Here is a 457,944-nt window from a genome sequence, read left to right on the forward strand (position 1 = left end):
TCCAGGTCCGTGCCGATGCACACCGTCAACTCGGCGACCTTGTCCTCGGCCAGGCAGGCGTCGGCACAGGCGGTGCACGTCTGCGCACACTCGAAGCAGGCCTCGATGCACGCGGCCAGCTTGTCTTTGTCCACCGAACCGAGGTCCTTCGGATACGTCTCCAACATCGTGCTCACGTGATGGGTCATCGAGAACTCCTTCATCGATCGAGGTCTCAGATAGTGCGGCCGGGCTCGACCGGCCTCACTATCGGCCGTAAACCGGCTGGTGCCCCCCGGTGAAGACCCGCACCCCGCCCTATCGCCAAGCCAGACCGTTCGGCCTCCAGTGCGGACAAACGGAGGTCAGGCGGACAAACGCAGAACAGCGAACGAACGGGGGTCAGTCCGAGAGGTACCCGTTGGGGTTGAGCACGAACTTCGTCGCCGCACCGGCATCGAACTCGGCGTAGCCGCGCGGGGCATCCTCGAGGGAGATCGCCTTGGCGTTGACGGCCTTGGCGATCGGGGCCTTGTCATGCAGGATCGCCATCATCAACTGGCGGTTGTACTTCATCACCGGGCACTGCCCCGTGGCGAAGGACAGTGATTTGGCCCAGCCGGTGCCCAGCGAGAGGGACAGCGAGCCCTTCTGCGCCGCCTCGTCCACGGCGCCCGGGTCACCCGTGACGTACAAGCCCGGGATGCCGAGTGATCCACCGGCGGTCGTGATGTCCATCAGGGAGTTCAGGACCGTCGCCGGAGCCTCGTGGCTGGCGTCCTTGCCGTGCCCGCGGGCCTCGAAACCGACGGCGTCGATACCGCAGTCCACTTCCGGAACACCCAGGATCTGCTCAATCTGGTCCTCGAGCGCACCTTCGGCGACATTGACGGTCTCGCAGCCGAAAGAACGTGCCTGTACCAGGCGGTCGTCATTCATGTCCCCCACAATCACGACGGCGGCCCCCAGCAGTTGCGCTCCCATGGCGGCGGCCAGACCCACGGGGCCCGCGCCGGCGACGTAGACGGTGGAGCCGACGCCTACCCCGGCGGTGACGGCGCCGTGGAAGCCGGTGGGGAAGATGTCGGAGAGCATGGTGAGGTCCATGATCTTCTCCAGTGCCTGGTCCCGGTCCGGGAACGTCAACAGGTTCCAGTCGGCGTAGGGCACGAGGACGTACTCGGCCTGTCCTCCGACCCAGCCGCCCATGTCCACGTAACCGTAGGCGCTGCCCGGACGGTCAGGATTCACATTCAGGCAGATCCCGGTCTTGCGCTCCTTGCAGTTCCGGCAGCGGCCGCAGGAGATGTTGAACGGGACGGAGACGATGTCTCCGGTCTTGATGAACTCCACATCCGGGCCGGTCTCCACCACTTCACCGGTGATCTCGTGGCCCAAGATCAGATTGGCCGGGGCGGTGGTCCGGCCACGGACCATGTGCTGGTCCGAACCGCAGATATTGGTGGCGACGGTCTTGAGGATGACCCCGTGGGGAACCTTTCGGCCCACATTGGCGGGGTTCACCCCCGGACCGTCCTTCAACTCGAAGGTGGGGTACTCGGTGTCGATGACCTCGACCACGCCCGGTTCCTTGTAGGCGACAGCACGATTTCCTGGCATATCGGTTCCTCACTTCTCGTGTACGTGACTTCGGTGTACGTGGTTCAGCGGGACGTCACGGGCCACCGTGGCCGACATCATATTCTCCGGCCGTGCCGCGACGATAGGGGGTGGGACAAAGCAGACGAGGCAGACCTACAGCGCCGCACGGATGGTCGTCTCGAAGTGCTTCATGTGCTCTTGCGTGATGGCCGCAGCGTCGTCCGGACGGCCGTCAAGGATCGCCTCCAACAGCGCCACGTGCTCGCGGATGTGTTCCGCGATCTCCGGCAGTCGGCCCAGCACCAGGCGCCAGATACGGGTGGCGAGATTGTCCAATCGCACCAGTGTCTCCTCGAGGTGCTTGTTCCCGGCTGCGGCGTAGATCAGGCGGTGAACCTGCAGGTCATAGGCGAGCAACTGATCCAGGTCGTCCCCGGAGACGACCTCGGAGATATTCGAGATGTCCGAGGCCAGACGCTCGAACACCTCTCGGTCCAGTTCCAGATGGTTCTTCGCGGCCTTGCGTGCGGCGAGCGGCTCCAACTGCCGGCGCATTTCCGAGATCTCCGTCAGGTCGGCGATGTCCACCATGGTGGCGAAGGTGCCCCGTCGTGCATAGGAGACCACCAAGTGGTCCGTCTCGAGCCGCTTCAGCGCCTCCCGGATCGGGGTCCGCCCGAACCCCAGCTCGTCAGCGATCCTCCCCTCGTTGATGGGCTCACCGGGGGCGATCTCCAACATGATCAGCCGATCTCGGAGCGACGTGTAGGCGCGCTCCGCCATCGACTCCCGGACCTCGACGACGACGCTCACGCGAGCCACCTTCCCTCTCTGCTTCCTGGTCCCATTGCTCCTCCACCCTCCGGTCAACGCCGGCGGAAAAATCCCGTACCGCCACACCGTTGACCTGCCTGTGACGATCATCATACTCTTGATCCCACACTGGTATATCAGTTGACGAACATAGATCTACAAGGAGGCGGCATGACCGAGGCACTGGAACAGACGTCAGCGGTCCCGCAGGAACTGACAGCGACCCTGGCGGAACTTGATCCGGAGGTCGCGGCGGGCATCGACGCCGAGCTCTCCCGCCAGCGCGAGGGCCTGGAGATGATCGCTTCGGAGAACTACACGGCCGCGGCCGTCCTCCAGGCGCAGGGAAGCGTGCTGACCAACAAGTACGCCGAGGGCTACCCGGGGCGCCGGTACTACGGCGGCTGCGAGCACGTGGACACGATCGAGCAGCTGGCCATCGATCGGCTGACGTCCTTGTTCGGTTCCGCCTACGCCAACGTCCAGCCGCACTCCGGTGCGCAGGCCAACGCGGCGGCGATGCACGCCCTCCTCCAGCCCGGCGACACGATCCTGGGCCTGGACCTGGCCCACGGCGGTCACCTGACCCACGGCATGCGCCTGAACTTCTCCGGTCGCCTCTACCACGTGGCCGCCTACGGCGTGGACGCGGAGACCCAGCGCGTGGATTACGCGGAGCTGGAGCGCCTCGCCGTTGAGCACCGGCCTCAGATGATCATCGCCGGCTGGTCGGCCTATCCTCGCCAGCTCGACTTCGCTGAATTCCGGCGCATCGCCGATTCCGTGGGGGCGTACCTCATGGTGGACATGGCTCACTTCTCCGGGCTCGTCGCCGCCGGCCTGCACCCCTCGCCGGTGCCCCACGCCCACGTGGTCACCTCCACCACGCACAAGACCCTCGCCGGCCCGCGCGGTGGATTCATCCTCACCAACGACGCCGACCTGGCCAAGAAGGTCAACTCGGCCGTGTTCCCGGGCCAGCAGGGCGGTCCGTTGGAACACGTGATCGCCGGCAAGGCCGTCGCTTTCAAGATCGCCGCCACGGAGTCCTTCCGGGACCGTCAGCAGCGCACCCTGAAGGGCGCCTCGATCCTGGCCGAGCGCCTCACCCAGCCCGACGTCGCCGCTCGCGGCATCCGCGTGGTCTCCGGTGGCACGGACGTGCACTTGGTGCTCGTGGACCTCAGCCAGTCCAAGCTCGACGGCAGGCAGGGTGAGGACCTCCTGTCCTCGATCGGGATCACCATCAACCGCAACGCGGTCCCGAACGACCCACGCCCGCCGATGGTCACCTCCGGTCTGCGCATCGGCACCCCCGCCCTGGCCACCCGCGGATTCGACACCGAAGACTTCGTGGAGACGGCGGAGATCATCGCCGCGGCCCTCGTGGCCGGAGCATCCGACGGCGGCGCGGAGGCCTCCGTGGTCGAGGATCTGCGTGGCCGGGTGGACGCGCTGGCCGCTGCCCACCCGCTCTACCCGCACCTCGGCTCGCACCGCGATGAGCACCTCTCCCCCGTGGGAACCCTCTGATGGCGGACAAGCTTCCGGAGCACCCGGACTTCCTCTGGCACAACCCGGACCCGAAGCCCAGCTATGACGCGGTGATCGTCGGCGGCGGCGGCCACGGCCTGGCCACCGCGTACTACCTGGCCAAGAACCACGGCATGACCAACATCGCCGTCCTCGAGCGCGGCTGGCTGGCCGGCGGCAACATGGCGCGGAACACCACGATCATCCGCTCCAACTACCTGTGGGACGAGTCCGCGGCGATCTACGAGCACTCCCTCAAGCTGTGGGAAGGGTTGCCGGAGGAGCTGGAGTACGACTTCCTGTTCTCCCAGCGCGGCGTGATGAACCTGGCCCACACTCTGCAGGACGTGCGGGAGTCGCGGCGGAGGGTCAACGCCAACGTGCTCAACGGCGTGGACGCCGAGTGGCTGGACCCTCAGCAGGTCAAGGAGCTGTGCCCGATCGTCAACATCGGGGACGACATCCGCTACCCGGTCATGGGGGCCACCTACCAGCCACGCGCGGGTATCGCCAAGCACGACCATGTGGCCTGGGCCTTCGCCCGCAAGTGCGACGAGATGGGCGTGGACCTGATCCAGAACTGCGAGGTCACCGGCTTCGTCAAGGACGGCAACCGGGTGGTCGGCGTGGAGACCTCCCGCGGCCGCATCAACACCGGCAAGGTCGCCCTCGCCGCTGCCGGCCACTCCTCCGTGCTGGCCGAGATGGCCGGCCTCCGGCTGCCCATCCAGTCCCACCCGCTGCAGGCACTGGTCTCGGAGCTGTTCGAACCGGTCCATCCCACCGTGGTGATGTCCAACCACGTCCACGTCTACGTCTCCCAGGCCCACAAGGGCGAACTCGTCATGGGGGCCGGCGTCGACTCCTACAACGGCTACGGACAACGCGGCTCGTTCCACGTCATCGAGGAGCAGATGGGCGCCGCGTGCGAGCTGTTCCCGATCTTCGCCCGGGCCCACCTGCTGCGCACCTGGGGCGGGATCGTGGACACCACGTTCGACGCCTCGCCGATCGTGTCCCCGACGCCGATCGACGAGTTGTACGTGAACTGCGGTTGGGGCACCGGCGGCTTCAAGGGCACCCCGGGCGCCGGGTTCACCTTCGCCCACACCATCGCCACCGGTCAGGCCCACCCCCTGAACGCCCCGTTCGCCCTCGACCGCTTCGAGACCGGACGACTGATCGACGAGCACGGCGCCGCCGCCGTGGCCCACTAGGAGTAAGTGCCATGCTGCTGATCGACTGCCCCGAGTGCGGGCCGCGCGACGAGACCGAATTCCACTACGGCGGCCAGGCCCATGTGCCGTACCCCGCCGACCCGTCCGCGCTCACCGACCGCGAATGGGCCGAGTTCCTCTTCTATCGGGAGAACCCCAAGGGCCTCTTCGCCGAACGCTGGAACCACTCCATCGGCTGCCGCAAGTGGTTCAACGCCCTGCGGAACACCGCCACCTACGAGTTCGCCGCGACGTACCGGATGGGCGAACCCCGCCCGGACGCCCCCGAAGGAGGCACCGCATGAGCGCCCACCGTCTCGAGCCCGGCAACGGCCGCGGCCACGGCATCGACCGCCGTCGTACGGTCACCTTCACCGTCGACGGCCGCACCCACACCGGGCACGACGGCGACACGATCGCCAGCGCGCTGATCGCCTCGGGACGCCTCGACTGCGGACCGTCGACGTACTTGGGCCGGCCGCGCGGCATCCTCACCGCCGGCGTCGAGGAGCCCAACGCGCTCGTCGAGGTCGCGGCACGCTTCCCCGGTCACGCAGCGGAGTCGATGCTGCCGGCCACCACCGTTTCCATCGCCGAGGGGATGAACGCCCGCTATCTCTCCGGGCTCGGCCGGATGGACCCCACCCCGGATGAGGCGTTGTACGACCACAAGTACGTGCACACCGACGTCCTCGTGGTCGGCGCCGGACCGGCCGGCCTGGCCGCCGCCCGCGAAGCCGCGAAGACCGGCGCCCGCACCCTGTTGATGGACGAACAGCCTCGCCCCGGCGGCTCCCTGCTCTCCTCCGCAGGCGAGACGATCGACGGCGGCGACGGCCTCGAGTGGGCCGAGTCCACCATCGCCCGGCTCGCGCACGCCGAGGACTTCACCTACCTGCCGCGCACCACGGCCTTCGGCAGCTACGACGGCAACTACGTCGTCGCCGTGCAGCACCGGACTGACCACCTGCCGGCGCGCGATCGTCCCGGGGTCTCCCGGCAGCGCGTCTGGCACGTGCGGGCCTCCCAGGTGGTCCTCGCCACCGGCGCCCACGAGCGGCCGGTCGTCTTCGCCAACAACGACCGTCCCGGCATCATGCTCGCCGGCTCCGTCCGCACGTATCTCAACCGGTACGCGGTTGCCGCCGGCAGCGACGTCGTCGTCGCCACCACCAACGACTCCGCCTACGCGCTCGTCGAGGACCTGGACGCGGCCGGCATTGCCGTCGCGGCCGTCGTCGACTCCCGGATCGAGGTCTCTCCGGAGGCCGCTCGGGTCCAGCAGGCCACCGGAGTCCGCGTCCGCTATGGCTCCGCCGTCGTGGACACCGCCGGTGACGGTCCCGCAGGACGGATCAGCGCCGTCGTCGTCTCCGCCCTGGACGCGGCCGGCAACCCGACCGGGGAACGCGAGATCATCGAGACGGATCTACTGGCCGTCTCCGGCGGCCACTCCCCCGTGGTCCACCTCCACAGCCAACGCCAGGGGCGCCTGCGCTGGTCCGACGAGCTCGCGGCCTTCGTCCCCGCGGCCCCCGTGCAGGATCAGCAGATCGTGGGCGCCGCCCACGGTTCCTACGGTCTGGCCGAGGCACTCGCCGAGGGCGCCGACGCCGGCCACCGTGCCGCCCAGCGCACGCACCGCAGCGCGCCGCTGGTGATCCCCGCTGCTGAACCGGTGCCTTCCGGGCCGATCCGGCCACTGTGGCTGGTGCCCGGAACGGAGGGCGAGCCGCACGAGTGGAACACCCATTTCGTGGACCTGCAACGGGACCAGACCGTCGCCGACATCCTGCGTGCCACCGGCGCCGGCATGCGCTCCGTGGAACACGTCAAGCGCTACACCTCCATCTCCACCGCCAACGACCAGGGTAAGACCAGTGGTGTCAACGCCATCGGCGTCATCGCCGCCGCGCTGAATGGCAGCGGCGACGGCGGGCCGAGCCTCGGCGAGGTCGGCACGACGACGTTCCGTGCCCCGTACTCCCCCGTCGCCTTCGCCGCGTTGGCCGGCCGCCGTCGTGGGAAACTCGCGGACCCCGCCCGCCTCACCTCCATCCATCCCTGGCACGTCGCCCACGGAGCGGAGTTCGAGGACGTCGGACAGTGGAAGCGCCCCTGGTACTACCCGCAGCCGGGCGAGGACCTGGACGCCGCGGTGCTCCGCGAGTGTGCGGCCGTGCGCGAGTCCGTGGGCTTCATGGACGCCAGCACTCTGGGCAAGATCGAGATCCGCGGCGCGGACGCCGGCGAATTCCTGAACCGCATCTACACCAACGGCTTCAAGAAGCTGAAGCCGGGCATGGCCCGCTACGGCGTGATGTGCACCTCGGACGGCATGATCTTCGACGACGGCGTGACCCTGCGCCTCGACGAGAACCGCTACTACATGACCACCACCACGGGCGGGGCCGCGAAAGTCCTCGAATGGCTCGAGGAATGGCACCAGACCGAGTGGCCCGAACTGGACACCGTGTTCACCTCGGTCACCGAGCAGTGGAGCACCATCGCCGTGGTCGGCCCGAAGTCTCGCGAGGTGGTGTCCCGGATCTGCCCGGACCTGGACGTCGCCCAGGAGTCCTTTCCGTTCATGGCGTTCCGCGAGACCACCCTTCCCGGAGGCATTCCCGCCCGGGTCTGCCGGATCTCCTTCTCCGGCGAGCTCGCCTTCGAGATCAACGTGGACGCGTTCTATGGGCTCAGCGTCTGGGAGCGCGTGGCCGAGGCCGGGGCTGAGTTCGACATCACCCCGTACGGCACGGAGACCATGCACGTGCTGCGCGCCGAGAAAGGCTTCATCATCGTCGGCCAGGACACGGACGGTACGGTGACCCCACAGAATGCCGGCATGGACTGGGTGGTCTCGAAGCACAAGGAGTTCATCGGCAAGCGCTCCCTCGCCCGGGCGGACACGGCCCGGGAGGATCGTCGGCATCTGGTCGGCGTCCTGCCCGTGGACCGGTCCACCCGGCTCGACGAGGGAGCACAGTTGGTCAACGCCGGAACACCCATCACACCGCAGGACGGACCGGTCCCGATGATCGGTCATGTCACCTCGTCCTATCAGTCCGCTGCTCTCGGCCGCCCGTTCGGCCTGGCGCTCGTGGACAGCGGGCGCCATCGACTCGGTGACGTGGTTCAGTCCCCGGTCGACGGCGCCCTGGTGGACGTCGAGATCACCTCACCAGCGCTGTATGACCCCGAAGGGAGCCGTCGAGATGGCTGACACCATGATGATCGCCTCCGATGCCGCCGAATCCGAGTCCTCCGCGAACAATGCCGCCGCGGCCACCGAGGTGGACGCTCTACGCGTCTCCCCGGCCGCCCACTTGGCCGAGATGATGGCCGCGGCCACCGTGGAGGGCGAGCGCTCCGTGGCCCTGCGTGAGATCCGCTTCGCCGTTCAACTCGGCGTCCGAGTGCTGCCGGGCACCCCGGCGTCGGCCGCCGTCGAGGCCGCCCTGGGCCTCGCCCTGCCTCGTCACCACGGCGAGGTGACCGGCGATTCCGGCGGACTGCACGGCCTGTGGTTGGGACCGGACGAGTTCCTCGTGGTGGACGTCTCCCGCCACCAACGCCCCGGGGACTCGGATGCCGCGGCAGCGGCGCTGGACGGCACCCAGGGTGAGGCCAGCCTGCCGGGACAGGTCCTGGACCTCTCGGCGAATCGCACCATCCTGGAGCTCTCCGGGGCCAGTGCCCGCGCCGTCCTGGAGAAGGGCTGCCACTATGATCTGCATCCGCGCGCCTTCGGCGTCGGGATGGCGATCGCCACCCAGCTCGGGCCGGTCCCGGTGATCCTGCACCGTTCCGGCGATCGAGAGTTTCGGCTGTATCCGCGGGCGTCGTTCGCGGACTATCTGGTGCATTGGTTGCTAGATGCCATGGAAGAGTTCGCAGCAGAGGAGGTCCTCTGATGGCTCTCAGCGTTCTGGACCTGTTCTCCATCGGCGTCGGCCCGTCCTCCTCCCACACCGTGGGACCGATGCGGGCCAGCCGGCGGTTCACGCAAGAGCTGACCGACGCCGGTCTCCTGGACTCCGTGGCGCGGGTGAAGACCGAGCTGTTCGGCTCCCTGGGGGCCACCGGCATTGGACACGGCACGGACTTCGCGGTGGTGGCCGGGCTCAGCGGGCACGATCCCGAGACCGTCGTCGCCGACGCGATACCGCAGATCGTCACGGCCGCCGTCGAGAATCGCCGGTTGCAGCTCGCCGGGGAGCGCGAGATCACCTTCGACCGTGCCAAGGACGTGGTCATGCATCGCCGGCGGTCCCTGCCCGGTCACCCCAATGCCTTGCGGATCACGGCCTTCGACGGTGACGGTGGTGTGGTCGCCGAGGGCGAGTACTACTCGGTCGGCGGCGGATTCGTCGTCTCGGCGGACGAGCTCGGACAGTCTCTGTCCGAACCCGAGGCGGCCGAGCCCTACCCGTTCAGCAGTGCAGATGAGCTCCTGCAGCGGTGCCGGGAGTCCGGGCTGTCCATCGCCGGCGTCATGCGCGCCAATGAGCTCACCCGGCACTCCGAGGAGCACTTGCGCTCCCAGTTGCTGCGCATCTGGGAGGTCATGCGCGAATGTGTGGAGAACGGCTGTACCCGCACAGAGGAGACGCTGCCCGGCGGACTGCGCGTCCGGCGTCGTGCCCCCGCTCTGCGTGAACGACTGCGAGCCGATGCCACGAACCGGTCCCTGCAGGGCGACCCCCTGGAGGCCATGGAATGGGTGAACCTTTTCGCGCTGGCCGTGAACGAGGAGAACGCCTCCGGCGGGCGGATCGTCACCGCCCCCACCAACGGGGCGGCCGGCATCATCCCCGCCGTCATGCACTACTACCGGGAATTCGTCCGTGGGGCCTCGGATGAGGCGATGGTGGACTTCCTGCTCACCGCCGGAGCGGTGGGCATCCTGTTCAAGACCAACGCCTCGATCTCCGGGGCCGAAGTCGGGTGCCAGGGTGAGGTCGGTTCGGCCTGCTCCATGGCGGCCGCCGGACTGTGCGCCGTCCTCGGCGGGACCCCGGAGCAGGTGGAGAACGCCGCGGAGATCGGACTGGAGCACAACATGGGCCTGACCTGCGATCCCGTGGGCGGACTCGTGCAAGTGCCCTGCATCGAGCGCAACGCCATCGCCTCCGTCAAGGCCGTCAACGCCGCCCGGCTCTCGGTGCGCGGGGACGGGCAGCACCGGGTGAGCCTGGATCAGGCCATTGCCACCATGCGCCAGACCGGCGCGGACATGAAGTCCAAGTACAAGGAAACCTCGCGCGGCGGCCTGGCGGTCAACGTCATCGAGTGCTGAAACTCCCCAGGCGCAAAGTGACGACACCCCGTCCGTTGGGACGGGGTGTCGTCACTTTGCGCCTCGAGTGGGGGCGGGCAGTCGGCGTCAGTCAGGGGCAAGCGCGGTCAGCCGCGCAGTCTCGTCATCTCCGGGTCGTAGAGCGGATCGTCCACCACGGTGGCCGCGATCCGGCGCCCGAGGTACTCGATCTCCACCGCGTCACCGGTGTCCACCCGGTTCGGCAGCCACGCATAGGCGATCGGCTGGCGCACGGTGTATCCGTAGGCAGCACTGGTGACGTAGCCGGAGGCCTCGCCGTCCACGTACACCGGTTCCTTGCCGAGGACCACCGAGGCCCCGTCGTCGATGGTCAGGCACCGCAGGCGCGTGGTCGCTGCCGCGGCCCGCTCCGCCAGCGCGCTCTTGCCGACGAAATCATCCATCTTCGTGGCCTTGACGGCGAACCCCAGTCCGGCCTGTTCCGGCTCGTGTTCACTGGTCATGTCCGCCCCGAAGGACCGGAAGCCCTTCTCCAGGCGCATCGAGTTGAAGGCCCCGCGGCCGACGGCAATGACCCCGTGCTCCTGGCCCGCCTCCCAGAGCACATCCCAGAGCCGGTGCCCGACGTCGGCCGAGGCATAGAGCTCCCAGCCGAATTCGCCCACGTAGGACAGGCGCATGGCGGTCACCGGGATGCCGCCGATCGAGATCTCCTTGGCACGGAAGTACTTCAGCCCCTCCTTGCTCAGATCGTCGCGGCTGACCTTCTCCATCACAGCGGCGGCGAGTGGTCCCCAGAGGCCGATGCAGCAGGTGCCGGGGGTGATGTCCCGGACGGTGACCCACTGGGCCGGGTTCTCCTCGCTCTGGTGGCGTGCCATGCGGGCGAGATAGGCCAGGTCCACGTTGGAGTTCACGCCGGCCTGATACGACTGCTCGGACAGGCGGGCGACCGTGATGTCGCTGGTGATGCCGCCGGCCTCGTTGAGGAGAAGCGTGTAACTGACGGCACCGGGCGCCCGCATCATGCTCGACGTCGTCAGGCCGTGCAACAGGGAGCCGGCGCCCGGTCCGGTGATCTCCAGACGCTTGAGCTGGGTCATGTCGAACAGGCCCACAGCGGTCCGGGTCTTCCAGACTTCGGCCGCGGCAATCGGGGAGTGGAATTGGTCGGACCAGGTGTCACGCTCCGGGGCGGCCCATTCGGCGGGCAACTCCTCCAACAGGGCGGCGTTCGCCTCGAACCAGTGTGGGCGCTCCCAACCGCCGCTTTCCAGGAAGAACGCGCCGAGGGCCTTCTGCTGCTCGTGGAAGGGGCTGACTCGCACGTTGCGCGGGGAGAGCCGCGGCTCCAAGGGATGGCGCACGTCGTAGATCTCGACGAAGTTCTGCTGCGAGGTCTCGGAGACGTACTCGGGCGTGGTCTGCACGTCCTCGAACCGGTTCAGGTCGCAGTCGGACAGGTCGACACTCGACTGCCCGGTCGCGATCAGTTCAGCGACGGCCTTGGCGATGCCCGCACCGTGCGTGACCCAGACGGCCTCGGCCGCGAAGAAGCCGTCGACGTGGCGGGATTCGCCCACCAGTGAGCCGCCGTCCGGCGTGAAGGAGAAGATGCCGTTGAATCCGCGCTTGATCTCGGTGCTCTTCAAGTCCGGGAGCAACTCCCGGCTGGCCTCCCACTCTCCCGCGAAGTCCTCCGGGGTGAAGGGCAGGGACGAGGGCATCTGCTCGCCCGTGATGTCCTCCGGCCGGTAGGCCGGCAGAGTGTCGAGATCGACCGGCATGGGGCGGTGCGCGTAGGAGCCGATCCCGATGGTGTCACCCCACTCGCGGTAGTACAGGTCCCGGTCCTGGTAGCGCAGGATCGGCCGGCTGGCACCGTTGGGCAGCTCGTTGACGCCGGCCAGGGACGGAACCGATGTGGTCCACGCGAACTGGTGGGCCAGCGGCAGCAAGGGGATCTCGGTGCCGACCATCCTGCCGAGGTTCGGCCCCCAAAAACCGGCGCACGAAACGACGACGTCGGCCGGGAACCGCTCCTCGCCCGCCACGACCGCGGTGACCCGGCCCCCGGACTGCTCGATGTCGGTCACAGTGGTCCGGTCGCGGAACTCGACGCCGGCGGCTCGAGCCCGCTCGATGACCAGCTGGGTTCCTTTGGCGGCCAGCGCCAGGCCGTCCCCAGGGGTGAAGAGCCCACCGAGCGGCATGTCCGGGTTGAGCAGGGGGAAGAGCCGGAGACACTCGTCCGGGTCAACGACGTGGGCCTCCACTCCGTACGAGCGGTTCCAGCCCGCGCGGCGGTGCAGGTCCTGCAGGCGCTCTTCGGTGGTCGCGATCTCGAGTCCGCCCACGGGCAGGAAAGAACCGCGGCCGTCCGCATCGGTCAGCGAGGTCAGCTTCTCGATCGTGTACTGGGCGAACGCCGTCATCGACTTCGATCCGTTGGAGGAGAAGACCAGTCCGGGCGCATGAGAGGTGGAGCCGCCGGGAATCGTCAGCGGCCCCTGCTCGAGCACGAGGGTGTTGGCGTGTCCGAGCTGGGCGAGCTCGTCCGCGAGGTTCGCGCCGACGATGCCGGCTCCGATGATGACGACCCGGGGAGAGGGGTTATGCCTCATTGATCACTCCTTAGTGTGCTGACGGCGATGTGCTGACGGCCTGCCCGGCGTCCGGTGTGGCCTAGGCGTCGACGACCAGGTCGGTCTGCGCCGTCGAACAGCACGGCAGGAACTTTCCGGCGTCGATCTCGCGAGCACGGATGCCGCCCTGGTGGTTCATGTCCACCTCGCCACTGATCTTGACGACCTTGCAGGAGCCGCACATGCCCTCCCGGCAGTTCGCGCCGATGCGCACGCCGGCCTCCCGGGCGGCGTCCAGGACGTTCGCCTGCGGGTCGATGCGCACGTTCAGCCGGGTGCGCAGGAACGACATCGTCAGGCTGCCCTCTCCGACCACCTCGAAGGTGGACGGGTCGACCGGCCCGGTCGTGTTCGCGGCCGCTGGGCTCGGGGCTGGGCTCGACGGCGGCGGGCTCGATGGCGCCGCACTAGAGGGTGCCGGGCTCGACGCGGCCGACGCGCCGCCGTCGTTCTTTGAGTCGTTCTCTGAGGTATTGAGTTCCGCGATCCGGTAGAGGTCCAGCGCGCCCGTGACCGGATTGACGACTTCGGCCGGGGCCTCCTCGGCAGCCTCCCGGGCGGCCTCTCGGGCGGCGTCCTGTGCGGCGGCCATGTCCTCGGCGATCCCGCCGGCGAGGGCCACTTCCTCCCGATACTCGAGCACGGTCTCGTGGGTGCCCGAGAAGGACTCGATGAAGATCGACGTGTCGTCCACGCCCACCCTGCCCAGCAGCTCCGCGGCGACGTCGATGTACCCCTCCGGACCGCAGGCGAAGACCTTGCGCCCATTGGCATCGGGGACCACGGTGTCGATCATCTCCGCGGTCAGCCGTCCGACCATGCCCTCCCAGGTGCCGGGGACGCTACGGTCACCCAGCGAGTAGTACACGGTGATCCGCGAATCGACGGCGGCCAGGTGCTCGAGTTCACGCGAGAACGCGAAGGTCCCTGGCGCGGCCCCGTGATACAGCATGATCACGTCGGCATTGCCCGGCAGGGAGTGGATCGTCCGGATCATCGACATCAGCGGGGTGACGCCGGAGCCGGCCGCCAGGAACAGGTAGCGGGCTCGGCGGTCGTAGTCGGGCAAGTGGAACGCCCCGACCGGGCCGAGCACCTCCAGCACGGCCCCGGGCCGGATGTTCTCGTGGATCCACGGTGAGACCGTGCCGCCCTCCTCGCGCTTGACCGTGATGGCGAACGTCCACGGCTCCGTCGGGGCGCTGGAGAGTGAATAACTGCGGTTGACGGGCTCGGCGTCCGGACCGTGCACGGGGAAAGCGATATTGAGGTACTGACCGGAGCGGAAGGCCAGCGGCGCGCCGTCGACCCGGCGCATGACCACCGTCAGCATGTCCCCGGCCTCGGGGATGGTCTGAACGCACTCGGCGTGAAACTCCTGCGGATACCAGGGATCCAGCGCCGTGGCCGCCGCCGCGTAGGGCAGGTCGGCGGAGGCCTGGACCACCCGGTTCCACGGCATCTCCAGGCCCCGGACGCGCCGGACCTCCGGGATCGTGGTGAGGGTGGTGCTGACGGTCATGCCACGTGCTCACGCATACGCTGGGTGTACCAGTTGATGAATGCCTCGACCTGGTACTCGCTCTTCATGTAGGGGCCGGGCTCGTAGGCCGGGCTGTAGGCGCCTTGTTGGCACATCTCCACGAAGTTCTTGTCCTGCAGGTTCGTCTGCTTCCACGTGTGGGTGAGCGTGTCCACGTCGTAGTCCACGCCCTCGACGGCGTCGTCAGCCACGAGCCAGGTGGTGCGCACCAGCGTCTGGTGCTCGTTGATCGGGAACGCGGCGAAGGTGATCACGTGGTCGGAGAGCAAGTGGAACCAGGAGTTCGGCTGCAAGTGCATGGAGCAGCGGCCCAACCGGAAGTCGCGCAGGTCGCCCAGCAACTTCTTGGACAACCGGCGGCCGGAGGCGGAGAAGGACTCACCCGCGCCGTCGAGCGGCTCACGGGAGATGCGGATTCCGGTGACGCGGGTGTCGAGTTCCTCGACGACCTCAAAGGGAAGTCCATAGCGGGTACAACGCCCCCGCAAAGCGTCCTCGGCCTCGATGTTGCGGTTCCAGACGTCCTCCAGATGGGGCGGGACGATCTCCTCGGAGAGCCCCCAGGTCGGGAAGAGTGAGCAGGCCAACTCGGGGTGGCCATCACAGTGGTAGCACTCGCGATTGTTCTCCATCACGAGTTTCCAATTGCCCTCCTCGATGATGTCCTGTTGGTAGGCCACCCGAGAGCTGGCGATCTCATGGGGGGCGAGGTACGGCTCGAAGATCCCCGCCACCTCGTCGAAGTCGGCGGGCGGCTCGTCCGCCAGGCAGACGAACACCAACCCGGCGACGACCCGTCCATGCGCCTTCTTCAGCGCGAAGCAGGCTTTGTCGAAGGACGTCTCTCCGGGGGACGAGGCGTGGATCAGGTCGCCGTCGGGCGAGTAGGTCCAGGAGTGGTAGCCGCACACCAGGTTGCCGGTGGAGCCCGCTTTCTCCGACAGGACCCGAGCGCCGCGGTGGCGACACACGTTGTGCAGGACATTCACGCCCTCCTCGGTGCGAAGGACGATCAGGGAGTACGGACCGTAGTCGACGGTGACATAGTCACCCGGCTCCGGGATCTCGGCGAGGCTCGTGGCGAAGAGCCAGTGCCGGCCGAAGATGCCCTGCATGTCCGCGGCGAAGATCTCGGGATCGGTGTAGAACGGGCCCTCCAAGGAGTAGCCGGTACGGCGCTCTTCGAGCAGAAGGCGCAGTCGGGCCGTCTGATCCTCGGTGGGAGCGGCGGCGAGGCGGCCGCGGCTGCTGGTGCTGGGATTCACGGCAAGGGTCACGGTACTGACTCCTCGAGTCTGCGGAGTTCGGGGTGATGCTGCGGACCGGACGGGGGCGAGTCCGTTGCGGAACTGTGATCAATGACACGTCGATCGTAGAGTTCGGAACGTTGCAATAAAAAGCGCGAATATCAGGCGTTAACCGTGCAGAATCAGTGCATGATCGATCGACGCATCCTGACCCTCCGGACCTTCGCCTCGTGTGGCAGCATCGCGGCGACCGCGGAGCTCACCGGATACTCCCCATCTGCCGTCTCGGCGCAGCTCCGAGAGCTTCAGCAGTCGCTGGGCATGCGCCTGCTGCTGAAGGAAGGCCGCGGATTACACCTCACCGCGACCGGCCGGTATCTCGTCGAGCAGACGGACGGTCTGGTGGAGGAGTGCGACCGCATCACCTCGACCATGGCGTCCGTTGCCGGGTCCACGCCCATCGAGTTCGGTCTCGGCGGCTTCTCGACGGCGGCGTCCAGCCTGCTCGTCCCGCTGGCGGCGGATCTGCGGGTTTCGCAGCCGCAGGTCACCGTGCGAGTGGTCGAGGCGAGCCCGTCGCGCTGCCTGGACCTTCTCCTCGCGGAGCGGATCGATCTCGCCGTGGTGGTGGCCACCGAGGCTGATGCCGACGTCGGCTCCGATTCCCGCGTCGAGGAGACGGCGCTGCTCGACGACCCGCTGGACGTCATGCTGCCGTTGGAGCACCGGCTGGCCGAAAAGCCGTCCGTCTCGCTGCAGGAACTCGTCGGGGAGGTCTGGATCACGGACGCACCGGGCACCGCCTACCGCGCGCTGTTCACTTCCGCGTTCACCGCGGTCGGCGTGAATCCGAAAGTCCAGCACGAGGTGACCGAGTGGGAGACGACGACGGCCCTCGTCGGGGCCGGGATGGGCCTCGGCCTGGTGCCGCGTCTGGCGAGTCTGGCGGGCGCCGAGAACGTGCGGCGCGTGCCCATTGCGGGGCCGGCCCGGCCGACGCGGCGAATTATCGCCGCTGCGCGTCGGGGCACCGCGACCGCGCCCATTATCGCCGCTTCCCTGGCGCAGCTGAAGGATGCCGCCCGGCGTCTGCTCTCGGAGCGGCTGGCGGAGAATCCCTAGCCTCGACGCTCGATCAGCGACTCCTCGCTGGCGCGTTCTCCGACGCGCGCCTGGCCGGGATCGATGAGACCGACGATGGGCCGTACTCTGGCTGCAGACCGTCAGCTGTTCAGCGACTGAGGGCCTCGTGGCCTGAGGCACCGTGAGCGACGGTCGTCATGAACGATTGATCGCGAACGGAGACGACGCATGGACGTGGCGCTGACCCTGGCCGGGATAGTGGTCATCGTGCTGGGCCTGCGGGACATGTTCCACAGTCTGCTGCATCCGGAAGGGCAAGGGACGTTGAGTCACCTGGTCCTCGCGGGCATCTGGCGAGTCTCCAGGCTGCTGCGGCACCGCTTCGGCTCGGCTTCCGGCCCAGGCGGCATGGTCGCCGCCATCCTGATGTGGGTGCTCCTGCAGTCCGTGGGCTGGGCCTTGATCTACCTGCCGAGGATTCCTGAAGGATTCAGCTACTCGGGCGTGGATCCAGCGCAGTATCCGGACTTCGCCCAGGCGCTCTACATGTCCTTCACCGCGCTGTCGACAGTGGGCTTCGGTGACGTGGTCGCCATCGACCCCTGGATCCGCCTTGCCTCGCCACTGCAAGCGCTGACCGGTTTCGCGCTGTTGACGGCAGCCCTGACCTGGTTCACCCAGGTGTACCCGCCGCTGGCACGCCGTCGGGCCTTCGCCCTGGAAATGAGGAACCTGCACCGGGCCGGATACGTCGAACGCCTGGGCGAGCTCGAGACGACGACGGCGTCCGGGCTGCTGGACGGATTGGCCCGGCACGCAGAACTCGCCAGCATCGATCTCATCCAGCACTCCGAGAGCTACTACTTCGTCGAGATCCATGACGACCTGTCCCTGGCGCGCCAACTCCCCCGTGCCCTGGAGTTCCGGGATGCCGGCCACCAGAGCCAGTCGCCCGACGTACAGCTGGCTGCTGAGCGCCTCTCGTTTTCCCTCGACCGCCTCGGAAGCGCTCTGGACAAGTTCCTCGTGGAGGCCGGTGACGATCTTGAGTCGACGTTCTCGGCCTACGCTGCCGACCACGAACGCTCGCACGCCTCCTGAGACGGGGTGACGACCCAGCAACGGCACGTTGAGGGCCGAGCTCGGTTGAGGGACCCAGCCAAACGGACCACACCCGGTGATGTAGCGCCGGGTGCGGTCCGCATGACTGGGTCTCACCAGATTCGCCGAACCAGCACGACGCCGGTCAGCCGGCTTCCGGCCCGCCCACACCTTTCAGGGCAGATCCGTTGCCATACTGGCTTTCCGGAATGACGCTGAGCTTGCCACTGGTCTCCAGCACCACCGCCTTCACCTGAGCCAGATCCCCGATGCCCTGAGATCGCACAGCTTGACGCAGCTCGGATTCGGTGAGGCGGTTCCGTCGCAGCTCGTCGTGCTGAATCCGGCCCTCGATCAGCAGCAACGCCGGCCGCGACGTCAGCGCTGTGCGGGTTCTCGGCCAATGCGCCGAGAGGGACGCCACCAAAAACTGCAATCCGGCCAACAGGGCCAGAGCCGTCAGCCCCTCGGCCAGGGACACGTCCGAACTGAGCAGAATCGTCGCCAGAGTGGAGCCGAGGGACACTGTGACCACAAAGTCGAAGGCGTTGAGCTGTCCCAGGGTTCGTTTGCCGGAGACCCGCAGCACCACCACCAGCGCCGCGTACGCGGCTGCGCCGACAAGGACAATACGCAGCAGATCGAACCACGAGTCAAACCACATTCGGGACCCCTGCCCGCGGCGGAACCGGCCACCGGTCCATTGATCTGGCCGGCCACCGGTCCGTTGATGGGCCGAGCCGGACGTGGGACCCAGTCAAACGGACCACACCCGGTGATATAGCAATGGGTGCGGTCCGCACGACTGGGTCCTCATCAGATTCGCTGAGCTTGCCGCTGGTCTCAGCCGAGAGAGGCCAACAGATCCGAGCAGGCTTGCTCACAGCGACGGCAGGCCTCTGCGCAGACCCGGCAATGCTCGTGCATCTGAGCATGGCTTTCACATTCCTCGGCGCAGCCCTGGCACGCGGCGCGGCAGGCCTCCACGAGCGCTCGGGTGACCTGGGCACTGTCACCGGTGCGGCGAGTGAGGACCCGGCCGGTGGTCAGGCAGATGTCGGCGCAGTCCAGGTCCGTGCCGATGCACACCGTCAACTCGGCGACCTTGTCCTCGGCCAGGCAGGCGTCGGCACAGGCGGTGCACGTCTGCGCACACTCGAAGCAGGCCTCGATGCACGCGGCCAGCTTGTCTTTGTCCACCGAACCGAGGTCCTTCGGATACGTCTCCAACATCGTGCTTACGTGATGGGTCATCGAGAACTCCTTCATCGATCGGAATGTCAGTCAGTACGGCTGGAATCACCGTCGGAACCGCGGTGGGGCCCGTGCTGATTCGCTGGCCGCATGGCCGACCGTAAACCGCTCAGCGGAGCCGAGTGAAGACCTCACTGGTGGGCGCAGTTGCTCAGGTCTAACCCCGCTGGAAGGCGACAATCCTCTCGATGCCGGCGGCGACGGCGTCGTACCCGGCGGCGAAGGACAAGCGCACGTACTTCTCCCCGTTGGCGGTATCGAAGTCTGTGCCCGGCGTCAGCGCCACATGCGCGCCTTCGAGGAGGGCTTCGCAATAGGCGGTGGACGTGCCGTATGTGGCCAACATGGCCTCACCGGGCTGCGCCCAGAAGTAGAAAGCGCCATCGGCCGGGGCAGCGTGGGTCCAGCCCAGGCGATCCTGGTTCTCGAGCAGCAAGGCACGGGCGCGAGCGAAACCGGCGACCTGCGCGTCGCACTCGGCATAGGAGTCCGCCGAGAAAGCCTCCACCGCGGCATACTGCGCCGGCGCTGGAGGGCAGAGGGAGACGGATCCGGACAGGCCTCCGACGGCCGGCACCAGATCTTCGGGCATCAGCATCCAACCGATGCGCCAGCCCGGCATGCCCCAGTACTTCGAGAACGAACTGATGACGATTGCCTCGGGCGAGTACTCCGCCGCGCAGACCCCGCGCGCGTCCTGAGGTCCACCGGGAACGACGTCGGCCGTGCCGCCTCCCGTGTCGCGTACCGCGCCTCCTACCGCGCTGCCTCTCGCGCCGCCTCGAGTCTCACCTGCCGTGTCGGCGTAGGTGATGCCGTGGTAGATCTCGTCCGAGACCAGCCGTACCTGGTGCTCTCGGCACCACGTCGCCAGCTCCTCCATTTCGTCACGGGTGACCATGGTGCCGGTCGGGTTGTTCGGCGAGGCGAGGATGAGCCCGGCCAGGGGCCCGTGCCGGGCTTCCGCCTCGTCCAACAGCGCGGGGGTGGGCTGAAATCGCACCTCGGGGCCGGCATCGAGCTCCACCACCTGGCACCCGAGCGCGGAGAGGATGTTGCGGTAGGCCGCGTACCCCGGGCGGGCCAGGGCGACCCGGTCCCCCGGGTTGAACGCGCAGAGGAATCCGGCCATGAACGCTCCGGACGAGCCGGTGGTCACAGCCACGCGCCGAGGGTCAATCTCCACGCCGTACCACCGTCGGTAATGCCCGGCGATGGCCTCCCGCAGTTCGGAGATACCGAGGGTGGACGTGTAGTTCAGCGGGCGACCGGAGGCATGCACCTCGGCGGCCTTGGCGCTGACCGCGGCGGGTGCTCCTCCGCTGGGCTCGCCGGCACACAGACTCACGACGTCGGCCCCGGCCGCGCGCAGTTCCGCCACCCTCCCCAGGATGGTCATCACCTGGAAGTCGGGTACCTGCGAGCGCGATGACGGCGCGAGGGACGGCCTGGAGACGGGAGTGCCCGCCGGGAGGAAGTCAGGAGTGATCGGCGAGGTGTCGTGAGGGTCGTTGTGGCGCGCGCGGGACATCATGCCCCATTGAATCAGTCGTGGACTACTTCGTGGCGCCGACCCCGGCCGGTGGTGCGGAAAGCCCATTGACCATGGCGTCGATGCGTTGCGGTGACAACGCGTGGTGGATGGCCAGCATGCTCGCACCCAGCACGCCGGCGTCGAGCCCGGAGCCGGACTGGACGATCTGCAAATGCTGCGTCGCCAAGGGGATGGTGCGGGAGTAGACGACCTCACGGATGCCGGCGATGAGGTGCTCACCGGTCAGCGTCATGGAGCCGCCGACGACGATCACAGAGGGGTTGATGAGGCTGATGCAGGCGGACAGGACGTCGCCCACGTCCCGGCCGGCCTGACGGACCGCGTGGACGGCGTCGGTGTTTCCAGCCTGAACCAACCGGACCACGTCCTCACTCGTGCGGGCCTCCAGGCCACGGTCCCGCAGCTTGGCGGCGACAGCCGGACCCGAGGCCACGGCCTCCAGGCAGTCCTCGTTGCCGCAATGGCACGGAACGCCACCGCCGTGGTGCACCCTGATATGCCCGATGTCCCCCGCCACGCCGTCTGCTCCGCGCTGCAGCCGGCCGCCGGCGACGATGCCTGAGCCGATGCCCGTGGCCACCTTGACGAAGAGCAGGTCGTCCACAGAGGGCCAGGCCACGTTGCGCTCGCCGAGCGCCATGATGTTGACGTCGTTGTCCACCAGCACCGGCACGCGGAAATGGTCGTGCAGGAACCCGGGGACGTCGAAGCCGTTCCAGCCGGGCATGATCGGCGGGTTGATGGGCCGGCCCGTGCGGTGTTCCACGGGCCCCGGCACGCCGATGCCGATCGCCAACAGGTCGGCCGCGGTGCGGTCCGATTCCGCCAGCAGTCCGTTGGAAAGCTCGACGACGGCCTGCAGCACCACGTCCGGCCCTTGGGCGACCTCGATGGTGCGGGTGGCCTCGCGGACTCGGTGCCCGGCGAGGTCGGTCACGGCCACCCGTAAGTGCGATGCGCCGATATCCACACCGAGCACGACTCGACTCCCGGCCCGTAGAGCGATGCGTGAGGACGGGCGGCCACCGGTGGGAACCGAGTCATCGACGAAACCGACCAGTCCCAGCTCCATCAGGGCCTCGATGCGCAGCGTCACGGTGGAGCGGGCCAGACCCATGCGCTCAGCCAGTTCCGTCCGGGTCCGGGGCTGTCCGTCGCGGAGGATCTGGAACAGATCGCTGGCACCCGATCCGCCCGATCCATCCAGGCCACCGAACGTGCTTATGTCACTCATCGACTCATTACAGCACAGGTTTCGACGGAACACGTCGCTGGTTTCGGGCACAGGGCGATAGCCCTAGACCTTGAGTGGTTTCGCCTTGGCCCGGCGTTCATTGCGGGCGGCGAAGCGCTGTTGCAGCAGGACGGCGACCACGATGATGACCCCCTTGGCCAGCGCCTGCACGGAGGTGTCCATATTGTTCTGCGTGAACACGTTGGTCAGCGTGCTGAAGATCAGCACACCCAGCACGGTACCCACAATGGTGCCGCGGCCGCCGCTGAGCAGCGTTCCTCCCACCACGACGGCGGCGATCGCCTCGAGCTCGAAGAGCAGCCCGTGCGTCGAGGTGCCGGCCGTGGTGCGGCCCATCATCATGAGTCCGGCGATGCCGGCCGCGAACCCGGCCAGAACATACAGCATGACCAGGTGACGCTTGACCTTGATACCGGCCAGGCGGGACGCCTCGAAGTTACCTCCGATCGCAATGGTGCGGCGGCCGAAGGTGGTGCGGTTGAGCAGGAACCAGCCACCCACGGCCACCAGGAGGAAGATCCACACGAGCACGGGGATGCCAAGAAAGTCGGCTCGCATGAATCCCAGGAAGTCGCGGTTGTTCACGATCAGGGTCCGGCGCCCGGAGATCAGCTCGGCCAAACCGCGAGCGCCCACCAGCATGGCCAGCGTGGCGATGAAGGCGACCACGTTGCCGTAGGCGATGATCACGCCGTTGACGAGTCCCGCGACCGCGCCCACGGCGAGCGCGATCAGCACCATCAGCAGCCACGAGGACTGTGTCGCGGCCAGCTGGACGGCGGTGAGGCTTGCCACCACCGTGGTCAGACCCATCACCGAGCCGACGGACAAGTCGATGCCCCCGGCCGTGATGACGAAGGTGACGCCCACGCTGATCACGCCGATGATCGAGGCGTAGCGAAGAATGGTGAGGATGTTCTCGATCGCCAAGAAACGTTCTCCGCTGGTGATGAAGCCGATCGCGAAGAGCGCCGCCAGGGCGATCAGGAGGCCTAGGCTGCGGGCGCCGGAGCCGTGCAGGAAACTCGTGCCCGGGGCCGCGCTGCCCCGGGCCGTACTGCCAGGGGCATGGCTGCCGGAGGCCGTGCCGCCGGAGCCGGAATCGGAGTCCGGGGCCGAACGCTGTTCGGCCACCGGGGTCTTCTGCTCGCTCACGCGGCACTTCCCTTCATGACGAGGTCGAGCACTCCGTGCTCGTCGATTTCCGTGGCCTCGGTGTGGGCGAGGAGGCGTCCGTCATCGATGACGAGCACGTTGTCCGCCAATCCGATGACCTCCTCGATCTCACTCGAGATGACGATGATGGCGGTGCCGGCCGCGGCGAGACGCCGAATGAGCGTGTAGATCTCCGCGCGAGCGCCGACGTCGACTCCCCGTGTCGGCTCGTCCAGCAGCAGGACCGGGGTCCCGTGCACCAGCCAACGGGCCAGCAGGATCTTCTGCTGATTGCCACCGGAAAGCGTACGGGCGGGACGGTCGGGATCATCCGGACGCAGCTCCAGGGCCGCGATCTGTTCACGGGCCGCCTGTCGTTCGGCCGACTCGTGAAGAAAGCCGGTCCGGGAGAAGCGCTCGAAGGTGGACAGGGTGACGTTTTTGTAAACGGGTTCGTCGAGGATGAGGCCCTGGCTCTTGCGCTCCTCCGGAGAGAGGCCGATGCCGGCGTGGACGGCCGCGCTGACCGAGCCGGGTTTGAGCCTGCGCCCGTTCACGGTGACACGTCCGGACGTCGGCTTTCGGGCGCCGTAGATGGTCTCGATGATCTCCGAACGCTGTGAGCCCACCAGGCCGGCAAAGCCGAGAATCTCACCCGCGCGGACCGAGAAGCTGACCTTGTCGAAGTGGCCCTCGAGTTCCAGGCCGTCGACGTCGAGCACCACCGGCGCATCAGGAGTGACTGGCGCCCGGGCCGGGAACACATTGGCGACGTCCCGGCCGGTCATCAACCGGATCAGTTCCGCCGTGGGGGTCTCGGTGACATGGAGACCGTTCGCCGTGCTCCGACCGTCCTTGATCACGGAGATGCGGTCACCGATCTGACGAATCTCCGCCAGACGGTGGGAGATGTAGACGACGGCGATGCCTTGAGAGGTGAGTTCACGGACCACCCGGAAAAGGTTCTCGACTTCGCCGGAGTCCAGGATGGCGCTCGGCTCATCCATGATGATCAACTTGGCGTCCCGAGAGAGAGCGCGAGCCATGCTCACGATCTGCTTGCTCGCCACGGAGAGCGAACCGACTTCGCGTGACGGCGAGAGATCGCCGTGGCCGAGTCGCTTCAAGAGGGCACGGGCACTCGCGTTCGCCTCCTTGACGTGCAGCACTCCCCCGGTCGCCCGTTCGTGCCCCAGGAAGATGTTCTCCGCGACGCTCAACCCGTCGACGACGTCGAGTTCCTGGTACATGGTGGCGATGCCCAGTTCCAGCGCCGCGGTGGGGCTGTCGAGCTCAACCTTCTCCCCGTCCCAGAAGATTTCCCCCGCGTCCTGCCGATACACGCCGGACAGGGTCTTGATGAGGGTGGACTTGCCGGCGCCGTTCTGGCCCATCACGCAATGGACCTCCCCGGCGCGCACGTCGAGATCGATCCCCTTGAGGGCCTGAACCGCAGCAAAACGCTTGGAGAGGCCCCGCGCCTGGAGCAGCGGTCGCGACTGATCGTCTTCCACCATGTGACGAACCTAACACATTACGTCGGCCATCGGTAGAAGGGCGTCGATTTCCCGTGGCCTTCTGTGTATTGTGACTGGCATCACGTCTTCGGGCAGTCCTCGAAAAGTCGGCGGCACCCGGCTCAGACGCACCTACTCATGAGGAGACAGTCATGCACGCAGTTCCCACGAGACGGAAAATGCTGGTCACCACCGGTGCACTCCTGGCGCTCGGTGCCCTTGTCACCGGCTGTTCGTCGGAAGCCGGTAGCGGCAACGCCCAGCCCACCAACGCCACGGTGGAGGGGAATGAGGAAGAGGGCGAGACCGTCGTCATCGGCTTCTCGGGCCCCGCCGCCGACCACGGCTGGCTCGGTGCCATCAACTCCGCCGCCATTGCCGAGGCCGACAAGTTCGGTGACATTGAGTTCCGCGTTGCCGAGGGCACCAATGACGCCAATCTGCAGATCAGCCAGGTCGAGGGATTCATCAACGATGAGGTGGACGCCATCGTCCTGCTGCCCACGGACGGCGCCGCACTGACCTCCGTCGCCACCCGGGCCATGGAGGCCGGCATCCCCGTGGTCAACGTCGACCGCGAGTTCTCCCATCCGGCGGCGGCCCGCACCACGATCCTCGGGGACAACTACGGCATGGGTCGCAGCGCGGGTGAGTACATCTGCGAACGGCTGGGCGATGACCCCGACGCCGTCGTCGCCGAGGTGGCCGGCATCGATTCCCTGCCCCTGACCCAGGACCGCAGCGAGGGCTTCAAGGACGCACTGGACACGTGCGGCTTGGACGTGGACAACCGCGTTGCCGCCGACTTCACGGTCCAGGGCGGCGAGTCCGCCACGTCGCAGTTGCTCTCGGCCGCACCGGAGATCGACGCCTTGTGGAACCACGACGACGACCAGGGCATCGGCGTGCTCTCGGCCATCGACAACGCCGGGCGAGACGAGTTCTTCATGGTCGGCGGCGGAGGCTCGGCCAACGCCATGCGAGAGATCCAGTCGGGAGAGAGCGTGCTCGAGGCCACGGTGGTCTATCCGTCCACTCAGGCCGCGGACGGTGTCAAGCTCGCCCGCCTGATCGCCCAGGGCAAGGCGATGAGCGACCTGGTGGAGGTGGAGGTTCCCAAGCGGATCGTGCTGAACGCCCCCGTGGTCACCTCGGAGAACGTGGAGGAGTATCTCCCCACGGCCTTCGAGTCCTAGACCGCCCGCTCGTCAACCGGCCGCTGCCCGACGCAGGAGAACACCATGCCACACCACGTACCGCCGCTGAGGATCGCACTGATCGGGCACGGCTTCATGGGCGCCGCCCACTCGCAGGGATGGCGGGTGGCGCCCCGGTTCCACGACCTGCCGGCCCAGCCGGAGATGACCTTGCTCGTGGGCCGCCATGCCGCCGGCGTGGACGCCTCGGCCGCCCAGTGGGGATGGAACGAGACGTCGACCGACTGGCGCGCCGCCGTCGAGCGGGACGACATCGACGTGGTGGATATCGTCACGCCCGGTGGCTCGCACGCCGAGATCGCCATCGCGGCGCTGGAGGCCGGCAAGCATGTGCTGTGCGAAAAGCCTCTCGCCAACACCCTCGAGGAAGCCGAGGCGATGGCCGCGGCCGCCGAACGGGCCGGGAAAGACGTCTTCGCCATGGTCGGCTTCACTTACCGCCGAGTGCCCGCCGCCGCCTTCGCCCGGGATCTCGTCCGGTCGGGTGCGGTCGGCGAGATCCGCCACGTCCGTGCCGCCTACCTGCAGGACTGGCTGCACGACGCCGAGGCTCCCCTGAGCTGGCGGCTCCAGCAAGAGCACGCCGGCTCAGGGGCACTCGGTGACCTGGGGGCCCATGCCGTCGACCTGGCCCAGTTCATCACGGGGCAACAGGTGACCGGAGTCAGCGGCCTCCTCCACACCTTCGTCCACGAGCGGCCGCTGCCCGGGCTAGAGTCTGGGCGCGGCGCGGTGTCCGTCGACGACGCCGCGCTCTTCACCGGCCGTTACACCGGCGGAGCCATCGGTTCCTTCGAGGCCACCCGCATGGCGACCGGTCGCAAGAACTCCCTGCGCATCGAGGTCTCCGGCTCCCACGGGGCGATCTCGTTCGACCTGGAGAACTTCAACTCACTGGGTTTTTATGATGCCACCGCTCCCGGCACCCGCCAGGGCTTCACGAACATCATGGTCACCGAACCGGAGCATCCCTACATGTCCGCCTGGTGGCCCACCGGCCATCCGCTCGGCTACGAGCATGGCTTCGTGCACCAGGCCAAAGACTTCGTCGAGGCCGTCGCACAGGGCAGGCAACCGGAACCCTCCTTCGCCGACGGCTACCAGGTCCAGCGCGTCCTCGACGGCGTCCAGCGCAGTTCCGCGCAGCACAGCGTCTGGACGGAGACCCTCTAACCCCGCTGGTCTCGCCGCACCACAGAACTCGACCCGACCCAGACCCGATCAACAGGAGTCATCGGATGGCACGCAACTTCACCTTGTTCACCGGCCAATGGACGGATCTGCCTCTGGAGGAGGTGGCCCGTCTCGCAGCCGGCTGGGGCTACGACGGGCTGGAGATCGCCGTCTCCGGCGAACACCTCGACGCCTGGCGCTGGGATGACGAGGACTACATCGCCGAGCGCCTCGACATTCTCCACCGGCATGGACTGAAGGTCTGGGCGATCTCCAATCACCTAAAGGGACAGGCCGTCTGTGACGACCCGATCGACTTTCGCCACGAGGCGATCGTCGGCGCCACGGTGTGGGGCGACGGCGACCCAGAAGGCGTCCGCCAGCGCGCCGCCGAAGAACTGAAGAACACGGCGAGGCTGGCCCGGCGGCTGGGAGTGGACACCGTCGTCGGGTTCACCGGTTCCTCGATCTGGCAATACGTGGCCATGTTCCCGCCCGTGCCGGCCGACGTCATCGACGCCGGTTACCGGGACTTCGCCGACCGGTGGAATCCCATCCTCGACGTCTTCGACGAGTGCGGGGTGCGATTCGCGCACGAGGTGCACCCCTCGGAGATCGCCTACGACTACTGGTCCACCGTCAAGACCTTGGAAGCAGTGGGCCACCGCGAGGCCTTCGGGCTCAACTGGGATCCGAGCCACATGATGTGGCAGGGCATCGATCCGGTGGCGTTCATCGCCGACTTCGCCGACCGCATCTACCACGTCGACTGCAAGGACACCCGGATGCGCATGGGCGGCGGCCGCAATGGCGTGCTCAGCTCTCACCTCGCCTGGGGAAACCCCCGACGCGGTTGGGACTTCGTCTCCGTCGGACGCGGGGACGTCCCCTGGGAGGACGCGTTCCGCACCCTGGCCGCCGTCGGCTACCGCGGGCCGATCTCGATCGAATGGGAGGACGCCGGCATGGACCGGCTCCACGGGGCCCCCGAGGCACTGGCGGCCCTGAAGAAGCTGGACTTTCCGGCGTCGTCCGCCTCTTTCGACGCGGCCTTCAAGCAGAACTGAGCAACAGTTGCGCCGAACTCAGACCTCGCTGATCCGCAGGATGGGCTTGATGGTCTCCCCGGACTTGGAGTCGGCGAAGGCCTGCTCCACCTGATCGAAGCCGTAGTACTGCACCAGCTCGTCGAAGGGGAACCGGCCTTGGCGATAGAGGTCGATCAGCGCGGGGATCAGGTTCTGTGAGGTCCCGGAACCGCCCAGGGTGCCGACCACGTGCTTGCCCCAGAGGGTCTGCTGGTGGTCCAGGCTGAACCGGGCCTGCGCGGGAGCGCCGCCGATGAGGATCAGCGTGCCGAGCATGCCGATGGCCTCAGCGGCCTCTTCGATGACGGGAATGACGCCGGTGCAGTCCAGCACGTAGTCCGCCGGGCCGCCGCAGATCTCCAGGATCTTCTCCAGGGCCTTCTCACGGCCGGAGTTGATCACGTGGGTGGCTCCGTAGCGAGTGGCCAGTTCCAGGCGATTGTCATGCAGATCGATCGCGATGATCGTGGTGGCCGGGGTATTCCGTGCCGCCATGATCGCCGCCAGTCCGACGGCACCCGCGCCGTAGACCACGAGCGATTCACCCGGTCCGGGCTGCGCGGTGTTCAACACGGCCCCGGCCCCGGTGGTGATACCGCAGGCCAGCACGCCGACGAGCTCCAGGGGCACCTCCGGGTCCACCCGCACCACGGCGTTGGCGTTGGTCAGGGAGTAGGTGGCGAAGGAGGACTGGCCGAAGAAGTGCCCTGCCATGGGCGTGCCGTCGGCGCGCGTGTAGGCCGAGGTTCCGGCCTGAGGACCGATGAAGCGTTGTCCGCTGGCCACGGCCGGGCCGAGCAGTTCACAGTAGCGGTGCTCCCCGTGACGGCAGTTGCGGCACTGCCCGCAATAGGGCCAGCCCATGACCACATGGTCGCCCTCGGAGACGGTGCGCACCCCCTCTCCGACGGCCTCGACCACTCCGGAGCCCTCGTGGCCCAGGACTCCGGGGAGCGGCATGGGCATGTCCCCGGCCTGGGTGATGGCGTCGGTGTGGCACACACCGGTGGCCACCACCCGGACCAGGACCTCGCCGGGACCGGGCTGCTCCAGCTCGAGTTCCTCACGGACAAACGGGGCGTTCTTCTCCTCGACGACGAGTGCTTCGATCTTCACGAGGTCTCCTGTTCAGTCAGTCCTGGCCGTGAGTTCCGAGGACCTCAGCCAGTTCCCATCCAGTCCGCGGTGGATTCGCGGGCGCACTGTTCAGCGTACCGAGGAGGTGCCCGGAACGACATCCACGTCCACATCCGCATCCCGGTCTGCATCCGCATTCGCGACGTGATCGGAACCGGTGGGCTCCGTACCGTCGTCGTCCTGCGGGTCCTCATAGCGAGGCCGGACGGGGATCACCAGCGCCGCTGCGACGGCCAGGATCACCGCGGAGCCGAGGAACAGCGCCGAACCGGTCCAGCCGCCTTCCATCAGGTAGCCCGCCAGAATGGGGCCGACGGTGGCGGCGATCCGGCCCAGGCCACTGATCCACCCGAACGCGGAGGCCCGCATGCGAGTCGGGTAGCTGGCCGGGATCAGCGTGTACATACCGCCCAGAGCCGCGCCATAACCGATGGCCATGCCGAGCGGGATGAACAGCGGGATGTCCTGCTGAGACAGGAAGTACCCGAGCAACCCGGCGCCGAGGGCCGTGACGAAGAGCGCGGTCACGGTCAACGGCTTGTTGGCGATCTTCAGCGAGATGAACCCATACAGCAGCCCACCGATCATGCCGCCCAGCGGGGCCAGCGTTCCGAACAGCGTGCCCAGGGCCGGGTCCGAGGTGGCCGTGGTGATCAACTGAGGGGTCCAGCCCAGATTGAAGTAGAACCAGCCCTGGATCAGACAATAGGACGCGGCCAACAGCAGCGTGATGCGCAAGACCTTCGGTGAGACCAGTTCGCGCAGTCCTACCCGGGGAGACGTCTTACCCGGTGGGGGCGAGGCGGGAAGGTCGGCGATGGGTTCCCGCCCCATCCGCGCCAACAGTCGGTTGACCTTCTCCAGACTCCGGCTCCGCTTCTGGAAGCGGGTGGAGAGGAACTGGATGGATTCCGGGAGACCGATGACGCAGATCAGCAAGATGACCACGTTGATGATCGTGCCGATCAGGAACATGCTCTTCCACCCGAGCATCGGAATGGCCGTGGCGGCGATCACCCCGGCCAGGAATCCGCCCAATCCGGTTCCGGCCGAATAGGCGGCCATGTTGAATCCCAGCCACTTGGTGGTGGAGAACTCGGCGACGATGACGCCCATGACGGCGGTGACGGCACCGATGCCGATGCCCGTGATGAAGCGCGCGCCCAGCAGGGTCTCGAGACCGGGTGCCAGCCAGGCCAGGAACATTCCCACCGTTACCAGGGCCTGACCCACCAGGCCCATCAGCCGGCGGCCGAAGCGGTCACCCATCGGAGCCAGAACCAGTGCACCGACCACCATGCCCGCCGTGGAGGCCGAGACCACGTAGCCGATATCCGAGGGCTGCAGATTCCAGTCCCCCGAGAAGTAGGGGATGGCCAGAGAGACGGCCAGGATGTCATAGCCGTCGGATATGACGGTGAGCATGCAGACGAACACTGTCAGAGCCTGGAAACGGGTCATCCGTCCATCGCGGATCCGGGATTCAACGTCCATGATCAGCCCTGTGCCGCGGGTTGGCGGGCTGCTTCGTTGTCCTCCGACTCCACGGTCTGACCCGTCACCGGGTGGGGATAGTGGAAGGGGAAGACCTCGGTGTTCGGGAAGAACTCGTACCCGCCGTCGCTGATCGTGTCCGGGCCGAAGGGGTCCTCGGGGTAGGTCACCGTCGGCCGGAACGCGTGCGGTTCGGTGCGGGCCCAGCCCTTGGCATAGTCGCCGTGCCAGAAGGGGCGGTAGTTGAGGGTCTTGATCTTCCAGACGCCGTCCACCTTCACGTACTCGTTCTCGTAGAGCCCGCCCTCGAACCACTGCTCCATGGAGGCGGTGCCGCGGAAGGTGTCCTTGGCCTGCTCGTGCAAGCCGGCCTGCATCAGGCTGCGGAAGCGAGCGCGAGCGCTCTGGCCGTCGTCGGACACTGTCACCACATCCTGATGCTGCGGGTGATCGAGGAGGAAACCGAAGACGGGACCGTTCAGCCCGTCCGTGAAGCGCTCCCGGAACCGCCCGACGTACAGCCGTCGCACGCCTTCCTTGCCCAGGTAATGGGCACCGCAGAAGAAGACGCTGCCGTCGTCAGCGAAGAGGTCCACCACCTCCTGGTACAGGCACTTGTCGAGGTAGTAGCCGTACTGGTGCTGCAGGGTGCGCACGGCCTGCTGTGCTTCCAGGATCGCCACTCGGCGGGCGAGATCCTCGAGGTCGGTGGTGGAGTTCTGCTGTTGTTCCATGGATTCAATCTCCTTCGATGTGATCTGGATCAGAGTGATCTGGACCGAATGGACCGGTGGCGGGATGTGGCTCAGGCTCAGTCGGTGCGGGCCGCGAGTTCCTCGGACGTGACCCAGTTGCCGTGCAGTCCGCGCGGAATCCGCAACGGCACCTTGAGGGTGCAGACGGGACCGCGATCCACGTGCTGGGCGTCCAGCAGCACCATCTCGGAATGCATCATGTCCCGGCGGGAGACGATGACGAACACATAGCCGTGGCCTTCGGGCGCGTCGTCGGCACCCGGCACGAACACGGGTTCGCCGATGGTGGCGTGGTCCCCCGGGTACCAGATCTTCTGCTGACCGGTGGCGACGTCGACGGCGGAGACCCAGCGGAAACCGCCCCCGGGGGCGTTGTGGCCGGGCAGATCGTTGAGCCCCATCACGCCCCACTGGTACTTGAGCGTCTCGTAGCGGTCGTCCATGCGGGGGAACTCCGCGGCGTACTGGGAGATCTTCTTCTCCGAGAAGGTGCGCCGCTGGTCCCGGGTGTCGATGGTCCAGCGGGACAGGAATCCCTTGGATTTCTCCGGATCGTGCTCCCGGTTGCCGACGATCGGGAACCACGGGAAGTACGACGACTCCGAGACTGGGGTGTCGATGTGGATGTACCGGCCGTCGTCGTGGGCGCCCATGATGTGGCTGGCGAAGCGGTTCGGACCTTCGTACCAGACGATGTTCTCGCCCTTGCCCTTGCGCGGCAGCACACCCAGGTAGACCAACTCCTCGGGGTCCCACTTGAACATCGACTCTTCCTTCTCCAACCAGTCCCGCTCGGTGCGCATGGGGATGATGGGGAAGATGACGAAGTTCTGGGTCACGGCGAAGTCATGGACCATGGAGGAGTACGGGGCTTTGAACCAGGTCTCGTGGATGATCTGCCCGGAGGCATCAGCCTCGTAGTAGGCGATGTCCCGAGTGGTCTCGCCCTTGGCGGAATAGCCGAAGAAGACCATCTCGCCGGTCTTGGGGTCGACCTTGGGGTGGGCGGTCGAGGTCTTGGAGGTCAGCGTCCCCTCGAAGTCGTACTGACCCACGGTCTCCAGCGTGTCGGGGTCCAGGATCAGCGGCGGGGAGTCCTCCTTGGCGGCGTAGAGCTTGCCCCCGTGGTAGAACACGTTGGTGTTGCCGAGTCCGCGGACCATGCCCTCGACTTCGGGCTGGTCCGTGAAGGGGTTGTGGTACATCCCGAACAGGGCCCGACCCGCCGCGCGTTCGGCCTCGAATCGGGGCGTCTTGATGTAGCGGCTCTTGTAGTCCACCCGGCCCTTGTGGAACCGGAAGGACAGGGCCATGCCGTCGTCGTTGAAGTTGCCCAGCGGCCCCTCGTCCACGAACTTGGGATACTGCCGGTCGCAGACGACCTTGAAGAAGGTGCCGTCCAGGTGTGCGGGGACCTCGCCCTGCACGCACTCCAGCCCGGCGATGTCCGCCTCCACGCGCATCGGCGCATCGAAGGGGTGCGGGGGCTCCGGGAACCGGACGGTGGGCCACACGTCCGGTTCGGGAATCGGTGTCGCCGGCTCGGTCCGGGTCCACTGCAGTTCTTCGGCCTTCACGTCGTCCTGAGGACGGTTCATGTGGGTCATGTCTTCACGTCTCCTCGTTGATCGGTTCTCAGCCGGTGGTCCGCGCGTCAGCCGTTTCCTGCAAGGCCGTCCACGGGCTGATGCCCGGGATCTGCTCGTGCGGGTCGGAGTACCGGATCACGGCATGCTCCTCGGTGAACTCGGACACCGCGTGGTGCAGGTGGTTGCGGCCCAGTCCGGACTGTTTGACGCCGCCGAAGGGCACCAACGGCACGCTGGCGCCCACCCGGTGGGCGTTGATGAAGGTGTTGCCGGCCTCGATCCGCCGGGCGACGGCAAGCGCATGATCGCGATCCCCCGACCACACCGAGGACGCCAGCCCGTACTCGGTGCGATTGGCCTCGGTGATCACCGCTTCCTCGTCGGAGAACGGCAGCACCGGGATGAGGGGGGCGAATTGCTCCTCCATGACCAGTTCGTCGTCGGCCGGCAGATCCGTCACCACGGCCGGCCGCACGAACCAGCCGTCGCCCGGTTCGAAGCCCTCGGCCCAACGGCCGCCGATGTGGACGGTGTGACCGGATTGCTGAGCATGTTCCATCAGGCGCACCGCGTTGCGGTATCCGGCCTCGGTGGTGAGGGGACCCAGATGAACACCCGGAGCGTCTCCGGGGCCGATCACCAGCTGATCCACCAGCGCGGTGAACCGTTCCACGAACTCGTGATAGCGAGATTCATGGATGTAGATCCGTTTGATGTTGAAGCACACCTGCCCGCTGACGGAGTACGAGCCCGCGATCAGCTCGCGCAGGGTCTCAGTGCTCAGGTCCGCGTCCGCCAAAACCACGGCCGGGTCGTTGCCGCCGAGTTCCAGGGCCACCTTCTTGACCGTGTCCGCGGCGGCCTTGAGCACCGACCGCCCGGTTGCCGTACCACCGGTGACGGAGACCGAACGCACGGCCGGGTCCCGGACCAACCGATCCCCGACGACGGCACCGGACCCCGGGACCACGTTCAGCACCCCGGCCGGCAGAGCGGCCGCCAGCAGGTGCAGCGCTCGGGTCAGGGCCAGCGGCGCCGCCTCCGGCGGTTTCACGACGACGGAGCACCCGGCGATGAGGGCCGGTGCCACGGCGTTGAGACAGAGATAGACGGGCGTGTTCCACGGGGTGATGATCACGGCCGGTCCCGCGGGGACTTGCTGCAGCAGCACCTCATCGGCGGAGGCGGTGCCGGGCCTCCCGGTGAGATCCTCGAACTGGCCGAGTTCATCGGCCAACGCGGCGAAGGCCCTGACCAGGTGCACCCCGCCGTTGACGTCCCCGGCACAGTCATGTGCCGGTTTCCCCACTTCCTGCACCAGCTGTCGGACCAGTTCTGCGGAGTCTCCGGCAATAGCGTCCGCCCCGGCGAGCATGGCATCGGCCCGCTGCCTCGGAGTCAGCTGCGCCCACCCCGGGAAGGCGGCGGCAGCGGCCGCCGTCGCCCGGTCCACGTCCTCCGGCAGAGACTGGGCCCCGTATCCGACCACAGTCCGCGGCGCTGCGGGATTCACCACGGGGATGGTCTCGCGGTCTCCGGTGACGGGGCCGCCGTCGATGTATGCGGAGGCGACCGGGCCGGCGTCGGGACGGTGGGTGTTCTCGTGTGTGGAGGGTGCCTCGGTGGTGCGCTCAACCATGCTTGGCCGCCTCGTTGTCCTCTGACTCCACAACCTGTCCGGTCACGGGGTGCCGATAGTGGAATGGGAAGACCTCGGTGTTGGGGTAGAACTCGAATCCCTCATCGAGGATCTGGTCCGGGCCATAGGGCGAGTCCGGGTACGTGCCACCGAGCTGGAAGTCCATCGGCGGGGTTTTGGCCCAGCCCTTGTCGTAATCGCCGTGCCAGAAGGCGCGGTAGTTCAGCCGCTTGATCTTCCAGGTTCCGTGGTCGTTGACGTACTCGTTCTCGTAGATGCCGCCCTCGAACCACTGCTGCATCGCGGCGGCACCGGTGAACGTGTCCTTGGCCTGCTCGTGGACGCCGGCCTGCATGACCGACCGGAAACGCGCCTGGGCGGACTGTCCGTCCTCCGAGACCGTGATGACGTCCTGGTGCTGCGGGTGGTCCAGGAGGAAACCGAACAACGGGCCGTTGAATCCGTGCGTGAAGCGCTCGCGGAACCGGCCCAGGTACAGCCGGCGGACCCCCTCTTTGCCCTGGTACAGCCCTCCGCAGAAATACACGTCGCCGTCATCGGCGAACAGGTCCACCACCTCTTGATAGAGGCACTTGTCCAGGTAGTAGCCGTACTGGTGCTGAAGGGTCCGCACGGCCTGCGCCGCCTCCAACACGGTGACTCGATGGGCCAGATCGGCGATGAGTTGATCGGTGTTCTGCTGCTCAACCACGGGTGAGTTCTCCTGAGGAATGTGATGTGGATCACTGGATGTGGAGAGTCAATCAGCCGTCTGCGGGCGGGCTCCACGGATTGTCAACACCTCCCGCAATGCGGAATCAGCGCTGAAGGAGGCCGCGGCCCAGAGGGCAACAGTGCCACCCCACCAGAGTTGACCCAGGAGCGATGGCCATGTTGAGCGGCCTGAAACGCTCATCGATCCTGGCTCAACAGAGGGCGGGCGAGGGGTGCCGGAACCGCTCTTACCGGCTGCCCCGGAGTCGGCGCTGGATCACTTGAGCATGCTCACCGAGGACCTCGGCGATCGCGGCGGCATCGTGCGAGGTGAGCAGGCGACTCAGCGGCAGGGTGGCGCAGAGGGACGCCCGCGGTTCGCCCGTGCTGTCCAGGATGGGCACGGCCACGCCACCGATCTCCCGGTCCACCTCACCGAGATCCATGGCCCATCCGCGGGAATGGGTCCTGGTGAGTTCACCGACCAGGTCATCCCAGTCGTGGATGGTCCGCTCGGTGACCACTTCGACGTGCCGGGTGGGAAAGCGCCGCCGCAGCTCCTCGGAGTCCAGATAGGCCAGGATCGCACGCCCGCCAGCCAGAGCGTGGGCCGGAAACACACGTCCCAGTGGAGAGGCGATCCGCACGTTGCGGGCGCCATCCATCGACTCGACGAACCGGGCATTGCGACCTTCCAGGACCACCACGCTGACGGTCTCGTCCAGCTCCTTGGCGGCCTTGGCCACGCTGTGGGCGCCGGCATCCCGCATCGCCACGGCACCCGTGGCACCCAGCGCGAGCTCATGAAGCGCCGGCCCGATCTGATACGGGGCTCCGGACTGGTCTTGACGGACGAAGCCGGCGTGGCGGCACGTGTTCAGCAGGCGATGGGCCGTGGACATGCTCACACCCAGCTCCTCCGCGGCTTCGGTCAGGGTCAATCGGCCACGCTGACCCACCAGCCGGACGACCTTGAGGGCACGTTCCACTGACTGGAGGATCTCCGAACCGTTTTCCCGCATACCGGAATGCTAGGTCACGAGCCGTCGCTCCATCTGGTCGACGAACGGCCGCAAACGGACCGCGAGATTTCGTGCATCCTCGGCTCGGCTCAGTCGAAGGTAGGGCACCGTGACCGTCACTGCGGCCACGGCATGCCCTGAACCGTCGCGCACCGACATGGCCAGAGCGGCCAACCCCGGTTGGGCCTCACCGACCTGGATGGCCCAGCCCCGGGCACGGACTTTGCCAATCTCGGCCTCCAGTTGGTCCCAGTCCTGGATGGTCCCCGGCTGAATCGTCTCCAGGTCGACTCCCCGAAACCGGGCCGCCAGCTCGTCGTCAGGCAGATCGGCCAGCAGGGCGCGGCCGGCGGCGGTGGCATGGGCCGGCGTCACCTTCCGGATGGGCCGGGCGATCCTGATCAGATGCGCACCCTCCTCCGTCACGAGGAAGCGGATGTTCCTGCCCTCCAGCACGGCCAGGCTCGTCGTCTCCAGCAGCGCGTCGGCGGCGTGCCGGAGGATGCCGTGCAGCAGTTCCGTGAGCGTCGACCCCCTGGCCACATCCACGGCGATCTGGTCCAGGGCGGGCCCCACCCGGTACGGGCCGTGGCGCACGTCCTGGCGCAAGTAGCCGGCCTCGGTGCAGGTGCGAAGCAGCCGATGAGCCATCGAGGGGCTGACCTGCAACGCTCCCGCCGCCTCGGTCAAGGACATCTCCCCGCGGGAGGCCACCAACCGCACCAATTGCAGGGCCCGATCAACTGTGAGCAGCATCTCTCTCCGGACTTCTCATCTTTTCCTCATATCGGAAAGACTGTCACCAACATGAGCCCTGTTCAAGCCCGTCTCCACCCCCGTGCAGGTGGCTCGTGGTTTTCCTCGTTCCCCTGGGAGGAAAGGTGGCCTTCTTTCGTTGTGAATCACCCTCTGGAGACCTTTACTTCTGATGACAGAGATCAGACTTTCCCGTCACCGCTGTGACTGGAAAAACCGTGCCGGAAGGGCCTCATGACCACCACCACCCCGTCCACCGAAGACTCCCTGACCACCGGCGGCGACCGCGGCTACCTGCGCATCGCCACCGAGGAGGCCTACGCCCATCCCGAGATGTACGAGCTGTACCGCCGGCACTTGAGGGACGGCTCGCTGCCGGACATCGGCTTCAACAGCCTCGTGGGGTACTTCCTGGGCAGCGAGCATCCGCAGCCGAAGTCGGTCGTCGAACGGCTTCAGGAAGCCGGGGAGAAGCGACTGGCGGATATGGACCGGGCGGGTATCGACCATCAGGTCTTGGCGATCACCGCTCCCGGCACGCAGGTGCTGGACGCCCGGGAGGGGGCCGACGTCGCCCGCAAGACCAATGACCGGCTCGCCGAGGTGTGCGCCGAGCACCCCACCCGGTTCTCGGCCCTGGCGGCCGTGTCCTTCGAGCAGCCCGACGCCGGCGCTGCCGAGTTGGAGCGCGCCGTCACCCAGCTCGGACTGAAGGGCCTGATGGCCAACTCCCATATCCGAGGCCGGTACCTCGATCACCCCGATTTCCTGCCGGTGCTGGAGAAGTGCGCCGAGCTCGACGTCCCGCTGTATCTGCACCCCACCACGCCGCCGAACTCCATGATCGCGCCGTACCGCGAGGCCGGCCTGGACGGCGCCGTGCTGGGCTTCGGCGCGGAGACTGGACTGCACCTGCTGAGGATGATCACCTCCGGTCTCTTCGACCGCATTCCCGGGCTGCGCGTCGTCGTCGGGCATTTGGGCGAAGCCCTGCCGTTCTGGGCCGACCGCATCGACCACATGCATGCCAAGCAGGTGGCGTCGAAGCGCTATGACGCCATCGGGCCCCTGGAGCAGAAGCCCTCGGACTACCTGCGGTCCCACATCTGGATCACCACGAGCGGGATGCCGTGGACCAAGCCGATCATGTTCGTCCGCGACGTGGTGGGTGCCGATCGCGTCATGTACGCCATGGACTACCCGTATCAGTACGAGCTCAGTGAGGTCGTCGAGCAAGACGAGTTGCCGATGCCCCTCGAGGAGAAGAAGGAGTTCTTCGAGCTCACGGCCCGCCGCGTCTTCAATCTGCAGTTCTGAGGCCGGCCCCACGGTTTCAGTCTGTGTCCCCGCACCGTCCACCCGATCAAGGAATCATCATGAACTCCCAGACCACACCAGCTGCCGCGCCACTCCGATGGAGCATCGCCGCAGCTCTGGCCGCCGCCACCCTGGCCTTCACCGGTTGCGGATCCGGGTCGCCGACCGGCACCGAGGACGGCGGCTCCAGCGCCGGATCCCCCGCCACGGACGGCTCAGGAGCCGGATCCGGTGAGCTGACCAGCGTCTCCGTGGGCACCATCCCGATCGCGTCCTCCACCGAGCTGCGCTACGGCGTGGCCGAGGGGATCTTCGAGGACCACGGTCTCGACGTCGAGCTCGTGGAGGGCCAGGGCGGTGCGGCGCTGTTGCCGGCCGTGCAAAACGGGTCGATGGAGTTCGCCGTGGGCAATCCCATGTCCGTCCTGACGGCCGCGGATCAGGGGCTGCCCATGAAGGTCATCTCGGGTTACTCCTGGTCAGCCCCCGAGGGTGAGGACATCAACGCCCTCGTCGCCCGCAAGGACTCCGGCATCACGGGCTTCGAGGATCTGGAGGGCAAGACCGTCACGGTCAACGCCGTCCACACCCTCGGCGATCTGTCCATCATGGAGGCCACGGACATGGCCGGCGGCGATCCGGAGAAGATCAACTTCAACGAGATGGCCTTCCCGGACATGCCCGCTCAGCTGGAGCAGGGCAATGTGGACGCGGTGTGGCTGCCCGAGCCCTTCCTGAGCCGCGCCCTGGAGGACCCGGAGAATGTGGTGGTCGGCTACCCCAACCAGGAGGTCATGGACGGTATGCCGCTGACGATCGCCTTCACCAGCGAGTCCATGGCCGCCGAGAACCCGGAGACCGTCTCAGCGTTCCGCGACGCTTTGACCGATGCGGCCGACCAGGCGGCCGAGAACGAGGAAGAGATCCGCGGCATGCTGCCCGAGTTCCTCAAGATGGACGAGGAGACCGCTCAGACCATCGGACTGGAGCCGGCCCACACCGACCTGCCGGTCGAGAAGATGCAGACCATCTACGACCTCATGCTCAAGTACGGCATGGCCGACAACCCAATGGACGTCGAATCGCTCTACGTGGAGCCGCCGGAACAGCAGTAGCACCACCGGAACAGCAGTAGGACGACCGGAGCGACAGCAGCGATAGGAGTTCCGGCACTGCAGCGCGGACATCACATCAGGGTCAGCAGTGGCTGATACCGCCCTTGGCCCTTGCGGTAGATGCGGGCCGGTCGCCCCAGGCCATTGCCACCGGGAGGCACGGCCCGCGTCTGCAGGGCGTCGAGCTGTGGTTCCATGGCCCGCCGGAAGGTGTCCTTCTGATGTGCGGCGCCCACCACGGCGTCATGCAGCTGGCGCAGCTGGGTCATGGTGAACTCACTGTCCAGCAGATTCCACGGGTCGGGGGCCTGCTGATACTCCCAGCGCACCATCCGGACCGCCCAGGCGATGATCTCGTCGTGGCTGAACGGCAACCCGCGGACCTCCGACACCGGGCGGAGCTGACCGTGACCGTGTTCGAGCCCCAGGGCCAGTGCGGACAGCGGCAGCACATCCAGATGAGTGACCGTCAGCACCCAGCCCCGCTCGTCCCGATCCGGGTCGTCGAAGACGTGCAACTGGCGCGGCGAGCGCCCCTGGATGTGCATCCTGGTCTCCAGGCACCGCAGCACGGCGTCGCTCAGCCGCTCGCGTTCGCGCAGCATGGTGCCGGGAAGCATCCATTCCCCGGCGTGGCTGCCACGGTCGCGCTTGCGCAGCACCACATTCAGCTCACCGTCGGCCACGGTCAACAGCACGACGTCGGCCGCTATCGACGGCCGGGGATAGGCCAGCAGATCGTCGCGCCCGGGAGCCATGGTCACCGGATCAGGCGAGCACGACGACAGCGTCACGAATGAACTCCTCACCGGTGGCGAACGTGGTGCCCCAGATCTTCAGGGCGTCGGCCGCCTCGGTCTGCAGGAGGGGACGGCTGAATCCCTCGACGCCGAACCTGCCGTCATAACCCAGGGTCCGGACCTCGGCGAGCACGGCGGCCAGATCCAGACTACCGGTGGAGAGCAGGCCCCGGGAGGACTGTCCGAACTCCAGGTACCCCAGATGCGGCAGGGCGTGAGCGACGGCGCCGAGGAGGTCGGGCTCCTCGATCGCCATGTGGAAGGTGTCCAGATGGATCTTGAGGTGGCGGGATCCGGACAGCTCCACGAAGCGCACCGCCTCAGCCGCGGTGTTCAGCACCGAGGTCTCGTAGCGGTTCACCACCTCGAACGTCATCATGATCCCGGCGGCAGCGGCCTCATCCGCTGCCGCGCCGACGAGTTCCGCCGTCCGGGCCAGCGCCATCCGGTCGGGCCGCGCGGAAGTGTCCCCGTGCACTCCGTAGGGAATGCCGTTGAGTTGGTCCGCACCCATCCGCGAGGCCAGGTCCACGAACCGGCGCAATTGGTCCGCGCCGCGGCGGCGCACCGCCGGGTCCTCTGACCCCACGTTCGCCTCCGGGGACTGGACCGCCATCGGAATGGGAGCCAGGCCGGCGTCGTGAATCCGCTGTGCAAGCTCCTCGACCCCGTCAGTGGCAGGGTCCAGCGGCCCGAGGACCACCCGCCGATAGCCGGCGTCCCGGAGGACGGGCAGCGACGGGTTGAAATCCCCGCTGAACGGGTCGGTGGTGAAGGCGGCGCTCTGGCAGGCCAGGTCGATGCCGGCCACCTCAGAACTCCGGCAACTCGAAGCGGTGCTTGAACACCGAGTAGCCGTCATCCACGTTGACCACGGTCCCGTTCATGGCATTGGACTCTTCGGAGAACAGGAAGGACACCACGTTGGCGATCTCCTCCGGTTCGGTCATCTTGTTGCGCAGTTGCTCCGAGGCGAACAGGTCGCGCAGCTCTTGGGGGAACTGCTGGATGATCGCCGTGTTGGCGCGGCCCGGGGTGATGGCCAGCACGCGTGTGCCGTGCTCGGCCAGCTCGTACGCCGCCGAGCGGGTGAAGGAGATGACGGCGGCCTTGGCGGCGCTGTAGGTGAAGGACAGTTCTGCCGCCTGCTCACCGTAGATGGAGGAGGTGTTCACGATGACCCCGCCTCCGCCCTGTTTCACAAACTGACGCCCGGCGGCCAGGATGCCGTAGTACACGCCGTCCTGATCGATCCGGATCATCGGGTGATAGTCCTTCTCCGGATCATGCTCGAGCAACGGCTTGCCGCCGGCGATGCCCGCATTGTTGAAGATCCCGTCCAGCCGGCCGAATGCGTCCACGGCGGACTGCACAGCCTGCTCGACGGCGGCGTAGTCGGACACATCCACGGCCACGGCGTGGGCCTGTCCCCCGGCGCTCGTGACCTCATCGACGACGGCCTGAGCACCCTCCAGGTTCACGTCCGCCACGACGACCTTGGCGCCCTTCTCGGCACAGCGGCGCACGGTGGCCCGTCCGATGCCGCTGGCACCGCCGGTGATCATCAGGACTTTGTCTTGCAGGGTGCTCATGAATACTCCTTGGCATCAGATGAAAACAGACAACAGAAATCAGGTGACAGACCCGGGAAACGGCGGATCCGGCTCAGAACATCGAGTGGGACAGGGCCAGGGCGCCGCCGTCCACGGCGAGAACAGCTCCGGTCACGAAGGAGCTGCCCGGGGCCACCAGGAACAGCATCGGCGCCTTGATCTCGGCCATGGTGCCCATCCGGGCCAGCGGAAGAGTGGACTCCCACAGGCGTTCACCGGCCTCGTCGAGCACCGCGTCGCCGCCGATCCGGGTGCCCTTGAACGGCCCGGGGGCGATGACGTTCACGCGGATGCCCCGAGGTGCCAGTTCGAGGGCGGCCTGCCGGGCGAGGTTGATGATGCCGGCTTTGGTGGCCCCGTAGGCGTACGACACCATGGGGTCCGTCCGCAGTCCCGCAGTCGAGGACGTCACGAGGATCCGGCCGTCGTCGGGCAGCACTCGGGCGGCGGCACGCACGGTGGCGAAGGTGCCGTTGAGGTTCGTGTCCACCACACTGCCCCAGGCTTCGTCCGTGTAATTGCCGATGGTTCCGTCCGGCGTCTTGTAGCTGCCGCCGCCGGCGATGCCCGCGTTGGCCACGACGACGGTCGGCTGGCCCACCTCGTCGATGACGCGGTCCAGAACCTCATCGAAAGCTCCCGGAATCGCGAGATCGGCCGCATAGGCGTGCACGGTGCCACCGGTGGCGGTGATCTCGTCCCGAACATCCTCCAACCGGGTCTGGTCACGGCCGAGCACGACGACGGTCGCGCCGGCGTCAGCGTAGATCTCGGCCGCCGCACGGCCGATCCCGCTCGAGGCGCCCGTGACGACGACGATGTCACCGTCCAGGGAGAACAGGTTCAAGACCCGGTCGGTGTTGGTCTCGGTCTTGGTGCTGGTGCTGGTCTTCGTACTGGTACTGGTCATGGGCGACCTCACATCTTCGGTTCGTAGTCGTCGACATTGGTCCGGTCGATCAGCTTGGCGTCGACCTCGACAAAGTTCTCCTCGGGCAGTTCGCCCGTCTCGCGGTAGCTCTCCACTTCCTCGATGGTCATGTCCACGACCTTGGACCAGTCCTGTTGCACGGAGGCATAGAAGGGACCGTCCTTCTTGATCTCGGCGGCCGCGGCACCGAGGGCGTCCACGCCGGTGACGTAGATGTCGTCCTGACCGGACTCGTTGATGGCCTGGACCACTCCGAGTGCCGCATGGTCCCAGCCGGTCCACACGCCGTCGAGGCCGTCCGGATTGGCCTGCAGGTAGTCCGTGACGAACTTCAGCGTCTCCTCCTGGGAGGTGCCCGGGTTCAGGACCTGCTTCATCTCGCCGCCGGCAATGTTGGCGCCCTTCTCTTTCAGCATGTCCACGGCCATCTTGCTGCGGGTCATGATGCCCACGTGCGGATCGTGGCCGACCACCATGACGTCCTTGCCCTCGAGTCCGCCCATGGCCTCGTCGAGGGCGTTGACGCCGAGCTCGGCGATCTGCTCCTGCTTGAAGGTGATGTCCACCGCGAAGTCGTCATTGGGTTCCACACCGCCGTCGATCGAGAAGATCGGGATGTCCTGGGTCTCCGCGGAGTTGACCAGCGGTGCGATCTGCCGTGGATCCGGGAAACCGGCGACGATGACGTCGACGCCCTGCGTGATCGCCGACTGCATGTCGGTGTTGATCTTGTCGTAGTCGAAGTCGCTGGTGTAGAGCGTGATGTCCCAGCCCTTCTCCTTGCCCTTCTCGACGAGTTCGTCGAGGGACTCCTTGCCGGCCGGCGTGCCGTAGCCGGCGGTGAAGGCAGCCACCTTGAAGGTGCCGTCATCGCCACCTCCGGCTCCTGCCTCACCGGAACACCCGGTCAGGGCCAACAGGCTGGCAGCGGCCAGTCCGGCGGTGATCTTCAGTGATGTGCGCATGGTCTTCTCCCTCAGGGGGTCTATGGGCGAATGTGGTGGTCTCTGTGCGATGCGTAGGAGATCTACGAGTGTTTTGACTTGAATGAGGACAGCAGCACGGCGCCGACGATGATGACGCCGGTGAGCACTTGCTGGACGTACGTGTTGACGCCGACGATGTTGAGTCCGTTCTGCAGGACGCCGATGATGCCCACGCCCACCAGGGTCCCGCCGAGGTTGGCCTGGCCGGAGTTGGCGATGGTCATGCCGAGGAACACGGCGGCCACGGCGAGCATCATGTAATCGTTGGCACTGGTGGCGCTGGCGCTGGAGAGCCGACTGACCAGGACGATGCCGCCCAACCCGGAGGCGAGTCCGGCTATGGCGAAGGACCAGAAGACGTTGCTGCGCACGCTGACCCCGGACAATCGGGCCACCTCAGCATTGCCGCCCACGGCGTACCAGCGCCGGCCCACCGTGGTGTAGCGCAGCACCACCCAGACGATCAGTGCCACGATCGCCGCGAAGATCACCGGCATGGGCAGGCCCAACACACGGGCCTGACCGATCCAGAAGAAGGTCTCCGGCATGCCGTAGAGCGTGGTGCCGTCCGTGACGATGAAGCACAAGCCGCCCACCGTGGTCAGGGTCGCGAGGGTGGCCACGATGGCCGAGATGTTCAGGTACGCCACCAGCAGGCCGTTGATCATGCCCACGGCCAGCCCGGCCAGGAGTCCGAGCACGATGGCCAGGGGCACCGGCAGTCCGGAGAGCATCAGGGCGGATGCGGTCGCCCCGGACAGGGTGGCGGCCGCACCGACGGAGAGGTCGATGTGTCCGGTGACCATCACCACCGTCTGAGCCGCGGCGATGATCGTCAGAATGGCCACCTGCGCCAAGACGTTCGTCAGGTTGCCCAGACTGAGGAACGCCGTCGGGCTCAAAACACCGAAGATCACGATGAGGGCCACCAGGGCGATGACGGTGCCGCCCTGCCAGACGAGCTGGATCATGGGAGCGCGCTTCTCCGGGACTGCGGCCGCGGAGACGGTCTCGGGAGTCGTTGAGGTCGCCATGTCAGGCATTCCTTCCGTAGCAGTAGGAGAGCAGGACCTCTTCGTCAGCTCCCTCGGCGGGCACCTCACCGGAGATGCGCCCTTCGTGCATGATGAGAATCCGGTCGGAGAGCCCGATCAGTTCGGGAAGCTCGGAGCTCACGGCGATCACCGTGGTGCCCTGCGCCGCCAGTTCCCGGATGAGCCGATAGATCTCGGCCTTGGTCCCGACGTCGATGCCTCGCGTCGGTTCGTCCAGCAGCAGGACCTGGGGATCGCGGGCCAGCATCTTGGCGAGCACGACCTTCTGTTGGTTGCCGCCAGAGAGCAGACCGACGTGCTGGCGCGGCCCCCGAGCCTTGATGCGCAGGTTCTCCATTCCCCGCCGGGCCAGTTCCGTCACCCGGCGTGAGGACACCCAGCCCCCGGAACTCACCTTCTGGAGGTTGGCCACGGCGATGTTGTCCTGGATGGAGGCGCCCAGGGTCACGCCCTGACTTCGACGTTCCTCCGGCACCAACACCATGCCGGCGTCCAGGACCGCCCCTACGCCGCCGGTCGCGGGCAATTGCCGTCCGTCCACGCTGATGGAGCCGGACGTGTGCTTCTGAGCCCCGGCCAACAACCGCAACAGTTCACTGCGCCCCGAACCGGCCAGGCCGCCGACGCCGAGGACCTCACCGGCGTGTGCGGTGAACGAGACGTCCTTCACTCGCCGGCCCGTCAATGACTCGATCTGGACCACCGGCCGGTCCGTAGCGGTGCCCCGGTCCGGGAACATCGCCCCCTGGGAGCCACCGACCATGGTCGAGATGACCTGGTCGATCGTGGTCTCGCCGACATCCTGGGTCGTGATGGTGGAGCCGTTGCGCATGATGGTCACGCGGTCGCACAGTTCGAAGACCTCTTCCAGACGATGGGATACGTAGACGATGCCCACGCCCTCGGCCCGCAGGCTCCGCAGCACGGCGAACAGGTCCTGGATCTCGGTGTCCGTGAGCGAGGCCGTCGGTTCGTCGAGAATCAGCACCCGAGCGTCAGCGGCGAGCGCTCGGGCCACGGCCACCATGGTCTGCTGGACGGGCGAGAGCCGCCCGGCGAGCCTGCGGACCGGAATGCGCTGATTGAGCCGGTCCAGGTGCCGCTGCGCTTCTCGGCGAATATCGGCCCAACGAACGAACCCGCCCGAGTTCGGCGTGGTGTCGCCCAGCAGGATGTTCTCGGCCACGCTGATCGTCGGAATGATGGAGAGCTCTTGATAGAGGGCGACCACGCCGGCGTGGTTCGCGTCCCGCACCCCGCTGAACTTCACCGGCTCGCCGTCGGACTCGACGGTGCCGGCGTCGGGCCGGTGTACTCCGGTGAGAACCTTGATCAGGGTGGACTTGCCCGCCCCGTTCTCCCCCAGCAGCGCGTGAATCTCCCCGGGCCTCACCTCGATCCGGGCCTCGGTCAGGGCCGCCACGCCATCGAAATGCTTGGAGATTCCCTCGGCTCGCAGGGCGAGTCGGTCGGCCGGCGGCGCGAGCGGATCAGCCGTGGCGGTACTCATCGGTTCCTCGCCGGTTCTGCTGCCTCGGTCCCGCCCTGCGAGAGCCGATTGCAGCGGATGACGACCTTCGGATACGTCCCGCTGAGGTGGGTCTCGAAGGCCTCGGGGGCGTCCTCGAAGTCGAAGACCGACTGCAGGAAGGGTTCCAGATCCAGGTCCTCCAGAATCCGCACCGCCCGCGGAAAGGTGTACGGGGAGACGAAGACACCCGTGAGGGTCAGTTCCTTGCGGTAGAGGTAATCCGACAGATTCAGCGGCAGCTCGTAGTCCTCGGGATACATGGCACCGTAGACGACCATCCCACCCGGTGCCGCGATGTCCAGCAGTCCCGCCACGGCATGACGGGACCCCGAGGCATCGATCACGACGTCGAAACCGGCTCCCCCGGTGATCTCACCGGCGCGGTCAGCCAGGGACTCGTTGACCGGGTCCACCACGTGCCGGGCCCCGAAACGCTGGCCCAGCTCACGCCGGTCGGCGATCGGCTCGATCAGCGTCAGGGAGGACGCACCGTAGCGCCGCATCACCTGCAGGGTGAGCTGACCGATGGGGCCGCCGCCACAGATGGCCACCCGGTCCCCCGGGCGAACGCGCGTCTTGTCCGCGATCCGCACGGCGACCGACGTCGGCTCCAGCAGGCAACCCTGCAGCAGCGAGACGTCCTCGGGCAACCGGTACACCTGCGACTCATGCCAGACCACGGAACGGGCCATGCCCGGCCGGTTGTACTCGCCCGCGTGCTCGCAGAACTGCTGACGGCCGTCTTGGCACGGCGCGCAGGATCCGCAGAAGCGGATGAAGTTCCCGGACACCCGGTCCCCCACGGCCAGATCGGTGCGTTTCACACCGGGGCCGAGCTCGGCGATGACCCCGGAGATCTCGTGGCCCAGCCCGATCGGCACATCCGTGCCGAAGAACCCTTCGGCCAAGTGTGGATCGGAGCCACAGATCGCGGCGTAGGCCACGGTGATCCGGACATCCTCCGGGCCCAGCTCATGGGCCGGGAAGGTGACGATGCCGACCTCCCCGCGCTGGCCGGCGTCGGACGCCCTCAGGTTGCCGATCCGCGTGATGGCGACGGTCTCCACGTCCCGGGAGGGATTCCCGGCCGGTGTGGTCACGGTGGACTCGGTGGACGCTGTGGGTGCTGCGGTCTCTGCAGACGTCGTGCTCGTCATGACGTGGGTCCTTTCGTGCCGCTCGCGCCGCGTGCTCCGACGACGGCCAGGGCGGCATCCACGGTGGCGGAGAGGCCGTAGCCATGCTTGTCCCGCAGTTCCGTGTCCTCGCCGAAGCCGGCGAAGACCTGGGGAATGCCCAAACGACGAAAGCCCTCGAGCCGGATGCCGCGGTCCGCGATGACGTCGGAGATCTGCGAGGCCAGTCCTCCGTAGGCGAGGTGGTCCTCGACCACCACGAAGCGGCCGGTGTCCTCGGCGCAGCGCTGGATCAGGTCCTGGTCGATCGGCTTGAGCGTGAACATGTCCACCACGCGGGCCTCGACGCCGTGCTCCGCGGACAGCAGTTCTGCGGATTCCAAGGCCTGGGCCACGGTCTCTCCATGGGCGAACAAGGTCAGGTCCGTGCCCTCACGGGCGGTGATGCCCTTGCCGATCTCCACGTTGACGCTGCCGGGTTCGTAGACGACCTTGTCCTTCTTGCCGACGGCCAGGCGGATATACAGCGGTCCGGTCATGGACATGGACTGACGCAGCACCTCTCCCACCATCAGCGGGTCACCGATGGAGGTGACGGTCATGTTGACAAGTGACGTCATCAGTCCGAGGTCCTCCACGGCGTAGTGGGTCGAACCGCCGTTGCCGACGAGTCCTCCGTGGGTGCCGACGATCTTGACCGGCAGGTTCGGATAGCAGATGTCCGAGCGAACCTGCTCCAGGGCACGCATGCTCAAGAACGGCAGCATGCCCGACACCACGGGGATATTGCCCTCGTTGGCCAGCCCGGCCGAGATGCCGACGCAGGCCTGCTCGGACAGTCCGACGTCCACGAACCGGTCCGGAAAGGTGTCCCGGAACTCGACCAGGGTCGCACCGATGTCCGGGGTGAGGACCCACAGATTGTCATGGGTCTCGCCCAGCTCTTTCAGCGTCTGTCCGATCACGGTGCGGGAAGAGAGCATCTCCCCGAAGGTGAAGGAGGTGACTTCAGTCGCGGTCATGCTCAGGCCGCCTTTCGTCCGTCGGCCAGCGCGGTCAGGGCGCGCTGGAGGTCTTGCTCATTGAGGGATCCGGCGTGCCAGGCCAGGTTCCGTTCCATGAAGTCCACGCCCTTGCCCTTGATCGTGTCGCAGATGATGACCGTGGGCACGGTGGAGTCCGGAGCGGGCAGGGAGTCGAAGGCGTTCACCAGCGCACCCATGTCATGACCGTCGACTTCGATGACGTTCCAGCCGAAGGCGCGCCACTTGTCCGGATATGGCTCCAGCCGCACACGCTCCTCGGAGAAGCTGGTCATCAGTTGGCGGTTGCGGTCGATGAAGGCGACGAGGTTGCCCAGGTCGTTGCTGTACGCGGCTAGTGCGGCCTCCCAGACCGAGCCCTCACCTGTTTCGCCATCGCCCATCAGGGTGAAGACGCGGTGATCCATGCCGTTGCGACGTCCGTGCAGCGCCATGCCGGTGGCCAGCGGCAGTCCGTGGCCCAGCGAGCCGGTGGAGACCTCGACGCCGGGAAGCTGGACCTTGCAGGGGTGCATACCGTAGGCGGAGTCGAGCCGTCCATAGGTGCGGACGATGTCGTCGTAGTCGAGGAAGCCCCGCATGGACATGGCGATGTACATGCACACGGCGGCGTGGCCCTTGCTGAGGACGAAGCGGTCGCGCTCGGGGTTCCGGAGATCCTGAGGATCAACATGCATGCCGTATTGGAACAACAATGTGAGTATGTCGGCGCAGGAAAGGTCTCCACCAATATGCACTGAACCGTCATACTCGCCGCACAGACGCAGCAGCTTCTCGCGGAGCTCGTAGGACAGGTCCTCGAGTTCGGCCACAGTGGCCTCGGGCCGGGTAATGGTTTCTGCCACCTGATCCCCCAGGGAGTTCGATGTCGTTCGATCATTCCGGCGAGTTCGCTGGAATGTGAGCTATGTCACCGACTGACTCTAGGTCCTCCCGTGGTCGCCGTAAAGGGACACTTCAATCATTTCTGCGCAAAATTTCTCGATGCCGCCCTGACCTGGGATGACATGGCACAATCGCGGAGAATCTCCCACACTGGGGCGCCGTGTTGGGTCGCGAACACCTGCGCGACGTCATGGTGGGCGTTCACCACGTCATCGTCCTTGACGCGCCCGATCGGCTTTGATTGACTTTGATCGAGGTGATTTAGATCACGGATGCCTCCATCCGTGCACCACGGCACACCGTCTCACCACGGAAAATCGTTGCTGCGGTCGTTCTTTTTCTATTTCGCTCGTTTGTCGCCGCATTTCTCATCCCTGAAAGAGGCATCATGACCGATACCAGTACCCCCACTCAGCACGAGGATCAGCAGCTCAAGGATCCGGTCAGCACGCCGTTGTACTACGGCGGACAAGAGCACCAGACGGACCAGAAGCTGACCATCACCAATCCGGCCAAGCCGTCCGAGGTGGTCGGAGAAGCCGCCGCAGCCACCCGCGATCAGGCCCTGGCCGCCGTCGCTGCCGCCAAGGAGGCCTTCCCGGGATGGGCTGCCCGGTCCGCGGCCGAGCGGGCCGAGCTGCTCACCGAGGCCGCCGGCACCGTGATGGTCGATTCCGAGCGAGAAGCGGCGATCCTGTCCGCAGAGAACGGCAAGGTCATCGGCGAATCGACCTTCGACCTGGTGGGACTGGTGCAGCGCACTGAACTGGCGGTCGGCCTGGTCGACCAGGTCGAGGCCACCGAAACCCTCCCCGGCCCGCCGACTGAAGTGGTGGTCTCTCACCAGCCCATGGGCGTGGTCACCATCATCGTGCCGTTCAACTGGCCGGTGGCCATCATGGGGGCCTCCTTGCCCTACGCTCTGATGGCCGGGAACACCGTGGTGGTCAAGCCGCCGCCATCCTGCCCGCTGGCCACCACCCGCGCCGTGCAGCGGTATGCGGAGAAGCTGCCGGCCGGCGTGCTCAATGTGGTGACGGGCGAGGACGCCGAGATCGGCTCCGCCCTGGTGTCCAATGAGGACGTGGCCAAGGTGTGCTTCACCGGCTCCGTCGGCGGCGGCAAGAAGATCATGTCCATGGCCTCCGAGTCTCTGACGGGCGTCACACTGGAACTCGGCGGCAATGACGGCGTGCTCATTCTGGAAGACGCCGAGTTCACCGAGCAGAACATGGATCTGCTGTTCGCCGGCGTCTACGGGTCCACCGGCCAGATCTGCATGAACGCCAAGCGGATCTACGTCCACTCGTCCAAGAAGGATGAGCTGGTCGCCGAACTGACCAAGCGCCTGGAGGCGACCCAGCTCGGCCCGGCGTCCGATCCGGCCACCACCATGGGTCCGTTCCACCAGAAGGCCCAGCTCGCGTTCGTCCAGGAGCTGGTCCAGGAGGCCAAGGACTCCGGTGCGGACGTCCGCGAATTCGGAGAACTCCCGGGCGGCGAATGGGCCGAGGGTTACTTCATCCGACCTTCGCTCATCCTGGATCCGGATCCCTCCCTGCGCGTGGTGACTCAGGAGCAGTTCGGCCCCACCATCCCGATCATCACGTTCGAGGACGTCGAGGAGGGCATCCGACTGGTCAACGACTCCCCCTTCGGCCTGTGCAACTCCGTGTGGACCGCCAACGAGGACACCGCTCGCCGCGTCGGGGCCCGACTGCAGGCCGGCTACGTCTTCCACAACACCCACGGCGCTCCGATGCTGGACCAGCGCGCGCCGTTCGGTGGCATCAAGCAGTCCGGCATCGGCCGGGAGATGGGCATCTGGGGCCTGCGAGAGTTCCAGGAGCCCCACGCTCTGGGCATCGAGAAGGCTGAGCCGTCCGCGGAGGACGCCGACGCCCCGCCGGTCGGCTAAGGCCGCCCTCCACCCCCACCCAACGCACTTTGCGGGCAGAACGAACCGGTTCGTTCTGCCCGCAAAGTGCTGTGTGGGGTGGGCCGGGAGCCGGGGTCGGGTCGGGGTCGGGGTCGGCGCACTACTGGTCTCTCTGGTGACCTTTGTGTCGCAGATCACCCGATTGCTATGGTCGGCGGGTTAGAGCAAGGCCCATTCGTCTTTGAACGCCGAATGATGGCTCCTCCCCGTTCGGAAGGTCACTCCGTGGTCGCCCTTCACACCCTCATCGCGATCCTGGTGGTCGTGGTGCTCATCATCCCTCTCAAGGTCGACCCCGTCATCAGCCTGGTCCTCGGGTCTTTGTATCTGGGCATTGCCTCCGGAGTGGGACTGGCCGGGACCGTCGAAGCCATCACCACGGGATTCGGCGACATCATGGTCGAGGTAGGCCTGCTCATCGGCTTCGGCGTGTTGATCGGCGCACAGTTGCATGCCAGTGGTGCCTTCAGCCGGCTCGTACAGGTCCTGGTGCGGGCCGTCGGCACCCATCGGATGCCGTACTCCATGGCTGCCCTGCTGTCCGTGGTGATGCCCTCGATCTACGTGGACGTGCAAGTGGTGCTGGCGGCACCCGTCGCGCGGTCCGCCGCCCCGAAGATCGGCAAGCACGGTCTGCCCTTGATGGCAGCGGCACTCGCCACGGGCATCTTCTCGGGCTACGTGTTCGTGATTCCCGGCCTGTCAGCCATCTCGATCGCCGGGCTGATGAAAATCCCACTCGGCAACTGGCTCATTTTCGGCTTGGTCCTGGGTCTGCTCACGGCTCTTCTCACCACACTCGTGATGCGCCTGGTCCTCCGGACCAACTACTGGAATCCCGCCACCGACGAGGGAACGGCGCCCGCGACGGAACTGGAAGAGGCCCGAGCGCGCGAGGCGCACGCCGCTGCCGACAGCCGCGACACCACCGCTTCGAGCGGCCACATTCCCTCCAGCGGCTCCGGCGACTCGGGCGGCTCCAGCGGCACCGGCGGCACCACGCAGACGGCCGGCACGGCCCGTTCCGGGGCCTCGGTCGCTGCGGAACGTGAGACACCGCTGGCGGTGCTGTTCCTCCCCATTATCGTGCCGCTCGTGTTGATCGCCTTCGGCGCGTTCGCGAACCTGTTCGAGTTCACCAACCCGGTGATCGAGTTCCTCGGTGACGCCAATATCGCCCTGTTCATCGGCCTGCTCGGCGCCTACGTCATCTCCCGCGTCACGAACGGCACCGACAACACCAACAACGCCCTGCAGTCGGGATTTCACACCACGGGCGAAATCCTGCTCATCACCGGCGTGGGCGGTTCCCTCGGTGCCGTGATCGGCGAGTCCGGGCTCGACCAAGTGCTCGCGGGGATGTTCACGGCAGACGAGAGCATGCCGACCATCCTCATCATCGTGTTGGCCTGGTTCGTGGCCGCACTGTTGCACCTGGCCATCGGATCGGTCTCGGTCGCGGCGATCGCCGCGGCTGGCATTATCGCGCCCGTCATGGGGGCGGTGGACGTCAGCCCTATCGCCATGGGCTTGGCCATCGCCTCGGGAGCGATGTTCGCGCTTCAGGTGAACAGCAACTTCTTCTGGATGTTCAATTCGTTGCTGGGACTCACCACGAAGGGAACGCTCAAGACGTTGACGATGGCCACGTCGATCTCCTCCGTCATCTCACTGCCGATGGTCGTGGTGCTGGCTCTGCTGCTTCCTGTGTAGCGACCCGCGGGAGGGGCGCCTCCGCACGGCTCTTGTACGCCGCGCGCAGGGAGAAACCCTCGGCCAGCGCCTCGTCCCGGCTGATCTGGATTCCGGCCGCCAGGATCTTCCGGGCGGACAGGTGATCCGCCGGCTTGTTGACGGACTCGACGGCGGCCAAGATCCCGTCCCGGAAGCACAGCACGGAGAAGGACGCCCCGTCCTGGTCGCCGAGCACGATCGTCTCGTCGTCAGGCCGGACGATGTTGGCCATCTGCAACCGAAACGCCCCTTGGGTGGACCAGAACCACGGCAGCTCCCGGTACGGCTCGTCCGCACCCAGGATCACCCGAGCCACATGGCGGGCCTGGTCCGTCGCGTTCTGCACCGACTCCAGTCGGAACGGGCCTCCGGCGTGCTCACAGGGGAAGTTCGCGCAGTCACCGATCGCGTAAACGTCCGGATCCGCGGTACGCAGGTTCGCGTCCACCACGATCCCATTCGCCACGTCCAGTCCGGCCGCCGCGGCCAGCTGGTCGTTGGGTTGGACCCCGACGCCGGTCACCACCAGATCTGCCGGGTACCGTTCCCCGGTGGTCGAGACGGCAAACCCGACCCGGCCGTCGTCGCCGGGCTCGAGCGCGGCGATCCCCTCATTCACGCGTAGATCCACTCCGGCCTGACGGTGAGCCTGGGCGAACCAATCACCGAGCAGGGCAGTCACCGCTCGGCCCATCGGGCGCGGGGCGAACTCCAGGACGGTGACCTGGCACCCCCTGGCCAGGGCCGCCGTCGCGAATTCCAGGCCGATGAACCCGGCCCCGATGACCACGACGTTGCGGGCGGAGCCGAGTGCCGCGCCCAACGCCTCCGCATCCCGCAAAGTCCGCAACCCGTGAACCCCGGGCAATTCCATGCCCGGCGTGGGCAGCTCTCGATTCCGAGCCCCGGTGGCCAGGATCAGCGTCCCGTACGACAGCGACGTTCCATCGGCGAGCCGGACACGGTGGGACGCGCGGTCGATGGATACGGCGGCGGTAGCGGTCAGCAGGGTGATGTTCTGGTCCGTGAAGAAGGAGGGACCACGCAGGGGCAACGGAGCAGGCCGGGCGCCGCCGTCGTCGTCGGGCTTCTGGGCGGAGCCCTTCAAGTAGTCCTTGGACAAGGGCGGCCGCTGGTACGGCTGGCCCGGTTCATCGGCGACGATGGTGATCGGCCCGCCGAATCCGCCCGAGCGCAGGGAATCCGCTGCTTGTATCCCCGCCTGGCCGCCACCGATGATGACCACGGAGTCGGTCTCGAACGTGCTCATGGCTCAGACCTGCTCCGGCGGAACGTCGACCTCGATACTCTCCAGCTCGGCCGCTCCCACCTCGATCTGGCATCCCAACCGACTCCGCCGCTCATCGCGTTCCGAGGCGGTGACCTCGAGCATCTCCTCCTCGTCCTCGGAGATCTCCGGCATGGCCTCCAGAAACTCCTCCCGGACGTAGACGTGGCAGGTCGCGCACATGGCCTGCCCTCCGCATTCGCCCACGATCCCGTTGACCCCGTTCTTCAAGGCGGCCTGCATAATGCGCTCTGGGTGTTCGAGCTGGACCTGCTGGCTGGTGCCGTCGGGCTGGTGGTACGTAATCGTCGGCATGGATCTCCTGGGGACGTGGTGGCGCTCGTGACAAGCGAACGGATGAGTGCTGCCTTCCAGCGTGTGCTGGACATCACATCGGCGCAAGAGGGAGGATTAGGTGATGATGATCGATTCAGTCGATAAAGCGTGACGACGGCGCCCATGTCCCTGCCCTTCACTTTGCGCCAACTCGAGATTTTCGACGCCGTGGTCCGCACGGGTTCGCTCTCAGCCGCGGCCCGGGAGCTGACCACGGTGCAGTCCTCGGTGTCCTCCGCCATCGATGAACTCGAGCGCCACGTCGGTCAGCGCATCCTCGTCCGCCGGAAGGCCCAGGGGGCGTGGCCGACGGCTGCCGGGCGGCAACTGCACCGGGAGGCGGCCATCGTGCTGCGCACCGCGCATGAGGCCGCACGGATCCTCCAGGAACGCGATGGTCAACTTCGAGGACCGCTGACCATCGGCGTCTATCAGACCCTGGCGCCGTACATCCTGCCGCTGATTCTGGGCGACTTCGCCGAGGCGCACCCTCTCATCGAGCTCGATTTCGTGGAGGTGCGCCACGCGGAACTGACGGCCGGACTCACTTCCGGTGCCATCGACGTCGGATTCACCTACCCGCACGAAATGCCCGGGGTCATCGCCCACCGTGCGGTACTGGAGACCCAGCCCCGTGCCCTGCTGCCGGCGCATCATCGATGGGCACAGCAGAAGACCGTGACGGTGGAGGACCTCGCCGAGGAGCCGCTGATCCTCCTGGGCGACGCCCCGAGCAAGGCCAGCACTCTGGATCTGTTCGGCATCACCGAAGACGATCCGCGCATCAAGGCGGTGACCTCCTCGATCGTGCTCACTCGAGCTCTGGTGGGCCGCGGGCTGGGCGTGGCGACACTGGTTCAGCCCGACGCCTCGCCATGGACGGTGGACGGCCAGCCCGTCGTGGAGGTGCCGCTGGCCGTCAGCGCCGATCGATCCCGCGTCCACGTAGCCTGGCTGCGGCCCGCGGAACGACGGCGGCCTCCCCGCCGGATCACCGAACTGGTCGCCTTCGTCGAAGAACGGCTTCCGGCACACATCGGTCGGATCGATGAGCGGCGCCTGATGCTGTCGCACGGCGCGGACCCCGCCACCGTTGCCCCGAAGAGTGACCCGTGACACAATCAGTTGCAATTGCAACTCCTGTCGTGCCCCCTCCCGTGAAGGAGCGAACCCCGTGACCACCACCACCGCCGACATCCCCACTCTCAACGTCGACCCGTTCTCCGCAGCCTCTCTGGCCGATCCATACCCGGTGGAGGAGGCCATCCGTGAAACTGCCCCGATCGTGTGGCTGGAGCCGCACGGCGTCTGGGCCACCGGCCGTGCCGACGTGGTGCAGGCCGTGTTCGAGGACCATGAGACCTTCATCTCCTCCCACGGCACCGGACTGACCAACACCGCACTGCAGTCCAACTGGCGCAAGCCCAGCGCCATCCTCGAACAGGACCGCCCCCAGCACACGGTCGCGCGGAAGATCATGAACTCCGTGCTCTCGCTCAAGGTCGTCAAACAGCTCAAGGACCATTTCCAGGCCGCGGCCGACACACTGGTCCAGGAGGTCTGCAGCAGAGGCGACATCGACGCCGTCGGGGATCTCGCCGAGGCCTACCCCCTCAGCGTCCTTCCGGATGCCCTCGGCCTGGCGCCGGAGGGGCGGCAGCATCTGCTGGCCTACGCCAATCTCAACTTCCAGGCCATGGGCCCCAAGGACGCCCTGTACGAGGAGGCCGTGGCCAGGGCCGCCGAGGCGCAGGAGTATGTCGAGTGGCAGATCCGGCGGGAGAACCTGGATGAATCCAAACTGGCCGGCAAGATCTTCGCCGCCGCGGATGCCGGGACGATCACGGAGGAGTCAGCCGGCCTGCTCGTCCGCACCTTCCTCTCCGCCGGACTCGACACCACGATCCTCGGCATCGGCAACGCGTTGATGGCCTTGGCCCGGACCCCGCAGGCTTGGACGGCCCTCAGCTCGGATCCGTCCCTGGCGCGGACCGTCTTCGAGGAGACCCTCCGGTACCACTCGCCGAGCCCGTACATCGGGCGCACGGTGGGCACCCGCACCGAGCTCGGCGGAGTCGTGATGGAGCCGGAGCAGAAGATCATCAACTGTCTCGGAGCCGCCAACCGCGATCCGCGGCGCTGGGAGAACCCAACGGCGTTCGACATCACCCGCGACGTGCGGGGCCATGCCGGCTTCGGCTACGGCATCCACGCCTGCGTGGGCCAGATGATGGCTCGAATGGAAGCCGAGAGCCTCCTGACGGCTTTCGCCACGCACGTGGAATCCTTCGAGGTCACGGGCGAGCCGGTGCGCAAGATCAATCACTGGCTGCGGGGTTACGAGTCGATCCCGATGCGCGTGCGGATGACGTGACGCCGTCGTTGGTCTCACTAGTCTCGGTGGCCTCGGAAGTCATCGCCTGAGCCAGGGCGTCCATCCAGCGGTACACGGCCCAGGCGCCCGGGTCGAGATGGCCCTTCACGCGCTCCCCCGCATAACTGGACCGGCCCCGCCGAGGGGCCATGGCTGCCGTGGCCTCCGCCCCTGAGCGCGCCGCACCTGCAGCCCGGCGCAGGGCCTCGGACAGCGGCGCGTCGACCGCAATGCCCAGTGCCTCCGCCGCCGGAGCCAGTGCATCCAGCATGGTGCGGTCCCCCGGTTCGGCCCCGCCGAGTTCCTGGATCCCACGCTGGCCCGCCACCAGGGCGCGTGCCCAGTCGGTCACCGTCGGATTCCCGACGTCGGCCAGCTCTTCCGAGGCCTTCAGCAGCAGGACCGCATAGAGCGGCCCCGAGGTGCCCCCGATGCTCTTGCGCACGATGGCCGACAGTCGCCTCAAGAGCAGATCGGCTCGAGCCGGAAGCCTGTCCGCCTCAGCCAGCACCGCCCGCGCCCCGCGGTCGAGACTGTGGCCGAGGTCGCCGTCGCCGACCTGCTGATCCATGGCCGTCAATTCGGGCTCTGCCTCCTGCAGCGCCGTCAGCACCCGTTCCAGCGCCGATCGCGATGCTCCGGCCAGGCCGGCCCCCTCGAGGGCCAAACTCTCGGCCGCGGGTGCCGGCAGGTAGGGATCATCGTTGACGCGTCCACTCAGGGCGGGCCAGGCACTGGTCTGCACGGGGGCGTCCAGCAGGGTCACCAGGTCGTCGTCGACGGCCAGGACCGACAACGAGACACCCTCCATCTCCATGGCGGTGAGGAACGCGCCGGACCACGCTCGCACCACCGACACACCGTGGGCCCGCAACCAGCTCAGTGCCGCGTCGGCGACCAGGGTGATCTCCATGGCGGAACTGCCGCCGAGATTGTTCACCAACAGGGCCACCGGCTGGCCGGAGGGCAGCTCGCCCGCGGCCAGGCATGAGGACAGCAGGCGGTCGACCGTCGCTGCGGCTGTGACCGCCGGCGAACGCTCCACACCCTGTTCGCCGTGGATGCCGAGTCCCCACTCCACCTCGTCCTCGTCCAAGTGGAAGCTGGGCGTCCCGGCGGCCGGGACCGTGCAGGGGCCCAAGGCCACGCCCATGGTCCTCAGAGCGTTGGCCGCGTTCTCGGCCGCCCGGGCCACCTCCGTCAGGTCCCGGCCGGCTGCTGCCGCCGCACCCGCGACCTTGTGTACCAACACCGTGCCCGCGATGCCGCGATCGCCGGCGTGTTCGGCGGTCCCGGCCAGGGCTACGTCATCGGACACGACGACCATCCGGACATCGATGCCATCCGCCCGGGCCAGTTCCGCCGCCAAACCGAAGTTGAGCCGATCGCCAGTGTAGTTCTTGACCACCAACAGGACCCCGGCCCCCGAGTCCACAGCGCGGATGCCCACCAGCACGTCATCCACGGAGGGCGAGGTGAAGACCTCTCCGGAGACCGCACCGGCCAGCATGCCCGGGCCGACGAATCCGGCGTGAGCTGGTTCGTGCCCGGCTCCACCACCGGAGAGGACCGCAACCGCTCCGCGTCCCGCAGCGGAGGCATCCACCACGGTGTGGGAGCCCTCAAGCAGCCTCAACTGCGGATTGAGCCGGACCAGTCCGGTGAGGGACTCGGCGACGACGTCGTGCGGGTCGTTGATCAGTTTCTTCATCCTGCTCCTTAGTCCTGCGGTGTCTTGCTGTCCTGCTCAGTCCTCATCAGTCCTGCTCAGTCCTGCTCAGTCCTGGATATGCCGTGCCGCGCGTGGGTGGTTTGATGTCTTCATGTCGCCCTCCGCACCGATTCGCACTCGACTCAAACACACGATCGACCGAGAGACGTTCACGCCGGCCTACCTCTCGCTGGTCGACAATGCGCATGTCTGGGGCGGTTCCCGCATCTATAACGAGCATTTCGGCGTCACCTCTCCCGACTTCGCGATCCTGTCGACATTGTCCAACCGCCCCGGTTGTCAGGCGGTGGACATCTCCCAACAAGTCGCCCTGGACAAGTCGGTGGTCAGTCGCCGCCTCCAGCGCCTGGAGGACAAGGACCTGATCTGCTGGGAACTCGAGGGCTCACGCCGTCGCCTGTATTTGACCCGGAAGGGAGCGGAGGTCCACGACGCCGTGCTGCCGATCGCTCTGCAGCGCGCCGAACTGATGGTCCACGGATTCACCGAGGACGAGCGCGAGCAATTGCAGTCCTTCCTGCGCAGGATGTACGAGAACATCCCGTTGATGAACGACCCTGCGGCCCTGTCCCTCGACTGATCCGCCCCGACCGGGTACTTGCCGGATTGTATGTGACGTGGAACACTCGTTGCAATTGCAACCCGGGTGCACATGATGGATCGCTCCAGCCCCGACCCGACCGTCATCTCCGTCCTGATGCACCCTGAACCCCCGAGGCAGGTACCCCATGAAGAGACTCCACGGCGCACTGGCGACCCTGGCGGCGACGATGCTGCTGTTGACCGGCTGCGGAAGCGGATCACCGTCCGGAGCGGTGCCCTCCTCGAGCGAGTCGCAAGCCGACGCGGCCGCGGCCGGCGACGGCGGCAGCAACGAGGAGTTGCGAACCGTCCGCGTTGCCGCGGTGCCCGTGGTGGACGTGGCCGCCATCTACCTGGGCGAGGAGAAGGGCTTCTTCGCCGAGAAGGGGATGACCGTCGACATCCAATTCACCACCGGCAGTTCGATCTCCATCCCAGCTCTGCTGCAGGACCAGTACGACGTGGTCTACACCGGAAGCGTCAACGCGTTCCAGGCGCGGGAGAAGGGGCTTCCGGTGATTGCCATCGCCGAGGGGGGCCGGACCACGGGTGAACCCGGCGCCGATCATGGTGGGGTCCTGGTGGCCGAGGACTCGGAGATCGAAGACGCCGGCGACCTGGAGAACAAGTCCGTCGCCGTCAACGCGGTCAAAGGGCTTCATGAGGCCGCCGTGCGTCAGTCCGTCAAGAAGGCCGGTGGCGATCCGGACCAGGTCGACTTCCTGGAGTTGCCCCTGCCGGACATGCAGGCAGCTCTGGAGAACGGGCAGGTGGACGCCATCTCCACCTCCGAGCCGTTCCTGGGCAATGCCAAAGAGGCGGGCAACCGCCTGATCGCCGACCCCTACATCGACGTGGATCCTGAGTTCGTCGCGGCAACGTACCTGACCTCGGAGCAGAAATGGGCCGAGGAACCGCAGTACATCAAGGACTTCACCGAGGTCGTCAAGAAATCCCAGGAGTACGCGACCGAACACCCCGATGAGTTCCGTACCGAACTCTCGAATTTCACGGAGATCGACCCGGAGACGGCCGAGTCGATGATCCTCACCAAGTTCGGCTGGGGCTTCCCTGAGCGCGCTATGCGACGCGGGGCTGAAGCGACCCAGGAGGCCGGCATCATCTCGGATGCCGACGCCGGGCTCGACGGCCTGGTGGTGGACGTCCTCCAGTAGACGTCGTCGTCCTCCCCAGTGGTTTCGCCTCGTGCCACACTGGCCGAGACAGCGGATTTCTCTGATCTCTCTGAAAGGGAAACTGTGGCCAGGACGTCGGCGGGCCGTTCGTCTCTCAGCCGTGCCGTGGAGATTCTCGACGCCTTCGACTCGGTCTCGGTCTATCTGACGGCCACGCAGATCTCCGAGAGAACCGGCAGCCCGGTCTCCAGCACACACCGCTTGCTGGGTGAGCTCACCTCGCTGGGCCTGGTGGAACGAGCCCCGGATCGGACGTACCGGCTCGGAGCCAGGCTGTGGGAATGGTCGGCCCGGTCCCCGGGGGCGGCCGGACTGCGGGCAGCAGCGTGGCCCCATCTGCATCAGGTACACCATGTGGTCCGCCAGCACGCCCAGATCGGCATCCTCGCGGGCCACGACGTCCTGTTCATCGAGCGACTCTCGGCACCGGACGCCGTGGTGAATTATTCCGTGATCGGTCAACGACTGCCGGCACTGGTCTCCTCATCGGGCCTCGTCCAGGTGGCGTGGCTGCCGGAGTACGAACAAGAGGCGATCCTGGCGGCCGGCCTGGAGCCGTACACCCCCAAAACCGTGACCGATCCGTCCCTCATCCGCCGTCACCTTGCCGACATCCGTCGCAACGGTTATGTGGCCAATGACGGATACGTCCACACCGCGGTGCGCGGCATTGCGGTTCCCCTGCGCGGTCATCAAGACGATGTGCTCGGCGCACTGTCCGTCATCGTGCCCAACGACTCAGCTCCCGTCGGGCCGCATGTGACGGTCCTGAAGAACGCCGCCGCGGCGATATCGCGTGACTATGCGGCGCTCACCCGTGGCCGGCCTTCCTGAGCCTCGGTGAACCCCCGGCCACTTCACTGGGCGGAGCGTCATGGTGACCCCCATGGACCATGGCTGGACGGCCCGGTAGTCAGCGCTGCGCGTCGCTCGGCCGCACCACCAACAGGTCGCCCACCTCGCAATCCAGTGCCTGGCAAATAGCGCGAAGCGTGGAATAACGAATCGCTCTGGCGCGATCGTTCTTCAGCACGGAGAGATTGACGATGCTGATACCGACCTTTTCGCTCAGCCGGGTGAGAGTCATTCCTCGCTGGTCCAGCAGTTCATCGAGCCGACAGTGGATCCCCGTTTCATCGGTATCTGAATCAGGCGACATCAGATCAGACCAACCGTGTCCCTCTGCAACCGTTGTCCATACCGAAACGCTGCCGAGACGGCCAGCAGCGCAAGACCGGCCCAGATGGGCCAGAAATCTACGCTCCAGTCATACCCTGGTTTCGGGAGGCCGATGACATGGTTGATGTCGTCCCAGTTCACCTGGTCGGTCTGGATTATCCCCCCATCGATGCCGAGCACTTTCGCTGACGCCAGGCCACCCGCAACCGCGTCACACACCTGCCAGCCGATGCCTCCGACCATGACCGCCATTGCCGTCACGTTGAGGCCTCGGATCAGCGCCAGGTGAAAGGGGTTCCGCCGAAGGAGGCTGGTGCACAGCATTGCCACCACCACGCCGATGGCGACATTCGTTGCACCTTGTAACACGTCACCCGATGCGAGCCAGATCCGCGTGGGCATTTCCAGGCCGGTCACATCAACCGTCGCCTGGGAGAATCCTCCCGTCACCACGTGGGCGGTCGCTCCACTCACCTGTGCCGCGGCCGGCAGCTCTGGCCAGAATGTCTCAACTGGCAGGTGCACGTTCACGGTGCTGGCGTAGAGCTTTCCGAGAGCATCAACGAGCGCACCCGAGAGGCTGACAACAGCCCAAACCACGGCGACACCCCTGGTCACCCGCGCCACTCGCAGGCTGCGGACGTCCGTGTCCCGCATGCCCTCACGGCGAAGGTTGGCGACAACCACTCCACCAACTGCCACCACCAGCACAAGGGAGGCGACGGCCCACCACGGTAACCCCACTAGACCACCCTTCGTGGTTTCACAGCGAACTCGTCACGCCTATCGCCGACGGACCGTGACGCTTAACGAGCATCATTATTATCGACAGTCGTTAAACCTAGTCCCGTGCCTGTCGAAATACCAGTACATGCGGCGCATCAGCGGCAATGTCCTCCGTTCTTAGCGTGGTGTTCACCGAACGCTCTCCTGTTGGTTGACACGCACCGATCAACTGGACGAGTCACCGTGGGGAATCCCACACCACATCACTCGCAACGGCCCGTGACCCCAGCGGGCCGCAGGGGAATGAATCGGAGCCCAATATGCAGCGCAAGCTTCCAGCGGCCGCACTGGCCGGACTTCTGACGATCGGAATCGTGGCCGCGCCGGCCATTGCCAGCCTTCAGGGAGACCGAGCCGGGCAGGCTCCTGACAAGACCTCCACCACGCTGGCTGTCTCCGCCTCGGACATCGAGGATTGTGAGCTTCCCGACTTCGCGGACAATCAGGCCGGCTCGGCCTTCTACCAGGCAGTTCGCTGGGCGTCCTGCGCCGGTATCTCGGCCGGCTACGCCTCGGACAACACCTTCCGCAAGACTCGCGACATCACTCGCGGGGAGACCGCAGCGTTCCTGCACCGCATGGTGAAGCCCGAGTTCGACGCTCCTCAGGACAGCCCCTTCGGTGACGTCAACGCCGGTGGCGCCTACTTCACACCGATCACGTGGGCCGAGGCCGAGGGCATCACGGTCGGACAGGACGACGGCAACTTCGGCGTCTCCAAGCCGGTGACCCGTGGACAGTTCGCCGCATTCCTTTTCGGGCTGGAAGACCCGGAGTTCACCTCTCCCGAGGACGCTCCCTTCGAGGACCTGAATCCGGGCGGAGCAAACTTCACCGCCATCTCGTGGCTCGCGGAGAACGACATCTCGGTCGGCGACACCGAGGGCAACTTCAGCCAGTCCCGGGCCATCACTCGCGCCGAGATGGCTCAGATGCTGCTGAAGTACACCGAGCAGAAGAGCGACGACACGCCGGACCCGAAACCCACCGATCCCGAACCCACCGATCCCGAGCCGACCGACCCGGAACCCACTGACCCCGAGCCGACGGAACCCGAGCCGGAGATGCCCGAGGGCGAGCCGGTCCTGCTGACCGACCCGTTCCTGCAGGCTCCTGAGCAGGGCCAGACCAACGTCGTCTGGTTCACCGAGCTCGAGGGCGATCAGCACTGGGTTCTGACCGGTGACGTCTACGACCTGAGCCCCGAGCAGATCAGCACCTCCGTCAAGAAGGCCGCGGCCTCCACCGACGGCGTGTTCCAGTCCCAGGCTGACAACGTGCAGTTCACCGTGACTCGGGCCGAGACCACTCAGATGTCCCGCACCGCCGAGGACGCGCAGTCGGCGTTGTCGGATGCTCCGGCCGAAGAGGACGGCATCGTCTCCCGCGATGTGTTCCGTCACGAGGCCACCGTGACCGGCATCGAGGACGCCGGCGAGGTGCCCTACCGCGTGGTCTCCGTCCTGGACGGCGAGCCGGTTCTCTCCGACACCTTCGCTCTTGAGGATGCCCCGACGGCCGACGAGGACATCAACGTCCTGCTCACCTCGGACCACCAGGCCAAGACGAACGCCCCGGCCAACCTGCAGGCGGCCGAGAACGTCATGGGTGACATCGACGCCGTCTTCATGGCCGGCGATCTCGTCAATGTCCCGGACCGCGCCTCGGAGTGGTTCGACTCGGAGAACGGGTTGGCGTTCTTCCGCGGTTTGCAGGGCAACGCCGGCTTCGAGGCACCCAACGGCCAGACCTACGACGGCGGCGAGATCCTGCAGTACGCCCCGATCTACCCGGCCATCGGCAACCACGAGGTCCAGGGCCGGGTCGACGGTCAGACGTCGTTGAGCGAGTCCTTCAACTCACCCGTGCCGCGCGAGGTGGCTGAGGCCGAGTACGAGAAGGTCGCCTCCGAGGTCAACCCGGATAACGATCCTCAGATTAAGGCTCAGTGGATCGAGGACAACTCCTTCTCCACCACCACCTACGAGGAGATGTTCACGCTGCCGGAGTCCGAATCCGGCGGAGAGCGCTACTACGCCACGAACGTGGGCAACATCCGCCTGATCTCTTTGTTCTCCACCCGGATCTGGCGCTCCGCCACCGCGGATGCCGATCCGGCCGCACGACTGGCGGCCTCCCGCTACCAGGAATCGGCTGACACGCTGGACAAGCCGCTGGAACAGGGCCACGGGGAGTTCATCTTCGAAAGCCTGGCCGTGGATTCGGACCAGTACACGTGGCTCAAGAAGGAACTGGCGTCGGACGCGGCCAACGAGGCTGACCACGTGGTCATCATGATGCACGAGGGGCCGCAGGGCCTCGGCGACAACATCATGCCGCACTTCTCCGACCCCAAGAAGATCGAGGAGAAGGACGAGGAGGGCAACGTCACCGGCATTCGCTACGAGTACGAGGCCAAGGACAACAAGCTCCTCACCGACCTCACCCCGCTGATCGACGCCGAGGGCACCAACGTGGACCTCGTCTTCAACGGCCACTCCCACCTGTGGAACCGTTTCGAGTCGGACCACGGTGTGAACTACCTGGAGACCTCGAACGTGGGCAACACCTACGGCGCCTACCACGAACTTTCCGGTGAGTCCCGGGAGCTTCCGGGCGAGCCGTGGGACGACAGCAACTACGTGGCCCAGGGCAACCCCGGTGGCCTGGAGCCGATCGTTCCGACCGAGCGCCCGTTCATGTCAGTGGTGGATGACAGCGTCGAGGCTCCGTACGTGGCCTCCAATGACCAGAGCGTGTTCACCTCGCTGGACTCCGATTCCGGCGCCGTGACCAGCTATGTGCTGGACACCAACGACCCGGACGCCGAGCCGAAGCCCATGGACCTGTTCATGCTCGACTGATCCGCACAGTCCCTCACGGGCCGACAAGATCTCCCGTGAAGGACGGCACATGCGAAAGGGCCGCCGGCGTCAACGTGACGCCGGCGGCCCTTTCGCTTCGCCTCAGCTGCGGCGACTGACCGCCTCGCGATCCTCGGTCTGGTGCTCGTCCGTCTGGTGCTCGGCCGCCTCCTGACCGGGACGGTCGCGCTCGGCCTCGGCCCGCGCGTCGTCCTCGGCCGAGGCCTGGACGACCTCGGGCGCCCGAGGGGACACGATGGAGTTGCTACCGGTGGCGAGCGGATCCGAGTCGATGCCCCGCTCGATCCGGGTGGCCAACGGCTTCTCCGTGATGAACGTCAGCAGTACCGCGGCGATGACGCCCAATGGCGCGATCCACAGGTAGATCGGTGTCAGCGCATCGCTGTAGGCCGTCACCACGGTGTCGTGGATGGCCGGGGGCAGTTGCCCCACGCTGGCCGGCGTCAGCGACTCGGAGCTGCCCATCTGGCCCGCCGCCGCGGCCGGCATGCGCTCAGTAAACAGCGGAGCCAGGCGAGAGGTGAACAGGCTGCCGACCAGGGAGGAGCCCAACGTGGCGCCGATCTGACGGAAGTAGTTGTTCGACGCGGTGGCGGTGCCCACCATGCTGATGTGGAAGGTGTTCTGGACCATCAACACGAGAATCTGCATCGACAGTCCGAGCCCGACACCCAGCACAGCCATGTCCAGGCAGGCGAACCACACCGGGTGCTCTGGGTCCAGGGTGGAGAGCATCACCATGGCGATGGCGATAATGATGCTGCCCGCAACGGGGTACCACTTGTAGTTGCCGCGCTTGGACACCAGCTGACCTGTCGTGATCGAGGTGAGGAGCATCATGCCCATCATCGGGATCATCAGCAGACCCGAACCAGTGGCGTCCACACCGAAGGCCATCTGAAGGTAGGTGGGCATGTAGCCCAGAGCACCGAACATGGACACGCCGATGAACAGTCCCGCGATAGTGGCGAGGTTGAAGTTCTTCTCCCGGAACAGGCTCATCGGAATGATCGGCTCCGCGCTGCGGCGCTCCACGAGCACGAACACGACGGCGGCGATCAAGAACAGGGCGATGAGCCCCAGAATCACGGGGTCGGTCCAGGCGTAGTCGCCCCCACCCCACGTAGTGACGAGCACCAGGGCCGTGGTGGCGACCGAGATCATCACCATGCCGCCCCAGTCCAGCGTGGGACGACCGACATTCTTACGCGGGAGCTTCAGATAGAAGATGGCCGCGAACAGCGCGAGGAGTCCCAGGGGAATGGAGATCCAGAAGGCCCAGCGCCAACCGGGACCTTCCGTGAACCAGCCGCCGAGCAGCGGGCCGGCCACGGAGGAGAGGGCGAAAACGCCGCCCATGATGCCCATGTAGCGGCCGCGTTCCCGGGCCGGGACCACATCGGCGATCGAGGCCTGGGACAGGATCATCAGACCACCACCGCCCAGGCCCTGGATCACACGGGCGACGATGAGCACGGTCATGTTTCCGGCCAGGGCACCGACCACGGAGCCCGCCATGAAGACGATGATGGCGAAGATCAGCAGCGGCCGCCGGCCGATCTGGTCTCCCAGCTTGCCGTAGATCGGCATGGCGATGGTCGCGGCTAAGATGAAGGCCGTGATGACCCACACCATCTGGCTGACGCCGTTGAGTTCGCCGACGACGGTGGGCAGCGCGGTGCTGAACACGGTCTGGTTCAGCGAGAAGAGCAGCATCGCCAGCATGAGGCCGATGAACAGCGGTACGAGGGTGCCGGCGGGGACGGTACCTGAAGAAGGTGCTGCAGGCCCCTCGCGGGGCTCGCGTGTGGTGTCGTTCATGAAAGCTTCCTGTAGAGATCTTGGTAAAGGTCGAGCGCGTCGTCCACGGTGTGCCGGTCGAGGTATTCGCCGGTCGTTCCCCGAGTTCCGACGAGGTAGCGCAGGGGCACACCGGCGGCCATGGTGAGCATGCGGGCCGTCTCCTCCACGCTGTGGCTGTTGAGACCGTGGGCCCACTCGGGATGCTGGGCCATGGCCTCTGCGATGGCCTGGTACACCAGGTCTTCGCCCTGAAGCATCATTTCCCGGCGGCGCAGCAAGAGGTGCGGGAACTTGTCGAACAGACGTCCCCGGCGCTCCGCATCACCTTCTGCATAGGTGCTGCGGCCCACGGACAACAACAGCTCCGTGGTGCGATGGATCAGGCCATCGCCGTCGAGAAAGTCCTCCGGCAGTTCGGGAACGGTGGGGGCCCGGACCCCGAGGATCGCGTCCTCCTTGGTGGAGAAGTAGTTGAAGAACGTCCGTTGCGAGATCCCGGCCTCACTGGCGATGGCCTCGACGGTGACACAGCTCATGTCCCCGTCCAAGGCCAGGTCCGCCGCGGCATCGTGAATGGCATGCCAGGTCTCGGTCTTTTTGCGCTCGCGAAGAGAGGTGGATTCTGCTGGGGGCATGGCTCTATTTTTGCACAACTGCACATTATGCGCAACTGCACTTTTGCAGTGATGTACGTTACATGAAACCTTGCACTCCATCTGGGGGCGATTCGGGCCAACCGGTGTTCTCGCTCGTTCGCATCAGATAGGTTCAAAGTGTTCTGCCCGGGGCCACACCGCGGCACACGGGGCCATACGGGCCACTCATCTCGCACCGCATCTTGAGGGGATTCTTCATGACCGTCAGCACTGCGCCCGGGCGACGCTCGGGTCTGTTCTCGTCCATAGCCGCCACCACGGGCATTCTGAGTGTCACCCTCGGGATGCTGTTCAGCGGCGGCGCCGCCCAGGCCGCACCACTCGCACCCGCCCCTACCGGCGCGACCGAGTCCAGCGTCTCGGATTCGACCTCGGACACGGGCGTCTCCGCGACAGACACGGACGGCGCGATCCGCAACTTCTCCGACGGCGGCACGATCGCCGGCGACTCCGGAAACGCCGTCACCGACCTCTCCGGGTGCCCTCGGCTGAACTTCACGGACAATCGCACCGACTCGGCCTACTACCGCGCCGTGCGCTGGATGCAGTGCGCCGGCATGACGGCCGGGCGAGCCGACCACTCCTTCGGCAAGAACACCGACGTCACGCGTGCCGAGATGTCGGCGTTCTTGTTCGGCATGGAGAAGCCGGCCGGCTACCAGGCTCCCTCCAGCGCCGTCTTCGCCGACGTCAAGCCCGGAACCTCGTTCTTCCGACCGATCTCCTGGGCCTCTGCCGAGCGCATCGTGAGCGGCTTCGCCGATGGAACCTTCAAGAAGAACAGCTCACTGACCCGGGCGCACTTGGCACAGATGCTGTACAAGATGTCCGGCTCCACGCACCAGGCCTCCGGTCGTTTCTTCACTGATATGAATTCCTCCTCCGGCTTTGCCGACGCCGTCAGCTGGCTCAAGGCGGCCGGCATCACCTCCGGCTATCAGGACGGCAGCTTCAAGCCGAGCCGAAGCATTTCTCGCGCGGAGGCCGCGTCGTTCCTGTACGAGTACGCGCGGGCCACCGGGCAGAAGACCAATGCTCCCGTGGGCACGAACGGCCCACTGACCAATGCCCAGTGGGCCGCTGAAGCCAAACGCAACATCCGCGCCTGGTGTGGCACCGATTACGACCTGACCGCTGCCCCCGGCATTCAGAACAAGGCCGGCTTCGAGTACAACACCCGCAACGGCGCCATGGTTCGCAGCTCGCTCTACGAGTACATGCATCTGTCCACCACGGTCTTCGAAGGAACGACTCAACAGGTCGATCCAGACCATCCGGCCGCTCGCTTCATCCAGATGCACGAATGCGCCCACTTGATCCAGTTTCGGAATTACGGCTGGGACGGCCCGGCCACGCGCCAGGCCATGGACCGGTTGTACCCGAACCCGGCCACGAGCAAGAAGAACTCTTTCCGCGCTGGCTATTCCTATGAGAGCGGACTGGAGCACATGGCGGACTGCATGGCCGATTCAATGGGTGGCCTGCGCTACGGCGACTCCACGATCAAGTACAGCGCCGGCTATGGCGGCGACTGCACAGCGTCTCAGAAGATCTGGGCCAAGAGACTGGTGGCCGGCGAGCGCCTCTGAACCAGCCACGGAAGCCTTGACGAGTCTTCCCGGTGTCGGTTGACTGAAGTGATCTACGTCACTCTGAGAGGGAACCATGACTCGCCCATCGCACTCTGCACCCCATGCCTCGACTGCCCGCCGGATCACCGCCGTGGCTCTGGCCGCCGGCCTGACGCTAGGGTCCGGCCTCGCAGCTCAGCCGGCCTTCGCCGTCGGCGACGGTCCGAACTACGGCGGCAACGAGACGATCAACACCTCCATTCTCAGCACCTATGACGAGTTGGCGGCTGAACTGCAGAAGCAGGACGCCAAGCAGTCGGCCATGGAGCTGGAGGTGATCGGGCAGACGGTCAAAGGCCGAGACATCCATCTGGCGAAGTACATCTCCGATCCGGAGAATCCGACCATCCTGTATCTCACGCAGCAGCACGGCAACGAACAGCTGACCACCGAGGGCGCTCTGACCTTCATCAAGTCGCTGGGCAGCGGGAAGATGAAGGGCGTGCTGGACGGCGTCAACATTCTGGTCCTGCCGATGCTCAATGCGGACGGCGCCATGGGCGATGTCGACTTCTCTCTCGAGGACTACATCGCCTCCGGCGACCGCCACCTGACCCGCTACAACGCCAACGAGGTGGACCTGAACCGGGATCACATCACGAAGATCGAGCCGGAGACCCGAGCACTACACGAAAACGTGCTCCAGGCCTATGACATCGACTACATGATCGACCTGCATCACCAAGGTTCGCGGTCCCGGGCCGACGGCGAACTGGTGTCCGGTTCGATTCTGTACCCGACCACACCGAACGTGGACGCGGCCGTCCTGGACGGTTCGCAACGGCTCGGATCGATCGTCTACGGAGCCATCGAGCCAACCGGATGGGGCCACCTGGGCAAATACGTGGGCGGCACCGGAGAGAACATCGGCCGCAACGGGATCGCCGTGGAGTACGGCATCTCCACGCTGCTGTTCGAGATGCGGGGCATGGCCGACCACGAGAACCCGGGCTCGGTACTGGGCCAGAAGTCCAACGGCTACCTGATCAAGCAGACGGTCACGACCCTGGAAGCCACGGCCCGCGCCATCGCCGACGGATCGGTCGAGACGGCGGACACCACCTTCTGGGACACCCTCACCGAACAGTCCTGGGCCGGTTGGCCGGCCGAATGAGCTGACTTCTAGAATGGTCGGGTGACGGATGACGACGGCTCCCTGACCGAACTCCGCCGGGGCCGGGCCGCAGCCTGGACGCCATTCCTGCTGGCCGCCGTCGTGCTGGCCGGCCTGTTCGCCTGGGGCAGCCAGGCCTTCAGCCACCTCCCCGAGGTCTTCCCCACGCACTGGGGGCCGAGCGGCGAGCCTGACGCGTGGGAGGAGAAGTCGTTCGGCACGGTCTTCATCGGACCGCTCAGCGCGGCCGGCACCACCGCGCTGATGGGACTGCTCGCTCTCCTCGTTCCGGCAATGCTCCTGCCCCCGAAGGATTCCTCCGCGTGGGGCCGTGTCCAACAGGAGGGCCGTCGTCGAGCCACGGTGTCGGTGCTGGGCTGGGTCTCCCTGCTGACGGCCATCTTCGTGGGAGCGCTCAGTGTCCAGACCTGGACCGCGCCGGGCGAGATCTCCATGACGGTGCCGCTGACGCTGTACATGCTCGGGCTCGGGTTCGCGATCGTGCTGCCCTTTCGTCGATGGCAACGCTGGTCCCAGCGATGGGCATCAGAGGCCGGGCTGCATCCAAGTCCGGAGGAAGCCGCGGAGGAGAAGCTGTGGCTGCCCGGCGGTATCTACAACAATCCGGACGAACCGCGCGTCCTGGTCCCCAAAAGAGAAGGCCTCGGCACTGGTTTGACCGTCAACGTCGGCCACCGGAACGGTCGTCTCGCCGTTGGGGTGTTCGTGGTGCTGATGATCGCCTTTCCGGTGGCTCTGACGCTCGTGGCCTCGTGACGGCGCCCTCGGTGGGAAGAGCACCTAGGACGAGGACCGCCCACGCTTCGACTTCTCGAAGCCGATGCGCTTATGCGTGCCGTCGCAGAAGGGTTTGATGCCGGAGGATCCGCACCGGCACAGCGCCACGGTCCGGCGGCGCTGTTCCACGGGCTCCCCGTCTCCGTCGAGGATCTCCACCGGTCCCCTGACCAGCAAAGGACCTGCCGGGCAGACGGTGATCTGAACGACCTCGCCGTCCTGACGTGCGTCCTGTGGTGGGTCCGCTTCCGAGGCCTCGTCCACCGCCACACCCACCACTTCTGCCCACAAAACGTCGGCCGGGGGGACTTTCTCCGTCATCTCATCCATGGCGACTCCTCCGAAGAGAGTTGAGCGAGCTGGCGGCGTGCCGGAGACGACCACCCGCATAGGGAACTCCACCGCCGAGCCGCCACGCGACGGCGATCCACGCCGTGACCGCCCGTTCGGCCAACCAGATCGGCGCCCACCATGCGGCCGATCGCTCGTACACCGCACCACCGCCGTCCACTCGCCGTCCGCGCTCGGCCACGGCCACCGCGGCCGCCAGCCACACGAGATAGCCGGCCGGGCAGCGAGCCTGCAGCACCCAGGCGGGCAACAGCAGCAGTTCTGCTGCCAAGCGGGCGGGCTGAGCATGAGAGTCGTAGGCCTGACGCACACGCTGGCCCCAGAAGTGCCGCGCGGTCGGCGGCAGACGACGGACATACACCCCGCGCGCCCAATCCACCTGACCTCCACGGGCCATCACGGTGCGCACCAGTTCCAGGTTCTCGAACAGCACATCCGCCCGGTAGCCGTCGGCGATCAAGTCCCGACGCACAGCCAGCGTGCCGGGATAGTCCGCGGTGAAGGCTCGGTTGATCAGCGTCCGCGCGGTGTCCCAACGGGCGTGCCAGGTCAGCGGGCCGAAATGGTTCTGTGGAGCACAGAGCCCGGCTCGGTCCAACCGTGCCACCACCTCGGTGAGCTCCTCGAGCCCATAGCGGACGTCGTCGTCGGCGATGACCAGACGACCGCGGCCGGTGACCCGGATGCCGGTCAGCACGCCACCGACCTTCCCGTTGGGGGTGCTGGGCCCCTCCGGGGCCAGGTGGCGCACCAGCGGCGACCACAGGCGGTGGTGCTCAGCGAACACCTCGGCCTCGGACCCATCCACCACCACGACGTCGGCCCAGTGCCGCACCCGGTACAGATACTCCGTCATCTCGTCACGCTGGGCCCGTGACGTGTCCGCGTCCCAACGCAACGGCAGGATGTAGTCGACGTCCAGAGGCGGTGCCGTGGGCGTCATGCCAGCAGCGCCTCCGGCTCGGTCTCCGGCTCGGTCTCCAGGACGGTGCCCGGATCGGGCAGTGAGGCTGCGACGGGCACCGGCCTCAACAACGAGCTGCGCCCGGACTGCCAGGACTCCAGCTGCCACCGACCCAGCAGATCGTCCAGCAGGCAGGCACTCGCCGCGCCGAAGAAGACGTCATCGGCCAAGAGGGATTCCTGTTCGACCAGCGCACCGGCCAGGTCCCGCCCCGCGATCTGTTCGTGCACGGCGTCCGCCTCGACGTGCTCATCGAAGTAGTCGGTCACCGGGGAGGCGAAGCCCAGGCGGCGGAACCCCCGAGCGTACGAGGCATTGGGCAACGACGAGGTCATCTCGTACAGGGCGAGATGTCCGGCGATCGCCCCGCGCAGTCGGCGGTGCAGACCGAACAGGGACATGAGATTCACTGAGGCCAGGGACAGCGCCGGCGCCCAGTCCACATAGGCGCCAAAGCGCGGATCCAGTCCGAGCCCAGCCATCGTGCCGGCGAACAGTTCGGCGTGCATCCGGCCCGGCCGGCCGCCGCCGTACTCGTCGGCCTGGATCTCCACCAGGGCGGATTTGGGACGTCCGGTCAGTCGTGGGATGGCCCAGGTATGCGGGTCCGCCTCCTTGAGCTGGTACACCGACTTGTGGACGAGGAACTCTCGCGCCTGTTCCAGGTCCGCCGTCCGGCCGACGAAGTCCGACACCGACGGCCCGGAACCGCTGCCGGCCATCTCGAACAGGCGGTCGGCCACCTCTTGGGCCGAGCGGGGCATCTGCTCCCACGAGCCGTACTGCTCAGTCACACCACGGCGCAGCCGGGCCTCGAAGGCCGTCTCCATCTCGCGGCGGATCTCCAGCAGGCTCGGTTCCCACTCCCACCGGTCGTCCACACCGTTGATGCCGCCGTAGTGGAGTTCGTAGAGACAGAACAGGGCCAGTTGCAGGTCCTCGTCGTACAGGATGTCGTCCGAAGTCGACAGAGCCCGCCGGACGGCACGCGCCGTCGTCGTGAGCGGATTGTCCGCCGGGTACGACAGCAGATCAGCCCACAGGGAATACGTCACGGGTCCGCGGTGCAAGGGTAGACGCACGTCGAGTCTCCTCCTCAGGAAAACGCCACGGGTCGTTCCCTGACGTATGGTCCCCTGCAAGGAAAAGCTCGGGCCGGCACCGTGGACAGGGTGCTGCGCCTGTGAGGACAATAGCAATCCGGATACCATCTCGAAAGCCGGACCTCAGGGAGAAGCCATGCTGACCCAGAATGTTGTCCCGGGAGTGCATCAGATCGAGCACGCCCACGTGAACTGCTACCTGATCGAGGACGACGACGGCCTCACCCTCGTCGATGCCGGCCTGCCGGGCGTGTGGAATGAGTTGGGCCGGGCCATCCGCGCCGTGGGCCGCCGCCCCGACGACCTGAAGGCCCTGGTACTGACCCACGCACACTTTGACCATGTGGGAGTGGCACGGCGTCTGGTCCAGCGGCAGGGATTGCCGGTGTACGCCCATCCCGACGAACGCACTCTGGCCGCCCATCCGTACCGGTACGCCCATGAGCGTCCCGCCGCGGCCTACCCGCTGCAGCATCCCCGGGCGCTGCCGATTCTGGGCTCCATGGTGATGGCCGGTGCGGTGGCGGTCAGAGGGGTGGAGACCACCGAGGAACTCAGCGCGGAGACCATCGTGCCCGTCCCGGGGCGGCCACGGGTGATCCCGAGCCCGGGACACACCTTCGGCCATTGCGCCCTCCACCTGCCCGATCGAGACGTGGTGCTCACGGGTGACGCCCTGGTGACGCTGGATCCCTACACCGGCCAGACCGGGCCGCGCCTCGTCGCCCGGGCCGCCACAGCGGACAGTCAGGCGGCGATGCAGAGCCTGGACGCCCTGGCCGGCACCCAGGCCGGCACCGTGTTGACCGGCCACGGTCAGCCCTGGAGGGCGGGCATCGAGGACGCCGTCGAGGCGGCCCGGCAGCACGGCGCTGCCTGACCGCCCCGACGGCCGCTGGGTAACTTACTCCTTGTTCAGCTTGTCCTGGACCGTACCGGCCGTCTTCTCCACTGCGTTGGGCAGCTCGGTGGTGCCGTAGAAGCGGGAGTCGGGATGAGTGGGAGGGGGCATCGGCACACCGACCATCGGCTCGGACTGGTAGGTGAAGGTGCCCTTGCCGTCCGGCGTCGCGCCCGAGGCCCACCCACCGCGGTCCATCACCTGACCGTCGGAGAAGTTGAACGCGGTGTACGAGAATTCGGTGGCCTCCTTGGACTGCGGGAAGTTGCTCGGCGTCGGCATCTCCTCCAAGCCGTCCTCCTGCAGTTCACGGACCGCCGCCGCCCACTGGTTCTGGTGCATCGTGTCCCGGGCCAGCAGGAAGGACAACAGGTCGCGGATACCCGGGTCATCGGTCATGTGATACAGGCGGGCGACCTGCGTGCGTCCCTGCATCTCGGCGTTGAGATTCGAGGTCATGTCGGCCAGCAGGTTCCCACTGGCCGTGACGTACGAGCCGGACCAGGGATTGCCCATGCTGTCCACCGGGCGAGCTCCGGCCCCGGCCACGATCGCATGCTGCATGTCCGTTCCACCGATGACCGCGGCGACGGCCGGATCGTCCTGGATGGCGTTCTCCGTGATGCCCAGCGGAGCCTTCTCCAGCAACTGGGCCACCATGGTGGCGAGCATCTCCACGTGGCCGAACTCTTCTGCGGCCGTGCTGAAGAGCAGGTCGCGATACTTGCCCGGAATGTGGGCGTTCCAGGCCTGGAAGCTGTACTGCATCGCCACCGTGATCTCGCCGTACTGGCCTCCGATCACCTCCTGGAGTTTGCGGGCGTAATCGGCGTCGGGCTTTTCCGGGGTGGCGTTGTACTGGAGCTTCTGCTGATGGGTGAACATGCTGCGATCTCCTTTTCCTTGGGGCCGGCCGTGGAGACCGTCAACAGGCGTCGACGGCGACCGGAAACCACTCGTGGACAAAGATCACCATAATGACGCCCCGGGGCCGCTCCAAGGGTTGAACGCCGCAGATTCTCCGGCGGAAATCGACCGACGACGGGCAGAGGACGGGTCCTTCCGCGTCGGCGTTCGGGCTCCTAGCATGGTCCTTCTGACCCCGGAACACGTCAGCGCGAGTTCGTCGCCCGCTCGGCCGTCGTGTGCCACTCGGACGCCGGTCACAACCGAAGTAGGAGGAGCCCGATGCCCGCCGATATCCCTCTGGTCGGCTCTCTCGCCGAACTCGAGGAACTGATCCGGGAGGATCGCGATCTCTACCTCAGGTACTCAAAGGGGTACGACTCCGACCGTGAGGGCGGCAGCATGGACACCGAGAGCGGCCTGGAACTGCCGGGACTATCCGTCAACCCGCTGTGCCCGGAGCCCTGGTGGACCCGGCCCTGGACAGACTGGTTGGCCCGACAGCTGTGCCAGTACAAGCAACTCCATGAGAAGAACCCGGACCGGTTCGCGTGGGTCCTGCGGGGTGAAGCGACCGGCCGGGGGCCTGATTGCGAGCCACTGATGGCCAACGTGGAGCCGGTGGCCCGGATCGACGAATCCGTCCTGGACGAGGCAGAACGCACGTACCACGCGCGGTTCGACGCCGGTCAGGGCCCCGAGTGATGACTCCCCGCCTACAGGATGACTTCGCCGCAACCCTGCCAGAGCTGGCGATCCACTGGCGAGGTGAGGAGGTGGCGGACCCGAGCCTGTTGGTCCTGAATGAGCCGTTGGCCGCGCACCTCGGTCTGGACCCGGACTGGCTGCGCGGAACGGAGGGATTGCGATTCCTGACCGGCAATGACGTGCCGGCACCGGCGTCCCCCGTGGCCCAGGGATATGCTGGGCATCAGTTTGGCATCTACGTCCCCCGTCTGGGTGACGGCCGCGCGTTGCTGCTGGGTGAAATCACGGACGCCGACGGCCGGCTGCGGGATCTTCATCTCAAAGGCTCAGGCAGAACTCCGTTCGCTCGTGCCGGCGACGGGCTGGCCGCTGTCGGGCCCATGTTGCGGGAGTACGTGGTCAGCGAGGCCATGCACGCCCTCGGCATTCCCACCACCCGTGCCCTCGCCGTGGTGGGCACCGGCAAGACCGTACTGCGTGAAGGCGGTCCGTTGCCGGGGGCGGTCCTCGCCCGGGTCGCGTCGAGTCATCTGCGCGTGGGCAGTTTCCAGTACGCCCGGAGCCTTCCCGACCCGGAGGTGCTCCGCCGTCTGGCCGATCATGCGATCGATCGCCATCACCCGGACGCCGCAGAGTCGGAGCAGCCGTACCTGAGCCTGCTTCAGGACGTCGTGGCGGCGCAGGCCTCTCTGGTGGCGCAGTGGTTGCTGGTGGGCTTCGTCCACGGGGTGATGAACACGGACAACATGACGATCTCCGGCGAGACGATCGACTACGGGCCCTGTGCCTTCATGGATGCCTTCGACCGCGGAACCGTCTTCAGCTCCATCGACACCGGCGGGCGGTATTCCTATGGCAACCAGCCCGCCGTTGCGCAGTGGAACCTCACTCGGTTCGCCGAGACGCTGCTGCCCCTGCTGCACGATGAGCAGGACCAGGCGGTCGCCCTCGCCGAGGAAGCGTTGAGCGGCTTTCTTCCCCATTTCCGGGCCAGTTTCTCCGCGGGGATGCGCCGCAAGCTCGGTCTGCCGTCGGACTCAACCAGCGCGTCCGCTAGCGAGTCGGCCCAGGACGACGCCGGCCCACTCATCGATGACCTCCTGGCCCTGCTGCAACAGGACCGCGTTGATTTCACCGGGTTCTTCCGTGCACTGGGGGCCTCGGCTCGTGGTGATTCCGACCTGGTGCGGGCCATGTTCACCGACATTCCGGCCTTCGAGGACTGGGAGCAGCGGTGGCGGGAACTCGGTCCGGACCCCGAGGTGATGGACCAGGCCAACCCCGTCTACATCCCGCGCAATCATCTGGTGGAGGAGGCCCTCACCGCCGCTGCGGCAGGCGACATGGCACCTTTCGAGGGTTTGTTGGAAGCCGTCACCGACCCGTACCGGGAACGCCCCGGATGCGAGCGCTACGCCGAAGCACCACCGGAGGACTTCGGCGCATACCGCACGTTCTGCGGAACCTGAGTCCCAGCACCCCAGCACAGAACCCCGAAAAGGAGATCCACCGATGACACAGACCCAGCACCAGACCTCAGGTTCGGACGTCGTCGATGTCCTGACCACCGACCACCGTCAGATGCTCGAGCTGCTCGATCAGGTCCAGCGCACCGCGGACCCCTCCGAACGCCGGGACCTGGCCGATACGGTCATCGCCGAGGTCATGCGCCACTCGGTGGCCGAGGAGATGCACGTGTACCCCGTCATCGAGGAGCACGTGCCGAACGGAACCGAGGAGGTGGAGCATGACAAGAAGGAGCATGACGAGCTCGTCGACGTCATGAAGGAACTCGAAGGCGCGGATGCCGCCGACGCCGCCTTCCTCGACCTGGTCAAGCGCATGCAGGACATGCTGGACCACCACGTCCATGACGAGGAGGACGAGCAGTTCCCCAAACTCCGCGCCCACATCCCCGCCGAGAAGCTGCGGGAGCTGGGCACCAAGGTGGAGAAGGCCAAGGAGTTGGCGCCGACCCGCCCGCATCCGAACGCCCCGCATTCCGAGCTGTTCCACAAGACGGTGGGCGCCGGCGTCGGCATGGTGGACCGCCTGCGCGACCGGCTGACCTCACGGAACACCTAACTCGCGAACCCTGACTAGCTGTCTCCGGGCATCAGCGGCTGCGGTCCACGGGAACGAGCCGGACGTCGATGAGCCGACCGTTCACGGTCTGGGCCGTCATCAGGGTGCACTGGGGCTGGCGCCGCCGGTCCGTGGGCGAGCCAGGATTCAGCAACCGCAGTCCCGGGTTCGCCGTCTCGTCACCGGCCACGGTGTCCCAGGGGATGTGGCTGTGACCGAAGACGAGCACGTCGGCGTCGGAGAAGGCCGCGGCCATGCGCTTTTCGCGACCACGAGCCGGACCGGTCTCGTGCGTCATGGCGAACCGGATACCGCCGATCTCCACGCGCGCCGTCTCCGGGAGGCGCTCGCGCAGCTCTGAACCGTCGTTGTTGCCCCAGACACCCACCAGTCGACGGGCACGAGACTCCAGTTCGTCCAGCAGTTCCGGCACCTGCCAGTCACCGGCATGAAACACGACGTCGGCCCGGTGCACTTCCTGCCAGACCTGCGCGGGCAGCGCACGGGCTCGGCGAGGGACGTGAGTGTCTGCCAGGAACAGCAGGCGGAGAGGATCCTTGGACATGGCTCCGAGGGTATCGGTGGTCGCGGGTGGACTCGCCGTCGAGCTGACCGGCGGGCTCAACGTCCAGCCCGGGCGTAGCCGGGAGCAACACGCTTCGCTTTCCCGGCCGACGTCGTGAACAATGAAGCCAACCGCGGCCGGGCCCGCTCACGGCGACCGGCACCGCTTCTCGCTGGAAGGATTTTCGTGGCAGAACATCAGTTCGGCTTCCGCACTCGGGCGCTGCACGCCGGTGCCGTTCCCGACGCCGTGCACGGCTCCCGGGCCGTGCCGGTCCATCAGACCACCTCGTACGTCTTCGAGTCCGCTCAGGATGCGGCGAACCTGTTCGCGCTGCAGAAGTACGGCAACATCTACTCCCGCATCGGCAACCCCACGGTCGCCGCCTTCGAGGAGCGGATGGCGGCCCTGGAGGGCGGCATCGGGGCGGTCGCGACGGCGTCGGGCATGTCCGCGGAATTCGTCACCTTCGCTGCCCTGGCCGGAGCCGGAGACCACATCGTGGCCTCGTCCCGGCTGTACGGCGGCACCATCACCCAACTCGACGTCTCCCTGCGCCGATTCGGCATCGAGACGACCTTCGTGGATTCGACGGAAGCTGCCGATTTCGAGGCCGCCCTCCAGCCCAACACCAAAGCCGTCTACACCGAGATCGTGGCCAACCCCTCGGGGGAGATCGTGGACCTGCCCGGTCTGGCCCACGTCGCCCACGCCGCAGGCCTCCCGCTGGTGGTCGATTCCACCCTGACACCGCCCTACCTGATCCGGCCCTTCGACCACGGCGCGGACATCATCATCCATTCGGCCACGAAATTCCTGGGCGGGCACGGCACCACCTTGGGCGGCGTGGTCGTCGAGTCAGGCCGGTTCCCGTGGGACAACGGCAATTTCCCTTCGATGACCGAGCCCGTCCCGTCGTACGGTGGTGTCTCCTGGTGGGGAAACTTCGGCGAGTACGGCTTCCTCACCAAGCTCCGTTCCGAGCAATTGCGCGACTTCGGTCCGGCCCTGGCCCCAGCCTCCGCCCAGCAGCTCATGATCGGCGTCGAGACCCTCGCCCAGCGAATGGACGCTCATCTGGCCAACGCGCAGAAGGTCGCCGAATGGCTGGAGGCCGACGAGCGCGTGTCCTGGGTGAACTTCGCCGGACTCCCCTCCCACCCCCACCACGAGCGCGGACGAGAGCTGCTGCCGCTCGGCGTCGGGTCCGTGTTCAGTTTCGGGATCAGTGGAGACCGCGACGTCGGCGCCCGGTTCATCTCGAACCTGCAGTTGGCGAGCCACCTGGCCAACATCGGCGATGCCAAGACACTGGTCCTGCACCCGGCCTCCACCACGCACCAGCAGCTCACTGCCGAACAGCTGGTGTCCGCCGGCATTCCGGAGGACCTCATCCGGTTGTCTGTGGGCATCGAGGACGTTGACGATATCCTGTGGGACCTGGACCAGGCCCTCGAGGCCGCGACTACGGAGGACGCCACGTGAGTACCGCACTTCCCGACCGCACCTGGACCGGACCGTCCGCCCCCGAGCGGATGGGACTGCTGCGAGAGGCCAAGACCATCGCCATCGTCGGCGCCTCCGACAAGCCGGCGCGGGCGTCTTACTTCGTGGCGACGTACTTGAACAGTTCCACGACGTTCGAGCTGTATTTCGTCAACCCGATTCTGGCCGAGAAGGGGACGGAGATCCTGGGCCACCCGGTGTATGCCTCCCTGAGCGATCTGCCCGTGGTGCCGGACATCGTCGAGATCTTCCGCAAAGCCGCAGACACTCCGGCGATCGTCGAGGAAGCCCACGACGTCGGAGCGAAGACTGTCTGGCTGCAGTTGGGCATCTGGAATGAAGAGGCGGCGCAGTTGGCCGAGTCCTATGGCATGAACGCCGTCATGGACCGGTGCGTGAAGATCGAGCACGCTCGTTTCCACGGTGGCCTCAACCTGGCCGGCTTCAACACGGGCGTCATCTCCTCCCGGCGCCAACAGCTGGACCACTAGCCCTCACCAGGGAACCCGACGCACGGGAGATGAGGATCCTCCGATGACCGTTGACTCGCGTGACGCACACCAGTTAGCGCACGAGGTTTTTGGCTGGGAGGAGTTGCGCCCGCATCAGGACGAGGCCATCGAGGCGGCGGTGTCCAGCCGCGACGTGCTGGCGGTGATGCCCACCGGATACGGCAAGTCAGCGATCTACCAGCTCGCCGGTCTGCTCACCGAGGGCCCGTGCGTGGTGGTCTCCCCGTTGATCGCCCTCCAGGCCGATCAACGGGACGGCCTCAACGAGCTGACCGATCGCGCCCCGACCCGGGCGGTGGCCATCAACTCCTCCGGCACGGCCCGCCAACAGGAACGGGCGTGGGAGGCGGTGGACTCCGGAAAGGTCACCTTCGTCTTCATGACGCCCGAACAACTGGCCAAGGACGACGTTCTGGCTCGGTTGAAGGCAGCGGAACCGTCATTCCTGGTGGTGGATGAGGCCCATTGCGTCTCGGCATGGGGTCACGATTTCCGCCCGGATTATCTCCGTCTGGGCGCGGCTCGTCAGCGGATGGGGTCGCCGCCGGTCATCGCCCTGACCGCGACCGCATCGGCACCGGTGCGGGACGAGATCATCAGTGGGTTGCACCTGACGGATCCCCACGTCGTCGCCCTCAGTTACGACCGGCCCAATCTGCACTGGAGCGTCCAGCGCCATGCGGAGGACGGTGAGAAGGACCGGGCGATCGTGGAGCAGGTGGCCGGGATGCCGCGGCCGGGATTGCTGTACACCGCTACCCGCCGGGCCACCGAGGACTACGCACGGGACCTGGAGGAGCGCGGCTTGACGGCCCGGGCCTACCACGCCGGCCAGAAGGCCTCCGAGCGCGACGAGACGCTCGCCCTCTTCCTCCACGGTGAACTCGACGTGGTCGTGGCGACCAGCGCCTTCGGCATGGGCATCGACAAGGCGGATGTCCGCTTCGTGGTCCATGCCGACATCCCCGACTCCCTGGACACCTATTACCAGGAGGCCGGACGGGCCGGACGCGACGGCGAGCCGGCCGACGCCGTGTTGCACTACCGGAGCGAGGACTTGGGGCTGAGACGCTTCTTCACCTCGCACAGCGCGGACCCGGAGGTGATCGCCCCGGTGGTCCGTCAACTCCGGGAGGCCGACGGGCCGGTTCGGCTGACTCAGCTCAAGCGCACCGTGGAGGCCAGCGGACGCCGAGTGACCGCCGCGACGAATCTGCTGCAGGCGGCCGGCATCGTGCGTTCCACTCGTCAGGGTCTGACCCTGACCGAGGACCTCGAGGTGGAAGCCGCCGTCGAGCAGGCCGAACAGACTGCTGAGACGCACGAACGAATAGATCGCACCCGGATCGAGATGATGCGGGGCTATGCGGAGACCGACGACTGCCGCCGCCAGTACCTGCTGGGCTACTTCGGTGAGGAGTTGGAGAATCCCTGCGGCAATTGCGATTGCTGTGACGCCGGCACAGCCGTGGACCGGACCCATGATGATCCGGAGTTCCCGCTGCAGTCCGAGGTGGTCCACCGCGAAATGGGCTCGGGAATCGTGATGAGCGTCGAGGAGGATCGGCTGACCGTGCTCTTCGAGGATCACGGCTACCGGACGCTGTCCCGTGCGATGGTCCACGAGGAGGGCTTGCTCACGCGAGCCTGACGAGTAGTGCCGATGACAAGGCGAGACCCCGGGCTACCGGCTGCGGAGGGGAATCGCTGGCCGGACCCGGGGTCTCTGTCATCACTCGCACCTTCATCACTCGCACCTTGATGAGGCACTTTCAGCATAAGAGCCTGACATGGAGATCAGCCGGATAGCGCCTGTGCAATTGCTGATGATCTGAACGGGCCTCCGGACAAGGCCTGCAGCGCTTCCGGGCGTGGCAGTCCAGCGTCTCCGGACATGGCAGGGCCCCGGGTGATCCGGCTGCGTGAGGGGAACGCATCTGCCGGGCCCAGGGCCCTCTGTCATCACTCGCACCTTGATGAGGTGCTCCCAGAATAGAAAATTTGCTTGGTAGGACGCAGAGTGTTTCCTGGGAGATCACTGACAACATGATTCAGGACTTGAGCACGCCGGCCTTGACGTTCTTGGGCCGCTGCATCTCCCCGTGCTTAGCGCCAAGGACGACAACCGTTCCAGCAAGCACCGGGATAGTCCACTGCAATTGACGCAGCTGTTTCTGGGCCTGGGCCAGTTCGGGCGAGGCAGCGGTCCTGGGCTCCGTGGCTCCCTTGGCCCCCTCCTCGGACAACTCATCGACCTTCTTCCCCAGAACGCCCGCGTATAGGGTCACCGCAGCGCCGGCGACCGTGACACCAGCCTTAATCCACGTCCAACGCATGACCCCGTCTTGCTGGGAATAGCGCCCCTTGTTCTTCCACAGGATAGGGCCCCAGGTGGTCAGATGGGCTGCGAAGGCACCCGTCTGCACCGGAGCCCATCGCTTCCAGCCGAGGCTAGATAGACGAGTTCGTTCGGCGGGGTCTTGGGCCTGGGCGGTAGCACCGTTGAGTCCAACCGCGCCCATCAACGAACCACCGAACCAAGCAGCTGCAGTCAGGTCGTGAATGGAACGGGCAACGAGGTTTCCGGACATGGATGATCCTGCCTTTCGATTCGACTTCGCCGACGTCGTTCTGCACGCGCGTCGTCAACGTTTGGGGTAGCCCTTACGATGCCTTCTGAGCGCCCCGACGTAAAGACCTGCCGCGTGAACCGCCGTAGCCATGAGGGCGCTGTGCGAATCTGAGCTCAACCCGCGCGTGTGGAAACGACGCAACGGACATGCCCTGAGGCGAAACAAGGTCAGGCCCAGAGCGTGAGACTGTGCTCAGCAGAGCTGATGTCATGTGCGACACAGACAATGCCGATAGATCGAAGCTAGCCCTCGATGAGGTCGCGGACCTGGACCACCTGGTCGCGGCCGGGGCCCACGCCGACAGCGGAGATCTGCGTGCCGGACATCTTCTCCAGGGCCAGGACGTAGTCGCGGGCGTTGGCGGGCAGGTCATCCAGGGTTCGGGCGCCGGAGATGTCCTCAGTCCAGCCCTCAAAGTGCTCGAAGACGGGCTCGGCATGGTGGAAGTCCGTCTGGGTCATGGGCATCTCGTCATGCCGCACACCGTCGACGTTGTAGGCCACGCACACCGGGATCTGTTCGATTCCGGTGAGCACGTCGAGCTTGGTCAGGAAGTAATCGGTGAACCCGTTGATCCGCGTGGCATAGCGGGCCATGACCGCGTCGTACCAGCCGGTGCGGCGCGCGCGTCCGGTGTTCACGCCGAACTCCCCGCCCACGGTGCGCAGCCTGGCGCCCATGCCGTCGTCGTCGAACAATTCGGTGGGGAACGGCCCGGCGCCCACGCGCGTGGTGTAGGCCTTGATGATCCCGATGGTGCGGGTGAAGCGAGTGGGGCCGATGCCGGCGCCGACGGAGGCTCCGCCGGCCGTCGGGTTGGATGAGGTCACGAAGGGGTAGGTGCCGTGGTCCACGTCCAGGTACGTGGCCTGGCCGCCCTCCATGAGCACGACCTTGTCCTCGTCGAGGGCGTCGTTGAGCAGGATGGTGGTGTCCACGACCATCGGGCGCAGGCGCTCGGCGTAGGACAGGAGGTACTCGGCGATCTCGTCCACCGTGATCGCGCGACGGTTGTAGAGCTTGACCAGCAGCTCGTTCTTCTGCCGCAGAGCGCCCTCGATCTTCTGCCGCAGGATCGATTCGTCGAAGATGTCCTGGACCCGGATCCCCAGACGGCCGACCTTGTCCATATACGTGGGGCCGATGCCACGACCGGTGGTGCCGATGGCGCGCTTGCCGAGAAAGCGCTCGGAAACCTTGTCCATGGTCTGGTGATACGGAGCCACCAAGTGCGCGTTGGCCGAGATCTTCAAGTGGTCGCAGCGTTGACCCCGCGACTCCAGACCGTCGATCTCCTCGAAGAGCGCCTCGAGGTTGACCACCACGCCGTTGCCGATCACCGGGATGGCGTTCGGAGACAGGATGCCAGCGGGCAGCAGCTTGAGTTCGAACTTCTCCCCGCCGACGACGACCGTGTGCCCGGCGTTGTTGCCGCCGTTGGGCTTGACGACGTAGTCCACGCGGCCGCCCAGCAGATCGGTGGCCTTGCCCTTGCCCTCGTCGCCCCACTGGGCGCCGACGATCGCGATTGCTGGCATGAGTGCATCTCTCCTGAGCAGGCCCCCTGGGGGACCGGGGCGACCCTTGACATGGAAAACGCCCCCGGTGACCGTTCCAACGGTTCACTGCCGTGCGGTGCATCACACGAGGGCCTTACAACGGCATTTTACCAGCCCGGCTGACAGCGCCAGCGGCTAACCCAGCCGTCCGCCAGACTCCTGGAGGTAGCAGACCGCGCACAGGGATTCATACGTGACCTCCACGCCGTCGATCGCCACTTGGTCGCCCTCGAAGATGAACCGCTCGCGACGGGGCGCGGCCACACCGGAGCTGGCCTCAGTACTGGCGCCTGAGCCGACGTCGGGCTCCGCCGGGGTGTCCACCACCTTGCGGGTGTTGAAGATGGCCTTGCGCCCACACCGGCAGATGGTCTTGAGCTCCTCGAGCGAGTGCGCCAGCTCCATCAGCCGGGCCGAACCGGGGAAGGACGCCGTCCGGAAATCGGTGCGAATCCCATAGGCCATCACCGGCACGTTCTCCACGACGGCGATCCTCAAGAGGTCGTCCACCTGCCGGGGCTCGAGGAACTGGGCCTCGTCGACCAGCAGGCAGGCGACCGGCTTCACCTCCGCCTCGACGTGCTGGATCAGCGCCGTGGGGTCATCACCGAGGGCCTGCTGGCGGAAGAGTTCCATCAGGTCGGCTCCCGGGGGAATGAGGAAGTCCACGGCGCGGGTCACCCCGAGCCGCGAAACGATCTGGCCCTCACCCTTGGAATCGACCTGCGGCTTGGCGAGCAGCACGCGCTGGCCGCGTTCCTCATAGTTGAACGCCGCCTGGAGCAGACCGGTGGACTTGCCGGAGTTCATCGCCCCGTAGCGGAAGTAGAGCTTGGCCATGGCCGAGGCGATCCAGCCGCGCTACTTGATCGCGTTCGGGTGCTTCGCCAGCGGCGTCACCGAGATGCTCATGTACGGATACATGGGAAAGCCGCTGAGGATGGTGTGCAGCTCATCGTTGTCGGCGACGTCGTAGACGGAGTAATTGGCGTACTCGCCGACCACTCGCCAGATGTCCCGCATCCGTCCCTCAGCCTGCAGGTTGCCCGAATACTCCTTCTCGCGGGCCATCAGCTCGGCCTTGGCCTCATCCGACATGGAGTCGGGGAAGGTCACGTCCATCCGTGCCAGAAACAGCATTGCGTCGCCTCCATGCGGTGGTCTGCGGTCGAGCGTCGAGAGTTCGAGGAGTTCAAAGGGTCACCCCCCCGTTCGTTTTGCGGGCAGAAAACACCGGTTCGTTCTGCCCGCAAAGTGGGAAAGTGGGTCAGTCCAGGATGATACCTGCCGGGGCGACGGGTTCCGGATGGAGGCCGGCCAGCACGCCCAGGACGGCCTCGGTGGCTCGGGTCGGCTTCCGGCGGTGCAGCAGCGTGGCCGTCAGGTACCGAGCAGGCCCGGCCACCGGCACCAGTTTGAGACCCGGCGTCTCCACATGGGAGACGGAGGAGATCGTCAGTGTGATGCCCACACCGGCCGCCACCAACCCCAGGATGGTGTACGAGTCCGGTGCCTCCTGCACGATCCGCGGCGTGAAGCCGGCTTGAGCGGCCAGTCGCAGGCCCATGTCCCGCACCGTCGAGCCCTGTTGCCCCGGGAACATCACCCACGGGGCGTGCTCGAGGTCCCTGATCTTGATCTCGTCCTGCGCGGCCAGACGATGGTCGGACGGCACCCCGACCAGAACGCGTTCATACTCGAAGACCCGATCCCTCAATCCCGAGTAGGTCAGCGGACGGCGGCCGAACGCGATGTCCAGATCCCCGGCGGCCACCAGTGACGGAGCGGAGCCGGCATAGACCATGGACCGGAGCTGCAGATCGACCCCGGGAGCCTCACGACGCACCGCGCGGGCAATGCCGGGCAACCACGGCCTCGACGACGCTCCGGCGTACCCCAGCGTCACCGAGCCGAGGACCGGGGTGCCGTCTTGCTGCGCCGCCCGGGCCACCAGCCGCATCGATTCCACGGCTCGACGAGCGTGAGGCAGTGACGCCTCACCGGCCGCGGTCAGCTTCACGGCCCGAGTGGTGCGCTCCACGAGTGGTTGACCGAGCTCGCTCTCCAGCTTGCGGATCCATTGGCTGACCAGCGGCTGAGCCACTCCGAGTCGCTCGGCCGCTCGAGTGAAGTGCAGTTCGTCGGCCAACATCACGAAGGCCTGAACCATCTTGAGGTCCATTCCACCGCCTCACTCCCTCGGCTCTCCCCGCCGATATCGCCCACGTTTCATTAGCTCCTCGCATGAAACTATCCCGGATCCATCTTGGACAGAAGTGAGAGTCATAGGGACCATGGTCAGATGTGGGTCGCGTCACGCGCTGCCGTGCCGCCGTTCACGTTCGTTCCGCCGTCCAGCACCCCACCTGCACATCTGATCGAGAGGTAGTCCCATGGATGAGTCACAGCCGGCCCGGTGGCGCCACCGCCCGGAGCCCTCCACCTGGGGCGACTTCGGACCGGACGATGCTCTCGGGCGGATGAATCTGCTCACGCCGGACAAGGTCACCGAAGGACTGGCCGAGGTCCGCGAGGGCCGCGCCTTCACGCTGGGACTGCCGCTGACGCTTCCCGGCGGAAACTCTCTGAACCCGAACCGCCTTCCGCCCATTCGCCGGCCCAATCTCCGTCAGGGCGCTCCCAACGTGAATTGCCGGATGGAAGCCCTCTCCCCCGGTTCCTCGGACGTGATGAACGACGACCTCGTGGTCCTGCACCATCAGTACTCCACCCAGTGGGACGCGCTCGTGCACGTCGGCTCGATGTTCGACGCCGACGGCGACGGCCAACCCGAGCCGGTCTACTACAACGGCTACCGGGCCGGCGTCGAGGTTCTGGGCCCCACAGACGCAGAGGACTGCGGAATCCCCGGTCCTGGCGGAGGCACGACGTCGGACCTCGGCCCGGTGGGCATCGGCACCATGGCCTCGCATCCGGTGCAGGGCCGGGCGGTGATGATCGACGTCGCCCACCACCTGGGCACGTCTGGGCAGGTCGTCGGATTCGACCAACTGCGCGGCATCATCGACGCGGACGGCATCGACGTGCGTCCCGGCGACATCGTCACCCTCCACACCGGCTACGCCCAACGCGTGTTGGAGATGGGCGGTGACCCGGATCCCGAGGTGCTGCACCACTACGGCGCCGTGCTAGATGGCCGCGATCAGGACCTGCTGAACTGGATCACCGACTCCGGCATCGCCGCCATCGCCGCGGACAACTACGCCGTGGAGCTTTACCCCGCCGCCCCGGCCGAGGCGCCGGCGTCCATCCTGCCCTTGCACGAGCACTGCCTGTTCAAGCTGGGCATCCACCTGGGCGAGCTCTGGTATCTCACCGAGCTGGCCGGGCACCTCCGCACGGCCGAGCGCACCGCTTTCCTGCTGACGGCGCCCCCGCTGAATCTGCCGGGCGCCTCCGGCTCACCGCTCAATCCCATCGCCACTGTCTGAGGAGTTCTGTGTACGAGTCCCCCACCGCTGAACGGGTCCTGGTGACCGGCGGATCCCACGGCATCGGAGCCGCCATCGTGGACCGCTGCCGCCGGGACGGCTATCAGCCCGTCATTCTGGACCGCGAAGGCGACGACGCCCTTCACTGCGATCTCTCTGATCCGATCTCCACCGCCGCGGCCCTCCGGCGAGCGCTGGCCGACGGCCCCATCACCCGCCTGGTGAACAACGTCGGCGCCGTGTTCCCGAACTCCGTCGCCGACCAGGATCTGGCTCAGTTCGATGCGGCCGTTGCCCTGAATCTGCGCAGCGCACTGCAGTGCATCCGCGCCCTGCTGCCCGGCATGCGGGAGGCCGGCTTCGGCCGGATCGTCTCGATGTCCTCCCGCGCCGCACTGGGCAAGGAACTCCGAGCGGCCTATGCGGCCACGAAGGCCGGCCTGATCGGCCTCACTCGCGTGGTCGCCCTGGAAGAGGGCCGTCACGGCATCACCGCCAACGCGATCGGCCCGGGGCCCATCGCCACGGATCTGTTCACAGCCGCCAACCCGGCGGAGTCGCCCAAGACTCGGGCGATCGTCGAGTCGGTGCCCGTGCAGCGCATGGGCACAGCCGAGGATGTGGCCCACGCGGCCTCCTACCTGCTGGACAGTCGCAGCGGCTTCGTCACCGGGCAGACCCTGTACGTCTGCGGCGGCCTGACCGTAGGACGCGCCGATGTCTGACAAGACTGCACATACTGCCCAGGACACCGAACCCATCGCCATCGTCGGCGGTGGATCCATCGGCGTGGCCTTCGCCCTGGTCTTCGCCCGGTCCGGCCACCCCGTCACCCTGACGGATCCCGACGCCGGCCGGCGCGAGGCCATCCCGGCCGAGCTGAGGGCCAAACTCGCCCCACTGGACGAGGCGGGACTGCTGGAGGAGGCACCCGCGACGATTGCGGCACGCGTCTCCGTCGAGGCCGACGTCGCCACCGCGGTCGCCGGAGCCGCCCTGGTCCAGGAATGCGTTCCCGAACGGCTCGACCTCAAGCGCGCCGTCGTCGCCCAGCTGGCCTCGGTCACCGGTCCGGACACCGTCCTGGCCAGTTCCTCCTCGGCCATTCCCGCCTCCCAGTCGGCTGAGGGGTTGGCGGCGGCGGACCGCGTTCTCGTCGCCCACCCGGGCAATCCCCCGTTTCTCCTGCCCGTGATCGAACTGGTGCCGTCCACCCACACCCGGCCGGATGTCGTCGGGAAAGCCCATCGGTTGTATGCCGGGGCGGGGATGTCCCCGGTGACCGTGGCCCGGGAAGTGGAGGGTTTCCTGTTCAACCGACTCCAAGGGGCCGTGCTGCGTGAGGCTTACGCGCTCGTGCGCGACGGCGTGGCCACGGTGGAGGACATCGACACGGTCGTCCGTGACGGACTCGGCCGCCGCTGGTCCTTCATGGGACCCTTCGAGACCGCCGACCTGAACACCCGTGGCGGCATCGCCTCGCACGCCGAGAAGATGGGCCCGGCCTACGAGCGCATGGGGGCCGAACGGGGCCAGCACGATCCCTGGACTCCAGAGCTCGTGCAGGAGGTCGAACGCCAACGCCGAGCAGTCCTTCCCCTGGACCAGTGGGAGGAACGCGTGGCCTGGCGGGACCGCCGCCTCATCGAACTGCTACAGATCAACAACACCGTCTCCACCACCAACCCGAAAGAGGGACCATGACCGCAACAACCTCACGGCCCCAACCGGCCAAAAAGGGCAATATCCTCGACCGGATCGCCGGGTTCTTCACGAACCTGATGGACAAGTACCTACCGGATCCGCTGGTCATCGCCATCATGCTGACCGGACTGACCATGATCCTGGCGATCCTGTTCCAGGGCTCCTCACCCCTGGAGACCGTCCAGTATTGGGGTGGCGGCCTCTGGGACCTGCTGGAGTTCACCATGCAGATGACGGTGGTGCTGCTGGCCGGCTACATCGTCGCCAAGACCCCGCTGGTCGACCGGTTGCTGGACATGCTGACCGCCCGCATCACCTCGCCGCACATGGCGATCGTGGTCGCCACCCTGGTCGGCGGCATCGGCAGCTGGCTCAACTGGGGCTTCGGGCTGGTGATGGGCGGGATCGTCGCCCAAAAGCTGGCCATGAACGTCAAGGGTCTGCACTATCCCCTGGCGATCGCCGCCGGCTACTCGGGCTTCGCCGTCTACGGCATCGGCCTGTCCGGCTCCGTGCCTCTGCTGATCGCCACGGAGGGTCACTTCCTCCAGGACCAGATCGGCATCATTCCCCTGGCCGAGACGGTCTTCTCCCCGTACCTGCTGCTGACCAACCTGGCCGTCATCGTGCTGTTGCCTCTGTTCAACATGGCGCTGCACCCCAAGGATCCAGCCAGGATCAAGGAGATGAAGCCAGACACGGCCCCGGTGGACGCCCCGGTGACGGCTCTCGACCAGCGCACCAGCCTGGCCGCGAAGCTGAACAACAGCCCCGTGATCGGTATCGCCATCGGCCTGATCGCCCTGGTCTACGCCGTCAACTACTTCTTCCAGGGCGGGACCCTGAACCTGGACGCCGTGAACTTCATGTTCCTGTTCATCGGCATCATCCTGTTCGCCCGCCCGTCCGCCTTCCTCGCGGCCGTGAACGACGGCGTCAAGATCGTCGCCGGCATCATCGTCCAGTACCCGTTCTACGCCGGCATCATGGGCATCCTGGTGGGCTCGGGTCTGATGGTCTCCTTCGCCGACTGGTTCGGCAGCTTCTCGACCGCTGAGACGCTGCCGTTCTGGTCCTTCATCTCCGGCGGAGTCATCAACCTGCTCGCCCCGTCCGGCGGCGGGCAGTGGGCAGTCCAGGGCCCGGTCATGATGGAGGCCGCGCAGTCCCTGGGCGCCAATCCGGCGGCCACGGCGGTCGCCGTGCAGATCGGCGACCAGTGGACCAACATGGTCCAGCCGTTCTGGATCCTGCCCGTGCTGGCCATCTCCGGCCTGAAGTTGCGGGACGTCATGGGCTACATGGTGCTCATCCTGGTGTTCCTGGGCATCATCTTCACCCTGTCCGTGCTCCTCTGGGGCTTCCTGACCGTCTGAGTCGTCTACATCATCTGAGATGCCGGACATCACTGGAGAGGACGCACCATGCCGTACATGATCGAAACCTATGACGCTCCTGAGCGCGCTCACGTGCGTCAGGAGCGGTACGCCGAGCATCTCGAGTTCCTGGCCGAGCATGCCCAGCTGCTGTTGGCCTGTGGCGCCAAGCTCGCGGACGACGGCACCCATGCCGAGGGCGGGATCTACCTCGTGGACCTGGAGACCCGCGAGGAGGCCGAGGCGTTCATCGCGCGCGACCCGTTCTCCCGGGGCAACCTGTTCCGTGACGTGGTGATCCGGCGCTGGCGCAAGGCCTACCTGAACGGGGAGTGCTTCCTCTAGCGGAGGCCCTGCGAACTCCTGACCACAGCCGACCGGAGATCAGGCGCTCGGCAGCAGGAATCCGGGCCGGCGTAAGGTCACGCGCCCGGCCGGCCGGCCCGGGATGCCGTCCCGGTCCAGCGGCAGCCCGACGACGGCGTCCCCGCGCTCCAGCGCAACCAACAGCGTTCCGTTCTCACCGAACTCAGCCAGTGCGATGTGCCGTGGCCAGTTGCCACCGCACGGGACCTCGGCGATGAGTTCGGGAGGACCGGCCCGCCGGATGACCCCGATGGTGTTGCGTCCGCGATTGGCGACATAGATCAGGTGGTGATCCGCGGACAACACCAGATGGGACGGTTGGTTGTCCTGCGTCGTCTCCGGGTCGGCGTCGGGAGCGTGGGTCGGCACGATGGCGACTTCCTGGAGCTCCTCTCCGAGATCCAGGATGTGCAGCCGCGAGTCCAGTTCGCCCACGACGGCGAGGTGCTGGGCGTCGATCCCGGCGTCCGGCAGCGGCGGGAGGACGGCGAGGTGACGTGGTCCGGTCCCAGCCGGAAGGGGGTGCACGGCAACCGGTTCGACGTGGACGGCGGCGGCAAGAGCACCGTCAGCGTCGACTGCACCGGAATCTCCCCTCTTGTCCGCCGCGGCGGCGCGAAGGGCAGCGATCGAATACTCCAGCATGCGGTCGGCACCGAGGTCCGTGACCAGGAGTCGGTCGTCGTCGAGGAACAGGACGAAGTGCAGGTGCGGTGCCTCCTGGCGGGACGGCACCGGCCCCGAGCCGGACGGCGCCTGGACCGCCACCGGATCGCCGAGCAGGCCGTCCTCGAGCACCGAAGCGATGGTCAGGGTTCCGGAGCCGTAGGAGGCGGCGGCCAGCCAGTCGCCAGCCGGATTGAGGTCCGCATGGCAGGTGAAGGAGCCACCGGCGGCGATCCGCTGGGAGGCGACCCAGCCGACGTCGTGCTGGGGTGACCGCTGATGATCCTCGGCCGGAGACAACACGGCCACGGCCCCCTCTTCCAGGTGCAACGCGGCGTAGAGCCATCCCGCGGAGGGCGTGCCCGGGCGGCCACGCACGAGCCAGGACGCGGCGTCCGGACCCGTGCCGGCCAGGACCTCTGGATCCTCCGGCCAGCCGGTCGTGGCGATCAGTCCGCCGGAAGCCGGCAACAACGGCTCTGCGCTGCCCGGCTCATTGAAGGTGCCGACGAGGACGGTCCCGACTGAGGAGGGGGTTGCGCCGGCTGGGCTACCCGCAGACGTCGTGGTCACCGGTCAGCCCTCCGTGGTCCGGTTCGTGGACAGCAGCTCTGCCGCAGTGGGATCGGCGTCTTTCAGCAGGGCGTCGATGCGTTCGACCTCGTCACCCTCGCCGATCGCGGCGGAAGCCTGGCCGAGGAGGAACAGGGCGCGGAGAAAACCGCGGTTGGGCTCATGGCTCCACGGCACCGGACCCGCGCCGCGCCACCCCGCTCCGCGCAGAGCGTCCAGACCCCGGTGGTAGCCGACCCGGGCGAAGGCATAGGCCTCGATGGTGCGTCCCTCGCTCCAGGCGTCCTCGGCCAATAGGGCCCATGCCAACGAGGACTTCGGGAATCGGACGGCAAGGTCCTCGGGCACGTCACCGGCCTCGATCCGAGCCAGAAGTTCAGGCTCCTCGGGCAGTCGGGTCGGGGCCGGTTCCATCAGGTTCTTGCCGACGATCGAGGGATCAGAGGTCATGGTGCTCCTTGTTCGTGATGGTGTTCCGGTCACTCGTCGTCGAGGCCGAGGTCCTTGGCCTGGCGCTCCCAGGCATCGTGCTCACTGTCCCGCAGTTCGCGCTTCTCCACACGGGCCTCGAGACGGTCGATGCGCCGTTCGACCTCCGGACGCACTTGACCCGTTTCGAGGGCCTCGATGCGCTTCTGGAGGTCTTCGAGTCTCTTCGGGTCACCGTCTTTATCCGACCCGGGAAGGGGCCTGCCGGTGATCATGCTCAGGATGTTGAGGCCGCCCCAGACCAGGATGGCGATGATGGCGATCCACGCGAACCACGGCATGGGAGGTTCCTTCCGTTGAGCCGGCCCGGCGACGACGGACCGATTACTTGATGGAGGTGCCGGCCGAACCGAGTTCCTGGCAGGCCTGGACCACCCGGGCGGCCATGGATTCCTCGGCCTTGGCGCCCCACGTCCGCGGATCGTAGAGCTTTTTGTTGCCGACCTCGCCGTCGATCTTCAGCACCCCGTCGTAGTGGGCGAACATGTGACCGACCACGGGGCGGGTGAAGGCGTACTGGGTGTCCGTGTCCACGTTCATCTTGATCACGCCGTACCTCACGGCGTCGGAGATCTCCTGGGCGGTGGACCCCGACCCCCCGTGGAAGACGAGGTCGAAGGGCCGGTCCTTGCCGACCTTGGCGCCGACCTCACGCTGGATCTCATCCAGGATTTCCGGGCGCAGCGTCACTCCGCCGGGCTTGTAGACACCGTGGACATTGCCGAAGGTCAGCGCGGTGATGTACCGGCCGTTCTCACCGGTTCCCAGGGCGTCGACGGTGGCCAGCCCGTCCGCCACAGAGGTGTAGAGCTTGTCATTGATCTCGTTGGCCACCCCGTCTTCTTCACCGCCGACCACGCCGATCTCCACCTCGAGGATCTGGTGGTTGGCGTGGGTGCGGGCCAGCAGGTCTTCGGCGATCCTCAGGTTCTCCTCGAGGGTCTCCGCCGAGCCGTCCCACATGTGGGAGTTGAAGAAGGGGTCCCGGCCGGCCTTGACCTCGGCTGCGGAAGCCTCCAGCAGCGGCAAGACGAAGCCGTCCAACTTGTCCTTCGGGCAGTGGTCGGTGTGCAGGGCGATGTTGACGTCGTAGTTCTTGGCCACCTCCCGAGCGAACGCGACCATGGCCAGCGAACCGGCGACCATGTCCTTCACGGACGAGCCGGAGAAGTAGGCCGCACCGCCCGTCGAGACCTGGATGATGCCGTCCGAACCCGCTTCGGCAAAGCCCCGGATCGCGGCGTTCAGCGTCTGCGAGCTCGTCACGTTGATGGCCGGGTAGGCGTAGCCGCCGTTCTTGGCGGCATCGATCATCTCGGCGTACGTGTCCGGGGAAGCGATGGGCATTGCGGCTCCTTGGCATCGATCAGTATCGGGTAACCCTGTCCACTGACCATCCTAGTCACCCCACCCGCGGCACTTTGCGGGCAGAACGAACCGGTTCGTTCTGCCCGCAAAGTGCCGGTGGGACGTGCTCACCTCACGCCCTGGCACCTTACAGCGGCCGTGCTTTTGGACGTCACCGAGGGTTCACGCCCAGTTCAAATAGTCGTGGTGGGCACGTCGTTTCACCTGCGTTGGCTCGACGATCGTGATTACTCCTACACGCGCACCGTTGCGCACACTCCTATCGTCCACGGCCATTGCCGCCGTCGTGGCCGGTGGACTGGGGATTGGGTCCCCAGCCACCGCCTCGACCGGTGAGCCCTCCCAGACGTCCACCGCCCCCGTCCTCCAGGTCACCGAGGTCTCCGCGGACACCGCCAACGTCGGAGGCGCGGACGGCTACGAGTTCGTCGAGGTGTACAATGCCTCCGACTCGGCCGTCGACTTCTCCGACTACACGCTGCAGTACCTCTATACGGACAACGCGCTCGACGGGCCCGTCACCAACAACGCCACCCTGTGGCCGGCCGTCCCGGGGGACATCACCATCCCCGCCGGCGAGTCCCTGGTCCTCTGGGTCGTGAACCCTGCGGGCGAGGAAGCCGGTCTGGAGGTCGACGACTTCAACGCGAACTACGGCACGGACCTCGTCGAGGGCGAAGACATCGCCAAGATGTTCGTCGGTGGCATGGCCAACGGCGGCTCCCGCGGCCTGCAGATTGTCACGAACACGGGTCACGACGTCTCGCGCGCCTACTACTTCACGAACGACCAGACGACACCGACGACGTCGATCAACTATGCCTGGAACCCCGGCGCGGGCGACGCCGCCTGGGTCCCGGACCCGGCCGACGGCACCGTTCAGACGATGCTCGGGCTCGACTCCCCCACCCCGGGTTCCATCTCTGAAGCGCAGTCGCCGGACGCTCCCGTCTCCGGCGTCGCAGCGGGCGACGCCCCTGTCATCGACGATCACACCGTCCTCAGCGAAGACGACCTCACCCTGGACTTCCGCGTCACCGATGACACCCTGGTCCGTACCGTCACCCTGGAGCTGACGGACAATCTGGGTGCGACCGAGACCCGGAACCTCACCTTCGGAACCGACGAGTCCACGGGTAAGGGCACGGACCGCTACACCTATTCGATCCCCGCCGTGGACACCTACGGCAAGCAGTGGATCGACTACTCGGTCGTCGCCTCCGACGGTACGCAGCACACGACCCTCGGGCCGGTGCGCGTCGACCTCGTCGATGGCGAACCTGATCCGGTCCGTCTGCAGCCGGCCGATGGTCAGATCGTCACCGGTGAGACGCGCGTGACCGGCACGACCGAGGGCGACCCCGCCGCCCTCGACCTCAGCGTCGACGGCGAGTCCTTCGCGGAGACGAGCGCCTCCCTGGAGACCTCTCCCGTCTTCGCCCTCGAGGCGACGAGCACGGACGCCTTTTTCCGCAACGGCATCAAGCTCGACGGCGAGGAACTCACGATCTTTGATGAGGGCTTCTACGATCGCCTCGAGACCGTCGATGCCGAGGTGCCCGTCGAATCGATCGTCGAGGGAGAGCCGCTGACGATCACGGTGACCGCCGGCACGAAGGCCTGGCCGGAGCCGGACGTCAACGAGAACAATGACGACTTCTCGGCGCAGAACCTTCGCCTCGCCTTGCCTGACGGCCGCGTCCTGCGCCCAGACACCTGCACGACCGCCGCCGAGGTGGACGGCTCCGTCACCGAACACAGCGCGGTTGACTGTCCCACGCCCGACACCGCGATCCGGTTCAGTGACGCGAACCTCGTCGAGTTTGAAGCGACCTTCGAGATCCCTGAGGACGCCTTTGACTCCCGCGTCGCCACCTGGGACACGACCAGCGTCAACGACGGTGAGCACGCGCTCGCCGCGACTGACGGCTCCGATACGGCGGAGTCCACCGTGCAGGTGGACAACACCGCGCCCGTCATTGAGACTGACCTGGTCGACGGCGAGCTCTACCGCGGCGAGATCACGGTCGACGCGACCGCCACCGACGCCATCGCCGGTCTCGAAGAGCTCACCGCGACCTTCGACGGTGAGCCGGTGACCCTGCCTCTGACCACCAGCTCCCTGACGTTGGAGCCGGGCGAACACACCGTCACCTTCGCCGCCCGCGACACCGTCGGCAACGCCGTCACGAAGTCGCTCACCTTCGAATCCGCCGACGAGGCGCCGTCCCTCGATCTGCAGTCCCCCGCGGACGGTGCTCAGGTCGAGGGCACCTCGGCGACGCTCGAGGCGGAGGCGAGTTCGCCAGAGAATGACCCTCTGGATCTCAGCTTCCGCGAGGGGATCGCACTCGCCCCCGGCGACGACGGACTCACCGTCTCGGAGGGCACGACGACGGACGCACTGGCCGGCGCCTCGGCAGAGGAGAGGGACGGGACCGTGCTCGATGGCGCGGACCTTGAAGCCCTCGTGGGCACCGATGGTGTCGAGGTCGAGACGACCAGCGAGACAACGCTGCCGTACCAGCTGTACACGGTGGACGTGCCGAACGACGCCGGCGACGACGCGCGGGTGCGGGTCGACTGGTCCGGCCGGGCGAACGCCGAGGCGAAGGTCATCATGTACGTGCTCGCCGCAGACGGCACGTGGGAACGCGTGGACGACCACGTGACCACCGACGGTGCGGAGACCGAGTTCACCCTCGACGCGATGGTGCCGGTCGCCGACCATGCCGTCGACGGCCAGGTGACGGTGCTCGTGCAGCACTCGGAGGGCTTCGCCGCCGGAGACCTCTCGGAGCGGACCGATGACGTGAGCGCCTACAACGCGGACGCGACGCCGCGTGAGGACTACGACTTCACGGTCGGCATCGAGACGGACACGCAGTACTACAACGAGACCGACGATTACTACCCGCACCAGCTGGCGATCCACGAGTTCCTCCTGGAACAGCGGGAGAACCTCAACCTCCAGTACCTCATCCACGACGGCGACATCGTCAACGTGCACACCGAGCAGCACCAGTGGGACAAGGCGAACGCGGCCTACGACCTGCTCGACGAGGCCGGGCTGCCGTACGGTGTGCTGGCCGGTAACCACGACGTCGGCGGACACGACGACGACTACTCGGCGTACTCCGAGCACTTCGGCGAGGACCGCTTCGCGGGCAACCCCTGGTACGGCGGTTCGTACAAGGACAACCGGGGTCACTACGACCTCGTGTCTGCCGGCGGCGTCGACTTCCTCATGCTCTACATGGGTTGGCCGACGACGAACGACGAGGAGGCGAACTCCGAGGACATCGCGTGGATGAACGAGGTCATCGCGCAGTACCCGGAGCGCAAGGTGTGGATCAACCTGCACGAATACCTGCAGACGACCGGTGGTCTCGGGCCGTTCCCGCAGCGGGTGCAGAATGAGGTCGTCGCGACCAACCCGAACGTGTTCGCCGTGAGCAGCGGCCACTACCATGACGCCTTCACGCGGACGGACACGTTCGACGACGACGGCGATGGCGTGGACGACCGCACGGTCTACCAGATGCTGTTCGACTACCAGGGGTTGCCGGAGGGCGGCCAGGGCTACATGCGTCTGGCGCACTTCGACAACGAGGCCGGGCAGATCGTGTTCCGCACGTACTCGCCCTCCCTCGACGACTTCGACTCGGACAACGCCGCGCTCAACGATCCTCCCGGCATGCAGGAGTTCACGATCGACTACGACGAAGTCGGGATCGAACCGCAGACCAAGGTGCTCGCCGCGGACTCCTTCAGCGCCGATGTGCTGACCGGCCAGGAGATCGGAGCGGTCGCTGGTGCGGCCTCCGGGTCGACGTCCACGGTGACGTGGGACGGCCTGGATGCCGGTGACCACGGTTGGTACGTCGAGGCCGCAGGCCCGCACGGTGGCGCCGCGACGTCCGAGGTGTGGACCTTCACGGCCGACGGTGTCCAGGACCCGACCCCGACCGATCCGGAACCCACCGATCCAGAGCCGACCCCGACCGATCCGGAGCCGACCGATCCGGAACCGACCCCGACCGATCCTGAGGAGCCCGAGGCTCCGGTGTTCTCGGACAACCGGCCGGGTTCGGCGTTCTACGCCCCGGTGCAGTGGATGGCCGAGCATGGCATCTCGGTGGGTTATGCTGATGGGACGTTCAAGAAGAATCGGGACGTCACCCGCGGGGAGACCACCGCGTTCCTGCACCGGTACGTCAGCCCGGACTTCGCTGCACCGGCCACGAGCCCGTTCAGTGACGTCAAACCCGAGGGGGCGTACTACCGTCCGATCACCTGGGCCGCCGACGAGAAGGTGACAGCCGGCTACGCCGATGGCACGTTCAAGCCTTCCCGTGCGGTGACCCGTGGGGAGTTCGCGGCGTTCTTGTATCGCATGGTCGATCCGGCTCATGAGGCGCCAGCGGCGTCGCCGTTCGGTGACCTCAATGCCGGTGGGGCGAACTACGAGGCGATCACGTGGCTGGCGTCGGAGGGCATCACCGTTGGTGACACCCAGGGCGACTTCAACCAGTCGGACGAGATCACCCGCGGTGAGATCTCCGCCTTCCTGCAGCGCCTCGACCGGGTCGCCGAGGACGGCTGAAACGCCTGAGGCGTGGACGGCGGGGGCTACCGTTCCCGCCGTTCGCGCTCCTCGGCTCAAGAAGGGTGCGGCTTCCGTGTAAGAGGTAGCAACCCGATCCCCGGGGCGGCAGACACCGCCCCCGTCAAGCACTTTGCGGGCAGAACGAACCGGTTCGTTCTGCCCGCAAAGTGCGTTTCGGGGAGGGTTAGGGGCGTTGGTCGAAGACGTGCCGGCGGATCCAGGCATGCATGGCGATGCCGGCCGCGGAGGCGGCATTGATCGACCGCGTCGAGCCGAACTGCGCGATCGACAGCGTGGCCACCGCCGCCTGGTGCACCTCCTCGGAGAGTCCTGGGCCTTCCTGTCCGAACACAAGCACACACCGCTCGGGCAGTTCATAGGTCTCCAGCGGCACGGAATCCGGGAAGATGTCCACGCCGATCACCGCCAGGCCATCGGACGCCGCCCACGCCGTGAAGTCCTCCACCGTCGGATGGTGGTGCACGTGCAGGTAGCGGTCGGTGACCATGGCACCGCGGCGGTTCCAGCGTCGACGACCGACGATGTGCACCCCTGCCGCGTTGAAGGCGTTGGCCGTGCGGACGACGGCGCCGATGTTGAAGTCGTGCTGCCAATTCTCGATGGCCACGTGGAACAGGTGCCGGGTGCTGTCCAAGTCAGCGTTGATGGCCTCGAGCGACCAGTAGCGGTACCGGTCGGCAACGTTGCGCCGGTCGCCCTCGCGGAGCAGTTCCGGGTCCCAATGATCGCCCTCGGGCCAGTCACCTTCCCAGGGCCCGACGCCGATCTGCCGCTCGAGCGCTTCTGGGGGCCCAGAGGGCCCCCTAGGCACCGGGCCGACGTCGTGGTTCACGGTTTGCGGTCGACGAGTGCCCAGGAGGCCAGCGCCGAGGCACCGGCGACCGTGAGCACTGCCGGCCACGGTCCGATCTTCTTGGCCAGCGGATGCGAAGCACCGAAGCCCCCGAGGTACACGGCGGAGAGGGCGACGGTGGTGCCCGCACCGCCCTTCTGCGCCCACGTCCGACCGGCGTAGGCGCCCGTGGCGGCCAGCACGATACCGCCGAGGCTGCGGATGCCGGTCTCGCGCGCGGTGAGATAACCGCCGATCAATCCGAGGGCGGCCAGCGGGGCGGTCGTGACCGTGCGTGCGGGTTTGAAGATTCCAGAATCGCTCATAGCGACCACGCTAGCCGTTCTGCTCACGCCGGTGATCAGCCCCGGTGACCACCCCGACGAGCGTGCTCGTCATTGGAAGGGGCGTCGGTCGACGCACAATAGAGCCGTGACCTTCGTCGACAATGCCATCTATAAGGACGGCAAACGGATCCTTGCCCCGACCACGTTGCAACAGACGGTCGAAGAGAGCGAACGCCTGGGAGGCATGGCCTGGGTCGGTCTGTACCGGCCGGATGAGGCGGAGCTGAAGGAGGTCGCCGAGGAGTTCGACCTGCACGAGTTGGCGGTGGAGGACGCCCTCCTGGGGGGACAGCGGGCCAAGCTCGAGCTCTATGGCGACAACCTGTTCTTCGTGCTCATCCCAGCTCGGTACGTGGACGAGTCGGAGTCGGTGGAGTTCGGCGAGCTCAATGTCTTCGTCGGCACCAACTTTGTGGTCACCGTGCGCCATTCGGAAGTCCCCGACCTCGGCAAGCTCCGTCGTCACTTGGAGGAGGACCGACCGCAGCGATTGGCTGCTGGCACTCCGGCCGTGGTGCACGGGATTCTCGACTGGGTGGTGGACGACTATTTCCCCGTGGCGGAGGGACTGGAGAACGACATCACCGAGATCGAGGACGAGATCTTCGCCGGAGACGGAAACGTGTCTCGCCGCATCTACGAACTCTCTCGCGAGGTCGTGCGGTTTCAGCGAGCTGTCCGTTCCCTGCCGCCGATGTTGGAAACACTCATCCGGCAACTCGATAGCGACTCCGAGCAGTCACACGACGCAGCGGAGCCAACCGGGCCGGACACGGTTGAGGTCCGACGCAAGCTGCGCGACGTCCACGACCACACCGTTCAACTCGACGAGCGGGTCACGTCCATGCGGACCATGCTGGAGCATGCCCTCGAACTGGATTCGACGCTGGCCTCCAAGAAACTCACCGAGGTCTCCGTGACCCAGAACGAGCAGGTCAAACGGATCTCATCGTGGGCGGCCATCATCTTCGCGCCGCAGCTCATCGGGTCGATCTACGGCATGAACTTCGACCACATGCCCGAATTGCACTGGTGGTGGGGCTATCCGTTCGCCCTCTTCCTCATGCTGGCTGTGGCGTTGACGCTGTTCCTCTTGTTCCGCAAGAACGACTGGCTCTAGCCCTCGCGAGATCAGTCAGTCGAGCTCGAGTTCGTCCTTGCCGAACGCGTAGAGGTACTCAACGCCCGCCTCTTCCTCAATGCGCTCGGCGGCACCCGTGGACCGGTCCACGATGACGGCCACTGCCTGCACCAGCCCGCCGGCCTTGCGCACCCCTTCGACGGCGGTCAGAGCCGAGCCACCGGTGGTGGACGTGTCCTCAAGGACGACGACGGGCTGACCCTCGACCGAGGGACCCTCGACCTGGCGGCCCATGCCGTAGGACTTCTGCGCTTTTCTCACGACGAACGCGTCGATGGCCCGGCCCTGGCGTCCCGCCTCGTGCAGTATCGCGGTGGCCACCGGATCGGCACCCATCGTCAAGCCGCCAACACACCGGAAATCCAGTCCCGCCCGGTCCAGCAGCGCCAGCATCACGCGGCCCACCAGGGGGGCGGCTTCATGGTGCAAGGTGACTCGGCGCAGGTCGATGTAGTAGTCGGCCTCCCGGCCGGAGGAGAGCGTGACCCGGCCCCGGACCACCGCCAGTTCCTTGATCAATTCCAGCAACCGGGCACGATCCCGTGCCTGCGTGTCCGGTGTCGCGTCCGGGTTCGTATCCGGTGCCGAGTCCGGGGTCTGAGTCGTCATGCTGTCCATCCTAGATTCTCCGGCAGAGCCCTCCTATGGTGGGCTCATGAGTGACCCAGCACAGCACGCACCCGAATCGGACCATCCCCACGAGAAGATGCTCAGCTACTGGATCAACCTAGTGGATACGCTGCTCACCACTCGCGTGAACGAGTCCCTGGCCGAACACGGCCTGACCCGGACCCAGTGGCAACTGATGAATTCACTGACGACGCGCCCACAGACCACCGAGGAACTCGGCCAGACGTTGGCGCCGGCCGCCGAGAACACCGCCGAAGACGGACCGAGCACCGTCACCGAGCACCTGGATGAGTTGGTCGAATCCGGTTGGTTGGTCGTCGAGGGAAACCTGTACACCTTGACGAGCACCGGACACACCAGCGGCGAGCGCGTTGCCGCCGTCGTGGAGGAAATGCGAGCCGAGATCACCGAGGGGATCGATGACGAACAGTATCGAATGGTGGTCTCCGCGCTGCAGACCATGGCGAGAAACCTCGGCTGGGAACGGGCCTGAGCGGCACTGAACGGCGCTGAACCCTTCAGAACGGTGCAGCTGGGCATAGTCTGGGCGTATGCGTGAATTGCAGAAGGCGATCATCGCCGAGATGGGTGTCAAGCCTGAGATCGATCCGGCCACCGAAGTGGCGAACCGGGTGACCTTCCTGCAGGACTACCTGCGGGCTGCCGGCGCCAAGGGCTTTGTCCTCGGTATCTCCGGAGGCGTCGACTCGACGCTGGCGGGCCGGTTGGCCCAGTTGGCCGTCGAGGGCCTGCGCGCCGATGGCACCGAGGCCACTTTCATCCCGGTCCGGTTGCCGTACAACGTCCAGCATGACGAGGACGACGCGCAGGCGGCTCTCCAGTTCATCGACGGCGACCCGGAGACGACCTTCGACATCTCCGCCGCGGTGGACGGCTTCGAGTCCGAGTTCACGGCCGCCGCCGGCGAGCCGATCACGGACTACAACAAGGGCAACGTCAAGGCCCGACTGCGCATGGTCGCCCAGTATGCCCTGGCCGGCGCCTCGGGGCACCTGGTGGTGGGCACCGACCACGGAGCCGAGTCCGTCACCGGATTCTTCACCAAGTACGGCGACGGCGGCGCGGACGTGCTGCCGCTGTTCGGCCTGAACAAACGACAGAACCGCATGCTGCTCCAGCACCTGGGCGCCGAAGAACGGCTGTGGAAGAAGGTCCCGACGGCGGACCTGCTCGACGATCGTCCGGGCCAGACCGACGAGGCCGAACTGGGCCTGGACTACGACACCATCGACGACTACCTCGAGGGCCGGGTGATCCCCGAGGAGGCCGCAGAGAAGCTGGAGAGCCTCTACCTGCGTTCCCGGCACAAGCGCGCCACGCCCGTGACCATTCTCGATGACTGGTGGCGCGGCTGACGCTGCCCTAGCGGCCGACCGGCACGCGTCGCACCACGAGCCACGTCACCAGGTGGGCGATCACGGCGATCAGCACGAGTAACCCGAACACCTTGAGGATGACACCCGTCGAGAGGAATGTCATCAGGCCCGCGCCCGTGGCCAGCACCACGGCCAAGACTCCCAGGATCAGCACGAGGAGTCCGGCGATGCCCGCCATCACGCCATACTGTCCCCAGCGGAGATAGACGGCGGCCAGCCCGGCCCCGGCTGAGAGTGCAGCGAACGAGATCCCGGAGCCGATCAGCAGGACGTCGCCGAGGTTGCCGTCACCCAAGACGTAGACGTCGAACATCCGCGCGCCGGTGAACCAGTGTCCGGTGACCTGTTCGAGCAGCAGGAAGGCTCCGAAGACCGCGCCGAGGTACACCGACTGCACCAGGGTCCACAGAGCGGTCCCGGCCCAGTAGTGCTGACGGGTCGATCCCATCATGCCGATCGCGAAGGGCATGGTGCGGGCATAGGCATACACCCCCAGGGTCACGATGAAGCCGGGCCAGGACCACACGGCGGCCTGGTTGTAGCGGAAGCCTTCGGCCAGTTCCTCAGGCGGGACCGGGGTGAAGGCGGTCAGCAGCAGAAAGATCCCCACACACACCGCCGCCACGACGGTCAGGATGATGACAGGGACCGCCAGCATCTGGAAGCGGTCGGCGAAGTGCAGTCGGACGATGCGCAGGACCGGGTGCACGGCGTGCTTCGGTCTCCCGGTTTCCGTGGATCCCGTGGTGGAGGCGGTGGTCCCGGCCGTGGACAGGGTTGCGGTGCTCATCGTGACTCCTCGGTGCTGGTGGCTGCAGTGGCTCTGGTGGGTTCAGTGGCTACGACGGTGTTGAGGCTGGGAGTGTCCAGGGTGTCCGTGGCACGCGGTCCGATCGCGGCGACCAGGTCCTGCAGACCCACGGGTCCGATCTCCAGGTGGCGCCGGCCCGCGGCGGCGACCAGGCCGTCGTCGGGCTGTCCGGCCAGCGTGACCGAGGACAATCCGCCGATCCGGCGGGTGTGCAGCACCGCGCTGCCGGCGGTGACCTCCTCGACGGCGCTCGCCGGCCCCGAGAGCGAGAACGCGGCGCTGCGGGCCGACTCGGCGTCGGCGTCCATCAGGATCCGGCCGTCGTCGATCACGATGACCTTCTCCAGCAGGTCCGCCGCCTCGTCGATGAGGTGGGTGGACATCAGGATGGTGCGCGGATGCGCCAGATAATCCTGCAGCAGCACGTCGTAGAACAGGTGCCGGGCGGTGGCGTCGAGACCGAGATAGGGCTCGTCGAAGAAGGTCACGGGAGCCCGTGAGGCGAGCCCGACCACAATCGCCACGGACGACAACTGGCCGCGGGAGAGCTTCTGGATCTTCGTGTCCATCGGCAGCCGGAACATCCGGACCAGCCGCTCGGCGAAATCCTGGTCCCAATGCTCGAAGAACCACGGTGCAGATTTCAGCACGTGGGAGGCCTTGAAGGACTCCGGGTACTTCTGGTTCTCCCGGGCGAAACACAGCCGAGACGCGGTGACGGCATCCTCGAAGGGCGCACGCCCCAGCACGGAGACCACGCCGGCCGAGGCCTGGTCCTGACCCGAGAGGATGGACATCGCGGTGGTCTTGCCGGCGCCGTTGCGCCCGAGCAGGCCACAGATGGAGTGGGCCGGGATATCGAAATCGAGACCGTGCAGGACCTCTTGACGGCCGAAGGACTTGCGCAGTCCGCGCACACTCACCGCGGCGTCGGAGTCCACGGGGAGCCCTGCCGGCATCGCCCGCGCTTCCTGACTCAGGGCCTCGGCGGCGTGGAGGGTATTCGGAACGGTGGTCATGACTCCCCCTACAGGGCTGATCGGGTGGTGGGCGTGATGTCGTCGGCGGTCTGGCGGATCATCTCGGCCAGCTCCTCCGGGGTGATCTCGAGGCGAGCCGCCTCGGTGATCAGGGGATGGATGTACTGCTGGGTGAAGGCCTCACGGCGAGTGCCCAAGAGCTTCTGCCGCGCTCCACTGGCCACGAACATGCCGATGCCCCTCCTCTTGTAGAGCACCCCGTTGTCCACCAGAAGGTTGATGCCCTTGTTGGCCGTGGCGGGGTTGATGCGCAGAAATGCGGAGAACTCATTGGTGGAGGGAATCTGCGTTTCCTCCGGGTAGGTCCCGTCCACGATCCCCTGCTCGATGTGGAGCGCCAGCTGTCGGAAGATCGGCTGCGTCGAATCCATCTCCATGCGGCACTCCGTGCTCTGTTAGTCGGTTCATTACTTGTGTAACTAACCTAGCAACCTCTGTTCGATGCTGTCTAGTGCCGTCGGGACTTCGTTAGGCTGGCCGAGTGAAGATCGCCACCTGGAACGTGAACTCCCTCCGCGCCCGCGCCGACCGTGTCGAGTCCTGGCTGGATCGCAGCGACGTGGATGTCCTGGCCATTCAGGAGACGAAATGCCGGGATGAGAATTTCCCGTGGGAACTCTTCGAACGCCGCGGCTACGAGGTCGCACACTTCGGTTTCTCCCAGTGGAACGGTGTGGCCATCGCCTCTCGCGTCGGCCTGACGAACGTGGAACGCACCTTCATCGGCCAGCCGGCCTTCGGCAAGAACGGCGTGGACGCCGTCCAGGAGGCCCGGGCTCTCGCAGCCACCGTCGGTGAGGGCGCCGACGCGCTGCGCCTCTGGTCCCTGTACGTGCCCAACGGCCGCGCCCTGGACGACGAGCACATGGTCTACAAGCTGCAGTGGCTGGACGCGCTGAAGGACCGAGTGGCCGAACAGCTCACGGCCGACCCCGAACTGCGGATCGCGCTGACGGGAGACTGGAACATCGCCCCGCAGGACGAGGACGTCTGGGACATCCAGCACTTCCTCGACGAGGGCCTGACCCACGTCTCCGCCCCCGAACGAGCGGCCTTCCACGCCTTCGAAACCGCCGGGTTCCAGGACGTCGTGCGGCCCTGGACGCCGGGCCCCGGCACGTACACCTACTGGGACTACAAGCAGCTGCGCTTCCCCAAGAAGCAGGGCATGCGCATCGACTTCATCCTCGCCTCCCCCGCGCTCGCCGGCACGGTCACCGGTGCATGGATCGACCGGGAGGAACGCAAGGGCAAGGGCGCCTCAGACCACGCTCCCGTCGTCGTGGAACTGGGTTCCGAACCAGCCGCTGGCGGCACCACTGCCCCGGCCGGAACCTGACCGGCGCATGAAATACCAGTCCGAGCTACGGATCTACCAACCGCTCGCCGCCTTTCCCGACGCCGTCCAGGCCGAGTACCAGCGCGCCGGTCGCCGCACGCGCGGCGAGATCGAGCACGAGGCATCACAACGCGCCCAGCGACGGTTGTTGCGCGATGTCGCCGACCCGTTTCCGCACGGACGGGACCTGGTGCGCGTGCTGCGAATGCCGGCCGACGACGGACACGATGCGGCTCTCTCCGAGTACTTCTGCCCCGACGAGATGGCCCTGCGGTGTGAGTTGGCCGCCGAACAGCTGGCCGAGTCGATGCGGCCACAGATCTTCTCTGTCCTGGTTCCCGAGGCGGCTCGCCAGGCCAACGTGAAACGACTGGCCGGGCGGATCGAGATCGACAACGTGGAAGAACTGCACCAAGTGCACACCCGCACCGCGGTGTGGGGCGTGCCCGCCAGTTGGTTCGCCCTCGTCCACGAGGACGATGCCATGACCCTCAGCGGCGACCCGGAGGCCCCCGACGCGGTGCGCATCACCGTCCGCCTGGCCCTGGCCATGGAACGGGCGAGGCATGCCGCCGTCGTGCTGTCCCTGCACGCGCCGGACATGGACCTGCTGAATGACCTGACCGTCCTGGTGACCTGGCTGGAGTCCTTCCATCCGGATTCGGTGGTGGAACTGGACTACGGCGGGTTGCACCGACTCGTGTGGCCGGACGATTCCGCCTTCGATGTGCGCACGGCCATCGAGGCCCTCGAGGAGGGTGACACCGAGGCGGCCATGGTGGCCAATCACCGCATGATGCGGCGCTGGCTGCCTGTACGGCAGCTGGGCCGGGCCAGCTAGGCTCGATCCAGCTCACGGCCGCCGCAGACGGACAGGACACCATGCTGCTCGACATCATCTACAGCCCCGTCTATCTGGGTATGACGGCGATCGTCGTCGCCGCCGTGTCAGTCCTGCTGTACGTCGCGTGGCGGTGCCTGAACGGGGATACGAGAACCTGGGCGGTTCTGCCTCGTCTTCCGTTTCAGGTCTCCCGGCACAACACCTGGCCGTTCATGTTGCTCATGTGCGGCCTTGCTCTGCTCACGGCGCTTCCCTCCGTCTTCTTTGAGGCGTGGGACATGGAAGGCGCACGTCAAGCCACGTGGAATCTGTTCTTCATCCCTTTGGCGCTCGTGGTGCTCAGTTTCGTGTGGTGGCCCCTAGCCTGGACGCCGGCCTGGTTCAAGGACTGGGCCCGGCGGGCACGGTCGCAGGGCGACGCCAATCCATGGACACCGCCGGAGATTGAGCGGGTCAAGTGCGCGCCGCCGTCGAAACGACGCCAGCGGGCGCTGCGTGATATCGCCCGCTTGGTCGGCAAGGAGGAGGTCGAGGGACTCCTGGCCGAGGACTGGCTCGAACGCCAGGCCCGCCACGCCACCGAAACGCAAGAGGCGGCCGGTATCACCGAGGACATGGATAGCATTGAGAGGGCGCTGGCCCTCAAGGCCCACCGCCGGCGGCAGAAGGGGCAGCAGAAGGGCCGCGGCTGAGGCACCGCCACCGATAACCGCACATGACAGCGAGCCAGGGCACTGACCCATCCAGAGCTGGCCGTTAGGCTGAGCTCATGGCTACGGGACCTTCGAACACTGCCCCGAACACTGCCCCGAACACTGCCCTGGACACCCCCTCGGGCACGCCTTCGCACGAGCCGCTGAGCACGCCCCCGGTCGGGGCACGCCACCAGCCCGAGAACCCCTGGTGGGTGGACGCGGTGATCTACCAGGTCTACCCCCGGTCCTTCGCGGACGCTGACGGGGACGGCACCGGAGATCTTGCCGGAGTCACCGCTCAGTTGCCGTACCTCGAGCAACTGGGCGTGGACGCGATCTGGCTCTCGCCGTTCTACGTCTCCCCGCAGAAGGACGGCGGCTATGACGTCGCCGACTACCGGGACGTGGATCCGATGTACGGCACCCTGGAGGATGCCGACCGGCTTCTGGAATCCGCGCATGACGCCGGTATCCGCGTCATCGTGGACCTCGTCCCCAACCACACCTCTTCGGCCCACCCCTGGTTCGCCGAGGCGCTGGCCGCCGATCCGACCACTGAGTCGGGCCGTGCGGCACGGGATCGCTACCTCTTCCGGCCGGGGGCCGGCGTCGACGGATCCGAGCCCCCGAACAACTGGCAGTCCACGTTCGGCGGGCCGGCCTGGACGCGAACGACCAATCCGGATGGCACGCCCGGCGACTGGTACCTGCATCTGTTCGACAGCTCGCAGCCGGACCTGAACTGGAACCATCCCGAGGTGCGCGCGGAGTTCCTGGACATTCTGCGATTCTGGCTGGACCGGGGCGTGGATGGGTTCCGCGTGGACGTGGCCCACGGACTGGTCAAAGCCGAGGGCCTGCCGGACCACGAGGCCCGAGTGGGCATGATCGCCGATGCCGGTGTCGAGACGGTCGATGACGTCATGGACGAGGCGGTGCCTCCTGAGGATCGCGGTGAGGATGTCGCGGCCCACCGAGAGGACAATCCTCGCGACCACGCTCACCCCGTGCCCTATTACGACCAGGACGGGGTCCACGAGATCTACCGAACCTGGAACGAGGTCCTCGCCGAGTATGACCATGACCCGATGCTCGTCGCCGAGGCCTGGGTCTCCCCGTTGGAGCGGTTGTTCCGGTACGTCCGCGAGGGCGAGATGCACCAGGCGTTCAACTTCACCTTCCTGCTGGCGGGCTGGGACGCCGTGCGGATGTCGGACGCCATCACCGTCTCCGTCCAGGAGGCGGCCAAGGTGGGAGCCCCCAACACCTGGGTGTTGTCCAACCATGACACCGTCCGGCATGCCTCCCGTTTCGGCTTGACCGACCCCACTCGGTACCCGTCGGGCATCGGCGTCGATGACGAGCAGCCGGACGAGGCCCTGGGATGGAAACGCAGCCGGGCCGCCGCCATGATCGAGCTGGGCCTGCCGGGTTCCGCGTACATCTACCAGGGTGACGAGCTCAGTTTGCCCGAACACACCACCCTGGACGACGCCTACCGTCAGGACCCCACGTTCTTCCGCACCGAGGGGGCGGAGAAAGGCCGGGACGGCTGCCGAATCCCGATGCCGTGGCGCGCCCAGGCACCCGGGTTCGGTTTCGCCGTCGGGAACCACCCCGACCCCGCCGCGCCGTGGCTGCCGCAACCCCAGTCTTTCGGTCAGTATGCGGCGGACCAACAGGTCGACGTCGAGGGGTCCACCGTCGAGCTCTACCGTGAACTGCTGACCGTGCGCGGTGAGCTGGATCTCGGCACGGGATCCTTCGCGTGGTCACGGTTCCACAGCCCCGAACGCGGCGTCTTGGCTTTCACCGTCACCAGCGGGGAACTGAACCCGGACGCCGCCGGACCCGGCCCAGAGCAGACCATCCTCGTCATGGCCAATATGGGTGAGACACCTGTCGATGCGCCTGAGGACTACGGTACTGGGATCTTCAGCCAGGACGAGGCTGTCCAGGAGGGGCAGCTCATGCCCGACTCGGCCGCGTGGTTCCTCCACCGCTGACGCGTCTGCACTGACACTCCCGCCTGACCCCTACCCTGCTCGGGGGCCGGATACGCTTCAGTCCATGGACATTCATGACAGCTCTGCCCTGGTCACTGGAGCCGCCTCCGGCCTCGGCGCCGCGACCGCCGCTTATCTCGCGGAACGCGGCGCGCGCGTCGTCGGCCTCGATCTTCAGCAACAGATCAACAACGCCCCCGACGTCGGCGGGGTCACCTATGTGGCCGCCGACGTCACCGACGCCGAGCAGGTGCGGGCCGGCGTCGCCGAGGCCACCGCGTCCGGTCCCCTGCGCACGGTGGTGAATTGCGCCGGCATCGGGCCCTCGGCACGGATCCTGGGCAAGAAGGGCGCGCATGACCTGGCGTTGTTCGAGACGGTGATCCGAGTGAACCTCGTCGGAACGTTCACGGTGCTGACCCTCGCCGCCGAGGCCATGGCCGAGACGGAACCCGTGGACGCGGACGGACAGCGGGGCGTGGTGGTCAACACCACCTCCGTGGCGGCATTCGAAGGGCAGATCGGGCAGGCCGCCTACGCCGCCTCCAAGGGCGGGGTCCACAGTCTGACCATCACGGCGGCCCGTGACCTGTCCAGCCGGGGCATCCGCGTGAACACCATCGCCCCGGGCATTGTCGAGACACCCATGCTGGCCGGCATCAATGACGAGTTCCGCGAGTCGCTGGCGGCCGGGGTGCCGTTTCCGCACCGACTGGCTCGCCCGGAGGAGTATGCACGGCTGGTCGGAACGTTCATCGACCAGGACTACCTCAACGGCACCACGATCCGCATGGACGGGGCCCTGAGGATGCCGCCGCGTTGATCTGGAGTTCGGATCACTCCGCCATCGCTCACGCATGACGAAGGCCCCCGCGTGATACACGCGAGGGCCTTCGTTGTGCTGGTGGCTCCGACCGGCGTCGATCCGGTGACCTTTCGATTTTCAGTCGAACGCTCTACCAACTGAGCTACAGAGCCTGGCACCATCCGGCGACGAAGCCGGTGATCACCGCGATCTTCCGAGCCGTACACCGACGTCCGGAACATCCGAGCGACCCTGACGGGACTTGAACCCGCGACCTCCGCCGTGACAGGGCGGCGCGCTAACCAACTGCGCTACAGGGCCAGTGTGCGAGAACCTACTCTATCAGACCGTTGACCCGGTTTTTGCCACATGGGCGCCGGCCGAACGAACGTGCGATGGTGCAGGTGCTGCGTACCCCCAACGGGATTCGAACCCGTGTCGCCGCCGTGAAAGGGCGGTGTCCTAGGCCTCTAGACGATGGGGGCCAGAACGCTTCGGGCTCCCGAAGTGGACCAGTAGAGCTTAAGCGGTCAGGGGCCTCCATCGCAAACCGACGCAGCCTCGCCATCACCGGCGCCGCGACGAGGACCATGAGGAGGCAGGATGGAAACGTGAATCATGATGAGTCCCCTGAGTTCCCCGAGCCACCCGACGACCCGCTAGACCTCGACCTCTCGGAACGCGAGTTCGATCAGGCCGTGTCCGACGCCCTCGACGCGATTCCGCCCGCCTTGGCTCAACGCCTGTCCAACGTCGCGGTCTTCGTGGAGGAGGAGTACGAGCCCGAGCCCGGTGAGGACCCGGGCACCGAACTGCTGGGCTTGTACGACGGCGTCCCCCTGACCGAACGCGGCGAGATGCCCTTCCAGCTCCCCGACCGCATCGTGATCTTCCGCGGACCCCTGCTGCGGATGTGCCGTGATCGCGAGGAACTGGTCCACGAGATCACCGTGACCGTGGTGCACGAGGTGGCTCACTTCTTCGGGATCGATGATCGAACTCTCCACGAATTGGGCTGGGGCTGAGCCACGACTCGCGACACGCGGACAGAATCCACGCAAATGACACGGTTGTTCTTTATGATTCTGGTGGGATCCGTGTTGCTTTTGTGACAAAAGTGCATCTATTGTCACTTCTGTGGCGCCCGTTGGCAGGCCGCGTAACCGTTGCGAGTTTGTCCCGTGACGGTCGCGTGACCATCCCGCACCAGGGTTCGGTTCTTCCCCCGATGACCGAACCTGCCAACCCACTCGCATGGGTGTCACAGTGAGGAACTGCCGTGAACACCCGTCGCACTGTAGGCGTGACCGCCGCCGTGGCCGCTACCGCCCTGGCTGCCACCGCCTTGGCCGCCACGTCCCTGCCCGCCGTTTTCGACGCCTCGTCCGACGCTGTCCAGGCCAACCTTCAGCGCGTCGAGCAGGCGTCCCCGTCTGACCAGCCGGACATTGCGCGTCCGACGATTCCGACGCACGAGGATGTCGTCTCCGCCAAAGATCAGTCCGCCGCGAAGGCTCGGATGTCCGACCGGCTGCGCGTTTCCATCAAGCAGTCCGAAGAACGGGCGCTCCAGGCCGAGTCCCGCGCCCAAGAGGCCAATGAGAGCCTTCGCACGGCCAACGAGGATCTGGCTGACCGCAACGAGACCGCAACCGCCACGCAGCACCGGTCCGAAGCGGCAGCAGAAACCGCGAAGAAGGCTCACGACGAGTCCGGCGCGGTGGCCGCAGATCTGTACCGAGGAGGCCAGACCACCACCGGTGATGTCTTGTTGAGCCAGGACGACGACGTCCTCGCGCGCACATCGACCACGGACAAGGTGGCAGCTGACAAGGCTCGCGTCGCGGAGGAGTCCGCTCGCCAGGCCGCTGAAGCCAAGGAGCTCGCTCGCCAAGCCGAGGCCGCTCAGCAGGCCCAAGCCGAGGCAACGCGCCGTGCCGCAGAGCAGCAGCGCCGACTCGACGAGGCCGCCCGGGCAGCGGAAGAGGCCGAGAAGCAGAACGAGGCCGACCGGAAGCAGCTGATCGGTCTGTTGGCTGAACTCGAGGACCTCTCGGTGGACGAGGCCACGCAGAGGGTCGAGGCCATGGAGCAGGCCGAGCGCGATCAGTCCCTCCAGGAGGCCATCGCCGCGTCCGAGCGCCAAGCGGAGGAGTCGTCAGAACCGACCGCGACGCCGACGAGTCCGGCACCGTCCAGCTCCGACCCGTCCAGCATCGTCCCCGTCGCGACGTCGGCCCCGGTGAGCCACGACGCGACGGAGACTCCGGCTCCCTCCACCAGCCCCACCCCCAGCAGCCCGACGTCGTCCGCTCCTGCCAGCGCGGCGCCGAGCAGCGCGGCGCCCAGCAGCGCGGCGCCCAGCAGCGCCACACCGAGCAGCGCGGCGCCCAGCAGCACCGCACCAACCAGTACTGCACCAACCAGCGCGGCACCCTCGCCCACCAAGACGGCGAGCCCCACCCCGACCAAGACCGCCTCGCCATCGCCCACCAGGACGGCGACGCCGACGCCGACGCCGACGAAGACTGCGGCCCCCAAGCCGACGCCAACGCCGACCCCCACGCCGACTCCCACCAAGACCGCCGCGCCGAAGCCGCCCACCGGCTCCTGGACCTCGACGGCCGTGAACTGGGGCGTCAACAAGGCCAACGAGTCAGGCGTCTACTACACCTGGGGCGGCAACGGACCAAAGGGATATGACTGCTCCGGCTTCACCCGGGACGCCTTTGAAGCTGCCGGCAAGTACCTGCCGCGCACCTCGACCCAGCAGTACCAGGCTGCCAAGCAATACGTTCCGTTGTCCCAGCTGCAGCCGGGCGACCTGGTGTTCTGGTCCTCGAACGGCGGCTCCAGCATGTACCACGTGGCGATCTACATCGGCGACGGAAAGATCGTTCACGCCCGCAACCCCACGATGGGCCTGTCGGTGACCGCGCTGAACTACGGCGGGATGTACAACATCCACCCCTACGCGGGCCGCTACTGACCATCTCCTCACTTTCCATCTCCTCACTTTGCGGGCAGAAAAGACCGGTTCGTTCTGCCCGCAAAGTGAGGAGGAGACGAGGGTCAGGAGAAGGTGGGGCCGAAGCTCGCGCGTCGGGCCAGGCGGCTGTCCTTGACGTTGGGGACCACCATCACCGGCCCGTGGGCGTAGGCGATGATGCCCTGTGAGGTCGAGCCGAGCAGGGCACCGGTGAAGCCGCCGCGGCCACGGGACCCGACGACGGTCAGGCGCCCGGTCTTGGATTCATTGACCATGACGTCCACCGGGACGCCGTCGATGATCTCGTAGCTGATTTCCAGAGACGGGAACTCGGAGCGCAGCCACTCGACGCCGGCGGCCAGCTTCTCCTTCATCTCACTGAACATGGACCGTTCGTCCACGGTGGCCGGCAGCCACGCCACAGCGCCGGAGATGGGCGGCATGGCGATCACCACGCGCAAGGGGGCCCGACGGACTTCGGCCTCCACAGCGGCAGCGAGCGCGGCCACCCGGGCCTGTTCCGAACCGTCCACGCCCACGACGACGGGCACGCCGTCCGCAGCGCGGGTGGCATGCTCGCCCTTGGGGACGATCACAACCGGGCACTTGGCATGGGCCGGCAGGGCGGCGGCGACGGAGCCCAACAGGCGGCCGAGGAACCCCCCGCGGCCCCGGCTTCCGGCCACGAGCAGGTTCGCGTCAGCGGAGTAGTCCACGAGGACACCGGCCGCATCGCCCATCTCCACCCGGTGAACCAGGGGCACCTGGAGCGGACCGAGCTGGCCGACCACTCCCTGGAGCACCTGCATGGCACCGTCGCGGATGGTCGTGTCGTCCGGAACTCCATAGCCGGCCTCGAGTGCGGAGGCCGCGAAGACGGGCATGGTGTACGCGGTGATGAGCGTCAGTGGCAGCCCGCGCAGTTCGGCTTCCCGAGCGGCCCACTTGGCCGCGGACACGGATTGGTCGGAGCCGTCCACACCGACGACGATGCCGTGGGTCGTGGCGCGGTCGCCCGCGGTCGGGGTGGAATCCTGTTCATCCGAACCAGTCATGGCGGCCTCCTGTCATTCGCGCCCATACTCGTGGTTGACACGGGCGAATCGTGATCACAGTCTAGGTCGCAGAAGTGGTTCATCGAAGGGTTTGGCCCCAGCGGCGAAATCGGCCACCGGTTCCACGAGCCGCGCCGGCAACGGGTCGGCGAGCAGGTCCCGCACCAACGCATCCCGCGGCGCGGGCCCAGGGCGGACAACAGCACCAGCGCCAGCACTGGTCAGCGAGCCGTTCGTGGCGGCGAAGACAATATTGCCTCGCCGCCGACCCTTGAGCATCTGCGGGTCCGCCACCGCGACCACGGTGGCGAAGACCTCGCCCAGGGTCGCCGCCTCGCGACGTGCCGCCGTCAGATCCGGACCACCGCCGTGGTTGACCAGATAGATTCCGTCTCCCACCGCCCGTGCGGCCTGCTCGGCGGCGTCCACCCCGAGCAGGTGGCCGGGAGTGACTTGATCCTCGGGCACCGAACCGGCGAAGACGTCCCGGATGACGACGTCGCGGCTGGCCTCGTGAGCACCCGCCAAGACCTCACCGGCCTCCCCGACCCGGATCTTTAGATGAGGCGCGCGGGGCAAGGCGAAATGGTCTCGCGCCAGGGCGGCCAGCCCGGCGTCCAACTCGACGGCGGTCTGCCGGGAATCGGGATACCAGGCCGCCGCCCAGCGGGCCAGCGTGCACCCCGCCCCGCCGAGGTGCAGGACTCGCAGCCGCGCCGACGGGTCCCAGCGATGCCGCATCACCGCCGCCATCCACCGCATGTACTCGAACCCCATGTCCAGGGGCGAGTCGGGATTCAGCTGGGAGGACTCGGCGCCGTTGAGCTTCAGCAGCCAGGCCCCGTCGGTGAACGGGTCACGGGTCACTTCCGCCGTTCCGGCGTCGATGGGGAACACTCCAGGCTCGATCTGCGGCCCGGCGGAACCCCGGCGAACCTGCTTACGTGCCACGATGCTCCATGCTGTCCAGGCCTCCACTGCGAATGTACGTCTCAGAAGACTACGGCAGCCCCTCCCTCCCCGCGGGTCGCTCTCGCGAACCAGTCCCGCGGATCAGTCCCCGCGGAGCACCGCGAGCGCGGGCCCCACGGTGCGCACGAGGATCAACACCCCGATGATGCCGGTCCCCCACGAGAAGGCACTGGCCGCGTGCTTGACGGCCCAACGATGCACCTTGTCCAGGAGTCGGTCCCCGCGAGCGCCGACGGCGGCCCGAACAGCACACAGCAGGGCAGCGGGCAACACCATCACCAGGCAGTAGCCGACCAGGATCAGGGAGCCGCCTCCCAGTCCCACTCCCCTGTCCGCGATGAGGCCCATCGCCACCAGGTACGGGATCATGGTGGCGGCCTCGATCACGCCCGCCAGCAACGCCAGCCCGATCAACACGCGAGGTCGGCCGGAAGCGCGGCGTGCCCGGTCGGTCCAGCGGCGAGCGGAGGCCTCGGGATCGCCGCCGCGTTTGCGGATCGTCTCGGGGTCCGAATAGTGCGACCACACCACCAGCCCGACGCCGGCCAGAGCCAGCGCCACGGTCGCCGGCCCCGCGGTGAGCAGGGGCGCCAAGGATTCGAACAGCGGTAGCAGGCCGGCCAGCAGCGCCACGCCGAGCAGCAGGTAGAACACACCGATCACGGCGAGGTACAGCAGGGTTCGCCCGGCCACCCGTCCGGCTCGTCCCTCACCGGTCACCAACAGGATCAAGGGGACCACCAGCGTGCCCACGGAGGTGGAGTCCACCAGGGCGAGCACCACCAAGGCGAGTGGCCCCAGTGATTCGATCAACGATTCCATGGTGTTCATCGTGCCGGGGCCGTCTCCTGCCGTCCTCCTCCGAAGGTACCGATTCGTGGATGAAGCATCCGTATCCACTCCCCGGCGGGCGTCGGTCCACGTAGCCTCGAGGCATGCCCTCCACTGCGCCGGCGATCGATCGACGAGACGCCACTCTGGCCGCCGTGTACATCGGTGTGGTCCTGGTGCTGGTGCTGGTCTCCGACGCCACCGGCACCGGCATCGTGACGTCAGAACTGCGATGGCCGGCCACGGTCTCGGTGCCGTTGCTGCTGCTCGGAGCGGCGGCGACGCTCTGGCGCCGGCGGGCGCCAGTCGTGGTTCTGGTGGTGACCGGCCTGACCTCGCTGGCCGTCGTCGTGATGGGCGCTCAGGTGGCCGCCTACCTCCTCCTGTTCGAGGCGCTGTTCGAACCGGTCATGCACGGCAGCCGACGCCTGGCGCGGGTGACCACGGGACTCGGGATCGGACTGACGGCGACGGCGGTCCTGGCCTCCAGCGCCGTGTCCGGCGTGGGCTCCGAGCTTCTGGCGGTGCTGATGACGGCGGCGCTGGTGCTGATCACGCCACTGGTGTGGGGCTGGGAGGTGCGCCACCACCGCGAGGCCCGGCACAGTGCCGAGGCATTGGCGAATGCCGAGCAGGAGTTGGCTGCGAGCCGGACCGCCGGTGCAGTGGAGACCGAACGACGCCGGATCGCACACGACCTGCACGATGTGATCAGCGGACATCTGAGTGCCGTCTCCCTGCACACCAACCTGGCCGAGTCGCTGCCCGACGGCGACGCCCGCTCCCGATCGCTGCAGACCGCGCGGGATTCTGCTCATGCGGCCCTGCGCGATCTCCGCTCGATGATCGGCGTGCTGGCGGAGGACAGCTCCGCGGCTCCGCAGGTCACCCTGAGCTGGGACTCCCTGGCCGATCGCCTCCGCGGCGTCGACGCACAGGCCACCGTCGAGGTCGATCCGGCGGTTGACGATCCGGATCAGGTGGCCCCGTCCGTGCAGGCGGCGCTGTTGCGCATGGCCGCTGAGGCGGTCACCAATGCGACCCGTCACGGCACGGCGCCGATCACGATGTCGGTGCGGTGCGCGGACCAGAACGTGGAGTTCCAGTTGGTGAACCGCCGGGCCCCGGTGCCCGCTCCAGCCCCTTTCCGGGAAGAACACCATGCGCACCAGGAACGCCCGAGCGATCCCGACGCCATGACGGGCGTGGGGCTGACGGCGATCGGACACCGGGCGGCTGCGGTCGGCGGCAGCGTGATCGCCGGTCCAGACCCTCGCCGACCAGACCACTGGCGCGTCTGGGCGCGGTTGCCGGACCGTCTCCCCACGGCCGGACGTGCTCCTCACCACGACCATCCCCGCGTGGAGGCCAGCGGTCCGGACGCCGCCATGGGGATCGGGAGAACGGCGAAGGAGGACCAACGATGACGTCCCAGATCCGCGTTCTGGTGGCCGACGACCATCCGGCGGTGCTCTCCGGCCTGGTCGCACTGCTGGGTGCGGCCGCGGAGATCGAGGTGGTCGCCGAGGCGACGGACGGTGCGAGCGCGGTGCGGCTGACCGCCGAGCATCGTCCGGACGTGGTGCTGACCGACGTACGCATGCCGGGCGCCACGGGCATCGAGATCACTCCCCGGCTGCGGGAGTACGGGGCACGGGTGCTGGTGATCTCGGCTTTCGACCTTGATGAGTTCGTTCTCGGCGCGCTGGCCGCCGGAGCCGACGGCTACCTCACGAAATCCGAGGATCCCGGGCGGATTCTGCAGGCCGTGCGGGCGGTGGCCCGCGGAGAGGCGATGTTGTCCCCGACGGCCACACGCGCCGTCGTCGCCGCCCTGCGGGAGTTCACCGCGGAGTTCAGCGGGGATGTCAGCGGAGGTGTCAACAGTGAGCTCGTGACCGGGTCCTCCGCTGGACCAACAGCCGGCACCGCAATCGACGACCGCAGACCGGTTCCACCGTTCACCCGCCGCGAGGAAGAAGTCCTGGCCCTCGTCGCCCACGGCCTCTCGAACCAGCAGATCGCCCAGGAACTCTTCGTGGAGGTGACCACGGTGAAGTCACATCTGTCCCACGCCCTGGCGAAGCTCCAGCTGGACTCGCGGCTGCAAGCGGCCCTCTGGTGGCAGCAGCACCACTAATCGGTTACTGCTCCTCGAGGGCCCGTTCCAGGCGCTCGATCTTTCCGTCGAGCTCACCGGTGCGCCCGGGCCGGATGTCCGCCTTCAATACCAGGGAAATCCGGGAGCCGAAGGGCGCCACGGCCTCGACGGCCTGCTTGACCACACTCATGACCTCGTCCCATTCACCCTCGATCTCGGTGAACATGCTTGAGGTCCGGTTGGGCAGTCCGGAATCGCGGACGACCTTCACGGCGGCGGCCACGGCGTCATGCACCGAGCCGTCCGCGGGCTCCGGCCGCGCGTCGGACTCGTCGGAGTGGGGCTTTCCTGAGGGGGAGACGGAGAAGGCGACGATCATGCACCCAGTCTGCCCCACCGCCGTCGGGAGGTTAAGCGTTCAGCCGGACCCCGCCCGGAACGCGCCCGGGGCCGGCCAGCTCTCCGGCCAGCTCTCCGGCCATCCTCACGGCAGCCCTCATCCCGGTCCTCAGCTGCCGGCCCAGAGTGGCGAGACGGCCTCGTACAACTGCTGCAGGCCCAGAACGATGAAGACCAGGGTGGTGATGCCCAGCAGGACGTTGTGGCCCCAGCCGTTGCGGAACTGCGAGGGCACCAGCTTCTTCTGGTTGTTCAGGACCAGCAGTGTGATGGCCAGGAACGGCATGAACAGCGCGCCGAGGGTGCCGTACATCAGAATCAGGAAGATCGGCCGCTCGAGGAAGAGCAGGGACATCGGCAGGATGGTCAACCAGAGCAGGTAGAACCGGGCGGGCTTCGACCTCAGGGTCGGGGCGTCGTCCTGGTCCAGGGTGTCGGCAGGTTTGCGGAAGTTGGTCCAGAAATCCGCGAACATCAGCGAGACTCCGTGCCACACGCCCAGCAAGGAGGAGAACGAGGCAGCGAAGAAGCCCAGCAGGAAGATGAAGGAGAACACCTCGCCGTACCGGTCGGCCAGCACGTTGCCGATGTCCAGCAGTCCGCGGTCGCCGGCGGAAATGGCCATGCCGGCCGAGTGCAGCAGCTCCACGCCCATGATCATGGTGGCGATCACGAAGATGCCGGTGAGGATGTAGGCGGTGGCGTTGTCATACTGCATCACCTTCATCCACTTGGGGAACCGCCAGCCCTTTTCCCGGAGCCAGTACCCGTAGGCAGCCAGGGTGATGGTGCCGCCGACGCCGCCGGCCAGGCCCAGCACATAGAACATGGATCCGCCCTCGGCCGGAATCCGCGGGATCAGACCGGTGAGGATCTCCCCGAGGTTCGGGGCCGTCAGGAACGCCGAGATGAGCACCGCGACGAACATGATGCCGATCAGCACCATCATGAGTTTCTCGATCAGGCCGTACCGGTTCAGCCACACCAGTCCGAGGCCGATCAGACCCGTGATGATGGCAAAGACCCTCGCATCGACCCCCGGGAACAGCGCCGTCAGGGGTAGTGCCACCGAGCTCATGGCCGTGGCCCCGTAGACGAAGCCCCAGATCAGGATGTAAATGCCGAAGTACCAGCTGGTCCACACTCCCAGGGTGCGCCAGCCCTGGAAGATCGTCTTGCCGGTGGAGAGGTAGTAGCGGCCCACACCCTCGACGAGCACGATCTTGAAGACCACGCCGAGGACCACGGCCCACATGAGCATGTAACCGTACCGGGAACCGGCGGTCAGCGTGGCCACGAGGTCAGCGGCGCCCACGCCGGTGGCGGCCGCGACCACGCCTGGTCCCAGCGCGTTCCATTTGACCTTGACCGGCGACTCGTTGATCTCGGCCTGGGTGAATCCGACGACGCCGGGGTGATGCGCTGCGCCCCCGGGTACGGCTTGGCCCGAGTGACCACCCGGTGCTGCGCCCGACATCTCGTCTGACATGGTGTCCCCTCTCACATACGGAGACCCGAGCTTACCTACCGATCGCCCACCGAGGCGAATACCCTCTCACGACGCCGGACCCGGTCCAGCACGCGGGCCGGCAGATTCGTGGTGATCTGCTGTACTCCAGCGGTCAAGAGCAAGTCGATGTCCTCGTCCCGGTCGACCGTCCACACGCGCAGAACGCGCCCGGCGGCCAGCCACGCTTTCACATCGGCCAGATGGTCGCGCACGTACTCGACGCCCGGCCCGGCGATCCCCGCGCGGCCCTCCCAGATCAGTCGCTCGGCGTCGGCGATGGCCTGGCGCAGCGCGGCCCGCACGGCCGCCCGGCTGAGTGGACCGAGACTGAACCGGGTCGGCACCGGTTCCCGCGGCACCACGGTCAACAGCTGACAGAGATGTTCGGTGTCCACGGTCGGAGCCAGATACTGCAGTGACCCGGCATAGAAACTCATGAAGGAGACCTCGACCGAGCCGATGCGGGAGGTCTCCGGATCCCACCCGGCGCGCAGCAGCCACGTCATCGCCCGCTCCTCGAGCTCATGGCCGAACGGGCTGGGATGCTTGAACTCCAGGGCCAGCTTCACCGGGCGCCCCGCCGCGACCAGCAGCTCGATCAGCTCCGGGAAGGACAGCAATTGAGTGGAAGGGGAACCGTATTCCCGGGGGATGCGGACTCCCTTCCAACTGTGGAAGTCGAGCCGGCGCAGTTGGGCCAGTGTGTGGTCGGAGACCTGACCCGAGCCGTTGGAAGTTCGTTCCAGGGTGGCATCGTGGAGGCAGACGAGCTGGCGGTCACGGGTCAGGTGGATGTCCACCTCGACGCCGTCGGCTCCCTCGGCCAGAGCGTGCAGGAACGCCGCTCGGGTGTTCTCCGCGTACGCTCCGGAGGACCCTCGATGGGCGATCACCAGAGGTCTCTGGTGATCGTGAGAATCGTGCATCGGACCGGTGTCTGAAGACGAGGTGGCTGACACGCTTTCAGCGTACGGGCGCACACGGTCCCGCCACCCCAGGCTCAGGCGAAGGGCTGGTTAACTTGTGCTGACACTTTGATTCCGGCCGGAGGAACCATGGACCAGAGAATTCCCGACGCCGGCCCCGCGCGTTCGGCGCCGGGTTCCGTCCCCAGCGAGGCCGAACGCGCCGCCTCGCTGAGCAGGATGAAGATGGTGGCCACCTCAGTGCTGGTGGTGCTGGCGATGGTCTTCGTGGTGGCCTTCGCCCTTCAGGACGAGCATCCCTGGTTGGGGTATGTCCGGGCTGCCGCCGAGGGGGGCATGGTCGGGGCCTTGGCCGACTGGTTCGCGGTCACGGCCCTGTTCCGGCATCCTCTGGGACTGAGAATCCCGCACACGGCGATCATCCAGCGCAAGAAGGACACCATCGGAGAGTCTCTGGGGTCGTTCGTCCAGGAGAACTTCCTCGACGGTGACGTCGCTCAGGAGAAACTGGCTGGTCTCCGGCTCTCCGGGCGCGCGGGAGCCTGGCTTCGTGAGCGTCCCCACGCGGAGCGAGTGGCCGTGGAGATCTCCGCCTCGGCCGAGGGAATCCTGGACGCCATGGACGATGTCCTCGTGCGCGATCTACTGGCCAACCTGGTGCAGAAGCACATGATCGAGCCGGAGTGGTCACCCACGCTCTCCGAGCTGTTGGGCAAGGTCACTGCCGAACGCCACCACGATCAGGTGGTCGATCTGCTGGTCACCCGCACGGGTGACTGGGTGTCACAGCATCCCGAGTTCTTCGTCAACAGCGTCCGTCAGCGGTCCCCGCAGTGGGTTCCCGAGATGGTCGACCAGTTGCTGGCCGAGAGAATCCATGCCGAGGCGCTGAAATATCTGGCCTCGGTTCGCGAGGACCCGCGGCACGAGCTGCGCCGCTCCGTGGACGACTGGCTGCAGGACCTGGTCCGGGACCTCCGTGAGGATCCGGCGACCCGGGAGCGCGTCGAGCACGCGAAGAAGGAGCTGTTCAACGACCCCCGGATGCGGGAGTGGGCCGAGAAGGCCTGGGAGACCACGAAGGGTGTCCTTCTGGCTCAGTTGCGGGACACGGACTCCGATCTGCACCGGGCGCTGGTGGCCGCTCTCCAGGACCTCGGCGCCCGTCTCCAGGAGGATCGGGCCCTGGAGGCACGGGTGGATGGCTGGGCAGCCGATGCCGCTCAGTTCGTCGTGCGCCGTTACGGCCCCGAGCTTGTCGGGATCTTCCGGGAGACGATCGAGCGCTGGGACGGGCGGCAGGCCTCGCGCACCATCGAGCTCTACCTCGGACGAGATCTGCAGTTCATCCGGATCAACGGTTCGATCGTCGGCGCGCTGGCCGGACTGGCGATCCATACTCTGGCGACGCTGCTCCTCCACTGAGCTGCTCCTGCGCTGAGGAACGTCACCGGGTTCACTCCTCTGAGGTGAGCTCCCGTTCACGGTTCCGGCGATGCACGCTGCGAGCCGCCTCCACTTCGGCCGCCAGCCCCGCGGGCAAAGCCTCAGGCAGCGGGCCGAAGAGATTCTGAGCGGCCTTGATGACGCCCTTGCCCATGGTCCGGTTGCCGACGCCGCCGATGACCGCCCCCACCCCGAACGGCACCAGCCGGCCGACGAGCCCGGCGCCTTGACGGACGAGGAAGCGCCTCATGAACATGCGCTTCATCTGCTGGAACAGCACGTCCGACATGCCCGAGGTCCCGGTGATCGCCGCGACGGCACCGCCGAGGGGACCCACGCCCGAGCCATTGGCTTGTCCGGTGAAGTCCCGCAGCAGCTTGCGGCCGTCATCACCGAGCATGACTGCCATGACCAGCGTCTGAGCCCGCGTCGGATCCTCGGTGCTGATCCCGAGGAGCTCGGCCACCGACTGGGCATACAGGGCCGTGGCCTCCAGAAATCCCACGGTCGCAGCAGCCGACAGCCCCAGGGCGGCAGCGGTGCCCACGCCCGGGACCACGGCGGTACCCCCGACGGCGGCCCCTCCCCCGGTGACCGCGGCCAGGTATTGCTTGCCCAGCCGCTCAGCCAGCTCGGCGGGGGAATCCTCCGGGTGATGCCGGCGCAGACGATGAAGGTTGCGGAGGACGAGAGGCCGCTGCACGTCGAGCGCCCTCAGCACCACCCGTTGGAATGCCGGGGTCGGATTGCCGTGTTCGTCCACGGCACGGTTCAGGGCAAAGTCGGTCGCCTTCCGTCCGGCGACGCTGGCGATGGCGGATCTCTTCCTCGCCATGGGAGGCCTCCTGAAGTTCGTGGTGCGTCACCCACTATCAAACACCACTCCGGCGCCCGTCCCACAACGCCTGGGCTACCGGCGACGGGGTCTCCAGCGACTAGGCATCGTCCGAGGCTCCCCGTAAGGTGGCGACCAGGAAGTATTGAACGGTCGATCGCCGGGCGCACGCCTCAGGCGTCCGACCAGCGTTCGCCGCCTGTCCGACGACTACAGGAGTTCTCATGCGTTTCGGTTCGGCCATTGCCCTCATGGCGCTCGGTGCCATCCTCAGTTTCGCCGTCCAGGACGCCATCGCCGGGTTCGACCTGACGGTAGCCGGTTACATCCTCATGGCCGCCGGTGCCCTGCTGTTCATCGTGTCCCTGATCATGATGGGGGTTTCGAGCTCCTCGAACCGCCGGGTCAGCGAATCACGCACCCTGCAGGATCCGGCCACGGGTGAATCCGTGCGGCGCCAGGAAACGCGCGACTTCTGACGAGTTCTGCTACACCGCCGCCAGAGTGTGCTGAAGGAAGATCCGCACGTCGCGGACCTGTTCCGGACCTGTGCCGTGGCCCATGCCCTCGTACGTGCGGGCGGTGAGCCGCGTGTTGGTCTCCAGCCAATCGGCCGTGTAGGCCACGGCGTCGGGATGGATGACCAGATCCTCGACGTCCCGCCCCCAGAAGAATGGGCGCGGCCCGGGACCTTCCGGAGGGTTGTCGAGGGCTTCCAGCAACGGGTTGGACAGCACGAATCCGCTGAGCCCGACTACGCAGGCGAAGGCCTCCGGACGCAAGCGATACACGGTGGAGGCCATGGCCATGCCCTGGGAGTGCCCGAGGACGGAGACGCTCCGGAACTCGTGTCGGGTGACCTCCTCGGCGTCCAGGAGGTCGAAGACGCGGTGGGCCGCGGCGATGACCTCGGCGAAATCGTTGTTCAGGAAGTAGTCGAGCAGAAACCAGCCCCACGCCCCTGGATCCGGGCCACCGGGACCGGACCCCACGCCGTCGATCCCGTCCGCCACCGGGGGCACGCCGGCGTCGATCTCGAACCCGCCTCGAACGGCCAGCCCGGTGACGTTCTCCGGAAGCATGCCGAAGTACGCCTGGGCCGCGCGAACCTCATTGGCGCCGTAGCCGTGGATCACTACGACGAGGTCGGTGCCCCGTCGCCGGTTTTCAGGTCGGGACCACACCACATGGTGGCCCGTGGAGAAGGTTTCGCGCACCAGGTCAGTCGTCTCAGTCGTCGCCCTCGGCCTCACCGAGGCTGAGGTCCACCCAGACGAGCCGGTGCTCACTGGGAGTGGACTCGTTGGTCTCACCCGGTTCGCCTCCGGGAGCGTTGGCGTTGGTCAGGTGGGATCCGAGCTGACCCGGAAGGGGCCAGAACACGCCCGAGTCGCTGGTGCTCACCGACGACGACGGCAACAGGTAATCCGAACGAGCCAGTTTCCAGTCACCGTCCTTGCGGCTGACGACCTCGGTGGCTGTGGGTGCATCCTCCACCAGACTCTCGGCCCCGCTGGACGTGGGCTCGGGATCCTCAATGGCTCCGGACTCGAGGAGCCGGGCGATGCCGGAGGGGTGCTGCTCCTCGTCGTCATTCAGTGCGGCCCCCGTCAGCGGGCCGAAGTCGCCGGCCAACACGAATTTCTCGCCCTCGGTCAGTCCGCCGCTGCGTCCTTGGTCGTCTTCGATGTAGGAGGCGTCCCCCTCGATGTAGTCGGCCCAGAAACGCATCTCGTCATGGTGGCGTTCCTCGCCGGCGGCGCCATCATCGGCTCTGCTGGGTTGTGCCGCGAGGACGTGCACGGTCTGGCCGTCCACTTCCACGGGGATGTCCCAGTGCGAGGACGAGGACAGCCGGAGCACGGACTGCTCCAGTTCCGTGTAGGCCCCGTCCGGGATGGCATTGTCCGGCATGGAATCCCAAGACAGCTCCCGGAAGGTGCGGATGTTGTCCGTGTCCAGCGGGTAGCGGGAGAAGAGGACCATGCCGTGCTGCCCGGGGAACCGGCCCGGGCCGAAAGCGTCACCGGGGCCGCCGATGACCCCGTCGTTGTCCAGGTCGGCCCCGGTATCCACGCCGTTGTTGACCTCAGCCACGTAGGTATAGGGATAATCGATCCCCTCCTGCCCTCCGGACCCGACGGACAGGTAATTGGTGCGGAAGGACTGGGCGACCGCTTCGCCGCCGTCGACGTCGAAGTCCGTCAGCAAGGCGACGTCCGGAGCCGCACGCTGCACGGCTTCAGCCACGCGCATGCCCTGCTCGTTCCCCGGTGCGGACAGGTCTTCGGCCAACTGTCCGGAGTTCGGCCGACTCAGTCCGGCCGAGAAGGTGGCCACGCGCAGATCCCCGGCGTCGGCTGTGGGGACTTTCCCGGATTCGATCCAGCGCAACTGACGCAGCAGATTCGGGTTTTCCGGCAGGGCATCGTTGAAGTCGAAGGACGGCGCCTCGCGGGTTTCGGAGGCTGAAGTCGTTTCCGGCCTCGTCTCGTCCGATGAGGAATGGACCTCAGCAGCAGCCGTGGCTGCGGGTGCGCTCAAGAGAACCGCTGTCGCGGTCACTGGAGCGAGTATTCCAGCGAGGACACACCTTCGCTGGAGCACCCGGGAAGAGGCACTCATGGGCTCCAGCCTAAACAAGCAGCTCGGGAGCGCAAGACGCCGCCCACGGTGCCAGTCCTCCCCCGCAAGACCTGCTCGACGCTTGCTCGTCGACCCTGGTGCACAGCGACGCGGCGGGCCCTCCCGCCGAAACACCCGCGTGTCGCGCCCACAGCAGGCCCGGGGGGTGACTGGGGACATTGCGAAGAATCGAGCCGACGTCGACCCCGATCCTCGACCTGCTGTTACGACATCGTGATCAAGGCAAGGCGGCCGAGATCTGCCCGCAACCTCAGCGGTGTCGTGCTGGTGAACTGTCGCAGAAAGCTGCAAGAAGTCGATCGAGAACGGCATGCGACTGTTGTCTGGCGTGCGCAGTGTGGTCGTGCTGCGCAGTCCATAGTGCGGCTTCGTTCATCGCACCCGAGAGTTGCGCGGTCGCCGCGTCGAGGAGGTCGTCTGCGATCCCGGCACTCCGGAGCGCATCACGCAGATGAGCCGCGGAGTTCTCTGCATCCAGGCGGCGCCAGTCGTCCCAACCGATGACTGAAGGCGCATCCATCAGCAGGATGCGTACTGCCGGGCCGGCCGTCATCGCGTCGAGGAACGCGTGTGATCCAGCCAGAAGTTGATCCAATGGATCCTGACCCGCTTGGTCCGCCGCCTTCACCACGGCTTCGGCAATGTCCGACTGGAGCCGAGACGCCACCGCCGCGAACAGTCCCGCCTTGTTCCGGTAGTGGTGATAGACGGCCCCTCGCGTGACGTCGGCCGCTTGCGCGACATCGTCCAGGGAGACATCAAAGAAGCCACGCGAGGCGAAGAGCTCCATGGCCGCGTCAAGCACGTGCCTGGCTGTTTGGGCGGCGGCTGCTGCAGAGGCGCGGGGCATGATGGGTTCCTTTACGTACGCATTGTATGTAAGTATCGGAAGAAACATACACATTGTACGTAAAGGAGAGTTTGATGCCCGTCACATCCTTCTACCCTGTGCTCATGGCCGAGAACGTTGCCGCCACTGCGTCGTTCTATCGCGACAAGATCGGCTTCGAGGCGGCCTTCGAGTCTGATTGGTACGTCAGTCTGCGCCTAGACGTTTTCGAGTTGGCGATCCTGGCTTACGACCACAACACGATCCCCGAGGACCGCCGTCGGTTTCCGCGCGGAGTGATCCTGAATCTCGAAGTCGACGACGTCGATGCCTTCCACGACCGACTGACGCACCATTCCGCACTGGAGCCGGTCTTGGGTCTGCGCAACGAGGATTTCGGGCAGCGTCACTTCATTGTCGCGGCACCCGACGGCGTCCTTCTGGATATTATTCAGCCGATCCCACCCAGTGCTGAGTACGCCGACGCCTACTCCGACGCATGATGGCCAACACCGGCCAGAAAAGCACCAAGGCCCGAACCCCAGCCAACTGTTCTGCTGGCAAGGGTTCGGGCCTCGTTCACACTGTGGGCCCTGCGGGGATCGAACCCGCGACCAGCGGATTAAAAGTCCGATGCTCTACCACCTGAGCTAAAGGCCCGTGCTCCACGGTCTCCTCGAAGAATCGCAGGCACATCCTCGGGACATCCCAGAGACACTGCCGGAGACCGCATTTCATCGTACCGGACCATACTGCATAGCAAGAAGGCGTATCGTGGGGTGGGGTCCGCAGTGGCCCCGAAACCCCACCCTCCCTGGAAAGGCAACCTTCCTTTGACGTCCTTCCGGAGTCGATCCGGCCGGTCCCCCAGCTCCACAGCGGCCGGTACGGCCCGCCATCACAAACCCCGTCCCTTTGCCCCGGAACAGTTCGCCCCCTTTGAAGGCGGAGCGGACCCGGCCACGACGGCCGAGGGCGCCGCTCTGCTGGCCCGCGCCCTCTTGGAGGGCGGTCAGGCCGGTTCGGACGAGCCCACGGTCAGGCGCTTGGTGGAGCTGGTGGAAGAGGCCGGCATCGACACGGTCGCCCGGCTCTGGGCGGACGCACCAGCCGTGTCCCTGGGCGGTGCGCTGTGGCGGCTGTATGCCTTGCGCACGGCGACCAGTCGCCATGGAGCGCAATGGGCGGCCTGGTACCGAGCCGGATACGACGCCCAAGTGGCCCGCGCCATCGCCGGAGCGGCTGAGCCTCCCGGAGCCCGGGAACTGCAACAGCTCACAGACCAAATCCTCACCGGTGCCTTCAGCGGAGACTTCGGCACGGCGCTGGAGCGAGCCGCCGCGTACTGCCGCGTGGTCTGCCTCGGTCAGGCCCATCACTCCGAGTCACTGGATTTGGGCAACCCGACCCAGGCGACATCACTGCTGCGCCAGGCGAAGAGACTGCTCGGCACCGCGGAAGAACTCGAGGAGTCTGCTGCCGCGTGGCGTGACGGCACACTGGACTGAACGACGCACTGGACTGAGCAGTGCTGTACTGCTGCAGTGCTGTATTCCGGGGTTAGCTGATGGCTGATCCACCCGCCGCCGGTGGACATCCCCGGGGCCGACCGCGCACACTGGATATCGGTGCCGGGCCGCGGTAACCCCGGGCTCCATATTATTGCCGCTACGAGCGGCCACGCGCCGAGAGGCGTTCCCGGTCCGGCACCATCCCCTCCACGGGATACCCTCTCCATGATGAATCTTTCACTGTCGCGCCTGCTCGCGCCGGATACCGCCAGCCTCGAGCACCTTGCCGCCCTCGCGGAGTCGCTGGGATCGGCCTTGGATCACGTCGCCCAACTCATGGGAGCCTCACCCACCACAGCCGCCGAGGTCGAGGCGAAACTGGCCGGGCTCGACAGCGAGTCGACCTCTCGCCATATGGCGTTGCTCACGAGCCTGCGTAGCTCGTTCATCACCCCGCTGCCCCGCCAGGACCTGTATGCGGTGGCCGACGGTCTGAACAATGCCGTACAGAAGGTCTGCAACGCCGGGCTGCTCATCATTGCCACCGAGCAGTTCCGCTTGCCGTCTGAGGCCATGGATATCCTCGAGAACTTGGGACGCCAAGCCGAACTGCTGCAGGAGGCCACCAGCCAGTTCCGGAGTTTCGACGAGCTGGAGGAAACCTGGATTCAGCTGCAGCGCAACTCCAAACGCGCCGAACGATTCATGACGCAGTGGGTGGCGGGGATGACCGGTGACCTCCTGCAACGCAGCTACAACCGGCAACGAGAGTCCGCCCACGCCATCGAGGCCGTCATCGTTGCCGTTCGCCAGATCACAGTGCACGTGGGCAGCATCCTCGTTCAGGAGTCCTGACCGAGGTGGCTCCCCTGCTGATGCTGTCGATCGGCGTCATCCTCGCGCTCACATGCTGCTACGGACTGCTCAATGGGATGCGGGACGCCCCGAACGCCATTGCCCTCCCCGTCCGCAGTCGCGCACTGACCCCTCGAGCGGCGCTGGTGCTCGCGGCCGCGATGAACCTCATCGGCGGTGTCCTCTCGGGCGGCTTCCTCACCGTGGTCTGGCAAGAACTCCCGCCGGTCATCGCCGACGCCGGATCCGGCCTCCTGATGGGCGGTGTCGCCCTGGCGGTGGCCATCGGCTGGGGACTGTTCGCCTGGCAACGGGGAATGCCGGTCTCCATGACTCACGCGCTCGTCGCCGGAATGCTCGGAGCCGCCGCCGCGCTGTCGGCGACCGGACACGCGACCTTTGACGGGGGGATCGCCACCAACCTGTTGGTCATTGCGCTGCTCGGCCTTGTGCTGTCCCCGGTCTTGGCGTGGTTCCTGTCCCTGGTGCTCGTGACACCGGCGACGTGGATCGGTCGCGATGCCACTCCGGGGACGGTCAATCACACCTCGCGCATGTCCCTCGCGGTCACCGGCGCCGCGAATGCCCTCGGACACGGCGTCCAGAGTGGACAGCGGATGGCCTTCATGGTCGCACTCGCCTTCTCCTCGGCTGGGATCCCGGACGCGATGGATTGGTGGATTCCCGTGGGCGCTGGCGTCGCGCTGGCACTGGGCACGGTGTTCGGCGGATGGCGCATCGCTCACACCCTCACGGAGAAGCTGGTCCCCTTGGACCCCCTCCGCGCCGGTGTGGCCTCGGCCGTCAGTGCCGGACTGCTGTTCGTGGGCTCGTTCGCCCTCCACATGCCGTTGTCCTCCACCCACTCGGCCACAGCGGCCATCGTCGGTGCGGGCCAGAACCAGCGCTACACAGCCGTGCGGTGGCCCGTGTTCCGCCGAGTGGTGATCTACTGGATCGCCACCCTGCTCGGCTGCGCCACCGCGGCCTTGGTCCTTGCCGCGGCGGCGACTCCCCTGCTCTGACGGGAACGGATCTCGGAGGCCGGATCAGCCGAAGCGGCCGGAGACGTAGTCCTCAGTCTGCTTGTTGGCGGGGTTGTTGAAGATCACCGAGGTGTCGTCGTACTCGATCAGCTTGCCGGGCTTGCCGGTGCCGGCGATGTTGAAGAACGCCGTCTTGTCTGCCACGCGGGCCGCCTGCTGCATATTGTGCGTCACGATGACAACGGTGAACTGATCCTTCAGCTCGTTGATCAGGTCCTCGATCGCCAGGGTGGAAATCGGGTCCAGCGCTGAGCACGGCTCGTCCATGAGGATCACGTCCGGCTCGACGGCGATCGAGCGCGCGATGCACAGACGCTGTTGCTGGCCGCCGGACAGGCCGGAACCGGGCTTGTCGAGGCGGTCCTTCACCTCTTCCCAGAGGTTGGAGCCGCGCAGCGACTTCTCCACGATCTCGTCCGCCGTGGACTTCGACATCCGAGCACCGTTCAGCTTGTGACCGGCCAGGATGTTGTCCCGGATGGACATCGTGGGGAACGGGTTCGGGCGCTGGAACACCATGCCGACCATGGTGCGGACGGTCACCGGGTCCACCCCAGGGGCGTAGATGTCCTCCCCGTCCATCAGCAGCTGACCTTCGGCCCGCGCCCCGGGCAGCACCTCGTGCATCCGGTTGATGGTCCGCAAGAAGGTGGTCTTGCCGCAACCGGAGGGGCCGATGAACGCCGTGACGGATCGCGGCTCGATGTTGATGTTGACGCCTTCCACAGCCAGGAAATTGCCGTAGTAGACGTTCAAGTCGATGACGTCGATGCGCTTAGACATGTGTCGTTCCTCAGTCTTTCGGTCAGCTCGGCTCAGCGGCCGGACGTTTTCGGCGCGAACGCCTTGGCAATGATGCGGGCGAGCAGGTTCAGGAGCATCACGATGACGATGAGCACCAACGCCGCCGCCCAGGCACGCTCGGCCGAGGGAATCGGCGCCGCCGGCCCGGTCGGGTTGACCAGCTGACGGTAGATGTACACCGGCAGTGCGGTCATCCATTCATCGAACGGGTTCCAGTTGGTGGTGGAGGCATAGCCGGCGGTCACCAGAATGGGAGCCGTCTCTCCGGTGACGCGGGCGATGGCCAGCGTCACGCCGGAGGCGATGCCGGAGACGGCCGTCGGCAGGACCACTTTGAAGATCGTCCGCCACTTCCGCACACCGAGGGCGTAAGACGCCTCTCGCAATTCGTTGGGGACCACGCGCAGCATCTCCTCCGTGGAGCGGACCACCACGGGGATCATCAGCACGGACAGGGCCACCGAGGCGGTGAAGCCCATCTTGATCATCTGCAGTTCCCGGGGGCCGTCCCCGATGAAGGTGGTGATGACCAACTCCATCAGAGCGAAGGCGAACAGGCCGGCCACGATGGAGGGAATGCCGGTCATGACGTCCACGAAGAAGACGATCGCCCGGGAGAACCAGCCGCCCTTGCCGTACTCCACGAGGTAAATCGAGGCGAGCAGACCGATCGGGACCGAGATGATCGTGGCCATCAGGGTGATCATCAGCGTGCCCACCAGACCGTGCAGAATGCCGCCCTGAACCGGCCCGCCCTCGTTCTGCGTGGCGATGTCATCCGAGCCGGTGACACCGTCCATGTCCGTCCACAGCAGGGAAGGGTGCTCGATCAAGGTGGGAAGTCCGTTGGCGACCACCGTCCAGATCACGGAGATCAGCGGAATCAGCGCGAGAATGAAGGCCGCCCACACCAAGTTGCGCCAGATACCGTCGGTGGCACGCCGCCGGTTCTCGACAACGAAGGTGGTGACATACATGCCGACGACGTAGAAGATCGCGGCCAGGATGAGCCAGCTGGTCCAGCTGAAGGTGCCCCCACCCAGGAGGGCCGTGGCGGCAGCAGCCAGGACCAGGGCTCCAATCGCGACGGCGATCCAGGTCCACCGTGGCAACTGGCCGGCGGTCAGGGAGTTCTTCTTCCTGCCTCCCGACGGCGGCGCGGGGCTGCGCTGTGTCGTTTCAGGTGAGGTTGTCATCAGTTCGCTCCCGAGAATTCCTTGTGCCGGCTAACGATCCAGCGCGCGAGCATGTTGACCGCGAGGGTGATGATGAACAGCATGAGACCCGCAGCGATCAGCTCGGACTGGCGCATGCCGAACGCCTCGGGGAAGTTGAGGGCGATCTCCGCCGGAATGGTGGCATTGCGTCCACCGGTGATGAGGCTCCAGGAGAAGATGCCGGGTGAGAGCACCAGCGTCACGGCCATGGTCTCGCCGAGGGCTCGCCCGAGACCGAGCATGATCGAGGAGATGATGCCGGCCCGAGCGAAGGGGAAGACCGTCATCGTGATCATTTCCCAGCGGGTGGCGCCCAGGGCCAGGGCAGCCTCTTCATGCAGTTTCGGGGTCTGGATGAAGATCTCACGGCACAGTGCCGTGATGATGGGCAGGATCATCACGGCGAGCACGACCGCGGAGGTCAGCAGGGTGCGCCCCGTGGTGGAGACACCACCACCGAACAGCGGGATCCAACCGAGGTATTCCCCGAGCCACCGGTAGAGAGGCACGATGCCGCCGGCCAGTGCCGTCATGCCCCAGGCGCCGAAGACGACCGAGGGGATAGCGGCCAGCAGGTCGATGACGTATCCCACCGGCGTCGAGATCGACTTGGGGGCGTAGTGGGAAATGTACAGGGCGATGCCCACGGCCACCGGGGTGGCGATGATGATGGCGATGACCGAGGCGATGAGCGTGCCCGCCATCAGCGGCCACACGTACTCCCAGAAGTTGTCGGCGCTCGCGATGGAATCCTCTTCGGAGAAGACTTGCGGCCACAGCGCCGGGAGGGCCTCAACCAGAAGGAAGATCGCGACGAAGGCCAACACCAGCAGAATGACGATGCCCGCCGCCAGGGCTAGCCCAGAGAAGACCTTGTCTCCTGCGGCGCCACCGCGTGACGCCTTGAGCGACGAAGCCTTCGTCTGCTCGGTGACTGATTCAGTCACAGTGACTCCCTCCGGAGTTCATGGTGCGGACGTGGGTTCCGCGCCCGGTGTGGATGGCGTGAATAGCATGACACAGCCGCCGACCCTACTCGGGAGAGGGTCGGCGGCTGAATCAGTGTTCGGTCACGGCCGGCCGAGGGGCCGGATCACTCCTGGACGGAGATGGCCTGGATGTTCTCCAGTGCCGACTCACGAGTGGCGTCGGAGATCGGCGCGTTGCCGGCCGACTCCTCGGCTGCCGCCTGGCCCTCCTCGGAGACGACGTACTCGCCGAACGCCTTGGCCAGGTCAGCGGTCTCCTGATCCTGGTACTGGTTGCAGTAGATGTGGTACGAGACCAGCACGATCGGGTACACGCCGGCTTCCTCGGTGGTGCGGTCCAGCTCGACGGCACCTGCCTCGCCCGGCTCGGCCTTCTCGACGGCGGCCGCCGCAGCATCGGCGGAGTACGGCACGTAGTCTTCGCCGACCTGGACGGCCACGGTGCCGAGCTCACCGATCTGGGAAGCGTCGGCGTACGTGATAGCGCCGTCGGTCTGCTGCGTCAGGGACACGACCCCGGAAGTCTGCTGAGCGGACTCGGCGGTGATCTCGGAGGGCCAGGTCTCCACGACGTCGTAGGTCCAGGACTCCGGAGCCGCGGCGGTGAGGTAGTCGGTGAAGTTCTCGGTGGTGCCGGAGTCATCAGCGCGGTGAACCACGGTGATCTCGGTGTCCGGCAGATCGGCGTCCGGGTTCTGGTCGGCGATGGCCGGGTCGTTCCAGGTGGTGATCTCGCCGGTGAAGACCTGCGCGATGGTCTCGGCGTCCATGTTGATCTCGTCGACGCCCTCCAGGTTGAAGGCCACGGCGACCGGGGAGATGTAGGCCGGGACGTGGAAGACGCCCTCCGGGCCGCAGACCTCTTCGGCCTGGGTCATCTCTTCCTCGTCCATCGCGGCATCGGAGCCGGCGAAGGAATACTGGCCGGCCAGGAAGCCCTCACGGCCGGAGCCGGAGCCCACCGGGTCGTAGTTGACGGTCAGGTCCGGGTGCACCTCGGTGACGCCCTCGGTCCAGGCGGTCATGGCGGATTCCTGCGAGGAGGCGCCACCGCCGACCAGGGAGCCCGAGATCTCGGCCGGAGCACCGGATTCGGAGCCGCCGGACTCAGAACCGGAGCCAGCGGAGTCATCGTTTCCACCACAGGCGGTCAGGGCCAGGGCGGCAACAGAGAGAACGGCAGCGGAGCGGCCGAAGCGGAGAGCCTTCACAGATTTGCCTCTTTCGAGATTGACGACAGTGCCGGCGAGGCTGCCACCACCACGAATCAGGTGGCGGCTTCAGGTACAGGGCAGGGGTTGCCGCTGGCCTCGATCCACATAGAAGCTATGGGGAGAAGGTGACGCGAACGTCGGTTGAAGATTAACGCAAGCTTAACGACGTCGGGGCGAGCTATTCCGACGTCCGCGTTGAGCTGCCGACGACGAGCCTACATCCCCGTGATGGCGCGGATTTTTGACCTCCTGGGGGAATTCCGCCTTCCGCCGTGACGAATCTCACGTCGAATCACCCAATCCGCGTGACCGATTCCGGACCGGCGCTCTCGTGCCGACGGACCGTGTCGGCTCGGCCGGTCCGGGACACAGAGACGACACCATCCGGCCTAAGCTAGGGCTCATGGAGCAGCACCCCGCGTCCAGCTCCACCTGGACGACGACGGCCAGACGGATGTGGGAGCGTTCCCGATCCTTCGCCGCCCGTCGCGCCCGTGCCGGCGCCGCCCGTGTCCGCTCCAGCGTGGTCCCGGCGGCCCTCAGCGCCATCTGCGCCGTACTGGCCTACGGCTTCGCCGAATTGGTCCTCGGTCACGAGAATCCACTGTTCGCCGCCACCGCCTCCCTCATCGCCCTGGGCTTCAATCGTGATCCGAAGGTCCGCAAGGTCATTGAAGTGGCCGTGGGCTGCACGTTGGGCATCCTCATCGGTGATCTGATGCAGGCGGCCCTCGGCCAGGGATACTGGCAAGCCCTCCTCGTGGTCTTCACCTCGATCATGGTGGCCCGGTTCCTGGACTCGGGATCGGTCTTCACCCTGCAGATGAGCCTGCAGGCGATCCTCGTGGTTCTGCTGCCCACCGCGGAAGGCGGGCCGTTCACCCGCAGTCAGGACGCCGTCGTCGGGGGCTTCATCGCCTTAGTGGTGACGCTGCTGTATCCCAAGAACCTGCAGAAGGATGCCGCGACCGGTCTGCGCGAGCTGTACCGCACCGTGGCGCTCACGCTGCGCGACTGCTCCGAGGCCCTGCGCTCCCACGAATCGCGGACGGCCTGGATGGGACTCGTCGCGTGCCGGGGAACGCAGACGGCGGTGGACAACCTGCAGAAGGACGTTCGCAACGCCCGCGAGGTCGCCACCTTCTCGCCCACGCAGCGGCGATCCCGGCCACAACTGGACTCCATGGCCCATACCGTGGAGATGTCCGATCTGGCGGTGCGGAGCCTGCGCATCGCCGCGCGCCGGGTGATCTCCGTGATCGACAATGCCGCCCTGGACGACGAATCGACCGAGAAACTCGCCGACTGGTTCGATGAAGCGGCCGACGCCGTCGGGATCCTCGGTCGGTCGCTCGGCGAACCGGCCGCTCGGGGTCGGCACAAGTCCCTCTCGGTGGCGCGGGATGCGCTCGGCAGTGCCGCGGCCCAGCTGGACCCCGCCGAACTCGGTGCCACCACCTTGCATTCCGAGGCCCTGGTGATGCTGCTGCGGCCCATGATGGTGGATCTGCTCGAGGCCACCGGTGCTTCCCATGATGAAGCGGTGTCCTACCTGCCCCGGCTCTGAGCCAGCCTCTCTCTGAATCCACAGCCGGCTGCGTCCACCGCTATCGTGTCCGTCCGCGGCATTAGCCTGGATCCATGCCTTCCAAGACCACCACCAAACGCGCCGGTCCCGGTTTCCGCTGCAGCGAATGCGGGTGGACCACCGCCAAATGGGTGGGTCGCTGCGGCGAGTGCCAGGCCTGGGGCACCGTGATCGACGCCGGTGCTGACGCGAGTTCGGGGCGCACACCGGCCACCACAGTGGCGGCTCCCGCGCCCCCGATCGGCGAGATCGATGCCACCCAGGCTCGATTTCACACCACGGGAGTGTCCGAACTCGACCGCGTGCTCGGCGGTGGACTCGTTCCCGGCGCTGTAGTGCTGATGGCCGGCGAACCGGGCATCGGCAAGTCGACCCTGCTGTTGGACGTGGCCGCGAAGGTGGCCCGTCATCGCCGCCCCGAGGGGTCAACCAGGTCAGTACTGTATGTGACCGGTGAGGAATCGGCGGCCCAAGTGCGCGTGCGCGCCGACCGCATCGGTGCGGTGGCCGATACCCTCTTCCTCGGCGCGGAAACGGACCTGGGACGAGCCTTGGGCCAGATCGAGAAGGCCGACCCGGATCTGCTCATCATCGATTCGGTGCAGACGCTGCAGTCCTCCGCCGTGGACGGCACCGCGGGCGGCGTGACACAGGTGCGTGAGGTGGCGGCCAGCCTGATCAACGAGGCCAAGACGCGCAATATGGCCACCGTCCTGGTCGGGCACGTCACCAAGGACGGTTCCATCGCCGGCCCACGGCTGCTGGAGCACCTCGTGGATGTGGTGTGCCAGTTCGAGGGCGAACGGCATTCCCGGCTCCGACTGGTCCGTGCGGTCAAGAACCGGTTCGGTCCCACGGACGAGGTCGGCTGTTTCGACCTGGGCGAGAACGGCATCGTGTCCCTCGAGGATCCCTCCGGGCTGTTTCTGTCCGGAACGGCGGACCCGGTGGAGGGCACGTGCGTCACGGTGACCCTGGAGGGACGCCGTCCACTCGTGGCCGAGGTCCAGTCCTTGTTGACACCGTCGGGCCAGGGAAGTCCCCGCCGGACGGTCAGTGGGCTGGATTCAGCACGGATCCACTTGATCCTGGCCGTGCTGCAGCGTCGCGGAAAGTTCCCGCTGAATGCCGACGACTGCTACGTGTCCACCGTGGGTGGAGTGCGCCTGACCGAACCCGCCACGGACCTGGCCGCTGCCCTGGCCATCGCCAGCGCCAAGCTCAACGCACCGGTGCCGCCGGGCATGATCGCCTTCGGAGAACTCGGTCTGGCCGGAGAGGTCCGCCCCGTCCCCGGCATTGGACGGCGGGTTCGCGAGGCGGCTCGACTGGGTTTCCGCCGAGCTGTGGTGCCGAAGTCACCCGAGCCCCTGGGCGAGCTGCCGGATGGTGTGGTCGTGTTCGAAGTACACACCCTCCTGGAGGCGCTTCACACCATGCAGGAACTCACGTCAACCTGAAGGACACAGGCTCGGCCTCCAGCTCGCCCAGGGATACCTCCAAGCGATACGTGCCGCCGCCCGGCTCCGAGGACACGTCCGCACACTCCGGTGCCGACCGGACTCGGGGCCAGGTGAACCTCGCCGTCTCCGGCTGGTCGGGAGCGATCTCGACCATCGCGTCTTCACTCTCGACTTGGCAGTCCTGAGTGGAGAAGATCCGGTCGGAACCGGAGTAGACCGTGAACACCTGCTGACTGGTGCCGAGATTGGCTTCACACGGCTCGTCCCCGGTGTTCTCCACCCGGAGTTCGAGAACGGGTTCCTCCCCCTCACCGTAAGACTCCTGGTCGGTGCCCGCCGAGACCGCCAGGTCGTCCGGCTGACATTCTGTCGCGCCGGAGGCATCGGCCGACGCGGAGGCGGCGTCACCAGATTCTGAAGCACCGGACTCGGACGGGCTGGCGGACGGCGACGCCTCGTCCGAGGCACCGCCAGTCGACGCGTTGTCGTCGCTCTCCGAGTTCGCCGGGCTGGGTGACGCTGATGCTGTCGCACTTCCGGAGGCCTGTTCGGTGCTGGACGTCGGGGCGGTCGTGGGTGCGTCATCCGCCGAGGGCCGGAACAAGGAGGCCACCCACCAGATCAAACCGGCGATGATGGCCAAGACCACGATGAGCAGCACCAGGGCCACGATCCGGCGACGCCGGTACACCTCGGGAGATTGTGGGCGCAACAGGTCGTTGTTCTGGGAATCACCGGGCATGCTTCCAGCTTAAGGACCATCTCCGGCCAGGGTGCCCGGCGCGCCGCAGCGCCCGAGCTCTGTCCCCACGGGACCCTAGAATGGACGGCATGTCTGAGCCCGGGATCATTGCCGTCCTCCATCGGCGGGTGAACCACTGGTTCAGCGTCCACGGTCGGGATCTGCCGTGGCGCCAGCCGGAGGCCACGCCGTGGGGAATCCTCGTCAGCGAGATCATGCTCCAGCAGACCCCCGTCGTCAGAGTGCTGCCGATCTGGACGGCCTGGCTCGAGCGCTGGCCCACCCCGCGCGATCTGGCCGCTGAACCCGCGAGCGAAGTCATCCGCGCATGGGGACGACTCGGCTACCCACGCCGGGCCCTTCGCTTGCAGGCGGCCGCCGCCGAGATCGCCCATTCCCACGGAAACCAAGTTCCGAGCACCGCCGCGGACCTGCTGGCCCTGCCGGGTGTGGGCACCTACACGGCGGCCGCCGTCGCCTGCTTCGCCTTCGGCCGTCCCGAGGTGGTGGTGGACACGAACATCCGCCGCGCCCATGCCCGGATGATCTCGGGTCGAGCGCTGCCGGAGAAGTCATTGACCACCGCAGAAGTGGCCCTGGCTCGCGACCTGATGCCCGAGGACTCCTCCGAAGCCTGCCGGTGGAACGCCTCCGTGATGGAACTCGGTGCACTGGTCTGCACCGCACGGTCACCGAAGTGCGAGGCGTGCCCGGTGGCCGATCTCTGTGCCTGGCGCTCCGCCGGTCAGCCCGAGCCCCACTACCGGCCCACCGGCCAGACCTGGGCCGGCACCGATCGCCAGGTGCGCGGGGCCGTCATGGCCGCGCTGCGGGACCACGGCTCGCTGCAGCTCGCTAGCCTCGAAGAACTCACGACGGCGGCCGGCACCCTGGGCGCACACCGACCCACCGCCGCGCAGTTCGAACGCTGCGTCTCCGGACTCGTCGCGGACGGCCTGGCCGTGCTACACGACGGGGAGCACCGTGATGAGCACCGCACACAGCAAGAACCCGTACTCAGCCTGCCTGGCTGAGTACGGGTTCTGAGCTAGATTGGTGCCGGCCGATCAGTCCGCCGGGCTGGGTGCGCTTCAGCGGTTGTTGTCGCCGCCGAAGGCGTCCTTGAGACCGTCCTTGACGTCTTCCGCCTTCTCTTTGAGGCCGGCCTTGGTTTCCTCGGCCTTACCCTCACCCTTGAGACGGTCGTTGTCCGTGGCCTCGCCCAAGCCCTGCTTGGCCTGGCCCTTGGCTTCCTCGGCCTTGTTCTCGAAGCGATCTCCGGTACCCATGTGCTCCTCCTGACCTTGAAGGTGTCTGGTCCGAGCAGTCAATCACGACCCCCGGGGCCGAACGCAAGGGTGGGTCAGTCCTCGAGGTGGACGATCATGCGGGTGTTGCCCAGCGTGTTGGGTTTCACCCTGGCCAGATCGAGGAACTCGGCCACGCCTTCGTCCTGTGAACGGAGCAGCTCTGAATAGACGTCCGGATCGACGGCCGACTGATCGGCCATGACGGTGAATCCGTGCCGAGAGAAGAACTCGACCTCGAAGGTCAGGCAGAACACTCTGGTGACCCCCACGGCGCGAGCCCGGCTCAACAGCAGGTCCAGGATTCGATGCCCGACACCGCGGCCTTGCCAGGGTGCCGCGGTGACCAGAGTGCGCACCTCCGCGATGTCCTCCCAGATCACGTGCAGCGCCCCGAAGCCTGCCAGAGTCCCGTCCGGCGCCTCAGCCACGACGAATTCCTGGATCGACTCGTAGTAGGCGACGGCTTCCTTCTGCAAGAGGACTCGCTGTTGCGCCAGCGGCTCCACCATGGCCCGAATCGCCGGCACATCCTGCGTCCGTGCCGGACGGATGACGAGGTCGCTGAGATCCATCGGATCAGTCTAGGCCCGCGTTCGGCTCACCGACGGCAAAGGACCCGCCCCCGAAAGTCCGGGGGCGGGTCCTCACGGCAGCAGCGCCGTTACTGATGGACGAACAGGTCAGTTGCCCTGCTCGTTGTTCTGTCCGTCGTCCTGGCCACCGAGGAACTTGTCCTGCGCGCCGTCAACGGCGTCGTTGGCCTGGGCGGCGTGATCTCCCAACTTGTCTCCGTGCTGCTCCTGTGCGTTGTCGACGGCGTCGTTGATCTTGTCGCCGTGCTCGTTGGCTAGGTTTCCGAGGTTATCTCCGAATGACATGAGCATCTCCTTCTTCGGGAACACGCTGGGAGGTCCCGAGGGATCCCCTTCCGCTCCGCCTTTCAGCGGTCCAACCAACGTAGATGCTCACCCGCTTCGGTGCCACCCCTCGCCAGTAGACGAATCTACTGTCCGGCCGCCTTCGCCTCGATCTCTCCGTGCTCGGGCACCGGCTCGATGGCCTCGGGCCTGCGGACAGTGTCAAAGGTGAGCTTGGCCGTTTCGCCCTCGCCCTCCAGATCCACCGAGATATCCGAGCCGGGAGTGATCTCCCCGAACAGAATCCGCTCCGAGAGCTGGTCCTCCACCAAGTGCTGAATGGTGCGGCGCAGCGGACGGGCACCCATAGCGGGGTCATACCCACGTTCGGCCAGGAACTCCTTGGCCGGAGTGCTGACGGTGATCGTGAGGTCCTGCTCGTCGAGACGCTTCTGCAAACGAGCGACGAACAGGTCCACGATCCGCACGATCTCGCCCCGCGAGAGCTGCGGGAACACGATGACATCATCCACGCGGTTCAGGAACTCGGGACGGAAGTGCTGGCGCAGCTCCTCCTGGACCTTGCCCTTCATGCGGCTGTAGCCGGTCGCGGTGTCCGACGAGGACTGGAAGCCGGTCATGACGCCCTTGGAGATGTCCTTGGTGCCGAGGTTCGTGGTCATGATGATCACGGTGTTCTTGAAGTCCACCACACGGCCCTGGGAGTCGGTCAGTCGACCGTCTTCCAGAATCTGCAAGAGGGAGTTGAACAGATCCGCGTGAGCCTTCTCGACCTCGTCGAACAGGACCACGGAGAACGGACGGCGGCGGACCTTCTCGGTGAGCTGGCCGCCCTCTTCGTAGCCCACGTATCCGGGAGGGGCGCCGAAGAGCCGGGACACCGTGTGCTTCTCCTGGAACTCGGACATGTCCAGGGTGATGAGTGCTTCCTCGTCCCCGAACAGGAACTCGGCCAGCGCCTTGGCCAGCTCGGTCTTCCCGACGCCGGTGGGTCCGGCGAAGATGAACGAGCCGGAGGGCCGGTGCGGATCCTTCAGACCGGCACGCGTGCGGCGGATGGCCTGGGACAGGGACTTGATGGCCTCGTCCTGCCCGATGACCCGCCGGTGGAGCTCGGCCTCCATGTTGCGCAGGCGATCCGTCTCCTCCTCGGTGAGCTTGAAGACCGGGATGCCGGTGGAATTGGAGAGCACCTCGGCGATGAGGTCGTCATCCACCTCGGCGATGCCCTCGCTGACGCTCGTGCGCCATTCCTCTTCCTTGACGTTCCGTTCGTCCGTGAGCTTCTGCTCCTGGTCCCGCAGCGTGGCGGCACCTTCGAAGTCCTGGCCGTCAATGGCGGCTTCCTTCTCGGCACGGACCTCAGCGATGCGGGCCTCGTACTCCTTGATCTCCGGCGGCGTGGTCATCCGTTTGATCCGCAACCGGGCGCCGGCCTCATCAATCAGGTCGATGGCCTTGTCCGGCAGGAACCGGTCGGAGACGTACCGATCAGCGAGAGACGCGGCCGCCTTCAGGGCCTCGTCCGTGATGGAGACCCGGTGATGCGCCTCGTAACGGTCACGCAGGCCGCGGAGAATCTCCGTGGACTCCTCGACCGAGGGCTCGTTGACCTGGATCGGCTGGAAACGGCGTTCCAGCGCGGCGTCCTTCTCGATGTGCTTGCGGTACTCGTCCAGCGTGGTCGCGCCGATGGTCTGCAGCTCGCCGCGGGCCAGCATCGGCTTCAGGATGCTCGCGGCGTCTATCGCGCCTTCAGCGGCCCCAGCGCCGACGAGGGTGTGGATCTCGTCGATGAACAAGATGATGTCACCGCGGGTACGGATCTCCTTGAGCACCTTCTTCAGGCGCTCCTCGAAGTCACCGCGGTACCGCGAACCGGCCACCAGGGACCCGAGGTCCAGCGTGTACAGCTGCTTATCCTGCAGGGTCTCCGGTACGTCACCGCGGACGATGGACTGGGCGAGACCCTCGACGACGGCCGTCTTGCCGACGCCGGGTTCACCGATCAGCACCGGATTGTTCTTGGTGCGCCGAGAGAGCACCTGCATGACCCGTTCCATCTCCTGGGCACGCCCGATGACGGGATCCAGTTTGCCTTCACGTGCGGCGGCGGTCAGGTTGCGGCCGAACTGGTCCAGGACCACGGAACCGGCCGGCGAGCCCTCGGACTGTCCGCCGGCCGAGACGCCGGCCCCGGCGGTCTCCTTGCCGCTGGCCCCGCCCTGATAGCCGGACAACAGCTGAATGACGGTCTGACGAACGCGATTGAGGTCCGCACCGAGCTTGACGAGAACCTGGGCCGCCACACCCTCACCCTCACGGATGAGGCCGAGCAGAATGTGCTCGGTGCCGATGTAGTTGTGGCCGAGCTGGAGCGCCTCCCGCAGAGAGAGCTCCAAAACCTTCTTGGCCCGTGGCGTGAACGGGATATGGCCGGACGGCGTCTGCTGGCCCTGGCCGATGATCTCCTGGACCTGCTCGCGCACGGCGCCCAGGGAGATGTTGAGCGACTCGAGGGCCTTGGCGGCCACTCCTTCGCCTTCGTGGATCAGACCGAGCAGGATGTGCTCGGTACCGATGTAGCTGTGGTTGAGCATCCGCGCTTCTTCCTGCGCGAGCACCACCACACGCCGGGCACGGTCCGTGAATCTCTCAAACATTGCGCACACTCCTTGCTGACTGTGCTCACGATGCTACGCACCCACAGACAGCTTCGGGCGGCTGTTCGCCACCGGGAGAACAGCCGCCCGACACCTCGCCAGGTACTTCTGCGTCTTCTGCTTCAGCTCTTTCCGCGTTCTCTTTCCTCGCGAGCTACTTCTTCGCGTTGCGGTACGCCTCCACGATGTCCCGGTGCAGTCGGCCACGGCGAGAGACCTCGTAGCCGTTCTCCGCAGCCCACTCGCGGATCCTGGCCGCTTCGTTGGCCGGCGCCGGCGGTGCCACCGCGCGGGCCTTGCGGATGTACCCCTTCAGGCTGGAGCGCAGTTCCTTGGCATGCTCCGTCGACAAGTCAATCTCATAGTGCCTACCGTCCAAGGCGAATTGAACGGTTTCATCTGCTGGCGTTCCGTCCAGATCGTCAACCAAGACCACTTCCACCTTCTGTGCCAAGGTTCCTCCTTATTGTTTCAACCGTCAGCCTGTGCCGTCCTGGTCATTTGTCCGCCATGATCAGATGACACCATCCCCGTAATCAGGTATCTAATCCGTCGGATCCAGGCCCGTTAACCAGTATCAGCGGTGGGATTTGAATTCTTCAACTCACGACAGCAGGCAGGCGTGAATTCGGTGTGAACTCACAGGTTCAGAATAGCGGGATCGACGGAGCGGCAATGACCGTTACGGGGCACCAATGAGGAGATATTGAGCACGGACGGCCGGGCCGGCAGTCACGATAGGCCAGAGCTGTGCCCATCACGCTGGGAATGGCGACCGTCCCGCTCTGACTGCTCCCCCCGAGAGCCGTTCTCGGCGCGCAGGCGAGCCCACTCTTGAGCCTCGCGCTCCTCCAGTTCGGCCTTGGCGTGCCGCTCATCGGTGTCCACACGCAACACCGAACGCATGACCAGCCAAAAGATCAAGGCCAATCCGGCCGAGGGAGCCAACACCGAGAAGTAGTCCCAGAAGGCCTCCATCAGCTGCCGTCCCCCGTGGCCTCGGGCCTGAGCAAGGGGAACAGGATGGTTTCGCGAATTCCCGCGCCGGTAAACAGCATCACCAAACGGTCGATTCCCAGACCAATGCCGCCCATAGGCGGGGCACCGTATTCGAGAGCACGCAAGAAGTCCTCGTCGAACTCCATCGCCTCTTCGTCTCCGGCCGCGGCGGCAGAGGACTGGGCGACGAGACGCTCGCGCTGGATGACCGGGTCGATCAACTCCGAGAATGCCGTGCCGCGTTCCATGCCGCCGATGATCAGATCCCAGGCTTCGATGACCCCGGGCTTGTCCCGATGCGGGCGCGCCAGCGGCTGGGCTGCCGGCGGGTAGTTATAGACGAAAGTCGGATCTATCAGACCTGGCTCGACGATCTCGCCGAACAATTCGATGACGAGCTTTTCCGCATTCCACGCCGGGTCGATCTTCACCTCGTGCTCGGCGGCGACGGACTGCAGCTCCTCCACGCTCGTTTCCGGAGTGATCTCTCGTCCGACCGCTTCAGACAGTCCCGGGTAGACCTCGAGCCAGGTCCATTCACCGTCCAGGTGGGCGGTCCCCCGCTCCGTTTCGATGGTGCGTCCGGCGCCCACGGCGTCCGCGGCGTTGAGGATCATCTCCTTCATCCGCTCGGCCATGACGTACATGTCCGCCCACGCCTCGTAGGACTCCAGCATGGTGAACTCCGGGGAGTGCGTGGAGTCCACGCCCTCATTGCGGAACACCCGGCCGATCTCGAAGACCCGGTCGATCCCGCCCACCACGGCACGCTTGAGGTACAGCTCCGTGGCGATGCGCAGCGTCATGTCCTGATCGAACGCGTTCAAGTGCGTGCTGAACGGCCGTGCCTGAGCGCCACCGTGCACCAGCTGCAGGATCGGAGTCTCCACCTCGACGTAGTCGTGGGACTCCAGGGTCTGGCGGAGAGAGCGGATGATGGCCGCCCGCTGATGCACCATGCGGCGGGCCTCCGGTCGCACGATGAGGTCGGCATAGCGCTGGCGCACGCGGGTTTCCTCATTGAGTTCGGCATGCAGCACCGGCAGCGGACGCAGCGCCTTGGAGGCCATCTGCCAGCCATCGGCCATGATGGACAGCTCGCCGCGGCGGGAGGTGACGACTTCGCCGGTCACGGCCAGATGATCACCGAGGTCCACCAAATGCTTCCAGTCCGCGAGGGACTCCTCGCCGACCTTCGCGAGCGAGACCATCACCTGCAGGCGGACTCCCTCGCCGCCGTCGCCCCCCTCCTGCAGGGTGGCGAAGCAGAGCTTGCCGGTGTTGCGCAGGAACACCACACGACCGGCGACGCCCACCCGGTCACCGGTCTCGGCGCCGGCTTCCAGGTCCGGATACGCCTCGCGGACCTGCTGCAGTGAGTGGGTGCGCTCGACGGACACGGGGTAGGCCGGGCGACCGGAGTCCAAGAACTCGGCGCGCTTGTCCCGGCGCACTTGGCGCTGGTCGGTGGAATGGGAGGAGTTATCCGTGGTCACGGTCATCCAGTCTACGTGCCCGAGGCCCCCTACCAGATGGTGACGCGGGCCTCAGGCTCCAGCCACATCGCGTCGCCCGGTTCAGTGCCATAGGCCCGATGGAACGCGTCCAGATTCTTGACCACCTGGTTGCACCGGAACTCGTTCGGCGAGTGCGGGTCGGAGGTGATGCGGGTGATGGCGGTCTCGGTCCGCGTCAACTGTCGCCAGCATTCGGCCCACGAAGCGAAGAAGGCCCGGTCCTGCTCGGCAGAGTCGTCGGCAACACCAGCGGAACCGTGCTCTTCGCGCCAGATGCCGAGCGCCTTGTACGCGATGCCCAGACCGCCCAAGTCGCCGATGTTCTCCCCGAGTGTCAGCTCGCCGTTCACGTGGTAGTCGGGTGCCTCGGCGGGGCTGAGAACCTCGTACTGATCGACCAGCTGACGGGTGCGCTCCTCGAAGGCTTGGCGGTCCGCATCGGTCCACCAGTTCTCGAGCGAACCGTCACCGGCGTACTGGGAACCCTGATCATCGAACCCGTGACCGATCTCATGGCCGATGACCGCGCCGATCGCCCCGAAGTTCTCCGCCGGGGACCGATCCGGATCGAAGAACGGGGGCTGGAGGATGGCCGCCGGGAAGACAATGACGTTCTCCAGGGGCGAATAGTAGGCATTGACCGTCTGCGGGGTCATGTGCCACTCCTCGGGATCGGGCCCGGTCTCGATCTTGGACAGGTCGCGCTCGAACTCGAAGGCGGTGGCGGCACGGACGTTGGCCACCAGATCCTCGGGGTCCACGGCCAGACTGGAGTAGTCGATCCACTTCACCGGGAAGCCGACCATGGGTCTGAACATGGACAGCTTCTCCAGGGCCTTCTGCCGGGTCTCCTCCCCCATCCATTCGAGGCTGCCGATGGAACGGCGGTACGCCTCCATCAGGGCCGAGATCAGCTCGTCCATGGCGGCTTGGTGGCCTTCGGGGAAATGCTCGGCCACGTAGAGCCGGCCGACATCCTCCCCCACGGCGCCGTTGACGAAGGCGACCCCGCGCTTCCAGCGTGGCTTGACCTCCTCGGTGCCGGCGATCTTCCGGCCGTAGAACTCGAAATTCTCCTGGACGAAGGCCTCGGTCAGGTAGGGCGCGGCCGACCGCAGAATCTGCAGTTGCAGCCACAGCTTCCAGGTGCGCAGGTCCTCACTGAGCAGCAGTTGCTGCATCTCGGCCAGAAAATCCGGTTGCCAGGCGACGATCTCGGTGCTGCGGGACCCGGCCGCGCCGATCCCTTCGAGCCAGCGCTCGGCCAGGGGGAATGCCGCGAGCAGAGCAGAGCGCTCCATCAGGTTGTAGCGGGCCACGGCATCGCGCACCTTCACCACATCCCAGTGGGCAGCGGCGATCTTGACCTCGAGATCCACCACGAGATCGGCATCCAGCTGGGCTTCGTTCCGATCACCGCCGATTCCGGCGAGCATGAACAGGTTGTCCACGTGCTGGCGGTACTCCGCGAGCAGGTCGGCGAACTTCTCTTCACGGTAATAGGACTCGTCCGGCAGCCCCAGCCCGTCCTGCACGAGATGCAGGAGCATGCGTTCGGGACGTCCGGCATCGTTCATGACGCCGCAGCCGATGAGGCCACTGACGCCTTCGCGCTGGAGCCGGCCGGAAAGCTCCAGGAGCTCCTCGGGACTGGAGACGGTCTCCACGTCTGCCAGGTCGGCCGCGATCGGTTCCAGACCGCGCTCCTCCACCCGCGACTCGTCCATGAAGGAGGCGTACAGCGCACCGATGCGCTGGCGCGCGCCGTCGTCGTTGTTTCCGGCCGTGAAAGGCCCCGGTTCCCGATGGGCACCAGGCCCGGACCAGAAATGGGACGCGGCGTCCTCGGCCAACTGGCGCACGGCGAGTTCGGAGGCGTCCCGCAATTCCATGAAGGCGCCGTAGGCCCCCTGGTCGGCCGGGATGGAGTGGGAGTCCAGCCAGGCACCGTTGACGTGCCGGTACAGATCCTCGCGGGCGGTCGGCTGGCTGGTTTCAGTCACGGGTGCTCCTTGTCAGGCCGGGCATGTCCCCCGATCCTAACGGTGCGACGGCACCGGCTTCAGCCGGAGTCCGCCCGGGTGACCTCCGGAACGGCTCAGACGAGGGACTGCAGTCGCGCCAGCGATTCGTCCATCTGCTCGGAACTGATCGCCGGGAAGATGTTCTTCTCCAGCAGGTTCTGATCCGTGACCTCGGACCAGTCGTAGGTCAGCGAGACCTCGGTGGTGTCCTGGTCCACCGGCTCCAGGCGGTACACCCACTGCCACCCCGGAGGTTCCGTGCCGAGGGGTGCGGGCTTCCAGCCGACGAGCTTGTTCTCGTCGTAGGCGACCACGTGGTTCTCCATCTGGTATTCGCCATTGCTGGACTGCATGTTCATGGTGAAGACGTCCCCCACCTGCTGGATGCGCTGGGACTTCTCATCCGAACGCACCATGCCGGACCCGTCGAACTCGTGATGCCGGGCCGGCAGGGTCAGGATCTGGAAGATGTCCTTGGAAGGGGCCTCGATGGTGCGGGTGACGGTCTGCTGCTTCTCGCCGTGGGCGGTCTCATTCATCGTCATGGTGCTCACCCTAACTCTGGTCAACGGCGAGACATCAAGAGCGGGCGTCCGGCGGCGGGTTTGAAGGCGTGACGGCGGGCAGGATGCAGTTGTCGATGAGCCGGACCGGCTGGATGGTGGCGGCCACCAGAGCCAGGGCCTCCCGTTGCAATGGTCGGTGCAGTTCCTCCGGGCTCAACGGTTCGAGGGTGGCATGGTCCACCACCTCGAGGTAGTCCAGATGCGCGAGCGGCTCGTCCCGGATCATCGTCCGAGCCACCTCCACGTCCAGCACCCGGCCGGCGTCCGCCGCTTCTCGCAATGAACGCAGAGCCCGGCTGAGCACCAACGCGGCTTCGAGCGACTCCGGGGACAGGCGGGTGTTCCGACTCGACAGCGCCAGCCCTTCGGGCGAGCGGATCAGCGGGACCGCCCGGACCTCCAGGTCGAAGTCGAGATCGGACTGCATGCGGCGCAGGATGGCCAGTTGCTGGGCATCCTTCTGCCCGAAGTAACTGCGCAACTGAGCCGGGGCCGGAGGCATGGCGGCATGCCAGAGTTTGGCGACGACGGTGCAGACGCCGTCGAAGTGCCCCGGGCGCGAGGCACCTTCCAGCACCTCGCCCATGTGGCCGGCGGAGACGGTGACGACCGGAGCGTGGGGGTAGCCCGGGTACATCTCCTGCACCTCCGGGGCGAAGACCAGGTCACAGCCCTCGGCGCCCAGCAACTCGCGGTCTGAAGCCAGGGTGCGCGGATAGTGCTCCAGATCCGCCGGGTCGGCGAACTGCAGTGGGTTGACGAACACCGTGGCGACGACGATGTCGTTTTCCTCGCGAGCCTGGCGCACCAACCGAGCGTGACCGCCGTGCAGGGCGCCCATCGTCGGGACGAGACCCACGGTGGGGAAGGGCACCCCGGAGGCGACGGCGCTGTGCACGAGGGCGGCGAGAGCGCTGCGGAAAGCCGACGTGGTGGCGTGCACCGGGGGCAACGGCCGGCTCGAGTCCGACGTCGAGGCGGTGTCCTCCAGGGTCAGGCCGGTGCCGGTCGGGATGGGCGCGCGGTCGGGAACGTGGTCGTACGGGGTCACAGGCCGAGTCTAGGACCCCGCGAGCAGGTCCAGGAGTTCGGCGGCCGTCGTCTCGGACAGCGCCCCCCGGGCGAGCGCGCGTTGCGTGGTGGCGCGCGCCATGGCGCGGTAGGCGTGCCCGACGTCGGCCGGGATCCCCTCGCCGTCGAGCACGGCCAGGTGCCGGCTCACCGTGCCCACGTCACCGCGAGCCACCGGGCCGGTCAGGGCGCCGTCCCCGTTGGTCAGGGCGTTCTCGAGCGAGGCGTTCATCAGCGACGAGAGCATCCGGTCCGTGCGCTCCACGCCGATGGATCTCAACAGCTCTGCGGACTGGGCCGTGAGGGTGACCAAGTGGTTCGAGGCATGGGACAGCGCGGCGTGATAGGTGCCGCGGTCCTCCTCGTGGATCACGGCCGGTTCGCCGCCCATCTCGACGACGAGCGCCTGGGCCACCGGCAGCACGACGGGGTCCGCGGTGACGCCGAAGGTGCAGTCGACCAGCCGGGCGAGATCCAGGCTGAGGCCGGTGAAGGTCATGACGGGGTGAATGGCCAAGGGGATCGCACCGGAGGCCCGCACCGGATCCAGCACGGAGACGCCGTGACGGCCGGAGGTGTGGATGACCAGATGCCCGGTCTGGAAGTGACCGGCGTCGGCGAGGCCGGACACCAGCTCCGGCAGGACGTCGTCGGGAACGGCGAACAGCACCACCTCGGAGCGGCGCAGGATCTCCGGAATCTCCAGGATCGGCACCTCGGGCAGCAGCGACTCGGCCCGGGAACGGGAGGACTCGGAGACCGCGTGGACTCCGGTAACGGCGTGGCCGGCATTGCGCAGTGCGGCGCCGAGGACGGCTCCGACCCGGCCGGCACCGACGATGCCGACACCCAGACGCCCCGGACGGTTCTGCGCGGCCTCGCTCACTGGTCGACCGCCTGCTGATCAACGGCCTGCCGGGCGCGCTGTTCGAAGCGAGCCAGCTCCTCGGTCCGCATCCACTGATTGCGGTCACGCATGCGCCGGGAGACGGCCGCGATCTCCGCCTCCTCCAGGTAGAGCCGGGCCGCGACGTCGGCGTCGGCATGGTGCAGCCTCGCGTCCACCGGTCCGGGCGTGGAGTGGAATCGGAGTGTCGCCACCCCCAGTCGGCGCTCGAGCGGTCCCTGGTGCAGACCAATGGACTGGATCCGCTCGTGCGGCAACAGCACCAGGTGGCGCTCCAGCCGTCCGGAACGGAGCATCAGCATCGTGCTGGTGGAGCGGTAGGCGTTGCGCCGCCACGTCAGAGGATCCAGCCACCACACGCGGCGTGGTGAGCAGGTGAACCCGTTGCCGTCACCGGCGCCGACGATGCCCTCGGTGATCACCTCGGGGGCGTCCTCCACGCCTGGATCCGGAGCGACCACGGACAACACCCGCATGACGTCCTCCAGGAGGCCCACCGGGAGCACCACCGACTTGTCCGCGCCGCTGCCCTCCGTGGCGGCACCGTAACCGGCGACGTTGACGATCACCCGGTACCAGCCGAACGGTCGCCACAACAGGCTCTGCTGAATGCGCACGGCCTGGACCCGCCCCGGTGGAACGGTCTGCTGTGAGGTCTCGAGGAGTCCGTAGCGCAGACGCATGCCGTCCGGAGAGGTGGCCACGGTGAAGTTGTAGCCCTTGTTGAACCCGGACCAGACGTAGCCAACCAGGGAGAACGCAAAGGGGATCATGGCGAAGAGCAGTACGCGCCACCAATTATCCTCACCGGTCTGCGGAACCGTCGCGTCCAGAATCGCGGCGCCGGCCACCATGACCACGAGGATGAATACCATCACGACCATGCCCGTGGACAGCACCAGCGAACCGATCATCTGCCCCACGGGCACCTGCAGCATCACCTGCTCGGGAGCCTCCGGCATCAACGACGGCGGCGCGTCCGGCCCCGGTCCCGCCTCGGGGGCGGACACCGCACCGGCACCTGGCTCGGCACCCCGCTCGGAACCCGGCTCGGCACCCCGCTCGGCACCCGACCCGGCGCCAGGCTCGGTTCCCACCTCCGTGGCGGAGGGGGCCGCCGCGCCCTGCTGCGCCGCCTGCCGGGGAGGCACACCGGCCCTGATACCGGCGGCGCGCCCCATGATCTCGGCGCGCAGAACCCGGGCTTCGTCTTCCTTGATGTACGACAATTGCATGGCGGTCTCGCCGCCGTCGGCCGCCTCGAATTTCAACTCCGCCAGGCCAAAGATGCGCGCCAGCAGGGGCTGCCGGATGTCCACGGCCTGCACACGGTCATAGCGCACGCGACGGTGCTGGCGGAAGATGACTCCGGTGTCCAAGAGAACCTGCTCTTCGGCGAGCTGGTACTTCGTGAACCGCCACGAGAAGTAATAGATCACCAGCATCACCACGAAAATGCCGCCATAGATGGCCAGCGAGATCCACAGGCCCCGGGCGGCTTGGGTGTCGCCGGCGCCCATCAGTGCTCGGACCATGTCCTCACCGAAGGACTGGGTGGCGAAGAACAGCATCGCCACCAAGACGACCCAGCCGCGCACCCACGGGCTGATGGGGTGAACGCGGTGCCAGTCGCCGTCGGCGGCCTCGGGGCGGGCAGGCTGAGTCACAGCCCGGCCAGTCGCGCCTGTCCGCGGGCCATGAGCTGGTCGCGGAGCCGTTCACTGTCCTCGGCCGGAATGCCCTCAACCGTGGCATTGGTGCTGGCCGAAGCGGTCTGCAACTCGAGCGACCGGATGCCAAAGCGCCGTTGCACCGGGCCCTCCTTGACGTCGAGATACTGCAGACGGCCATACGGCACCGCCAGCACCCGGCGGAACCACAGACCCGATGTGAACAGGAAGTCGTCCTCCCGTTCGGCGAATCCCATGGCGCGCACGCGGCGTGGGACGAGGATCATCTGCACCAGCCCCCAGAGCACCACGACCGCCGGCACCGCCCAGGCGAGCCAGACCGGATATCCGGGCCAGACACCGAGCAGCTTCAACACCAGGGGAACAGACACGACGGCGGCGGTGATCACCGTGCCGATGACCTCACCGACGAGTTTGGCCGGGATCAGCTGGGGGGACACCGGGGTCCACTCCACTCCCGCGAGATCAATCGCCGTTCGTGCGGGCATATCCGCCTTCCCCCTCGGTGCCGTAGGCCGGACCGGTGGTCCCCGGAGTCCCGTCACCATTCTGATCTTGTCCGTTCGCGGCGCCGTCCGGCCCGTCTTCCGGGGGCAGCCGGCAGAACTGTTCCACGATATATCCCACGATAACCAGAACGAGTCCACCGACCACCATCAGCAGGGCGTCGTTCACCGTGGGAGTCCCGAACCCGGTGGCCGTTGTCAGATGCACCAGCACCCCGGCGTGCCAGCCGGCGATCAGTGATCCCGCATACGCGCCGGCCTGCGCGAGCGCCAGCGTGCGGGTGGCGACCAGGGGATTCATCCGTGCGGCCGCCGGTCGCTTCTTGTCCAGCTGCACCCGGATGCCCAGGATCAGCACGAGCAAGGCGACCGCCGCCAAGGTGATCACCGAGGACGGGACCAGCACGGGCGAGACCACTCCGGCACCGGCGGCCAGCACTGCGGCCGCCCAGCCGAGAACGCCTGAGCTGAGCAGAATGAGCAGGAGCCACAGGGGACGGATGCCGTTCATGAGCCTGATTCTCCTGAGGTCTCCGTGGGCAGTCGCCGGACGGTGCCGGCGTCGTCGGCCTGCGCCGCGAGGACCGCGACGGACGAGCCGTTCAGTGTCGCCTCCGGCTGCAGCCAGGACCACGGCGCGAGCACGAAGGCGCGCTGGTGGGCACGGGGATGCGGCAGGGTCAGGACCGGGTCTGAGGAGGTCACCTGGTCGTAGACGATGACGTCGATGTCCAGGGTGCGCGGCCCCCAGCGGATCTCGCGAGTGCGGTGATGTGCCTGTTCGATGACGTGGCCGGCGGTCAGCAGCGCGCGTGGAGACAAGGTGGTGTCCAGGGTGAGCACCAGGTTCAGAAAGTCCGGCTGGTCGGGCGGGCCGCCGACCGGTGAGGTCACCGCAACCGGCGAGACTCCGGTCACTTCGATCCCGGGGGTCTCCGCCAGAGCCCGCACTGCGGACTGCAGCGTCTGCGCCGGCTCGCCCAGGTTGGCGCCGAGCGCCAGGACTGCCGGCACAGACCGGTCCGGAGCACGCTCCAGATCGGCGTTCGGTGCCGCGGTTCCCGTCACGGCCGGCTCCGGCGCACGGTGACGGCGACGTCGGCGAAGTCCGCCTCGATCGGTGCGTGCGGCTTGTGCACCGTCACCTCGACGGCAGCCGCCACCGGCTGTTCGTCCAGAACGTCGCGGGCGATCCGGTCGGCCACGGATTCGATGAGGTCGAAGGACTCCCCCGTGATCACGCGCAGAACAGCCTCGGCGATCTGTGCGTAGTTGACCGTCAAGGAGAGATCGTCGGCACGGGCGGCCGGAGTGGTGTCCAGGTGCACCACCACGTCCGTGGTGAAATCCTGGCCGTCGCGTTTCTCCTCGGGGAAGACACCGTGGAATCCGCGAGCCGTGAGTCCCGTCAGGGTGATGCTGTCATCCATGGGCGCGCTCCTCAGGCGGTGCCGAGCCAGGCGCGTGCCGTCCTGACGGCGTCCAGCGAGGGCTCCACATCGTGGACGCGCACCCCCCAGGCACCGTGCACGGCGGAGAGCGCCGAGACGGCTGCCGTGGCGTGATCGCGAGCTTCCGGTGCCGGCTCATCCCCAGACTCATTGGCCAGCAGACTGCCGAGAAAGCGCTTGCGGGAGGCGGCGACGAGCACCGGAGACCCGAGCTCCCGCAGTCGGTCGAGCCCGCGGAGCAGTTCCCAGTTCTGCTCTCCGGCCTTGGCGAAGCCCAGCCCGGGGTCCAGGATGATCTGCTCGGGCCGCACGCCGGCGGCCACGAACCTGTCCTTGAGTTCGGAGAGCTCGCGCACCACGTCCTCGACCACATCGTCATAGACGGCCAGGGAGTCCATGGTCTTCGCGTCCCCGCGATTGTGCATCAGGATGTATGGGGCACCAGTGCGGGCGATCAGCTCGGGCATCTCCGGTTCGTGATGGAGCCCGGAGACGTCGTTGATGATGACGTCACCGAGTTTCAGGGCGGCTTCGGCCGTGACCGTGTGCATGGTGTCCACCGAGACCACCACACCCGCCCGGACGAGCGCCTCAATGACGGGCAGAATGCGGTTTTGCTCGGTGAGCGGATCGATCGCTTCCGCCCCCGGACGAGTGGACTCCCCGCCCACATCCACGATGTCCGCGCCGGCATAGTGCAGTCGCAGTCCCTGCTCGATCGCGGCATCGGTGGCCAGATACGCCCCGCCGTCCGAGAACGAGTTGTGCGTGACGTTCAGGACACCCATGACCACGGTGCGGTCGGTGGGCAGGTCGTGCACGGTGCGGCGCCGGACCTTGCGCACCACGCTCAGCGGACCCGTGGCGGGTCCGGTTCCGGTCTGTGCTGCCATCGAGTCCATCGGGCAGGTCCTTTCGTCACGGGGCCACCGCTCGCCGGTGGCGCACGGAGACGTTCGGCGGGCGGAGTGGATCAGGTGCGCAGGATCAGGCTCATTGCCTCAGACCGAGTGGAGGCGTCCCGAAGCTGGCCGCGCACGGCGGACGTGACCGTCTTGGCGCCGGGTTTGCGGACACCGCGCATGGACATGCACATGTGTTCGGCCTCAATGACCACCATCGCCCCTCGAGGGTGCAGATGGGTCATCAGCGCCTCCACGATCTGTGTGGTGAGCCGCTCCTGGACCTGGGGCCGGCGGGCGAAGACCTCGACCAGACGGGCGAGTTTGCTCAGACCGGTGACGCGGCCCTCCGTGGAGGGGATGTAGCCGATGTGGGCGGTCCCGTGAAAGGGAACCAGGTGGTGCTCACAGGTCGAGTAGAAGGGAATGTCCTTCACCAGGACGAGTTCCTCGTGCGAGATGTCGAACGTGGTGCCCAGGATGTCCGCGGGATCCTGCTCAAGACCGGCGAAGAACTCGGCATAGGCCTTGGCCACCCGGCTGGGGGTGTCCTGGAGGCCCTCCCGGTCCGGGTCCTCACCGATGGCCTCGAGGATGTCCCGCACGGCAGCCTCGATGCGCGGCCGGTCGATTCCGGCCGGAGGCAACTCGCCGTCCTCGTCCGCGGCAACGGCCGGCAGGGTGTTCTGGGTATCGTCCACGATTCCGATCCTAGTGGTGAGTCACCCGGCCCTCGACCGGTGTGAGAAGAGCACGGCGCTTCGGCACGCGAGTGCGTGCGGAGTCCGCGGAGAACAGTCGGGTCGACTGCCTCAGGGTACGTCGGTGGGCCCGGGAGCCGGCCCGCCGGGGGCGCCGCCGTCCGAGTCTCCGGGCAATTGGCCCCCGGGTGTGGGGTCCACCGTGGGAGTCAGCGAATCCGACGTCGACTCGGGGTCCACCGGGGCGTCGTCGTGTCCGTTCTTCTCGGCCCGCTCCCGGCGTTCGGCCGGGGACAGCACCGGGGGTTTCCGAGACACCGGGCGGGTGTCACTGGAGAGCCACACCTCGCGTGGTTCGCGCTGGCGGACGTTCGCGAAGATCTCGGCGATCCTCGCCTGGTTCAGGGTCTCCTTGTCCAGCAACTCGTAGGCGAGCTCGTCCAGGATGTCCCGATTCTCACTGAGGATCCAGTAGGCCTCGTCGTGGGCCTCATCCAGCAACTGGCGCACCTCGGCGTCCACTTGTGCGGCCACCTGTTCCGAGTACTCACGGCCGCCGCCCATGTCCCGGCCCATGAAGGGTTCGCCACTGCCGGTCCCGAGCTTGACGGCGCCGATGCGCTCGCTCATCCCATATTCGGTGACCATTTTCTTGGCCGTGTCCGTGGCCTTGGAGATGTCGTTCGAGGCGCCGGTGGAGGGATCGTGGAAGATGATCTCCTCCGCCACCCGGCCGCCCATGGCATAGGCGAGCTGATCGAGCAGCTCGTTGCGGGTGACGGAGTACTTGTCGTCCTCCGGCACCACCATGGTGTAGCCCAACGCCCGCCCGCGCGGCAGGATGGTGATCTTGGTGACCGGCGCCGAATTCCGCAGTCCGGCGGCGACCAGCGCGTGACCGCCCTCGTGATAGGCGGTGACCTTGCGCTCATGCTCCTTCATCAGGCGCGAGCGCTTTTGCGGGCCGGCCATCACGCGATCGACGGCTTCATCCAGAGCACGGTCGTCGATGAGCTGTGCGTTGGACCGCGCGGTCAGCAGGGCGGCCTCGTTCAGGACATTGGCCAGGTCCGCGCCGGTGAATCCGGGAGTGCGCTTGGCCAGGGAACGCAGGTCGACGCCGGGGGCCATCGGCTTGCCCTGCGCGTGCACACTGAGAATCTGGTGGCGGCCCTCCAGATCCGGAGCCTCGACCGGGATCTGGCGGTCGAAACGTCCCGGCCGCAGCAGCGCCGGGTCCAGCACGTCCGGCCGGTTGGTGGCTGCGATGAGGATGACGTTGGTGTTCACGTCGAAGCCGTCCATCTCGACCAGCAGCTGGTTCAGCGTCTGCTCGCGCTCGTCGTTGCCGCCGCCCACGCCGGCGCCACGGTGACGTCCGACGGCGTCGATCTCGTCCACGAAGATGATGGCCGGGGAGTTGTTCTTGGCCTGCTCGAACAGGTCCCGCACGCGGGAGGCGCCCACGCCGACGAACATCTCCACGAAGTCGGAACCGGAGATTGAATAGAACGGCACCCCGGCCTCGCCGGCCACGGCCTTGGCGAGCAGGGTCTTACCGGTGCCGGGCGGGCCGTAGAGCAGCACGCCCTTGGGGATCTTGGCGCCGACGGCCTGGAACTTGGCGGGCTCGGCGAGGAAGTCCTTGATCTCGTGGAGCTCCTCCACGGCCTCCTCGGCGCCCGCGACGTCGGAGAAGGTCACCTGCGGCATGTCCTTGGTGATCAGCTTCGCCTTGGACTTGCCGAACTGCATGACCTTGCCGCCGCCGCCCTGCATCCTGGACATCAGGAACCAGAACACCAGCGCGATGAGAATGAACGGGACCATGAAAGACAGCAGCGACAACAGCCAGTTGTTCTGCACCGGCTCGTCCGTGAACCCGTCCAGGTTGGACTCGTCGATCGCGTCCACCACGTTTCCGGCACGGGCGGTCGAGTAGTAGAAGTAGACCTCTTCACCGAGGTCTTGCCCATCCTGGGAGTAGGGTTCGCGCAGCGTCAGATCGACCCGCTGGTCCCCGTCCTGGATCTTGGCCTGTTCGGCCTTATTCTCCTGCAGCAGGGTCAGACCGACGTTGGTGTCCACCCGCGCCGAGGACCCCTGCGTCAAGGCGGGGATGATCAGCATCAGGAAGACGGCGGCCAGGACGATCCAGACGATCGGGCCCTTGAAGACCTTTTTGGCGTTCAACAACTCTCCTGACCTTTGACCTGCTGTGCGGACACGGCGCGTCCGCCGGGTACGGACTCGGCGGGCGGTGGCACAACGCTACAGCCGTATCCGTCCACGGTACCGGGCGTCAGTCTACGGCGGTGTGCCGAACGCCCCTCGTTCGCGAACGGTGGAAATGTCAGCGCCTCAGGAGTAGACGTGCGGTGCCAGGGTGCCGATGAAGTCCAGGTTCCGGTACCGCTCGGCGAAGTCCAGGCCGTAGCCGACCACGAACTCGTTGGGGATGTCCCGCCCGACGTACTTGACGTCGATGTCCACCTTCATGGCCTCCGGCTTACGCAGCAGAGCGCAGATCTCGACCGAGGCGGGGCCACGGGATTCCAGGTTCGTCTTGAGCCAGGACAAGGTCAGCCCGGAGTCGATGATGTCCTCGACGATGAGCACATGGCGCCCCATCAGGTCGGCGTCGAGGTCTTTGAGGATGCGCACCACGCCGGAGGACTGGGTGCCGGATCCGTAGGACGAGACGGCCATGAAGTCCACGGTCACGTGTGAGTGCAGAGCCCGGGACAGATCGGCCATCACCATCACCGCCCCCTTGAGCACCGCGACGAGCAAGACATCCTTGCCCTCGTAGTCGCGGTCGATCTGTGCTGCGAGATCCTTGACGGTCTCCTGGATCTGCTCGGTGGTCATGAGCACATGATCGAGGTCGCCGTGCACATCCTGTACGTCCATGCGGGTTGCTCCTGCGAGGTTTCTGCTACCGGGAAGGCGTCGGGGGCGGGTCCGTGCTGGTGTCCGTGCTGGGACTCGCACGCGAAGAAGAACGGGGCCAGCCGACGTCGAAGACCAGTCTCGCATACCCATCGGTACGGCGGCGGCGCGCGACGAGACCGCCGGCCAGCTCCACCGGACCGGCCGAGCCCCCGCCGACCGACCGCCCGGACACGAGGCGATCCACGGCCAGAACCCGCTCCCGGCTGGGGCGCTGACCGCTCGCTGCCACGGCGGCCGCGGCCAGCACGCGGTAGCGGACGGCGTCGGGAAGGGCGGACAGTCCCTCCACAGTCAGGCTCACCGCGGACCCTGGCCCGTACTCCGCCAGCCGCCCGAACTCCCGCCCGGCCCACAGCTCGAGGGCGTCCGCGTCCTCGGCGGCCATGTCCGCACTGCGCGCCAGTGCCGCGGCGACCCCCGGTCCCAGACCGTCGTCGGGGTCCTCGAGCCGGGGCAGGATGCGGGTCCGGACCCGGGACCGCAGGTACGCGGGGTCGGCGTTCGCCGGGTCCTCCCACCACTGCAGGCCCGCCCAGCGGCAAATGGACTCCGTGTCCTGGCGGGTCAGGTCGAGCAGCGGGCGCAGGAACAGCCCGCGTTGGCGCGGTATCCCAGCCAGTGAGCGCGTGCCGGAACCGCGAGCCAGTCCGAGCAGCACTTGTTCGGCTTGGTCGTCCCGGGTGTGGGCCGTCAGGATCGCCGTGGACCCCACCCGGCGGGCGGCGGACTCCAGAGCGGCATAGCGTGCCTGCCGGGCGTCAGCCTCAGGCCCGGCCCCGGTGCTGGCCACCGTCACCTGTTCGACGATCACCGGCTCCAGTCCCAGTTGCCGAGCCACGGCTGCCGCGCGGCGCGCCACCACGGCCGAACCGGGCTGCAGTCCGTGATCCACGACGACGGCGCCCGCACCGGCGGCCAGCACCGGGTTGGCCCGCGTGCGGACGGCCTCGGCGGTGGCCACGGCGAGCGCGAGGGAATCGGCTCCTCCCGAGAGGGCGACCAGGGGCGTTGCCGCCGTCGCCGCATCCGTCATCGAGCCGAGGGAATGCACCGCTCGATGCAGTGCTGGGGGCCAGCGCACGGCGGGCGGCCAGGATTCCGGACCGGCCGGCGTCGTGCCTTCGTCTCTGACCGGGCCAGCGCTCACGTCGACCTCCGCGGATGTCTCACCGTTCTTCTGCCACTTCTTCTGCCACTCAGTCCGTGCTGCTCAGTCGATGCTGCTCAGTCGGTGCTGCGCACTCGCGCGATCCACTCCTCCGGATGATGCAGCTCGTGCTCGGAGGGCAGGTGATCGGCGGATTCCCACACCACGTTGAATCCGTCCATCCCGATCTCGCGGACCACCCGCTTCACGAAGCGCTGCCCGTCGCGGTATTGACGCATCTTGGCGTCCATGCCCATGAATCGGCGAATCCAGCGGTCCAGGGACGACCGGTGGGACGTGCGGTGATCGAAGCGCTGACGGATGGTCTTCACGGTCGGCACCACCGAGGCGTCGACGGCGTCCATCACCACGTTCGCGTGTCCCTCCAGCAAGGACATCACGGCATTGAGCTGGGAGAGGCGTTTCTTGTCCTCCGGATCCTGGATGAGTTCGAGCAGCCCCATCGAGGCGGGATGCTCGTCCGTGCCCAGCTCGGCTGACCCCTCACCCTGCTCCACCGATTTCGGGTCGGCCGCGGGGCCCTGGATCAGCGCGCGGAATCGTGCCGAGAGACGCTCGGGAAGCGTGTCGACCTTGTCGAACATCCCCGAGACCAGAGCCATGATGGTGGACTGCAGGTGTTCGCGCAGCCATGGAGCGGCGGCGAACTGCACCCGGTGGGTCTGTTCGTGCAGACAGACCCACAATCGGAAGTCCTCCGGGTCCACATTCAGTTCCACGCGGACCTCGGCGATGTTCGGTGCCACCAGCAGCAGCCTGCCGCCCTCAGGGCCCGGGGAGGTGCCGTCCGGGCCGGGAAGCGCACAGAAGGGTTCGTACTGGCCCAGGACCTTGGAGGAGAGGAAGGCCAGTACGGCTCCGGCCTCCACTGCCGTGGCGACCGTGCCCAGTCCGCTGGTGGCCTTGGCGTATTCCTCCGGCCGGATGCTCTGGACATAGTCGAAGGCGGGACCCAGCAAGGTGGAGAAGGCCTGCACGTTGGCCTGGGTCCACGTCGGCCGGTCCACCACGAGGACTTCGGAGTCACGCAGATCCCGGGCCGCGTCCAATTGCGTGATGCGGTGAACGTGGTCCACGGACTCGTCGGCGGCGCGGCGCAGTCCATCGGCCTCCCGTTCGGCCTGATGGCGGGTGAAACGAGGGCCGGCCGCGCACAGTCGGGCAGCCGTCGAGGCGGCCAGATCCCAGTTCACGGGCGAGGTGGGGGAGGGTTCCATGGATCCATCCCACCACACAGGATCGTCCGGTGACAGGCGGGCTGGGTTCACGCCGGCCGGACTCACCTCGGCCTACGTCGAGCCCGTCGGCCTCAGTCCTCAGCCGCGGCGCGTTCCAGCAGCTCGGCCAGTGACGCCGCCCCGGATTGGCGGGCGGCGTCAGCGGTGGACCGCAGTTGATCCGGGCTGGCGAGCTGACGCAACCGGGCGCTGATCCGTGCGCTCAGGTCAGCGGCACCACGCTCCGGGTCACTCCCGGTGGCGAGCGTGTGGGAGGAACGCCCTCGAGAGGTGTTGGTGGACAGCACGGGCTCAGAGGCTTCGACTTCGGTGAGCACGCGACCGAGATCCTGTTCATCTTGCCGTTCTTCCAGCATGACGAGGCGTTCGTAGACCGCCGGATTGCCGATCTTGATGCGCTGGGCATTGATGAGTTGGGACAGCATCGGAGCGGACAGGCCCACCACTCGAGCCAAGGCACGCTGGCTGAGGCCGTAGACGCTCATGAGCGCCCCGAAACGTTCGGACAACGAGGTGCCGTAAAGGGCCCGCTGCTGGGCTAGGTGCTGTTCAGCCTCAGGAGAGGACGGCGTCGGCATGGAGACATCTTAGCGAGATGTTTGCGATGGCAACGGCCCTCGCGGTGGCGGGAGCGCGGGATTGAATGGGTAGTTCTCCCCATGCCGTTGATCAGCAGCACCTTGATCGGCAGCGCGGGGTCGGGATACATTTGCGACTGTAAACGCCGCACCATCTCATCGCTCCAATTCATCTGCACCACTCCATCCGCACCACTTCATTCGCACAGGGGACACCTCATGAGGGACCGCACCACCACGCCCGATACCGGGCCAGCCCGCCGAGACGGAAGCGCCAGGACCACTGGACCAACCGCCCTACTGGCGACGGTGGTGGCCTTGCTCTTCGGCACGCTGATGACCGGAAGCCTGGCCGCTGCCACGCCCGCTCTGGCCAGCTCGGCGGAATCGTCAGACTCGGAGAGCGACGCCGCTCTGCAACCGGTCGTCGTCGTGATGGATTACTCCTCGTCCATGCTGGAGGCCGACGCGGACGACGACGGCACCACCCGGCTGAAGGCCGCCCAGCAGGCCACCACCAACCTGCTGGACAACGCTCCGGACGGCGCCGACCTGGGCCTGGTGGTCTACGGATCGCAGAAGCCGGACGACTGCAAGGACATCACGACCGTCCAGAAGGTCGGTCCCACCAACGCCGGCGAACTCAAGACGAAGATCAATGGCCTGGAAGCCGTCGGTGAGACCCCCATCGGAGCGTCCCTGCTGCATGCGGCCGACGAGCTGGAGGGGATGGACGGTGAGAAGTCCATCATCCTGGTCTCCGACGGGGAGGAGAACTGTTCCGAGCCGCCGGCCTGTGAGGCCGCCCAGAGCCTCGCCGATCAGGGCATCGGGCTGACCGTGCACACCATCGGGTTCAAGGTCAATGACACCGCTGCCGAGGAATTGACCTGTGTGGCCGAGGCCACCGGGGGAACCTACGTCCAGGCGGACGACGCCGAAGAGCTCTCCAGCCGACTGGAGACCAAGACCGTCCGTGCCTTCGAGGGCTACGTCCCTCAGGGGACGGAGATCACCGGCGGAGAGGCGCTGCACTCCTCTCCTGAGATGGCTCCGGGCCAGTACCTGGACGAGTACGAGCGTGGCGGATCGTCCCGGTGGGCCGAGGACGGCACCTTGAAGTTCTACAACCTTGGGACCATCCAGCCCGGGGAACGTGCACACTTCTCGGCGCTACTGGTGCCGAATCCCGAGAGTGATGACGGAGCGGCCGGCATCGCGGTCCAACTGGTCAACGGGCAGGGTGAGACCTGTTCCTCCTCGACGGGAAATGCCTCGGAACCGGCGTCGGAGGGCGGTAAGCCCATCGTCGCCTACGTCCGCAGCAAGGACTACACCGATCAGTCCGGCTGCTATGCCGATGGCTCCGGCCAGCTGTACGCCAAGGTGTTGCGCACCGGGGACCGGCAGAATGACCAGCCGTTGCCGGTGGAACTGAAATACGTCCTGGAGCCGGCCGTGGATGAGAATGATCTGGTGGCACCGGCCAAGGAACAGTTGGAGCCGCAAGCGGTCGACCTCTCGGACGAGCCCGAGGCGGTCGCGGGAGGCGGTAGCTTCAATGACGCCGCCGAGTTGGACCCGGAGACCGTGTTGACCGATTCCGTCATGCCACAAGAGGCCCGGTACTATCGCGTGCACGTCGGCTACGGTCAACGCCTCAACGTTCGCGCGTCCCAAGGCAACGCCGAGAACGCCGGCCCCAATGGCATCAGGGTGGGAGTCTTCTCCTCCGTTCGCGGACCGGTCCGCATGATGGGCGATGCGACCCTGTATCGCTCCGACACCGGTGACACCGTGACCCAAAGCATGCGTGTCCCGGTCAGCCAGTCGAATCGCGATGGGAGCGTGGGCAATGACGCCTATCTCTCCGGTGACTATTACGTGGTCGTCTCCGCCGACAAGTGGAGCAGTGACCGCAATCGCGACCCGTACAACTACGACCTCGGCATCCAGGTCACCGGTGAGGAGGTCGACGGGCCCGCTATCACCGACGCGAGCGCGGAAGCGAGCCCCGAGCAGAGTGCTGAGCCCTCGCCCGGCTCCTCCGGCCCTGAGACACCGGCCAACGACGGCGGCGCCGACGCCGGCGCTGCTGACGGTAGTTCGGACGATCAGGGGACCACAGACGGCCAAGCGACGGCCCTGGGCGCGACCGAACGAACCAGCGCACCGCTGCCCTGGTTTGCCGGCGGACTCGTGGCCAGCCTGATTCTCGGTGGACTGCTGATTGCTCTGCTGAGGCGCCAAGGCGGGACCGAACCGAACGTCGCGGCCGGCTACCAGCCCGTTCCTGACGGCGGCGGCTATCCGACCTACCCGCCACACGCGCCCACGCAACCACCGCATCAGAACGGCTATGACCAGAACGGACCTGCCCGATGAGACTCTCCTTGATGACCGCCGCCCTTGCTTCGTCCCTGATCATCGGGCCCGCCACGGCGCTGCTCCCGGCAGCTGCCGTCTCGGTCGACGCGCCCGCAGTGGCCACGGGTTCCGATTCCGCTGCTGCTCCGGCCAGTGGTTCTGCCTCTGAAGCTGGCGGCAGCCCGGCATCGGATCCGGACAATGGCCGAGGCCCAGTGCCCGTCTATGAAGTGGTCGGCACCGAAGTCTCCGGTGGCTCGGACCTCTCCTCGGCTGCCGACGTGGAGCCAGGCGTCTACCGCGATGTCCTCGATCAGGGCGGATCGGACGTTGGAACCACCCGGTTCTACCAGCTTCCCGCTCTCAAAGAAGGCGAGAGCGTCCACGCAGCCGCTGTCCTGGCCCTCGATAGCCAGAAGGACGTCGATTCGGACGGCTCGGCCCAGCTGGGTCTAGAGTTTGTGAACCCCCATGGTGATTCCTGCGGCACCATGGACACGTCCAGGGCCAGTCCCGGTTCGACGACCTTGCCCTTGGTCGCCGCCGGCCGGAGTGATGTCATGGAAGCTGGCTCGTACGGCTGCTTCGAGGACGAGTCCGGCCGCGTCATCGTCAAGGTGACCCGCGAGGGTCAGTGGCAGGCCGACGAACAGGTGCCACTCGAGCTTCGTTTCTGGATCGAGCCACCCGTGGACGAGGACCAATTGTCTGAGGCCTCCGAGGACGACGCACCGCCGGAATCCGTGACCGCATCCGGAGACGCCACCCCCCTAGAGGCGGGGAGTTCCTTCGCCACGGCAACCGAGATCGAACCCGATCAGGTGTACTCACTCGAGATCCGCCCGTACCAGGTGCAGTACTTCAGAGTTCCCGTGGAGTACGGCCAACGCCTGAGCTATCGGCTGTCGACCGGCAACAACGAGGACGCCAGCGTCCAAGGTGTGAGTTCGGCTGCCTACAACCCCCTGTTCAACGCGCCTCGCATGCTCAACAGCGGCGCGAGTTCACTGAGGTACTCCGATGTCGGAGCGGTTGCCACAGGGAACATCGCCGTCCCGGTCAGTCAGAACGAATATGGAAGCTTCCAGTTCTCGGAGCTGCGGATCGGCGGGGACTACTACATCACCGTCAGCGCCTCCGAGCCGCGCAGCAACCGAGAGGGAAGTCAGCCGTTCCGTTATGAGCTGGCCGCGGCCGTCACGGGTGACGCCTCCGGCACCACGGAATGGGTGTCGCAGGCCCACGATCAGCAGGCCGACGGAGTCGAAGACGAGGGAGCCGAGGCTCAAGCATCCGGCGCCTCGGGTGCGGGTGGATGGTTCCCCACGGGCACCGAACTCGGTGCGCTGCTGGGCGGCGTCGGCCTCGGTGCCGTCCTGATCGCGGTGGTCTGGCTCCTGCTGCGCCGACGCAACCGCTCGGTCTGACGTCGGCGCTCAGTCGCTGGGAGCCCAGTGAAGGCCGGAGCCATCGTTGGTGCACGTCAAGACGTCACCATCAGCTCCGGTAACGACCATCCCCTCTTCCAACCACGTGCAGTCCTGGCCCGAGGTCACAGAACTGGAAACGCTCGGAGACGGCTCCGGACTCGTCGGACCGCCCGAACCCGATGTCTGTGACCGCGAGTTCTGTGAAGGTGAGTCCTGCGGCGACGACGCTTGGCCTCCCGCACTTGCCGTGGTGGATCCCGTCCCCGAGGAACCGGGCGAGGGCGACGCGTCATCCGAGGTGGGCGACGCTGTCGCCTCCGGCGAAGAACCGGTGCTGGGTGTCGTCGTGCCACTGCCTCCGGCCGAGGAATCGCCACGAGGCCAGAGCAGGAAGGCTGCAGCCACCAGTGCAGCCACTCCGAGGACCACCAGAATCCACGGCCCGAGGTCGTGCGCGCGCCCGGCGAGTGACGTTGCGGGCTTAGTCGGCGCGCGAGGCCCCGAAGAGGCTCGTTGACCGGAATGGGGACTGCGTGAGGGCATCGGCGGTGTGCGAACGGACGCGACTGCAGGAACTGGGCCGTCACTCGCGTCACCGGACGCGGCAGCACTCACCTGGAGTTCGTCGTCGGGAATCTGCCGGAACACGACGAAGGGTTCCCCGTCCGCGGTGAGGTATCCGCCGGCGTCCGTTTGGGGCCGCGCCACTGTGTCCAGCGATCCGGGCGCATGGCGCGCCGCCGTCTCCCGGCGCTCGGGCTCCTCGTCCAGCAGGCCGGCCACCACGGCAGCCAGCCGGGGATCCACCGCCGGGATCGCGTTCAGCGTCCGGCGTGGGTTCAGCACGGCGGCCTCGATCCCGCGCTCGCCCTTGAGAGACGGGTCGAGCATGCGCAGAGCCACGACGCCGGCCGCGTACAGATCCTGCGCGGGCGCCGGTGCGGACAGGTCCATCGCTTCGGGCGCGAGATACCCCGGGGTCCCGTTGACCCAGCCGGCCATGGTGAAGCGCGGATCATCCTCCCGCACGGCGATGCCGAAGTCGCCAAGACGCAGATGCGGCGCGCCCTCGCCCGTGGGCTCGAGCAGGATGTTGGCCGGTTTGACGTCGCGATGGATCCAGCCGGCCGAATGCACGTGGTCGAGCGCGTCCAGCAGTTGCAACAACAGGGCAGACGTCAGGGCGGAGGAGAAGGCTCCATGGTCATTGAGGGCGGTGTCCAGGGTGCCGCCGGCCACCAACGGCATGGAGATCGCCACGTCCTCGTCCTCGGCGGCCCAACCGTAGGGGGTGGCGAGGTGGCGGTGGTCGAGCTGGATGCCCTGTTCCCGGACGAAGCGCAGCAATTCTCCGGAATCCTTGTGGCGCAGCACCTTCGCGGCGCACCAAGCGTTCCGGCGTCGGTCCCAGGCCGCCCAGATGGAGCCCGATCCACCGGAGGCGATGTGGGACGCCAGCTCGAAGCGTCCCGCGATCACCTGGCCCATGAGGCTGCCTCCGCTGTCCGTGCCTGCATCTCCACGACCCTATCGCCAGCCCGCGCTCACCGGCTCAGTCTCCCCGGTACAGTCGGCCCGGCTCAGTCGGCCCGGCACCCGCAACCGGCCAGCACCGCGGCGGCCCGGTCCACTGCGAACCGGGCATCGGTCAGGACGCCGGGCTGGTCATTGGCGACGAAACTGAACAGCAGGGTCCGGCCGTCCACGGTGTCCACCGTGCCCGTCAACGAGGCGACCGAGCTGAGCGTGCCGGTCTTGGCCTGGACCTCTCCCTCGGCGTCCGTGCCGACCATCCGGTTCTCCAGGGTGCCCTGCTCCCCCGCGACGGGCAGGCCGGTGACGGCCGTCTCCAGCCGGGGATCCGTCGTCGCGATCTGCAACGCGGAGGTGAGCTGGGCCGCGGAGACGTGATTCTTCCCGGACAACCCGGAGGCGTCCCGCAGATCGAGGCCGTCGGTGTCCATCCCGAATCCGGTGAGGGTCTTCTCGATGCTCTCGGTGGCGCCGTCGAAGCTGCCGGGGGAGCCGGAGGCCAGGGCCAGATTGCGACCCGTGGCCTCAGCGAGTTGGTTGTCCGAGGTCCGCAGCATGTACCGCATCTGTTCCGCCACGGTGGCTGAGTTCACTTCAGCCACCGTCGTGCCCCGGCCTTTCAGCGTGGTCCGGGCGACGTCCCCGCCCACGGTGATCTCCACGCCGAGGTTCTCGGCATGGGCCTTCAGTCGCTCACGGAAGACCTCAGCCGCATATTCGGCCGGGTCGTGGAGCCGGTTGGTATCCCGGCTGGGATACGCCCGACCGCCGTACGTGGCCAGCGGCTGGACTGTGGAGGCATTGCCCGAGGAGACGATGTCCGAACTCCAGGCGGGCGAGGCTCCCGGGCCGGCATAACCCGAATCGTCCAGCCGGACGACGACGTCTCCCGTGGTGCCGTTCTTCTGCAGGGCCTTCACGGTCGAGTACGCCAGCGTGTCCAGCCCCGCCCGGCCGTTGGCGTCTTCCGCGTTCTCTCCCGTACCGAGCAGCACATCTCCCCCCGCATCGAGAACGACGGCGGTCCGGTCCTCGCCCGCCGGCATCGACACGGCCGAGGTGGTGTAGCGGTGATCAGGTCCCAGCACCTCCAGCGCCGCGACGGCGGTGAGTACCTTGACCGCAGAGGCGGGCACCACCGGCTGGTCCGCGCCGTGGTCGTAGAGCAGTTCTCCCGTCAGTCCATCCCGGACCGCCGCGGACATGGTGCCGCTCTGTACGGAGAGGGCATCGTCCAACAGCGGCCCGAGCACCTCCGGGTCCGGTTCCGGCACCAGCAGTGGCGAAAGGTCTGGCAGCTTGGCGAGGTCGCTGAGCTGGCTCGGTTCGGCCGAACCGGGTGACGTTGGCGATCCGGACTCGATTGGCGACGTGGAGGAGGCACGCGACGTGGCCGCCGGTGAGGTGACGGGCGGCGAGGTGACGGACGGGGAGGGGGCCGTGGGCGAAGCCGTCGATGGGGACGAGCTACTCGGCGCGGCGGTGCAGCCGGCCAGCGAACCGGACAGGGAGCCGCCCAACAGCACAGCTGCCACGGCGAGCGTCAGGCGACTCGGCCGACGTCGGGCGGGGCTGTGGGACACGGTGAGGCTTCCTGGTGGGGCGGGATATACCCTTGATTCTAGACGCCGCGCCTCGTGCCACGAGGTGATGCGGCGAGTCGACCAGTCGCCTTCAGTGCCGAGGAGCCCTTTGCCATGAGCCATGACGTCACCGTGGAGATTCCCGCCGGATCCCGCGTCAAGTACGAGTTCGATCACGAGTCCGGCCGGCTGCGCCTGGACCGTGTGCTCTTCACCTCAATGCAGTATCCGACCCACTACGGGTACTTCGAGGACACCCTGGGCGAGGACGGGGACCCGTTGGATGCCATGGTGTACCTGCCCGATTTCGACCTGATCCCCGGCGTGATCGTCGAGGCTCGTCCGATCGGCGTGTTCAACATGACCGACGACGGCGGCGGCGACGCCAAGCTGCTGTGCGTGCCGGATGACAAGCGCTTCGACCACATTCAGGAGCTCGAGGACATCGACGAGTGGCTGAAGAAGGAGATCGAGCACTTCTTCACGCGGTACAAGGACCTGGAGCCCGGCAAGTGGGTCAAGGCCGAGGGCTGGCAGGGTCGTGCCGACGCCGAGGCGGAGCTGGAGGCCTCCATCCGCCGGTTCAACGCTCAGGGCGAGGAGACCCCGTCCGACGAGCCGCAGGGCCGCGACGTGGACACCGAGCAGGAAGAGCCGACCGTCAGCTCCAGCTCCCCGCAAGGCCGCGACGCCTGACCCTGCCCTCCTTCCCCCTCCCCCACTTTTCTTCCGCTTTTCCCTCACTGTGCGGGCAGAACGAACCGGTTCGTTCTGCCCGCACAGTGCTTTAACGGGGGTGCGGGGTTCTCGTGGGCGATGCTGGCAGAATCAAGTCCATGTACGTCCTGACGATCAACCAGCGTGATTCGCGGGAGGTCGGGGACCTGGTCGATGATCTGCTGCGCTCCCTTCGGCCCGTGGGAACCGTGGTGCCGTTCCAGCGATCCGTTGGCGATGAGGCCATCGGCATCGTGCCGGATGCTCGCTCCGCCGTCGACGCCGTGCTGCGCGCCCTACGCGAGCGGCGCTGGAACGTGGGGGTCGGCGTCGGTTCCGTGGGCTCGGCTATCGCAGGGAATGCCGCTCCCTTGCCGGACACCCAGTCCATTCACGACGTCGGCGGGCCGGGTCTGGTCTACGCCCGCCGGGCGGTGGAGGAGGCCGCCAAGAGCGGCGTGCGCGTCCCCGTCGCCGTGGACGGCCCGGACGCGGAGGCCGCGATACAGGCCGAAGCTGTGCTGAGACTGATCGGGCAGTTGGTGCTGACCCGCACGAACGCCGAGTGGGCGGTGTTGGATCTGATGGTGCCGGGCGTGCGCGGGCAGCAGAAACTGGTGGCCGCGGAGTTGGGTATGACGGTGCAGGCGGTCTCCAAGGCCGTGCAGCGTTCGTTCTGGAACGAGGAACATGCCTGCCGTCCGGCCGCCGAGCGGTTGCTGACCCTGGTGGACGCTGCGGACGTCGAGCCTGCGGGGGAACTAGTCCAGGAGTGAGCGCAGCACGGTGGCGACACCGTTCTCGTGGACGTTGCCCGTGACCTCGTCGGCGACCTTCACGACCTCCGGCGGGGCCTGACCCATGGCGACCCCGCGACCGGCCCAGGCCAGCATCTCGATGTCATTGCGACCGTCCCCGACGGCCACCGTGTGATCGATGTGCACGCCGAGGTGATCGCGCAGGGCCTCCAGTCCGGAGGCCTTGGTGACGCCGGCGGCGGCGATGTCCAGCCAGGCCGTCCAGCCCACGGAGTACGTGACGCCCTGCAGGCCGATGGATTCGACGGCCTCGCCGAACTCCTCGGCGGAGGAGTCCGTGGAGAACACCACGAGACGCACCGCCGTGGCCTCCATGATCTCCTCGAAGGTGACGCCCTCGGCTCGGACGCCGAAACTCATGTCCTGGAAGCGCTCGGTGGACAGGAATCGACCCTCGTTGTCCTCCACCGCGTACTTGGCGTTGGGCAGGCGGTGCCGCAGCGCCCGCAAGGCCGGTGCCGGATCGAAGGTCTTGCGATCGATGACCTCGTAGCCGTCCGGCAGGGACGTGGAGAGACGGAGCGTCACGCCGCCGTTGCTGCAGATGCTGTACCCCTCCTCGAGACCGATCTTCTCGATGATGGGCAGAGTGGCCGCCAGAGACCGTCCCGTGGCGATGAGCACGTGGTGGCCCGCGGCGACGACGGCGCGCGCGGCCTCCCGGACCTCGTCGTCCATGTGCCCGTAGTGATCCACCAGGGTGCCGTCCACATCGAGGCACACCATCTTGCGGACGCCGGTATCGTCCGGCCCGGATCCGGACCCGGTCATGTCCGAGCGGGGCTGAGCCGTCCGAACAGAGCCCGTTTCAGGGTTGTGCTGGTCTTGCCCATGTTCAGTGCCGGCCGGCCGTGAATCCTCCATGGCTCTAGTCAAGCACGGGCAGCACCTCAAGGCCGCCCAGGTAGGGTCGAAGACCGCTCGGCACGGTGACCGATCCGTCCGGATTCTGGTGGTTCTCCAGGATGGCCACCAGCCAGCGGGTGGTGGCCAAGGTGCCGTTCAGGGTGGCGACCATCTGAGTACCGCCCTTGGAGCCGTCGTCGTTGGTCAGCCGCTCGCGGATGTTCAGCCGGCGAGCCTGGAACGTGGTGCAGTTCGAGGTCGACGTCAGTTCGCGGTAGGTCTCTTGGGTCGGGACCCACGCCTCACAGTCGAACTTCCGGGCGGCGCTCATGCCCAGGTCTCCAGCCGCGGTGTCGATCACCCGGTACGGCAGCTCGACCTTGGCCAGCATCTGCTCTTCCCAGTCGAGCAGCCGTCGGTGCTCCTCGGCGGCCTGGTCCTGGGTGGTGTAGATGAACATCTCGAGTTTGTTGAACTGGTGCACCCGGATGATGCCGCGGGCGTCCTTGCCGGCCGCACCGGCTTCCCGGCGGTAGCAGGTGGACCAGCCGGCGTAGCGGAGGGGCTCGCCGTTCAGGTCCAGGATCTCGTCGGCGTGATACCCGGCCAGGGCCACCTCAGAGGTGCCGACCAGGTACAGGTCATCCCGTTCGAGCTTGTAGATCTCGTCGTCGTGCTCCACGTCGAACCCGGTGCCCTGCATGGTCTCCGGACGCACCAGGGTGGGCGTGATCATCGGGGTGAAACCGTTCTCCAACGCCAGGTCGAGCCCCATCTGCATCAGCGCCAGTTCCAGGCGGGCGCCCACTCCCTTGAGGAAGTAGAACCGTGAGCCGGAGACCTTGGCGCCGCGTTCGATGTCGATGGCGCCGATCAGTTCGCCGATCTCCACGTGGTCGCGGGGCTCGAAGCCGTCGGCGGCGAAATCGCGCACCTCTCCGACGGTCTTAAGAGTACTGAAATCGTCCTCGCCGCCGGCCGGCACACCGTCTTCGATGAGGTTCGGGAAGGCCCGCTGCAGTCCGTCCAGGCGACTCTGCGCCTCGTCGGCAGTGGCCTCGGCAGTCTTGACGTTGGCCGCCAGCTCCTTGACCTCGGCCAACAACCGCTGCTTCTCCTCACCCTGGGCCGCGGCGACCTTCTTGCCGAAGGCCTTCTGCTCCGCCCGGAGCGACTCGAAGGCGGCAATCGAGGATCGGCGTTCCGCATCGGCAGACACCACGTGGTCCACGAGGGATTCGTCGGCTCCCCGGGCACGCTGCGAGGCCTTGTACAGTTCCGGATTCTCGGTGAGGTGCTTGACATCGATCACGGGCACCAGCCTAACCGCCCTTGCAGCTAGACCCGGCTTGGCCCGGCGCAACACTCACCCCGGCGCACACCGACAGGCCCAGTAGACTGCCGCCATGCCCGCCGAACTTCTCCTGGCCATCATCGCGCTGGTCCTCGTCGTTGCTGCCCTGGCGTTCGTCATCGGACTATGGACCGGCCACCGCCGCCTGCGGGGCCGGATGGAGGACCTGCACGGTCAGGTCAGCTCCCTGCACGGGAATGTGAAGAGCCTCCCGGAGCGGATGGAGGCGCTCACCGGCCAGGTCGAGGCGCTCGACGGGCAGGTCAGTGAGATCGCCGAGGCGCCACTGGTCTCCCGCGCCCTGGATCATCCCACGCGCATCGCGATGGTCCTGAACCCCTCCAAGGCTGATGCCGATGAGGTCCGCCAGCTGGCCACCACCGCGGTCAGCGAGGCCGGACTGCCGGAGCTGAAGGTGTACGAGACCACCGTCGAGGACCCGGGACAGCAGATGGCCCGGGACGCGGTCGCCGACGGGGCCGACGTCGTGATCGCCGCCGGAGGTGACGGCACCGTGCGATTCGTGGCGGAGGAGCTCACCGGCACGAACGTGGCACTGGCCCTGGTGCCGATGGGCACCGGCAATTTGCTGGCCCGCAACCTCAAGATGCCCCTGGACAGCCACGAGGCGTGCATCAACACCGCCGTCCACGGCGCCACCCGGGACATCGACTCCGTGCGCATCAGGCTCGAGGGCACCGACGGTCAGATCAAACGGAACACCTTCCTCGTCATCGCTGGCGCCGGGATCGACGCGGAGGTCATGGGTGACACCCGTGACGACCTGAAGGCCCGGGCCGGCTGGCTGGCTTACGGCGAGGCCGGCGTGCGCCACCTGCAGGGCCACCGCAAGGAGATCTCCGTGTCTCTCGACGGCGGCGCTCCCCAGAAGCGCACGGTCCGCTCAGTGATGGTCGCCAATTGCGGCGAACTGACCGCGGGGATGGATTTCGTCCCGGACGCCCGGTTCGACGACGGCCTGCTCGACGTGGTGCTGCTCTCCCCCCGCCACTTGGGAGACTGGGCGCGGATCGCGGTCAAGACGCTGACGAAGTCCCGGAACACCATCCCGGCCATGGAGACCCATCAGGCCACGCGATGCCGGGTGGTGCTGCACGAGCCGATGGTGGCCCAGCTGGACGGGGACACCGTGATGGAGATCGTGGCCATGGACGCCCGGATCGTTCCCGATTCACTGCGGATTCAGACGCCGGCCCAGGATGTGCCCGACTCCGCCGCCGTTCCGGCCATGCTCCCGGAGTCCACACCGGAGGCGTCCACCTGACTCCCCGGCCGAGTCTCCGGCTGAACCTCAGCGATTGATGATCGCGTTGACCCATTCCTGACCGGCCCGGTAGGCGGCGTCGCGGGTGTGCGCCGGCACGGTGTACTTCAACTGGTCCGCCCGAGGATACGACCCCAGAAAGCGGATCCCGGGGATCATCCGGTACAGGGCGGCGAGCGCGGCCTTGACCCGCTCCTCGGCCACGTGGCCCTCGAAATCGATCGAGAAGAAGTAGCTGCCCAGCCCCGTGCCCGTGGGACGGGACTCAATCCGGGACAGGTTGATCCCGCGCGTCGAGAACTGGTCCAGGATGTCCATCAGGGCACCGGGGTGATCATCGGGCAGAGGCACGACGACGGTGGTCTTGTCCGAGCCCGTCGGCGCCGGGACGGGGCCCGGGCGTGAGACGAGCACGAAGCGGGTCACGGCACCGGGGGTGTCCTCGATGGCCGAGGCGAGCACGGTCAGCCCGGTCTGGCTGGCCACCAGCGGAGCGCAGACGGCCGCGTCGTACTGGGTGGCCGGCTCCAGCAGACCTCGGGCGGCCCCGGCGGTGGAGTTGGCGGGGATGAACTCGGCCTGGGGAAGGTGTGCTGCCGCCCAGTTGCGCACTTGGGCCCAGGCGTGGGTGTGCGTGGCCAGCGTCCGGATCTGGTCCAGCTCCCGGGGCGAGGGGGCCACCAGGACGAAGCTGATCGGCACCAGGATCTCCCGCATGATCTGCAGGTTGTCATCGCTGGCGATGTCATCCAGGGTGGCGGTCACCCCGCCCTCGACCGAGTTCTCAATCGGTACGACCGCGAAGTCGGCATCACCACTGCGTACCTGGGCCAGGGCCGTGATGACGGAGCCTACGGGTTCGCAGTCAGCACCCTCGGTGCCGGGGACCCGGCGCAGGGCGGCCTCGGTGAAGGTGCCCTCGGGGCCCAGATAGACGTAGCGCGGCTGCGCGTTCGTCACTTGACGGTCGGTTCGGCTCCGCCGTCCGCCTCCATCGGCTTGCCCGATTCCAGCCAGGCCCCGGAGCCGCCGGCGATGTTGATGGCCGAGTACCCGTGGGAGACCATGTAGTCAGCAGCGCGCAGGGAGCGGCCACCGGTCCGGCAGATCACGAAGTAGTCGGTGTCCGGATCGAGTTCGTCGAGGCGTTCGGGCAGTTGGCCCAGCGGAATGTGCAGGGCGCCGGAGGCACGGCCCACAGCCCATTCGTCATCCTCACGGACGTCGAGGATGGCGGCATTCTCGGGGACATCGTCCACGCTCACAGTTTCGAACATGCTCATGGTCACCACCATATATAGGGTGGTGACCTAAGGGGACCATGAGTCCTGCGCGAGATGATGGTGACCGCCGCACGCCGGCCAGACGATCAGGAGCCTTAGGTGGAGACCTTCCTCGGGGACCTCGGAACGGTCGGTTACTGGGTGGGCTCGACCATCGGGGCGCTGCTCGGCCTCGTCGTGCTGGTCCTGATCGCCTGGTTGATCGCCACCACCGTGCGCCGTGTGCTCGGCGTCCCGGTCGGTTGGTTCCGCTCCCTGCTGGTGGCCCTGGTGATGGTGCTGAGCACCCAGATCGTCCTGGACACGGTGCTGCACCAGGTCACGGGTTCCTCCGGAGCAGTGACCGACGCTTCCATTCCGGCGGCCCTGGTCCTCGTGGTGATCGCGCTGCTGTGGATCTTCGGGCTCGGCACCGCCGTGTTGATGGTGCTGGAGATGGTGTTGCCCACCGGTGTGCTGCCGAATCCGGTCCTGTGGCTGGCCGGGCTGCGCAAGACCTGGGCCCGCAACCGCCGGTACCGCCAAGTGGTGGCCACCTTCGTCCGGCACGGCCTCGGCGCCAATCTGCGGGGAGTGAGCCGACGTCGGGATGATGACGCCGGTGCCTGGAGTGCGACCGCCAAGGCCCTGCGCCGCGCTCTGGAAGACTCGGGCATCACCTTCGTCAAGCTCGGCCAGAACCTCTCCGCTCGCTCGGACCTGCTGCCGCAGCCCTTCGTCCGCGAACTCTCCCGGCTGCAGTCCGATGTGGCCGCCGAGCCCTGGGAGTCGATTCGCCCCGCACTGGCCGCATCACTTGGGCGGGATCCTCTCGAGGTCTTCGCCTCCGTGGACGAGACGCCCCTCGCGGCGGCCTCGGTGGCCCAAGTTCACCGGGCCCGGCTCAAGGACGGCACCGAAGTGGCGCTGAAGGTGCAGCGGCCCGGCGCCGTGGACGAGGTCATGCGTGATTCGGACATCGTGGTCCGTATCTGCCGCTGGCTGCAGAACAACACCACCTGGGGCCGGTCTCTGCAGATCCTGGACCTAGGACGCGGCTTCACCCGCTCCCTGGCGGAGGAACTCGACTATGCGGTGGAGGCGGCGAACATGCGGGACATGGGCGCCGCCGTGTCCGGTCAGAACCTCACCGTCCCCTCGGTGTACCCGGAGTACTCCTCCACACGGCTGCTCGTCATGGATTATCTGCCGGGCACTTCGGTCGGGAAGGCCAAGCAGGAGCTCGAGGCGCTCTCCCCCTCGATCCGCCGGCGCCTGGCCCACGAGCTGACCAACTCCGTGATGCGCCAGATCATGGACGACGGCATCTTCCACGCCGACCTGCACCCCGGCAACGTGATGTTGCTCGGCGAGAACCAGTACACGCGGCTGGGGCTGCTGGACTTCGGGGCCGTCGGACGCCTGGATCCGCGTTCGCAGCAACATCTGGTCATGGTGTTCGCCGCCATCGACCGCAATGACACCCGTCTGCTCAGTGACTCACTCATCGAGCTGCTGGGACGCCCCGAGAACCTGGACGATCGGCGACTGGAGCGCGAGGTCGGCGAGCTGTTGGTCCGGTACCGCGGCGGCTTGCGCGCCGGCTCGGCGTCGCGGCTCTTCGGCGCCCTGATGGGGCTGATCCTCAACCATGGCTTCGAGGTTCCCAAGGCCGTGGCCGCCGCCCTGCGTTCGCTCGGCGGCATGGAGGGCACCCTGGGACTGATCGATCCGGATCTGGAGCTGGTGTCCGCCGCCCGGGAGATGGGCTCCGAACTGCTCAAGGACCGTTTCCGCCCGGGCTCGCTGAAGGAGTCGGCCACCACGGCCCTGCTCGAGGCCATGCCGATCATCTCCCAGTTCCCGCGCCGCGCGAACCGGATCGCCGACGACCTGCAGGGCGGGCGGCTGTCCTTCAATGTGCGGGTGCTGGCCCACGAGAACGACCGGCGCTACGTCACCTGGCTGTTCCAGCAGGTGGTGGTGTCCATCCTGGCCGGCTTCTGCATCCTCGGCGGCATCATCCTGCTGGTCCTGGGCCACGACGGACCGCAGATGACCAGCTACATGAGCTGGTACACGGCCATGGGATACATCGTGCTCTTCGCCGGATTCGTGTTGAGCCTGCGCACGGTGGCGTTGGTGATGCAGGTGCCCGACCCGTCCAGATCCCGTGACTGAAGCCTCGTTACAGTGGAGGGCATGAATCCTCAGGATGCCACGGATGTCCCGGATGCACTCGACGATCTCGGCCGGCTGACGGCCGTGCAGTTGCGCACCGCCCTCGCCGACGGTCAGGTGACGGCGGCCCAGGCCACCGAGCACTTCCTGGCCGTGACGGAACAGCGCAATCCTGAACTGGGCGCCTTCATCTCCCTGGCCCCTGACACGGCACGACAACGGGCGGCAGAGTTGGACCGTCGATTCGCCGAATCCGGCTCCACGGGGTCACTCCACGGGATGCCGCTGGCCTTCAAGGACTTGATCGACGTGGCCGGCATGCGCACCACCTTCGGATCACGCGTCACGGCCGAGGCACCGGCGGCCGAGGAGGACGACCCCCTGGTGGTCGCCGTTCACGCCGCCGGAGCGATCTCCACGGGCAAAACCACCGTCCCCGAGTTCGGGCTGCCCTGCCACTCCGAGAACCTTATCTCCGCCCCGGCCCGCAATCCCCTGGATCCTCAGCGCACCGCGGGCGGCTCGAGCGGTGGCGCCGCCGCGGCCGTGGCCGCCGGCATGCTCCCCTTCGCTCCCGGGAACGACGGCGGCGGATCCGTCCGCATCCCGGCGGCGGCCTGCGGTCTGGTCGGGCTGAAACCGGGACGGGGGACCATCCCGACCGACCGGCAGGAGGACTCGGTCCGGAACCTCTCCGTCTCCGGACCGATCGCCCGGAATGCCGCCGATGCGGCTCTGCTCTACGACGCCATGCTGGGCGGGCCCAGTGGTGAGGGGCGGAGCCTGCCCCGGACGCTGGCCGCGAATCCGGGGCAGCATCGCATCGGGGTCTCCACAGCCTCCCCGTTCTCTCCCGACCTCGAGATCTCCCTGGCCCGGCCCGCCGTCGAGGCTCTGACCGCGGCGGCGGCCGCACTCGGCCGGGACGGCCACGAGGTGGCCGAATCAGAGGTCGTCTACGCCCCGGGATACCACGAGGATTTCCGGACCGTCTGGACCGCTGCCCTGACTCAAGTGCCCTTGCCTGAGGGTGCCGAGCAGCTGGTGGGACCGCTGGCCAGGCATTTTCTCGAGCTGGCCCGCGGCTACTCTCCCGAGTTCCTGGCCGATGCGGTGGAACGTCTCACCGCGTGGGCGGCGGACGCCCGGCGGCAACTCTCCGAGTACGACGTGGTGCTGACCCCGGTCCTGGCCTTCGCTCCGCCGGCCATCGGCACGTTCACCGCGTTGCCGCCGGCGGAGGACTACGAGCTGCAGTGCCGGTTCACGCCCTACACCTCCATGGTCAACGTCATGGGCCTGCCCGCCGTCTCTGTACCGGTGCTGCGTGACACCGACGGCATGAACTGGTCCGTCCAGGCAATCGGCCGACCCGGTACCGAGGGAGCGTTGCTCGCCCTGGCCGCCCGGCTGGAACAGCTGCTGGCTGACTAGTAGCCGACCTAATAGCCGATGATGAAGGCGAAGAGACCGAAGAGGACGAACAGCACCACGATCAGGCCCAGATAGCCCATCACCAGTCCGGCGATGGCAAAACCGCGGCCGGCCGGTTCCTTCGAGAGACTCAGGTGGCCGAAGATGATGGCCAGGATCTGGGGGATGAACAAGAAGCCGCCGGTCGCCACGCCGACAATGCCCAACACCATGGACGTCACCCCGAGCCCGGTCGAGGGCCGGTCCCGACCGCCGGGCGAATACGGATACGAGCCGGCCCCGGGATAGGGGTGACCCGCCTGCCGACCATCCTGACCGGCGCCGGTTCCGTACCCGGATGGGTGCTGCCCACCCGGCTGGTTGGCGATCACCGGGTACTGGCCGTGAATCGGGTACTGCGGCTGACCGTTCGTGTACGGCCCCGCCAGTGGCTGGTCTGCGTAAGGATTGCGTTCGGCTGCCGACTGGCCGGCCGTCGTCGGGCCCGGTGTTGCTGGCGGCGCCGAAGCGTCGGAGTACCAGGACGGATGTGTGGGGTCGTCAAAGGGACGGTACCGGTCCGATGAGTCGGACGAGTAGTCGCCAGCGGGGGTGCGTGGGTCCCGATCGGTCATGGTGTCCTCGAGGTTCTCGGTGGGCGCTGGTCTCAGTCTACGGACACGCCCGGACACGCTCACAGGACTGTGGGCCGTTCATCCTCCAGTCACCTCCGGATGCTTGCGTCATCCCATGACCGCATCGACCGGAACCTCCCCCGACCGAACCGACGACTCCACAGTCCAGGGATACGATCCCGCGTTCCTCGGCACCTCCGAGCAGGTCCCCGCCCCGAGTCACGACCGGCTGGTGGTGCTCGACTACGTCCACTTCTCCGTCCACCAGGACACTGAGCGCCGGCTGGCCGCCAACACCGCGGTGAACATCGATGGGGCCCGATTGCGCGACGTCGGCCGCAGCGACCATTGGCGTTTCGACGACCGTCTGCCCCGAGAGCACCAGTCCGGGGAGGACCTCTACGGCCACAACGACCTCGACCGCGGGCACTTGGTCCGCCGTCGTGATCCGGTGTGGGGAGAGGACTCCATCGCCCGTCAGGCGAACTCAGACACCTTCCACTACACCGTGGCCGCGCCCCAGGCCGGCTACTTCAACCAGTCTCACGAGCTCTGGCTGGGGGTGGAGGATCACGTCCTGGAGCACGCCCGAGCCGCCGAGCAGAAGCTGAGCGTGTTCACCGGCTGCCTGTTCGCCGACGACGACCCCGAGTACCGCGGCGAATTCCTCATCCCTCGACGTTTCTTCAAGATCGCCGCCTGGAACCTCCAGCCGGAGCTGGGCACGCTGGCCACCACCGGCTACCTGCTGGACCAGGGTGAGGGACTGGACCGGATCATCCGGCGTGGCCTGCGTCCCGGGGAGGAGGTCGAGGGCCCCGGGCCGTTCAAGACCTATCAGGTGCCCGTCGCCGACATCGCGGAGCTGTCCGGCTTGGCCATGGAGCAGCTGATCCAGGCGGATCGTTATCGTGTCCCCGCCGACGGGCAAGATGAAGACGTCCGCTCAGTCCGGGCCGTCCGGCGCTGGCGGGAACTGGAGGGATTCGATGACATCACCCTGTGAACACCACCCACAGGCCACGACCACCGTGCCCGCGCACCGCCGTCAGTGCGCCGTGCCGCCGTACCTGCTGGAACAGATGGCGCAGTATCTTCCGGATGCGCCGACTGATGAGCCCACAGACGTCCCGGCGGACACGTCACCTCCGTCCGCCCCGGGTCCCAGCATCCGTCCGCCGCAGGTGCCGGGCCGGACCTCACCGCCTCCGGTTCCGCACTGGGACGCGGAGCTGCCGGCCGACGTCGGGCGCACCTTGGAATTGGACGAAAAGGTCCGCGAACTGCGCCACCGCGGCCTGCTGCCGGACCGGGCGATCACCGCACCGACCGGCACGCTGAACCGGACCGTCTCCGATGCCCAGGGCACGGAGGAATTGCCCGGCACGACGGTGCGCTCCGAGGGCGAGGACCCGGTGGAGGACCCCGCCGTCAATGAGGCCTACGACGGCGTCGGCTCGGTGTACGCGTTCCTCGAGGAGATCTACCGCCAGTCCTCCCTCGACGGGACCGGACTCGAGCTGCTGGCCACGGTGCACTACGGACGCCGCTATGACAACGCCTTCTGGGACGGCACCCAGATGGTCTTCGGCGACGGAGACGGGGAGATCTTCACCGGATTCACGCCGTCGCTCTCGGTGATCGCCCACGAACTGGCTCACGGCCTGATGCAGTACTCCACAGATCTGGTCTATGAGGGCCAGTCCGGGGCGCTGAACGAGTCCTTCGCGGACGTGCTCGGCGTGCTGGTGGACCAGTACGCCCACGGACACACGGCGGAGGACGCCACGTGGCTGATCGGCGCCGAGGTCTTCGGGCCGGACGTTCAGGCCACCGCGCTGCGGTCCTTGGCCGCGCCGGGGACCGCCTATGACGACCCGCGACTGGGAAAGGATCCCCAACCAGCTCATCTCGATGATTTCGTGGAGACGGAGTCGGACTACGGCGGGGTCCATCAGAACTCGGGCATCCCCAACAAGGCCTTCCACCTGGCGGCCACCGCGCTCGGCGGTCATGCCTGGGAACGAGCCGGCCAGGTCTGGTTCGACGTGGTCACCGGCGGGGCGATCCCCGCGGACGTCGACTTCGCCGGCTTCGCCGAGGCAACGGTCGCTTCCGCACGCGATCGCTTCGGGGAGGAGGTCGCCGGCACCATTGATGAGGCCTGGCGGCAGGTCGGGGTCCTGACCGCCGCCGAGGTAACTGCCTAAGCTAGGGCCATGGACAGCGCCCCGCGGAGCCCCCAGGGGTCTGCGCTGCGCCCGGACGCCCATTCGCGGCCAGAGGACGGATCTGGCCTTCAGGTGGTCGTCGAGCGCTCGGGCGGATTGGCCGGAATGGTGCGCCGATGGACTGCTCCCGCGCCCAACGACGGCTCCCCCGCCGCGCGGGCCGCTCACCGGATCGCGGCCTCGGCGCAGGGGTCGGTATCCGATGTGGGCGGTGCGGCCGTCGAACCCGAGTCAGCTCCGCCGTCGCCGGTGCGCGACGGGTTTCAGTGGCAGGTGACGTGTGGGGAAGGTTCTCTGCGCTGTGACGAAGCCGGCCGGCGTCGGGATCCTGAGGTGGATGAACTGATCCGGGTGGTGACCGAGTCATGAAACAGTGGTGCCATGACCGCTGAGACACCGGAGAATGCTGATGTGAATGCTGCTGTGAGCGGCCCGGCGCATGCCGCCGAGCGTGCCGGAACCCGTGCCCTGCCAGAAGACCTCGTCGATGTGGCCGCCCTGTTGGCCGCCTATACCGATCGGCACCCGGACCCCTCTGATCCGGCGCAACGCGTGTCCTTCGGCACCTCCGGCCACCGGGGGTCCTCCCTGAAGACCTCGTTCAACGAGGACCACATCGCCGCCATCACACAGGCGATCGTGGAGTACCGCGCGGCTCAGGGCATCACCGGACCGCTGTTGATGGGCCGCGACACCCACGCGCTGTCCGCGCCCGCACAGGACACCGCACTGGAGGTGCTGCTCGGCAACGGCGTGCGCACCTTGATCGACTCCCGGGATGAGTTCACTCCGACCCCGGCGGTCTCCCATGCGATTCTGAGCGTGAACGCCGAGAACCCCACGAGCCAGGCGGACGGCATCGTCATCACGCCGTCGCACAACCCACCCACGGACGGCGGGTTCAAATACAACCCGCCCCACGGTGGTCCCGCGGACACGGACGTCACGAACTGGATTGCTGATCGCGCCAATGAGCTCCTGGCCGGCGGCATGAGCGAGGTCAAGCGCATCTCCTTGGACGAGTCGAAGCAGCACGAGGCCTTGGGCACCTTCGATTTCATGGATCGCTACGTCTCCGACCTGGCCACGGTCATCGACCTCGATGCCATCCGTTCGGCCGGGGTGCGCATCGGCGCCGATCCCCTGGGCGGAGCGTCGGTCGCGTACTGGAGTGAGATCGGACGCCGCCACGGGCTCAACCTGACCGTGGTGAATCCGGACGTCGACCCGCAGTGGGGCTTCATGACCCTGGACTGGGACGGCAAGATCCGCATGGACTGCTCCTCGCCGAACGCCATGGCCTCCTTGATCGAACGCATGGTGCCCAGTGGTGAGGATGCGGGGTCCGTGGCCGGGTCCTCCTCAGGCTCGACCGCGCCGTTCGACATCGCCACGGGCAACGATGCCGACGCCGACCGCCATGGCATCGTCACCCCGGACGGCGGACTGATGAACCCGAATCATTTTCTGTCCGTGGCGATCGACTATCTTTACCGGCACCGTCGCGGCTGGCCGACCGGAGCCGGCGTCGGGAAGACCCTGGTGTCCTCCTCGATGATCGACCGCGTGGCCGCGGGGCTGGGACGGGAACTGGTGGAAGTACCGGTCGGTTTCAAGTGGTTTGTGCCGGGACTGCGGGACGGCACCGGAGTGTTCGGCGGCGAGGAGTCCGCCGGGGCGTCCTTCGTGTGCTTCGACGGGTCACCGTGGTCCACGGACAAGGACGGGATTTTGCTGTGCCTGCTCGCCGCTGAGATTCGCGCGGTCACGGGGAAGTCGCCCTCCGAGTACTACGCCGAACTGGTGGAACAGTACGGCAACCCGGTCTACGCCCGCGTCGATGCCCCGGCCACTGCCGAGCAGAAGGCCCTGCTGAAGCAGATGTCCCCGTCGGACGTCACCGAGGACACCCTGGCGGGCGAGACGATCACGGCCACTATGACGGAAGCGCCTGGCAATGGCGCGGCCATCGGAGGACTCAAGGTCACCACGGAGAATGCCTGGTTCGCCGCCCGGCCCTCCGGCACCGAGGACGTCTACAAGATCTACGCCGAGTCGTTCATCTCCGCCGAACACCTGGCCCAAATACAAGCCGAAGCCAAGGCGATCGTGGACGCCGTCATCTCTCGCGCAAAGTGACTCTGCCCCCACCGAAGTGACGTGGTCTCGTCACTTTGTGCCCGGCCGTCCCAGCGCTTCAGCAGCGGTTTCCACAGGGTGTGGATAGCAGGGCTGCCGGGCCGGGCGAGGTTGGGATGCTGGAGCCATGAACGAGGACACGTGGTTCAATCCCCTGCCGGTACTGACTCCCGGGAACGACGGCGGCCGGTCCCGGAAATCGCTGAGCCGGGCTTTCGCTGCCGGAGACCTGGTGCGGGTGCGCCACGGCTTCTACGTCGCGACGGATCAATGGCTTGCAGCAACATCTGCGCAGCGCTTCATGACCACGGTCAAAGCCGTTGCAGGCCGACTGCACCAACCCGTCTTCGCCGGTGCCACCTCATTGGTGCTCCAAGGGATTCCAGTGCTGGAGACGCCGGCCACCGTGGACGTCATCACCTCGACGGCGTCACGGGCGGGGATACAGACCACCATGCCCGGCTACCACGAGATCCACGCGCGGCACTCTGGGGAACTGCCGTACATCCACCGAACCCGCAATATCTTCCGGGAGCCGCCGTATGCCGTGAACGAGCCGCGGGTTCCTCAACTCCACACGGCGCTTCGCCTTCTGGACGTGGTAGATCACCTTGCGGAGACTCTGACCGAGCTCGACTTCTGCGCCGCACTGGCCGTCGTCGACAGCCTGTTGTCCGGGAGAAACGGCAACGGTCTGCGGTTCGACCGCTCGCGCCTGAAGAGGGTCCTGGATCGAGACACGTCCCCTTCCGGCCGTGCCATCCTGAATCGCGTGCTCCGGTGGTCCACCCACCTCAGTGAGTCGCCCGGTGAATCCCTCAGCCGCGCCCGCATGATCGAGCTCGGTTTCCAGATGCCCGAACTCCAGGCCCACCTCAGCGGTGCTGATGGCGTGGAGTATCGCGTCGATTTCTGGTGGGAAGAGCTGGGGCTCATCGGGGAGTCCGACGGCTGGGGGAAGTACTCGGCCGGTGACGGGCGTGCGGATCCAGAGCAGGTCGTCCGACTCGAGAAACGCCGCGAAGACGCACTCCGCGAGCGCGGTTACCGCTTCTTGCGATGGGACTGGGCCGATGCCCTCGATCCCCAGCGCTTCGCGGAACTGCTGGTGCGCAACGGAGTGCCGCGCCGCCGTCGGGCTTCGATCCGCTGGTCCGCCTGATCACCCGGACCAGAAACACCACGTCAACCACCCCGGTCCGAGGCACAAAGTGACCAGCGAACGTCACAACGGTGGGGGCGGGGTCACTTTGCGCGGGAAACGGGGGTTAGAGGAGGCGCTTGAGGGCTTGGCGCTTGGTCCAGGAGTAGGGCGGATAGATCATCCTGAGGGTGTCCACCTGGTCCGTCTTCGTCAGCGCCGGACGCAGTTGGGAGAACGTCTCGAAGCCCGCCCGGCCGTGATACGCGCCCATCCCGGACGCTCCGACGCCACCGAAGGGCAGGGTCGGCAGGCTCGCCTGGATCAAGGCCACGTCGAAGGCCATCGCGCCGGCGGTCACCCGCTCCTCGAAGGCCCGGTGATAGCGGTGCTTGTCCGTGAAGAGATAGGCGGCCAGCGGATGAGGCCGGGCGTTGATGAACTCCACCGCCTCCTCGAACGTCTCCACGCGAAGTATGGGCAGCACGGGCCCAAAGATCTCCTCGGTCATCAGGGCACTGTCCGCAGACACCTCCGACACCACGGTCGGCTCCAGGAACCGATCGGCGACGTCGGCCCGGCCCCCGTGCACCAAGCGCGCCGGGGCACGGCCCTCGCCGCCAGCTCCGCCGTCGCCGCCCTCGCCTCCAGCACCGCCGTCGCCACCCTCCAGCGACTCCTGCAGCAGGGCCATCACGCGTTCCAGCTGCTCGGAGCTGATGAGCCGCCCATAGTCCCGAGAGGTTTGAGCGTCCTCACCGTAGAACTCCTCGATCGCCTGAGGCAGGTGCTTCTCGAGCTGCCGCTGGGTCTCCTCGCCGATGGCCAGCACGTAGTCCGGGGCCACGCAGGTCTGGCCGGCGTTGGTGAACTTGCCGAAGACGATGCGCCGGGCGATGGCGGGCCAGTTGCGCCCATCGGCCACCACACACGGCGACTTTCCGCCCAGTTCCAGGGTCACCGGAGTCAGTTGGCGGGCCGCCGCCTCGTAGACGATGCGCCCGACGCGTTCTCCACCGGTGTAGAAAATGTGGTCGAACTTCTCCTCAATCAGGGAGCTCACCGTCTCAGCGCCGCCCTCCACCACGGCGACGCCGCTGGGATCCAGATACTCGGGGATGAGCCGGCTGATCAACGAGGCGGTGGCCGGAGCCTTCTCGCTGGGCTTGAGCACCACTGCGTTGCCGGCGGCCACGGCGGCCACCAGCGGGGACATGATGAGCTGGAAGGGGTAGTTCCAGGGGGCGATGATCAACACAGTCCCCAGGGGCCGGGCCTCTACCTTCGCCCCGGCCGGCCTGAACGCCAGGGGAACCTTGACGGTCTCCGGCTCCATCCAGTCGGTCAGATACAGCAGCGCGTGGTCGACCTCGGCTCGTGCCGGCTGCACCTCGGTGAGCATGGCCTCGGTCGCGGGCTTGCCGAGGTCTTGCGCGAGTGCTGCACAGATCGCCTGGGACTGTTCGTCGAGCATCCGTCGGATGCCCTTGAGTTGGGCGGCCCGGAAGCGCCGCGGGTGGGTCACCCGCAGGGTGGCGGCGCGGCGCATTCTCCCGACGACGGCGCTCGGCTCCTCGTGCGCGGTCATCGCTGCGGCCAGTATCCGCGCGCTTCCATGACGGAGGCCAGCGCCTCGACGTCGTCGGTCATCAGCCCGTCCACGCCGAGGGCGAGCAATCGCTCCATCTCCGCCGGGTCATCCACCACCCAGACGTGGACCTGCAGCCCAGCGGCCTGGCAACGGGATACGAAGGTGCGGGTCACCACCGGGATGGGGCCCTGCTTCACCGGAACCTGGACGCAGTCGAGGTGAGCCAGGCTCCGACCCACGAATCGACTCAGCCCTAAGGGCGCGGCCAGTACGAGCGCCGCGATGGCCAGTCCCCCACCGGACATCGCGGTCCTGCGATGGGCGGCGCGAGTGAACTTGCGTCGCCGGGAATCGTGGAAGGAGGCGATGAGCACCCGGTCCCACGCGTCATGCCGGGCGATGATCTGCGCGATGGCCTCCGCGGCGGCATCGTCTTTGAGATCCACGTTGAGGTGGACGTCGTCCCACTCGGTCAGCAGATCCTCGAAGCGCAACAGGTGTTCGCCCTCCAGGACCGCCGTACCCCCGGTTCCCGCTGTACCCCCCGTTCCCGGCGTCGGCTCTCCAACCCTCGACGCTCCGGTGGAGCCGCTCGGCCCCGCCGCGCGAGTACCCGTCGGGTCGATCACCCGCACCCGGGTCAGCTCCTCCCAGGTGTGGTCGGAGATCTTGCCGGTACCGGTGGTGACCCGGTCCAGGACCTCGTCATGGAAGACCATCAGCACGCCGTCCCGGGTGGTGCGCACGTCCAGTTCGAGATAGGCATAACCACGGTCGACGGCGGCGCGGAACGCGGCCAGGGTGTTCTCCCGCGCGGTGTCCGCGCCCCGGTGCGCGAAGGCGAGGGGCCAGCCCCGTCGGCCGGGCAGCGAGTCCTTCAGATACGGAGCCAGGGTGAAACGCTTCACGGCTTCACCCTACCGGCGATCAGGGCAGGGTCAGGAGCTCTTCGACGACCCGGGCCACGCCGTCGTCGTCACAGGCCCCGGCCATCGCGTCCGCCGCGCGAATCAGCACGGGGTGACCGGAGGCCACGGCGTAGCCGGTGCCCGCCCAATGAATCATCTCCAGATCGTTGGGCATATCCCCGAAGGCCACGACCTCGTGCGCGGCGATCCCGTGGCGGGCGGCGAAGGTGGAGAGCGCGCTGGCCTTGTTCACGTCCGGCCGGGACATCTCCAGCAGCGCCATTCCCGGCGCGGAGTGGGTCACGGCCAGCAGCTCGCCCAGCAGTTCGCGGACCTCAGCCAGAAAGGCATCGGGCTCGCGCGTCCGGGTCTTGGCCAGGAACTTCACCACGGTGGGATCTTCGGGCAGCACGTCCTCCATCCGGCGGGCCACATGCACGCCGTCGGCCGGCTCCTCGGGAGTAACCGAGCCGGACTGGTCGACGAAGGCCGCGTCGAGGTGGAATCCCTCGAGCGTCTCGGCGGCGAAGGACGCAGAGGGGTCCAGCGCGGAGATCATGTCCCGGGCCTGCAGCACGGTCTCGAGCGCCATCGGGCGGGATTCGAGAACCGTGTCATTCGCCAGGTCGTAGACCACCGCCCCATTGGAGCAGATCACCGGGCCGGCATGGCCCAGGGTGCGGGTCAGCGGGTTCAGCCAGCGAATCGGCCGGCCGGTGACGAAGACCACCTGGACGCCGGCGTCGTGGGCCGCTTGAAAAGCCTCCACGGTGCGCGCCGAGATGAACCCGGTGCCCGTGTGGGAGTAGCCGATGATGGTCCCGTCCAGATCGCTGGCGATCATCCGGGGCCGACGTCGTCCCGCCCCGACCGGCGCCGGCGGTGCCGGATCCGAGGCCGGTGGAGGAAAGGACATGCGTCCATCTTAGGCGGCGACGAGCCCGGCGAGCCCTGCGTTCCGGACCCAGCCGACCAGACTCAGCCGATCGGGTCGGGCATCCTCACCACGGTGTAGTCCACGCCGATGCTGCGGTCCAGCCGGCCGTCACTCATCACGACTTCCCAGCGCTCGGCAAACTGGTCGACGCCGGCCAGCATCACCGGAGTGCCTGACAACACGATGGTTCCGTCGGTCATGAGGCCGCGGCGCGAGAGTTCCTCGATCCAGTAGCGCGGAGGCAACAGCTCGCCCAGGGTCGAGTCCTGGATCTGCGTTCGCTGACCGTCCTGGGCGACCCAGGCCTGCAGGGTGATCTCGTCCAGGTGGTCCTCGATCTGCTCGAGAGGCCACGCCTGCCGGCCGACCACATCCGGGGACGCGTTCTTCGACCAGGCCACCCCGTTCTTCTCCAGCTCCCGGTCGGTGTGGTCGCATGCCACCGTCAGGTAGTACGAGCCCTGGGCCGCGATCAGCGCCCATTCCGCCTCACCGGACGTGCGGTCGTGCTGCACCGCGACCTCGGTGCACTGCTGCGCGAGGTAAGGGGAGACCGGGTACATGGCCGGGGTGACGGACGGACCGGGAACACCCAGTTCAGCGAGCTCATCGATGTGCGCCTGCACGGCTTCCTGATTGCGCCCGGCATACCCCGCGTTGAACAGTTGGCGGACCCCCACCTGGAGCTGCTCACCGTCCGGCAGTTCGAAGGTCACGTCGGTCGTGCTCATCTGGTCGTTCCTCTCGCCCGATTGACCCCGGTGTGTTCCGGCGCCGTTAAAACTGCGTGACAACTCGTCCCGAGTTCCCGGGACAGCCTTGCGAATGCAGCCTGTATGCGTATTGTATACAGCGCACTACGTTAGACCCACATCACATCGACGTCACATCGACACTGTCCAATCCCACCGAATCGGAGGCCGCGACGTGAGCACACCGAGGCAGACCATTCCATCCGGCACCGCGGGCGCTGCCCCGGGGATCAGCCGGGCCAGCCTGTACAAGGCCTTCATCGCATCCCTGTCCGGCACCACGCTGGAGTGGTATGACTTCGCGGTCTACTCCGCCTCGTCCGCCCTCGTGCTCGGCATCCTGTTCTTCCCGGCCGAGGACCCGTACATCGCGACGATCTCCGCGTTCTCCACCTATGCGGTCGGGTACATCTCCCGGCCCATCGGCGGGGTGGTGTTCGGCCGACTGGGCGACCTGATCGGACGAAAGAAGGTCCTGGTCATCACCTTGATGATGATCGGTGTGGCCACCTTCCTCATCGGCCTGCTGCCCACCTATCACGACATCGGCGTGACCGCCGCGGTCCTGTTGGTGACCTTGCGCTTCTTCCAGGGCGTCGGCGTCGGCGGCGAGTGGGGCGGAGCGGTCCTGTTGTCCTCCGAGTTCGGCGATCCCCGCCGTCGTGGGTTCTGGGCCTCCGCGGCCCAGGTCGGTCCGCCGCTGGGCAACCTCTTGGCCAACGGCGTGCTGGCTGTGCTGACCGGGCTCCTCACCGAGGACGCCTTCCTCAGCTGGGGCTGGCGAGTGGCCTTCCTCCTCTCCGCGGTGCTCATCGCCTTCGGCCTCTGGATCCGGCTGCGCCTCGAGGACACTCCCGTGTTCCAGGCCCTGCAGGATCGGGGCGACCAGGCCGAAAAACCGGTCACCGAGATCTTCACCACGCAGCGCCGCCAGCTCGCGGCCGCCGTCCTGTCCCGGATCGGACCCGATGTGTTCTACGCGCTGTACACGGTCTTCATCCTCAGCTATGGCGTGCAGCATCTGGACATGTCCCGCTCGGACGTCCTGTTCGCCGTCCTCATCGGCTCGGCCTTCCAGGTGATCTCGATTCCGCTGGCCGGCTGGGTCTCCGACCTGGTCAACCGGCGACTGGTCTATGGCCTGGCCGCCGTCGCCTCGGCCTCATGGGCCTTCCTGATGTTCATCGTGGTCAAGCCGGACCACTTCGTGCTGCTGGCCCTGTGCCTGGTGGTCGCCGGCACCTGCCACTCCTTCATGTACGGCCCACAGGCCGCCTACGTGATCGAGCAGTTCCACCCGCGGGTGCGCTACACCGGTGCCTCGCTGGCCTACACCATCGCCGGAGTCTTCGGCGGGGCGCTCGCCCCCTTGATGTTCACCCTGGTCGCCGGACCGGAGGGCCACTGGGTTCCGGTCGCGCTTTATGTGACCGCCGCCTGCGTCCTCACGCTCACCGGGCTGCTGTTGGGCCGCAACTCCGCCCCGGAGGAGGACCTGGAGTACCTCGAGGATGACCAGCCCGTCCACCTGTGAGCCGGCCCGTGCGGTCGGCCGGCGCCTGCGGTCGGCCGTACGGACACCGGCAACAGCCCGACGGCGGCGGCTCCCCTCAGCCGTTGAGCAACAGTTCGCGCGTGGTCTCCAGATGCCGGACCGTGGCCTCCACGGCCTGCTCGGTCGATCCGGCGGCCAAGGCCTCGAGGATTTCGGCATGCTCCCGGCAGACATCGGCCCGGCGGGTCGGTGTTCGGAACAGGGCCTCGATGCCGACCATCAGCTGACGGGTCCGGATGGTCGAGTAGGCGTCCTCCATGAAATGGTTCTCCGCGGCCCGCACCAGGGTCATGTGGAAATCCCGGTCCTTCTCGATGAACACCTTCGAGCTGTCCATGTCCCCGAGGTCCACCAGGTCCTCCTGGGCCTCGAGCAGGGCCCGCATGCCGATCACCGGGGTGACGCCCCGCTCCATGGAGGTTCGGATGGAATGTGATTCGATGACGGTTCGGAACTCGAACAGCTGCCGGATCTGCGTGCCCGTCATCCGGGGCACCATCGCACCCCGATTGGGAATCATCTCAATCAGCCCTCGTGCCTTCAGGAGCAAGAAGGCCTCCCGAACCGGGGTGCGGGAAATGCCCAGACGCTCCGCCAACTCCTGTTCGCTGAGGAACTGCCCGGCATTGCGCGGATCCGTCAGGACATCGTTCAGGAGGTAGTCGTGCGCCAGATCGCGACCGCTTCGATGAGGGGATGACATACGTCGTGTATACACCCAGAAAACTCGCCAGAGAAACAGGAGAACCCATGAGCATCACCATCGCTCTCGCCCAGATTTCCGCCACTCCGGACGTGGAATCGAACCTCGGCCAGATCCGGGACTGGACCGCCCGAGCCGCCCAGAGCGGAGCCCGACTGGTCCTGTTCCCCGAGGCCTCCACCTGCTCGTTCGACGGCGACCTGGCGGCCTTCGCCCGCGAGGAGTCCGCGGCGGCCCATGAGCGCATCGCGGCTTGGGCGGCCGAGTTCGGAGTCGCCATCGTCGTCGGGTCGTTCAGCAGCGCTCCTTCCAGCAGCGCTTCTGTCAGCAGCGCTCCTTCCAACCCCGGCGATGACCGCATTCTCAACACCACCATCGCGGCCCTGCCGGACGGCCGCCAGTACTCCTATGACAAGATCCACCTCTTCGACGCCTTCGGCCATCGCGAGTCGGACACGGTCGCCCCGGGAAATCAGACCACCGTGTTCAGCTTCGAGGGTCTGACCTTCGGACTGGCCACCTGCTACGACATTCGCTTCCCCGAGCTGTTCACCACGCTGGCGCGCGAGGGAGCCGAGGTGATTCTGCTCGGTGCCTCGTGGGGTGACGGTCCCGGCAAGGCCGATCAGTGGACCCTGCTGTCCCGGGCTCGGGCGCTGGACTCCACAACCTGGATGGCCGCCGTCGGGCAATGTCCGCGCGATCCGGCGACCGCAGGCACCCCCACGAGCTCGCCGCTGGGCGTGGGCCTCTCGGCACTGGTGGCCCCGGACGGCACGGACACCGCCCGGCTCGGCCTCACTCCGGAACTGGCTCTGGTCGAGATCGATGCGGAACGGGTGCAGTCCACCCGCGCCGGCATTCCCGTGTTGGAGAACGCGCGCCTACGGAGCTGACCGGGTGCGGGAACACTCGAGTTCCTCGCGCGTGGGCGGATCCGCACCCGGCCGGGACGAGGTGATGCCCGCGGCGCGGGCGGCGTAGGCCAGCACGTCCGCGGTGTCCTGGGCGTTGATGGTCCGCAAAGCCTCGCGTCGGTCGGCTCCGAGGAGCTCACGGTCGGCCAGCGCGACCAGCAGGGCGGCCGTGAAGGAGTCACCGGCGCCCACGGTGTCCGCCACCTCGACCGGCTGGACCGGATGGTCGCTCACCCCGGCAGCGGTGGCGCACAGGATGCTGGTCTCGCCACAGGTGAGCACCACGATGGCCGGCCCGAGTCGCTGCCACTGAACAATGACGTCCTCGAGAGAACGGTCCGGATACAACCAGGACAGGTCCTCGTCCGAGGCGTGGACGATGTCGGCGAGCGCCACCGATTTCTCGGCACGCTTCCGCGCGGAGGGCCGGTCCGGAACGATCGACGGGCGGCAGTTCGGGTCGTAGCTCAGCGTGACGTCCGGTGCCAGGGCCGCGAGGATTTCCATCACCGTGGACGCTCCGGGCTCCAACACGGTGGCGATCGACCCGGTGTGCAGATGCTTCAGGGACTGAGGCCGCCCGTCGCGGGACATCGCCCCGCAGATCAGCTCCGATGTTTTTGCAGACTCGGGCAGCGTCCAGTCCAGATCAAAGTCATAATGCGCGACGCCGGTCGGGTCCAGTCGAGCGGTGGCCACGGAGGTCGGGATGTCGTCGGGCTCCAAGACAGCGTCGACACCGTTGCGGCCCAGGTGTTCTCGGACCATGGACCCGTACTCATCGCGACCGTAGCGACCGGCGAAGAAAACGTTCTGCCCCAGGCGGGCGAGTCCGACGGCGACGTTGAGGGGGCTGCCGCCGACGTGGGCGCGCGGCGTCGCGGTATCGGACATGACGACATCGACGAGCGCCTCGCCGATCACGCCCACGTAATCAGTCACGAATCAACGGTACCGTACCGGTCAGTTCCACCCGCCAGTACGCACTCCGACCGGAAAGATCCCCGTGACGTCGAACGACCGCAAACCGTCTCTGCTCAACCGACTCGGCCTGGACTGGAGTCTCCACGGCGACGGCCGGCGCATCACTCCCGGTGAGGTCGTCGCTCCGAATGAACGCCTGGCCTGGCCCCTGACTGTCGGTGTGGGCATCCAGCACGTGATGGCCATGTTCGGCGCCACCGTCCTGGTGCCCACCATCACCGGCTTTCCCGTGGCCGCCTCGCTGTTCTTCTCCGGTGTGGGCACCGTGCTGTTCCTGATTATCACCGCCGGCCGCGTGCCGTCGTACCTGGGCAGTTCCTTCGCGTTCATCGCCCCCATCAGCGCGGCGATGAACCAGCACGGGATCGGCGGCGCCCTCGGTGGGGTGCTGGTCAGCGGCGTCGCCCTGTTCATCGTCGGCGCCATCGTGCAATGGGCGGGAACCGGGTGGATCCATGCGCTGATGCCCCCGGTGGTGATGGGCACGATTGTGGCTCTCATCGGCCTGAACCTCGCGGGCAGCACCACCGAGGCCATGGTGACCGTCCCGCTGACCACGTTCGCCACGACCCTGGCCATCGTCGTCTGCGCCGTGCTCTTCAAGGGATTGCTGGGGCGCTTGTCCATCCTGCTGGGCATCATCGTGGGCTACCTCGTGGCGCTGGCTCAGGGCCAAATCGATTTCAGCCCCGTGGGCGAGGCCGACTGGATCGGTCTGCCCCCGTTCCACGCACCCGAGTTCCACGCTGACGTGCTCTTCCTGTTCCTACCCGTGGTGCTGGTGCTGGTGGCGGAGAACATCGGCCACGTGAAGACCGTGGGGCTGATGACCGACCGCAACCTCGACCGGTCCAACGGCCGTGCCCTGATGGCCGACGGCCTCTCCACCACGCTGTCCGGGCTGGGCGGCGGCGTCGGCACCACCACCTACGCCGAGAACATCGGCGTCATGGCGTCCTCCCGCGTATACTCCACCGCCGCGTACTGGGTGGCGGGACTCTTCGCGCTGGCGTTGTCCTTCCTGCCGACCTTCGGCGCCCTAGTCAGCACCATTCCCGCGGGCGTGGCCGGCGGCGCTGGCATCATCCTCTACGGGATGATCGGCGTGATGGGCGTGCGGATCTGGGTGCAGAACACCGTCGACTTCTCCAACACCATCAACCTCATGGCAGCCGGCGCGGGCCTCATCGTGGCGATCGCCGACCCGGTCATCTCGGTCGGTGGCATGCAGTTCGGCGGCATCGCCCTGGGCACCGCCGCCGTCCTGGTGGTGTTCCACCTGATGACCACCCTCGCGCGCTGGCGGGGGACCGAGCCCGTGCCCGCGGATCCGGACGATCAGCCCTACGAGTCGTCGGAACCGGGGCGCTTGGGCTAGTGGCGGCTGCGTACCCTGGGGGGGTGGCGGAACAGTCGGAGAACGCGAAAAGTACGGAGAACACACCACCCACGACGTCGGAACGCTGGCCTTCGGGCACCTCTCACCTGGTGGTGTCCGGGCCCTCGGGGTCCGGCAAGTCCACGGCCGGTCGCCTGGTGGCCACCGCCCTGGGGAGGGTCTGGGTGGAGGGGGACGCCTTCCACACCGTGGAGAACCGCAACAAGATGGCCGCCGGGACACCGCTGACCGATGAGGATCGGGCCCCGTGGCTTAAACGACTGGCCGGAGAACTGCACCGGCTCGGCGAACTCGGCCTACCCGCCGTGCTGGCGTGCTCGGCGTTGAAGCGCTCGTACCGGGACACCCTGCGCTCGTGTGGCTATCCGTTGACGATCGTGCAGATCCGGGTCTCTCCCGAGGCGCTCCAGCAGCGCGTGGCCGCACGGCACGCGCACTTCATGCCGGCGTCGTTGGTCTTGGGGCAGATCGCCCTGATGGAACCGCTGAGCGACGACGAGCACGGAGCCGCGGTGGAGTCCACTGACGATCCGCAGACCACCGCCGACCGGATTGTCGACGCCCTCGGCCTGCACTGAGCGTCACTGGCGGGAGGAACGGGGGCGCCGGCCCTTGGCGGCCCCGATGAAGTCCTGCACCAGGGGCGAGTCCACGGCTTTGAGCCAGGCCAGGCCCACGGCCCAACCGGGGTGGCGGTCCGGGCCCGGGCCCTGAGCCAGCGGCAACGTCATGACGTCCTTGCGGCCGAACATGCGCGCCACCGACGCCGGAAGCACCACATACCCGGCACCACTGGCCACGATCTCCAGGGCCATCCGCTCCCCCGCCCCGGGAACCTCGGGGGCCTCGAGCGGGTCCTCCGGGGGCGGCGGGGCGAACTCCTCCGGGTCCAGCCGGGTGTCCGTGTCCAGGGCGGTCTCCAACTCGGTCCAGGAGACCGGGCCGTCCCGGTCGACGTCCCAGGCCGCCAAGAGATGATCTCGGCCGATACACACCACCGGGTCCTCCTCGTAGAATCGGACCACGTGCACCGATTCCGGATCCACGCCGCCGGATCGCAGTAATTCCTCCGGTGAGGAGTCCCTCGACCAACGCAGGTAGCCCAACTGCGGCAGCCCACGCGGCGGCGAGCCGTCGGCCCCGGGAGCCAGAAAGGCCACCTGGGTGCCGACGTCGCGCTTCACCAGCTGAACGCGACGCTCGCGAGAGGTGAAACGGTCCACCCATTTCGAGGGCGAGGCACCGGGGATGGTGGACAGAAAGAGGGTCTCCGGCGCCCCCGTCTCCGGTGCCGCCAAGGGGCCTACTTGACCTTCTCGCGCAGGAAACCGATGGCGCGCGACCAGGCCAACTGCGCCTCCTCGGGCCGGTAGTTGCCCTGGGGATTGGCGTCATTGTGGAAGGCGTGCGGGGCGTCGTAGAAGAAGTACTCGACCTCGGTGCCGGATTCCTGGCGGATCTGCTCTTCCTGGGCGCGCGCCTGGTCCGGCGGGAACATGCCGTCCTGCTCGGCGTAGTGACCCTGGATGGCGGCCTTCACCCCGGTGTAGGAGTCCGGAACCGCCTGCCCGACGCCGTAGAACGGCACCGCCGCGGAGATCTTGTCGCCCTGCTGGGCGGCCAGGGCCAGCACGAAGCCACCTCCCATGCAGAAACCGATGGTGCCCACGGTGGAGGAGGAGACGGCATCCAGGGACAACAGGTAATCCACGGCACCGGCCAGCTGCCGTGCGCCCTCCTCGGCGGGGAGCTTGGACATCATCTCACCGGCTTCGTCCCCGTCATGGGTGATCCAGCCGCCGTAGAGGTCCGGTGCCAGCGCGGTGAAGCCCTCGGCAGCCAGGCGATCGCAGATGTCGCGGATGTGGTCGGTCAGTCCCCACCATTCCTGGATGACGATGACTCCCGGGCCCGAGCCGGATTCCGGCGTGGCCAGGTAGCCGTGGCCCAACTGGACGCCGCCCTCGGAAGGCTCCTTGTCCGGCAGGGCGAAGGTCGTGTTCTGGTGCGGGGTCTTTCCGGCCACTGGTCCTCCTCGAATCGGTGGTGATCAGTCTCGAATCGGTGCTGAAAGTGCAGGTCGGTCACCGCCAGTCTAGGCGTGCCTTGCCGCGGCACAAGCGGTAGTACTGAGGCTCTAACGACCGCCCCCGTGGACGATTCATCCCACATCGGGGCTGGTCAGTCGCCACTCACTCCACCGGAGGAAGCATGACAACGCACAGTACCCTCGCCCGATGGCTCGCCGAATTTCTCGGCACGTTCGTTCTCGTCTTCGGCGGTTGCGGCACGGCCGTATTCGCCGCTCAGGTCATGGATACTGAGGCCGGCACCAACATGGGCGTCGGCTTCCTCGGCGTCGCGTTCGCCTTCGGCCTGACCGTGCTGGTCATGGCCTACGCCGTCGGCCACATCTCGGGAGGCCACTTCAATCCGGCGGTCACGCTCGGCACCGCGCTGGCCGGTCGCACCAAGTGGTCTGATGTGGGGCCCTACATGGTCATCCAGATTCTCGGAGCGACCGTGGCCGGAGCCCTGCTGCTGGCGATCGCGGTCGGCAAGGAGGGCTTCAGTGCCGTCGAGTCGGGATTCGCCACCAACGGCTACGGTGAACGCTCCCCGGACGGCTACACGCTCGTGTCCGTGCTGCTCATCGAGATCATTCTGACGGCCGTGTTCCTCTACGTCATCCTCGGCGCCACCGACCGTCGCGCCCCCGCCGGACTGGGGCCCTTGGCGATCGGGCTCTCCCTGACCCTGATCCACCTGATCTCGATCCCCGTGTCCAACACCTCGGTGAACCCGGCCCGCTCTCTGGGGGTGGCGTGGTTCGCCGGCGGCGAGGCGCTGGGCCAGGTCTGGCTGTTCATCGTGGCGCCGCTGATCGGCGCGGCGATCGCCGGGCTGACCTACAACCTGATGTTCCCGGACCGCGAGCGCGTCAACGTGAACATCGCCGGCGAGGAAGCCAACGACGCCACGGCCTAGGTCCCCTTCTCGTCCAATCCTCGTCTATAGGTCAAAAGTGCCCCGTTTTCGGGCGAATTCGCCCGAAAACGGGGCACTTTTGACCGCCAGTTGCTAGGGGTGCAGAGGCAGGGGAGGGAGGCTCAGGCCTCGGCGCCTGCTCCTTCTTCCTGCGGCAGGACGAAGGAGGCGTCGATCTGGATCTTGACGGTGTCGGAGACCAGCACGCCACCGGCTGCGGACTGCAGCGGGGCGTTCCACGTGATGCCGAAGTCCTTGCGGGAGATCTCACCGGTGGCCTCGAAGCCGGCGCGAGTCATGCCAAAGGCGTCGACGGTCTGGCCGCCGAACTCGGCGTCCAGCTCCACCCGCTGAGTGACGCCCTTGATGGTCAGGTCACCCACGAGGGTGAACTCCTGCGGCTCATTGCCGTTGGCACGGACCTCGGTGGAGACGAAGGTGATGTTCGGGTGGGTCTCCGTGTCGAAGAAGTCGTTGCCCTTGATGTGGCCGTCGCGGTCGGCCTGGCCCGTGTCGATCGAGTTGGCGTCGATGGTGATGTTCACGTTGGAGGCGGTGGCGTCCTCGGCCACGACCAAAGTGCCCTCGACGGCGTTGAACGTGCCGCGGACCTTGGAGATGCCGGCGTGGCGGACCGTGAAGTCAACGTCGGTGTGGGTGGCGTCCAGGTTCCAGGTGCCGGGGGTCAATGCGGTCATATGCGATCTCCTCTGAGGTAACAGTGGTGGCGCCCGGACCGAGAGCCGGCCGCTGCACCAATTTAGTTGAGCGTTCAATAAAACAGTGACTCGCTGCCGTGTATTCCGGGCCGGACATGAACGTCTGGTGAACCGCCTGGGGTTCTCCCGGCCATCACGCCCTCAGAATGACATGTCACGACGGCAACGTCTCGTCACCGGCCCCGGTTGGATAGGCTCAGACCGGTCCCTCGACAACCGGCATTGGGAGTATTTGTGAAGATTGCGATCCTCGGCGGCGACGGCTTCTGCGGCTGGCCCGCGTCCCTGCACCTGTCCGATGCGGGCCACGACGTCATCATCGTGGACAACTTCTCCCGCCGGGTCATCGACGAGGAGATGCAAGCGGAGTCCCTGACTCCCATTCGGTCCCTGTCCGAACGGCGCTCCGCCTGGCGCGAGGTCTCCGGGCGGGAGATCGGCTTCGCCTTCCTGGACGTGGCCCAGGACTACGAAGGACTGCTGGACTTCTTCCGCACGGAGCAGCCGGACGCCGTCGTGCACTTCGCCGAACAGCGCGCCGCGCCGTACTCGATGAAGTCACCGAAGAACAAGCGCTACACCGTGGACAACAACGTCAATGCGACGCACAACGTGCTCTGCGCGATCGTGGACTCGGGCGTGGACATCCACCTGGTGCACTTGGGCACCATGGGCGTCTACGGCTACGGCACGGCCGGCATGAAGATCCCCGAGGGCTACCTGGACATCGAGGTGACGGCCCATGAGGACGCCGAGGGCAATGCCGTGGAGCCGCATCGCATCCCGCAGCAGATCCTGTACCCGACCAACCCGGGTTCGATCTATCACATGACCAAGGTGTTGGATCAGCACCTCTTCGCCTACTACGTGAAGAACGACTCGCTGCGCATCACGGACCTGCACCAGGGCATCATCTGGGGCACGCACACGGAGCAGACCCAGCGTGATGAGCGGTTGATCAATCGCTTCGACTATGACGGCGACTACGGCACCGTGCTCAACCGCTTCCTGATGCAGGCCGCCGTCGGTTATCCGCTCACTGTGCACGGCACCGGGGGTCAGACCCGGGCGTTCATCCATATGCAGGACATGGTCCGCTGTGTCCAGATCGCACTGGAGAATCCGCCGGCCGAGGGGGACCGGGTCAAAATCTTCAACCAGATGACCGAGACCCACCGCGTCCGTGACCTGGCCGGCCTGGTCGGCAAGATCACCGGCGCGGAGGTGCAGATGGTGCCGAATCCCCGCAAGGAGTCGGCCGAGAACGAGCTGCACGTGGCCAATGACACCTTCCTCGATCTGGGCCTGAACCCGACGACCCTGTCCGAAGGCCTGCTGCTCGAGGTCGAGGAGATCGCCGAGAAGTACAGCCACCGCGCAGACCTGTCCAAGGTCCCAGCCACCTCGCTCTGGACTGCCGGCCAACAGGCCGGGGTCCCGACGACGGCCGGGCCGGCCGGGCAGGTTCGACAGGCCGGGCAAGCCGAGACAGCTCACGCAGCCGGTCAAGCCGACAAGTAGGCCCGGCCCCATGCGCATCGCCATGTTCACCGAGGTGTTCCTGCCGAAGATCGATGGCGTGGTGACCCGGGTGGTGCGCACGCTCGAACAGCTCGGCGAGTTGGGCCACGAGGTGCTGCTGTTCGCCCCTGGTGAGCCTCCGGCGGAATACGCCGGTCACGAGGTCGTCACCGTGCGCGGAGTCTCGCTGCGGCTTCTGTACCCGGAGCTGAAGGTCGGCATGCCGACGCCGGCCATCGCCCGAAAGATCGAGGCGTTCCACCCGCACGTGGTCCATACGGTCAATCCCGTGTGGCTCGCCGCCTACGGGGTCCTCTCGGCCGGACGGCGAGACCTGCCCCAGCTGGCGAGTTTCCACACCGACGTTCCGACCTACACCGAATCCCTCCGGGTCGGCTGGGCCAGGCATCCCCTGGAGAGCTGGATCCGCTCCATCCACAACAGGGCCGAGGTGAACCTCTGCACCTCGGGTCCCATGGTCGAGCGGGCCCGGGACGTCGGCATCCAGCGCGTGGGTCTGTGGCCCAAGGCCGTGGACACCGAGGGTTACCACCCCTCCCGAGTCGACCCGACGATGAGAGACCGGCTCACCGACGGGCATCCCGAGGCACCGCTGGTGGTCTATGTCGGACGGATGAGCCGGGAGAAGGACCTCGAACAGTTGGTGGAGCCGATGCGCCGGCTCCGTGAGCGCGTGCCCGGGGCGCGGTTGGCCATGGTGGGGGCCGGCCCGTTCCTGGACGGGTTGAAGCGACTGTTCGATCCGGCCTACACGGTCTTCACCGGCTACCTGTCCGGCACCGATCTGGCCGCCGCATACGCGAGCGCGGACGTCTTCGCCTTCCCCTCGACCACCGAGACCCTGGGACTGGTGGCACTGGAGTCAATGGCCTCCAGCGTGCCGGTGGTGGGCGCCCGGGCCGGCGGCATCCCCTTCGTGATCGACGACGAGCGCAACGGTTACCTCGTCGAGCCAGGTGACGTGGACGGCTGGGTGGATCGCTTCGAGCGGCTACTGACCCGGCCCGAGCACCGGCGGACCATGGGCGAGGCGGCCCGGCGGGAGTCGGAACGCCATTCCTGGCGGGCGGCCACGGAAACCCTGGTGGAGTTCTACGACCAGGCGATCGACGCTCATTGGAGCCGGCACCGTCCGTTGACCGGCCCGCTGCTGGATCGCTTCGCTCGGCCGATGCCGCGCGCGCTGGACTGAAAGACGGACTCAAATACGAAGGCCCCGACCGATGATTCGGTCGGGGCCTTCGTGGGAAAACTCTCGTGCGCGAGGGGGGACTTGAACCCCCACGTCCGTAAGGACACTGGCACCTGAAGCCAGCGCGTCTGCCTATTCCGCCACTCGCGCGAGATCTGGTCTGTCTTCCCGGTCGAAAGGCCTGTACGGAATCCTTCGCACCGGTCAGAACAGCAGGAACTATCCTATCCTTAGCCCACCGTATTCCCAAATCCAGGCGGTCGACGTGCGCCGATGGCGCATTGAAACCGCATTGCAACCCCACGATGGGCCTGTTCCACACGGTTTGCTCACCTGTCCCGCGTACTATCGACGAAGACATCTGCCGAAAGGAGCGCCCCGCGTGGGTCTTCTGGACAACCTCGAGCGCGGCCTAGAAAAGGCTGTGCAGTCAGCCTTCACGGCCGGCGGCTCCCGAGCTGTCAAGCCGGTCGAGATCGCCAATGCCCTGAAACTGACCATGGACGACGAGGCCATGGCCTTGTCCGAGGGGCGCACCTTCGTGCCCAACGTCTTCACGATCAAGTTCTCCAGCCCGGACTTCGAGCTCGCCCGGAAATGGGGTTCCGCGCTGGCCGAGGAGCTTTGCGATGAGGCCATCCGCCATGCCCGTGACCAGAGCTACACTCTGCACGGCCCGGTCCGCGTCACCTTCATCGAGGATGAGGCCCTGAAGGCGGGCAAGCTGGAGATCGAGTCACTCTCGGACCGCTCCGGTGGTGCGGATCAGGCGCACGACGCCGGCTCGTCACCGTCCGGGACCGGCTCGGCCGCCGTCGTGAACCAGGCACCCGTCGACCGCCAGGCACCCGTCGAGACCCGCGCTCCGGTTTCGCCGGCCGCGCCCGGCGGCAGAACGGCCGACGCCGGCAGAACCCCTCCGGCCAAGCCGTCCACCCAGAGCCAGGCCCCGCTGCAGCCGGTACTGGAGATCGACGGACGCAAGTACGGCATCAACGCCGATTCGATCGTGCTGGGCCGGTCGGCCGATGCCGACATTCACGTCGAGGACACGGGTGTCTCTCGCCGGCACCTGGAGATCATCACCCGGGGCCGCACTGTCACGGCGGTGGATCTGGGATCGACGAACGGCTTCTACGTCAATGACCGTAAGGTGGACGGCTCAACGGTCTTGAGAGACGGCGACCGCGTCACCATGGGTAGGGTGCGCATGGTCTTCCGGATGTTGCCCGCTCGTGACGTGGGCGGTCCCGGTCAGGATCAGAGAGACCAGAGAAACGGAGGTGCCCGGTGAGTGAACTAGCCGTCGCCGCACTGCGGCTGGGTCTGTTGCTGGTCATCTGGATCTTCATCATCTCGATCGTCTCCTCTCAGGGACGCGATCTCATGGTCGGGGCACGGAACAAGGTCCGCCCCCGCGGCAAGGGCGGCGCCCCGGTGGTCGCCGGCGCGGGCCCGGGCGCCGACTCGGCCTCCGCCGTCGGGGGATACCCCGGGCAGCGCAGCGCCGGCCCGTCCGGTGGCACGAACACCGGACAGCAACCAGCCGGCCCCCTGCCGACCCAGCTGGTGGTCACCGAGGGGCCGCTGAACGGGACCGTCGTGGATCTCCACGGCTCTCCGCAGTTGTTGGGCCGCGCTCAGGACGCTGACCTGGTCCTCGACGATGACTACGTCTCCGGTCGGCACGCCCGCTTGTTCCCTCAGGGCTCGCGCTGGTTCCTGGAGGACCTCGGCTCCACCAACGGCACCTACGTCGCGGGTTCGCAGCTCACGCGCACCGTGGCCGTTGATCCCGGCACCCCGATCCGGATCGGCAAGACCGTCCTGGAACTGAGGTCCTGACCCCGATGCCGTTGGTCCTCCGTTTCGCCGCGCGATCCGATGTGGGCAGGGTCAGATCGAAGAACGATGACTCTGGCTATGCCGGGCTGCATCTTGCCGTCGTGGCCGACGGCATGGGCGGCCACGTCGGCGGCGATGTGGCCAGCGCGTCGACGGTCCTGGACCTCGCGCCGCTGGACGCGACCGGTTACAGCGAGCCGGCGACGGTGCTGCCGGACGAGATCCAGAACGCGAACCTGATCCTCAATGATCTGGTCCACGCCACGCCCAAACTCGCCGGCATGGGGACCACGTGCACCGCACTGCTGCTGGCCGGGGAGACCATCCACCTGGCCCACATCGGCGACTCGCGCGCCTACCGGCTCAAGGACGACGTCTTCGAGCAGATCAGCACCGATCACACCTTCGTGCAGCGCCTCGTGGACGAGGGACGCCTGGATCCCTCCGAGGCCGAGTCCCATCCGCACAAGAACGTCCTGATGCGGGTCCTCGGGGACGTGGATGCCTCTCCCGAGCTGGACATCTCCGCCGTGGACGCTGCCCCCGGCGAGCGCTGGCTGCTCTGCTCCGACGGTCTGACGGCCGTCGTTCCGCCCGCCGTGATCGAGCAGAAGCTGCGTGAGCTGCCGGATCCGCAAGCACTCGCCGATGAGTTGGTCGAGATGACACTGCGCGGCGGTGCCCCGGACAACGTCACGGTCGTGGTGGTGGAGGTGGTCGAGGCCACGGAGGCCGAGGCCGCCGCGCCCACGCCCACCCGGCTGTCCGAGCAGGCCTTGGCCGCCTCCACGCCGGCCGAGGTGGGCCCGGTGTCCGCCACCCTGCTGCGGGAAGACCTGGAGTCGCGCCCCCATGTCCTCGTCGGTGCGGCCGAGCTGGCCACCCAGACGGGCAAGATCCCCATTGTCACCCGTCGCAGCACGCAGAAGCGTGCCGCCGCACTGCTCACCGGTGGCTCGCCGCACGGTGCGCAGGCCGAGGGAGCGGCCACGCCGCTCAGCCCCGTGGCCGCCGCGGCAGCGTCCTCCTCTTCCTCCGAACTCATCGAGGGTTACGGTCCCGGCGATGTCGACTATCCCGGAGACCCGAGCGACGCCGAGCGCTTCGAGGAGGACGGCATGGAGGACGGCGGGCCCCATCCGGACCGTCCCGACCGGGACGCCGGGGACGACGCCAGGCCCCGCCGCCGTCGTTCCGTGTTCATCCCGGTGTTCACCGCCTTGTTGGCCTTGATCTTCCTGGTCGTGCTGACCTGGGGGTACCTGTGGACGCAGACCCAGTACTACGTGGGGGCACAGGATGGCCGGGTGGCGATCTTCAACGGCGTCTCGCAGCACTTGGGACCGATCCAGTTGTCACACCTGGACACCGAGACGTCCGTGGAGTTGTCCGATCTGCCGGCGTACTCGCGCCAGCGCGTCGAGTCAGGACTGCCGGCCCGAGACCTCGAACATGCCCAGGAGATCGTGACTCAATTGGAGAGTTCCGTCAGCGACGAGCCGTCGGCCGGCAGCACACCCTCACCGAGCGGTTCGGCGACCAGCGGGTCCGGATCCCCCAGCGGGAGCCCTTCCTCACCGACGCCGTCGTCCTCGTCCAGCAGTTCACCGAGCCCCACAGGAGGTGGCCGCTGATGTCTCAGGTGACCTCTCTGCCTCGCCCACGGCGCAACATCGAGCTGGTCCTGTTGCTGTTGGGGCTGTGCATCGGCATCGGTGCGAGCTTCCTCGGGGCCATCGGCATGGATCGGCCGATCACTTCCGAGTACTGGGTCCAGGGCGCGGTGCTGGCCATCATCTCCCTGGTCTTCCACCTGGTGCTGCGGCTCAAGGCCCGGTATGCGGATCCCTACATCCTGCCGATCGTCGTCACCCTCAACGGCCTGGGGATCGCCATGATCCACCGGATCGACCTCGCCGAGGGCGACGACGCCGCCAACCAGCAGTTGTTGTGGACCGTGCTGGCCATGGGCGTGTCCATCGCGCTGCTGTGGCTGCTCAAGGATCACCGCATCCTGCGGCGCTGGCCGTACCTGTTCCTGTTCGCCTCCGGCATTCTGCTGATCCTGCCGCTGATCCCGGGCCTCGGCGTGGTCATCAACGGAGCACGCATCTGGATCAACCTCGGCATCGGTTCGTTCCAGCCGGGTGAGGTCGCCAAGATCACGCTGGCCATCTTCTTCGCCGGCTACCTCTCGGCCAACCGAGAGCTGATCCTGCTGGCCGGCAAGAAGATCGGTCCGTTGACCTTCCCGCGCTTCCGCGACATGGGCCCGCTGGTCATCGCCTGGCTGATCTCCATGGGCGTGCTGGTGTTTCAGCGCGACCTCGGCTCCGCCATCCTGTTCTTCGGGTTGTTCATGGTGATGATCTACCTCGCCACCTCGCGGGTCTCCTGGATCGTCCTCGGGCTGGTCCTCGTCGCGATCGGCGGCCTGATCGCGGTGAACACCATCTCACACGTGGGACTGCGCGTGGACGCCTGGCTCAATGCCTTCGACCCGGAGGTGTACAACCGCGGCGCCGGCAGCTATCAGATCGTCCAGGGCCTGTTCGGTCTGGCCTCCGGCGGACTGCTCGGCACCGGACTGGGCGGCGGACGGCCGGACATCGTGGCGTACGCCAACTCGGACATGATCGTGGCCTCCTTCGGTGAGGAACTCGGATTCATCGGCCTCTCGGCCATCATCCTGCTCTTCGTGCTGCTCGTGACCCGCATGATCCGGGCCGCCCTGGGCACCCGTGACGCCTTCGGCAAGCTGCTCGCCGCCGGCCTGGCCTTCACCATGGCCATGCAGTGCTTCGTGGTCATCGGCGGCGTCACCATGGTCATCCCGCTGACCGGTCTGACCACGCCGTTCATGGCCGCCGGCGGCTCCTCGCTGCTGGCCAACTGGATTGTCGTCGCCCTGGTGCTGATGGTCTCTCAGTCCGCGCGCCGGCCGGTCGCCGTCGGGCCCATGGTCAACGCCTCGGGGTCCGGCTCCGGGCACCAAGACCCCGCGACCGCGAAACCCGTGGAGACCCCTGCTGGAGGTGTCACCGCATGAATCAGGCCATCCGCAACACCTGGGTCGTCATCGTGGCGATGTTCATGGTGCTCATCCTGGCGATCTCGATCATCCAGGTGGTCGCCGCCGAGGCGCTGAAGAACAACGATTTCAACTCCCGTCAGCTCTACCAGGAGTTCGGCTCCGCCCGCGGCCCGATCCTCGTGGACGGCAAGCCCATCGCCGAATCGGTGGAGTCGCATGACGACTTCAATTATCAGCGCGTGTACCACGACACCGAGCTGTACTCCGGGCTGACCGGGTTCTACTCGCTGACCTATGGGGCCACCGGGCTCGAGGACAAGCTCAACCGCTACCTGGCCGGCTCCTCCGACGGGCAGTTCATCGACCGCATCGTCGAGCTGTTCTCCGGCACTCCGATGGAGGGCGCCCAGGTGGAATTGACCGTGGACCCGCAGATGCAAGAGCTGGCCTATTCGGCCCTTCCCGACGGTGTCCAGGCCTCGGCGATCATTTCCGATCCGAAGACTGGAGACATTCTGGCGATGGCCTCCAAGCCGAGTTACGACACGAACCTGCTGGCCACGCACGATGGTGCCGAGGCTGCCGAGAACATGGAGGAACTCCAATCGGTGCCGGGACTGAGCCCGTACGTCAATCGGCCCACCGCGTCGCTGCCCGCCCCGGGGTCCACGTTCAAGCTGATCGACACGGTGGCCATGCTCGAGTCCGGGGAGTATCAGCCGGACCAGACCCTCGAGGTCCCGGACAGCATCGAGTTGCCGAACTCCAGCGCCAGACTGCCCAACTTCCGCGGCGGGATCTGCGGCGACTTCGGCGAGACCACCTTTACGGAGATCTTCGCCCAGTCCTGCAACACCCCCTTCGCCACCGCGGCCATGGAGCTGGGCCAGGACCGGATCCGCACCACCGCCGAGAACTTCGGGTTCAACGAGTCCTTCGACATTCCGCTCACGGTCGCCGGCTCGCAGTTCCAGGAGGACTTGGACGACGCGGCACTGGCACAGTCCGCGATCGGCCAGCGTGACGTGAAGGCCACCGCCCTGCAGATGAACATGGTGGCAGCTGCCATCGCCAATGACGGGACCCTGATGAAACCCCAGTTGATCGATTCCATCCGAGGCTCTGACCTGACTCTGCTGGAAGAAACCCAGCCGGAGATCTTCAAGCGTTCCACCACGCCCGAGGTCGCCGACCAGGTGACGGAGATGATGCGAGAAGTGGTGGATCACGGCACGGCGTATCAGGCCGCATCGAACTCGGTCGACATCGCAGCCAAGACCGGAACGGCGCAGCTGGGCGCGGACAACGACGACGTCAACTCGTGGATCACCGGGTTCGCCCCGGCTGACGACCCCCAGGTGGCCGTCACGCTCGTGTACCAGAACATCGATTACGACACCGGCCATTCGCTGACGTCGACAAACCTGAAGAAGATCATGGAAGCGGTGGTCACACAGTGAGGCCGACATCGGGTATCACGCTGGGCGGCAGGTACCAACTCACCGAACGCATCGCCATCGGCGGCATGGGCGAGGTCTGGAAGGCCAAGGACAAGGTCCTCGGCCGCCTCACGGCGGTGAAGATCCTCAAGGAGGAGTACACCGGTGACGCCAACTTCCTGCGCCGGTTCCGCGCCGAGGCCCAGCACACCGCGCTGCTGAACCATCCCGGCGTCGCGAATGTCTTCGACTACGGCGAAGAGGACGGCTCCGGCTACCTGGTCATGGAGCTCGTGCCCGGACCGCCGCTCTCGGCGACGCTGGACAAGGAGCGGGTCCTCTCGCCCGACCGGACGCTGAACATCATCGCGCAGACGGGCCGGGCACTGTCCGCCGCCCACGCGCAGGGGCTCGTCCACCGTGACGTGAAACCGGGCAACCTGCTGATCACTCCGCACGGCCGGGTCAAGGTCACCGACTTCGGCATCGCCCGACTGGCGGATCAGGTGCCGCTGACAGCCACCGGTCAGGTCATGGGGACGGCGCAGTACCTGGCACCGGAGCAGGCCACCGGGCAGCAGGCCACCGGGTCCTCGGACATCTACTCCCTGGGCGTCATCGGCTACGAGTGCCTGGTGGGCCATCGCCCGTTCTCCGGCGAATCCCAGATCGCCATCGCCTTGGCCCAGGTCAACGACCCGCCGCCGCCGTTGCCGGACACCATCCCGGAGCCCGTGCGTGCCCTGATCATGTCCATGCTGTCCAAGGAGCCGCAGGATCGGCCCGCCAATGCCACCGCACTCGCCGAGGCGGCGGAGGCTCTGCGCCGGCAGGACACCGCTGCCGCGGCAGCTGCCGTTCCCGGCATGGTGCCCTTCCTGACCGGTGGCGCTGCCGCTGCCGCTGCGGCCGCTCAGGGAGCACCGACCGAGGCCATCACCCAGGCGGTGGACTACTCGGGCATGACCGCCACGCATGCCACCGAGGTCATCGAGGGTTCTGCTCCCGAGCGCACGGGCACCTCCGCGCTGCCGGTCACCGAGACCGGGGCAGCCGGAGCCGGCGCAGCTGGGGCGGCGGGAGCCGGTGCGGCCGCCGGAGCCGGTGCGTCTCAGCGCATCTCCGCGTCCGAGAACCCTGACGCCGGTGGTGCCGGAGATGGCGGGGCTGGAGCCGGCGGGCTCGGTGCCGGAGCCGGCTACCCCGGGGACGGCGACAACAATGACCTCGATCGCACTGCGGGGAGACGCAACCGCCGCCCTTGGACCTGGCCGCTGATCGGCCTGTTGGCGCTGATCGTGTTCGTCATCCTGGGCATCTGGTTGGGCCCGATGCTGACCGGTGGAGACGCAGGTGAAGAGTCCTCGTCTGCTGCGACTTCCTCCTCGGTCAGTGAATCGGAGTCGGACACGGAGAGTCCGAGCCCCACCGAGACCTCGGACCTTCCCGAGACGTTCACGATCCGAGAGGCCGCCTACTTGGGCCGGCCCCGAGATGAGGTCACCGCGGAATTGCGGGAGGCCGGTTTCCAAGTGACGGAGTCCGCGCAGCAGACCGACGAGGCGGCGCCGGAGACCGTGGTGGGCGTCAATCCCACGGGCGAGGTCACCTTCGATCAAGTCATCACCGTGACCTACGCGACGGAGCCACCGGCCTCGAACACTCCGCCGCCCTCGCCGACCGCCCCACCGACCACTGAGCCGACCACCCCGCCGTCGTCGTCCAGCCCGGCGACGTCCGACCCGGCCACCACGTCAGCCACCTCGACATCGAGCTCGACCGAGGTGACCACCGAGGCTCCCACCGAGACGCCGACGAGCACCACGGCGCCGCAGAGCGTCCCGGAGTCGACCGTCACCCCGGGTGAGGCCCCCGCTGTCGACGGCGGCCAAGCCGCGTGACCGTCCCGGTGTAACCCCCCCCCCCACGATCCCTGACCACCGCCGACCATCCACTGCATCCTTCCGACGAACAGGACGAACGACAGTGCCACATCAACGCTTCCTCAACGGCCGGTACGAGGTCGGTGACCTCATCGGCCGGGGCGGCATGGCCGATGTGTTCCAGGGTCGCGACCTGAGGCTTGGCCGCAAGGTGGCCATCAAGATGATGCGTCCGGACCTGGCCCGCGACCCGCAGTTCCAGTCCAGGTTCCGGCGCGAGGCTCAGTCGTCGGCGGCGCTGAATCATCCCAACATCGTCTCGGTCTACGACGAGGGCGAAGAGCGCTTCGAGGATGGTGCCTACCAAGGGGTGTCCTGTCCCTTCATGGTGATGGAGTTCCTGGACGGCCAGACTCTGCGAGAGCTGCTGCGCCGCGAGGAGATCACCGTGGATCAGGCGGTCGAGTGGACCTCCGGGATCCTGGCCGCGCTGAACTACAGCCATGAGGAAGGCATCGTTCACCGGGATATCAAGCCCGCCAACATCATGGTCACCCGCTCCGGCGCGGTGAAGGTCATGGACTTCGGCATCGCCCGCGCGCTGTCCGATTCGGCTGCGACAATGACCCAGACCCAGGCCGTCGTCGGGACCGCGCAGTATCTTTCTCCGGAACAGGCGCGGGGCGAAACCGTGGATTCCCGGTCGGATCTGTACTCGGCGGGTTGTGTGCTGTTCGAGCTGTTGACCGGGCGTCCGCCGTTCGTCGGTGATTCGCCGGTGGCCGTGGCCTACCAACACGTCCGCGAGGAGCCGCCGGTTCCCTCCACGTTGAACCCCCAGGTCTCACCCGCGCTGGACTCGGTGGTGACCCACTCCCTGGCCAAGGACAAGACCGATCGCTTCCAATCCGGTCTGGAGTTCCGTGCCGCTCTGGTCCGGGCGCTGGAGAATCCCGACGCCGGCTACGCCCCCGGTGCCGCGGGCTCCGGTGGCGCTGGTGGACGAGTCGCCGGCGCCACGGGACTCGCCGCCGGTGCCGCCGCGGTGGACGTGATGCGGGAGGGGCACCCCAACGACCAGCATGACCAACAAGACCAGTACGACTACGAGGGCAAGACAGAGGCGATGTCTGCCGTGGGTCCCACAGTGGACGAGTCCACCCGGGCGATGCCCGCCGTCGGGAATGGTTCCGATCCCGGGCAGTCCTCAGCCGGAACGGCCACCGCGCCCCCTCGTACGGCGTCCACCGCCTCCAGCCCGGCGGTAGCGCGCGAGGACACGGGAGACCCGCTGTATTTCAGCGACCAGCCCCCGGGCGGGGCCCCACCCCGGCGCCGTCGACGGCATCGGGTCTGGATTCCGATCCTCGTGGTGATTCTGGCCCTGGGCGCCGTGGCCGGCGGCTGGTTCCTGATGGACGAACTGAGTCGGCGCAACCTCGAGGCCAACCAGGTGCAGGTGCCCGAGGTGGCGAACATGTCACAGATCGAGGCCCAGAATGCGCTGACCTCAGCCGAACTGCGGCCGATCCTCGAAGAAGTGCATGATGACGACGTGCCCCGGGAACAGGCCGTGGGGACCGAACCGAGTGCCGGCTCGACCGTACAGAAGGACCAAGAGATCACGCTGTTGATCTCCCAGGGCCCCGAGCAGGTCGAGATCCCCGAGGATCTGGCGGGTCAGTCTGAGGCCACGGCCAGAGACGCTCTGGAAGGTCTGGGGCTGACGATCTCCTCTGTACGGTACGTGCCGTCCTCCGATGTGCCTCGGGATCGACTCGTGGGCACCTCTCCAGAACTCGGGGCCACCGTGAAGTCCGGGTCGTCGGTCGAGTTGCAGATGTCTTCCGGGATGGTCGAGGTCCCCGATCTGGTGGGTCTGACCCAGGAGGAGGCGCGTCAAGAGCTCGACGCGCTCGGCCTGCGCATGACGGTCTCCGAGGTGGAGCGGGACGAATCCGTCGTCGAACCAGGAACCGTGGTGTCTCAGGAACAGGGCGAAGACACTGAGGTGCCCCAGGACTCCTCGGTCTCCGTGGAAGTGGCCGCGGCCCCGCCGCCGGAGTCGCCGTCGCCGTCCTCCTCGGCCCCCTCCTCCACGCCGGCCAGCGAATCTCCGAGCCCGACGCCCACGGGGACTGACTCCTCGTCCTCCAGCGGATCACCCTCGCCGTCCGAGAGCACTAGTGACACCCCCGGAGCCGCTCCCCCGACCGGGCCGGCCGACAACCGTGGACGCGGCGGCGAGCGGGGCGGCGGCGGGCGAGGTGGCAACGGAGGCTGACCGCCGAGTGTGATCAGCTCATGACGGGCGAGAGCGTGTCAGCACGCTCGGCGGCGCCGGTCAGGCCCAGTGATTCCAGCCAGTTCCCCAGCATGCGGTAGCCGCCCTCCGTCAGGACGGACTCGGGGTGGAACTGCACGCCCCACAGCGGGGCGCTCCGGTGGGCCACGCCCATGACGATCCCACCCTCGGTCTGCGCGGTGATCTCGAGCTCGGCCGGCACGGTGGACCGAACGGCCGCCAGCGAGTGATAGCGGGTGGCCGTGAACAACTCCGGCACCCCGGCGAACATCGGATGGTTCCCGTGCGTGACGCGGGAGGCCTTGCCGTGCATCAGTTCGTCCGCGTGAGTCACGGAGGCCCCATAGGCCTCAGAGATGGCCTGATGCCCCAGGCAGACTCCATACAGCGGCTTGGCCTGTTCGGCGGCCCACTGCACCATGTCGATACAGACACCGGCCTCCGCCGGAGTGCCGGGTCCCGGAGACAACAGGACGCCGTCCCGCGTCGAGGCGAGCTCGGTGGCCTCCTCGAGGCTGACCGCGTCATTGCGGACCACGAGAGTCTCAGCGCCGAGTTCGCGGAGGTAGCCGACGAGGGTGTAGACGAAGCTGTCGTAGTTATCCACCACCAGGATGCGGGTGGCAGGCGCCGTGCCGGTGGATGCGGCCGCGGTGGTCATGAGCAAGGTCCCTACATGGATTCGATGAAAGAGGTGAATGAGTGTATCGGGGCGGTCCGCCGGTGTGCACAACCGCGCCACTAGACTGACCCCGAATACTGCTGTCTTCAGCAGGATACGCCGGTACCGTCCACGGTGCGGCGACGTGACCGATCGACCGAGAGCAGGATCCCCGTGCCCGAGTCCAAATCCCGCAAGACCGGCAAGAAACCCCAGAAGGGACCGCGCGCCGAACGCTCCGCGGCCCTGCGCGGTGAGGAACACGAACCGGGCCCGTTGCCGACCTGGTACAAGGTCATCATGTTCGGCCTGATGATCGTCGGTCTGCTGTGGATCATCGCCTACTACCTCACGATGGGTGTGGCCCCGATCCCGCAGGCCGGGGGGTGGAACATTGGCATCGGGTTCGGCATCGCGTGCATCGGCTTCCTGATGACGACCCGCTGGCGCTAACCCCTCAGCCTCCGGTTCGCATCTGGCGGTCGAAAGTGCCCCAACACGCCCGGGAATTCGCGCCAAACCGGGGCACTTTCGACCGCCAGATCTGAAATGACACGGTTGTGATTCATCCACACTGTGGATAAGCCCTGTGGATAACCAGCGGAAAATCACAACCGTGTCATTCAATCCACATCGGTGGATAACCCTGTGGAAAACTCGCGGGTCCCGGACTATCTATCCCCGCTCGAGCATGTGCTGCATCAGCACCGACTGGGACAGTCGCAGGGAACCGGCCACGGTCAACAGCACGAGAACCGCGAGGATCCCGCCCATGGCCAACCAGGGAAGTCCGGTACGACCCTTTCTCCACACCGGGATGTAGGTCATCGCAGCAGCACACAGCGCCCCGGTCACCAGCCCACCGATGTGCCCCTGCCAGGAGATGTTCGCTCCGGGCAGGAACGAGATGACCAGGTTCACGCCGATGAGGACCGCGATCGAACTCACGTTTCCGCCCCGGCGGCGCATGACGATGAACAATGCGGCGAACAGTCCGTAGACGGCCCCGGACGCACCGACCACCGGTACGAACGGGTCTGAGAGCCACAGCACCGCGACGGCGCCGCCGAAGGCGGAGATCAGATAGAGGGCCAGGTACTGCCCCCAGCCGAGCACCGGTTCCAGGATCCTGCCCATGAGCCACAGCGTGTACAGGTTCAGCACGATGTGCAGCGGGTTGGCCGGGGAATGCAGGAACGCCGAGGTGATCATCCGCCACGGCTCCATGTACTCCGCGGAAGTGTGCAATCCGGCGTACTGGAACATCTCCGTGACGCCCAAGCGCTGGCCCGAGGTGATCCACTGCAGCGCGTACATCACCACGCACAGCGCGATCATCGTCCAGGTCACCCACGGCTGGCCGACCCGACGTCGCGTGACAGTGCGGCCTTGGGACATCGCCGCGGACGGCGCTGCCCACAGTCCCGGCTGGGCCGGCTGCCCAGATTGGCTGGTCTGACTGTGCGGCGTCCGCCCGGCGGCGCAGTCAACACAATGCACCCCGACGGCGGCCGGCCGTTGGCATTCCGGGCACGCCGGACGGCCGCACCGCTGACATCTGATGAAGGAAGGGCGGTCCGGATGACGGGGACAGACCGGCAACTGCCGGCCCGCCCCGTCGTCCGGACCGCCCGGGGTCTGCTGGGACAACGAGACTCAGGCTTCCTTGATCTGAATGGACTCGATGGCGACGTCCTCCAGGGGCTTGTCACGGCCATCGGTGGGCACCGAGTTCAGGCTGTCCACGACCTGCTGGGAGGCCTCGTCCTTCACCTCGCCGAAGATGGTGTGCTTGCCCTGCAGCCACGTGGTGGGAGTCGTGGTGATGAAGAACTGGGAGCCGTTGGTTCCCTGGCCGTTCTGGATCCCGGCATTGGCCATGGCCAACTTGTAGGGGGTGGTGAAATCCAGGTCCGGGTTGATCTCGTCATCGAACTGGTAGCCGGGCCCGCCGAATCCCTGGCCGAGCGGGTCGCCACCCTGGATCATGAAGTCCTTGATGATGCGGTGGAAAATGGTCCCGTTGTACAGCGGCGTTCCCTGGTGGGTCTCGCCGGTCTGGGGGTGGGTCCACTCGCGCTCGCCCGTGGCCAGGCCGACGAAGTTCTTCACCGTCTTCGGGGCATGGTTCCCGTAGAGCTCGACGACGATGTCGCCGGCGGTGGTCTTGATAGTGGCGGTATGGGTTGCAATGGCAGTCATGCAGGCCATTGTTCCATCTGCGCCCCGTTCCGGCTCCGGCACGGCCGAAGCGGCTCCTGGACTTCGCCGAGGGCCGAATCCGCGCGGTCCACTGCCACGATGCCTCCGCGGCTGAGACCCCTTAGGCTGTAGGCAGGACCGGCGGACCGGTGGGTTGCCGGCACATCTAGTGCACAACCGCACGTCATGGAGGTTCAGATGAGCAAGAAGACAACTGTCCCGACCATCGATACCCGGCTCCCTGCCGGAGTCGATCAAGCGGCACATTGGGTGGCACCGAAGGTCGAAGCCGCGCTGGCATGGGCAGAGCGTGGTCTGGGAGAGGGCAAAGTCCGTGGCAAGAGCGTCCGCGGTAAGACCTCCAAGCAGGTCGCCGGGGCTGTGGAGAAACTCAGCCCTCAGGTGAAGGCGGGATTGGCTCAGGCCAGCACGACTCTGTCCGGCACGATGGACAAGGTCTCTCCGCAGGTGCAGGCCCAGCTAGACCGGATGGCTCCGTACCTGGAAGGTGCCCGCGGCAAGGTGGAAACCCAGTACCTGCCGGCCACTTCGGCCCGTTTGGCCGGCGTCGCTGGTCAGGCGTCCAGGCTCGCCCACTCGGCCAAGGTTTCCCCGGCCGTGGAGAACGCCCTGGTGAACCTGACCGGTGACAAGAAGGCCGTCAAGAAGCTGCGCAAGGCGGCCGAGGAGTACTCCAAGAACGCCGAGAAGCAGTTCAAGAAGCAGGCGAAGAAGGGCAAGAAGAGCGGCAAGGGCTGGCTCGTCGCCGGCATCGTCGTGGCCGCCGGTGCCGCCGCCGTCGCGGTCTGGCAGCTGACCAAGCCCGTGGAGGATCCGTGGAAGACCCCCGCTCCGGCCCCGTTGCCGAAGCAGGACGGCGCCGCTGCTGCTGCTCCGGCCGGTACCGATCCGGACCTGGCCACCCGGAATGCTGCACAGCCCACCGCGTCAGCAAACACAGCAGGCACATCTTCCAGCGCTGCAACGACCGCACCGAGCGCGGTCGCCGGCAACGCCACGGTGGACACCGCGGAGGAGAAGGTGGACGGCGTGCCCGCGCCGAAGTCCGCCGAGTAAGCAGCCGAACGAGCGGACGGCCGCAGAACCCCGGACCTCCGGGCCGAAAACTTCTGACGGCGTCGCTCCTCGACCTTGATGGCCTCCGGTCTCCCCAGACCGGAGGCCATCTTTGTGTCAGCGGGCTCCGTCGGCCGGCTACTCCACCGTGTCCTGAATGCTCCGCAGTCGGTACTTCTCTCGCTGTCCGTAAGCGACCTGGCGCACCGATTCATCAGACTCGAAACTGGAACCGACGGCGCCGGCAAGGACGCCCATCGTCGATAATCCCAGGCCAGCGCGAGGTAGGTGCCGAAGTTCGCCGGGTGCATCAGGGTTTCTTTCAAGAGATCCACCGGAACCAGGAACCACGCGACGCCGAGGTTCAGCACGAACAGGGTGGCGTACAGAATGCCCACGCCGATGGTCACCGTCACCAGGGTCGAGACGTTGTACAGACCTGCCAGTCGGCGGAACTTTCGGCTGCGATCCTTCACTCGTTCCCACAATCCGTGAGACGTGATCAACCAGATGACCAAGATCATCACGGCGAGAAAGCCGGCTACCCACCGTCGCTCCGGGGAGAGCATGTCGCCGATCTACCAGATGGTGGTGGAGGAAAGACCGAAGGCACTCGTCGCCACGGCTGCCGCCATGGCGCTGGACAGTCCCAGCCCCACATCCCACGGCCGGTTCGCTCGGACCATTCCCATCACCAACAGGGGCCATGCCAGCACTGGATGGTTGGTGTAGCGCGTGCCTAGGGCTCCGGCGTCCTTGACCTCGGCCCCGTAGATGTGGTTCTCCGTCGCCTCGATGATCTCCGGGTCCTCCAAGAGTTCGCCCACCATGCGAGTCGCCACCCGCCGCAAGCGGCATTGCATGACCGGGCCCAGCGTAGGCATGGAGATCACGGCCACTCCACGCCCGCGATGGCACTGGGCTATGGCCGGTCGATCCTGGAGCAACAGTGGCAGATCGGTGACGCACAGGGCATAACGCCATTGCCGCGACCTCCGGATCTCATCAGAGATCTCCACCAGCTGGTCGATGTTGTCTGCGTCGGTGGAGCGTGGGTCGGTCGCTAGGTCTACGCGTCACTCCTCCCCAGTACGCTCGTTCACCAGTGAGCGAGCCTGGTACTCAAGCGCCGGCCGGCCTGGGTCGGTGTGTCCGGGTCGGTGTGTCCGGGTCCAGAATGATCCCGATGACGGGCTCCGCGTGCTCCGCAATCATCCCCTGCTGCTCCTTGTTCCTCGTTCTTCGCATCGCGACGACTCATGCGGGGCCCCGGGTCTCACGACCACCGTTCCCGACGAAAAACAGGCTTCCCCGCCCCTTACCGGCTCAAATATCGTTGCAGCGTGGGACCCACCAGGTCGATGATCTGCTCGCGACTCATCTGCACGACCGGTGGCAAGTCCAGGGTGTACCGACACAGGGCAAGGCCGAGCACCTGCGTGGCAATGAGGCCGGCGCGCAGTGGCGCCTCGGACGGCTCACCGGTCAGACGTGCGACGACGGGGGTCAACTGGTCAGCGAAGACGGACCTCATGCGTTCAGCGGCGGCGGGATTGGTCGCCGCGGTGCGCAACAGAATCATCAAGAGCTCGTCACCGTCTTCCCAACGATCCACGAAGTGACCGGCCAAGGCAGCGCCCCTGTCTGCGGCCGGGATCTCTGACACCTCGGGAAGACGCAGATCCAGGTCGACCGCCTCGGCGAACAGCCCCTCCTTGGACCCGAAGTACCGCATCACCATGGAGGGGTCGATGGAGGCATCCTGGGCGATTGCGCGGATCGTCGTCCGGTCGTACCCCTCTCGCGCGAAGCGCTCGCGGGCTGCGGCTCGAATGATCGTCTTCGTCTCGGCTGATGTTCGCCTCATGGGCCACGAGTGTAGGCCAACAGTTGTTGACATGGGTCGGTCGAAGATGATTGATTGAATGCCAACACGCGTTGGCATCCTGAACCGGACCTGCATCACTGAGAGAGGAGCCGGCACCATGCTCTCCCCGTCGACCCGGGTCCTCATCGTCGGTGCCGGTCCGGTTGGTCTGACCGCCGCCATCGTCCTGCGTCAGCACGGACACGAGGTTTCGCTGGTCGACGCTCAGAACGAAGGTGCGAAGACTTCCCGCGCAGCAGTGATCCATCCGCGAACCCTGGAAGTTCTCCAACCGTACGGCGTCACGGCACAACTGGTGGAACGCGGCGTGCACACTCCGACTTTCGCTGTTCGTGACCGGGACACGCTGCTCATGCGGGTATCGTTCGCGGACCTCGCCACCGATTACCCGTACGCGCTGATGATCTCTCAAGCCGAGACCGAGGACTTCCTGCTCTCTCGCCTGAAGGAACTCGGCGGCACCGTCCTGCGCCCCCTGACCCTGGATCGGCTTGACCAGGATGCGGACGGCGTCACGGCGACCTTCGACGACGGCCAGCACATCCGGGCGGAGTACGTTCTGGGCGCGGACGGCGTGCACAGCACCGTCCGCGATCAGGCGGGGCTCGGATTCGCCGGAGGAACGTACGCCGAATCCTTCGTCCTGGCTGACGTCGTGCTGGGCGGAACGATTCCTCCCGACGAGGTCACCTTGTACTTCTCACCCGCCGGCCTCCTGGTCCTCGCGCCGCTGCCCGACGGGCGGCACCGCGTCGTCGCCACCCTCCGAGACGCACCGGCACTACCGGACGCGAGCGTGGTGCAGGACCTCCTTGACCACCGTGGGCCGGGCGAGGCCTTCACCCCGGTGGTGCACCGTGTGGTCTGGGGATCGCGCTTCCGGGTCCACCACCGCGTCGCCGAGTCTTACCGTGACGGGCGCCTTCTGTTGGCCGGGGACTCGGCCCATGTCCATTCACCGGCGGGTGGCCAGGGCATGAATCTCGGCTTCGAGGACGCCGTCGACCTCGGCGAACGACTCGCGTCGGTCTTGGAGGGCGCATCTCCCGACGCCCTGGACGCGTACTCGCATGATCGACGCCCCATCGCTCAGCGCGTCGTGCGTCTGGCGGGTCGACTCACCGCGCTGGCGACAGCGCCCGTCGCGCTTCGTCCCGTCCGCAACGCTGCACTCATCGCGGCCGGCCGAATACCCTCCGTGCAACGCAGACTCGCCCGCCAATTGGCGGGACTCGCTCGTCGTCCTGAAGGGATCTCCCGATGAAAACCGTCCACGAAAGCATGGCGGTCAAAGCCGATCTGGTGTCACCGAGTGAGGACGGGTTCGTCCTGTTGGCAGCCGAGATCGGCCCCTGGCTCGGCCCGTTGCCGCGCCGAAGCAGCCTGAGGGACACCGTCCTGGCAACGGTGCGAACCATGGCGCGCGATCTCAAGGAGTTGCCGGAGGTCAACGAGGTCACCGTCTTCCGCGCGGTGTTGCGCCCTCCGGGTGAAGGCTCAGCCGTGCTGCGCGCACGGGGGCTGCCCGCCGCACGCTATGACGTCGTCGTCCTCGTCCGTACGACGGGCGTGAGTGCTGCGAGAGAGGTCCAGAACCGCGCCGAATATCACCGGATCGTCGAGGAAATCCATCGAACCAGCAGGAGCACCTATCAACTCGTCGCCCGGAACGATGCCCGGATCGACGACGTGGACCACGGCCCGGACCACCCCTTCCTGTTCAACTACTTCTACGCCGATGACGCCGACACCGTCCGCCAAGTCTGGGAATACACGGCAGGGTGGTTTCAGGCTCGAACGAACTTGCCGAATTCGGTCCTGATGCGTCCTCTGGAGGGAGAATCCTCCAGCTACGGCCTGGTCAACCATGCCAGTTGGCCCCATTTCCGCACGTTCCTCCCCAACCTGCTGTTCCGGCCGACCTTCCGGAGCTTCGTTCTGGCCAACTTCAAGGCCAACGGCATCGCCGCTCAACCCATCATCTACCGGCGTCTCTCGTCGACCGCAGTTCCTCTCCGGCGTGACGAGCACGCACGATGACATCATGGAGGACCGTCTCCGACCCGTCCGGTGCGGTGACCCGCCGAACGTTCTCGCGTGCCGTCTGAAGCGTCCACCCGGGTGCGGCGAACAAGGCGGCAATATCAGACAGCGTGACCATCGCCTCCCGAGGATGCTCGTGCGTCCCGACGGCGGCATCATCCTGGGCATCCAGGTGCCCGACGATCAGTACGGTCCCCCCAGGAACGACCCATCCGGCGATGCGCTGATAAAAAGCCAACTGCGTAGTGGCCGGATGGGCGTAGTTCGTGACCACCAGGTCCCAGCGCAGGCCCGGGTCCCACGTCGTCAGATCGGTCTCCACCCAGGTCAGCCGATCGTCCAGACCTGCTTCGCGTTCCCTGTTGTGGGCCGTGGCGAGCGCGGAAGTGGAGATATCGGCACCCGTGACCTGCCAGCCTTGACGCGCCAGCCAGATGGCCTCGGAGCCGGTACCGCATCCGGCATCCAAGGCCGTCGCGGGTTCGAGGTCACGCGTCTCCTCCTCCACGTACGGGTGTACCGGCACATCACCCTGCATGTTTCGACGAGCCTTCGGAGCCCAATGCTCCTCCCAATAGTCGCGATCAAAAGCGTGGTGATCGTGGGGGTCTGGAGACTCGTGTTCGTGCTGGTGTTCCACAGTGGTCCTCCTGCTTTGGCGTGGTGATGTAACCAGCCTGGCACCGGTGATCCACAATGGCAACATCTATTGCCAATAAGCAATTTCGTGGCACACTGTCGGAATGGACGACACGATTGACCGTACACTCGACACCGTTGGCCAACGCCTGAAGCATCTGCGGCTTCGTCGAGAGATCACCCTGACAGATCTCGCGGGCGAGACCGGAATCTCCACCAGCACGTTGTCGCGGCTCGAAGCCGGTCTTCGGCGGCCCACCCTCGAACAGCTGCTGCCCCTGGCACGCTATTACGGCGTCACTCTAGATTCCCTCGTCGGGGCACCACAGACCGCCGATCCTCGCATCGATCTCCGGCCCATGGCCGGTAGCGGCGGTTCTGCCGTCATTCCCCTCACGCGCCGGCCCGGAGGAATCCAGGCGTACAAGTTCGTCCTGCCCCGAGGCAATGATGAGCCCGCGCCAGAGTTGCACTCCCATGAGGGTTTTGACTGGGCCTATGTCCTCAATGGCACCCTGCGGCTGATTCTCGGGGACCGAGAGTTCCTGCTCCAGCCGGGCGAGGTCGCCGAATTCGACACCCGCACCCCTCACTGGTTCGGTGCGACCAGTGCCGGACCGGTGGAGTTCCTCAGTCTGGTCGGGCGGCAGGGAGAGCGCGCCCATGTTCGAGCCACTGCGCCCCAGAAGACATAATGGCGACATGAGCGATGGCTTGGTTCCCGATAGCGCGAACAGGTCCTGGACTGGCGGCTATGAAATCTGGTCATCAACAGATACGTCTTTCGCACGGATCCTGACCAATCGCAGTCATTCTCCGTGCGAGCTGTCAGGATCGGCGCGAATATCGATAGTCCACTAGGGGTGCTTGGCGCGACCGCCTACTGAGATCCCACTCTCGGAACCACTCCGGACAACGAAAAGCCCGGACCCATCATCATGGGTCCGGGCTTTTGCCGATCTCTTCAGAGATCACCTGGTGGAGGTAAGGGGACTCGAACCCCTAACCCCCTGCTTGCAAAGCAGGTGCGCTACCAATTGCGCCATACCCCCGAGGAGTGTTCAGTTGTGTGCTGCTGCCTGGCGATCTTCCGATGAGCCTGAGCCGTCCAGGGAATCCGTGGCCGAACTCCAGACCTGCTTGCCACGCTCGTTCTCTCGCCAGGCGCGAACTCCGAGCACGGTGGCCACGCCGGTCACCAGGACGGCCAGTCGAACTACCGGCTTCATGGTGCCACCTTCCCCGGCCAGGGCCGGATGGGGAACTGCGTGGGTGGGCGTACCAAGACTTGAACTTGGGACCTCTTCGTTATCAGCGAAGCGCTCTAACCGCCTGAGCTATACGCCCTCACGTTCCGAAATGCAGCCTTCGGAACGAGAATCAACAGTACCGCAGCACTGCCGACGGTCAAAATCGGCGACGGACGACTCAGTCGTCCGTCAGCGTCACACCAATGCCACCGACCAAGGTGGAGGAGACGTTGTACAGCACTGCTGCCAACATGCTTAAGGCGGTCAGCAGCACCACATTCACGACAGCGATGATGGTCGCGAACGACGCCACCTGCCCCAGCGAGATCAACTGTTGAACCGTGAACGATCCACCCTCCGAGCCCAGCACCTGAGCCAGGAGATCATTGACCTGATCGAAGATGCCGGTGAGGTCCATGACCGTCCACAGCACCACAGCACCCACCACGGTCACGATGCCCAGGGCCACCGAGAGCAGGAAGGCCATCTTCAGAACGGACCACGGGTCGATCTTGGAGACCAGCAGGCGAGCCTTGCGAACCTTCGCCTTGGGAGCCGGGCGGACCAGCCCCTGCTGCTGAGCCGACTGCCTGGACCCCGACCCAGAACGGCCCGACCCGGAGCGGGGGGCGTTCTGCGGACGCTGGCCCGAGGGGCGCTGGCCAGCCGGACGCTGGCTCGGGCGTTGCCCCGCCGGCCGCGGCGTTCCCGATGTACTCACTACTGTCCTCCGTCAATCTCCGCGTCCGGGTCGGCTTCGCCCGTCGTGGATTCGGTGGCGACCACGGTGTTGTCGTCGCCCTGCTCGCTGGCAGGAGCGACCGTATCAGAGTCCAAGGGTACTTCACCGGCACCCGGCTCTTCCTCGGCCTCTCCGGAGACTCCGCCATTGAGATGCTTCTCATTGTTCAGGGTCACGGCGATGATCCGGTCGCCCCGGTCCGGCTTGGCGAAGATCACGCCCATGGTGTTCCGGCCGCGGGCGGGAACACCGCTCACCGCCGAACGGATCACCTTGCCGGAGTTCATGACCACCAGCACCTCGTCGTCCTCGTCCACCACGAGACCACCGGTGAGCTCACCGCGATCCTCCACGATGTTGCCCACCTTGATGCCGAGTCCACCACGATTCTGCAGGCGGTACTCATTCACCGACGAACGCTTGGCGTAGCCGCCTTCCGTGACGATGAAGACGAACGAATCCGGACGAACGACGTCGACGGTCAGCAGCTCGTCACCGCGGCGGAACTTCATGCCGGTGACCCCGGATGTGGCACGGCCCATCGGGCGCAGTGCCTCATTGCTGGCATTGAAGCGCAGCGACTGACCGTCCTTGGAGATCAGGATCAGGTCGTCTTCCTCCGAGACCAGCTTGGCTGAGACCACCTCGTCGCCCTCACGCAGCTTGATGGCGATCACGCCGGCCGTGCGGTTGGTGTCGTAGTCGGCCAGCAGCGTCTTTTTGACCAGCCCGGACCGCGTGGCGAGCACCAGATACGGAGCTCGCCCGTAATCGGCCAAAGGCAGCACCTGGGCGATATGCTCGTCCGGCTGGAACGCCATCAGGTTGGCCACGTGCTGGCCCTTCGCGTCCCGGCTGGCCTCGAGCAGCTCGTAGGTCTTGATTCGATACACCCGGCCGAGGTTCGTGAAGAACAGGATCCAGTGGTGGGTCGACGTGGTGAAGAAGTGGTCCACCACGTCGTCATCCCGCAAGGTGGCCCCGCGAATGCCCTTGCCACCGCGGTTCTGGGCCCGGTAGTTGTCAATTCTCGTGCGCTTGACGTACCCGCCGCGAGTGATGGTGACGACCATTTCCTCTTCGGGAATGAGGTCTTCCATGGACATGTCACCGTCGTAGCCGTACTGGATCTCCGTACGGCGCTCGTCGCCGTACTTCGCCCCGATCTCAGCCAGTTCAGTGGAGACCACCTCGCGCTGGCGCGCCGGTGAGGCCAGAATCTCGTTGTACTCGGCGATCTTGGCCTGCAGTTCGTCGTACTCGTCCTGAATTCCCTGGCGCTCCAAGGCGGCGAGTTGGCGCAACTGCATATTGAGGATGGCCCTGGCCTGGTCATCGTCGATGTCCAGCAGGGTCTTCAGCGATTCCCGGGCGGCATCGGCACTGGCGGAGGCCCGGATCGTGGCGATGACCTCGTCGAGCATGTCCAGGGCCTTGAGCAGCCCCAGCAAGATGTGGGCCCGTTCCTCCGCCTTGCGCTTGCGGAACTCGGTCCGCCGGACGATGACCTCGATCTGGTGCATCACCCAGTGGTGCACGAAGCCGTCCAGTGAGAGGGTGCGCGGAACGCCGTCCACCAGGGCGAGCATGTTGGCGGAGAAGTTCTCCTGCAGCTGGGTGTGCTTGTACAGGTTGTTGAGCACCACCTTGGCCACGGCATCCCGCTTGAGGACGATGACGAGCCGCTGGCCGGTGCGACCGGAGGTTTCGTCGCGCATGTCCGCGATTCCGGTGAGCTTGCCGTCACGGACCATCTCCGCGATCTTGGCCGCGAGGTTGTCCGGGTTGGCCATGTAGGGCAATTCCGTGACCACCAGGCAGGTCCGGCCTTGGATCTCCTCAACGTTGACGACCGCGCGCATGGCAATGGACCCGCGGCCGGTGCGGTAGGCGTCCTCGATGCCCTTCCGCCCCAGGATCTGGGCGCCCGAGGGGAAGTCCGGGCCCTTGATGCGCTGCATCAGGGCCGCGAGAAGTTCCTCACGGGAGGCTTCGGGGTGCTCCAGGTACCACTGCACGCCGTCGATGACCTCGCGCATGTTGTGCGGAGGGATATTCGTGGCCATACCCACGGCGATCCCGGAGGAGCCGTTGACCAGCAGGTTCGGGAACCTCGCCGGCATCACGGTCGGTTCCTGCTGCTTGCCGTCGTAGTTGTCCTGGAAGTCCACCGTGTCTTCCTGGATGTCCCGGACCATCTCCATGGCCAGCGGGGCCATCTTGGTCTCGGTGTACCTCTGGGCGGCGGCGCCGTCGTTGCCGGGCGAACCGAAGTTTCCCTGCCCCAGGGCCAGCGGATAACGCATGACCCAGTCCTGAATCAGGCGGACCAGGGCGTCGTAGATCGCCGAGTCGCCGTGCGGATGGTAATTGCCCATCACCTCGCCGACCACACGCGCCGACTTGTTGAACGAGCGGTCGGGGCGGTAGCCGCCGTCGAACATTCCGTACAGCACCCGGCGATGCACCGGCTTGAGGCCGTCCCGAACGTCCGGGAGGGCACGGCCCACGATGACGGCCATGGCGTAGTCGAGATAGGACCGCTTCATCTCGGTCTGCAGATCGACTCGTTCGACCTTGTCGTGATCGCTCAGCGGTGGCGCGAGCACGGCCGCTCCCTCCTCGGGGGTCAGGGAGCCGCCGTCGGGAGCCGCCGTTTCCGGTGGGTTCTCGGCCGGGCCAGCACCGTCCTGGTTCTCAGGGTTCTCGGGGCTGTCAGGGTTCTGCTCGTCGGTCACGCGCCTCGTCCTCGGATCTCGTCAGTGTGGGGCCGGTGGCCTGGTCCGGGGGCCGACGGAATCGATTCCATCCGCCCGGTGGCCTGTGGGGTGTGCAATGTGGCAGCGGGCTAGATGTCCAGGAAGCGGACGTCCTTGGCGTTCTGCTGAATGAATGAACGCCGGGACTCAACGTCCTCGCCCATCAGCATGGAGAAGATCTCGTCCGCGGCGGCGGCATCCTCCATGGTCACCTGCAGCAGAGTGCGGTGCTCGGGGTCCATGGTGGTGTCCCACAGCTCCTGGTAGTCCATCTCGCCCAGGCCCTTGTACCGCTGCACCCCGTTGTCCTTGGGATAACGCCATCCCTTGGCGTGACCCGCGACGATCGCCGCGTCCCGTTCTTCGTCCGAGAACACGTAGTCGTGCGGGGCGTTGGACCACTTGATGCGGTAGAGCGGTGGCTGCGCCAGGAAGACGAAGCCATGCTCGATCAGGGGGCGCATGTAGCGGAACAACACCGTCAACAGGAGCGTCGTGATGTGCTGGCCGTCCACGTCGGCATCGGCCATCAGCACGATCTTGTGATAGCGCAGCTTGGTGATGTCGAACTCTTCGCCGATGCCCGTGCCGAAGGCCGTGATCATCGACTGGATCTCGGCATTGGACAGCGCGCGGTCCAGACGGGCGCGCTCCACATTGAGGATCTTCCCGCGCAACGGCAGGATCGCCTGCGTGGCAGGGTTGCGGCCCTGCTTGGCCGAACCACCCGCGGAATCGCCCTCCACGATGTAAACCTCGCACTCGACCGGGTTCTTCGAGGAGCAGTCGGCGAGCTTGCCGGGCATGCCGAAGGACTCCAGGGGAGATTTCCGCCGGGCGTTGTCCCGGGCCTTGCGAGCGGCCAGACGCGCCTGGGACGCCAGCTGTGCTTTCCGGACGATGTCCTTGGCCGGCCCGGGGTTGCGTTCCAGCCAGTCCCCGAGCTGGTCCGAGACGATCTTCTGAATGAAGCCCTTCGCCTCGGAGTTGCCCAGCTTGGTCTTGGTCTGGCCCTCGAACTGCGGTTCGGAGAGCTTGATCGACAGCACCGCGGTGAGCCCCTCGCGGACGTCGTCGCCCGAGAGGTTGTCGTCCTTTGCCCGCAGCAATTCCTTGTCCCGCGCATACCGGTTGACCAGAGAGGTCAACGCGGCGCGGAAGCCCTCCTCGTGCGTGCCGCCCTCATGGGTGTTGATCGTATTGGCATAGGTGTGGACGGACTCGGAGTACGCCGTGGTCCACTGCATCGCCACTTCGGCCGCCATCTTGCGCTCGACGTCCTCGGTCTCGAAGGCGATGACGTCCGCATGGACCATCTCGACCTTCTTGCCCGAGTTCAAGTGCTCGACGTAGTCCAGCAGCCCGTTGTCATACTTGTAGTCGACCGTCCGGCCCTTCGGGGGCTCCAGGTCCTGCCCGATGACGTCCGGCTTGGCTTCGGGCGCCGACTCGGGGCGCACCTCCGTGCCGGCTTCTGCGCCGTCAAGGTCCTCGGCGTCCACAACGGCTTCAGCGCCCTCGGCCGCGCCGCCCTCCGCGCCACCGACGATCTCGTCCTGCTGGATCTCGTTGGTCTCAATGGAACGCTCATCGGTCAGCGTGATGCGCAGTCCCTTGTTGAGGAAAGCCATCTGCTGGAAACGGGCGCGCAGCGTCTCGAAGTCGAACTCGACAGTGTCGAAGATCGCCGGGTCTGGATAGAAGACCTGCGTGGTGCCGGTCTCGTCGGTCTCCCCGGCGCGGACCAGCTCTCCCTGGGGCACACCGCCGTCGGCGAAGCTCATCCGCCACACGCTGCCCTGGCGGCGGACCTCGGTCTCCACTCGCCGGGACAGCGCGTTGACCACGGAGATCCCGACGCCGTGCAGGCCGCCGGACACGGCGTACCCGCCGCCACCGAACTTGCCGCCGGCGTGCAGGATGGTCATGACGACCTCGACGGTGGGCCGGCCCTCCGTGGGGTGCATGTCCACCGGAATGCCGCGGCCGTTGTCCTGGACGCGGACGCCGCCATCGGCCTGCAGCGTGACGTGGATGGTGTCGCAGTACCCGGCCAGGGCCTCGTCCACGGAGTTGTCCACCACTTCGTACACCAAGTGATGCAACCCGCGAGGACCAGTGGAGCCGATGTACATGCCAGGACGCTTGCGCACCGCCTCCAGGCCCTCCAGGACCGTGATGTCTCCCGCGCCGTAGGCGTGCTCCACCTTGCGCGTGGCTTCGGTGATGCGAGTGGGCTGGGCCGATTCGGCGGAGCCCGACTCCTGCGCCTCGAGTCCCTCGGATTCCACGGGTGTCTCTGTGGAGGCGGTTTCCTGCGGAGTGCCGCTCGGGTCAGTGCCGTTGTTCTCTTCGGCCACGGGCGTCTACGGCTCCTCGGTTCGGGGACTGGGTGGGCACTCCCATCCTACCCCCGAGAAGGGCTCGCTGAGCTCACCAAGGGGCGTGCCGGGCCTTAAACAGGTCCGGAGCGGAACAGAATCGGCCTTCTTCATGACCCAGACCTACGACGCCCGGTACCGGACCGCCCGCCGGGGTGTGAGTTCGTCAAATCGCCGTTGACGGATTCTAGCCATACGTGTCTCGGGGTCCTCGGCCCTTCACCACTCGCGGTCCGCGTCGCCACGACGGAGCGGTGGGTCCGGCGACCCGCAGGCTGGTCACAATGCCTGGCCCCAGTGCCTTTTCGAACTGCTGGAGCAAAGCGGGCGTGAGCAGACGGAGCTGGGTGGCCCAGGCCGTGGAGTCACAGCGGACGGTCACCACCGTGTTCTCGAAGCTCTCCGGTCGGCAGTGCACGGCAATGTCCGCTCCGACCAACTCGTCCCACCGAGACAGCACGGACCCGACGGCGACCGGTGACGACCAGCCCCGTTCGGCCACCAGTCGCCCGAAGACATCCCCCACCATCCGCGGATCCCGTGCATCCGGTCCACCGGGAGCACGACGCCGGCCCCTTCCGGTTCCGCCGTCGCGGCGCTCTGCTCCGGAGCCGCCTGGTCCGCCGGCAGCAGGACGACGACGGCGCACCTCGCCCCTCGCTTCGGCTGCCTGACGTACCCGGTTCAGGGCCACGATGGCCGCATCCGGTTCGTCGTCCACCCCGTCCGGCGACGGCTCTCGCTCCGGAACTGGAGCGTCCGGGGTCTCCTCGGGACTCACTGCGCCGATCCGTCCTCCGGCGGGTGGAGCTGGCTGTCCCCATCGCCCAGTGTCACGCGGATGCGCGGACCCGCCAGCTCAGCGGGAACATCCTCCGCGACGGCGGCCGTCACCAGAAGCTGCTCGGCGCCGGCCGTCAGCCCGGCCAGCCTGCTGCGTCGATCGGCGTCGAGCTCGGCGAACACGTCGTCCAGCACCAGGAGCGGACGGGCATCCGGGTCGGGGTCATCCGCCACGAGCACCTGATAGCTGGCCAGCTTCAGCGCCAAGGCCATGGACCAGGTCTCCCCGTGCGAGGCGAACCCCTTGGCGGGAGCCGGGCCGAGCGTCAGTGCCAGGTCGTCACGGTGCGGTCCGGCCAGGGTCACCGCCCGATCGCGTTCCTGCTTCTGGTTCACGGTGAGTTGTTCCAGCAGCGCATCGTGCAACGCGCCGACGTCGGGCACCTCTCGATGCTGGCCACCGGCCAGCGGGACCGTGGACTCATAGCTGAACCCAGCCGTTTTGCGGCTTTCGGCCAAGGCCGTGTACGCCTCCGTCAGGGGCTGGGCCAGCATCTGCAACACGTGCAGACGGCCGTTGAGCAGGCGGGCGCCGGCTCGGGACAGATGCTCATCCCACACAGCCAGGGTGTGCCCGTGCTCCTCGGTCCATCGTCCGGACAACTTCGCATTCTTCAACAGGGCGTTGCGCTGGCGCAGCACACGTTCGTAGTCGCCTCGCGCGTCGCCGAGGGCCGGACGCAGTTGGACGAGCAAGTCGTCCAGAAAACGACGCCGGCCGGACGGATCCCCTGTGACCAGGGCCAAGTCCTCGGGAGCGAAGAGCACGGACCGCAGTAGACCGAGAGCCTCGCGGGCCCGTTGGGGAGCACCTCGGTTGATCGCGGCCCGGTTGGCCTTTCCGGGATTGATCTCCATCTCCAGCGCCACGGCCCGATCGCCCCGGTGAATGCGGCCTCGAATGATGGCCTGCTGCGCACCGAAGCGCACCAGCGGAGTGTCGTTGGGGACGCGGTGAGAGTCCTGCGTGGCCAAGTACCCCACGGCTTCGACGATGTTGGTCTTGCCGACTCCGTTGGACCCCACGAGGACATTGGGTCCAGTCTCCAGGGCCAGATCAGCCTGGCTGTAGGAACGGTATTGGGTCAGAGACAGGTGGGACAGATGCACTGACGCTCGCCACCGGACCGGATCAGTTGGCCAGGCGCACCGGCATGACGAGGTACCGGTAATCGTCCTGTCCAGGTGCGTCGGGTTCCTGCTGGGCCGTCATCAAAGCGGGTTTCGGAGCCGTGGTGAAGGAGAACCGAACGAAGGGAGCATCGATGACATTGAGGCCCTCGGCCAGATACGACGGGTTGAAAGCCACCGTGATGTCGTCGCCCTCGAGGGTCGAATCCAGGGACTCGTTGGCCGAGGCGTCGTCCCCGGCGCCGGCATCCAGGGTGACCTGCCCGTCGGTGAAGACCATCCGCACCGCGGTGTTGCGCTCCGCCACCAGGGCGACGCGTTTGACGGCTTCCACCAATGGTCCCGCGGGAACAGCGGCGTGGATGGGGCTCGACTCGGGGAACAGGGCGCGGATCTTCGGATACTCGCCGTCCACGAGCAGACTCGTGGTGCGGCGACCTCCGGAAGAGAATCCAACGAGGTCGGAGTTCGTCGAATCCCTGGGCAGGCGCAGTTCGAGGTCACCGCCGCCGGCCAGCGACTTGGCCACCTCAGTGAGGGTCTTCGCCTTGACCAGCAAGGACGTGGAGATCGACGGGTCGGCCGGGGACCAGTTCAGTTCCTTCATCGCCAGGCGGTACCGGTCGGTGGCCAGGAACGTGATGCGGTCGCCTTCGATCTCCAGCTTCACGGCCGTGAGGATCGGCAGAGTGTCGTCCTTCGAGGCGGCGACCGTCACCTGAGCGACGGCATGGGCGAAGGCGTCACCGTCGATGGTTCCGGCGGCCTCCGGCATCTCCGGCAGTGAGGGGTAGTCCTCGACCGGCATGGTTGACAAGGCGAAACGCGAGTTGCGGCAGGTGAGGACGACCTTGGATCCGTCGGTCTCCACGGTGACCGGCGCGGCCGGGAGGGAGCGGACGATGTCGTTGAGCAGGCGTCCCGAGACCAGGATCGTTCCGGGAGTCTCGATGTTCGCTTCGATCTCGAGTTGGGCCGAGGTCTCGTAGTCGAAACTGGCGATCGACAGGAGATTGTCCTCGGCGGTCAGGAGAAGACCGGAGAGCACCGGTACCGGCGGGCGAGGGGACAACGAGCGTGCGGTCCAGGAGACGGCGTCCGTCAGGATGTCTCGCTCAACGGTGAACTTCACAGAAGTATCCGCCTTTCTCAGGACGGCAGGTTTCGGACTTCATCGGGACACCCCCGCCGGGTATCCGTCGAACACGTGGGTCGCCGCGTGCTGTGTCAGCCTACCGTGACTCGCCGAGGGTGCGAATGTTCGATTTTTGGCGGGGAATGTGATTCGGAGGGGGTCGTCGAGCTGGAGTGGGGACGGGGATCGGGGAAGGTTGACTGTTCTTGGGATTCTTTCTTAACAGGGGTGAGTAGTGTTAATAAGTCCTGTGGATACTGTGGACAACCGCATCCTTCGGTTCATCGGCGGGCTTCTGCCTGTGGACCTGACGGTGGACGGTTCTCGTCATGGCTGTGCACGGATGCTGAACAACTTTTGAGGCTCGATCCGCGAATTCACAGGGGAAGGGCATGTTGTCCAGAGGCAAAGCGAAGTCCTCCACTTAACCGTCCACAGGATTGTCCACAGCTGTGGGTTGGCCTGCGAAGCCGGGTCAGCGCGGCCTGTGGATAACTGTGGACGACTGTGGATGAGTAGCTGAGGCGACCGCTCGTTGCGGCGTTCAGGGTGTGGACGGACCTTCGCGTTAAGGCTGAAGCCGGAGTCGTCGCACCAGGCGCTAGCGTGCCCGCTGTTGCTGCTTGATGCGGTTGGTGAGTTCGGTGACCTGGTTGTAGATCGTTCGACGCTCGGCCATCAGTTCACGGATCTTGCGGTCCGCGTGGATCACCGTGGTGTGATCGCGTCCGCCGAGCTCCGCACCGATCTTCGGCAAGGACATCTCCGTGAGCTCGCGCAACAGGTACATGGCGATCTGGCGGGCCGTGACCAGCGTGCGTGTGCGGGACTTGGAGGTCAGTTCCTCCAGCGTGAGGTTGAAGTAAGCGGACGTCTCGTTGAGGATCGTCGGGGCCGTGATCTCGTGCGCGTCCTCGTGAGTGATCAGGTCGCGAAGCACCTGCTCGGCCAGCTGCACGCCTACCGGCTGCTTGTTCAGTGAGGCGAAGGCCGTCACTCGGATCAGGGCGCCCTCCAACTCCCGAATATTGGTGGAGATGTTCGAGCCGATGTACTCCAGCACCTCCGGCGGAGCCGTCAGACCCTCTGCTTCGGCCTTCTTGCGAAGAATGGCGATGCGCGTCTCCAGGTCCGGTGGCTGGATGTCGGTGATCAACCCCCACTCGAACCGGGACCTGAGGCGCTCTTCGAAGCCGGAGAGCTGTTTGGGCGGGAGATCGGAGGTGATCACGACCTGCTTGTTGTTGTTGTACAGCGTGTTGAAGGTGTGGAAGAACTCTTCGACGGTCGCTTCCTTGTCCGCGAGGAACTGGATGTCGTCGATGAGCAGAATGTCCACGTTGCGGTAGACCTGCTTGAAGCTGGCGCCCTCGTCGTGGCGAATCGAATTGATGAAGTCGTTGGTGAACTCCTCGGAGTTCACGTACCTGACCCGCAGCCCCGGGTAGAGATGCCGGGCATAGTGGCCGATCGCGTGGAGCAGGTGAGTTTTGCCCAGACCCGACTCACCGTAGATGAACAAAGGGTTGTAGGCCTTCGCCGGTGCCTCGGCCACCGCGTTCGCCGCGGCGTGGGCGAACCGGTTCGAGGAACCGATAACGAAAGTCTCGAAGTGGTAGCGGGGGTTGAGGCGACTCGTCTCATCCGAGGTCGAGGGCGGGCCGGGAGCGGGCATCGTCGGCGCGGGGCGCACGGGCGACGGAGCCGACTGCGCGTGCCGCACCTCTCGGCCGGGCGGAGCGGCGGCCGGCCTCGGCGGATCCTCGGTCATCGGGGCCACGAGCGTTGAGTCGATGGAATAGGCACACAGGATCTCACTGCGGAAGACATCGCTGAGCGCTTCGGCCAGAGAGTCCCTGAGCTGAGTCTGCAGAACTTCCCGCGTCATCTCGTTGGGAACAGCCAGCAACAACGTGCTGCCGATCAGGCCCTGGGGCTGGGCCAGACCCACGTGGCCCAGCTGACGCGGAGTGACCCGGTCATCCTCTTCGAGAGTACGGACCACCTTGCGCCACGAACTGCTGACTGCCTCATCTGCAACCATGGATGATGGGGTCCTTCCTATCGGCGTGGCGGCCGTCTGTGCCGGACTCCGAGTCTAACGGCCATCCACAGAGTTATTCACAGGCCGTGGATAACTCCGCGTCGGGGATTTGACGCTGAGGCCGCAGCCTCCGTAAACTTGATTGGTCCCCGCGGGGCTGTTTAACCCTGTGCTGAAACGGGCGGTCCATCGGTGGATCGGTCACCAGTGCAGGCGGCCAGCGGACGCAACACTGTCTCTGCTGTCGTCAGAGCGTGTCCGGCGGGGAGGTCCTAATCAAAGCGTCTACCGGTTCTTCCCCTAGGTACAACGGGTCCGGGCGCATACACACGTTGTGGAGAAATCAAAGTGAGCAAGCGGACTTTTCAGCCGAATAACCGCCGCCGCGCCAGGAAGCACGGGTTCCGCGCCCGCATGCGTACTCGCGCCGGCCGCGCCATCCTGGCCACCCGTCGTTCCAAGGGCCGCGCGGAACTGTCCGCCTGATCCGGCCAACGGCCGGGCTGAGCGGATCGCGACAGCGTGCTTCCCCGCGAAAGACGGGTACGCACCCCCGCGGACTTTTCCCAGACACTGCGTTCCGGTGCCCGAGCAGGGCGCCGGAACGTTGTTGTGTCCGCACGACTTTCCGGTGCCGGCCGCAATTTCGACATGCCGGCACCGTCCACCTCGACGGCCACGGCGGCCTCTCCGACGGCGGCTGCTCGCTCAGAGGAGCTGGTGCGCGTCGGTTTCGTCGTCTCGAAAGCAGTGGGGAATGCGGTGATCCGCAATCGCGTCAAGCGTCGTCTCCGGGCGGCTGTGGCCGAGCAACTCCAGGGCCCACTGCAGGGGTACCCCGGTGCCACTGTGGTGGTGCGGGCGTTGCCGCCGTCGGGAACCGCAGACTGGAGCGAACTGAAGAGGGACCTGGACTCCGCGCTCTCCTCCGCTCTACGCAAGGCCACCGAGCGGGCCCGCGCACGCCGCGAGGCGGAGGCCGGGGCGTGACCGCTCAATCTCCGTTCATCACGTTGCCGGAAGCCCGCGAATGGTCGTGGCTGCGAGCCTTGCCGTCCACGGTGTTGGCGTGGGTGCTGATGGCCTATCGTGCCGTCATCTCACCGTTGTACGGTCCAGTGTGCAGATACTTTCCCTCGTGTTCGGCCTATGCACTGGAGGCCGTCCACGTTCACGGGGCCGTCCGAGGCAGTTGGTTGGCAGCACGTCGGCTGGTTCGGTGCCATCCTTGGTCACAAGGCGGCGTCGATCCGGTCCCCCCCGGTGCCAGGATTTGGCCAGCGGGGCGCCGACCCAAGATCATTGACCTGAACCATCCCGTTATCCCTCCGGATCCACCGGCGGAACAGTAGGAGACCATGGACTTCTTCCAAATCATTCTCTGGCCCTTCAAGTGGGTGATGTCCTGGATCCTCAGCGCGTTCCACACCGTCCTCGACTGGGTCGGCATGGATCCCGACGGCGGCCTGACCTGGACGCTGTCGATCATCCTCCTGGTGATCCTGGTTCGTACCCTGCTGATTCCGCTGTTCGTCAAGCAGATCAAGTCTCAGCGGGCGATGCAGGCCCTGCAGCCCGAGATCAAGAAGCTTCAGGACAAGTACAAGGGCAAGAAGGATCAGCTGTCCCGCCAGGCTATGGCCATGGAGCAGCAGGCGCTGTTCAAGGAGCACGGGACGAGCCCGTTCGCCGCGTGTCTGCCGATGCTCGTGCAGATGCCGTTCTTCCTCGCCCTGTTCCAGATCCTTTCCGGGGCGGGAGCGGCGGCTGAACGCGGCGAGGGTGAAGGGGCTCTGTCCCCGGACCAGATTCACTCTTTCGGCAATGCCATCTTCCTCGGCGCTCCCATGCAGTCCACCTTCTTGGGATCGACCGGAGAGAACTTCAACATCGCGGTCATCCTGGTCTCGATCGTGATGATCGTCCTCATGACGGCCTCGCAGTTCTTCATGCAGAAGATGCTGATGAGCAAGAACATGTCCGAGGCGGCCATGACCGGGCCCTTCGCCCAGTCCCAGAAGTTCATGCTCTACATCCTTCCGCTGGTCTTCGGCATCGGCGGCATCAACTTCCCGATCGGTGTGCTGATCTACTGGACCGCCACCAACTTCTGGGCCGTCGGGCAGCAGACCTGGATCGTGCGCAACAACCCCACTCCCGGTTCCCTCGCCGAACGCGAGCTCAATGAGCGCCGTGCCGTCAAGGGACTGCCACCCGTCGGGAAGGCAGCACAGGAAGCCTCCGCGAAGGCCGAGGTTGAGGCCGCGAAGCCGAAGCAGCAGGGCCAGCGCCAGCAGCCCAAGCGCAAGCCCAAGAAGAGGAGATGACCATGAGCGACGCCTCGAGTTCGCCTTCAGAGGATCCCGTAGAGGACACGCAGGGTCGGACAGACTCCGAGCACCCAACGGCGGAACCACCCGAGTCCGGCCAAGAAACCGGTGAGGTCAGAGCCGCGACGGAGGCGGAGACAGACGCCACCGGTTCCGCTGACTCCTCCGCGGAGGCTCCCACGCAGAGTCGGCTGGAGGAAGAGGGCGACATCGCGGCGGACTACGTCGAAGAACTGCTCGACATCTCGGACATCGACGGAGACATCGACATCGAGGTGCGCAATGGACGAACCTACGTCTCGGTGATCGCCGAGGGCGACGACGAGCGTTTGCGCGACTTGGTGGGCCAGGACGGAAAGCGACTGGAGGCTCTTCAGGAGCTGGCCCGGCTTGCCGTCCTTTCGGCCACGGGCAATCGTTCTCGACTGGTGCTGGACATCGCCGGGCACCGGACTGAACGGGCCAACGAGCTCGAGGTCGTGGCGCAAGAGGCGGTGGATGCGGTTCGCCAAACGGGCGAACCCGTGCATCTTCGCCCCATGGGCGCTTACGAGCGGAAAATCGTTCACGACGTCATCGCCGAAGCTGGTTTGGTGAGCGAGTCCGAGGGCGAAGGACCGCGTCGGCATGTGGTGGTCTCCTCCGGTGACTGAAGACCCTACTGACGTCCCCGCAGGGTCCGGTGAGTCCACGGGTGAGACCGAGTCCCTTGAGGCTGCCGAGCAGCTGCCGGAGTTGACCGGCCAGTTCCGCTCCGCAGCGGAGGAACTGTTCGGGGACCGACTGGACCTGGCTGTTCGTTTCGGGGAGCACTTGGCCTCCACCGGGATCGAGTGGGGTTTGCTAGGCCCACGCGAGGTGGGACGCCTGTGGGAACGCCACATTCTGAACTGCGCTGTGGTCGGAGACCTCCTTGTCGACGGTGCCCTGGTGGCCGACGTCGGCTCCGGAGCCGGTTTGCCCGGCGTCGCCTTGGCTTTGGCTCGGCCCGATTGCCAGTTCATTCTGATCGAACCGCTGGAGCGCCGAGTCGCCTGGTTGGACATGGTGGTCGAGGATCTTCGCCTCGACAACGTTGACGTGGTGAGGGCTCGCTCGGAACAAGTTGTCGGGAATGTCGTGGTGGACGTGGTGACGGCCCGAGCCGTCTCCGCGCTGAAGTCCTTGGTGCCCATCACCGTTCCGTTGCTGCAGGGTTCCGGTGAACTGTTGGCGATCAAGGGCCGCAGCGCGGCTGATGAGACCACGTCTGCTGCGAAGGTGCTGAAGAAGCACAAGGCGAAGGCTCCGGTGATCGAGTCGGTGGGCGGGGACCTCCTTCCTGAGCCGACCACCGTGGTACGAGTAGCGGTCGGTGCCCAACACTGACCAGTAGGCTGGAGTCGCTGGGCGCCTCGGTGGCCAGACAGTATGGCCGAATATCAACCTCGGGAGGTTGTGCTCTTGACCAATGAGTCGGATGTTTCACGGAAAGCGACTCCCAGCGGGGAGGCTTCTGTGGTAGACGACGTGTCGACTCCGTTAGCGCGTGAGCTGGCCGAGGAAAATCGCCGTCGGGAGAAGCTCAAGGGGCGCAGACTGCCGAAGCCGCGTGAGACGCGCATCGTGACGGTGTCCAACCAGAAGGGCGGCGTCGGAAAGACCACGACGACGGTAAACCTTTCCGCGGCCATGGCGCGTGCCGGCATGCAGGTTCTGGTGGTGGATATCGATCCACAGGGCAACGCCTCCACGGCGTTGGCCATCCCGCACAATTCCGAGGTGGACAGCGTCTACGACGTGTTGATCGATGAGATGCCTCTGGCCGAGGTGGTGCAATCATGTCCGGATATCGACGGGCTCACGGTGGCCCCGGCCACCATCGATCTGGCCGGCGCAGAGATTGAGCTGGTTTCACTGGTGGCCCGTGAGCAGCGGCTTTCGCGGGCGCTGGCCGAGTACTTCGAGTACCGCCAGAATCAGGGGCTTCCTCGAATCGACTTCGTCTTCATTGACTGTCCCCCGAGCCTGGGTCTTCTGACCGTTAACGCTTTCGTCGCTGCCAGCGAAGTGCTGATCCCCATTCAGACCGAGTACTACGCACTGGAAGGGCTGTCACAGCTGCTCAACAACATCGGGATGATCCAAAAGCACTTGAATTCCGCCTTGGAAGTGTCGACGATCATCCTCACGATGTACGACGGCCGTACCAACCTGGCCATGCAGGTCGCCGAAGAGGTCCGTGAGCACTTCCCCGAGGAAGTCCTGAAGACCGTGATTCCTCGGAACGTCCGCATCTCTGAAGCACCGAGCTTTCAGCAGAGCGTCCTGACCTACGACCCCCAATCGGCGGGGGCATTGTCGTATCGTGAGGCGGCTGCTGAGATCGCCGATCGCGGGCATGCGTCAGGTCGGTAAGGCGCCTTTTCGGTTACTTTGTGGTCTAAGTCAACTTTGAACGGTTGATTCTCGAATTTGCTTGGACCGTTCGTTTCTCCTGCCCGGGTTCTCCTCGGAGTCTCAGATCGAGTCGCGTGTGTATTGCACCCCTGCGAGGCTGCACGACAAGGCGTGGTCACGTCGTGTCGAATCTACCGTTGACGTTGGTGCGGTAGTGGGCGACTTCTTCAGGATAGGTGTTTCACGTGAAACAGCCAGCGGGCGCTGGGTGGGTCTTCGGTCCCGGCCTTCGGGCAGGGGCCTTCGCTCCCGGGTCTTGGTTCGGGGACGCTCGGTCGTGAGCGGGGGTATTCGCCTGAGGTGGTGCGGCCCTCGACGTGGTTACCGTTGGGCCGGGACTTGAACTTCTGAGCGGTTCATATGCACATCCAAGCGTCATGCGGATGGTGATCTTCCCATTGAATGTGCAGATCGCGCATTGACCGAAAGCGATTGATGGGGACTACCCTGCATCTCTGTTCCCGGGCCACGTGGTGGTCTGCACACGGGAGATCGGCAACTCTCGAGTCAGCATTCTGCCGCGGTGCTCCATCGTGGTCATGATTCCGTTTCACGTGAAACGAGATCTCCCTTGCCGCGTGCGGTTCCGACTGAGAAGGGTCCGAGGGCTGTCGGTCTTATCCCTGACGGGCAACAGGGACCGGGCTCGGTTCACGTGAGCGTTGGAAGAGCCTGGTGCTCCATCCGTGTCCTCGCTAGGGATTCGTATGTCGAGGCGGGCGCCAAGCGGTGCCCGACCCTGGTCGGTGAGAATCAGCCGATCACGGGGGCGGCACGCTGAGCGGTAGTTCGTCACTGAGTGGGGCCACGCTCTTGGGAGTGGCTGGTGCTGTTAGGTAGCCTCCAGGAGCCGGGCTCCATCCACCCAGTTTCATGTGAAACTAGCGGTGCTGCTCAGTGGTCCTGTGCTGGTAGATGGAGCATGTCTGTTCATCCGGAAGCAGCATGCCCCCTACTGGCCCCATCCGGCCTCATCGGTGAGTGACATCCGGCAGAGTGCGAGGTCGAGTTTCCCGTGAAACAGGCGAGCCTCACTGGCTGGCCGGCCGGAGTACTTGCGCTCCTCCCGGGAATCAGGATCGAACGCTGACCAAAGTTGTCTGGGCGGCATTGAGAGCACGCTGTGGGCCAGGCTGGCTCAAGGAGTCCGCTGTCGAAGAGCTCCACGTGAAACGTTGCCACGATGAGTTCGGTGTGCATCCCGCGGAAGAATCGCCTCCCGCCATTCCTCAGGCTTGGGCCGGATAATGGATCTGGTCATGGGAGTTCCAGGCGAGCATTTGGGTAGGCGTATGTATCCAGCGTTTGGTGATGGGTGTATCGGATGGGGAGAGTCCATTTGTTGCTGTGGATGGATGTAGTGCGGCGGCGCCGGTGTACGGCACGAGAGAACGTCGCCCGCCACCCCACCGCGCGAACGAACCAGGCGCCGTTTCACGTGGAACGGAGCAGCCGCCGCCCAGGAGCTCCACGTGAAACCGCGTAGACTTGCACGAGAAGCAAGCGGCGTTCTAAGGGGCATGTATGAAGAAGAGTCGACGTGGACTGGGCAGGGGCCTCGAGGCACTGATTCAGAACACCTCATCTGTCCAAGACGAGGCGGATGAGAGCAAAGAGTCGGAGCAGGCCATCGCGGAGCGGACCGCGGAGCCGCCCGTAGAGCCTGAACTTCAACCGGAAAAGAACGATGGCGGCTCTAATGGAGATTCGCCGGCTGCCGGAAAGGACGAGGATGGGGCCGAAGGCCACCACGAAGTCTTCGGAGTAGAGGCCGAATCCCCTGAAACAGCGGACGCCTCGGACGCCACTCCTCTACCTGCACAGTCGCCCTCAGCAGAAGCTACCCAAGCTAAGGCTGCCCGAGCTGCCCATACACGCCAGGCGGATGTTGTCGATCGGTACCTCGGGGGTGATCGTGGAACCGGAACGTACGCCGTTCCACGTGAAACACGGCGTCCCGTGGACGTCTTCTTTCCTGACCGTCGCGGCGAAAGTGAGGACGCTGCAACCTCAGAGGAAGGTAACTCAACTCCCCGGAAGTCCAGGGACCGTCCGTACATGCCTCGAGTGAGCGTCTCGTCCGGTAGCGGCATCGAGCGAGCAGAGCCGAACCGGCTGCCTGATGAATCGGATCGTCAACCTGCAAAGGTTGATTCCCGGGAGAACTCATCAGAAGCGACCACGGAAGCGAGCCCGGAGGCGGGCCCCGAGGATGCCCCGGCACCGTCCAGAGGCCCATCGAGCCGGTACTCAGGCACGGTGGGCAACGCGGAATTGAGGACAGTAGCGGTGGCTGACGTCCACCCCAATCCTCGCCAGCCACGTCAGTCGTTCGATGAGGACGACATGGAAGAATTGGTCGCCTCGATCAAGGAGGTGGGGGTTCTTCAGCCGATCGTCGTTCGGCAGGTGGACGGTCCCTCTCCCTTTGAACTGGTCATGGGTGAACGGCGCTGGCGCGCATCCCAGCAGGCAGGACTGAACGAGGTTCCCGCGATCGTTCGGCACACAGCCGATACAGATCTGCTCAGAGACGCTCTCCTGGAGAATCTGCACCGGAGTCAGTTGAATCCCCTGGAAGAGGCGGCCGCGTATGAGCAGCTGTTGGAGGACTTCAACTGCACGCAAGACGAACTGTCGGCGCGAATCGGCCGCTCACGACCTCAGATCACCAACACGCTCCGACTGCTGAATCTCCCGCCCCTCGTTCAACGGCGTGTGGCATCGGGCGTTCTGTCGGCGGGACATGCCAGAGCACTGCTCGCACTGGTCGACCCTGCTGAAATGGAACGTCTGGCGCAGAAGGTGGTCTCCGAGGGTCTGTCGGTGAGAGCCACGGAGGAACTGGTCTCACTGCAGGAAGGGGTTCGTCAGGTCAAGCCGAAAGCGCGCAAGACGAGGACGGACCGACACGAACGTCTGGACTACCTGGCCAATTCCCTCACGGATCGGCTGGATACGACGGTGAAGATCACGCTGGGCGCGCGCAAAGGCAAGATTGCCATCGATTTCGCCTCCGTGGATGACCTCAACCGGATCATGGATCTCATCCAGCCGTCAGGGTCCACCGATCAGTAGATCCCGCCAGCTCCTGGACAGAGGCATCGCGTCCTGTTGCCAGTTCCTAAAGACAAATAGCCACTGAAACCAGGGTCGAGGGTGCACCTTGGACCCCGTCGCGCGAAGAGCCCCGTTCCGCGAGGAACGGGGCTCTTCGGTGTCGACCGGTCAGTTCATCGACCGTGGCTTACTTGAGGTACTCGGCGAACTCCGACTCGAGGACCTGCTTGGGCTTGGCGCCGATGGACGAGGCCACCTTCTCGCCACCCTGGAAGACCATCACTGCCGGAATGCTGGTAATGCCGTAACTCGAGGCAGCCTGCGGATTGTCGTCCACGTTGAGCTTGGCGACGGTGATCTTGTCGGCATGCTCCTCGGCCATCTGTTCCAGCACGGGGCTGAGCTGGCGGCACGGTCCGCACCACTCGGCCCAGAAGTCGACGAGAACGGGCTTGTCCGAGTTGAGGACCTTGTCCTGGAAATCCTGGTCGGTCACGTCAATGGTGCTCATGATTCCTCCTAGATGGGGTTGTCGTGGAGCGCGGACACTCATCCGTGCTCAGGTCGAGGGAGACGAGTGGCTGGATCAGAGTGCCACTGCCGCCAGTTCTTTGACATCCGCGAGGTAATGCTCGACATCCTGGGCAGCGATACAGCCGCTGCCGGCGGCGGTGATGGCCTGGCGGTAGGTCGGATCGGTGACATCACCGGCGGCGAAGACGCCGGGCAGAGAGGTCCGGGTGCTGGGGTACTCGATGCGGACGGTTCCGTCTGGATTCAGCTCCAACTGATCCTTGACGAGATCGGTGCGAGGGTCAGAACCGATGGCCACGAACAAGCCGGTGACGTCCATCGTGGATTCCTCGCCCGTCTGCAGATGCCGCAGCTTCAGGGTCTGGAGCTTGTCCTCCCCTTCGAGCCCGATCACCTCGGTGTCCCAGACGAAATCGATCTTCTCGTGGGCCAAGGCACGGTCGGCCATGGTCTTCGAGGCGCGCAGTTCACCGCGGCGGTGGATGACGGTGACCTTGGAAGCGAACTTGGTGAGGAACAACGCCTCCTCCATGGCAGAGTCGCCCCCGCCGACCACGGCAATGTTCTGGTCCCGGAAGAAGAATCCGTCACACGTGGCGCACCAGCTGACACCGTGGCCCGAGAGGCGCTTCTCGCCGTCGACGCCCAACTCCCGGTACGCGGAGCCTGTGGACAGCACCACGGAGTGGGTGCGGTATACGGTGCCATTGCCCAGGGTGACGGACTTCGGCTCAGCCTTGAGATCGACCTGGACCACATCTTCGAAGAGGATCTCCGCACCGAAGCGGGTGGCCTGCTGTTCGAGGTTGGTCATCAGTTCGGGACCCAAGATGCCGTCAGGGAAGCCGGGGAAGTTCTCCACATCAGTGGTGTTCATCAGCTCGCCACCGGCGGTGACGGAGCCGGCGACCACCAGCGGGTTCAGGTTGGCGCGCGCGGCATAGATGGCCGCGGTGTAGCCCGCCGGTCCCGATCCGATGATGACAACGTCACGGACGACGTCGGTGGACTCTGCAGCCTCGGTCACGGTTCTTCCTTCAAGGGTTAGACGACTGGAACTGTTAGTGGTGGAACGTCCTTCGGGAGGAACCTATTCCATCCATTGACGGATGTCGATCCATGGCCGTGCGAAAGCGGCCGACAAGGATGCACACCGTTGCACAGATCGTAGGTGTGCAAGTCATCGAGAACATCCTCGCCTTCCGCCGAGCGGTAGGGCGGAGGCTCTGAGACGGCCGGCGTCCTGGACTATTCGACCTCGACCTCGGCGATCCGCAGCCCATAGGGCAGGTCGGCTGACGCGTTGGACAGCTGAGGCAATTCGGTGAAGTTGATGATCACGTACTGAGCCTCTGCCGTACCGCCGTCCTCGGCGGGCACCGGCACGCTGACCTCTGGCCCGGTGAAGGACCCCTCGGCGATCTGACGTGCCGCGCCGACGTCGGGACTGTCGCCCAGCATCACGGAGAAGGAGCCGCCGGTACCGTTGTTCTGGGTGATGTTCACCTCTTCGATCGCACTGGCCTCCTCCAGCTCGACGACCAGCGCCATAGACGAGGCATAGCCGCCGAACGCTGGCTGCGCGAAGGAGTAGGTCTGCCACGCGGTGGCAGGATTGCCGTCGATCGCATTGGGCAACGTGTTGTCCGTTTCGGCGCTGAGCTCCGGGCTGTCGGGAACCGCCCGTGTCACTCCGGCAATGACGGGATCGGGCAACTGCGATTCCTGGGTCTGCTCCTGGGAGGAGCTCGGACTAGAGGAACCGGGCTCCTCGGTTTCATCGTCGGCGACGGGTGCACGGTTGTTGCCCAAGATGTTGAAAGCGAACACGGCCCCCAGAATCAGCAGCAGGGCAAGGATGCCCCCGACGAGCCAGCGTGCCCCGTGGGGCCGATCCTCGTCGTCCTCATAGTGCTCGTCGTGGAACTCGTCGTCGAACTCGGCATCATCGTGGCCGGAATCGTGATGATGACCATGGCCGTAGTCAGCACCAGCACCAACACCGGCAGCAGAACCAGCACCAGCAACGACGCCGGCCCCAGCGCCGACGGCGGCTGTCCGACCATCCCGCTTGTCATCGTCAAAGCGCCCGGCCGGTCGGCTTTCGCGCCGATCTCCGACCCGGTCCTCTGCCCGGTATCCGTCCGGGTCGCGGTCCCGGGCGTTCTCGAGGTCTTCGTCGGCGTCGTCCCAGAGGGTGACCTTGGGCCGGTCGGCCGGGTTTGGCCCGCCGTCCCGTCCCGGTTTCGGGCTGTGCCGACCGATCAGTGGTGCTGCGACGGCGACAGTGGGCGTTTCACCGGTATCCGGACCGGTGTCCAGACCAGAGTCCTCGCCGGTGTTGTCCTCGGCGAGTTCATCGGCGTCCTCGTCTCGGGACTCAACAGACCGGTTCACCTCTGGCCGGTTCACCTCTGGCCGGTCCGAGCGGGCGGAACGCGCTTCGGAGCGACTGGGATCGACGGTGACCTCATCATGAGCACCGGTCCAGTCGTCGTCACTGACCGACTCCGGCAACGGCTTGCCGCTCTCGCGGCGCACCACGGAACGGTAGGGATCGACGGGGCGGGTGCCGCCGGCGTCGTGGTATTCGTCGCTGGCTTCCGGACCGGCCGACTCATCCCGGTCTCGAGCGGCTGCAGCAGCCGCGGCCCCACCGGTCCCCGCAGCGCCCCCGGCGACAGCCTCTCGTGCGGCGTCGTCCGATCCCAGGCGCTGGCTCAGGCGATCGGAAATGCCCCGGAGGAACTTGGGCCTGCGCTTCTCGGCATCCTCCTCGGCAAAGCCGTCGTCGAGATCCTCGTAGTATTCCTCGTCGTCCTCGTAGACGTGCGGCTCATAGGTGCGTGCCTCGCCGAAGATCTCCGAGCCGAGGGTGTCCGTGTAGAACGGCTCCACGTAGACCTGCTGCTCACGCGTCATGTCCAGCAGCTCGTCCGACGACGGCGTGCCTCCGGCGATCAGGTAGGTGCGGCCCTCACTCAGGCCGAGGTCGAGCACCTGAATGCTGCCCTGACGCTCTCCGGTGGCGAGTTCGCGCGCTGAGGCGGCCACTTGTGAGGCATGGTCGGCGGAGGCGACCAGAATGGCGACGTCGCGATTGAGCACCTGGTCGCGGCCATCCAGCACCATGTCCTGGTCTGCTGACGTCAGCACATGTCCGGTGACGAGGTATCGGCCTCCCAGGACCATTCCCTCTTCAATGGGCTGCGGCACAGTGCTCCTCCAGATTGGTGGCCCGGGCAGTGTGGTCGGTGTGGCCGTGGGCGGAGATCTCGGCTGGACACTGGCCGACCCGGGGGTGTGGTCGGAACCATGCTACGACCGCACGGGGGCATTGACGGCGTGAACCGCCGAAGCGAGGCGCGGAATTCACCGCTGCAACCCCGGAATCTTGCGTGCCAAGGGCCCCAGGAATTCCGACAGTTCGGGCAAGCGCATGGCTCGCAGGATCAGGAAATAGACCACGGCCATGACCACGGCGACGACGGCGCAGCTCACCAGGGCAGTGATGATCGATGCCCACGGGAACCCGCCGGAGTACCCTCCCATCAGCCACAGGGCCAGAGCGCCGGCGAGGCCGGCGACGACGGAGGCCACGCCGGTCCGCAGATACGTGTCCAGCACGGAGCCGAAACCGTAGTCCCCGTAGTGCCGGCGCACGAGGACGTGGGCGGCGATGAACTGGGCGACGTGCAGAACGGTGAAGACGGAGACCATGAGGTACGCCATGGACCAGCTCGGCATGAACAGCGAGACGGCATAGGCGATGACCAGGGTGCAGGCGGCGGTGACGACCTGAACCATCATCGGGATGCGGGCGTTCTCCGCAGCGTAGAACAGGCGCATCAGGTAGATGTGCGCGGAGCGGAAGGGCATGCCCAGTGCCAGCAGCACCAGGAGTTGACCGATCGCTACGCCGGAGGCGGAGGCCATTTCCGAGGTGCCGCCGAAGATGCGACCCAGGGGCCCGGCCAGCACCAGGACCATGACCATGGCGAACATCATCGGCACGGCGAAGTTGCGCAGTCCTCGGCCGATCGTGGCCAGCGCGCCGGGGATGTCGTGCGCGTGCAGGGATCGTGTGAGTTGATTGAACAGCACGGTGGCCAGTGACAGGACGAACACCGAATGCGGGAGCACCGTGATCAGTTGCGCCGTGTTCAAGGCGTACAGACCGGGGATGGAGGCCTGGACGACGTCGGGATCCATGCCGGCGAACGGCCCGCCGGGAGCGCTCGCCTCACCGAGGGCGGTGCGGGCCTGAGTGGCGCCGGAGACCAACCGGGTGACCAGAAGGTTCACGACGTTGCCGGCCATCATCGTGACCAGGGTGTAGCCGGCGAGCTTGCCCGTGGAGCGCAGCCCCATCCCCTTCCAGCCGAACTTCGGCCTCAGGCGCAGGCCGAGACGGCCCAACGGGATGAACAGCACCAGCGCCTGGACCACGATGCCCAAGGTGTGGCCGCCGGCGAGCAGGACGGTCTGCGCCGTGCTCCACTGCGCCAACTGGTCCCCGCCGGCGGTATAGGCGCCGAACATCACCAGGTAGAGGCCGATGACGCCGATCGCCACCATATTGTTGGCCACGGGAGCCCACATGAAGGCACCGAAGCGCCCGTTGGCATTGAGGACCTGACCGATGACGGCGTACAGGCCGTAGAAGAAGATCTGGGGGAACGTCCACAGGGCGAAAGCGGTGCCCAGGGCGAGCATCGGTGGCGACCACTCGCTGGTCAGGGCCATCATGATGGGCATTGCTGCCAGGGTGATGACGAGAGTGGCCGCGGCCATGACGATCACCGCGAGCGTGATGAGCCGCGAGGTGTAGTCCGCCCCCTGATCGGGTCTGCGGGCGGCCTTGATGAGCTGCGGGACGAGGACGACGTTGAACACGCCGCCGGCCAGCAGCATGTAGATGATGTTGGGGATCGTGTTCGCGGACTCGAAGATGTCCGCGGCCATGGCTGTCGAACCGATCGCCACGGCCAACAGAGCGGTGCGGACGAAACCGAGGATGCGGGACACCAGCGTGCCCGCGGCCATGATGGCGCTGGACTTGGCGGTGCTGTCGACGTCGGGCGTCCGGGTGGTCCCGGTACTGCTCACTGCTGTGATTCCGGCAGGTCCGGGAACCCGTCGATGTACTCCGGAAGGACATCGCGAGCGAGGTCGACGATGCGGCGCTCATTGGGGAAGGACAACGTGGAGTTCAGCACCTCCAGGTCCACCCAGGCGACGTCCACGGCTTCGTGGTCGGGGTCGTTCTCGGTGGTCAGTTCGCCCCCGGTGGCCCGAAGCAGGTAGTGGTGCACGGTTTTGTGCACGCGATGGCTGGAGACCGTGAACCAGTAGTCGATGGAACCCAGCGAGGCGAGGATCTCGCCGGCGATGCCGGTTTCCTCCTCGACCTCGCGGACAGCGGCCTCGTGGTGTTTCTCCACGCCTTCGAGGTGGCCCTTCGGCAAGCACCATTCCAGCCGTCCGCCGCGGTTGTAGCGGGCAATGATGGCGACCTGGAGCCGGCCGGCGATCTTGCGCACCACCAGTCCACCGGCCGAGACCTCTTCCACCGTCGGCAGCGAACTCTGCGTGGCGTCTGCGGCAGTGCCCTGTTGGCCTTGTTGGCCCTGCTGACCCGGACGCCGTGGCACGCGCCGGCCCACCGATGCGGTGAGCGGGGTGCGCTTGGGGGCGCTCGGAACGGGATGAGCCATGCATTCCACTGTAGCGGGCCATGCCTGCAGTGCGTCTCGTCAGCACACCGGTGGTCTTCAGGTCGGTCGGCGATCTGGCACCCTTAATCACACGATGAATCCCTCTGCTTCTTCCCGATCCACGTCCGGTCCGTCCACAGGCGAGCGCGCCACCGCGCCGGACGAGCTCATCGCGCTGCCACCGGGGTTTCCGGCCGGCGCTGGTCTTCCCCCCGTGGTGTTGGAACTCGGCCGGTTGTTCGAGGACGCCGGCCACGATCTCTCCCTCGTGGGCGGACCCGTCCGCGACCTGTTCCTCGGCCGGGTGTCCCCGGATCTGGATTTCACCACGGACGCCGACCCGGACACCACGCTGCGCATCGCCCGGAAATGGGCCGATGCGCACTGGGACATCGGCAAGAAATTCGGCACCATCGGCTTCTCGAAGCACGGCTGGCAGCTCGAGGTCACCACCTACCGGGCCGAACAGTACGATCCCAACTCGCGCAAGCCACAGGTCGCCTTCGGTGAGTCGCTCGACGACGACCTGGTGCGCCGGGACTTCACCGTCAACGCCATGGCCATCCGCCTGCCCTCCCTGGAACTCGTCGATCTCTTCGGCGGCGTGAAGGATCTGGCCGCCGGCCGGCTGCGTACTCCGGCTGCCCCGGAGGACTCCTTCTCCGACGACCCCTTGCGGATGATGCGCGCGGCCCGCTTCGCCTCCCAGCTGGGCATCGGCGTGGACGAGTCGGTGGTGTCCGCCATGACCTCCATGGCCGAGCGGATCACCATCATCTCCGCCGAACGGGTCCGGGAGGAACTGGTCAAGCTCGTCAACGGCTCGCGTCCCCGGGCCGGGATCAATCTCCTGGTGGACACCGGTCTGGCCGACCACGTCTTGCCCGAGTTGCCGGCGCTGAAGCTGGAGACGGACGAGCACCACCGCCACAAGGATGTCTACGAGCATTCGCTGACCGTGATGGAACAGGCGATGGACCACGAGTACGAGCCGCCGGCGGGTCCTGACGCCGTCGATGACACCGGGACTGACACCGGAACTGAGGCCGGCGCCGAAGGTGAGGCGAACGCCGAGGCGTTCGTGCCGCCGTCGGGAACCTATGTGCCCGCCCCGGACTTCATCCTCCGGTTCGCCGCGCTGATGCACGACGTCGGCAAGCCGGCGACCCGGCGCTTCGAACCGAACGGGGCGGTCACCTTCCGCCACCACGACGTGGTGGGAGCCAAGCTGGTCAAGCAGCGGATGCGGGCGTTGAAGTTCGACAACGACACCATCAAGGCGGTGGCCCGGCTCGTGGAGTTGCACATGCGGTTCTACGGCTATGGCGAGGCCGACTGGACCGACTCCGCCGTGCGCCGCTATGTCACCGACGCCGGTCCGGTGCTGCCCCGGTTGCATGCGCTGACCCGTTCGGACGTCACCACCCGGAACCGGCGCAAGGTCGAGCGCCTGGCCCATGCGTACGACGACCTGGAGCGGCGCATCGTGGAGATCACCGAGAAAGAGGAACTCGAGGCCATCCGCCCGGACCTGGACGGCAAGCAGGTGATGTCGATTCTCGGCATCAAGCCCGGGCCGGTGGTGGGCCGGGCCTATCAGCATCTGCTCGAGTACCGCCTCGATGAGGGTCCGCACGACGAGGAGACCGCCACCGCGGAACTGCTGCGCTGGTGGGCCGAACAGCCGGAGTCTCGGCCGCCTAAAACAGACCAGTGATGGTGCCGTCCGGGTCCACATCCATGGACTCGGCGGCGGGTTTCCGGGGCAGACCCGGCATCGTCATCACGGAACCCGTCAGCGCCACCACGAACCCCGCGCCAGGCCGGACCGACAGCTCTCGCACCGTGATGGTGAAGTCCTCCGGGGCACCTCGCACGGACGGGTCATCGGTGAAGGAGTACTGGGTCTTGGCCATGCAGACCGGCAGCCGATCCCAGCCCTCCTCCGCCAGCTGGGCCAGTTGCTTGCGGGCCGTGGTCGAGTACTGGACGCCGGACCCGCGGTAGGTGCGCCGGACGACGGCCTCGATGCGCTCTTCGACGGTCATGTCGTCGGACCACAATGAGGTCCATTCCGGTTCCCGGCCCGGTTCGGGCAGGACCTCCACGAGGCGGCGGGCCACCTCGAGGGCGCCGTCGCCGCCGCGAGCCCAGACCTCGGCGACGGCGGCCGGCACTCCCCGGTCCTCGCACCAGCCCGTGAGCCAGGACAGTTCGGCGTCGGTGTCCTGCGGGAAGCGATTGATCGCCACCACCACGGGAGCACCGTAGGCGGCCATGTCCTCGATGTGCCGCTGTAGATTCACCACGCCCTCGGCCAGCGCGTCGAGGTGGCGTTGATCGTCATCAGTACCGTGAGCACCGTCAGTGCCGGCAGTACCGTCAGCAGCTTCACTACTGGCACCGCGATCCAGATCCTCCAGGGACAGGCCGCCGTTGAGCTTCAGGGCTCGCACCGTGGCCACGATGACGGTGGCCGCTGGCGGGAATCCGCCCGCGACAGCGGTGATGTCCATGAACTTCTGCCCGCCCAGATCCGCGCCGAAGCCGGCCTCGGTGACCACGACGTCGGCCAACCGCCGGGCCGTATTGGTCGCGATGATCGAGTTGCAGCCGTGCGCGATATTGGCGAACGGGCCACCGTGGACGAAGGCGGAGGATCCACCGAGGGTCTGGACCAGATTCGGCTGCAGGGCGTCCTTGAGCAGGACGGCCATCGCGCCCTGAGCGCCGTCGGGGCCCAGGTCGCCGACCGTGACGGGCTCCTTGTCATAGGTCCGGCCGATGATCATCCGACTCAACCGGGACTTGAGGTCTTCATGATCGGAGGCCAGGCAGAACACCGCCATGGTCTCGGTGGCCACCGTGATCTCGAAACCGTTCTCGCGAGGAACCCCCTCGCTGCGACCTCCGAGACCGATGATGGTCTGGCGCAAGGACCGATCATTCATGTCCAGGGCCCGCTTCAGCGTGATCGTGCGCGGATCGATCCCCAACGCGTTTCCCTGGTGAAGATGGTTGTCCACCAGTGCGCACAGCAGATTGTGCGCCGAGGTGATGGCGTGGAAATCACCCGTGAAGTGCAGATTGATGTTCTCCATGGGCACGACTTGGGCATAACCGCCACCGGTGGCCCCGCCCTTCATCCCGAACACCGGCCCCAGCGAGGGCTCTCGCAGAGCGGCGATCGCGGTCTTGCCCGCCCACGGCTCAGGGGCGTCGTCGGTGGCGGCGAGGAGGTTCAAGCCGTCCGTCAATCCCACCGTGACGGTCGATTTCCCCTCGCCGGCCGGCGTCGGGCTGATGCCGGTGACCAACACGACCCGACCTGGTTCGCGGTCGGTGTCCGGCAGGCTCAGGGTGTCCACCTTGGCCATGTGACGCCCGTACGGAATGAGGCTCTCTTCGGGGATTCCGGACCGCTGAGCGACGTCGGCCAGCGGTTCGAGGGTCGCGGCGGCGGAGATCTCGGCGTCGTTCATGGGCCCGATCCTGACATACGAGCCCGGCCCGGGAAATGGTTACCGGCCGCGGAGGGTGGCCCGGTATCTCGTCACCCTTCCCCCGACATGTCCGTGCTCGTCAGGCCCTGCGGTGGCGGCGGAAGGAGGAGTATCACGCACTTCAGGGGGGATCAGCGGACCGCGCACGGGAGCCGTCCGGTAGATCCAGATCAGCCCGACGGCGGTGAGTGCGGCCAGCAGTACGGTCACCACGGCCGTCGTCGGGGCTTGGACGAGGATCTGCGCGACGGTGCGGTTCGGAACGATCGCGGCCCAGAGGAAGGCGACCCACAGTCCGAAGTAACTCCCCACCATGTGGGCGATGTGCGCCGGCTTGTTGCCGCGGCGGATGGCTGCGACGCCGAGGGACAGGGACAACACGGTCCAGACGGAGAGGGCGTGGAGCCAGGACAGATTCCAGAACGGCTCCTGGATGGTGAAGCTGGTCAACGCGGTGATGACCATGGTGACCACCCAGGTCCGGCCCACGCGGCGGTGGAGGTGGTCGCGTCGCCGTCGGATCAGGTTCACCGGTGGCAGCGCGAGAGACAGAACGGCGGCAAGCACGTGAATCAGGAGCAGGGGATCAGACACCAGGTCGCTGACGGGATCCATGCGACTAAGGTAGTGGTGGTACCCAAGGGTGTCACCGTGGATAGTGCGCGGGCCGAACGGTATCCAATGGACGTCAAGGCGGCACAGGGCAGTGCAGGGCAGTGCAGGGCGGCTCAAGGCAGGGAGTGCGATGAAGCTGCAGAAACTGGCCGAGGTCACGTCGACCCCGGTGAGCACCGTGAAGTTCTATCTGCGCGAGGGTTTGATGCCGCCGGGAGAGAAACTCAATGCCACCACGGCCGCCTACGAGCAGCACCATGTGGAGCGGCTGCGGCTGATCTCGGCCCTGCGTCAGGTCGTGGGGCTCGGCCTGGTCCAGGTGCGGCAGGTCATCGACGCGGTGAATGCTGCGGTGCGGACGCACGACACCATCGCGATGATGGGCGCGGTTCAGACGATCGTGCTGGGCATCCCGTCGTCGGAGGCGGTGACCACCGAAGCGGCCGAATCACGTGAATCCACAGAATCAGCCGAACCCAGCGAATCGGCCGGGTCAGCCCGATCCACCGGACGGCTGACGGCTCAGGAGATCATCTCGGCCATGGGCTGGGCCACCGGATCACCGGAGACCGTCGACGCCCTGGATCAGCACATGGCCACCATGTCCCGGTGGGGACTGGACCCTGATCTGGCCGGCGCCCTGGTCTACGCCCGGGCCGCGGACTCCGTCGCCGCGCACGAACTCGTGGACTCGGCGCCGTGGTCCTCAGCGTCCTCCGATGCGGGGCCACCGTCCCCGGACGTGATCGCGACCTATACCGCCGTCGGGATCCATGCCTATTCGCAACTGTTGCTGCGCCTGCTGGCGGTGGCCCAGGGCTCGCATGCTCGCCGGCTGGACCCTCGGCTCAGCGGTCGATCTCCCCGCGAATGAAGGCCTCGACCAGTTCGTGGGCCTCGTCGTCGTGGTGCTGGACCGGCGGGGACTTCATGAAGTAGGAGGAGGCCGAGAGAATCGGGCCGCCGATGCCGCGGTCCAGGGCGATCTTCGCGGCGCGCACGGCGTCGATGATGACACCGGCCGAGTTCGGCGAGTCCCAGACCTCGAGCTTGTATTCCAAGGACACCGGGGCGTCGCCGAAGTTGCGGCCTTCCAGGCGCACGAACGCCCATTTGCGGTCGTCGAGCCAGGAGACGTAGTCCGAGGGGCCGATGTGCACGTCGTCCTCGCCGAGCACGGCCGAGGTGTTGGAGGTGACGGCCTGCGTCTTGGAGATCTTCTTGGACTCCAAGCGCTCGCGCTCGAGCATGTTCTTGAAATCCATGTTGCCGCCCACGTTCAACTGGTACGTGCGGTCCAGGGTGACACCACGGTCTTCAAACAGCTTCGCCATGACGCGGTGGGTGATGGTGGCGCCGATCTGGGACTTGATGTCGTCGCCCACGATGGGGACGCCGGCCTCGGTGAACTTGTCCGCCCACTCCTGGGTCCCGGCGATGAACACGGGCAGCGCGTTGACGAAGGCGACTTTCGCGTCGATGGCCGCCTGGGCGTAGAACTGGTCCGCCTCCTCCGAGCCGACGGGCAGGTAGGAGACCAGGACGTCGACCTGAGCATCCTTGAGGGCCTGCACGACGTCGACCGGCTCGGCGTCGGATTCCTCGATCATCTCGCGGTAGTACTTGCCCAGCCCGTCCAGCGTGGGGCCTCGCTGGACCGTCACGCCGGTTGCCGGGACGTCGGCGAGCTTGATGGTGTTGTTCTCCGAGGCGTTCAGCGCTTCGGACAGTTCCACGCCGACTTTCTGGGCGTCCACGTCGAAGGCCGCCACGAACTCGAGGTCGTTGACGTGATAGTCGCCGAAGCGAACGTGCATGAGCCCGGGGACCTGTTCGTCCTCGGAGGCGCTGCGGTAGTACTCCACCCCCTGGATCAGGGACGTGGCGCAGTTGCCCACGCCCGCGATGGCCACACGAATCGGCTTCTTCGGCACCGGTACTCCTCGTTGTCCTGATGGTCGTTCGGCCGCACGCACGGCGCGGCGGACCGGGTCCCGGCAATCCGGGACGTCACTGCTGGTATGTATGCCGCCGGCCCGAACGGGTGGGGGCACAACCGCACCCACTTTACGCCGGGTGACGGGCGGTGACTGCATCAAACCTCACAGTCCGTTCTGTGCGACGTCACTGCAGCGTCGCTGCGACATCGCTGCGACATCACTGCACCGTCACTGTTCCGGTTGGCCCCGGCCGTGGAGCCCTAAGATAGGCGCCATGAGTCTGCGCACCCCGGCCCCCGGCACGCAGAGCCCGGGCCTTCGCCGGGCCGGCGGGCCGTCCGGCACGGGGTCTTCCGGTACAGGGTCCTCCGGCAGGGGTGCCCCCCTTCCGGTGTCCGTGCCCTCCCGCACCGACGGGCTGATCCGCAGAATGAGCGAGATGGTCGGCGGACCGATGGGCCGTCACACGGTTCCCGGCCGGACCGGGGGCTCGTTCCTGACGCCGATGCGGGTGCTGATCCTGCTGACCACGCTGTCCGCCGTGGTGGCGGTACTGCTGAAATCACCGTGCCGAGTCAACGGCTGGAGTCAGCCCACCGTCTACTACGCGGGCTGCTACTCGGACTGGTCCGCCCTGTATGGCGGGCGCGGCTTCGCCGAAGACCCCTTCGCACCGTTCGCCGCGGGGGCGAGCTTCGAGTATCCGGTGTTGATGTCCGTGGTGGCCTCGATCGCGGCGGTGATCGCCCGGACCCTGCCGTTCTCGGAGCTGAACCCCTCGCTGGCCTACTGGGATGTGAACTTCGTCCTCACCGCCATCCTGTGGATCGTCACTGTGGTGGTCACCGCCAAATCCGCCGGCCGTCGGCCCTGGGACGCACTGATGGTGGCCGTGGCACCGGGCATCATCCTGGCCGGATCCGTCAACTGGGACCTCTGGGCCGTTGCTCTGATGGCCTTGGGTCTGTGGCTGTTCGGAGGCCGCAGGCCGTTGCTGGCCGGGATGCTCTTCGGCCTCGGCGCCGCGATGAAGCTGTATCCGGTGTTGATCCTCGGGGTGTTGTTGATCCTGGCCGTGCGCTCCCTGAAGTGGGCTCCATTAGCCTGGGCGGCGCTGGGCACTGTGGCCGCCTGGTTCGCCGTCAACCTGCCCATGATGCTGGGCAATTTCGATGCCTGGAGCGTGTTCTTCACCTTTTCCGGTGAACGCGGCCCGGGGTTGTCCTCGATCTGGCACGCCTGGGACGTCACCATGGAGAAGACCGGTGGGCCGACCGTGGATCCCGCCAGCCTGTCCCTGCTGGCGTACGGGGCGTTCTTCGTCTGCTGCGCCGGCATCTTCCTCCTCGGTGTCACGTGCCGATACCGGCCGCGAGTCGCCCAGCTCGCCTTCTTGGTGGTGGGTGCCTTCGTGCTGTGCAACAAGGTGTACTCCCCACAATTCGTCATCTGGCTCATCCCCCTGGCCGCGCTCGCCGTTCCGCGGTGGCGTGATTACCTGATCTGGCAGTTCGTGGAAGTCCTGCACTTCTGGGCGATCTGGATGTATCTGGCGAAGGACGCCTCCGGATCGGAGGTCCAGCACTCCCTGGATGACACCTTCTACGTTCTGGCCGTCCTGGCTCACATGGCCGCCACCCTGTATCTGATGGCCCGCGTGGTGGAGCAGATGCTCAGTCCGGCAGAGGACCCGGTGCGAGCGTCACTGCCCGGCGGCCGTATCTGGCTGAACGGCAACTCCGGCACCGGTCAGATCACCGCGGCCGCGCGACTGGAAAGACTGGGCTTCGACCCGAGCGAAGCGCGGAAACTCCCGGTCGACGACCCGCTGGGCGGCGACTACGACGATGCCCCTGACCGGGCGCCCTGGCTGGTGCGGCCAGTACGGTAGGGACATGACCGCCGCGGAAACCCCTACGTCTTCGTCCTCCACCTCCAGCTCACTGCCGCCGCACCTGCAGGACCTGGCGGATTTCGTCATGGCCAGTCCCTCGAGCTACCACGCCGCGGCCGAAGTGGCGCGCCGGCTCGAGGCGGCCGGATATGTCCGCGTGGATGAACAGCGGGACTTTCCCGCGGGGCCGGGCGGGTATGTCCTGGTGCGGGACGGTGCCGTCATGGCCTGGCGGATTCCCGACGCCGGCTCCCACCTCGGCGCTGGTACGCCGGCGGCCACCAACGCCGAAAGCGCCGCAGACCCCGCAGATCACGCAGACGCCGTCCCGGTGTTCCGGATTCTTGGAGCCCATACCGATTCGCCGACGTTCAAGCTCAAGCCCCGCCCCACGACGAGCCGCGAGGGGTGGTTGCAGGCGGGGGTGGAGGTCTACGGAGGGCCCCTGCTGAACTCCTGGCTGGACCGCGAACTGTGTTTCGCCGGCCGCCTGGCAACCGTGGACGGTCAGGAACACCTGGCCGCCACGGGCCCCATCGCCCGCTTCCCCCAGTTGGCCATCCACCTGGATCGCGAGGTGAACAACGGACTGAAGCTGGACCGGCAGCAGCACCTCCACCCTCTCTGGGGTGCCGTGCCGTCGGCGTCCGACGCCTCCTCGGAGGACTTTCCCACGGACATCCTTGCCGTCCTGGCGCGCACCGCGGGACTGGACCCCACCGAGGTGGCGGGATTCGACGTCGTGATGGCCGATACGCAGCCGCCCGGGCTGTTCGGCGCCTCCGGCGAGTTCTTCGCCTCCGGGCGCCTGGACAACCTCTCCTCCGTCCATGCCGGGCTGGTGGAGATGGAGGCCCTGGGACGTACCGCTGCCCCGGCGACCGCGGGTCCGCCCGTGGTCCCCGTACTGGCCGCCTTCGATCACGAGGAGCTGGGATCCGCGTCCCGCTCCGGTGCCGCGGGTCCGGTGCTCGAGGACGTCCTGCGCCGCGTTCTGGAGGTCATGGGGGTGACGGGGCAGGCGGTGCCCCGGTCGTTCGCCGGGTCGTGGTTGCTCTCCGCCGACGCCGGCCATTTGGTCCACCCCAACTACGCCGAACGCCACGATCCCGTGGTCCGTCCCCGCGTCAACGGCGGGCCCTTGCTGAAGATCAACGCCAATCAGCGGTACACCACCGACGCCGCCGGTGCTGCCGCGTTCGCCCGCTGGTGCCGGGCAGCCGACGTGCCGTTCCAGGAGTTCGTCTCCCACAACGATGTCCCCTGTGGCTCCACCATCGGCCCGATCTCCGCCACTCGTCTGGGCATCCGCACCGTGGACGTGGGCCTGGGACTGCTGTCGATGCACTCGGCCCGGGAGATGTGCGGTGCCGAGGACCCGGCCCGATTGGCGGGTGCGGTGTCCGCCTTCTTCGCGGGAGCCTGAGGCCACCCCGTCTGAGAACCCGCCCCATCTGAGTAGCACGAATTGTCGAGTTTTGCCGTCGGAAACGACAGATCGTGCTACACAGATGAAATGCCGGGTTGAGGGGTTGGGGCTCAGGACTGGCCGGCGAGGTGGCGGATCGTCGTCAGATTTCGAGCGGTGGCGGTGGTCCCGAGGGTCTTCTCCACCCGTTGCAGGTTCAGCGGTGACGAGTACGAGGCCTGTGCATACCGCACCCAGACGAAACGGCCGATGACCTTGCACTGATCTTCTCCGGCGTCGAAGCTTTCCAGCCGGCGTGCGGCCGCGCCCGCGCCCGCGGCGTTGGCGAGGACGAAGAGGTGGGTGAGTTTGGGTTCTCCTCCCCGGAAGGGGAGGTCGTCGAGGAGTTCCAGCGCCGTGACGAGCTCACGGCGGGAGAGGGCGGTGACCGGGATGGAGAGGCCCAGTTCACGGGTGAGGGCGCCGGAGACCTCAGCGGCCAGCCAGGTTCTCTCGGCGTCGTCGTCCCGCTCTGGGGCAGAGCCGGGGCCAGGGCCAGAGCCAGGTCCAGCGGGGAGCCGGAACAGGACGTTTCCCGAGTTCAGATACGTGGTGACGTCCGTGGCCCCGGCCTCTTCGGCGAAGCGGCGCAGTGATGCCATCGGCACCTTGGCGTGACCGCCCACGTTGACGCCGCGCAGTAGCAGCAGCTCGGTGTGGTCGGTGCGGGGTGCGGTCGGCATGGTCCCATCCTGCACAGGCGACCAGTGACTGGCTATGGTCCACAGCAGGGTGGGGTCCCGTGGCCTCGGAGCCGTTGAACGGTGAGACTGGGGTTCGCGGCCGTGTTGCCGACAGGGTAGGATAGTGAAGGTTTTCTGCGTGCCGTCCCATGACGAGCACCTCGCAGAGCCATCGCACAGAACCTCCTGTTACGGAAAGACCGTGACCGTCAGCCCAAAGGAGGTGGGTTCGCATGCGTGCATATGAACTGATGGTGCTGGTTGATCCCGAAGTGGATGAACGCACCGTTGAACCGACCCTGCAGAAGTACCTGGAGGTCGTCACCAAGGACGGCGGCTCCATCGACCAGTTCGATCTCTGGGGCCGGCGCCGTCTGGCCTACGAGATCCAGAAGAAGACCGAGGCCATCTACGCGGTCATCAGCTTCACCAGCTCCCCGGAGACCTCCAAGGAACTGGACCGCTTGCTGGGTCTGAACGAAACCATCCTCCGCACCAAGATCATCCGCCCGGAAGAGCAGAAGATCTCCGCAGAGTAATTCCGTGACGGCGTCCGGACGGGCGCCACACACCAGCTGATATCAGCGCTGAACAGCACCCACTGAGGCACTAGCAGGAGGCACCATGGCCGGAGAAACCGTCATCACCGTCGTTGGAAACCTGACGTCTGACCCGGAACTGCGGTTCACCCCTTCCGGGGCGGCCGTGGCCAACTTCACCATTGCCTCCACGCCGCGGACCTTCGATCGTCAGACCAATGAATGGAAGGACGGCGAGACCCTGTTTCTCCGTGCTTCCATCTGGCGTGAGGCCGCGGAGAACGTCGCCGAGTCGCTGACCAAGGGCACCCGCGTGGTCGCCCAGGGCCGGCTCAAGGCACGGAGCTATGAAACCCGCGAGGGCGAGAAGCGAACGTCGTACGAGTTGGACGTGGACGAGATCGGTCCTTCGTTGCGCTATGCGACCGCCAAGGTCACCAAGTCCGGTCGCTCCGGCGGCGGTGGCTTCGGAGGAAACTCCGGTGGCGGCCAGGGCGGCGGCTTTCCTCAGGGTGGCAACGCCGGCGGCCAGGGCGGCGGCAACGCCGGTTGGGGCGCCGGTGGCGGGCAGCAGAACGACCCGTGGGGAGGATCCTCCACATCGGCGGGCTCCTGGGATACCCCGGGGAACGACGAACCGCCGTTCTGATCCCTCAGCGCGTCGATCAACACTGATCGTCAGCACAGAACATCCGGGGAAGGGCGTGGCCCTTTCCCCGACCCCCGGCCGGGTTGCTTCAGGGCACTGACCCAGCCGGTCGCCGTCGGGAACCGTTTCCCAGACGGCACGCAGGTGGCTCTTCACCTGTGATCCCATCCCGCAGAACCGTTCTGCGGGCTCCCGAGTATTGAAGGAGCACCACGATGGCGAAGGCTGAAATCCGTAAGCCCAAACCAAAGTCCAACCCGCTGAAGGCCGCTGACATCACTGTCATCGACTACAAGGACGTTGCACTACTGCGCAAGTTCATCTCCGACCGCGGCAAGATCCGCGCGCGTCGCGTGACCGGCGTGACCGTGCAGGAGCAGCGCAAGATCGCCCAGGCCATCAAGAACGCCCGTGAGGTTGCCCTGCTTCCTTACTCCGGCGCTGGCCGCGGCTGATCGACGAGCCGAGGAAGGAAGATACAGATGGCAAAGCTCATTCTGACCCAGGAAGTGACTGGCCTGGGCGCCGCCGGTGACGTCGTTGACGTCAAGAACGGTTACGCCCGCAACTACCTGCTGCCGCGCGGCTTCGCGACCCTGTGGACCAGGGGCGGCGAGAAGCAGATCGAATCCATCAAGGCGGCCCGCGAAACCCGCGCCGTGAAGTCCCTGGAGGAGGCCCAGGCCCTGGCAGCGAAGCTGCAGGAGTCTCCGGTCCGCCTCACGGTGACCGCGGGCGAAGGCGGACGCCTGTTCGGTGCCGTCAAGGCAGCCGACGTGGCCGACGCCGTGAAGGAGGCCGGGCTCGGTGACCTCGACAAGCGCGTCGTGACCCTGCCGACCGCCATCAAGGCGACCGGACGCTACCAGGCCCACGCTCGACTGCACGAGGATGTCCTGGCTGTGATCGACTTGGACGTCGTGGGCGACAAGTCCAAGAAGAAGTAGTAGTAGCAGCAGGAGCGAAAATAGCTCTAGACGCTGTAGAAAAGTAGAAAAAGCAGCGGCATAGAAGTGACCGGACGGTCCACTTCCTGTTTCCGCCGCGAACACCGCCGGGTGGGTTCCTTCGGGGACCCACCCGGTTTTGTCTGCCGTCCCATACCATCCACCGGCTCGAGCTCAAGGGGATGTGAAACCGCTCACGGATGAATACCGCGTGAACGGAAGACCTGAGTGACAGATGTGACATCGCAGGCCCGGCACGTCACTCGGGGGCGCGGAAAAGAGCACGGGGACGGTGTACAACGCTCGGTACAAACCCTGTGGACAACCTGTGGAGAAGTGTGAAGAGCCGGGGTATCCAGATGTACAGGAGACCCTGTCCGTGGTAGCCCACCGGAAGTAATCCCCAACAAAATTCTTTTGAATCCACAGCGGGTGAATCACGAACGCCCAAGTCAGAAGCACTACCTAGGCAGATGTGGATCAAAGTCCACCGAGTTGTCCCCACTCTGTTCACACAACACGCCGCTGAATCCACACGTTATCCACAGGCGGTGTGGAACACGCGGTTGAGGGAGGTCCAACCGGCGAGTAGTGTCTCGTGGTATCCCCTTCGAGCGGTGCCGGGTATTGGCCGGTTTCATACGGCGTACATCCGGCTCGTATCGGCTGTGGAGTCCGTCGCATCGAGTCCTCCCGGTGCGACGGACTCCTCTAGGGGTCATCGCACCGCGAGGAGTTGCCGGGCCGTCCGGTTTTGGGGAAAGGGAATCAACTACTTGGCATCAGAGCATTTTGATTCCACCGACGGCGCCGGCGGCTCGCGGGCCAACGTCCTTCCACCACAGGATCTCGTGGCCGAGCAATCCGTTCTGGGCGGCATGATGCTCTCCAAGGATGCGATCGCCGACGTTGTGGAGGTGTTGCGGGGCAACGACTTCTACAAGCCGGCCAACGAGCTGATCTTCGAGGCGATCATCGACCTCTATGGCCGTGGAGAGCCCGCCGACGCGGTGACCGTGGCCGCTCTGTTGAGCAGGCGCCAGGAGCTGTCCCGGGTCGGAGGCCCGGCCGTTCTCCACGAGCTCGTGCAGTCTGTGCCCACGGCGGCCAACGCCGGCTTCTACGCCGAGATCGTCCGCGAGAAGGGTGTTCTGCGCCGGCTGGTCCAGGCCGGGACCAAGATCGTCCAGATGGGCTACGGCCAGGACGGCGAGGTCGAGGAGATCGTCAACGAGGCCCAAGCGGAGATCTACCAGGTCGCTGAGACCCGTCAGTCCGAGGACTATGTTCCGCTGTCCGGGATCCTCGAGCACACCGTGGACGAGATCGAGGCTGCCGGTTCCCAGGGTGAGGGGATGACCGGTGTTCCCACCGGGTTCTATGAGTTCGACGAGCTGACCCAGGGACTGCACGGCGGGCAGATGATCGTGGTGGCCGCCCGCCCCGCCGTCGGCAAATCGACGCTGGCGCTGGACTTCGCTCGCGCCGCGGCCATCAAGAACAACATGGCCGCCGTGTTCTTCTCCTTGGAAATGGGCAAGAACGAGATCGCTATGCGCCTGCTCTCCGCCGAGGCCACCATCGCGCTGCAGGATCTGCGCAAGGGCACGATTCGGGACGAGCAATGGTCCAAGATCGCCGCGACCGTCGGCCGGCTCAATGATTCCCCCTTCTTCATCGACGATTCGCCGAACATGTCGATGATGGAGATCCGCGCGAAATGCCGCCGGCTGAAGCAGAAGCATGATCTGAAGCTGGTGGTGCTGGACTACCTGCAGCTGATGAGCTCCGGCAAGAAGGTGGAGTCGCGTCAGCAAGAGGTCGCCGAGTTCTCCCGTGCCCTCAAGTTGCTGGCGAAGGAGCTCGACGTGCCCGTCATCGCCCTCTCCCAGCTCAACCGTGGTTCCGAACAGCGCACCGACAAGCGCCCGCAGGTCTCGGATCTGCGTGAGTCCGGCTCGATCGAGCAGGACGCGGACATGGTCATCCTCCTGCACCGCGAAGACATCTATGACCGCGAGTCGCCCCGCTCCGGTGAGGCGGACCTGATCGTGGCCAAGCACCGCAATGGCCCCACGAAGACCATCGTGCTCGGCTTCCAGGGCCACTACTCACGGTTCTCCAACATGGCCCCGGACACCGGCGGGTTCTGACGGAACCCGTGCTGGCACAGTGGTGGGAACGAGTCACGGTTGCCCAAGCCCCCCTGGACTGGCGCTGGGCGCTGGCGATGGCCGGCGTCGCACTGGTGCTGGCGTGGAGCCCGGCCGGCTACCGTCTCGTCCGGCACCTGGTCACCTTGGTGCATGAGGCCGGCCATGCCTTGATCGCGGTGCTGGCCGGCCGCCGATTGCGCGGCATCCGCCTGCACTCGGACACCTCCGGAGTCACCCTCTCCCGGGGCAAACCCCGCGGTCCCGGAATGGTCCTGACACTCGCCGCCGGATATCCCGCTCCCGCCGTGGTCGGATTGGCCGGAGCCTGGCTGCTCGGGGCCGGCTATGCCGCCGGATGGTTGTGGTTACTCGTCCTCACCTGTGCCCTGATGCTCCTGTTGATCCGCAACCTCTATGGCCTGTGGGTCGTGTTGGCCACCGGTGTGGCCGTGGCCGCTCTGTCCTGGATGGCGGCGCCGGTGGTCCTGCAGTGCGCAGCGCATCTGGCCGTCTGGTCGCTGCTGTTGGCGGCCCCGCGCTCCGTGGTCGAGCTGCAACGTCAACGCCGCCGCATCCTGCGCAGATACGGCGGCCCCCGTGGTGATCGGAGTGGCTGGGGTGGCCGCAGCGGCCGGAGTTCAGTCCCGGGAATGGACAGCGACGTCGACCAACTGGGCCGGCTGACCGGGGTGCCGGCCGTGGTCTGGACAGGACTGTTCTGGCTGCTCTGTGTTGGCTGCCTGGCGGGCAGCGGATGGATACTGTTCGCATGAAAATCCTCCTCGCCGGCGCCACCGGCTACCTCGGTCGTCACCTCCTGGCCGAGCTGATCGACGGCGGCCACGAGGTCCGGGCTCTGGCCCGTTCCCCCGAGCGGCTGACCCAGCCGGGTCCACGTGACGCACCGATCATCGAGGCTGGACGATGCCAGACGGTGGCGGCCGACGTCACGAAGCCGAAGACGCTGGACGGCGTCACCGAGGGGATGGACGCCGTGGTCAGCACCGTGGGGGTCACCGGGCATGGCGGTGACCCCTGGGCCGTGGACTATCGGGGCAATCTGGCGTTGTTCGATGAAGCCCGGCGCACCGGCATCGATCGGTTCGTTTACGTCCACGTGCTCCATGGCGAAGACATCCCCGCGGACCTCACGCGCGCCAAATCCGCCTTCGCGGAGGTACTGCGTCGCTCCGGCACTACCTCCGGCATCAGCTTCGGCCCCGGTTCGGAGGGGTCGAACGGCCTGGTGATCAATCCCACCGGGTACTTCTCCGACATGACGGCCTATCTGGAGATGGCCCGAAAACACCTGGCCATGGTCGTGGACGGCGGCCATGCCCGAGTCGCCCCGATTCACGGCGCCGATCTGGCCGCCTTCATCCGCAGACACCTCGAGGCCGGAACCACGGGAGATCTCGACGTCGGCGGACCGGAGACCATGACGCATCGCGAGGTGGCCCGGTTGGCTTTCGATGTTCTGGGCCGGCGTCCGCGCCTGGTCTCGGTGCCCTCGGGACTGTTGCGGGCCGGCGTCGTCCCCGTGCGGGTGCTGAACCCCGCCCGGGCCGGGACGCTGTCCTTTCTCCTGGCCGGACTGACGCAGGACGCGGTTGCCCCAGCGACCGGGACCCACCGTTTACGCGAGCATTTCAAGACCTGCCTCAGCTGACCAGCGGCCGGGTGTTGACGACGTCCCCGGAGTGGATCCACGGTAGAGCCACGAGCGGGGGCACAGCCCCCTGGACGACGACCCCGGGAGGAACACCATGGCATCGACGAGCACCACGACGACCGACCACGACGAGATCCGCCGCTGGGTGGAGGAACACGACGGCCAGCCCGCCAGCGTCAAGGGCACCGAAGGCTCCGACGACGCCGGTGTCCTGCGCATCGACTTCCCCGGGGGCACGGGCGAGGACCAGCTCGAGCACATCAGCTGGGACGACTGGTTCGCCAAGTTCGACCAGGAGGGACTGGCATTCCTGTACCAGCAGGAGAAGTCGGATGGCAGCGACAGCACCTTCTTCAAGCTGGTCTCCCGGTGACCGCGACCCCCGCTCCGACAGCATCTCAGCGGGGATTCGAGCCGCAACGGATCATCGTCACCGGCGCGGATTCCGGCATCGGTCGGGCGACGGCCGTCGCGCTCGCGGGCTCCGGACGTCAGGTGGCCGTCACCTGGCATCAGGACCAAGACGGGGCTGAGGGCACGGCCGAGGAGATCCGTGCCACCGGAGCCACCGCCCACGTCCGACAGCTCGATCTGTCGGATCCGGCCCAGGGCACCCATGTGGTGGACGAACTTACCGAGACCATGGGCGGCGTCGACACCCTGGTGATGAGTTCCGGGACCGGCTCGGCCACTCGACTCCTGGACCTGGAGTGCGAGAAGTGGAGGGAGGTTCTCTCCGTGGACCTGGACGGCGCGTTCTGCTGCCTGCAGGCCGCTTCTCGCCACATGGTCGAGGCGGGAACGGGCGGCCGGATCGTGGCCATCACCTCGGTCCACGAGCACGCTCCCCGAGTGGGAGCAGGGCCCTACTGTGCGGCGAAGGGCGGGCTCGGTCTGCTCGTCAAGGTGGCAGCCCTGGAGCTGGCCGAGTACGGCATCACCGTCAATGCCGTGGCCCCGGGGGAGATCGCGACGCCGATGACCGGCCAGGAGGATGAGTCCGTCCTGCAGAACAAGGACCGCCCGGGGATTCCCGTCGCCCGGCCCGGGGACGCCCGTGAGATCGCGGCGACCGTGGCCTTCCTGTGTGGCCCCGATGCGGGGTACGTGAACGGAGCCTCGTGGGCCGTCGACGGCGGCATGCTCACCATGGGTCCGATGGCCGGCTCACACCTGAGCAGCCATGACTGGCGGAGGGTGTGAGGCTGCCATGAAAGTTGTTGTCCTCGGAGCCACCGGAACCATCGGCTCGCTCCTCGTCGAACGGTTGCACTCCGCCAGCCACGAGGTGGTCCCCGTCAGCCGCTCCACGGGCGTGGACGCGGTCACCGGCGAGGGTTTGGACCGCGCCGTCGCCGGGGCGGACGCCGTGGTGGACTGCCTCAACATCGAGACGCTCAGCACCCTCAAGGCGGTGGAGTTCTTCACGACGACGGCCGGCAACGTCAGTGCCGCGGCTCGGCGGGCTGGAGTGCAGCGGGTCGTCTGCGTCTCGATCGCCGGTGTCTCGGACCCTGCCGTCGCCGGAGGATACGGGTACTACCGCGGCAAGGCCGCACAAGAACGGGCCTATCGGTCGGCTGGACTGCCGCTGACGATCATCCAGTCGACCCAGTGGTTCGAATTGGTGGAGGACATCGTCCGGCGCACCGCCCTCGGTCCGGTCGCGCTGGTCCCGACCATGCGCATGGCACCGGTCGCCGCCGACTCCGTCGCCCGACTCGTGGTCGCGGACCTCCTCGAGCAGAGCTTGGGGCAAGCGGACGGGACGCGCGAACTCACCATCCGTGGCCCGGAAACCGCGACGGCGGCCCAGATCGCCCGCAGAATCCTCGAGGTTCGCGGATCCATCGCCGGAAAGCGCCCCCGGGCCATCGGCGAACTCCCGTTGATGGGTCGGGCCATCGCCACGGGCGGGCTGATTCCCGAGGACGGGATCGTCGATGATGTCACGCTGGAGCAGTGGCTCAGTCTGGCCACCGGCTCCACAACACGGGAGGATGGATGACATGAGTGACCCGAAGCAGAAACTGACCAGCACAGAGATCGCCGACGCCGGACTGACCGACTGGCAGGAGGCCGACGGCACTCTTCGGGCCGAGTTCCGCACCAAGAAGTTCGCCACCGGACTGGACTTGGTGAACCGGATCGGCAATTCGGCCGAAGAGGCCAATCACCACCCGGACCTCACCCTGACCTACCCGTCCGTGAGCGTCACCCTGTCCAGCCACGACGTCGGCGGCATCACCAGCCGCGACCTCGATCTGGCCCGCATCATCAGCGACCACGCTGCTGCCCTGGGCGTCGAGGCCGCGTCCGAGAAATAACCCTGAGGAACGGCTGCCGGGCTGCTTGACTGGACCCATGCGAGCGTTCGGATTCACGGAGTACGGCGGCCCCGAGGTGATGCGGCACCTGGAGGTGCCCGACCCGGTGCCCGGCCCCGGTCAGGTGCTGATCCGCCTCTCGGCGGCCGGCGTCAATCCGGCGGATATCAAGGTGCGATCGGGGCATCGACGGGGCCGGATCGAGGTCCGGTTCCCCATGGCGATGGGCCGTGAGGCCGCCGGAAACGTGGTCGCCCTCGGCGAGGGCGTGACCGGATTTTGCCCCGGTGACGCCGTGTTCGGCGCGACGGCGGCCGGGACCGGAGCGCTCGCGGAGTTGGTCCTGCTCGACGCGGGCGGAACGGCCCTGCGCCCGGCGACGGTGCCCGCCGAGCAGGCCGCCTCGATCCCCGTCTCGGTGGCCACGGCCTTCGACGCCCTGGACGAACTCGACCTGTCCGAGGGCTCCACCCTGCTGGTCCTCGGCGCCGGTGGTGGTGTCGGCACCGCGGCGTGCGGGCTCGCCCGGCTGCGGGGTCTACGGGTCCTCGGAGTGGCGTCCGAGCAGAAGCGGTCGATCGTCGAGGACCTCGGCGCCCAGCTCGTGCTCAAGGGGCCGGACTGGGCCGAGCGGGCCCGAGAACTGGCCCCGGCCGGCGTCGACGGAGTGATCGATACGGTTGGCGGAGAGGTGCTGCGCGCCGGCGTCGGGCTGCTGCGGACACCGGGCCAGGTGCGGAGTATGGCCGATGCGTCCCTGGTGCGAGAACTGGGCGGCTCTCCGGTGACGCGCCGGCGCACCACGGAGGTGTTCGGCCGCGTCGCCGAGCTGGTGGCCGAGGGACAGTTCACTCCCGTGGTCTCCGGCTCCTGGCCGCTGGCTGAGGCGGAACAGGCGATCGCCGCCGTCGAGACCGGCAGCCCCGTGGGCAACGTGGTGGTCGCCGAACGGCACCCCTGACATTCCGGCGGTGTACTGGCTACGGTGACCACTGGGTGGCACGACCGCCACCGGGCACGCCTCGAGGGGCAGTGCCACGACGTTCATGCGAGTTCTGAGGAGTCACCATGCCCCGACCGATCGTCAGCCAGGCCAGCACTCAGTGGAACGGTGACCTGTTCACCGGATCCGGCAGCACCGCTCTCGAGACATCTCACGCCGCCACGTTCGACGTGAACTGGAAGTCCCGCGCCGAAGAGGCCGGCGGCACCACCAATCCCGAAGAGTTGCTCGCCGCGGCCCACGCCACCTGCTTCACCATGCAGTTCTCCAACATGCTCAAGGAGAACGGCACGGCACCCACCCAGCTCAACACCACGGCCGAGGTCACCTTCGAGGTCGGTGCCGGCATCACGGCGATCGCCCTGAAGGTCAACGGTCAGGTGGAGGGCCTCTCGGCCGAGGACTTCTCCACCATCGCCGGTCAGGCCAAGGATCAGTGCCCCGTGTCCCAGGCGCTCGCCGGCGTCAAGGACGTCACGGTGGAGGCCACCCTGGCCTGAGGCTCCGGCTCAGCCCCCTGCAGGATGGAAGCGCTCCTGCAGGGTGGCTGCGCCGGCCGGTCCAGCTGATCCGTATGATCGGCGGAAGCGCCCGCGGCGCTGGAGTTCCGGAATCACCCCGTTGACGAACTGCTCGAGGGATGACTGGTACAGCGCGGGCATCACCACGAACCCGTCTGCCGCACCAGAGTCGAACAGCTCGCAGAGTTCCTCCGCGACGGCATCCGGGCTGTTCACTGGCTGATAGTGCAGTTGGCTGAGGGCCTGACCGATGGCCAGGTCTTGAACGGTCATCCGTTCCCGGCGGGCGGTGTCCAGCAGCATCCTTTCGAAGCCCTCGCTGCCCGTGGCCCCGGCGTGGCGCAACAGCAGGTCCTCTGCACTGAGGTCTGGGTCCAGTTCCTCGGGCCCCGCATGCAACAGCCGGGCGAGCTTGGCCAGCACATCGTCAAGGTCCAGCATGTCCACGAGTTCCTGCAGCGCGGAGTGGGCCGCTGCGCGAGTGGGCCCGAGCACGGGCTGGACCGCCGGCAGGTAGGCCACCCGGTCCGGGTCCCGTCCGGCGGCCGCCGCACGCGCCCGCAGTTCTCGCCGCTGGTCGCGCATGTCCTCTGCGGTGGCGGCCACGGCGAATACGACGTCGGCCCAGCGGGCGGCGAAATCCAATCCCCGGTCCGAGGCGCCGGCCTGCATCAAGACGGGTCGACCTTGCGGACTGCGCGGCAAGGTGAGGGGACCACGACTCAGTCCGCGGCCGCCGTCGGGAACCCGGGAGACTTTCGCCGGGTCGGCGAACTGACGAGACGGGCCGTCCAGGGTGAGGGCGTCGGGTTGCCACCCCTCCCAGAGATCCAGAACAGTCTGGACCACCTCGTCCGCGTGGGAGTATCTCTCATCCTTGGGCGGGATGTGCTCGAATCCGAAGTTGTGGGCCTCGGCGTCGGTGGTGGAGGTGACGATGTTCCAGGCCACGCGGCCGCCGGAGAGATGATCGAGGGAGAGCAGTTTGCGGGCGATGAGGTAGGCCGGGGTGAACGTGGTGGACACCGTGGCCCCGAGCCCCAGGTGGGTGGTGGCGGAGGCCACCGTGGCCAGTGTCACCACCGGATCCAGGTAGATCGATCCCTTGCCGCCCGTGCGCAGCGTGGTGTCGTAGGAGCCGGCGTGATCCTCGGGCACGGCCAGGGCGTCGGGCAGGAAGAGCATGTCGAAGCAGCCGCGTTCCAGGGTCCGGGCCAGATCAGTGTAGAAGCCCGCGCTCAGCCAGTCTTGGCGGGAGAGCGGGTGTCGCCAGTTCTCCGAGTACTGGCTGGTGGGCGGGTTGACCATCGCCACCAGGTGCATGGTGTCAGTTGACGAGCGCATCGAATCCTTCCAGGAAGCCCAGCATGCCGCTGAGGATCAGCACGGCCGCCAGGACGGCCAGCACACCACCGGCCATGAAGCCGTCGGCGGGTGTGACGGTCACGGTCCGCCACGTGGTGCGGGGACTCAGCCCCAGACCTCGAGACTCCAGGGACTGGGCCATTCGTTCTCCCTTGCGCAGGGCCACCACGAGCAGGCCGAAGGCAGCCCGACCCAGGGCTCGGGGGTTGCGTGGCAGGGATCCGTCCGCACGCAGGGGCGCCCGCACCGCATGGGCCTGGCGGATGGTGCGCCATTCTCGCGGCATCTCCTGCAGCATCCGGTATCCGGCCAGGACGGCGTAGGTCACCCGCGGTCCGAGGCGGGCCTGCTGATGGAGGCTGTGCATCAGCTTCACCCCGTCCGTGGAGAGGGTGAACCCGATGGCCAGCACCCCGATCACCAGGGTGCGCAAGGCCAGAGAGCCGCCGACGGACAGTCCTTCGACGGTGACTCTCAGTGGTCCGGCGCTCCACAGCACCTCCCCGGGTCGACTCAGCGCGTTGACCAGCAACAGGCCCAGTCCGAAGGCGATGAACGGGATATGCAACAGGGCCAACGTGGTCGGGGCCACCCTGGTGGAGGCGGCCACGGCGGTCAGGGCGAGCAGATAGAGCACGGCCGGCGTCACCGGATCGAAGATGAAGACCAGCACGAGCGAGACCACGAACAACAACGCCAGCTTCACCGTGGGGTTCCGCCGGGCCAGCGGACTCTCGGGGGCCGCGCTCATGGTCGGTTCCTGGCGGGGGGTGCGGGCGCTGCGGGTGCTGCGGGCGCTCCGGGCTCCGATTCAACGGGCGGGGCGGGGACGGCGGCGTCGAGACGGTGCAAGACCTGCCGGACCTCGGTGTCCTCGAACTCTCCCAACAACCAGGTCAGCAGGGGCGGCAGCCTCAGGCCGGCGCGGGTGAGGATCTGGGTGTCGCGGAGCACCTGCAGGACAGGTCCGTCGGCGATGATGCGACCGTCCGCGATCACCAGGGCCCGGTCCGTGCTGGACGCCACGGTCCGCAGATCGTGGCTCGACAGCAGAACGGCTCGGTCCTCGGCCGCTCTGCGGAGAGCGGCCAGGGTGGCCAGGGCGTCCCTGCGGTCCAGACCGAAGGTGGGTTCGTCGGCCAGGAGGCTCGGGCGGTCATGGGCCAGCATGGCCGCCACGCTCAGACGACGCTTCTCACCCCCGGAGAGCCGGTGCGGACTCTGCTCGGCCAGGTGCGCCAAGCGGTGCTCGGTCAGCAACCGCTCTACGCGGTCGGCGGCGCCGTGACCCAGGCCGTGGCCGACTTCCTGCCGGACGGTATGGGCCACGAACTGGTGCTCGGGATTCTGGAACACCATGCCGGGGCGCGCCCCGGTGACCGTTCCCGCCGCCGGGGGCAGCAAGCCGGCCAGCGTCAGCAGCAGCGAGGACTTTCCCGCGCCGTTGGCTCCGAGCAGTGCCGTGATCTCGCCCGTGCGCAGCGCGAATGAGGCGCCTTTGATGAGCACGGGGCCGCGGCGTGCATCGCGGGCGACGTCCAGCCCCTCCGCCGAGAGGCCCGTGTCCCCGTCTGTGGGGGTGGTTTCCGTGGATCCGTCGGCCAGTTCACGTAGCGCGTCGCGCACTCGCGGCTCGTCCAACCCGCCGCCCCGGCCGGTGACCGCCTGCAACTCGGTCTCGAGCGGCAGCCAGCATCCGGCTCGATGCAGTCGCTCGGCCTCCGTGGCGAGCACCTCGGGTGTGGAGCCCTCGGCCAGGACGTGGCCGTCGTCGTCCAGCACGATGGCGCGCTGCGGCAGGGCGGCGATGCCGGCGGCGCCGGCGTAGTCGTCCAGTCGGTGCTCCACCAGCACCACGGCCGGATCATGGTCTCGAGTGGCCGCCTCGATCGCGTCGCGTACGGAGCTCACCCCGGCCGGGTCCAGCATGGAGGTGGGCTCATCCAGCAACAGCAGCTCCGGACCCGTGATCAGCGCTGCGGCCAGGGCGACGCGCTGAGACTCACCGCCGGAGAGCTCATCGGTGCGTCGGCCACGAAGCTCTAGCGCCCCCACCGAGGCGAGGGCACGGTCGATCCGCTCGGACATCTGTTCTGGCGGCACCGCGTGGTTCTCCAGGGGCAGAGCCAACTCCTGCTCCACGTCCGGCAGACACACTCCCGAGGACGGATCCTGGGACAGCGTGCCGATGAAGCGTGACAGTTCCACTACTGGGGTGTCATTGGTCAGTTGGCCCTTGACCATGACCGTGCCCGTCAGGGAGGCGGTCACGGAGTGCGGGATCACGCCGGAGATCACCTGCAACAGCGTCGACTTGCCGGAGCCCGAAGCCCCGAACACCACGAGGTGCTCGCCTGGGTCCAGGCTCACCGTGACCTCGCGCAGGATCGGCTTCTCCCGGCGCGGGACGAGGACGGAGACGTCCTCAAGCCGTAGGACGGGGCCGGCGTCGGGAACCTGGGGGTCAGCGTGCGTCACGGTGATCGGTCAAGCGGGCCTGTCCGATGGCGAAGTTGTCCACGACGCCGGTGCGGGCCAGGCCGTCGACGATGACCTTGGCCAGGAGTCCGCCGATGACCAGGCCCGAGATCACCTGGATGATCAACCGGATCATGAACAGGTCCTGGCCGTACCATCCCGAACGCAGTGCCGAGTAGAAGAACACCAGTCCCGCCCCGAGTAGCCCGGACAGGGCGTAGATGAGCCAGCTGTAGTTGCGGTAGCGCGTGAGCGCGAAGGGGATCTCGCTGCCGATGCCCTGGATGGCGGCGGCGACGAACAGCAGCGGTCCCACGGCCGAGCCGAGGAACACGACCTCGATCACGGAGGCCAGGACCTCGGCGATGACGCCGGCGAACGGCCGTTGGACGATCGCGATGGCGATGGGGGCGACCAGCAGCCAGCTGCCGGCCAGGAAATGTTCGGAGAGGTCTCCGGCCGGTCCCATGGCCAGCCGCAGTGCGGTCCAGGCCTGGACGAAGACCCAGTACAGGAAGCCGAAGACCACTCCCAGCACGACGAGCAGGACGAGATCCTTCAGGGCCCAGGAGGGGCGGGTGCGGGCAGTCGGGTGCCCGTGGACTGATGACATCACGGTTGGTCTCCTCCCGCTCAGCGCGCGCTGGGGCTGTTCAGGGACAGCGTCGCGTGCGTGGTGACGTGCTGGACCGTGCGGCCGGTCAACACCCAACCGGCGGCGATGGTCTCCAGCACTTGGGCGAGATCGCCGGACAACCGCGTGACGTAGTGATCGGACTCGACCTCGACCCCGGTGGAACGCGCATGGTCGATGGCCGCGTAGATGTCCCGCATGTGGTCGCCACCGGCGCGGGCCGTGCCAGCATCGGCGAGGGGGTACAGCGCCCAGTCGGCCACGCAGCTCACGCCCGCGGGCTCCAGGGTGGGGACCTCGGAGACGAGGGCCGCGCCGCCGTCGGGAATCTCGCACGTCACTCCGCCAGGGCAGCCGCGGGAGAGATGCACGGCGGCGGAGACGTGGGCCCCGGTGCAGGCGGCCGCCGCGATCACCTGGCTCACGTAGCGAAGCACGTCTTGTTCGGCACCGGAGACGTAGGTGCTGACGACGCCGGTGGTGACGTCCACACCGGTGGGATCGGCTTGGCCGAGGGCGTCCAGGATGATCTGGACGTAGTCGTCCGACATGACGGACAGGGTGAATCGTGCACCGACGCCGAACTCCTGAGGAGTGGGATCGAAAGCGGTGCTCTCGATGGCGGTGGGGATGGGTGTCTGCATGGTCGCGCCCTTCGTGGTGATTAACGGGGCACGGGAATTTCTTCGCTCAACGTCCCTGCGCTGGCATGATCCAGATCAGGTTCGACGGTCGAAACTTGAGAAGTTTCCTCTCAGCCCGGCTCACCGGACTCCCGTGTTGATACGGCAGTCTAGGGCATTCGTGAATCCGCCTTCACTACCGACTTTGCCTCCGGATTCATCAGGTCGGCCATCAGCTCGTCCGAGCGCCGCTGGCCTTCGAGGTCGCTCATCCCGCCGGTGATGAGCAGCTCGTCCGCCCCGGTGAAGGACATCAGTGAGTCGACCTCTGCCCTGACCTCCTCGGCGGTTCCATAGATCGAGGTGGCGAGGGAGTCCGTGACGCGCTGCCGTGCGCGCTCGGTGAGGCCGCCGTCGTCGAGCCGTGCCTTGATGTGGTCCACGGGCTCCAGCGGGCGGAACTCGCCCATGACGCGCGACTGCGCCAGGGCCCACGCTTCCGGCAGCAGCAGGTCACGAGCCGCCTCCCGAGTGTCCGCGACGGCCAGATTCGCCGAGACGATGACGTAGGGCTCGGGATACCACTGTGAGGGTCGGAACTCCTCCCGGTAACGAGCGATCCCCTCGTGCTCGGAGGCGCCCTCGTGCTGAGACACGCCGTCGCGCTGAGACACCGTCGGCCCGCCCACGACGACGGCCAGCCCCGCCTGGGCGGCCCACCTCAGTCCCTGCCCGGTCGCCAGGACGAACAGCGGCGTGGCGGCGTGGTTCCGCGGCCGGGCGGTGAAGGGCCCCGTTCCGTTGAGGAATCGCAACAGCTCGGCGAGGTCCTCGGGGAATTGCTTCGCGGCGTCCTTGTCCCGGCGCAGGGCGTGGCGCACGGCCGGAGTGAACCCCACGGAGCGTCCCAGACCCAGATCGATCCGTCCCGGAAACAGCGCCTCGAGAGTGGCCGTCTGTTCGGCCACCACCAACGGTTGGTGATTGGGCAGCATGACCCCTCCGGAGCCGACCCGGATGCGGTCCGTCCGTGCCGCGATCGCCGTCATCAGCAGCGTGGGAGTGGAACCGGCGATGCCCGGAACGCCATGGTGTTCAGCCACCCAGAAGCGGTGATAGCCGAGTCGTTCCGCGCGCTGGGCCCGCGCGATGACCCCTTCGAGCACCTCGGGCTCGGTGGCCTCGGTCAGGGAGTTGGCGCGGTCGAGGATGGACACGGTCGGGCGCGACTGGCCCAGTGGGCTCGGAGGGGTCACTGAAGCTGGTGCGTTCGGTGGGGTCGGAGGGGTCATGCCGGGGTTAACACCAACCGCTGCAGAAGTATTGCTTTCGCGGCACGACACCCCAGCCTGTTGCAATAGTGTGTGCAACACACTAACGTGTGGGTCATGAACGAAGAACTGGCGTCCTCTCTCGCGACGCATCGGCAGGAGCTGCGGCGCGGCACCCTCGTGGTGGCGTGCCTGGTGGCCTGCCGGACACCCCGTTATGGCTACGCGCTGCTGGAGTACCTCGCCGCGGTCGGGCTGGACGCCGAAGCCAACACCCTCTATCCCCTGCTGCGCCGCCTGGAAGGGCAGGGGTTGCTGAAGGCGGAGTGGAACACGGACGAATCCCGTCCGCGCAAGTACTACAGCCTCACCGAGGACGGAGCCACCATGGCCGACGAGCTTCGGGATGAATGGACACGACTCTCGGCCAGCATGGCCGCACTCTGGAAGGAACCCTCCTGATGAGCTCCCTGACCGCTCGATACATCGACCAGGTGGTCTCGCACCTGCCCGAGGGCCAGCGCGCTGACATCCAGCGCGAACTCTCGGCACTGATCTCGGACATGTTGGACGAACGTCTGGCCACCGGTACGGGTGCCGGCGCTGAACGGGAGGTCCTGGAAGAATTGGGAGATCCCTCCCAGTTGGCCGCGAAATACCGCAACACGCCGAACTACCTGATCGGTCCGGAACTCTATCCGGTCTACCTGCGGACCCTGCGATGGCTGATTCCCGTCGTGCTGCTGATCTCCCTGGTGGCCAACATCGTGGTGTACACCGCCACGGAGGCCGAAGCGGAGCTCGGCGCCATGATTGGCGCGGTCATCGGACCGATGATCAACGCCGTGTTCATCGCGCTGGGCGCTGTGACGGCGTTCTTCTGGGTGTTCGAACGGGTGGCCTCGCCACGAGATCGCGGGAAACTGGCGAAGGATGCTGGCCGGCGATGGAGTGTCGACGAGCTGGAGTTGGAGATCGTCAACGCCCGCGAGGCACGATCAGAGGCCGTGGTCAGCCTGGTGTTCGTCGCCTTCATGGCGCTGCTGCCGGTGATTCCCACTTCGTTCCTCTACGTGGGGCACCTGAACGATGGTGGATCGTTCCTCAACCCGGCGCTCTGGGCCTTCTGGCTACCCGCCTACTACGTATTGCTGGCCCTGGTGGCCGCCCTGGCGGTCTGGACCATCGTGCGCGGAGCTGTTTCTCGGGCCCAGATCGTGGCTCGAGTGGTACTGGATGTGGCTGCGGCGCTCTTCCTCACGATGGCCGTGATCACCCAGGAGATCATCGACCCGGCCATCGACTCCGGCATCATGCAGACCTCCGGTCTGACCGACTGGGTGGATGTGCTCTATCTGGTGGTGATCTGGCTCGTGGCGCTGTGGGATCTCTATGTCTGCTATCGGTACTGGCGGACCCTGGGGACCACCAAGGCAGCCACGCCGGGAAGTACGGTCACGAGTTCATAACAGAATGCTGTAGTGTGGATGCACTCACGGCGCGAATTGACCCCTCAGTTCGCGTTCAGGCGACCTTCAGGCCCCCATAAGGTTGCGGTTTGATAACAACCGTGTACCTTGGGGTAACGGTCCGATAACCCCCACGGAAGCTCGTGGGCGTCTGACGTCCCGAGGTTCCGGGGACCGCCGTGTGCACATCGACATCGAACAAGGTACGAACTGATGAACTATTCCACCCGTCATGACCGTCTCGCCGCCGAGAAGCTGAGCCGCCGCGCTCGCCGCCGTCGCTCCCTCGCCGTGGGGGCACTGGGCGTGACCGCTGCCGTGGGTGCCGCCGTGTCCGGCGTCGCTCCTGCTTCCGCCAACGATGGCGGCCAGTCCGCATCGACCTACCAGGACTGGAGCTACGAGGGCGAGTCAGCCGGCTCCGGCTCCACGTACTCCTCCGGTTACACGGGGTCGGCCGGCTATGCGTCGTCCTCCACGGACTATGCCGGCGATTCAGCCGCCTCGACCGCCTCCAACGAGACTGAGTACCAGCTCGCGTCCTACACCAGCGATGGTGGTTACGGCAGCGGGTGGCAGGCCGACGCCGCACAGTGGGCCGCCGCCACCGCCAGCGACTCCTCCAGCTACTACACCTACGGCGGCAACGGCCCGAACGGCTTCGACTGCTCCGGCTTCACCCAGAGCGCCTTCGCCCAGGCCGGCGTCGACATCCCGCGGACCACCTCGGCCCAGTACGCCGGCGCGAGCGAGTACGTGGGGCTGGACGACCTGCAGGTCGGTGACCTGGTGTTCTGGTCCAACAATGGATCGGCCTCGGGCATCTACCACGTGGCCGTCTACATCGGCGATGGCCAGATCGCCCACGCCCGCAACCCCTCGGTCGGTGTCACCATCACCGACGTGGACTACAGCCCTTACAACATGATGGGCACCGCGGCGCGGTACTGATCTGAGTCTCCCGTCGGCTCAGTCCAGGCCAAACGCACGACGCCGGCCCTCGCCCCTTCCGGGGGCGGGGGCCGACGTCGTGGTGGGGTGTTGTGGGGTTGTCGGTGGCCGTCAGGTCGCCTTGACTCAGCTCTGCGCCGAATCCCCGGCGCGGGAGAGTCCCTTCACCGCCGGACCTTCCAGCAGAGTGCCCTCCGCGGAGAAGCGGGAGCCGTGCAGTGGACAGTCCCATGATTGCTCCGCGCCGTTCCACCGGAGCACTCCGCCCATGTGAGGACAGACCGCGGACACCCGGCACGTGGTGCCGTCCACCGTGGAGACTCCCACGGGTCTGCCGTTCTGGCGGCCGACGAGTCCCTGGCCCTCCTCCGGGGGCTCGTCGGGCACGGTCTGCAGTTCGGCGGAGGCCCAACCGGCGGCCAAGTGGGCACCCACGGCGAGATTGTCTTTCAGTCCGGTCATCAGATCGGACGGTGTGGTCAAGCGGCGGCCGAGGGTCGTGGCCCAGGGCAGCTGACCGCCGAGCATCTCCCCACTGATGGCCAGGGCTGCGGCCACGGCATTGGTCATGCCCCATTTGTTGTAGCCGGTGGCCACATAGATGCCGCCCCCGCCGCGGGGCAGGGTGCCGAAGAACGGGATGAAGTTGGCCGAGCGATAGTCCTGGGCGGACCAGGAGTGGGTGCGCTGAACGCCGGGAAAGTGCATCTGGGTCCAGCGCTCAAGATCGTCGAACGCCGCGCGGGTGGATCCGTGGCGGCCCACCACGTGTCCATTGCCGCCGACCAGCAATAGCTCTTCGCCGTGGACCGGAACTGTGCGCAGTGAACGGTGCGGAGCGTCGGCGCTGAGGTACATGCCCTGGGGGATGGAGCCGTCCGGCTCGGGCCGCCGGTAGGCCTGAACGTAAGACCGCTGGGGGAGGAGCTTGGCGAAGTATCCGCCGCGGTCGAGGACGGGCGTGCCCGTGGCCAGCACCAGATGATCGGCACGGACGCTGCCGCGAGTGGTCTTCACGGAGAGAGGTGATCCGAGTCCGGCGCCGGTGACGCGGACTCCTTCGATCAGCGTCCCGCCGCGTTCGACGAACTCCTCTGTCAGGGCGCCCAGGACTTGCAGCGGATGGATCTGGGCCTGATTCTCCAGGGCGATCGCACCGGCGACCGGGAACGGCAACTCGGTCTCGTCGGTCCAGCTGACCGGCAGTTCTGCTGCTCGGGCGGCCTCCTGTTCTTTGCGGAGGGCGGCAGCACCCTGTTCGGTGAGGGCGTAGGTGTAGGCGGCACGTCGCTGGTAGGGAACGGACCGCTCGTCGAGCAGGCGGAGCAGCCACGCTTGGCCCTCACGGTTGCCGTCCACATAGGCCTGCAGCACCGTATCGGTTTGGTGGCGGCGGATCTGGGAGAGCGTGGTGCCCTGCAGCACGCTGACCTTCGCAGTGGTGTGCCCCGTGGTGACGGCGCCGACGGAGCGGGCCTCCAGCACGGCGACCTTCTGTCCGGAACGGGCCAACAGGACCGCGGTGACCAGGCCGGTGAGCCCGGCTCCGGCCACGACGGTGTCGAAGTGCCGGCCCTCCACCGACTCGCCCGGCTCTGCCGCAGCGGCTGCGGTGACCGGGTGCGTGTCCAACCAAAGCGACGTCATGGATCCGAAACCTCCCGTGCGCGGTCGAGTACTGCTGCCAGCCTGTGGTCTAGTGAGCCCCGCTGTCCAGATCCGGTGTCCGTCACCGGGATCAACTGAGGCGCTGAACGCGGGCCATCTCATCGGCACGGCGGGAGACGTCCGCATCCCGGGTGGTGAGTGTCTCCACCAGATGCTGGACGTGGCGTATCCGGGACTGCCAGGCTTCCCCCCGCTGTTCGCGTCGCGGCAGGTTCTCCAGCGCCTGGACCTCTCGCCACGCGGTGACCAAGCCCATCTCGTAGAGTCGCTGCTCGGCCTGCTCGGCCCGGCCGTCGGTGGGCGAGTCCAATCCCAGGACCGCCACCATGTCCAGCCGGGACAGATCCAGTCCGAGGGCCAGGGACTCCAGGTCGGCGCGCAAGGAGGCCAACTGGCGCCGTGAGGCGACGGTCCCCGCACGGCGGCGTCCGGCCTCAGCAACGGCCACCCCGAGGAGGATCAGGGTCTGCGCACCGGTCCAGACGCTGACCGCGACGATCCAGAAAAGGGCGCCCGGACTGACGTGGGACAGCTCCTGGTGGTTGTATTCCATGGCCCGTCCCAGATCACCGAGGTCGTAGGCGATGAGGTCGCCCACCGGGATGTCGAAGTCGTCCCGGCCGATCACGCGGGGTTCCGTGGCATTGAAATAATAGGCCCCCATGCGACTGTCCACCCCGGAACTGATCTCGCCGGTGAGGGTGTAACCGATGGCGTAGTTGCCGTCCGGCAACAGCCAGATCGGTAGGATGCCCTGGCCCCGGGCGACTTCTCCGGTCTCGGCATCGAGCACCTGCGGATACTGCTGCGCCACATCGTGCTTGAGCTTTCGCTGGGCCTCGAGCATCTCCCAGTAATCGATCCAGAGGCGCTCGTCATACTCGGGATGAGGCTGGTATTCGGCGTACTCGTCGATCGGCAGCAGGGCTACGGTCAACTCGAGTCGATCGGGAAGCAAAGCCGTGGTGTCGCTGAACTCGACCGAGCGTTGCATCCTGCTCCGGACGTACTGCAGGTCCAGGGTCTGGGCGTTCGAAGGTTCTCCCTCGAGGGGATCCTTGAGGTCGGGAATCCGCGCCGGGTCGCCGTACACCCGGAGCTCCGCCAGCGGTTGGTCCCCGGTGAGGGTCCGGCCATAGGCCGTGTTGGAGTCGGATTGCCCGACGGCGACCCAGCCGGCGGCGAGTCCGAGCAGCACCGGAAGCAGCACCGCTGCCGTCCCCCAGGAGATTCCACGCTTCGTCGTGGGAACGTCTGCAACCCGGGCCGGTTGGTCGTCCAGACGTTCCAGGAGTTCCAGGGCCCGCTCGGTGGCCTGCAGAGGCCCCAGCTCCGAGCCGTGGCCGAGGCCGAGTGAGGCGCGAAGCTGGCGAAAAGAATCCGTGGCCCCCGCAGTCGCTGCCGAGACGCGACGGCTGGCCCGTTCCTCGACGGCGTCGTTGAGGGCGATTGTGTCTGCGGTGCCGGCGCTGCGCTTCGGCTTCGACACCCGCCGGGAGATCCTCGCGGCGATCGTGCGGATGTCCTGCTCGACCGAGTCCCAGCGCTCCAGCACCTCCCGGTGATTCGCCACCAAACCGGCGGACCCGACGTCGGACGCGACCTCTTGGGCGATCGACAACAGCCGGGCACGGTGCGTCTCCAGTTCCTGTGCCTCAGCGGGAAACCTGCTGCGGTGGGCCAGGACGTCGTCGATCGAGTGCAGCAGGGGCAAAGCCAGACGGTCCAGCACGGAGCGGGATCCGGCATGCCCGGAATGGACTTCTGCGGCCTCAGACACGGCATCGGTGCGGTGTTGGAGGTCCAGAGTGTCCGCGGCGAAGTCACGCAGGGCGGCGTCGTCGAGTTCGCGGAGGAGGGCCTGCTCTTCACGGGCCAGGTCGAGACTCAATTCCCGGATCAGGGCCCAATCGCGCTGCAGGGTGTGGGCGGGCGAAGCGGAAGCTCCTGAACTGGATGATGCGTCCTCGGCTTCCGCCTCGGACAGTACCGCCTCGGTGAGATCAACCCGGGCCTTCACGGTCTCCAATTCGAGGACCGAGCGTGCCAATCGCAGCTGTGCCTCAGAGAACTCCCGATACCGGGCGTGCTCGATCCGGCGCCGGCGGAGCCAGGCGAACATGGCCAGGATGGCGGCGAACATCGGCAACGCGGCCAACGACCCCCACAAGACCGGGGAACCCACGCCGTCGTCGAACCTCAGATTCGAGGCCGTCAGGGCCGCGCCCACCACCGCGCTCGGCCCGTGACCGAGGGTGCGGTTGTTGACGAATGTGCCGCGGATCTGTGCGGCGTCGCGCCACACGTCGTCGTCCTCAACGGCGAAGGCGACCCGGCTGCTGTCCGGGATCGGCAGGTCCGGATCATCGGCATCGTCGCCGACGGAGAGGATCAGGTCCGCGTCGCCGATCTCGTGGTGGTTGGTCTCTTCCCATTCCAGTTCACGCTCCACCACATGCATGGTGAAGGGCTGATATCCCAGCGCGACCCCTTCAGCTGCCGCCTCCACGGATTCCTGCGTGATGCCGTAGGGCAGTCCCTCGTCCACGACGAAGGTGATGGGTTCCGTGGGCTGAGCGGTGACCTGCTGGTACCCCACCCACCCGAGGGCCACGGACAGCGCAGCCAGGCACACGGCCAGCACGGGAAAGCGCGCGGGCGGCTTCCGGCGCAGTGCTCCGCTGCGGCGTGACGCGGGAGTGTGGGGCCCGGTACAGAAGTCTAGAGGGGCTCCCGCTTCCACTCCCGCTCTTTCACGCCTACTCTCCCGCTCCTCCTCTCCCGCCCCGCCCAACCCCGCGTTTTGCGGGCAGAACGAACCGGTTCGTTCTGCCCGCAAAGTGCGTTTGGGGTGGGGGGTTGGATTAAGGGAGGGAGGGGGCCAGGGTGAGGGCCGGCGTCGTGGGCTGGAGGGGCTCTTCGGGGCTGGAACCGGCGCCCTTGACGGGGAAGCGCGCTCGCAGCAGCGGCATGACGAGGCGGCCGAAGCGCTCGGCCTCCTCGGCGTGCGGGTAGCCGGAGAGGCAGAAGCTGGAGCAGCCGGCGTCGACGAACTCGCCGATCTTGCCCGCGACCTGCTCGGGATTGCCGACGATCGCGATGCCGGCTCCGTGGCGGACGGTGGCGATCCCACTCCAGAGGTTCTCAGCCACCATGTGGCCATCGGCCTGGGCGAGCTCCTTCATGCGGTCATTCGCCTTGGACTCGCTCCACCGTCCCTTGACGGATTCCTTGTGCTCCTCTGAGGCGTAGGAGATGAGGTTCTCCGCGGCGGCCCAGGCTTCTTCTTCGGTTTCGCGCACGATCACCTGCAGACGCATGCCGAAATCCAGGGTCCGTCCCTTGGCAGCGGCGCGGGCGGTCATGTCCTGGACGTTGGTGGCGATGTTGGCGGGGCTGTCGCCCCAGAACAGATGCACGTCGGCATGGGTGGCACACAACTCGCGCGCCGCCGGAGACATGCCACCCAGGTAGAACGGCGGATGGGGCTTCTGCACCGGCTTCGGCTGGACATTGACGCCGCGAGCGGTGAAGTAGGTTCCGTCCACGTCGAACGGCTCATCGCGGGTCCAGGCGTCCTTGAGGATCTCGACTGTCTCCGTCAGCACGTCATACCGCTCGTCGTGGTTGTAGAACATGCCGTCAGCGGCCATCTCGTCCGAGTCGCCTCCCGTGATGAGATTGACCCGCAGTCGGCCGCCGGAGAGCTGGTCGAAGGTGGAGAGCATCTTGGCCATCACCGGCGGGGCGATGAACCCGGCACGGGCGGCCACCAGCATGTCGATCTTCGAGGTCTGCGCCGAGACCATGGCGCAGGAGATGTAGGCCTCATGGCATTCGGGCATCACGGGCACGAGCAGATAGGTGAAACCGGCGTCCTCGGCCGTCCGGGCGATGTGCGTGAACAGTTCGAGACTGGGTGGTGTGGTGGCGGAGTCGTCACCGATGCGTGAGGTGTCGCCCATCGTGGGGATGAACCAGCCGAAATCGATCTCTTTGTCCATGGCGTTGACCTTGTCTGTGTTCTCCATGCTCTCCATGCCTGAAGTACCTTTCCGTCGAGATCGCCGCAGGGACCACTGAGATGTCTCTGCTGATTCCATCGATACTGGACCTCGGAGGCAAAGTTGTGCGACATCCCGGTGTCATCCGGGTGAACAGACCCGCAGTGGGTGCCCGCCCGCCCGGGACTAGTCATGTCCTACGTACCGGCTAACGCGTACCGGCTAGCGGATGGGCGGCTGGCGCTTGGGCTGACGAATGAGGCGGATTCCGAGGAGGATCGGCAACGCGGGCGCCAGCAGCAGGAGGAAGAACCCGAGGAAGACTCCGAAGTTGTACGCGCCTGACTCGGAGGCCGAGGCGTTGTCATTGAAAGCGGACACGCCCGCGAAGAAGAACAGGATGAAGACCAGGCCGAAGAGAACCGTCAGGATCCAGCCGACCGTGGCGAACCCATGGCTGTGCGGCTTGCGCTGCTCCATCCCGGGTTCGGAGTACGCCGGCGCGAACTGTGGGTAGGGCTGTCCCGGTTGCCGGTGCTGATCGTACATGCCCGGTTGCTGTTGGTACGGGTATTGCTGTGGCTGCTGGTACGGGTATTGCTGGTACGGGCCCTGCTGGTACGGGCTCTGCTGGTACGGGTACTGCTGCTGCGGCGGATAGGGCGGCTGCTGATACTGAGACTCGGGAGGCGTGGTCGGGCCTGACGGGGACTGATACCACTCAGGCCGATCCTCCCCCGGGTGCTCTGGCTGATGGGGTGGGTATGACATGGCTGATGCTCCGATGCGCAGGGGCTCCTCAAGAGACGAATGTAGCCGGTTTTGTCGCTGGGGTCTTCAGAGTCGGTTCGGCTGGCGAGTCCGCAGAATGCGCAGTTTCGGAGGGGACAGCCACATCTGGTTCGGCCTACCGTGACACCACCATCAAGACCAGTGGAAGCCCCTACTGGGCTCGAATCCTTCCCTTGGAGGTGTGTCATGACCATCCCAGATCTCACTCGCGACGATTCTCACGATGATCCCGCACCGGCTCTGCCACGAGTCGTTGACGAACAGACGTGGCAGGCCGAATTGGCTGAGTTGCGCCGGCGCGAAAAGGCCGCCACGCGTGAACTCGACGCCATCGCCGCGCAGCGCCGGCGGCTGCCGATGGTGAAGATGCCCGAGTACACGCTGGAGGGCGCCTTCGGTCCGATCCGCTTGGTCGACATGTTCGAGGGCCACCACCAGCTCATCGTCTACAACCACATGTGGCATCCCGGCGAAGAGTTCCAATGCGGCGGATGCACGTACTTCTCCTCGCAGTTCACTCGTCTGGACTTTCTCGGAAACTACGACGCCCGCTTTGTCATCGTCACCCAGGGGCCCATCGACGAGGCGCTCGCCTACCGCAATCGCGTGGGGAACCAGATGGCCTGGTACTCCACAGCGAACAGCGCTTTCGGGGCCGACGTCGGTGCTCCGCCGCACGGTGGTTTCGCCCTGAACGTTTTCCTGCGCGACGGCGAGGACGTGTACCGGACCTGGCATACCGACGGACGCGGCGTGGAGCAGGTCACGCACATCTTCCCCCTGGTCGATCTGCTGCCTTATGGTCGCCAGGAGCACTGGCAGGACTCGCCGGAGGGCTGGCCACAAGGCGAGGCCTACGCCGGTTGGCCCGAGCCGGAGGACATCGCCCGCTGGTATGGGCGGTAGTCGAGAATCAGTTGTCGGATCTGGCCCCAGTGTTGGCGCTGAACACTGGGTGGGATCCGACAACTGATGGGACCCGAGAGGCAGCCGGGACGCAGCAGCGCCACGGAGGAGGGAGCACGCGACGATGGCCGAGTTCCTGGACCGATACGAGGCGGGGCAGCGACTGGGCCGCGAGCTCGCCGGCCGCCTGGAAGAGCTGGCGCCGGCCGACGTCGGGAATAGCCCCGGGAAGCTGGTGGTGTTGGGTCTGCCGCGGGGCGGCGTACCGGTCGCCGAGGTGGTGGCCCGGCAATTGGGCGCCCCGCTGGACGTGATCATGGTCCGCAAGCTGGGTGTGCCCGTTCATCCGGAACTGGCCATGGGCGCGCTTGGCGAGCGCGGAGCACGCGTGTTGGACGAATCCATCGTGCGCCATTTCGCCGTGACCCCGGACCAACTCGAGGCCGTGGAACGCCAGGAGCAGGAGACCCTGGAGCGTCGGTCCGCACAGTTCCGGGCCGGCCGCGAACCGGTGGACTTGGCTCGGAAGACGGCGGTGATCGTCGACGACGGCATGGCCACGGGTGCCACGGCGCGCGTCGCGTGCCAGTTGGCCCGAAAGGCGGGGGCAGAGCACGTGGTGCTGGCGGTTTCGGTCGCCGCCCGGGACACCGTCGAGCAGATTCTGGCGAACGGCGAGGCCGACGACGTCGTCGTGCTGGCCACGCCGCGCTACTTCCGGTCCGTGGGTGAGCACTATTCCGACTTCTCACCCGTCAGTGATGACACGGTGGCGGCCATCCTGCGGCAGGCCTAGGGAAGGGCAGCGCAGGATCGGAGACGCGCGAACGGTCAGGGCGGTCCTACGGTGGTGAGACCTCGCCGGAAGGAAACACCATGCGAATCGTGATCACTCAGAACATGACCGTGGACGGTCGGATCGAGATGTTGGATGACTGGTTCGATCCCGCCGCTCAGGACGAGGATCTGGCCGCCGAGATGATGCGGCAGACCGAACAGGAAGACGTATTGCTGCTGGGACGGCAGACGTTCGAGGCCTTCCGCGGCTATTGGCCTGCGCACGTGGATGACGACACCACCGGCGTGGCCGAGAGCCTCAACCGAGCGGACAAGCGCGTGGTGTCCTCGACCCTGACGGATCCTCAGTGGGAGAACACCACGATCATCTCCGACGACCCGCTCGAGGCCGTCCGCGAGCTGCGCCGTGAGCCGGGGCAGGACGTGGTCGTCACCGGCAGCATTCAGTTGAGTCACGCGCTGATCACCGCAGGACTGGTGGATCTGTACAGAATGTTCGTTTATCCCCACTGGCAGGGCCGGGGTCGCAGCTTGTTCCCCGACGACCATCACGGGACTCCGCTACGCCGCGTCGAATCCCAGGCCTTCGCGGGCGGCATCACCTACGCGGCGTATGAGCCGACGGCGCAGTGAGTCATGGGACGGCTGACGTACTCCACCATCGGTTCTCTGGACGGCTATATCGCCGACCGGGACGGGGACTTCACCTGGGCCATGCCAGACGCGGAGATTCACCAGTACGCCAATGACGTGCTGAACGGTGTGTCCCTGCACCTCTATGGTCGACGCACCTATGACCTGATGGTCCCCTGGGAGACGGACCCCTCTCTGGCCGAGAACTCGCCCCAGTCCGCGGAGTTCGCGGACCTGTGGCAGGACGCGGACAAGATCGTCTACTCGGAGTCTCTGCCCGCGGCGAAAACCCGCCGCACTCGCCTGGAACGCCGATTCGATCCCGAGGCCGTGCGGGAGTTCAAACGCTCCGAACCGGGGCATCTTGTCATCGGCGGACCCACCCTGGCCGCCCATGCCCTGCGGGCCGGGTTGGTCGACGTCGTCGACCAGGTCCTGCTGCCCATCGTCATCGGCGGCGGGTTGCCGGTGTTCCCCGACGGGCTCGGCCTGGACCTGGAGCTGACCGATGAGCGGCGATTCACCGGGGGAGCCGTGGCCTTACGACATCGGGTGACCGGGGTCCGCTAGAACCGGCGGACTGTCGACACACTGCGGAGCTCGTGCCCGTCTCTCCCGCCTGTGACAAGGTGTGTCAGAGCACAGAGATCTCCAGCGTGGATCAGTACGGAGGAACCCCATGCGTCGCAACCGCCCCTACGGACATGTCCGGCCAGCCACCGCACAGCAGCTGCAGGAGTACGCCGAGCGCCTGCATTTCACTCTCGACGACGCACTCGCGGACGAACTGGCGCCAATCATGGCAGAGATGATCACGGCCTTCGACGAGATCGATGAACTCCCCCAGCCGCCGGCCCCCGGCACCGCGTTCACCACGCGTGACGTCGGTCGCGAACCGACGCTGGAGGAAGACCCCTTCAACGCGTTCATCCGCTTCTGCCGCGTGGAGGGGGCCACGGACGGATCGCTGGCGGGACTGACCGCGTCGATCAAGGACTGCATCGCGATCGCGGGGATGCCCACCACCAACGGTTCGCGCATGCAGCCGACGGCCGTCCCCGGGGATGACGCCGTGGTGGTCGAGCGGATCCTGGCTGCCGGCGCCACCATCGTGGGCAAGAACAATCTGGAGGACATGGCCATGGGGACCGGTGAGGGCAGCGTCTACGGTCCCGCTCTGAATCCCACGAATCCCGATCACGGCACGGGCGGGTCCTCGACCGGGTCCGCGGCGGCGGTGGCAGCCGGCATGGTGGACTTCTCCCTTGGCGCCGACGAGGCCGGCAGCGTGCGGATCCCCTCTGCCATGTGCGGACTGGTCGGCATGAAGGCAACCCACGGCCTGGTGCCGACCTACGGCCTCACGTATTTCGACCACACCCTCGACCACATCGGTCCCTTGACTCGCGATATCGAGCTCAACGCCCGAGTCCTGGAGGTGCTGGCCGGACCGGACTGGCGAGACCCACAGTGGACTCGCGGCGTGCCGGAGCCGGGCTCCTTCACCGAGCAGTTGGACGAGGGCGTTCAGGGACTGCGCTTCGCCGTCGTCGAGGAATCCCTCGAACCCAACGGCACGACGCCGGACGTGCTGTCCGCCTTCAACGAGGGTCTGCGAGTGCTCGAGTCGCACGGTGCCGTGATCGAGCGCGTCTCGGTGCCCCTGTGGGGCTCGGCTTGGTCTATCGAGAGCGCGATTCTCTCGTTCACTTTGCGGGCCATGGCCGACTCGGGCGGTGCCGGCTACTTCCATAAGGGCCGGATCGATCCCGCTATGACGGCGGCGATGGCGACGCAGGTCCGGACCAGCTTCAACGACTTGGCTGTGCAATCGCGCCTGTCTTTCTTGTTGGGTGAGCACATGCGCGAGGAGTACCTGGGCGTGCACTACGCCAAGGCGCACAATCTCCGGCTCGAGTTGGGTCAGCAGGTGGATGCGGCCCTGCATGATCGCGCAGCCCTGCTGACGCCCACGGTTCCCGTCGTGGCCCCGAAGCTCAGCCGAGAACGGCACTCGTTCACAGGAATGCTGCCACGGCTCGGCGGGCCGTCAGTGCTGAACACCTGTGCGACCGATCTGACCGGTCACCCGGCATTGACGGTTCCCACCGGCTCCGGAGATCACGGCCTTCCCGTGGGCCTGCAGCTGATCGGCCAGTCCTTCGACGAGTCCACGCTGTATCGCGCCGGAGCGGTGCTGGAGGAGGCAGAGCTGTGGCGACTGCCAGAAGAGCCGACGGCTCCCGTCCTGTCCTGATGCGCGTGGCCATTTCCTGAGGTAGTGCTGACGTGGTTAAGGCACACTGTGGACATGGCCGCTGAACGTTCCCGTGGGCAGCGTAAACAAGACGACACCCGACGGGTGAGAGACCTGCTGCGCTCAGAGGTGCTGTCCAGCGACTATGTCCATTTTGGCAGTCTGCCCACGGAGGACTACCTGCAACAGGACCTCGAGGTGTCCCGCGCCGTGGTCCGAGACGCCCTCAGCCTCCTCAGCGACGAAGGCGTAGTAGTGAGGCGACAGCGCTTGGGAACATTTCCCAACGGCCACCGCTTCAGGTCCGACATTGCCGAGAGTGGGGGAGTTCGGCAGCCGACACAAGGCGGTATCTGGGCGGGGAACATGCATCCCCAGCTTCTCGCTTGGGAGTATGTCCCCGCGGCTCCTCCCATTGCGCACGCCTTGGGGCTCCCCGAGCGTGCTCAGGTGCTCCAGTTCGACTACATTCTGTGGTTCGAAGGCGTTCAACTCGGATACGCGACCAATTACATTGCGGAATCCCACGCGAAGCTGTTGGATGCGTCGATGTTCAAGATCGACCTCTACCGCATGTTCAAGGATGTCGGCATCGACGTCGGCGAATCGAAGTTGATCATCGAGGCGGTTCAGGCCGATGAGATGGATGCCGAGTTACTCGGGATCGATGCCGGAGAACCGCTGACCGTCATGGAACAGATCGCCTACGACGTCGGCGAGATCCCGTTCGATTTCGCGGTCATCCGCAGTATTCCCCGGCGCATCGCCGCGTTCTCCCGCGTGCGCCACTCGCGCCCGTAGCCGCCCCGCTCTAGTCAGTGTGCGCCGGGCGATGACCGGCGTTGTCATGCCGTCCCTCCCGCAATCCTGCGGATTCTCTGCGGTGCTCGCGGCGTAATTACGGCGTTACCTGGCGTGATCTCTCCTGAAACTAACGAGCCATAGCGTTGTCGCCATCCTCCGGGAGACCCGGGGGCACTCGCACAGCATCGAGGAGAGGACGTGGTTCGGTGAAGAACTCACGCGGTTGGCGCACTGGCGTTCGGGCCGTCGCCACAGCCATAGTGGCGCTCTTGGTCCTGAGCGGCTGCGGTGGACAGACGGTGGCCGGTGCCGGAGTCGGAGGCAACGGCGGCCAGCACCTGGTGATCGGCATCGAATCCGACGTCACCGCGTTCGACCCGCAGGGGCTCGGGAGCGGGTGGGTCAGCACGCGCATCAACCAGCAGATCTTCGACCGTCTGGTCACTGAGGACCTGAGTGTGCCGTCTGAAGACGCGGCCCAATCCCCTCTCGTCGGTGGCTTGGCAGAGGACTGGAAGATCTCCGAGGACGGGACGGTGTACACCTTCCATCTCCGCGAAGGCGTGACGTTCCATGACGGGACGGACTTCGATGCGGAGGCCGTGGAGTTCAACATCCGGCGCATGTGGGATCAGGATTTCGAGTACTACGACACGGCAGCCGGTGGCCAGAACCTCTACATCTGGCAATACCTCGAGGACCTCGAGGTGACCGGTGACCACGAAATCGTACTCACCCTGAGCCAGCCCTTCTCTGAGTTCCTCAGCATGATCGCCCAAGGTCCCACCTACCTGATGAGTCCGGCGTCTGTTGAGCAGTACGGTCAGGACATCGGCGAACACCCTGTTGGCACCGGCGCCTTTGTCTTCGAGGATCACGTTCGAGGCGAGCGCGTCGACCTGGTCCGCAACGATGACTACTGGGGAGAGCCGGCGAAGCTCGACGGAGTGACTTTCCGCCCCATCCCCGACGCTTCGAGCCGGACGTCGGCGTTGCGCAATGATGAGGTCGACATGATCGCCGTCCCTCATCCGGACAGCATCAAAGGCCTCCTGGATGACGGATACAAACTCTCCTCAGGTCAACCGCCACACGTCTGGTTCTTCGTGTTCAACCAGGAGGACGAGGCCCTGGGCAATCTCAAGGTTCGCCAGGCGATCAGCCACGCGATCGACCGAGAAGGGCTGGCTGATGACCTGTTGCAGGGAACGGCAATTCCAGCCACTGATGTCCAGCCGCGATCCTCCGGTTTGCCCGTCACCGAGCGCGACGAATACCGGTACGATCCGGAGCTCGCCAAGAGACTCTTGGCTGAGGCCGGCTATGAGGACGGGCTCAGCTTCACGCTGATGACGTCGGTCGACGGATCGGGCCAGATGATTCCCGCTCCGATGGCCGAATACATCCAACAGAATCTCGAAGCGGTCGGAATCCACGCTGAGATCGAGACCATGGAGTGGGTCTCCTATCTCAACCGGTACACGGGAGGCATCGGAGACGCCGGAATGATGCAGATGTCCTGGGGGCTGGCCAGTCCTTTCTGGATCTATCGCATGCTGCACTCCAGCCAGATCGCCCCGAATGGCATGAATGTCGGTGGCTACGCCAACGACGATCTGGACGAGGTCATGGAGGCCGCGGAGAGTTCCCTCGACGAGGACGAAGCTGAGGAGTACTGGCTCGAAGCCCACGACATCGTCGCCAAGGACATGGCCTACTTGCCGATCGTTCATGACACGGCCCCGTACATTCTGGCCCCCCGGGTTGAAGGGTTCGTCTCACCCAGTCAGCAGTGGTACGACCTGTCCACCGTGAGCCTGAACGTCGGGGACTGAGCCGAGGAGAAAGAGGCACTTCATGTTCACCGCTATCGCACGCCGCATCGGTTCAACTCTCCTGGTTCTCCTGGGAGTGGTGCTGATCGTCTTTCTGATGCTCCAACTCATTCCAGGAGACCCCGCTCGCACCATTCTGGGGGCGGGTGCCAGCGAGGCCGACATCCAGGCAGTACGTCAGGAGCTGGGTCTCAACGATCCACTCGTGGTCCAGTTCCTCAACTACCTTGCGGGACTCGGCACGGGAGACCTGGGTCGGTCGCTCACGGTCAAACAGCCCGTGGTCGACCTCCTGCTTCCCCGCTTCGAGAACACTCTCATCCTGGCCGGGGCCGCTCTGGTGATCGCCCTGGTGGTCGGCATTCCCCTGGGCATCATCGCGGCTCGGAGGCAATACGGGTGGTTCGACCGGATTGCGATGTTCGCCTCCCTGACCGGGGCCAGTCTGCCGGCGTATTGGCTCGGTTTGCTCGTGGTGGGATTCTTCGCCCTGCAATTGGGCTGGTTCCCCACCTCGGGGATGTACAACACGAGGAGTCCGGGTGGAATCCCGGACCTGCTTCACCATCTCCTCCTACCTGCCGTGACGGCGGCTTTGGTCCCGATGGCGGTGCTCGCCCGGATGACGCGCAGCGTGGTGGTTGACATCCTCGAGCAGGACTACATGAAGACACTGCGTGCCTCCGGCCTCTCCGAGGCGAGCATCCTCTGGAAGCACGCGGTGCGCAATGCCTTGCCCCCGATCGTCAACGTCATCGGTCTGCAGATCGGCTACCTGCTCGGCGGCGTGATCTTCGTGGAGGTCGTCTTCGCCTGGCCGGGCCTGGGCAATCAGCTCTACGTCTCCATCACCCAGAACGACATGCCCATGGTCCAGGCCGGAGTCCTGTTCATCGCTCTGGCCTTCGTAATCGTCAACCTGCTAGCTGATGTGTCCGTCGGTCTGCTCGACCCGCGGACAAGGAAAAGGAGTGCGACATGACAGTCCTGGACACCACCCAACCCGTCACAACGGCCAGCTCGGCCGCTGGAGCCGCCGGAGCCTCACAGTCCTCCAACCCAGCGCGGTCCGCAGAATCCACGACGGCGGCGCCAGCAGCGGTTCCCCGGCGGCCCGGCAGAATCCGACTGGCGTACCGAGCATTCTTGCGAGATCGAGTCGCCGTCGTGGCAGCCTGTCTCTTGCTGCTGGTCTTCGTGGTGGCCGTGTTCGCGCCAGTGCTGGCACCGTATTCACCGATCGCCGGTGACTCCTCGCAGCGCCTCGCGGGCATCGGAACGCCGGGGCACCCCCTCGGTCTGGACGGACAGGGACGGGACATTCTGTCCCGACTGCTCTTCGGCGCCAGGAACACGTTGGCCGTGGCCTTGATTCCCGTGCTCGTCGTCATCCCCGTCTCGTTAATGATCGGCCTGCTCGCCGGCTACTCCAAGGGCCGGCTGGGGGACGCCCTGATGCGCTTGATGGACGTCCTGTTCGCCTTTCCCATGGTGTTGTTCGCGATTGCCGTCGCTGCGGTACTCGGTTCGGGTATGGGCAACGTGATGATCGCCATCGGGCTGACGCTCATCCCGTACATGGCCCGAGTGGCCTACACCGCGACGGTGCAGGAATCGTCCCGGGAGTACATTGAGGCCTCCAAGGCCGGCGGAGCGACGACGCCCGAGATTCTGTTCAAGGAACTGCTACCGAACGTCATCTCGCCAGTGCTTGTCTATGCCACCACCCTCAGCGGTCTGATGATCGTCGTGGCCGCAGGACTGAGCTTTCTGGGCATCGGCATCTCTCCGCCGACCCCCGACTGGGGCGTCATGACGGCGGACGGGCAGTCGGTGCTTCTGTGGGGCTTCCCTCACGTGGCGACCATTCCGGGGCTGGCCATCCTGATGGTCGCGCTCGCGTTCAACCTGATCGGCGACGGAGTCCGGGACGCCCTGGATCCACGCAAGCAGACGATGTGAGGAAGGTGCCACCCATGCTGGAGATCAAAAACTTGAGTGTGGATTTCCACACCGATGGCGGCATCGTCCACGCCGTGCAGAACGTCAACCTGTCCATGGGGGAGGGTGAGATCCGAGGCCTTGTCGGCGAATCGGGGTCGGGGAAGAGCGTCACCTCGATGACGATTCTGCAGTTGCTGGGCACGCGACGCGCGCGGATCTCTTCGGGCGAAATCCTGTTCGAGGGAAAAAACCTGCTCGAGCTGTCGAGCAAGGAGATGGGCACGGTCCGCGGCCGGGAGATCGGACTGGTCTCTCAGAACGCCTTGAGCGCTCTGGATCCCTCTTTCACCGTCGGTGCACAACTGGTCGAGGTCATCCGGCGGCACCAGAACGTCTCGAAGCAGGAGGCGAAGGATCAGGCCCTGGACACCTTCCGGTTGGTCGCCATGCCGGATCCGGAACAGAAACTGCGCGCCTATCAGCACCAGCTCTCGGGAGGTCAGCGACAACGCGTGGTCATCGCTATGGCACTGGCGGGGCGACCCCGGTTGTTACTGGCCGACGAGCCGACCACGGCCCTGGACGCCACCGTGCAGAAGCAGATTCTCGACCTGCTGCTGGAGATCAACCAGAAGCTCGGTACTGGGATTCTCATGGTGACGCACGACTTCGGAGTCGTCTCGCACCTGTGTCAGACCGTCACGGTGATGCGTAAGGGGCGGATCGTCGAAGACGGCCCGGCGCACGCGATGTTGACGGCCCCCGAACATCCGTACACGCAGTCGCTGATCAACTCTGTTCCCAAGCTTGACCTCGAGGACTCGATGAGATCGGTACCCCGGGCCGAGCGGCGACTGCACGTCTTCGAGGAGATCTCCGCATGACACAGCAGGTGACAGACCACATGACAGATCAGGCGACCAAACACTCACCCCCAGAGTCTCGCTATCTGGAGGTCCGGGAACTGAGGAAGGTGTTCAGTGTCTCCAGCGGGTGGCGGACGTCGGCTGACGTGGTCGCTCTCGACGGCATCTCGTTCTCGATCAAGCGTGGCGAGACCTTTGGACTGATCGGGGAGTCCGGGTCCGGGAAAAGCACCACGGGGCGCATCATTCTCGGCCTGGAGGAACCGACGTCGGGCCAGGTCATCATTGACGGCACGGACACGGCCACGTTGTCGAAGGAGGAGTTCCGGCGGCTCCGGCAGCGGGTCCAGGTCGTCTTTCAGGATTCCGGTTCGGCCTTCAACCCTCGGCTCCCGGTCGGTACGCAAGTCGGGGCACCGCTGCGTCGGTTCAACCTGGTGCGCCGGGGCGAGGACAAGACGCGGGTGCTCGATCTTCTGGAGCAGGTCGGCATGGAGCCGAGTCACTACGACCGGTACATCCACGAGTTCTCCGGCGGTCAGCGTCAGCGCTTGGGTATCGCCCGCGCTCTGACGACGAACCCCAAGTTTTTGGTGCTCGATGAGCCGACCGCTGCGCTGGACGTCTCGGTACAGGCTCAGGTGCTGAATCTGCTCAAGGATCTGCAGGCCGAACGCGGGCTCACCATGCTGCTCATCACGCACCATCTGGCGCTGGTCGAGCACATGTGCGACACCGCCGGAGTTCTCTACAACGGTCAGTTCGCAGAGCAGGGGTCCGTGGACGAACTGCTCCGCGACCCGGGCAGCGAGGTCACCCGGTCCTTGCTGGACGCCGTGCTCGAGCCGAGGGCTTAGACGTGATCTCGGCTCTCGACACGGTCGTTCGCAAGAGGCAGCACCAGGCGCGTTGGACGCGGGACTTGCTGCGGGCCGACGTGATGCGCGGCTGCTATGACACGGTGCTCCCTTCAGAGAGCGACCTCATGGAGGCGTATTCAGTCTCCCGCAGCGTGATCAGGAGCGCTCTGCAGGCGTTGTGCCGCCAGAATGTGCTGGATCGGATTCCGGGCACCGGAACTTTGGTGGTCGCCCAGCGCCGAGCGTTCAGGCTGACGCAGATCCACGGATTCGGCGACGGCGATCAGCTGCCGACCTACACCAGCACCGACATCGTCGACGTGCGGTGGATACGGATGTCGAGTTTCGTCGCCTCGAAGTTGGAGGAGACGCCCGGCACCGAGTGCCTGAGGTACGAGTTCGTCGGCTTCAAGCATGGCCAACCGATCGCGATCTACACGAACTATGTTCGTCAACCTCACGCCTCGGCCATTCTCGCGACGCCATTCTCGACCAACTGGTACCAGCTGCTCCGGGATGCCGGGATCGACTACTCGGGCAGCGACATCGTCATCGACGCCGTTCCGGCGGACCACGGCACCGCCGAGCTGTTGGACGTCGAACCGGGATTCGCCGTCCTGGGGATGGAGAGAGTCATCTTCGACCGCGCGGGCAAGCCCTTCACGTTCGGCCTGCTGAGAACGCGCAGCGACCAGCAGGCCTTCTACGCCCACGTGAAGCGCGAGCATTCACCGCAGCCCACCTGACGGCGGCGCCAACCGCAGGCGTCCACCGCCACTACTTCCAACCACCGCCCACGACTTTTCCGGTCAGCACCATGCCCGGCACATCAGGAGGATCCCATGCAAAACCAGACCCATCTGCCCCATCCCGACGACGAGACCATCGTCCGTTCATTGCTCGCAGCCCACCACATTTCGCCGACCGAAGAGGAGATCGGGCACATGGTGGCGGCATACCCCGCCAACCGGGTCGCCGTCGACGAGCTCTACACCTTGTCCGGCGTCCGGTACGAAGAGCCGGCCGTGACGTTCGACCCCCGGATCTGAACGGAGACATCATGAAATACCCCACCATCGCAGCAGCCGCGAAAGCCCTCCGGGCCGGGGAGACCACAGCCGTCGAACTGGTTGAAGACTCCCTGGGCCTCTCTCGCGGTCTCAACGAGCAGCTCGGTATGTTCCTGTCCTCCTACGAGGAACAAGCCCTCGCGCAGGCTTCCGCTACCGACCAAGCGCTCAGCCAGGGTGAGGATCCCGGTCCGCTGGCCGGAATTCCCCTGGGCATCAAGGACATCATCAGCACCGCAGAGGGCGCCACTACAGCCCAGAGTCTGGTGCTGGACCGCGCGTGGGGTGACGGAGACGCCGTCGTGATCCGGCGCCTCAAGGCTGCCGGCGGGATCGTCACCGGAAAACTGACCACCATGGAGTTCGCGATCGGGCTGCCCGACGAGGAGAAGCCGTTCCCCTTGCCGAGAAACCCCTGGAACCCCGAGCACTGGACCGGTGGTTCCAGCTCTGGTTCGGGCAGCAGCGTGGCCAGCGGTTCAGTACTGGGAGCTCTGGGTACCGACACGGCCGGGAGCATTCGCATCCCTGCGGCCTATTGCGGCATCACCGGACTGATGGGAACTCTCGGCAGAGTACCTAAATCCGGCTGCGTGCCGCTGGGTTACAGCCTCGACCACATCGGCCCGATGGCCCGCACGGCGGAGGACTGCGCCATCATGATGACGGCGCTCGCCGGGCATGACGAGAGTGACCTGACCTCGATCGATGCGCCGACGACCGACTACACCGCAGAGCTCACGGGGGACCTGACTGGGGTGACCATCGGTGTCGACCGGCTCGGCTGGACCAGCAGCACCCCGGAGGACCCCGCCCTGGAAGGAACGTTCCTTCAGGCGGTGGCTGACCTGGAAGCCCGGGGCGCCTCGATCCAGGAGATCGAGCTGCCGCTGTACCACGAGATGACCACGGCGAACCTGATCATCATGTTCTCCGAGGCGCTGGCGTACCACCGGCCTGACCTCCAGAAGCGATGGACCGACTACGGCCGGGCCACGAGGCTGATGATCTCGTCGGGAGCCTTCTACGGTGCAGCGGACTACGTGCAGGCACAGCGAGCCCGCACAGTAGGTCGGAAGGCGATCGGGGAAGTGTTCGACCGAGTCGACCTGGTGGTCACCCCGACTGCTGGGCTGGGGGCGCCGTCCTACGACGACCTCAACAGCATGGTCACCGGGAGCCTGCGGGGACGGATGGACCGGGTCTACACGCCCTACTGGAACGTGGTGGGCAATCCGGTCATCTCCGTGCCGATGGGATTCTCCTCCAGCGGTCTTCCCTTGGGAATGCAGATCGCTGCCAGACCTTTTGACGAAGCACTGGTGCTCCGAGCCGCCGACAGTTTCCAACGGCAGACGACATGGCATGAACGTGTGCCGGAGTCTCTGGCCGGATCGGCAGCAGAAGAGGTGTTGGTATGACGTTGGCCCCCAGCATCACCACGCCATTGACGATCTCCACCGCCCTGGAGGCATTGCGGAAGGGCGAACTCACCAGCGTGGAGTTGATGGAGCGCTGTTTCGGCGTCTCCGATGCTCTGGACGGCGACGTGGGCATGTACATCTCGGAGTTCCGGGAACAAGCTCTGGACGCCGCCTCCCGCGTTGATCGACAGCGCGAAGCCGGCCTAGACCCGGGGCCGCTGGCCGGAATCCCGGTGGGAATCAAAGACATCATCACCACTGCAGAAGGTCAAACCACCGCACAGAGTCTGGTTCTGGACCGGGAATGGGGCCGAGGTGACGCCGTGGTGGTGGAGAGACTGCGCTCCGCGGGCGCCATTCCCACCGGGAAGCTGACCACCATGGAGTTCGCCTGTGCCGTTCCGGACCCGGAGCATCCGTTCCCCATCCCGCGCAACCCGTGGGCCCTGGACCGGTGGGCCGGAGGCTCGAGTTCCGGCTCCGGAAGCGCCGTGGCCACCGGCTCGGTGCTCGGCGCCCTCGGTACCGACACCGCTGGCAGTATCAGAATTCCGGCTTCGTACTGCGGGATCACCGGACTGATGCCGACCTTCGGCAGGGTGCCCAAATCCGGATGTGTGCCGCTCGGTTACAGCCTCGACCACATCGGTCCGATGACCAGGAGTGCTCGAGACAGCGCAATCATGCTCTCGGCCATGGCTGGACACCATCCCAGTGACCGCAGCGCGATCGATGCCCCCGTCGTTGCCTACGAGGCTGCACTCACCGGGGATCTGGCAGGGCTGAGTATCGGAGTCGATCTGACCAGCGGATTTGACCAGGTGAACCCCGACTCGCATCTGCGCGCTTTGCTCGACGATGCCGTGTTGGCTCTCGAGCGTCGAGGAGCCACGATCACCGAGGTCCAACTGCCGCACTATGAGGCAGCGACCACAGCGATGATGACGATCAATGCAGGGGAGTCCGGTGCCTATCACCGCGTGGACACTCGGACTCGACTGGCCGACTACACCGTTGCCAATCGCTTGTCCTTCGGCAGCGGAACTCGTCTGACGGCGGCGGACTACGTACAAGCTCAACGCGCACGCCGGGTCATCCACCGCGAGGCCAGCCGGCTCTTCGAGCACGTCGATCTGGTGATGACCCCGACCATGTTCACCGGTGCTCTGGCGTTCAGCGACCTTGATGACCGCATGTCGTGGTTTCCCACGCTGAACACGCCCTATTGGGACCTGACAGGGAACCCCGTTCTGAGCGTGCCGATCGGCTTCGGCGAACACGGGACGCCCTTGGCCATGCAATTGGCCGGTCGTCCGTTCGACGAAGCGACCGTGCTGAGAGCCGGAGATGCCTTCCAGCGCGAAACCGCATGGCACCTTGAGGTGCCACCGATTGCCGCAAACGCGGCGTGAAAGGAAACACCATGTCCACTGCAGTACTCGTCATCGACATGCAGAACGGCTTTGTCCATCCCGAGGGATCGCTCCCTCAGGCGGGGTTGGGCCAACCCAACACCCCACAGGTCATTGCCGAGAATGCGGCGCTGCTGGAGGAGGCGAGAAGGGCCGGGCTTCCGGTGATCTACACTCGCCACGTCTACCGTGCCGACTTCATCGACATGCCAGAACGCAACCGCAGAGATATCCCGCTGGACCCTCCACCGCTGGTCAAAGGCTCTTGGGACGGAGACGTCCATGATGATGTGCAGCCGATGCCCGGAGACAACATCATCGACAAGAACCGCTATGACGCGTTCCTCTACACCGATCTGGAGGTGGTGCTGCGTGCCCTGGGCGTGAAGCGCCTGCTGGTCACGGGCGTGGTCACGAGTATCTGCGTGGAATCAACGGTGCGTTCCGGTCACCAGCGTGACTTCGAGATGTTCGTCGCGTCGGACTGTGTGTCCGCGCCCGAGACGGAACATGAGGCAGCCTTGAACATCATGGCACGGATGTTTGCCGACGTTGGGCCCTGGCGGGAGCTGCTACCGGCGGTCATCGGCGAGAAGCAGATGACGCTCACCGCGTGAGAAGCACCGGGTGCGGGGTCGTCGCCACCTCTACCGCGAGACCCCGCACCTCGTGCACCATGTCCCCATGAGCGAACTCTCCGAATCCTGGGACCGCCACACCGAACCCCTGACCGACGTCGTCGGCTCCGTCACGGACTGGAACGCGGCCAGTCCGTGCGAGGGCTGGAGCGCCGCCGACGTGCTGGACCATCTGATGCAGACTCACCGGGACTTCATGGCCCGGCATGGCCGCGAGATTCCGCTCGGCTCGGGCAACCCCGCGGAGCAGTGGAAGGCCCATGCTGCTGCCCTGGCTGAGATCGTCCGGGATGAGGCTTTCGTCTCGACGCCGATGGAGACTCCCTTCGGGGACTCGACCATCGGTCAGGTGCTGATCGACTTCTACGGCATGGACCTGATCGTCCACCGTTGGGACATCGCGACATCGCAGGGAATGGACCACCAGCTCTCCGGAGAGGAAATGGCCGAGGTCGACGTAGCCGTCGACGGCTACGGACGGGCCGCCTATGCACCCGGGATCTTTGGTGATCCGGTGGACGTGCCGGAGGATGCCTCCCGGCAGGCGAAGGTCCTGGCGAGGACGGGCCGACAGGCCTGAAACGTGAGCCGGCCGCTGCCTCAGCCGGTGAATTCGCGGTTCAGGCGGTGAGCTTGCGTGTCAGGCCGATCAGCCGCTTCAGGACCCGGTCCAAGGAGCGGTCGTGGTGTTCGTCGAGGGCCAGTTCGCCGCCCGCGAAGTCGACTCGACGGACCAGGTTCACCGAGCTGCCCACCACGTGCATGTTGTACGCCGCGGCCGTGACCCGCCATGCTTCGTTCGCCCGGACACCGCCGAGACCGCCATAGGCCACGATGGCGAGGGACTTGTCGATCCACGGCTTGTTGAGCAGGTCGTAGGCGTTCTTGAACGCACCCGGGATGTTGCGGTTGTACTCGGGCGAGACGAACACGAAACCATCACACGCGGCCACCGCATCCCGCCATCGGTGCACCTCCGCCGGACCATCCTCCTCGTCGGCCCAGTTCTCATTGGTGAGCAGGGGCAGGTTGAACTCCTTGAGGTCCAGCACCGACCACTCGACGTCGGCGCCGTCCTCGTGCGATCGCGCGCGCTCGGCCACCCACTGACCCACGGACTCGCCGATGCGCCCCTCACGGATTGATCCGATCACGATGCCGATTCTCATGTGTTTCCTCCGTTGCGATCCGACCTGCGCTGACCTGCGCCGCCCTTCCCCAGACTAGGTGGGTCGGGCCATACTGGGCACGGATTCAACGGTGACTCTTCACGGCGATGTCAGCCGAGACACCAGCCATCACCCACTCGTCGAGAGGCAACCATGAAGATCGATCAGGCTCATCTGCTCGTCAACGACCAGGACGCTGCCAAGACCTTCTATACCGAGGTCCTCGGCCTTGAGGTGGAGACGGACTACTCCAGCGGGGACTTCCGCTGGTTGTCACTTCGCGCTCCGGGGCCCGACGGCGGCGCCTCCTTGGTCCTGGGCCTCGCGGAGGGTGCCGCGAAGTCCTACCAGGACGAGCACCGCCTGGCCGGCAAGCCGGCCTTCGCCCTGACTTTGACCGGCGGGAACGAGGAGTTCGAGCAGATCCGCTCCCGCGGGGCCGAGGTCATCTCCGAGCCGGAGAAGCAGGAGTACGGCGGAACCGACGCCCTGATCAACGACACCGTCGGCAACATCATCTGCCTGCACCAGGACTGACTCCGGTGGCCGTCGCCTCCGGGTCTGGCACCGAGCCGGAGGTGCCGACCGTGCCGCGGTGGTGGGCCGGCGTCGGGCGTGTGGTGTTCGCTCTCGCTGCCCTGCTGTCCTTCACGGGCAACGGACTCTCGTTCTATATCGGCTCGTGGAAGGACTCGGGTCTGCCGGAGAACGCCGGCTACGCGGGGGTGTTCGAGGGCGGCTGGGAGCATCTGGTCAATCAGCCCAGTTACTTCACGTTCTTATCCAACTTCCTCGTCGGGCTGACCTCGCTGCTGCTGGCTATCCGGGTACACCGGACCTCGGACGTGTTCCAGGCGCTGCGTATCGCGGCGGTGGTGTGCATCGTGGTCACGGGCGTGGTGTTCAACGTATTGCTGCGGGACGCGGATCCGCTGACCCGGGTGGAGCAGGTCAATGACACCATCCAGCATGTTCTCGCTCCCCTCCTGACCCCGCTGGTGTGGCTGGTGTTCGATCCGCACGGGCAGGTCACGTGGAAGCGGATCGGCCTGGCCTCCTCGGTGCCCCTCGCGTGGCTCGTGTTCACTCTGGCGCGCGGCCCGTTCCTCGACTGGTATCCGTACACGATCCTGGACGTGCCGCGCATGGGCTACGGCGGGGTCGCCGTGTACATGGTCTCCATCCTGGCGTTCTTCTTCGCGGTTTCGGCGGTCCTGTGGGCGGTGGATCAGCTGCTGGTCCGGTTGGCCAGGAGATCTTCCGCCATGGCACGGGCCCGCTGAAGGCGCTCGGCCGTGCCGTCGATGCCTCGGTGAGCGACGGCCCCCTCCAGCAGCAGGAACAGATGCTCAGCGAGGCGTTCCGGCTGGGTGCTCTCCCCATCCTCGGCGATGAGTTCCGCCAGCCGCGCCCGTACGAACTGCTTGTGAGAGCGGATGACCTCGTATCCGGGATGATCCTCCGGAAGCTCCGCGGCGGCGTTGAGGAAGGCGCATCCCCGTCCGGACAAAGGAACGTCGGCGAGGTAGGAATCGAACAGGGTGAGGGCCCGCGGCGCTTCGGCCGTCTCCAGCCGCTGTTGGCACCGAGCCCACCACTGGTCGTGCCGCTGGCGAAGGTAAGAGGTCACCAGAGCCTCCTTGGATCCGAATCGGTCATAGAGCGTCCGCTTCGTCACGCCCGATTCGGCCGCGATGGTGTCCACGCCCACGGCGTGAATGCCCTGCTCGTAGAACAGTGTGGACGCTGCCGTGAGGATCCGTAGGGCACCCGGCGTCAGACGGACGTGGTCCTCGACCTGCCCGCGCGGATCTTCCTGATCACTCATGGCTCTGCCTCGATATCGACGTCCCTGCAGTTGACTTCACAGACCAGTGTACATAGGGTCAGCGGTGACTTCACAGATCGGTGAAGTCGACCGACTGATTCTTGGCGCCGTACCGGAGCGCTGGTGAGGAGACTGTATGACTGACGCCACCGAGGGCACGGGCATCGTCCACGCCAGCCCGCCCAGCGGGACCGCCCATGGCGTCCCCCGTACCCCGGCCGAGGCGAGCATGCTGTCGCGAGGTCAGGCTGTTCGTTTGGGGGCGGCCGGCCTGTGCCTTATTGCGGCCTGCTACGGCCTCGCTCGCTTTGCCTACGGACTGTTCGTGCCGGCGTTTGGCGCGGCCTTCGATCTGGATGCGGCGACGACGGGTGCGATCGCTTCCGGCAGTTATGGCGCCTACTGCCTCGGCATCTTGCTCGCCACCTCTCTGACCCCGCGCTGGGGTGCCCGCGTCGTCGCCACGGCTGCCGGGATTCTGGCCACTCTCGGCACCGCTCTGATTGCTCTAGCTCCGGGTGCACTCGTGCTGGCCGTGGGCGTGATGATCGCCGGTTCGAGCACTGGAGTGGCCTCGCCCCCACTGGCCCACGCGATCGCGCATCGGGTGAAACCGGCGGCTCGCAATAGCCTGCAGACGGTGGTCAACGCCGGCACCGGTGCCGGTGTGATGGTGTCCGGCCCCATCGCGCTGATGGCTCAAGATCAGTGGCGGCTGGCCTGGGCGGCCTTCGCCGTGCTCTCGGCCGCCGTGACCGTCTGGATCGCCGTCACGGTGCCGAGTGTGCGGGAACCCGGAACCCAAGCCCAACGGCCGGGGACTCCTGAGTCATCAACGCCAGCGGGGTCGGATCAGGGTGGGTTATCAGCCCTCGGCAACCTGGTGAAGCTGCCGCGGGGAGCCGTGCGGTTGCTCGCGGCGGCCGGGGTGATGGGCGCGGCCAGCGCGGCCAACTGGACCTTCGGGCAAGAACTCCTGTCCTCCGCAGGCGGTCATGGTCAGGTCCTGTCCACGGTGGCGTGGATCGTGCTGGGCGCCTGCGGACTGTTCGGCGCCGCCGCCGGCCAACTGACCGACCGGTTCGGCATCCGCCCGGTGTGGACGGGGCTGATGATCATCCTGGGCGGCGCCTCCGGGCTTCTGGCGGTGTCTCCGCAGCATGGCGCCGCGGCCCTGATCGCCAATGGGGTGTTCGGCGGCGTGTACATCGCTCTGACCGGACTGCTCCTGGTCTGGAGCACTCGGATCTTCGAGCACGAACCCGCCAAGGGGGTCGGCCTGGCCTTTCTCTTCATCGCCATCGGTCAGGCTGCGGCCAGTCCGGTGCTGGGCGGCCTCGCCGATCTGAGCAGTCTGCCGGCCGTGTTCGGTCTCGCCGCTGGGTTGGCGCTTGCTGGGAGTGTGCTCGGGCCCCGTCGGAGCCGGCCTCGCGAGGACTCGGCGGGCCACGGCCGCCAGAGGTGAGTGGGTCAGAGCTGAGCAGGTCAGAGCTGAGCGAAGGCGGCGACGATCGGTTCGTCACCATCCACGAACTCGATCTGCTGCCCCATGGAACTCTCCGTCTCCAAGGCCACGCGGATGGCCTGCGCCACGTTGCCGCGTGAGGTGTCACGGAGACCGGCCTCACCGGCCCCGGAACCGACGGCAATCCGCCCGGACGGCTCGTTCAGGGTGAGTTTGCCAGGGCCGAGAATGGTCCAGTCGAGTCCGGAGTTCCGCAGATGCTCGTCGGCGGCTCCCTTGGCTTCGGCGTAGGGGAAGAAGGAGTTGTCCTCGGGAACGCCGTGCTGCGTGCTGGCTCCCTGGTAGGAGACCATCACGTAGCGCTTCACACCGGCCTGTTCAGCGGCGTCCATGGAACGGATCGCGGCGTCCCGGTCCACGGCGTACGTCCGATCCGGATTGCCGCCGCCGGCGCCGGCGGACCACACGATGGCGTCTTGTCCGGCGAAAGCATCGGCCAGTTCATCCTGGGACGCGTTCTCCACATCCAGCACCAGGGCCTTCGCGCCCGCTGCCTCGACGTCAGCCGTCTGATCCGGATTGCGAATGACCGAGGTGACGATGTGCCCTTCTCGAGTCAACAGGGGTGCGGTGAGCAGAGCGATCTTTCCGTGTCCGCCGATGATCAGGTAATTCGCCATATCTGGTCCTTTCTGTTGCGTCCACTGTTGCACCCGGACCCCGCCGAACTCCAGGCTCTCGGCTCGCGGCGGAATCGGCGTCATATAAGTCGTCAGACGGTGGTGGTGCCTTCGTAGAGCCCGATCTCATTGCCGTCCAGGTCGCGGAAAACGGCCCACCAGCTGGTGTCCGTGATGGGGGACTTGGGTGCGATGACCTCGCCACCGAGCTCGGTGACCTGCGCCAGCGTCTCGTCGATGGAATCGACCTCGACGGTGGACCGTGGCTGGGTGAAGTCCTCGCTGCGCGGCGCGAGCCCGCCGCCGCTGACCTGGTTGGGTGCTTGCCACATCGGGTAGTCCTCGAAGCCGGGAAGGGTCTCGATGTTCCAGCCGAACAGAGTGCCGTAGAAGTCGGCTGCCCGCCGGGGGTCGGATACTGGGATGTCTACATGGGTGATGTCTCCGTGTGCCATGGCAGACAGTGTCCCGCCCGGCACGGCCTCGGCGGAAGCCTTAGAGCGCCTACGTGCGCTGACGGGCTCTCCACTCGTGGGCGAGAATCCCCATCACGTGGGCATCGATCCATTCGCCGTCGAAGAGCAGCGCCTGGCGGAGGGTCCCCTCCAGCACGAACCCGGCCTTCTCGTAGACGCGGCGGGCCCGGGGATTGAAGGCGTACACCTCTAGACCCACCCGGTGCAGTCCCTGCTCTTCGAAGGCATGGCGCAAGGTGAGTTCCACCGACTCGCTGCCCAGTCCACGGTCCCGTGCACCGGAGATCCAGATGCGGAATCCGCAGGAGAGATTGCCGGAGTCGAGCTCGTGGAGCACCGACTCCCCGACCACCTCTCCCGTGGCGATGTCCTCGATGACCCACACGATGCGGTCCTCGGCGCGTGACCATCGGTCATAGATCTCCGTCACCTGCTCCACCGTCCACGGCACATCGGCGGCGGCCTCGGTGGAGTGCACCGAGCCCGTGAGACGCGCCACCTCGGGATCCGCCAGCAGCGGATGCAGCACGGCGGCGTGTTCCCGACGCGCGGGCACGAGCCGCACCAGCGTGCCCGCCAGTTCTGCTTTCCGCGAGAAGTCGGGCCGCACGCTCACCGGAGGCTCACGAGTGCTTCGGGGACGGTCCCGCAGCCGGTCCGGCAACCGGCCCGTGAGACAGCCCAGCAGCCCGATCGGACTGCGTCCGCGGCAGGACCACCGGGTGTCCCAGCAAAGGATCATGCACGACGTCGGCGTCCAGTCCGTAGATCGCGTGCAGGTTCTCCGGGGTGAGGACCTCCCGCGGCGACCCTTGGGCGACGATCTGGCCACCGGCCATCGCGACGATGTGGTCGGCAGACCGGCCGGCCAGGTTCAGCTCATGCAGCACCGCCACCACCGTGGCCCGCGGCCGCGTTCCCGTCGGGTCGGGCAAGGCCTTGATCAGGTCCATCAACTCCACCTGGTGAGACAAATCCAGGTAGGACGTCGGCTCATCCAGCAGCACCACCGGCGTCTGCTGGGCGAGCACGAGGGCCAACCAAGCCCGCTGCCGCTGGCCGCCGGAGAGCTCCGCGACGTCCCGCCCGGCCAGACTCACCAGGTCCGCGAGTTCGAGCGCCTGGGCGATGGCCCGGGTGTCCTGGGCCGAGCGAGCACCGAACCAGCCGCGATGCGGATGGCGCCCGCGGTCGACGAGCTGCTCCACGGTCATCCCCTCCGGCACCACGGGAGACTGCGGCAACAGGGCCACCGTGCGAGCGTAGCTGCGGGAGCCCCAGCCCTCCGTGGACCGGCCGAAGACATCCAGCGACCCGCTCGTCAACGGCAGTTGCCGCGTCAGCCCGCGCAGGAGCGTCGACTTCCCGCAGCCGTTGGCTCCGATAATCGCCGTGGTCTTGCCCGCGGGCAGGTCCAGGTCCACGGGTTGCTCCGGCCCGACGACGGGATGTCCCCCATATCCGAGCGTCGCCCCGCGCAGACGCACGGCCACCGACGGGCTCGCGTCCACGTCAGCGCCGTCTCCGGCGGCGACGGCGTCGCCGGTGCCTTCGGTGGCTCCGCCCCGGCCCGCCGCGCGGGCCGAGGACGGGCCGGCTTGGTCCGCTTGATCGGTCTGAAGAGTCATCTCATGCCTTCCGTCCAGTTCGCACCAGGAGCCACAGCATCAAAGGAGCACCGGCCGCACCGGTCAGCACGCCCGTCGGCAACCTCGTCCCGCCCAGGGCCTCGGCCGCCACGAAATCCGCCAGCACCACGATCACCGCACCGCACAGGGCCGAGACCGGCAGCGAGGGACGCCCACCGGTCAGGCCCCGGGCCACCGGGGTGGAGAGCAGGGCGACGAAGGCCAGTGGTCCGGTCGCCGCCGTCGCCGCTGCCGCCAGGAGGGCTCCGACCACCAGGGAGCCCATGCCGGTTCGTCCGGGCCGGGAGCCGAGCCCGTGGGCGAACTCCCCGCCGAGGTCGGCGGGCGCCAACCGGGCGTGGAGCATCGCGCCGATCGGCATCATCACCAGCATCATGACCGCCAACAGGGTGATGCGCTCCCAGGTCACAGCGTTGAGCGAACCGGCGGTCCAGACGGCGGCGGCCTGCAGGTCGTGCTGAGACAGGGCGAGCATCGCACCGGAGAGCACGGCCTGACACAGGGCGGCTACGGCGATGCCGGCCACGATGAACGTCGCCCCGCCCAGGGCGCCCGCCAGTCCGCCCGAGCCGGACGCGGCTCCGGAACGGGCCCCCGAGGTGCGACCACCCGCGGTCGAGAAGCCGAGCACCACGGCGATGGCGGCCAACCCGCCGACCAGAGCGGCCATGGCCATCTCCATTCCGCGGGAGCCACCGAGGGCCAGGACGGCGACGGCGGCGACGGCGGCCCCCTGGGTCACGCCGATGATGTCCGGGCTGGCCAGCGGGTTGCGCAGGGTACGGCGGAACAGGGCGCCGGAGGCGCCGAAGGCCGCCCCGGCCAGAGCGCCGGCCACCGCGCGCGGCAGTTTCTCCTGCATCACGATGAAGGAGGCGCCGGGGATGGTCTCGCCGCCGAGGATGGCGACGAAGTCCGGGATGGTCACGGTGTAGTGGCCCAGCAGTACGCGCACACCCATCACCAGCATCAGGACCACGGTGAGCCCGAACGCGGCGGCGAGCAGCCGGCGTCGTGATGCGGCGTGCAGGGAACGCACGGCGGTCAGCGCTGAGGGTGACGTCTCTATCCTGCCGTCCGGAGTCGGCACGGTGCTCATCCGTGCATTCGCCGGTGCCTTCTCCGGTGCCTGCACGGGAGACCCGACGGGCGGGCTGAGCGGAGCGGTCATAGGGACACCGCCTTGCGACGCAGCAACAACAACAGCACGGGCACGCCGATGATCACGGTGCTCACGCCCACATGGATTTCCTGGGGAGCGATCACGAGCCGTCCCGCCAGGTCGGCCGCGACGACCAGCACGGCTCCCCACAGGGCACACCCGGCCACGAGCACCCGCGTGGAGGCCGGGCGGAAGCGGCGTAGGGCATGGGGCACGAGCAGGCCGACGAACACCACGGGCCCGGCGAGTGCCGTGGCGGCGGCGGTGAGTAGGACGGTCGCGCCGAGCAGGACCATCCGGAGGCGTTCGGGCCGGGAGCCGAGGCCGTGCGCGAGCTCGTCACCCAAGGCGAGTGCGTCGAGCCCGGGGGCGGCCAACAGCACCACCAGAATGCCGATCGCGATCACCGGTGCGAGCCAGGCGGCATCCTCCAAGGAAGTCCGCGCGACCGAACCGACGGTCCAGAAGCGGAAGCGTTCCAGCACGGCGGGGGAGAGGATCAGCAGGGCATTGGTTGCCGCCGTGCAGCCGGCCGTCACGGCCGCGCCGGCCAGCACCAGTGACAGCGGGCCGGGAGCCCCGCCCGTGCCGCCCATCCGGGATGCGGCAGCAGCCACGGTATAGACCACGACGGCGGCCAGGAGCGTTCCGAGGATCGCCAGCACCATCACTCCCGCCAGGCCCGAGGGCATGCCGAGGCCCAGTCCGAGGGCGACGGCCAGGGAGGCGCCGGCGGTCAGCCCGAGCAGTCCCGAATCGCCCAGCGGGTTGCGCGTTGCGCCCTGGAGGGCCACACCGGAAACGGCCAGGGCAGCTCCGACCAGCACCGCCGTCAGCGTCCGGGGAATCCGGGACAGCGCTGCCGCGGAGTCGATGTCCGCCGCCGCCTCGGCTCCCCGGCCGGAGAGGAATGCCCCCAAAGCCTCCAGAGTGGTGGCCGGGTCCACATTCCGGGCCCCGAAAGCCAGGGCTGCCAGGCACAGCACCACGAGCACGACCACCGGCAGCACCAGGAAGGTGACCGGCCGGCGTCGTGCCGGTGCCGGTTCCGCCGTGGAGTCCGAGGCCGTGTCCGATGCGGGCTCGGAGGGCTGGTGGAGGAGGAGGCTCATGAGGAGGCCTTAGTTGGCGCCGGCAGCCTGTTCTGCTTTCTCGGCCGCGGCGGCGATGTCCGGGACCACGTGGTCCAAGGCCCACGGGATGGACAGGGGCGAGGCAGCTGAGATGGAGAGGGTCTTCTGTTGATCCGTCTGCAGAACGAGGGTGTCATTCTGCACGGCCGGGATCTTGGATAGCAGCGGATCGGATTCGATGGCGTCGCGGACGGAGTCATCGGCGGCGAAGGACAACAGAATGTCCGATTCGAGTTCGTCGGCCCGCTCGGGGGACCAGGTGATGAAGAACTCGCCGTTTTCCGGAGCGTTCTCCGTCAACACGGGCGCGGGCTCCATGCCCAGGGAGGACAGGAACTTGGGTCGATTGTCGATCTCGGTGAACAGGTAGATCTGGTCGGCCGCGGCCGGGTCCACGGTGCCCCACAGGAACGTGCTGCCGGCCAGGGCCGGGTACTCCTCGGCGGTCGCCTCGACCTGGGCCTCGACGTCGGAGACTACCTGTTCGGCCTCGTCCTCCTTGCCGAGGGCCTCGCCGATCATGCGGGTGGAGTCCTGCCACGAGGTGCCGAATGGCGGGACATCCTCCGGGTAGGCCACCACCGGGGCGATCTCGGAGAGCTTGTCATACTCCTCCTGCGTGAGGCCGGAATAGGCGGCCAGGATGATGTCCGGTTCGGTGGCGGCCAGGGCCTGGAAGTTGATGCCGTCGGCCTCGGAATAGGTTTCCGGGGCTTCCCCGCCCGCTTCCTCCAGGGCGGCGTCGAACCAGTCCGTGGACTGCTCCGCATTGCCCCCGAACTCAGTGGCGGCCATGCCCACCGGAACGACGCCGAGCGCCAGAGCGACGTCTTGGTTCACCCAGGAGACCGTGGCCACGCGCTCGGGCTGCTCTGGGATCTCGGTGGTGCCGTAGACGTGTTCCACCGTGCGGGGAAAGTCCGCGTTCGAGGTGCCGGTGCTGCCGGTGCCCGTGGAGCTGCTGGACTCAGGGTCAGAACCGCCGGCCGGCCCGGTGGAGCACCCCGCGAGCAGTGCGGCGCCGAGGGCCAGGGAACCCATGGACAGGACCCGACGGCGGGAGGTACCGGTCGGAGGAAGCGGAGACGAGGGCACGAGACGGCCTTTCGGTCATTGGAGAACGATTCTATTGCCTAATTCCGAAAGGTTAGCCTAGCCTAATCAGATGGTGCAACGGTCGCGTGAGGAGATCGACACTACTGAGGTGCCGGCGGCGTCTCGGACTCAGCGGTGGCAGGAGTTCACATCCCGGACCATGGTGCGGTTGAGTTGCTCGACGTTGGGCGCGACCGGGATCGTGGGGCGGCAGGTCAACGTTCGCCGCTCCGAGCACGTATCCGTTTTGATCGAGGGCCAGCCTCACCTGATTCAGCGCAGCGTCCCGGACATCGCGAGGTCGCCGACGGGCATGGCGCAGGTGTCCTTCGTCGACCGGGGTTAGCTCTATTTTCAGGACCATGCGGGGATGCGGAATGCCGGGCCGGGGGACGTGCTGATCTTCGATATGGACCAGCCGTACGCCATGTCGATTCCGCACCAGGTGACGATGCGCTCGGTGTTGATCCACCGCTCGCTGCTCCAGCGTGACGATGCTGTGGAGGAGGTCGCGGGCGGAGTGGTCACGGCAGAATTCGCGAGCACGGCGGGGACGGAGCTTCAGGGTGCTCGGACGTCGGTGAGCACGTTCTTGGATGATGAGTTCAGAGTGAGGTTGCCTACTCAAGCGGACGTGGCGCAGTCGGTCAGGACCTTGTATAGGGGTGCGATTTCCCCGTCGGCTCCGTCTCGCTGGTGGGAATTGGTCTTGAGCGAGACTCGTGCGCGGTTGCGGGATGATCGGTTGCGCGTGAGGGATGTGGCCGCAACGATCCCGCTCTCGGAGCGTCAATTCAGCCGCCTACTGTCCGAGCATCACACGACGTGGCATGAGCTGGTTCTGCGGGAGCGGCTGAGACTCCTGCGCGACGATCTGCTGTCCGCGGAGGCCCAAGGGCGTTCAATCGGCGAGATCGTCCGAGGGTGCGGCTTCTCGTCACCGGCCCACGCTTACCGCCGGTTCCGCGAGTGGACCGGCATGACGCCCGGCGCCTATCGCGCCGTACACGCGAGCAGCGCCGGGATGCCGACCGTTCAGTGACGGACCAGTGTCAGTTCAGCGGATCATCTCGTCAATGAGATGCGCGCCGAGTCCGACCTTCTCGTAGTGCTCCTTGCACAGATCGATGTAGTCGAAGACATCGAAGTGGCCGATGGACTCGCCGTTCTCGTCCAACCACAACAGCGGGCCGCGCACAATGAAGTGGGTCCGCATCGGTTCCTCGGACTCATAGGCGATCAGCGTGTGCGATCCGCCCGGAGTCTCGTACACGAAGGATCCGGCAGTGGCGGTCCAGTCGTACTCCAAGTACCCCCACTTTCCGGAGATCGTCCAGGCGAAGACCTCCCGCGGGTGGTAATGACGGTTCACCAGGCCGGCGGACTTGCACAGCATGATGTCCGACCACATGTTGTCCTGGATGTTGATGAACAGCGGACGCGACCACGCCGTTTCACTCAGCGGGGCGTAGTACCGCTCATCGGCGATGTCATCCGCATGGGGCAGATGAATCTCCGGCAGTGAACCTGGCTTCGAGGAATTCTCGATCGGTTTGATGTCTTTCCAGAACTCGGAATTGGGTTGCTCCGGCATGCTGACTCCTCCTGAGATGCGTCTCTGTCATGTGACGCCTGTCACGCTAGAGGCTGGGGGCGGGCAGCGGGTATCCCTGCCCGACATCCCGACTGTCTGGGCCCGCCAGGCTGCTCTGGTCTCCTCCTGTTCGGCGGAATACGCGCGTCCTACACTCAGGGCATGACGAGCGACACCAGGCACATCGGAATCCTGCTCTTTGAGAATGTCGAGGAACTCGACGCCATCGGGCCGTGGGAAGTGCTGTCCTTCTGGACGCGCGGCTTTCCTGAGGACGGATATGCGGTGTCCTGTCTGTCGCGTTCCGGCGGGAGCGTTCAATGTGCCAAAGGCCTGGAGGTGAAGGCCCACCACTCCTATGACGACGCACCGCCCCTGGACGTCTTGCTGTACCCCGGAGGGCGGGGTACTCGGCCTCAGCTGCGCGACGACGACCAGCTGGACTGGGTGCGCCAGCAGCGCTCCGAGGTGCCACTGATGACCAGCGTCTGCACCGGTTCGCTGGTGTATGCCGCTGCCGGCCTGCTGTCCCAGCGGCCCGCCACAACGCACTGGGGTTCGTTGGACAGACTGGCTGAGCTCGACCCCACGATCCAGGTGCGGGCCGACGAGCGATTCGTCGACGACGGCGACATCATCACTGCGGCCGGAATCTCAGCGGGCATCGACATGGCACTCCATCTGGTGAGCCGATTGGCGGGAGCGGACCGAGCGCGGGAAGTGCGCCGAGGCATTCAGTACGATCCCGCGCCGCCGGTGTAAAGAGAGTCATGTCTCCACGTCTTGCGCTCATTGGCCCTGCCGCGGCTGGGAAGAGCACGGTCGGTGAACGGGTCGCCCAGCATTTCGACTGCCAGTTCATCGACCTCGACGAGGTGGCCGACTCGTTTTACGCCGAGGTCGGTTGGTCCATTGAGCGGCTCGCGGACGAGGCCGCCAAGATCGGTCGCTATGAGGCCGAGATCGCGTGGGAGCCCGCTCGGATCCACGCGGTGCGGCGGGCGATGGACAGCTACGACGGTGCGATTCTCGCGCTCGGGGCAGGCCATACCTCCTACACCTCGCCGTCCCGGCAGCGGGACATCGCCTCTCTTCTCGATCGAGTTCCTCACGTCGTTTACGTGGAGCCGTTCCCAGATCGAACGGAATCGTTGCGCGAACTCCGTCGAAGAAGTCTGCACAGCAAGGGCACAAAGTGGATTTCTGGCGGCCATGACTTCCTGGCGGAATGGCTTAGTGATCCACATATGCGGACCTTGGCCGACCACGGGGTCTACACGGATTCAGCATCAGTTCAGGACCTGGCTGACGAGATAGCCTCACTGGCCATGGGGGCGCGATCAAGACACGAGAAGACGAGGAACACATGAGCAGCGAGCACCTCTTCACCGGCCTGAGTGCCTTCCCCCTGACGCCCACCAGCGAGCTGCAGATCGACGAGCCCGCGGTCGAACGGCTTGTGAGGCGTCTGGCCACGGCGCAGGTCGACTCCATTGGCGTCCTCGGATCGACCGGTGGGTACGCGTACCTTTCTCGGGGCGAACGTCGTCGCGTCACGCGGATCGCCATGGAAGCCGCTGAAGGAATCCCGGTCATCGTCGGGATCGGTGCGATGCGCACCCGCGACGTTCTCCAGCTGGCCGAAGATGCCCAATCGGCAGGCGTCGCCGGTGTGCTGTTGGCCCCGGTCTCGTACCAACCCCTCACCGACGAGGAAGTCTTCGGGCTGTACGAAGACGTCTCCGCGCAGCTCTCAGTACCCCTATGCGTCTATGACAACCCCCGGACCACCGGGTTCACGTTCACCGACGAACTCCACGCGAGAATCGCTCAGCTGCCGTCCGTGGCATCCATCAAAATCCCCGGCGTGCCGGACGATCCGGAGGCCGCACGCGCCCGTGTTGACGGGCTGCGGCAGCTAATTCCGGGGGGTGTGACGATCGGCATCAGCGGGGATCAGACCGCGGCAAATGGTCTGCACGCCGGCTGCGATGCGTGGTACTCCGTGGTGGGCGGACTGTTCCCGGAACGCGCGCTCGCCATCTCCAGGACGGCCCTCTCCGGTGACCATGACACCGCGGCAGCACGATCAGCCGAGCTGGACCCGTTGTGGGAACTGTTCCGCCGCTACGGCAGCCTGCGCGTCATCACCGCAGCAGCGGAGCATCTCGGCCTCATCGACTCGCCCAGCCTTCCCCGGCCTTTACGCGGTCTGCCGGCCGAGGCGAGGGACGAGGTCGCCAGCATCATGGCCGACCTCGAACTCACGAGCTGAGCGGCGCTGGAGAAGCTGACCAGGCGTCATGCCCGGAGGGCTACCGGAAGAAGGCGTACGTGCGGACCTCGACACTGTGCCGTGGCTCAAGTGCCTGAAAGGTCTGGTCGTAGAACGCCGAGTGCACCACCCGCCACGCGTGGGAGTGATCGGTGTCGTTGAGCTTGAAGAACAGCGCCTCGTCCCGGTTCATGTCCGGGAAGTAGTACCACTTGTGCTCGGGGCGGTAATGGAATTCGGAGCCGCTGACCTCATTCGTCATCCCCTCGACCGATCCGAACGGATCCTCAGGGATCTGGTCGACGAAGTACAACTGATTCGGCAGGCCTTCTGAGGGATCGACGCTATTGAAATCGCAGAGTGCCAAGGGCCAATCCTGGGGCGCAGGGCTGAACACCCGCCAGAAGCTCGTCGTCAGCACCCGGCTGAAACCCGGGCCGTCCGGGAACTGTTTTCGGTAGATGATCTCGGCGCGGTCCTCAGCGCCTTCTGGAGCGAAGTCGACGTGGACCAATCCGGCAGCGGGCTGGGAGTTGTTCTCCTTGGGCGCCTCGGCCCGTCGGAGTGTCCAGCCGCGGACCACCACCTCATCGGCGCCCGTCCGTTCCTGGACGAACTTCTCGACTTCCGGAAGGTAGACGCGATCCATCTCGTCCTGGTCCGTGAAGTCCTGTACCGCGCTCGGCCGTTCGAGGATCTCAAAGCCGTGCATGTCGAAGTCAAACGCGTCCTGGACCGGGCGCCCGTTATACACGGGGACCTCATGTGCCTCGTACGTGCCCGTATTCACGCTGTCGCCGGGGGCGGTGAACCGCCGCAGCACGGTGGAGGAGGGGTCAAGATAGTTCATGACACCGGGAACGGAAGGGAGCTTGCCGGGGTCTACGGTGGTGGTCATAGGTAGTCTCCTTGCGACCACCTCAGTGTGTCCCACGTCTCATCGACTCCCCGATGGCTTTTCGTGGGACAGAAGTTGGCATCTACTGAAGTGATCGAAGATCTCTTCCTCCTGCCGCTTCAGGGGCCGGCACCCAGGAACGACTACCGTGGTGCGGGTGAGCACCGAGCAGCCTGAGTCCGAGAAGTCCCCGTCCGCCGATCACGGCACCACCGTCGCCTCGATGTTCGACGGGATCGCCGGCCGGTACGACCTCATGAATCTGGTGATGACGTGGGGTCAGGAGCCCCGCCTGGTGCGGCGGACCGTTCAGCGCGCCGAGTTGCCCGACGCCCCCGTGGTGCTGGACCTGGCCACGGGCACCGGCGACATCGCCCTGGAGGTGCTGCGGTCGCACTACGGCGCGCAGATCACTGGAGCCGACTTCGCCCCGGAGATGATGGAGGTCGGCAAGTCCCGCCCCGGTGGCGATCGCATCGAGTGGGTCGAAGCCGACGCCATGGATCTCCCGTTCCCGGACGAGACCTTCGACGCCGTCACTCACGGCTATCTGTTGCGCAACGTCGCGGACATTCCGACCACGCTGGCGGAGCAATTCCGTGTGCTCAAGCCCGGCGGCCGCACGGTCGCCTTAGAAACCTCTCCGGCACCGGACAACATCATCAAGCCGTTCTCCACCGCGTACATCAAGCACGTGGTGCCGCGGATCTCGGCACTGATCACGAAGACCCCGGAGGCCTACGAGTACCTCTCGGCCACGACCCGCGGCTTCAAAACGCCTGCGCAGATCGCCTCCCTCCTGGAGGACGCCGGCTTCGTCGACGTCGGTCACGAGACCCATCTGTTCGGCACCCTCGCGATTCACTGGGCCACCAAGCCAGCCTGATCAGAACCTGCCTCACTTTCCAGGAGGACCATGGGCATCGACTTCCACCACCCTGACAATGCCGGCGCGTACGCCACTCGTCGCGCCGATGATGGCTGGCGGCGCGCCATCCGCAGGATCGTGGATCCGGCCGGGCTGCGCGTCGTGGACGTCGGCTGCGGAGGTGGCATCTATTCGACCGCGCTCGCCGAGATGGGCGCCGCCTCCGTCACCGGCGTCGACTCCTCGGCCCAGATGATCGCCGATGCCCGGCAGCGTTCCACAGAGGAAGCCGACCGGCAACGGGATGGTGACGCGGCCGACGTCGTGTTCCGCCAGGGTGAGGCTCACGCCACCGGGCTCCCCGATGTGTCTGCGGACCTCGTTCTGCAGCGCGCTCTCGTCCACCACATCGACGATCCCACGCCCGTCTTCGCGGAGGCCGGCCGCATCCTCGCCCCGGGCGGCGCACTGCTGGTCCAGGATCGCACCATCGAGGACGTCGTGGCTCCGGCGTCGGCGATGCACTTCAGGGGCGCTTTCTTCGAGCTGTACCCGCGGCTGGCCGAAATTGAAGCCCGACGCCGGCCCACCCGGGCCGCGCTCGACGAGCAGTTGCGCTCGGCAGGCCTCACCGTCGTCGGGCATCATCACCTCTCGGAGCGACGACGCAGCTACTCCACGCTGGAGGAACTCCACGCGGACCTGATGTCTCGCACCGGCCGATCCATCCTCCACGAGCTGGATGACGCGGAGCTGCGCCGGCTGGCCGATCACATCTGCGCCATCCTGGTCGATTCATTCCGGTACGGTGAGCCGATTCACGAGGTGGATCACTGGACCATCTGGCACGCTCAAGCGTCGTTTCAGTTAGGGCACTAACTAAAATAGGATGGTTCCGTGCCGCGCATCCATGCGGACGTCGACCGAGGGAACGAGCATGCCGAGCAGACCCATCCGCCAGAAGACGTATGTCATCGCCAACGACACGACGGGACTCGACTTCGGGTTCCGGATCTGGTGGCGGTTCATCTACATCGCCGCGTGCACCTTTGGCCCGGCCAGCCGCCAGGGCACCCTGGACCCGCGCAAGCAGTTGCTCAAGGAACGCGCCGTGAAACTGCTGGAAGGCTACGAGAAGGCTCGCCGCCAACCGCCGGCTGAGCTGGTGGCCTTCACCGGCCACTAAGCCAGAATCGGCGCGGTATCAGGGGTGGACGCGCTCTATCAGCATGGTCATCAACCGGTGCAGCTCGTGGAGGTCCTTCTCGTCCATCTGCAGGCGGTTCATCATCTCCACTGGAACCTGCTCGGCCTGTTCGCGAAGGGCGCGCCCTTCGGTGGTGAGTGACAGCGCCAAGCCGCGGCCGTCGTCGGGATGCTGGTTCCGCTCCAAGTAGCCCAAGGCCTCCAGCCGCTTGGTGAGTGGCGAGAGGGTGGCCGGTTCCATGTGCAGCAGGGCTGCCAACTCCTTCAGCGACAAAGGGGCGTGTTGCCACAGGGCGAGCATGACCAGATACTGCGGGTGTGTCAGCTGGAGGGGCTCGAGCACCGGCCGGTAGGCGGCGATGACCCCGCGGGACGCCACGGACAGCGCGAAGCAGATCTGACTTTCCAGGGCCAACGGGTCGGTGGCGGGGGTGTTCTCCGGCATACCCCTAGGATGCCTGATGTCCCCCTCAGTTCACGGAGGGCTGCTTTCGGGTTCGTGACCACGGTGACGGCTGTGATTGAGACGCGGGGCCGCACGTAGCAGCAGCGCTCAGGTTCTCTCCAGGCCGAAGTCACGGACGAGGCGCCGAAGCAGCGTGTCGAACACCGGGTCAGTTTTCTCCATGGCGCCGACGAAGTGTCCACCGAGCTCCAGATTGATGAAGCCGTGCACGGCCGACCAAGCGGTCATCATGGCAAAGGTTGTTCCCGGACTGGCCGGTTCGTGGTCAGAAGCCCGGATGATCTCGGCCAGCGGTTGCAGAGACGCTGCGGTCTCTGCTTCGTCCGGTCCCAGATCTTCGGCGGCGAAGCCCGGAAGTCCCAGCACCGGAGCGTTGACTCGGGTCGCGGGGTCAATCGTGGCCTGGGGCGCGGTGTAGCCGGGGATCGGGGTGCCGTAGACCAATGCCCAGTCGAAGGGATGGTCCAGCGCCCAGCGGCGCAGAGTGGTGGCCCACGTGCGCCACTGGGTGGCGGCGTCCGGGGCGGCCGCCTCGGCGGCCTGTTCGACCTCGTCCCCAAGTTCCCCGAAGACTTGAAGAATCAGCCGGGTGATGAGCTCGTCCCGGCTGGCCACGTAGCGGTATACCGCCGAAGAAGCCACGCCGATGTCCCGCGTCACCGCGCGCAGTGACAACCGAGCCGGTCCGACGTCGGCCAGCTGGCGGCGCGCCGAGGCCAGAATCCGGCGTTCCATCTCGTCCCGCGCCAACTGACGAGCAGTGGTCGGGGATTCCGGCGGAGAATCGGCGGGTGTCTTGATCATCTGTCCAGGGTTGCTCAAGTCGAGAGCAGTGTCCACCGTAGAGAGCGGTGATCACCAACGAGAGCACTGCTCTTGTAATTGCTCCAAGTGGATGCCATGCTCAATGCGAGAGCAGTGCTCTCGGTCTGGTCTGCTTCATCTCCTCTGCTCTATCCACTCTGCTTCTCTGCAAAGGACTCCTATGTCACATCACCTTGTTCTCGGGGCCGGGCCTGTTGGCCGCGCTACCGCCACGCTCCTGGCCAGTCAGGGCCATGACGTCCTGCTCGCCCATCGCTCGGGCACCGGCGCAGATCTGCCCGGCGTCCGCCGTGTGGCCTTGGACGCCGCTGATGCCCGGGCGCTCACCGATGCCGCCACGGGGGCAGCGGTGATCTATAACTGCATGAACCCCGGCAGCTACACCACCTGGGAACGGGACTGGCCACCGCTGCAGACCGCCATGCTGGCCGCGGCAGAGTCCACGGGCGCGGTGCTGGCCATTGTCTCGAACCTCTACATGTACGGCCTTCAGGGCACCGGTGATGTCATCACCCCTGAATCGCCGACCAACGGCACGGACCACAAAGGCCTGCTCCGCAACCGCATGGACCAAGAAGCCCTGAAGGCCCACCAGGATGGTCGGATCCAGGCCGTCGTCGTGCGCGCCTCGGACTACGTCGGGGCCGGAATCGGCGCCAATAGCATGGGCACCCGATTGGTGGCCGGTGCAAGCAAGGGAAAGCGGGCCGTGTTCTTCGGCAACCCGGATCTGCCCCATTCGTGGACCGACGTCGAAGATGTGGCGTCCACGGTCGTGGCCGCCGCGGCGGATCCGCAGGCCCATGGCCGGGTGTGGTTCGCGGCGACCAACCCGCCGCGCAGTCAACGTGAGTTGTTGACGGAGGTGCTGGACGCCGTCGGGAAACCGATGGTCGCCGTCTCCACCATCCCGGGCGCCGTGCTCACCCTGAGCGCCCTGCTGATGCCGTTCATGCGAGAGGTCAAAGGGGTGTCGCACCAGTTCACCGGGCCGTGGGTCATCGACTCTGCGCAGACCGAACGGGAGCTCGCGGTGGCGCCGACCCCCTGGGCGGAGGTGCTGCACCGGACCGCCACCGGCAACGGGTGATCCTGCGGGGAATGCTTACTCGACGCGGAAGCGAACGTGGTGCCAGCCGGTCGCACCGTTGGGCACGGTGTCCGTTCGTGCGGACGTCTGCAGTTCTCCGTCTCGGTTGACGGCCCGTACCTGTGCTGTGTGTTCGCCGGGCTCGGCGTCCCAGGCCAGCGACCATTGACGCCACGTGTCTACGGTAGCTTCGCTGGCGAGTTGGGCTTCCAGCCAGGGTCCGTCGTCGATCTGCACCTCAACGCGGTCGATGCCGATGCCTTGGGCCCACGCTGTCCCGCCGAGAGCGGTGGGACCGGCTGGCACCGTCTGGGAGCCGCGGGGAACGTCGATTCTGGAGGCTAGCTTGATGGGCCCGCGCTCGGACCATCCGCGGTCGGTCCAGTAAGCAGTCCGGTCGGCAAACCGGGTGACCTCCAGTTCGACCACCCACTTGGTGGCTGAGACGTATCCATACAGTCCGGGAATGACGAGCCGTACTGGGAATCCGTGCTCGAATGGCAGCGGCTCGCCGTTCATGCCGACTGCGAGAAGGGCATCTCGGCCATCGGTCATCGCCTGCAGAGGGGTCGAGGCGCTGAACCCATCGGCCGAGGTGGAGAGCACCATGTCCGCCCCTGTCTGTGGTTGGGCGCGGGCGAGTAGTTCGCTCAATGGGTAGCCGAGCCATTTCGCATTTCCGGCCAGTTCTCCACCGACCGGGTTGGAGACGCAAGTGAGCGTCACCCAGCTCTCCTGCAGATCCATCTCCAGCAACTCGTCGAAACTGAGCGTGAACTCCTGCTCCACCATTCCGTGGACGCGAAGTTCCCACTGGGACGGATCGATCCTCGGGACGGTCAGCGCGGTGTCGATGCGGTAGAACTGTGCGTTCGGGGTGACGAACTCCGGCACTCCGGGAATGCTGATCCCCACTCCCGCAGGCAGGGGACCCGCGGTTCGTCGAGGAGCGGGCAGCCGAAGCGCCCGGCGCATCTCCGTGGCGGCGTTTCCCGCCGCCGACAGCGCGCGGCCGCCCGCCGTGGCCAGTGCGGCGAGGCCGACGGCAAGTCCGGCCCCGCGCAGAAACGAGGAACGGGACATCCGGTGTGCGGGTTCGCCTTCCGGGTCCTTCGCGGCTGGGAATCCGTGTGCCAAGCGCACCAGCCACCGCAAGGTGACGATGCCGGCGACCGTCCCCGCCGCAGTCGGAATCAGGTCAGTCCAGGTGGCATCGGGTCGGGACAGCACGACGGCACCCATGAGCACGGCGACGGCCGCCACGGCTGTGGTGGCCAGGCCCATCCGGGTCCGGGCCAGCACACCGAGCGCGGCCGCCGAAAGCACGGCCACGCACCCCATGGAGATGAACAGGACCAGTTTGTCCGCCGTGCCGAACGCCGCGATGGCGAAGTCCTTGAGCCACGCCGGGGTGATGTCGATGAACCCCGCGCCGACAGCCACCAAGGGCGAGGACACGGGAGCGAAGAACGCAGCCACTAGCTCAGCCGTGCCGAAGAGGAGTGCGGCAGCCGCGGCGCCGGCGGCGGTGAAAGGCCAGACTGCACGGAACCAGTCCACGAAAGTGAAGGAGGTCCGCCGGAGCTGCGTGGTCATGACGACTCCTTGCCCGCGGTGTGGCCGCTGTGTTGATTCTAATCCTGGAGGACGCGGACTGCAGAGGTGGTACCCACGGACTCATCCTGCAGGAGGATCCCCGGGTGTCCAGGTTCAACGTGTGGACCGATGCCGGGAGGGGCTCGGTTCCGCGAGAGTAGAGTCATGATCAATCGCCCTGCCTCCTCGTACCCCCACCCCCGCGAATCATCCGCACTCCTTTCCGCCCGTGGCCTCACCAAGGCCTACGGCCCCACGCGCGCGCTGGACGGCGTCGACCTGACCGTGACCGCCGGCGAGTCCGTGGCGATCATGGGCCCGTCCGGATCGGGCAAGACCACCCTGATGCACGTGCTGTCCGGCATTCTGTTGCCCGACGCCGGCTCGGTGCTCTTCACCGCCCCGAACGCCGACGCCACCGAGATCACCACCCTCAATGAGGAGTCCCGCGCCAAATTGCGCCGCGAACGGCTCGGTTTCGTGTTCCAGGACGGCCTACTGCTGCCCGAGCTGTCTGCTCAGGAGAACGTCGCCCTGCCGTTGCTGCTTTCCGGAGTTCCCCGGGCCGCCGCCGAGGATCACGCCCGCCAGTGGCTGGCCGCCCTGGGACTGGACGGGATGCACACCCGCCGGCTCGGGGAGCTCTCCGGCGGTCAGGCTCAGCGGGTGGCGATCGCCCGCGCCCAAGTGGCCGACCCGCAGGTCGTCTTTGCCGACGAACCGACCGGCGCTCTGGACTCCGAGACCTCCGCATCGGTGCTCACGGCCCTGCTGGATTCCACCGTCGGCCGCGGCCGCACCCTCATCATGGTCACCCACGACGAGAAGACGGCTTCCCGCTGCTCCCGCCTCGTCCGAGTCCAGGACGGCCGCATTGTTGCGGACTCCGGCGCCGCAACGCCGGCGGCACACGAACAGACGGAGGCCACCCGATGACCACGCCTGGCTCGGTTTCACACCAGTCCCCAAGCACGACGTCGGCCGGACACCTTCCCGAGGTCCCCGGCCCACCGCCGTCGGGCACCGGCCGCGGGTCCATGGTCGGCACGACCGCCATGCTGCGGTTGTTCCTCGGCAAGTTGTTCTCCGACCGCCAGGTCTGGGGACTTCCCGTGACCGCCTTCGCGATCGTCGGCACGCTGGCTCTGCTGGTGTCCGGTGGCGCCTCCTCGTTCTGGACCATCGAGGGTGACCTCGGAGGGTTCTACATTGTGCTCTCCGTTTTCGCCCTGATGCTGCTGATCTTCCCGATGGTCGGCCTGGCGGGCTCGGCGGCCAAGCTCCTGGCTCGGCGGCGCGACGAACGGCTGTCCTCCTTGCGGCTGCTGGGCGCCGGTACCGGCACGGTCCGGATGCTGGCCGTGGCGGAATCGATGGTCCTGGCCACCGTCGGTCTGTTGGCCGGAGTCGTCGGCTATCTCGTGCTGATGCCGGTCGTCGGCCTGATTCCCTTCGCGGGACGACCGATCGGGCTCGAGGGCATGTGGCTGGGCACCGGCTGGCTGTTCGCCGTCCTGGGTGCCTTGCTGCTGATGGCCGCCGCCAGTTCGCTGGCCGGGTTGCGACGCATCGAGATCACGCCGTTGGGTGTGCGCACCCGGCAACAGGCCGCCAAGGTGCACTGGATCAGAGTGGTGCTGGCGATCGCGGGGCTCGTGGTGGCACAGCTAGTGCTCAACGCCTTCGGTGCCGGCAACATGATGGTCGTGATGATCATGCTGCTGGTCGGCTTCGGACTGCCGATGCTGGCGCTGCACTTCATCGGCCCGTGGCTGATCGGCGTGGTGACGCGCCGCTCGTGGCGACGGGCCACCACGGCCGAACAACTGGTGGCCACGCGCAATGTCCTCGAGTCCCCCCAGCAGGCCTGGCGACAGATCGGCGGGCTGGCCGTGACGACGTACATCGGCGTGGTCGGAGGAGCGGGCATGGGTCTGGCGGCGTCCGTCTCCGCGGAGGGGGCACGCCCTGAGGACCAGATGCTCGTGGCCGATCTGCGCACCGGTGTCTTGCTGACCATGCTGATCGCCTTCGTCCTGACCGCCTGCTCGGTGGGCATCACCCAGGCGGCTCAGGTGCTGGACCGCGGAGAGATGTACCGCGGACTCGGCCGTCTCGGCATGACCGAGTCCACCATGAACGCGATCCGCCGCCGTTCCGTGATGGGCCCGCTGTGGATCGTCCTGATCTTCTCCGTCGGAGCCGCCGTGGTGACGACCCTGCCGGTGATCGGGGCATCGATCATCTTGAGTCCTGCGTCCATGGTGCTGGTCGTGGCATCCCTGGTGGTCGGCGTCCTCCTGGTCCGCCTCGGCGTCACGGCGTCTCGCTCTTCATTGCGCGGGGTGCTGGCGGAGAACTGACCGTGCCGGATCAGTTCACGCCGGCAGCCTCGGCCGAGCGGCGGACCATGTCGTCGTAGACGGACGGGTCGTCCGAATCGAGCACCAGGAAGCCCGCCCCTGGTTCGGCGACCTGGTGCATCTCGATGCCGGGATTGTGAATGTCGCTGCCGTCCGGCAGGAAGAAGTGCGGGCTGCCCTGCACCTCTTCCCTTCGGTCGAAGTAGGTGCGCATCATCTGCCCCCGGGCACGGCCGTCGTCGAGCGCTTCGCGGAGCTGATCCGCGTCCACGTCCGGGCAGCCGCGGGCGATGTCCAGAATCTCGTGGCGCATGCTGATGCAGCGGCTGTCCCGCCAGAATCCCAGGCGCAAGGCCATGTCGAGCTGCTCGGCGGCGGTCGGGGACTGTTCCTTGGCGGCGTGCACCGCCTCATTGGCCGGGAGGCTCGTCACCGGATATTCCGACGGGTCTCGTTGCCAGGGCTTGAACTCGAGTTCCTCCGCCAGCGCCCCGACCACGGGTTTCTCGCCCTCGATGATCTTGGTGTTCAGCGCCATCTGGTTGACGTCTTCGAGCAGAAACAACTGGGGGTCAAGGAACAGTTTTCCCTCGAGGCCGGCCGCGCGGCGGGCGAGGTAGAACCGGTGGAAGGCGATGGTCGACCAACCGCACATCACGTCGGTGAAGGCCACGACAGTCGCTGTGGAGGTGGTGGAAGCGGTGGAGGTGTCCATGAGGCCCACGGTAAATCGCGCCCGCCCCGCATCGCACCCCTGGAGTGGCGCTAGTTCACTGTGCTCTCGTCCAATTCCACCGTGGCGGAGTGCTCTTCGCCTGCGGCATCGGTCCACTCCACGTCCACCGTGTCACCGGGGTCCATGGACTGCACGTGCTCCGAGAGCTCGGAGGCATCGCTCACCTCGGTACCGTCCACGGCGGAGATGACGTCGCCGGCCGCGAGGCCTGCGGACTCGGCCGCGGAGCCGGGGGAGACGTCCACGATCACGGCGCCGGCCCCGGTGGCCTGACTGCTGCGGGCATTCTCCACGGTGACCCCGAGCGCACCGGAGGCGCCCACCTGGACTGAGTCGGACTCCGTGCCAGCGGCGATCTGGTCGGCGATGTCCAAGGCCTCGGTGATGCCGATCGCGTAGCCATTGACCTGTTCGGAGGTCCGCCCCGTGGACGCCGCGGTGCTCATGCCGATGATCTGCCCGTCGTCGTCCACCAGCGGTCCGCCGGAGTAGCCCGGGACCACGTCGGCATCGGTCTCGATCAGACCGGTAAGGTCCTCGGTGTCCTCGATGCTCTCCGCCGAAATCGACTGATCCTGGCCGGTGATAGTTCCGGACACGGCGGTGAGATAGCCCTGACCGGAGCCGTTCCCGACGGCGGCAACCTCCTCGCCGGTGTCCACACCGGACGCATCCACGCTGACGGTCTCCAGGTCGCTCGCGTCCTGCACCTGCAGCACCGCCACGTCATGCGTGGCATCCCGGCCCACCACGGACGCCGTGTAGGTTTCACCCGTGTCCGCCACGGTCACCTCCACCTCGGAGGACCCGTCCACCACGTGGTAATTGGTCATGGCGAGTCCATCGGAGCGCAGCACCATGCCGGTCCCTGCGCCCTCTCCGTAGGAGGACTCGGTGTTGACCAGCAAGGTGCCGGGCGCGTCCTGAACCTCGACGCCGGCGTCCACTCCCGTGGCCGCCTCACCGGTGCCTTGGGGCCCGTCGTCACCGAACGAGGCGCCGGGTCCGCCGAAGGAGAAGCCGTCGGGGCCGGAAGGGGCTTCTTCGCCACCGTCCGATGAGCCGGGCGAGCCGAGCGAGGAACCCGACGAGCCGCCGTCGTATTCCTGGCCGCTGCCGTTTTCCCCGCTCGGGGCGGAGCCGTCCGTGGCGCTGTCCTCTTCGGGCACCGTGATGCCGTCATGGACGTGATCCAGCGCTTCGGCCAGCGTGGCGGGTTCGGCGACGGTCTGAGCCGAGAAGGCGCCCGACGCTCCCGTGCTGGCGGTCGAGGACGCCGTGGTCGGCGCGGTGCCCTCCTGCACGGAGTCGGCCACCACCCCGCCGATGCCACCGGCCACCAGCAGGGCGGCGGCGGCCATCCCCGCCACCGACCACCGGTTGCGACGTGGCTTCTTCTGCACCACGGGCAGTGGTGCTGTGCTGGGCCGGTCAGGAGAGAGGGACTGCTCACCGAAGTGGTCGGGAGCAGGGGTGTTGGGATCCGGCGTGGACGGGTCCGGAGTGGCCACGGTGTCCTCCTGGGGGTCGGGGAGAAGGGCTTATCTTCAGATCACCACCTCAATCTCGGCGTGAGGTGTGCCGATCCTGGGTCTGACCTGTGCAGACGGTGCGGATTGCTCGGGCAAGAGGTGCGGTGTTCGCTACTCGCGCTGGTCCGGATCTTGCGTGACCTATCGAAAAGCGATAAGTTGCCATCGAAACACAATCGATGGAGGCATCTCATGCCCACCCCTGTACCCCGATCCCTGGTGATCATCCTGCGAACCATGCTGTTGCTGGCGGCCGTCGGTTCCCTGGCCGTGCTGGCGGTGATCCTGCCGTTGCTGTGGATCGATCTTGAGGATGTGCCCCTGGCGTACTCCGTCCCGTTGGTGGCCATCCTGGCGCTGGGAGTGGTGGGCCTGCAGGTGATCGGGGTGTGCATCTGGCAGCTGCTGACGCTGGTGCTCCGGGGCAAGGTCTTCTCTCCGGCCGCATTCCGCTATGTCGATGTGATCACCGGGGCCATGGCGGCATCGGGCGTACTCCTCGTGGGCTTCGGCATCGTGCTGAGCGGCGGGACGGTGGCGCCGGGTCTGGTGCTGTTGGTCGGCGGGGTCGCCCTGTTGGCCTTTGCGGCGGCACTGACCGTCCATGTCGCCCGACGGTTGTTGGCGCAGGCCGTGGAGCGCGACGTGCAGGCTCAGCGGCTCGAGGACGAGCTTTCGGACGTGATCTGATGCCGATCATCGTGGACGTGGATGTGATGATGGCTCGCCGCAAGATGTCCGCCGGCGAGCTGGCGGAGGCCGTGGGCATCACTCCGGCGAACCTGGCTGTCCTGAAGAACGGGCGGGCCAAGGCCGTGCGCTTCACCACCCTGGCTGCCCTGTGCCGGGTCCTGGAGTGCCAGCCGGGGGATCTGCTGCGCTGGGAGGACGCAGGTGAGGGCGAACTCCTCCAGCGGGGCAACGATGACCGGGATTGATCGAGAAGAGGCGGCGGACGTTCTCGTGGTGGGCGCCGGCCTGGCCGGACTGTATGCCGCCACCGTGCTGGCCCGAGCGGGCCATCACGTGGTGCTCGCGGAACGTCGCTCGACGCTGACTGGCACGGTGCGGACCACCGGCATCTTCGTGCGGCGGACCCTGGAGGACTTCGATCTTCCTGAGAAGCATTTGGGCCCGGCCATCCGACGCGTGGTCCTGTATCCGCCGCAACTGTCGGACCCGGTGGAACTCACCAGCGCGCGCGACGAGTTCCGGGTCGGTGACATGGGCCCGCTTTATGTGGAGGCGGCGCGCGAGGCCGAGCGGGCCGGCGTCGGGCTGCGGTTGGCCACCCGGTTCCTGGGACGAGACGGAGAAGCTTTCGTTCTTACCGACGCCCGCGGCGCCGTGAGGATCCGCGCCCGCTTCATCGTGGGCGCGGACGGTGCCCGTTCTCGGGTGGCCCGCGAACTGGGACTGAGTCGCAACCGTCGTCTGCTGGTCGGCGCCGAGGAGGTGTTCGCGGATTCCCCGGTGGAGGATTCCCGGCCCGGGGGAGCAGGTGACACGGTGCCCACCTTCCACTGCGTGGTCGATCCCAGGGTGGCTCCGGGTTACCTGGCGTGGGTGGTCCGCGACGGCGAGCACGTGCATGTCGGCACGGCCGGGCACGCGCATCGGTTCCCAAACGGTATGTACAGCGCCCTCCAGGCTTTTCGTGAGCGGGCACCCGGCGTGGAGGACATCGTGCGGCCTGCAGAGGTGGAGAAGCGGGCGGGGCCGATTCCCGTGGGCGGTGTGCTGCCCCGCATCAGCGCTCCTGACGGACTGCTCGTGGGCGATGCGGCCGGCGCGGTGTCTCCGCTCACTGCCGGCGGGCTCGACCCGTGTCTGCGACTGTCCGAACATGCCGCTGCCATTCTGGATGAGGCCTTGCGCAGTGGCCAGCGCGGCCCCCTGGAGCAGTACGACGGCAGGGCCTTGCGGGCACGGTTTCGCAAGCGACTGCTCCTGCGCCGGGGGTTGGACGCGGTACGCTCACCGGCTCTGGCCTCGGCCGGATTCACCGCCCTGCGGACACCACCCGGTCGGGCCCTCGCGCGCCGGATCCTGTTCGGGCCCGGCTCGTTCCCGCTGCCCTCGGCGGTCGCTGAGCCCCGCCCCTCAGGCCTGGGGCAACGCGTTTGATTTGGGAACCACGCTGATACTTCCCGTGGTTTCGAGGACGGCCCACTTGATCTGATCCATCCGCTCTAGTCCTTGGGTGGTCCGGGCAGCGCTGAGAATGTCGTCCTTGCTGATCTGCTCCTTGGCCATCACCTTGTCCAAGAGTTCACCGTCCTGGACCAAGACGAGCGGAATGCTGTCCGTCAGGGCTCCGAATCGGGGGAAGCGCCAACCGAGGTAGTCCGTCAGTCGCTCCAGCGCCAGCAGGGTGCCGACGACCAGACCGACCTGGGTCAGGGAGTAATCCTCACCGAGAAGCACCTGCTGTGTGGCCTCGCCGACGATGAGCAAGACGATGAAATCCATCGTGGTCACTTGAGCCAGTGTGCGTTTGCCCGTCATCCTGACCAGGAGGATCAGGACAACGTAGACCGCGGCGGTGTAGAGAACGGCGTCCATGGAATCTCTCCTCAGGGCAGGATGAGCTGCGAGAAGCTCACCGAATCGCTAGCGGAATTGGTCGCCACGGCGGCGTGGGCGTCCAGCATCCAGCGCTGGTCCGCCATGACCGAGAAGTCGATCTCGAGGTCTCCGGGCTGGTGCACCGCGAATTCCATGGCCATGCCGTCCGGAGTGGCGTACTGGGTGTCGGGTTCGGGGTTGATGCTGGACATGTTGACCTCTTGAACCCAGGGGCCGGTCAGGACGAGCGTGACCGTGTCGTCCTCAATCGCTTCTTCGGACACGGTGAAGGTGACCGTCTGGTCGGCCTTGTAGTGGGCGACGCGTTGATACTCCATCTCCAGGGCACCGTTCTCACTGGCCGCAGAGGCCTGATTGAACAGCCCCTTGCCGACGAGACCGAGCACGCCGGCGAGCAGGAAGAGCACCAACAGTACGGTCCCGACCTGCTCCACGCGCCACTCGCGCTGCTGGAACCGGTCGTCCTGACGAATGTCGAGGTCCAGGTTCCCGTCCCGTTTCGCTCCCATGTCCATGGCGCTGAGTGTGGCATAGCGAGACCACCGGCCGCCATGCTCCGGGTATTCAGCGTGTCGTGGCGTTCTCCGGTGCGGCACGGAGTGCACCGGCGATGACCTGGACCAGGTGGCGGCCATCGAGTTCGGCAAGATCTCGAACCTGAGTGCGGCAGGAGAATCCGTCGGCGAGAATGGGTCGGTCCGGATCGTGTTCGACCTTGGCGAGGATGCCCTCACGGGCGATGGTGGCCGAGACCTCGTAGTGTCCCTTCTCCATCCCGAAGTTGCCGGCCAGTCCGCAGCAGCCCGAGGAGATCTCCACATCACAGCCCATCGACGCCAGCAGAGCCTGATCCGCGGCGTAACCCATGACCGCGTGGTGGTGGCAATGCGGTTGTACCAGCATCTTCTCGTCCTCCGGCGTGACCGGCGGCGGCGTCCAGCCGATCTCGGTCAGCAGTTCTGCCACCGTCCGCACCGCTGAGGCCACCTCCCGGGCGCCCGGCTCGTCCGGCAACAGCTCCACCAAGTCGGAGCGCAGCGTCGCCGTGCAACTGGGTTCCAGCCCGACGACGGTTCGCCCCTCCCGCACGTGCGGCAACAACACGGCCACGGTCTGGCGGAGTTTGGCTTTGGCCGCGGTGAGCTGGCCCGTCGAGATCAGCGGCAGCCCACAACAGGCCTGCCGGCCCGTGGACTGTCCGACCACTCGCACATCACAGTCGGCCGCGGTCAGCACCTCCACGGCGTCAGTGGGAATGTCCGGTTCCAGAGCGTCGGAGAACGAGTCCACCCAGAGCAGTACCGGGTGCCCTCCGACGGCACGGTCATCGGTGTGGACTTCGGTGACCTTGGGCGCCCACCGGAAGGGCGCTCGCGGCAGAGTCGGCAGAGAGCGGCGGGAGTCCGCGCCCATCAGCGTCATCATCAGTCGGCGCGCCACAGGGATCCGGCCGGCGGCATTGACCAGTGGGGCCGCCGGAGCGGCCAATCGCAGCCAGGTGGGCAACCGGCCCAAGGTGTAGTGCGAGAGTGGACGGATCCGGCCACCGTAGGTCCGGTGCAGGGTCTCGGACTTGTAGGTGGCCATGTCCACGCCGGTGGGGCAGTCGCTGGCGCAGGCCTTGCAGGACAGACACAGGTCCAGCGCCTCGTGCACCTCCGGGGATTTCCATCCCAGGCTGACCACGCCGCCGTTGAGCATCTCCTGCAGCACCCGGGCGCGACCGCGGGTGGAGTCCTTGTCGTCCCGCGTGGCGATGTAGGAGGGGCACATGAACGTGCCTTGTTCCCGCAGGTCCGCCCGGCATTTGCCGATGCCCACGCAACGGTGCATCGCATCGGCGAGGTTGCCGCCGTCGTCGGTGAAGGCGAAGCCGTCCGTGGCTGTTGACTCAGCCGAATCGGGGCGCCGGAGCCAGGCGTCCACCGGATCCGGGTCCACCACGACGCCCGGATTCATCAGGTTCCCCGGGTCGACAAGGGCCTTGAAGCCGGCGAAGGCCGCCAGGGCGTGCGGCGAGTAGATGGCGGTCAACAGCTCGCTGCGAGCCCGCCCGTCACCGTGCTCCCCTGAGAGGGAACCGCCGTAGCGAGCCACTAGCTCGGCTCCGGCTTCCACGAAGTCACGCATGATGGCGGCGCCGGCGTCGCCCGTGTCCAAGGGGAAGTCGACCCGCAGATGGATGCATCCGTCACCGAAATGACCGTAGGCCAGTCCCGAGAGCCCGCGGTCGTCCATGAGCACCCGCAGGTCTCGCAGGTAATCGCCGAGGTGTTCGGGTGGGACGGCGGCATCCTCCCACCCGGGCCAGGCCTGAGCTCCGGTGGCGGTCCGCACCGCGAGCCCAGAGCCGTCCGCCCGGATCTGCCACAATCGAGCCGCCTGGTGACCGGAGGGGAGCACGACGGCGTCCAGCCCGTGCGCGTCGCGGACCATGGCTTCGGCGGCGGCCACCGCTTCGGCCTGAGTGGAGCCGCCGATCTCCGCCATCAGCCATCCGCCACCGCGCGGCAGGTCTGGGACGTCGGCGCCGGCGGGGGAGTGGCGCACCACCTCGACCATCGCGCCGTCGAGTCCTTCCAAGGCCAAGGGCCGGTGGGGCAGCAGGGACGGGACGTCGTCGGCGGCGGAGGCCATGTCTGGGTAACCGATCACGGCCAGCGCCGGCGCCGGAGCGCGGGGCACCAGATCCACCTCGGCCTCGAGCAGGACCCCGCACGTGCCCTCGGTGCCGGTCAGGGCGGCGGCGAGGTTGCGGCCGTTCTCCGGCAACAGGTGCTCCAGGCTGTAGCCGGAGATCTGCCGGCCGAAGCGTCCCAGCTCGGTGCGCAGTACCTCGAGGTGCTGCTGGACGAAGGCCTCCAGCCCGGGAATCGCCTGGAGGGAATCTCTCCCCGGAGTGATCTCCAGGATCCGGCCGGAGGGCAGAAGCCACCGGAGGCGGCGGACATTGTCCGCGGTGCGGCCATAGGACAGTCCGTGCGGACCGCAGGCGTTGTTGCCGATCATCCCGCCGATCGTGCAGCGGCTGGCCGAGGACGGATCCGGGCCGAAGCGCAGCCCGTGCACTCCCGCCGCGGCCTGCAGGTCTGTGAGCACCACCCCCGGTTGAACGACGGCGGTGCGCGCCTCGGCGTCGATCGAGACGATGCGGTTCAGATGCGGTCCCACATCCAGCACCATCCCGGGCCCGACGGCATTGCCCGCGATCGAGGTGCCCCCGCCCCTCGGCGTCACCGGCACGCCGTGCCGGGCGGCGATCCTCACCGCTGTGACGACGTCGTCCTCGTCCTGCGGGCAGACCACCACGCGCGGCGGCACCCGGTAGTTCGACGCGTCGGAACTGTAGAGGGCGAGTCGCAACGTGGACGTGTGCACATCACCGCGGAGTTCCCCTCGCAGTTCCCGTTCGAGCTCCCGGATGGATTCGGTAGACAACTGCGGCACCGTGTCCACGTCCATGGCGTTGTCCCTTCTCGGTGCGGAAATGCGGGGTCCTGCACAGCACTGTGCCCCACCGCACCGATCCGGGCAAGGACCGCGCCGGCCCGATGCCGGCCGAAAACGGCTGCCCGGACGCGTTGTTCACATGATGTTGCGGGCGGCCTGTTGCACGGCAGCGGTGAGGCGGTCCAGTGCCTCCGTGCCGGCCGACCAGCGTTGCCAGTGGAGCCCGACCTGAGATTGGCCGAGTTCGGGGATCGTCACCAGATCCGGGTGGGTCCCATGGAGGACGCCGTCCGGGAGTTGACCCGCCGGGATCATCCCCCAGCCCAGACCGGCCGCGACGGCGGCGTTGAATGCACCGACGGTGGGGATCTGGTGCCGCGGCGGCTCCTGGGTCTCCTCGTCTTGGGCCGCGCGCCAGGCGGCCAGTCGCGCTCGCTGCAGGTTGTCCCGGGTGCCGAAATCCTGCACGGGTACGGAGGCGAAATCGACGGATCCGTCGTCGCGCCGGTGCCGGTCCAGCAGGGATGACGCTGCCACGGCGTGATAATCCATGGTCCCCAACTCCATCGACAGACAGCCGGACACGGGGGCCGGGCTCTCCGTGATGGCAGCGATCACGGTGCCGGAGCGCAGCAACTCGTGGGTGTGCTCTTGGTCCTCCACGTGCAGCTGCAGCACCGCGTCGTCCCAGGTCGCCGCCTGTCGCAGCACTTCCACGAACCATGTGGCCAGCGAGTCCGCATTGACCGCCACGGACAGGACGGTGCGCCCGCCGGTGCCCTGGCCGATCGATCTGCGCGCCTCGTCCTCGAGCACGGCCACCTGCCGGGCGAGCCGGAGCATCCGGTCCCCGGCCGACGTCGTGGTCACCGGAACCGTGCGGGTCAGCAGGACCTGGCCGGCGTCCTTCTCCAGGGCCTTGATGCGCTGGGAGAACGCCGAGCCGGAGATGCGCAGGGACGCGGCGGCGGCGTCAAAAGTCCCTTCGTCCACGGCGGCGGCCAGCGCCCGGAGATGATCGGTGTTCATGAAGGAAAGCTTAATACCCTGAAGGATATGCAGGTGGAACGGACAGCGCTCACCGTCCTACCGTGAATCCGTGACAATCTTCCTGACTGGTCTGTTGACCTCGCTCGCTTTGGTCGTGGCCATTGGCGCGCAGAGCATGTTCATCATGCGCCAAGCCATCCGCCGCGACCGACTCTTCCTTGCGCTCGCGATCTGTATGGCCGGCGACGTGGTGCTCATCTGCGCGGGTACGGCCGGCGTCGGCGTCATCACCGAGAGCATTCCATGGCTCTTGACGGTCCTGAAGTGGGGTGGCGTCGCCTACCTGCTGTGGTTCGCCGTCGGTTCCTTCCGTTCGGCCTTCCAGACCCGTCGACTGCAACCCGCAGCGCCCGACGGCGGCGCAGACCTGAGCGCCGACAGTCCCATCCGCGCGGAGATCCTCGCAGACGGGGGTTCGGACGGGGATTCGGATGGTGGTTCAGCCAGCCGCGGGAACGCCCACGGGAAAGCCCACGGGAACATTGCGGTGTCCGAACGGTCCCGACTGTCCGTGCGGCTGCGCCAACCGCCGCGGGTGTTGACCCCTGCGCTCACGGTGGCGCTGACGGCGTTGTCCGTGTCGTTGCTGAACCCGCACGCCATCCTGGACACCGTCGTGATGCTGGGGACCCTGGCAAATTCCTATGAGGCCCAGAAGTGGATCTTCGCCACCGGGGCCCTCGCCGGTTCGGCGATCTGGTTCCTCACGTTGGGACTGGGCGTCCGCGCGCTGGCACCACTGCTCGACACCCCGCGGACGTGGAAGATCGTGGACGTCGCGGTGGGAATCGTCATGGTCTGCATTGCCGGGTCACTGGCCCTGGGCTAGGCGATAGTCCCGCGTCGGCCCGGAGTCAGCGGCGCTGGGACGGCTCGTGGCCGCGGGCGTCGAAGTCGAACGCGCCGGCGCCGCTGAAGCGTTCAGCCGGGACGGGGCGTCCGGCCATGGCCATGATCAGGTCCAGGGCGGTGCCGTTGACTTCGGGTCCGGCGCCGACCCAGTGCCCGACGTCGGTGGCGACGAGCATCAGACCACGCGCGCGAGCCTTGGACGGGACCGTGAAGTTGGACGACTCGAAGAAGTCCAGCAGGGTCACCAGCACCTCGTCCGGGTAGTCGCGATGCAGGTTCAAGGGCCGGCGGATGTCCTCGCCGTGGATGACCACCTCGCCGAGCCAGGCGGGGAGGGTTCCCGTCGGCACTCTTCTGGAGTCGATGACGGCGCGGAAGTTCTCCAGCGTCTGCTGGGGTGTCTCTCCGAGGTGCTCGGCCAGTCGGCGGTTGTTGTGCCGTCCGGGGTCGAAACCCGCCGCCACGATGCTTCTGATCCAGCTCCAGGTCCCGAGGGAGGCGGCCGCGGTCAGATGGGCGACGACTTCCTCCACGGTCCACTCGGTGGAGAGGGTGGCGTGGTGCCACTGGTCGTCGTCGAGGGTTGCGAGGTCGTCGGCCAAGGCCGCTCGTTCGGTGTGGATGAGGGGCCAGATATCGCTCACAGAATCCAGCCTACGGGGCGGGCGTGGATTCGTCTTCACGTTCGGCCGCTCCAGAATCGGCGCGAGAGGATGGACCCATGACGAGAACAGCGATGGATGGCGCGGGCACGGCGGGGAAGATCTGCGTCTCGGCCGTGGTCCTGCATCGCGCGGATGGGCTCGTGCTGACGGTGCGGAAGGCCGGGACGACCATGTTCATGTTCCCTGGCGGCAAGCACGAGCTGGACGAGCAACCGCTGGACACCGCCATCCGGGAACTGGCTGAGGAGACCGGACTGGCCGTTCCGCCGGAGGATCTGCAGCACCTCGGCGCCTGGGACACCCCGGCGGCCAATGAGGACGGCTTCGAACTCCACTCCGAGGTGTTCGCCCTCGTCCGCCCCTTGGCCTCGCAGCAGGTCCCGTCAGCGACCGCGGAGATCGAGGAACTCGTCTGGATGGATCCGGCCGACCCCGTGGCTCCCGGAGGCCACGGCATCGCCCCACTGTTAATGGCGGTGTTTCCTGAGCTGCAGCGTCACCGGCGAGTGTGAGCCGCGTGCGTGAGCCGGACGACTGGTCTCCGCAGCTTGCTATTCGCGCTGACTGCTGGAGGTCGGGCCGCTACGTGAGATCGGCGCGGTGCTGACGCTCGTGCCGCGCCTGCAGGCGCGCATCCACGACCACCAGAATGCTGACCACCACGAAACCGGCGAGGGCTAGGAGAACGGCCGTGCCGACGTCGTTCCCCGGGGACTGCAGCCCGCGGCCGGCGTCCTGCCACGGCCACAGCGCACGCAGGCCGCCGACCATGACACCGGCGAGCACGGCCAGGGTGATGGTGTGATGATGATCCAGCAGCCACTTGAGCAGCTTCACCACGATCACCATGCCCAGCACCAGGCCGATCGCGAAGATACCGAGGTAGCCCAGATCCCGCTCGTCCACGGCGCGCAGGGTGGGTTCGTAGAGGCCGAAGGTCAGCAGCAGGAATGAGCCGGACAACCCGGGCAGCATCAACGCGGAGACGGCGATCATCGCGGCCGGAATCAAGACGATCGGGTTCGCCTCGGCTGAGGCCGGCGGCAAGGACACCAGCAGGAACGTGGCCACGGCCGCCACGATCGCCCCGATGACATGGATCGGCCGCAGTCGCACAGCCGCGGGATCCCGGCCGAGCGCCACGGCCTCGAACCGTTCATTGGTCAGCCCCTGCAGCATCATCCGCCACGGCACAGCCACCGACGCCAGGACCATGCCGAAGAACAGCGCGCTCATCTGCACGGGGTGGTTCTCCATGGCATCGGCCATCGGTCCGGCGGCGGCGAACACGGCGATGACCATGCCCAGCGCCACGGGCAGCACCACGGTCCAGTGCACCCGGGAGAGGCTCTCGCGCGCGCCGGCGAGCCGGTCCGGGCCAGTGATGAGCGTCCGGACAGCGGAGATGACATGGGCCGCCGAGTTGATCAACTGGTGATAGATCCCCACCACCAGCGCCACGGTCCCTCCCGAGACCCCCGGCACCGTTTCCACCCCGCCGATCAGGGCGCCGCGGAGCAGATTCCCCCACCACGACGTCGGCCGTTCAGCCGGGCGGGAGGGTCCGGCGATCGCCTCGGCCGGGGACTCGGCGGGTGACTCGGCGGGTGACTCGGGTGTGGGCTCGACACTGGACATAAGGGGTGGGACTCCGTGGGTCGGTGAAGGCCGCAGGCGGCAGGACGGGCGAGCCTCCGAGTCTACCGAGGCTTCCTGAACCTTCCCTCTCGGTGCGTCCCTTCAGTTGTCCCAGGAGCGATTCACGCCCTGGGTGGAAGGATGTGATCCATGACCGAAGAAACTGCCTCCGCACCTGGCGAGCGTGCGCGCACCAGTCCCCACGGAACCGAACAGGACGGAGGCGTCAAAGCCGATCTCCACCGCTACCTGAAGAAGGCCAGGGAGAATCTGCGTTGGAAACTCGACGGCCTGGCGGAACGCGAACTGCGGATGCCGATGACCAGGACGGGCACGAACCTCTTGGGCCTGCTCAAGCACGTCAGTTCGGTGGAAGTCGGATACTTCACCGACTGCTTCGGCCGTCCCTCCGGGATCGACGTGCCCTGGCTGGAGGACGAGGCGGAACCCAACGCCGATATGTATGCCACCGCCGAGGAGTCCGTGGAGTCGGTCTTCGTGCTCGCGGACCGCTGTGCCGCGGCCTCCGACGCCGTCATCGACGACCTGGACCTGGACGCCGTCGGGACGGTGCCGTGGTGGAACGACGAATCGGTGACCCTCGGCGAGCTGATGGTTCACGTGCTGGCCGAGTATCAGCGGCACCTCGGGCATGCGGACATCGTCCGCGAGTTGCTGGATGGTCAGGCCGGCCTCAGCGCGCGCAACTCCAATCTGCCCGGTGGTATGCCCGACGACGCCCCCGGTACGGGCAGCGCCGACTGGTGGGCCGGGTACGTTGACCGGCTGCGGGCTATTGCTGAGTCAGCTCCGCGATCTGGAAGCTCGCCCCAGCCGGGTCCGTGACCGTCGCCAGGCGGCCGAACGGAGTGTCCAGGGGACCGTCCAGGACGGATCCACCCTGCTGCCGGATGAGGTCAACGGCGGCATCCGCGTTCTCAACAGAGAAGTACGGCTGCCAGTACGACGGCGTGCCCTCCGGGAACCAGGACGGGTCCGGCTCACAGAGTCCGGCGGTGGCGTTCTCCCCGCGGTGGTTGTTGGCATAGCGCCCCATCGCCTCGGCGTCCTCGGTCTCGGCGTCCCCGCCCTCGTCGGGCTGCTCCTTGCCGTCCTCACCCAGCAGAACCGGCTCCCAGCCCCAGACGGTGCGGTAGTACTCGGCGTCGACGTCGTAGTTGAAGCTCATGACCTCGAACCACGCCGGGGAGCCCACGCTGTTGTCGAGGACGAAGCCTTCCAGGCGGTTCGGCTGCCACACGCCCATGACTTCTCCGCCGGGGCTGGTGACGACGCCCATGGTGCCGAGTTCGGGCATGGGCATGGCGGGCACGATCACGTCGCCGCCCGCCGCGGCCGTATCGGTGAGCGACTTCTCGATGTCATCGCTCTTGAGATAGACCATCCACGCCGGGGCCTCGTCGGAGTCGTTCTCGGCCATCGACATGGCCCCACCCACCGCGGCTCCGTGACGCGTGATCAAGTGATAGTGGCCGAAGTCCGGTCCCATGTCTTCGAACTCCCAGCCGAACAGGGACTCGTAGAAGCCCTGCACGGCAGTGAGATCGGGAACGTTGAGATCCACCCAGACGGGGGAGCCGACGGTGAAAGTCGACTGATCGCCGGAAGCAGTTCCGGCGGAGATGGCGGTGGCGGCCGGAGAGTTGGCCGTCGCAGGGTTGCTCGCGGTGGGGGCTGCAGTGGGGGAATCCGTGTTCGTCTCAGCGTTGATAGTGGCGTCTGACATGGCGTTCTCCTGGTGTTCGGATACCCGCCGGCCCAGATGGTCGGACGGGTCAGGTCGGTCAGAAGGGTGATGTATCCCACCGTGGCACGCCCGGCGGAGACCGGACACTCCGATTCTGCTCAGTGCCCTGTCCCTCGGCGTTCCTCGGTATTCCTCGGCGCCGTTGTCCTCAGTGCCGCAGAGCCGGCATCAGCGACGGCAGAGCGCTGAGCAAGGGGAATTGCCACGGGGCCGCAAAGTCAAGCCCCAACTGCACCGTGGCCGAGCCGGTGAGCGGCCGAGGATGAACCCCGACGGCGGGGCGCGCGCTGGCCAGGTGATCCAGCGGTTCCGCGGTGGCCGGGACGGCTGTGGCTAGCAGCCACGGAGCAGAGGCCACCAGCGGCAGGCGGAACGATCCTTCACCGAGACGCAGGACGCCGGCGACCGGCAGACCCGCCGGGGCCGGCGTCGGGTAGAAACCGATCCAGACCAGCGCCTCGAGGCCGGGGCCGTTGTGCAGGAACGTCGGGAGATGGACCGTGCCGTCGACCGTGCCGAGCTGCCCGGTCGAAGTCTTCGGTTGACCTGCCGCCACGTCGGCCTCGGTGATGCCGGGCGGGTAGACGGCGAAGGGGGCCGGCGTCGTGTCCGAAAGGGTGTCGGCGAGCCGTCGGAGTTCTGAGGGTGGGGTGCCGACATCGTCCCGGAACCTGCGGGTGAACGTGCCGGGGGAGGAGAAGCCGACGTCGTGGCAGATGTCCACCACGGAGCTGTCCCCGGCCAAGAGCAACTGCTTGGCGTGATGGAACCGCACGCCGGCCAGGAAACGGTTCGGTGTCACGTGAAGGCGTTGGGCGAACATCCGGGTGAAGTGGAACTGGCTGTACCCGGCGGCGTCGGCCATGTCCGCCACCGTGATCGGTTCGGTGGCGTGGTCAACGATGAACTGTGCGGCCCGGTGCGCCGCCGCCTCATGCTCGGCCTGTTGAAGGTTCACGGTTTCAGTCTGGATGCTGATCCGGTCAATGTCATCAGATCGGCCTCAGAATTGACGTCTGACTCACGTCGTATTCACGCCAGATCGACTGCGGACGGCCTGAGAAGCCGCCCGCAGTCGATCAAGACCGGTCTGTCCGGTCTGCCCGGCTGTCCGATCAGATCAGGCCAGGTCAGGCCAGGGCGAGACCTTGCACCGGTGCCAGCTTGGCCGCGCGCTGGGATGGCGCCACCGAAGCGAGGAGCCCCGCGGCGATCGACACCAGCACGATCACCGCGATCTCCAGCCACGGGATCACCGGCCAGACGATGGACTGACCGATGTCAGCGGCCATCGGCGCGAAGACCGTGTGGGCGCCCATCCCGCCGTAGAAGGTGCCGAGGGCGCAGCCGATCAGAGCGGCGACGCCGGAGATCAGCACAGCCTCCAGAGCGAGCATGCCGCGCAACCCACGCCGCGTCAGCCCGAGCGCCCGCATCAGCGAGTTCTCCCGCGAGCGTTCGATCGCCGACAGGGACAGCGTGTTGGCCACACCGATCAGCGCGATCAGCACCGACACCGCCAGCAGTGCCGTGACCACCATGAGCATGCCGTCAATGATCACCGACATCATCAGACGCATCCCCAGATCGGCCGAATTGACCTTCTCCTGGGTCACTCCGGTGGCCTGCGTGACCTCGGTGTTCAGGTCCTGCAGACCATCGATGCTGATGGCGTCACTGGCCTGCATCCACAACACCGGTGCAGCGGCGGCCAGAGCGGCGGTGTCTTGTCCACCCTGGCCGGCGGCTGTCCCGGTGCCGATGGCGTCCGTGTCCAGGCCGATCGACCGGGCGTCCTCGAGAGTGAGCACCGGATGAATCGTGGACGAGGAGCTGTGGATCGCCTCAAGCTCCAGGGACCCGCTGGCGCCGGTCACCGTCACCGTGTCCGCCTCAACGGTGTTCGGCACCAGAATTGTGCCCGGCTCGCCGAGGCGGTCCGTGGCTTCACCTTGAGGCATGCCGGCGACGACGGCGTCCAGTTCCGCGGTGTCGGCCGCGTAGACGATCCGATCCGCCGGGCCGTCCCCGAAGGCCGCCATGCCGGCGGGCAACAACAGAGCACTGGAGTCGATGTCGTCGAGTCCGGTGACCTTCTCCCGGGCGTCGACGGCGTCGTCGTAGGTCATCGGCTGTCCGGCGCCCATCTGGGCACCGGTCTCGGCGCCGGACTGCTCGCCGGATTGCTCACTGGAGGTGCCGGCGTCGGGAGCGCCTTCTCCGTTCTGTCCGGGAGCAAGCTCCACGGACATGTCCACGGGGAACTCCGCAGCGAAGATGGTGTCCATCTGCTGCTGAGCGGTCCGGCCGCCCGTGAGCATCATGGCCACCAGCGTGGTGCCGATCAGCAGGGCAGCGGCCGTGGCTGCCGTGCGGCTCGGGTTGCGGACCGCGTTCAGTCGGGCCATCCGTCCGGGAACTCCTGCCGGGCGGACGGCGAATCCGGCCACGGAGACGACCGCCGGGACGAAGAGCACTCCGAGCATCAGCACGCCCACGAAGGACAGAGCACCACCGGCGACGGCGATGGCCAGAATGGCCTCGGAGGCCCCCCAGAACAGCGCGGCCAGTCCGGCCAGCAACAGCAGGGCGCCGAACGCCAGGCGGACCTTGCCGGCGCGGTTCCCCACGGCCGCGTCTTCGCGGGGTCGCATGGCCTCCAGGGGCGAGACCCGCGTGGCGGCGAACGCGGCTGACATGGAAGCCAGGATGGTCATCACCATGCCGACGGCCACGCAGGCCAGCAGGTCACGCGGATTGACCTCGAAGGTGAGGAAACTGAAGCCATCCAGCGATGACCCCCAGGCCACCAGGGCGGCCACGAGACCGACGGCCAACAGTGAACCGATGGCGGCACCGACCACGCCGATGATGCCGGCCTCCGTCAACACCGAGCCCCGCACCTGTTGCCGCGAGGCCCCCAGGGCCCGCTGCAGTGCCAAGTCACGCGAGCGCTGCGCCACCAGGACCGAGAAGGTGTTCGAGATGACCAGCGCCGTCACGAGCAGAGCAATCGCGGCGAACGCGCCCAGCACCCAGACGAACACGTTGGAGCCGGCCATCTGCGCGACCTGCTCTTGAGCCTGAACGTCCGGGGTCGCCACGGTCACGGACAGACCTTCGGCCTGGGCGAACTCGTCTAGGGCAGCCTGAACAGCGGCCTGATCGGCGCCGTCCTCCAGGCTGATGAGGATGTAATCCGCGGGTTCGGCGGGGATCTCCTCCATCGGCTGCTGTTCAGCAGCGCCGTCTCCAGCGCCGTTCCCAGCGCCGCCGGCGGCAGCAGCGGCGTCGGACATCGCCTGCGCCGAATCATCCTGCAGAAGCCCGGCGAGCTCATCGTCGAGGCTGAGCTGGATGGCGCCGGAGGACGTGGGGTCCTGGGATGTGGTGGTCACTCCGGAGACGGTGACCTTGCGGCCTCCCGCGTCTTCGGTGGATCCGGCCATCAGATACGTGGTGGATCCGACCTCGAGACCGTACTTCTCCGCCGTCTGCTCGTCCACGGTGATTTCCGTGGCAGAGCCGCTGGCGGGGAACTCGCCCTCGACCAGGGGCTGGGCCACGAGGGAGATGTCCTCCGGAACGGTGGACGCCAGGGCGAAGTCAGCATTCGGACTCCAGGTTCCCTGGCCCGAGACGTCGTCGGGCCGTTGGATGCCGACCACGGTGGTGGAGTGCGCATACGCCTCCCGCACGCCTTCGACGTTCTGCATCGGCCCGGGCTCGTCGGTGGTGCCGGCTGCCTCGGTCATGGCGGTCCTGGCCTCGTACTCATCGTCAGCATCTCGGGACGGAGCGACGACCAGGTCGGCATTGGCGTACGTGGAGCCGATGGAGCTGCGCAGACTGGCGGTGGACGTGGTGCCGACGATCAGCGCGGAGGCCAGGAAGGTGACCCCGATGACGATGGCCAACAAGACAGAGATATAGCGCCGGGGTTGATCCCGGAGTTGTGACAGTGCGAGTTTCAGCATGGCTCAGGCCACCCCCAGCTTCGCCAGCGAGGCCAAGACGTTGTCCGGGGTGGGGTCGGAAATCTCGCCGGCCAGCTGACCGTCGGCGAGCAGGACCACGCGGTCGGCATAAGCGGCGGCCGAGGGGTCGTGGGTGACCATGATGATGGTCTGGCCCATCTCGCGCGAGGAACGGCGCAGCAGTGAGAGCACCTCGGCGCCGGTGGCGGAGTCGAGGTTGCCGGTGGGTTCGTCGCCGAACACCACGTCCGGGCGCGTCAACAGTGCCCGGGCCACGGCCACGCGCTGCTGCTGACCACCGGAGAGCGCGTGCGGCTTGTGCTTGAGGCGATCCTTCAATCCCAGAATCCCGACGACGTCGGCCATCCAATCCTGGTCCACCGGCTTACCCGCGAGGTCCAGCGGAAGCACGATGTTTTGTTCGGCGGTCAGGGTGGGGACCAGGTTGAACGCCTGGAAGACGAAGCCGATGCGGTCGCGGCGCAGGCGGGTCAGTTCGGTGTCCCCGAGGCCGGTGATCTCCTGGCCTCCGAGGGTGATGGAGCCGGAGTCGGCGGTGTCGAGGCCGGCCAGGCAATGCATCAGCGTGGACTTGCCGGAGCCGGAGGGGCCCATGATCGCGGTGAAGTGTCCGGCAGTGAAGTCCACGTCCACACCGGCCAGAGCGTGCACGACGGCCTCGCCCTTGCCGTAGGTCTTGACGAGCCCGCGGGCCGAGACGGCGGTGCCGGTGGCGTTCTGGGCGGTGGCCGAAGCGGTAGCGGCCGAAGAAGCACTGGAAGCCGAGCTGGTGGCTGCAGAACTGGTGTTGGTGCTGGTGGATGAGACGCCGGCGTCGGGATCGGCTGGGGGCTGCTGGGCAGGTGCGGTGACATCAGAAGAGGTATCCATGTACCCCACTCAATCGTGTTTCCGCCCGCGGGGGATCGTCCATCAGGCTTGTTCCGTGGTGAATCCGGGTCATCCTCCGGGGTGAATCCGGGTCATCCTCCGGGATGACTCGGGGTACTCCCGGACGACCCCGGTGGAGTACGGGCGGGCGCCCGGGTAGAACAACATAGAACAACGGGGTGGAATAAAACGGGTGCCTGGGGGACTTGCGCCAGGCGTGACGACGTCACGAAATCCTCACGCGGAAGGCGGAGAGTATGAAGCACATCAAGCTGGGAACCGACGGACCAGAGGTGTCCCGACTAGGGCTGGGATGCATGGGCATGTCCGCCTTCTACACCGGTAGTGGCACCGACGAGGCCGGAGCGATCGCCACGATCCATCGAGCCCTGGAACTGGGCATCACCTTCTTCGACACCGCCGAGATGTACGGTCCCTATGCCAATGAGGAGCTGCTGGGCCGGGCCCTGGGCAAGCGCCGCTCAGAGGTCGTGGTCGCCACGAAGTTCGGGACCATCTCTCACCGGAACGGTGACGCTCCCGGTCTGGACGGAAGTGCTGAGAACGTCCGGCCCTCGGTGGAAGGCTCGCTTCAGCGCCTGAACACCGATTACATCTATCTGTATTACCAACACCGCATGGACCCGGACACCCCCATCGAGGAGACCATGGGCGCTCTCGCCGAGTTGGTGCAGGAAGGAAAAATCCGCCACATCGGGCTCTCCGAGGCCGCGCCCGCCACCATCCGGCGCGCGCACGCGGTGCATCCCGTCACGGCGCTGCAGACCGAATACTCGTTGTGGTCTCGGGATCCCGAGGCAGAGATCCTGCCGACGGTGCGTGAACTGGGTATCGGATTCGTGCCGTACTCGCCCCTGGGACGGGGATTCCTCACCGGCACCATCCGGTCCGTGGATCAGCTGGATGAGAACGACTTCCGCCGCAACAACCCCCGCTTCGCCGGGGAAAACCTGCAGCGCAACATCGGCATCGTCGAACAGGTGGACGCGGTGGCCGCCGAGGTTGATGCGACGCCGGGACAGGTGGCGTTGGCGTGGTTGCTGGCCCAAGGCGATGACCTGGCCCCGATCCCGGGCACCAAGCGCGTGGCCTACCTGGAGGAGAACGCCGCCGCTGATGCGCTGGAGCTCACCACCGAGCACCTGGCCGCACTGGACCAGGTGGCCGCGCCGGTCGGAGACCGCTACGAGGACATGTCCCCGGTCAACCGCTGAACCCGGGTCCATGACCGCCGTCGGCCCGTGTTCTCGGGGCGTCGGCGGTAGCATTCATTCCGGGCGTTCACGGAGCTGCCGGAGCGGGCTGACCACCGGAGCAGGTGGTGCCGGGCGGTAGGTTCGTCGCCCACCACGGACGACATGGATGAAAGCGGAGGCCGCTGTGGATGTCCTCATGGCGGCGCTGCCGATCGTGCTGACGCTCGGGCTGTTGCCGACGAAACTGCCTTCCTGGGTGGCTCCCGGTGCGGGGCTCACCACGGCGCTCGTGCTGGCCGTTCTCTGGTTCGGCACCTCATGGTCCGATCTCGGCATGGCTTTCGGGAGTGGCCTCGGAACTCTGGTGGAGGTCCTGGCCATCATCGCCGGGGGCATCCTCCTCTCCCGCGTCATGGGTCGCACCGGAGCCCAGCAGCGCATCGCCAGTTGGCTGACGGCCGGGGGCGGACCCACGGTGTCCTCAGCGCTGCTGATGGTGACGGGCGTGGTGCCCTTCATGGAGTCCGTCACCGGCTTCGGCGTGGCCGTCATCATCGGGTTGCCGCTGTTGCTCTCCCTCGGCTTCGCCCCCTTGCGAGCCGCCGTCCTCGCCCTCCTCGGACTGGCGATCGCCCCCTGGGGCTCGATGGCTCCCGGCACGTTGCTCGGAGCCGAGATCGCCGGCGTTCCGCTGCTGGACCTGGGCTTGGCCTCGGGGGTGTTCAACCTGGTGGCCTTCATCTCCGCGGGCGCGGTGGCCGGCGTCGTGGCGGGCCGTGGTTCCCGGGAGGTCGGGTGGATCCAGGGCCAGCCGACCTGGCCGCTGCTCGCGCAGTGGATCGGCACCGGACTGGCGGCCGGACTCGTGCAGGGCTCGTTGATTCTGCTGGCCAACGTGCTGTTGGGAACGGCGGTGGCCGGTGCCGTCGGTTCTCTGGTGATGTCCGCCGCCTGGGCCTGGATCATCAGCCGAGGACGACTGCGACCCGTGCCGTGGAGTTTCCTGGCACCGTATCTGATCCTGTTGGCCGCCACGGTGGCCGGACAGATGGTCGAGCGCTTCGCCTGGCCCAATGCTGTCGGCGCGGTGTTGGGCTCCCCGGCCCTCTGGTCTGCGGTCGGTGCCCTGTCCGGCGTCGTGATTCTGCAGATGGACCGGGACCAGCGCTGGAGGCTGCCGCGGGAGACCGGCCGGATGTGGCTGAGCACGGCCGTGCCCACCGGGCTGTATCTACTGCTTGGGTACGCCGTCTCCGGTGGCGGGCTGGCCGAGAGCCTCGCGACCGCGCTGACGTCACTGGGCGGGGGATTCCTGTTCCTGGTGCCGTGGATCGGGGGCCTCGGCGGCTACATCACGGCCTCCAATACGGGCGCGAACTCCATGTTCGGTGGCATCCAGACCGAAGCCGCCCATGGTTTGGGGGTAGCGCCGCTGTGGGTGATGGGTTCGCAGAACGCCGCGGCGGGCCTGGGATGTCTGACCAGTCCGGCCCGGGTCGAGTTGGCCTACCGCCTGGCCGAGGCGCACCAGAGTGAGGACGCCGCCGGACCAGGGCTGACCCGGGGCAACATCCTGCGGGTGACGATGCCGTTGGTGCTGGCCTGCATCCTGCTGTGGGCCGTGGGCGGCATGCTCTTTCTGCCGACGGGCGGCTAACGGCTGCGGCTGGTGGCGAGGAGCGAGCCGACTAGTCCCCCTTCCGCCGACACCGAGGCGCGGCGAACGGGTATGAGTGTCGGCGCAGAGGTGACTGCCGCCCCTGGACGCGCGACTACGGCTGGGCCACCCCGGTCCGGTAGGCCGTCACCACGGCCTGAACGCGGTCACGGGCCCCGAGCTTGGACAGCACCCGTCCCACGTGAGTCTTGACCGTCGCCTCGGACAAGAACAATCCGGCCGCGATCTCCTGATTCGAGTCGCCGCGGGACATCAGCATCAACACCTCGCGCTCCCGCGGCGTCAGCGACGCCACCGCGGCGGACTCCTGCTGCCAGCGCTGGTCGGCACTGTGATCGCGGCGGAGGGTGGGGGCCATGTGGTCCAGCAGACGTCGAGTCGTCGAGGGGGCGATGACGGCGTCGCCTCGGTGCACCGTGCGGACGGCGGCGAGCAGTTCTTCCGGAGGCGCGTCCTTGAGCAAGAAGCCGGAGGCGCCGGCCTCGATCGCCTCGAGTGCGTATTCGTCCAGATCGAAGGTCGTGAGGACCACGACGCGCGGTCCGTCCGGCTGGTGCGGATCAGGTCCAGAACCGTCCGCCCCCAAGCCTGCCGCCCCCGAGGTCGCTACGTCCGAGCCTGTCGCCCCGGTTCCCTCCGCCGCCGGTAGCAACGCACGGGTCGCGGCGATGCCGTCCATTTGAGGCATGCGGATGTCCATCAGGATCACGTCGGCTCCGCGGACAGCGGGAGAGGCGACGGCGTCGCGCCCATTGGAGGCCTGCGCGACGACCTCGAGGTCGGGCTGGGAGTTGATCAACATGGCCAGTCCGGATCGGACCAGCTGCTGGTCGTCCACGAGGGCGATGCGGATCGGTTCGGTCTGCTCAGCAAGGTAGTCGGTCACGGTTCCATCATCTCGTGTTCTCAGATCACTTTGCGGGCAGAACGAACCGGTTCGTTTTGCCCGCAAAGTGGCGTGGGGGCGGGTCAGCGCGGCGGGTGGGATGGGGACGGGGCGTTAGATCTCTTGGTAGGGAACTGTGGCGTGCACGGAGAAGCCGCCTCCGGGGCGGGGGCCGGTCTGGACGGTGCCGCCGAACAGGGTGATGCGTTCGCGCAGACCGACCAGTCCTTGCTGGGACCCGCGGGTCTCGTGGGCGGCGGCGGCGCCGCGGCCGTCGTCGTCGATGTGGATCTCCAGGCCCCAGGCAGTCCACCGCAACAACACCGAGGCAGAGGCGTTCGGCCCGCCGTGACGCACCGTGTTGGTCAGCGCCTCCTGCACGGCCCGGTAAGCGGCGAGTTCGCCACCGGCGGGCAGGGGCCGCCGGGCATTGCCCTCCACGGCGAAGTCCACGTCCAGACCGGTCAGGCGGACGGTGCTGATCAGGTCGTCGAGGTCCATCAGGCCCGGCTGCGGGTTGAACTCGGTGGCTTCGGGACCGCGCAGGACGCCCAGCAGCCGCCGCATCTCGCCGAGGGCCTTGCGACCGGTTTCGGACACCGTGCCCAGGGTGTCGACGGCCACCGCCGGGTCATGGGCACCGGCGTACCGGCCGCCGTCGGCCTGGGTGATGATCACCTGCAGGGAATGCGCGACGATGTCATGCATCTCCCGGGCAATGTGATTGCGTTCGTCCGCGGCGGCCAATTCGCGTTCCTGAGCGGCCTCGACTTCCAGCTGCCGGGCTCGGTCGCGCAACTGATCCAGGGCGATGCGGCGGGTCCGTGCCAGATCGCCGAACGCCCACGCCGCGAGGACGATCGCGGCTGCGACAACGAAGAACGATACCGCGATGGTCAGTTGCTGCGTGGGGTCGCTGAAGTCGGCGGGATTGTTGTTCCAGGCCCCACCGGGCTCGAACAGGGACAACGGGGCGTAGGCGGTGTTGACCCCGTTGAGCACGGCTCCGACGAGAGCAGTGGCCAAACCGGCGAAGGAGGCCCACCGGGGACCGTTGGCGGCCAGGTTGTGCACCATCATGGGCACGGCGATGAGCGAGGGCAACAGGTCGGGCCCGAACACCAACTGAATCAGACAGAACACCACGGTGATGCCCGCCGCCAGTACGGGCCGCCACCGGCGAATGGCCCACGGCGCGAGCTGGCCGACGGAGCAGACGAACGCAACAGCCTGCTCCACTACTGAGCTGGAGCCAGAGGTCGCCGGAGCTGCAGCCCCGAGGGAGGCGATGGAGAAGAAGAACACCAGGGCGCAGGCGACCAGCACATCCGTCAGGATGGGGTGGTCGCGAAACCAGGTGTCGATGCGGCGCAGGGGGTTCACGGAGTGAGGTCCTCCACGATGACCGCGGCCGGAGCGCTCCTGGTCCGTTCGGCCCCGACGCCGGCCCACAGGCTCACCGACTCCGCGTCACCGGACTGGGTGGCCGCCGCCCGCACAGGCTTCGTCAGGGCATTGATCTCGGGATAGGCGGCCGGCGCGTCGGCGTGTTCGCGCATGAACCGATTCTCCAGCCCGCGCGCCCATCGACCGGAGAATGCCCTCGTCAGAGCGGTCTTGGAAGCGCCGGTGCCGGTGGCGGCACGGTCCAGGGCATCGCGGTGCAGGGCGGAGGTTCCAGCCTCCTCGGCGCGCAGGAACGCGGTGCCGCACTGGGCGGCCGTGGCACCGGCGTCCAGCACCGCTTGGACCCCGCGAGCGTCCATGATGCCGCCGGCAGCGAACACCGGGACTTCGTTCCCGACGGCGGTCCGCACCTGAGTCAGCAAGTCCAGCAGGCCGGTGGCGCCGGGATCGGCGGCCGGGTCGTGGACGGAGCGGTGCCCGCCCGCCTCGGGTCCCTGAAGACAGAGGACGTCCGCACCGTTGTCCAGGGCCGCGACCGCTTCGTCGACCGAGGTCACGGTGACGCCGAGAACAGAGCCGGAGGCGTGCAGACGATCGAAGACCTCGGGGGCGGGCAGACCGAAGGTGAAGGTCACCACGGGCCAGCCATCGGCTTCCACAGCGGCCAGCTTCTCCTCCCACCCGTCCATCGCATCCGGGTCGAGGGGTGTCCCGGTCTCCGTGTCGCCCGGCAACTCCACGCCGAGGCGCTCCGCCTCCGGCAGCAGGCTGGAACGGTACGCGGCCACCTCGGCCGCGCGCCGGCGTCGGGCTTCTGATTCCGGGGTTTTGCGGGAGGTGGGAATCGCGGTGTTGGCCGGTTCCGGGACGAAGAGATTCACCCCGATGGTCGGGGCATGATCCGTGGCCTCCCGGGCTGCGGAGACGTCCTCTGCGAGCTGAGCGGCCGGGCGCATGCCTCCGGCCAGGAACCCCAGTCCGCCGGCGTTGGACACTGCCGCGGCCAGCTGCCAGGTGGAGGGGCCGCCGGCCATCGGGGCGGCCACGATCGGCACCGTGAGCGGCGGAACGGTCGGGTTCGCGGACACGGCGGAGTCGGTCGAGGCAGTGGGACCGCTGGAGGCAGTAGTCATGACTGGATTCTGGCACCGTGTGGAGCGCGGCGAAAACCACCGCGGGTGGATCTCCAACGCCGGCGCCTACGACCCTGGTAGGACGCCGAGTTGTCCCGAGAGATGCTTAGCCGGCCAAGTCCGCAGAATCCGCAGAGTCCGCCGAATCTGCCGACGCGGGCAAGGAGGGGTGACGGTTCCGCAGCTCCACCGACCACTTCTCGCCGGGCTCCAGGGTCTTGTGCCGGCCTTCCACATTGAGGTGGATCGGGCGGGCGGAGCCTTCCAGCCGTTCCACCGTGATGCGGTACTGAGTGATGCGCACGCTGAGTGGCTGTTGGCGGAAGCGGATGATGAACTCCGCACCCGGCAACTCGAGGGGCAACTGCGGATGCAGCCAGAGAGTGTCCGCACGGGTCTCGAGGCCGGCATAGCAGCGGATGACCAGATCCACGGTGCCGGCCATGGCCCCGAGGTGGATGCCCTCACGAGTGGTGCCGCCCTGGGTGTCGGACAGGTCGGCTTCGAGGGCCTCTTCGAAGAGCTCCCAGGAGCTGGACCGGTCGGTCCGGGCCGCCACCCAGCCGTACACCAGACGGGACAGCGTGGACCCGTGCGAGGTTCGCTTGAGGTAGTAGTCCACGGTGGCGCTGAAATCCTCCGAGGTGAAGTGGTACCCCATACGATTGAGGATCGCCTGGAGCTCTTCGGAGGAGAACAGATAGGCGAGCATCAGCACGTCGGCCTGTTTGGACAGCTTGTACCGATTGGTGGAGTCGCCTTCGGCCTGCAGGATGAGGTCGAGACGACCGATGTTCCCGTACCGCTGCCGGTAGGCCTCCCAGTCGAGCTCCAACAAATCCTCGTAGCCGTCGAACTGGCTCATCACGCCACCCTCCTGGAAGGGCACGCGCAGTTTGAGGCTGATGGATTCCCAATGGTCCAGCTCGTCCTCGAAGACGTCGAGCCATTCGGTCAGCGGGTCGTCGAGCCCGTCCAGCCAGCGCACCAGCCGCACCGTCTCGGACAGCACCCAGGACAGCAGCACGTTCGTGTAGGCGTTGTTCCGCAGTCCGGACCCCGGGGTCTCGGGGTAGCCGTCGTGGTACTCGTCCGGACCCATGACGCCGTGCAGTTCATAGCGCCCCCGCTCCGGGTTGCACTGGGTCATTGAGACGAAGAAGCGGCAGATCTCCACGAGCATCTCTGCGCCGTAGTCCGAGATGAAGGTGCGGTCGCGAGTGGCCTCGACGTACCGCAGCACCGAATAGGCGACGGCGAGGGAGACATGGCGCTGCAGATGCGAGTTGTCCGGCATCCACGTCTGGGAGCGTTCGTTCCACAGCTCGGTGGGGGTCTCCTCGCGGCCGTCCGAGCCGGACTGCCACGGGAACATCGCCCCGCGGTATCCCTCGGCACGGGCGTTGGCGCGGGCCTCCCCGAGGCGCCGGTACCGGTACATCAGCAGCCCCCTGGTGAGCTCCGGGCGGCGCAGTGTGAGCATGGGGTACACGAAGATCTCGTCCCAGAAGATGTGCCCGCGGTATCCCTCGCCGTGCAGGCCGCGGGCCCCCAGGCCCGCGTCGAGGTCACGGCGGGATCCGAAGGTGGTCTGCAGAACGTGGAAGGTGTGCAGGTTCAGCGCCAGTTGATGGCGCTGACTGGCCCCGGGTTGCTCGCGCTCGTCGTCGGAGGACTCGTTGAACTGCGCGGATTCGGTGAACTGCGCGGATTCGGTGAACTGCGTGGACTCGGTGAGCTCCGCGGACTGGGTGAGCTTCACGGCGAAGCGCGACCAGTTGATGCCCCACATTTCCTCGTGGTAGGTCAGCAACTGTCGGAAGGAACCGGTCCGCTCGACCCGTTTGGCGGCGTTGTGCCACACCGAGGACACCGCATGGTCGTGGGTGTTCGCAGCAGCAGCGATCTTGTCGAACATCACCGGCACGCCCTGCGTCAGGTTGATCTCGATGTCATGGCCCGCCACCAGGTCCCCCTCCTGAACGGGGGTGCGGAGCGGTTCGGGGGCATCCGCCGGGGACTGGAAACGGGTGCGGGCGGCCATGGCGACGTGAACCCGGGACTGATTCGTGACAGTCGCCGACAGCACCGTCTCCTCATCGAGCTCACGGGAGGACACCGGTTCCCAATGTTCGGAGGCCAGCTCGCGATCGTCGGCGACGTTCTGATTGGCCACCCGGCCATCGATCATCGAACGCACCGTGGCGGTGCCCGACCAGTTCTCCGCTTCCACGGTCAGTTCCATGGCGGCGAGGTGATGGCCGGCGAACGACTGGAACTGACGCGTGCTGACCCGGGTGATGCGTCCCTGGTCATCGCGGAACCGAGTGGTGCGGCTGAGCAGCCCGCGGCGCAGATCGATTTCCTGGCGGTAGGAGATCATGTTCGGATTGCCCGGAAGCAAATCCTCTCCTCCCGGGAGGGTGACCTTCACGTAGGTCCAGTCCGGGGCATTGACCATGTGCTCCGTCTCGACCGTCTTGCCCTGCACCACGGACTTGAGCCGATTGAAGATGCCCGCCACATAGGTTCCGGGGTAGTGGACGGATCCTGCTGTGGTGCCGGGGATGGACCCGCGCGTGCCCCAGTACCCGTTGGCCAACGTGCAGAGAGCCTCGCGGGTCCCCTCTTCTGTGGGGTCGAAGTGGTCATAGGCCAGCACCCAGTTCGGGTCGAACGGCCGAGTGGTCCGCAGATCGATCTGCAGCACGGTGATGTCCTCGACGACCACGTCCGCACCGGCGTCCTTGAGACGGCGGGGATCGTTGGCGCGGTCCACGCCGACCACCAGTCCGAAGCCGCCCATATGCGCTGCCTGCACTCCCGAGGCGGCGTCTTCCAGCACGACTGCGTCGGCCGGTTCCACCCCCAGCTGCTCGGCCGCCAACCAGAACATCGCCGGGTCTGGCTTGCCCGGAAGTCCGCGTTCCAGGGCGGTGTTGCCGTCCACGACGACGTCGAACAGCTTCTCCACCTGCCCCGCCCGCAGCACGGCCGCGGAGTTTCGGGACGACGTGACCAGTGCGGTGGGCACCGCCTCGTGGCGGAGCTTGGTCAGCAGGGCCAGGGACTCCGGGAACACGGTGACGCCGTCCCGGGCCAGGACGGCCTCGAAGAAGCCCTGTTTCCGCGCCGCCATGGCCAGAACGTCAGCCTCGGGCACCACTAGACCGCGCGAGGCAAAGAAAGCGCGCACTCCCTCCTCGCGCGGCTTGCCGTCCACGAAGGTCAGGTAGTCCGCTGCCGGGTCGAAGGGCCGCAGCACACTCGAATCCGCGGCCACGGCTGCGGCATTCTCGGGCAGGGCGCCCACGGCCGCCATGGAGGAATCGAAGAGATCTTTCCACGCCCGGGCGTGCACACCCGCGGTGTCCGTGACGACGCCGTCCATATCGAAGATCACCGCCCGGAAGTGCCGTAGCGCGTGGCGGCGAGCCGGTCCCGTCAGTTCCACGGGGCGGGTCAGTGGATGCATGGAGTCGTCCTGTTCCTCGCCAGATTCCTGCGAAAGGCCCTCCTGGGCACAGTGGCCATGTTAACGACGGGACCTTCCGGCCGTTCAATGATGTCGGGAACGCTCCAGCAGCATGAGCACCTCATAGTGATCGGTCTGCGGGAACATGTCCAGCAACTGGGCCCGCACGGGGTGGTAGGAGCGCAACCGCTCGAGATCGCGGGCCAGCGTGGCCGCGTTGCAGCTCGAATAGAGCACGCGGGGAACGCCGGAACCCTCCAACCAGTCGGCCAGCTCTGGACCGATGCCGCGCCGTGGCGGATTGACCACGACGGCGTCCGGCACCTCCTCCGGCGCCTGAACGGCCGTGGCGTCCCCGACGGCGAAGCGCACCCGGTCCTGCGCGCCCAACTGGCGCGCGGTCACTTGGGCGGCGGCGACGGCGTCGGGCGCGGTTTCGAGGCCCTGCACCGAACGCTGGGTGCCGGGCGGCAGCGGGCCCGAGCCGTGGCGGACCTCGGCCAGCTGGAAGCCGAATCCGCCGACGCCGCAATACAGGTCCCAGACGCTGCGGGTCAGCGTCTGATCGAGCCACGCGGAGGCCTGGGCGTACAAGGCTGAGGCCATGGCGGTGTTCGTCTGGAAGAACCCCTGCGGGCGCTGGTTCAGGGGAATGCCGTTCACGCGCATGGTGAGGGTCTCGGCTCCGGCCAGGTGGATCTCCTCCTCGCCCTCGAGCACGGCACGGTGCTCCGGGAGAATGTTCGCGGTGACGACCTGCGAGTTCGGCAGGGCCTCGAGGAGTCCGGGGACGGCGGCGCGCAAGGCCGGCAACTGATCCGTGGAGCGCAGCACGAAGCGGATCATCAGCCGTTCCTCCGGCGAGAGGGTCAGGATGACGTGCTTGAGCTCGCCGGTGCGCCGGCCGACGTCGTAGGGGATCAGCCCGGCCGTGGTGATGGTCTCCGCAATGGGCGGGAAAGCCGCCCCGAGGGCAGGCTCGTAGAGGCCGCAATCCTGCAGGTCCACGCCCGTACCGTCGTGATGTTTGGGGTGCTGACGAGGGTCGAGGATGCCCAGGCGAGGGTGCTCGGCGCTGCCGGTGACCACCATCTTGGCCTTGTTCCGGAAGGCGGACTCCTGCGAGGGGATCGGTTCGAGCCACAGGTCCGTGCCGTCAGGTGTGTGGGTGCCGGCGACCGGATCCAGCAGCGCGCGGACGCCGGCCTGCTTGTTCTGCAGTTGAAGCGAGTAGGGCACGCCCATGAGGGGACAGGAACGGCATTCGCCGGCGTCGGCGTGGGGGCACTGCATGATGCCTCCAGGATACCGGCGGGTGGACGGCGCGGATGGCTAGAGAGCACGGGGTGGATGGCGAGCGGGCACGGCGGCCCGGGGGCGGCGGCACGCGGGCGGCGTGCATCCTGAACGTTCGCTGGAGTACTGCTCGGCAGTCGCTCCGAGTTTCCGCAGGGTGAGAATCCGGTAACCGTGAGATCAGTCACCGGTGCTAGTTTCGCCATATGCCGACCCACAGTTCTATCGCCCTGCAGTTCCGGGCTGAGGCCTATGACCACCCGGACGGATCAGTGGACGCCGGCACGGTGATGACCTGGATCGATAAGACCGCCTATGCATCCGCCGCCTCGTGGTCCGGGACGAACGTGGTCTCCTCCTACGTCGGCAACATGCACTTCGCTCATCCGGTTCCCGTGGAGACCCGGGTGATCGTCCAATCGCGAGTGGTGCTGACCGGGCGGACCTCCGTGCACGTGCAGACCCGTGTGGTGCTGCCCGAGGTGAAGGACGAGAACGGCAAGTCCACGGTCTCCACCGAGTGCGTCATGATCTACGTTGCCGTGGACGCTGACGGCAATTCCATTCCGGTCCGCCCGTGGGAGCCTGAGACCCCGGAAGAGATCGAACGGGCGCGACTGGCCGAGCTGCGCGGAAACATTCGCCGCGAGGTCGAAGAGGCCATGATCGCCGCACCGCCGCCGGTGGACGAGCTCACCAGTGAGTCGGTGTTCTTGCGCTTCGTCGCCGCCACCCGGGAGGTCTACCCGGGTGAGAAGGTCCAGGGCGGCACGGTGATGCGGTGGATCGACGAGGCCGCCAACGTCTGTGCCTCACGATGGTCCGGGCTGAACGTGGTGGCGGTGTTTGCCGGGGGAGTCCGGTTCTATCAGCCCGTCCGCGTCGGTGATCTGGTCGAGCTCGAGGCGCGACTCGTGCACACCAGCCCGCGGTCCATGCACGTCTCCGTCCGAGCCCGGGCCGGAGACCGCCGTGACCGTGAGCTCAGCCTGATCGCGCACGGTCTGACGGTGATGGTCTCCACCGGAGCGGACGGCCGGGCCATGCCGGTGAGGCAGTGGAGCGCCGAGACGGAACAGGACCAGGCGCTGGAGCGACGTGCGCTGGAGCTGGTGGGTCTACGCAACAAGGCGGCCCATGAGTGGGCCGGCGGCTGACCCTACCACTCTCGCCTTTCCGCATCTGGCGGTCAAAAGTGCCCCAATTTCGGCCCGACTCCCGGGCGTGTTGGGGCACTTTTGACCCCCAGATGTGAGGGGGTTGACCCTGACGCGACGTGAGGCAGTGGAATGGGTGCCATGACGAACGAGACCGACCGGACCCGGACGCAAACCCATCCGGAACTTTCGCTGATGACCGTCGGGGAGACTGCCTCAGCGACGGGGGTCACCGTGCGCACCTTGCACCACTACGACCAGATCGGCCTGGTTTGCCCGGCCGCCCGTTCGGCCTCGGGCTATCGCTTGTATTCCTCGGCCGACGTCGACCGTCTTCAGCAGGTGGTCGCCTACCGGCGTCTGGGGCTGGGCCTCGAGCAGATCGCGGGGTTGGTGGAGAACGACGACGGCGAGGCGCCAGCGGGTGCCGAAGGCCCCGGCCGGCGTCGGGTCCTGGAGCGCCAGCGTGAACTCGTCGAGGAGAAGATCACTGAACTGACGCGGCTCCTGTCCGCGTTGGACACCGCATTGGAGAAGGACATGGACGCCATTCGACTGACCGAGGATGAGAAGCGCGAGCTCTTCGGGGAGGGCTTCAACGATGACTACGCCGCCGAGGCCCAGGACCGCTGGGGCGACACCGAGGCGTGGGCGGAGTCCCGGCGTCGCACGTCGCAATACACCAAGGCCGACTGGGAACAGATCAAGGCGCAGTCCGAGGAGAACAACCAGTTGATCGTCGACGCCCTCGACGCCGGTGCGGCCGCGGATTCTAAACAGGCCATGGCCGCCGCTGAGGCGGCTCGCGCTCACATCGATCGCTGGTTCTACCCCCTCGACGGTGAGTTCCACCGGTGTTTGGGAGACATGTACGTCCAGGATCCGCGCTTCGCCGCCACCTACGAAGAGCTCCGGCCCGGTCTGGCGCAGTACCTCCGCGACGCGATCCACGCCAACGCGGATCGGCACCTCCCCTGAAACGAGCGGTCAAAAGTGCCCCAATTTCGGCCCGATTCCCGGGCGTGTTGGGGCACTTTTGACCACCAGTTGAAGGGGGTGGGGGCTTCATCATCCTGGGATCGGAGCTCGCGATGTCCGCGGTGTGAGGCATGATGGAGATGGACCATTTTCGGGCTCTGATCCAGAACGCCTCGTCGGGTCGTGACGTGCCCGAACGGCGCCCGACGCCTCACCTGAATTCCTTCTGACCCGTTCGTCGGAAGGCCGCGCACGACCCGGAAGCCAAACTCATGCTGTGGAAACTCGTCCGGCACTATGGCAAGCCCTACTGGGGCCATGTCATTGCCGTCCTGGTGCTCCAGTTGGCCGCCACTCTGGCCACGTTGTACCTGCCCAGTCTCAACGCCGACATCATCGACAACGGCATCGCCACGGGCGACACCGGGTACATCTGGCGCGTCGGCGCCCTCATGCTCGGGGTGGCCCTGTTCCAAGTGTTCACCGCCATTGCCGCCGTCTGGTTCGGCGCGCGGATGTCCATGTCCATCGGCCGGGACATTCGTCAGGCGGTGTACACGAGAGTTGATCACTTCTCCGCCGAGGAGATGGGACGCTTCGGTGCTCCGACGCTGATCACGCGTGGCACGAACGATGTGCAACAGGTGCAGATGGTCGTGCTGATGGCCCTGAACTTCATGGTGATGGTTCCGATCATGTCCATCGGCGGGATCGTCATGGCCATCCAGGAGGATCCTGGCCTGTCGTGGCTGGTGTGGGTCGCCGTGCCCATCCTGCTGGTCATCGTGGGCGTTCTGGTCACGCGCTTGATGCCGTTGTTCGAGCGGATGCAGGAGAACATCGACGACGTCAACGGCGTGATGCGCGAGCAGATCATGGGCATCCGCGTGGTGCGGGCCTTCGTGCGCGAACGGCATGAGACGGAGCGGTTCAACCACGCCAACGAGGTGCTGACGAAGACCTCGGTGAACATCGGCCGCCTGTTCGTCCTCATGGGACCGGTCATCACCATGACCCTGCACCTGGCCACGGCCGCCGTGCTCTGGTTCGGTGGTCTGCGGGTGGACGCGGGACAGGTGGAGGTCGGCTCTCTGACCGCCTTCATGCAGTACCTGCTGCAGATTCTGATGGCCGTCATGATGGGCACCTTCATGTTCATGATGTTCCCCCGTGCCGTCATCACGGCCCGGCGCATCGGTGAGGTGTTGACCACCACCGGGTCCGTGCAGGAGCCGGAACACCCGGTGGTGCCGGAGCGCAAGGACGGCTCCATCGAGTTCCGCACGGTGTCTTTCGCCTATCCAGGGGCCGAAGCCGCCATTCTGGACCGGGTCTCTTTCACCGCGGAAGCGGGCAAAAGCACGGCCATCATCGGCTCCACCGGTTCCGGCAAGACCACGTTGGTCAATCTCATTCCCCGGCTTTACGACGCCACCGAAGGCGCAGTGATGATCGACGGCGTCCCGGCCACCGAGATGTCCCGCGAGTCCCTGACCGAGGCGGTCGGCCTGGTTCCCCAGAAGCCGTTCCTGTTCTCCGGCACCGTGGCGGAGAACCTCCGGTTCGGCAAGCCGGACGCCACGGAGGAGGAACTGTGGGCCGCTCTGGATACGGCTCAGGCCACCGAGTTCGTGAAGGACCGGACCACCGGCGAGGGCGAGACCCTGGCCACCGGCCTGGACTCGGCCATCTCTCAGGGCGGTACCAACGTCTCGGGTGGGCAGCGGCAGCGACTGTGCATCGCACGAGCCCTCGTGGCCAAACCCCGGGTGTACCTGTTCGATGACTCCTTCTCCGCCTTGGACGTCACCACCGACGCCCGGGTGCGTGCAGCACTGGCCGACTTCACCGAGGGAGCCACCACGATCATGGTCGCCCAGCGCGTCTCCACCATCACCGAAGCCGACCAGATCATTGTGCTCGAGGAGGGCCGGATCGTCGGCCGCGGAACACACCACGAACTGCTCGAGAGCTCAGAGACGTACCGGGAGATCGTTGACTCCCAGATCAGCGCGGAGGAAGTGGCATGAGCCGGAGCGAGCGAGTAGAAGACCTCTTCCCGAAGGTTCAGCGCCCCGCGTACCGGTCTCAGCAGTGGGACCGGAAGAACCAGCCCGACGTCGACTTGTCCGATCAGGAGATCGCGGAACATCAAGAGAGCGTCGGCACGGACGAGTGGGGCAACAGCAACGCTCCGCGCAAGGCCAAGGCCTTCTGGCCCTCCCTCGGGCGACTCTTCGGCACCCTGCGCCAGCACAAGTTCGGCGTGGTGATGGTGTTCGTCTTCGGAGCCATCTCCACGATTCTCACGGTGTGGGCGCCGGCCATCCTCGGTCAGGCCATGGACGTGATCTTCGACGGCTGGAGGGAAGGGTCGATCGACTTCACCACGCTCTCCAGGATGCTGGCCATCGTGCTGAGCATGTATGTGGTGGCCTCCCTGTTCGACTGGCTCCAGGGCTTCGTCCTGAACGAGATCGTCATGCGGGTGGTCTACCGGATCCGCCAGCAAATCGAGGCCAAGGTCAATCGTCTGCCGCTGAGCTACTTCGACACCCGCCAGCGCGGTGACCTGTTGTCTCGCACCACCAATGACGTGGACAACGTGCAGACCGCGATGCAGCAGGCCTTCGCCTCGCTGTTCTATGCGGTCATGACCATTGTGGGGATCACCATCATGATGTTCGTGCTGTCCTGGCAACTGGCCCTGATCGCCCTGTTGGCGCTGCCGATCGCCGGGGTTGTGGTCGGTCTGATCGGCTCGAAGTCCCAGAAGCTGTTCACTTCGCAGTGGAAGAACACCGGCCGGCTCAACGGTCACATCGAGGAGTCCTTCACGGGCCACGAGCTGGTGACCGTCTTCGGCCGTCAGCACGCCATGCGCGAGCGGTTCGACGAGCGGAACGAGGATCTCTACGAGGCCTCCTTCCGGGCTCAGTTCTACTCCGGGATGATCATGCCGATCATGCAGTGGGTGACGTACCTCGGCTATGTGGGCATTGCCGTCGTCGGGGGTCTGCGGGTGGCCACCGGCCAGATGTCTCTGGGGCAGGTCACCGCCTTCATTCAGTACTCGCGCGAGTTCAACGCGCCGCTGGGCGAGATGGCCGGCATGGCCAACATGCTCATCTCCGGTGTCGCCTCTGCGGAGCGCATCTTCGAGCTGCTGGACGCTGACGAGGAGGACCCCGACCTCACCGAGAAGGAAGAACGCGGGAGCCTGGACCCGGACGACAAGCAGCCGGGTCAGCTGCGCCAACCGGTGCAGGGCCGGGTGGAGTTCGACCACGTGCGGTTCTCTTACACCCCCGAGAAGCCCCTCATCTCGGACCTGTCTCTGGACGCGGCGCCGGGCGAGACGGTCGCGATCGTGGGTCCCACGGGGGCCGGCAAGACCACGCTGGTGAACCTCATCATGCGGTTCTACGAGATCGACGGCGGCCAGATCCGGCTCGACGGCGTGGACATCGCCACGCTGGACCGCGGAGTGCTGCGCGGCCAGATCGGCATGGTGCTGCAGGACGCGGTGCTGTTCGGCGGCACCATCCGCGAGAACATCCGCTATGGACGGCTCGATGCCACCGATGACGAAGTGGTGGCCGCCGCCAAGGCGACATTCGTGGACCGCTTCGTGCACACCCTGCCCGAGGGGTATGACACGGAGATCGAGGACGAGGGTGCCAATATCTCGGCCGGTGAGCGCCAGCTCATCACGATCGCCCGCGCGTTCTTGGCGGACCCGGCGCTGCTGATCCTGGATGAGGCCACCTCCTCCGTGGACACCCGCACCGAGGTGCTGGTCCAGGAGGCGATGGCTGCGCTGCGTTCCGACCGGACCTCGTTCGTCATCGCGCACCGACTGTCCACCATTCGCGACGCCAACGTGATCCTCGTGATGGAGCACGGAGACATCGTCGAGCAGGGCTCTCATGATGAACTGCTCGCGGCGGAAGGGGCGTACTACCGGCTGTACATGTCCCAGTTCACCCAGGGCGTGGACCTGGACGCCGAGGAGGCGGCGGTCTCGGCCAACACCGGAGCGATTCCGTTGGTCGGGACAGAATCCACGTTGGCCGGGGCGGATCCGACCATCACGGGGGCATTGCCCGTGGTGACCGGGGCCGTTCCCACCGTGGAATCGTCAGAGGAGGCGGCCCCGGCTGCTGACGACGGTCGGGCCACCGATGCGGGTCCGACCGGGCGGCGTGACTAGCATGTCCGGCATGACCGACGATCCGCGGCAGGCAGTCCAGCTCGGCCCTTCGGGCATTCCACCGGGGTGGCCTGGCCGCCGGCCGCAAGAGAGAGTGGTGCTCGATCCGGGCAAGCCCACCTGGATGGATGTCGTCACCGTGGTGGCCTACATCGGCATCTTCGTGCTGGGTGGAGCCGTCCTGGTCATGCTGATCCCCGGTTTCCGCGAGCAGTTCACCGGCGCTGACGGCACCCTCAACCAGGGGTCGTTCACCTTCGCCGTCAACCTGATCTCCTACTCGATCCTCACCGTGCTGGCCCTAATCGCGTGCTGGCGCCCCTTCGTGGCCTCGTTCCGGACCTTCCGGCAGCACGGGTTGCTCAAGATCGGGCTCGTCCCGGCGATCTGGTTCGCCTGCATCATGGTCAACGCCCTGCTGGTGATGTCCGTTGGCGGGGACATCAAGAGCGCCAACCAGATCGCGATCGAAGAGATGACCACCCAGGTCGACTTCATCCCGATGGTCCTGGTGACGGTGTTCATGGCGCCGTTCGTGGAGGAGTACATCTTCCGCCACCTGCTCATCGGCAAGCTCTCGCGCTGGGTGAATGTCTGGATCTGTGTGGGCATCTCCATGGTGCTGTTCGCCCTGATCCACTTCATCAGCACCGGCTTCAACTTCGATCCGGTTCAGGTCGTGCCCTACCTGACGCTCGCGGCCGCCATCACCGTGGCCTATGTGGTCAGCGGCAAGTCGCTCGCCTACTCGACGATCCTGCACGTGTTCAACAACCTCGTCTCCATCGTGGTGGCCTACACGATCCTGCCCCTGATGCCCGACGCAGCGTGAACGACCAGCCCAGCAAACAGCCCAGCGACCAGCTCGGCCAGCAGTCCACCGATCAACGCCCGCTGTCTCGGCAGATCCTCTCGCTGGCCGTCCCGGCCTTCGGCGCGCTACTGGCCGAGCCGTTGTTCCTGTTGGCGGACACGGCGATCATCGGCCATCTCGGAGTGGCCGAACTGGCCGGCGTCGGGATCGGCACCACGATTCTGCATACCGCCACCGGCCTGATGGTGTTCCTGGCCTATTCCACGACGCCGGCCGTGTCCCGGTTCCTGGGGGCGGGCAACCTGGGTGCGGCCATGGACCGCGGGCGCGACGGCGTGTGGCTGGCTCTGCTGTTGGGCCTGGTTCTGGCGCTGGCCGGCTGGTTCGCCGCCCCGGGGCTGGCGCAACTGATCGGAGCCGACGGCGCCGTCCACGCGCACGCGGTGGCCTATCTGCGGTGGTCGATGCCGGGCATTCCGGCGATGCTCGGCGTCCTCGCCGCCACGGGCGTGCTGAGGGGACTGCTGGACACCCGGACGCCGCTGATCGTGGCCGGCGTCGGTTTCGGTCTCAACATCGCGCTGAACTTCGCGCTCGTCTATGGGCTGGGCCTCGGTGTGGCCGGTTCGGCCATCGGCACCTCGATCGTGCAGTGGGGTATGTTCGGCGTGTATCTCGTGGTGCTGTTCCCGCGATTTCGCACCGCAGGCACCCGCTTGGCGCCCTCGCCCGTCGGCATGCGCGCCACCGCTCAGGTCGGCTCCTGGCTGTTGCTGCGCACCGTCAGCCTGCGCGCGGCAATCCTCATCACCGTGGTGGCCGCCACCGGTTTGGGCGTGACCACCCTGGCCGCGCACCAACTGGTGTTCACGGTCTTCTCCACGCTGGCCTTCGCGCTGGACGCGCTTGCGATCGCCGCTCAGGCTCTCATCGGCCGAGAACTCGGTGCGGGGCGGACCGAGGCGGCACGGGCGCTGACCGGCACGATGGTCCGGTGGTCCCTGTGGTTCGGCCTCCTGACCGGGGCGCTGCTGGCCGTGTTGGCCTGGGTGCTCCCGCCCCTGTTCACTCCGGAACCGGCCGTCCAAGCTGCCGCCACCGCCGGGCTGCTGGTTCTGGCGGCCTCTCAGCCGCTCAGCGGCTACGTCTTCGTTCTGGATGGGGTCCTGATCGGGGCGGGCGACGCGCGCTACCTCGCGCTGGCCGGCGTCGTGAATCTGGTCATCTATCTGCCCGCGCTACTGGTGCTGTCCTGGGTGGCCGGTGGTGCGGGAATTCCCGACGCCGGCGTGCAACTGGCGCTGTTGTGGTCCGGTTTCGCGGGGGTCTTCATGGGCGCCCGCGCGTTGACGCTGGGATGGCGGGCCCGATCGGAAGCGTGGATGCGCACCGGCCAGTACTGACGGCGAGAGCCTCCGTCCGCGCGGCCTAGAATGGCGGGGTGCCTGCCGCAAAAGCCCCCGCCGAAACCGCCGAGATCATGTGGAAGCCCATTCTGATCCGTGCGCTCATCGCTGCGATCTTCGGCCTCGCCACCGTGTTCCTGCAAGAGCCGGGCCTGCCCATGCTCAAGTACGGACTGGCCGCCTACTTCGTCTTCTCCGGATCGGGGACGTGGGAGTATCTCCGGCGAGATCCGGTGCCGGAAAAGATGCGCGGGCCGCTGTCCATTGCCGCGGCGCTGTTCATGCTGTCCGCGGTGGCGCTGCTCTTCGCGGGGACCGAGTTCATCGCCGGACTCATCGCTGGCATCGCGCTGATCGGCGTCGGCATCGCTGAACTCGTGGCCTGGGCACAACACCGGACACAGTTCGTGCCGGCGCGCGACCAGCTGTACACCGGAGCAGTGGGGATCCTCTCCGGCGTCGGTCTGTTGCTATTCCTGCACTTGGATGCGCACGGAATGCTGGGAATCGTCGGTGGTGGCGCGATCATCATCGCGGTGCTGCTGGCCATCTCCGGCTTCGGGTTCCGTCACGACGCCGGCCGGGCTGCCGAACCGACCACCTGACGGGCTGCCGAACCGACCACCTGACGGGCTGGTTGACGGGCCAGCTCGCCAGGCCACCAACCAGCCGGTTCACCGGCCACACCACACCGTTCTCTACAGCCCGTAGAATGGAGGGGCGTCTTGGCCCGCCGGCCGACGCGCCGCACGCATTCAGCAGGTCACCGCCGGACGACGTTCCACTCCGGCCCAGACCGCAGTACAGGAGATCCGCTCGTGAGCACGCCCACCGCCGGTCCGCAGCCTGAGACACCCCGTCCCGGTGAGGCCTCGAAGGACGGCGACCCGGGCAAGGCTGGATTCCTGCAGTCCATCAAGGGGCCACTGTGGTTCTCCGTGATCCTCGGGCTGGTCGGCGGCATCGTGGCCATGTTCACGGCCTCCGGCGGTACGGACAACCCCTTGCGGGTCGACATCGGCCTGATCGCCTTCGGTGTCTTCTTCATCGCATCTCTGGTGGTCGTAGCTATGCTCCAACTGGCGGCCAAGGACAACCCTGAGCACCTCTCGCGCGGCTCCGGGGTGCACCGCTCCTCCGAGGAGCGCCACCGTCAGGCCGTTGCTCAGCGCCGGGCCGAGGCCCAGAAGGCCCGTGAGGCCGAGGGAACCGGTCAGAAGAGCGAGAAAAGCGAGAAGAGTGCGACTGCCGAGGCGAGCAGTGAGGCCACGGACGGGAACACAGGCGAAGCTACTGGCGAGGACACCGACTCCACGAAGTAGGCGTACTGCATTCCTCATCGGGGGTGTCGTGGGGGACGACCCAGTCAAACGGACCTGACCCGGTGCTCTATCACCGGGTCAGGTCCGAACGACTGGGTGTCATGAGGAAGGGGTCGGCCGGGAACTCCCCGGGCCTACTTCTTCTTATTCTTCTTGGACTTCTTCTTCCCGGACTTGTCCTTCTTGTCCTTGCTCCCCTTGTTGTCCTTGTTGTCTTTGGCTCTGTCTTTGTCCTTGTCCTTCGCCTTCTCTTTCCCGTCCGACTTGTCCGGTTTGTCTGACTTGTCCGGCTTGCCGGCCTGATCGGGTGCGTCCGCCTTGGCGGTCTTCTTGCTCTTGGCAGGCTGGGCGGACTGACCAGGTTTCTCGGCTTTCGCGGGCTTCTCGGCGGCTTCTGCATCGACCGACTGTGGGGCCCGTGCAGGTTCCGGGGCGCTGCTGCCGGCACGGCGGGAGCGGTAGGCCTTGACGTGCGCCCGATTGGCGCAGTTCGCCTCGTCGCAGAATTGCTTGGAACGGTTACGGGTCAGGTCCACGAACACATTGGTGCAGTCCTCTCCGGAGCAGGTCCGGAGTCGGGTGAGCTCCCCGGCCAGCGCGACGTCGGTCAGGGCCAGCGCGATCGAGCTCGACAGGACCTTCTCCGGAGCGTCGGCCTCGCGTGCGGCGGTCAGGACGGCAGGGGTGCGCTCGGACGGTCCCGACGCTGTGGACGTCCCCGATGAGCCGGATGCTTTCGACGCCGCTGCGCCGCGCCGCCCCGAGCCGCTCGTGGTCGCTTCGTGGCCGCCGTCGGGATCCTCCGGAAAGGTGACGTGCAGGGGGCCGGCGCCGGACATGAGCTGATTGATCCCCTCCAGTGCCGCCTCCAGGTCACGCTCGGCGGCGTGTTCCCACACGTCCGCGACGGCGGAACGGAGCTTGCGGACGGAACGGAGCGTGGAGGTGGGGGTCGAGTCCTTGAAGCCCCAGCCGGGAAGAGTGGTCTTCAGGGCGGCGGCGTCGGTGAGCCGTTCGGAGACCTCGTGGCCTCCATGGGGACCGGGGGCAGTGTTGACGAGCGTTGCCGCGTGGGCCAGGCGCCTGCTGGTGGTGACGGAGAACATGGTGTGTCACATCCTTTGCTGCTGACCGGTGGGGGAGAGGAAAGCTGGCACGGTCACAGCACTGTACTGCTCTTTGCCCGGTTAACGACACATCCGGCCACAGCACGCGGTCGGTCCGATGTCCTGGGGTATTTTGTAGAACGTTTACCCAGCGCCGCCCGAGGACCCTCCCGGGTCGCGGTTTGGCCGTGGCGAGACCGCACATAGTTTGAGGAGCCTTGATGAGCACTGAACACCACACGTCCGCAACGAAGTCGGCCGGCCACGTCATTGTGGACACGTTGGAGGCGCACGGCGTCAAGCGGCTGTACTCCGTCCCGGGTGAAAGCTACCTGGACGTGCTGGACGGATTGCACGAGTCCTCGATCGAGAATGTCGTCTGCCGGCACGAGGGCGGAGCGGCCTACATGGCCGAAGCCGACGGCAAGATGAACACGGTGCCCGGGATCGCCATGGTCACCCGTGGACCCGGCGCCGCCAACGCCCATGTCGGCCTGCACACCGCGTGGCAAGACTCCACGGCGATGGTCCTGTTCGTGGGACTGATCCCGTTCGAGCACCGCGGTAAAGAGGCGTTCCAGGAGTTCGACCCCGAGGCATGGTTCGGCACCGGCGCGAAGAGGGTCATGGTCCTGGACCACGCCGACCGTGCCTCGGAGATCGTGGCGGAGGCCATGTTCGCGGCCACGTCCGGCCGTCCCGGCCCGGTCATCGTCGGCCTGCATGAGGACATCATCAAGGAGCAGATCGATCCGACGCTGCATCCCAACATCCCGGTGGCCACCGGCGGCATGACCGTGGAGGACTGGAAGGCCCTCAACGAGGCCTTGCAGGGGTCGGATAAGCCCCTGTTCATCACCGGTGGCAACGACTGGACCACCGAGGGGGCCGCGGCGCTGACCAAGTGGCTTGAGGAGCATCACCTGCCGGCCGCGGCGGAGTGGCGGACCGAGGGCACCGTTCCGTTCACCTCGCCGTCCTACGTCGGCCCGATCGGCTACGGTCGCCCGAAGCCGACCTATGACCTGCTCGAGGAAACCGACCTGATCGTCTTCGTGGGCACCGTTCCGGGTGACGTGGTGACCGATGGGTTCAAGATTCGCCAGAACTGGGACAAGAAGAACTTTCTAGTGACCATCGATCCGTCCCTGCGCGGGCGCTCCGGTCCGGTGTCGCACCAGATCGTGGCCAAGCCGGACGTGTTCGTGCGCGACCTGGTCCGCATGGAACTGGCCGTCAAGGAGTCCTGGAAAGAGTGGACCTGCCGCATGCGCGCCGAGCAGGAGAAGTTCTCCGCCCTGCCGTCCACGGAGCCGGGTGAAGGCCGCGCCACCATGAACACCCTCATGGCCCACTTGGTGCAGCGACTGCCGGAGGACGCCATGATCACCCTCGGCGCCGGCGAGCACACCAACTGGGCCCACCGGTACTTCCCCACGAACTCCTATGCCGCCATGGTCTCGGCCCGCAACGGGTCCATGGGGTATTCGGTGCCTTCCGCGGTGGCCGCCTCCCTGAACTTCCCCGGACGCCGCGTGGTCACCATCGCGGGCGACGGCGAGTTCCTGATGAATGGCCAAGAGCTGGCCACCGCCGTTCAGTACGGTGCCACCCCGTTGGTCATCGTCATGGACAACCAGGAGTACGGCACCATCCGTACCCACCAGGAACGCGACTACCCGAAGCGGATCTCCGGCACTCAGCTGAAGAACCCCGAGTTCGCCGGCATGGCCGAGGCCTTCGGCGGGTTCGGTGTGCGTGTGGAGCGGGACGCCGATATCCCGGCGGCCGTGGAGTCCGCGCTGGCGGCGATCGATGAGAACGGCACCTTCGCCCTGATCCACCTGATCGTGGACCAGCGCGTCCGGGCCTACTGAGCGGGCTTGGCGTGAGGCGGCCGGCTGAACTGAACAGCAGTCGGGCCTGACGAATCCGGACCTGACGAATCCGTGCATGACGAGGCCCCGGGTGATCCGGCTGCGTGAGGGGACGCTGTGCCGGGCCCGGGGCCTCTGCTTGTCATCACTCGTACCTTGATGAGGCACGTTCCACTGTAGGGATCCGAGCTGTTCGAGGACTCAACCAGCACTGGGAAATCGCTGGCAATCCTGGTGGTCCGGGCCGTCGTCGGGCTTCTGTGGGGTGTGGCTCAGAGGTAGCGGCCCCCTAGGGCCGTCAGTGAGGCACGGATGCCCTTGGAATTGTCCTGCGGCCGGCGGAGCAGCTCATAGACGCGGCCGACGGCGGGTGTGGTCCGGGAGTAGTCGAAGGTTTCGGTGACGAGCGTGGTGCCGTCTCCCTGGGCCTCGAATTCCCAGCGCCAACGGTGCCCGCCGGGCTGCTGCCACTCCATCACGGTGCCCTCTTCCGCCGCCGTCACTACGGGGTTCATCGTGTAGGGCATGCCGAACTTGCGCATAGCAATCGAGAACTCGTCACCCTCAGACAGTCGCGACGGGCCGGACTTCGCGTACTGCACGCTGTGTGAGCCATCCAGTTCATGGTGCCGGTGTGGATTGGCCACCAGCTCCCACAACTCGGGGGCGGGAGCGTTGACGCGGATCCGGTAACTGACCTGCCGCGGGCCGGCGTCCACCGGGTCGGGCCAGCCGGCCTGAGGGGCCGACGTCGGCACACCGGTGTCCGGATTCGCGGGGCTGGCGTGCGGGGCCGGCTGGGCGTCGGGAACGGTTTCGGAGGAAGCGGACTCGGGGGAGGGGGTTTCGGAGGGCTGGCTGTCGGAAGGCGGGCTGGTTTCCGGCTGGTGGCTCATGCGCTCAGTGTAGGGAACCGCCGTTACTGTGGACATGTTGTCCCTCAGATCCCGGAGTACTTTCCATGGCTGACCCTGCCCCGACGCCTTCACCCCCGCCGCACCATCCCGAGGTCGCCCAGAACCTGGCTCTGGGTCAGAGTGGAGTGACACCCGAGGAACGCCAATCGGTGCTCCGGACCTTCCGCCGTCCAGGCTGGTTGAAGACCGAGCTGCTGGCGGGCCTGGTGGTGGCCCTGGCGCTGATTCCGGAGGCCATCGCTTTCTCGCTGATCGCCGGCGTCGATCCCAAGGTGGGCCTTTACGCTGCCGCGGTGATGGCGATCTCGATCGCGTTCCTCGGCGGCCGCCCGGCCATGATCTCCGCTGCGACGGCGGCCACCGCGCTGGTGGTGGCCCCCGTGGTGGCCAGCCATGGGGTGCAGTACCTCTTTGCCACCGTCATTCTGGCCGGGGTGTTCCAGATCGTCCTGGGCCTGTTGGGCGTGGCCAAGGTGATGCGATTCATCCCGCGCTCCGTGATGACGGGTTTCGTCAATGCCCTGGCCATCCTGATCTTCCTGGCTCAGTTGCCAGACCTGATCGACGTCCCCTGGACGGTCTATCTGCTCGTCGCGATCGGACTTGCCCTCATTTTCCTGGTGCCGCGGCTGACCTCCGCGGTGCCGGCTCCATTGGTGTCGATCATCGTGGTGACGTTGCTGGCCATCGTGATCCAGATGTCCGTTCCCACGGTGGGGGACAAGGGCGAACTCCCCGATGCCCTGCCGGTGTTCCTGCTGCCCGCGGTTCCGTTCACGCTGGAGACCCTGCAGATCATCGCGCCCTACGCGCTGGCGATGGCCGCCGTCGGGCTTCTGGAGTCCTTGATGACCGCCAAGCTCGTGGATGACATCACCGACACCGGGTCGGACAAGAGCCGTGAGGCCATGGGGCAGGGCGGGGCGAACATCCTGGCCGGCTTCTTCGGCGGCATGGGCGGTTGCGCCATGATCGGCCAGACCATGATCAACGTGAAGGCCTCGGGAGCTCGCAGCCGGATCTCCACCTTCACCGCAGGGGTGATGTTGATGGTGCTTTCCGTGCTCCTCGGGGACATCGTCGGCATGGTGCCCATGGCCGCCCTCGTGGCCGTGATGATCTTCGTGTCCTGGTCGACCTTCGAGTGGCATTCCATCCGGCCCTCCACGTTGCGGGCCATGCCGAAATCGGAGACCACCGTCATGCTGGTCACCGTGATCGCCACGGTCGCCACGGAGAACCTGGCCATCGGTGTGGGGCTCGGTGTGCTGACGGCCATGGTGCTTTTCGCTCGTCGCGTGGCGCACTTTGTGACCGTCGAACGGCACGTTAGCACCGGGTCTCCGGAGGGTCAGCGCTCCGGGGAAGAAACCGAGCGAGAGGCCGAAGGCGAGAAGAACACGGAGCGTCCGGAAGAGGAGGCCGTGGCCACCTACACCGTGGACGGCGAACTCTTCTGGGCCTCCTCGAACGACCTGTACACGCAGTTCGAGTACGCGGCCGACCCGCGCCGCGTGGTCATCGACATGTCGAAATCGCACCTGTGGGACGCCTCAACCATCGCCTCCTTGGACGCGATCACGGACAAGTACGAGCGCTACGGCAAGACGGTCGACGTCGTGGGCCTGAACGCGGCGAGCGAGGCCATGCGCGAGCGACTACGCGGAAAGCTCGCCCCGGAGGAGTAATACGGGGATGGCGCCGGAGCCACAAAAGACACCATCACCCGGTGCGATGATGGGGCCATGCGCCCCGACGACCTCGACGCCCGGTTGATCCAACTGCTCACGGACGAGCCGCAGTTGCCCATCCTGGAATGCGCCCGCCGGCTGGGCGTGGCCCGCGGCACCGTGACCAGCCGGCTCGCCCGTCTCCAGGAGAAGGGTGTCATCTCGGCGATCGTCCCTCAGGTCGATCCGGCCGGCTTCGGATACGACCTGGTGGCCTTCTGTTTCGTGGACATCGTCCAGAACGTGGGGCATGGTCCCGTGACGGAAAAGATCCTCGCCGCCATTCCGGAGGTCACCGACCTGTACACGGTCACCGGTGACCACGACCTGCACTTGCGGGTGGTGGCCCGCAACGGCACGTACCTCCAGGACGTGCTCGACCGCATCTCTCATGTCCCCGGCGTGGCTCGGACCTCCTCGTCCCTGGCCCTGCGCACCCACGTCCAGAGCCGCACGCTTCCCTTGCTTCACGCCGTCGTCGATGGCGCAGCACCGCCTCAGCAGTACTAGGCAATGTGAGCAGTTGATCGGGCGATGGTCCAGGCACAATGTACAGTCTGCCCACCTCAACGGCGGTCGATTGCACACCAGTGGCGCGAGGCTCATTCTTCTCAGTAACGACCTGATGCCGTACTCGAGGAGATCCTTCATGGCCGCTGTCCCACTCATGGCCACCGTCCCCCAAGCTGTCGCCGGAGTCATTCGCGAGAGAGCCGACGTGCTGTTCGGACTGATGGGCAACGGCAACGCCCACCTGATCAGCGAGCTGACCAGCACTGGATTCTCCTTCGTCACCGTGCGCCACGAATCCGGGGCCGTTGCTGCCGCGGACGCCTACTTTCGCGCCTCGGGTCGTATTGGCACCGCCACCGTCACGTACGGCGCCGGCTTCACCAACACGATGACCGCTCTGGCCGAAGCTGCGCTGGCCCGGATCCCGCTGGTTCTGGTGGTCGGTGACGCTCCGTCGTCGGGCCCCCGCTTCTTCGACGTCGACCAGACCGGCATGGCCGCAGCTGCCGGCGTCGAGACCGTGCGACTGGACGCCACCGACCCGTCCGGTCAGGTTCGGGAGGCCTATACGCGCGCCGAGCGCGATCGGCGCCCGGTCGTCGTCGCGATTCCCTACGACCTCGTCGAGACACCGGTTGAGACGCCAGTCGAGGCCTCATTCGGCGCTCCAGTCGAGAGTACGACGACGGACACGCACGCGCCGCTGCCCGCAGGGGCCGGGGAGGCTCCGAGCGACGACGAGCTCGCCCCGATCGTCGCGGCCCTGCGCGGTGCCCGGCGGCCCCTGCTCGTGGCCGGTCGCGGCGTGGTGGATTCGCCCGGGGCTCCGCAGGCTCTGCGCGACGTGGCCGACCGGCTGGGTGCCCTGGTTGGCACGTCGGTGATGGCTCGGTCGGTCGTCGGTGATGAGGGAGATCTGGGCATCGTCGGAGGCTTCGGCCGACTGGAACGCGTGCAGATCATGCGCCAGGCCGACGTCGTCCTGGTCCTCGGTGCCAGCATGAACCCGTTCCAGATGCGCTACGGGACCGTCTACGGCGCCGACGCCACGGTCATGCAGGTGGACGTGGACCCCGCGCGCCGGCATGAGCGTTCCGATCACTTCGTGGTGGCGGATACGGGCACCCTGTTGCGAGCGCTCGCCGGTCACTTCGCGCTCACTCCACAAGAGAACGGCCGTCCCGACGGCGGCTGGCGCGCCACCCAGCCGATCCCACCGGCACCGCGTTTGGGCGCTGAAGATGACGGCCACACCGGCCTCAGCGCCCTGAACGGTCTGGCACCGGACGGCCGGCTCGATCCGCGCACGATGGCCCTGGCTCTGGACAACATCCTGCCGCCGGAGCGGGTGTTCGTGCAGGACGGCGGGCATTTCATCGGTTGGGTCCCGCTGATGTGCTCGGTGCCGGACCCGCGGTCACATCTGTTCGTCGGCACGGCCTTCCAGTCGATCGGCCTCGGCTTTCCGTCCGCTGTGGGCGCCGCTGCCGCCCAGCCCGACCGGACCACCGTGCTGGTGACTGGCGACGGCGGCGGACTCATGGCCCTGGCCGACCTGGAGAGCTTCATTCGGCAGACGCGCTCCGGCGTCGTGGTGGTCTTCAACGACGCCGCCTACGGGGCGGAGCTGCACCAGTATGCCGCTCGCGGGCTGGACGACCAGGCGATGCTCATCGATGAGGTGGACTTCGCCGCCGTCGGGAGGGCCTTCGGCGCCGAGGGCGTCAAGGCGCGTGACCTGCAGGACCTCGATGCCCTGCGAAACTGGGTGGCGCGCGGCTCGGAGGGCGTCTTCGTGCTGGACCTGCCGATCTCTCAGGAGATCGTGGCCGAGTACATGGCCGACTCGATGGCCGGAGCGAAGCCAGCACCACGGCCCCTCCCCGTCTCCTGACTCCCCGCTGAGCATTTGGCGGTCGAAAGTGCCCCAACACGCCCGGGAATTGGGCTGAAAACGGTGCGGATTTGACCTCCAGATGTGAGTGAGGGGTGGCCCTCGGCTTGAGAATCGTATACGATTCAGGGCAATGAGAGGCCCATCACATCAGGAGGCAGGTCAGCGTGGTTGAGACACCGGACCAAGAACCCGTGCGTGCCGTCGGACCGGTGGATTTCTCCGCTCGGGATCACCGGCCGGGGAAGGTCATCGCGCTGCACTTGAACTACCCCTCGCGCATCGCCCAGCGTGGCCGGTCGCCACAGTTCCCCGGCTACTTCCTCAAGGCCGGGACGTCGATCGCGCAGACCGGCGACGCCATCGAACGCCCCGCGGGCACCGAGCTGTTGGCCTACGAGGGGGAGATCGCCCTGATCGTCGGCCAGACCTGCCGCCGGGTGAGCCCGGACGAGGGCTGGTCGAAGATCGCCGGAGTCACTGCCGCCAACGACTGGGGCCTGTATGACCTGCGGCACGCGGACAAGGGCTCCAACCTCAAGAACAAGTCCGGCGACGGCTACACACCCCTGGGCCCGAACGTCATTCCCGCCGCCGGGATCGATCCGGCGCAGCTCCGGGTCCGGACCTGGGTCAACGGCGAGCTGGTGCAGAACGACGTCACCACAGATCTCGTCTTCCCGTTCGGCCAGTTGGTGGCGGACCTGTCCCAGCTCATGACCCTCGAAGAGGGCGACGTCATCCTCACCGGCACCCCGGCCGGCTCCTCCGTGGCCCAGCCGGGCGACGTCGTCGAGGTGGAGGTTGATGCCCCCCATGCTCCGGGCTCGCCGAGTACGGGCCGCCTGGTCACCTCCGTGGTGGCCGGTGACCAGGAGATGGCGCCGTACGGGCATGGGCCGAAGGTGGATGACACCCAGCGCGAAGAGGCGTGGGGTTCCCGAGAGGCCGCGGGCCTGCCCCCGGTCGAGGGGCAGGACGAGACTCCCGCCAGCCCCGCCGAGACTCCCACCGAAACCCCTGCCGCAGCATTGCACTTCGTGCCCTCGACGCCGGCCGCGAACCGCTCGCTGTTGACGGACGAGCTGCGCGAGAAGATCAACGCCACGGCGGTGGCCACCATCACCGCCCAACTCCGCAAGCGCGGCATCAACAACGCCACCATCGACGGGGTGCGCCCCATGCACCCCGGAAGCCGGATCCTCGGCTACGCCAAGACCCTGCGCTACGTGCCCAATCGCGAAGACCTGTTCAAGCAGTTCGGCGGCGGCTACAACGCTCAGAAGCGGGCCATGGATTCGGTCGAGCCGGACGACATCGTGGTGATGGAGGCCCGGGGCGAGTCCGGCACCGGGACCCTCGGGGATGTCCTGGCCCTGCGCGCTAAGGTGCGCGGCGCCAATGCCGTGATCACCGACGGCGGCGTGCGGGACAGCGCGGCCGTCGCCGACGTCGGGCTGCCGGTCTACGCCAACGGCGCACACCCCTCGGTGTTGGGCCGCCGTCACGTGCCGTGGGAAGTGGGCGGCACCGTGGCCTGCGGTGGCACCACCGTCCAGCCCGGAGACATCCTCGTCGGCGACGACGACGGTGTGGTGGTCATCCCGCCGCCGCTGCTGGAGGAGGTCATCCAGGACGCCTATGAGCAGGAGCAACAGGACGCCTGGGTGTACGACCGAGTGGCGGAAGGACACCCGGTGGATGGGCTGTTCCCCCCGGCCGCTGAATGGAAGCAGAAGTACGCCGAACACCGGGCTGCTCAGTCGGCTCAGCGAGACGACGCTGGACAGACCGGAGAACCCGGCCACGCCGGAGAGCAAGCGTGATGACCACGGTCGAGGACGGTCTGTACTCCAAGGCCGACGTCGCCTATCGGACCCTGCTCGAGGGAATCCAGCAAGGCCGGTTCGTGCCGGGAAGTCGCCTGGTGCTGGCGCAGCTGGCCGCAGAGCTGGACATGTCCACGGTCCCGGTCCGGGAGGCCATCCGGCGGCTGCAGCACGACGGGTTGGTGACCTATGAGCGCAACGTGGGGGCCACCGTCGTCGGGATTGATCCGGTGGAGTACGAGTACACGATGGAGACGCTGGCCCTGGTGGAGGGATATTCCACGGCCCAGTGCGCACCCCTGGTGACGGCCACCGAACTGGACCGTGCCCGGGCCATCAACCGGCGGATGCACGAGCTGCTGCAGGACTTCGACCCGGTGGAGTTCACCAGCTTGAACAAGCAGTTCCACTCGACTCTGTTCGAGCACCACCAGAACCCACACATTCTGGACCTGGTGCACCGTGGCTGGAATCGCCTGGCCGCCCTGCGCTCCTCCACCTTCGCCTACGTTCCCGGACGCGCCAGCGCATCCGTGCAGGAACACGATCGGCTCCTGGAGCTGATCGCCGACGGAGCAGATTTCACGGTGATCGAGGCCGCGGCCCGCGACCACCGGATGAACACCCTGAACGCCTATCTGCAGACCCTAACCAGCTGACGACCATGACGCCCCTGACGAGAGGACTCCCCCGTGAGCGCTGAAACCACGTCCCCGCACGCCGACACCTGGGCTCCGGCCAACCTGCCGCAGACCATTCAGCACTACATCAATGGTGAACATGTCGATTCGATCGACGGTGACACCTTCGATGTGTTGAACCCGGTGACCAACCAGCCCTACATTAAGGCCGCTTCCGGCAAGGTGGCGGATATCGATGCCGCCGTCGCCGCGGCCCAGGACGCCTTCACCAACGGGCCCTGGCCGCAGATGCTGCCGCGCGAACGATCCCGCATTTTGCACCAGGTCGCCGACATCGTCGAGACCCGTGGTCAGGACCTGGCCGAGATGGAATGCTACGACACGGGACTGCCGATCAAGCAGGCCCTGGGTCAGGCGCGTCGCGCGGCCGAGAACTTCCGCTTCTTCGCGGACCTGATCGTCGCCCAGCACGACGACGCCTTCAAGGTCCCCGGCCGCCAGGCCAACTACGTCAACCGCAAGCCGATCGGCGTGGCCGGACTCATCACGCCGTGGAACACCCCGTTCATGCTCGAGTCGTGGAAGCTCGGTCCCGCCCTGGCCACCGGCAACACCGTGGTGTTGAAGCCGGCCGAGTTCACCCCGCTGTCCGCGTCCCTGTGGCCGGGCATCTTCGAGGAGGCCGGGGTGCCGGCCGGTGTGTTCAACATCGTCCACGGCTACGGCGAGGAGGGCTTCGCCGGGGACTCGCTGGTCAAGCACCCGGACGTGCCGTTGATCTCCTTCACCGGGGAATCCACCACCGGTCAGATCATCTTCGCCAACGCCGCGCCCCACCTGAAGGGCCTGTCCATGGAGTTGGGCGGCAAGTCCCCGGCCGTGGTGTTCGACGACGCGGACCTGGATGCCGCCATCGACGCCACCATCTTCGGTGTCTTCTCCCTGAACGGCGAGCGCTGCACGGCCGGATCCCGCATCCTCGTCCAGCGCAGCGTGTACGACGAGTTCGTCGAGCGCTACTCGGCCCAGGCCCAGCGCGTCACGGTCGGATTGCCGCAGGACGAGAACACCGAGGTCGGTGCCCTGGTCCACCCGGAGCACTTCGAGAAGGTCATGTCCTACGTGGAGCTGGGCAAGCAAGAGGCCCGGCTGACCGCCGGGGGCGGTCGTCCCGAGGAGTTCCCGGAGGGCAATTTCATCCAGCCGACCGTCTTCGCCGACGTCGCCCCGGACGCCCGGATCTTCCAGGAGGAGATCTTCGGACCCGTCGTGGCGATCACCCCGTTCGACACGGACGAGGAGGCCCTCGAACTGGCCAACAACACCAAATACGGCCTGGCCGCGTACATCTGGACGAACGACCTGAAGCGCTCGCACAACTTCGCCCAGAGCGTCGAGGCCGGCATGGTCTGGCTGAACTCCAACAACGTCCGTGATCTCCGGACGCCGTTCGGCGGCGTGAAGGCCTCCGGTCTCGGCCACGAGGGCGGCTACCGGTCCATCGACTTCTACACCGACCAGCAGGCCGTGCACATCAACCTCGGTGAGGTCCACAATCCCGTGTTCGGCAAGCAGGAGCAGGCGGCCGAGAAGCTCCAGGCCTGAACCAGCGCCTGAGCCAGTGCCCGACCTTTGCCCCTCCACCCCACCCCGCCCCGCCCATCAGAGCCAGGACAGCCATGACACACCTTGAAGACCGGACGATGACGTCCTCGGGTTTCTACGTCTCCCAGGAAGCCCCGATCACCACGGAGAATCCCATCCCCACGCCGAAGGCCCCGGCGCCGGACATCCTGCGCTGCGCCTACATGGAACTCGTGGTGACCGACCTCGCCAAGTCCCGTGAGTTCTACGTGGACGTCCTCGGCCTCACCGTGACCGAGGAAGACGAGACCACGATCTATCTCCGGTCGCTGGAGGAGTTCATCCACCACAACCTGGTGTTGCGCCAGGGCCCCGTGGCCGCCGTCGCCGCCTTCTCCTACCGGGTCCGCACTCCCGAGGATCTGGACAAGGCCGTGGCCTTCTATGAGGAACTGGGCTGCCGCGTCGAGCGCCGGGCTGAGGGCTTCACGAAGGGCATCGGGGACTCGGTGCGTGTGGAGGATCCGCTGGGCTTCCCCTATGAGTTCTTCCACGAGGTCGAACACGTCGAGCGACTCGCCTGGCGCTACGACCTCTACACTCCCGGCGCCCTGGTGCGCCTGGACCACTTCAACCAGGTCACCCCTGACGTCCCGCGGGCCACCAGGTTCATGCAGGACCTGGGCTTCCGGGTGACTGAGGACATCCAGGACGACGAGGGGACCGTCTACGCCTCGTGGATGCGCCGCAAGTCCACGGTGCATGACACCGCCATGACCGGTGGTGACGGACCTCGGATGCACCACGTGGCCTTCTCCACCCACGAGAAGCACAACATCCTGGCGATCTGCGACAAGATGGGCGCCCTGCGCATCTCCGACCGCATCGAGCGCGGTCCCGGACGCCACGGTGTCTCCAACGCGTTCTACCTCTACATCCTGGATCCGGACGGCCACCGCGTGGAGATCTACACCCAGGACTACTACACCGGCGACCCGGACAACCCGGTGGTCACCTGGGACGTGCACGACAATCAGCGCCGTGACTTCTGGGGCAATCCCGTGGTGCCGTCCTGGTACACCGAGGCGTCTCTCGTCCTGGACCTGGACGGCAACCCCCGGGACGTCGTCGACCGCACCGAGAGCTCCGAGATGGAGGTGACCATCGGGGCCGACGGTTTCTCCTACACCCGCGAGGGCGACCCCGACGGCACCTACCAGGGTGAGGCCGCCAAGGGCTTCAAACTCGGACACCAGCTCTGAGGCACGGAAAGGCCAGAACAGACATGCTTGACCACTCAACGCATACGGCGATCGCCGACGAGCTGCACCGAGCCGGGCAGGACCGTCAGCCGGTGCCGCTGCTGACAGCGCGTTATCCGGAGATGGAGATCGAGGACTCCTACGCCGTTCAGCGCATCTGGGCCCGCCGCCAAGAGGAGACGGGACGGACGAAGGCCGGACACAAGATCGGTCTGACGTCCAAGGCCATGCAGGACGCCACCGGCATCGACGAGCCCGACTACGGGGTGATCTTCGACGACATGGTGATGGAGTCCGGCCACGTCTACGAGTGGCAGCGCTTCACGCATCCCCGGGTCGAGATGGAGCTGGCCTTCGTGCTCAACGAGACCCTCTCCGGTCCGGGCGTGACGCTGTTCGACGTGCTGCGGGCCACGGAGTACGTGGTGCCGGCGCTCGAGATACTCGACTCCCGCATCGAGATGACCGGTCGCACGATCGTGGACACCATCAGTGACAACGCCGCGATGGGCGCCATGGTGCTCGGCGGACGGCCGGTCTCCGTGGACGCCGTGGACCTGCGCTGGGTCTCGGGCATGCTCTCGCGGAACCAGGAGATCATCGAGACCGGTGTGGCAGCCGCGGTCCTGAACCACCCCGGCAACGGTGTCCACTGGCTGGCGAACCGGATCGCCGGTCATGGCGACGTGCTCGAAGCCGGAGAGATCATCCTGGCCGGATCCTTCACCCGCCCCATGTGGGTGTACGCCGGGGACACCGTCTATGCCGACTACGGAGAACTGGGGACCGTCACATGCCGATTCGTCTAGATCCACCCACCACGTTCAAGGACTTGTTCACGACGGCGGCGCGCGCCGGCCGCGGTGACCGGCCGGTGGCCGGGATGTTCATCAACTCCCCGGACGCGACCAGCACGGAGATCTGTGCCTCCGCCGGCATGGACTATCTGCTGTTCGACGGCGAGCACGCACCTCTGGGGCTGGAGACCATTCAGGCCCAGCTGCGCGCCGCGGCCGCCTACTCCTGCGTCCCCGTGGTCCGCGTGCCGTCCTTGGATCCGGTGATCATCAAGCAGTACCTGGACCTCGGTGCCCATTCCGTGGTCGTCCCGATGGTGGACGGCCCCGACGATGCCACCGCGGCGGTGCGGGCCATGCACTATCCGCCTCATGGGATCCGGGGAGTCGGCTCGGCCCTGGCCCGATCGGCCCGCTGGAACAGGATCCCGGACTACCTGCAGCGTGCCGGAGACCTGGTCAGCCTCGTCGTGCAGGTCGAATCCGCCGAGGCTGTGGAGAATGCCGACCGGATCGCCGCCGTCGACGGCATCGACGGGGTCTTCATCGGCCCCTCGGACTTGGCTGCCTCCATGGGCCTGATCGGCCAGCAGAACCACGCCGACGTGGTGGCGGCCGTCAAGACCGTCATCGACCAGGTGAAAGCCGCCGGAAAATTCGTCGGCGTGAACGCCTTCGCCGCCGATCAGGCGCGTGACTACGTGCGTGCCGGAGCCGACTTCGTCAACGTCGCCGCCGACGTCGCGCTGTTGGCCCGGGCCACCGAGGCGCTCGCCGACACGTGGTGCACCACCGCCGCGGCTGACCCAGCCGTGCCCACTTCCCCTTCAGACCCCTCGTAGGAGACCCCATGTTGTTCCACCACCACGGGTACGTTTCCACCGACCCGCGTGTCCACCCCGCCGCCGGCGTCGGTATCGACCGTTCCCCCGAGCTGCCCGAGACCATGGACGTGCTCGTCGTCGGAGCCGGGCCCGCCGGCATGGCCACCACCGCACAGCTGGCCATGTATCCGGAAATCATGACGTGCCTGATCGACCGCCGCCCGCACCGGCTGGAGATCGGGCAGGCCGATGGCATTCAGGCCCGCAGCGTGGAGACCTTCCAGGCTTTCGGGTTCGCCGAGGAGATCATCGCCGAGGCATTCCACCTCACGGAGATGAACTTCTGGAAGCCGGACCCGGAGAATCCGCAGAACATCATCCGGACGGCCCGCGCCGTGGACGATCCGACCGGCGTCAGCGAGTTCCCGCACCTGATCGTCAATCAGGCGCGCGTGCTGGACTACTACGCGCGCTTCGCCCGGAACGCACCCTCCCGCACGGAGCCGTACTTCGGCTGGGAGTTCGTCCGCCTCGAGGTGGGCGAGGGTGAGTACCCGGTCAGCGTCACCCTCAAGCGCGTCGGCGACGATCCCCAGTCCGGCACCAACCCGGGCGAGGAACGCACCGTGCGCGCCAAGTACGTCCTGGGCGGCGACGGCGCCCACTCGCGCGTGCGCCGGGACATCGGCGCCCAGCATGTGGGAGCGGTCTCCTACCACGCCTGGGGTGTCATGGACACCCTGGCAGAGACCGACTTCCCGGACATCCGCACCAAGTGCGCCATCCAGTCCACCCACGGCTCGATCCTGCACATTCCGCGGGAGGGCGGGTTCCTGTTCCGCATGTACGTGGACCTGGGCGAGGTCGACCAGAACGACGCCGGTGCGGTGCGCAAGACCCCGCTGGAGGAGATCGTCCGCCGGGCCAACGAGATCGTCACTCCCTACACGGTGGACGTCAAGGACGTGGCGTGGTGGAGCGTCTACGAGGTGGGCCACCGGGTGACCGACCGCTTCGACGATGTTCCCGCCGAAGAGACCGGGCAGCGCCATCCGCACGTGTTCATCGCCGGCGACGCCTGCCACACGCATTCGGCCAAGGCCGGTCAGGGCATGAACGTGTCCATGCAGGATGCCTTCAATCTCGGCTGGAAACTCGGGCAGGTGTTGACCGGGCTGAGCCCTGAATCGCTGCTGTCCACCTACTCCGCCGAACGGCAGCCCGTGGCGCAGGACCTGATCGACTTCGACCTCGAGTGGTCCGCGATGATGGCCGCCAAGCCCGAGGAACTCGAGAGCGAGACCGCGCTGGAGGACTTCTATCAGAAGACCGCGGAGTTCCCGGCCGGGTTCATGACCCAATACCCTGCCGGTCTGCTCGTGGGCGAGGCCACGCACCAGGAACTGGCCACCGGATTCCCCTTGGGGAAGCGGTTCAAGGCACACCCGGTCAAGCGGGTCTCGGACACGAACCCGAAGTACCTCGGTCACCAGCACACCGCCGACGGTCGCTGGCGGATCTACGCCTTCGCCGATTCCGCCGTGTCCTCCGCGACGGACTCTGCGCTGCGGAGGTGGGCCGACTGGATGGACTCAGCCGAGTCACCGGTGCGCCGGTTTACGCCGGAGGGCAAGGACCTGGACGGATTGTTCGATCTCAACGTGGTGTACCAGCAGCCCCACGAAGAGGTCGAGCTGATGGCGACGCCGTCCGTCTTCCGGCCGAAGGTGGGGCCGTTCCAGGTGTCCAACCTGCACAAGGTGTGGGGCGTGGATCCCGAGAACGACGTCTTCGAAGCGCGCGGTCTCAGCCGTGACGGCGTCGTGGTGGTGGTGCGACCGGACCAGTACGTCGCTCACGTCCTGCCACTGACGGCGACCCAGGAGCTGGCGGACTTCCTGGCACCGATTTTCAGCACTGACTGAGGGCCGGTTCTCCATGGTTCGGGGCCGGCCCCGCTGAGGGCCGGCCCGCTCAGCTCTGGTCGCTTCGCGACCGGAGCTCACGCACGGTCTCGAGGAGCGCGGCCCGGAAGGCCACTTCGGCGGGGGAATAGACACGTTCCTCGCGTTGGCCGACCATGATCCGGCGTTCCGGGGCCTCGCGGCCCAGGCTGAGGACACTGACCCCGGGATGCTTGATCGTGACCGCGCTCTCGGGGGCCAACGCCACACCGATGCCGGCACTCACCATGGCCTGAGCCTCTTGGTAGTCATTGGCGTACATGGCAATGGACGGGCGGAATCCGGCGGCGGTCGCGGCCCGGTCCAGGACCTCCACCACGGGGTGCCGGGCCGCTCGCACCACCCATGATTCCTGGGCGAGATCGGCCATGCTGACCTCGGGAGCCTCACTGAGGCGATGATGCGCGGAGACGAGGATGACGAACGGTTCGCGGAACAGCTCGTCGACTTTGATGCCGTCGGTCTTGAAGGGGCGCCACGGGTGGTCCCACAACAGGCTGAGGTGAGTCTGACCGCGCTCCAAGTCGGTCACCAATTGGTCGATCCGAGTGCTGCGGATGGACAGGGACACGGAAGGGTACTGACTGGAGAACCGCTCGAGGACCAGCGGCAGGAAAGAGGCGGCCACCGTCGGGAACGCCCCGATCACCAACGTGCCGCGCTTGCCGGTGGTCAGATCGTCCAAATCCGCCCGAGCGGCGTCCATCTGCCGCAGGATCTTGCGGGCATGAGCGGCCAAGACCAAGCCCGCCTCGGTGGGGACGATCCCGCGAGATCGACGGCGGAGCAGTGGCTGCCCGGCCTCTTGCTCCAATCGACGGAGCTGTTGGGACACGGCGGACGCCGTGTAGGCCAGTTCGTCTGCGGCGGCGGTGATGGAACCGGCCTCCACCGTGTGGACGAAGACCTCAAGCCGTTTCGTGTCGAACACCGTCATGCGTTTCAGTGTAGCTACACGCGCAAGACTTAAGCATCGCTAAGGGGCGACGATGCGCCGTTGTTCGCCGCCGCTTCTGCGGGCGCACCCGCCGGAGCAGCAGCACCTGGCACCTCGGAGCGCATGCGCGGGCTCGTGGGACGGGACTGCGAATGAAGCATAGCTACAGGATGCGAAACGTTATGCACCTTGTGCTTAAGAAATGGCCCACACCACACTGGTCACTTCAAGCCGCTAGGGTGACAGGAGTAACAGTCGATGGTGATCGAAGCGCGTTGGATGCGTGGTGGAACGAGCAAGTGCTGGGTCTTCGAGGCCGCAGATCTCGAAGCCACGGGGTACTCGGCGGACGTCATCCTGCCTCGTCTCTTCGGCAGCCCGGATCCCCGCCAGCTGGACGGAGTCGGGGGAGCAACCTCCACCACGAGCAAAGCCGTGATCGTGAAGCGTGAAGACGGCTCGGTTTCGGACGTGAGCTACACATTTGCTCAAGTCGGAATCGAAGAGGCCAAGGTCGACTGGGGCAGTAATTGTGGCAACTGCTCGGCCACGGTGGGACTGTATGCCATCGAGCGGGGCTGGGTGGTGCCGCAGGACGGAGTGACCGAGGTGCGCACCTTCAACACCAACACCGGTCAGATGATCATTCAGAGCATTCCCACCCCGCACGGGCGGCTCGCCGACGATCCCTCAGTCTCCATTCCCGGGGTCGTGTTCTCCGGGCACGGCGTGGGCCTGGGCTTTTTGTCCCCGGAGGGACGCACCACCGGCACCCTTTTGCCGGCCGGCGAGCCCCGCAGCGTCATCGCGTATGGGGAGGGGCTCTCGGTCGCCGTCAGCATGGTCGACGCCGGCGCGCCCATCGTCATGGTCGACGCGCAGAGTTTCGGGCTGGATCCCCTCGACTACGCCGGGTGGTTGGACGTGGCCACGGCGCGGCTGGGAGAACTCGATGAGATCCGGCGCCTGGCTGCGGTGCGGATGGGCCTGGCGGCCACGCCGATGGAAGCGGAGCGCGCGATTCCGAAGATCGGCCTGGTGAGCGCCTCCCAGGACGACGAGGCGGAGTTGCAGGTGCTCATGATGTCCATGGGCCGACCGCACCCGGCCATGCCGATCACGGGCAGCGTCGGTGTCACCGTCGCCGCCCGCACGGCGGGGACCATCGTTGCTGAGCATGCCGGGCGGGGGTTGGGTCGCGAGCTGCGCATCCGCATCCCCGTCGGCAACCTCGTGACGTTGACGGAGGACAGCTCGCTGGGGCAGACCGTGGGCGTGCAGAGAACGGCTCGCACCCTCGCCGAGGCTCGGCTGCTGCTGCCGGAGTCTCAGTTGGAGAAATCAAAAACAACAGACGCAGCACTGAGCGATCTGGGTCAGGAGGTTGTGCTGTGAGCCGGCTTCTCTCACGCCGAACCCTGCTGGGCACGGGTGTCGTGGCGGCTCTGGGCGGTGCTGTCGGGTGCGCGCCGGTGCAGACGAAGTATCAGCCCTCCGGCGAGGGCATCGTCGACGTGGTGGTGCCCTATGGCACCGGCGGCGGCACGGACACCTGGGCGCGCTTCATCACTCCCTACTTCGCCGAGCTGCAGCCGGACGTCGACCGGTACCAGATCGAGAATCTTCCCGGTGGCGAAACCATCACGGGAACCAACGCCTTTGTGCGGGCCGGTGTGACCAATGGGCGCCAGGCACTGGTGGCCTCCGCGACCACGTACTTCCAGAGCATGCTGGGACAGAGCACGGCCGAGTTCGATTTCGCCCGCATGGAGCCCTTGGCGCTCAACGGGACCGGTGCCGTGTTGTGGACCAGTGCGGAGAGCGGCATTCGGTCCATCGAGGACTTGATGGGCAATGCCACCCAGTACCGCTATGGGGGAATGTCCGCGTCAGGACTGGATCTGGTTCCGCTCTTGGCCCTGGAAGCCTTGGGGGCCAACGTGCGCGGAGTCTTCGGCATGGAGGGACGCGGACCGACGCGGCTGGCCGTCGAGCGCGGCGAATCGGACCTGGATTTCCAGACGACCTCCTCGTACCTGTCGCAGGTGAAGCCCAAGGTGGACACCGGCGAGGCCATCCCGCTGTTCGCCGTCGGGAGCTTGGAGAACGGTGAGGTGAGGCGGGACAAGAACCTGCCGGACATCCCCACCTTCGCGGAGATCTTCGAGGGATTGGGTCATCGAACAGAGCGCCAGGAGTTGGCCTACAGCGCCTTCCAGTCCTTCGTGGTGCCCGGATTCTTCTACCAGAAGGGCCTGTGGGCGAACGCCGGAACGTCGAGCTCGGTCATCGAGACCTATGACGAGCTTGTGTCCGAACTGAATCAGGACGATCAGTTCCTGGAGGAGGCGAAGGACGCCCTCGGCGGGTATGACCTCGTCTCGGGGTCGGACGCCAAGGCCGATTTCCGCAGGGCCCTGGAAATGGACGAGGACGTGCTGGCCTTCACCAAGACCGTCCTCGAGGACAAGTACGACGCGGTACTGGATTGAGCTGAGGGACAGACATGATTGACGCAGCAATGGAGGCTCTCTCAGCCTTCACGGATCCGGCCATGCTCCTCTACTTGGGGATCGGCGTGGTGGTCGGCATCATCATCGGTGTCATCCCCGGCTTGGGCGGCACTGGAGCGGTGGCCGTGCTCATGCCGTTCGTGTTCGTCCTCGAACCGAACCAGGCGATCGCCCTGATCATCGGCGCCGTGGCGGTGGTACACACGTCGGACGTGATCACCTCCGTGGTCCTCGGTATTCCCGGCTCGGCGTCCGCCTCGGTGTTCCTCCTGGACGGGCACGAGATGGCGAAGAAGGGCCAGGGTGGTCGGGCGCTGTCCGCCAGCTTCATCGCCTCGATGGTCGGCGGGCTCATCGGCATCGTGGCCTTGACGGTCATCGTGCCCGTTGCCCAGCCGATCGTGACGGCCTTCGGTTCGCCGGAGATCTTCGGCCTGATTGTGATGGGCGTCTTCCTGACGGCCATGCTCTCCAAAGGGAACATCATCAAGGGCATGTTGATCTCGGTGTTCGGTTTGGCCCTGGGGCTCATCGGGGTCTCGCCGGTGTCCGCGGAATATCGGTACACCTTCGACTCCGAGTTCCTCACGGACGGCATCGGTCTGGTGGCGGCAGCCCTCGGCGTCTTCGGCCTGGCCGAGATCATCGACCTGGTGGCCAAGAAGAAGGCCGTGTCCAAGGAGCCCGTCGCCCTGGGTGGCGGCTGGCGGCAAGGTCTGAAGGACATCGTCACCTACAAGTCGGACGTCGTGCGCGGATCGGCTGTGGGCGTCGGCGTCGGGATCCTGCCGGGCGTGGGGTCGACGGCCGGTTCGTGGCTCGCTTACGGTCAGGCTCAGGCCTTCGCCAGTCGAAAGAAGGCCGCGTCCAGGTTCGGCAGCGGTGATCCCCGGGGCGTCATCGCTCCCTCAGCGGCCAGCAATGGCATCGAATCGGGCGCCCTGATTCCCACGCTGTTGTTCGGTGTGCCGGGCGCGGCTCCGTTCGCCCTGCTGCTCGGCGTGCTGTTGATCTTCGGGGTCCAGCCTGGACCCTCCTTGATCACCAACGACCTGGACATCGTCTATCTGATTGTGTGGGCGTTCGCGATCGCCAGTGTGTTCGGTGCGGCCCTGGCCTTTTTCCTGGCCCGTCCGCTCGCGCGGTTGAGCTTCGTCTCGTTCCCCGTTCTGGCCGCGGCCTTGATCCCCATCCTGTTCCTGAGCGGGTTTCAGGAGCCGCTGAACCTGAACGTCTTCTACGTGATGCTCGGTCTCGGGGTGGTGGGGTGGATCTGCAAGATCACCGACATCCCACGGGCTCCGTTCCTCATCGCCTTCGTGCTGGCCGAACCGCTCGAGCGCTACTACTTCCTCACCGTCAACGCGTTCCCCTCGGGGGAGTGGATGACCCGCCCCTTCGTGCTGGTCATCGCCGTGATCCTGCTGGGCGCGGTTCTGCTGCCGGTGATCCGCCGGATGCAGCGACGCTCGGCTCCTGCTGCGGACAGAGTGCAGCTGTCCGAGAAATCAGACATGGCGGTGCCTCCATTCGTCGATCTGATCGTCACGTTGGCGGCCCTGGCGTTCTTCATCGCAACCGTGGTGCTGTCCGGAGAGTTCTCGGACAACGGTCGGTTGTTCCCGCTCACCGTGGGCTCGGCCGGCATCCTCCTGGCGGTGCTGAGTCTCATCCGAGACTTCGCCCGGGTGCGAAGCAACGCCGGGCTGGGTCGATTCGATGCGGCGTGGATGAACCGCTTGCGCATCGTCGGGCTCTCCATAGCGTGGATCGTGGGCTATATCTGGCTCGTGTTCCTGCTGGGGATGATGGTCGGCTCGGGCCTCTTCGCGCTGGTCTTCCTGCTGGTGGTGGCCAGGATGAAGATCATTCCGACGGTGATCTACACAGCCTGCATTGTCGGGGCGGTGTATCTGTTGGCGGAGTTCGCCCAGTTGGTGCCGCCCAGCGGTTACCTGCTGTAGGGATCAGCGTCCGAACCGGGTGAGCCGCAACGAGTTCGCGACCACCAGGACGGAACTGGCGGCCATGGCCGCGCCGGCCACCATGGGGTTGAGCAGGCCGACGGCGGCGATCGGGATGCCGAGGGTGTTGTAGGCGAAGGCCCAGAACAGGTTCGACTTGATGATGCTCAGGGTCTTGCGGCTGAGCTGTACTGATTGGACCACCTGGGTCAGTGAAGAGCCCATCACGGTGATCGCCGCCGCCTCGCGGGCCACGTCCGTGCCGGAGCCCATCGCGATGCCGAGATCGGCCTGAGCGAGTGCGGGGGCGTCGTTGACGCCGTCCCCCACCATGGCCACCACCCGGCCGGCGTCCTGCAGTTCGGTCACCTTGGCGATCTTCTCTTCCGGTTGGACTCCGGAGAAGACGTCCTCCGGCGCAATCCCGACGACGGCGGCCACCTGAGCGGCCACGCGGGCGTTGTCCCCGGTCAGCAGGATCGGCCGCAGGCCGAGTCGCTTCAGCTCGGCGATGGCCGGCGTCGAGGACTCCTTGATGGTGTCCTGCAGGGAGATGATCCCCGCCGGTCGGCCGTCGACGGCGACCCAGATGGCGGTGGCGCCCGTGGACTCCACGTCGTACAGCTGTTGTTCCTGCTCGGCCGTCAGTGCGCCCGCGCCGGGTTCACCGGAGAGGTAGCCGGTGAGATAGCTGGAACGTCCGGCCACCACCGTGTGGTCGCGGCCGGCGTCGGGCACCGTGCCGCGCACACCGCCCCCGGCGGCCGATGCGAAGTCGGTCACCTCCGGCAGTGTGGCCTCTGAGTTCTGACGGGCGGCGGCCTGACGGGCGGCGGCCTGACGGGCGCTGGCCACGATGGCGGCGGCGATGGGGTGCTCTGAGTGGGACTCCACCGCGCCGGCCAGGCGCAGGACCTGATCCGGGTCGTGTCCGTTCAGGGGCGTGACGCCGGTGACGGTGAGATCTCCCTCGGTGACCGTGCCGGTCTTGTCCAGCACGATGGTGTCCACGGTGCGGGTGTCCTCCAGGGACTCCGGACCACGGATCAGGATCCCCAACTGAGAGGCGCGGCCGGTGCCGGCCAGCAGGCCCACCGGAGTGGCCAGACCCAGTGCGCAGGGGCAGGCGATGACCAACACCGCGACGGCGGCGCGGAAGGCGGAGTGCAGGTCACCGGAGACGGCCAGCCAGATTGCGAAGGTCACGACTGCAATGAGGAGCACGATCGGCACGAAGACCGCGGAGATCCGGTCGGCCAGCCGGGCAATCGGGGCCTTGCCGGTCTGGGCCTCCGAGACGAGTCGGCCCATCTGGGCCAAGGTGGTGTCCGAGCCGACGCGGGTCGCCCGGACGAGGAGCCGACCGGAGGAGTTGACGGTGGCACCGGTGACGGTGTCATCCGGGCCGACCTCTTCGGGGACCGACTCTCCAGTGATCAGGGACGTGTCCAGCGCGGAGTGGCCGGAGACGACGTAACCGTCCGTGGCGACCTTCTCCCCGGGCCGGACCACGAATTCGTCACCCGGCACCAGCTGCGCTGCGGGGATGGTGATCTCGACGCCGTCGCGCACGACGGTGGCGGTCTTGGCCCCGAGATCCAGCAGAGATTTCAGGGCGCGGCCCGCCTGCTGCTTGGCGCGGGCCTCAAGCCACCGCCCGAGCAGGAGGAAGGTGGCGACCACACCGGCGGTCTCGAAGTACAGCTGGTGGCCGCCGGTCATCGCCGGATTCAGCAGCAGTTCCACCGTGGAGAACGTCCACGCTGCCAGGACGCCGATCGAGACCAGCGTGTCCATGGTGGACGAGCCGTGGCGGGCGGCGGTGAAGGCGGCGGTGTGGAACGGCCAGCCGGCCCAGAACGTCACCGGAGTGGCGAGAGCCAACGCGACCCAGCCCCAGCCAGGAAACTGCAGCGCCGGGATCATCGAGATCAGGAACAGCGGAACCGTGAGGACGGCCGCACCGATCAGCCGTGGTTTCAGCACGTCCACGGAGGGCCCGTGATTCAGGTGGTCTTCGTGGTCCGGATGGTCTCCGTGGTCCGGATGGTCCTCGTGATCCGAATGGGCTCCATGGTCCGGATGGTCCTGGTGATCATCGCGATCATGGTGACTTCGGTGGTGGTCGCTCCCGGCCTGGTGCGCCTCGCGGTGCACGGTAGCGGAATACCCGGCCTTGCTGATGGTGGCCAGCAGGTCCTCATCGGACACCGACGGAGGAGCGGTCACGGCGGCCTTCTCCAGGGGGAGGTTGACCGATGCTGTGACGCCGTCCAGCTTGCCGAGTTTCTTCTCGATCCGCTGGACGCACGAGGCGCAGGACATACCGGTGATGTCCAGGTCGACCCGGCGAGTGGACTCAGCACTCGTCGTGTTCTCAGTCATGTGGTTGCTCACCTCCGTGTCAGCCCAACTCCAGGCCTGGAGTGGCGACGGCGTAGCCAGCCTCTTCGACAGCGGCCTGCAAGTCCTCGGGAGCCGGTGGCCTGCCCTCGGAGGAGACGGTGGCGGTGGAGGTGCCGTTGGGAACCAGGGCGACGTTGACGTCCGTGACGCCCGGGATCTCCTGAAGCTCTTCGGTGACGCTCATGACACAGTGCTCGCATGTCATGCCGTTGATCTTGATGTCCGTCGTGGTCATGGTTCCTCCTGGAGTGAGATGGCGGGTGGGCAGTCGGCCCATTCAGCGCATGAGTCGGGCGATGGCACTGGCAGCCTCGGCCACCTTGGCCTGCACGGCCTCGTCGTTGCCGGTCTCGCGGGACTCGCGGGCGGCGTCGGCCACACAGTGGGACATGTGGTCTTCCAGCAGACCGAGGCTGACGCCGTGCAGAGCCTTCGTGGCCGCGGCGACTTGAGTCAGCACGTCGATGCAGTACTTGTCCTCGTCGACCATCTTGGCGATGCCGCGAACCTGCCCCTCGATGCGGCGCAGGCGCTTGAGGTACTCGTCCTTGCGGGGACTGTAGCCGTGGTGTGCCGGCTCAGCCGGGGCGGTCCGATCTTCGGCGACGCCGGCTTCGGAGCCATGCGGGGTGGTTTCCGTGGTCATGACCCGACCATATACCCCTCGGGGGTATATCTGCAAATACCCCATGGGGGGTATGCGCTGGGGTGGGGGATGCACTGGATGAGGCGGGTCTTTGCCTCCCTGTTAGGCCTCCCGGGAGTCCAGTTCCCGGATCAGTTCCCGGACTCGGGCGTCGAGGTCGTCCCGAACGCGCCGCACCTCGTCCAGGGGTTTGCCCTCCAGCGAGGGGATGTCCCAGTCGCGGTACTCGGTGCCCTCCAACGGCTCTACCCGGTCGGCGCAACCGAAGGTGACGACCATCTGGGCTGCCGCGTGGATGTCGTGGGAGAGCGGCTTCGGGTAGGCATGGGTCAGCGAAACATCGACTTCTTCCATGGCCTGCACCGCGGCATCGTAAAGGCGGCCCGCAGGCTCGAGACCCGCAGATCGTGCGGCCACCCGGCCCTCCGAATGCTTCAGGACGAGGGACGCGGCCATCTGTGAGCGTCCGGCGTTGGCGTCATCAACAAACAGGACTCGCGGGTGGGGCGATTCGATGGCGCCCTTGGCGATGGCGATGGACCGGAGTCGGTGGTCTGCGAAGTTCCCCGCCGATGCCGTGAGGTAGGTCTTGACCGCGGCGGTGCGGTCCAACTCGTCGTAGGACTCCTGGACGATCCGGTTGACGGTGTCCCGGTCGACCACGTGGGCGTAGCGTTCATAGAGATGAGCGGCAGTGCGTTCGAGGACGTTCCGGTCCAGGGCCCGGCTGGCTTCAGTGTGGTGCTCGTTCATCATCACTCCGGCAATCTGGGCGGTGACGGGCTGTCACCGATCATGCTGGCCGGGCTCCGGGGGGCGGTCAAGGTTCCATCCGCAGGATCGTGTGAGGGACTTGTCGGCGACTGAGATTCACCCGGCGTGCCACAATTGGCGATCGTGACGCACTCCAGCTCATCCCCAGCACGCGCCACAGGAACCCCTGCGCCGAGCAGTAATTCGTCGGATGGGTCGCCGGGCGGTCCGCCGAACGGATCGCCGGACCACCCAGGGTCCGTGGCGCAGGCGCTCTCAGCCCGCCGACCGGCCAGTCCGGTCGCGCGGGAATCGCTGGCCATCTGGGTGGCGATCGCCTCCGGAGTGGCCGGCGCCGCCGTCGGGCTGCTGATGTTCTCCGGCCGCAGGCCACCGCTCTCCGGCGACTGGTCCGTGGGCACCGCGGCCGCCGTCCTGACCGCCGTCTGTGCGGGGCTGGCGTGCCTCCTCGGCCTGGCCCAGTCCACGCGTACCACCCACCAATGGATGACCCAACGCCACTGGGGGTGGTTGGTGGCCGACGCCTTCGGCCTCGTGGTGGTGCACGGCGCCATTGCCGTGATGGCGTGCCTGGCCCTGTTCCGGATGTTCCAGGAGGCCTTCACCGGACTGACCGTGGACGGCATGGCGGCCACGGTGATGCTCGCCCTCGTGGGATCCATCGGGGGCTACCTTGGGTTCAACTCCGCCGCCCGGATCTCCACCCGGTCGTTGTCGTCGTTGCTGGCGGTGTTCATGGCCTCGGGCATGATCGTCTCGATGCTGCTGGCAGAGAACCCGTTCTGGTGGCACGCCTTCTTCTCTGAACTCGGCACCGGACAGGCGGGCATTCTCTCCTTCTGGACCTTCAACACCACGCTGACAGTCTCCGGGCTGGTGTTGACCACCCTGTCCTCATTCATCACCCAGGACCTCTTCACCTGGGCGCATGACCGCGAAACCCGTGGCGTGCGCAGAGCCCGCATCGGCATGCTTCGCTGGGGACTGTTCATCATCGGGCTGTGCATGATGGGGGCCGGAGTCGTGCCGATCAATTTCTCCGATCCCGTCCATTCCACGTTCATCCGGATCCTGGGCGTGGTGTTCATCGTCCTGTTGGCCAGTGTGCAGCTGTGGCTGCCCGGCTTCCCACCGGCCGTCTATGTGGGCACCTACCTGATGCTCGCCCTGGGCATCCTGTCCACGATGTTGTGGTTCCCGCTGCGCTACTACAACCTGACAGGCTTCGAACTGGCCATGGGCGGGGTCATCTACGCCTGGCTCGTGGTGTTCATCCGGAACCTCGATGCCGTGCTCACGGAAGCCGGTATCGGCGACCGGGCGCGGGACCAGGATGTCGAGCTCGACCGGGACGCCGACGTCGGGCCAGCTCTACCGACTGAGCCGGCCCAGCCAGCCCGACCAGCCCAGCCAACTCAACCGGCCAAGCCAACCGAGTCCGCCGTGCCCGCCATTCAAGCCCCTCAGGGCGCCTACCGGACGCCGGCCTATCGCGGATGGCGGGTCGGAGGTGACGGACCGTCCTGAGCGCACCGTCCCCAGGGAACGCTGGCACAATACCCGGGTGAGCATTTCGTCTGACCGCCGGCCGGCCGCGGTCTCCTGGCTCTATCTGGCCATCTGCGTGGTGCTGGTCTCCCTCAATCTGCGGACACTGTTCTCCAGTTTCTCCGCCATCCTGCCGGAGATCGTCGCGGCGACCGGCCTGCCCGGTTGGGGCGCCACACTGCTCACCACCATTCCGGCCACCCTGCTCGGGGTCTTCGCCCCCTTGGCGCCGATCCTGGCCCGCCGCTTCGGCACATGGCAGGTCCTCTTCGGGGCGCTGGTTCTCCTGACGCTCGGCTTGGTCGTCCGCTCACTCCCGGGGCCCGACGGCGGCGCGATGGTTCCGCTGCTGGCCGGCACCGTGGTCTCGGGGGTGGCCATCGCCCTGTCCAACGTGGTGCTGCCCAGCATCGTCAAGCAGGATTTCGCGGAGCATTTGGGCCTGATGAGCGGCCTGTACACCACGGCCATCTGCGGCTCCGCGGCGCTGGGGGCCGGGCTGACGTTCCCGGTGTATCAGCAACTGCCGAACTGGCATTGGGCGCTGGGCATCTGGGCCATTCCGGTGGCGGTAGCGGCGGCACTGCTGGTGCCGATCATCCTGCGCCATCGGTCGGCTGCCCAGGTGTCGACGTCGACCACGGGGCGCAGCCCGCTGACGTCACCGGTGGCCTGGCACATCACGCTGATGATGATCTGTCAGGCGATGACGTCTTTCACCTGCTTCGCGTGGCTGGCGCCGATGCTGCGAGAGCGGGGCATCGACGGCGGATCTGCCGGGGTGATCGTCGCGGTGTCCATCGTCCTGCAGATGGCCGGCTCCCTGCTCGGACCCGTGTGGGCGGCCCGGCTGCGCTCGCAGTCCGTGCTCAATGCGGCGGCTGCTCTGCTCACCGCCGGCGGCTTCGTCCTCGCTCTCCACGGCCCGCTGGCCGGAATCTGGCTCTGGACCGGCGTGCTCGGCATCGGCCAGGGCGCCCTGACGGCCTTGGCGCTGACCATGATCGCCTTGCGCAGTTCCACCGCTCACATGGCGATCCGCGTCTCCGGGATGATGCAGGGACTCGGCTACGGACTGGGCTCGTCGGGGACGTTCATCACCGGTCAGATCTTCGCCACCACGGGGTCTTTCGGCCCGGCGGCTTGGCTGTTCGTTGCCTCCGGCTTGGGGGCCGTGATCTTCGGCTGGCTGGCCGGACGGAACCGGACGATCGAGCGATAACTGCCCACGTTCCGCCGCTGTCAGCAGAGCCGCCCAGGGCAGAACAGACTCCCCGGGGACGCCGGGGCGCGGCACTCTGGGCTCATGACCGATGACAGCACACCCAGATTGTTCGACGAACGGGCGCGCAGGGAACTCTACGAGCGGCGCATCCTCGTGCTCGATGGGCCCCTTGATGACGACAACGGCACCCTACTGACCACCCAATTGATGACTCTGGCGGTGGAGGATGCCGCCGCCGAGATAGGCCTATGGATTCACTCGCCCGGTGGATCCGTTCCCGCCATGCTCGCCCTCCGCGACGCGATGCGACTGATCCCCTGTGATGTCTCCACCCTGGTTCTGGGAATGGCCTGCAGCGCCGGTCAGTTCCTCCTCTCGGCGGGGGCGCCGGGCCGAAGGCGCGCTCTGCGGCATTCCCGCATCCTCATGCACCAGGGCTCGGCGGGCATCGGCGGATCCGCGGTGGAAATTGAGCTGCAGGCCGACGACCTCCGCCACACCCGGGACACCGTGCTCGGACTGATCGCCGAGGACACCGGCCAGCCGACGGAACGGGTGTTCGAGGACTCACTCCATGACCGCTGGTTCACCGCCGAACAGGCCCTGGAGTACGGCTTCGTCGATTCCGTGGTCAGTGACTTTCATCAGATCGCCCCGCTCTACCGCTCCGGCCAAGCGGGATTCGGCACCGGCCGGCAGATCACACCAGAGGAGACACCATGAGCTCGTACACCATTCCCAACGTCATCCAACAGCACCCCCGGGGTGAGCGAGTCATGGACGTCTATTCGCACCTGCTCACCGAGCGCATCATCTACCTGGGCACCGCTCTCGACGCTGGTGTGGCCAACGCCCTGATCGCGCAGATCCTCTTCCTCGAGGCGGACAACCCGGACCGGGACATCCAGCTGTACATCAACTGCGAGGGTGGCGACCCGGCCGCGATGCTCGCCGTCTACGACACCATGCGCTACGCCCGGGCGGACATCGCGACCACCTGCGTAGGCCAGGCCAATGCCGTGGGCGCGGTGCTCCTGGCGTCCGGCGCGGCAGGGAAGCGAGCCGTCTTGCCACACGCGCGAGTGATTCTCCACCAGCCCGCAGGCCAAGGGCGGGGCGCCATTCCGGACCTCATTCTGCAGGCAGACGAGGTGGTACGCACTCGCGCCGAGATCGAAGGCATCCTCTCGCGGCACACCAGTCAGACCGTGGAGCGGCTAAGGGCAGACACGGATCGAGACCGCGTCTTCACTGCGAGAGCGGCCCTGGACTACGGGCTCGTGGACGAAGTGATCGAGCAGCGCTGACCGAGTACCCCCGATGAAATCTCGCGTGGCGTTAGGCGTTGACCAGACGGTAAGCGCCCGGCGGCCGTCGATACTGCCTCGGTCCGTGAGCTGGCGGTTCAGGCTGCCAGGGCGAGGGTGGTGCGCGTGTGGGCCGACTGCGGTGCCGGGGCCACAGTGGAGCGGACGCTTCCGGCCACGGCCAGCGTCACGTCGATCAGCGTGGCGTCCAGCGCATGCGCCACCGCCGCGATCATCTCGCTCGAGGGATCCTTGACGCCGCGCTCCATCTCGGACAGGTACTGCGGGGACACCCCGGCGCGGTGCGCGGTCTGTCCGATCGTCTCCTGGCGGGCGTGTCTCATCCGCCGGAGCTGCTCACCCAGCGCCTCTCGCCACAGCGGCTCGACCACAGGTCGTCGTCTGTCACGGGGGAGGGGGCTCCAGGGAATCGTCGCGTGATCCGTCATGGTGGTCATCCTAGGTTCGGAGGACGGTTAAGCGGACGGTCTCTGCTCACAGCAGAGGAGGTGGCCGCCGTCGGGCCCGGGATCCTGGCGGGCGAATTGGACGCCCGTGGGACAATGGCAAGGATGGCTAAGACAAACCGCCCCCGGCCGGGGGACCGCAGCACGGACCGCATGTCCCGCACCTCTGAGGTGAAGCAGGGACAGCAGAACCGGCGCGCCGCCGACCCCTCCGACGCCCGCCTGGATCACGCCCGGGACGGCAAGCTCAAGCTGAACCGTCCCCGGCGCGGGCTGATCGACGAGACCGAGGCGCGGCAGCTCGCGGAAGACCGAGAGCGACTGCAGGGCCAGGGCATCGGCGGCCCCCTGGATGGCCGCATGCTGTCCAACCCCGCCGCGGAATCCGGCCCGGACGCGAACCGCCCTCAGGTCCGTCCCCAGGCCGAGGGCTGGACACAGCAGACCGCCTCGGACGGACGGCCACTGCTGCAGTTCAAGCAGCCGCGCGTCGCCCAACCGCAGACTCACCTGGCGGACCTGACGCTGGCCGAACGTCAGGCCAAGGTGACGGAACTGGGGCTACCGGCCTTCCGCGCCAAACAGCTCTCCACGCACTACTTCAGCCATTTCACCTCCGACCCGGACGAGATGACGGACCTGCCGCAGCAGGCGCGCGAGACGCTGGTGGCGGAAATGATGCCGCCGCTGCTCACCGAGGTTCGGCGGCTCACCACGGACAACGGCGACACCATCAAGTTCCTGTGGCGTCTGTTCGACGGTGCCCTGGTGGAGTCGGTGCTGATGCGCTACCCCGGCCGGGTCACGCTGTGCGTGTCCAGTCAGGCCGGCTGCGGGATGAACTGTCCCTTCTGCGCGACCGGCCAGAACGGCCTGACCCGCAACATGTCCTCGGCCGAGATCGTCGAGCAGGTGGTCCGGGCCAACCGCGTCATCGCTGACGGCGCCCTGGGCGGGATGCGCGACGACGGCGGCCACGATGCCGAGCGCGTCACCAACATCGTCTTCATGGGCATGGGCGAGCCCCTGGCCAACTACAAGCGCGTGATCGGTGCCGTCCGACGCATGGTCGATCCCTCGCCGGCCGGCCTGGGGATGTCCGCCCGGCACATCACCGTTTCCACGGTGGGCCTGGTCCCGGCGATCAATCGCTTGGCCGACGAGGGGATTCCGGTTACCTTCGCCTTGTCGCTCCACGCTCCTGACGACGAGCTCCGGGATGAGCTGATTCCCGTGAACTCTCGCTGGAAGGCCGATGAGGCCATCGACGCGGCCTTCAACTACTTCCAGAAGACCGGGCGCCGTGTGTCCATCGAATACGCCCTGATCAAGGACATGAACGACCACGCCTGGCGGGCGGACCTGCTGGCGAAGAAGCTCAATGCCCGCGGGCGCGGCTGGGTCCACGTCAATCCCATTCCGCTGAACCCGACGCCGGGCTCCATCTGGACATCATCCGAGCCGGAGATCACCCAGGAGTTCATCAACCGCCTGGAAGCCGGCGGCATCCCCACCACGCTGCGCGATACCCGCGGCAAGGAGATCGACGGAGCCTGCGGTCAACTGGCGGCTGAGGGCGATGAGGAGTCGGACGGCACGGTCACCGAGGGCTCAGAGGCCCCGGGCGAGGTTCGCCCGGAGCCGCCGGCCTCGATCGATCTCCGCGGCTGAGTTCGTCAGCGCGCCGAGCCGTGATGCAACCCGGCCTGGATCTCCGCGTCGGAGACCGGGTTGCCCAGGTGGCGCAGCGGGGTCTTGTAGGTCTCGCGCGTCGTCAGCGCGACGAGCGTCGCCAGGATGGTGGCACCGGAGACCAGCCAGGCGGCCGGACCCCAGTTCGCGTAGTTGTCCCCGACGAGTGCGGTGGCGATCATCGGGGAGAACCCGGAGATCAGGATGCCCACCTGCAGGCCCACGGCGACGCCCGAATAGCGCACCTTGACGTTGAACAACTCCGAGAACCAGGCCGGGTAGACGGCGTTGGACAACGCATACGTGACGCCCAAGATGATCGTGGAAGCGATGAAGATCAGGGCGATGTTGGCGGAGTCGATGGCCAGGAAGTACACCCAGATCATCACCGCGGTCGTCGCTGTGCCGGCGACGAAGGTCGGTTTGCGCCCGATCTTGTCTGACAGGTAGGCGGAGGCCGGCGTCGAGACGATCGCCACGATGTTGCCGACGATGGTCACCCAGAGCATGGTGGACGAATCGATGCCGACGGAGGTCGCGTAGGACAGACCGAACGCCTGCATCAACGTGTTGGTGACCACCTGCAGGGACAGGATGGAGATCTGAACGAACTGCACCGGATGCGTCCTGAGCATGACGACGAAGGGCGCCTTCTCCTGTTCGCCGGCCTCCTTGGTCTCCTGGAACTCCTCCGGCTCGGCCAACTGACGCCGCACGAACCAGGCGACGGCCAGCACCAGAATGGACGCCAAGAACGGCAGTCGCCAGCCCCAGCTGAGCCGGTCTGCTTCGTCCATGGCTGTGATCGGCAGGAAGGCCAGCGAAGCCAGAACGATGCCGGCGGCGATGCCCGAGATGGAGAATGAGGGGAAGAACCCGCGCAGGCCCACGGGAGCCTCTTCGGTGCTCAGGGCGGAGGCGCCGGCGATCTCGGCTCCGGCGGACAGGCCCTGGGCCAGCCGCAGGACCACCAACAGGATGGGTGCCCAGAGCCCGATCTGCTGGTACGTCGGCAGCACCCCGATGAGGAAGGTGGCCGCGCCCATCAACAGCAGCGTGGCCAACAGGATGGATTTGCGACCGATCCGGTCTCCCAAGTGGCCGAACACAATGGCGCCGAACGGGCGGGCCACGTAGGCCACGCCCAAGGTGCCGAACGAAGCGATCATGGTGACGGCGTCGCTGCCATTCTCCGGAAAGAAGATGTGCGGAAAGACCAACGACGCGGCCGTGGCGTAGACGAAGAAGTCGTAGTACTCCAGGGCGCCGCCGAGGAAGGCGGACATGCCGGCTCGCTTGGCGCGCTTCAGGCGCACAGCCTGTTCGGCGGGCGTCAGGGACTCGAGGACATCGGTGCTGTGCTCGTGGATGGTGGTGTTCATAAGTTCTCCCAGGTTCGGCGGCCTGTGGTCATCGGTTGCTGTGAACCGGGTCACCAGGCTCAGAGAAGACTCCCCGGGCCGCGACGTGAACACCAAAATGCAGCCCATTCAATGGGCTGTTGTACGCACTCGTGGGGATGCGGAGACGAATCGGTGGTGCCCGCCGTCAGCAGGCGGACACCACCGTCGACTCAGAGTGGCCGGACTCAGTCGCCCGAGGCGGTGTCCCAGCCGTAGTCGGGATAGTCGAAGAAGTCATCACCATCGAGGGTGTCGACCGAGCCATCAGCCATGGACTCGACGATCGACATGAGGCCGGTTTCGACCGTCTTCACCAGCATTCCCTTCTGCTTCTGACCGAAGGACTGCGTCTGCCCGCGCACCTCGAAGAGCACCGTGGCCGAGCCGTTGAGGGCGAACGCGGACCGTCCCTGACCGGCGAACTCCCGCTCATCCGGATGCAGGTACCGCACCACGCCGGCCAGCGGCGACTGAGCACCGTAGCTGTCCGTCAGGCCGTTCATGGCAGCCAGTGCGTACCGGCGGGACTTGTCCTGATCCAGCAGCGGATACTCCTCCTGATAGGCGGCACCGTCGTCCACGCCGAGGGGCGGATAGTCGATGGCCACGGTGACCTGCTTGCCGTCGCGGGGTCCACCCGTCGTCTCGTTGCAGGGACCCATGTGGTGCAGGTCCACCATGGCGTCCACCTCGCCGAATTCCTCCTGGAGGGCGACGTATTGGTCGCGGACAGCTCGGGACTCCGGATTCAGGTAGAAGCCCGCGTCCGTTGAGGTGCCCGGCATATCTTCCGGCTGCGGGACGTAGTCCAGATCGGGGTGGAAGTCACGGTTCAGGTCGAAACCGGGGCGGTCTTCAGCGCGGTAGTACCAGGCCGGTGAGGCCTCGGTGAGCTGCGGGAATTGCTCCACGGTGTCCGCCCACGAGACATCGTTGATGCGCCGGTTCAACTCGACTCCGTCTGGGTTGAGCATGGGGATGGACACGAAGGTGACCTCGGAGCGGATGCGCTGCGCCTCGGGGCTGTTGCCGCTGAGGGTCTTGAGCAGCTTCAACTGCGCTTCCACTCCGGTGCGTTCGTTGCCGTGGATCGCACCGGTGACCATGATCACCCGAGGGCCGGTGCCCACGCGGGCAGCCATGACGTCCCGGCCCTGATGGGTGGTGCCGATCGATTCCACGTCGAGGGATCCATTGCTGGTCTGGGCCAGGCGCTCCAGCTCGCGCTGCATTTCGGCGTAGCTGGTCCAGCCCGACGTCGGCGCGTTTTCCACCGGCGTGCAGGTTCCCAGGCCTTCGCCCTGGCCGCGGTCCGCCGTGATGGCGGCCGGCGTCGCGGTGGCCGGGGCTCCGGCCATGGCGCTGGCGACCAAGGCCGCGCTGGCGAGAGCGACACCCCAGGACCGGCGGTGACGTTGCTTCTTCGTGATACTGGAGTGCGAGGACTGCGAGTGCGAGGTGATGACTGTTCGGTTCATGTTCTCTCTCAACTCAGTGATGGATGATGACCATGCCGGGGATAGAGCTGAGACGGTGGTGCCAGCCAACTTACGTGGCCGAGACCGTCTGCGCTAGAGTCCCGGCCGGATTACTTCAGGTGCTACCAGCCAGAAAGGGGTGTCGTGGCCAACTCGCGATCTGGCGAATCCGTGGTGTCCCGGGTGGCGCGATTGCTGCAGTGCTTCGACGCGGACCACAGCGAACTGTCCGCCGTGGAGATGGCTGATCGGGCGGGCCTGTCCAGTTCCACGGCGCATCGCCTGGCGTCTGCCATGGCCGAGGAGGGCCTGCTGTTCCGGACCGGGCGGGGGCGATTCAGGATCGGCCTGGCCTTGTGGGAGGCCGGTCAGCGCGGCTCACGGTTCCAGGCATTCTCCCAACTGGCGCTCCCGTTCATGGAGGCCATTCACGTCACGCTCAAGCAGAACGTCAGTCTGTCCATCCTGGACGAGTCGACGGCGGAGATCGTCTATCTCGAACGCCTCACCCATCGCGGGGCTCAAGAGGATCTGACCAAGGTGGCCTTGCGCCAGCCGGCCCTCTCGGTCTCCGCCGGGCTGGCCATGCTGGCGTTCTCGCCGCGCGATGTTCAGGAACGGATTCTGTCCATGCCGTGGGATGCCAGCACGCTGCAGTCCGGCATCACCGAGGGACACCTGCGGCGTCGACTGGCCCAGGCCGCCGCTGACGGGTTCGTCCATCTGCCGGGTGTACTCGTCGGTTCCCTCGCCGGTCTGGCCGCACCCGTGCTCGACGCACAGGGGCGGGTCCTGGGGGCCTTGGCGATCGTGCAGACCCTCGCCGAGGTCAATCTCAAGGTCCAGGTTCCAGTGCTGCTGTCCGCCACGCGTGGGCTGTCCAGAATGGCGGGAGATCTGCCGCGGGCGTGAGGCGGAGGTGACGCCGCCGAATCCTATTGAATGGGATGCATGGTGACGCTGCGCTGTGAAGCAGGTTACATAGGGCGGGTCATGTCCGTTGACCTTCTCGGAGGCCGAACGGACATCGACGTAGACCATCCCCGTCGATTCCGGAAAGTCGGTCACCCCTGATGCCAGTAGCCAACGGACGCCTGATCGGCCTGGCGCCGTTGTCCCTGCTGTCGGCCCCGCCGCCGCAGTTGGTGCAGCATGCGGCAGAGGCGGGCTTCGACTTCGTCGGCGTCCGGGTGCGTCCGGTGACCACCACCGAGGCGTCTTTCGACGTTCAACCGGGGTCGGCCCTGCTGGCCGAGACGCTGTCCCGCATGGCCGATACCGGAGTGGTGGTCAAGGACATCGAGTTTCTGTTGCTCGACGGTACGGATCAGCGGGATGCGTGGATGCGGATGTTCGAGGCTGGACAGGCGCTCGGGGCTGAGTCCCTGACCGTGGCCTGCAGCGACACCGACACTTCACGAGCCCGGGACACCCTCGCACTCATGGCCGAGGACGGACGCCCTTATGGGATCAGCCCGGCACTGGAACCCATCAGCTATCAAGCGGTCGCCTCGATACCGTTCGCCGACCAGCTCGCGGTCTATGCTGGCTGCGACATCATGGTGGACACCCTGCACGTGGGCCGCTTCGGCGGCACCGCCGAGGAGCTCGCCGCCGCTGCCGACCGCGCGCCTCTGGTGCAGCTGTGTGACGCACCGGCACGAGTCCCTGCTGACCGCGAGGGCCTGATCCACGAATCCCGCTCCGAACGCCTGGCCCCCGGCGAGGGCGACCTGGACCTGACCGGGGTTCTGGCCGCTCTGGAGTCCGGGCTGGCCGACACTCCCCGGGCGGGCGCCCGGCTGCCCGTCTCCGTGGAAGTACCCCATCACGACGCCGTCGCTCGCCTGGGTGCCCAGGGCTGGGTGGATCACCTCAAGAGCACCGCGGTGGCCCTTCTCGGCGAGGAGGTGAGCGCATGAGCACCGTTGACGAGTCCTATCTGGTCGGGCTGATCGGCGACGGCATCACCGCGTCGCTGTCCCCACCCATGCACGAAAGGGAGGCCCGGGAACACGGGCTGCTGTATCTGTACCGCCCGATCGATGTGGCGGCACTCGGATTCGAGGGGCAGCAGGCTCAGGAGGAGGCGGCTCGGCTGCTGGACTACGGGCGCCGCCTCGGCTTCAACGCCTTCAATATCACCCACCCGTTCAAGCAGACGATCATGGAACACCTCGATGAGGTCGACGAGGATGCCCGGAACCTCGGCGCCGTGAACACCGTGGTCTTCCGGAACGGGCGCTCGGTGGGGCACAACACCGACTACTCCGGCTATATCACCGGCCTCAAGAGCACCCTGGCCGAACCGGACTTGGGGTCTGTGGTGCAGATCGGGGCCGGCGGCGCCGGATCCGCCGTCGCCTACGCCCTGTTGCGTGCCGGCGCGCGAACCCTCACGCTGATCGACCTGGACGTCGAGCGGTCCGCGGCCCGGGCCGCCGACCTGCAGGCCCAATTCCCGGGCCAGACGGTGGTGGCCCGCCCGCATGCCGAGCTGCCGGAGTGCCTGGCCGCGGCCACCGGTCTGGCCCACTGCACCCCGGTGGGTATGCACACCCATCCCGGTCTTCCCGTGGAGCCGGCGTGGTTGCGTCCGGAGCTGTGGGTCTCGGACGTCGTGTATCTGCCCGTGGAGACGGAACTGGTGAGAGCCGCCCGCGCCCTCGGATGCTCCGTGGTGGACGGCGGCACCATGGCGGTGGGCCAAGCACTGGACGCCTTCGCCCTGATCACCGGGCGTGAGGCCGATCCCGCGCGGGTCAGAGGCCATTTCCTCGAACTCGTGGCCGAGAAGCAAACCAGGAGACCGACGTAGGGTGACAGCATGAGCCAGAGTGATCACACCGGCCCCCACCGGATGTCCCGCACCTCGATCGCGACCGTGTGTCTCGCGGGAACACTGGAAGAGAAGATGCGGGCCGCGGCAGAAGCCGGCTTCGACGGGATCGAGGTGTTCGAGCCAGACCTCGTGGCCTCGCCACTCTCGCCAGAGCAGGTCCGCGAACTCGCCGAGGAGCTCGGGCTGAGCCTGGACCTGTACCAGCCGTTCCGGGACCTGGAAGGCGTGGAGGACGAGGTCTTCGAGGACAATCTGCGGCGTCTCGAGGCGAAGTTCCAGCTCATGCGGCGCCTCGGCGTCGATCTCATCCTGCTCTGCTCCAATGTCGGCACCGCCACCCGTTGGGAGGACGAGGTCGCCGTGGAGCAGCTGCGCCGGGCCGCGGATCTGGCCGCCGATTACAGCATCCGCATCGCGTATGAGGCGCTGGCCTGGGGGCGCTTCGTCAACACGTACGAGCATTCGTGGTCCCTGGTGGAGCAGGCCGACCACGCCAACCTGGGCATCTGCCTCGACTCCTTCCACATCCTCTCGCGGAGAGGTGACGTCACCGGGTTCCGGAACATCCCCGGCGAGAAGATCTTCTTCGTCCAGATGGCCGATGCGCCGATCAAACTGATGGACGTGCTCTCCTGGTCGCGCCACCACCGCAATTTCCCCGGCGAGGGCGGCTTCGACCTCGTGAGCTTCATGCGTGAGCTGTACGCCACGGGATACACCGGGCCGGTCTCCCTGGAGGTGTTCTCCGACATCTACCGCCAGACTGAGTCCGTCCGCACCGCACGCGAGGCCATGCGCTCGCTGCGGTGGCTGGACGACGCTCAGGCCGGGGACGCCCCCGCCCATCCGACCGGCTGGGACTTCGCCGAAGTCCGGGCCGCTGAACCGGCAGCACTGGCCGAAGTCCTGACCCAACTGGGCTTCGCGGACAACGGCCGCCACCGCACCAAGGACATTCGTCTCTTCTCAGCGGGAGAGGCCAGGGTGGTCACCAACGATCGCCACGAGGGTCCCCTCGACCAGGCCGGTGGCTCGGTCATCGCCTCTATCGGTCTGCAGGTGCCCGACCCGAGAGCGACGGCCCACCACGCCCGCGACCTGCATTACCCGCAAGCCTGGCGCGCCAATCGTGCCGACGAGATGGTGTTGCGGGGTGTGCAGGCACCAGACGGGACGGAGGTGTTCCTGGCCCCGAGCGCAGCCGCGCCGCAGTGGGTCCAGGAGTATGGCGCCCGGTCCGGGGAACCGGCCTCGGCCGACGTCGGCAATGGACTGCTCCTGGGCATCGACCACGTCAATTTGGCTCAGCCGTGGCAGTGGTTCGAGGAGGGAGTGCTGTTCTACCGCTCGCTGTTCGGCCTGGAGGCCCAGGTCAGCAACGACGTCGCCTCGCCGCAAGGGCTCGTCCGATCGGAGGTGATGAGGACGCCGGACGGAGCGGTGCGTATTCCGCTCAATCTCATCCCTCACGGCCTGGATCCCGGACGGTCCTCAGACACCCGCACGATCACCAGTCAGATCGATCACGATGAGCTCCGGTTGAAGGCGGCCTACCCGCAGCACGTGGCTTTCCTCGCCACGGATGCCATCGAGGTCGCCCGGCGCGCCCGAGCCCGCGGGCTGCGGATGTTGCCGGTCCCCTCGAACTACTACGAGGACCTGGCGGCACGATTCGATCTGGACACGACCCTGCTGGCCGAGCTGCGCGAGCACGATGTGATGTACGACCGGGACGAGCGCGGAGAGTTCCTGCATTTCTATACCCGCACCGTGGGCACCGTCTTCTTCGAGGTCGTCGAACGCCGCGACGGCTACGACGGCTACGGAGCAGGGTCGGCGCCCGTCCGGCTGGCCGCTCAGTACGACCTGGACCGCCAGTAGGCCCCGACCAGGTGATGCGGGGATCGATCGGACGGGCGCGTCAGATCAACACCGGCCGACTTCGAGTCAGGCGTCGACGGATTCCCGGACCGGGACCGTCTCCTCCTCGGGAGCCGGTACCGACCTGACGAAGAACGAACCCACGAAGGCCACCAGGGAGATGATCGCCCCGGCCACGAGGGCGTTGTGGACGCCGTTCATCAAGGCCTCCGACGGATCGGCGCCGCTCTGCGCACCGGCGAACGTCGCCGTCGCCATGACGGTGATGAACAACGCGGTGCCGGCCGCGCCCGCGACCTGCTGGAACGTGGACATGATGGCACTGCCATGGGAGTAGAGGCGGCGGGGGAGTGCGCCCAGGGCCGCGGTCATCAGTGGTGAGAACATGCAGGACAGTCCCGCGTTGAGCAGCATGTGCCACGCGATGATGGTGACCTGACTCGAGTCGGCGGTCAGCGTGGTCATGCCCCACAAGGCCACGGCCACGATCGCGGACCCCGGAATCACCAGCGGCCGGGCACCGATACGGTCGAAGAGCCGGCCCACGATCAGACCCATCACGCCCATCAACAGTCCGCCGGGCAACAGCATCAGACCGGTGTCCCGAGCGGAGAGTTCCAGGACCTGTTGCAAGTAGATCGGCAAGAGAATCAGCGTGCCGAACATGGCCATCATGCCCGTCATCATCATGCCGAGTGACACGGAGAACGTGCGGGTACGGAACGCCCGGACGTCCAGCAAAGCGTGCTCGCGTAGGCTCAGCTGACGCCAAGTGAACAGTGCCAGAGCCGCGATGCCGATCGTCAGCGGAATCCACGGCGTGACCAGAGCCTGGCCTTCGGCGGCCGAGCCGATGCTGCTCAGGCCGAACACCAGGCCGGCGAAGCCCAGGGCCGAGAGGATGACGGAGAACACGTCCAAGGGCAGTTTCCGCGTTTCAGTGACGTTGCGGATCATCGTCACGCCGAGCAGGAGGGCGATCCCGGCGATGGGCAGCATGGTCCAGAACAGCCAACGCCAGTCGAGGACGTCCAGGATGACGCCGCCGATGGTCGGGCCGGTGGCCGGGGCCACGGCAATGACGATGGAGATCAGGCCCATGGTGCGGCCGCGGCGGCTCGCTGGAATGACGTTGAGCACGGTGGTGAAGAGCAGCGGCAGCATGATGGCCGTACCGATGGCCTGAACGACTCGGCCGAAGATGATCACGAGCAGGGTCGGCGCGAGGCCGGCCAGCAGCGTGCCCAGCAGGAAGCTCGTCATGGCCATGACGAAGACGGTTCGCAAGGGCAAGCGGGTCAGCAGGTAGCCCGTGGTGGGAATGACCACAGCCATGGTCAGCATGAACGCCGTGGTGATCCACTGGACGGTGGACGCGGGGGCCTCGAATTCCACCATCAGATCGGACAGGGCCACGGCCATGACGGTCTCGTTCAGAATCACCACGAAGGCGGCGACCACCAGCAGCCATACGACTCTGGAGGCGCCTTCCGGAACGGTCGGTTCTGTGGCGGTCGGGGAAACAGTGGCTGACGAGTTGTCAGGGTTTTCGGCGGCCGAATTCGACACGGCTGTCCTCTCTCAAAAATCACAAAGGAGCCTGTGGGCCCCGGTTAGCCAACCTCATCCAGTCTGCCCTTATTCCCGTCACCCACCCACGTCGGGGGCAAAATACCGTACTGAGGGCTTGGTCACATCCGTCGCTTGACGCCGAGCGCGGCAACGCCATCCCACCGTCTGGACGGGGGATGGCGTTGCCGACTCTCTCTGCCCGGCTCCGGGCTCCGGGCTCTGGCTCGGGGTGCTGCGCGCTATCCGGCGTCGATGACCCGGTCGTACCGCTGCAAGAAGGCGGAGATCTCACCGCGGGTGATCGGATCGGACTGATTGAAGTTGCCCTGGGTGTCACCGACGGTGATGCCCTGGGAGGCCAGCCAGGTGATCGCGGCGTAGTTCGCCCCGCCCTGATTCAGGTCCTCGAAGGGGCTCGTCCCCGGGGCGGTGTGCTCCGGTTCGGCCAGCCGGTAGAGGAACGCGGCGAACTCTCCACGGGTCACGGACCTGGAGGGCTTGAAGGTGCCGTCAGCGTAGCCGGCGGTCACCCTCTCGGCGGCGGCCCAGGTGATCGGCGTGAAGAAGGCGCCGTTGACGTTGACGTCGTTGAACGGGCTTTCCTCGGGAGTCCTGAAGTCCGGCCGCACGTGGCGGTGGAGGAAGGCGGTGGTCTCACCCCGGGTGACATCGCGATTCTTCTGGAAGGTCCCGTCCGCATACCCCACAGAGATGCCGTTCTCGGCCATCCATTGCACCGGGGCGTAGAACGCAGATCCGGGAGGGTTGTCCGAGAAGGTCGGTCCGTCCTCGGTGCGGTCCACGACGCAGTCGAAGCTCGCCGCCGAGTCCTCGGACCCGGACCCCTGGTACTCGGGCCACGCCGGGTACTGGCACATCGGTCGAGTCCGGTCGGTTCCCTCGTTCGCGTCGACAGCGGTCAGCGTCTGCGGGGCCTGATCTTCCTCAACCCACGAGCTCAGGACTCCGAGGCCGTCCCAGGTGGCGTTGAACGGTCCGAAGCCGTGGCCGAGCCCCGGCACCTTGTAGTACCGGGCGTGATCCGCGAGCTCGTCACCGAACGTCTCCGTCAGCTGTTCCCAGTAGGCGTCCGAGTTGTGGGGGCTGATGAAGTCATCGGCGGTGCCGTGCGTCATGAGCAGCTTGCCACCGCGGTCGAAGAAGGGTTCCAGGCTCACATCCGAGACGTCCGTGATGGCGGCCAGCTCCTGGATGCGGTCCTCCCATTCGGTGGGATCGAACTCCATGGCGTCATAGTCGGGGTCCTGGGTGATGAGGTATTTCACGTTGGCTGCCCCGACGCTGTAGAGAAGACCCTCGGTGCCGGAGAGCGGATTGGACGGCTGGGGCGCGGAACCGAAGGTGGACCGCTGCCACAGGGCGCCCTCCAGGATCGGCCAGCGCCCGAACTCGGTCATGCCGGCGATCTCGATGCCGGGTGTATAGGGCGAATTGACCGTGTCAATCGCCTGGAGCTGTTCCGGTGTCAGGCATCGGTCCTCGTCGGTGGCGCCGGCTTCGCAGCCCAGCAGGTCCTCGACCGTATCGACGGTCATGACCTCGTTACATCCGGCCACGTTGGAGATGACGCCGTCCACGACACCGTCGAGCTCAACGGTGTCGCACACCTCATAGACGGTGTCCGTCAGTAGCTTGGTGTCTTCCGGGCTGAGCCAGGCCTTCCCGCCTTCCGCGTACATCGCACGGCCGACGTTGAGGGAGGACAAGTGCAGCATCATGACGTTGTACGCCGGGTAGTTGGCCACCACGCCCTCGTAGTCGTCGGGGTACCGCGCCGCGGCGTCGAGTGCCTCGTGCCCACCCTGCGAGCCGCCGATGAAGTAGGCGTAGTCCGATTCCTGTCCGTAGTACTCCTCCATGAGTACCTCGGAGACATCGTGGGCCTTCTTGATGGACCACAGCCCGTAGTCCTTCAACGACTCCTCGTTGAGGGCGAACTCAGCATCGAAACCACCTCCGGATTCATGCCCGCCGTCCGATCCGAGCGTCGTGTATCCCTGAGCCAGTGGGGTCTCGAGGTCGAGCGGCTGCAGGTTGTGGCGCCCGGTGCCGCTGACCAGGGTCCCGTTGAACGCCCCGCCCCCGAACTGCAGCGATTTTCCGTTCCAGTCGTCCGGCAGGTTCACCTGGAACCTCACGCCGGGGGCTTCCGGGTCGACCGGCAGCGTGCGGCCATTGACCTTGCAGTAGGATCCGTCCGTCTCATCGGAGACGGCTTCGGCGCTCTCGACGACGGCACCGGTCGTGGGGACGCCGATCTGGCCGGCGTCGATCTCGAGTCCCGTCAAGGCGGAGCATTGTTCGGCGCCGGCCTGTGCTGCATCGCCCGAACCTGGGCTCGTGCTGGCGTGGGCGGGGGCCGCGAACCCCGTCACCACCAATGAGGCCGCTGCCACGGTGCACGCCAACCGGCGCACTCGGCGGGTGAATGTGGACATGATGAACTCCCCTTCACGATGACTGTCAGCTCAGTCTTAGGTGACACTCAGGGTGTGTCAAGGGTCACACCCCAGTGCCGCCACAACGGGTTTGACGAGAACGGGCTTGGCGAGGAGGTGTGAAGTGATGTGACACTTGCCACGGGCGGCCGTCCTCCGTGAGCACTAGTCTGTCCGGGTAACCATCCAGAGCGGCTGAGAGACCTGGCTCGTTGACGCCGCAGCAACCCGTGGGATGTCCCGCAGACGGGTGCTACTGCCAGGACCGATGGATAGTCCACGGCCCCTTGAGAGGTGGACGACCTTCGCCCCCTGGCGATGCAGTCGTGCGCTCGGCTGAGGATTCCTTCGGTAGACCGAAAGGACCGCCGAATGACCGCCACACCGACCACCGGCATCGCCGTGACCGAGGGCAGGAACCTCGGCGCGGCTCTGCCGACCCAGTACCCCGAACTCCGACAGCACTTCCAGGCGCTCTTCGAGGAGATCGCCGCCGGTTCGCTCCAGAGGGATCTCGAGCGCGAACTGCCTTTCGACGTCATCCGGAAACTGGACGACGCCGGATTCGGCACCTTGCGCGTGCCCGCCGCCCACGGCGGCCCCGGAGTCAGTATCGAAGACTTCCTGCACCTGCTGGTCGACTTGGCCGAAGCCGACGCGAACGTGGCCCACATCTACCGCTCGCACTACGGCTTCCTGGAGTCGCTCCGGTTCCAGCCGCGGCAGATCCAGGAGGCCTGGTACCCGCGAGTGCTGGCCGGAGCGACAGTCGGCAACGCCTCCACCGAGAAGGGCGGCAACAGTCTGGGCACACTCAACACGGTGCTCCGTCAGGGACCGGACGGCGCGGTGCTCAGCGGGCAGAAGTACTATGCGACCGCCTCGATCTTCTCCGACTACACCCGGGTCTCCGCCGCCTTGGTGGATGACCAGGGTGAGCCGGTCACCGGCCGGCGTTTCGCCGTCGTCGCCACCGACGCTGAGGGCGTGAGCCTGGAGGACGACTGGGACGGCTTCGGCCAGAAGCTCACCGGAACGGGGACGGCGACGTTCGAGAATGTCCCGGTCGGTGAGGATGGCGTTCTGGACCGGGTGGCGGGTTCGCCGGAGGCCATCCACGAGGCGGCCTTCTTCCAACTCGTCCTGCTCAGCGTGATCGCCGGCATCGCCAAGGCCGCTCAGCGAGACACGGTGAGCACCATTCAGTCCCGCAAGCGCACTTTCAACACCGGTTCCGGACTGCCGTTCCGCGAGGATCCGCTGATTCAGGAAGCGGCCGGACGCATCGCCGCCAAGGCGTACACCGCCGAGGCAACAGTCCTGCATGCCGCCCGAGCGCTCGATGACGGCATCGCCGCCGCCGAAGCAGCCAGCGCCGACCGGCCGGAATTCACCGGGGAGATCCCCACAGCGTTGCATTGGTCCGAGCTGGCCGTCGAGCACGCCATGATCACCGTTCCCGAGTTGGGCATCGGTGCCGCTCAGGACCTGTTCCTGACCGTGGGCGCCTCGGCCACCTCCACGCGGAAGGGACTCGACCGGCACTGGCGCAACGCCCAGACGGTGGCCACACACAATCCCATCGCCTTCCGGGCCCGCGCCATCGGCGACTATCTCATCAACGGCACTCTGCCCGAGGGTCTGAATGCGATCGGGGACGCCCGATGAGCGGCGCTCCGGAAACAGTGGCTCCCGGGGCCCGCCGCGGGCTGCTGGACGGCAAGAAGCGGGTCCTCGCCTCCGCGGTCGCTGGAACCACCGTGGAGTGGTACGACTTCTATCTCTACGGCATGGCCGCGGCCCTCGTGTTTAACGTGCAGTACTTTCCCGGCTACACCGAGCTGGGGGCCACTCTGGCCTCCTTCGCCACTCTCGCGGTCGGGGTCATCATGCGGCCTCTCGGCGGTGTGATCGCCGGACACCTGGGTGACCGGCTGGGACGCAAGGCCCTGCTGGTCGGCTCGCTGCTGCTGATGGGTGTCGCCTCCACGCTGATCGGCATGCTGCCCACCTTCGACCAGATCGGCTGGTGGGCGGTAGCCGGATTGCTGTTGCTGCGTTGCCTGCAGGGCATCTCCGCAGGAGCCGAATGGGGCGGTGCCGCGCTCCTGTCCGTCGAACACGCCCCGGACCACCGGCGAGGATTCTTCGGATCGTTCACGCAGGTCGGTTCGTCGGCCGGCATGCTCCTGGCCACCGGCGCGTTCGCCCTGGTCCAGATGACCACCACGGACGAGCAGTTCGCTGAGTACGGCTGGCGTCTGCCCTTCCTGGCCTCAGCAGTCCTGGTCGTCATCGGCCTGGTGATTCGGCTGGGCGTCGAGGACTCTCAGGAATTCCGCGAACACCGCACCTCCGGAACCGTCGCCTCATGGCCGGTGGCCGAAGTGCTGCGCCACCACTGGCGGCCGGTGCTCGTCACGGCGGGACTGCGGTTGGCCCAGAACGGCGTGTACTACCTGATCACCGTCTATCTGCTGAGTTACCTGGTCAGTACTCGAGGCGACCAGGAATCGGCGGTCACGGCGGTCATGATCGCCTCGGCCATCGGCTTGTTCACCACGCCCTTCTGGGGCTGGATGTCGGACCGCTACGGCCGACGCACGGTCTCGGTCTGCGGATACATCGCCATCGGTCTCTCCGGCTGGCTCGTCTTCGGCTCCGTGGAGATGGGGGCGCTCGCGTTGCTGCCGCTGGTCGTGATCCTCATCATCAACGGAGCTCATGATTCCGTTTACGGCCCCCAGGCAGCGTGGTTCGCCGAGCAGTTCCCCGTCCGGGTGCGCTATTCGGGCGTGAATCTCGGCTATCAGGTCGGCACGGTGATCGGTGGCGGCTTCGCGCCCTTCATCGCGGCACTGCTGTTCAGCCTCGGCGGGGACACCCCGTGGTTGATCGCCGCGTATCTGTCCCTGTTGGCCGTGGCCTCCGTGACGGCGTCCCTGTTCGCCCGCGACCCCGCCCGTGATCGCCGTGGTGCCTCGCTGGCGGACGCCACCACCACCATTCCCGGTGGAGGCGCAGGCGCAGACTCCCGCACGCTGGCGACGGTCGGCGCCGCGAACGAGTACGCGACGGCCAACGACACCGCTGCCAACGATCCTGCTGCCAACGACACCGCTGCCGACCGTACGCCCGCTGACGAAAGGACCGGCAGATGAGTTCTAGTGCCGCGCCCGCGCCATCCACGCACTCCGCGCACTCCACGCCCATGCTGATCAATGCCTTCGACATGATGGTTCCGGTCCATCAGTCCCCGGGATTGTGGCGGCACCCTGACTCGGGAGTCGGCCAGTTCGCGACCCTGGAGTATTGGACGTCGCTGGCCAGGACGCTGGAAGACGGTGGCTTCGCCTCGCTGTTCCTGGCGGACATCCCCGGCCTCTATGACGTCTACGGAGGTTCGGCTGAGGCTGCGCTGCGTGGGGGTGTGCAGGCGCCGCTGCTGGATCCGCTCGTCATGGTTCCGGCCATGGCCGCCGTGACCGAGCGCCTGGGCTTCGGTGTGACCGCCTCGGTCACGTACGAGGCGCCCTATCTGCTGGCGAGGACTTTCGCCACGCTCGACCATGTCACGCGCGGACGCATCGCCTGGAACGTCGTCACCTCGTATCAGGACTCGGCGGCGCGCAATCTGGGGATGCTGCGGCAGATTCCACACGATGAGCGCTATGACCGGGCGGACGAGTACATGGACCTCATGTATAAGTTGTTCGAGGGCTCCTATGAACCCGGGGCCGTTCTGGCCGATGCCGAGGCCGGGGTGTTCGTCGACCCCTCTCGGGTCCACCCGGTCGAGCACGACGGCCGGTACTTCTCCGTCCCGGACCAGGCGCTCACCCACCCGGGACCGCAGGGCACGCCGTTCCTGTTCCAGGCCGGTGCCTCCCGGCGCGGTCAGCAGTTCGCGCTGGATCACGGGGAGGCCATCTTCTTCATCGGCAACACCCCCGAACTGGTGCGCGGATGGGTGGACGGCGTGCGATCCGGCCTCCGGGAGCGTGGCCGCGCCGAGGACGCCGTCAAGATCTTCACCATGGCCACCGTCGTCGTCGCGGACACTGACGAAGAGGCCCAGGACCGGTTGGACGGCTACCGGAAGTACGTGGACATCGACGGCGCCCTGTCGCTGTTCGGTGGCTGGACCGGCGTCGACCTGGCTGGCGCCGACCCGGACTCCGCACTGGAATATGTGGCCACCGACGCCAACCAGTCCGCGCTAGCGGCTTTCACCAAGCTCTCCCCGGACCGGCAATGGACGGTGCGGGACCTGGCAGAGTTCGTGGCCATCGGCGGCCGCGGCCCGGTGATCGCCGGCTCTGCCCAGACCGTCGCCGACGAGCTCGAACGCTGGCAGGAGGCCACCGGAGTGGACGGCTTCAACATCTCCGCGGCGGTCCGACCGGCCGACCTGGAACGGTTCACCGCCCTGGTCTCCCCGGAACTGCGCCGGCGGGGCCTACTGCCGGAGGATCCCTCCGCGAGCTCCGGGACGAGAACCCTGCGTGAGACAGTCATGGGTGCCGGCCCCCGCCTGGCCGATGATCACCGAGGTGCGGACTACCGCCGCTGAGCGGCGACCATGGTCGTCGAGTCACGCGAAGAGACTCGGATATTGCGATGACGAAGAATGGCCTAACGTCGAAGCAACGGTGAAATCAACGCGAAAAGAGACTTCGATGACTGCGAATCCCTCCGCTCGGGGCGGGGCCCGTCAGCCGCGCCAGCCCAAGCCCCCGGTGGTGCTGGAGGTGGTGGCCACTGAGCAGTTGAGCCCCCACATGGTGCGGCTGACGCTGGGCGGTCCCGGCTTTTCCCTGTATCAGGACAAGGACGCTACGGACAAGTACATCAAGCTGATGTTCGCCGACCCCGCGCTGGGCCTGACCATGCCGTATGACATGGAGAAACTCCGCGAGCGGCTGACCCCGGAGCAGATGCCGGTGCGTCGCACCTATACGGTGCGCAGCGTGGACCACGACGCCGGCACCCTCACCGTCGATTTCGTCGTCCACGGCGACGACGGACTGGCCGGCCCGTGGGCCGCGTCGGCGAAGGTGGGCGACCGGGTGACCTTCGGTGGGCCCGGCGGGATGTTCCAGCCGGACCCCGCGGCCGACTGGTACCTGCTCGCCGGTGACGAGTCTGCTCTGCCCGCCATCAGTTCCGCACTGGAGGCGATGCCGGCCGACGCCGACGGTCGGGCCTTCATCGAGGTTGCCGGTCCGGAGGACGAGATCGCCCTGGAGGCTCCGGAGGGGATCGAGGTGACGTGGCTGCATCGCGGGGGCGCCTTCACGCCGGAGACCACCAAGCTGGCCGCGGCGGTCATCGACGCCCCGTGGCAGGACGGCACGGTCCAGGTCTTCGCTCATGGAGAGCGCGAGATGGTCAAGGCATTGCGCCGCTATTTGGCCGACGTCCGCGGAGTGGACCGCAAGCAGATGTCCCTGTCGGCGTACTGGGCCTACGGCCGTGCGGAAGAGGCCTTCCAGGCGGAGAAGACGGAACCAATAGGGAAGATCTTTCCCGAGCCCTGAGTGATTGCTCGAACCGAGCGAACTCAGCCGCGGCGGCCCTGCATGACCTCGGCGATCTGCCCGACGCACGGTTCGTTCTGCAGACTGGTGGTGTCGCCCAGCGTGGATCCTTCATAGAGCTGCGTCAGCAGCCGTCGCATGATCTTGCCCGAGCGTGTCTTGGGCACATCCGGCACGAACACCACCTCACGCGGCTTGGCCACCGGGCCGATCACGCGTCCGACGTGGCGGCGCAGCTCGTCCGATCCATCACTGAGTCCGTCCCAGTCCTGATGGGCGACGACGAAGGCCACTGCGGCGTGACCGGTCTTGTCATCGGGAACCGGGCACACGCCGGCCTCGATCACGCCGGGATGGGACACGAGTGCCGACTCGATTTCGATGGTGCTCAGCCGGTGACCGGAGATGTTGATGACATCGTCGATGCGGCCGAGAATCCAGATGTCCCCATCCTCGTCGTATTTGGCTCCGTCGCCGGCGAGGAACCAGCCGCGATCGGCGAAATGCTTCCAGTAGGACGAGTAATAACGGGCGGGATCGCCCCACACGGTGCGGGCCATGGCGGGGCCGGTGTGGGTGACCACGATCTTGCCCTGGACTCCGGGCTCCACGGGGTCGCCGGCGTCGTCCACCACCGCGACGTCCACGCCGGGCAGCGGGCGCGACGCACAACCGGGCTTGAACCGCTCATCGGTGGGATGCGGTGACAGGACGGTGGCCCCCGTCTCGGACTGCCACCAGGTGTCCACCATCGGCACGCCCACGGAACCGTCGCGGGGAACGGGCGCGCCGCCGTCGGGCCCTGTGGCTCGCTTTGCCGCACGGTCCAGCTCCCGCAACCGGTCACGTCCGATCTGGGTCCGGGCCCACGTCCACGCCTCCGGATTGACGGCCTCGCCGACAGTTCCCACCAACCGGATGGAGGAGAGGTCGTACTCCGCGGGAATGCCCTCGGGGAACCACCCCATCAGTGAGCGGATCAAGGTCGGCGCCGTGTAGTAGCTCGAGACGCCGTAGCGCTGGATGATCTCGAAGTGGCGGCCCGGGTGCGGAGCGTTGGGCACTCCCTCGTAGATGACCTGGGTGACGCCGTTGGAGAGCGGCCCATAGATCTCATAGGTGTGGGCCGTGACCCACGCCAGATCGGCCGTGCACCAATGCACGTCCTGATCCCGGGCCTCGGGATCCGGGTGGGAGAACAGGAAGTCATAGGACCAGGAGGACTGCACGAGGTAACCGCCGGAGGTGTGCACCAGTCCCTTGGGCCGACCGGTGGTGCCGGAGGTATACATAATGAACAGCGGGGTCTCGGCGTCGAAGTACTCCGGAGTGTGGGTCTCCGGCCGGCGGTCCACGAGGTCGTGCCACCAGATGTCCCGGCCCTCGACCCAGTTCAGGCCGTCGGTGTTGCCGGTGCGGTTGAGCACCAGCACGTGCTCGATGTTGTTCTCGCCCGAGACGGCCTCATCGGCGTTGGCCTTGACCGGAACGGCCTGGCCCCGGCGATACTGCCCCTCGGAGGTGACCAACAGCTTCGCCCCGGTGTCCTCCACGCGGAACTTCAGCGCTTCCGCCGAGAAGCCGCCGAAGACGAGCGAGTGAACGGCCCCGATGCGTGCGCAGGCCAGCGTGATGACCACGGTCTCCACCAGCACCGGCAGGTAGATCACCACACGGTCACCCTGACCGATACCCAATTCAAGGAGAGCGTTGGCGGCCTGACTGACCTCCTTCTGCAACTGCGCGTAGGTGACGGTTCGCCGGTCTCCGGGTTCGCCCTCGAAGTACAGCGCGACTTTGTCACCGCGGCCCGCTTCGACGTGACGGTCCACGCAGTTCACCGCGACGTTGAGTCTGCCGCCGTCGAACCAGCGGATCTCGGGGCCTCGCTCCGATTGCGGGTCCGGAGCGGTCCACGAGTGGGCGGTATGCCACGGGGTGTGCCAGTCGAGCCGGTGGGCGGCGGCCTCCCAGAAGGCCAGACGCTCGGTATCGGCGCCCGGCTGGCGGCGTGGCTGAACGTGTGGCTGGTTGTTCGGAGCAACAGACAAGACAGAACCTTCTTTCCATCGAATCTGGCGGTAGCACCAAGTTCCAGCACGGGCACTAAGGGCACGGGACCGGAACGGGTTGCTGCGGCGTCACTGAGCCAGATCTCTCGGCCGCTCGGGATGGTCAGTCACTCACTCTACGGCCGTGCCGGCAGCCTCCGCGAAGCACGTGAAGGAGTGCTACGCCAGTGCCGGGGGTGATGGCCGGACACATCCCGTCTAGACATCCCGTCGGGACAACCGGCGCGACGTCACGAATGGTGAGGCTGATTTGCGGTGGCGATCACGGCGTCGTCGGCCGTCTGTGCCGGGTCCGTCCCCTCGGTCAGGTACACGGCTGCCGTGAAGACCGCGATCATGGCGGCGCCGATGATCAGACCGGTCAATCCGTAACCGGTCAGCAGTGTCCAGGCCGCGGCCACCAGGCACACGAGCACCGCGGCCACGATGAGGGCGGTGACCCCGCGCTGACGACTGGTGCCGGGAGCAGTCCACCGCCACCGAGCCTGCAGCAGCGTCACGACGACCATGCCGAGGAGGTTGGCACACATCCCGACCCAGACGGGGTGGATACCGAGGAAGAACTCGCTGGGATGGAAGCCGGAGAGCGCGTACCACCCCATGCCGACGCCGAATCCGGCCAGCATTGCGGTCAGCGCCGCGGACCGTGTGGCCAGTGGCCAGAAGAACGCGGCCAGCACGGGCGCCAGCGTGGCGCCGTTGCGCAGGGTCCAGGCCATGATGTTCCACCAAGCAGACTGTTCGGTGCGCAGCAGGGCGAAAACCACCATCACCACGGTCAGGCCCACGAGGGCGACGCGGGTGTACCGCACTAGTTGGCGTTCGGTGGCCCTCGGGTTCAGGGCCGAGCCCAGATCTCGGCCCAGGGAGGTGGCGCCCGAGAATTGGCAGGGGCCGGCCCAGCCGAGGGCGCACGCCCAGAGGCCCACGAAGAACAGGCCTGCAGCCCACGGGGGAACCGCGCCCACGATGTACTCGGGGATGGCCACCAACGGGAGGCCGGCACCCGGCACCACGAGTGCTGAGGCGACTCCGATGAGCACGCCCAGCAGGATCAGCGGGATGCCGAGGACCGCCGCCCGGTACAGCCCCTTCTGGCCGTCCTCGGGAGTCCGGGCGGACATCGACATCTGGAAAGCGGCCTGGGCCAGGGGCACATTGATGATGAACGTGCCGAACCAAGCCACGATCAGTGACAGTCCGGCCTCGGACAGGTCGAACATCTCCGGCCGCTCACCGGCGTAGGCCACGAGTCCGTCCGCACCTCCGAAGCCGGGACTGCTGACCACGGTCCAGACGCCGACCAGGAACATCAGGCCGATCATGATGACGTTCATCGTCTGGCTGAACCCGACCGAGCGCATCCCGCCGCCGGACAGGAACGCCAGCAGGACCAGCGCGGTGGCGGCCACGGAGAGTGGGAGGGACAGATCCGTCACCACGTGCAGAGCCGAGGCGAAGGCGATCGTGGTGGCCACGGAGTACATGGGGAAGGTCAGTCCGGTGATGACCGAGCCGATGCCTTTGGCCCCGCGACCGAACCGATCGCCGATGATTCCCGTCACTGTGACCACGAGTTTCTCTCGCAACGGTTTCACGAGCAGCAGCGCGATGAGGATGATCTGCACCGTCTCGGCGACGCCGTACCAGACGGCGGAGATGCCGGTCCGGTAGCTCAGCTCCACGATGGCGATGTAGGAGGAGCCGGAGAACAGCCCTGTGATGCAGAACGCGACGGTCCAGGGTCCGAAGGAGCGGCCGCCGACGAAGAATCCGCCCTTGCCCGTCTCCTTGCGCCTGACCATGATCCGCCCACCGACGACGAGCCAGACCGTATAGGCCAGCGCCAGTCCGATCGTCCAGAGACCGGCGGCCGTCATGAGCGGACCTCGGAGGCGTTCTCGAGGGTGAACACCGGCTCCGGGGCGTCAACGGGCGTGTGCTGGGACTCGTAGCCGAGCGCGGCGTTGCAGGCGGCCTCGGCGTCGTGTTCCACGGTTCGTTCGGCGAAAGACCAGGCCACGGTCAGACCCGCGTGGGCGTCGCGCAGCAGGTTCACGGCGGGGCAGGAGTGCTCGACGGCGGCCGCGAACTTCCGCAGGACGGTCTCGTCCCGCTCGGGTGTGCCCACGCTCAGTTGCAGCCGGTAACGGTGGAAGTACGGCTGGACATCGGCGGTGCCGGCCAACCCGCGCCGGTCCTGGCGCGCATACGAGTAGGTGTTGAGCCCGGTCAGTTCCATGCCGCGGCGGGCGGCGACCTGATCCACCGTCACGGTGATACAGGCATCGATCGCCCCGGCCAAATACTCCATGGGGGTGGGGCCCTCATTGCGACCCCCCACGGACTCCGGTTCATCGACCACGAAGCTGAAGTCCCGGATGGCCACTCGGGTCTGTTGCCGGCCGGTCCATGTCCCTGCGGCCCGGAGGGTTTTCGACTCGGATTCGAGGGGAGTCTCGCTGAATCGTGGGTTCACGGTCGCCATCTTAGGCCCAGCGCTTGTTCGCCCATTTCTCGACAACACCGAGAAGAGCGTCAGTGGCTTTGCCGATGACGGCCAGCAGAATGATCGCCAGGATCAGCCGGTCCGTCCGTCCGTTGTTCTGCGAATCGGTGAGCAGGAAGCCCAGACCCATCGAGGACGCGATGAGTTCCGCGGCCACCACGAAGAGCCAGGCTTGGGCCAGTGCCAGCCGCAGGCCCGAAAAGACGGAGGGAACCACTGCCGGCAATTGCACCGTCCGCAGCAGACGCAGTCCGTGGTATCCGAAGGCGCGGCCCGCCTCGACCAAGTGCGGGTCCACGTGGCGCAGTGCGGCATACAGATTCGTGAAGAGGGGGAAGAACGCCCCGATGGCGATCAGCGTGATCTTGGAGTCCTCCCCGATCTTCATCCACAGGATCAACAGCGGAACCCACGCCAGGGACGGCACGGCGCGGACGGCGCCGAGCAACGGGGAGAGCAGGGCGTCCGCCCACGTGGACAGTCCCAAGAGCGAGCCGGCCAGCAGGCCCAGGACTCCTCCGATGATGAAGCCGAGCACCACGCGCTGCACGGAGATGGCGATGTGGTGCCACAACGACCCGTCGGCGGCCAAGTCGATCCCGGCGCGCAGCACGGCCTCCGGAGGGGGCAGCTGCACCGGGGAGAACAGGCCGGCCGCCGTGGCCGCCCACCAGGCCACCACCAGCAGGACCGGAACCACCAGCCCGACGACGGCGCGGCCGGTTCCCGTGGTCAGCACACCTGTGGTTCTGTTGGTTCCATTCGCCCCTCGGCGGGGACCGAGGGGAGCCCCGACCGGTTTGCCGTCGCTTGTCGGCTCCCGGGGCGGTCGGCGGGCGGTGTCCATCCACTCGGCGGTGCTCACTGCGTGGCTTCCTCGGCGAAGGAGGGCTCCAGCAGCTCGTCGAGGGCCGTGTCCACGTTCTCCTGGCTGGCCACGTCACCGGTCTCCACGAGGATCGGGCCGACGCGTTCCAGCACGTCCAGCTGTTCCTGACCCGGGACGGGGTTCACGTCGAGGTTGGAGCGCTCCTCGATGACCGTGGTGGCGACCTCCTCGTCCAGGCCGGCGACGTCGGCCAGGATCGCAGCAGTCTCCTCCGGATGCTCCAGTGCCCACGCACGAGCCCGTTCATAGACGTCCACGACCGTCTGGGCGAGCTCGGGGGACTCTTCGAGGAACGACTCTGTGGCGTTGAGGAATCCGTAGGTGTTGAAGTCCACGTTGCGGTAGAACAACTCGGCCCCGTCGGCCTCGGCGCCGGCCATGATGGGGTCCAGCCCGGCCCAGGCATCCACCGAGCCGTTGTTCAGCGCGGCGTTGCCGTCGGCGTGCTGAATGTTCTGGATCGTGACCTCCGAGGGGTCGACGCCGGCCTCATCCAGGCTCTGGATCAGGAAGAAGTAGGGATCGGTGCCCTTGGTGGCGGCCACGGACTTGCCCACCAGGTCGCTGACCTCGGTGATGTCGGAGTCCGGTCCCGTCACCAGGGCGGACCACTCGGGCTGGGAGTAGAGGCCGATCGTCTTGATGGGCGTGCCGTTGGCTCGTGCCAGCAGCGCGGCAGAACCGGCGGTTGAACCCACATCGACGGCTTCCGCACGCAGGGCCTCGTTGGCCTTGTTCGAGCCGGCGGACTGGAGCCAATTGACGGTGATGCCCTCGTCGGCGAGTTCCTCCTCGAGCCAGCCCTGGTCCTTGATGACCAGCGACAGAGGGTTGTAGGTGGCGAAGTCGATGTTCAGCTCATCGGTGGAGCCGCCGTTGCCCTCGGCGTTGGCCCCCTCAGCGGAGTCTTCGCCGGGCACGCAACCCGTGAGGGCGAGGGCGGTCGCGGCCAGGGCGGCAGCGGTGAGAGTCAGACGTGAACGCATGGGGATGCCTTTCAGTGAGGTGCAGGAGGTGCAGGAGGTGCAGGAGTGCAGTGAGGTGCGAAGAGGTGCAGTGCCGGTATGACGTCTGTACCGGTATGGCCTCAGTGCCGGTGAGCGTCGACGCCGAGGCCGGCCAGCAACTCGGACCGCAACTCGGCGAGCTCTGCCGAACCTCGGTCGCGCGGCCGATGGCCAGGGACGGTCAGGAGGGTGCGGGCCGTGGCCCCTGGGAGGGCTGTCGGGTCCGGATCCCGTCCCAGGAGCAGGATTCGGTCGGCCAGCTGGAGTGCCTCGTCCACATCGTGGGTGACCAACAGGACGGTGGTGGCGGTCTTGGCGTGGATGTCCAGGAGCAAGTCCTGCATCTTCAGCCGGGTCAAGGCGTCCAACGCCCCGAAGGGCTCGTCCAAGAGCAGCACCCCTGGCCGGCGAGCCAGGGCGCGGGCCAGTGACGTGCGCTGAGCCATGCCACCAGAGATGGCGCGTGGGCGGTGGTCGGCGTGGGCGGCCAAACCGACCAGATCGAGCAACTGGTCCACCCGCTCACGGCCCTCTGATCGTCCGGTGCCGTGCGGAAGCCCGAGCGCCACGTTCTGATGGAGGGTGCGCCAGGGCATCAGGCGTGGTTCCTGGAAACCCACAGCGGTGCGCGCATCGTAGGGACGCACGGGGGAGTCGCCGATGATGAGGTCCCCGGAGTGGCCCTGATCCAAGCCGCCGGCGACCCGCAGCAAAGTGGATTTGCCACACCCTGACGCCCCGATGATGGCCAGGACCTCGCCCGGTGACACCGTCAGGTCGATATCCCGCAGAACCGCCCGCTCGCCCTCGGCGGTCGGGAAAGACCGGCCCACGGAATGGAACGCGAGCGAAAGGCTCTGGCCGGTGCCCGCGGACGCAGTCCGCGCCTTCGCATGACTCGACTCGGCCAGGGCAGTCAACAGCATCACTCTCCATCGGTTCTGGCATGAGCACCGTGACCCGGCGATAAACCGGTGGGTTGCTGCGGCGTCTTCGAGCCAGATCTCTCGGCCGCTCTGGATGGTTGGTGGGTCAAGTGAACCAGGAGGCGAGGGGAGGGAGTAATGAAATGTCACCTTTCGTCACATGCGGACCCCTGGGCGTACCCCCGAGGTCTCACGCGTGCTCGGCGGGGACCGACGCGTCGAACTGTGACGCTCGAGTGGCCTGTACAGGGTCCGAACTGGTCTCATAGAGTCACATAAACCATCCAGAGCGGCCGAGAGATCTGGCTCAGCGACGCCGCAGCAACCCGCCCATCAGGGGTCCGGGTGCTACCGCCAGGACCGATGGAGTTGTTTCGATGCATCTTGGGTCTGCGACCGCCCCCTATCCCGCCCTCACTGCCCGCTTCCTGCCCGTCTTCGAGGAGGTCGCTCGAGGTGAGGCTGCCCGGGAAGCCGGGCGGCACCTGCCGTTCGCGGCTCTGGATCTCTTGCGGGACCAGGGGCTGGGAGCGCTCTCCGTGCCCCAGGACGCCGGAGGCCTGGGCGCCGGCCAGCAAGACGCCTATCGGCTGCTGATGGACCTGGCCGCGGTGGACGCCAACACCGCCCACTTGGTCCGCAGTCACCTCAGCTTCGTGGAGCACGTGCTGGCTCAATCGGATGAGGGCCGGCGAGAGCGGTGGCTGCAGCGCGTGGTGAACGGCGAGTTCGCCGGCAGCGCCCTGTCCGAGCACCGGGGGAGCGGCCTGGGCGAGGTGGGCACGACCGTGAGTCAGGATGCCGCCGGGAGTCTGATCATTCGGGGCACCAAGTACTACACCACCGGCTCCATCTTCGCCACGTGGACCCTGGCCACCGTCCGACTCGACGCCAGCGTCCAGGCCGGGATCCGGCGTCGGGTCCTGCCGACCGGCGAGCAGAAGCGGGACGGAACCGCGCTCGCCGTCGTCAGGGTCCGTCAGCCCCGCGCCACCGTCAAGGACGACTGGGACGGCTTCGGCCAGCGGCTCACCGGCACCGGGACCATGGAGTTCTCCGGGGCCGGTGTGGAGGAGCTGCTGGCCATGCCGCCGCCCGGGGGCCCGGTTCCCCTGCACCACGAGAACACCCTGATGGCCCTGCTCGCCGGGATCGGCCGTGCGGCTCTGCGCGATGGGGTGGAGCAGACGCGCAACCGGCGCCGCTCCGCCAATACCGGCGGGGGGCTGACGCCGCGCGACGACGACCAGCTCCTGGGCATCATCGGCGAGCTCTCAGCCCAACAGGCCACGGCTGAGGAGCTGGTGCGCGCCGCCGGCCGGGAACTGGACGCGGCACTGGCGGGCGACGACGGCCAGGAGGATCCACACGGCTCGGACGCGATGCAGCGGGCGGCACTGGCGGCCCACCGGGCGCACGTGATGGTGCCCAAGCTCGTGCTGGACACCTGTACCCGGATCTTCGACACGCTGGGAGCCTCCGCCACCAGTACCGAGCTGCAACTGGACCGGCACTGGCGGAATGCCCGGACCATCGCCAGTCATGACCCGGCGGCCTTCATGGCCCGCATGGTCGGCGACTGGGAGGTCAACGGCACCCAGCCGGTCCCGTATCTGGCGACCGGGCGAGTCTGAGCCGGGCCGCGACCCAACAAACGACCAACACATGACTGAACAGCCAAGAGACCAAACGACCATCACGAAGAGAAGGACCACGATGTCTGAACCGTCAACCGAACCGAACAACTCGCCCGGGCCCTCGCCGGAGGCGCTGCCCGAGGGCGTGCCCACCACGGCCGCCGGCCGGCGCGAGATCCTGTTCAACGCCTTCGACATGAACTGCGTGGCACACCAGTCCCCGGGCCTGTGGCGCCATCCCGAGGATCATGCCCGTGACTACAACACCCTGCACTACTGGATGAATCTCGCCCAGACGCTCGAGAAGGGTCTGTTCGACGGGCTCTTCATCGCCGATGTGCTCGGTCCGTACGACGTTTTCGGTGCTTCCGACGAGGCCACTCTCAAGGCCGGAACCCAGGTCCCCGTCAATGACCCCATCCTGGTGATTCCGCCGATGGCCGCCGTCACCGAGAACCTCACCTTCGGTGTCACCGCCGGCACCGCCTACGAACATCCTTATCCGTTCGCCCGCCGGCTGGCGACGCTCGATCATCTGACCGAAGGGCGTGTGGGCTGGAACGTCGTCACCGGCTATCTGCCGTCGGCCGCCGTCAACATGGGCCAACAGGATCAGATGGAGCACGATCAGCGGTACGACCATGCCGATGAGTATCTCGACGTGGTGTACAAGCTGCTGGAGGGTTCTTGGGAGGATGACGCGGTGGTCAACGACCCGGAGTCCGGCGTGTTCGTGGACCCGGACAAGGTGCACCGCATCCAGCATGAGGGCCAGTACTTCACGACGCCGGGCATCGCCTTCACGGAACCGAGTCCCCAGCGCACTCCGGTCATTTATCAGGCCGGGGCCTCCACTCGGGGCCGGGCCTTCGCCGGCAAGCATGCCGAGGCGGTGTTCATCAACTCCCCCACAGACGACCAGATCTCTGGAACGGCGGCCAAGATTCGTCAGTCGGCCGTGGAAGCGGGTCGAGATCCGTACGACATCCGCATCATGTCCATGCAGACGATCGTCACCGGGGCCACCGACGAGGAGGCTCAGGCGAAATACCAGGAACTGCTGAAGTACGTCGACGTCGAGGGCGGCCTGGTCCTGATGAGCGGCTGGATGGGACTCAATCTGGCCGAATTCGACCTCGATGAGCCGATCGGCGATGTGCAGTCCAACGCCATTCAGTCCGCGGTGGAGACCTTCAAGAAGGCCTCCGGTGACGATGGCGAGGAGTGGACCGTCCGCCGGCTTGCGGAATGGGTCGGCGTCGGGGGCTTCGGCCCGGTCATCATCGGGTCCGGTGAGACGGTGGCCCGGGAACTGGTGCGCATCCAGGACGAGACCGATGTGGACGGCTTCAATCTCGCGTACCACATCACTCCGGGAACCTTTGAGGACATCGTCGAGTATGTGGTTCCGGAACTGCAGAAGCTGGGCCGCTACAAGACCGAGTACACCTCCGGGACCATGCGGAACAAGCTCTTCGGCCGCGGCGACCACTTGCCGCGGAACCACTACGGAGCGTCCTTCGCCCTGAGAAACCGTGCTCTGGCGTGAGGTCGGCAGGACACGAGACCTGATTCGGTCGTGACACACGGAAACCCCGGCCCTTTGTGGGGGCCGGGGTTTCCGTGGTGTTCGGGGATAAAAGGGCTGCGCCGCGGCAGTCCTCAGGGACGGTCCGGGCTGCCACCCTCAGTGCCGCCGGACGGGCCGGACGGGGAGGAACCGGAGGTCGAAGCACCGCTGGTCGAGGGGCTCGGCGAGGCGCTGGAGCCGGTGGAAGAGCCGCCCTCGTCTGAGGAGTGCTTGCCGCTGGTGGACTTCTCTGCGGCGGAGGAGGCTTTGTCGGAGAGGTCCTGTGCCGCCGCCGCGCCCTTTTCGGCACCGGTGTGAGCGGCTGAGTTGAACTTTTCGGACAGGCCCGGTGCCCGGTCCTTCATCGCGTTGGAGGCCTTGTCGGCAAAGCCGGTGGCCTTCTCGGCGACGACGGGAGCCTGGTCCTTCACCGCGGAGGTCGCCTTCTGCACCTGCTCTTGCGTCTTCGGATCGTTCCAGAAGCTCTGGGCGTTCTTGGCGAACTTGTCGAGATTCTGCCGGCCTTCGCGGCTGCCCAGCAGGTACCCGATAGCCGCACCAACGCCCAAGGTGATCAGTCGCTTCATCATCTCTCCTTCGTGGCGGGATCCGCCGGTTGGGTGATGTCCCAAGTCTTACCGTGATGGTGCGGCCGGTCAATTGCTCCCAGCCGATGCACAGGCAGGGCATCGGCCTACCGGTGTTTCAGCACGTGACAGTCGTCGACAGAGTCCCTCACGAATTTGTCGGCGCCGGGTCCAGGGCCATGATGACGGACTTGGTGCGAGTGTATGCGTCGAGCTGTTCCGGACCGTTCTCGCGTCCCCAGCCGGAGGACTTGACGCCGCCGAACGGCATGGACGGATCCAGCAGACCCCAGCCGTTGACCCAGACGATGCCCGCCTCCAGGGCGTCCGACACCCGGTGGGCCCGGGAGATGTTGCTGGTCTGCACGCCCGAGGCCAGACCGTAGTCGGTGCTGTTGGCCAACTCGATCGCCTCCTGCTCGCTGTCGAACGCCTGCACCGTCAGCACCGGGCCGAAAACCTCTTGCTGGACCACATCGGCGGAATTGTCGACGTCGGCCAGGATGGTCGGCCGATAGAAGTAACCGCCGTTGAGGTCGGCTGGCTCGCCGCCGGTCACCACGCGTGCACCGGCGTCCCGCGCCTGCTCGACCGCCTGCACCACCTTGTCGTACTGCTGGCGAGTGGCAAGGGGCCCGATCACCGTGGCAGGGTCGCGGGGATCGCCGAAGGGCACGTGGGGCAGCGCCCCGGCGAGTGCTTCCAGGACCTGTTCGTAGACACTGCGCTCGACCAGTAACCGGGGTCCGCCCATGCAGAACTGACCGGTATTGAACACGAACGCGGAGATGACCGTCTCCACGGCCTTCTCCAGGTCGGCGTCGGCGAAAACGATGTTCGCCGCATTGCCACCCAGCTCGGCCGTGATCGGCCGCAGGGCCTGGCCGGCCACGGCCGCCACGTGGGCGCCAGTCTGGGTGGACCCGGTGAACGCCACCTTGTTGACCTTCGGGTGTCCGGTCAGGTGATCGCCGAGGTCGCCTCCGTAACCGGTGACCACGTTGTAGACCCCGTCCGGCACCCCGGCCTCCGTGAGCAGGCGGGCCATCAACAAGGCCGTGAGCGGTGTGTCCTCGGCTGGCTTGTGGACCACCGTGTTGCCGGCGGCTAGAGCGACCGCGATCTTGGAGGTCGAGAGGATCAGCGGGAAATTGAACGGAGTGATGGTCGCGACCACACCCAACGGTTCACGTTGGGTGTAGGCGTGAGCGGGCAACGGTGTACGCCGCACGGCACCGTCGAGATGCTGGGCCAACGAGGCAGCGTACTCGTAGGTGTCCGCGGCGGTGTTGACGTCCACGGCGCCGGCCAGACTGATCGGCTTGCCGACGTCGCGACTCTCCACTTCGGCGATCTCGTCGGCGCGCTCGCGAATCAGCTCGGCCGCACGGATCAGCACCCGGGACCGTTCCCGGCCGGAGAGTTTCGACCAGACGCCGCTGCGGAACGTCTGGTGGGCGGCCTCGACGGCGGCATCAAGGTCCGCGGTGGTCCCGGCAGGAGTGGTGGCGAGGTGCTGTCCCGTCGCCGGATCCAGGATCTGAATGGTCGCGTCACCGCTGCTCGGGGCATCCGTGCCGTTGATGTAGTGCTGGGCGTTGAGGAGGTAGTCGGGAAGCATGTATCCGGTCATGGGTGTCACGTTAGTCCGGTCCGGGCGCTGGTGAGCAGGACTCGTGCGCACCAACTGTTCAGCCCGTTCCCGAGGGCACGTACCGTGGGCACATGGGCCACACCAACGATCCGGCGACCATCCGTCGACTGCTGTCCGACCGTGGCGCCCGCTGGGCCGTCGTCGGGCTCACGCCCAACCCGCATCGCGCCGCCGTCGGCGTATCGAAATTCCTGCGGGACGAGCTGCGGATGCAGATCATTCCGGTCAACCTCGGGGCACAGGACGTCCACGGCGAGCAGGGCTACCGCAGACTGGCAGACATTCCGGGCCCGATCGACGTGGTCGACTGCTTCGTGAACTCGCAGAAGGTCGGCACGATCGTGGACCAGGCCATCGACGTCGGAGCGAAAGCCGTCTGGATGCAACTCGGGGTGATCGACGAGGCCGCGGCCCAACGCGCCGCCGAGGCCGGACTCGACGTCGTCATGGACACCTGCCCGGCGATCGAGGCTCGAAGGCGCACGGAGTCGTTAGGCTGAGCCCATGATCCTTATCGTCGTGAAACAGCAGGTCAAGCCCGAGTACGCCGACCGATTCATGGACATGGTGCGCCCCTTCAGCGAGGCCACCCGCGCGGAGGAGGGCAACCTCTTCTTCGAATGGTCCCGCAGCGTCGAGGACCCCCACCAGTTCGTGCTCGTGGAGGGATTCAAGGACGACGCCGCCGAGGCCCACGTGAACAGCGACCACTTCGCCGCCGGCCTGGAAGCCATGCGCGAAGCGCTGGTCTCCACCCCGAAGATCATCAGCCGTCAGGTCGAGGGCGAAGGCTGGGACGAGATGGGTGAGTTGAAGATCGACTGACCTAGGCGCTCTTCGTCAGCACCGTCAGCACCGTCAGCGCTGACAGCACCGTCAGCGCTGACAGCACCGTCAGTGCTGTCACGCGCCGCCGGCGTCCCCGCTGCCGAAGACCTGCCGGTGGTGTTCGCGGATCAGGTCCGTCTCGGCCGGCTCGGGCCGGTCCTGACCGTTCATCAGCCGGTGCCACCACGGGTAGTACGCCGGCAGCTGGGACGCCTGCGTGATCCGATCGCGGGCGTCCTCGGGCAACTCCAACTCGGCAGCGTCGAGGTCCTCCTGCAAGTGCTCGAAACGGCGGGCGGCGATCACGGTGCCGTCGATCCCGGGCCGGTGCAGGATCCAGGAGATCACCACTTGCGGGATCGTCCAGCCCAGATCGCGGGCGATTTCGTCGAAGAGATCGATCAAGTCATAGGCCCGGTCCCAGTCGGTCACGTGAGGTTCGGGCCAGCCGGTGCCCTGGCGGGTGTCCGATGGCGTGTCCTGGCCGCGACGCACCTTGCCGTTGAGCAGACCCTCTCCCAAGGGGCTCCAACCGAAGGTCGCCAGACCCAGGTCGCGCGCAGCGGGGATGATCTCGTACTCGATCTCCCGCGCCTCCGGCGTGTAGTAGGCCTGGTGCGCCACCGGCGGTTCCAGTCCGGACAGCCGGGCCTCATAGACCGTTTTCGCCAGTTGCCAGCCGGAGTAGTTCGACACACCCCAGTAGCGGACCTTGCCCTCCCGAATCAGCGCGTTGACCGTCTCGATGGTCTCCCGGAGCGGTGTTTGGCCGTCCCACTGGTGCAGGTACAACAGGTCCAGGTGGTCCGTGCGCAGCCTGGCGAGACTGTCCTCAACGGCGCGAGTCAGGTGGTACCTGCTGGCACCGGCATCGTTGGGGCCCTCGCCCACGGCGGTGCGGGCCTTGGACGTGAGCACGATGTCATCGCGCCGGGAGCCCAACGCCTCGCCCAGCACCCGCTCGGCATCGCCGGCAGAGTAGAGGTTTGCGGTGTCGAAGAAGTTCACGCCTCGATCGAGGGCCTCATCGATCTGACGCCGGGCATCCTCCACGCCCAGTCCGGCGATCTTCTCGAAGCCGCCGCCGGAACCGAACGGGATGGTGCCGATGGCGATCCGGGAGACGTAGAGCCCCGAGTCGCCGAGTCGGATGTAGTCCATGGCTGAATCTCCTCACCGTGGGGGCTGGTCCGCGAACACCCTACGCACGCCAGCTCGACTCACGGAAGACGTCCGCAACCGGACCAGGGCAATCGAAGACAGCCGGAGCGGTCCGAAGACAGCCGAAGAATCAGGCCGACACTCAGCCGAAGAACCTCGGCATCGTCGCGGCCCAGCCCTCGCGGAGCTCATCGATCGGCAGACTGAACTGGCCCTGCACCTCGAGTGCACCGGAGGCCGCATCCACCACGCCGATGCGCGCCACGGGGAAGCGGCGAGCCGTGGTCATGTCCTTGAAGCGGACCTCCTCGGTGCGCGGCACGGCGACGACGGCGCGGGCCTGCGACTCGGAGAACAGGGCGGTGAAGGCATCCACGCCGTCACGACTGATGATCTCGTCGAGGCTGACCCGGGCGCCGACGCCGAAGCGCAGCACCATCTCGGCCAGGGTGGCCGCGAGGCCCCCTTCGGAGAGATCGTGTGCGGCGTCGATCATCCCGTCTCGTGAGGCGTTGATGAGCAGTTCGCCGAGCAGCTTCTCCGCCGCCAGATCAACTCGTGGCGGGATCCCGCCGAGGTGACCGCGCAGGTTCGCGAACTCGGAGCCGTCCAGCTCGTCGCGAGTGGTGCCCATCAGGTACACGGCCTGACCGTCGGCGTCCGCGTGGAATCCGGATGGGGTGCGGCGGCCGACGTCGTCGAACCTGCCCAGGGTGGCGACGACCGGCGTCGGGTGAATGGCGTCGCTGCCGGTCTGGTTGTACAGCGAGACGTTGCCGCCGGTGACGGGGATGCCCAACTCGAGGCAGGCGTCCGAGAGGCCTCGGATCCCCTCGGCCAGTTGCCACATGACCTCCGGATCCTCGGGTGAACCGTAGTTCAGGCAGTCCGAGACGGCCATCGGGACGGCGCCCGAGGTCGCGACGTTGCGGTAGGACTCGGCCAACGCCAGTTGCGCGCCCGCGTAGGGGTCCAGGTAGGCGTAGCGCCCATTGGCGTCCGTGGCCACGCCCACGCCCAGGCCAGTCTGCTCGTCCACCCGGACCACGCCGGCGTCGTCCGGGGCGGCCAGAGCGGTGTTGCCGCCCACGTACCGGTCGTACTGGTTGGTGATCCAGGACTTGTCACACAGATTCGGGCCGGCCATCAGTTCCAGCACGGCGGAGCGCAATTCCTCGCCCGCCGCCGGCAGGTCGGCTCCGGCGGCGGAGTCCCGGAAGCGGTCGGCCTGCAGGGCGTCCTGTCCGGCGGGGCGGTGGAAGGGGCGGTCATAGACGGGGCCTTCGTGGGCGACCGTCTTCGGGTCGACGTCCACGATGGTCTCGCCGTTCCAGGTGATCACCAGGCGGTCGGTGTCGGTGACCTCGCCGAGCCACGAGTACTCGACGCCCCACTTGGCCATCACGGCCTCGAACGCCTCGACATGGTCCGGAGTCACCACGGCCATCATCCGCTCTTGGGACTCGGACATCAGGATCTCGCCGGGCGTCAACGTGGGGTCGCGCAGCAGCACATCCGTCAGCTCCACCTGCATGCCACCCTCGCCGTTGGAGGCGAGCTCAGAGGTGGCACAGGAGATGCCGGCGGCGCCGAGGTCCTGGATGCCTTCCACCAGCGAGGCCTTGAACAGCTCGAGGCAGCACTCGATGAGGACCTTCTCCGCGAAGGGATCGCCGACCTGCACGGCGGGGCGCTTGGAGGGTTTGGTGGAGTCGAAGGATTCGGAGGCGAGCACGGAGGCTCCGCCGATGCCGTCCCCGCCGGTGCGGGCGCCGAACAGGACGACCTTGTTACCCACGCCGGAGGCATTGGCCAGACGCAGATCCTCGTGGCGCAGGACTCCGACGGCGAGGGCGTTGACCAGGGGGTTGCCCTGATACACCGGATCGAACACAGTCTCACCGCCGATGTTCGGCAGGCCCAGTGAGTTGCCGTAGCCACCGATGCCGGCGACCACACCGTGCACCACACGCTGGGAGTCCTCGTGGTCGATCGCCCCGAAGCGCAGGGGATCCATGACCGCCACGGGGCGGGCGCCCATCGAGATGATGTCCCGGACGATGCCTCCGATGCCTGTGGCCGCGCCCTGATAGGGCTCCACGAAGGAGGGGGAGTTGTGCGACTCGATCTTGAAGGTCACGGCCCAGCCGTCACCGAGGTCGGTCACGCCGGCGTTCTCGCCGATGCCCACCAGCATGTCCTTCTTCATGTCCTCGGTCAGCTTGTCACCGAACTGGCGCAAGTGGACCTTGGTCGACTTGTAGGAGCAGTGCTCGGACCACATCACCGAGTACATGGCCAGCTCGGCCGCAGTGGGCCGGCGGCCGAGGATCGTGACGATCTGCTCGAACTCATGGGCTTTGAGGCCCAGCTCGGCCCAGGGCAGTTCGGTGTCCGGCGTGTCGGCGGCCTGCTCAACGGTGTCGATGTTGAACTGGCGGGTCTCAGTGCTCAAGGCGTCTCTCCGGAGGTCTTCGTGCTGGTTCCACCGGCGACGGTGGCCAGGACCGAGGTGAACAGGCCCAGGCCGTCAGTGCCCAGGCGCATTCCCTCCTCGGCATCGGGCCCGAAACCGGGTTCCACCGCGTGCTCGGGATGTGGCATCAAGCCCACCACGTTTCCGGCGGCGTTGGCGATGCCGGCGATGTCTCGCCGGGATCCGTTGGGGTTCTCGCCGACGTAGCGGAACACCACCTGGCCCTCGCCTTCGAGGCGGTCCAGCGTCTGCTCATCGGCCACGTACTGGCCGTCCTGGTTCTTCAGCGGCACGACGATCTCCTCACCCCGAGAGAACTGGCCCGTCCAGGCGGTCTCGGCGTTCTCCACCCGCAGCACCTGGTCCTTGCACAGGAAGTTCAGGTTCTCGTTCTTGATCATCGAGCCGGGCAGGAGGTGGGACTCGGTCAGGACCTGGAAGCCGTTGCAGATGCCCAGCACGGGCAGGCCCCGCGGTGTGCCGGCGTCGGAACCGGTGGTGGAGCCGGCGGCGGAGATGATGGCCTCCATCAGCGGGGCGAACCGCGCAATGGCCCCGGCGCGCAGGTAGTCGCCGTACGAGAAGCCTCCGGGGATGATGACGGCATCGAGTGAGGCCAGGGCCGCGCCGCCGTCGGGCTCGGCGTGCCAGAGGTGGACCGGCTCGCCGCCGGCCAACCGGACCGCGCGGGCCGCGTCCCGGTCATCGAGCGTGCCCGGGAAGGTCACGACGCCGATGCGCGCGCCGCTGAGGACGGGTCCGTTCGTGGAGACATCGCCGATCAAGGGAAGTGCTGAGGTCTGGGTGGTCATCAAGCGTTCTGGCCTTCGGGCTGGGTGCCGGGCTGGGCGCCGGGCTGAGAGTCTGCGTCGGTGAGCGCTTGGACGCTGACGACGTCCTCGATCACGGGGTTGGACAGCAGCTGCTCGGCGGCTTCGCGGGCTTGGCGCAGCACCTCCGGCGTGATCTCGCCGTCCACGGTGAGTTCGAAACGCCGGCCCTGCCGGACGGAGGCGAAACTCGTGAAGCCCAGACGCGGCAGGGCGCCGGCGATGGCTTTGCCCTGTGGGTCAAGGATCTCTGGTTTGGGCATGACATCGACGACGATCGTGGGCATGGAGGACTCCCGGTGGTCTGCGTGAGGGCTTGAGCCAGTCTAGCCGTGCCTGCACCCGCTCCGCCGCCTACGCTGAAACCGTGAACCATGACCCGGGTCAAGCGCCCCAGCAACCTCCGCACTCCACACACTCCACGTCGGCCCCTGAGGCGACGCGGTGCCCCTGCGGTGGCGGGGACGTCTACGGTGCCTGCTGCGGTCGCTGGCATCAGCGGTTCGCCGCCGAGGGGGCGCTGGCCGCTCCGACGGCCGAGGCGCTGATGCGCTCGCGCTATTCGGCCTTCGCCCTGGCCTCCACGGGCCAGCTGGCCGGGGCCGAGGATTACCTGTTGGCGACGTGGGCACCAGAGACGCGGCCGTCGTCGTTGGCGGTGGACCAGCCGGGGAACGAGTCCGGGGATGATGTCCGCTGGCTTCGCCTCGACGTCGAGTCGACCACGGGCGGGGGCCCCTTCGACGACGTCGGCACGGTCACCTTCACGGCGCATTTCCGCACCCCGGCCGGACGGCGCACTCAGCACGAGACGTCTCGCTTCGTGCGCCGCGGGGGAGTCTGGTACTACCGCGAAGGCGACGTGGCCTGAGGCGGGTCCCCTGGTGCGCCCAGTCCTTGCTCACTCCTCGTCCGTACTGGGATTGAAAAGGTCTTCGATCGAGCAGTCAAAGACGCCGGCCAGCCGGAATGCCACAGGTAGCGAGGGGTCATAACGGCCCTTCTCCAGAGAGATCACCGTTTGCCGTGACACCCCTAGCTCATCGGCGAGGCGCTGTTGAGACCAGCCCAGGCGTGCGCGGTGCTCAGGCAGGGAATTCTCCATCAGGCGTTCATGCGTTTCTGGTGGACGTATCGGACTCCGAAACAGGCCATCATCAGGACCAGCATCGTGAGGCCGACGAGGCTGGTGGGCCATTGGACACCGGTGATGGAGACAGCGGTGGTGCCGAGGCCCATCACCAGCAGCACGTCGGTGAAGGCGCCGCTGGACGCCTTCAGGTACCACGCGGACTCGACTGACTCCTCCGGGCGAGCCACGGCCCCGGTCAGCGAGTTCCGGTCCACGAGAAGCGCCCACGGGACCATGATGCACGGAGGAAGCAGGCAGGCGAACGCCACCCAGAACATCAGTACGGGGTTCACCGATTCGACTTCGACGAGGCTGGCCATCAGCCAACTTCCTCCGGCGGACAAGAGGCCGCCGAGTACCAGGCTCATCAGGACCAACAATCCAGGGCCGCCGCCGAACCGAGAGCGTCCCCACCGTGTAGCCGGTTGGTTGGCGGTGCGCTGGCGGTGATCCGGCATGCTCATGACCCTTCTCCTCCACTGTCGGCAGCCGGGCCGGTGCACCGGCTGTCTGTTCCACCATCGTGGCAGTAAAGGAGACTTTACGTCAAGTACGCTTTACTCCGAGGTTAGCTCACCCCGCCGCCTGGTACATCACGAGCAGTGCGGTCAGGCCCAGGGACAGCACCAACCCGGGCACGGCCAGCAGAATCTGTGTGCGCCGGTGCATCGACATGACCGCCACGAACTCACGCAGATAGGCACTGGGCACGTAATAGCCGGCCGTGGTGCCACCCACCACGTCGGCGTCCACACCGATGCGCCGGGACAGCAGGGCGGTGCGGGGCACGTGGTATTCGTTGGTCGCCACGACCAGGTGACCGGGGGCTGCCCCCGCCGGCGGGCTCTGGTCCGCCAGCGCACGGGAGAAACGCAGGTTCTCCTCGGTGGTGCGAGAGCGCAGTTCCGGAATGATCTGCTCCTGAGGAACTCCGTGGTCGGCGAGGTACTCGGCCATGGCGGCTGCCTCCGGGCGTGGTTCGTCCGGGCCCTGCCCGCCGGAGGGAATCAGGGGAGCTGATCCTTGGGACTCTCGCACCCGCAGTCCGCGGTCGAGCCGTGAGGCCAGGACGGGGCTCACCTTGCCGTTGATCAGACCGGCCCCGAGGACCACCACGGCGTCCGCTCCCGGGCGGGGCGGCCTCCGGGCGTAGGCGATGGTGAAGACCAGGAAAGCCAGGAAGGACAGACCGGCCTGGGCGGAGACGAAGAAGGCCAGCGCTGCGACTCCGATGCCGACCGGATGCAGGGTGGAGGCCAGCAGAAACGCCACCACGGGGAGCACCAGCAGGCCGGTCCCGGCCAGCAGGGACAGCAGATTGCCGAGGGACCGACCCTCCCGGCGGACCATCTGTACTCCATTGCGGATGAGGAACCCGGCGAGGACCAGGACGGAGAAGGGCAGTGCCAACAGGATGAGGGCGATCAGCGAGACCAGCTGAGGAGAGATGTAGCCGATGATCTCGAGTATCGCCCCCAGGCGAACCAGGCGCCCAGCAACAGCACGACGCCGGTGCTCAACCGCCGCGGTTCGTCGCGCCACATCTGGCGGAACAGCAGCCAGCAACCAACGGCGAGCAGGGCGCTGATCATGACGTGGTCTCGTGGGACTCGGTGGTCTCGGCGGCTGCCAGGTTGCGCAGGGCTGACAGCTCGTCCAGTAGGCGACGGCGCAGCACGTTGGCCTCCTCGGCGAAGCCGCGCTGCAAACGCGCATACTCGGCTCGTCCCCCGGGGGTCTCGATCCGGATCGGCTCCAGTCCCCAGTCCCGCAGTTCATAGGGAGAGGCACGCATGTCCATCGTCCGGATTCGCCAGGCCAGTTCGAAGCAGTCCGCCAGGAGGTCCGAACCGATGGCGGGCACCAGCTTGTACGCCCACTTGTACAGGTCCATGTTCGCGTGCAGACACCCGGGCTGCTCCAGGTCCACTTGGGTCTGCCGGGTCGGCTGAAGCGTGTTCAGGGGCGCAGCTTCGGGAGCGTAGAAGCGGAACGCGTCAAAGTGCGAGCAGGCGATCTGTTGATGCTCGACCACCTGGTTCGTGCCGTCGGCGCCGAGACGCAACGGGACCGTGGAATGGCGCACGCCGTGTACCTCCGAGCGGTACGCCATCGCCCACTCGTGCAGGCCGAAACAGGCCAACCGGGCTGGGCGCTGCGCTGTCAGACCCAGGATGCGCTCGGCGAAGTCGAGCATGGCGGACCGATGCTCGGCGAACGCGGGCGCGTCCACCGTCCAGCCGCCGTCGGGCAGGCCGGGTGCCGGTGGCACCCACCGGTAGAACCGCCAGCCGCCGCCGTCGGGAAGCCCTGCCGTCGCCGAAAGCACGACGCCGGCCCCCGGATGCCAGCGCTCCAGCGCGCCGGGGGTGTGGGAATAGTAGGTGAAGAGAAAGTCGTGGACGGGGTGGCGGACGCCGCGGGCGTGCAGCTCCCGGAGCGGTTCGGTGTACGCCTGCATGCGCTCGCGGTGACCATGCGCGGCACTGAGCCACTGGTCAGCGGGGAGAACCCGGTACTGGTCCAGGGCCACGGGCGTCACGGGCGGCACGGAACTGGCGGCAGGGGCGGCAACGGAGGAGCGCACTCCACCAGGGTACGGTCCCGGATGCTCCGCTCGGGGTTGCGGTCGGCGGGGTAGGCAGTCACCGCAGTCACCGCAGTCACCGCATGGAGAGTCGCGCGCATGACGTCGTGTAAAGGATCTGTTTCAGGACTTCCGCTGGCGACCGCGCTCCGGTAGGTTTCGGTCATCCCACTTCTGTGGCTCGCATCACTCGCACCGCTTGATCGGACGCTTCTGCACGGTGTCTGGCCGGAACTCTGGCCGGACACCGTGTGGGAGTCGTCTGCGGCCATGGAAACTCTTCCCGGGTACACCCGTGCCCGGAACGCACCTTGGTGAGGAAAGGCGAGGTTCATGTCCACGAACCCCAAACCCGTCCGGCGACGCCGGACTCTGACCGCTGCCGTGGCGGCGATCGGCCTGCTGTCCACGCCCTTCGCGGCGATGCCGGCAACAGCGGCCCCCACTGACGCCGGAGGTGGCACGTCTATCAATGAGGCGCTGCAGGCCGGCGCCGAATTCCAGGATGGTCGCTATTTCGTGATCCTCAAGGAGGATCCGGTGGCCACCTATCAGGGTGGTACGGACGGTTTCGCCGCCACCGCCACCAAGGCCGGTGGCCTGGACGTCGAGTCCCCCTCGGTCCAGAAATATGATCGGCACTTGACCGCTCGCCAGTTGGAAGTGGCCGCGTCCGTCTCGGATGTGGACTCCGGGGCCCGTTCCGGTGCTCGTTCCGTGTCCGTCGAGCGTCATTACACGACCGCGCTGAACGCGTTTGTCTCTGAACTCACCGCCGAGCAGGCCCGTGCCCTGGCCAAGGACGACCGTGTCCTGGGCGTCTCCGAGGTCGAACAATTCGCCCCGGATTACTCCTCGACGGAATTCCTGGACCTGCCGGGCTCGAAGGGAACCTGGGACGCTCAGTACGGAGGAGCGGAGAACGCCGGCAAGGGCACCGTCGTCGGCGTGATCGACACCGGCTACTACCCCGAGCACGAGATGCTCGCGGGCGAGCCGGTCGAGCCGCTGTCCGGGGAACCACAGGTCGGCCAGCCGTATCTGGATTCCTCCGGTGAGGTCGCCATGCTCAAGGCGGACGGCAGCACTTTCCGCGGCGATTGCCAGGAGGGACAGGACTTCTCCGGTGAGGAGTGCAACTCCAAGGTGCTGTCCGCTCAGTACTTCTCCGAGGACTTCGAGGCTTTCGTCCCCGTGGAGAACCGGGCACCCCGGGAGCGGTTGTCTCCCATCGACGTCGCCTCCCACGGCACGCACACGGCGACCACCGCTGCCGGCAATGACGGGGTGGAACAGGTCATGAACGGCGGCGCTTCCTACGGCACCGGATCAGGTGTCGCACCCGAGGCCAAGGTGTCCGTGTACAAGGTCTGCTGGGAGGACACCGACCCGGATACCGGCGGCTGCTACTCGACGGCCTCCGTGGCCGCGATCGAACAGGCCATCCTCGACGGTGTCGATGTGCTGAACTACTCGATCTCCGGCAACAACGACTCGGTGATCGACCCGGTCGCGTTGGCGTTCAAGTCCGCCGCCGAGGCCGGAATCTTCGTCTCCACCTCCGCCGGCAACTCCGGGCCGAACGCCCAGACGGTCAACCACTCCGCACCGTGGCTCACCTCGGTGGCGGCCTCCACGTTCTCGAACGAACTGTCCGGAACCGTGGAGTTCCCCGACGGCGCGAAGTTCCGTGGGGTCTCGTCGATGACCGAAGGCGTTGGCCCGGCCGACATCGTGCTCTCCAGTGAGGTCGGACTGGCCGGGAAGACGACTGAGGAGATTCAGCTGTGCGCCGTGGGTGCGCTGGATCCCGCCCTGACCGAAGGCAAGATCGTGGTCTGCGACCGCGGTGAATACGCTCGCGTGGACAAGTCGGCTGCTGTTGCTGAGGCCGGCGGCGTCGGCATGGTGCTGGTGAACATCGGTGGCGGGTCCGAGGACGCTGACCTGCACGCTGTGCCCACCGTCCACACTTCGGACGAATCCATCAAGGATCTGGTGGCCTCCACCGATCAGCAGGCCACGCTGGTGGCGGGGGACACCTCCGGACTGCCGCCGGTTCCGGTACCGCAGATCGCCGGGTTCTCCTCTCGTGGACCCTCCACCGCCGTGGAAGGCGAGATGCTCAAGCCTGACATCGCTGCGCCGGGCGTCAACGTCCTGGCCGGCGTCTCACCGCTGGATCCGATGTACCAGGGTGACTCCTTCGGGCTGATGTCCGGAACCTCGATGGCCGCCCCGAACCTGGCCGGCATGGCGGCCCTGATGGGCGCCAAGTATCCGGACTGGTCCCCGATGGCGGTCAAGTCGGCCATGATGACCTCAGCCGATGATGTCCTCACCGCCGATGGTTCGGTCGATCAGGACAATTTCGCCACCGGCGCCGGCTCTGCCGATCCGGCGGCGATGGTCGACCCGGGGCTGGTCTATGAGAACGATGCGCGCCAGTGGGACTCCCTCGTCTTGGGCGACACACGAGGCCGGGACGTCAACGTCCCCTCGATCGCCATCAATGATCTGCTCGGTTCGGCGACCGTGACGCGCACCGTCACGGCCACGGAAACCGGCACGTGGGCCGCGAGCGGTTCAGTGCCCGGCTATGAGGTATCCGCCTCACCCGCGACCGTGTCGTTGAAGGCCGGTGAATCCGCCGACGTGGAGATCACGTTGACCCGAACCGACGCTGTGGCGGATGAGTGGAGCCACGGTTCCTTCACGTGGACCCGGCCCGGGGCCACGGCCGTCACGTCACCGGTCACCGTCCGCTCGGTGGACGTCCTGGCCCCGGACGCGCTCGACGGTGAAGGAAGCAGCGGAGAAGCCACCACCGAGTTGAAGTCCGGGCTCACCGGCAACCTCGATCCAGTCATTGAGGGACTCGGCAAGGCCGAACAAGAGGCGTTCTCCAAGGTGCCGGGTCCGCTGTTCGGTGGAGATGACGCGTCCAATCACCTCACCGAGACGGTGGTCCCGGAGGGAGCCACGTCGGTGACCTGGTCGTTGTCGGCCGGTGATGACGTATCGGACTGGGATCTGTTCGTGATCGACCCGGAGGGCGCGCTCACGCAGGTGGCGACGGCGTCCGGCTCCGAGGAACTCGTGCTGACCGACCCGAAACCGGGGACGTACTCAGTGATCTCGAACCTGTACTCCTCACCTGACGGGACCGAGGTGTCCGCCACCATGGAGGCCGTGGTCCTCGAGGGGGACGCCGGTAACCTCTCCATCAGCCCAGAGCCGCTGGCCGTGGACAACGGCGAGACCGCTCCGGCCACCCTGGAGTGGGAGGGACTGACGCCCGGAACCTGGAAGGGTGCCGTGGAGTGGGCCCCGGGGACCCGCACAGCGGTTACCGTGACGGTGGCCGAGGAAGACGGTCCGGAGCCGACCGATCCGCCGGAGCCGACTGACCCGCCGGAGCCGACTGATCCGCCGGAGCCGGACGTCTGCGAGATCGAGGACTTCGCGGACAACCAGCCCGGGTCGGCGTACTACGAACCGGTCCGCTGGATGGCGTGTGGTGACATCTCCGTGGGTTACTCCTCGGACAACACGTACCGGAAGACTCAGGACGTGACCCGTGGTGAGACCACGGCGTTCCTGCACCGGTACGTGAAGCCGGAGTTCGCGGCCCCAGAGACGTCGCCGTTCTCCGACGTCAACGCCGGGGGAGCCTTCTTCACCCCGATCCTCTGGGCGGCCACGGAGGAGGTCACCGCCGGCTACGCCGACGGAACCTTCAAGCCGTCTCAGGCGGTGACCCGTGGTGAGTTCGCCGCGTTCCTGTACCGACTGGAGCAGCCGGAGTTCGACGCGCCCTCCACGAGTCCTTTCGGGGATCTGAACGTCGGTGGCGCGAACTATTCGGCCATCACCTGGTTGGCGTCCGAGGGCATCACGGTGGGTGACACTCAGGGTGACTTCAACCAGTCCACGGAGATCACCCGCGGTGAGATCTCCGCGTTCCTGCAGCGCTACCACCTGAGCACTGCAGAACCGTCCGAGGGCTAACCCCCCATACGCACTTTGCGGGCAGAACGAACCGGTTCGTTCTGCCCGCAAAGTGCGTTAAAAGTGCGTTATGCGTGGGTGGAGGCGGTGGGACGGTCGTGCTTAGCGGCCGGTGCCTCCGTAGACAATGGCCTCTTCGTCGGTGTCCAGGCCGAAGGCCTGGTGCACGGCCCGCACGGCGGTGTCCAGCATGTCCTCGCGCGTGATGATCGAGATGCGGATCTCCGAGGTGGTGATCATCTCGATGTTCACTCCGGCCTGCTTCAGTGCCTCGAAGAACGTGGCAGAGACGCCCGGGTTGGACCGCATGCCTCCGCCGATGACGGACAGCTTGCCGATGTGCGGGTTGAGGACCACATCCTCGAAACCGATGTCCTCCTGGGCCTCGCGGAAGGCCTCCATGGCCGTCTTGCCATCGGTGATGGGCAGTGTGAAGGAGATGTCCGTGCGACCGGTCTCCACTCGGGGGACGTTCTGCACAATCATGTCGATGTTCACGCCGGCCGAGGAGACCACGTTGAACACCTCCGCGGCCTTTCCTGGGAAATCCGGCACACCGTAGACGGTGACCTTGGCCTCGGAACGGTCATGGGCAACGCCGGAAACGATCGGCTGTTCCATGGGTTCGCCTTCCTCAATGGTGATGGTGTCTTCGGGATTGGGACGCACCCAGGTGCCCTCATTGTGTGAGAACGAGGAGCGCACATGCAGTGGCACGCCGAAACGACGGGCGTACTCCACGCAGCGCAGGTGCAGGATCTTGGAGCCGGCGGCGGCCATCTCCAGCATGTCTTCGGAATCGATCTCATCGATCTTCCGGGCGGAGGGCACCACGCGGGGATCGGCGGTGTAAACACCGTCGACGTCCGTGTAGATCTCGCAGACATCGGCGTTCAATGCCGCTGCCAGGGCCACGGCGGTGGTGTCCGAGCCGCCCCGGCCCATGGTCGTGATGTCTCGGGACTCCCGGCTCATGCCCTGGAAGCCGGCCACAATGGCGATGTCGCCGGCGTCGACGGCCTCTTTGACCCGGACCGGGGAGACATCGATGATGCGGGCGTCTCCGTGCAGGCTGTCCGTGAACATGCCGGCCTGTGAGCCGGTGAAGGACTGGGCGGTGGCGCCCAGGGAGTGGATGCCCATGGCCAGCAGGGACATGGAGATGCGTTCGCCGGAGGAGAGGAGCAGATCCATCTCCCGCGCGGGCGGCTCATCGTTGATCTGTTCGGAGAGATCCAGCAATTCGTCCGTGGTGTCACCCATGGCAGAGACCACGACGACGACCTGATGGCCCGCCTGTTGGGTCTCCACCACGCGGCGCGCCACGCGAAGAATGCCTTCGGCATCGGCGACGGAGGACCCGCCGTACTTCTGGACGATCAGACTCATTCAAACCTCAGAGGGGTATAGCGGTCCGTACTGGCGCACGGACGGGCAAGGGGACAGTGCTTAGTTTAAGTGGAGTGGTGCCGGCCGGTGTTTGATGTCTCGGTCACCGAGTAACGAACACCGAGTAGCGAACACCGGGTACCGGACACCGCACAGCGGGAGTCCTTCTCCGGCCACGACTTTTCCGGCCACGACGGCGTCGGACCAGTCGGCTGCATCGGACGGCGTCATTCGCGCGGCGGAGGCCCCCGGCGGCATCGGCCGTCGGGATCGGCGCAGCGTCAGACCGTCAATGGGTGCCGATTTGGCCTTCGCCCAAGACGGCGCGAAGGAATTGCTGGGTGCGCTGGTGCGTGGGCGCCGTGAACATGGTGCTCGGGGGCGCATCCTCGACGATCGAGCCGCCGTCGAACATCAGCACGCGGTCGGAGACGTCGCGGGCGAACTGCATCTCGTGGGTGACGATCAGCATGGTGATGTCCGTGGTCTCGGCGATCCGGCGCAGCACGCCGAGCACCTCGTCCACGATCTCGGGGTCCAGCGCCGAGGTGACCTCGTCCAACAGCAGGATCTCCGGATCCATGGCGAGTGCCCGGGCAATCGCCACGCGCTGCTGCTGACCACCGGACAACGACGACGGATGGGCATCGTCCTTGTCCGACAGCCCGACTTGGTGCAGTAGATCGCGGGCACGGGCGGTGGCTTCGTCCTTGGACTGGCCCAGCACATGGACGGGAGACTCGATGATGTTCTCCATCACCGTCATGTTCGGGAACAGATTGAACTGCTGGAACACCATCCCGATCCGGGTCCGGGTCTCCTTGATCTTCTTCTTCGGCAAGCGCTTGCGTTTGCCGTCCACGATCTCGTGCGTGAGCGGCTGGCCGTCGATGAGGATCATCCCGCCCGTGGCTTCCTCCAGGGTCATCACGAGGCGAAGGATGGTCGTCTTGCCCGATCCGGACGGGCCGATCAGGGTGACGCGCTCGCCCTTGTTCACATGGAAGTTCAGGTCCTTGAGGACCACGTTGGTCCCGAACCGCTTCTCCACATCACGGAATTCGATGATCGGCGGCACGGCAGAACCGCGGCCGGCGGACTCCGTGGTGGTAGCGGCGGGGTCCGGCGTGCCGGGAACGGGCGCGGCACCTGAATCAGTAGGCGTAGGCAAGTCGCTTCTCCAATCGGCGGACGAGGACGGAGGTCGGGTAGCTGGCGAGCAGGAAGATCACACCCGCCAGGGTGATGGCCTCCATGTAGCGGAAGTTGTTTCCACCGAAGATCTGGGCGGCATTGACGAGCTCGACCACACCGATCGACAGCAGGAACGGGGTGTCCTTGAACATCGAGATGGCGTAGTTGCCCAAGGCCGGGATCGTGGCGCGGAGCGCCTGGGGAATGACGACGGCGGTCCAGGTCCGGCGTCCGGACATGGACAGGGACGTTGTCGCCTCCCATTGGCCCTTCGGCACGGCATCGATGCCAGCACGGTAGACCTCTGACATATACGTCGAATAGTGGATGCCGAACACCACGATGCCGATGGTGATGGCATCGAACATCAAGAAGGAGTAGTAGGCGAACAGCAGCTGGACCACGATCGGCGTCATCCGGATGAAGCTGACGATCCACTTGACGATCCCGGAGATCGGCTGGGGAGCCAGCCGGATGATCATCGCCCAGACCAGGCCGAGCACGGCAGCGATCAAGGTGGAGACGACAGTGACCACCAGGGTCACGCGAAGGAATGCTTCGATCAGTTCGGGCAAGGCTCGGAAGGCCATGTCCCAATCCCAGAGCACACGTTGGGTGTCCATCAGATGCCACCTCCTGCCGTGGAGAGGGCGTCTTTATCCGTCGGAGTGGGCGAGAAGATCTCGCGCAACGACGGGCCCCGGCCCAAGCGGTGCTTGGCTCGGGCCTCGAGTGCGTTCATACCCAGAGTGAGCACCAGGGCCAGGATGAAATAGCCCACCAGGCCGACGCCGGCATAGGCCCAGAACGTGTCCGTGGTCCGCTTCAACTGGTCCAGGTGGAAGGTGAAGTCCTGCAAGAGGATGATGTTGACGATGGCGGTGCCCTTCAGCAGATGCACCAACAGGCTGGCCAGCGAGGGGATCATGAGCGCCCAGGCCTGCGGGAAGATGACGCGGCGCATGCGGTGGAAGGACGACATGCTCAGTGCCGTCGTGGCCTCCCACTGTCCGCTCGCGACCGACTCGATGGAGCCACGGACGACCTCGGCGGAATACGCGCCGTAGTTCAGCCCCAGGGCGAGAGTGCCCACCAGCATGCCGGGAAGCTCTATGCCGAACTGCGGAAAGACGAAGAACAGGAAGAACAGCTGGACGACCAGCGACGTGCCGCGGAAGAATTCGATGATGATCCGACCGGGGATGGCCAGGGCCTTGTTACGGGCCCCGGCCATCAGCCCGAGGATGATGGCCAAGACGATGGACAGGATCGATCCGTACACCGTGAGCTGGATCGTGATCCAGAGTCCCTGTGCCAGTAACGGCCAGGCATCGATCGTGGCCTCAATATTGTCAAGCACTGGGAATCAGCCCAGCTCCCCTGCGCACAGCTCTTCGGTGGTCAGATCCTCCGGGGGGAGGTTCTCGGCGGTGAAGCCGTATTCGCCCACCACATCGAGGTACGACTCCTCGGACTCGGTGACGCTACCGAGGGCCTCGTTGTAGGCCTCCAGCAGCTCCGTGTCGTCCTTGCGGAACACGGTGGCGCCGGCGCCGATCTGCTCGACACCGTCGATCACCTGGACGAAGGCGTCCGTGACCTCAACGCCGGCGTCCGGGTTCTCGTCGGCCATGGCGTTGAGGGAAATGGCAGTCATGGCGAAGGCATCGGCACGGCCGTTGGCCACAGTGTCCATGCCGGTCTGCGCGTCCGGCACGGACTGAGTCTCGAGGCCGAGGGACTCGGCGTACCCGGCCTCGATGCCACCGGCCAGAACGGCCAGACTGACGTCTTCACCGGCGTCCATCTTCTCCTTGACCGAGTCCAGGTCGGTCAGGCCCTTCGGATTGCCTTCGGTGACCATCAGGGCCGTGGTGTACATGATCTCCGGGTCGGAGAAAGCGGCCTGCGCACAGCGGTCCGGCAGAATCGACATGCCCGCGGAGACGGCGTCGAAGCGTCCCGCGTTCAGCCCGGGGATCAGGGAGTTCCAGTCGACCAGCTCGGCCTCGACGTTGTCGATGCCCATGTCACCGAAGATCTTCTCGTGCATCGCGATGGTGGCGCCGGCCGGTTCGCCGTCTTCCAGGTAGGAGTAGGGGACCTCGCCGGCAATGCCGACCTTGATGGTTCCTTCCTCTTCGAGGCGCTCCAGGGTGCTCTGGTCTCCGGAGGCGGTGTTGCCGCCCTCGGAGCCCGAGCCGGAATCGCCGCCGCCGCACGCGGTCAGCAGCAGGGCCGATGCGGTCAACAGGCCTGCTCCCATGAGACGGCGACGGGAGGGGCGAGTGGTGATGGCGTCCGGGGTCTTCGGGTGCTGCAGTGACGGGGTAGTCATGGCGTGCTCCTCAGCTGACCGGACCTCCCGGGCTGCCGGCGGAAGGAACCGGTGGTGCGGTTCGTGACGGTGCATTGGTGCGGTGCGTCGGGGTCCGGGCGATCGGTGGAGCGGCAACAGAACCGGCTGAAATCAGCCTGAAATGTGACCTGTGCCACCACAATCGCTGGCAACCATTTGTTGACGTTAGCAGAAGAAGAACCAGCGCACCATCAGATCGTCGGCGCGAAGAATGTCGACAATATAACGATTCGCATGGAAAGATCAGGGGTGCTCCGCATGGGAAGATCAGGGGTGCACGGAAAGGATCCACTCCATGAATGAACCTCAGGATCGCGAGAATACGCGCCGAAACGGACCGGTCACCAGGCCCCTGGTCAAGATGGTGCGCCGTCCCTCCACGGTGGATCTGATCGCCGTGGAACTGCGCAATGCGATCTACAGCGGCACCCTGGAACCCGGATCCTCCGTTCGAGAAGCCGAGGTGGCTGCGCAGTTGGGCGTGAGTCGTGGGCCGTTGCGCGAGTCGGCTCAGCGACTGGTTCAGGAGGGGCTCCTGGTGGCCAAGCCCGGCGCGGGGTTGCGGGTGGTCACCGTCGGCAAGGACCAAGTCCCCGAGCTGTACCAGGCCAGGCTGGCCCTGGAGGGTTTCGCCGTGCGTTGGGTCGCCGGTCAGGAACCGGAAGATCGCCAGCAACGCCTGGAAACGCCCAGAGAACTGTTGGCGGCTCTCGAAGATGCCGTGGCAGACGGAGGAGATGCTCGCCGGATCGGTGACGCAGACCTGGATCTGCACTACGGCCTGGTCGAGGCCACCGGCAATTTCCGGCTCATCTCCTCGGCCTCAACGCTCATCGTGCAGACCCGCATCGCTGCGTTGTCCCATCCGGACGGTTACACAGTGCGCACGGACATTCTCGACGTTCACCGGACTCTGCTGCACCAGATCTCCGAGGGCGACGGCGACGGCGCCTACCGCAGCTTGGAAGGCCACTTCGAACAGACCGTCGAACGCATGCGGGGAACCCTGTCTGATCCCTTCAGCACGGTGTCCGGGGAGGCTGACGGATCAGACTTCTCCTTCAGCCGGCTCCCGTAGCCCTGTGCCCGCAGCGGTGTGTCCGTAGCCCCCAGGCGGCAGCCTCAGCCCCGCCATCGCAGACCGTCGTGTGCGCCCGGCCCCCGTGGCCGGAGGCTGGCTAACCCGTGACGCCGCGGCGCCCTTCGAACGCACGGCCCAGTGTCACCTCGTCCGCGTATTCAAGGTCGCCCCCGACGGGCAGCCCGGAGGCCAGCCGGGTGACCTTCAAGCCCGTGGTACCCAGCATGCGTGCCAAATAGGTGGCGGTGGCCTCGCCTTCGAGGTTCGGGTCGGTGGCGAGAATGACTTCCTCGATCTGGGCGTCCTGCAGGCGAGTCAGCAGTTCCCGAATGTGCAACTGATCCGGGCCGACACCGGCAATCGGATTAATCGAGCCGCCCAGCACGTGATAGCGCCCGCGGAACGACCGTGTCCGCTCGATCGCCATGACGTCCTTGGACTCTTCGACCACACAGATCTGAGAGCCGTCCCGACGCTCATCTCGGCAGATTGAGCAGGTCTCCTGTTCGGAGACGTTGAAGCAGATGCTGCACAGCTTGACCTTGTCCTTGACCGTGCGGATGGAGTCGGCCAACCGCACCATGTCTTCGGCGTCGGCCTCCAGAATGTGGAAGGCGATGCGTTGGGCCGACTTCGGACCCACGCCGGGGAGCCGTCCGAGCTCGTCGATCAAGTCCTGGACCGCACCTTCGTACACGCTACCGACCACTTTCTGCGTCTGGGCCCGGCCTGAGAGGCCGGAAGGCATAGTTCCACGGGAATCGTCGGGAGCGGATCAGGACAAGGGGCTGCCGTCCAGCATGCGCTCTTCGATGAGTCGTGCACCGAGCAATCGCTCGACCACCGCGCGTCCGGCCATACCGGATTCCTCGATGGTGACGTCGTCATCGCTCGGAACGTCGTCGTTCCAGTCTACGGACGACCGTGATGACGGACCGTTCGCACCGCCGTGCCCTGCCGCCGAGGATCCCGACGCCGGCTCGGACCCTCGGGCGGACCCGTTCTGGCTGGGATCGGCGGCACCTCCGAGACCGGACTGTGGGGCGCCGCCCGGGCCCGGTCGGACGCCAGTGTCCTGGGTCCGGTTGTACTGCTCCATCATCTGCTGGAAGCGGCTGGCCCGCCGGAAATGCGGCGTCTCGGCCTCGGGCGCCGAAGACACATCGGTTCCCGACGACGGCTCCTCACCGGGGCGCTCCGGTGAAGGGGCCGACGCCGGTGTGGGCCGCGAGCGACTGCGTGCGTCGGTGATTCTCGCGTCCAGCTCGGCATTCAGCTCGGCTTCTGGCCGGGCGAAGGCCGGGATGCCTCCGACGCCGGGTTCGGGCCGGGGAATCACGCCCGACGGCGGTGCGGAAAGCGGAGCCTTGACGTCGTCCGGCTCATCGTCGTCCTGTCGGTCGTCGTCCGGCTGGTCGTCTGGCATGGTTCCGCCGTCGCTGCCGATTCCGTCGGGTGCGTCGCCGTCGCGCCCGTCATCGCGGGGATCGGGCTCAGGGGGGTACCAGTCGGAGACCGGAACGGAGTCTGCCTCGAAGTCTTCCGGCGGAGGGAGTGTACCCGGTCCGGTGGCCCCCTCTTCGAACGTTTCCAGCTCGGGAGCCTCGTCGGCCACCTCGTCGATGACGGGGTGGGGCTCGCCTGCACTGTCTGCGCTGGCGGCCCGATCCGTGCCGTCGGTCTCGTGGACTTCGGGGCGAACGTCGAGGTGTTCCGGTCGGGAGGCCGCCGGCGTGGGGCGGCCCTCAGCTTTTGGGCTGGAACCACCCGCCGGCGCGGACCCCCCGGTGATGAGGTCGAGCCGTGGTCGGATCCCGAGGACCGCGTGGACTGCCTCGGCGATGATCTGATCTCCGCCGCGGCGCTGGACGGTGTCGCGAGGGCCGTCACCGGAGAAGCCGATGGTCAGCAGTTCGCCGTCGAACCCGGTGACCGAGGCATTCTGTGAGACCAGCATCCAGACCAGCCGCGAGTTCTCTTCGAGGTAGGTCAAGATCTCTGGCCACGCCCGGCGGATCATGTCCACCTGGGAGCTGGAGCGGCTGGGTGTCGAATCGCCGCGGTTGGCCGGCTCAGGTTCGCGAGGTTCGCGAAGTTCGTGGGGCTCGCGAGGTTCGTCAGGTTCGTGAGGCTCCTGGGGTGCGGCGGACGCTGGAGCCGACGTCTGCTCAGGCTGAGGGGCAGACCACGGCTGCTCGGGCCGAGGCGGTGGCGTGGACTGCTCGTCAGTCGTTCCACCATTCTGAGGCTGCTGAGCATCCTCGCCATTTTCAGCCTGTTCCCGCTTCATCGCGGCCCGGGCCAGGGCGGCGCCGGAGAGGCCCGCCGAGGTGTCGGAAGGGCCCGCCGAGGTGTTGGAGGGGCCGGCCGAGGTGCTGGAGGGACTCGCCGAGGAGCCGGAGGGATCAGTGGCGTCACCCGGAGATTCCGGGGTCCCACCGTAGGAGAGCCGCCGCTCGATCCGGTCGAGTCTGGCCGCCAGACCGCGTTCGGTGGCGTCCGTGGTGGGCAGCATGAGCCGTGCCATGAGGAGTTCGAGGTGCAGCCGCGGGCTCGTGGCCCCGACCATCTCCGTCAGCGCCTGGTTGGTGATGTCTGCGGCCCGGGAGATCTCGCCAGGACCGAGTTGCCCCGATTGGGTCTCCAACCGGCGGATCTGGTCTTCCGGCATGCCGTGCAGCACGGCGGAGGCCGACTCGGGCATGGCCTTGGTGATGATGAGGTCCCGGAAGCGCTCCAGCAGGTCCTCGACGAAGCGGCGAGGGTCCTGACCGGACTGCACCACTCGGTCGACCACGCGGAAGACGGTTTGGGAATCGGAGGCGGCCACCGCATCCACCACGTCGTCCAGCAGGGCGTCCGGGGTGTATCCAAGAAGGTTCACGGCCAGGTCGTAGCTGATCGAGCCCTCGGCGGCCCCGGCCATCAGTTGATCGAGCACGGACAGAGTGTCTCGGACGGATCCGCCACCGGAACGGATGACCAGAGAGAGCACCCCCGGCTCCACGCGGATGCCCTCTTGCGTGCACAGCCGTTCGAGGTAGTCCATCAACGGCTCCGGGGGCACCAGCCGGAACGGGTAGTGGTGGGTCCGGGACCGAATGGTGCCGATCACCTTGTCCGGCTCCGTGGTGGCGAAGATGAACATGATGTGCGGCGGCGGTTCTTCGACGATCTTCAGCAGGGCGTTGAAGCCGGCCGAGGTGACCATGTGGGCCTCGTCGATGATGAAGATCTTGTAGCGGTCCCGCACCGGGGCGAAGGTCGCGCGCTCACGCAGGTCGCGGGCATCGTCCACGCCACCGTGCGAGGCGGCGTCGATCTCGATGACATCCAGCGAACCGGAGCCACCCGTGGCCAGCTCTTGGCAGGACGAGCAGACACCGCAGGGGTTCGGAGTCGGGCCCTCCGCGCAGTTCAGGCAACGCGCCAGAACGCGGGCCGAGGTGGTCTTGCCGCAGCCGCGCGGACCGGAGAACAGGTAGGCGTGGTTGACCCGGTCCTTGGACAGGGCGGTCATTAGCGGCACGGTGACGTGCTCCTGGCCGATGATGTCCTCGAAGGAGTCGGGCCGGTAGCGGCGGTACAGAGCGGTAGTCACCCTTGGAACCCTAGCCGTTCCCGAGGTCCTGCGCAGAGTCGGTGAGCACCTGTGGAGGAGTCCACGGGGAGCCCGGAATGCGGTGTGGATCGAAGGACGCCAAGGCCTGCTCCAACGGACCTGGAGGCAGGCCCAGCGAGTCCAGCAGCAGGTCTCGGACGCGCGCCGGTGACCGGCCGCCGTCGGGAAGCCCTGGCGAGCCGTCCGGCAGGGCGAGCACGTCCTGGAGCGTGACGGCGCCGTCGCGCTTGGCCAGCCGTTGGCCGGCCCGGTTCAGGACCAGAGGAACGTGGATGTACTCGGTCTCCGGGAGCGTCTGCCCGGTATACCGTGACAGCAACCGCGCCAACCAGTCTTGTCGCGGTGCGGAGGAGAGCAGGTCATGTCCACGAACCACCTGGTCGATGCCCTGGGCCACGTCGTCCACGACGACCGCCAGGTTGTACGCGAAGGCACCGTCATTGCGACGCAACACGAAGTCGTCGACGGCGGCCGTCACCTCACCGGCCAGCTCGTCCGTGACGCTGTGGGACGGCGCCGTGCCATCGGGCAGTCCTGCGGCGCGGGCGGCGTTGATCCGCAGGGCCGCAGGCCGTTCCCGACGGCGGCGCCGGCGGTCGGATTCGGAGAGGTTCCGGCAGGTGCCCGGATAGGTGCCCGGAGGCAGGACGATCGTGTTCTGGGGCGCCACGTCGGCCAGGTGTGGAGCGCTCGCGGCCTCGGCGATGTCCTTGCGCGAGCAGTAGCACTCGTAGACGAGGTCTTCGCGGATCAGCGTGTTCAGCGCAGCTTCGTAGTGGGGGAGGCGTTCGGACTGCCGGACCGGGGGCGCATCCCAGCTCACGCCAATGGCCTGGAGATCGGCACGCTGTTCGGCTTCGGAGCCGGAGCGCACCCGGTCCAGATCTTCGATTCGCAGCAGAAAGGCCCGGTCGGTTTGGCGGGCACACAACCACGCCACCATCGCCGTGCGGAGATTGCCCAGATGCAATGTGCCAGTGGGGCTGGGAGCATAGCGGCCAGCGGGCACGGGACCTCCGGACGGATGACACGGCGGGGAGAGTGAAGACCCCCCACGCACCTGCCAGAGCCCGCCTACCCTTGCTACCTTCCGGTCCTGGGGGAGTTCAACAGGATGACACCACGTGAGGGGCCGTCGTCCATGATAACAGTCGGGCCGAACGCATGCCGAGTCGAGCGGGGCGCGCCACTGTGCCCGGAGTCCGCCCTACTTCTAGGCTGGAGACATGACGCCGCAAGAGAACTGGGCTGCCGTGGATGACTACCTCGTCTCCACCGCCATCCGCCCCCCTGCAGAGTTTGACGCCGCCCGCCGAGCCTCCCACGAGGCTGGACTGCCGCCCATTGAAGTGCCGGCGGGCCAGGGGAAGTTCATGGCGCTGGTGGCGGAACTGGCGGGTGCGCGGTCCGTTTTGGAGTTCGGCACACTCGGTGGGTATTCGACGATGTGGTTCGCCACCGCCGTCGGGCCCCAGGGAAAGGTCACCACGCTGGAGTTCGCGCGTGAGCACGCGGAGGTGGCCCGGCGGAATCTGGAGTCTGCCGGTGTGGGCGATCGCGTGGAGATTCGCACTGGCGCGGCCCTGGACTCCGTCCAGCAGCTCATCGACGAGGGAGCCGGACCGTACGATCTCGTCTTCATCGACGCGGACAAGGCCAACAATGCCGCCTATCTGAAGGCCGCGCTGGCCCTGTCCAGACCGGGCACCGTGATCATCGGCGACAACGTGGTGCGCGATGGCCGGGTGATGGACGAGTCCGGCAATGATCCGGATATCGCCGGCATCCGTGCGTACCTGGAGTTCCAGGGGGAAGAGCAGCGGCTGGATGGCACGGTGCTGCAGACGGTCAGCGGCAAGGGATGGGACGGGTTCGCGCTCGCCATTGTTCGGTCGGCCGAGGATGCTCACTGACGCGATCCTGATTCGATTCGTCCTCGCGGCGCGGTGTCGGGTAAGGTGGAACCTGCTCTCGCGTCGATTTCCTTCGAGGACCGGCATGGGAGCGCCAAGGAGGATTCGCCTAGCGGCCTATGGCGCACGCCTGGAACGCGTGTTGGGTTAACGCCCTCGGGGGTTCAAATCCCCCATCCTCCGCCAAATTCTGTGGGTCGGGACATCGTTGATCGGTGTCCCGACCCACGTCGTTAACGGTGGTTTTCGCGCGATTCGCACCGATCCTGATGAGACGCAGTCATTTTCACTGCGAGCGGTCAGGATCCGTGCGAAAAGCGCACCGTCCGGCGGCCGCGGCCACACGTGGCTCAGCGAGAGACGCTCAGGCCGGCTCGTTCTCCAGCAGGGGCGCCAGCCGTTCCCGCGCCTCGCCGATCGTGATCAGGTCCGCGGGGTCGGCGACCTCAATCTGGGCGGCTCCCCAGTCCTGGTAGACGTTCTCGCCGATGAGCAAGGCGTCGCGGGTGTAGTGCCAGATGAAGGCCACGGGCACGCGAGCCCGGTGCAATGTGTCCGAGTCCTCGACGTCGTAGCCGATGTTGGCCAACTCCGATCCGGGCAGGTAGACGTCGAACTTCGATTCGGCGGCGAAGCCCCAGTCGGCGACGGCGATCTTCTCGTCGATCGGTCCGAACAGCATCGGATCCATCTCGGCCAGTCCACTGTAGAGACCGCGAACGGCGTCCATACCCTCGTAGACCTCGGTGCGGTTGTGGTACATGATCCGGTAGGACGGTTCAGCGACCGTCATCGCGGGCGAGAGGATCTCTTGCCATAGCCCCGAGACTTCCAGGAGACCGTGCCGGCGATAATTCTTCAGGATCGCCCGGTGATGCGGGTCGGTGGTCGCCGCCAGGGCCTCATCGACGCCTTTGGTCATGTCCCGAATGTCGAACTTCTCCACGGTGCCTCTTCCGGTCGAACGGGTTCCTGCCGTTGTCGGGCTCAGGCTTTCACACCCGACTACTTCCGGGCCAGCTCCGGATGGAACTTCTGTGTGACCTTCGGATGGGCGCGGACGAAGCCCTTGAGCATGTTGGATCCGAAGGACGCCAGCATCGGATTGGTCGGGTCGTCGGAGACACCGCGGGCCTCTGCCGCCAGGTCCTCGGGCAGGGTGACCGGGTCGATGACGGCATCCAAGCGCGGGGAGTAGAAGAACGGCACGGCGTAACGATCCACGCCCTCGTCGGGGGCGATGACGCGATGAATGGTCGCCATCAGGTAGCCGTTGGTGGCCACCTCGAGCATCTCGCCGAGATTCACCACGAGAGCACCGTGGATCGGTTCCACCGGCAGCCAGTCGTCCTGGCCGTAGGGGCGCACCTCCAGGCCTCCGATCATGTCCTGCAGCAACAGGGTGATGAAGCCGTAGTCGGCGTGCAATCCCACACCCTGAGAGCCGGCTTCCTTCACGCCGCCGACGTAGTGGGCGAGCTTGGCCATCCAGGCGCGGTCGCCCGTGAACGGCTCAGCGAAGTGGTTCTCGTCCAGTCCGATGGACACGCACAGGGCCTTGAGCAGGTCCTCGCCGACGCGGTCCATCAACGCGGCCCAGTTCATGGCGGTCTCTTCGAGTTCGGGCATGTCCGCCGGCCACTGATTCGGACCCTGCAGATGCCAGTACTCCTCGCCGGGGCGGATCTGCTCGGCCGGCACGGGGGCCCGTTCGGGCGAGAAGTCGATCTGCTCCCGCGCATCCGGGTTGCCTTGGGTGCGCTCGGCGCCCACGGACGAATAGCCGCGGTAGTGAGGTGAGTTCTGGTTGTGCAGTCGCAGCTTCTCTTCATGTGGACGGGCGAAGAACTCGGCCGTCACTCGGAACAGCTCATCGACCTGACCATCGGCGGCGCCGTAGTTGACGATCTGGAAGAAGCCGACGTGATGTGCCGCGTAGCGCAGCCGCTCCAGGAACTCGGGGGCGAAGGAACCGTCCGCGGCGCGCATGCCGGACAGATCCAGAACCGGAATATCCAGCGGTGCCTCGGCCGGGGTGGAGTCGTCAGAGAACGCAGAAATCATGACACCAGTCAACGACGGCGGCCCCCCGTGGGATCCCCACGTTGCCTTGGACTACCTCCGGTGACGAGATTTCGTCACACACTGGCATTTCGCCGGCGGAAGGAGTCTAATACCCACTCCAGCAGCGCCTGACCGGTCACCTCATGCTGGCCGTCTGGCGGTCCGAAGCCCTCTGCCGACAGTTGCTGGCTCGTCAGCACCGGGTAGGGCGTGTCCGGCACCCCATCGGTAGGCCGTGCGTCCACGTGCGTCACGGTCGCCCCATGTCCGTGCAGCCAGTCGGCCATGGCGTAGTCGGATCTCGAGTCGCCGCAGGTGTACCACCTCACCGGCAGCTCTCCGTTGGCGCCCACGAGCTGCCAGGAACGCTCCGCGCCGAGGTCCTTGCCACTGGTGCGATGTTCCACATCCATGGCGATGATGGTGGGGTCCACCGTGAAATCACGGTGAGCTCCCGTCTCGGTCAGGATCGCCTCCACTCGGTCCTGATACGAGCGTTGGTCCTGCCGATAGCGTTCCTCCGCCTCGCCGACGTTCATCTCTGCAGAGAACATCGCCACCTTGGTCTCATCGTGGAACATTGTCTCCTGGTAGTCGCGGACCACCTCGCGCAGGCGTGCTGCGAGCTCCTCGGGGACCTTCATGGCCTCGTCCACCGTCACCCATCCCGGCACCGTCTGCTCGGGCGTGACGGACGGCAGGTCGCCGTCGGGAAGTCCGGAAAAGGAAAAACGCACAGCGCCCTTCTCGCAGACGGCGTGGAAAGGGGCCCCTGACGTCAGCCCGGCGGCCCGCAGGGGAACGGCCAGCTGCTGGAGGACGAAGTCGGCGGACCGGCCGGTGTTGAAGACCACCGGGATGCCGAGCGCGGCGAGATCGACCAGGGCGGCGATGACGCCCGCGGGCACGCGACGGGTTTCGGGCGAGGCCAGAGGACCATCGACGTCGAGGAGGAAGCCGACCGGAGGGAGCGTGCGCATGCTCCCAGACTAAGGGCGCGCAAGAACCTGAGGGGCATGCTCGTTCGCCTAGTCTGTAGCAAAGAGTCCGCTCGCGCCGAAGGGGGTCGCCGTGACCAACCCTCCAGAAGTGTCCCCGCGCCGTCAGCGGTCGGAGCGTTCAGCCAGCTCGCGGCTTCCGGTCGATGCCGACCCGCGCAGAGAGCCCGACGGCCGGCGGATCTTCACCGAAGACGACCTCGAGGGATATTTCGCCGCCGTTGATCCCCGGATCCTGGCCCGCGACCGACGGCGTCGGCACCGCCGACAGGCCATCGTCCTGGTGGTTATCGCGGTCTTGCTGGCTGGGGTGACCGTGACGGCGTATCAGGTCCTCCGCGGCGCGTGGAGTATCCCCGGATGGGAGGCGGCTCCACCGGACGAGGAGCTGTTGTGTCCTGCCGGTGAGTTCAGCTACTCGAAGTCGTCGCCGGTATTGGTCTACAACGGCACCACGATCGGCGGGCTGGCTGGGGACGTGGCCAACGATCTGGAATCGCGACGATTCCAGATCGACGGCGTCGGCAACAAGGGATTCACCACCTCCAACATGGTCGCCGTCATCATGTCCGGTCCCCAGGGGCGGGACACCGCGTTCACCATCCAGCGCAACATCGAAGGCTCGTACTACCGACCGGACGCCCGCGAGGACAACACCGTGGACGTCATCCTGGGCACCAAGTACTCCGGACTGTTGCCGGTGGATCGGGTGTCCACCAACTCGGGGCCCTTGGACTGCCAGCGCCTGGAGACTGAGGCTCCCACCGGGGTCCAGGGCTGAGGAGCAGGCGAAGACAGGGTCAGCGCGCCCAGCGTCGTCGCGCCCACCTTTTCCCCCGTCCGGCGAGCCGGCGCAAGGTCGACGGTCCGGCGTCGTTCTCCTGAGGGTTCGGAACGGCCCGGGACGGGACCGGCTCCGTCAGTCCGGCTCGGGCCAAGGGGAGGAAGGTCATCAGGGTTCCGGCGTCCCCACGGGCATGTGACAGCGGACCGCCGGCGGCCAGAGCGGCGCGGGCACGTTCTGCGGTCGGGGTGAACCACTCCGAGAACCCGAGGTCCTGTGCGACCCGGAATCCGTCCTCGAGTAGGGCGGTGACCTGCTGATGCACCTTCTGCGGAGACCCCTCGGGAGTGTGTGACAGTCCCGCGTCGAGCCGGCCGCGCGCCATGGTCTCGAACACCGCGGGCGGGCCGTTCACGACGTCGGCCGGGGCACCGAAGGTCCGGACCGCGTGCCGTTCGGAGGGGTCCAGCGGGCCGCCCGCGGCGACCAGCACGGCCTGGATGGTCTCCGGTGCAATCGCCTTGGCCGGACTGTCGTAGCGATGGGCTGCCAGCTCGGGGCTCAGCACGGAAGCCAGGGCTGCCGTGAGCGTGGAGCCGCCTCCTCGGGTCCATACGGGACCGATCTCCGGCGGAGCGGACGCGGGCGAACCGGCCGGCGCATGAGCCAGGGACACCAGTTGGCGTTGCATCAACGGCCGGGGACCGAGCATGTTCTGGACGGCGAACCGGCCACCGTGGATCGAGTTCCGAATCGCCACATAGTGCCATTCAGTGGCATGCGGGCGGTCCTCGGGATCGAGGCCGAGTTGACGCAGTATCGCTGCGCTTTCACGGGCCACAGCGGTCCCCATGGCGGGGTCGTTCGCGGCGATCTCAGCTTTCAGATCGGGAATTGAACGCCAGCCGAAGGCACCCTTGTGGACGCCCGCGCCATGGCCGCTGACGGTGAAGAAACCGTTGCCGCCGACCCGGAACGAGGGCAGCGCCAATTGGTGGTTCAGGCCCAGAGAGCCCAGAAGCCACACGGACAGTGGCGAGGCGTACTTCTCCAACACCGGCCGCGGTGCCGGCCGGCCACCGGCGCCGACCGGGAAGCCGAATCGCTCGGAGAGGGAGGCCACGACGTCGGCATCGGCCTGGTTGGCCTTGCCCAGGTTGGTGGTGTTGTACACGGTCACGTCAGAGTCCGGGTCGGCCATCAAGGTGGCCGCGAGCACGAGACGGGAATCGACCCCGCCGGACAGCGCCAGCCTGACGGAGGTGCCCTCGGTGGCAGCCCAAGCCGAGGCGAGGGACGCCGTGCGAACGGCGGCCCGGCGGACCTCGGTTCCCCAGGAGGTGCCGGGTGGAGCGAACAGTTCCGGCCACGGTGTCTGATGAGGTCGCGGCTCGGAGACCGTCGTGGAGTGGAACAGCACCTCCAGGCGAGCGCCTGGAGGAAGCATGCGGATCTCGTGGCACAGCGTGGTGGCTGAGAGCGGGTGGTTGGCCATGGCGTTGGGCCAGGACGAGGCCAGAGCGGCCGAGGTGTCCACGGTGAGGGGAAGTCCCAGCGCCGATCGAAGATCCACCAACAGGGACCACGAATCGGACATCGCCACGAGCCCCTGACCGGAGGTGTACAGCAACGGCAGCTGACGGAAGAAGTCGGTGGTCGCCCGGAATCCGCGGTGGTCGACGTCGATCAGCAGGTGGCACCCGTCCCACTCAGACACCCCGAGGTGCGGGTCGGTGTGGCGCAGAGCGGACAGGCCCGAAGCGGCGAAGACCAGTGTGGTCGCCTCGGGGTCCTGCGCGAAGCCGCGGAACAGCGTGACGCCGGCCTCGGGCAGGACCATGCCAGGCGAGGCACCGCCCTGTTCGGGGTGGTGCAGCCGCGGGCTCTCCTGGGTCACCACATCCTCTTGCGCGGCCCGAGCCACGTGATGCCATCGGTATCCCGCCGACGGCAGGTCGATCACCAGATGGTCCGCCTTCGCCGTCTCACCCAGCCACGCGGCGAATCGGTCCTCCAAGTGGTCGGGCAGCACCACGGAGAGATAGGTCGACATCAGCGGTCTCCCGGCGTCCGGTCGATGACGCGGCGGGCGACGCGCCGAGCCAGCCGAGCGGCGCGCCGAGCCAGTCGAGCGGCGCGTCTCACCATCGGCGGAACTGCCGATGACTTCGGTGACTGCGCCGGCGTCGGGCCCGGTGTTGGTTCCGGCTGCTGTGCCGGCTGTGGAGAGACGGGAACGCGCGGCGGGACCGGCCCGTCGAGGTCGGCGTCCTCCAACGGCAGGAAGGTCATCAATCGGCCGAACGATCCGCGTTGGTGAGCCAGCGGGACCTTCTCCTGCAGCGCGGCGGCCGCGTGCTCGGCCAGCGGGCCGTACCACTCGCCCAGTCCGGCCTGGGCGGCAATCGCGCCACCGTGGGCCACCAGTGGAGCGATGCTGCCGCGCTGTGGATCCACCGTCTGGCCCCAGGTGCGTGAGAGGGACTGGATGGTCTCCGCGGCTCCATGGTCCACGTCGGCGGGGATGCCGTACGTGGCCACCGTGGTCAGCTCGTCATCGGAGATCGGTCCGCCGACCTCCTCGAGAATGGACTGCAGGGTGGCCGGGTCCACGTTCTTCTCCGCATTGTCATACGGAATGGTCGTCAAGGACGGTTCGAGCAGGGCGGTCAGCACGGTGGAGATCGAGGTGTTGAGCCGGGGGGCGTTGGAGTCCGGACGCTTGCGCAGGGACTCCGGCACAGCGCGCGGAGAGTCGGCGGGAACGTGGGCCAACCGTGCGAGTTCGCGCTGCATCAGGGGAGGGGTGCCGAAGTAGGTGGACAGGGTGAATCGCCCGCCATGCAGGGAGTTCCGCAATCCGATGTAGTGCCATTCGCTGGAGTCTCCTCCGGCGGGATCCACTCCCACGGACCGCAAAAAGTCCATGCCGCGTTCCCCGGCCACGGTCCCGACCCCTGCGTCCCACGAGACCAGATCCTCGGCCACACGGGTGAACGGGCGCCACCCGTAGGTTCCCTTGAACAGCCCGGCGCCGTGACCGGTCAGGGTGAAATGACCGGGCGTGCCCACGCGGCGGCTGGGCAGGTGGACGCGGTCGTGCAATCCGAGGGAGCCGGTCATCCAGACGAGGAAGTCGTTGCGGTACTTGTGGAGTTGAGGTTCGGGTGCCACGGGGTTGTTCCCGAGTCGCATTCCGACGGTGCGGGCGATGTCCCGGACCACCTCGAAGTCCTGGGCCGTGGCAGCCGCGGGGGCCGCCGTCGTCATGGTGGTGACGTGCTGCCCGGGATCGGCGCGCCGGGCGGCAGCCAGGACGGCGCGCGAATCCGCGCCGCCGGACATGGAAAGACGGAGGGACCCTCCAGGGAGCTGGGCCCAGGTCCGCAGGACGGAGGCCATGCTCGTCGCCCCGGTTCGCACGATCTCCGCCCAGGATCCGCTCGGCTCGGAGAAGATCTCCGGAAACGGTGCTTGCCGCAGAACAGGATCCCCGGCGCCCTCCAGTGTGAATGGACTGAAAACCTGGGATCCGAGGGTGGCCAGTTGCACCTGGCTGCAGGCGGTGCCCCGGTCCAGCGGGTGCTCGGTGATGGCTCGTTCCGTGGCCATGGCACACACCGTGGCGGTGTTGATGCTCACGGGCAGCCCCAGCGCGGTTCTCAGCCGCACCAACAGCTGCCACGAATCGGACAGGGCGACGATGCCGGAGCCGGCTGTGTACAGCAGGGGAAGCATCCGGAAAAAGTCGGTGTGCGCCGTCAGTCCATGGCGGTCCCAGGACACCGCCAGATGCGCGCCGTCCCACTCGTGGCCCGGCTGGCCGCGCAGCAATCCGGAGTCGGTCCCCCAGACGGTCTTCGGTTGGCGGACGGCGAGTTCGGAGGCACCGGCTCCACCGAACACGAGAGCGTCCCCGGCCGGAGCCTGCGCATAACCGCGAAAGAGGCCGCCGGTCCCAGGCTCGACGCCGGTCAGCAGGTCTGCGTGCGCTGACCGCGCCACGTGATGCAGTCGTGCAGGGCTCCCCGGCAGGTCCCGCACGAGGTGCTCAGTACCGGACTCAGGCAGATGAGGAGCGAGCCACGTCTCGAAACGCTCCTCCAGGTCCCGCGGGACCACTGCGGTCAGATACGTCGTCATAGGAACATGGTTCCACAGGGAGCCACACTGTGGTCCTTGCTCTCGCCCGGATCGACGGGGCTCGACGGGCTGCCCCGAACCTGCGGACCGTGAGAGCTAGTTGCCGCTGACGAGGGGACGAATGCCGCACAGGCGCATGGCCTGGCCGTAGGTGTCCGCCATCTGCTCCTCGAGTTCCTCCGGTGTGAACTTCTTGTTGGAGCTCTGGGCCTGAAGAGCCGGCAGGTTGAAGACCTTGATGGCCTTGTCCGCCAGGACGGTTCCGCCGATCGTGGTGGAGAAGGCCTTGATCAGCTTCTGGGCCTCGCCGCCATGGGCCATGATCGCCACCACACGCGGAACTCGCTTGAGGAACCGGTTGAACGGCTTGACGCCGGCCGCGATCCTATCCTTGGTGAGGTTGGTGGCGTAACCGTCCTGGGTCCAGGGATGAACCGTCCAGGGAATGGTGTGCTGGGGTGTGAGCCCGGCCGCAGCGAGAATCCGGATCAGGCGTTCTGACGTGTCGTCGTCGTTCTCGTGGGACAAGAAACCCGAAGCGGTACCGGGGCCGGGAGCGGGGGTGAGGGTCAAGATGCGGGCCTGGTCCACGTCATAGTGCGGATCCACATACGGGACGGTTCCCTTGCC

The 457,944-nt window shown here is 66.8% G+C and carries 417 protein-coding genes, 8 tRNA genes, 1 other RNA gene and 5 riboswitches (2 of these 431 cut by a window edge); of the genes, 201 read left to right on the top strand and 225 right to left on the bottom strand.

Annotated elements, in window-relative coordinates:
* From ACFQQD_RS03325 to ACFQQD_RS03335, 3 genes are all read right to left on the bottom strand, one after another.
* A protein-coding gene (locus ACFQQD_RS03325; RefSeq protein WP_378086211.1) for a four-helix bundle copper-binding protein crosses the window boundary here: on the bottom strand, positions 1–188 show its beginning. The gene continues 223 nt to the left of window position 1, outside the view; only the first 188 of its 411 coding nucleotides appear in the window; the start codon lies at positions 186–188; its stop codon lies off the left edge, out of view.
* 193 nt (positions 189–381) lie between these two features.
* Positions 382–1,599, bottom strand: a complete 1,218-nt coding sequence (fdhA, locus tag ACFQQD_RS03330) for a formaldehyde dehydrogenase, glutathione-independent (protein WP_378086213.1) — start codon at positions 1,597–1,599, stop codon at positions 382–384.
* A 135-nt stretch (positions 1,600–1,734) separates the two neighbouring features.
* A complete protein-coding gene (locus ACFQQD_RS03335; RefSeq protein ID WP_378087484.1) occupies positions 1,735–2,364 on the bottom strand; it encodes a GntR family transcriptional regulator in 630 nt (209 codons plus the stop codon).
* Positions 2,365–2,565: 201 nt separating this feature from the next.
* On the opposite strand from ACFQQD_RS03335, the gene glyA reads away from it, so the two are divergent.
* The 6 genes from glyA to ACFQQD_RS03365 are packed head-to-tail and all read left to right on the top strand — an operon-like array spanning position 2,566 to position 10,446.
* A complete protein-coding gene (gene glyA / locus ACFQQD_RS03340) occupies positions 2,566–3,927 on the top strand; it encodes a serine hydroxymethyltransferase (RefSeq protein ID WP_378086216.1) in 1,362 nt (453 codons plus the stop codon).
* Positions 3,927–5,144 carry a sarcosine oxidase subunit beta family protein gene (locus ACFQQD_RS03345; protein WP_378086218.1) on the top strand — a complete coding sequence of 406 codons (1,218 nt, stop codon included), beginning with the start codon at positions 3,927–3,929 and terminating at the stop codon, positions 5,142–5,144. Before glyA ends, ACFQQD_RS03345 begins: the two co-directional genes overlap by 1 nt.
* An 11-nt stretch (positions 5,145–5,155) precedes the next feature.
* Positions 5,156–5,449: a sarcosine oxidase subunit delta gene (locus ACFQQD_RS03350; RefSeq protein WP_378086220.1), complete on the top strand. Its 294-nt coding sequence runs from the start codon at positions 5,156–5,158 to the stop codon at positions 5,447–5,449.
* Entirely contained in the window at positions 5,446–8,370 is a 2,925-nt protein-coding gene (locus ACFQQD_RS03355; RefSeq protein WP_378086222.1) for a sarcosine oxidase subunit alpha family protein, read from the top strand. The genes ACFQQD_RS03350 and ACFQQD_RS03355 overlap by 4 nt, the downstream gene beginning before the upstream one ends.
* The gene (locus tag ACFQQD_RS03360; RefSeq protein ID WP_378086224.1) at positions 8,339–9,061 is read left to right on the top strand and encodes a sarcosine oxidase subunit gamma; all 723 of its coding nucleotides are present in this window, start codon (positions 8,339–8,341) and stop codon (positions 9,059–9,061) included. Before ACFQQD_RS03355 ends, ACFQQD_RS03360 begins: the two co-directional genes overlap by 32 nt.
* Complete coding sequence (locus ACFQQD_RS03365; RefSeq protein ID WP_378086226.1) at positions 9,061–10,446, top strand: L-serine ammonia-lyase; 1,386 nt, start codon at positions 9,061–9,063, stop codon at positions 10,444–10,446. The genes ACFQQD_RS03360 and ACFQQD_RS03365 overlap by 1 nt, the downstream gene beginning before the upstream one ends.
* Positions 10,447–10,553: 107 nt before the next feature.
* On the opposite strand, the gene ACFQQD_RS03370 is transcribed toward ACFQQD_RS03365, so the two are convergent.
* The 3 genes from ACFQQD_RS03370 to ACFQQD_RS03380 all read right to left on the bottom strand — a co-directional run bounded on the left by ACFQQD_RS03370 (position 10,554) and on the right by ACFQQD_RS03380 (position 15,893).
* Positions 10,554–13,052 (bottom strand): FAD-dependent oxidoreductase, encoded by a 2,499-nt coding sequence (locus ACFQQD_RS03370; RefSeq protein WP_378086228.1) that lies wholly within the window; start codon positions 13,050–13,052, stop codon positions 10,554–10,556.
* Between the two features lie 61 nt (positions 13,053–13,113).
* Positions 13,114–14,595 carry a flavin reductase family protein gene (locus tag ACFQQD_RS03375; RefSeq protein ID WP_378086230.1) on the bottom strand — a complete coding sequence of 494 codons (1,482 nt, stop codon included), beginning with the start codon at positions 14,593–14,595 and terminating at the stop codon, positions 13,114–13,116.
* Entirely contained in the window at positions 14,592–15,893 is a 1,302-nt protein-coding gene (locus ACFQQD_RS03380; RefSeq protein WP_378086232.1) for an SRPBCC family protein, read from the bottom strand. The genes ACFQQD_RS03375 and ACFQQD_RS03380 overlap by 4 nt, the downstream gene beginning before the upstream one ends.
* 159 nt (positions 15,894–16,052) lie before the next feature.
* Between ACFQQD_RS03380 and ACFQQD_RS03385 the strand changes: the two genes are divergently transcribed.
* Both ACFQQD_RS03385 and ACFQQD_RS03390 read left to right on the top strand, forming a co-directional pair.
* Entirely contained in the window at positions 16,053–16,985 is a 933-nt protein-coding gene (locus ACFQQD_RS03385; RefSeq protein WP_378086236.1) for a LysR family transcriptional regulator, read from the top strand.
* Positions 16,986–17,174: 189 nt separating this feature from the next.
* Entirely contained in the window at positions 17,175–18,047 is an 873-nt protein-coding gene (locus ACFQQD_RS03390) for a potassium channel family protein (RefSeq protein ID WP_378086238.1), read from the top strand.
* Between the two features lie 145 nt (positions 18,048–18,192).
* Here the strand turns inward: ACFQQD_RS03390 and ACFQQD_RS03395 are convergent, their stop codons facing one another.
* The 6 genes from ACFQQD_RS03395 to ACFQQD_RS03420 form a co-directional block, all read right to left on the bottom strand.
* A complete protein-coding gene (locus tag ACFQQD_RS03395; protein ID WP_378086240.1) occupies positions 18,193–18,711 on the bottom strand; it encodes a DUF421 domain-containing protein in 519 nt (172 codons plus the stop codon).
* A gap of 179 nt (positions 18,712–18,890) precedes the next feature.
* The gene (locus tag ACFQQD_RS03400) at positions 18,891–19,301 is read right to left on the bottom strand and encodes a four-helix bundle copper-binding protein (RefSeq protein WP_378086242.1); all 411 of its coding nucleotides are present in this window, start codon (positions 19,299–19,301) and stop codon (positions 18,891–18,893) included.
* A 157-nt stretch (positions 19,302–19,458) separates the two neighbouring features.
* On the bottom strand, positions 19,459–20,832 hold the full coding sequence (locus ACFQQD_RS03405; RefSeq protein WP_378087486.1) for a pyridoxal phosphate-dependent aminotransferase: 1,374 nt from the start codon (positions 20,830–20,832) through the stop codon (positions 19,459–19,461).
* A gap of 25 nt (positions 20,833–20,857) precedes the next feature.
* A complete protein-coding gene (locus tag ACFQQD_RS03410; RefSeq protein ID WP_378086244.1) occupies positions 20,858–22,090 on the bottom strand; it encodes an ROK family protein in 1,233 nt (410 codons plus the stop codon).
* Positions 22,091–22,153: 63 nt separating this feature from the next.
* Positions 22,154–23,266, bottom strand: a complete 1,113-nt coding sequence (locus tag ACFQQD_RS03415; RefSeq protein WP_378086246.1) for an ABC transporter permease — start codon at positions 23,264–23,266, stop codon at positions 22,154–22,156.
* A complete protein-coding gene (locus ACFQQD_RS03420; protein WP_378086248.1) occupies positions 23,263–24,783 on the bottom strand; it encodes a sugar ABC transporter ATP-binding protein in 1,521 nt (506 codons plus the stop codon). The genes ACFQQD_RS03415 and ACFQQD_RS03420 overlap by 4 nt, the downstream gene beginning before the upstream one ends.
* 152 nt (positions 24,784–24,935) lie before the next feature.
* Here ACFQQD_RS03420 and ACFQQD_RS03425 point away from each other — a divergent pair, with 152 nt between their 5' ends.
* The 3 genes from ACFQQD_RS03425 (at position 24,936) to ACFQQD_RS03435 (ending at position 28,240) form a co-directional block, all read left to right on the top strand.
* Entirely contained in the window at positions 24,936–25,979 is a 1,044-nt protein-coding gene (locus ACFQQD_RS03425) for a substrate-binding domain-containing protein (protein WP_378086250.1), read from the top strand.
* A gap of 45 nt (positions 25,980–26,024) precedes the next feature.
* Positions 26,025–27,173, top strand: a complete 1,149-nt coding sequence (locus ACFQQD_RS03430; RefSeq protein WP_378086252.1) for a Gfo/Idh/MocA family protein — start codon at positions 26,025–26,027, stop codon at positions 27,171–27,173.
* A 65-nt stretch (positions 27,174–27,238) separates the two neighbouring features.
* Complete coding sequence (locus tag ACFQQD_RS03435) at positions 27,239–28,240, top strand: sugar phosphate isomerase/epimerase family protein (protein ID WP_378086254.1); 1,002 nt, start codon at positions 27,239–27,241, stop codon at positions 28,238–28,240.
* A gap of 18 nt (positions 28,241–28,258) precedes the next feature.
* On the opposite strand, the gene ACFQQD_RS03440 is transcribed toward ACFQQD_RS03435, so the two are convergent.
* The 8 genes from ACFQQD_RS03440 to ACFQQD_RS03475 form a co-directional block, all read right to left on the bottom strand.
* On the bottom strand, positions 28,259–29,377 hold the full coding sequence (locus tag ACFQQD_RS03440; protein WP_378086256.1) for an NAD(P)-dependent alcohol dehydrogenase: 1,119 nt from the start codon (positions 29,375–29,377) through the stop codon (positions 28,259–28,261).
* Between the two features lie 90 nt (positions 29,378–29,467).
* Positions 29,468–30,892: an MFS transporter gene (locus tag ACFQQD_RS03445; protein ID WP_378086258.1), complete on the bottom strand. Its 1,425-nt coding sequence runs from the start codon at positions 30,890–30,892 to the stop codon at positions 29,468–29,470.
* A gap of 2 nt (positions 30,893–30,894) precedes the next feature.
* The gene (locus ACFQQD_RS03450) at positions 30,895–31,626 is read right to left on the bottom strand and encodes a nuclear transport factor 2 family protein (RefSeq protein WP_378086260.1); all 732 of its coding nucleotides are present in this window, start codon (positions 31,624–31,626) and stop codon (positions 30,895–30,897) included.
* A 77-nt stretch (positions 31,627–31,703) separates the two neighbouring features.
* Positions 31,704–33,254 (bottom strand): carotenoid oxygenase family protein, encoded by a 1,551-nt coding sequence (locus tag ACFQQD_RS03455; protein WP_378086262.1) that lies wholly within the window; start codon positions 33,252–33,254, stop codon positions 31,704–31,706.
* A 28-nt stretch (positions 33,255–33,282) separates the two neighbouring features.
* Complete coding sequence (locus tag ACFQQD_RS03460) at positions 33,283–34,875, bottom strand: aldehyde dehydrogenase family protein (RefSeq protein ID WP_378086264.1); 1,593 nt, start codon at positions 34,873–34,875, stop codon at positions 33,283–33,285.
* Positions 34,868–35,587, bottom strand: coding sequence for a nuclear transport factor 2 family protein (locus ACFQQD_RS03465; RefSeq protein WP_378086266.1), 720 nt, complete (start codon positions 35,585–35,587; stop codon positions 34,868–34,870). Before ACFQQD_RS03465 ends, ACFQQD_RS03460 begins: the two co-directional genes overlap by 8 nt.
* Before the next feature lie 250 nt (positions 35,588–35,837).
* The gene (locus ACFQQD_RS03470; RefSeq protein WP_378086268.1) at positions 35,838–36,611 is read right to left on the bottom strand and encodes an IclR family transcriptional regulator; all 774 of its coding nucleotides are present in this window, start codon (positions 36,609–36,611) and stop codon (positions 35,838–35,840) included.
* Between the two features lie 9 nt (positions 36,612–36,620).
* Positions 36,621–37,367, bottom strand: coding sequence for an IclR family transcriptional regulator (locus ACFQQD_RS03475; protein ID WP_378086270.1), 747 nt, complete (start codon positions 37,365–37,367; stop codon positions 36,621–36,623).
* A gap of 234 nt (positions 37,368–37,601) precedes the next feature.
* Here ACFQQD_RS03475 and ACFQQD_RS03480 point away from each other — a divergent pair, with 234 nt between their 5' ends.
* Both ACFQQD_RS03480 and ACFQQD_RS03485 read left to right on the top strand, forming a co-directional pair.
* Positions 37,602–38,684 (top strand): amidohydrolase family protein, encoded by a 1,083-nt coding sequence (locus tag ACFQQD_RS03480; protein ID WP_378086272.1) that lies wholly within the window; start codon positions 37,602–37,604, stop codon positions 38,682–38,684.
* Between the two features lie 59 nt (positions 38,685–38,743).
* Positions 38,744–39,799, top strand: coding sequence for an ABC transporter substrate-binding protein (locus ACFQQD_RS03485; protein WP_378086274.1), 1,056 nt, complete (start codon positions 38,744–38,746; stop codon positions 39,797–39,799).
* A gap of 71 nt (positions 39,800–39,870) precedes the next feature.
* Here the strand turns inward: ACFQQD_RS03485 and ACFQQD_RS03490 are convergent, their stop codons facing one another.
* The 10 genes from ACFQQD_RS03490 to ACFQQD_RS03535 all read right to left on the bottom strand — a co-directional run bounded on the left by ACFQQD_RS03490 (position 39,871) and on the right by ACFQQD_RS03535 (position 49,739).
* The gene (locus ACFQQD_RS03490; RefSeq protein WP_378086276.1) at positions 39,871–40,593 is read right to left on the bottom strand and encodes an NUDIX domain-containing protein; all 723 of its coding nucleotides are present in this window, start codon (positions 40,591–40,593) and stop codon (positions 39,871–39,873) included.
* Positions 40,568–41,410 carry a sugar phosphate isomerase/epimerase family protein gene (locus ACFQQD_RS03495; protein WP_378086278.1) on the bottom strand — a complete coding sequence of 281 codons (843 nt, stop codon included), beginning with the start codon at positions 41,408–41,410 and terminating at the stop codon, positions 40,568–40,570. The genes ACFQQD_RS03490 and ACFQQD_RS03495 overlap by 26 nt, the downstream gene beginning before the upstream one ends.
* A 1-nt stretch (position 41,411) precedes the next feature.
* Positions 41,412–42,191 carry an SDR family NAD(P)-dependent oxidoreductase gene (locus tag ACFQQD_RS03500; protein ID WP_378086280.1) on the bottom strand — a complete coding sequence of 260 codons (780 nt, stop codon included), beginning with the start codon at positions 42,189–42,191 and terminating at the stop codon, positions 41,412–41,414.
* Between the two features lie 73 nt (positions 42,192–42,264).
* Positions 42,265–43,122: an SDR family NAD(P)-dependent oxidoreductase gene (locus ACFQQD_RS03505; RefSeq protein ID WP_378086282.1), complete on the bottom strand. Its 858-nt coding sequence runs from the start codon at positions 43,120–43,122 to the stop codon at positions 42,265–42,267.
* 8 nt (positions 43,123–43,130) lie between these two features.
* Positions 43,131–44,108, bottom strand: coding sequence for a sugar ABC transporter substrate-binding protein (locus tag ACFQQD_RS03510; protein ID WP_378086284.1), 978 nt, complete (start codon positions 44,106–44,108; stop codon positions 43,131–43,133).
* Between the two features lie 62 nt (positions 44,109–44,170).
* Complete coding sequence (locus ACFQQD_RS03515) at positions 44,171–45,163, bottom strand: ABC transporter permease (RefSeq protein ID WP_378086286.1); 993 nt, start codon at positions 45,161–45,163, stop codon at positions 44,171–44,173.
* A 1-nt stretch (position 45,164) separates the two neighbouring features.
* Positions 45,165–46,694 (bottom strand): sugar ABC transporter ATP-binding protein, encoded by a 1,530-nt coding sequence (locus ACFQQD_RS03520; protein WP_378086288.1) that lies wholly within the window; start codon positions 46,692–46,694, stop codon positions 45,165–45,167.
* Positions 46,691–47,872, bottom strand: coding sequence for a zinc-binding dehydrogenase (locus ACFQQD_RS03525; RefSeq protein WP_378086291.1), 1,182 nt, complete (start codon positions 47,870–47,872; stop codon positions 46,691–46,693). Before ACFQQD_RS03525 ends, ACFQQD_RS03520 begins: the two co-directional genes overlap by 4 nt.
* Positions 47,869–48,873 (bottom strand): transketolase family protein, encoded by a 1,005-nt coding sequence (locus ACFQQD_RS03530; RefSeq protein WP_378086293.1) that lies wholly within the window; start codon positions 48,871–48,873, stop codon positions 47,869–47,871. The genes ACFQQD_RS03525 and ACFQQD_RS03530 overlap by 4 nt, the downstream gene beginning before the upstream one ends.
* Before the next feature lie 2 nt (positions 48,874–48,875).
* A complete protein-coding gene (locus ACFQQD_RS03535; protein WP_378086295.1) occupies positions 48,876–49,739 on the bottom strand; it encodes a transketolase in 864 nt (287 codons plus the stop codon).
* 428 nt (positions 49,740–50,167) lie between these two features.
* On the opposite strand from ACFQQD_RS03535, the gene ACFQQD_RS03540 reads away from it, so the two are divergent.
* Together ACFQQD_RS03540 and ACFQQD_RS03545 are read left to right on the top strand one after the other, a co-directional pair.
* Positions 50,168–51,697: an aldehyde dehydrogenase family protein gene (locus ACFQQD_RS03540; protein WP_378086297.1), complete on the top strand. Its 1,530-nt coding sequence runs from the start codon at positions 50,168–50,170 to the stop codon at positions 51,695–51,697.
* A 246-nt stretch (positions 51,698–51,943) separates the two neighbouring features.
* Positions 51,944–53,431, top strand: a complete 1,488-nt coding sequence (locus tag ACFQQD_RS03545) for a GntP family permease (RefSeq protein WP_378086299.1) — start codon at positions 51,944–51,946, stop codon at positions 53,429–53,431.
* On the opposite strand, the gene ACFQQD_RS03550 is transcribed toward ACFQQD_RS03545, so the two are convergent.
* Entirely contained in the window at positions 53,382–54,722 is a 1,341-nt protein-coding gene (locus ACFQQD_RS03550) for an NAD(P)/FAD-dependent oxidoreductase (RefSeq protein WP_378086301.1), read from the bottom strand. The two genes, ACFQQD_RS03545 and ACFQQD_RS03550, sit on opposite strands and share 50 nt — an antisense overlap.
* A 3-nt stretch (positions 54,723–54,725) precedes the next feature.
* The gene (locus ACFQQD_RS03555; protein WP_378086303.1) at positions 54,726–55,055 is read right to left on the bottom strand and encodes a 2Fe-2S iron-sulfur cluster-binding protein; all 330 of its coding nucleotides are present in this window, start codon (positions 55,053–55,055) and stop codon (positions 54,726–54,728) included.
* Between the two features lie 129 nt (positions 55,056–55,184).
* Between ACFQQD_RS03555 and ACFQQD_RS03560 the strand changes: the two genes are divergently transcribed.
* Together ACFQQD_RS03560 and ACFQQD_RS03565 are read left to right on the top strand one after the other, a co-directional pair.
* Positions 55,185–56,192: a LysR substrate-binding domain-containing protein gene (locus ACFQQD_RS03560; protein ID WP_378086305.1), complete on the top strand. Its 1,008-nt coding sequence runs from the start codon at positions 55,185–55,187 to the stop codon at positions 56,190–56,192.
* A 58-nt stretch (positions 56,193–56,250) separates the two neighbouring features.
* The gene (locus ACFQQD_RS03565; protein ID WP_378086307.1) at positions 56,251–57,450 is read left to right on the top strand and encodes a cytochrome P450; all 1,200 of its coding nucleotides are present in this window, start codon (positions 56,251–56,253) and stop codon (positions 57,448–57,450) included.
* Here the strand turns inward: ACFQQD_RS03565 and ACFQQD_RS03570 are convergent.
* A complete protein-coding gene (locus tag ACFQQD_RS03570) occupies positions 57,395–59,161 on the bottom strand; it encodes a dihydroxyacetone kinase family protein (protein WP_378086309.1) in 1,767 nt (588 codons plus the stop codon). The two genes, ACFQQD_RS03565 and ACFQQD_RS03570, sit on opposite strands and share 56 nt — an antisense overlap.
* Before the next feature lie 112 nt (positions 59,162–59,273).
* Between ACFQQD_RS03570 and ACFQQD_RS03575 the strand changes: the two genes are divergently transcribed.
* From ACFQQD_RS03575 to ACFQQD_RS03585, 3 genes are all read left to right on the top strand, one after another.
* Complete coding sequence (locus tag ACFQQD_RS03575; RefSeq protein ID WP_378086311.1) at positions 59,274–59,762, top strand: MarR family winged helix-turn-helix transcriptional regulator; 489 nt, start codon at positions 59,274–59,276, stop codon at positions 59,760–59,762.
* A 148-nt stretch (positions 59,763–59,910) separates the two neighbouring features.
* Positions 59,911–60,939: an ABC transporter substrate-binding protein gene (locus ACFQQD_RS03580; RefSeq protein ID WP_378086313.1), complete on the top strand. Its 1,029-nt coding sequence runs from the start codon at positions 59,911–59,913 to the stop codon at positions 60,937–60,939.
* A gap of 84 nt (positions 60,940–61,023) precedes the next feature.
* Positions 61,024–61,794, top strand: coding sequence for an IclR family transcriptional regulator (locus ACFQQD_RS03585; protein ID WP_378086315.1), 771 nt, complete (start codon positions 61,024–61,026; stop codon positions 61,792–61,794).
* Between the two features lie 79 nt (positions 61,795–61,873).
* On the opposite strand, the gene ACFQQD_RS03590 is transcribed toward ACFQQD_RS03585, so the two are convergent.
* Positions 61,874–62,119: a helix-turn-helix domain-containing protein gene (locus tag ACFQQD_RS03590; RefSeq protein WP_378086317.1), complete on the bottom strand. Its 246-nt coding sequence runs from the start codon at positions 62,117–62,119 to the stop codon at positions 61,874–61,876.
* Positions 62,119–62,826, bottom strand: a complete 708-nt coding sequence (locus ACFQQD_RS03595) for a hypothetical protein (protein ID WP_378086319.1) — start codon at positions 62,824–62,826, stop codon at positions 62,119–62,121. Before ACFQQD_RS03595 ends, ACFQQD_RS03590 begins: the two co-directional genes overlap by 1 nt.
* A 359-nt stretch (positions 62,827–63,185) precedes the next feature.
* On the opposite strand from ACFQQD_RS03595, the gene ACFQQD_RS03600 reads away from it, so the two are divergent.
* The gene (locus ACFQQD_RS03600; RefSeq protein WP_378086321.1) at positions 63,186–65,789 is read left to right on the top strand and encodes an S-layer homology domain-containing protein; all 2,604 of its coding nucleotides are present in this window, start codon (positions 63,186–63,188) and stop codon (positions 65,787–65,789) included.
* Positions 65,790–65,891: 102 nt separating this feature from the next.
* Here ACFQQD_RS03600 and ACFQQD_RS03605 read toward each other — a convergent pair whose 3' ends face one another.
* The gene (locus ACFQQD_RS03605; protein WP_378086323.1) at positions 65,892–67,631 is read right to left on the bottom strand and encodes an MDR family MFS transporter; all 1,740 of its coding nucleotides are present in this window, start codon (positions 67,629–67,631) and stop codon (positions 65,892–65,894) included.
* Entirely contained in the window at positions 67,628–68,248 is a 621-nt protein-coding gene (locus ACFQQD_RS03610) for a helix-turn-helix domain-containing protein (RefSeq protein ID WP_378086325.1), read from the bottom strand. Before ACFQQD_RS03610 ends, ACFQQD_RS03605 begins: the two co-directional genes overlap by 4 nt.
* Before the next feature lie 218 nt (positions 68,249–68,466).
* Between ACFQQD_RS03610 and ACFQQD_RS03615 the strand changes: the two genes are divergently transcribed.
* The 3 genes from ACFQQD_RS03615 to ACFQQD_RS03625 all read left to right on the top strand — a co-directional run bounded on the left by ACFQQD_RS03615 (position 68,467) and on the right by ACFQQD_RS03625 (position 71,791).
* Positions 68,467–69,858, top strand: coding sequence for an S-layer homology domain-containing protein (locus ACFQQD_RS03615; RefSeq protein WP_378086327.1), 1,392 nt, complete (start codon positions 68,467–68,469; stop codon positions 69,856–69,858).
* Positions 69,859–69,934: 76 nt separating this feature from the next.
* On the top strand, positions 69,935–71,014 hold the full coding sequence (locus ACFQQD_RS03620; protein ID WP_378086329.1) for a M14 family zinc carboxypeptidase: 1,080 nt from the start codon (positions 69,935–69,937) through the stop codon (positions 71,012–71,014).
* Positions 71,015–71,035: 21 nt separating this feature from the next.
* Positions 71,036–71,791: a DUF1648 domain-containing protein gene (locus ACFQQD_RS03625; protein ID WP_378086331.1), complete on the top strand. Its 756-nt coding sequence runs from the start codon at positions 71,036–71,038 to the stop codon at positions 71,789–71,791.
* Between the two features lie 24 nt (positions 71,792–71,815).
* Here ACFQQD_RS03625 and ACFQQD_RS03630 read toward each other — a convergent pair whose 3' ends face one another.
* Genes ACFQQD_RS03630 through ACFQQD_RS03640 form a run of 3 tightly spaced genes read right to left on the bottom strand, consistent with a single transcriptional unit; the run spans position 71,816 to position 74,182 of the window.
* Entirely contained in the window at positions 71,816–72,142 is a 327-nt protein-coding gene (locus tag ACFQQD_RS03630; RefSeq protein ID WP_378086333.1) for a CDGSH iron-sulfur domain-containing protein, read from the bottom strand.
* Positions 72,135–73,106, bottom strand: a complete 972-nt coding sequence (locus ACFQQD_RS03635; protein ID WP_378086335.1) for a glycosyltransferase — start codon at positions 73,104–73,106, stop codon at positions 72,135–72,137. The genes ACFQQD_RS03630 and ACFQQD_RS03635 overlap by 8 nt, the downstream gene beginning before the upstream one ends.
* A complete protein-coding gene (locus ACFQQD_RS03640; RefSeq protein ID WP_378086337.1) occupies positions 73,103–74,182 on the bottom strand; it encodes an iron-containing redox enzyme family protein in 1,080 nt (359 codons plus the stop codon). Before ACFQQD_RS03640 ends, ACFQQD_RS03635 begins: the two co-directional genes overlap by 4 nt.
* A 184-nt stretch (positions 74,183–74,366) precedes the next feature.
* On the opposite strand from ACFQQD_RS03640, the gene ACFQQD_RS03645 reads away from it, so the two are divergent.
* Positions 74,367–75,110, top strand: coding sequence for an MBL fold metallo-hydrolase (locus tag ACFQQD_RS03645; RefSeq protein WP_378086339.1), 744 nt, complete (start codon positions 74,367–74,369; stop codon positions 75,108–75,110).
* 24 nt (positions 75,111–75,134) lie between these two features.
* Here ACFQQD_RS03645 and ACFQQD_RS03650 read toward each other — a convergent pair whose 3' ends face one another.
* On the bottom strand, positions 75,135–76,016 hold the full coding sequence (locus tag ACFQQD_RS03650) for a manganese catalase family protein (protein ID WP_378086341.1): 882 nt from the start codon (positions 76,014–76,016) through the stop codon (positions 75,135–75,137).
* Positions 76,017–76,319: 303 nt separating this feature from the next.
* On the opposite strand from ACFQQD_RS03650, the gene ACFQQD_RS03655 reads away from it, so the two are divergent.
* Genes ACFQQD_RS03655 through ACFQQD_RS03665 form a run of 3 tightly spaced genes read left to right on the top strand, consistent with a single transcriptional unit; the run spans position 76,320 to position 78,830 of the window.
* Complete coding sequence (locus ACFQQD_RS03655; protein WP_378086343.1) at positions 76,320–76,742, top strand: DUF6098 family protein; 423 nt, start codon at positions 76,320–76,322, stop codon at positions 76,740–76,742.
* A complete protein-coding gene (locus ACFQQD_RS03660) occupies positions 76,742–78,214 on the top strand; it encodes a YdiU family protein (protein ID WP_378086345.1) in 1,473 nt (490 codons plus the stop codon). The genes ACFQQD_RS03655 and ACFQQD_RS03660 overlap by 1 nt, the downstream gene beginning before the upstream one ends.
* 43 nt (positions 78,215–78,257) lie before the next feature.
* On the top strand, positions 78,258–78,830 hold the full coding sequence (locus ACFQQD_RS03665; protein ID WP_378086347.1) for a hemerythrin domain-containing protein: 573 nt from the start codon (positions 78,258–78,260) through the stop codon (positions 78,828–78,830).
* 31 nt (positions 78,831–78,861) lie between these two features.
* On the opposite strand, the gene ACFQQD_RS03670 is transcribed toward ACFQQD_RS03665, so the two are convergent.
* Positions 78,862–79,395 (bottom strand): metallophosphoesterase family protein, encoded by a 534-nt coding sequence (locus ACFQQD_RS03670; protein ID WP_378086349.1) that lies wholly within the window; start codon positions 79,393–79,395, stop codon positions 78,862–78,864.
* Between the two features lie 186 nt (positions 79,396–79,581).
* Between ACFQQD_RS03670 and ACFQQD_RS03675 the strand changes: the two genes are divergently transcribed.
* The 3 genes from ACFQQD_RS03675 to ACFQQD_RS03685 are packed head-to-tail and all read left to right on the top strand — an operon-like array spanning position 79,582 to position 83,064.
* Entirely contained in the window at positions 79,582–80,880 is a 1,299-nt protein-coding gene (locus tag ACFQQD_RS03675) for an O-acetylhomoserine aminocarboxypropyltransferase/cysteine synthase family protein (protein WP_378086351.1), read from the top strand.
* A 50-nt stretch (positions 80,881–80,930) separates the two neighbouring features.
* A complete protein-coding gene (locus ACFQQD_RS03680) occupies positions 80,931–81,392 on the top strand; it encodes a CoA-binding protein (protein ID WP_378087489.1) in 462 nt (153 codons plus the stop codon).
* Between the two features lie 43 nt (positions 81,393–81,435).
* The gene (locus ACFQQD_RS03685; protein WP_378086353.1) at positions 81,436–83,064 is read left to right on the top strand and encodes a RecQ family ATP-dependent DNA helicase; all 1,629 of its coding nucleotides are present in this window, start codon (positions 81,436–81,438) and stop codon (positions 83,062–83,064) included.
* A gap of 400 nt (positions 83,065–83,464) precedes the next feature.
* On the opposite strand, the gene ACFQQD_RS03690 is transcribed toward ACFQQD_RS03685, so the two are convergent.
* The 5 genes from ACFQQD_RS03690 to ACFQQD_RS03710 all read right to left on the bottom strand — a co-directional run bounded on the left by ACFQQD_RS03690 (position 83,465) and on the right by ACFQQD_RS03710 (position 87,787).
* Positions 83,465–84,004 (bottom strand): hypothetical protein, encoded by a 540-nt coding sequence (locus ACFQQD_RS03690; RefSeq protein ID WP_378086355.1) that lies wholly within the window; start codon positions 84,002–84,004, stop codon positions 83,465–83,467.
* Between the two features lie 284 nt (positions 84,005–84,288).
* Complete coding sequence (locus ACFQQD_RS03695; RefSeq protein ID WP_378086357.1) at positions 84,289–85,584, bottom strand: adenylosuccinate synthase; 1,296 nt, start codon at positions 85,582–85,584, stop codon at positions 84,289–84,291.
* A gap of 156 nt (positions 85,585–85,740) precedes the next feature.
* Positions 85,741–86,445 (bottom strand): thymidine kinase, encoded by a 705-nt coding sequence (locus ACFQQD_RS03700; protein WP_378086359.1) that lies wholly within the window; start codon positions 86,443–86,445, stop codon positions 85,741–85,743.
* A gap of 21 nt (positions 86,446–86,466) precedes the next feature.
* Complete coding sequence (gene catC, locus ACFQQD_RS03705) at positions 86,467–86,745, bottom strand: muconolactone Delta-isomerase (protein WP_378086361.1); 279 nt, start codon at positions 86,743–86,745, stop codon at positions 86,467–86,469.
* A 127-nt stretch (positions 86,746–86,872) separates the two neighbouring features.
* Positions 86,873–87,787 carry a LysR family transcriptional regulator gene (locus ACFQQD_RS03710; RefSeq protein WP_378086363.1) on the bottom strand — a complete coding sequence of 305 codons (915 nt, stop codon included), beginning with the start codon at positions 87,785–87,787 and terminating at the stop codon, positions 86,873–86,875.
* Positions 87,788–87,998: 211 nt separating this feature from the next.
* Between ACFQQD_RS03710 and ACFQQD_RS03715 the strand changes: the two genes are divergently transcribed.
* Genes ACFQQD_RS03715 through ACFQQD_RS03735 form a run of 5 tightly spaced genes read left to right on the top strand, consistent with a single transcriptional unit; the run spans position 87,999 to position 92,482 of the window.
* Positions 87,999–89,057: a cyclase family protein gene (locus tag ACFQQD_RS03715; protein WP_378086365.1), complete on the top strand. Its 1,059-nt coding sequence runs from the start codon at positions 87,999–88,001 to the stop codon at positions 89,055–89,057.
* An 8-nt stretch (positions 89,058–89,065) separates the two neighbouring features.
* Positions 89,066–89,782 (top strand): SDR family NAD(P)-dependent oxidoreductase, encoded by a 717-nt coding sequence (locus tag ACFQQD_RS03720; protein ID WP_378086367.1) that lies wholly within the window; start codon positions 89,066–89,068, stop codon positions 89,780–89,782.
* Positions 89,775–90,761: a 3-hydroxyacyl-CoA dehydrogenase gene (locus ACFQQD_RS03725; RefSeq protein WP_378086368.1), complete on the top strand. Its 987-nt coding sequence runs from the start codon at positions 89,775–89,777 to the stop codon at positions 90,759–90,761. The genes ACFQQD_RS03720 and ACFQQD_RS03725 overlap by 8 nt, the downstream gene beginning before the upstream one ends.
* Positions 90,758–92,137, top strand: coding sequence for a short-chain fatty acid transporter (locus ACFQQD_RS03730; protein WP_378086370.1), 1,380 nt, complete (start codon positions 90,758–90,760; stop codon positions 92,135–92,137). The genes ACFQQD_RS03725 and ACFQQD_RS03730 overlap by 4 nt, the downstream gene beginning before the upstream one ends.
* Before the next feature lie 48 nt (positions 92,138–92,185).
* Positions 92,186–92,482 (top strand): YciI family protein, encoded by a 297-nt coding sequence (locus tag ACFQQD_RS03735; RefSeq protein ID WP_378086372.1) that lies wholly within the window; start codon positions 92,186–92,188, stop codon positions 92,480–92,482.
* Between the two features lie 39 nt (positions 92,483–92,521).
* Here the strand turns inward: ACFQQD_RS03735 and ACFQQD_RS03740 are convergent, their stop codons facing one another.
* The 4 genes from ACFQQD_RS03740 to fbaA are packed head-to-tail and all read right to left on the bottom strand — an operon-like array spanning position 92,522 to position 95,578.
* Positions 92,522–93,742 carry a lactonase family protein gene (locus ACFQQD_RS03740; RefSeq protein ID WP_378086374.1) on the bottom strand — a complete coding sequence of 407 codons (1,221 nt, stop codon included), beginning with the start codon at positions 93,740–93,742 and terminating at the stop codon, positions 92,522–92,524.
* A 3-nt stretch (positions 93,743–93,745) separates the two neighbouring features.
* The gene (locus ACFQQD_RS03745) at positions 93,746–94,192 is read right to left on the bottom strand and encodes a DUF3151 domain-containing protein (RefSeq protein ID WP_378086376.1); all 447 of its coding nucleotides are present in this window, start codon (positions 94,190–94,192) and stop codon (positions 93,746–93,748) included.
* Positions 94,193–94,221: 29 nt separating this feature from the next.
* The gene (locus ACFQQD_RS03750; protein ID WP_378086378.1) at positions 94,222–94,512 is read right to left on the bottom strand and encodes a hypothetical protein; all 291 of its coding nucleotides are present in this window, start codon (positions 94,510–94,512) and stop codon (positions 94,222–94,224) included.
* A 43-nt stretch (positions 94,513–94,555) separates the two neighbouring features.
* On the bottom strand, positions 94,556–95,578 hold the full coding sequence (gene fbaA, locus ACFQQD_RS03755; RefSeq protein ID WP_378086380.1) for a class II fructose-bisphosphate aldolase: 1,023 nt from the start codon (positions 95,576–95,578) through the stop codon (positions 94,556–94,558).
* A gap of 268 nt (positions 95,579–95,846) precedes the next feature.
* Here fbaA and ACFQQD_RS03760 point away from each other — a divergent pair, with 268 nt between their 5' ends.
* Positions 95,847–100,205 carry an S-layer homology domain-containing protein gene (locus ACFQQD_RS03760; protein ID WP_378086382.1) on the top strand — a complete coding sequence of 1,453 codons (4,359 nt, stop codon included), beginning with the start codon at positions 95,847–95,849 and terminating at the stop codon, positions 100,203–100,205.
* 187 nt (positions 100,206–100,392) lie between these two features.
* Here ACFQQD_RS03760 and ACFQQD_RS03765 read toward each other — a convergent pair whose 3' ends face one another.
* Entirely contained in the window at positions 100,393–101,040 is a 648-nt protein-coding gene (locus ACFQQD_RS03765; protein ID WP_378087491.1) for a TrmH family RNA methyltransferase, read from the bottom strand.
* Between the two features lie 17 nt (positions 101,041–101,057).
* Entirely contained in the window at positions 101,058–101,387 is a 330-nt protein-coding gene (locus ACFQQD_RS03770) for a hypothetical protein (protein ID WP_378086384.1), read from the bottom strand.
* A gap of 106 nt (positions 101,388–101,493) precedes the next feature.
* Here ACFQQD_RS03770 and ACFQQD_RS03775 point away from each other — a divergent pair, with 106 nt between their 5' ends.
* Positions 101,494–102,528: a magnesium and cobalt transport protein CorA gene (locus ACFQQD_RS03775; RefSeq protein ID WP_378086386.1), complete on the top strand. Its 1,035-nt coding sequence runs from the start codon at positions 101,494–101,496 to the stop codon at positions 102,526–102,528.
* 15 nt (positions 102,529–102,543) lie between these two features.
* Here ACFQQD_RS03775 and pyrE read toward each other — a convergent pair whose 3' ends face one another.
* The gene (pyrE, locus tag ACFQQD_RS03780) at positions 102,544–103,167 is read right to left on the bottom strand and encodes an orotate phosphoribosyltransferase (protein WP_378086388.1); all 624 of its coding nucleotides are present in this window, start codon (positions 103,165–103,167) and stop codon (positions 102,544–102,546) included.
* A gap of 37 nt (positions 103,168–103,204) precedes the next feature.
* On the opposite strand from pyrE, the gene ACFQQD_RS03785 reads away from it, so the two are divergent.
* Both ACFQQD_RS03785 and nadE read left to right on the top strand, forming a co-directional pair.
* A complete protein-coding gene (locus tag ACFQQD_RS03785) occupies positions 103,205–103,672 on the top strand; it encodes a MarR family winged helix-turn-helix transcriptional regulator (protein ID WP_378086390.1) in 468 nt (155 codons plus the stop codon).
* 58 nt (positions 103,673–103,730) lie between these two features.
* On the top strand, positions 103,731–104,555 hold the full coding sequence (nadE, locus tag ACFQQD_RS03790) for an ammonia-dependent NAD(+) synthetase (protein ID WP_378086392.1): 825 nt from the start codon (positions 103,731–103,733) through the stop codon (positions 104,553–104,555).
* Between the two features lie 7 nt (positions 104,556–104,562).
* On the opposite strand, the gene ACFQQD_RS03795 is transcribed toward nadE, so the two are convergent.
* Genes ACFQQD_RS03795 through ACFQQD_RS03805 form a run of 3 tightly spaced genes read right to left on the bottom strand, consistent with a single transcriptional unit; the run spans position 104,563 to position 106,798 of the window.
* Positions 104,563–105,366: a hypothetical protein gene (locus ACFQQD_RS03795; protein ID WP_378086394.1), complete on the bottom strand. Its 804-nt coding sequence runs from the start codon at positions 105,364–105,366 to the stop codon at positions 104,563–104,565.
* On the bottom strand, positions 105,363–106,406 hold the full coding sequence (locus ACFQQD_RS03800) for an ATP-binding cassette domain-containing protein (protein ID WP_378086396.1): 1,044 nt from the start codon (positions 106,404–106,406) through the stop codon (positions 105,363–105,365). The genes ACFQQD_RS03795 and ACFQQD_RS03800 overlap by 4 nt, the downstream gene beginning before the upstream one ends.
* Before the next feature lie 8 nt (positions 106,407–106,414).
* Positions 106,415–106,798, bottom strand: coding sequence for a GntR family transcriptional regulator (locus ACFQQD_RS03805; RefSeq protein ID WP_378087494.1), 384 nt, complete (start codon positions 106,796–106,798; stop codon positions 106,415–106,417).
* Positions 106,799–106,908: 110 nt separating this feature from the next.
* On the opposite strand from ACFQQD_RS03805, the gene ACFQQD_RS03810 reads away from it, so the two are divergent.
* From ACFQQD_RS03810 to ACFQQD_RS03830, 5 genes are all read left to right on the top strand, one after another.
* Positions 106,909–107,766 (top strand): exodeoxyribonuclease III, encoded by an 858-nt coding sequence (locus ACFQQD_RS03810; RefSeq protein ID WP_378086398.1) that lies wholly within the window; start codon positions 106,909–106,911, stop codon positions 107,764–107,766.
* Positions 107,767–107,773: 7 nt separating this feature from the next.
* A complete protein-coding gene (locus tag ACFQQD_RS03815) occupies positions 107,774–108,607 on the top strand; it encodes a hypothetical protein (protein ID WP_378086400.1) in 834 nt (277 codons plus the stop codon).
* A 41-nt stretch (positions 108,608–108,648) separates the two neighbouring features.
* Positions 108,649–109,302: a hypothetical protein gene (locus tag ACFQQD_RS03820; protein ID WP_378086402.1), complete on the top strand. Its 654-nt coding sequence runs from the start codon at positions 108,649–108,651 to the stop codon at positions 109,300–109,302.
* A gap of 77 nt (positions 109,303–109,379) precedes the next feature.
* Positions 109,380–111,311 (top strand): glycoside hydrolase family 13 protein, encoded by a 1,932-nt coding sequence (locus ACFQQD_RS03825; RefSeq protein WP_378086404.1) that lies wholly within the window; start codon positions 109,380–109,382, stop codon positions 111,309–111,311.
* Between the two features lie 64 nt (positions 111,312–111,375).
* Positions 111,376–112,134 carry an SDR family NAD(P)-dependent oxidoreductase gene (locus ACFQQD_RS03830; protein ID WP_378086406.1) on the top strand — a complete coding sequence of 253 codons (759 nt, stop codon included), beginning with the start codon at positions 111,376–111,378 and terminating at the stop codon, positions 112,132–112,134.
* Between the two features lie 79 nt (positions 112,135–112,213).
* Here ACFQQD_RS03830 and ACFQQD_RS03835 read toward each other — a convergent pair.
* The 3 genes from ACFQQD_RS03835 to ACFQQD_RS03845 form a co-directional block, all read right to left on the bottom strand.
* Positions 112,214–112,289: transfer RNA gene (locus ACFQQD_RS03835), tRNA-Phe, on the bottom strand.
* A 74-nt stretch (positions 112,290–112,363) separates the two neighbouring features.
* Positions 112,364–112,437, bottom strand: a tRNA-Asp gene (locus tag ACFQQD_RS03840).
* Positions 112,438–112,528: 91 nt separating this feature from the next.
* A tRNA-Glu gene (locus tag ACFQQD_RS03845) sits at positions 112,529–112,601 on the bottom strand.
* A gap of 126 nt (positions 112,602–112,727) precedes the next feature.
* Between ACFQQD_RS03845 and ACFQQD_RS03850 the strand changes: the two genes are divergently transcribed.
* Together ACFQQD_RS03850 and ACFQQD_RS03855 are read left to right on the top strand one after the other, a co-directional pair.
* On the top strand, positions 112,728–113,141 hold the full coding sequence (locus tag ACFQQD_RS03850; RefSeq protein WP_378086408.1) for a metallopeptidase family protein: 414 nt from the start codon (positions 112,728–112,730) through the stop codon (positions 113,139–113,141).
* Between the two features lie 254 nt (positions 113,142–113,395).
* A complete protein-coding gene (locus ACFQQD_RS03855) occupies positions 113,396–115,105 on the top strand; it encodes an NlpC/P60 family protein (RefSeq protein WP_378086411.1) in 1,710 nt (569 codons plus the stop codon).
* Between the two features lie 83 nt (positions 115,106–115,188).
* On the opposite strand, the gene ACFQQD_RS03860 is transcribed toward ACFQQD_RS03855, so the two are convergent.
* The 3 genes from ACFQQD_RS03860 to ACFQQD_RS03870 form a co-directional block, all read right to left on the bottom strand.
* Positions 115,189–116,160 (bottom strand): universal stress protein, encoded by a 972-nt coding sequence (locus tag ACFQQD_RS03860; protein WP_378086413.1) that lies wholly within the window; start codon positions 116,158–116,160, stop codon positions 115,189–115,191.
* Positions 116,161–116,214: 54 nt separating this feature from the next.
* Complete coding sequence (locus ACFQQD_RS03865) at positions 116,215–117,111, bottom strand: spermidine synthase (protein ID WP_378086415.1); 897 nt, start codon at positions 117,109–117,111, stop codon at positions 116,215–116,217.
* Between the two features lie 102 nt (positions 117,112–117,213).
* Positions 117,214–117,954, bottom strand: a complete 741-nt coding sequence (locus tag ACFQQD_RS03870) for a GAP family protein (protein WP_378086417.1) — start codon at positions 117,952–117,954, stop codon at positions 117,214–117,216.
* A gap of 113 nt (positions 117,955–118,067) precedes the next feature.
* On the opposite strand from ACFQQD_RS03870, the gene ACFQQD_RS03875 reads away from it, so the two are divergent.
* Positions 118,068–119,390: a sensor histidine kinase gene (locus ACFQQD_RS03875; RefSeq protein ID WP_378086419.1), complete on the top strand. Its 1,323-nt coding sequence runs from the start codon at positions 118,068–118,070 to the stop codon at positions 119,388–119,390.
* Positions 119,387–120,103: a response regulator gene (locus ACFQQD_RS03880; protein ID WP_378086421.1), complete on the top strand. Its 717-nt coding sequence runs from the start codon at positions 119,387–119,389 to the stop codon at positions 120,101–120,103. Before ACFQQD_RS03875 ends, ACFQQD_RS03880 begins: the two co-directional genes overlap by 4 nt.
* A gap of 4 nt (positions 120,104–120,107) precedes the next feature.
* Here the strand turns inward: ACFQQD_RS03880 and ACFQQD_RS03885 are convergent, their stop codons facing one another.
* The 3 genes from ACFQQD_RS03885 to ACFQQD_RS03895 form a co-directional block, all read right to left on the bottom strand.
* Positions 120,108–120,443, bottom strand: a complete 336-nt coding sequence (locus tag ACFQQD_RS03885; RefSeq protein ID WP_378086423.1) for an MTH1187 family thiamine-binding protein — start codon at positions 120,441–120,443, stop codon at positions 120,108–120,110.
* A gap of 129 nt (positions 120,444–120,572) precedes the next feature.
* Entirely contained in the window at positions 120,573–121,952 is a 1,380-nt protein-coding gene (locus ACFQQD_RS03890; RefSeq protein WP_378086425.1) for an Nramp family divalent metal transporter, read from the bottom strand.
* Between the two features lie 35 nt (positions 121,953–121,987).
* Positions 121,988–122,932: a glycerophosphodiester phosphodiesterase family protein gene (locus tag ACFQQD_RS03895; protein WP_378086428.1), complete on the bottom strand. Its 945-nt coding sequence runs from the start codon at positions 122,930–122,932 to the stop codon at positions 121,988–121,990.
* A gap of 96 nt (positions 122,933–123,028) precedes the next feature.
* Between ACFQQD_RS03895 and ACFQQD_RS03900 the strand changes: the two genes are divergently transcribed.
* Entirely contained in the window at positions 123,029–124,324 is a 1,296-nt protein-coding gene (locus tag ACFQQD_RS03900) for a DUF445 domain-containing protein (RefSeq protein WP_378086430.1), read from the top strand.
* A 31-nt stretch (positions 124,325–124,355) separates the two neighbouring features.
* On the opposite strand, the gene ACFQQD_RS03905 is transcribed toward ACFQQD_RS03900, so the two are convergent.
* Entirely contained in the window at positions 124,356–125,180 is an 825-nt protein-coding gene (locus ACFQQD_RS03905; RefSeq protein ID WP_378086432.1) for a hypothetical protein, read from the bottom strand.
* Positions 125,181–125,404: 224 nt separating this feature from the next.
* On the opposite strand from ACFQQD_RS03905, the gene ACFQQD_RS03910 reads away from it, so the two are divergent.
* A complete protein-coding gene (locus ACFQQD_RS03910) occupies positions 125,405–125,659 on the top strand; it encodes a DUF6458 family protein (protein ID WP_378086434.1) in 255 nt (84 codons plus the stop codon).
* Between the two features lie 9 nt (positions 125,660–125,668).
* On the opposite strand, the gene ACFQQD_RS03915 is transcribed toward ACFQQD_RS03910, so the two are convergent.
* The 3 genes from ACFQQD_RS03915 to ACFQQD_RS03925 form a co-directional block, all read right to left on the bottom strand.
* On the bottom strand, positions 125,669–126,400 hold the full coding sequence (locus tag ACFQQD_RS03915) for an alpha/beta hydrolase (RefSeq protein ID WP_378087497.1): 732 nt from the start codon (positions 126,398–126,400) through the stop codon (positions 125,669–125,671).
* Between the two features lie 10 nt (positions 126,401–126,410).
* Positions 126,411–127,745, bottom strand: coding sequence for an endonuclease/exonuclease/phosphatase family protein (locus tag ACFQQD_RS03920; RefSeq protein WP_378086436.1), 1,335 nt, complete (start codon positions 127,743–127,745; stop codon positions 126,411–126,413).
* Between the two features lie 331 nt (positions 127,746–128,076).
* Positions 128,077–128,676: a TetR/AcrR family transcriptional regulator gene (locus tag ACFQQD_RS03925; RefSeq protein WP_378086438.1), complete on the bottom strand. Its 600-nt coding sequence runs from the start codon at positions 128,674–128,676 to the stop codon at positions 128,077–128,079.
* Positions 128,677–128,780: 104 nt separating this feature from the next.
* Here ACFQQD_RS03925 and ACFQQD_RS03930 point away from each other — a divergent pair, with 104 nt between their 5' ends.
* Complete coding sequence (locus ACFQQD_RS03930) at positions 128,781–129,158, top strand: VOC family protein (protein WP_378086440.1); 378 nt, start codon at positions 128,781–128,783, stop codon at positions 129,156–129,158.
* Positions 129,159–129,242: 84 nt separating this feature from the next.
* Here ACFQQD_RS03930 and ACFQQD_RS03935 read toward each other — a convergent pair.
* Positions 129,243–129,315, bottom strand: a tRNA-Lys gene (locus ACFQQD_RS03935).
* A gap of 173 nt (positions 129,316–129,488) precedes the next feature.
* On the opposite strand from ACFQQD_RS03935, the gene ACFQQD_RS03940 reads away from it, so the two are divergent.
* The 3 genes from ACFQQD_RS03940 (at position 129,489) to ACFQQD_RS03950 (ending at position 132,046) form a co-directional block, all read left to right on the top strand.
* Complete coding sequence (locus ACFQQD_RS03940) at positions 129,489–130,163, top strand: hypothetical protein (RefSeq protein WP_378086442.1); 675 nt, start codon at positions 129,489–129,491, stop codon at positions 130,161–130,163.
* A 228-nt stretch (positions 130,164–130,391) separates the two neighbouring features.
* Positions 130,392–131,021, top strand: coding sequence for a hypothetical protein (locus ACFQQD_RS03945; protein WP_378086444.1), 630 nt, complete (start codon positions 130,392–130,394; stop codon positions 131,019–131,021).
* 5 nt (positions 131,022–131,026) lie between these two features.
* Positions 131,027–132,046: an anion permease gene (locus ACFQQD_RS03950; RefSeq protein ID WP_378086446.1), complete on the top strand. Its 1,020-nt coding sequence runs from the start codon at positions 131,027–131,029 to the stop codon at positions 132,044–132,046.
* A gap of 24 nt (positions 132,047–132,070) precedes the next feature.
* Here the strand turns inward: ACFQQD_RS03950 and pstB are convergent, their stop codons facing one another.
* The 4 genes from pstB to pstS form a co-directional block, all read right to left on the bottom strand.
* Positions 132,071–132,850, bottom strand: coding sequence for a phosphate ABC transporter ATP-binding protein PstB (gene pstB / locus ACFQQD_RS03955; RefSeq protein ID WP_378086448.1), 780 nt, complete (start codon positions 132,848–132,850; stop codon positions 132,071–132,073).
* Between the two features lie 32 nt (positions 132,851–132,882).
* Positions 132,883–134,067 carry a phosphate ABC transporter permease PstA gene (pstA, locus tag ACFQQD_RS03960; RefSeq protein ID WP_378086451.1) on the bottom strand — a complete coding sequence of 395 codons (1,185 nt, stop codon included), beginning with the start codon at positions 134,065–134,067 and terminating at the stop codon, positions 132,883–132,885.
* Positions 134,067–135,035, bottom strand: a complete 969-nt coding sequence (pstC, locus tag ACFQQD_RS03965; protein WP_378086453.1) for a phosphate ABC transporter permease subunit PstC — start codon at positions 135,033–135,035, stop codon at positions 134,067–134,069. Before pstC ends, pstA begins: the two co-directional genes overlap by 1 nt.
* Before the next feature lie 146 nt (positions 135,036–135,181).
* Positions 135,182–136,288 (bottom strand): phosphate ABC transporter substrate-binding protein PstS, encoded by a 1,107-nt coding sequence (gene pstS, locus ACFQQD_RS03970; RefSeq protein WP_378086455.1) that lies wholly within the window; start codon positions 136,286–136,288, stop codon positions 135,182–135,184.
* A 406-nt stretch (positions 136,289–136,694) separates the two neighbouring features.
* On the opposite strand from pstS, the gene ACFQQD_RS03975 reads away from it, so the two are divergent.
* Positions 136,695–137,858, top strand: coding sequence for an aromatic acid exporter family protein (locus ACFQQD_RS03975; RefSeq protein ID WP_378086457.1), 1,164 nt, complete (start codon positions 136,695–136,697; stop codon positions 137,856–137,858).
* 74 nt (positions 137,859–137,932) lie between these two features.
* Entirely contained in the window at positions 137,933–139,339 is a 1,407-nt protein-coding gene (radA, locus tag ACFQQD_RS03980) for a DNA repair protein RadA (RefSeq protein WP_378086459.1), read from the top strand.
* Here radA and ACFQQD_RS03985 read toward each other — a convergent pair.
* On the bottom strand, positions 139,326–140,084 hold the full coding sequence (locus ACFQQD_RS03985; RefSeq protein WP_378086461.1) for a hypothetical protein: 759 nt from the start codon (positions 140,082–140,084) through the stop codon (positions 139,326–139,328). The genes radA and ACFQQD_RS03985 overlap by 14 nt on opposite strands.
* Positions 140,085–140,164: 80 nt before the next feature.
* Between ACFQQD_RS03985 and ACFQQD_RS03990 the strand changes: the two genes are divergently transcribed.
* Positions 140,165–141,118, top strand: coding sequence for an A/G-specific adenine glycosylase (locus tag ACFQQD_RS03990; protein WP_378086463.1), 954 nt, complete (start codon positions 140,165–140,167; stop codon positions 141,116–141,118).
* Between the two features lie 57 nt (positions 141,119–141,175).
* Here ACFQQD_RS03990 and ACFQQD_RS03995 read toward each other — a convergent pair whose 3' ends face one another.
* The 23 genes from ACFQQD_RS03995 to ACFQQD_RS04105 form a co-directional block, all read right to left on the bottom strand.
* Positions 141,176–141,373: a CsbD family protein gene (locus tag ACFQQD_RS03995; protein ID WP_378086465.1), complete on the bottom strand. Its 198-nt coding sequence runs from the start codon at positions 141,371–141,373 to the stop codon at positions 141,176–141,178.
* A 74-nt stretch (positions 141,374–141,447) separates the two neighbouring features.
* Positions 141,448–141,966 (bottom strand): amino-acid N-acetyltransferase, encoded by a 519-nt coding sequence (locus tag ACFQQD_RS04000; protein ID WP_378086467.1) that lies wholly within the window; start codon positions 141,964–141,966, stop codon positions 141,448–141,450.
* A 108-nt stretch (positions 141,967–142,074) separates the two neighbouring features.
* Positions 142,075–142,272, bottom strand: a complete 198-nt coding sequence (locus ACFQQD_RS04005) for a hypothetical protein (protein ID WP_378086469.1) — start codon at positions 142,270–142,272, stop codon at positions 142,075–142,077.
* A gap of 125 nt (positions 142,273–142,397) precedes the next feature.
* Positions 142,398–144,935: an ATP-dependent Clp protease ATP-binding subunit gene (locus tag ACFQQD_RS04010; RefSeq protein WP_378086471.1), complete on the bottom strand. Its 2,538-nt coding sequence runs from the start codon at positions 144,933–144,935 to the stop codon at positions 142,398–142,400.
* A gap of 154 nt (positions 144,936–145,089) precedes the next feature.
* Positions 145,090–145,389, bottom strand: a complete 300-nt coding sequence (locus ACFQQD_RS04015) for an Lsr2 family protein (protein WP_378086473.1) — start codon at positions 145,387–145,389, stop codon at positions 145,090–145,092.
* A 278-nt stretch (positions 145,390–145,667) separates the two neighbouring features.
* A complete protein-coding gene (locus ACFQQD_RS04020) occupies positions 145,668–145,913 on the bottom strand; it encodes a hypothetical protein (RefSeq protein WP_378086475.1) in 246 nt (81 codons plus the stop codon).
* Complete coding sequence (gene lysS / locus ACFQQD_RS04025; protein WP_378086477.1) at positions 145,913–147,436, bottom strand: lysine--tRNA ligase; 1,524 nt, start codon at positions 147,434–147,436, stop codon at positions 145,913–145,915. Before lysS ends, ACFQQD_RS04020 begins: the two co-directional genes overlap by 1 nt.
* 23 nt (positions 147,437–147,459) lie before the next feature.
* Complete coding sequence (locus ACFQQD_RS04030; RefSeq protein WP_378086479.1) at positions 147,460–149,454, bottom strand: M13 family metallopeptidase; 1,995 nt, start codon at positions 149,452–149,454, stop codon at positions 147,460–147,462.
* 95 nt (positions 149,455–149,549) lie between these two features.
* Positions 149,550–150,014 (bottom strand): SRPBCC family protein, encoded by a 465-nt coding sequence (locus ACFQQD_RS04035; RefSeq protein ID WP_378087500.1) that lies wholly within the window; start codon positions 150,012–150,014, stop codon positions 149,550–149,552.
* Between the two features lie 40 nt (positions 150,015–150,054).
* Positions 150,055–150,939: a pantoate--beta-alanine ligase gene (panC, locus tag ACFQQD_RS04040; RefSeq protein ID WP_378087503.1), complete on the bottom strand. Its 885-nt coding sequence runs from the start codon at positions 150,937–150,939 to the stop codon at positions 150,055–150,057.
* Between the two features lie 162 nt (positions 150,940–151,101).
* A complete protein-coding gene (locus tag ACFQQD_RS04045) occupies positions 151,102–151,998 on the bottom strand; it encodes a Rossmann-like and DUF2520 domain-containing protein (RefSeq protein ID WP_378086481.1) in 897 nt (298 codons plus the stop codon).
* Positions 151,995–153,686, bottom strand: a complete 1,692-nt coding sequence (locus ACFQQD_RS04050; protein ID WP_378086483.1) for a PH domain-containing protein — start codon at positions 153,684–153,686, stop codon at positions 151,995–151,997. The genes ACFQQD_RS04045 and ACFQQD_RS04050 overlap by 4 nt, the downstream gene beginning before the upstream one ends.
* Positions 153,683–154,198 carry a PH domain-containing protein gene (locus ACFQQD_RS04055; protein ID WP_378086485.1) on the bottom strand — a complete coding sequence of 172 codons (516 nt, stop codon included), beginning with the start codon at positions 154,196–154,198 and terminating at the stop codon, positions 153,683–153,685. Before ACFQQD_RS04055 ends, ACFQQD_RS04050 begins: the two co-directional genes overlap by 4 nt.
* On the bottom strand, positions 154,176–154,727 hold the full coding sequence (locus ACFQQD_RS04060) for a DUF3180 domain-containing protein (protein WP_378086487.1): 552 nt from the start codon (positions 154,725–154,727) through the stop codon (positions 154,176–154,178). Before ACFQQD_RS04060 ends, ACFQQD_RS04055 begins: the two co-directional genes overlap by 23 nt.
* Complete coding sequence (gene folK, locus ACFQQD_RS04065; RefSeq protein ID WP_378086489.1) at positions 154,724–155,284, bottom strand: 2-amino-4-hydroxy-6-hydroxymethyldihydropteridine diphosphokinase; 561 nt, start codon at positions 155,282–155,284, stop codon at positions 154,724–154,726. Before folK ends, ACFQQD_RS04060 begins: the two co-directional genes overlap by 4 nt.
* Positions 155,281–155,646, bottom strand: coding sequence for a dihydroneopterin aldolase (gene folB, locus ACFQQD_RS04070; RefSeq protein ID WP_378086491.1), 366 nt, complete (start codon positions 155,644–155,646; stop codon positions 155,281–155,283). Before folB ends, folK begins: the two co-directional genes overlap by 4 nt.
* Before the next feature lie 11 nt (positions 155,647–155,657).
* Positions 155,658–156,569, bottom strand: coding sequence for a dihydropteroate synthase (folP, locus tag ACFQQD_RS04075; protein ID WP_378086493.1), 912 nt, complete (start codon positions 156,567–156,569; stop codon positions 155,658–155,660).
* A gap of 71 nt (positions 156,570–156,640) precedes the next feature.
* Complete coding sequence (folE, locus tag ACFQQD_RS04080) at positions 156,641–157,249, bottom strand: GTP cyclohydrolase I FolE (protein ID WP_378087505.1); 609 nt, start codon at positions 157,247–157,249, stop codon at positions 156,641–156,643.
* 132 nt (positions 157,250–157,381) lie between these two features.
* Complete coding sequence (gene ftsH / locus ACFQQD_RS04085) at positions 157,382–159,463, bottom strand: ATP-dependent zinc metalloprotease FtsH (RefSeq protein WP_378086496.1); 2,082 nt, start codon at positions 159,461–159,463, stop codon at positions 157,382–157,384.
* Between the two features lie 168 nt (positions 159,464–159,631).
* Positions 159,632–160,183, bottom strand: coding sequence for a hypoxanthine phosphoribosyltransferase (gene hpt, locus ACFQQD_RS04090; protein WP_378086498.1), 552 nt, complete (start codon positions 160,181–160,183; stop codon positions 159,632–159,634).
* A gap of 25 nt (positions 160,184–160,208) precedes the next feature.
* The gene (tilS, locus tag ACFQQD_RS04095) at positions 160,209–161,372 is read right to left on the bottom strand and encodes a tRNA lysidine(34) synthetase TilS (protein ID WP_378086500.1); all 1,164 of its coding nucleotides are present in this window, start codon (positions 161,370–161,372) and stop codon (positions 160,209–160,211) included.
* Between the two features lie 77 nt (positions 161,373–161,449).
* A complete protein-coding gene (locus tag ACFQQD_RS04100) occupies positions 161,450–162,610 on the bottom strand; it encodes a zinc-dependent metalloprotease (protein WP_378086502.1) in 1,161 nt (386 codons plus the stop codon).
* Positions 162,611–162,702: 92 nt separating this feature from the next.
* A complete protein-coding gene (locus ACFQQD_RS04105; protein ID WP_378086504.1) occupies positions 162,703–163,209 on the bottom strand; it encodes a DNA-binding protein in 507 nt (168 codons plus the stop codon).
* A 219-nt stretch (positions 163,210–163,428) separates the two neighbouring features.
* Between ACFQQD_RS04105 and ACFQQD_RS04110 the strand changes: the two genes are divergently transcribed.
* Positions 163,429–165,594 (top strand): VWA domain-containing protein, encoded by a 2,166-nt coding sequence (locus ACFQQD_RS04110; protein ID WP_378086506.1) that lies wholly within the window; start codon positions 163,429–163,431, stop codon positions 165,592–165,594.
* 11 nt (positions 165,595–165,605) lie between these two features.
* Positions 165,606–167,003 carry a hypothetical protein gene (locus ACFQQD_RS04115; RefSeq protein WP_378086508.1) on the top strand — a complete coding sequence of 466 codons (1,398 nt, stop codon included), beginning with the start codon at positions 165,606–165,608 and terminating at the stop codon, positions 167,001–167,003.
* Positions 167,004–167,012: 9 nt separating this feature from the next.
* Here the strand turns inward: ACFQQD_RS04115 and ACFQQD_RS04120 are convergent, their stop codons facing one another.
* Both ACFQQD_RS04120 and dacB read right to left on the bottom strand, forming a co-directional pair.
* A complete protein-coding gene (locus tag ACFQQD_RS04120) occupies positions 167,013–168,494 on the bottom strand; it encodes a protein kinase (RefSeq protein ID WP_378086510.1) in 1,482 nt (493 codons plus the stop codon).
* A 92-nt stretch (positions 168,495–168,586) separates the two neighbouring features.
* Positions 168,587–170,122, bottom strand: a complete 1,536-nt coding sequence (gene dacB / locus ACFQQD_RS04125) for a D-alanyl-D-alanine carboxypeptidase/D-alanyl-D-alanine-endopeptidase (RefSeq protein ID WP_378086513.1) — start codon at positions 170,120–170,122, stop codon at positions 168,587–168,589.
* Between the two features lie 114 nt (positions 170,123–170,236).
* Here dacB and ACFQQD_RS04130 point away from each other — a divergent pair, with 114 nt between their 5' ends.
* Together ACFQQD_RS04130 and ACFQQD_RS04135 are read left to right on the top strand one after the other, a co-directional pair.
* Positions 170,237–170,818, top strand: coding sequence for an inorganic diphosphatase (locus tag ACFQQD_RS04130; protein ID WP_378086515.1), 582 nt, complete (start codon positions 170,237–170,239; stop codon positions 170,816–170,818).
* Between the two features lie 140 nt (positions 170,819–170,958).
* Positions 170,959–171,615, top strand: coding sequence for a hypothetical protein (locus tag ACFQQD_RS04135; RefSeq protein ID WP_378086517.1), 657 nt, complete (start codon positions 170,959–170,961; stop codon positions 171,613–171,615).
* Here the strand turns inward: ACFQQD_RS04135 and ACFQQD_RS04140 are convergent.
* Positions 171,601–172,428: an HAD family hydrolase gene (locus tag ACFQQD_RS04140; RefSeq protein ID WP_378087507.1), complete on the bottom strand. Its 828-nt coding sequence runs from the start codon at positions 172,426–172,428 to the stop codon at positions 171,601–171,603. The two genes, ACFQQD_RS04135 and ACFQQD_RS04140, sit on opposite strands and share 15 nt — an antisense overlap.
* A 97-nt stretch (positions 172,429–172,525) precedes the next feature.
* Positions 172,526–173,815, bottom strand: a complete 1,290-nt coding sequence (gene serS, locus ACFQQD_RS04145; protein WP_378086519.1) for a serine--tRNA ligase — start codon at positions 173,813–173,815, stop codon at positions 172,526–172,528.
* Between the two features lie 94 nt (positions 173,816–173,909).
* Here serS and ACFQQD_RS04150 point away from each other — a divergent pair, with 94 nt between their 5' ends.
* The gene (locus ACFQQD_RS04150) at positions 173,910–175,142 is read left to right on the top strand and encodes a diacylglycerol/lipid kinase family protein (RefSeq protein ID WP_378086521.1); all 1,233 of its coding nucleotides are present in this window, start codon (positions 173,910–173,912) and stop codon (positions 175,140–175,142) included.
* Between the two features lie 27 nt (positions 175,143–175,169).
* Here the strand turns inward: ACFQQD_RS04150 and pheA are convergent, their stop codons facing one another.
* Both pheA and ACFQQD_RS04160 read right to left on the bottom strand, forming a co-directional pair.
* Positions 175,170–176,102, bottom strand: coding sequence for a prephenate dehydratase (gene pheA, locus ACFQQD_RS04155; protein WP_378086523.1), 933 nt, complete (start codon positions 176,100–176,102; stop codon positions 175,170–175,172).
* Complete coding sequence (locus tag ACFQQD_RS04160) at positions 176,099–176,425, bottom strand: rhodanese-like domain-containing protein (protein WP_378086525.1); 327 nt, start codon at positions 176,423–176,425, stop codon at positions 176,099–176,101. The genes pheA and ACFQQD_RS04160 overlap by 4 nt, the downstream gene beginning before the upstream one ends.
* A 99-nt stretch (positions 176,426–176,524) precedes the next feature.
* Here ACFQQD_RS04160 and ACFQQD_RS04165 point away from each other — a divergent pair, with 99 nt between their 5' ends.
* Complete coding sequence (locus ACFQQD_RS04165) at positions 176,525–178,585, top strand: ABC1 kinase family protein (protein WP_378086527.1); 2,061 nt, start codon at positions 176,525–176,527, stop codon at positions 178,583–178,585.
* 21 nt (positions 178,586–178,606) lie between these two features.
* The gene (locus ACFQQD_RS04170; protein WP_378086529.1) at positions 178,607–180,019 is read left to right on the top strand and encodes an amidase; all 1,413 of its coding nucleotides are present in this window, start codon (positions 178,607–178,609) and stop codon (positions 180,017–180,019) included.
* Between the two features lie 8 nt (positions 180,020–180,027).
* Here the strand turns inward: ACFQQD_RS04170 and ACFQQD_RS04175 are convergent, their stop codons facing one another.
* Positions 180,028–180,633 (bottom strand): DUF4190 domain-containing protein, encoded by a 606-nt coding sequence (locus tag ACFQQD_RS04175; protein WP_378086532.1) that lies wholly within the window; start codon positions 180,631–180,633, stop codon positions 180,028–180,030.
* A 115-nt stretch (positions 180,634–180,748) separates the two neighbouring features.
* Between ACFQQD_RS04175 and ACFQQD_RS04180 the strand changes: the two genes are divergently transcribed.
* From ACFQQD_RS04180 to ACFQQD_RS04200, 5 genes are all read left to right on the top strand, one after another.
* Entirely contained in the window at positions 180,749–181,639 is an 891-nt protein-coding gene (locus ACFQQD_RS04180; RefSeq protein WP_378086534.1) for a DNA/RNA non-specific endonuclease, read from the top strand.
* Positions 181,623–182,843 carry a M4 family metallopeptidase gene (locus ACFQQD_RS04185; protein WP_378086537.1) on the top strand — a complete coding sequence of 407 codons (1,221 nt, stop codon included), beginning with the start codon at positions 181,623–181,625 and terminating at the stop codon, positions 182,841–182,843. The genes ACFQQD_RS04180 and ACFQQD_RS04185 overlap by 17 nt, the downstream gene beginning before the upstream one ends.
* A 9-nt stretch (positions 182,844–182,852) precedes the next feature.
* The gene (locus ACFQQD_RS04190; RefSeq protein ID WP_378086539.1) at positions 182,853–183,233 is read left to right on the top strand and encodes a hypothetical protein; all 381 of its coding nucleotides are present in this window, start codon (positions 182,853–182,855) and stop codon (positions 183,231–183,233) included.
* A 12-nt stretch (positions 183,234–183,245) separates the two neighbouring features.
* Entirely contained in the window at positions 183,246–185,003 is a 1,758-nt protein-coding gene (gene pgm, locus ACFQQD_RS04195; RefSeq protein ID WP_378086541.1) for a phosphoglucomutase (alpha-D-glucose-1,6-bisphosphate-dependent), read from the top strand.
* A gap of 127 nt (positions 185,004–185,130) precedes the next feature.
* A complete protein-coding gene (locus ACFQQD_RS04200) occupies positions 185,131–186,165 on the top strand; it encodes a hypothetical protein (protein ID WP_378086544.1) in 1,035 nt (344 codons plus the stop codon).
* 106 nt (positions 186,166–186,271) lie between these two features.
* Here ACFQQD_RS04200 and ACFQQD_RS04205 read toward each other — a convergent pair whose 3' ends face one another.
* The 4 genes from ACFQQD_RS04205 to ACFQQD_RS04220 all read right to left on the bottom strand — a co-directional run bounded on the left by ACFQQD_RS04205 (position 186,272) and on the right by ACFQQD_RS04220 (position 190,311).
* A complete protein-coding gene (locus tag ACFQQD_RS04205) occupies positions 186,272–187,732 on the bottom strand; it encodes an aldehyde dehydrogenase family protein (protein WP_378086546.1) in 1,461 nt (486 codons plus the stop codon).
* Complete coding sequence (locus ACFQQD_RS04210; RefSeq protein WP_378086548.1) at positions 187,729–188,643, bottom strand: glycerophosphodiester phosphodiesterase family protein; 915 nt, start codon at positions 188,641–188,643, stop codon at positions 187,729–187,731. The genes ACFQQD_RS04205 and ACFQQD_RS04210 overlap by 4 nt, the downstream gene beginning before the upstream one ends.
* Before the next feature lie 19 nt (positions 188,644–188,662).
* Positions 188,663–189,559 (bottom strand): HAD family hydrolase, encoded by an 897-nt coding sequence (locus ACFQQD_RS04215; RefSeq protein ID WP_378086550.1) that lies wholly within the window; start codon positions 189,557–189,559, stop codon positions 188,663–188,665.
* 62 nt (positions 189,560–189,621) lie between these two features.
* Positions 189,622–190,311 (bottom strand): DUF2848 domain-containing protein, encoded by a 690-nt coding sequence (locus tag ACFQQD_RS04220; protein ID WP_378086552.1) that lies wholly within the window; start codon positions 190,309–190,311, stop codon positions 189,622–189,624.
* A 196-nt stretch (positions 190,312–190,507) separates the two neighbouring features.
* On the opposite strand from ACFQQD_RS04220, the gene ACFQQD_RS04225 reads away from it, so the two are divergent.
* Complete coding sequence (locus ACFQQD_RS04225) at positions 190,508–191,866, top strand: MFS transporter (RefSeq protein WP_378086554.1); 1,359 nt, start codon at positions 190,508–190,510, stop codon at positions 191,864–191,866.
* A 76-nt stretch (positions 191,867–191,942) separates the two neighbouring features.
* Here the strand turns inward: ACFQQD_RS04225 and ACFQQD_RS04230 are convergent, their stop codons facing one another.
* Positions 191,943–192,590: a GntR family transcriptional regulator gene (locus ACFQQD_RS04230; RefSeq protein ID WP_378086556.1), complete on the bottom strand. Its 648-nt coding sequence runs from the start codon at positions 192,588–192,590 to the stop codon at positions 191,943–191,945.
* Between the two features lie 47 nt (positions 192,591–192,637).
* Here ACFQQD_RS04230 and ACFQQD_RS04235 point away from each other — a divergent pair, with 47 nt between their 5' ends.
* Positions 192,638–193,486 carry a carbon-nitrogen hydrolase family protein gene (locus ACFQQD_RS04235; protein ID WP_378086559.1) on the top strand — a complete coding sequence of 283 codons (849 nt, stop codon included), beginning with the start codon at positions 192,638–192,640 and terminating at the stop codon, positions 193,484–193,486.
* On the opposite strand, the gene ACFQQD_RS04240 is transcribed toward ACFQQD_RS04235, so the two are convergent.
* Complete coding sequence (locus ACFQQD_RS04240; protein WP_378086561.1) at positions 193,475–194,449, bottom strand: carbohydrate kinase; 975 nt, start codon at positions 194,447–194,449, stop codon at positions 193,475–193,477. The two genes, ACFQQD_RS04235 and ACFQQD_RS04240, sit on opposite strands and share 12 nt — an antisense overlap.
* Before the next feature lie 64 nt (positions 194,450–194,513).
* Here ACFQQD_RS04240 and ACFQQD_RS04245 point away from each other — a divergent pair, with 64 nt between their 5' ends.
* Both ACFQQD_RS04245 and ACFQQD_RS04250 read left to right on the top strand, forming a co-directional pair.
* Complete coding sequence (locus tag ACFQQD_RS04245; protein ID WP_378086563.1) at positions 194,514–195,869, top strand: uracil-xanthine permease family protein; 1,356 nt, start codon at positions 194,514–194,516, stop codon at positions 195,867–195,869.
* A gap of 23 nt (positions 195,870–195,892) precedes the next feature.
* On the top strand, positions 195,893–196,468 hold the full coding sequence (locus ACFQQD_RS04250; RefSeq protein WP_378086565.1) for a gluconokinase: 576 nt from the start codon (positions 195,893–195,895) through the stop codon (positions 196,466–196,468).
* A 3-nt stretch (positions 196,469–196,471) separates the two neighbouring features.
* Here the strand turns inward: ACFQQD_RS04250 and ACFQQD_RS04255 are convergent, their stop codons facing one another.
* The gene (locus tag ACFQQD_RS04255) at positions 196,472–197,188 is read right to left on the bottom strand and encodes a LysR family transcriptional regulator substrate-binding protein (RefSeq protein ID WP_378086567.1); all 717 of its coding nucleotides are present in this window, start codon (positions 197,186–197,188) and stop codon (positions 196,472–196,474) included.
* Between the two features lie 5 nt (positions 197,189–197,193).
* Positions 197,194–197,916 (bottom strand): dienelactone hydrolase family protein, encoded by a 723-nt coding sequence (locus ACFQQD_RS04260; RefSeq protein ID WP_378086569.1) that lies wholly within the window; start codon positions 197,914–197,916, stop codon positions 197,194–197,196.
* Positions 197,917–198,101: 185 nt separating this feature from the next.
* Here ACFQQD_RS04260 and aqpZ point away from each other — a divergent pair, with 185 nt between their 5' ends.
* Positions 198,102–198,878: an aquaporin Z gene (gene aqpZ, locus ACFQQD_RS04265; protein WP_378086571.1), complete on the top strand. Its 777-nt coding sequence runs from the start codon at positions 198,102–198,104 to the stop codon at positions 198,876–198,878.
* Positions 198,879–199,000: 122 nt separating this feature from the next.
* Here aqpZ and ACFQQD_RS04270 read toward each other — a convergent pair whose 3' ends face one another.
* The gene (locus ACFQQD_RS04270; protein ID WP_378086573.1) at positions 199,001–199,576 is read right to left on the bottom strand and encodes a YceI family protein; all 576 of its coding nucleotides are present in this window, start codon (positions 199,574–199,576) and stop codon (positions 199,001–199,003) included.
* Between the two features lie 255 nt (positions 199,577–199,831).
* Here ACFQQD_RS04270 and ACFQQD_RS04275 point away from each other — a divergent pair, with 255 nt between their 5' ends.
* Both ACFQQD_RS04275 and ACFQQD_RS04280 read left to right on the top strand, forming a co-directional pair.
* Complete coding sequence (locus tag ACFQQD_RS04275) at positions 199,832–201,118, top strand: NAD-dependent epimerase/dehydratase family protein (protein ID WP_378086575.1); 1,287 nt, start codon at positions 199,832–199,834, stop codon at positions 201,116–201,118.
* Between the two features lie 10 nt (positions 201,119–201,128).
* Positions 201,129–202,331: a glycosyltransferase family 4 protein gene (locus ACFQQD_RS04280; protein ID WP_378086577.1), complete on the top strand. Its 1,203-nt coding sequence runs from the start codon at positions 201,129–201,131 to the stop codon at positions 202,329–202,331.
* A 66-nt stretch (positions 202,332–202,397) separates the two neighbouring features.
* Here ACFQQD_RS04280 and ACFQQD_RS04285 read toward each other — a convergent pair.
* Positions 202,398–202,481: transfer RNA gene (locus ACFQQD_RS04285), tRNA-Leu, on the bottom strand.
* A gap of 232 nt (positions 202,482–202,713) precedes the next feature.
* Here ACFQQD_RS04285 and ACFQQD_RS04290 point away from each other — a divergent pair.
* From ACFQQD_RS04290 to pknB, 7 genes are all read left to right on the top strand, one after another.
* A complete protein-coding gene (locus ACFQQD_RS04290; RefSeq protein WP_378086579.1) occupies positions 202,714–203,625 on the top strand; it encodes an FhaA domain-containing protein in 912 nt (303 codons plus the stop codon).
* A complete protein-coding gene (locus tag ACFQQD_RS04295) occupies positions 203,622–204,176 on the top strand; it encodes an FHA domain-containing protein (protein WP_378086581.1) in 555 nt (184 codons plus the stop codon). Before ACFQQD_RS04290 ends, ACFQQD_RS04295 begins: the two co-directional genes overlap by 4 nt.
* Positions 204,177–204,181: 5 nt before the next feature.
* Complete coding sequence (locus ACFQQD_RS04300; protein ID WP_378086583.1) at positions 204,182–205,810, top strand: PP2C family protein-serine/threonine phosphatase; 1,629 nt, start codon at positions 204,182–204,184, stop codon at positions 205,808–205,810.
* On the top strand, positions 205,810–207,225 hold the full coding sequence (locus ACFQQD_RS04305) for an FtsW/RodA/SpoVE family cell cycle protein (protein WP_378086585.1): 1,416 nt from the start codon (positions 205,810–205,812) through the stop codon (positions 207,223–207,225). The genes ACFQQD_RS04300 and ACFQQD_RS04305 overlap by 1 nt, the downstream gene beginning before the upstream one ends.
* A complete protein-coding gene (locus ACFQQD_RS04310; protein WP_378086587.1) occupies positions 207,222–208,670 on the top strand; it encodes a peptidoglycan D,D-transpeptidase FtsI family protein in 1,449 nt (482 codons plus the stop codon). Before ACFQQD_RS04305 ends, ACFQQD_RS04310 begins: the two co-directional genes overlap by 4 nt.
* The gene (locus ACFQQD_RS04315) at positions 208,667–210,550 is read left to right on the top strand and encodes a protein kinase (RefSeq protein WP_378086589.1); all 1,884 of its coding nucleotides are present in this window, start codon (positions 208,667–208,669) and stop codon (positions 210,548–210,550) included. The genes ACFQQD_RS04310 and ACFQQD_RS04315 overlap by 4 nt, the downstream gene beginning before the upstream one ends.
* An 85-nt stretch (positions 210,551–210,635) precedes the next feature.
* A complete protein-coding gene (gene pknB / locus ACFQQD_RS04320; protein WP_378086591.1) occupies positions 210,636–212,816 on the top strand; it encodes a Stk1 family PASTA domain-containing Ser/Thr kinase in 2,181 nt (726 codons plus the stop codon).
* A gap of 13 nt (positions 212,817–212,829) precedes the next feature.
* Here pknB and ACFQQD_RS04325 read toward each other — a convergent pair whose 3' ends face one another.
* Positions 212,830–213,498 (bottom strand): anthranilate synthase component II, encoded by a 669-nt coding sequence (locus tag ACFQQD_RS04325; RefSeq protein WP_378086593.1) that lies wholly within the window; start codon positions 213,496–213,498, stop codon positions 212,830–212,832.
* 174 nt (positions 213,499–213,672) lie between these two features.
* Between ACFQQD_RS04325 and ACFQQD_RS04330 the strand changes: the two genes are divergently transcribed.
* Positions 213,673–213,951: a cell division protein CrgA gene (locus ACFQQD_RS04330; RefSeq protein ID WP_378086596.1), complete on the top strand. Its 279-nt coding sequence runs from the start codon at positions 213,673–213,675 to the stop codon at positions 213,949–213,951.
* A 222-nt stretch (positions 213,952–214,173) separates the two neighbouring features.
* On the opposite strand, the gene ACFQQD_RS04335 is transcribed toward ACFQQD_RS04330, so the two are convergent.
* Positions 214,174–214,836 (bottom strand): rhomboid family intramembrane serine protease, encoded by a 663-nt coding sequence (locus ACFQQD_RS04335; protein ID WP_378086598.1) that lies wholly within the window; start codon positions 214,834–214,836, stop codon positions 214,174–214,176.
* A 318-nt stretch (positions 214,837–215,154) separates the two neighbouring features.
* Positions 215,155–215,700, bottom strand: a complete 546-nt coding sequence (locus ACFQQD_RS04340; protein ID WP_378086600.1) for a peptidylprolyl isomerase — start codon at positions 215,698–215,700, stop codon at positions 215,155–215,157.
* Between the two features lie 198 nt (positions 215,701–215,898).
* Between ACFQQD_RS04340 and ACFQQD_RS04345 the strand changes: the two genes are divergently transcribed.
* Positions 215,899–216,777: a hypothetical protein gene (locus tag ACFQQD_RS04345; protein WP_378086602.1), complete on the top strand. Its 879-nt coding sequence runs from the start codon at positions 215,899–215,901 to the stop codon at positions 216,775–216,777.
* A 578-nt stretch (positions 216,778–217,355) separates the two neighbouring features.
* Here ACFQQD_RS04345 and ACFQQD_RS04350 read toward each other — a convergent pair.
* Positions 217,356–217,670, bottom strand: a complete 315-nt coding sequence (locus tag ACFQQD_RS04350) for a hypothetical protein (protein ID WP_378086604.1) — start codon at positions 217,668–217,670, stop codon at positions 217,356–217,358.
* Between the two features lie 425 nt (positions 217,671–218,095).
* Positions 218,096–218,644, bottom strand: a complete 549-nt coding sequence (locus tag ACFQQD_RS04355; protein WP_378086606.1) for a TetR family transcriptional regulator — start codon at positions 218,642–218,644, stop codon at positions 218,096–218,098.
* A 118-nt stretch (positions 218,645–218,762) separates the two neighbouring features.
* Between ACFQQD_RS04355 and ACFQQD_RS04360 the strand changes: the two genes are divergently transcribed.
* Complete coding sequence (locus ACFQQD_RS04360) at positions 218,763–219,929, top strand: FAD-dependent oxidoreductase (protein WP_378086608.1); 1,167 nt, start codon at positions 218,763–218,765, stop codon at positions 219,927–219,929.
* Positions 219,926–220,705: a hypothetical protein gene (locus tag ACFQQD_RS04365; protein ID WP_378086610.1), complete on the top strand. Its 780-nt coding sequence runs from the start codon at positions 219,926–219,928 to the stop codon at positions 220,703–220,705. The genes ACFQQD_RS04360 and ACFQQD_RS04365 overlap by 4 nt, the downstream gene beginning before the upstream one ends.
* Here the strand turns inward: ACFQQD_RS04365 and ACFQQD_RS04370 are convergent.
* Positions 220,644–221,348, bottom strand: a complete 705-nt coding sequence (locus tag ACFQQD_RS04370) for a class I SAM-dependent methyltransferase (RefSeq protein WP_378086612.1) — start codon at positions 221,346–221,348, stop codon at positions 220,644–220,646. The genes ACFQQD_RS04365 and ACFQQD_RS04370 overlap by 62 nt on opposite strands.
* 103 nt (positions 221,349–221,451) lie before the next feature.
* On the opposite strand from ACFQQD_RS04370, the gene ACFQQD_RS04375 reads away from it, so the two are divergent.
* Positions 221,452–222,042, top strand: a complete 591-nt coding sequence (locus ACFQQD_RS04375) for a helix-turn-helix domain-containing protein (protein ID WP_378086614.1) — start codon at positions 221,452–221,454, stop codon at positions 222,040–222,042.
* 281 nt (positions 222,043–222,323) lie between these two features.
* On the opposite strand, the gene ACFQQD_RS04380 is transcribed toward ACFQQD_RS04375, so the two are convergent.
* The 10 genes from ACFQQD_RS04380 to dnaA form a co-directional block, all read right to left on the bottom strand.
* Positions 222,324–222,399: transfer RNA gene (locus tag ACFQQD_RS04380), tRNA-Ala, on the bottom strand.
* Between the two features lie 9 nt (positions 222,400–222,408).
* On the bottom strand, positions 222,409–222,576 hold the full coding sequence (locus ACFQQD_RS04385) for a hypothetical protein (RefSeq protein ID WP_378086616.1): 168 nt from the start codon (positions 222,574–222,576) through the stop codon (positions 222,409–222,411).
* A 44-nt stretch (positions 222,577–222,620) separates the two neighbouring features.
* Positions 222,621–222,694: transfer RNA gene (locus ACFQQD_RS04390), tRNA-Ile, on the bottom strand.
* 81 nt (positions 222,695–222,775) lie between these two features.
* Positions 222,776–223,318 (bottom strand): DUF3566 domain-containing protein, encoded by a 543-nt coding sequence (locus ACFQQD_RS04395; protein ID WP_378086618.1) that lies wholly within the window; start codon positions 223,316–223,318, stop codon positions 222,776–222,778.
* Positions 223,318–225,948, bottom strand: coding sequence for a DNA gyrase subunit A (gyrA, locus tag ACFQQD_RS04400; RefSeq protein WP_378087509.1), 2,631 nt, complete (start codon positions 225,946–225,948; stop codon positions 223,318–223,320). Before gyrA ends, ACFQQD_RS04395 begins: the two co-directional genes overlap by 1 nt.
* Positions 225,949–226,187: 239 nt before the next feature.
* The gene (gyrB, locus tag ACFQQD_RS04405; protein WP_378087511.1) at positions 226,188–228,389 is read right to left on the bottom strand and encodes a DNA topoisomerase (ATP-hydrolyzing) subunit B; all 2,202 of its coding nucleotides are present in this window, start codon (positions 228,387–228,389) and stop codon (positions 226,188–226,190) included.
* Positions 228,390–228,666: 277 nt separating this feature from the next.
* Positions 228,667–229,260: a DUF721 domain-containing protein gene (locus tag ACFQQD_RS04410; protein WP_378086621.1), complete on the bottom strand. Its 594-nt coding sequence runs from the start codon at positions 229,258–229,260 to the stop codon at positions 228,667–228,669.
* Positions 229,257–230,432 (bottom strand): DNA replication/repair protein RecF, encoded by a 1,176-nt coding sequence (gene recF / locus ACFQQD_RS04415; protein ID WP_378086623.1) that lies wholly within the window; start codon positions 230,430–230,432, stop codon positions 229,257–229,259. The genes ACFQQD_RS04410 and recF overlap by 4 nt, the downstream gene beginning before the upstream one ends.
* A gap of 22 nt (positions 230,433–230,454) precedes the next feature.
* The gene (gene dnaN / locus ACFQQD_RS04420) at positions 230,455–231,585 is read right to left on the bottom strand and encodes a DNA polymerase III subunit beta (RefSeq protein ID WP_378086625.1); all 1,131 of its coding nucleotides are present in this window, start codon (positions 231,583–231,585) and stop codon (positions 230,455–230,457) included.
* Positions 231,586–232,189: 604 nt separating this feature from the next.
* Positions 232,190–233,632 carry a chromosomal replication initiator protein DnaA gene (dnaA, locus tag ACFQQD_RS04425; RefSeq protein ID WP_378086627.1) on the bottom strand — a complete coding sequence of 481 codons (1,443 nt, stop codon included), beginning with the start codon at positions 233,630–233,632 and terminating at the stop codon, positions 232,190–232,192.
* Positions 233,633–233,980: 348 nt separating this feature from the next.
* Between dnaA and rpmH the strand changes: the two genes are divergently transcribed.
* The 8 genes from rpmH to ACFQQD_RS04465 all read left to right on the top strand — a co-directional run bounded on the left by rpmH (position 233,981) and on the right by ACFQQD_RS04465 (position 241,479).
* Entirely contained in the window at positions 233,981–234,118 is a 138-nt protein-coding gene (rpmH, locus tag ACFQQD_RS04430; protein ID WP_378086630.1) for a 50S ribosomal protein L34, read from the top strand.
* A gap of 36 nt (positions 234,119–234,154) precedes the next feature.
* Complete coding sequence (gene rnpA / locus ACFQQD_RS04435) at positions 234,155–234,622, top strand: ribonuclease P protein component (protein WP_378086632.1); 468 nt, start codon at positions 234,155–234,157, stop codon at positions 234,620–234,622.
* A 23-nt stretch (positions 234,623–234,645) separates the two neighbouring features.
* Positions 234,646–234,984: a membrane protein insertion efficiency factor YidD gene (yidD, locus tag ACFQQD_RS04440; protein WP_378087513.1), complete on the top strand. Its 339-nt coding sequence runs from the start codon at positions 234,646–234,648 to the stop codon at positions 234,982–234,984.
* Positions 234,985–234,990: 6 nt separating this feature from the next.
* Positions 234,991–235,959: a membrane protein insertase YidC gene (gene yidC, locus ACFQQD_RS04445; RefSeq protein ID WP_378086634.1), complete on the top strand. Its 969-nt coding sequence runs from the start codon at positions 234,991–234,993 to the stop codon at positions 235,957–235,959.
* A 2-nt stretch (positions 235,960–235,961) separates the two neighbouring features.
* A complete protein-coding gene (locus tag ACFQQD_RS04450) occupies positions 235,962–236,615 on the top strand; it encodes a protein jag (protein ID WP_378086636.1) in 654 nt (217 codons plus the stop codon).
* A 73-nt stretch (positions 236,616–236,688) separates the two neighbouring features.
* Positions 236,689–237,330, top strand: coding sequence for a 16S rRNA (guanine(527)-N(7))-methyltransferase RsmG (rsmG, locus tag ACFQQD_RS04455; protein ID WP_378087515.1), 642 nt, complete (start codon positions 236,689–236,691; stop codon positions 237,328–237,330).
* Positions 237,331–237,459: 129 nt separating this feature from the next.
* Positions 237,460–238,359, top strand: a complete 900-nt coding sequence (locus ACFQQD_RS04460; RefSeq protein ID WP_378087517.1) for a ParA family protein — start codon at positions 237,460–237,462, stop codon at positions 238,357–238,359.
* Positions 238,360–240,690: 2,331 nt separating this feature from the next.
* Positions 240,691–241,479, top strand: a complete 789-nt coding sequence (locus tag ACFQQD_RS04465; protein ID WP_378086638.1) for a ParB/RepB/Spo0J family partition protein — start codon at positions 240,691–240,693, stop codon at positions 241,477–241,479.
* 169 nt (positions 241,480–241,648) lie between these two features.
* Here ACFQQD_RS04465 and trxA read toward each other — a convergent pair whose 3' ends face one another.
* The 5 genes from trxA to ACFQQD_RS04490 all read right to left on the bottom strand — a co-directional run bounded on the left by trxA (position 241,649) and on the right by ACFQQD_RS04490 (position 247,712).
* Entirely contained in the window at positions 241,649–241,972 is a 324-nt protein-coding gene (trxA, locus tag ACFQQD_RS04470) for a thioredoxin (RefSeq protein WP_378086640.1), read from the bottom strand.
* A gap of 75 nt (positions 241,973–242,047) precedes the next feature.
* Entirely contained in the window at positions 242,048–243,022 is a 975-nt protein-coding gene (trxB, locus tag ACFQQD_RS04475) for a thioredoxin-disulfide reductase (protein WP_378086643.1), read from the bottom strand.
* 221 nt (positions 243,023–243,243) lie between these two features.
* Positions 243,244–245,211 (bottom strand): hypothetical protein, encoded by a 1,968-nt coding sequence (locus tag ACFQQD_RS04480; RefSeq protein ID WP_378086645.1) that lies wholly within the window; start codon positions 245,209–245,211, stop codon positions 243,244–243,246.
* 156 nt (positions 245,212–245,367) lie between these two features.
* Positions 245,368–247,104 carry a murein biosynthesis integral membrane protein MurJ gene (gene murJ / locus ACFQQD_RS04485; RefSeq protein ID WP_378086647.1) on the bottom strand — a complete coding sequence of 579 codons (1,737 nt, stop codon included), beginning with the start codon at positions 247,102–247,104 and terminating at the stop codon, positions 245,368–245,370.
* Positions 247,101–247,712: an NUDIX hydrolase gene (locus ACFQQD_RS04490; protein WP_378086649.1), complete on the bottom strand. Its 612-nt coding sequence runs from the start codon at positions 247,710–247,712 to the stop codon at positions 247,101–247,103. The genes murJ and ACFQQD_RS04490 overlap by 4 nt, the downstream gene beginning before the upstream one ends.
* Positions 247,713–247,806: 94 nt before the next feature.
* Here ACFQQD_RS04490 and ACFQQD_RS04495 point away from each other — a divergent pair, with 94 nt between their 5' ends.
* Entirely contained in the window at positions 247,807–249,429 is a 1,623-nt protein-coding gene (locus tag ACFQQD_RS04495) for an HD domain-containing protein (protein ID WP_378086651.1), read from the top strand.
* Here ACFQQD_RS04495 and ACFQQD_RS04500 read toward each other — a convergent pair.
* Positions 249,413–251,194: a formate--tetrahydrofolate ligase gene (locus tag ACFQQD_RS04500; protein ID WP_378086653.1), complete on the bottom strand. Its 1,782-nt coding sequence runs from the start codon at positions 251,192–251,194 to the stop codon at positions 249,413–249,415. The genes ACFQQD_RS04495 and ACFQQD_RS04500 overlap by 17 nt on opposite strands.
* A 39-nt stretch (positions 251,195–251,233) precedes the next feature.
* Entirely contained in the window at positions 251,234–251,830 is a 597-nt protein-coding gene (locus ACFQQD_RS04505; protein ID WP_378086655.1) for a DUF2306 domain-containing protein, read from the bottom strand.
* A gap of 130 nt (positions 251,831–251,960) precedes the next feature.
* Between ACFQQD_RS04505 and ACFQQD_RS04510 the strand changes: the two genes are divergently transcribed.
* Positions 251,961–252,704, top strand: a complete 744-nt coding sequence (locus ACFQQD_RS04510; RefSeq protein ID WP_378086657.1) for a MerR family transcriptional regulator — start codon at positions 251,961–251,963, stop codon at positions 252,702–252,704.
* Here the strand turns inward: ACFQQD_RS04510 and ACFQQD_RS04515 are convergent.
* The gene (locus ACFQQD_RS04515; protein WP_378086659.1) at positions 252,679–253,764 is read right to left on the bottom strand and encodes an inositol-3-phosphate synthase; all 1,086 of its coding nucleotides are present in this window, start codon (positions 253,762–253,764) and stop codon (positions 252,679–252,681) included. The genes ACFQQD_RS04510 and ACFQQD_RS04515 overlap by 26 nt on opposite strands.
* 280 nt (positions 253,765–254,044) lie before the next feature.
* On the opposite strand from ACFQQD_RS04515, the gene ACFQQD_RS04520 reads away from it, so the two are divergent.
* Entirely contained in the window at positions 254,045–255,661 is a 1,617-nt protein-coding gene (locus ACFQQD_RS04520; RefSeq protein ID WP_378086661.1) for a glycosyltransferase family 87 protein, read from the top strand.
* A 4-nt stretch (positions 255,662–255,665) separates the two neighbouring features.
* Positions 255,666–257,090, top strand: coding sequence for a M18 family aminopeptidase (locus ACFQQD_RS04525; protein WP_378086663.1), 1,425 nt, complete (start codon positions 255,666–255,668; stop codon positions 257,088–257,090).
* A gap of 113 nt (positions 257,091–257,203) precedes the next feature.
* On the opposite strand, the gene ACFQQD_RS04530 is transcribed toward ACFQQD_RS04525, so the two are convergent.
* Positions 257,204–257,815, bottom strand: a complete 612-nt coding sequence (locus ACFQQD_RS04530; protein WP_378086665.1) for a DUF1697 domain-containing protein — start codon at positions 257,813–257,815, stop codon at positions 257,204–257,206.
* Positions 257,816–258,048: 233 nt separating this feature from the next.
* Here ACFQQD_RS04530 and rpsF point away from each other — a divergent pair, with 233 nt between their 5' ends.
* From rpsF to ACFQQD_RS04595, 13 genes are all read left to right on the top strand, one after another.
* Entirely contained in the window at positions 258,049–258,354 is a 306-nt protein-coding gene (gene rpsF / locus ACFQQD_RS04535; protein ID WP_378086668.1) for a 30S ribosomal protein S6, read from the top strand.
* Between the two features lie 85 nt (positions 258,355–258,439).
* Positions 258,440–259,003, top strand: coding sequence for a single-stranded DNA-binding protein (locus tag ACFQQD_RS04540; protein WP_378086670.1), 564 nt, complete (start codon positions 258,440–258,442; stop codon positions 259,001–259,003).
* A 215-nt stretch (positions 259,004–259,218) separates the two neighbouring features.
* Positions 259,219–259,458 carry a 30S ribosomal protein S18 gene (rpsR, locus tag ACFQQD_RS04545; protein ID WP_010144869.1) on the top strand — a complete coding sequence of 80 codons (240 nt, stop codon included), beginning with the start codon at positions 259,219–259,221 and terminating at the stop codon, positions 259,456–259,458.
* A gap of 27 nt (positions 259,459–259,485) precedes the next feature.
* Positions 259,486–259,950, top strand: coding sequence for a 50S ribosomal protein L9 (rplI, locus tag ACFQQD_RS04550; RefSeq protein ID WP_378086672.1), 465 nt, complete (start codon positions 259,486–259,488; stop codon positions 259,948–259,950).
* 776 nt (positions 259,951–260,726) lie between these two features.
* Positions 260,727–262,103, top strand: coding sequence for a replicative DNA helicase (gene dnaB, locus ACFQQD_RS04555; protein WP_378086674.1), 1,377 nt, complete (start codon positions 260,727–260,729; stop codon positions 262,101–262,103).
* A gap of 8 nt (positions 262,104–262,111) precedes the next feature.
* Positions 262,112–262,879 (top strand): M50 family metallopeptidase, encoded by a 768-nt coding sequence (locus tag ACFQQD_RS04560; RefSeq protein WP_378086676.1) that lies wholly within the window; start codon positions 262,112–262,114, stop codon positions 262,877–262,879.
* Positions 262,876–263,775, top strand: a complete 900-nt coding sequence (locus tag ACFQQD_RS04565) for an SDR family oxidoreductase (RefSeq protein WP_378086678.1) — start codon at positions 262,876–262,878, stop codon at positions 263,773–263,775. The genes ACFQQD_RS04560 and ACFQQD_RS04565 overlap by 4 nt, the downstream gene beginning before the upstream one ends.
* 97 nt (positions 263,776–263,872) lie before the next feature.
* Positions 263,873–264,151 carry a hypothetical protein gene (locus ACFQQD_RS04570; RefSeq protein WP_378086680.1) on the top strand — a complete coding sequence of 93 codons (279 nt, stop codon included), beginning with the start codon at positions 263,873–263,875 and terminating at the stop codon, positions 264,149–264,151.
* Positions 264,148–264,981 carry an SDR family oxidoreductase gene (locus ACFQQD_RS04575; protein WP_378086682.1) on the top strand — a complete coding sequence of 278 codons (834 nt, stop codon included), beginning with the start codon at positions 264,148–264,150 and terminating at the stop codon, positions 264,979–264,981. The genes ACFQQD_RS04570 and ACFQQD_RS04575 overlap by 4 nt, the downstream gene beginning before the upstream one ends.
* A gap of 7 nt (positions 264,982–264,988) precedes the next feature.
* Positions 264,989–265,786 carry an SDR family oxidoreductase gene (locus ACFQQD_RS04580; RefSeq protein WP_378086684.1) on the top strand — a complete coding sequence of 266 codons (798 nt, stop codon included), beginning with the start codon at positions 264,989–264,991 and terminating at the stop codon, positions 265,784–265,786.
* A gap of 1 nt (position 265,787) precedes the next feature.
* A complete protein-coding gene (locus ACFQQD_RS04585; RefSeq protein WP_378086686.1) occupies positions 265,788–266,105 on the top strand; it encodes a 4a-hydroxytetrahydrobiopterin dehydratase in 318 nt (105 codons plus the stop codon).
* A gap of 37 nt (positions 266,106–266,142) precedes the next feature.
* A complete protein-coding gene (locus tag ACFQQD_RS04590; protein WP_378086689.1) occupies positions 266,143–267,066 on the top strand; it encodes an NADP-dependent oxidoreductase in 924 nt (307 codons plus the stop codon).
* Between the two features lie 107 nt (positions 267,067–267,173).
* Complete coding sequence (locus tag ACFQQD_RS04595; RefSeq protein ID WP_378086691.1) at positions 267,174–267,608, top strand: OsmC family peroxiredoxin; 435 nt, start codon at positions 267,174–267,176, stop codon at positions 267,606–267,608.
* A 9-nt stretch (positions 267,609–267,617) separates the two neighbouring features.
* Here the strand turns inward: ACFQQD_RS04595 and ACFQQD_RS04600 are convergent, their stop codons facing one another.
* The 6 genes from ACFQQD_RS04600 to ACFQQD_RS04625 all read right to left on the bottom strand — a co-directional run bounded on the left by ACFQQD_RS04600 (position 267,618) and on the right by ACFQQD_RS04625 (position 273,946).
* Positions 267,618–268,973 carry an NtaA/DmoA family FMN-dependent monooxygenase gene (locus tag ACFQQD_RS04600; protein WP_378086693.1) on the bottom strand — a complete coding sequence of 452 codons (1,356 nt, stop codon included), beginning with the start codon at positions 268,971–268,973 and terminating at the stop codon, positions 267,618–267,620.
* Positions 268,957–269,745, bottom strand: coding sequence for an energy-coupling factor transporter transmembrane component T family protein (locus tag ACFQQD_RS04605; RefSeq protein WP_378086695.1), 789 nt, complete (start codon positions 269,743–269,745; stop codon positions 268,957–268,959). The genes ACFQQD_RS04600 and ACFQQD_RS04605 overlap by 17 nt, the downstream gene beginning before the upstream one ends.
* Positions 269,742–271,472: an ABC transporter ATP-binding protein gene (locus ACFQQD_RS04610; RefSeq protein ID WP_378086697.1), complete on the bottom strand. Its 1,731-nt coding sequence runs from the start codon at positions 271,470–271,472 to the stop codon at positions 269,742–269,744. The genes ACFQQD_RS04605 and ACFQQD_RS04610 overlap by 4 nt, the downstream gene beginning before the upstream one ends.
* Positions 271,459–272,085 (bottom strand): ECF transporter S component, encoded by a 627-nt coding sequence (locus tag ACFQQD_RS04615; RefSeq protein WP_378087520.1) that lies wholly within the window; start codon positions 272,083–272,085, stop codon positions 271,459–271,461. Before ACFQQD_RS04615 ends, ACFQQD_RS04610 begins: the two co-directional genes overlap by 14 nt.
* Before the next feature lie 20 nt (positions 272,086–272,105).
* On the bottom strand, positions 272,106–272,750 hold the full coding sequence (locus tag ACFQQD_RS04620) for a YkoF family thiamine/hydroxymethylpyrimidine-binding protein (protein ID WP_378086699.1): 645 nt from the start codon (positions 272,748–272,750) through the stop codon (positions 272,106–272,108).
* Between the two features lie 34 nt (positions 272,751–272,784).
* A riboswitch (TPP riboswitch) is annotated at positions 272,785–272,895 on the bottom strand.
* Between the two features lie 4 nt (positions 272,896–272,899).
* Positions 272,900–273,946, bottom strand: a complete 1,047-nt coding sequence (locus tag ACFQQD_RS04625; protein ID WP_378086701.1) for an MsnO8 family LLM class oxidoreductase — start codon at positions 273,944–273,946, stop codon at positions 272,900–272,902.
* A 171-nt stretch (positions 273,947–274,117) separates the two neighbouring features.
* Between ACFQQD_RS04625 and ACFQQD_RS04630 the strand changes: the two genes are divergently transcribed.
* The 3 genes from ACFQQD_RS04630 (at position 274,118) to ACFQQD_RS04640 (ending at position 276,420) form a co-directional block, all read left to right on the top strand.
* Positions 274,118–274,462 carry a PadR family transcriptional regulator gene (locus ACFQQD_RS04630; protein ID WP_378086703.1) on the top strand — a complete coding sequence of 115 codons (345 nt, stop codon included), beginning with the start codon at positions 274,118–274,120 and terminating at the stop codon, positions 274,460–274,462.
* Complete coding sequence (locus ACFQQD_RS04635; RefSeq protein ID WP_378086705.1) at positions 274,462–275,469, top strand: hypothetical protein; 1,008 nt, start codon at positions 274,462–274,464, stop codon at positions 275,467–275,469. The genes ACFQQD_RS04630 and ACFQQD_RS04635 overlap by 1 nt, the downstream gene beginning before the upstream one ends.
* Before the next feature lie 213 nt (positions 275,470–275,682).
* Positions 275,683–276,420, top strand: a complete 738-nt coding sequence (locus ACFQQD_RS04640; RefSeq protein WP_378086707.1) for a C40 family peptidase — start codon at positions 275,683–275,685, stop codon at positions 276,418–276,420.
* A 126-nt stretch (positions 276,421–276,546) separates the two neighbouring features.
* Here the strand turns inward: ACFQQD_RS04640 and ACFQQD_RS04645 are convergent, their stop codons facing one another.
* From ACFQQD_RS04645 to ACFQQD_RS04660, 4 genes are all read right to left on the bottom strand, one after another.
* Complete coding sequence (locus ACFQQD_RS04645; protein ID WP_378086709.1) at positions 276,547–278,067, bottom strand: FAD-dependent oxidoreductase; 1,521 nt, start codon at positions 278,065–278,067, stop codon at positions 276,547–276,549.
* Between the two features lie 91 nt (positions 278,068–278,158).
* The gene (locus ACFQQD_RS04650; RefSeq protein WP_378086711.1) at positions 278,159–280,831 is read right to left on the bottom strand and encodes a hypothetical protein; all 2,673 of its coding nucleotides are present in this window, start codon (positions 280,829–280,831) and stop codon (positions 278,159–278,161) included.
* 121 nt (positions 280,832–280,952) lie between these two features.
* On the bottom strand, positions 280,953–282,119 hold the full coding sequence (locus tag ACFQQD_RS04655) for an LLM class flavin-dependent oxidoreductase (protein WP_378086713.1): 1,167 nt from the start codon (positions 282,117–282,119) through the stop codon (positions 280,953–280,955).
* A gap of 195 nt (positions 282,120–282,314) precedes the next feature.
* Positions 282,315–282,863 (bottom strand): hypothetical protein, encoded by a 549-nt coding sequence (locus ACFQQD_RS04660; protein ID WP_378086715.1) that lies wholly within the window; start codon positions 282,861–282,863, stop codon positions 282,315–282,317.
* Between the two features lie 207 nt (positions 282,864–283,070).
* Between ACFQQD_RS04660 and ACFQQD_RS04665 the strand changes: the two genes are divergently transcribed.
* The 17 genes from ACFQQD_RS04665 to ACFQQD_RS04745 all read left to right on the top strand — a co-directional run bounded on the left by ACFQQD_RS04665 (position 283,071) and on the right by ACFQQD_RS04745 (position 298,911).
* Complete coding sequence (locus ACFQQD_RS04665) at positions 283,071–283,790, top strand: DUF899 family protein (RefSeq protein ID WP_378086717.1); 720 nt, start codon at positions 283,071–283,073, stop codon at positions 283,788–283,790.
* Positions 283,791–283,914: 124 nt separating this feature from the next.
* Complete coding sequence (locus tag ACFQQD_RS04670; RefSeq protein ID WP_378086719.1) at positions 283,915–284,586, top strand: phosphoribosyltransferase; 672 nt, start codon at positions 283,915–283,917, stop codon at positions 284,584–284,586.
* 80 nt (positions 284,587–284,666) lie between these two features.
* Positions 284,667–285,221 carry a dihydrofolate reductase family protein gene (locus tag ACFQQD_RS04675; protein ID WP_378086721.1) on the top strand — a complete coding sequence of 185 codons (555 nt, stop codon included), beginning with the start codon at positions 284,667–284,669 and terminating at the stop codon, positions 285,219–285,221.
* Between the two features lie 3 nt (positions 285,222–285,224).
* On the top strand, positions 285,225–285,791 hold the full coding sequence (locus ACFQQD_RS04680) for a dihydrofolate reductase family protein (protein ID WP_378086723.1): 567 nt from the start codon (positions 285,225–285,227) through the stop codon (positions 285,789–285,791).
* A 109-nt stretch (positions 285,792–285,900) separates the two neighbouring features.
* Entirely contained in the window at positions 285,901–287,478 is a 1,578-nt protein-coding gene (locus tag ACFQQD_RS04685) for an amidase family protein (protein WP_378086725.1), read from the top strand.
* Between the two features lie 54 nt (positions 287,479–287,532).
* Positions 287,533–288,279, top strand: a complete 747-nt coding sequence (locus ACFQQD_RS04690) for a GntR family transcriptional regulator (protein ID WP_378086727.1) — start codon at positions 287,533–287,535, stop codon at positions 288,277–288,279.
* Positions 288,280–288,488: 209 nt separating this feature from the next.
* Complete coding sequence (locus ACFQQD_RS04695) at positions 288,489–290,117, top strand: ABC transporter substrate-binding protein (protein WP_378086729.1); 1,629 nt, start codon at positions 288,489–288,491, stop codon at positions 290,115–290,117.
* 22 nt (positions 290,118–290,139) lie between these two features.
* Complete coding sequence (locus ACFQQD_RS04700) at positions 290,140–291,099, top strand: ABC transporter permease (RefSeq protein ID WP_378086731.1); 960 nt, start codon at positions 290,140–290,142, stop codon at positions 291,097–291,099.
* The gene (locus tag ACFQQD_RS04705) at positions 291,096–292,079 is read left to right on the top strand and encodes an ABC transporter permease (RefSeq protein WP_378086734.1); all 984 of its coding nucleotides are present in this window, start codon (positions 291,096–291,098) and stop codon (positions 292,077–292,079) included. The genes ACFQQD_RS04700 and ACFQQD_RS04705 overlap by 4 nt, the downstream gene beginning before the upstream one ends.
* Positions 292,080–292,093: 14 nt before the next feature.
* On the top strand, positions 292,094–292,945 hold the full coding sequence (locus tag ACFQQD_RS04710; RefSeq protein ID WP_378086736.1) for an ABC transporter ATP-binding protein: 852 nt from the start codon (positions 292,094–292,096) through the stop codon (positions 292,943–292,945).
* On the top strand, positions 292,942–293,784 hold the full coding sequence (locus ACFQQD_RS04715) for an ATP-binding cassette domain-containing protein (protein WP_378086738.1): 843 nt from the start codon (positions 292,942–292,944) through the stop codon (positions 293,782–293,784). The genes ACFQQD_RS04710 and ACFQQD_RS04715 overlap by 4 nt, the downstream gene beginning before the upstream one ends.
* Before the next feature lie 2 nt (positions 293,785–293,786).
* A complete protein-coding gene (locus tag ACFQQD_RS04720) occupies positions 293,787–294,533 on the top strand; it encodes a GntR family transcriptional regulator (protein WP_378086740.1) in 747 nt (248 codons plus the stop codon).
* 96 nt (positions 294,534–294,629) lie between these two features.
* Positions 294,630–294,836, top strand: a complete 207-nt coding sequence (locus ACFQQD_RS04725; RefSeq protein WP_378086742.1) for a hypothetical protein — start codon at positions 294,630–294,632, stop codon at positions 294,834–294,836.
* An 11-nt stretch (positions 294,837–294,847) separates the two neighbouring features.
* Entirely contained in the window at positions 294,848–296,278 is a 1,431-nt protein-coding gene (locus ACFQQD_RS04730; protein ID WP_378086744.1) for an amidase, read from the top strand.
* Positions 296,275–297,693, top strand: a complete 1,419-nt coding sequence (locus ACFQQD_RS04735) for an amidase (RefSeq protein ID WP_378086747.1) — start codon at positions 296,275–296,277, stop codon at positions 297,691–297,693. Before ACFQQD_RS04730 ends, ACFQQD_RS04735 begins: the two co-directional genes overlap by 4 nt.
* An 11-nt stretch (positions 297,694–297,704) precedes the next feature.
* A complete protein-coding gene (locus ACFQQD_RS04740) occupies positions 297,705–298,310 on the top strand; it encodes a cysteine hydrolase family protein (RefSeq protein ID WP_378086749.1) in 606 nt (201 codons plus the stop codon).
* A 67-nt stretch (positions 298,311–298,377) separates the two neighbouring features.
* Positions 298,378–298,911, top strand: coding sequence for a maleylpyruvate isomerase family mycothiol-dependent enzyme (locus ACFQQD_RS04745; protein WP_378086751.1), 534 nt, complete (start codon positions 298,378–298,380; stop codon positions 298,909–298,911).
* 40 nt (positions 298,912–298,951) lie between these two features.
* Here ACFQQD_RS04745 and ACFQQD_RS04750 read toward each other — a convergent pair whose 3' ends face one another.
* Complete coding sequence (locus ACFQQD_RS04750; protein ID WP_378086753.1) at positions 298,952–299,500, bottom strand: NADPH-dependent FMN reductase; 549 nt, start codon at positions 299,498–299,500, stop codon at positions 298,952–298,954.
* 153 nt (positions 299,501–299,653) lie between these two features.
* Between ACFQQD_RS04750 and ACFQQD_RS04755 the strand changes: the two genes are divergently transcribed.
* On the top strand, positions 299,654–300,037 hold the full coding sequence (locus tag ACFQQD_RS04755; protein ID WP_378086755.1) for a VOC family protein: 384 nt from the start codon (positions 299,654–299,656) through the stop codon (positions 300,035–300,037).
* Positions 300,038–300,042: 5 nt separating this feature from the next.
* Entirely contained in the window at positions 300,043–300,783 is a 741-nt protein-coding gene (locus ACFQQD_RS04760) for a Pr6Pr family membrane protein (RefSeq protein WP_378086757.1), read from the top strand.
* Here ACFQQD_RS04760 and ACFQQD_RS04765 read toward each other — a convergent pair.
* The gene (locus tag ACFQQD_RS04765; RefSeq protein ID WP_378086759.1) at positions 300,729–301,328 is read right to left on the bottom strand and encodes a TetR/AcrR family transcriptional regulator; all 600 of its coding nucleotides are present in this window, start codon (positions 301,326–301,328) and stop codon (positions 300,729–300,731) included. The two genes, ACFQQD_RS04760 and ACFQQD_RS04765, sit on opposite strands and share 55 nt — an antisense overlap.
* Before the next feature lie 136 nt (positions 301,329–301,464).
* Between ACFQQD_RS04765 and ACFQQD_RS04770 the strand changes: the two genes are divergently transcribed.
* On the top strand, positions 301,465–302,793 hold the full coding sequence (locus tag ACFQQD_RS04770) for an MFS transporter (RefSeq protein ID WP_378086761.1): 1,329 nt from the start codon (positions 301,465–301,467) through the stop codon (positions 302,791–302,793).
* A gap of 20 nt (positions 302,794–302,813) precedes the next feature.
* On the opposite strand, the gene ACFQQD_RS04775 is transcribed toward ACFQQD_RS04770, so the two are convergent.
* The 7 genes from ACFQQD_RS04775 to ACFQQD_RS04805 form a co-directional block, all read right to left on the bottom strand.
* Positions 302,814–303,473 (bottom strand): SDR family oxidoreductase, encoded by a 660-nt coding sequence (locus tag ACFQQD_RS04775; protein WP_378086763.1) that lies wholly within the window; start codon positions 303,471–303,473, stop codon positions 302,814–302,816.
* Positions 303,474–303,565: 92 nt separating this feature from the next.
* Positions 303,566–303,928 (bottom strand): VOC family protein, encoded by a 363-nt coding sequence (locus ACFQQD_RS04780; RefSeq protein ID WP_378086765.1) that lies wholly within the window; start codon positions 303,926–303,928, stop codon positions 303,566–303,568.
* Positions 303,929–303,977: 49 nt separating this feature from the next.
* A complete protein-coding gene (locus ACFQQD_RS04785; RefSeq protein WP_378086767.1) occupies positions 303,978–304,565 on the bottom strand; it encodes a GNAT family N-acetyltransferase in 588 nt (195 codons plus the stop codon).
* Positions 304,566–304,572: 7 nt separating this feature from the next.
* The gene (locus ACFQQD_RS04790; protein ID WP_378086770.1) at positions 304,573–305,577 is read right to left on the bottom strand and encodes an ABC transporter ATP-binding protein; all 1,005 of its coding nucleotides are present in this window, start codon (positions 305,575–305,577) and stop codon (positions 304,573–304,575) included.
* Between the two features lies 1 nt (position 305,578).
* Entirely contained in the window at positions 305,579–306,769 is a 1,191-nt protein-coding gene (locus tag ACFQQD_RS04795) for a FecCD family ABC transporter permease (RefSeq protein WP_378086772.1), read from the bottom strand.
* Positions 306,766–307,872: a FecCD family ABC transporter permease gene (locus tag ACFQQD_RS04800; RefSeq protein WP_378086774.1), complete on the bottom strand. Its 1,107-nt coding sequence runs from the start codon at positions 307,870–307,872 to the stop codon at positions 306,766–306,768. The genes ACFQQD_RS04795 and ACFQQD_RS04800 overlap by 4 nt, the downstream gene beginning before the upstream one ends.
* A 9-nt stretch (positions 307,873–307,881) precedes the next feature.
* On the bottom strand, positions 307,882–308,934 hold the full coding sequence (locus ACFQQD_RS04805; protein ID WP_378087522.1) for an iron-siderophore ABC transporter substrate-binding protein: 1,053 nt from the start codon (positions 308,932–308,934) through the stop codon (positions 307,882–307,884).
* 124 nt (positions 308,935–309,058) lie between these two features.
* On the opposite strand from ACFQQD_RS04805, the gene ACFQQD_RS04810 reads away from it, so the two are divergent.
* Together ACFQQD_RS04810 and ACFQQD_RS04815 are read left to right on the top strand one after the other, a co-directional pair.
* The gene (locus ACFQQD_RS04810; RefSeq protein ID WP_378086776.1) at positions 309,059–309,334 is read left to right on the top strand and encodes a hypothetical protein; all 276 of its coding nucleotides are present in this window, start codon (positions 309,059–309,061) and stop codon (positions 309,332–309,334) included.
* 24 nt (positions 309,335–309,358) lie between these two features.
* Positions 309,359–310,030 carry a helix-turn-helix domain-containing protein gene (locus ACFQQD_RS04815; protein WP_378086778.1) on the top strand — a complete coding sequence of 224 codons (672 nt, stop codon included), beginning with the start codon at positions 309,359–309,361 and terminating at the stop codon, positions 310,028–310,030.
* 15 nt (positions 310,031–310,045) lie between these two features.
* Here ACFQQD_RS04815 and ACFQQD_RS04820 read toward each other — a convergent pair whose 3' ends face one another.
* The gene (locus ACFQQD_RS04820) at positions 310,046–310,582 is read right to left on the bottom strand and encodes a 2,4'-dihydroxyacetophenone dioxygenase family protein (RefSeq protein WP_378086780.1); all 537 of its coding nucleotides are present in this window, start codon (positions 310,580–310,582) and stop codon (positions 310,046–310,048) included.
* 162 nt (positions 310,583–310,744) lie between these two features.
* Between ACFQQD_RS04820 and ACFQQD_RS04825 the strand changes: the two genes are divergently transcribed.
* Genes ACFQQD_RS04825 through ACFQQD_RS04835 form a run of 3 tightly spaced genes read left to right on the top strand, consistent with a single transcriptional unit; the run spans position 310,745 to position 312,857 of the window.
* A complete protein-coding gene (locus tag ACFQQD_RS04825; RefSeq protein ID WP_378086782.1) occupies positions 310,745–311,344 on the top strand; it encodes a DJ-1/PfpI family protein in 600 nt (199 codons plus the stop codon).
* Positions 311,345–311,352: 8 nt separating this feature from the next.
* On the top strand, positions 311,353–311,952 hold the full coding sequence (locus ACFQQD_RS04830; RefSeq protein ID WP_378086784.1) for a shikimate kinase: 600 nt from the start codon (positions 311,353–311,355) through the stop codon (positions 311,950–311,952).
* Complete coding sequence (locus ACFQQD_RS04835; RefSeq protein WP_378086786.1) at positions 311,949–312,857, top strand: dihydrodipicolinate synthase family protein; 909 nt, start codon at positions 311,949–311,951, stop codon at positions 312,855–312,857. The genes ACFQQD_RS04830 and ACFQQD_RS04835 overlap by 4 nt, the downstream gene beginning before the upstream one ends.
* A 40-nt stretch (positions 312,858–312,897) precedes the next feature.
* Here ACFQQD_RS04835 and ACFQQD_RS04840 read toward each other — a convergent pair whose 3' ends face one another.
* Positions 312,898–313,755 carry a CmcJ/NvfI family oxidoreductase gene (locus tag ACFQQD_RS04840; RefSeq protein ID WP_378086788.1) on the bottom strand — a complete coding sequence of 286 codons (858 nt, stop codon included), beginning with the start codon at positions 313,753–313,755 and terminating at the stop codon, positions 312,898–312,900.
* A 157-nt stretch (positions 313,756–313,912) separates the two neighbouring features.
* Between ACFQQD_RS04840 and ACFQQD_RS04845 the strand changes: the two genes are divergently transcribed.
* Genes ACFQQD_RS04845 through ACFQQD_RS04855 form a run of 3 tightly spaced genes read left to right on the top strand, consistent with a single transcriptional unit; the run spans position 313,913 to position 315,809 of the window.
* Positions 313,913–314,641 (top strand): ubiquinone/menaquinone biosynthesis methyltransferase, encoded by a 729-nt coding sequence (locus tag ACFQQD_RS04845; RefSeq protein ID WP_378086790.1) that lies wholly within the window; start codon positions 313,913–313,915, stop codon positions 314,639–314,641.
* Between the two features lie 30 nt (positions 314,642–314,671).
* Positions 314,672–315,502 carry a class I SAM-dependent methyltransferase gene (locus ACFQQD_RS04850; RefSeq protein ID WP_378086792.1) on the top strand — a complete coding sequence of 277 codons (831 nt, stop codon included), beginning with the start codon at positions 314,672–314,674 and terminating at the stop codon, positions 315,500–315,502.
* 58 nt (positions 315,503–315,560) lie between these two features.
* Positions 315,561–315,809, top strand: coding sequence for a hypothetical protein (locus ACFQQD_RS04855; protein WP_378086795.1), 249 nt, complete (start codon positions 315,561–315,563; stop codon positions 315,807–315,809).
* An 18-nt stretch (positions 315,810–315,827) separates the two neighbouring features.
* Here ACFQQD_RS04855 and ACFQQD_RS04860 read toward each other — a convergent pair whose 3' ends face one another.
* Both ACFQQD_RS04860 and ACFQQD_RS04865 read right to left on the bottom strand, forming a co-directional pair.
* On the bottom strand, positions 315,828–316,274 hold the full coding sequence (locus ACFQQD_RS04860; RefSeq protein ID WP_378086797.1) for a MarR family winged helix-turn-helix transcriptional regulator: 447 nt from the start codon (positions 316,272–316,274) through the stop codon (positions 315,828–315,830).
* A gap of 108 nt (positions 316,275–316,382) precedes the next feature.
* Positions 316,383–317,099 (bottom strand): TetR/AcrR family transcriptional regulator, encoded by a 717-nt coding sequence (locus tag ACFQQD_RS04865; protein ID WP_378086799.1) that lies wholly within the window; start codon positions 317,097–317,099, stop codon positions 316,383–316,385.
* Positions 317,100–317,280: 181 nt separating this feature from the next.
* On the opposite strand from ACFQQD_RS04865, the gene ACFQQD_RS04870 reads away from it, so the two are divergent.
* Positions 317,281–318,210 carry an NAD-dependent epimerase/dehydratase family protein gene (locus ACFQQD_RS04870; RefSeq protein ID WP_378086801.1) on the top strand — a complete coding sequence of 310 codons (930 nt, stop codon included), beginning with the start codon at positions 317,281–317,283 and terminating at the stop codon, positions 318,208–318,210.
* Positions 318,211–318,225: 15 nt separating this feature from the next.
* Here ACFQQD_RS04870 and ACFQQD_RS04875 read toward each other — a convergent pair whose 3' ends face one another.
* On the bottom strand, positions 318,226–319,806 hold the full coding sequence (locus tag ACFQQD_RS04875) for a molybdopterin-dependent oxidoreductase (protein WP_378086803.1): 1,581 nt from the start codon (positions 319,804–319,806) through the stop codon (positions 318,226–318,228).
* A 165-nt stretch (positions 319,807–319,971) separates the two neighbouring features.
* On the opposite strand from ACFQQD_RS04875, the gene ACFQQD_RS04880 reads away from it, so the two are divergent.
* Positions 319,972–320,742: an ABC transporter ATP-binding protein gene (locus ACFQQD_RS04880; protein WP_378086806.1), complete on the top strand. Its 771-nt coding sequence runs from the start codon at positions 319,972–319,974 to the stop codon at positions 320,740–320,742.
* Positions 320,739–322,169 (top strand): permease, encoded by a 1,431-nt coding sequence (locus ACFQQD_RS04885; protein WP_378086808.1) that lies wholly within the window; start codon positions 320,739–320,741, stop codon positions 322,167–322,169. Before ACFQQD_RS04880 ends, ACFQQD_RS04885 begins: the two co-directional genes overlap by 4 nt.
* Positions 322,170–322,179: 10 nt before the next feature.
* Here ACFQQD_RS04885 and ACFQQD_RS04890 read toward each other — a convergent pair whose 3' ends face one another.
* On the bottom strand, positions 322,180–322,884 hold the full coding sequence (locus tag ACFQQD_RS04890; protein ID WP_378086810.1) for a DsbA family protein: 705 nt from the start codon (positions 322,882–322,884) through the stop codon (positions 322,180–322,182).
* Positions 322,885–322,934: 50 nt separating this feature from the next.
* Positions 322,935–324,416 (bottom strand): S1C family serine protease, encoded by a 1,482-nt coding sequence (locus ACFQQD_RS04895; protein WP_378086813.1) that lies wholly within the window; start codon positions 324,414–324,416, stop codon positions 322,935–322,937.
* Positions 324,417–324,629: 213 nt separating this feature from the next.
* On the opposite strand from ACFQQD_RS04895, the gene ACFQQD_RS04900 reads away from it, so the two are divergent.
* From ACFQQD_RS04900 to ACFQQD_RS04910, 3 genes are read left to right on the top strand one after another with little or no spacing between them, the layout of a single operon-like run.
* Positions 324,630–325,127 carry a DUF2975 domain-containing protein gene (locus ACFQQD_RS04900; protein ID WP_378086815.1) on the top strand — a complete coding sequence of 166 codons (498 nt, stop codon included), beginning with the start codon at positions 324,630–324,632 and terminating at the stop codon, positions 325,125–325,127.
* The gene (locus ACFQQD_RS04905) at positions 325,127–325,375 is read left to right on the top strand and encodes a helix-turn-helix domain-containing protein (protein WP_378086817.1); all 249 of its coding nucleotides are present in this window, start codon (positions 325,127–325,129) and stop codon (positions 325,373–325,375) included. The genes ACFQQD_RS04900 and ACFQQD_RS04905 overlap by 1 nt, the downstream gene beginning before the upstream one ends.
* The gene (locus ACFQQD_RS04910) at positions 325,332–326,564 is read left to right on the top strand and encodes an NAD(P)/FAD-dependent oxidoreductase (RefSeq protein WP_378086819.1); all 1,233 of its coding nucleotides are present in this window, start codon (positions 325,332–325,334) and stop codon (positions 326,562–326,564) included. The genes ACFQQD_RS04905 and ACFQQD_RS04910 overlap by 44 nt, the downstream gene beginning before the upstream one ends.
* Here the strand turns inward: ACFQQD_RS04910 and ACFQQD_RS04915 are convergent.
* The 4 genes from ACFQQD_RS04915 to ACFQQD_RS04930 all read right to left on the bottom strand — a co-directional run bounded on the left by ACFQQD_RS04915 (position 326,541) and on the right by ACFQQD_RS04930 (position 331,505).
* Positions 326,541–327,002, bottom strand: coding sequence for a DUF421 domain-containing protein (locus tag ACFQQD_RS04915; RefSeq protein WP_378086821.1), 462 nt, complete (start codon positions 327,000–327,002; stop codon positions 326,541–326,543). The genes ACFQQD_RS04910 and ACFQQD_RS04915 overlap by 24 nt on opposite strands.
* An 11-nt stretch (positions 327,003–327,013) precedes the next feature.
* The gene (locus tag ACFQQD_RS04920; protein WP_378086823.1) at positions 327,014–327,541 is read right to left on the bottom strand and encodes a hypothetical protein; all 528 of its coding nucleotides are present in this window, start codon (positions 327,539–327,541) and stop codon (positions 327,014–327,016) included.
* A 49-nt stretch (positions 327,542–327,590) separates the two neighbouring features.
* Positions 327,591–330,488: an FAD-binding and (Fe-S)-binding domain-containing protein gene (locus tag ACFQQD_RS04925; protein ID WP_378086825.1), complete on the bottom strand. Its 2,898-nt coding sequence runs from the start codon at positions 330,486–330,488 to the stop codon at positions 327,591–327,593.
* Positions 330,489–330,611: 123 nt separating this feature from the next.
* Entirely contained in the window at positions 330,612–331,505 is an 894-nt protein-coding gene (locus ACFQQD_RS04930; RefSeq protein ID WP_378086827.1) for an ArgP/LysG family DNA-binding transcriptional regulator, read from the bottom strand.
* A 70-nt stretch (positions 331,506–331,575) separates the two neighbouring features.
* On the opposite strand from ACFQQD_RS04930, the gene ACFQQD_RS04935 reads away from it, so the two are divergent.
* Positions 331,576–332,355 carry a LysE/ArgO family amino acid transporter gene (locus ACFQQD_RS04935; protein ID WP_378086829.1) on the top strand — a complete coding sequence of 260 codons (780 nt, stop codon included), beginning with the start codon at positions 331,576–331,578 and terminating at the stop codon, positions 332,353–332,355.
* Positions 332,356–332,380: 25 nt separating this feature from the next.
* Here ACFQQD_RS04935 and ACFQQD_RS04940 read toward each other — a convergent pair whose 3' ends face one another.
* Entirely contained in the window at positions 332,381–333,022 is a 642-nt protein-coding gene (locus ACFQQD_RS04940; protein ID WP_378086831.1) for a maleylpyruvate isomerase family mycothiol-dependent enzyme, read from the bottom strand.
* A 77-nt stretch (positions 333,023–333,099) separates the two neighbouring features.
* On the opposite strand from ACFQQD_RS04940, the gene ACFQQD_RS04945 reads away from it, so the two are divergent.
* Entirely contained in the window at positions 333,100–333,555 is a 456-nt protein-coding gene (locus tag ACFQQD_RS04945; protein WP_378086833.1) for an NUDIX domain-containing protein, read from the top strand.
* A 70-nt stretch (positions 333,556–333,625) separates the two neighbouring features.
* On the opposite strand, the gene ACFQQD_RS04950 is transcribed toward ACFQQD_RS04945, so the two are convergent.
* The gene (locus ACFQQD_RS04950) at positions 333,626–334,681 is read right to left on the bottom strand and encodes a DUF368 domain-containing protein (protein ID WP_378086835.1); all 1,056 of its coding nucleotides are present in this window, start codon (positions 334,679–334,681) and stop codon (positions 333,626–333,628) included.
* Positions 334,682–334,831: 150 nt separating this feature from the next.
* Between ACFQQD_RS04950 and ACFQQD_RS04955 the strand changes: the two genes are divergently transcribed.
* A complete protein-coding gene (locus ACFQQD_RS04955; protein WP_378086837.1) occupies positions 334,832–335,527 on the top strand; it encodes a DinB family protein in 696 nt (231 codons plus the stop codon).
* Here the strand turns inward: ACFQQD_RS04955 and ACFQQD_RS04960 are convergent.
* The 4 genes from ACFQQD_RS04960 to ACFQQD_RS04975 all read right to left on the bottom strand — a co-directional run bounded on the left by ACFQQD_RS04960 (position 335,475) and on the right by ACFQQD_RS04975 (position 341,317).
* A complete protein-coding gene (locus ACFQQD_RS04960; protein WP_378086839.1) occupies positions 335,475–336,428 on the bottom strand; it encodes a VOC family protein in 954 nt (317 codons plus the stop codon). The two genes, ACFQQD_RS04955 and ACFQQD_RS04960, sit on opposite strands and share 53 nt — an antisense overlap.
* Positions 336,429–336,597: 169 nt before the next feature.
* A complete protein-coding gene (locus ACFQQD_RS04965; protein WP_378086841.1) occupies positions 336,598–337,407 on the bottom strand; it encodes a helix-turn-helix transcriptional regulator in 810 nt (269 codons plus the stop codon).
* A gap of 172 nt (positions 337,408–337,579) precedes the next feature.
* Positions 337,580–340,426 (bottom strand): ABC transporter permease, encoded by a 2,847-nt coding sequence (locus ACFQQD_RS04970; protein WP_378086843.1) that lies wholly within the window; start codon positions 340,424–340,426, stop codon positions 337,580–337,582.
* 3 nt (positions 340,427–340,429) lie between these two features.
* On the bottom strand, positions 340,430–341,317 hold the full coding sequence (locus tag ACFQQD_RS04975; RefSeq protein ID WP_378086845.1) for an ABC transporter ATP-binding protein: 888 nt from the start codon (positions 341,315–341,317) through the stop codon (positions 340,430–340,432).
* A 257-nt stretch (positions 341,318–341,574) separates the two neighbouring features.
* Here ACFQQD_RS04975 and ACFQQD_RS04980 point away from each other — a divergent pair, with 257 nt between their 5' ends.
* Together ACFQQD_RS04980 and ACFQQD_RS04985 are read left to right on the top strand one after the other, a co-directional pair.
* Entirely contained in the window at positions 341,575–342,552 is a 978-nt protein-coding gene (locus tag ACFQQD_RS04980) for an aldo/keto reductase (protein ID WP_378086847.1), read from the top strand.
* 178 nt (positions 342,553–342,730) lie between these two features.
* Positions 342,731–344,191: an L-lactate permease gene (locus tag ACFQQD_RS04985; RefSeq protein ID WP_378086850.1), complete on the top strand. Its 1,461-nt coding sequence runs from the start codon at positions 342,731–342,733 to the stop codon at positions 344,189–344,191.
* A 115-nt stretch (positions 344,192–344,306) separates the two neighbouring features.
* On the opposite strand, the gene ACFQQD_RS04990 is transcribed toward ACFQQD_RS04985, so the two are convergent.
* From ACFQQD_RS04990 to ACFQQD_RS05010, 5 genes are all read right to left on the bottom strand, one after another.
* Entirely contained in the window at positions 344,307–345,098 is a 792-nt protein-coding gene (locus ACFQQD_RS04990) for a response regulator (RefSeq protein ID WP_378086852.1), read from the bottom strand.
* Between the two features lie 114 nt (positions 345,099–345,212).
* Positions 345,213–346,481, bottom strand: coding sequence for a sensor histidine kinase (locus ACFQQD_RS04995; protein ID WP_378086854.1), 1,269 nt, complete (start codon positions 346,479–346,481; stop codon positions 345,213–345,215).
* Positions 346,478–347,638 (bottom strand): NAD(P)H-dependent flavin oxidoreductase, encoded by a 1,161-nt coding sequence (locus ACFQQD_RS05000; protein ID WP_378086856.1) that lies wholly within the window; start codon positions 347,636–347,638, stop codon positions 346,478–346,480. The genes ACFQQD_RS04995 and ACFQQD_RS05000 overlap by 4 nt, the downstream gene beginning before the upstream one ends.
* A 106-nt stretch (positions 347,639–347,744) precedes the next feature.
* Positions 347,745–351,113 (bottom strand): beta-phosphoglucomutase family hydrolase, encoded by a 3,369-nt coding sequence (locus ACFQQD_RS05005; protein ID WP_378086858.1) that lies wholly within the window; start codon positions 351,111–351,113, stop codon positions 347,745–347,747.
* A gap of 84 nt (positions 351,114–351,197) precedes the next feature.
* The gene (locus ACFQQD_RS05010; protein ID WP_378086860.1) at positions 351,198–352,406 is read right to left on the bottom strand and encodes a methyltransferase domain-containing protein; all 1,209 of its coding nucleotides are present in this window, start codon (positions 352,404–352,406) and stop codon (positions 351,198–351,200) included.
* Positions 352,407–352,615: 209 nt separating this feature from the next.
* Here ACFQQD_RS05010 and ACFQQD_RS05015 point away from each other — a divergent pair, with 209 nt between their 5' ends.
* From ACFQQD_RS05015 to ACFQQD_RS05050, 8 genes are all read left to right on the top strand, one after another.
* Complete coding sequence (locus ACFQQD_RS05015; RefSeq protein WP_378086862.1) at positions 352,616–353,566, top strand: acyl-CoA thioesterase; 951 nt, start codon at positions 352,616–352,618, stop codon at positions 353,564–353,566.
* A gap of 141 nt (positions 353,567–353,707) precedes the next feature.
* Complete coding sequence (locus tag ACFQQD_RS05020) at positions 353,708–354,544, top strand: MerR family transcriptional regulator (RefSeq protein ID WP_378086864.1); 837 nt, start codon at positions 353,708–353,710, stop codon at positions 354,542–354,544.
* A gap of 272 nt (positions 354,545–354,816) precedes the next feature.
* Complete coding sequence (locus ACFQQD_RS05025) at positions 354,817–356,574, top strand: ABC transporter ATP-binding protein (RefSeq protein ID WP_378086866.1); 1,758 nt, start codon at positions 354,817–354,819, stop codon at positions 356,572–356,574.
* Positions 356,571–358,757 carry an ABC transporter ATP-binding protein gene (locus tag ACFQQD_RS05030; RefSeq protein ID WP_378086868.1) on the top strand — a complete coding sequence of 729 codons (2,187 nt, stop codon included), beginning with the start codon at positions 356,571–356,573 and terminating at the stop codon, positions 358,755–358,757. The genes ACFQQD_RS05025 and ACFQQD_RS05030 overlap by 4 nt, the downstream gene beginning before the upstream one ends.
* A gap of 10 nt (positions 358,758–358,767) precedes the next feature.
* Positions 358,768–359,589 carry a CPBP family intramembrane glutamic endopeptidase gene (locus ACFQQD_RS05035; protein WP_378086870.1) on the top strand — a complete coding sequence of 274 codons (822 nt, stop codon included), beginning with the start codon at positions 358,768–358,770 and terminating at the stop codon, positions 359,587–359,589.
* Positions 359,586–360,974, top strand: coding sequence for an MATE family efflux transporter (locus ACFQQD_RS05040; RefSeq protein ID WP_378086873.1), 1,389 nt, complete (start codon positions 359,586–359,588; stop codon positions 360,972–360,974). The genes ACFQQD_RS05035 and ACFQQD_RS05040 overlap by 4 nt, the downstream gene beginning before the upstream one ends.
* A gap of 38 nt (positions 360,975–361,012) precedes the next feature.
* Positions 361,013–361,582: a hypothetical protein gene (locus tag ACFQQD_RS05045; RefSeq protein WP_378086875.1), complete on the top strand. Its 570-nt coding sequence runs from the start codon at positions 361,013–361,015 to the stop codon at positions 361,580–361,582.
* Between the two features lie 213 nt (positions 361,583–361,795).
* Positions 361,796–362,299 carry a hypothetical protein gene (locus tag ACFQQD_RS05050; protein ID WP_378086877.1) on the top strand — a complete coding sequence of 168 codons (504 nt, stop codon included), beginning with the start codon at positions 361,796–361,798 and terminating at the stop codon, positions 362,297–362,299.
* Positions 362,300–362,433: 134 nt separating this feature from the next.
* Here ACFQQD_RS05050 and ACFQQD_RS05055 read toward each other — a convergent pair whose 3' ends face one another.
* The gene (locus ACFQQD_RS05055) at positions 362,434–363,405 is read right to left on the bottom strand and encodes a CGNR zinc finger domain-containing protein (RefSeq protein WP_378086879.1); all 972 of its coding nucleotides are present in this window, start codon (positions 363,403–363,405) and stop codon (positions 362,434–362,436) included.
* A gap of 221 nt (positions 363,406–363,626) precedes the next feature.
* Here ACFQQD_RS05055 and ACFQQD_RS05060 point away from each other — a divergent pair, with 221 nt between their 5' ends.
* Complete coding sequence (locus ACFQQD_RS05060) at positions 363,627–365,282, top strand: thiamine pyrophosphate-dependent enzyme (protein ID WP_378086881.1); 1,656 nt, start codon at positions 363,627–363,629, stop codon at positions 365,280–365,282.
* Between the two features lie 272 nt (positions 365,283–365,554).
* On the opposite strand, the gene ACFQQD_RS05065 is transcribed toward ACFQQD_RS05060, so the two are convergent.
* The gene (locus ACFQQD_RS05065; RefSeq protein ID WP_378086883.1) at positions 365,555–366,178 is read right to left on the bottom strand and encodes an SRPBCC family protein; all 624 of its coding nucleotides are present in this window, start codon (positions 366,176–366,178) and stop codon (positions 365,555–365,557) included.
* Positions 366,179–366,243: 65 nt separating this feature from the next.
* Between ACFQQD_RS05065 and ACFQQD_RS05070 the strand changes: the two genes are divergently transcribed.
* The 10 genes from ACFQQD_RS05070 to ACFQQD_RS05115 all read left to right on the top strand — a co-directional run bounded on the left by ACFQQD_RS05070 (position 366,244) and on the right by ACFQQD_RS05115 (position 379,198).
* Positions 366,244–367,887, top strand: a complete 1,644-nt coding sequence (locus ACFQQD_RS05070; protein ID WP_378086885.1) for a SulP family inorganic anion transporter — start codon at positions 366,244–366,246, stop codon at positions 367,885–367,887.
* A gap of 57 nt (positions 367,888–367,944) precedes the next feature.
* Positions 367,945–368,439 (top strand): Lrp/AsnC family transcriptional regulator, encoded by a 495-nt coding sequence (locus ACFQQD_RS05075; protein WP_378086887.1) that lies wholly within the window; start codon positions 367,945–367,947, stop codon positions 368,437–368,439.
* A gap of 139 nt (positions 368,440–368,578) precedes the next feature.
* Complete coding sequence (locus ACFQQD_RS05080; RefSeq protein ID WP_378086889.1) at positions 368,579–370,336, top strand: thiamine pyrophosphate-binding protein; 1,758 nt, start codon at positions 368,579–368,581, stop codon at positions 370,334–370,336.
* 167 nt (positions 370,337–370,503) lie between these two features.
* Positions 370,504–372,162, top strand: coding sequence for a fumarylacetoacetate hydrolase family protein (locus ACFQQD_RS05085; RefSeq protein WP_378086891.1), 1,659 nt, complete (start codon positions 370,504–370,506; stop codon positions 372,160–372,162).
* A complete protein-coding gene (locus ACFQQD_RS05090) occupies positions 372,162–372,824 on the top strand; it encodes a GntR family transcriptional regulator (protein WP_378086893.1) in 663 nt (220 codons plus the stop codon). The genes ACFQQD_RS05085 and ACFQQD_RS05090 overlap by 1 nt, the downstream gene beginning before the upstream one ends.
* A gap of 33 nt (positions 372,825–372,857) precedes the next feature.
* Entirely contained in the window at positions 372,858–374,411 is a 1,554-nt protein-coding gene (gene hpaE, locus ACFQQD_RS05095; protein ID WP_378086895.1) for a 5-carboxymethyl-2-hydroxymuconate semialdehyde dehydrogenase, read from the top strand.
* 74 nt (positions 374,412–374,485) lie between these two features.
* A complete protein-coding gene (gene hpaD / locus ACFQQD_RS05100; protein ID WP_378086898.1) occupies positions 374,486–375,652 on the top strand; it encodes a 3,4-dihydroxyphenylacetate 2,3-dioxygenase in 1,167 nt (388 codons plus the stop codon).
* Positions 375,653–375,675: 23 nt separating this feature from the next.
* A complete protein-coding gene (hpaH, locus tag ACFQQD_RS05105; RefSeq protein ID WP_378086900.1) occupies positions 375,676–376,461 on the top strand; it encodes a 2-oxo-hept-4-ene-1,7-dioate hydratase in 786 nt (261 codons plus the stop codon).
* Positions 376,446–377,291 carry an HpcH/HpaI aldolase/citrate lyase family protein gene (locus ACFQQD_RS05110; protein ID WP_378086902.1) on the top strand — a complete coding sequence of 282 codons (846 nt, stop codon included), beginning with the start codon at positions 376,446–376,448 and terminating at the stop codon, positions 377,289–377,291. The genes hpaH and ACFQQD_RS05110 overlap by 16 nt, the downstream gene beginning before the upstream one ends.
* 8 nt (positions 377,292–377,299) lie before the next feature.
* The gene (locus ACFQQD_RS05115; protein ID WP_378086904.1) at positions 377,300–379,198 is read left to right on the top strand and encodes an FAD-dependent monooxygenase; all 1,899 of its coding nucleotides are present in this window, start codon (positions 377,300–377,302) and stop codon (positions 379,196–379,198) included.
* A 49-nt stretch (positions 379,199–379,247) separates the two neighbouring features.
* Here ACFQQD_RS05115 and ACFQQD_RS05120 read toward each other — a convergent pair whose 3' ends face one another.
* Positions 379,248–380,174 carry a LysR family transcriptional regulator gene (locus ACFQQD_RS05120; RefSeq protein WP_378086906.1) on the bottom strand — a complete coding sequence of 309 codons (927 nt, stop codon included), beginning with the start codon at positions 380,172–380,174 and terminating at the stop codon, positions 379,248–379,250.
* Positions 380,175–380,432: 258 nt separating this feature from the next.
* On the opposite strand from ACFQQD_RS05120, the gene ACFQQD_RS05125 reads away from it, so the two are divergent.
* From ACFQQD_RS05125 to ACFQQD_RS05135, 3 genes are read left to right on the top strand one after another with little or no spacing between them, the layout of a single operon-like run.
* Positions 380,433–381,569 carry a PrpF domain-containing protein gene (locus ACFQQD_RS05125; protein WP_378086908.1) on the top strand — a complete coding sequence of 379 codons (1,137 nt, stop codon included), beginning with the start codon at positions 380,433–380,435 and terminating at the stop codon, positions 381,567–381,569.
* On the top strand, positions 381,566–382,666 hold the full coding sequence (locus tag ACFQQD_RS05130) for a Bug family tripartite tricarboxylate transporter substrate binding protein (RefSeq protein WP_378086910.1): 1,101 nt from the start codon (positions 381,566–381,568) through the stop codon (positions 382,664–382,666). Before ACFQQD_RS05125 ends, ACFQQD_RS05130 begins: the two co-directional genes overlap by 4 nt.
* A 14-nt stretch (positions 382,667–382,680) precedes the next feature.
* A complete protein-coding gene (locus ACFQQD_RS05135; RefSeq protein WP_378086912.1) occupies positions 382,681–384,651 on the top strand; it encodes a tripartite tricarboxylate transporter permease in 1,971 nt (656 codons plus the stop codon).
* A 3-nt stretch (positions 384,652–384,654) separates the two neighbouring features.
* Here ACFQQD_RS05135 and ACFQQD_RS05140 read toward each other — a convergent pair whose 3' ends face one another.
* The 4 genes from ACFQQD_RS05140 to ACFQQD_RS05155 all read right to left on the bottom strand — a co-directional run bounded on the left by ACFQQD_RS05140 (position 384,655) and on the right by ACFQQD_RS05155 (position 388,459).
* A complete protein-coding gene (locus tag ACFQQD_RS05140; RefSeq protein WP_378086914.1) occupies positions 384,655–387,036 on the bottom strand; it encodes a heavy metal translocating P-type ATPase in 2,382 nt (793 codons plus the stop codon).
* Between the two features lie 19 nt (positions 387,037–387,055).
* Positions 387,056–387,292 carry a heavy-metal-associated domain-containing protein gene (locus ACFQQD_RS05145; RefSeq protein WP_378086916.1) on the bottom strand — a complete coding sequence of 79 codons (237 nt, stop codon included), beginning with the start codon at positions 387,290–387,292 and terminating at the stop codon, positions 387,056–387,058.
* A 42-nt stretch (positions 387,293–387,334) separates the two neighbouring features.
* Positions 387,335–387,703, bottom strand: coding sequence for a metal-sensitive transcriptional regulator (locus ACFQQD_RS05150; protein WP_378086918.1), 369 nt, complete (start codon positions 387,701–387,703; stop codon positions 387,335–387,337).
* A gap of 102 nt (positions 387,704–387,805) precedes the next feature.
* Positions 387,806–388,459, bottom strand: a complete 654-nt coding sequence (locus ACFQQD_RS05155) for a low molecular weight phosphatase family protein (RefSeq protein WP_378087524.1) — start codon at positions 388,457–388,459, stop codon at positions 387,806–387,808.
* Positions 388,460–388,717: 258 nt separating this feature from the next.
* On the opposite strand from ACFQQD_RS05155, the gene ACFQQD_RS05160 reads away from it, so the two are divergent.
* From ACFQQD_RS05160 to ACFQQD_RS05175, 4 genes are all read left to right on the top strand, one after another.
* Entirely contained in the window at positions 388,718–390,004 is a 1,287-nt protein-coding gene (locus tag ACFQQD_RS05160) for a hypothetical protein (RefSeq protein WP_378086920.1), read from the top strand.
* 37 nt (positions 390,005–390,041) lie between these two features.
* Positions 390,042–391,247 carry an MFS transporter gene (locus ACFQQD_RS05165; RefSeq protein ID WP_378086922.1) on the top strand — a complete coding sequence of 402 codons (1,206 nt, stop codon included), beginning with the start codon at positions 390,042–390,044 and terminating at the stop codon, positions 391,245–391,247.
* Between the two features lie 84 nt (positions 391,248–391,331).
* The gene (locus ACFQQD_RS05170) at positions 391,332–391,973 is read left to right on the top strand and encodes a ClpP family protease (RefSeq protein ID WP_378086924.1); all 642 of its coding nucleotides are present in this window, start codon (positions 391,332–391,334) and stop codon (positions 391,971–391,973) included.
* Positions 391,970–392,557, top strand: a complete 588-nt coding sequence (locus tag ACFQQD_RS05175; RefSeq protein ID WP_378086926.1) for a ClpP family protease — start codon at positions 391,970–391,972, stop codon at positions 392,555–392,557. The genes ACFQQD_RS05170 and ACFQQD_RS05175 overlap by 4 nt, the downstream gene beginning before the upstream one ends.
* A gap of 98 nt (positions 392,558–392,655) precedes the next feature.
* Here the strand turns inward: ACFQQD_RS05175 and ACFQQD_RS05180 are convergent, their stop codons facing one another.
* Positions 392,656–393,006, bottom strand: coding sequence for a helix-turn-helix domain-containing protein (locus ACFQQD_RS05180; protein ID WP_378086928.1), 351 nt, complete (start codon positions 393,004–393,006; stop codon positions 392,656–392,658).
* Positions 393,007–393,120: 114 nt separating this feature from the next.
* On the opposite strand from ACFQQD_RS05180, the gene rlmN reads away from it, so the two are divergent.
* Entirely contained in the window at positions 393,121–394,695 is a 1,575-nt protein-coding gene (gene rlmN / locus ACFQQD_RS05185) for a 23S rRNA (adenine(2503)-C(2))-methyltransferase RlmN (protein WP_378086930.1), read from the top strand.
* Positions 394,696–394,700: 5 nt separating this feature from the next.
* Here rlmN and ACFQQD_RS05190 read toward each other — a convergent pair whose 3' ends face one another.
* Both ACFQQD_RS05190 and ACFQQD_RS05195 read right to left on the bottom strand, forming a co-directional pair.
* Positions 394,701–396,098 (bottom strand): MFS transporter, encoded by a 1,398-nt coding sequence (locus ACFQQD_RS05190; protein WP_378086932.1) that lies wholly within the window; start codon positions 396,096–396,098, stop codon positions 394,701–394,703.
* Between the two features lie 206 nt (positions 396,099–396,304).
* On the bottom strand, positions 396,305–397,597 hold the full coding sequence (locus ACFQQD_RS05195) for a M14 family zinc carboxypeptidase (protein WP_378086934.1): 1,293 nt from the start codon (positions 397,595–397,597) through the stop codon (positions 396,305–396,307).
* Between the two features lie 144 nt (positions 397,598–397,741).
* Here ACFQQD_RS05195 and ACFQQD_RS05200 point away from each other — a divergent pair, with 144 nt between their 5' ends.
* The 4 genes from ACFQQD_RS05200 to ACFQQD_RS05215 all read left to right on the top strand — a co-directional run bounded on the left by ACFQQD_RS05200 (position 397,742) and on the right by ACFQQD_RS05215 (position 402,320).
* On the top strand, positions 397,742–398,509 hold the full coding sequence (locus ACFQQD_RS05200; RefSeq protein ID WP_378086936.1) for an IclR family transcriptional regulator: 768 nt from the start codon (positions 397,742–397,744) through the stop codon (positions 398,507–398,509).
* Between the two features lie 161 nt (positions 398,510–398,670).
* Positions 398,671–399,519, top strand: a complete 849-nt coding sequence (locus ACFQQD_RS05205; RefSeq protein WP_378086938.1) for a sugar phosphate isomerase/epimerase family protein — start codon at positions 398,671–398,673, stop codon at positions 399,517–399,519.
* On the top strand, positions 399,516–400,415 hold the full coding sequence (locus ACFQQD_RS05210; RefSeq protein WP_378086940.1) for a shikimate dehydrogenase: 900 nt from the start codon (positions 399,516–399,518) through the stop codon (positions 400,413–400,415). The genes ACFQQD_RS05205 and ACFQQD_RS05210 overlap by 4 nt, the downstream gene beginning before the upstream one ends.
* 9 nt (positions 400,416–400,424) lie before the next feature.
* The gene (locus ACFQQD_RS05215; protein ID WP_378086942.1) at positions 400,425–402,320 is read left to right on the top strand and encodes a bifunctional sugar phosphate isomerase/epimerase/4-hydroxyphenylpyruvate dioxygenase family protein; all 1,896 of its coding nucleotides are present in this window, start codon (positions 400,425–400,427) and stop codon (positions 402,318–402,320) included.
* Positions 402,321–402,386: 66 nt separating this feature from the next.
* Here the strand turns inward: ACFQQD_RS05215 and ACFQQD_RS05220 are convergent, their stop codons facing one another.
* Together ACFQQD_RS05220 and ACFQQD_RS05225 are read right to left on the bottom strand one after the other, a co-directional pair.
* Entirely contained in the window at positions 402,387–403,889 is a 1,503-nt protein-coding gene (locus ACFQQD_RS05220) for a DHA2 family efflux MFS transporter permease subunit (protein ID WP_378086944.1), read from the bottom strand.
* 242 nt (positions 403,890–404,131) lie between these two features.
* The gene (locus ACFQQD_RS05225; RefSeq protein ID WP_378086946.1) at positions 404,132–406,351 is read right to left on the bottom strand and encodes a tannase/feruloyl esterase family alpha/beta hydrolase; all 2,220 of its coding nucleotides are present in this window, start codon (positions 406,349–406,351) and stop codon (positions 404,132–404,134) included.
* A 179-nt stretch (positions 406,352–406,530) separates the two neighbouring features.
* A riboswitch (SAM riboswitch) is annotated at positions 406,531–406,626 on the top strand.
* Positions 406,627–406,723: 97 nt separating this feature from the next.
* On the opposite strand from ACFQQD_RS05225, the gene ACFQQD_RS05230 reads away from it, so the two are divergent.
* The 4 genes from ACFQQD_RS05230 to ACFQQD_RS05245 all read left to right on the top strand — a co-directional run bounded on the left by ACFQQD_RS05230 (position 406,724) and on the right by ACFQQD_RS05245 (position 411,891).
* Positions 406,724–408,019, top strand: coding sequence for an acyl-CoA dehydrogenase family protein (locus tag ACFQQD_RS05230; protein WP_378086948.1), 1,296 nt, complete (start codon positions 406,724–406,726; stop codon positions 408,017–408,019).
* The gene (locus tag ACFQQD_RS05235) at positions 408,016–409,512 is read left to right on the top strand and encodes an MFS transporter (RefSeq protein WP_378086950.1); all 1,497 of its coding nucleotides are present in this window, start codon (positions 408,016–408,018) and stop codon (positions 409,510–409,512) included. The genes ACFQQD_RS05230 and ACFQQD_RS05235 overlap by 4 nt, the downstream gene beginning before the upstream one ends.
* The gene (locus tag ACFQQD_RS05240; RefSeq protein WP_378086952.1) at positions 409,509–410,924 is read left to right on the top strand and encodes an LLM class flavin-dependent oxidoreductase; all 1,416 of its coding nucleotides are present in this window, start codon (positions 409,509–409,511) and stop codon (positions 410,922–410,924) included. Before ACFQQD_RS05235 ends, ACFQQD_RS05240 begins: the two co-directional genes overlap by 4 nt.
* Before the next feature lie 106 nt (positions 410,925–411,030).
* The gene (locus ACFQQD_RS05245) at positions 411,031–411,891 is read left to right on the top strand and encodes a siderophore-interacting protein (protein ID WP_378086954.1); all 861 of its coding nucleotides are present in this window, start codon (positions 411,031–411,033) and stop codon (positions 411,889–411,891) included.
* Positions 411,892–411,914: 23 nt separating this feature from the next.
* Here the strand turns inward: ACFQQD_RS05245 and acs are convergent, their stop codons facing one another.
* The 6 genes from acs to ACFQQD_RS05275 form a co-directional block, all read right to left on the bottom strand.
* Complete coding sequence (acs, locus tag ACFQQD_RS05250; protein WP_378086956.1) at positions 411,915–413,942, bottom strand: acetate--CoA ligase; 2,028 nt, start codon at positions 413,940–413,942, stop codon at positions 411,915–411,917.
* A gap of 12 nt (positions 413,943–413,954) precedes the next feature.
* Positions 413,955–414,069, bottom strand: a riboswitch (SAM riboswitch).
* Between the two features lie 124 nt (positions 414,070–414,193).
* Positions 414,194–415,843: a sodium:solute symporter gene (locus ACFQQD_RS05255; protein WP_378086958.1), complete on the bottom strand. Its 1,650-nt coding sequence runs from the start codon at positions 415,841–415,843 to the stop codon at positions 414,194–414,196.
* On the bottom strand, positions 415,840–416,442 hold the full coding sequence (locus ACFQQD_RS05260; protein WP_378086960.1) for an OsmC family protein: 603 nt from the start codon (positions 416,440–416,442) through the stop codon (positions 415,840–415,842). Before ACFQQD_RS05260 ends, ACFQQD_RS05255 begins: the two co-directional genes overlap by 4 nt.
* A 10-nt stretch (positions 416,443–416,452) precedes the next feature.
* On the bottom strand, positions 416,453–417,319 hold the full coding sequence (locus ACFQQD_RS05265) for an ABC transporter permease (RefSeq protein ID WP_378087526.1): 867 nt from the start codon (positions 417,317–417,319) through the stop codon (positions 416,453–416,455).
* A gap of 14 nt (positions 417,320–417,333) precedes the next feature.
* Positions 417,334–418,347 carry an aliphatic sulfonate ABC transporter substrate-binding protein gene (locus tag ACFQQD_RS05270; RefSeq protein ID WP_378086962.1) on the bottom strand — a complete coding sequence of 338 codons (1,014 nt, stop codon included), beginning with the start codon at positions 418,345–418,347 and terminating at the stop codon, positions 417,334–417,336.
* Positions 418,348–418,448: 101 nt separating this feature from the next.
* Positions 418,449–419,294 carry an ABC transporter ATP-binding protein gene (locus tag ACFQQD_RS05275; RefSeq protein ID WP_378086964.1) on the bottom strand — a complete coding sequence of 282 codons (846 nt, stop codon included), beginning with the start codon at positions 419,292–419,294 and terminating at the stop codon, positions 418,449–418,451.
* Positions 419,295–419,297: 3 nt separating this feature from the next.
* Positions 419,298–419,395: riboswitch (SAM riboswitch) on the bottom strand.
* Positions 419,396–419,571: 176 nt separating this feature from the next.
* Positions 419,572–419,664, top strand: a riboswitch (SAM riboswitch).
* A gap of 7 nt (positions 419,665–419,671) precedes the next feature.
* Between ACFQQD_RS05275 and ACFQQD_RS05280 the strand changes: the two genes are divergently transcribed.
* Positions 419,672–420,928, top strand: coding sequence for an acyl-CoA dehydrogenase family protein (locus ACFQQD_RS05280; RefSeq protein ID WP_378086966.1), 1,257 nt, complete (start codon positions 419,672–419,674; stop codon positions 420,926–420,928).
* An 82-nt stretch (positions 420,929–421,010) separates the two neighbouring features.
* Positions 421,011–422,480, top strand: coding sequence for an LLM class flavin-dependent oxidoreductase (locus ACFQQD_RS05285; protein ID WP_378086968.1), 1,470 nt, complete (start codon positions 421,011–421,013; stop codon positions 422,478–422,480).
* Positions 422,481–422,593: 113 nt separating this feature from the next.
* Here the strand turns inward: ACFQQD_RS05285 and ACFQQD_RS05290 are convergent, their stop codons facing one another.
* Both ACFQQD_RS05290 and ACFQQD_RS05295 read right to left on the bottom strand, forming a co-directional pair.
* On the bottom strand, positions 422,594–423,091 hold the full coding sequence (locus ACFQQD_RS05290) for a YtxH domain-containing protein (protein ID WP_378086970.1): 498 nt from the start codon (positions 423,089–423,091) through the stop codon (positions 422,594–422,596).
* A gap of 145 nt (positions 423,092–423,236) precedes the next feature.
* Entirely contained in the window at positions 423,237–424,721 is a 1,485-nt protein-coding gene (locus tag ACFQQD_RS05295; protein WP_378086972.1) for an aldehyde dehydrogenase family protein, read from the bottom strand.
* A gap of 92 nt (positions 424,722–424,813) precedes the next feature.
* Between ACFQQD_RS05295 and ACFQQD_RS05300 the strand changes: the two genes are divergently transcribed.
* Entirely contained in the window at positions 424,814–425,242 is a 429-nt protein-coding gene (locus ACFQQD_RS05300; RefSeq protein WP_378086974.1) for a CoA-binding protein, read from the top strand.
* A 4-nt stretch (positions 425,243–425,246) separates the two neighbouring features.
* Entirely contained in the window at positions 425,247–425,567 is a 321-nt protein-coding gene (locus ACFQQD_RS05305) for a putative quinol monooxygenase (protein ID WP_378086976.1), read from the top strand.
* 78 nt (positions 425,568–425,645) lie between these two features.
* Here the strand turns inward: ACFQQD_RS05305 and ACFQQD_RS05310 are convergent, their stop codons facing one another.
* The 4 genes from ACFQQD_RS05310 to purS all read right to left on the bottom strand — a co-directional run bounded on the left by ACFQQD_RS05310 (position 425,646) and on the right by purS (position 430,324).
* The gene (locus ACFQQD_RS05310) at positions 425,646–426,731 is read right to left on the bottom strand and encodes an aldo/keto reductase (RefSeq protein ID WP_378086978.1); all 1,086 of its coding nucleotides are present in this window, start codon (positions 426,729–426,731) and stop codon (positions 425,646–425,648) included.
* Positions 426,732–426,873: 142 nt separating this feature from the next.
* Positions 426,874–429,186, bottom strand: coding sequence for a phosphoribosylformylglycinamidine synthase subunit PurL (gene purL / locus ACFQQD_RS05315; protein ID WP_378086980.1), 2,313 nt, complete (start codon positions 429,184–429,186; stop codon positions 426,874–426,876).
* Complete coding sequence (purQ, locus tag ACFQQD_RS05320) at positions 429,183–430,019, bottom strand: phosphoribosylformylglycinamidine synthase subunit PurQ (protein WP_378086982.1); 837 nt, start codon at positions 430,017–430,019, stop codon at positions 429,183–429,185. The genes purL and purQ overlap by 4 nt, the downstream gene beginning before the upstream one ends.
* Positions 430,019–430,324: a phosphoribosylformylglycinamidine synthase subunit PurS gene (gene purS / locus ACFQQD_RS05325; RefSeq protein ID WP_378086984.1), complete on the bottom strand. Its 306-nt coding sequence runs from the start codon at positions 430,322–430,324 to the stop codon at positions 430,019–430,021. The genes purQ and purS overlap by 1 nt, the downstream gene beginning before the upstream one ends.
* 80 nt (positions 430,325–430,404) lie before the next feature.
* Here purS and ACFQQD_RS05330 point away from each other — a divergent pair, with 80 nt between their 5' ends.
* Complete coding sequence (locus ACFQQD_RS05330; protein WP_378086986.1) at positions 430,405–430,908, top strand: YchJ family protein; 504 nt, start codon at positions 430,405–430,407, stop codon at positions 430,906–430,908.
* 30 nt (positions 430,909–430,938) lie between these two features.
* Here ACFQQD_RS05330 and ACFQQD_RS05335 read toward each other — a convergent pair whose 3' ends face one another.
* The 4 genes from ACFQQD_RS05335 to ACFQQD_RS05350 form a co-directional block, all read right to left on the bottom strand.
* On the bottom strand, positions 430,939–431,142 hold the full coding sequence (locus ACFQQD_RS05335; protein WP_378086988.1) for a helix-turn-helix transcriptional regulator: 204 nt from the start codon (positions 431,140–431,142) through the stop codon (positions 430,939–430,941).
* Positions 431,142–431,633 carry a hypothetical protein gene (locus ACFQQD_RS05340; protein ID WP_378086990.1) on the bottom strand — a complete coding sequence of 164 codons (492 nt, stop codon included), beginning with the start codon at positions 431,631–431,633 and terminating at the stop codon, positions 431,142–431,144. Before ACFQQD_RS05340 ends, ACFQQD_RS05335 begins: the two co-directional genes overlap by 1 nt.
* A gap of 109 nt (positions 431,634–431,742) precedes the next feature.
* Complete coding sequence (locus ACFQQD_RS05345) at positions 431,743–432,711, bottom strand: YdcF family protein (RefSeq protein WP_378086992.1); 969 nt, start codon at positions 432,709–432,711, stop codon at positions 431,743–431,745.
* Between the two features lie 46 nt (positions 432,712–432,757).
* Positions 432,758–433,756, bottom strand: coding sequence for a 3-methyladenine DNA glycosylase (locus tag ACFQQD_RS05350; RefSeq protein WP_378086994.1), 999 nt, complete (start codon positions 433,754–433,756; stop codon positions 432,758–432,760).
* 333 nt (positions 433,757–434,089) lie between these two features.
* Between ACFQQD_RS05350 and ACFQQD_RS05355 the strand changes: the two genes are divergently transcribed.
* Entirely contained in the window at positions 434,090–437,767 is a 3,678-nt protein-coding gene (locus ACFQQD_RS05355; RefSeq protein ID WP_378086996.1) for a S8 family serine peptidase, read from the top strand.
* A gap of 102 nt (positions 437,768–437,869) precedes the next feature.
* Here the strand turns inward: ACFQQD_RS05355 and ACFQQD_RS05360 are convergent, their stop codons facing one another.
* The 5 genes from ACFQQD_RS05360 to ehuB form a co-directional block, all read right to left on the bottom strand.
* On the bottom strand, positions 437,870–439,156 hold the full coding sequence (locus tag ACFQQD_RS05360; protein ID WP_378086998.1) for an aspartate kinase: 1,287 nt from the start codon (positions 439,154–439,156) through the stop codon (positions 437,870–437,872).
* A gap of 289 nt (positions 439,157–439,445) precedes the next feature.
* On the bottom strand, positions 439,446–440,234 hold the full coding sequence (locus ACFQQD_RS05365) for an amino acid ABC transporter ATP-binding protein (RefSeq protein ID WP_378087528.1): 789 nt from the start codon (positions 440,232–440,234) through the stop codon (positions 439,446–439,448).
* Between the two features lie 76 nt (positions 440,235–440,310).
* Positions 440,311–440,973, bottom strand: coding sequence for an ectoine/hydroxyectoine ABC transporter permease subunit EhuD (ehuD, locus tag ACFQQD_RS05370; protein WP_378087000.1), 663 nt, complete (start codon positions 440,971–440,973; stop codon positions 440,311–440,313).
* Positions 440,973–441,710, bottom strand: a complete 738-nt coding sequence (locus ACFQQD_RS05375) for an amino acid ABC transporter permease (RefSeq protein ID WP_378087002.1) — start codon at positions 441,708–441,710, stop codon at positions 440,973–440,975. Before ACFQQD_RS05375 ends, ehuD begins: the two co-directional genes overlap by 1 nt.
* 6 nt (positions 441,711–441,716) lie before the next feature.
* Entirely contained in the window at positions 441,717–442,688 is a 972-nt protein-coding gene (gene ehuB, locus ACFQQD_RS05380; RefSeq protein WP_378087004.1) for an ectoine/hydroxyectoine ABC transporter substrate-binding protein EhuB, read from the bottom strand.
* Between the two features lie 316 nt (positions 442,689–443,004).
* Here ehuB and ACFQQD_RS05385 point away from each other — a divergent pair, with 316 nt between their 5' ends.
* Entirely contained in the window at positions 443,005–443,787 is a 783-nt protein-coding gene (locus ACFQQD_RS05385; protein ID WP_378087006.1) for a GntR family transcriptional regulator, read from the top strand.
* Between the two features lie 100 nt (positions 443,788–443,887).
* Here the strand turns inward: ACFQQD_RS05385 and recR are convergent, their stop codons facing one another.
* From recR to ffs, 4 genes are all read right to left on the bottom strand, one after another.
* Positions 443,888–444,487 carry a recombination mediator RecR gene (gene recR, locus ACFQQD_RS05390; RefSeq protein ID WP_378087530.1) on the bottom strand — a complete coding sequence of 200 codons (600 nt, stop codon included), beginning with the start codon at positions 444,485–444,487 and terminating at the stop codon, positions 443,888–443,890.
* 78 nt (positions 444,488–444,565) lie between these two features.
* Positions 444,566–447,391 carry a DNA polymerase III subunit gamma and tau gene (locus tag ACFQQD_RS05395; protein WP_378087009.1) on the bottom strand — a complete coding sequence of 942 codons (2,826 nt, stop codon included), beginning with the start codon at positions 447,389–447,391 and terminating at the stop codon, positions 444,566–444,568.
* 10 nt (positions 447,392–447,401) lie between these two features.
* Entirely contained in the window at positions 447,402–448,421 is a 1,020-nt protein-coding gene (gluQRS, locus tag ACFQQD_RS05400; protein ID WP_378087011.1) for a tRNA glutamyl-Q(34) synthetase GluQRS, read from the bottom strand.
* A gap of 31 nt (positions 448,422–448,452) precedes the next feature.
* Positions 448,453–448,549, bottom strand: an RNA gene (gene ffs, locus ACFQQD_RS05405) — signal recognition particle sRNA small type.
* Between the two features lie 89 nt (positions 448,550–448,638).
* Between ffs and ACFQQD_RS05410 the strand changes: the two genes are divergently transcribed.
* Both ACFQQD_RS05410 and ACFQQD_RS05415 read left to right on the top strand, forming a co-directional pair.
* Complete coding sequence (locus ACFQQD_RS05410) at positions 448,639–449,325, top strand: O-methyltransferase (protein WP_378087013.1); 687 nt, start codon at positions 448,639–448,641, stop codon at positions 449,323–449,325.
* Positions 449,326–449,423: 98 nt separating this feature from the next.
* Positions 449,424–449,511, top strand: a tRNA-Ser gene (locus ACFQQD_RS05415).
* Positions 449,512–449,689: 178 nt separating this feature from the next.
* Here ACFQQD_RS05415 and ACFQQD_RS05420 read toward each other — a convergent pair.
* The 3 genes from ACFQQD_RS05420 to ACFQQD_RS05430 all read right to left on the bottom strand — a co-directional run bounded on the left by ACFQQD_RS05420 (position 449,690) and on the right by ACFQQD_RS05430 (position 452,369).
* Complete coding sequence (locus tag ACFQQD_RS05420; RefSeq protein WP_378087015.1) at positions 449,690–450,271, bottom strand: hypothetical protein; 582 nt, start codon at positions 450,269–450,271, stop codon at positions 449,690–449,692.
* Positions 450,272–450,330: 59 nt separating this feature from the next.
* Complete coding sequence (locus ACFQQD_RS05425; RefSeq protein ID WP_378087017.1) at positions 450,331–451,389, bottom strand: isopenicillin N synthase family dioxygenase; 1,059 nt, start codon at positions 451,387–451,389, stop codon at positions 450,331–450,333.
* A 74-nt stretch (positions 451,390–451,463) separates the two neighbouring features.
* Entirely contained in the window at positions 451,464–452,369 is a 906-nt protein-coding gene (locus ACFQQD_RS05430; protein WP_378087019.1) for a haloacid dehalogenase, read from the bottom strand.
* 91 nt (positions 452,370–452,460) lie between these two features.
* On the opposite strand from ACFQQD_RS05430, the gene ACFQQD_RS05435 reads away from it, so the two are divergent.
* Complete coding sequence (locus ACFQQD_RS05435) at positions 452,461–453,168, top strand: LytR C-terminal domain-containing protein (RefSeq protein WP_378087021.1); 708 nt, start codon at positions 452,461–452,463, stop codon at positions 453,166–453,168.
* Between the two features lie 19 nt (positions 453,169–453,187).
* Here the strand turns inward: ACFQQD_RS05435 and ACFQQD_RS05440 are convergent, their stop codons facing one another.
* From ACFQQD_RS05440 to ACFQQD_RS05450, 3 genes are all read right to left on the bottom strand, one after another.
* A complete protein-coding gene (locus tag ACFQQD_RS05440) occupies positions 453,188–455,224 on the bottom strand; it encodes a hypothetical protein (RefSeq protein WP_378087024.1) in 2,037 nt (678 codons plus the stop codon).
* Positions 455,224–457,314 (bottom strand): hypothetical protein, encoded by a 2,091-nt coding sequence (locus ACFQQD_RS05445; RefSeq protein ID WP_378087026.1) that lies wholly within the window; start codon positions 457,312–457,314, stop codon positions 455,224–455,226. Before ACFQQD_RS05445 ends, ACFQQD_RS05440 begins: the two co-directional genes overlap by 1 nt.
* A 96-nt stretch (positions 457,315–457,410) precedes the next feature.
* On the bottom strand, positions 457,411–457,944 hold the 3' portion of the coding sequence (locus tag ACFQQD_RS05450; protein ID WP_378087028.1) for a hypothetical protein. The gene runs 105 nt beyond the window's last position; 534 of the gene's 639 nt are visible here — the last part of the coding sequence; its start codon lies off the right edge, out of view — the gene reads right to left on this strand; its stop codon occupies positions 457,411–457,413.

The organism is Citricoccus sp. GCM10030269 (assembly GCF_042665635.1).
Lineage (GTDB): Bacteria > Actinomycetota > Actinomycetes > Actinomycetales > Micrococcaceae > Citricoccus.

Bases quoted from the DNA above. Each gene is read 5' to 3' on its own strand.
- fdhA (WP_378086213.1), bottom strand. From the start codon at position 1,599: ATGCCAGGAAATCGTGCTGTCGCCTACAAGGAACCGGGCGTGGTCGAG.
- ACFQQD_RS03335 (WP_378087484.1), bottom strand. From the start codon at position 2,364: ATGGCGGAGCGCGCCTACACGTCGCTCCGAGATCGGCTGATCATGTTG.
- glyA (WP_378086216.1), top strand. From the start codon at position 2,566: ATGACCGAGGCACTGGAACAGACGTCAGCGGTCCCGCAGGAACTGACA.
- ACFQQD_RS03345 (WP_378086218.1), top strand. From the start codon at position 3,927: ATGGCGGACAAGCTTCCGGAGCACCCGGACTTCCTCTGGCACAACCCG.
- ACFQQD_RS03350 (WP_378086220.1), top strand. From the start codon at position 5,156: ATGCTGCTGATCGACTGCCCCGAGTGCGGGCCGCGCGACGAGACCGAA.
- ACFQQD_RS03355 (WP_378086222.1), top strand. From the start codon at position 5,446: ATGAGCGCCCACCGTCTCGAGCCCGGCAACGGCCGCGGCCACGGCATC.
- ACFQQD_RS03360 (WP_378086224.1), top strand. From the start codon at position 8,339: ATGACCCCGAAGGGAGCCGTCGAGATGGCTGACACCATGATGATCGCC.
- ACFQQD_RS03365 (WP_378086226.1), top strand. From the start codon at position 9,061: ATGGCTCTCAGCGTTCTGGACCTGTTCTCCATCGGCGTCGGCCCGTCC.
- ACFQQD_RS03370 (WP_378086228.1), bottom strand. From the start codon at position 13,052: ATGAGGCATAACCCCTCTCCCCGGGTCGTCATCATCGGAGCCGGCATC.
- ACFQQD_RS03375 (WP_378086230.1), bottom strand. From the start codon at position 14,595: ATGACCGTCAGCACCACCCTCACCACGATCCCGGAGGTCCGGCGCGTC.
- ACFQQD_RS03385 (WP_378086236.1), top strand. From the start codon at position 16,053: ATGATCGATCGACGCATCCTGACCCTCCGGACCTTCGCCTCGTGTGGC.
- ACFQQD_RS03390 (WP_378086238.1), top strand. From the start codon at position 17,175: ATGGACGTGGCGCTGACCCTGGCCGGGATAGTGGTCATCGTGCTGGGC.
- ACFQQD_RS03395 (WP_378086240.1), bottom strand. From the start codon at position 18,711: ATGTGGTTTGACTCGTGGTTCGATCTGCTGCGTATTGTCCTTGTCGGC.
- ACFQQD_RS03400 (WP_378086242.1), bottom strand. From the start codon at position 19,301: ATGACCCATCACGTAAGCACGATGTTGGAGACGTATCCGAAGGACCTC.
- ACFQQD_RS03405 (WP_378087486.1), bottom strand. From the start codon at position 20,832: ATGTCCCGCGCGCGCCACAACGACCCTCACGACACCTCGCCGATCACT.
- ACFQQD_RS03410 (WP_378086244.1), bottom strand. From the start codon at position 22,090: ATGAGTGACATAAGCACGTTCGGTGGCCTGGATGGATCGGGCGGATCG.
- ACFQQD_RS03420 (WP_378086248.1), bottom strand. From the start codon at position 24,783: ATGGTGGAAGACGATCAGTCGCGACCGCTGCTCCAGGCGCGGGGCCTC.
- ACFQQD_RS03425 (WP_378086250.1), top strand. From the start codon at position 24,936: ATGCACGCAGTTCCCACGAGACGGAAAATGCTGGTCACCACCGGTGCA.
- ACFQQD_RS03430 (WP_378086252.1), top strand. From the start codon at position 26,025: ATGCCACACCACGTACCGCCGCTGAGGATCGCACTGATCGGGCACGGC.
- ACFQQD_RS03435 (WP_378086254.1), top strand. From the start codon at position 27,239: ATGGCACGCAACTTCACCTTGTTCACCGGCCAATGGACGGATCTGCCT.
- ACFQQD_RS03445 (WP_378086258.1), bottom strand. From the start codon at position 30,892: ATGGACGTTGAATCCCGGATCCGCGATGGACGGATGACCCGTTTCCAG.
- ACFQQD_RS03450 (WP_378086260.1), bottom strand. From the start codon at position 31,626: ATGGAACAACAGCAGAACTCCACCACCGACCTCGAGGATCTCGCCCGC.
- ACFQQD_RS03455 (WP_378086262.1), bottom strand. From the start codon at position 33,254: ATGACCCACATGAACCGTCCTCAGGACGACGTGAAGGCCGAAGAACTG.
- ACFQQD_RS03460 (WP_378086264.1), bottom strand. From the start codon at position 34,875: ATGGTTGAGCGCACCACCGAGGCACCCTCCACACACGAGAACACCCAC.
- ACFQQD_RS03470 (WP_378086268.1), bottom strand. From the start codon at position 36,611: ATGCGGGAAAACGGTTCGGAGATCCTCCAGTCAGTGGAACGTGCCCTC.
- ACFQQD_RS03475 (WP_378086270.1), bottom strand. From the start codon at position 37,367: ATGCTGCTCACAGTTGATCGGGCCCTGCAATTGGTGCGGTTGGTGGCC.
- ACFQQD_RS03480 (WP_378086272.1), top strand. From the start codon at position 37,602: ATGACCACCACCACCCCGTCCACCGAAGACTCCCTGACCACCGGCGGC.
- ACFQQD_RS03485 (WP_378086274.1), top strand. From the start codon at position 38,744: ATGAACTCCCAGACCACACCAGCTGCCGCGCCACTCCGATGGAGCATC.
- ACFQQD_RS03500 (WP_378086280.1), bottom strand. From the start codon at position 42,191: ATGAGCACCCTGCAAGACAAAGTCCTGATGATCACCGGCGGTGCCAGC.
- ACFQQD_RS03505 (WP_378086282.1), bottom strand. From the start codon at position 43,122: ATGACCAGTACCAGTACGAAGACCAGCACCAGCACCAAGACCGAGACC.
- ACFQQD_RS03510 (WP_378086284.1), bottom strand. From the start codon at position 44,108: ATGCGCACATCACTGAAGATCACCGCCGGACTGGCCGCTGCCAGCCTG.
- ACFQQD_RS03515 (WP_378086286.1), bottom strand. From the start codon at position 45,163: ATGGCGACCTCAACGACTCCCGAGACCGTCTCCGCGGCCGCAGTCCCG.
- ACFQQD_RS03520 (WP_378086288.1), bottom strand. From the start codon at position 46,694: ATGAGTACCGCCACGGCTGATCCGCTCGCGCCGCCGGCCGACCGACTC.
- ACFQQD_RS03525 (WP_378086291.1), bottom strand. From the start codon at position 47,872: ATGACGAGCACGACGTCTGCAGAGACCGCAGCACCCACAGCGTCCACC.
- ACFQQD_RS03530 (WP_378086293.1), bottom strand. From the start codon at position 48,873: ATGACCGCGACTGAAGTCACCTCCTTCACCTTCGGGGAGATGCTCTCT.
- ACFQQD_RS03540 (WP_378086297.1), top strand. From the start codon at position 50,168: ATGACCGATACCAGTACCCCCACTCAGCACGAGGATCAGCAGCTCAAG.
- ACFQQD_RS03550 (WP_378086301.1), bottom strand. From the start codon at position 54,722: ATGAGCACGTTCGAGACCGACTCCGTGGTCATCATCGGTGGCGGCCAG.
- ACFQQD_RS03555 (WP_378086303.1), bottom strand. From the start codon at position 55,055: ATGCCGACGATTACGTACCACCAGCCCGACGGCACCAGCCAGCAGGTC.
- ACFQQD_RS03570 (WP_378086309.1), bottom strand. From the start codon at position 59,161: ATGAAGAAACTGATCAACGACCCGCACGACGTCGTCGCCGAGTCCCTC.
- ACFQQD_RS03575 (WP_378086311.1), top strand. From the start codon at position 59,274: ATGTCGCCCTCCGCACCGATTCGCACTCGACTCAAACACACGATCGAC.
- ACFQQD_RS03580 (WP_378086313.1), top strand. From the start codon at position 59,911: ATGAAGAGACTCCACGGCGCACTGGCGACCCTGGCGGCGACGATGCTG.
- ACFQQD_RS03590 (WP_378086317.1), bottom strand. From the start codon at position 62,119: ATGTCGCCTGATTCAGATACCGATGAAACGGGGATCCACTGTCGGCTC.
- ACFQQD_RS03600 (WP_378086321.1), top strand. From the start codon at position 63,186: ATGCAGCGCAAGCTTCCAGCGGCCGCACTGGCCGGACTTCTGACGATC.
- ACFQQD_RS03605 (WP_378086323.1), bottom strand. From the start codon at position 67,631: ATGAACGACACCACACGCGAGCCCCGCGAGGGGCCTGCAGCACCTTCT.
- ACFQQD_RS03610 (WP_378086325.1), bottom strand. From the start codon at position 68,248: ATGCCCCCAGCAGAATCCACCTCTCTTCGCGAGCGCAAAAAGACCGAG.
- ACFQQD_RS03615 (WP_378086327.1), top strand. From the start codon at position 68,467: ATGACCGTCAGCACTGCGCCCGGGCGACGCTCGGGTCTGTTCTCGTCC.
- ACFQQD_RS03620 (WP_378086329.1), top strand. From the start codon at position 69,935: ATGACTCGCCCATCGCACTCTGCACCCCATGCCTCGACTGCCCGCCGG.
- ACFQQD_RS03630 (WP_378086333.1), bottom strand. From the start codon at position 72,142: ATGGATGAGATGACGGAGAAAGTCCCCCCGGCCGACGTTTTGTGGGCA.
- ACFQQD_RS03635 (WP_378086335.1), bottom strand. From the start codon at position 73,106: ATGACGCCCACGGCACCGCCTCTGGACGTCGACTACATCCTGCCGTTG.
- ACFQQD_RS03645 (WP_378086339.1), top strand. From the start codon at position 74,367: ATGCTGACCCAGAATGTTGTCCCGGGAGTGCATCAGATCGAGCACGCC.
- ACFQQD_RS03650 (WP_378086341.1), bottom strand. From the start codon at position 76,016: ATGTTCACCCATCAGCAGAAGCTCCAGTACAACGCCACCCCGGAAAAG.
- ACFQQD_RS03655 (WP_378086343.1), top strand. From the start codon at position 76,320: ATGCCCGCCGATATCCCTCTGGTCGGCTCTCTCGCCGAACTCGAGGAA.
- ACFQQD_RS03660 (WP_378086345.1), top strand. From the start codon at position 76,742: ATGACTCCCCGCCTACAGGATGACTTCGCCGCAACCCTGCCAGAGCTG.
- ACFQQD_RS03665 (WP_378086347.1), top strand. From the start codon at position 78,258: ATGACACAGACCCAGCACCAGACCTCAGGTTCGGACGTCGTCGATGTC.
- ACFQQD_RS03670 (WP_378086349.1), bottom strand. From the start codon at position 79,395: ATGTCCAAGGATCCTCTCCGCCTGCTGTTCCTGGCAGACACTCACGTC.
- ACFQQD_RS03680 (WP_378087489.1), top strand. From the start codon at position 80,931: ATGGGACTGCTGCGAGAGGCCAAGACCATCGCCATCGTCGGCGCCTCC.
- ACFQQD_RS03685 (WP_378086353.1), top strand. From the start codon at position 81,436: ATGACCGTTGACTCGCGTGACGCACACCAGTTAGCGCACGAGGTTTTT.
- ACFQQD_RS03690 (WP_378086355.1), bottom strand. From the start codon at position 84,004: ATGTCCGGAAACCTCGTTGCCCGTTCCATTCACGACCTGACTGCAGCT.
- ACFQQD_RS03695 (WP_378086357.1), bottom strand. From the start codon at position 85,584: ATGCCAGCAATCGCGATCGTCGGCGCCCAGTGGGGCGACGAGGGCAAG.
- ACFQQD_RS03700 (WP_378086359.1), bottom strand. From the start codon at position 86,445: ATGGCCAAGCTCTACTTCCGCTACGGGGCGATGAACTCCGGCAAGTCC.
- catC (WP_378086361.1), bottom strand. From the start codon at position 86,745: ATGCTGTTTCTGGCACGGATGGACGTGACCTTCCCCGACTCCATGTCG.
- ACFQQD_RS03710 (WP_378086363.1), bottom strand. From the start codon at position 87,787: ATGGACCTCAAGATGGTTCAGGCCTTCGTGATGTTGGCCGACGAACTG.
- ACFQQD_RS03715 (WP_378086365.1), top strand. From the start codon at position 87,999: ATGGATGAGTCACAGCCGGCCCGGTGGCGCCACCGCCCGGAGCCCTCC.
- ACFQQD_RS03725 (WP_378086368.1), top strand. From the start codon at position 89,775: ATGTCTGACAAGACTGCACATACTGCCCAGGACACCGAACCCATCGCC.
- ACFQQD_RS03730 (WP_378086370.1), top strand. From the start codon at position 90,758: ATGACCGCAACAACCTCACGGCCCCAACCGGCCAAAAAGGGCAATATC.
- ACFQQD_RS03735 (WP_378086372.1), top strand. From the start codon at position 92,186: ATGCCGTACATGATCGAAACCTATGACGCTCCTGAGCGCGCTCACGTG.
- ACFQQD_RS03745 (WP_378086376.1), bottom strand. From the start codon at position 94,192: ATGACCTCTGATCCCTCGATCGTCGGCAAGAACCTGATGGAACCGGCC.
- ACFQQD_RS03750 (WP_378086378.1), bottom strand. From the start codon at position 94,512: ATGCCGTGGTTCGCGTGGATCGCCATCATCGCCATCCTGGTCTGGGGC.
- fbaA (WP_378086380.1), bottom strand. From the start codon at position 95,578: ATGCCCATCGCTTCCCCGGACACGTACGCCGAGATGATCGATGCCGCC.
- ACFQQD_RS03770 (WP_378086384.1), bottom strand. From the start codon at position 101,387: ATGAGCGATTCTGGAATCTTCAAACCCGCACGCACGGTCACGACCGCC.
- pyrE (WP_378086388.1), bottom strand. From the start codon at position 103,167: ATGGACAGCATGACGACTCAGACCCCGGACTCGGCACCGGATACGAAC.
- ACFQQD_RS03785 (WP_378086390.1), top strand. From the start codon at position 103,205: ATGAGTGACCCAGCACAGCACGCACCCGAATCGGACCATCCCCACGAG.
- nadE (WP_378086392.1), top strand. From the start codon at position 103,731: ATGCGTGAATTGCAGAAGGCGATCATCGCCGAGATGGGTGTCAAGCCT.
- ACFQQD_RS03795 (WP_378086394.1), bottom strand. From the start codon at position 105,366: ATGAGCACCGCAACCCTGTCCACGGCCGGGACCACCGCCTCCACCACG.
- ACFQQD_RS03800 (WP_378086396.1), bottom strand. From the start codon at position 106,406: ATGACCACCGTTCCGAATACCCTCCACGCCGCCGAGGCCCTGAGTCAG.
- ACFQQD_RS03805 (WP_378087494.1), bottom strand. From the start codon at position 106,798: ATGGATTCGACGCAGCCGATCTTCCGACAGCTGGCGCTCCACATCGAG.
- ACFQQD_RS03815 (WP_378086400.1), top strand. From the start codon at position 107,774: ATGAAATACCAGTCCGAGCTACGGATCTACCAACCGCTCGCCGCCTTT.
- ACFQQD_RS03820 (WP_378086402.1), top strand. From the start codon at position 108,649: ATGCTGCTCGACATCATCTACAGCCCCGTCTATCTGGGTATGACGGCG.
- ACFQQD_RS03825 (WP_378086404.1), top strand. From the start codon at position 109,380: ATGGCTACGGGACCTTCGAACACTGCCCCGAACACTGCCCCGAACACT.
- ACFQQD_RS03830 (WP_378086406.1), top strand. From the start codon at position 111,376: ATGGACATTCATGACAGCTCTGCCCTGGTCACTGGAGCCGCCTCCGGC.
- ACFQQD_RS03860 (WP_378086413.1), bottom strand. From the start codon at position 116,160: ATGACTGGTTCGGATGAACAGGATTCCACCCCGACCGCGGGCGACCGC.
- ACFQQD_RS03870 (WP_378086417.1), bottom strand. From the start codon at position 117,954: ATGGAATCGTTGATCGAATCACTGGGGCCACTCGCCTTGGTGGTGCTC.
- ACFQQD_RS03875 (WP_378086419.1), top strand. From the start codon at position 118,068: ATGCCCTCCACTGCGCCGGCGATCGATCGACGAGACGCCACTCTGGCC.
- ACFQQD_RS03880 (WP_378086421.1), top strand. From the start codon at position 119,387: ATGACGTCCCAGATCCGCGTTCTGGTGGCCGACGACCATCCGGCGGTG.
- ACFQQD_RS03885 (WP_378086423.1), bottom strand. From the start codon at position 120,443: ATGATCGTCGCCTTCTCCGTCTCCCCCTCAGGAAAGCCCCACTCCGAC.
- ACFQQD_RS03890 (WP_378086425.1), bottom strand. From the start codon at position 121,952: ATGTCAGACGAGATGTCGGGCGCAGCACCGGGTGGTCACTCGGGCCAA.
- ACFQQD_RS03900 (WP_378086430.1), top strand. From the start codon at position 123,029: ATGGACCAGAGAATTCCCGACGCCGGCCCCGCGCGTTCGGCGCCGGGT.
- ACFQQD_RS03905 (WP_378086432.1), bottom strand. From the start codon at position 125,180: ATGGCGAGGAAGAGATCCGCCATCGCCAGCGTCGCCGGACGGAAGGCG.
- ACFQQD_RS03910 (WP_378086434.1), top strand. From the start codon at position 125,405: ATGCGTTTCGGTTCGGCCATTGCCCTCATGGCGCTCGGTGCCATCCTC.
- ACFQQD_RS03925 (WP_378086438.1), bottom strand. From the start codon at position 128,676: ATGCCCCGCGCCTCTGCAGCAGCCGCCGCCCAAACAGCCAGGCACGTG.
- ACFQQD_RS03930 (WP_378086440.1), top strand. From the start codon at position 128,781: ATGGCCGAGAACGTTGCCGCCACTGCGTCGTTCTATCGCGACAAGATC.
- ACFQQD_RS03945 (WP_378086444.1), top strand. From the start codon at position 130,392: ATGATGAATCTTTCACTGTCGCGCCTGCTCGCGCCGGATACCGCCAGC.
- pstB (WP_378086448.1), bottom strand. From the start codon at position 132,850: ATGTCTAAGCGCATCGACGTCATCGACTTGAACGTCTACTACGGCAAT.
- pstA (WP_378086451.1), bottom strand. From the start codon at position 134,067: ATGACAACCTCACCTGAAACGACACAGCGCAGCCCCGCGCCGCCGTCG.
- ACFQQD_RS03975 (WP_378086457.1), top strand. From the start codon at position 136,695: ATGGAGCAGCACCCCGCGTCCAGCTCCACCTGGACGACGACGGCCAGA.
- radA (WP_378086459.1), top strand. From the start codon at position 137,933: ATGCCTTCCAAGACCACCACCAAACGCGCCGGTCCCGGTTTCCGCTGC.
- ACFQQD_RS03985 (WP_378086461.1), bottom strand. From the start codon at position 140,084: ATGCCCGGTGATTCCCAGAACAACGACCTGTTGCGCCCACAATCTCCC.
- ACFQQD_RS03990 (WP_378086463.1), top strand. From the start codon at position 140,165: ATGGACGGCATGTCTGAGCCCGGGATCATTGCCGTCCTCCATCGGCGG.
- ACFQQD_RS03995 (WP_378086465.1), bottom strand. From the start codon at position 141,373: ATGGGTACCGGAGATCGCTTCGAGAACAAGGCCGAGGAAGCCAAGGGC.
- ACFQQD_RS04000 (WP_378086467.1), bottom strand. From the start codon at position 141,966: ATGGATCTCAGCGACCTCGTCATCCGTCCGGCACGGACGCAGGATGTG.
- ACFQQD_RS04005 (WP_378086469.1), bottom strand. From the start codon at position 142,272: ATGTCATTCGGAGATAACCTCGGAAACCTAGCCAACGAGCACGGCGAC.
- ACFQQD_RS04010 (WP_378086471.1), bottom strand. From the start codon at position 144,935: ATGTTTGAGAGATTCACGGACCGTGCCCGGCGTGTGGTGGTGCTCGCG.
- ACFQQD_RS04020 (WP_378086475.1), bottom strand. From the start codon at position 145,913: ATGGAGGCCTTCTGGGACTACTTCTCGGTGTTGGCTCCCTCGGCCGGA.
- lysS (WP_378086477.1), bottom strand. From the start codon at position 147,436: ATGACCGTGACCACGGATAACTCCTCCCATTCCACCGACCAGCGCCAA.
- ACFQQD_RS04035 (WP_378087500.1), bottom strand. From the start codon at position 150,014: ATGAATGAGACCGCCCACGGCGAGAAGCAGCAGACCGTCACCCGCACC.
- ACFQQD_RS04055 (WP_378086485.1), bottom strand. From the start codon at position 154,198: ATGCCCGCACGAACGGCGATTGATCTCGCGGGAGTGGAGTGGACCCCG.
- ACFQQD_RS04060 (WP_378086487.1), bottom strand. From the start codon at position 154,727: ATGAACGGCATCCGTCCCCTGTGGCTCCTGCTCATTCTGCTCAGCTCA.
- folB (WP_378086491.1), bottom strand. From the start codon at position 155,646: ATGGATGACAGCATCACCCTGACGGGACTCACGGCTCGCGGATTCCAC.
- folP (WP_378086493.1), bottom strand. From the start codon at position 156,569: ATGGACTCGATGGCAGCACAGACCGGAACCGGACCCGCCACGGGTCCG.
- hpt (WP_378086498.1), bottom strand. From the start codon at position 160,183: ATGGACGTACAGGATGTGCACGGCGACCTCGATCATGTGCTCATGACC.
- ACFQQD_RS04100 (WP_378086502.1), bottom strand. From the start codon at position 162,610: ATGGAACCCTCCCCCACCTCGCCCGTGAACTGGGATCTGGCCGCCTCG.
- ACFQQD_RS04105 (WP_378086504.1), bottom strand. From the start codon at position 163,209: ATGCCGACGCCGTCCTCTCCTGAGGCTGAACAGCACCTAGCCCAGCAG.
- ACFQQD_RS04110 (WP_378086506.1), top strand. From the start codon at position 163,429: ATGAGGGACCGCACCACCACGCCCGATACCGGGCCAGCCCGCCGAGAC.
- ACFQQD_RS04115 (WP_378086508.1), top strand. From the start codon at position 165,606: ATGACCGCCGCCCTTGCTTCGTCCCTGATCATCGGGCCCGCCACGGCG.
- ACFQQD_RS04120 (WP_378086510.1), bottom strand. From the start codon at position 168,494: ATGGGCCAGGTGATCGCGGGACGCTTCGAGCTGGCGTCCCACATCGCC.
- ACFQQD_RS04130 (WP_378086515.1), top strand. From the start codon at position 170,237: ATGAGCCATGACGTCACCGTGGAGATTCCCGCCGGATCCCGCGTCAAG.
- ACFQQD_RS04135 (WP_378086517.1), top strand. From the start codon at position 170,959: ATGTACGTCCTGACGATCAACCAGCGTGATTCGCGGGAGGTCGGGGAC.
- ACFQQD_RS04140 (WP_378087507.1), bottom strand. From the start codon at position 172,428: ATGACCGGGTCCGGATCCGGGCCGGACGATACCGGCGTCCGCAAGATG.
- ACFQQD_RS04150 (WP_378086521.1), top strand. From the start codon at position 173,910: ATGCCCGCCGAACTTCTCCTGGCCATCATCGCGCTGGTCCTCGTCGTT.
- ACFQQD_RS04160 (WP_378086525.1), bottom strand. From the start codon at position 176,425: ATGAGCATGTTCGAAACTGTGAGCGTGGACGATGTCCCCGAGAATGCC.
- ACFQQD_RS04170 (WP_378086529.1), top strand. From the start codon at position 178,607: ATGAATCCTCAGGATGCCACGGATGTCCCGGATGCACTCGACGATCTC.
- ACFQQD_RS04175 (WP_378086532.1), bottom strand. From the start codon at position 180,633: ATGACCGATCGGGACCCACGCACCCCCGCTGGCGACTACTCGTCCGAC.
- ACFQQD_RS04180 (WP_378086534.1), top strand. From the start codon at position 180,749: ATGACCGCATCGACCGGAACCTCCCCCGACCGAACCGACGACTCCACA.
- ACFQQD_RS04185 (WP_378086537.1), top strand. From the start codon at position 181,623: ATGACATCACCCTGTGAACACCACCCACAGGCCACGACCACCGTGCCC.
- ACFQQD_RS04190 (WP_378086539.1), top strand. From the start codon at position 182,853: ATGGACAGCGCCCCGCGGAGCCCCCAGGGGTCTGCGCTGCGCCCGGAC.
- pgm (WP_378086541.1), top strand. From the start codon at position 183,246: ATGACCGCTGAGACACCGGAGAATGCTGATGTGAATGCTGCTGTGAGC.
- ACFQQD_RS04200 (WP_378086544.1), top strand. From the start codon at position 185,131: ATGAACGAGGACACGTGGTTCAATCCCCTGCCGGTACTGACTCCCGGG.
- ACFQQD_RS04205 (WP_378086546.1), bottom strand. From the start codon at position 187,732: ATGACCGCGCACGAGGAGCCGAGCGCCGTCGTCGGGAGAATGCGCCGC.
- ACFQQD_RS04215 (WP_378086550.1), bottom strand. From the start codon at position 189,559: ATGTCCTTTCCTCCACCGGCCTCGGATCCGGCACCGCCGGCGCCGGTC.
- ACFQQD_RS04220 (WP_378086552.1), bottom strand. From the start codon at position 190,311: ATGAGCACGACCGACGTGACCTTCGAACTGCCGGACGGTGAGCAGCTC.
- ACFQQD_RS04230 (WP_378086556.1), bottom strand. From the start codon at position 192,590: ATGTCATCCCCTCATCGAAGCGGTCGCGATCTGGCGCACGACTACCTC.
- ACFQQD_RS04235 (WP_378086559.1), top strand. From the start codon at position 192,638: ATGAGCATCACCATCGCTCTCGCCCAGATTTCCGCCACTCCGGACGTG.
- aqpZ (WP_378086571.1), top strand. From the start codon at position 198,102: ATGACAACGCACAGTACCCTCGCCCGATGGCTCGCCGAATTTCTCGGC.
- ACFQQD_RS04270 (WP_378086573.1), bottom strand. From the start codon at position 199,576: ATGACCGCATTGACCCCCGGCACCTGGAACCTGGACGCCACCCACACC.
- ACFQQD_RS04280 (WP_378086577.1), top strand. From the start codon at position 201,129: ATGCGCATCGCCATGTTCACCGAGGTGTTCCTGCCGAAGATCGATGGC.
- ACFQQD_RS04300 (WP_378086583.1), top strand. From the start codon at position 204,182: ATGCCGTTGGTCCTCCGTTTCGCCGCGCGATCCGATGTGGGCAGGGTC.
- ACFQQD_RS04305 (WP_378086585.1), top strand. From the start codon at position 205,810: ATGTCTCAGGTGACCTCTCTGCCTCGCCCACGGCGCAACATCGAGCTG.
- ACFQQD_RS04310 (WP_378086587.1), top strand. From the start codon at position 207,222: ATGAATCAGGCCATCCGCAACACCTGGGTCGTCATCGTGGCGATGTTC.
- ACFQQD_RS04325 (WP_378086593.1), bottom strand. From the start codon at position 213,498: ATGACCACCGCGGCCGCATCCACCGGCACGGCGCCTGCCACCCGCATC.
- ACFQQD_RS04335 (WP_378086598.1), bottom strand. From the start codon at position 214,836: ATGATCGCGCTGTGCGTGGTGATGTACGCGCTGCAGTGGATCACCTCG.
- ACFQQD_RS04340 (WP_378086600.1), bottom strand. From the start codon at position 215,700: ATGACTGCCATTGCAACCCATACCGCCACTATCAAGACCACCGCCGGC.
- ACFQQD_RS04345 (WP_378086602.1), top strand. From the start codon at position 215,899: ATGAGCAAGAAGACAACTGTCCCGACCATCGATACCCGGCTCCCTGCC.
- ACFQQD_RS04355 (WP_378086606.1), bottom strand. From the start codon at position 218,644: ATGAGGCGAACATCAGCCGAGACGAAGACGATCATTCGAGCCGCAGCC.
- ACFQQD_RS04360 (WP_378086608.1), top strand. From the start codon at position 218,763: ATGCTCTCCCCGTCGACCCGGGTCCTCATCGTCGGTGCCGGTCCGGTT.
- ACFQQD_RS04365 (WP_378086610.1), top strand. From the start codon at position 219,926: ATGAAAACCGTCCACGAAAGCATGGCGGTCAAAGCCGATCTGGTGTCA.
- ACFQQD_RS04375 (WP_378086614.1), top strand. From the start codon at position 221,452: ATGGACGACACGATTGACCGTACACTCGACACCGTTGGCCAACGCCTG.
- ACFQQD_RS04385 (WP_378086616.1), bottom strand. From the start codon at position 222,576: ATGAAGCCGGTAGTTCGACTGGCCGTCCTGGTGACCGGCGTGGCCACC.
- dnaA (WP_378086627.1), bottom strand. From the start codon at position 233,632: ATGGTTGCAGATGAGGCAGTCAGCAGTTCGTGGCGCAAGGTGGTCCGT.
- yidC (WP_378086634.1), top strand. From the start codon at position 234,991: ATGGACTTCTTCCAAATCATTCTCTGGCCCTTCAAGTGGGTGATGTCC.
- ACFQQD_RS04450 (WP_378086636.1), top strand. From the start codon at position 235,962: ATGAGCGACGCCTCGAGTTCGCCTTCAGAGGATCCCGTAGAGGACACG.
- trxA (WP_378086640.1), bottom strand. From the start codon at position 241,972: ATGAGCACCATTGACGTGACCGACCAGGATTTCCAGGACAAGGTCCTC.
- ACFQQD_RS04490 (WP_378086649.1), bottom strand. From the start codon at position 247,712: ATGGCTCATCCCGTTCCGAGCGCCCCCAAGCGCACCCCGCTCACCGCA.
- ACFQQD_RS04495 (WP_378086651.1), top strand. From the start codon at position 247,807: ATGAATCCCTCTGCTTCTTCCCGATCCACGTCCGGTCCGTCCACAGGC.
- ACFQQD_RS04500 (WP_378086653.1), bottom strand. From the start codon at position 251,194: ATGAACGACGCCGAGATCTCCGCCGCCGCGACCCTCGAACCGCTGGCC.
- ACFQQD_RS04505 (WP_378086655.1), bottom strand. From the start codon at position 251,830: ATGGATCCCGTCAGCGACCTGGTGTCTGATCCCCTGCTCCTGATTCAC.
- ACFQQD_RS04510 (WP_378086657.1), top strand. From the start codon at position 251,961: ATGAAGCTGCAGAAACTGGCCGAGGTCACGTCGACCCCGGTGAGCACC.
- ACFQQD_RS04520 (WP_378086661.1), top strand. From the start codon at position 254,045: ATGAGTCTGCGCACCCCGGCCCCCGGCACGCAGAGCCCGGGCCTTCGC.
- ACFQQD_RS04525 (WP_378086663.1), top strand. From the start codon at position 255,666: ATGACCGCCGCGGAAACCCCTACGTCTTCGTCCTCCACCTCCAGCTCA.
- ACFQQD_RS04530 (WP_378086665.1), bottom strand. From the start codon at position 257,815: ATGCCGACCGCACCCCGCACCGACCACACCGAGCTGCTGCTACTGCGC.
- rpsF (WP_378086668.1), top strand. From the start codon at position 258,049: ATGCGTGCATATGAACTGATGGTGCTGGTTGATCCCGAAGTGGATGAA.
- ACFQQD_RS04540 (WP_378086670.1), top strand. From the start codon at position 258,440: ATGGCCGGAGAAACCGTCATCACCGTCGTTGGAAACCTGACGTCTGAC.
- rpsR (WP_010144869.1), top strand. From the start codon at position 259,219: ATGGCGAAGGCTGAAATCCGTAAGCCCAAACCAAAGTCCAACCCGCTG.
- rplI (WP_378086672.1), top strand. From the start codon at position 259,486: ATGGCAAAGCTCATTCTGACCCAGGAAGTGACTGGCCTGGGCGCCGCC.
- ACFQQD_RS04565 (WP_378086678.1), top strand. From the start codon at position 262,876: ATGAAAATCCTCCTCGCCGGCGCCACCGGCTACCTCGGTCGTCACCTC.
- ACFQQD_RS04570 (WP_378086680.1), top strand. From the start codon at position 263,873: ATGGCATCGACGAGCACCACGACGACCGACCACGACGAGATCCGCCGC.
- ACFQQD_RS04580 (WP_378086684.1), top strand. From the start codon at position 264,989: ATGAAAGTTGTTGTCCTCGGAGCCACCGGAACCATCGGCTCGCTCCTC.
- ACFQQD_RS04585 (WP_378086686.1), top strand. From the start codon at position 265,788: ATGAGTGACCCGAAGCAGAAACTGACCAGCACAGAGATCGCCGACGCC.
- ACFQQD_RS04590 (WP_378086689.1), top strand. From the start codon at position 266,143: ATGCGAGCGTTCGGATTCACGGAGTACGGCGGCCCCGAGGTGATGCGG.
- ACFQQD_RS04595 (WP_378086691.1), top strand. From the start codon at position 267,174: ATGCCCCGACCGATCGTCAGCCAGGCCAGCACTCAGTGGAACGGTGAC.
- ACFQQD_RS04600 (WP_378086693.1), bottom strand. From the start codon at position 268,973: ATGCGCTCGTCAACTGACACCATGCACCTGGTGGCGATGGTCAACCCG.
- ACFQQD_RS04605 (WP_378086695.1), bottom strand. From the start codon at position 269,745: ATGAGCGCGGCCCCCGAGAGTCCGCTGGCCCGGCGGAACCCCACGGTG.
- ACFQQD_RS04615 (WP_378087520.1), bottom strand. From the start codon at position 272,085: ATGTCATCAGTCCACGGGCACCCGACTGCCCGCACCCGCCCCTCCTGG.
- ACFQQD_RS04620 (WP_378086699.1), bottom strand. From the start codon at position 272,750: ATGCAGACACCCATCCCCACCGCCATCGAGAGCACCGCTTTCGATCCC.
- ACFQQD_RS04630 (WP_378086703.1), top strand. From the start codon at position 274,118: ATGAACGAAGAACTGGCGTCCTCTCTCGCGACGCATCGGCAGGAGCTG.
- ACFQQD_RS04635 (WP_378086705.1), top strand. From the start codon at position 274,462: ATGAGCTCCCTGACCGCTCGATACATCGACCAGGTGGTCTCGCACCTG.
- ACFQQD_RS04640 (WP_378086707.1), top strand. From the start codon at position 275,683: ATGAACTATTCCACCCGTCATGACCGTCTCGCCGCCGAGAAGCTGAGC.
- ACFQQD_RS04645 (WP_378086709.1), bottom strand. From the start codon at position 278,067: ATGACGTCGCTTTGGTTGGACACGCACCCGGTCACCGCAGCCGCTGCG.
- ACFQQD_RS04655 (WP_378086713.1), bottom strand. From the start codon at position 282,119: ATGGAGAACACAGACAAGGTCAACGCCATGGACAAAGAGATCGATTTC.
- ACFQQD_RS04660 (WP_378086715.1), bottom strand. From the start codon at position 282,863: ATGTCATACCCACCCCATCAGCCAGAGCACCCGGGGGAGGATCGGCCT.
- ACFQQD_RS04665 (WP_378086717.1), top strand. From the start codon at position 283,071: ATGACCATCCCAGATCTCACTCGCGACGATTCTCACGATGATCCCGCA.
- ACFQQD_RS04670 (WP_378086719.1), top strand. From the start codon at position 283,915: ATGGCCGAGTTCCTGGACCGATACGAGGCGGGGCAGCGACTGGGCCGC.
- ACFQQD_RS04675 (WP_378086721.1), top strand. From the start codon at position 284,667: ATGCGAATCGTGATCACTCAGAACATGACCGTGGACGGTCGGATCGAG.
- ACFQQD_RS04680 (WP_378086723.1), top strand. From the start codon at position 285,225: ATGGGACGGCTGACGTACTCCACCATCGGTTCTCTGGACGGCTATATC.
- ACFQQD_RS04685 (WP_378086725.1), top strand. From the start codon at position 285,901: ATGCGTCGCAACCGCCCCTACGGACATGTCCGGCCAGCCACCGCACAG.
- ACFQQD_RS04690 (WP_378086727.1), top strand. From the start codon at position 287,533: ATGGCCGCTGAACGTTCCCGTGGGCAGCGTAAACAAGACGACACCCGA.
- ACFQQD_RS04700 (WP_378086731.1), top strand. From the start codon at position 290,140: ATGTTCACCGCTATCGCACGCCGCATCGGTTCAACTCTCCTGGTTCTC.
- ACFQQD_RS04705 (WP_378086734.1), top strand. From the start codon at position 291,096: ATGACAGTCCTGGACACCACCCAACCCGTCACAACGGCCAGCTCGGCC.
- ACFQQD_RS04710 (WP_378086736.1), top strand. From the start codon at position 292,094: ATGCTGGAGATCAAAAACTTGAGTGTGGATTTCCACACCGATGGCGGC.
- ACFQQD_RS04715 (WP_378086738.1), top strand. From the start codon at position 292,942: ATGACACAGCAGGTGACAGACCACATGACAGATCAGGCGACCAAACAC.
- ACFQQD_RS04725 (WP_378086742.1), top strand. From the start codon at position 294,630: ATGCAAAACCAGACCCATCTGCCCCATCCCGACGACGAGACCATCGTC.
- ACFQQD_RS04730 (WP_378086744.1), top strand. From the start codon at position 294,848: ATGAAATACCCCACCATCGCAGCAGCCGCGAAAGCCCTCCGGGCCGGG.
- ACFQQD_RS04735 (WP_378086747.1), top strand. From the start codon at position 296,275: ATGACGTTGGCCCCCAGCATCACCACGCCATTGACGATCTCCACCGCC.
- ACFQQD_RS04740 (WP_378086749.1), top strand. From the start codon at position 297,705: ATGTCCACTGCAGTACTCGTCATCGACATGCAGAACGGCTTTGTCCAT.
- ACFQQD_RS04745 (WP_378086751.1), top strand. From the start codon at position 298,378: ATGAGCGAACTCTCCGAATCCTGGGACCGCCACACCGAACCCCTGACC.
- ACFQQD_RS04750 (WP_378086753.1), bottom strand. From the start codon at position 299,500: ATGAGAATCGGCATCGTGATCGGATCAATCCGTGAGGGGCGCATCGGC.
- ACFQQD_RS04755 (WP_378086755.1), top strand. From the start codon at position 299,654: ATGAAGATCGATCAGGCTCATCTGCTCGTCAACGACCAGGACGCTGCC.
- ACFQQD_RS04765 (WP_378086759.1), bottom strand. From the start codon at position 301,328: ATGAGTGATCAGGAAGATCCGCGCGGGCAGGTCGAGGACCACGTCCGT.
- ACFQQD_RS04770 (WP_378086761.1), top strand. From the start codon at position 301,465: ATGACTGACGCCACCGAGGGCACGGGCATCGTCCACGCCAGCCCGCCC.
- ACFQQD_RS04775 (WP_378086763.1), bottom strand. From the start codon at position 303,473: ATGGCGAATTACCTGATCATCGGCGGACACGGAAAGATCGCTCTGCTC.
- ACFQQD_RS04780 (WP_378086765.1), bottom strand. From the start codon at position 303,928: ATGGCACACGGAGACATCACCCATGTAGACATCCCAGTATCCGACCCC.
- ACFQQD_RS04790 (WP_378086770.1), bottom strand. From the start codon at position 305,577: ATGACTCTTCAGACCGATCAAGCGGACCAAGCCGGCCCGTCCTCGGCC.
- ACFQQD_RS04795 (WP_378086772.1), bottom strand. From the start codon at position 306,769: ATGACCGCTCCGCTCAGCCCGCCCGTCGGGTCTCCCGTGCAGGCACCG.
- ACFQQD_RS04800 (WP_378086774.1), bottom strand. From the start codon at position 307,872: ATGAGCCTCCTCCTCCACCAGCCCTCCGAGCCCGCATCGGACACGGCC.
- ACFQQD_RS04805 (WP_378087522.1), bottom strand. From the start codon at position 308,934: ATGGGTTCCCTGGCCCTCGGCGCCGCACTGCTCGCGGGGTGCTCCACC.
- ACFQQD_RS04810 (WP_378086776.1), top strand. From the start codon at position 309,059: ATGGTGCAACGGTCGCGTGAGGAGATCGACACTACTGAGGTGCCGGCG.
- ACFQQD_RS04815 (WP_378086778.1), top strand. From the start codon at position 309,359: ATGCGGAATGCCGGGCCGGGGGACGTGCTGATCTTCGATATGGACCAG.
- ACFQQD_RS04820 (WP_378086780.1), bottom strand. From the start codon at position 310,582: ATGCCGGAGCAACCCAATTCCGAGTTCTGGAAAGACATCAAACCGATC.
- ACFQQD_RS04825 (WP_378086782.1), top strand. From the start codon at position 310,745: ATGACGAGCGACACCAGGCACATCGGAATCCTGCTCTTTGAGAATGTC.
- ACFQQD_RS04830 (WP_378086784.1), top strand. From the start codon at position 311,353: ATGTCTCCACGTCTTGCGCTCATTGGCCCTGCCGCGGCTGGGAAGAGC.
- ACFQQD_RS04835 (WP_378086786.1), top strand. From the start codon at position 311,949: ATGAGCAGCGAGCACCTCTTCACCGGCCTGAGTGCCTTCCCCCTGACG.
- ACFQQD_RS04840 (WP_378086788.1), bottom strand. From the start codon at position 313,755: ATGACCACCACCGTAGACCCCGGCAAGCTCCCTTCCGTTCCCGGTGTC.
- ACFQQD_RS04850 (WP_378086792.1), top strand. From the start codon at position 314,672: ATGGGCATCGACTTCCACCACCCTGACAATGCCGGCGCGTACGCCACT.
- ACFQQD_RS04855 (WP_378086795.1), top strand. From the start codon at position 315,561: ATGCCGAGCAGACCCATCCGCCAGAAGACGTATGTCATCGCCAACGAC.
- ACFQQD_RS04860 (WP_378086797.1), bottom strand. From the start codon at position 316,274: ATGCCGGAGAACACCCCCGCCACCGACCCGTTGGCCCTGGAAAGTCAG.
- ACFQQD_RS04865 (WP_378086799.1), bottom strand. From the start codon at position 317,099: ATGATCAAGACACCCGCCGATTCTCCGCCGGAATCCCCGACCACTGCT.
- ACFQQD_RS04870 (WP_378086801.1), top strand. From the start codon at position 317,281: ATGTCACATCACCTTGTTCTCGGGGCCGGGCCTGTTGGCCGCGCTACC.
- ACFQQD_RS04875 (WP_378086803.1), bottom strand. From the start codon at position 319,806: ATGACCACGCAGCTCCGGCGGACCTCCTTCACTTTCGTGGACTGGTTC.
- ACFQQD_RS04880 (WP_378086806.1), top strand. From the start codon at position 319,972: ATGATCAATCGCCCTGCCTCCTCGTACCCCCACCCCCGCGAATCATCC.
- ACFQQD_RS04885 (WP_378086808.1), top strand. From the start codon at position 320,739: ATGACCACGCCTGGCTCGGTTTCACACCAGTCCCCAAGCACGACGTCG.
- ACFQQD_RS04890 (WP_378086810.1), bottom strand. From the start codon at position 322,884: ATGGACACCTCCACCGCTTCCACCACCTCCACAGCGACTGTCGTGGCC.
- ACFQQD_RS04900 (WP_378086815.1), top strand. From the start codon at position 324,630: ATGCCCACCCCTGTACCCCGATCCCTGGTGATCATCCTGCGAACCATG.
- ACFQQD_RS04905 (WP_378086817.1), top strand. From the start codon at position 325,127: ATGCCGATCATCGTGGACGTGGATGTGATGATGGCTCGCCGCAAGATG.
- ACFQQD_RS04915 (WP_378086821.1), bottom strand. From the start codon at position 327,002: ATGGACGCCGTTCTCTACACCGCCGCGGTCTACGTTGTCCTGATCCTC.
- ACFQQD_RS04920 (WP_378086823.1), bottom strand. From the start codon at position 327,541: ATGGACATGGGAGCGAAACGGGACGGGAACCTGGACCTCGACATTCGT.
- ACFQQD_RS04925 (WP_378086825.1), bottom strand. From the start codon at position 330,488: ATGGACGTGGACACGGTGCCGCAGTTGTCTACCGAATCCATCCGGGAG.
- ACFQQD_RS04930 (WP_378086827.1), bottom strand. From the start codon at position 331,505: ATGAACACCGATCATCTCCGGGCGCTGGCCGCCGCCGTGGACGAAGGG.
- ACFQQD_RS04945 (WP_378086833.1), top strand. From the start codon at position 333,100: ATGACGAGAACAGCGATGGATGGCGCGGGCACGGCGGGGAAGATCTGC.
- ACFQQD_RS04950 (WP_378086835.1), bottom strand. From the start codon at position 334,681: ATGTCCAGTGTCGAGCCCACACCCGAGTCACCCGCCGAGTCACCCGCC.
- ACFQQD_RS04955 (WP_378086837.1), top strand. From the start codon at position 334,832: ATGACCGAAGAAACTGCCTCCGCACCTGGCGAGCGTGCGCGCACCAGT.
- ACFQQD_RS04960 (WP_378086839.1), bottom strand. From the start codon at position 336,428: ATGTCAGACGCCACTATCAACGCTGAGACGAACACGGATTCCCCCACT.
- ACFQQD_RS04970 (WP_378086843.1), bottom strand. From the start codon at position 340,426: ATGCTGAAACTCGCACTGTCACAACTCCGGGATCAACCCCGGCGCTAT.
- ACFQQD_RS04975 (WP_378086845.1), bottom strand. From the start codon at position 341,317: ATGGATACCTCTTCTGATGTCACCGCACCTGCCCAGCAGCCCCCAGCC.
- ACFQQD_RS04980 (WP_378086847.1), top strand. From the start codon at position 341,575: ATGAAGCACATCAAGCTGGGAACCGACGGACCAGAGGTGTCCCGACTA.
- ACFQQD_RS04985 (WP_378086850.1), top strand. From the start codon at position 342,731: ATGGCGGCGCTGCCGATCGTGCTGACGCTCGGGCTGTTGCCGACGAAA.
- ACFQQD_RS05000 (WP_378086856.1), bottom strand. From the start codon at position 347,638: ATGACTACTGCCTCCAGCGGTCCCACTGCCTCGACCGACTCCGCCGTG.
- ACFQQD_RS05005 (WP_378086858.1), bottom strand. From the start codon at position 351,113: ATGCATCCACTGACCCGCCCCGTGGAACTGACGGGACCGGCTCGCCGC.
- ACFQQD_RS05010 (WP_378086860.1), bottom strand. From the start codon at position 352,406: ATGCAGTGCCCCCACGCCGACGCCGGCGAATGCCGTTCCTGTCCCCTC.
- ACFQQD_RS05015 (WP_378086862.1), top strand. From the start codon at position 352,616: ATGCCGACCCACAGTTCTATCGCCCTGCAGTTCCGGGCTGAGGCCTAT.
- ACFQQD_RS05020 (WP_378086864.1), top strand. From the start codon at position 353,708: ATGACGAACGAGACCGACCGGACCCGGACGCAAACCCATCCGGAACTT.
- ACFQQD_RS05025 (WP_378086866.1), top strand. From the start codon at position 354,817: ATGCTGTGGAAACTCGTCCGGCACTATGGCAAGCCCTACTGGGGCCAT.
- ACFQQD_RS05030 (WP_378086868.1), top strand. From the start codon at position 356,571: ATGAGCCGGAGCGAGCGAGTAGAAGACCTCTTCCCGAAGGTTCAGCGC.
- ACFQQD_RS05035 (WP_378086870.1), top strand. From the start codon at position 358,768: ATGACCGACGATCCGCGGCAGGCAGTCCAGCTCGGCCCTTCGGGCATT.
- ACFQQD_RS05055 (WP_378086879.1), bottom strand. From the start codon at position 363,405: ATGTTCTCCGTCACCACCAGCAGGCGCCTGGCCCACGCGGCAACGCTC.
- ACFQQD_RS05060 (WP_378086881.1), top strand. From the start codon at position 363,627: ATGAGCACTGAACACCACACGTCCGCAACGAAGTCGGCCGGCCACGTC.
- ACFQQD_RS05065 (WP_378086883.1), bottom strand. From the start codon at position 366,178: ATGAGCCACCAGCCGGAAACCAGCCCGCCTTCCGACAGCCAGCCCTCC.
- ACFQQD_RS05070 (WP_378086885.1), top strand. From the start codon at position 366,244: ATGGCTGACCCTGCCCCGACGCCTTCACCCCCGCCGCACCATCCCGAG.
- ACFQQD_RS05075 (WP_378086887.1), top strand. From the start codon at position 367,945: ATGCGCCCCGACGACCTCGACGCCCGGTTGATCCAACTGCTCACGGAC.
- ACFQQD_RS05080 (WP_378086889.1), top strand. From the start codon at position 368,579: ATGGCCGCTGTCCCACTCATGGCCACCGTCCCCCAAGCTGTCGCCGGA.
- ACFQQD_RS05090 (WP_378086893.1), top strand. From the start codon at position 372,162: ATGACCACGGTCGAGGACGGTCTGTACTCCAAGGCCGACGTCGCCTAT.
- hpaD (WP_378086898.1), top strand. From the start codon at position 374,486: ATGACACACCTTGAAGACCGGACGATGACGTCCTCGGGTTTCTACGTC.
- hpaH (WP_378086900.1), top strand. From the start codon at position 375,676: ATGCTTGACCACTCAACGCATACGGCGATCGCCGACGAGCTGCACCGA.
- ACFQQD_RS05110 (WP_378086902.1), top strand. From the start codon at position 376,446: ATGCCGATTCGTCTAGATCCACCCACCACGTTCAAGGACTTGTTCACG.
- ACFQQD_RS05115 (WP_378086904.1), top strand. From the start codon at position 377,300: ATGTTGTTCCACCACCACGGGTACGTTTCCACCGACCCGCGTGTCCAC.
- ACFQQD_RS05120 (WP_378086906.1), bottom strand. From the start codon at position 380,174: ATGACGGTGTTCGACACGAAACGGCTTGAGGTCTTCGTCCACACGGTG.
- ACFQQD_RS05125 (WP_378086908.1), top strand. From the start codon at position 380,433: ATGGTGATCGAAGCGCGTTGGATGCGTGGTGGAACGAGCAAGTGCTGG.
- ACFQQD_RS05135 (WP_378086912.1), top strand. From the start codon at position 382,681: ATGATTGACGCAGCAATGGAGGCTCTCTCAGCCTTCACGGATCCGGCC.
- ACFQQD_RS05140 (WP_378086914.1), bottom strand. From the start codon at position 387,036: ATGACTGAGAACACGACGAGTGCTGAGTCCACTCGCCGGGTCGACCTG.
- ACFQQD_RS05145 (WP_378086916.1), bottom strand. From the start codon at position 387,292: ATGACCACGACGGACATCAAGATCAACGGCATGACATGCGAGCACTGT.
- ACFQQD_RS05150 (WP_378086918.1), bottom strand. From the start codon at position 387,703: ATGACCACGGAAACCACCCCGCATGGCTCCGAAGCCGGCGTCGCCGAA.
- ACFQQD_RS05155 (WP_378087524.1), bottom strand. From the start codon at position 388,459: ATGATGAACGAGCACCACACTGAAGCCAGCCGGGCCCTGGACCGGAAC.
- ACFQQD_RS05170 (WP_378086924.1), top strand. From the start codon at position 391,332: ATGACCGATGACAGCACACCCAGATTGTTCGACGAACGGGCGCGCAGG.
- ACFQQD_RS05175 (WP_378086926.1), top strand. From the start codon at position 391,970: ATGAGCTCGTACACCATTCCCAACGTCATCCAACAGCACCCCCGGGGT.
- ACFQQD_RS05180 (WP_378086928.1), bottom strand. From the start codon at position 393,006: ATGACGGATCACGCGACGATTCCCTGGAGCCCCCTCCCCCGTGACAGA.
- rlmN (WP_378086930.1), top strand. From the start codon at position 393,121: ATGGCAAGGATGGCTAAGACAAACCGCCCCCGGCCGGGGGACCGCAGC.
- ACFQQD_RS05190 (WP_378086932.1), bottom strand. From the start codon at position 396,098: ATGAACACCACCATCCACGAGCACAGCACCGATGTCCTCGAGTCCCTG.
- ACFQQD_RS05195 (WP_378086934.1), bottom strand. From the start codon at position 397,597: ATGAACCGAACAGTCATCACCTCGCACTCGCAGTCCTCGCACTCCAGT.
- ACFQQD_RS05205 (WP_378086938.1), top strand. From the start codon at position 398,671: ATGCCAGTAGCCAACGGACGCCTGATCGGCCTGGCGCCGTTGTCCCTG.
- ACFQQD_RS05210 (WP_378086940.1), top strand. From the start codon at position 399,516: ATGAGCACCGTTGACGAGTCCTATCTGGTCGGGCTGATCGGCGACGGC.
- ACFQQD_RS05215 (WP_378086942.1), top strand. From the start codon at position 400,425: ATGAGCCAGAGTGATCACACCGGCCCCCACCGGATGTCCCGCACCTCG.
- ACFQQD_RS05225 (WP_378086946.1), bottom strand. From the start codon at position 406,351: ATGTCCACATTCACCCGCCGAGTGCGCCGGTTGGCGTGCACCGTGGCA.
- ACFQQD_RS05230 (WP_378086948.1), top strand. From the start codon at position 406,724: ATGACCGCCACACCGACCACCGGCATCGCCGTGACCGAGGGCAGGAAC.
- ACFQQD_RS05235 (WP_378086950.1), top strand. From the start codon at position 408,016: ATGAGCGGCGCTCCGGAAACAGTGGCTCCCGGGGCCCGCCGCGGGCTG.
- ACFQQD_RS05240 (WP_378086952.1), top strand. From the start codon at position 409,509: ATGAGTTCTAGTGCCGCGCCCGCGCCATCCACGCACTCCGCGCACTCC.
- ACFQQD_RS05245 (WP_378086954.1), top strand. From the start codon at position 411,031: ATGACTGCGAATCCCTCCGCTCGGGGCGGGGCCCGTCAGCCGCGCCAG.
- ACFQQD_RS05255 (WP_378086958.1), bottom strand. From the start codon at position 415,843: ATGACGGCCGCCGGTCTCTGGACGATCGGACTGGCGCTGGCCTATACG.
- ACFQQD_RS05265 (WP_378087526.1), bottom strand. From the start codon at position 417,319: ATGGACACCGCCCGCCGACCGCCCCGGGAGCCGACAAGCGACGGCAAA.
- ACFQQD_RS05270 (WP_378086962.1), bottom strand. From the start codon at position 418,347: ATGCGTTCACGTCTGACTCTCACCGCTGCCGCCCTGGCCGCGACCGCC.
- ACFQQD_RS05275 (WP_378086964.1), bottom strand. From the start codon at position 419,294: ATGCTGTTGACTGCCCTGGCCGAGTCGAGTCATGCGAAGGCGCGGACT.
- ACFQQD_RS05280 (WP_378086966.1), top strand. From the start codon at position 419,672: ATGCATCTTGGGTCTGCGACCGCCCCCTATCCCGCCCTCACTGCCCGC.
- ACFQQD_RS05285 (WP_378086968.1), top strand. From the start codon at position 421,011: ATGTCTGAACCGTCAACCGAACCGAACAACTCGCCCGGGCCCTCGCCG.
- ACFQQD_RS05290 (WP_378086970.1), bottom strand. From the start codon at position 423,091: ATGATGAAGCGACTGATCACCTTGGGCGTTGGTGCGGCTATCGGGTAC.
- ACFQQD_RS05295 (WP_378086972.1), bottom strand. From the start codon at position 424,721: ATGACCGGATACATGCTTCCCGACTACCTCCTCAACGCCCAGCACTAC.
- ACFQQD_RS05300 (WP_378086974.1), top strand. From the start codon at position 424,814: ATGGGCCACACCAACGATCCGGCGACCATCCGTCGACTGCTGTCCGAC.
- ACFQQD_RS05305 (WP_378086976.1), top strand. From the start codon at position 425,247: ATGATCCTTATCGTCGTGAAACAGCAGGTCAAGCCCGAGTACGCCGAC.
- ACFQQD_RS05310 (WP_378086978.1), bottom strand. From the start codon at position 426,731: ATGGACTACATCCGACTCGGCGACTCGGGGCTCTACGTCTCCCGGATC.
- purQ (WP_378086982.1), bottom strand. From the start codon at position 430,019: ATGACCACCCAGACCTCAGCACTTCCCTTGATCGGCGATGTCTCCACG.
- purS (WP_378086984.1), bottom strand. From the start codon at position 430,324: ATGCCCACGATCGTCGTCGATGTCATGCCCAAACCAGAGATCCTTGAC.
- ACFQQD_RS05335 (WP_378086988.1), bottom strand. From the start codon at position 431,142: ATGGAGAATTCCCTGCCTGAGCACCGCGCACGCCTGGGCTGGTCTCAA.
- ACFQQD_RS05340 (WP_378086990.1), bottom strand. From the start codon at position 431,633: ATGAGCATGCCGGATCACCGCCAGCGCACCGCCAACCAACCGGCTACA.
- ACFQQD_RS05355 (WP_378086996.1), top strand. From the start codon at position 434,090: ATGTCCACGAACCCCAAACCCGTCCGGCGACGCCGGACTCTGACCGCT.
- ACFQQD_RS05360 (WP_378086998.1), bottom strand. From the start codon at position 439,156: ATGAGTCTGATCGTCCAGAAGTACGGCGGGTCCTCCGTCGCCGATGCC.
- ehuD (WP_378087000.1), bottom strand. From the start codon at position 440,973: ATGGACACCCAACGTGTGCTCTGGGATTGGGACATGGCCTTCCGAGCC.
- ehuB (WP_378087004.1), bottom strand. From the start codon at position 442,688: ATGACTACCCCGTCACTGCAGCACCCGAAGACCCCGGACGCCATCACC.
- ACFQQD_RS05385 (WP_378087006.1), top strand. From the start codon at position 443,005: ATGAATGAACCTCAGGATCGCGAGAATACGCGCCGAAACGGACCGGTC.
- ACFQQD_RS05410 (WP_378087013.1), top strand. From the start codon at position 448,639: ATGACGCCGCAAGAGAACTGGGCTGCCGTGGATGACTACCTCGTCTCC.
- ACFQQD_RS05425 (WP_378087017.1), bottom strand. From the start codon at position 451,389: ATGATTTCTGCGTTCTCTGACGACTCCACCCCGGCCGAGGCACCGCTG.
- ACFQQD_RS05430 (WP_378087019.1), bottom strand. From the start codon at position 452,369: ATGCGCACGCTCCCTCCGGTCGGCTTCCTCCTCGACGTCGATGGTCCT.
- ACFQQD_RS05440 (WP_378087024.1), bottom strand. From the start codon at position 455,224: ATGTCGACCTATCTCTCCGTGGTGCTGCCCGACCACTTGGAGGACCGA.
- ACFQQD_RS05445 (WP_378087026.1), bottom strand. From the start codon at position 457,314: ATGACGACGTATCTGACCGCAGTGGTCCCGCGGGACCTGGAGGAGCGT.